390 protein-coding genes, 1 tRNA gene, 12 pseudogenes, 8 riboswitches and 2 other annotated features are annotated in these 390452 nt (G+C 34.3%); of the genes and pseudogenes, 279 read left to right on the top strand and 124 right to left on the bottom strand.

Annotation, left to right across the window (positions count from 1 at the left end; all coding sequences use genetic code 11):
* The coding region (locus tag QQS35_RS19035; RefSeq protein ID WP_285931612.1) for an IS1182 family transposase at positions 1–1110 on the bottom strand (1110 nt) is incomplete at its 3' end.
* Between the two features lie 655 nt (positions 1111–1765).
* Here QQS35_RS19035 and QQS35_RS19030 point away from each other — a divergent pair.
* The 8 genes from QQS35_RS19030 (at position 1766) to QQS35_RS18995 (ending at position 9938) form a co-directional block, all read left to right on the top strand.
* A complete protein-coding gene (locus QQS35_RS19030) occupies positions 1766–2473 on the top strand; it encodes a nucleotidyltransferase domain-containing protein (protein ID WP_285933802.1) in 708 nt (235 codons plus the stop codon).
* 444 nt (positions 2474–2917) lie between these two features.
* A complete protein-coding gene (locus QQS35_RS19025) occupies positions 2918–3739 on the top strand; it encodes an inositol monophosphatase family protein (RefSeq protein WP_285933801.1) in 822 nt (273 codons plus the stop codon).
* A gap of 4 nt (positions 3740–3743) precedes the next feature.
* On the top strand, positions 3744–4589 hold the full coding sequence (locus tag QQS35_RS19020; RefSeq protein WP_285933800.1) for a carbohydrate ABC transporter permease: 846 nt from the start codon (positions 3744–3746) through the stop codon (positions 4587–4589).
* Between the two features lie 22 nt (positions 4590–4611).
* Positions 4612–5922 (top strand): ABC transporter substrate-binding protein, encoded by a 1311-nt coding sequence (locus QQS35_RS19015; protein WP_285933799.1) that lies wholly within the window; start codon positions 4612–4614, stop codon positions 5920–5922.
* 68 nt (positions 5923–5990) lie between these two features.
* On the top strand, positions 5991–6857 hold the full coding sequence (locus QQS35_RS19010) for a carbohydrate ABC transporter permease (RefSeq protein WP_285933798.1): 867 nt from the start codon (positions 5991–5993) through the stop codon (positions 6855–6857).
* Between the two features lie 15 nt (positions 6858–6872).
* On the top strand, positions 6873–7790 hold the full coding sequence (locus QQS35_RS19005; protein WP_285933797.1) for a ComEC/Rec2 family competence protein: 918 nt from the start codon (positions 6873–6875) through the stop codon (positions 7788–7790).
* A gap of 296 nt (positions 7791–8086) precedes the next feature.
* Positions 8087–8995: a phosphatidylinositol-specific phospholipase C gene (locus QQS35_RS19000; RefSeq protein WP_285933796.1), complete on the top strand. Its 909-nt coding sequence runs from the start codon at positions 8087–8089 to the stop codon at positions 8993–8995.
* 229 nt (positions 8996–9224) lie between these two features.
* On the top strand, positions 9225–9938 hold the full coding sequence (locus QQS35_RS18995; RefSeq protein ID WP_285933795.1) for a GntR family transcriptional regulator: 714 nt from the start codon (positions 9225–9227) through the stop codon (positions 9936–9938).
* A gap of 108 nt (positions 9939–10046) precedes the next feature.
* On the opposite strand, the gene QQS35_RS18990 is transcribed toward QQS35_RS18995, so the two are convergent.
* The 4 genes from QQS35_RS18990 to QQS35_RS18975 form a co-directional block, all read right to left on the bottom strand.
* The gene (locus tag QQS35_RS18990; RefSeq protein ID WP_285933794.1) at positions 10047–11351 is read right to left on the bottom strand and encodes a hemolysin family protein; all 1305 of its coding nucleotides are present in this window, start codon (positions 11349–11351) and stop codon (positions 10047–10049) included.
* A gap of 80 nt (positions 11352–11431) precedes the next feature.
* Entirely contained in the window at positions 11432–11842 is a 411-nt protein-coding gene (locus QQS35_RS18985; protein WP_285933793.1) for a MerR family transcriptional regulator, read from the bottom strand.
* 398 nt (positions 11843–12240) lie between these two features.
* A complete protein-coding gene (locus QQS35_RS18980) occupies positions 12241–12717 on the bottom strand; it encodes a CBO0543 family protein (protein WP_285933792.1) in 477 nt (158 codons plus the stop codon).
* Positions 12714–13208 (bottom strand): CBO0543 family protein, encoded by a 495-nt coding sequence (locus QQS35_RS18975; RefSeq protein WP_285933790.1) that lies wholly within the window; start codon positions 13206–13208, stop codon positions 12714–12716. The genes QQS35_RS18980 and QQS35_RS18975 overlap by 4 nt, the downstream gene beginning before the upstream one ends.
* A gap of 856 nt (positions 13209–14064) precedes the next feature.
* Here QQS35_RS18975 and QQS35_RS18970 point away from each other — a divergent pair.
* From QQS35_RS18970 to QQS35_RS22980, 6 genes and pseudogenes are all read left to right on the top strand, one after another.
* Positions 14065–14316 carry a hypothetical protein gene (locus QQS35_RS18970; RefSeq protein WP_285933789.1) on the top strand — a complete coding sequence of 84 codons (252 nt, stop codon included), beginning with the start codon at positions 14065–14067 and terminating at the stop codon, positions 14314–14316.
* A 544-nt stretch (positions 14317–14860) separates the two neighbouring features.
* Positions 14861–14944: riboswitch (cyclic di-GMP riboswitch) on the top strand.
* 342 nt (positions 14945–15286) lie between these two features.
* Positions 15287–15448 carry a hypothetical protein gene (locus QQS35_RS18965; protein WP_285933788.1) on the top strand — a complete coding sequence of 54 codons (162 nt, stop codon included), beginning with the start codon at positions 15287–15289 and terminating at the stop codon, positions 15446–15448.
* 10 nt (positions 15449–15458) lie between these two features.
* A pseudogene (locus QQS35_RS22985) lies at positions 15459–16105 on the top strand (NDxxF motif lipoprotein).
* A gap of 595 nt (positions 16106–16700) precedes the next feature.
* Complete coding sequence (locus QQS35_RS18950; RefSeq protein ID WP_285933786.1) at positions 16701–16904, top strand: helix-turn-helix domain-containing protein; 204 nt, start codon at positions 16701–16703, stop codon at positions 16902–16904.
* Positions 16901–17578 (top strand): hypothetical protein, encoded by a 678-nt coding sequence (locus tag QQS35_RS18945; protein WP_285933784.1) that lies wholly within the window; start codon positions 16901–16903, stop codon positions 17576–17578. Before QQS35_RS18950 ends, QQS35_RS18945 begins: the two co-directional genes overlap by 4 nt.
* A gap of 595 nt (positions 17579–18173) precedes the next feature.
* On the top strand, positions 18174–19346 hold the full coding sequence (locus tag QQS35_RS22980; RefSeq protein ID WP_407933989.1) for a sporulation initiation factor Spo0A C-terminal domain-containing protein: 1173 nt from the start codon (positions 18174–18176) through the stop codon (positions 19344–19346).
* A gap of 1064 nt (positions 19347–20410) precedes the next feature.
* On the opposite strand, the gene bioB is transcribed toward QQS35_RS22980, so the two are convergent.
* The 4 genes from bioB to thiC all read right to left on the bottom strand — a co-directional run bounded on the left by bioB (position 20411) and on the right by thiC (position 24975).
* Positions 20411–21391, bottom strand: a complete 981-nt coding sequence (gene bioB, locus QQS35_RS18935) for a biotin synthase BioB (RefSeq protein ID WP_285933783.1) — start codon at positions 21389–21391, stop codon at positions 20411–20413.
* Between the two features lie 12 nt (positions 21392–21403).
* Positions 21404–22006 (bottom strand): biotin transporter BioY, encoded by a 603-nt coding sequence (locus QQS35_RS18930; RefSeq protein WP_285933782.1) that lies wholly within the window; start codon positions 22004–22006, stop codon positions 21404–21406.
* 995 nt (positions 22007–23001) lie between these two features.
* On the bottom strand, positions 23002–23169 hold the full coding sequence (locus QQS35_RS18925) for a serine protease (protein ID WP_285933781.1): 168 nt from the start codon (positions 23167–23169) through the stop codon (positions 23002–23004).
* A 21-nt stretch (positions 23170–23190) separates the two neighbouring features.
* Positions 23191–24975 (bottom strand): phosphomethylpyrimidine synthase ThiC, encoded by a 1785-nt coding sequence (thiC, locus tag QQS35_RS18920; protein ID WP_285933780.1) that lies wholly within the window; start codon positions 24973–24975, stop codon positions 23191–23193.
* Positions 24976–25117: 142 nt separating this feature from the next.
* A riboswitch (TPP riboswitch) is annotated at positions 25118–25232 on the bottom strand.
* A gap of 1174 nt (positions 25233–26406) precedes the next feature.
* Between thiC and QQS35_RS18915 the strand changes: the two genes are divergently transcribed.
* From QQS35_RS18915 to ytxJ, 12 genes are all read left to right on the top strand, one after another.
* The gene (locus QQS35_RS18915) at positions 26407–26817 is read left to right on the top strand and encodes a hypothetical protein (RefSeq protein ID WP_285933779.1); all 411 of its coding nucleotides are present in this window, start codon (positions 26407–26409) and stop codon (positions 26815–26817) included.
* A gap of 1642 nt (positions 26818–28459) precedes the next feature.
* Positions 28460–29326, top strand: coding sequence for a S8 family serine peptidase (locus QQS35_RS18910; RefSeq protein ID WP_285933778.1), 867 nt, complete (start codon positions 28460–28462; stop codon positions 29324–29326).
* A 14-nt stretch (positions 29327–29340) separates the two neighbouring features.
* A complete protein-coding gene (locus QQS35_RS18905) occupies positions 29341–30156 on the top strand; it encodes an SAR2788 family putative toxin (RefSeq protein ID WP_285933777.1) in 816 nt (271 codons plus the stop codon).
* Between the two features lie 11 nt (positions 30157–30167).
* Positions 30168–30515: a hypothetical protein gene (locus tag QQS35_RS18900; RefSeq protein ID WP_285933776.1), complete on the top strand. Its 348-nt coding sequence runs from the start codon at positions 30168–30170 to the stop codon at positions 30513–30515.
* A gap of 472 nt (positions 30516–30987) precedes the next feature.
* Complete coding sequence (locus tag QQS35_RS18895; protein ID WP_285933775.1) at positions 30988–31161, top strand: helix-turn-helix domain-containing protein; 174 nt, start codon at positions 30988–30990, stop codon at positions 31159–31161.
* Between the two features lie 42 nt (positions 31162–31203).
* A complete protein-coding gene (locus QQS35_RS18890; RefSeq protein WP_285933774.1) occupies positions 31204–31953 on the top strand; it encodes a DnaD domain-containing protein in 750 nt (249 codons plus the stop codon).
* A complete protein-coding gene (locus tag QQS35_RS18885) occupies positions 31950–32279 on the top strand; it encodes a hypothetical protein (RefSeq protein WP_285933773.1) in 330 nt (109 codons plus the stop codon). The genes QQS35_RS18890 and QQS35_RS18885 overlap by 4 nt, the downstream gene beginning before the upstream one ends.
* On the top strand, positions 32272–33561 hold the full coding sequence (locus tag QQS35_RS18880) for a replicative DNA helicase (RefSeq protein ID WP_285933772.1): 1290 nt from the start codon (positions 32272–32274) through the stop codon (positions 33559–33561). Before QQS35_RS18885 ends, QQS35_RS18880 begins: the two co-directional genes overlap by 8 nt.
* A 680-nt stretch (positions 33562–34241) precedes the next feature.
* Positions 34242–34763 (top strand): GNAT family N-acetyltransferase, encoded by a 522-nt coding sequence (locus QQS35_RS18875; RefSeq protein ID WP_331490851.1) that lies wholly within the window; start codon positions 34242–34244, stop codon positions 34761–34763.
* Between the two features lie 112 nt (positions 34764–34875).
* Positions 34876–35325 carry an NUDIX domain-containing protein gene (locus QQS35_RS18870; RefSeq protein ID WP_285933771.1) on the top strand — a complete coding sequence of 150 codons (450 nt, stop codon included), beginning with the start codon at positions 34876–34878 and terminating at the stop codon, positions 35323–35325.
* A gap of 221 nt (positions 35326–35546) precedes the next feature.
* Positions 35547–35705, top strand: a complete 159-nt coding sequence (locus QQS35_RS18865) for a hypothetical protein (protein ID WP_285933770.1) — start codon at positions 35547–35549, stop codon at positions 35703–35705.
* A 38-nt stretch (positions 35706–35743) separates the two neighbouring features.
* Entirely contained in the window at positions 35744–36082 is a 339-nt protein-coding gene (gene ytxJ / locus QQS35_RS18860; protein ID WP_285933769.1) for a bacillithiol system redox-active protein YtxJ, read from the top strand.
* A gap of 608 nt (positions 36083–36690) precedes the next feature.
* Here ytxJ and QQS35_RS18855 read toward each other — a convergent pair.
* On the bottom strand, positions 36691–36798 hold the full coding sequence (locus tag QQS35_RS18855; protein WP_285933768.1) for a putative holin-like toxin: 108 nt from the start codon (positions 36796–36798) through the stop codon (positions 36691–36693).
* A 170-nt stretch (positions 36799–36968) separates the two neighbouring features.
* Here QQS35_RS18855 and QQS35_RS18850 point away from each other — a divergent pair, with 170 nt between their 5' ends.
* The 8 genes from QQS35_RS18850 (at position 36969) to QQS35_RS18815 (ending at position 44597) form a co-directional block, all read left to right on the top strand.
* Positions 36969–37184, top strand: coding sequence for a hypothetical protein (locus QQS35_RS18850; protein WP_285933767.1), 216 nt, complete (start codon positions 36969–36971; stop codon positions 37182–37184).
* A 7-nt stretch (positions 37185–37191) separates the two neighbouring features.
* Positions 37192–37479, top strand: a complete 288-nt coding sequence (locus QQS35_RS18845; RefSeq protein WP_285933766.1) for a hypothetical protein — start codon at positions 37192–37194, stop codon at positions 37477–37479.
* Positions 37480–37896: 417 nt separating this feature from the next.
* Entirely contained in the window at positions 37897–38838 is a 942-nt protein-coding gene (locus tag QQS35_RS18840) for a ParB/RepB/Spo0J family partition protein (RefSeq protein ID WP_285933765.1), read from the top strand.
* 333 nt (positions 38839–39171) lie between these two features.
* Positions 39172–39600: a helix-turn-helix transcriptional regulator gene (locus QQS35_RS18835; RefSeq protein WP_331490849.1), complete on the top strand. Its 429-nt coding sequence runs from the start codon at positions 39172–39174 to the stop codon at positions 39598–39600.
* Positions 39597–40733 carry a macrolide family glycosyltransferase gene (locus QQS35_RS18830; RefSeq protein WP_285933763.1) on the top strand — a complete coding sequence of 379 codons (1137 nt, stop codon included), beginning with the start codon at positions 39597–39599 and terminating at the stop codon, positions 40731–40733. The genes QQS35_RS18835 and QQS35_RS18830 overlap by 4 nt, the downstream gene beginning before the upstream one ends.
* A 444-nt stretch (positions 40734–41177) precedes the next feature.
* Positions 41178–42161 (top strand): tetratricopeptide repeat protein, encoded by a 984-nt coding sequence (locus tag QQS35_RS18825; RefSeq protein WP_285933762.1) that lies wholly within the window; start codon positions 41178–41180, stop codon positions 42159–42161.
* 515 nt (positions 42162–42676) lie between these two features.
* On the top strand, positions 42677–44056 hold the full coding sequence (locus QQS35_RS18820; RefSeq protein WP_285933761.1) for a M20/M25/M40 family metallo-hydrolase: 1380 nt from the start codon (positions 42677–42679) through the stop codon (positions 44054–44056).
* A 412-nt stretch (positions 44057–44468) separates the two neighbouring features.
* Complete coding sequence (locus QQS35_RS18815) at positions 44469–44597, top strand: hypothetical protein (protein WP_285933760.1); 129 nt, start codon at positions 44469–44471, stop codon at positions 44595–44597.
* Positions 44598–44913: 316 nt separating this feature from the next.
* On the opposite strand, the gene QQS35_RS18810 is transcribed toward QQS35_RS18815, so the two are convergent.
* Positions 44914–46089: a DUF262 domain-containing protein gene (locus QQS35_RS18810; protein WP_285933759.1), complete on the bottom strand. Its 1176-nt coding sequence runs from the start codon at positions 46087–46089 to the stop codon at positions 44914–44916.
* A gap of 283 nt (positions 46090–46372) precedes the next feature.
* Between QQS35_RS18810 and QQS35_RS18805 the strand changes: the two genes are divergently transcribed.
* The 11 genes and pseudogenes from QQS35_RS18805 (at position 46373) to QQS35_RS18755 (ending at position 55405) form a co-directional block, all read left to right on the top strand.
* Positions 46373–46600 carry a single-stranded DNA-binding protein gene (locus QQS35_RS18805; RefSeq protein WP_285933758.1) on the top strand — a complete coding sequence of 76 codons (228 nt, stop codon included), beginning with the start codon at positions 46373–46375 and terminating at the stop codon, positions 46598–46600.
* A 38-nt stretch (positions 46601–46638) separates the two neighbouring features.
* Complete coding sequence (locus QQS35_RS18800; RefSeq protein WP_285933757.1) at positions 46639–47712, top strand: DNA cytosine methyltransferase; 1074 nt, start codon at positions 46639–46641, stop codon at positions 47710–47712.
* A gap of 2 nt (positions 47713–47714) precedes the next feature.
* Positions 47715–48923 carry a DNA cytosine methyltransferase gene (locus QQS35_RS18795; protein ID WP_285933756.1) on the top strand — a complete coding sequence of 403 codons (1209 nt, stop codon included), beginning with the start codon at positions 47715–47717 and terminating at the stop codon, positions 48921–48923.
* 44 nt (positions 48924–48967) lie between these two features.
* Positions 48968–49960, top strand: coding sequence for an HNH endonuclease (locus QQS35_RS18790; RefSeq protein WP_285933755.1), 993 nt, complete (start codon positions 48968–48970; stop codon positions 49958–49960).
* A 48-nt stretch (positions 49961–50008) separates the two neighbouring features.
* Positions 50009–50322: pseudogene (locus QQS35_RS18785) on the top strand (transposase); the annotation flags it as partial.
* 486 nt (positions 50323–50808) lie between these two features.
* Complete coding sequence (locus tag QQS35_RS18780) at positions 50809–51150, top strand: hypothetical protein (protein WP_285933754.1); 342 nt, start codon at positions 50809–50811, stop codon at positions 51148–51150.
* A gap of 395 nt (positions 51151–51545) precedes the next feature.
* Positions 51546–52319, top strand: a complete 774-nt coding sequence (locus tag QQS35_RS18775; protein ID WP_285933753.1) for a hypothetical protein — start codon at positions 51546–51548, stop codon at positions 52317–52319.
* 56 nt (positions 52320–52375) lie between these two features.
* Positions 52376–53314 carry a DNA/RNA non-specific endonuclease gene (locus QQS35_RS18770; protein ID WP_285933752.1) on the top strand — a complete coding sequence of 313 codons (939 nt, stop codon included), beginning with the start codon at positions 52376–52378 and terminating at the stop codon, positions 53312–53314.
* A gap of 373 nt (positions 53315–53687) precedes the next feature.
* The gene (locus QQS35_RS18765) at positions 53688–54275 is read left to right on the top strand and encodes a hypothetical protein (protein WP_285933751.1); all 588 of its coding nucleotides are present in this window, start codon (positions 53688–53690) and stop codon (positions 54273–54275) included.
* 77 nt (positions 54276–54352) lie between these two features.
* Complete coding sequence (locus QQS35_RS18760; protein WP_285933750.1) at positions 54353–54835, top strand: hypothetical protein; 483 nt, start codon at positions 54353–54355, stop codon at positions 54833–54835.
* A 90-nt stretch (positions 54836–54925) separates the two neighbouring features.
* Entirely contained in the window at positions 54926–55405 is a 480-nt protein-coding gene (locus QQS35_RS18755) for a GIY-YIG nuclease family protein (protein ID WP_285933749.1), read from the top strand.
* Between the two features lie 471 nt (positions 55406–55876).
* On the opposite strand, the gene QQS35_RS18750 is transcribed toward QQS35_RS18755, so the two are convergent.
* Positions 55877–56137, bottom strand: a complete 261-nt coding sequence (locus QQS35_RS18750; protein WP_285933748.1) for a helix-turn-helix domain-containing protein — start codon at positions 56135–56137, stop codon at positions 55877–55879.
* 573 nt (positions 56138–56710) lie between these two features.
* Between QQS35_RS18750 and QQS35_RS18745 the strand changes: the two genes are divergently transcribed.
* Complete coding sequence (locus QQS35_RS18745; RefSeq protein WP_285933747.1) at positions 56711–57079, top strand: hypothetical protein; 369 nt, start codon at positions 56711–56713, stop codon at positions 57077–57079.
* Position 57080: 1 nt separating this feature from the next.
* Entirely contained in the window at positions 57081–58286 is a 1206-nt protein-coding gene (locus tag QQS35_RS18740) for a hypothetical protein (RefSeq protein WP_285933746.1), read from the top strand.
* Positions 58287–58594: 308 nt separating this feature from the next.
* On the opposite strand, the gene QQS35_RS18735 is transcribed toward QQS35_RS18740, so the two are convergent.
* Positions 58595–58885: a hypothetical protein gene (locus QQS35_RS18735; RefSeq protein WP_285933745.1), complete on the bottom strand. Its 291-nt coding sequence runs from the start codon at positions 58883–58885 to the stop codon at positions 58595–58597.
* A 311-nt stretch (positions 58886–59196) separates the two neighbouring features.
* On the opposite strand from QQS35_RS18735, the gene QQS35_RS18730 reads away from it, so the two are divergent.
* From QQS35_RS18730 to QQS35_RS18725, 3 genes are all read left to right on the top strand, one after another.
* Complete coding sequence (locus QQS35_RS18730) at positions 59197–59364, top strand: hypothetical protein (protein ID WP_285933744.1); 168 nt, start codon at positions 59197–59199, stop codon at positions 59362–59364.
* A gap of 191 nt (positions 59365–59555) precedes the next feature.
* Positions 59556–59666: an oxidoreductase gene (locus tag QQS35_RS22975; protein WP_407933988.1), complete on the top strand. Its 111-nt coding sequence runs from the start codon at positions 59556–59558 to the stop codon at positions 59664–59666.
* Positions 59667–59847: 181 nt separating this feature from the next.
* On the top strand, positions 59848–60645 hold the full coding sequence (locus QQS35_RS18725; protein ID WP_285933742.1) for a M23 family metallopeptidase: 798 nt from the start codon (positions 59848–59850) through the stop codon (positions 60643–60645).
* Positions 60646–60736: 91 nt separating this feature from the next.
* Here the strand turns inward: QQS35_RS18725 and QQS35_RS18720 are convergent, their stop codons facing one another.
* From QQS35_RS18720 to QQS35_RS18705, 4 genes are all read right to left on the bottom strand, one after another.
* Entirely contained in the window at positions 60737–62125 is a 1389-nt protein-coding gene (locus QQS35_RS18720) for a Sau3AI family type II restriction endonuclease (RefSeq protein WP_285933741.1), read from the bottom strand.
* 73 nt (positions 62126–62198) lie between these two features.
* The gene (gene dcm / locus QQS35_RS18715) at positions 62199–63461 is read right to left on the bottom strand and encodes a DNA (cytosine-5-)-methyltransferase (protein ID WP_285933740.1); all 1263 of its coding nucleotides are present in this window, start codon (positions 63459–63461) and stop codon (positions 62199–62201) included.
* 439 nt (positions 63462–63900) lie between these two features.
* Entirely contained in the window at positions 63901–64392 is a 492-nt protein-coding gene (locus QQS35_RS18710; protein ID WP_285933739.1) for a competence protein ComK, read from the bottom strand.
* 102 nt (positions 64393–64494) lie between these two features.
* On the bottom strand, positions 64495–64746 hold the full coding sequence (locus QQS35_RS18705; RefSeq protein ID WP_285933738.1) for a helix-turn-helix domain-containing protein: 252 nt from the start codon (positions 64744–64746) through the stop codon (positions 64495–64497).
* A gap of 503 nt (positions 64747–65249) precedes the next feature.
* On the opposite strand from QQS35_RS18705, the gene QQS35_RS18700 reads away from it, so the two are divergent.
* Positions 65250–68507 (top strand): UvrD-helicase domain-containing protein, encoded by a 3258-nt coding sequence (locus QQS35_RS18700; protein WP_285933737.1) that lies wholly within the window; start codon positions 65250–65252, stop codon positions 68505–68507.
* On the top strand, positions 68504–71239 hold the full coding sequence (locus QQS35_RS18695; RefSeq protein WP_285933736.1) for a hypothetical protein: 2736 nt from the start codon (positions 68504–68506) through the stop codon (positions 71237–71239). The genes QQS35_RS18700 and QQS35_RS18695 overlap by 4 nt, the downstream gene beginning before the upstream one ends.
* 652 nt (positions 71240–71891) lie before the next feature.
* Here QQS35_RS18695 and QQS35_RS18690 read toward each other — a convergent pair.
* Positions 71892–73523 (bottom strand): MutH/Sau3AI family endonuclease, encoded by a 1632-nt coding sequence (locus tag QQS35_RS18690; RefSeq protein WP_285933735.1) that lies wholly within the window; start codon positions 73521–73523, stop codon positions 71892–71894.
* A gap of 1090 nt (positions 73524–74613) precedes the next feature.
* Between QQS35_RS18690 and QQS35_RS18685 the strand changes: the two genes are divergently transcribed.
* From QQS35_RS18685 to QQS35_RS18660, 6 genes and pseudogenes are all read left to right on the top strand, one after another.
* Positions 74614–75288 carry a GIY-YIG nuclease family protein gene (locus QQS35_RS18685; RefSeq protein WP_285933734.1) on the top strand — a complete coding sequence of 225 codons (675 nt, stop codon included), beginning with the start codon at positions 74614–74616 and terminating at the stop codon, positions 75286–75288.
* A gap of 690 nt (positions 75289–75978) precedes the next feature.
* Complete coding sequence (locus QQS35_RS18680) at positions 75979–78216, top strand: nuclease-related domain-containing protein (RefSeq protein WP_285933733.1); 2238 nt, start codon at positions 75979–75981, stop codon at positions 78214–78216.
* A 290-nt stretch (positions 78217–78506) separates the two neighbouring features.
* Positions 78507–79343 carry an HNH endonuclease gene (locus tag QQS35_RS18675; protein ID WP_285933732.1) on the top strand — a complete coding sequence of 279 codons (837 nt, stop codon included), beginning with the start codon at positions 78507–78509 and terminating at the stop codon, positions 79341–79343.
* Positions 79344–79466: 123 nt separating this feature from the next.
* Positions 79467–79811, top strand: a complete 345-nt coding sequence (locus QQS35_RS18670; protein ID WP_285933731.1) for a hypothetical protein — start codon at positions 79467–79469, stop codon at positions 79809–79811.
* The gene (locus tag QQS35_RS18665) at positions 79808–80185 is read left to right on the top strand and encodes a hypothetical protein (RefSeq protein ID WP_285933730.1); all 378 of its coding nucleotides are present in this window, start codon (positions 79808–79810) and stop codon (positions 80183–80185) included. The genes QQS35_RS18670 and QQS35_RS18665 overlap by 4 nt, the downstream gene beginning before the upstream one ends.
* A 207-nt stretch (positions 80186–80392) precedes the next feature.
* A pseudogene (locus tag QQS35_RS18660) lies at positions 80393–80806 on the top strand (DJ-1/PfpI family protein).
* 135 nt (positions 80807–80941) lie between these two features.
* On the opposite strand, the gene QQS35_RS18655 reads toward QQS35_RS18660, so the two are convergent.
* The 8 genes from QQS35_RS18655 to QQS35_RS18625 form a co-directional block, all read right to left on the bottom strand.
* On the bottom strand, positions 80942–82498 hold the full coding sequence (locus QQS35_RS18655; protein WP_285933729.1) for a proton-conducting transporter transmembrane domain-containing protein: 1557 nt from the start codon (positions 82496–82498) through the stop codon (positions 80942–80944).
* Positions 82499–82500: 2 nt separating this feature from the next.
* Positions 82501–83967, bottom strand: coding sequence for a complex I subunit 5 family protein (locus QQS35_RS18650; RefSeq protein WP_285933728.1), 1467 nt, complete (start codon positions 83965–83967; stop codon positions 82501–82503).
* A 157-nt stretch (positions 83968–84124) separates the two neighbouring features.
* A complete protein-coding gene (locus QQS35_RS18645; protein WP_285933727.1) occupies positions 84125–84460 on the bottom strand; it encodes a sodium:proton antiporter in 336 nt (111 codons plus the stop codon).
* Between the two features lie 2 nt (positions 84461–84462).
* Positions 84463–85185, bottom strand: coding sequence for a hydrogen gas-evolving membrane-bound hydrogenase subunit E (mbhE, locus tag QQS35_RS18640; RefSeq protein ID WP_285933726.1), 723 nt, complete (start codon positions 85183–85185; stop codon positions 84463–84465).
* Between the two features lie 4 nt (positions 85186–85189).
* Entirely contained in the window at positions 85190–85423 is a 234-nt protein-coding gene (locus QQS35_RS18635) for a Na(+)/H(+) antiporter subunit B (protein ID WP_285933725.1), read from the bottom strand.
* Positions 85424–85437: 14 nt separating this feature from the next.
* Complete coding sequence (mnhG, locus tag QQS35_RS22970) at positions 85438–85773, bottom strand: monovalent cation/H(+) antiporter subunit G (RefSeq protein ID WP_407933987.1); 336 nt, start codon at positions 85771–85773, stop codon at positions 85438–85440.
* 4 nt (positions 85774–85777) lie between these two features.
* The gene (locus tag QQS35_RS18630; RefSeq protein ID WP_285933724.1) at positions 85778–86029 is read right to left on the bottom strand and encodes a monovalent cation/H+ antiporter complex subunit F; all 252 of its coding nucleotides are present in this window, start codon (positions 86027–86029) and stop codon (positions 85778–85780) included.
* 56 nt (positions 86030–86085) lie between these two features.
* Complete coding sequence (locus tag QQS35_RS18625; RefSeq protein WP_285933723.1) at positions 86086–86592, bottom strand: Na+/H+ antiporter subunit E; 507 nt, start codon at positions 86590–86592, stop codon at positions 86086–86088.
* Between the two features lie 350 nt (positions 86593–86942).
* On the opposite strand from QQS35_RS18625, the gene QQS35_RS18620 reads away from it, so the two are divergent.
* Both QQS35_RS18620 and QQS35_RS18615 read left to right on the top strand, forming a co-directional pair.
* Positions 86943–87398 carry a hypothetical protein gene (locus QQS35_RS18620; protein WP_285933722.1) on the top strand — a complete coding sequence of 152 codons (456 nt, stop codon included), beginning with the start codon at positions 86943–86945 and terminating at the stop codon, positions 87396–87398.
* Positions 87399–87472: 74 nt separating this feature from the next.
* Positions 87473–87874: pseudogene (locus QQS35_RS18615) on the top strand (helicase C-terminal domain-containing protein); the annotation flags it as partial.
* A gap of 211 nt (positions 87875–88085) precedes the next feature.
* On the opposite strand, the gene QQS35_RS18610 reads toward QQS35_RS18615, so the two are convergent.
* Positions 88086–88286, bottom strand: a complete 201-nt coding sequence (locus tag QQS35_RS18610; RefSeq protein WP_285933721.1) for a DUF2188 domain-containing protein — start codon at positions 88284–88286, stop codon at positions 88086–88088.
* Between the two features lie 755 nt (positions 88287–89041).
* On the opposite strand from QQS35_RS18610, the gene QQS35_RS18605 reads away from it, so the two are divergent.
* Both QQS35_RS18605 and QQS35_RS18600 read left to right on the top strand, forming a co-directional pair.
* Positions 89042–89305 carry a hypothetical protein gene (locus QQS35_RS18605; RefSeq protein WP_285933720.1) on the top strand — a complete coding sequence of 88 codons (264 nt, stop codon included), beginning with the start codon at positions 89042–89044 and terminating at the stop codon, positions 89303–89305.
* A 175-nt stretch (positions 89306–89480) separates the two neighbouring features.
* Complete coding sequence (locus QQS35_RS18600; RefSeq protein ID WP_285933719.1) at positions 89481–90173, top strand: aspartate/glutamate racemase family protein; 693 nt, start codon at positions 89481–89483, stop codon at positions 90171–90173.
* 214 nt (positions 90174–90387) lie between these two features.
* Here QQS35_RS18600 and QQS35_RS18595 read toward each other — a convergent pair whose 3' ends face one another.
* The 4 genes from QQS35_RS18595 to QQS35_RS18580 all read right to left on the bottom strand — a co-directional run bounded on the left by QQS35_RS18595 (position 90388) and on the right by QQS35_RS18580 (position 93745).
* Positions 90388–91710, bottom strand: coding sequence for an FtsW/RodA/SpoVE family cell cycle protein (locus tag QQS35_RS18595; RefSeq protein ID WP_285933718.1), 1323 nt, complete (start codon positions 91708–91710; stop codon positions 90388–90390).
* Positions 91707–92141: a PadR family transcriptional regulator gene (locus QQS35_RS18590; protein WP_285933717.1), complete on the bottom strand. Its 435-nt coding sequence runs from the start codon at positions 92139–92141 to the stop codon at positions 91707–91709. Before QQS35_RS18590 ends, QQS35_RS18595 begins: the two co-directional genes overlap by 4 nt.
* A 6-nt stretch (positions 92142–92147) precedes the next feature.
* Positions 92148–92696 (bottom strand): sigma-70 family RNA polymerase sigma factor, encoded by a 549-nt coding sequence (locus tag QQS35_RS18585; protein ID WP_285933716.1) that lies wholly within the window; start codon positions 92694–92696, stop codon positions 92148–92150.
* A gap of 593 nt (positions 92697–93289) precedes the next feature.
* The gene (locus QQS35_RS18580) at positions 93290–93745 is read right to left on the bottom strand and encodes a VOC family protein (RefSeq protein ID WP_285933715.1); all 456 of its coding nucleotides are present in this window, start codon (positions 93743–93745) and stop codon (positions 93290–93292) included.
* A 77-nt stretch (positions 93746–93822) separates the two neighbouring features.
* Between QQS35_RS18580 and QQS35_RS18575 the strand changes: the two genes are divergently transcribed.
* On the top strand, positions 93823–94731 hold the full coding sequence (locus QQS35_RS18575) for a helix-turn-helix transcriptional regulator (protein ID WP_285933714.1): 909 nt from the start codon (positions 93823–93825) through the stop codon (positions 94729–94731).
* Between the two features lie 422 nt (positions 94732–95153).
* Here the strand turns inward: QQS35_RS18575 and QQS35_RS18570 are convergent, their stop codons facing one another.
* Positions 95154–96170, bottom strand: coding sequence for a phosphotransferase (locus QQS35_RS18570; RefSeq protein WP_285933824.1), 1017 nt, complete (start codon positions 96168–96170; stop codon positions 95154–95156).
* Entirely contained in the window at positions 96167–97240 is a 1074-nt protein-coding gene (rsgA, locus tag QQS35_RS18565; RefSeq protein ID WP_285933713.1) for a ribosome small subunit-dependent GTPase A, read from the bottom strand. Before rsgA ends, QQS35_RS18570 begins: the two co-directional genes overlap by 4 nt.
* Positions 97241–97805: 565 nt before the next feature.
* Here rsgA and QQS35_RS18560 point away from each other — a divergent pair.
* From QQS35_RS18560 to QQS35_RS18535, 7 genes and pseudogenes are all read left to right on the top strand, one after another.
* Positions 97806–99038 carry an NADH:flavin oxidoreductase/NADH oxidase family protein gene (locus tag QQS35_RS18560; protein ID WP_285933712.1) on the top strand — a complete coding sequence of 411 codons (1233 nt, stop codon included), beginning with the start codon at positions 97806–97808 and terminating at the stop codon, positions 99036–99038.
* A gap of 200 nt (positions 99039–99238) precedes the next feature.
* Positions 99239–99520: an ArsR/SmtB family transcription factor gene (locus QQS35_RS18555; RefSeq protein WP_285933823.1), complete on the top strand. Its 282-nt coding sequence runs from the start codon at positions 99239–99241 to the stop codon at positions 99518–99520.
* Positions 99521–99608: 88 nt separating this feature from the next.
* Positions 99609–99991 (top strand): annotated as a pseudogene (locus tag QQS35_RS18550) (VOC family protein).
* Between the two features lie 497 nt (positions 99992–100488).
* Complete coding sequence (locus QQS35_RS18545; RefSeq protein WP_285933711.1) at positions 100489–101100, top strand: hypothetical protein; 612 nt, start codon at positions 100489–100491, stop codon at positions 101098–101100.
* A gap of 108 nt (positions 101101–101208) precedes the next feature.
* Positions 101209–101376, top strand: a complete 168-nt coding sequence (locus QQS35_RS22830; RefSeq protein WP_331490843.1) for a hypothetical protein — start codon at positions 101209–101211, stop codon at positions 101374–101376.
* Between the two features lie 213 nt (positions 101377–101589).
* Positions 101590–102048 carry a hypothetical protein gene (locus tag QQS35_RS22825; protein WP_331490842.1) on the top strand — a complete coding sequence of 153 codons (459 nt, stop codon included), beginning with the start codon at positions 101590–101592 and terminating at the stop codon, positions 102046–102048.
* A gap of 138 nt (positions 102049–102186) precedes the next feature.
* Complete coding sequence (locus tag QQS35_RS18535; RefSeq protein WP_285933710.1) at positions 102187–102387, top strand: hypothetical protein; 201 nt, start codon at positions 102187–102189, stop codon at positions 102385–102387.
* A gap of 219 nt (positions 102388–102606) precedes the next feature.
* Here the strand turns inward: QQS35_RS18535 and QQS35_RS18530 are convergent, their stop codons facing one another.
* Positions 102607–103842 (bottom strand): IS110 family RNA-guided transposase, encoded by a 1236-nt coding sequence (locus QQS35_RS18530; RefSeq protein ID WP_285933709.1) that lies wholly within the window; start codon positions 103840–103842, stop codon positions 102607–102609.
* Positions 103843–104204: 362 nt separating this feature from the next.
* Between QQS35_RS18530 and QQS35_RS18525 the strand changes: the two genes are divergently transcribed.
* The 9 genes from QQS35_RS18525 to QQS35_RS18490 all read left to right on the top strand — a co-directional run bounded on the left by QQS35_RS18525 (position 104205) and on the right by QQS35_RS18490 (position 114005).
* Entirely contained in the window at positions 104205–104558 is a 354-nt protein-coding gene (locus QQS35_RS18525; RefSeq protein ID WP_285933708.1) for a hypothetical protein, read from the top strand.
* Between the two features lie 555 nt (positions 104559–105113).
* A complete protein-coding gene (locus QQS35_RS18520; RefSeq protein ID WP_285933707.1) occupies positions 105114–105809 on the top strand; it encodes a DUF4386 domain-containing protein in 696 nt (231 codons plus the stop codon).
* Entirely contained in the window at positions 105806–106525 is a 720-nt protein-coding gene (locus QQS35_RS18515) for an NAD(P)-binding oxidoreductase (protein ID WP_285933706.1), read from the top strand. The genes QQS35_RS18520 and QQS35_RS18515 overlap by 4 nt, the downstream gene beginning before the upstream one ends.
* Before the next feature lie 180 nt (positions 106526–106705).
* Positions 106706–106861, top strand: coding sequence for a putative holin-like toxin (locus QQS35_RS22820; protein WP_331490840.1), 156 nt, complete (start codon positions 106706–106708; stop codon positions 106859–106861).
* Between the two features lie 579 nt (positions 106862–107440).
* Positions 107441–108334: an AraC family transcriptional regulator gene (locus tag QQS35_RS18510; RefSeq protein ID WP_285933822.1), complete on the top strand. Its 894-nt coding sequence runs from the start codon at positions 107441–107443 to the stop codon at positions 108332–108334.
* Between the two features lie 82 nt (positions 108335–108416).
* Positions 108417–109454 (top strand): linear amide C-N hydrolase, encoded by a 1038-nt coding sequence (locus QQS35_RS18505; RefSeq protein ID WP_285933705.1) that lies wholly within the window; start codon positions 108417–108419, stop codon positions 109452–109454.
* Between the two features lie 383 nt (positions 109455–109837).
* Positions 109838–110091: a binding site (T-box leader), on the top strand.
* Positions 110092–110324: 233 nt separating this feature from the next.
* Positions 110325–113414, top strand: coding sequence for an isoleucine--tRNA ligase (ileS, locus tag QQS35_RS18500; RefSeq protein WP_285933704.1), 3090 nt, complete (start codon positions 110325–110327; stop codon positions 113412–113414).
* Between the two features lie 109 nt (positions 113415–113523).
* Positions 113524–113694: a hypothetical protein gene (locus tag QQS35_RS18495; protein WP_285933703.1), complete on the top strand. Its 171-nt coding sequence runs from the start codon at positions 113524–113526 to the stop codon at positions 113692–113694.
* A gap of 215 nt (positions 113695–113909) precedes the next feature.
* Positions 113910–114005: a putative holin-like toxin gene (locus QQS35_RS18490; RefSeq protein ID WP_285933702.1), complete on the top strand. Its 96-nt coding sequence runs from the start codon at positions 113910–113912 to the stop codon at positions 114003–114005.
* Between the two features lie 214 nt (positions 114006–114219).
* On the opposite strand, the gene QQS35_RS18485 is transcribed toward QQS35_RS18490, so the two are convergent.
* Both QQS35_RS18485 and QQS35_RS18480 read right to left on the bottom strand, forming a co-directional pair.
* A complete protein-coding gene (locus QQS35_RS18485) occupies positions 114220–115695 on the bottom strand; it encodes a YcdB/YcdC domain-containing protein (RefSeq protein ID WP_285933701.1) in 1476 nt (491 codons plus the stop codon).
* 261 nt (positions 115696–115956) lie between these two features.
* On the bottom strand, positions 115957–116409 hold the full coding sequence (locus tag QQS35_RS18480) for a GNAT family N-acetyltransferase (protein ID WP_285933700.1): 453 nt from the start codon (positions 116407–116409) through the stop codon (positions 115957–115959).
* Between the two features lie 227 nt (positions 116410–116636).
* Here QQS35_RS18480 and QQS35_RS18475 point away from each other — a divergent pair, with 227 nt between their 5' ends.
* From QQS35_RS18475 to QQS35_RS18455, 5 genes are all read left to right on the top strand, one after another.
* A complete protein-coding gene (locus QQS35_RS18475) occupies positions 116637–117206 on the top strand; it encodes a GNAT family N-acetyltransferase (protein WP_285933699.1) in 570 nt (189 codons plus the stop codon).
* A gap of 364 nt (positions 117207–117570) precedes the next feature.
* Positions 117571–118296, top strand: a complete 726-nt coding sequence (locus tag QQS35_RS18470) for an alpha/beta fold hydrolase (RefSeq protein ID WP_285933698.1) — start codon at positions 117571–117573, stop codon at positions 118294–118296.
* Between the two features lie 381 nt (positions 118297–118677).
* The gene (locus tag QQS35_RS18465; protein WP_285933697.1) at positions 118678–119148 is read left to right on the top strand and encodes a DinB family protein; all 471 of its coding nucleotides are present in this window, start codon (positions 118678–118680) and stop codon (positions 119146–119148) included.
* Positions 119149–119425: 277 nt separating this feature from the next.
* Positions 119426–119776, top strand: coding sequence for a hypothetical protein (locus tag QQS35_RS18460; RefSeq protein ID WP_285933696.1), 351 nt, complete (start codon positions 119426–119428; stop codon positions 119774–119776).
* Between the two features lie 98 nt (positions 119777–119874).
* A complete protein-coding gene (locus QQS35_RS18455; RefSeq protein WP_285933695.1) occupies positions 119875–120231 on the top strand; it encodes a hypothetical protein in 357 nt (118 codons plus the stop codon).
* A gap of 172 nt (positions 120232–120403) precedes the next feature.
* Here the strand turns inward: QQS35_RS18455 and yiaA are convergent, their stop codons facing one another.
* Entirely contained in the window at positions 120404–120814 is a 411-nt protein-coding gene (yiaA, locus tag QQS35_RS18450; protein WP_407933992.1) for an inner membrane protein YiaA, read from the bottom strand.
* 697 nt (positions 120815–121511) lie between these two features.
* Here yiaA and QQS35_RS18445 point away from each other — a divergent pair.
* The 13 genes from QQS35_RS18445 to QQS35_RS18385 all read left to right on the top strand — a co-directional run bounded on the left by QQS35_RS18445 (position 121512) and on the right by QQS35_RS18385 (position 131869).
* Entirely contained in the window at positions 121512–121976 is a 465-nt protein-coding gene (locus tag QQS35_RS18445; RefSeq protein WP_285933693.1) for a hypothetical protein, read from the top strand.
* A gap of 265 nt (positions 121977–122241) precedes the next feature.
* Positions 122242–122727 (top strand): GyrI-like domain-containing protein, encoded by a 486-nt coding sequence (locus QQS35_RS18440; RefSeq protein WP_285933692.1) that lies wholly within the window; start codon positions 122242–122244, stop codon positions 122725–122727.
* A 146-nt stretch (positions 122728–122873) separates the two neighbouring features.
* Positions 122874–123077, top strand: coding sequence for a helix-turn-helix transcriptional regulator (locus tag QQS35_RS18435; RefSeq protein ID WP_285933821.1), 204 nt, complete (start codon positions 122874–122876; stop codon positions 123075–123077).
* Between the two features lie 16 nt (positions 123078–123093).
* Positions 123094–123507, top strand: coding sequence for a hypothetical protein (locus QQS35_RS18430; RefSeq protein WP_285933691.1), 414 nt, complete (start codon positions 123094–123096; stop codon positions 123505–123507).
* Between the two features lie 403 nt (positions 123508–123910).
* Positions 123911–125194 carry a mechanosensitive ion channel family protein gene (locus tag QQS35_RS18425; RefSeq protein WP_285933690.1) on the top strand — a complete coding sequence of 428 codons (1284 nt, stop codon included), beginning with the start codon at positions 123911–123913 and terminating at the stop codon, positions 125192–125194.
* A 557-nt stretch (positions 125195–125751) separates the two neighbouring features.
* On the top strand, positions 125752–126240 hold the full coding sequence (locus tag QQS35_RS18420) for an RNA polymerase sigma factor (RefSeq protein WP_285933689.1): 489 nt from the start codon (positions 125752–125754) through the stop codon (positions 126238–126240).
* The gene (locus QQS35_RS18415; protein ID WP_285933688.1) at positions 126237–127145 is read left to right on the top strand and encodes a zf-HC2 domain-containing protein; all 909 of its coding nucleotides are present in this window, start codon (positions 126237–126239) and stop codon (positions 127143–127145) included. The genes QQS35_RS18420 and QQS35_RS18415 overlap by 4 nt, the downstream gene beginning before the upstream one ends.
* A 1085-nt stretch (positions 127146–128230) precedes the next feature.
* Positions 128231–128530 (top strand): hypothetical protein, encoded by a 300-nt coding sequence (locus tag QQS35_RS18410; protein WP_285933687.1) that lies wholly within the window; start codon positions 128231–128233, stop codon positions 128528–128530.
* Between the two features lie 240 nt (positions 128531–128770).
* Positions 128771–128935, top strand: coding sequence for a hypothetical protein (locus QQS35_RS18405; RefSeq protein WP_285933686.1), 165 nt, complete (start codon positions 128771–128773; stop codon positions 128933–128935).
* Positions 128936–129280: 345 nt separating this feature from the next.
* Positions 129281–129769, top strand: a complete 489-nt coding sequence (locus QQS35_RS18400) for an HAD family hydrolase (protein ID WP_285933685.1) — start codon at positions 129281–129283, stop codon at positions 129767–129769.
* A gap of 213 nt (positions 129770–129982) precedes the next feature.
* Positions 129983–130861 (top strand): protein kinase family protein, encoded by an 879-nt coding sequence (locus tag QQS35_RS18395; protein WP_285933684.1) that lies wholly within the window; start codon positions 129983–129985, stop codon positions 130859–130861.
* A gap of 120 nt (positions 130862–130981) precedes the next feature.
* Positions 130982–131179, top strand: coding sequence for a hypothetical protein (locus tag QQS35_RS18390; RefSeq protein ID WP_285933683.1), 198 nt, complete (start codon positions 130982–130984; stop codon positions 131177–131179).
* Positions 131180–131338: 159 nt separating this feature from the next.
* Complete coding sequence (locus QQS35_RS18385) at positions 131339–131869, top strand: GNAT family N-acetyltransferase (RefSeq protein WP_285933682.1); 531 nt, start codon at positions 131339–131341, stop codon at positions 131867–131869.
* 68 nt (positions 131870–131937) lie between these two features.
* On the opposite strand, the pseudogene QQS35_RS18380 reads toward QQS35_RS18385, so the two are convergent.
* Positions 131938–132777 (bottom strand): annotated as a pseudogene (locus QQS35_RS18380) (tyrosine-type recombinase/integrase).
* 230 nt (positions 132778–133007) lie between these two features.
* On the opposite strand from QQS35_RS18380, the gene QQS35_RS18375 reads away from it, so the two are divergent.
* From QQS35_RS18375 to QQS35_RS18325, 11 genes are all read left to right on the top strand, one after another.
* Positions 133008–133784 carry a class I SAM-dependent methyltransferase gene (locus QQS35_RS18375; RefSeq protein WP_285933680.1) on the top strand — a complete coding sequence of 259 codons (777 nt, stop codon included), beginning with the start codon at positions 133008–133010 and terminating at the stop codon, positions 133782–133784.
* A 204-nt stretch (positions 133785–133988) separates the two neighbouring features.
* Positions 133989–134351: an NIPSNAP family protein gene (locus QQS35_RS18370; RefSeq protein WP_285933679.1), complete on the top strand. Its 363-nt coding sequence runs from the start codon at positions 133989–133991 to the stop codon at positions 134349–134351.
* A 209-nt stretch (positions 134352–134560) separates the two neighbouring features.
* On the top strand, positions 134561–134995 hold the full coding sequence (locus QQS35_RS18365) for a hypothetical protein (RefSeq protein WP_285933678.1): 435 nt from the start codon (positions 134561–134563) through the stop codon (positions 134993–134995).
* 104 nt (positions 134996–135099) lie between these two features.
* Positions 135100–135387 carry a hypothetical protein gene (locus QQS35_RS18360; RefSeq protein ID WP_285933677.1) on the top strand — a complete coding sequence of 96 codons (288 nt, stop codon included), beginning with the start codon at positions 135100–135102 and terminating at the stop codon, positions 135385–135387.
* A gap of 213 nt (positions 135388–135600) precedes the next feature.
* Positions 135601–136164, top strand: a complete 564-nt coding sequence (locus tag QQS35_RS18355; protein WP_285933676.1) for a GNAT family N-acetyltransferase — start codon at positions 135601–135603, stop codon at positions 136162–136164.
* Between the two features lie 857 nt (positions 136165–137021).
* A complete protein-coding gene (gene ltrA / locus QQS35_RS18350) occupies positions 137022–138833 on the top strand; it encodes a group II intron reverse transcriptase/maturase (RefSeq protein WP_285933675.1) in 1812 nt (603 codons plus the stop codon).
* A gap of 224 nt (positions 138834–139057) precedes the next feature.
* Positions 139058–139216 (top strand): hypothetical protein, encoded by a 159-nt coding sequence (locus QQS35_RS18345; RefSeq protein WP_285933674.1) that lies wholly within the window; start codon positions 139058–139060, stop codon positions 139214–139216.
* Between the two features lie 208 nt (positions 139217–139424).
* Positions 139425–139808: a VOC family protein gene (locus QQS35_RS18340; RefSeq protein WP_285933673.1), complete on the top strand. Its 384-nt coding sequence runs from the start codon at positions 139425–139427 to the stop codon at positions 139806–139808.
* A gap of 198 nt (positions 139809–140006) precedes the next feature.
* Positions 140007–140297 (top strand): hypothetical protein, encoded by a 291-nt coding sequence (locus QQS35_RS18335; RefSeq protein WP_285933672.1) that lies wholly within the window; start codon positions 140007–140009, stop codon positions 140295–140297.
* Between the two features lie 113 nt (positions 140298–140410).
* Positions 140411–140533, top strand: coding sequence for a hypothetical protein (locus QQS35_RS18330; protein WP_285933671.1), 123 nt, complete (start codon positions 140411–140413; stop codon positions 140531–140533).
* Between the two features lie 120 nt (positions 140534–140653).
* A complete protein-coding gene (locus QQS35_RS18325) occupies positions 140654–141337 on the top strand; it encodes a VOC family protein (RefSeq protein WP_285933670.1) in 684 nt (227 codons plus the stop codon).
* 338 nt (positions 141338–141675) lie between these two features.
* Here QQS35_RS18325 and QQS35_RS18320 read toward each other — a convergent pair whose 3' ends face one another.
* Positions 141676–143925, bottom strand: a complete 2250-nt coding sequence (locus QQS35_RS18320; protein ID WP_285933669.1) for a hypothetical protein — start codon at positions 143923–143925, stop codon at positions 141676–141678.
* 849 nt (positions 143926–144774) lie between these two features.
* Here QQS35_RS18320 and QQS35_RS18315 point away from each other — a divergent pair.
* The 5 genes from QQS35_RS18315 to QQS35_RS18295 all read left to right on the top strand — a co-directional run bounded on the left by QQS35_RS18315 (position 144775) and on the right by QQS35_RS18295 (position 149740).
* Positions 144775–146379, top strand: coding sequence for an ABC transporter substrate-binding protein (locus QQS35_RS18315; RefSeq protein WP_407933986.1), 1605 nt, complete (start codon positions 144775–144777; stop codon positions 146377–146379).
* Between the two features lie 4 nt (positions 146380–146383).
* Positions 146384–147397 (top strand): ABC transporter permease, encoded by a 1014-nt coding sequence (locus QQS35_RS18310; RefSeq protein WP_285933668.1) that lies wholly within the window; start codon positions 146384–146386, stop codon positions 147395–147397.
* Positions 147381–148232: an ABC transporter permease gene (locus QQS35_RS18305; protein ID WP_285933667.1), complete on the top strand. Its 852-nt coding sequence runs from the start codon at positions 147381–147383 to the stop codon at positions 148230–148232. The genes QQS35_RS18310 and QQS35_RS18305 overlap by 17 nt, the downstream gene beginning before the upstream one ends.
* Before the next feature lie 44 nt (positions 148233–148276).
* Complete coding sequence (locus QQS35_RS18300; protein ID WP_285933666.1) at positions 148277–149068, top strand: ATP-binding cassette domain-containing protein; 792 nt, start codon at positions 148277–148279, stop codon at positions 149066–149068.
* Between the two features lie 78 nt (positions 149069–149146).
* Complete coding sequence (locus tag QQS35_RS18295; protein ID WP_285933665.1) at positions 149147–149740, top strand: ABC transporter ATP-binding protein; 594 nt, start codon at positions 149147–149149, stop codon at positions 149738–149740.
* Positions 149741–149866: 126 nt separating this feature from the next.
* Here QQS35_RS18295 and QQS35_RS18290 read toward each other — a convergent pair whose 3' ends face one another.
* Positions 149867–151084 carry a M48 family metallopeptidase gene (locus tag QQS35_RS18290; protein ID WP_285933663.1) on the bottom strand — a complete coding sequence of 406 codons (1218 nt, stop codon included), beginning with the start codon at positions 151082–151084 and terminating at the stop codon, positions 149867–149869.
* Positions 151085–151450: 366 nt separating this feature from the next.
* Between QQS35_RS18290 and QQS35_RS18285 the strand changes: the two genes are divergently transcribed.
* The 3 genes from QQS35_RS18285 to QQS35_RS18275 all read left to right on the top strand — a co-directional run bounded on the left by QQS35_RS18285 (position 151451) and on the right by QQS35_RS18275 (position 153188).
* Entirely contained in the window at positions 151451–152323 is an 873-nt protein-coding gene (locus QQS35_RS18285) for an SDR family oxidoreductase (RefSeq protein ID WP_285933662.1), read from the top strand.
* Between the two features lie 358 nt (positions 152324–152681).
* Positions 152682–152936, top strand: coding sequence for a histidine kinase (locus QQS35_RS18280; protein ID WP_285933661.1), 255 nt, complete (start codon positions 152682–152684; stop codon positions 152934–152936).
* Between the two features lie 42 nt (positions 152937–152978).
* Entirely contained in the window at positions 152979–153188 is a 210-nt protein-coding gene (locus QQS35_RS18275; protein WP_285933660.1) for a hypothetical protein, read from the top strand.
* Between the two features lie 80 nt (positions 153189–153268).
* On the opposite strand, the gene QQS35_RS18270 is transcribed toward QQS35_RS18275, so the two are convergent.
* Positions 153269–153679, bottom strand: a complete 411-nt coding sequence (locus QQS35_RS18270) for an Lrp/AsnC family transcriptional regulator (RefSeq protein ID WP_285933659.1) — start codon at positions 153677–153679, stop codon at positions 153269–153271.
* 129 nt (positions 153680–153808) lie between these two features.
* On the opposite strand from QQS35_RS18270, the gene QQS35_RS18265 reads away from it, so the two are divergent.
* On the top strand, positions 153809–154570 hold the full coding sequence (locus tag QQS35_RS18265; protein ID WP_285933658.1) for an MBL fold metallo-hydrolase: 762 nt from the start codon (positions 153809–153811) through the stop codon (positions 154568–154570).
* Between the two features lie 241 nt (positions 154571–154811).
* Here QQS35_RS18265 and QQS35_RS18260 read toward each other — a convergent pair whose 3' ends face one another.
* The 5 genes from QQS35_RS18260 to QQS35_RS18240 form a co-directional block, all read right to left on the bottom strand.
* Positions 154812–155519, bottom strand: a complete 708-nt coding sequence (locus QQS35_RS18260; protein WP_285933657.1) for a dihydropteridine reductase — start codon at positions 155517–155519, stop codon at positions 154812–154814.
* 337 nt (positions 155520–155856) lie between these two features.
* Positions 155857–156192, bottom strand: a complete 336-nt coding sequence (locus QQS35_RS18255; RefSeq protein WP_285933656.1) for a DUF3221 domain-containing protein — start codon at positions 156190–156192, stop codon at positions 155857–155859.
* A gap of 549 nt (positions 156193–156741) precedes the next feature.
* Positions 156742–157251 carry a hypothetical protein gene (locus QQS35_RS18250; RefSeq protein WP_285933655.1) on the bottom strand — a complete coding sequence of 170 codons (510 nt, stop codon included), beginning with the start codon at positions 157249–157251 and terminating at the stop codon, positions 156742–156744.
* Positions 157252–157365: 114 nt separating this feature from the next.
* Positions 157366–157614: a hypothetical protein gene (locus QQS35_RS18245; RefSeq protein ID WP_285933654.1), complete on the bottom strand. Its 249-nt coding sequence runs from the start codon at positions 157612–157614 to the stop codon at positions 157366–157368.
* A 1221-nt stretch (positions 157615–158835) separates the two neighbouring features.
* Positions 158836–159999: an ROK family protein gene (locus QQS35_RS18240; protein WP_285933653.1), complete on the bottom strand. Its 1164-nt coding sequence runs from the start codon at positions 159997–159999 to the stop codon at positions 158836–158838.
* Positions 160000–160232: 233 nt separating this feature from the next.
* On the opposite strand from QQS35_RS18240, the gene larC reads away from it, so the two are divergent.
* The 4 genes from larC to larC2 all read left to right on the top strand — a co-directional run bounded on the left by larC (position 160233) and on the right by larC2 (position 163986).
* Positions 160233–161102 (top strand): nickel pincer cofactor biosynthesis protein LarC, encoded by an 870-nt coding sequence (gene larC, locus QQS35_RS18235; protein ID WP_285933652.1) that lies wholly within the window; start codon positions 160233–160235, stop codon positions 161100–161102.
* Between the two features lie 89 nt (positions 161103–161191).
* Positions 161192–162694, top strand: a complete 1503-nt coding sequence (locus QQS35_RS18230; protein WP_331490836.1) for a gluconokinase — start codon at positions 161192–161194, stop codon at positions 162692–162694.
* 39 nt (positions 162695–162733) lie between these two features.
* Positions 162734–163480 carry a nickel pincer cofactor biosynthesis protein LarB gene (gene larB, locus QQS35_RS18225; protein WP_285933651.1) on the top strand — a complete coding sequence of 249 codons (747 nt, stop codon included), beginning with the start codon at positions 162734–162736 and terminating at the stop codon, positions 163478–163480.
* Between the two features lie 35 nt (positions 163481–163515).
* Positions 163516–163986 carry a nickel pincer cofactor biosynthesis protein LarC2 gene (larC2, locus tag QQS35_RS18220; protein WP_285933650.1) on the top strand — a complete coding sequence of 157 codons (471 nt, stop codon included), beginning with the start codon at positions 163516–163518 and terminating at the stop codon, positions 163984–163986.
* Between the two features lie 319 nt (positions 163987–164305).
* Here larC2 and QQS35_RS18215 read toward each other — a convergent pair whose 3' ends face one another.
* Positions 164306–164587, bottom strand: a complete 282-nt coding sequence (locus tag QQS35_RS18215) for a hypothetical protein (protein WP_285933649.1) — start codon at positions 164585–164587, stop codon at positions 164306–164308.
* 548 nt (positions 164588–165135) lie between these two features.
* Here QQS35_RS18215 and QQS35_RS18210 point away from each other — a divergent pair.
* The gene (locus QQS35_RS18210; protein WP_285933648.1) at positions 165136–165348 is read left to right on the top strand and encodes a hypothetical protein; all 213 of its coding nucleotides are present in this window, start codon (positions 165136–165138) and stop codon (positions 165346–165348) included.
* Positions 165349–165635: 287 nt separating this feature from the next.
* Here QQS35_RS18210 and QQS35_RS18205 read toward each other — a convergent pair whose 3' ends face one another.
* Positions 165636–165938, bottom strand: a complete 303-nt coding sequence (locus QQS35_RS18205; RefSeq protein ID WP_285933647.1) for a DUF2642 domain-containing protein — start codon at positions 165936–165938, stop codon at positions 165636–165638.
* A 253-nt stretch (positions 165939–166191) separates the two neighbouring features.
* On the opposite strand from QQS35_RS18205, the gene QQS35_RS18200 reads away from it, so the two are divergent.
* The 3 genes from QQS35_RS18200 (at position 166192) to QQS35_RS18190 (ending at position 167928) form a co-directional block, all read left to right on the top strand.
* Positions 166192–166686 carry a YkvA family protein gene (locus QQS35_RS18200; protein ID WP_407933985.1) on the top strand — a complete coding sequence of 165 codons (495 nt, stop codon included), beginning with the start codon at positions 166192–166194 and terminating at the stop codon, positions 166684–166686.
* A 166-nt stretch (positions 166687–166852) separates the two neighbouring features.
* Positions 166853–166957, top strand: a complete 105-nt coding sequence (locus QQS35_RS18195) for a putative holin-like toxin (RefSeq protein ID WP_285933646.1) — start codon at positions 166853–166855, stop codon at positions 166955–166957.
* Positions 166958–167421: 464 nt separating this feature from the next.
* Positions 167422–167928 carry a GNAT family N-acetyltransferase gene (locus QQS35_RS18190; protein ID WP_407933984.1) on the top strand — a complete coding sequence of 169 codons (507 nt, stop codon included), beginning with the start codon at positions 167422–167424 and terminating at the stop codon, positions 167926–167928.
* 728 nt (positions 167929–168656) lie between these two features.
* Here QQS35_RS18190 and QQS35_RS18185 read toward each other — a convergent pair.
* Positions 168657–168847, bottom strand: a pseudogene (locus tag QQS35_RS18185) (cysteine hydrolase family protein); the annotation flags it as partial.
* A 704-nt stretch (positions 168848–169551) separates the two neighbouring features.
* Between QQS35_RS18185 and QQS35_RS18180 the strand changes: the two are divergent.
* The 5 genes and pseudogenes from QQS35_RS18180 to QQS35_RS18160 all read left to right on the top strand — a co-directional run bounded on the left by QQS35_RS18180 (position 169552) and on the right by QQS35_RS18160 (position 174713).
* Positions 169552–170806 (top strand): annotated as a pseudogene (locus QQS35_RS18180) (NtaA/DmoA family FMN-dependent monooxygenase).
* 30 nt (positions 170807–170836) lie between these two features.
* Positions 170837–171853 (top strand): ABC transporter substrate-binding protein, encoded by a 1017-nt coding sequence (locus tag QQS35_RS18175; RefSeq protein ID WP_285933645.1) that lies wholly within the window; start codon positions 170837–170839, stop codon positions 171851–171853.
* Positions 171854–171881: 28 nt separating this feature from the next.
* Positions 171882–172886 carry a FecCD family ABC transporter permease gene (locus tag QQS35_RS18170; RefSeq protein ID WP_407933983.1) on the top strand — a complete coding sequence of 335 codons (1005 nt, stop codon included), beginning with the start codon at positions 171882–171884 and terminating at the stop codon, positions 172884–172886.
* Complete coding sequence (locus QQS35_RS18165) at positions 172883–173914, top strand: FecCD family ABC transporter permease (protein ID WP_285933644.1); 1032 nt, start codon at positions 172883–172885, stop codon at positions 173912–173914. Before QQS35_RS18170 ends, QQS35_RS18165 begins: the two co-directional genes overlap by 4 nt.
* Positions 173915–173942: 28 nt before the next feature.
* Positions 173943–174713: an alpha/beta hydrolase gene (locus tag QQS35_RS18160; RefSeq protein ID WP_285933642.1), complete on the top strand. Its 771-nt coding sequence runs from the start codon at positions 173943–173945 to the stop codon at positions 174711–174713.
* A 368-nt stretch (positions 174714–175081) separates the two neighbouring features.
* Here the strand turns inward: QQS35_RS18160 and QQS35_RS18155 are convergent, their stop codons facing one another.
* The 4 genes from QQS35_RS18155 to QQS35_RS18140 all read right to left on the bottom strand — a co-directional run bounded on the left by QQS35_RS18155 (position 175082) and on the right by QQS35_RS18140 (position 178307).
* Positions 175082–175564: a DUF2798 domain-containing protein gene (locus tag QQS35_RS18155; protein ID WP_285933641.1), complete on the bottom strand. Its 483-nt coding sequence runs from the start codon at positions 175562–175564 to the stop codon at positions 175082–175084.
* 707 nt (positions 175565–176271) lie between these two features.
* The gene (locus tag QQS35_RS18150) at positions 176272–176574 is read right to left on the bottom strand and encodes a hypothetical protein (protein WP_285933640.1); all 303 of its coding nucleotides are present in this window, start codon (positions 176572–176574) and stop codon (positions 176272–176274) included.
* Between the two features lie 215 nt (positions 176575–176789).
* On the bottom strand, positions 176790–177701 hold the full coding sequence (locus QQS35_RS18145; RefSeq protein ID WP_331490833.1) for a glycine betaine ABC transporter substrate-binding protein: 912 nt from the start codon (positions 177699–177701) through the stop codon (positions 176790–176792).
* A gap of 165 nt (positions 177702–177866) precedes the next feature.
* Entirely contained in the window at positions 177867–178307 is a 441-nt protein-coding gene (locus QQS35_RS18140) for a cell wall hydrolase (protein WP_285933639.1), read from the bottom strand.
* 353 nt (positions 178308–178660) lie between these two features.
* Here QQS35_RS18140 and QQS35_RS18135 point away from each other — a divergent pair, with 353 nt between their 5' ends.
* Together QQS35_RS18135 and QQS35_RS18130 are read left to right on the top strand one after the other, a co-directional pair.
* Positions 178661–178816, top strand: a complete 156-nt coding sequence (locus tag QQS35_RS18135) for a hypothetical protein (RefSeq protein ID WP_285933638.1) — start codon at positions 178661–178663, stop codon at positions 178814–178816.
* A gap of 151 nt (positions 178817–178967) precedes the next feature.
* The gene (locus tag QQS35_RS18130) at positions 178968–179522 is read left to right on the top strand and encodes a DUF6609 family protein (protein WP_285933637.1); all 555 of its coding nucleotides are present in this window, start codon (positions 178968–178970) and stop codon (positions 179520–179522) included.
* A gap of 107 nt (positions 179523–179629) precedes the next feature.
* Here QQS35_RS18130 and QQS35_RS18125 read toward each other — a convergent pair whose 3' ends face one another.
* Positions 179630–179869: a hypothetical protein gene (locus QQS35_RS18125; RefSeq protein ID WP_285933636.1), complete on the bottom strand. Its 240-nt coding sequence runs from the start codon at positions 179867–179869 to the stop codon at positions 179630–179632.
* 150 nt (positions 179870–180019) lie between these two features.
* Here QQS35_RS18125 and QQS35_RS18120 point away from each other — a divergent pair, with 150 nt between their 5' ends.
* Both QQS35_RS18120 and QQS35_RS18115 read left to right on the top strand, forming a co-directional pair.
* A complete protein-coding gene (locus QQS35_RS18120) occupies positions 180020–180505 on the top strand; it encodes a hypothetical protein (RefSeq protein WP_285933635.1) in 486 nt (161 codons plus the stop codon).
* Positions 180506–180580: 75 nt separating this feature from the next.
* On the top strand, positions 180581–180778 hold the full coding sequence (locus QQS35_RS18115; RefSeq protein ID WP_285933634.1) for a hypothetical protein: 198 nt from the start codon (positions 180581–180583) through the stop codon (positions 180776–180778).
* Between the two features lie 684 nt (positions 180779–181462).
* On the opposite strand, the gene QQS35_RS18110 is transcribed toward QQS35_RS18115, so the two are convergent.
* A complete protein-coding gene (locus tag QQS35_RS18110; RefSeq protein WP_285933633.1) occupies positions 181463–181927 on the bottom strand; it encodes a GNAT family N-acetyltransferase in 465 nt (154 codons plus the stop codon).
* A 179-nt stretch (positions 181928–182106) separates the two neighbouring features.
* Positions 182107–182799, bottom strand: a complete 693-nt coding sequence (locus QQS35_RS18105; protein ID WP_285933632.1) for an aspartate/glutamate racemase family protein — start codon at positions 182797–182799, stop codon at positions 182107–182109.
* Positions 182800–183132: 333 nt separating this feature from the next.
* On the opposite strand from QQS35_RS18105, the gene QQS35_RS18100 reads away from it, so the two are divergent.
* Positions 183133–183489, top strand: coding sequence for a hypothetical protein (locus QQS35_RS18100; protein ID WP_285933631.1), 357 nt, complete (start codon positions 183133–183135; stop codon positions 183487–183489).
* Positions 183490–183767: 278 nt separating this feature from the next.
* Here QQS35_RS18100 and QQS35_RS18095 read toward each other — a convergent pair whose 3' ends face one another.
* On the bottom strand, positions 183768–184043 hold the full coding sequence (locus tag QQS35_RS18095; RefSeq protein WP_285933630.1) for a hypothetical protein: 276 nt from the start codon (positions 184041–184043) through the stop codon (positions 183768–183770).
* 340 nt (positions 184044–184383) lie between these two features.
* Here QQS35_RS18095 and QQS35_RS18090 point away from each other — a divergent pair, with 340 nt between their 5' ends.
* The 28 genes from QQS35_RS18090 (at position 184384) to QQS35_RS17960 (ending at position 204931) form a co-directional block, all read left to right on the top strand.
* Positions 184384–184890, top strand: coding sequence for a hypothetical protein (locus QQS35_RS18090; RefSeq protein ID WP_285933629.1), 507 nt, complete (start codon positions 184384–184386; stop codon positions 184888–184890).
* 245 nt (positions 184891–185135) lie between these two features.
* Positions 185136–185615, top strand: coding sequence for a DinB family protein (locus QQS35_RS18085; RefSeq protein WP_285933628.1), 480 nt, complete (start codon positions 185136–185138; stop codon positions 185613–185615).
* A 135-nt stretch (positions 185616–185750) separates the two neighbouring features.
* Positions 185751–185939 carry a hypothetical protein gene (locus tag QQS35_RS18080; RefSeq protein WP_285933627.1) on the top strand — a complete coding sequence of 63 codons (189 nt, stop codon included), beginning with the start codon at positions 185751–185753 and terminating at the stop codon, positions 185937–185939.
* Positions 185940–186057: 118 nt separating this feature from the next.
* Entirely contained in the window at positions 186058–186525 is a 468-nt protein-coding gene (locus QQS35_RS18075) for a GNAT family N-acetyltransferase (protein WP_285933626.1), read from the top strand.
* Positions 186526–186575: 50 nt separating this feature from the next.
* Positions 186576–186746: a hypothetical protein gene (locus tag QQS35_RS18070; protein ID WP_285933625.1), complete on the top strand. Its 171-nt coding sequence runs from the start codon at positions 186576–186578 to the stop codon at positions 186744–186746.
* 125 nt (positions 186747–186871) lie between these two features.
* Positions 186872–187270 (top strand): NUDIX hydrolase, encoded by a 399-nt coding sequence (locus QQS35_RS18065; RefSeq protein ID WP_285933624.1) that lies wholly within the window; start codon positions 186872–186874, stop codon positions 187268–187270.
* A gap of 183 nt (positions 187271–187453) precedes the next feature.
* The gene (locus QQS35_RS18060; protein WP_285933623.1) at positions 187454–187954 is read left to right on the top strand and encodes a GNAT family N-acetyltransferase; all 501 of its coding nucleotides are present in this window, start codon (positions 187454–187456) and stop codon (positions 187952–187954) included.
* Positions 187955–187999: 45 nt separating this feature from the next.
* On the top strand, positions 188000–188191 hold the full coding sequence (locus QQS35_RS18055; RefSeq protein ID WP_407933982.1) for a hypothetical protein: 192 nt from the start codon (positions 188000–188002) through the stop codon (positions 188189–188191).
* Between the two features lie 46 nt (positions 188192–188237).
* A complete protein-coding gene (locus QQS35_RS18050; protein WP_285933622.1) occupies positions 188238–188897 on the top strand; it encodes an HAD family hydrolase in 660 nt (219 codons plus the stop codon).
* A 597-nt stretch (positions 188898–189494) separates the two neighbouring features.
* The gene (locus QQS35_RS18045; RefSeq protein ID WP_285933621.1) at positions 189495–189884 is read left to right on the top strand and encodes a disulfide bond formation protein DsbD; all 390 of its coding nucleotides are present in this window, start codon (positions 189495–189497) and stop codon (positions 189882–189884) included.
* Positions 189885–190426: 542 nt separating this feature from the next.
* A complete protein-coding gene (locus tag QQS35_RS18040; protein WP_285933620.1) occupies positions 190427–190642 on the top strand; it encodes a PspC domain-containing protein in 216 nt (71 codons plus the stop codon).
* 421 nt (positions 190643–191063) lie between these two features.
* Positions 191064–191591, top strand: coding sequence for an ATP-binding protein (locus tag QQS35_RS18035; RefSeq protein ID WP_285933619.1), 528 nt, complete (start codon positions 191064–191066; stop codon positions 191589–191591).
* 64 nt (positions 191592–191655) lie between these two features.
* Positions 191656–191958, top strand: a complete 303-nt coding sequence (locus QQS35_RS18030; RefSeq protein ID WP_285933813.1) for an antibiotic biosynthesis monooxygenase family protein — start codon at positions 191656–191658, stop codon at positions 191956–191958.
* A gap of 161 nt (positions 191959–192119) precedes the next feature.
* Complete coding sequence (locus tag QQS35_RS18025; protein ID WP_285933618.1) at positions 192120–193139, top strand: TAXI family TRAP transporter solute-binding subunit; 1020 nt, start codon at positions 192120–192122, stop codon at positions 193137–193139.
* 146 nt (positions 193140–193285) lie between these two features.
* Positions 193286–193816 (top strand): DUF1850 domain-containing protein, encoded by a 531-nt coding sequence (locus QQS35_RS18020; RefSeq protein ID WP_285933617.1) that lies wholly within the window; start codon positions 193286–193288, stop codon positions 193814–193816.
* Positions 193809–195830, top strand: a complete 2022-nt coding sequence (locus tag QQS35_RS18015; protein ID WP_285933616.1) for a TRAP transporter permease — start codon at positions 193809–193811, stop codon at positions 195828–195830. Before QQS35_RS18020 ends, QQS35_RS18015 begins: the two co-directional genes overlap by 8 nt.
* Before the next feature lie 199 nt (positions 195831–196029).
* Positions 196030–196200 carry a hypothetical protein gene (locus QQS35_RS18010; protein ID WP_285933615.1) on the top strand — a complete coding sequence of 57 codons (171 nt, stop codon included), beginning with the start codon at positions 196030–196032 and terminating at the stop codon, positions 196198–196200.
* 136 nt (positions 196201–196336) lie between these two features.
* Positions 196337–196660 (top strand): hypothetical protein, encoded by a 324-nt coding sequence (locus tag QQS35_RS18005; RefSeq protein WP_285933614.1) that lies wholly within the window; start codon positions 196337–196339, stop codon positions 196658–196660.
* A 38-nt stretch (positions 196661–196698) separates the two neighbouring features.
* Positions 196699–196986: a hypothetical protein gene (locus QQS35_RS18000; RefSeq protein ID WP_285933613.1), complete on the top strand. Its 288-nt coding sequence runs from the start codon at positions 196699–196701 to the stop codon at positions 196984–196986.
* 101 nt (positions 196987–197087) lie between these two features.
* A complete protein-coding gene (locus tag QQS35_RS22965) occupies positions 197088–197372 on the top strand; it encodes a DUF4181 domain-containing protein (RefSeq protein ID WP_407933981.1) in 285 nt (94 codons plus the stop codon).
* A gap of 112 nt (positions 197373–197484) precedes the next feature.
* The gene (locus QQS35_RS17995; protein ID WP_285933612.1) at positions 197485–198366 is read left to right on the top strand and encodes a GNAT family N-acetyltransferase; all 882 of its coding nucleotides are present in this window, start codon (positions 197485–197487) and stop codon (positions 198364–198366) included.
* A 74-nt stretch (positions 198367–198440) separates the two neighbouring features.
* Entirely contained in the window at positions 198441–198803 is a 363-nt protein-coding gene (locus QQS35_RS17990; RefSeq protein ID WP_285933611.1) for a nuclear transport factor 2 family protein, read from the top strand.
* 14 nt (positions 198804–198817) lie between these two features.
* The gene (fosM, locus tag QQS35_RS17985; protein ID WP_407933980.1) at positions 198818–199258 is read left to right on the top strand and encodes a FosM family fosfomycin resistance protein; all 441 of its coding nucleotides are present in this window, start codon (positions 198818–198820) and stop codon (positions 199256–199258) included.
* Positions 199259–199297: 39 nt separating this feature from the next.
* Positions 199298–199849 carry a GNAT family N-acetyltransferase gene (locus QQS35_RS17980; RefSeq protein WP_285933610.1) on the top strand — a complete coding sequence of 184 codons (552 nt, stop codon included), beginning with the start codon at positions 199298–199300 and terminating at the stop codon, positions 199847–199849.
* A 381-nt stretch (positions 199850–200230) separates the two neighbouring features.
* The gene (abc-f, locus tag QQS35_RS17975) at positions 200231–201865 is read left to right on the top strand and encodes a ribosomal protection-like ABC-F family protein (RefSeq protein WP_285933609.1); all 1635 of its coding nucleotides are present in this window, start codon (positions 200231–200233) and stop codon (positions 201863–201865) included.
* Between the two features lie 72 nt (positions 201866–201937).
* Positions 201938–202192: a binding site (T-box leader), on the top strand.
* A gap of 84 nt (positions 202193–202276) precedes the next feature.
* Positions 202277–203506, top strand: a complete 1230-nt coding sequence (locus QQS35_RS17970; RefSeq protein WP_285933608.1) for an MFS transporter — start codon at positions 202277–202279, stop codon at positions 203504–203506.
* 118 nt (positions 203507–203624) lie between these two features.
* Positions 203625–204389 carry a GNAT family N-acetyltransferase gene (locus QQS35_RS17965; RefSeq protein WP_285933607.1) on the top strand — a complete coding sequence of 255 codons (765 nt, stop codon included), beginning with the start codon at positions 203625–203627 and terminating at the stop codon, positions 204387–204389.
* A 110-nt stretch (positions 204390–204499) separates the two neighbouring features.
* Positions 204500–204931 (top strand): NUDIX domain-containing protein, encoded by a 432-nt coding sequence (locus tag QQS35_RS17960; RefSeq protein ID WP_285933606.1) that lies wholly within the window; start codon positions 204500–204502, stop codon positions 204929–204931.
* Between the two features lie 154 nt (positions 204932–205085).
* Here QQS35_RS17960 and QQS35_RS17955 read toward each other — a convergent pair whose 3' ends face one another.
* On the bottom strand, positions 205086–205820 hold the full coding sequence (locus QQS35_RS17955) for a phosphatase PAP2 family protein (RefSeq protein WP_285933605.1): 735 nt from the start codon (positions 205818–205820) through the stop codon (positions 205086–205088).
* A 303-nt stretch (positions 205821–206123) separates the two neighbouring features.
* Here QQS35_RS17955 and QQS35_RS17950 point away from each other — a divergent pair, with 303 nt between their 5' ends.
* Positions 206124–206219, top strand: coding sequence for a putative holin-like toxin (locus QQS35_RS17950; RefSeq protein WP_285933604.1), 96 nt, complete (start codon positions 206124–206126; stop codon positions 206217–206219).
* A gap of 281 nt (positions 206220–206500) precedes the next feature.
* Here QQS35_RS17950 and QQS35_RS17945 read toward each other — a convergent pair whose 3' ends face one another.
* Positions 206501–206911 carry a GNAT family N-acetyltransferase gene (locus tag QQS35_RS17945; protein ID WP_285933603.1) on the bottom strand — a complete coding sequence of 137 codons (411 nt, stop codon included), beginning with the start codon at positions 206909–206911 and terminating at the stop codon, positions 206501–206503.
* A gap of 104 nt (positions 206912–207015) precedes the next feature.
* Here QQS35_RS17945 and QQS35_RS17940 point away from each other — a divergent pair, with 104 nt between their 5' ends.
* The 4 genes from QQS35_RS17940 to QQS35_RS17925 all read left to right on the top strand — a co-directional run bounded on the left by QQS35_RS17940 (position 207016) and on the right by QQS35_RS17925 (position 208778).
* The gene (locus QQS35_RS17940; RefSeq protein ID WP_285933602.1) at positions 207016–207213 is read left to right on the top strand and encodes a hypothetical protein; all 198 of its coding nucleotides are present in this window, start codon (positions 207016–207018) and stop codon (positions 207211–207213) included.
* Positions 207170–207511 (top strand): GNAT family N-acetyltransferase, encoded by a 342-nt coding sequence (locus QQS35_RS17935; RefSeq protein WP_285933601.1) that lies wholly within the window; start codon positions 207170–207172, stop codon positions 207509–207511. The genes QQS35_RS17940 and QQS35_RS17935 overlap by 44 nt, the downstream gene beginning before the upstream one ends.
* Positions 207512–207790: 279 nt before the next feature.
* A complete protein-coding gene (locus QQS35_RS17930) occupies positions 207791–208249 on the top strand; it encodes a hypothetical protein (RefSeq protein WP_285933600.1) in 459 nt (152 codons plus the stop codon).
* A 230-nt stretch (positions 208250–208479) separates the two neighbouring features.
* A riboswitch (cyclic di-GMP riboswitch) is annotated at positions 208480–208565 on the top strand.
* Between the two features lie 36 nt (positions 208566–208601).
* The gene (locus QQS35_RS17925; protein WP_285933599.1) at positions 208602–208778 is read left to right on the top strand and encodes an aspartyl-phosphate phosphatase Spo0E family protein; all 177 of its coding nucleotides are present in this window, start codon (positions 208602–208604) and stop codon (positions 208776–208778) included.
* A gap of 251 nt (positions 208779–209029) precedes the next feature.
* Here the strand turns inward: QQS35_RS17925 and QQS35_RS17920 are convergent, their stop codons facing one another.
* Positions 209030–209260, bottom strand: coding sequence for a hypothetical protein (locus QQS35_RS17920; protein ID WP_285933598.1), 231 nt, complete (start codon positions 209258–209260; stop codon positions 209030–209032).
* Between the two features lie 341 nt (positions 209261–209601).
* On the opposite strand from QQS35_RS17920, the gene QQS35_RS17915 reads away from it, so the two are divergent.
* Positions 209602–209793, top strand: coding sequence for a hypothetical protein (locus QQS35_RS17915; protein ID WP_285933597.1), 192 nt, complete (start codon positions 209602–209604; stop codon positions 209791–209793).
* A 488-nt stretch (positions 209794–210281) separates the two neighbouring features.
* Entirely contained in the window at positions 210282–210746 is a 465-nt protein-coding gene (locus tag QQS35_RS17910) for a UPF0158 family protein (RefSeq protein ID WP_285933596.1), read from the top strand.
* 71 nt (positions 210747–210817) lie between these two features.
* Here the strand turns inward: QQS35_RS17910 and QQS35_RS17905 are convergent, their stop codons facing one another.
* Complete coding sequence (locus tag QQS35_RS17905; RefSeq protein WP_285933595.1) at positions 210818–211129, bottom strand: DMT family transporter; 312 nt, start codon at positions 211127–211129, stop codon at positions 210818–210820.
* Entirely contained in the window at positions 211129–211470 is a 342-nt protein-coding gene (locus QQS35_RS17900) for a DMT family transporter (protein WP_285933594.1), read from the bottom strand. Before QQS35_RS17900 ends, QQS35_RS17905 begins: the two co-directional genes overlap by 1 nt.
* A gap of 499 nt (positions 211471–211969) precedes the next feature.
* Here QQS35_RS17900 and QQS35_RS17895 point away from each other — a divergent pair, with 499 nt between their 5' ends.
* Positions 211970–212143 carry a DnaJ-like cysteine-rich domain-containing protein gene (locus tag QQS35_RS17895; RefSeq protein ID WP_285933593.1) on the top strand — a complete coding sequence of 58 codons (174 nt, stop codon included), beginning with the start codon at positions 211970–211972 and terminating at the stop codon, positions 212141–212143.
* A 108-nt stretch (positions 212144–212251) separates the two neighbouring features.
* Here the strand turns inward: QQS35_RS17895 and QQS35_RS17890 are convergent, their stop codons facing one another.
* Positions 212252–213364: a hypothetical protein gene (locus QQS35_RS17890; RefSeq protein ID WP_285933592.1), complete on the bottom strand. Its 1113-nt coding sequence runs from the start codon at positions 213362–213364 to the stop codon at positions 212252–212254.
* 213 nt (positions 213365–213577) lie between these two features.
* On the opposite strand from QQS35_RS17890, the pseudogene QQS35_RS17885 reads away from it, so the two are divergent.
* From QQS35_RS17885 to QQS35_RS17825, 13 genes and pseudogenes are all read left to right on the top strand, one after another.
* A pseudogene (locus QQS35_RS17885) lies at positions 213578–215010 on the top strand (exo-rhamnogalacturonan lyase family protein); the annotation flags it as partial.
* Positions 215011–215244: 234 nt separating this feature from the next.
* Positions 215245–216729: an extracellular solute-binding protein gene (locus tag QQS35_RS17880; protein WP_407933991.1), complete on the top strand. Its 1485-nt coding sequence runs from the start codon at positions 215245–215247 to the stop codon at positions 216727–216729.
* Positions 216730–216878: 149 nt separating this feature from the next.
* Positions 216879–217781: an ABC transporter permease gene (locus tag QQS35_RS17875; protein WP_285933811.1), complete on the top strand. Its 903-nt coding sequence runs from the start codon at positions 216879–216881 to the stop codon at positions 217779–217781.
* Positions 217782–217886: 105 nt separating this feature from the next.
* Positions 217887–218753 carry a carbohydrate ABC transporter permease gene (locus tag QQS35_RS17870; protein WP_285933810.1) on the top strand — a complete coding sequence of 289 codons (867 nt, stop codon included), beginning with the start codon at positions 217887–217889 and terminating at the stop codon, positions 218751–218753.
* A 238-nt stretch (positions 218754–218991) separates the two neighbouring features.
* The gene (locus QQS35_RS17865) at positions 218992–221325 is read left to right on the top strand and encodes an AraC family transcriptional regulator (RefSeq protein ID WP_285933590.1); all 2334 of its coding nucleotides are present in this window, start codon (positions 218992–218994) and stop codon (positions 221323–221325) included.
* Positions 221326–221363: 38 nt separating this feature from the next.
* A complete protein-coding gene (locus QQS35_RS17860; protein ID WP_285933589.1) occupies positions 221364–222647 on the top strand; it encodes a Gfo/Idh/MocA family oxidoreductase in 1284 nt (427 codons plus the stop codon).
* A 55-nt stretch (positions 222648–222702) separates the two neighbouring features.
* Positions 222703–225177, top strand: a complete 2475-nt coding sequence (locus QQS35_RS17855; protein ID WP_285933588.1) for a glycosyl hydrolase — start codon at positions 222703–222705, stop codon at positions 225175–225177.
* Between the two features lie 19 nt (positions 225178–225196).
* Complete coding sequence (locus tag QQS35_RS17850) at positions 225197–225880, top strand: DUF1961 family protein (RefSeq protein WP_285933809.1); 684 nt, start codon at positions 225197–225199, stop codon at positions 225878–225880.
* Positions 225881–225918: 38 nt separating this feature from the next.
* Positions 225919–226563 carry a YesL family protein gene (locus QQS35_RS17845; protein ID WP_285933587.1) on the top strand — a complete coding sequence of 215 codons (645 nt, stop codon included), beginning with the start codon at positions 225919–225921 and terminating at the stop codon, positions 226561–226563.
* Positions 226564–226682: 119 nt separating this feature from the next.
* Entirely contained in the window at positions 226683–227336 is a 654-nt protein-coding gene (locus tag QQS35_RS17840) for a rhamnogalacturonan acetylesterase (protein WP_285933586.1), read from the top strand.
* A gap of 136 nt (positions 227337–227472) precedes the next feature.
* Positions 227473–227670, top strand: a complete 198-nt coding sequence (locus tag QQS35_RS17835) for a DUF378 domain-containing protein (RefSeq protein ID WP_285933585.1) — start codon at positions 227473–227475, stop codon at positions 227668–227670.
* A gap of 481 nt (positions 227671–228151) precedes the next feature.
* Entirely contained in the window at positions 228152–228592 is a 441-nt protein-coding gene (locus tag QQS35_RS17830; RefSeq protein WP_285933584.1) for a hypothetical protein, read from the top strand.
* A gap of 67 nt (positions 228593–228659) precedes the next feature.
* Positions 228660–228980 (top strand): hypothetical protein, encoded by a 321-nt coding sequence (locus QQS35_RS17825; RefSeq protein ID WP_285933583.1) that lies wholly within the window; start codon positions 228660–228662, stop codon positions 228978–228980.
* Between the two features lie 71 nt (positions 228981–229051).
* Here the strand turns inward: QQS35_RS17825 and QQS35_RS17820 are convergent, their stop codons facing one another.
* Positions 229052–229462 carry a hypothetical protein gene (locus tag QQS35_RS17820; protein WP_285933582.1) on the bottom strand — a complete coding sequence of 137 codons (411 nt, stop codon included), beginning with the start codon at positions 229460–229462 and terminating at the stop codon, positions 229052–229054.
* A gap of 494 nt (positions 229463–229956) precedes the next feature.
* On the opposite strand from QQS35_RS17820, the gene QQS35_RS17815 reads away from it, so the two are divergent.
* Complete coding sequence (locus QQS35_RS17815) at positions 229957–230913, top strand: TRM11 family SAM-dependent methyltransferase (protein ID WP_285933581.1); 957 nt, start codon at positions 229957–229959, stop codon at positions 230911–230913.
* A gap of 86 nt (positions 230914–230999) precedes the next feature.
* The gene (locus tag QQS35_RS17810; protein WP_285933579.1) at positions 231000–231188 is read left to right on the top strand and encodes a hypothetical protein; all 189 of its coding nucleotides are present in this window, start codon (positions 231000–231002) and stop codon (positions 231186–231188) included.
* A gap of 966 nt (positions 231189–232154) precedes the next feature.
* Here QQS35_RS17810 and QQS35_RS17805 read toward each other — a convergent pair.
* Positions 232155–233591 carry an FAD/NAD(P)-binding protein gene (locus tag QQS35_RS17805; protein ID WP_285933578.1) on the bottom strand — a complete coding sequence of 479 codons (1437 nt, stop codon included), beginning with the start codon at positions 233589–233591 and terminating at the stop codon, positions 232155–232157.
* 466 nt (positions 233592–234057) lie between these two features.
* On the opposite strand from QQS35_RS17805, the gene QQS35_RS17800 reads away from it, so the two are divergent.
* Both QQS35_RS17800 and QQS35_RS17795 read left to right on the top strand, forming a co-directional pair.
* On the top strand, positions 234058–235704 hold the full coding sequence (locus QQS35_RS17800; RefSeq protein WP_285933577.1) for an ABC1 kinase family protein: 1647 nt from the start codon (positions 234058–234060) through the stop codon (positions 235702–235704).
* Positions 235704–236003 (top strand): phasin family protein, encoded by a 300-nt coding sequence (locus QQS35_RS17795; RefSeq protein WP_285933576.1) that lies wholly within the window; start codon positions 235704–235706, stop codon positions 236001–236003. Before QQS35_RS17800 ends, QQS35_RS17795 begins: the two co-directional genes overlap by 1 nt.
* A gap of 498 nt (positions 236004–236501) precedes the next feature.
* Here the strand turns inward: QQS35_RS17795 and QQS35_RS17790 are convergent, their stop codons facing one another.
* Positions 236502–237164 carry an SIMPL domain-containing protein gene (locus QQS35_RS17790; RefSeq protein WP_285933575.1) on the bottom strand — a complete coding sequence of 221 codons (663 nt, stop codon included), beginning with the start codon at positions 237162–237164 and terminating at the stop codon, positions 236502–236504.
* Between the two features lie 167 nt (positions 237165–237331).
* Here QQS35_RS17790 and QQS35_RS17785 point away from each other — a divergent pair, with 167 nt between their 5' ends.
* From QQS35_RS17785 to QQS35_RS17750, 9 genes are all read left to right on the top strand, one after another.
* On the top strand, positions 237332–238258 hold the full coding sequence (locus tag QQS35_RS17785; RefSeq protein WP_285933574.1) for a CPBP family intramembrane glutamic endopeptidase: 927 nt from the start codon (positions 237332–237334) through the stop codon (positions 238256–238258).
* Between the two features lie 50 nt (positions 238259–238308).
* Entirely contained in the window at positions 238309–238992 is a 684-nt protein-coding gene (locus QQS35_RS17780) for a DUF5694 domain-containing protein (protein ID WP_285933573.1), read from the top strand.
* Between the two features lie 358 nt (positions 238993–239350).
* Positions 239351–239434, top strand: a riboswitch (cyclic di-GMP riboswitch).
* Between the two features lie 85 nt (positions 239435–239519).
* Positions 239520–241793: a putative bifunctional diguanylate cyclase/phosphodiesterase gene (locus tag QQS35_RS17775; RefSeq protein WP_285933572.1), complete on the top strand. Its 2274-nt coding sequence runs from the start codon at positions 239520–239522 to the stop codon at positions 241791–241793.
* 188 nt (positions 241794–241981) lie between these two features.
* Positions 241982–242080, top strand: a complete 99-nt coding sequence (locus QQS35_RS22960) for a putative holin-like toxin (RefSeq protein WP_407933990.1) — start codon at positions 241982–241984, stop codon at positions 242078–242080.
* 234 nt (positions 242081–242314) lie between these two features.
* Positions 242315–243277 (top strand): phospholipase D-like domain-containing protein, encoded by a 963-nt coding sequence (locus QQS35_RS17770; RefSeq protein ID WP_285933571.1) that lies wholly within the window; start codon positions 242315–242317, stop codon positions 243275–243277.
* Positions 243278–243298: 21 nt separating this feature from the next.
* On the top strand, positions 243299–243937 hold the full coding sequence (locus tag QQS35_RS17765) for an ABC transporter ATP-binding protein (RefSeq protein WP_285933570.1): 639 nt from the start codon (positions 243299–243301) through the stop codon (positions 243935–243937).
* The gene (locus tag QQS35_RS17760) at positions 243934–244713 is read left to right on the top strand and encodes an ABC transporter permease (protein WP_285933569.1); all 780 of its coding nucleotides are present in this window, start codon (positions 243934–243936) and stop codon (positions 244711–244713) included. Before QQS35_RS17765 ends, QQS35_RS17760 begins: the two co-directional genes overlap by 4 nt.
* Before the next feature lie 629 nt (positions 244714–245342).
* Entirely contained in the window at positions 245343–246845 is a 1503-nt protein-coding gene (gene mqo, locus QQS35_RS17755) for a malate dehydrogenase (quinone) (protein ID WP_285933808.1), read from the top strand.
* Between the two features lie 414 nt (positions 246846–247259).
* Positions 247260–248465, top strand: coding sequence for an NAD(P)/FAD-dependent oxidoreductase (locus QQS35_RS17750; RefSeq protein WP_285933807.1), 1206 nt, complete (start codon positions 247260–247262; stop codon positions 248463–248465).
* Between the two features lie 223 nt (positions 248466–248688).
* Here QQS35_RS17750 and QQS35_RS17745 read toward each other — a convergent pair whose 3' ends face one another.
* The 3 genes from QQS35_RS17745 to nirB (QQS35_RS17735) form a co-directional block, all read right to left on the bottom strand.
* Entirely contained in the window at positions 248689–250167 is a 1479-nt protein-coding gene (locus QQS35_RS17745; RefSeq protein ID WP_285933568.1) for a NarK family nitrate/nitrite MFS transporter, read from the bottom strand.
* A gap of 171 nt (positions 250168–250338) precedes the next feature.
* Positions 250339–252477, bottom strand: coding sequence for an assimilatory nitrate reductase catalytic subunit NasC (nasC, locus tag QQS35_RS17740; protein WP_285933567.1), 2139 nt, complete (start codon positions 252475–252477; stop codon positions 250339–250341).
* A gap of 90 nt (positions 252478–252567) precedes the next feature.
* Positions 252568–254922, bottom strand: coding sequence for a nitrite reductase large subunit NirB (gene nirB / locus QQS35_RS17735; protein WP_285933566.1), 2355 nt, complete (start codon positions 254920–254922; stop codon positions 252568–252570).
* A gap of 497 nt (positions 254923–255419) precedes the next feature.
* Between nirB (QQS35_RS17735) and QQS35_RS17730 the strand changes: the two genes are divergently transcribed.
* On the top strand, positions 255420–255818 hold the full coding sequence (locus tag QQS35_RS17730; protein WP_285933565.1) for a gamma-glutamylcyclotransferase family protein: 399 nt from the start codon (positions 255420–255422) through the stop codon (positions 255816–255818).
* Positions 255819–255867: 49 nt separating this feature from the next.
* Here the strand turns inward: QQS35_RS17730 and QQS35_RS17725 are convergent, their stop codons facing one another.
* Positions 255868–256014, bottom strand: coding sequence for a BH0509 family protein (locus QQS35_RS17725; RefSeq protein WP_285933564.1), 147 nt, complete (start codon positions 256012–256014; stop codon positions 255868–255870).
* Positions 256015–256391: 377 nt separating this feature from the next.
* Between QQS35_RS17725 and QQS35_RS17720 the strand changes: the two genes are divergently transcribed.
* The 3 genes from QQS35_RS17720 to QQS35_RS17710 all read left to right on the top strand — a co-directional run bounded on the left by QQS35_RS17720 (position 256392) and on the right by QQS35_RS17710 (position 258373).
* Positions 256392–257324: an aldo/keto reductase gene (locus tag QQS35_RS17720; RefSeq protein ID WP_285933562.1), complete on the top strand. Its 933-nt coding sequence runs from the start codon at positions 256392–256394 to the stop codon at positions 257322–257324.
* 82 nt (positions 257325–257406) lie between these two features.
* Positions 257407–257775: a MazG-like family protein gene (locus QQS35_RS17715; RefSeq protein ID WP_285933561.1), complete on the top strand. Its 369-nt coding sequence runs from the start codon at positions 257407–257409 to the stop codon at positions 257773–257775.
* A gap of 58 nt (positions 257776–257833) precedes the next feature.
* Positions 257834–258373 carry an NAD(P)H-dependent oxidoreductase gene (locus QQS35_RS17710; protein WP_285933560.1) on the top strand — a complete coding sequence of 180 codons (540 nt, stop codon included), beginning with the start codon at positions 257834–257836 and terminating at the stop codon, positions 258371–258373.
* A gap of 65 nt (positions 258374–258438) precedes the next feature.
* On the opposite strand, the gene QQS35_RS17705 is transcribed toward QQS35_RS17710, so the two are convergent.
* Positions 258439–258585, bottom strand: a complete 147-nt coding sequence (locus QQS35_RS17705) for a BH0509 family protein (RefSeq protein WP_285933559.1) — start codon at positions 258583–258585, stop codon at positions 258439–258441.
* 584 nt (positions 258586–259169) lie between these two features.
* Between QQS35_RS17705 and QQS35_RS17700 the strand changes: the two genes are divergently transcribed.
* From QQS35_RS17700 to dacB, 9 genes are all read left to right on the top strand, one after another.
* The gene (locus QQS35_RS17700; RefSeq protein WP_331490856.1) at positions 259170–259709 is read left to right on the top strand and encodes an RNA polymerase sigma factor; all 540 of its coding nucleotides are present in this window, start codon (positions 259170–259172) and stop codon (positions 259707–259709) included.
* The gene (locus QQS35_RS17695) at positions 259709–260143 is read left to right on the top strand and encodes a hypothetical protein (protein ID WP_285933558.1); all 435 of its coding nucleotides are present in this window, start codon (positions 259709–259711) and stop codon (positions 260141–260143) included. Before QQS35_RS17700 ends, QQS35_RS17695 begins: the two co-directional genes overlap by 1 nt.
* Positions 260140–261249 (top strand): DUF6677 family protein, encoded by a 1110-nt coding sequence (locus QQS35_RS17690; protein WP_285933556.1) that lies wholly within the window; start codon positions 260140–260142, stop codon positions 261247–261249. The genes QQS35_RS17695 and QQS35_RS17690 overlap by 4 nt, the downstream gene beginning before the upstream one ends.
* A complete protein-coding gene (locus QQS35_RS17685) occupies positions 261246–262157 on the top strand; it encodes a hypothetical protein (RefSeq protein ID WP_285933555.1) in 912 nt (303 codons plus the stop codon). Before QQS35_RS17690 ends, QQS35_RS17685 begins: the two co-directional genes overlap by 4 nt.
* A gap of 298 nt (positions 262158–262455) precedes the next feature.
* The gene (locus QQS35_RS17680) at positions 262456–263064 is read left to right on the top strand and encodes a 3'-5' exonuclease (RefSeq protein ID WP_285933554.1); all 609 of its coding nucleotides are present in this window, start codon (positions 262456–262458) and stop codon (positions 263062–263064) included.
* Between the two features lie 64 nt (positions 263065–263128).
* Positions 263129–263377, top strand: coding sequence for a DUF6171 family protein (locus tag QQS35_RS17675; protein ID WP_285933553.1), 249 nt, complete (start codon positions 263129–263131; stop codon positions 263375–263377).
* Positions 263378–263622: 245 nt separating this feature from the next.
* Positions 263623–264141 (top strand): YcxB family protein, encoded by a 519-nt coding sequence (locus QQS35_RS17670; protein WP_285933552.1) that lies wholly within the window; start codon positions 263623–263625, stop codon positions 264139–264141.
* 172 nt (positions 264142–264313) lie between these two features.
* The gene (locus tag QQS35_RS17665; protein WP_285933551.1) at positions 264314–266401 is read left to right on the top strand and encodes a substrate-binding domain-containing protein; all 2088 of its coding nucleotides are present in this window, start codon (positions 264314–264316) and stop codon (positions 266399–266401) included.
* A 156-nt stretch (positions 266402–266557) separates the two neighbouring features.
* A complete protein-coding gene (dacB, locus tag QQS35_RS17660; RefSeq protein ID WP_285933550.1) occupies positions 266558–268045 on the top strand; it encodes a D-alanyl-D-alanine carboxypeptidase/D-alanyl-D-alanine endopeptidase in 1488 nt (495 codons plus the stop codon).
* A gap of 48 nt (positions 268046–268093) precedes the next feature.
* Here dacB and QQS35_RS17655 read toward each other — a convergent pair whose 3' ends face one another.
* From QQS35_RS17655 to QQS35_RS17625, 7 genes are all read right to left on the bottom strand, one after another.
* Positions 268094–268684 carry a polysaccharide deacetylase family protein gene (locus tag QQS35_RS17655; protein WP_285933549.1) on the bottom strand — a complete coding sequence of 197 codons (591 nt, stop codon included), beginning with the start codon at positions 268682–268684 and terminating at the stop codon, positions 268094–268096.
* Between the two features lie 229 nt (positions 268685–268913).
* A complete protein-coding gene (phnC, locus tag QQS35_RS17650) occupies positions 268914–269672 on the bottom strand; it encodes a phosphonate ABC transporter ATP-binding protein (protein WP_285933548.1) in 759 nt (252 codons plus the stop codon).
* 13 nt (positions 269673–269685) lie between these two features.
* Positions 269686–270441 carry a phosphonate ABC transporter, permease protein PhnE gene (gene phnE / locus QQS35_RS17645; RefSeq protein WP_285933547.1) on the bottom strand — a complete coding sequence of 252 codons (756 nt, stop codon included), beginning with the start codon at positions 270439–270441 and terminating at the stop codon, positions 269686–269688.
* Positions 270442–270453: 12 nt separating this feature from the next.
* The gene (gene phnD, locus QQS35_RS17640; RefSeq protein WP_285933546.1) at positions 270454–271347 is read right to left on the bottom strand and encodes a phosphate/phosphite/phosphonate ABC transporter substrate-binding protein; all 894 of its coding nucleotides are present in this window, start codon (positions 271345–271347) and stop codon (positions 270454–270456) included.
* Between the two features lie 117 nt (positions 271348–271464).
* Positions 271465–272514: a selenide, water dikinase SelD gene (selD, locus tag QQS35_RS17635; RefSeq protein WP_285933545.1), complete on the bottom strand. Its 1050-nt coding sequence runs from the start codon at positions 272512–272514 to the stop codon at positions 271465–271467.
* A gap of 53 nt (positions 272515–272567) precedes the next feature.
* The gene (locus QQS35_RS17630) at positions 272568–273560 is read right to left on the bottom strand and encodes a glycosyltransferase (protein WP_285933544.1); all 993 of its coding nucleotides are present in this window, start codon (positions 273558–273560) and stop codon (positions 272568–272570) included.
* 224 nt (positions 273561–273784) lie between these two features.
* Positions 273785–273881 (bottom strand) — tRNA-Sec (locus tag QQS35_RS17625).
* 243 nt (positions 273882–274124) lie between these two features.
* Here QQS35_RS17625 and QQS35_RS17620 point away from each other — a divergent pair.
* The 5 genes and pseudogenes from QQS35_RS17620 to selA all read left to right on the top strand — a co-directional run bounded on the left by QQS35_RS17620 (position 274125) and on the right by selA (position 278988).
* Positions 274125–274727 (top strand): pyridoxamine 5'-phosphate oxidase family protein, encoded by a 603-nt coding sequence (locus QQS35_RS17620; protein ID WP_285933543.1) that lies wholly within the window; start codon positions 274125–274127, stop codon positions 274725–274727.
* 122 nt (positions 274728–274849) lie between these two features.
* Positions 274850–275011, top strand: a complete 162-nt coding sequence (locus QQS35_RS17615) for a YfhD family protein (RefSeq protein ID WP_285933542.1) — start codon at positions 274850–274852, stop codon at positions 275009–275011.
* A 204-nt stretch (positions 275012–275215) separates the two neighbouring features.
* Positions 275216–277117, top strand: a complete 1902-nt coding sequence (selB, locus tag QQS35_RS17610; RefSeq protein ID WP_285933541.1) for a selenocysteine-specific translation elongation factor — start codon at positions 275216–275218, stop codon at positions 277115–277117.
* Positions 277118–277271: 154 nt separating this feature from the next.
* Positions 277272–277454 (top strand): annotated as a pseudogene (locus tag QQS35_RS22955) (Rdx family protein); the annotation flags it as partial.
* 121 nt (positions 277455–277575) lie between these two features.
* Positions 277576–278988 (top strand): L-seryl-tRNA(Sec) selenium transferase, encoded by a 1413-nt coding sequence (selA, locus tag QQS35_RS17605; protein ID WP_285933540.1) that lies wholly within the window; start codon positions 277576–277578, stop codon positions 278986–278988.
* A 100-nt stretch (positions 278989–279088) separates the two neighbouring features.
* Here the strand turns inward: selA and sda are convergent, their stop codons facing one another.
* The 3 genes from sda to QQS35_RS17590 all read right to left on the bottom strand — a co-directional run bounded on the left by sda (position 279089) and on the right by QQS35_RS17590 (position 280588).
* Complete coding sequence (gene sda / locus QQS35_RS17600) at positions 279089–279223, bottom strand: sporulation histidine kinase inhibitor Sda (RefSeq protein WP_285933539.1); 135 nt, start codon at positions 279221–279223, stop codon at positions 279089–279091.
* 180 nt (positions 279224–279403) lie between these two features.
* A complete protein-coding gene (locus QQS35_RS17595; RefSeq protein ID WP_285933538.1) occupies positions 279404–280129 on the bottom strand; it encodes a LytR/AlgR family response regulator transcription factor in 726 nt (241 codons plus the stop codon).
* A 306-nt stretch (positions 280130–280435) separates the two neighbouring features.
* Positions 280436–280588 carry a hypothetical protein gene (locus QQS35_RS17590; protein ID WP_285933537.1) on the bottom strand — a complete coding sequence of 51 codons (153 nt, stop codon included), beginning with the start codon at positions 280586–280588 and terminating at the stop codon, positions 280436–280438.
* A gap of 179 nt (positions 280589–280767) precedes the next feature.
* Between QQS35_RS17590 and QQS35_RS17585 the strand changes: the two genes are divergently transcribed.
* Both QQS35_RS17585 and QQS35_RS17580 read left to right on the top strand, forming a co-directional pair.
* Positions 280768–281601, top strand: coding sequence for a formate/nitrite transporter family protein (locus QQS35_RS17585; RefSeq protein ID WP_285933536.1), 834 nt, complete (start codon positions 280768–280770; stop codon positions 281599–281601).
* Positions 281602–282533: 932 nt separating this feature from the next.
* Positions 282534–282746, top strand: coding sequence for a hypothetical protein (locus QQS35_RS17580; protein WP_285933535.1), 213 nt, complete (start codon positions 282534–282536; stop codon positions 282744–282746).
* A 67-nt stretch (positions 282747–282813) separates the two neighbouring features.
* Here QQS35_RS17580 and QQS35_RS17575 read toward each other — a convergent pair whose 3' ends face one another.
* The gene (locus tag QQS35_RS17575; protein ID WP_285933534.1) at positions 282814–282978 is read right to left on the bottom strand and encodes a hypothetical protein; all 165 of its coding nucleotides are present in this window, start codon (positions 282976–282978) and stop codon (positions 282814–282816) included.
* 408 nt (positions 282979–283386) lie between these two features.
* On the opposite strand from QQS35_RS17575, the gene QQS35_RS17570 reads away from it, so the two are divergent.
* The 9 genes from QQS35_RS17570 (at position 283387) to QQS35_RS17530 (ending at position 297067) form a co-directional block, all read left to right on the top strand.
* Complete coding sequence (locus QQS35_RS17570) at positions 283387–285552, top strand: type IA DNA topoisomerase (RefSeq protein WP_285933533.1); 2166 nt, start codon at positions 283387–283389, stop codon at positions 285550–285552.
* Positions 285553–285817: 265 nt separating this feature from the next.
* Positions 285818–288778 (top strand): sensor domain-containing protein, encoded by a 2961-nt coding sequence (locus QQS35_RS17565; protein ID WP_285933532.1) that lies wholly within the window; start codon positions 285818–285820, stop codon positions 288776–288778.
* An 89-nt stretch (positions 288779–288867) separates the two neighbouring features.
* A riboswitch (cyclic di-GMP riboswitch) is annotated at positions 288868–288950 on the top strand.
* A 139-nt stretch (positions 288951–289089) separates the two neighbouring features.
* On the top strand, positions 289090–291768 hold the full coding sequence (locus tag QQS35_RS17560) for an EAL domain-containing protein (RefSeq protein WP_285933531.1): 2679 nt from the start codon (positions 289090–289092) through the stop codon (positions 291766–291768).
* A gap of 29 nt (positions 291769–291797) precedes the next feature.
* Positions 291798–291956 (top strand): hypothetical protein, encoded by a 159-nt coding sequence (locus QQS35_RS17555; protein ID WP_285933530.1) that lies wholly within the window; start codon positions 291798–291800, stop codon positions 291954–291956.
* 172 nt (positions 291957–292128) lie between these two features.
* Positions 292129–294546, top strand: coding sequence for a nitrite reductase large subunit NirB (nirB, locus tag QQS35_RS17550; RefSeq protein WP_285933529.1), 2418 nt, complete (start codon positions 292129–292131; stop codon positions 294544–294546).
* A 20-nt stretch (positions 294547–294566) separates the two neighbouring features.
* Entirely contained in the window at positions 294567–294890 is a 324-nt protein-coding gene (gene nirD / locus QQS35_RS17545; RefSeq protein WP_285933528.1) for a nitrite reductase small subunit NirD, read from the top strand.
* Positions 294891–294990: 100 nt separating this feature from the next.
* Positions 294991–295773, top strand: a complete 783-nt coding sequence (cobA, locus tag QQS35_RS17540) for a uroporphyrinogen-III C-methyltransferase (RefSeq protein ID WP_285933527.1) — start codon at positions 294991–294993, stop codon at positions 295771–295773.
* A gap of 56 nt (positions 295774–295829) precedes the next feature.
* On the top strand, positions 295830–296597 hold the full coding sequence (locus QQS35_RS17535) for a sirohydrochlorin chelatase (protein ID WP_285933526.1): 768 nt from the start codon (positions 295830–295832) through the stop codon (positions 296595–296597).
* Positions 296598–296914: 317 nt separating this feature from the next.
* Positions 296915–297067 (top strand): hypothetical protein, encoded by a 153-nt coding sequence (locus tag QQS35_RS17530; RefSeq protein WP_285933525.1) that lies wholly within the window; start codon positions 296915–296917, stop codon positions 297065–297067.
* Positions 297068–297109: 42 nt separating this feature from the next.
* Here the strand turns inward: QQS35_RS17530 and QQS35_RS17525 are convergent, their stop codons facing one another.
* Positions 297110–297727: an NAD(P)-binding protein gene (locus QQS35_RS17525; RefSeq protein WP_285933524.1), complete on the bottom strand. Its 618-nt coding sequence runs from the start codon at positions 297725–297727 to the stop codon at positions 297110–297112.
* Between the two features lie 631 nt (positions 297728–298358).
* Positions 298359–298679, bottom strand: coding sequence for a hypothetical protein (locus QQS35_RS17520; RefSeq protein WP_285933523.1), 321 nt, complete (start codon positions 298677–298679; stop codon positions 298359–298361).
* Positions 298680–298913: 234 nt separating this feature from the next.
* Here QQS35_RS17520 and QQS35_RS17515 point away from each other — a divergent pair, with 234 nt between their 5' ends.
* From QQS35_RS17515 to QQS35_RS17500, 4 genes are all read left to right on the top strand, one after another.
* Positions 298914–299879 (top strand): AAA family ATPase, encoded by a 966-nt coding sequence (locus QQS35_RS17515; RefSeq protein WP_285933522.1) that lies wholly within the window; start codon positions 298914–298916, stop codon positions 299877–299879.
* Positions 299876–301024: a DUF58 domain-containing protein gene (locus QQS35_RS17510; protein WP_285933521.1), complete on the top strand. Its 1149-nt coding sequence runs from the start codon at positions 299876–299878 to the stop codon at positions 301022–301024. Before QQS35_RS17515 ends, QQS35_RS17510 begins: the two co-directional genes overlap by 4 nt.
* Positions 301017–302345, top strand: a complete 1329-nt coding sequence (locus tag QQS35_RS17505; protein WP_285933520.1) for a DUF4129 domain-containing protein — start codon at positions 301017–301019, stop codon at positions 302343–302345. The genes QQS35_RS17510 and QQS35_RS17505 overlap by 8 nt, the downstream gene beginning before the upstream one ends.
* Positions 302346–302572: 227 nt before the next feature.
* Positions 302573–303178 carry an alpha/beta hydrolase gene (locus QQS35_RS17500; RefSeq protein WP_285933805.1) on the top strand — a complete coding sequence of 202 codons (606 nt, stop codon included), beginning with the start codon at positions 302573–302575 and terminating at the stop codon, positions 303176–303178.
* 330 nt (positions 303179–303508) lie between these two features.
* On the opposite strand, the gene QQS35_RS17495 is transcribed toward QQS35_RS17500, so the two are convergent.
* Positions 303509–303874, bottom strand: a complete 366-nt coding sequence (locus QQS35_RS17495; protein WP_285933519.1) for a hypothetical protein — start codon at positions 303872–303874, stop codon at positions 303509–303511.
* A 199-nt stretch (positions 303875–304073) separates the two neighbouring features.
* Here QQS35_RS17495 and QQS35_RS17490 point away from each other — a divergent pair, with 199 nt between their 5' ends.
* The 20 genes from QQS35_RS17490 to QQS35_RS17395 all read left to right on the top strand — a co-directional run bounded on the left by QQS35_RS17490 (position 304074) and on the right by QQS35_RS17395 (position 327275).
* Positions 304074–304463, top strand: coding sequence for a GntR family transcriptional regulator (locus tag QQS35_RS17490; RefSeq protein WP_285933518.1), 390 nt, complete (start codon positions 304074–304076; stop codon positions 304461–304463).
* A complete protein-coding gene (locus QQS35_RS17485; protein WP_285933517.1) occupies positions 304456–305355 on the top strand; it encodes an ABC transporter ATP-binding protein in 900 nt (299 codons plus the stop codon). The genes QQS35_RS17490 and QQS35_RS17485 overlap by 8 nt, the downstream gene beginning before the upstream one ends.
* Positions 305330–307318: a DUF6449 domain-containing protein gene (locus QQS35_RS17480; RefSeq protein ID WP_285933516.1), complete on the top strand. Its 1989-nt coding sequence runs from the start codon at positions 305330–305332 to the stop codon at positions 307316–307318. The genes QQS35_RS17485 and QQS35_RS17480 overlap by 26 nt, the downstream gene beginning before the upstream one ends.
* A gap of 16 nt (positions 307319–307334) precedes the next feature.
* Positions 307335–307898, top strand: a complete 564-nt coding sequence (locus tag QQS35_RS17475) for an RNA polymerase sigma factor (protein WP_285933515.1) — start codon at positions 307335–307337, stop codon at positions 307896–307898.
* Between the two features lie 340 nt (positions 307899–308238).
* The gene (locus tag QQS35_RS17470; RefSeq protein ID WP_285933514.1) at positions 308239–309129 is read left to right on the top strand and encodes a nitrilase-related carbon-nitrogen hydrolase; all 891 of its coding nucleotides are present in this window, start codon (positions 308239–308241) and stop codon (positions 309127–309129) included.
* A 250-nt stretch (positions 309130–309379) separates the two neighbouring features.
* Positions 309380–310735: an NAD(P)-dependent oxidoreductase gene (locus QQS35_RS17465; protein ID WP_285933804.1), complete on the top strand. Its 1356-nt coding sequence runs from the start codon at positions 309380–309382 to the stop codon at positions 310733–310735.
* Between the two features lie 37 nt (positions 310736–310772).
* A complete protein-coding gene (gene preA, locus QQS35_RS17460; RefSeq protein ID WP_285933513.1) occupies positions 310773–312056 on the top strand; it encodes an NAD-dependent dihydropyrimidine dehydrogenase subunit PreA in 1284 nt (427 codons plus the stop codon).
* Between the two features lie 60 nt (positions 312057–312116).
* Positions 312117–313535, top strand: coding sequence for a dihydropyrimidinase (gene hydA, locus QQS35_RS17455; protein WP_285933512.1), 1419 nt, complete (start codon positions 312117–312119; stop codon positions 313533–313535).
* A 49-nt stretch (positions 313536–313584) separates the two neighbouring features.
* The gene (locus QQS35_RS17450; RefSeq protein ID WP_285933511.1) at positions 313585–313797 is read left to right on the top strand and encodes a hypothetical protein; all 213 of its coding nucleotides are present in this window, start codon (positions 313585–313587) and stop codon (positions 313795–313797) included.
* A gap of 229 nt (positions 313798–314026) precedes the next feature.
* The gene (locus QQS35_RS17445) at positions 314027–315679 is read left to right on the top strand and encodes a PucR family transcriptional regulator (protein WP_285933510.1); all 1653 of its coding nucleotides are present in this window, start codon (positions 314027–314029) and stop codon (positions 315677–315679) included.
* Positions 315680–315911: 232 nt separating this feature from the next.
* The gene (locus QQS35_RS17440; protein ID WP_285933509.1) at positions 315912–317375 is read left to right on the top strand and encodes a CoA-acylating methylmalonate-semialdehyde dehydrogenase; all 1464 of its coding nucleotides are present in this window, start codon (positions 315912–315914) and stop codon (positions 317373–317375) included.
* 21 nt (positions 317376–317396) lie between these two features.
* Positions 317397–318740 carry an aspartate aminotransferase family protein gene (locus QQS35_RS17435; RefSeq protein ID WP_285933508.1) on the top strand — a complete coding sequence of 448 codons (1344 nt, stop codon included), beginning with the start codon at positions 317397–317399 and terminating at the stop codon, positions 318738–318740.
* Positions 318741–318847: 107 nt separating this feature from the next.
* Positions 318848–319972 carry an alanine dehydrogenase gene (gene ald, locus QQS35_RS17430; protein WP_285933507.1) on the top strand — a complete coding sequence of 375 codons (1125 nt, stop codon included), beginning with the start codon at positions 318848–318850 and terminating at the stop codon, positions 319970–319972.
* A 257-nt stretch (positions 319973–320229) separates the two neighbouring features.
* Entirely contained in the window at positions 320230–320490 is a 261-nt protein-coding gene (locus QQS35_RS17425) for a hypothetical protein (protein WP_285933506.1), read from the top strand.
* Between the two features lie 321 nt (positions 320491–320811).
* A complete protein-coding gene (locus tag QQS35_RS17420; RefSeq protein WP_285933505.1) occupies positions 320812–321261 on the top strand; it encodes a GNAT family N-acetyltransferase in 450 nt (149 codons plus the stop codon).
* A gap of 881 nt (positions 321262–322142) precedes the next feature.
* Positions 322143–324077: an ATP-dependent DNA helicase gene (locus QQS35_RS17415; RefSeq protein ID WP_285933504.1), complete on the top strand. Its 1935-nt coding sequence runs from the start codon at positions 322143–322145 to the stop codon at positions 324075–324077.
* Positions 324078–324310: 233 nt separating this feature from the next.
* Positions 324311–324481, top strand: a complete 171-nt coding sequence (locus QQS35_RS17410) for a hypothetical protein (RefSeq protein ID WP_285933503.1) — start codon at positions 324311–324313, stop codon at positions 324479–324481.
* Between the two features lie 124 nt (positions 324482–324605).
* Complete coding sequence (locus tag QQS35_RS17405; protein ID WP_407933979.1) at positions 324606–325655, top strand: lactonase family protein; 1050 nt, start codon at positions 324606–324608, stop codon at positions 325653–325655.
* Positions 325656–325840: 185 nt separating this feature from the next.
* Entirely contained in the window at positions 325841–325915 is a 75-nt protein-coding gene (locus QQS35_RS17400) for a YjcZ family sporulation protein (protein ID WP_259867957.1), read from the top strand.
* A 219-nt stretch (positions 325916–326134) separates the two neighbouring features.
* A riboswitch (cyclic di-GMP riboswitch) is annotated at positions 326135–326221 on the top strand.
* A gap of 31 nt (positions 326222–326252) precedes the next feature.
* The gene (locus tag QQS35_RS17395) at positions 326253–327275 is read left to right on the top strand and encodes a GGDEF domain-containing protein (RefSeq protein WP_285933501.1); all 1023 of its coding nucleotides are present in this window, start codon (positions 326253–326255) and stop codon (positions 327273–327275) included.
* Between the two features lie 280 nt (positions 327276–327555).
* Here the strand turns inward: QQS35_RS17395 and htpG are convergent, their stop codons facing one another.
* Positions 327556–329433 (bottom strand): molecular chaperone HtpG, encoded by a 1878-nt coding sequence (gene htpG / locus QQS35_RS17390; protein WP_285933500.1) that lies wholly within the window; start codon positions 329431–329433, stop codon positions 327556–327558.
* Between the two features lie 390 nt (positions 329434–329823).
* Between htpG and QQS35_RS17385 the strand changes: the two genes are divergently transcribed.
* Positions 329824–330600: a Cof-type HAD-IIB family hydrolase gene (locus QQS35_RS17385; RefSeq protein WP_285933499.1), complete on the top strand. Its 777-nt coding sequence runs from the start codon at positions 329824–329826 to the stop codon at positions 330598–330600.
* 183 nt (positions 330601–330783) lie between these two features.
* Here QQS35_RS17385 and QQS35_RS17380 read toward each other — a convergent pair whose 3' ends face one another.
* Positions 330784–331740 carry an alpha/beta hydrolase gene (locus QQS35_RS17380; protein WP_285933498.1) on the bottom strand — a complete coding sequence of 319 codons (957 nt, stop codon included), beginning with the start codon at positions 331738–331740 and terminating at the stop codon, positions 330784–330786.
* Between the two features lie 620 nt (positions 331741–332360).
* On the opposite strand from QQS35_RS17380, the gene QQS35_RS17375 reads away from it, so the two are divergent.
* The gene (locus QQS35_RS17375) at positions 332361–333503 is read left to right on the top strand and encodes a DEAD/DEAH box helicase (RefSeq protein ID WP_285933497.1); all 1143 of its coding nucleotides are present in this window, start codon (positions 332361–332363) and stop codon (positions 333501–333503) included.
* A gap of 75 nt (positions 333504–333578) precedes the next feature.
* On the opposite strand, the gene QQS35_RS17370 is transcribed toward QQS35_RS17375, so the two are convergent.
* The 3 genes and pseudogenes from QQS35_RS17370 to QQS35_RS17360 all read right to left on the bottom strand — a co-directional run bounded on the left by QQS35_RS17370 (position 333579) and on the right by QQS35_RS17360 (position 335038).
* Entirely contained in the window at positions 333579–333737 is a 159-nt protein-coding gene (locus tag QQS35_RS17370) for an aspartyl-phosphate phosphatase Spo0E family protein (protein WP_285933496.1), read from the bottom strand.
* Positions 333738–333879: 142 nt separating this feature from the next.
* Positions 333880–334603, bottom strand: a pseudogene (locus tag QQS35_RS17365) (amino acid ABC transporter ATP-binding protein).
* A 72-nt stretch (positions 334604–334675) separates the two neighbouring features.
* Entirely contained in the window at positions 334676–335038 is a 363-nt protein-coding gene (locus QQS35_RS17360; RefSeq protein WP_285933495.1) for an ABC transporter permease subunit, read from the bottom strand.
* A 113-nt stretch (positions 335039–335151) separates the two neighbouring features.
* On the opposite strand from QQS35_RS17360, the gene QQS35_RS17355 reads away from it, so the two are divergent.
* Positions 335152–335628: a hypothetical protein gene (locus tag QQS35_RS17355; protein ID WP_285933494.1), complete on the top strand. Its 477-nt coding sequence runs from the start codon at positions 335152–335154 to the stop codon at positions 335626–335628.
* Positions 335629–335726: 98 nt separating this feature from the next.
* On the opposite strand, the gene ilvA is transcribed toward QQS35_RS17355, so the two are convergent.
* The 8 genes from ilvA to ilvB form a co-directional block, all read right to left on the bottom strand.
* Positions 335727–336680, bottom strand: coding sequence for a threonine ammonia-lyase (gene ilvA / locus QQS35_RS17350; RefSeq protein WP_285933493.1), 954 nt, complete (start codon positions 336678–336680; stop codon positions 335727–335729).
* Between the two features lie 53 nt (positions 336681–336733).
* On the bottom strand, positions 336734–337324 hold the full coding sequence (gene leuD / locus QQS35_RS17345; RefSeq protein WP_285933492.1) for a 3-isopropylmalate dehydratase small subunit: 591 nt from the start codon (positions 337322–337324) through the stop codon (positions 336734–336736).
* Between the two features lie 103 nt (positions 337325–337427).
* Positions 337428–338843 (bottom strand): 3-isopropylmalate dehydratase large subunit, encoded by a 1416-nt coding sequence (gene leuC / locus QQS35_RS17340; protein WP_285933491.1) that lies wholly within the window; start codon positions 338841–338843, stop codon positions 337428–337430.
* Between the two features lie 45 nt (positions 338844–338888).
* Positions 338889–339968: a 3-isopropylmalate dehydrogenase gene (leuB, locus tag QQS35_RS17335; RefSeq protein WP_285933490.1), complete on the bottom strand. Its 1080-nt coding sequence runs from the start codon at positions 339966–339968 to the stop codon at positions 338889–338891.
* A gap of 21 nt (positions 339969–339989) precedes the next feature.
* The gene (locus tag QQS35_RS17330) at positions 339990–341531 is read right to left on the bottom strand and encodes a 2-isopropylmalate synthase (protein WP_285933489.1); all 1542 of its coding nucleotides are present in this window, start codon (positions 341529–341531) and stop codon (positions 339990–339992) included.
* Positions 341518–342549 (bottom strand): ketol-acid reductoisomerase, encoded by a 1032-nt coding sequence (ilvC, locus tag QQS35_RS17325; protein WP_285933488.1) that lies wholly within the window; start codon positions 342547–342549, stop codon positions 341518–341520. The genes QQS35_RS17330 and ilvC overlap by 14 nt, the downstream gene beginning before the upstream one ends.
* A gap of 81 nt (positions 342550–342630) precedes the next feature.
* Positions 342631–343152 (bottom strand): acetolactate synthase small subunit, encoded by a 522-nt coding sequence (gene ilvN / locus QQS35_RS17320; protein ID WP_285933487.1) that lies wholly within the window; start codon positions 343150–343152, stop codon positions 342631–342633.
* Positions 343149–344876, bottom strand: coding sequence for an acetolactate synthase large subunit (ilvB, locus tag QQS35_RS17315; RefSeq protein WP_285933486.1), 1728 nt, complete (start codon positions 344874–344876; stop codon positions 343149–343151). The genes ilvN and ilvB overlap by 4 nt, the downstream gene beginning before the upstream one ends.
* Positions 344877–345749: 873 nt before the next feature.
* On the opposite strand from ilvB, the gene QQS35_RS17310 reads away from it, so the two are divergent.
* Together QQS35_RS17310 and QQS35_RS17305 are read left to right on the top strand one after the other, a co-directional pair.
* Entirely contained in the window at positions 345750–346211 is a 462-nt protein-coding gene (locus QQS35_RS17310) for a DUF6884 domain-containing protein (RefSeq protein ID WP_285933485.1), read from the top strand.
* Between the two features lie 96 nt (positions 346212–346307).
* Entirely contained in the window at positions 346308–346751 is a 444-nt protein-coding gene (locus tag QQS35_RS17305) for a gamma-glutamylcyclotransferase family protein (protein WP_285933484.1), read from the top strand.
* Between the two features lie 59 nt (positions 346752–346810).
* Here the strand turns inward: QQS35_RS17305 and QQS35_RS17300 are convergent, their stop codons facing one another.
* From QQS35_RS17300 to QQS35_RS17285, 4 genes are read right to left on the bottom strand one after another with little or no spacing between them, the layout of a single operon-like run.
* A complete protein-coding gene (locus QQS35_RS17300) occupies positions 346811–347590 on the bottom strand; it encodes an energy-coupling factor transporter transmembrane component T family protein (protein WP_285933483.1) in 780 nt (259 codons plus the stop codon).
* Positions 347577–349247 carry an ABC transporter ATP-binding protein gene (locus tag QQS35_RS17295; RefSeq protein ID WP_285933482.1) on the bottom strand — a complete coding sequence of 557 codons (1671 nt, stop codon included), beginning with the start codon at positions 349245–349247 and terminating at the stop codon, positions 347577–347579. Before QQS35_RS17295 ends, QQS35_RS17300 begins: the two co-directional genes overlap by 14 nt.
* Positions 349244–349822: an ECF transporter S component gene (locus tag QQS35_RS17290; RefSeq protein ID WP_285933481.1), complete on the bottom strand. Its 579-nt coding sequence runs from the start codon at positions 349820–349822 to the stop codon at positions 349244–349246. Before QQS35_RS17290 ends, QQS35_RS17295 begins: the two co-directional genes overlap by 4 nt.
* Positions 349822–350424, bottom strand: a complete 603-nt coding sequence (locus tag QQS35_RS17285) for a YkoF family thiamine/hydroxymethylpyrimidine-binding protein (RefSeq protein ID WP_285933479.1) — start codon at positions 350422–350424, stop codon at positions 349822–349824. Before QQS35_RS17285 ends, QQS35_RS17290 begins: the two co-directional genes overlap by 1 nt.
* A gap of 92 nt (positions 350425–350516) precedes the next feature.
* Positions 350517–350623: riboswitch (TPP riboswitch) on the bottom strand.
* A gap of 159 nt (positions 350624–350782) precedes the next feature.
* Between QQS35_RS17285 and QQS35_RS17280 the strand changes: the two genes are divergently transcribed.
* From QQS35_RS17280 to QQS35_RS22950, 3 genes and pseudogenes are all read left to right on the top strand, one after another.
* Positions 350783–351643: a manganese catalase family protein gene (locus QQS35_RS17280; RefSeq protein WP_285933478.1), complete on the top strand. Its 861-nt coding sequence runs from the start codon at positions 350783–350785 to the stop codon at positions 351641–351643.
* Positions 351644–351848: 205 nt separating this feature from the next.
* Positions 351849–352351 (top strand): annotated as a pseudogene (locus QQS35_RS17275) (transglutaminase-like domain-containing protein); the annotation flags it as partial.
* A gap of 24 nt (positions 352352–352375) precedes the next feature.
* The gene (locus tag QQS35_RS22950) at positions 352376–352558 is read left to right on the top strand and encodes a hypothetical protein (protein ID WP_407933993.1); all 183 of its coding nucleotides are present in this window, start codon (positions 352376–352378) and stop codon (positions 352556–352558) included.
* A gap of 56 nt (positions 352559–352614) precedes the next feature.
* Here the strand turns inward: QQS35_RS22950 and QQS35_RS17265 are convergent, their stop codons facing one another.
* On the bottom strand, positions 352615–353085 hold the full coding sequence (locus tag QQS35_RS17265; protein WP_285933475.1) for a GNAT family N-acetyltransferase: 471 nt from the start codon (positions 353083–353085) through the stop codon (positions 352615–352617).
* A gap of 173 nt (positions 353086–353258) precedes the next feature.
* Between QQS35_RS17265 and QQS35_RS17260 the strand changes: the two genes are divergently transcribed.
* Positions 353259–355058, top strand: a complete 1800-nt coding sequence (locus QQS35_RS17260) for a M3 family oligoendopeptidase (protein WP_285933474.1) — start codon at positions 353259–353261, stop codon at positions 355056–355058.
* Positions 355059–355128: 70 nt separating this feature from the next.
* Here QQS35_RS17260 and QQS35_RS17255 read toward each other — a convergent pair whose 3' ends face one another.
* Positions 355129–355410: a hypothetical protein gene (locus tag QQS35_RS17255; RefSeq protein WP_285933473.1), complete on the bottom strand. Its 282-nt coding sequence runs from the start codon at positions 355408–355410 to the stop codon at positions 355129–355131.
* 261 nt (positions 355411–355671) lie between these two features.
* On the opposite strand from QQS35_RS17255, the gene QQS35_RS17250 reads away from it, so the two are divergent.
* The 4 genes from QQS35_RS17250 to QQS35_RS17235 all read left to right on the top strand — a co-directional run bounded on the left by QQS35_RS17250 (position 355672) and on the right by QQS35_RS17235 (position 360506).
* Entirely contained in the window at positions 355672–356094 is a 423-nt protein-coding gene (locus QQS35_RS17250) for a universal stress protein (protein ID WP_285933472.1), read from the top strand.
* Positions 356095–356166: 72 nt separating this feature from the next.
* Positions 356167–356270, top strand: a riboswitch (TPP riboswitch).
* Positions 356271–356365: 95 nt separating this feature from the next.
* Entirely contained in the window at positions 356366–356938 is a 573-nt protein-coding gene (thiT, locus tag QQS35_RS17245; RefSeq protein WP_285933471.1) for an energy-coupled thiamine transporter ThiT, read from the top strand.
* Positions 356939–357142: 204 nt separating this feature from the next.
* On the top strand, positions 357143–358570 hold the full coding sequence (locus QQS35_RS17240; RefSeq protein WP_285933470.1) for a hypothetical protein: 1428 nt from the start codon (positions 357143–357145) through the stop codon (positions 358568–358570).
* A 952-nt stretch (positions 358571–359522) separates the two neighbouring features.
* Positions 359523–360506, top strand: coding sequence for a zinc-binding dehydrogenase (locus QQS35_RS17235; RefSeq protein ID WP_285933469.1), 984 nt, complete (start codon positions 359523–359525; stop codon positions 360504–360506).
* Here QQS35_RS17235 and QQS35_RS17230 read toward each other — a convergent pair.
* From QQS35_RS17230 to QQS35_RS17200, 7 genes are all read right to left on the bottom strand, one after another.
* The gene (locus tag QQS35_RS17230) at positions 360496–361356 is read right to left on the bottom strand and encodes a DUF421 domain-containing protein (RefSeq protein ID WP_285933468.1); all 861 of its coding nucleotides are present in this window, start codon (positions 361354–361356) and stop codon (positions 360496–360498) included. The two genes, QQS35_RS17235 and QQS35_RS17230, sit on opposite strands and share 11 nt — an antisense overlap.
* A 33-nt stretch (positions 361357–361389) precedes the next feature.
* Complete coding sequence (locus QQS35_RS17225) at positions 361390–361596, bottom strand: DUF1657 domain-containing protein (RefSeq protein ID WP_285933467.1); 207 nt, start codon at positions 361594–361596, stop codon at positions 361390–361392.
* Positions 361597–361611: 15 nt separating this feature from the next.
* Positions 361612–361962: a stage V sporulation protein AE gene (spoVAE, locus tag QQS35_RS17220; protein ID WP_285933466.1), complete on the bottom strand. Its 351-nt coding sequence runs from the start codon at positions 361960–361962 to the stop codon at positions 361612–361614.
* 1 nt (position 361963) lies between these two features.
* The gene (gene spoVAD, locus QQS35_RS17215) at positions 361964–362974 is read right to left on the bottom strand and encodes a stage V sporulation protein AD (protein WP_285933465.1); all 1011 of its coding nucleotides are present in this window, start codon (positions 362972–362974) and stop codon (positions 361964–361966) included.
* A complete protein-coding gene (gene spoVAC, locus QQS35_RS17210; RefSeq protein WP_285933464.1) occupies positions 362974–363453 on the bottom strand; it encodes a stage V sporulation protein AC in 480 nt (159 codons plus the stop codon). Before spoVAC ends, spoVAD begins: the two co-directional genes overlap by 1 nt.
* 19 nt (positions 363454–363472) lie before the next feature.
* Complete coding sequence (locus tag QQS35_RS17205) at positions 363473–363937, bottom strand: hypothetical protein (RefSeq protein WP_285933463.1); 465 nt, start codon at positions 363935–363937, stop codon at positions 363473–363475.
* Positions 363938–364034: 97 nt separating this feature from the next.
* Positions 364035–364241, bottom strand: a complete 207-nt coding sequence (locus tag QQS35_RS17200; RefSeq protein ID WP_285933461.1) for a DUF1657 domain-containing protein — start codon at positions 364239–364241, stop codon at positions 364035–364037.
* Between the two features lie 218 nt (positions 364242–364459).
* Here QQS35_RS17200 and QQS35_RS17195 point away from each other — a divergent pair, with 218 nt between their 5' ends.
* Entirely contained in the window at positions 364460–364912 is a 453-nt protein-coding gene (locus QQS35_RS17195) for a hypothetical protein (protein ID WP_285933460.1), read from the top strand.
* A gap of 43 nt (positions 364913–364955) precedes the next feature.
* Here the strand turns inward: QQS35_RS17195 and QQS35_RS17190 are convergent, their stop codons facing one another.
* Positions 364956–365252 (bottom strand): YrhK family protein, encoded by a 297-nt coding sequence (locus tag QQS35_RS17190; RefSeq protein ID WP_285933459.1) that lies wholly within the window; start codon positions 365250–365252, stop codon positions 364956–364958.
* 238 nt (positions 365253–365490) lie between these two features.
* Positions 365491–366219 carry a hypothetical protein gene (locus QQS35_RS17185; protein WP_285933458.1) on the bottom strand — a complete coding sequence of 243 codons (729 nt, stop codon included), beginning with the start codon at positions 366217–366219 and terminating at the stop codon, positions 365491–365493.
* 603 nt (positions 366220–366822) lie between these two features.
* On the opposite strand from QQS35_RS17185, the gene QQS35_RS17180 reads away from it, so the two are divergent.
* Positions 366823–367233: a YwpF family protein gene (locus QQS35_RS17180; protein ID WP_285933457.1), complete on the top strand. Its 411-nt coding sequence runs from the start codon at positions 366823–366825 to the stop codon at positions 367231–367233.
* 194 nt (positions 367234–367427) lie between these two features.
* Positions 367428–369368, top strand: a complete 1941-nt coding sequence (locus QQS35_RS17175) for a GGDEF domain-containing protein (RefSeq protein ID WP_285933456.1) — start codon at positions 367428–367430, stop codon at positions 369366–369368.
* Between the two features lie 77 nt (positions 369369–369445).
* Here the strand turns inward: QQS35_RS17175 and QQS35_RS17170 are convergent, their stop codons facing one another.
* The 4 genes from QQS35_RS17170 to QQS35_RS17155 all read right to left on the bottom strand — a co-directional run bounded on the left by QQS35_RS17170 (position 369446) and on the right by QQS35_RS17155 (position 373243).
* Complete coding sequence (locus tag QQS35_RS17170; protein WP_285933455.1) at positions 369446–369610, bottom strand: YjcZ family sporulation protein; 165 nt, start codon at positions 369608–369610, stop codon at positions 369446–369448.
* 337 nt (positions 369611–369947) lie between these two features.
* Complete coding sequence (locus tag QQS35_RS17165; RefSeq protein ID WP_285933454.1) at positions 369948–371093, bottom strand: S1C family serine protease; 1146 nt, start codon at positions 371091–371093, stop codon at positions 369948–369950.
* Positions 371094–371111: 18 nt separating this feature from the next.
* Positions 371112–372275 (bottom strand): FxLYD domain-containing protein, encoded by a 1164-nt coding sequence (locus QQS35_RS17160; protein ID WP_285933453.1) that lies wholly within the window; start codon positions 372273–372275, stop codon positions 371112–371114.
* A gap of 632 nt (positions 372276–372907) precedes the next feature.
* Entirely contained in the window at positions 372908–373243 is a 336-nt protein-coding gene (locus QQS35_RS17155; RefSeq protein WP_285933452.1) for a PilZ domain-containing protein, read from the bottom strand.
* Positions 373244–373489: 246 nt separating this feature from the next.
* Between QQS35_RS17155 and QQS35_RS17150 the strand changes: the two genes are divergently transcribed.
* A complete protein-coding gene (locus tag QQS35_RS17150; RefSeq protein WP_285933451.1) occupies positions 373490–373669 on the top strand; it encodes an aspartyl-phosphate phosphatase Spo0E family protein in 180 nt (59 codons plus the stop codon).
* Between the two features lie 65 nt (positions 373670–373734).
* Here the strand turns inward: QQS35_RS17150 and QQS35_RS17145 are convergent, their stop codons facing one another.
* Positions 373735–374892 (bottom strand): aminotransferase A, encoded by a 1158-nt coding sequence (locus QQS35_RS17145; RefSeq protein WP_285933450.1) that lies wholly within the window; start codon positions 374890–374892, stop codon positions 373735–373737.
* A 104-nt stretch (positions 374893–374996) separates the two neighbouring features.
* Between QQS35_RS17145 and QQS35_RS17140 the strand changes: the two genes are divergently transcribed.
* Complete coding sequence (locus tag QQS35_RS17140) at positions 374997–375149, top strand: FbpB family small basic protein (RefSeq protein ID WP_285933449.1); 153 nt, start codon at positions 374997–374999, stop codon at positions 375147–375149.
* A gap of 398 nt (positions 375150–375547) precedes the next feature.
* Positions 375548–376423, top strand: coding sequence for a patatin-like phospholipase family protein (locus tag QQS35_RS17135; protein WP_285933448.1), 876 nt, complete (start codon positions 375548–375550; stop codon positions 376421–376423).
* 28 nt (positions 376424–376451) lie between these two features.
* Here the strand turns inward: QQS35_RS17135 and ric are convergent, their stop codons facing one another.
* Positions 376452–377150, bottom strand: a complete 699-nt coding sequence (gene ric, locus QQS35_RS17130) for an iron-sulfur cluster repair di-iron protein (protein ID WP_285933447.1) — start codon at positions 377148–377150, stop codon at positions 376452–376454.
* Positions 377151–377331: 181 nt separating this feature from the next.
* Here ric and QQS35_RS17125 point away from each other — a divergent pair, with 181 nt between their 5' ends.
* Positions 377332–377730, top strand: a complete 399-nt coding sequence (locus QQS35_RS17125) for a hypothetical protein (protein ID WP_285933446.1) — start codon at positions 377332–377334, stop codon at positions 377728–377730.
* Positions 377731–377814: 84 nt separating this feature from the next.
* Positions 377815–378009, top strand: a complete 195-nt coding sequence (locus QQS35_RS17120; RefSeq protein ID WP_407933978.1) for a PLDc N-terminal domain-containing protein — start codon at positions 377815–377817, stop codon at positions 378007–378009.
* Positions 378010–378055: 46 nt separating this feature from the next.
* Here QQS35_RS17120 and QQS35_RS17115 read toward each other — a convergent pair whose 3' ends face one another.
* The 4 genes from QQS35_RS17115 to trhA all read right to left on the bottom strand — a co-directional run bounded on the left by QQS35_RS17115 (position 378056) and on the right by trhA (position 380919).
* Positions 378056–378541: a YkyB family protein gene (locus tag QQS35_RS17115; protein ID WP_285933444.1), complete on the bottom strand. Its 486-nt coding sequence runs from the start codon at positions 378539–378541 to the stop codon at positions 378056–378058.
* Between the two features lie 111 nt (positions 378542–378652).
* Positions 378653–379216 (bottom strand): SCO family protein, encoded by a 564-nt coding sequence (locus QQS35_RS17110; RefSeq protein ID WP_285933443.1) that lies wholly within the window; start codon positions 379214–379216, stop codon positions 378653–378655.
* A gap of 77 nt (positions 379217–379293) precedes the next feature.
* Complete coding sequence (locus tag QQS35_RS17105) at positions 379294–380154, bottom strand: metallophosphoesterase (RefSeq protein WP_285933442.1); 861 nt, start codon at positions 380152–380154, stop codon at positions 379294–379296.
* Positions 380155–380283: 129 nt separating this feature from the next.
* Entirely contained in the window at positions 380284–380919 is a 636-nt protein-coding gene (gene trhA / locus QQS35_RS17100; protein WP_285933441.1) for a PAQR family membrane homeostasis protein TrhA, read from the bottom strand.
* Between the two features lie 228 nt (positions 380920–381147).
* On the opposite strand from trhA, the gene cbpB reads away from it, so the two are divergent.
* The 4 genes from cbpB to QQS35_RS17080 all read left to right on the top strand — a co-directional run bounded on the left by cbpB (position 381148) and on the right by QQS35_RS17080 (position 384123).
* Positions 381148–381609: a cyclic-di-AMP-binding protein CbpB gene (cbpB, locus tag QQS35_RS17095; RefSeq protein ID WP_285933439.1), complete on the top strand. Its 462-nt coding sequence runs from the start codon at positions 381148–381150 to the stop codon at positions 381607–381609.
* Positions 381610–381777: 168 nt separating this feature from the next.
* A complete protein-coding gene (dapD, locus tag QQS35_RS17090) occupies positions 381778–382500 on the top strand; it encodes a 2,3,4,5-tetrahydropyridine-2,6-dicarboxylate N-acetyltransferase (RefSeq protein ID WP_285933438.1) in 723 nt (240 codons plus the stop codon).
* 166 nt (positions 382501–382666) lie between these two features.
* Positions 382667–383782 (top strand): N-acetyldiaminopimelate deacetylase, encoded by a 1116-nt coding sequence (locus tag QQS35_RS17085; RefSeq protein WP_285933437.1) that lies wholly within the window; start codon positions 382667–382669, stop codon positions 383780–383782.
* A 98-nt stretch (positions 383783–383880) separates the two neighbouring features.
* Entirely contained in the window at positions 383881–384123 is a 243-nt protein-coding gene (locus QQS35_RS17080) for a YkuS family protein (protein WP_285933436.1), read from the top strand.
* Positions 384124–384177: 54 nt separating this feature from the next.
* Here the strand turns inward: QQS35_RS17080 and QQS35_RS17075 are convergent, their stop codons facing one another.
* The gene (locus tag QQS35_RS17075) at positions 384178–385008 is read right to left on the bottom strand and encodes a mechanosensitive ion channel family protein (protein ID WP_285933435.1); all 831 of its coding nucleotides are present in this window, start codon (positions 385006–385008) and stop codon (positions 384178–384180) included.
* Between the two features lie 231 nt (positions 385009–385239).
* On the opposite strand from QQS35_RS17075, the gene QQS35_RS17070 reads away from it, so the two are divergent.
* From QQS35_RS17070 to QQS35_RS17055, 4 genes are all read left to right on the top strand, one after another.
* Positions 385240–385782 carry a peroxiredoxin gene (locus QQS35_RS17070; RefSeq protein WP_285933434.1) on the top strand — a complete coding sequence of 181 codons (543 nt, stop codon included), beginning with the start codon at positions 385240–385242 and terminating at the stop codon, positions 385780–385782.
* Positions 385783–385898: 116 nt separating this feature from the next.
* Positions 385899–386351: a TlpA family protein disulfide reductase gene (locus tag QQS35_RS17065; RefSeq protein ID WP_285933433.1), complete on the top strand. Its 453-nt coding sequence runs from the start codon at positions 385899–385901 to the stop codon at positions 386349–386351.
* Between the two features lie 252 nt (positions 386352–386603).
* The gene (locus QQS35_RS17060; RefSeq protein WP_285933432.1) at positions 386604–388355 is read left to right on the top strand and encodes an ABC transporter ATP-binding protein; all 1752 of its coding nucleotides are present in this window, start codon (positions 386604–386606) and stop codon (positions 388353–388355) included.
* A gap of 13 nt (positions 388356–388368) precedes the next feature.
* On the top strand, positions 388369–390195 hold the full coding sequence (locus QQS35_RS17055; RefSeq protein WP_285933431.1) for an ABC transporter ATP-binding protein: 1827 nt from the start codon (positions 388369–388371) through the stop codon (positions 390193–390195).
* The last annotated feature ends 257 nt before the right edge of the window (positions 390196–390452 follow it).

Here is a 390452-nt window from a genome sequence, read left to right as displayed (position 1 = left end):
TTTGTCTACAGTCGTATTGCCTTGACTACAATACCATTCATCCGAATCTTTATTATAGGTATATTCGCTTTCATCTATTCTGTATACGGAGTGACTTACTGGTATATATGCCTTCGCCATTGTTTCTTCTATAACATTCAGAATTGCCTTTCTGAAATAGGCCTTGTCACCGTAGACTTCTTCCACCTTCACACCAGATCGCTTTGTTTCTTCCAACATTTCTTTGGCATAACTTCCATCCATATAAGCACCATTCGCGGTTCGAACAGATGTAATAATTCGTTCATCTGTTGTCATGACAAACTCCGTTTTATAACCATAAAAACCTTGGGTTTTACTTTTACGACCAACTCGTGCATCTTCATCAATGAGAGAACGCACTCCTTTTTGATGCATAAATTTAGGGTCAGCAAGAATATCTTTTGCCTTTTGAATGATTTCTGACGTTTTTGATTCTTTCTCAGAAGTCTTTTCTTCTGCTTGATCAATCACTGTTTCCAAATAAGCCTTCATCACAGCTTTCGCTTCGTTGTGGTCCTCAATTTCTTTATAGTTAGGTGCCGATGGCACATTTTCTAACGGTTTTCCTGTTTCTTCTTCGTAGGTCTGCATAATGTTTTTACCCAAATGTTTCATCAGACGCTCTGGGGTTTTCTTAATGGTGTTGGCTTCCATATGTGTGGCATCTATACTTACACTCTTTCCCTCAATGATGCCTTTATCTACACATTGCTTAACAATTTCCGTAATCATCTCATCAAGGGATCCTTCTACTAAACGCTGTGTTCTGAACTTCGAAAGCAGACTTTTATCAGGAAGATCGTCCTCAGGATTAATACCGATAAAGTACATATAAGCTAAATTCAAGCTGGCTTCTTCGATAACTTTCTCGTCAGATAAATTATAGAGATGTTGCAGAAAAAGAAGTTTGCACATCAATTCCGGCTCTTTCGCCGGTCGTCCAAATTGCTTACAATAACTGTTCTCTAGTAATTTATTGATAAAGCTAAAATCTACTACAGTTGAAATGGTTTTAAGTATATGATTTTCTGGTATTTTACTATATAATATAGAATGAAGACTTAATTGTTTTGGCTCTAGTCGAAGCATAGAAAAAACCCCCTAATGGTTTGGTATTTGGTCATACTAATTATACCATTCAGGGGGTTTTTTCTCGTTGAATTATCGCGAAGTTTTGGTGGAATTTATTAAAGTTTAGTGAATTTGAATAATTGAGTTAAAGTCGTAGACTTTTTCACTGGTCCCGGACGGTTCCCTGCTTCCGATTGAACTGAACGATACATTAGGAAAACAGCAAACGCACTGTTTAATGATGGACCAACGCAACATGTAGAGAAAATTCTACCATTGTAATGAGCGAGCTACATTTTCATGGTAGGAAATTCCTTAGAGCAATACCTTAGGAAAACGATAGTCAATGCTGCACATCAACTTGTACATCACAGTTATCCACACCCTCTCATTATATTCAAAAACCTTCTTTATCAAAAATGAAATAGAAAAAACGGATGCTAGAGTGTGAAATATAGAAATTTGTAGGGCCCTGACATAACTATTGTATGTTGGGCTTTTTTTGTTTTGGACCACTGTCTATCTGTTCCATGGTTATGATACTAGTCCAACAATATTTGGTTAGAATGAAGTAATCGTTTATAGGCTATGATCAAATTGTTATAGGCTTAGGCCGAGAATTTCACGAACATAAATGATATGGGTGAATATCCTGATATGGGAGGTGGCTCATATGAGGGACTTCATTAAGCAAATTGTTGAACAATTTATCGTTTCCTATTATCCAGAATCGAATAATGTCTGGATAGGTGGAAGTACTGTTTATGGAAATATAACAAAAGAATCTGATATAGATTTGCTTATCATTGATGGAACAAAATCATCACGACTTGAGTGTCATCACTTTCTTGGATGGAAAATAGAAGCATTTATTTATTCGCCATCATCTCTAGAGTTTCAGTTTCAGATAGCTAAATACAGAGGAATACCAACCATCATTAAGCTATGTGCGGAAGGACTACCTTTAAGAGATAAACTAGGAGCTGGAAAAAAACTTCAAGAAGAGGCATTACTACTATACGAGCAAGGCCCACAGCCATGGGAAGAAGGTAAGCTTAATGAAACAAGATATCAAATTACAGATTTTTTGTCAGACTTTAAAAGTTCAGAAGATTTTGGGGAAAGTTTATTTATTTTAAATAAGATAATAAACTTGATGGCTGAATTAATATTAAGGGCGAATGGTAAATGGATTGGTGAAGGAAAATGGCTTGCTAGAAATCTTAAAGCCTATGATAAAGATATGTATGAGAAAATAATTGATTATACAAAAATATACATGAAGACAAATGATAAAAATGAGCTGATTTCATTAGTGAAATCTATACTTAATAATTATGGTGGAGAATTGTTTTGCGGTTATAGAGGAGTGTTGTTGTAGGTATCAGGGGACGGTTCGTCGCTTCCGAAATTAGGAAGCGGGGAACCGTCCCCTGCTTCATGCTTTTAGTTTTCCTCCATTCTTAAGGAAAGCATTTCCTAATAATGATGCATTCGCACAAGCAGCGTAACTCTTTTGGACTGAAGAAAGGTTTACCAAGGAGTATAAGTCTATTTTATGGTGCGAAAGTTTAGATAATAATTTATAAATTTATCGAAAAATAGTATTAGAGAATAGTAGAAAGGAAAGTTCCATTTTTACAGAAAACTAATAATTACTTAATCTTCGCTTAATAATTGCGTGTTAGTATTATACCTAAGATGTCTATACCTCTTAAATATAATTGAGTAAAATACTAACAAATTAATGTTTAAATGAGGTAGATATCTAGATGAGTTTCTGTTTCAAATGTTCTTGGAATGTTTGGCATCAAGAGAGATGAAGGTGAGATCATTGCATGAAATTGTTAAAAGTTTGGAAGGTTACCATGATGTAGCTAAATCACTAATCTTAAAGGCAGGTGAAAAAATAAGAGAAAAAGTAAATAACGATAATTCGGTAACTTGTAAGTTAAACGCTGTTGATTTAGTGACAGAAGTTGATAAAAGCATTGAAGTGTTTTTGATAGAAAATCTGAGCGCTTATGACTGTGAGTGTCTATTTTTATCAGAGGAAACGAATGCAAACAACAACATGTACCGGGAAGAAAAGAAGCTGACGTGGGTCATTGATCCATTAGATGGAACGATGAATTTTGTTCATAGTTTTCCTCGTTTTTCCATTTCCATTGCGTTATGTAGAGGAACACAAATTCTAATTGGCTTGGTATTGGATGTAACGACTGACACGTTATATTCCGCTATTAGAGGACAGGGTGCTTTTAGAAATGGAAAAAGAATCTCTGTTTCTACTACTACTTGCATAGAAAATTCGCTCATTGCTTTTGGCTTCGCTGCAAAGCAATGGGAAGTAAATTCGAATATGTCTACGACGATTGCTAGTTTTATTGGTAGAGCAAGAGGTTTAAGAATCACAGGTTCTTCAGCATTAGATTTAGCCTCCGTTGCTTGTGGTGAATTAGATAGCTTCTGGCATTACGGATTAGCACCATGGGATGTTGCTGCAGGAATACTGCTTGTAGAGGAAGCTGGTGGGAGTTATTCGGATCTTTATGCTGCTTCAAACGGGATTAACCTGGAATGGATCATCGCGTCTAACGGGATAGTGCACCAAAGCTTACTAGATTTATTACGAAAAGGAATGTAACCGGATGAAAAAAAGTATTCAATCAAAAAGCAAAATGAAGCATGTGATTCGATATATTGTTGTTTCTATATTACTGATTTGGAGTCTTTTTCCGGTTTACTGGATGTTGAACAACTCCTTTAAAAATAGAATAGAGCAATTCTCAGATACGCCAACCTTTTATCCAAATCAAGTAACCCTAGAAAATTACATGACACTATTTTTAGAGTTAGGCTTCCATAAAGCATTACTAAATAGCTTATTAATTGCAACAGTTGCTACTACCATCGCTGTGTTTATAGGTGCATTAGCGGCATACAGCTTGTCCAGGTATCGCTTTATTGGGAGAAAAGGGCTGCTCGTATGGATTCTACTTACAAGGATATTCCCACCTGTCACATTCGTGATTCCATTATACGAAATGATGGGAAATGCGGGCTTGTTAAATACTAGAATTGCACTTATTTTAGCGTACATCGCTTTTAATCTACCATTTGCAATCTGGCTTTTAATTGGGTTTTTTAATGAAGTCCCGTTTGAATTAGAGGAGAGTGCAATGATCGATGGTGCATCGCCATTCCAAACGTTTAGAAAGGTGGTACTCCCATTAATAATACCTGGGATCGGAGCAACAGCAATCTTTACGTTTATTACCGCTTGGAATGAATTCTTGTACGCGATGATCTTTATTCAATCACCTGAGCTTTCAACTGTACCTGTTGCATTATCTGGATTAATAACGGAATACCTCGTGTTGTGGGGACCAATGAGTGCTGGCGGAATATTGTCCGCGATCCCGATTGTTCTATTAGTTTACTTGATGCAAGATACATTTATTAAAGGACTTACCTTAGGTGCAGTAAAAGGGTAAGACTTAAAAGGAGATGGAATTAGTGTATAAAACGAAACGTACAGTTTTTATTTTTTTAATTTTACTCATAAGCTTGATTGTTTTAACTGCTTGTAATAAAGCTTCTTCAAGCAGCGGTGATGAAGAAACAAGTAAGGAAGATACAAAAGAAGCTTCAACAGAACCCGTGGAGTTAACGATTGCTGCTAGAGCAGGTTCCATGGCCGATGCTTTAACCGAAGTGGTCAAGCAGTACGAAGAGGAAACAGGAAACAAGGTTAATGTAAATGCCATGCCATATGATAATTTGAAAGAAACAGTTGTACTTGATGTTCGTAATAATTCTGGAGCATTTGACTTAGTAATGATTGATGATCCTTGGATGCCGGAATTTGCGGAAGGAGAGCTTTTAACCAATTTAGACAGCTACTTCCCTGATGGACTGGCTTCCGATTTTGTACAAAAGTCCGCTGCGCTTGGAAAAGTTCCTTATGAAACGGGTTCCACCTATGCAGTTCCATTTATCGGTAACGTGCAAATGTTTTTCTATCGAAATGATTTGGTTGAAAAATATGATATAGATGCACCACAAACCTGGGATGACGTGTTAGCGTTTGCTGAAACTATTAAGGATGAAGAGCAAGAAACATTTGGTTATGCGCTTAGAGGGCAACGCGGAAATCCAATCGTATCGAACTACCTTCCATTATTCTGGGCTTATGGTGGGACAGTATTAGATGAAAATATGAAGCCGCAAGTGAACACAGAAGCTGGCGTAAAGGCAATGGAAATGTATATGAAGCTAAAAGAAACTGGACCAAAAGGTGTGGAAACTTTTGATAGTGACCAGATAGCAACTTCTTTAACGCAAGGACAAGTTGCGATGACAATTGCCTGGCCTTCATGGGTATCTGAAGTAGATAATAAGGAAAACTCAAACGTTGTAGGAAAAGTTAATTTCTCAGCAGTACCAAGCCAGGAAAGTGATGCGGCTGCAATGATTGGAAACTGGTTACTGGGCATTCCTCGCACCTCCCAAAATACAGATGCAGCGGCAGCGTTTTTAGAATGGGTGACAAGTGCAGAAACGCAAAAGGAAATGACTATTCTTGGCGCAGGAGCACCAACAAGAGTGAGCGTATATGAAGATCCAGAGCTTGTTGAACAATACCGTCATTTCCCAGCACAGCTTGAAGCATTACAAAACTCTGTTGCTCGTCCACGCACGTCAAAATGGAGTCAAGTTGAAGATACTTGGGGAATGTATTTATCACAAATATTAGCTGGTCAGCTTGATATTCAAGAAGGCTTGGATAAAGCAAATGAAGAATTAGAAGGCATTTTAGCTAAATAACATGGTTCAAAGGTTGACTCTTTCAACGAAGGAGAGAGTCAGCCTCCAATACATCAAAGGAGTATACGATGCGAAAAAGTAATACGATGACACATATATTTTTATTGCCAGCAGTAGTGGTTTTTCTTGTTTTAACTGTATATCCATTGTTATACGCTGTGGTAACAAGCTTTTATGAGCTTGATTTCTTAAAAGGAGATATTTCTTTTATTGGATTGGACAATTTCAACAAACTATTTGAGCATGATGTGTTTTGGATTTCGCTACGGAATACCATTATTTTTGTAATTGTAGCGGTTTTAATGGAAGTTTTGTTAGGGACTGCACTTGCTATTTATTTTAACTCAGGTAAAGGATTAAAATTAATACGTACAGCTATACTCTTACCAATGCTACTTCCACCAATTACAGTAGCACTGACATGGAAGATGATGTATGACTATGAATTCGGTATTATTAATTACTTACTAGGATGGATTGGAGTTGCTCCAATTGAATGGTTAAGTTCATCGAATTTAGCGCTATTATCGATTATTATTACCGATGTTTGGCAATGGACACCATTTGTTTTTCTTATCATTCTTGCATCCTTACAAGCGATACCGGAGGATATTTACGAGAGTGCAAGCGTATTTGGTGCAAATGCTTCCCAGTGCTTAAGGTATATTACGTTACCGCTTTTAAAACCAGCAATCATTCTCGTTTTATTGTTACGTACGATTGACACATTTCAAGTATTTGAAAAAATGTATGTGTTAACAGGTGGAGGACCTGGGAATGCGACAGAAACAATTACATTTTATATTTATCGTCACGGCTTTAGGTATTTCGAAACCGGCTATGCAACTGCTGCTTCAATTGTATTGGTGTTAATTATTATCCTCTTTTCAATATTTTATTTGAAAAGAGTATTAAAAACATCAAATCTTAGTTAAGGGGGGCTGATGATCATGGACTGGCATGCTACAGTAGATTTTTTGAATGTTGGCTTTGGTGCATGCTCTGTTATTCGATATACAGAGGAGAAAGAAAAAACAATTATCATAGATGGTGGTGATGATATAGCTTCTATCTATGATAAGCCAGGTAGAATTTCTTTACTGGAATACTTACATCAAGAAGCCATAGAAGATATTGATTTACTAGTTATTACACATCCTCACCCAGACCATCTTAACGGATTGGTTGAGGTAGTAAAGCAATACAACGTTCATCAGCTTTGGCTTAATCTAAAAACACCCTATCCCATGCGAATAAATAGTGAAAATTGGAATATGGATCGTGCTTTAGATGCCTTGGCGAAGGTGATTCATAAGGTAGATGAAAAACGGATGGAAACAATTTTTGAGAAACATGTATATAGCTATGGTCAACTTCAAATAACAGCTTTTCCGCCATCAAAGGAAAAAGTTGATCCAGTTCAAAAAATGTTGGATAGTCTAGAGTCGATTCAATCTGATGAAGTAAACTGGATTGATCGTACACTTAATTCGATTAGTATTCCCTGCATGGTAGAAATAGGATCCCACCGATTTCTTTATGCAGCAGAGGTGAACTTAAGTCATTGGGATTATATTAACAAAAACCTACAAGCAGATATTTTATTAGCTCCACATCATGGAGATAGCGGGAATATAAGTGCTGACTTTCTTGAAAGTGTGCAAATGAATTATGTTGTCATATCTGCAGATGATGAAGGAACTTACGACCTTCCGAGCAAAAATATTGAACAACAAATATACAGCAAATCTCCTCATACATCCATTTTATATACAGCAAAAAATAAACAAACAGAACATGTTCATAAAGGCGTTCGTTTTACACTCGATCCAAACGTTACATCGCTGAAAGCAACTAGTATGAAATAGAAGCAGGGTAGAGCCGTCCCTTGCTTCTCCTAAATGAACAAAGACTTTACGTAGAGGTAACACAAAATAAATATTCAATTGCTAAGCTATTCTTGTATTCGTATAGACATCTAGGGTGACCTAAATAAAATTGTTGTGATCTGAGTCAAGTTCACTGCTAGCTATATAAAATCCCGCTTTTACCGATGAAGATGACTTTTTCTTCAATAAGTAAATACTGTCTAAAGAAATGTATGTTTCAAGTTGGCGCCACTTGATTAACATAGAATAAAAAAAGATAAAGGTGGTAGATTTCCATGCTTAACAAGACAAGATTCTTTGTTCTATTTCTTTTCATCAGCATGATGTTTATGTTTGCCCCATCCGTTTTTGCATCCAGTGGTTCGAGTTGGATGAATTCTATAGATGATAGTAGATCGCTATCATCGCTCTCCATACCGGGAACCCATGATTCAGGTGCAATCTATGAACCAATCTATAATACTGCAAAATGTCAGGATTTGAATATTGCTGAGCAACTATCGATTGGTGTAAGATATCTTGATATTCGAAACAGACACTATGAAAATTCTTTTGATATTTATCATGGGCCTATTTCTCAAAATCAAACATTTGATGATGTCTTACATGATGTCTATTCGTTTTTGGACGACAATCCTTCTGAAACTATTTTGATGGGAATAAAAGAGGAGTATAATCCTTATAACAACACTCGATCTTTTGAAGAAACCTTTGATGCATACATTGCAAATAATCCTGATAAATGGCTGTTAACGGATACGATTCCTACCGTAGGTGAAGCCAGAGGAAAAATCGTATTAATTAGAAGGTTTGAAGCCACCGAATTACCAAAAGGAATCGACGCGACAGACTGGAAGGTAAATACAACTTTCACGATTCATAATACAGCAAAATTGAAAGTTCAGGACTATTATAAAGTGACAGATTCGAATCAAAAATGGTCTGATATACAAAGCATGTATCAGGAAGCAACTATTCAAAATCCATCTTGGTTGTATATCAATTACACCAGTGGGTATAAACCTGGATGGTTTGATATTCCCAATATCCGAACAATGAAAGACAACATTAACCCTAAAGTAGATGCCTTCTTTACTTCCAACACACAGGGGAGATATGGAATTTCTGCTATGGACTTTATTACTAGTGATTTAGCTTCGAAGATTATTGCGACAAACTTTTAAGTTTCAAATATAGCCTGTACGCTATCAATGTAACGTACAGGCTATATTAGTACTATTCGCTTATTATGTGCATAAAAGTACAGTGAATTTCAATTAGAACGAGACTTGAATAACGAGTAATGTGGGAAACCAACCGAACATGTACTTCTATTGTTCGTGACATTATACAACTACAAATAGGTGTTGTATAATTCTATTACGATTCTACGATGTCTAGAGGTGTTATAGATTGAAACCAAGTTATGTAAAGATTAAAGAAGATTTAGAAAAATTAATCGAGCGTGGTGAATTAAAAACGGGTGAACGCCTACCGTCTGAAAAGATAATGGCAAAGCAGTTTAGTGTAAGTAGGGAAACCTTTCGATCTGCGATTAAGCTTTTACAGCAAGAGGGAAGAGTTGTCATCAAGCACGGAGTTGGCACATTCATTGTCAATCCACTTCCACAAATACCAAATAGTCTTGAGAAGTTGGGTAGTGTGACAAACATGATAAAATCTGCTGGTTTGACTGAGGGAGAACAGCGAGAGTCCATACAAGTAGAAAATTGTAATGAAGAATGGGCAAGGCAACTACAAGTCGAACATGGAACTCCAGTTATTGTACATAAACGCATTCGAACGGCCAATGGCGAACCAGTAGTGTTTTCATTAAACATTTTAAGGAAGGAACAAGTTAATGAAAGTATACTGGAAAAGGATACAATTGGATCACTCTTTAATTATCTTGAAAACGAGTGTTCTTTAACTATTTCAAAAGCCGACTCAGAGCTTGTTGTGCCTCTTCATACAGATTCAAACAGTCAAAAGCTATTAATTCATCCAGAAACAACGGTCTTATTAATGAAACAGCTCCACTATGATCAAAACAATGTCCCTATTTTATACTCGTACGATTACTTCAGAAATGATGTATTTAAATTTTCGATTCGTCGCATGCGTTAGAATGGAAGCAGGGGACGGTTCCTTGCTTCCTTCTTTTGGAAGCGGAGAACCGTCCCCTGCTTCCATAAAAAAAAGCCCTGTCAGGGCTTTTTACGTGTGCATTTGTGATTAATGTGCATCCCCTAAATAATTGGTTCTAAAAAGGGATGAATTCTGTGTTTCTCCGTTCTCTTGAATTTCTATTTTGAGTTTTTTAATTCGTCGATTAATTACTTCATCTACAGTCACTCTAAGGTTTTGATAATGGAACGAATCGCCATTGGATGGAATCGATTCAAGATTTTCAATAACCCAACCACCTAATGTGTGATAAGAACTCTCTAACGATGGAATATTCATCGTATCAGCAAAATCATCTAAGGGATATTGCGCATCAAATTTATACAGGTTTTCATTTACCTGTGAAAATGATTTAATTTCTTCATCCTGTTCATCCCATATTTCACCTACGATTTCTTCTATGACATCTTCCAAAGTAACTAAACCTGAAGTGCCACCGAATTCATCTAATACAATAGCCATGTGTACTTTTTCTTTTTGAAGTTGAGGTAATAAAGATGAGATCTTCATAGACTCTACCACAAATAATGGTTCTCTTAGTAATTCTTTTATATTAACATCTTTATATTTTATAATCTGAGTGAAGAACTCTTTTTCAGTTAATATACCAATAATATTATCTATATTTTCCTCATAAACAGGTATTCTTGAGAAGCGTTCCTCAAAGAAAATCTGTTTAACTTCTTCGCTTGACTGATTAACCTCTACAGCAACGACATCTATACGTGGTGTTATAATTTCCTCAGCAATCGTACTATCGAAGTCCATGGAACGGTGAATTAATTCTCTTTCCTCTTTATCAATAACGCCTTCTTCTTCACTTATATCCAACATAACTTTTAGTTCTTCTTCTGTTAAGGAAGGTAAACTTTCATTTTTAGCGAAAAGCTTTGACACTACTTGCTTTAATTTTAGGAAGAGGAAATTGATTGGTGTTAGTAATAGGATTAAGAAATACAATACCGTCGATATGGCTAATGAATAGGATTCCGCATGTTCCTTTGCCAGTGATTTAGGGAGTATTTCGCCAAATATTAGAATTAAGATGGTCATGACTACTGTACTAACTACTATACCGGAATTCCCGTCAATAATGTTAGTGGCGATTGTAGCTGAAATGCTCGCTGCGGCAATATTCACGATGTTATTGCCTACTAAAATTGTAGATAACGTATTATCAAAATTTTCAGCGATATGGAGAGCCTTTTTACTCCCACGTTTTCCTTCGTCAACGAAGTTTTTAAGTCGTATTTTATTTACACTGGAAAAGGCTGTTTCAGCTGAAGAGAAAAATGCCGATAGCATAATTAAAATAACTAACAAAATAATTGAATTCAGTGGTATATCATCCAAAAAATTTCACACTCCTAAGTTTTTATTGAAATTAGGATCTTACCAATCTCTCCACTCAGTTAACGTTTATATTTCAAGAATTAAGTTGTAAGCATGACTAATGATTGAATTAATGCAACTGTCTTAGGATTTAGTTTATCTAAGATTTTTGCTCGTTCCTTTTCATCTAAATTTTCCGCATTAGCATAAACTGCTTTTATCTCGTTTTGGAAAAAGTCTATTTTATTTGAAATTAAATTAACTTGCGTTAGAAAGGTGTCTCGATCCATTTGATTAGAATCCATTAAGGATTGCTTTTGTTTTATTTCATCTAAAGTTAGATTCATTATTTTACACTGTTCAATAAATTTTAACTCTTCTACCGATTCTTCACTATAGTATCGATAGTTTGATGTTGAACGTTTACATTTAAGTAAACCGATTTTTGTATAGTAATCTATTGTTCTTCTAGATACATTACTTATTTCGGCTAATTCACCTATTCTTAGCAACTTCCCAATTTAATCACCTCGACATTTATTATAAGTCATCTTGAATAAAGCGTACAGTAAAACGTTATGCTTACTCATTTATATTTAGAATCTATAAATGGAGGGAAGCAGGGGACGGTTCCTTGCTTCCTTCTTTTGGAAGCACAGAACCGTCCCCTGCTTTCTCCCGCATTCATCTATTAGTAAGATACATGCTGCATGCTGATTTGTAGCAGGTGCTATTCGCCGATAAATTATTGCAAGCATTAAGAGGTTAACCATTATGTTAACAATAGGTCCAGATTGGAAGTGACTCTCGTACTGCGTAGTAGACCAATACTACGCAGTAAATGAGTTGCTTTATGTGAATTTGGAAAGTAATGTACTTAAAACCAACGAGAAAACTTAATTAAGCTTTCTTATTCCATATTTTTTGATATATCTCTAAAGAACCAAACACAAAACTGTCTTGATAACATGAACGTGATGAACAATGTTATCCATGTCCAGTACCAAGACCAATGTATATAATTTATCAAATCCGTGTATTTTTCTAAAAATATCTCTGGAACTGTAAGCGCTGTACAGAAAGCAAAATAGTAACCTAATTTATATAAGTAACTTCGGTAGTTAGGATAAAATACAATAAAAACACTGCATATAACAGGATACACTAAAAACTCATAAGTAAAACTTGCTCGATTAACTTCTGAGAATAAACGAACAGGATAAGAAATTAAATTGAATTCAACTACAACTAAGCCTATGAGCAGAGTAATTACTTGCTTGAATAAAAAGGCTACAAGGGCTAGCCTTTTTTTATCTTTTGGTATGATGAAAAGTAAAGCAACAGTAAGAGTCCAAACAAAGATTAAAATTTTCCATTCAACTATCATTGTGTAATCCTCTTTTCAGCTTCCAACAATAATTTACTCCTAAAGAACCATTGATAAATTATATTTGTAATAGCAAATATACAAAGGAAGAGTAACCATGTCCAATACCAATCATAATTAAGATATTCAATCAAATCTGTGAATTTACTAATCATTATATCAATAAATACTAAAGTTGAAATACAAGCAGATAAATAAATGAATCGGACAAAGAGTCTTTGTTCTGGCTCATAGATTATATAGAACCCACAGAGCAATGGGTATAAAAAGTAATCAGTTGTAACAAGCATGTCTGTTGCACTGGGAAATTCACGAACAGGAAATGCAATCAAATTAAAATTTAAAAGAAGTAAGTCACTTAACCACGTAAAAGCTTGGCAAATCAGAAATGCTAAAATTAACCTTCTTTTTTTATGTTTTGGTGTAAAAGTTATAAAAAGGGCCACCCCAATAATCCATATAGTAATCAGTATTATATAATTAAATTCCATAAAAAACCTCTTTCGTTTTAAGTAGGTTGTTTATATCCTTTCTCGATTATGTTTGTTTAATTCCTTTTTTATTCAAAAAAATGTAATCAGTGACGAAATGGGTTACCTGTGACCGCTTGAAACAGATGATACAGTTTTTGCTTGATAAAATGAAACACTTTTTCCAGTTAAGGACTTCCCTATTTTATGGAAGTATGTGGTGTTAAGGATCATGCAACCACTGTTTGTCTTTTCATTATCGATACTCACAAAAAATGTATATATACTAATAATTATGCATATTAACGATGTAGTACTTGTTGCATTAACGGGAGCTTACATGTAGTTTTTGTTCAAAAACATTGATATGGTGCACCCTTTATCTTTATTTACATGTAACCATAGATAAGACGTTTAAGAAATTGACTTGGAGCCTCTGCGGCATGATTGCTGAAGAGGTGTTTCAGTGGCGGATCAGCTTATCATACCCACCCCTCCAAGTAAAGTCCTATTCGTTGTTCACGTTGGAAGCTATAATTATTAACTATATATAACTAGTAAAAAAAGATAGGAAATAGGCTGTTTTTGTAGCTTTATTAACATTAATTACGGTCGAAAATCATACTACATATAAGAGGCAGTCTAGTGTAATAAGTGACTTACTGTAAAACAAGATAAGTGAATAATCACTCAAGTTAAAAAGTATTATTTGCTAATTTACGCAAGTTTATTGATAAAAGCAATAAGAACGTTATAGCAGTGTCTTAGTAAATGTTAATTAGATTGTTCTTTAACAAACGGGTTGCAGATATTGAATAATGAATTGTCGATACGACAGCTCTTTGCGTGACGAACAGTTCTAAAAAGGAGCGTTTGCTTGAAGAAAAAGATTTACATTGTTATAGCACTAATTACCATAGTTTTTATTGGTACTCTTTATTTCATTGAGGTTAGAGATAATGAACTACTTAGAAAGTCTAAATTGGAGTACACTGCTACTAGAGCTTTGTATAATGAAATAGAAACAATCAATCATACAATGATAACGTATGAAGATACCAAGATTCCTTCGGAGGTTTTGGAATTACCCGTTCGTTCTTTAGATAATTCATTCATCTGCCGTATATAGTCTCAATTTAAATGGAACAAGAAGGGTTGAAAGAACTTAAAATTATTTAACGGATTTAATAATTATAGTTTCTAATGACACTTTATCAATTGATGACTTTAATCAAATAGAATCGTACAAAGAACGTATATGCTAATGATTGAGGATACTTGGAATATGTTTATACCTCAATTGAAAATATAAAAGAGCCGAAAACCCTTTTCATCCCATTAATGAAGGGGTATCTGGGAATACTTAACAACAATAGAGGGATCTATTCGTTATGAAGAAGTTCGAGTGAATACAACCAACGGATGATGAGGTGATCGAGATGCAGAGATGTCATACAAACCAGTGGGAGTCAGGTTAAGAATACTAGTAATAAATTGGACAACTAGACAACTACTATCTGGGTTTAAGTATGTTTGCTGATATCTTTACATTTAATAGAAGACCGCATGTTGATTTAGAATTTTTGCCTGTTTGGTATCCAATTGTACGTTAAGCAGTATAGTATCAGGATTGGCTAATTAAATTTGAAAATAATGTGAATCCCTATATAATATATCTAACAGGAAGTGATGAACGGTTATTTGTATGTGGGCACTTAAATAACTGCGAGCTACTAGTGCAACCGACTGTGTTACTAGAGAAAAGGTTGTGTAAGGTATGGAGAGTTTTAGGTTATTAAGTGACAAGGATTTAATAGATTCTTATTTATAAGCAATTGCAAATGATTTACCAGAAGAATTTATTTCGATGTTAAAAATAGAAATTTTCGACGGAAGTTGGATTTCAAATGTTTGAAAAAAGATATCATAAAATAATCATTTTTGGTAAAGCTCCTATTTTAAAATTTTTTATTCTCACTCTTCTTAAGAATTTCCAAAAGAACAGAAAAAACTTAAATAAGGGCTAAATAATAGTGAGTTTATTCTTAATGCTATTACTTATACCCTTTATATTAGCTTATATCATTGGTGTACCTATAATGATACTATCGCCATTAATTATAATTGTAATGGGCTTTGTTAATGGATTTAGTACAATTGTATTTGGAGAAATTCTTGAGTCCATAAAAGGACTTATTATGGGTTCATTTTTAGCAATCCTAGGGTATTATATTGGGAATCATTTGTTAGATTTTTTATAAAATATATAAGATGGAATACGTCAATCGTAGGGGGGAAGAATGGATTGTGAAAAGAATTTTTTTAAGTATTCTAATTGTCTTTTTATTAAGCGCGTGTTCATATGAGGAAAATATTGACACTACTGAAGATGAAATACTTGATACAAAGGATGTAGATATTCCTAGTATTATTTTTTCTTCCGAAAAACAAAATAGTGTAATTAATGAAAAAGAAATGAAATCAAGCATAAAAACGTACCTAGACACCTATAATGCATTATATCTTGCTAGTTACCCATTTCAAGTGATGATAGATGAGGAAAAAGAATTGACTGAAAATGAATTCAAAAATTAGACCAAATTAACAGACTTACAAAAGAAAATGATGAAAACTTCTCCAATTATATTTCACAAAATACATTACCTGAAGGTTATCAAGAGGAGTCTGAAAGAATTAGTAGGTATATTACAGGTATAAATGAGATTCTTTATGAAATAGATGCAATGCTCAATCAGCTTACAAACGACATAAGTAAAGAAGATATTCCTTCAGTAAATATTGGTTTATTAAATGAAAAAAGTGATGTAGTGAACGGAAGAGAACAGAAAAAAATAGAAGACTTCCTTGAGAGTAAAGATATTGATACTAAAGCATTTAAGGATTCACTAAAAAAATAAATAAGAATAATAATTCTTTTTGCATATTAGATACTCAACTTTCGCAGCTAGAACAAAGTGTTCTGTTTGACTAGCTGTAAAGTGTATCGCAGTTCAAATATGGTCATTGAAAAATAAAATAGGCATAAAAAAACACCTCAACATTTGGTATAGTGTAATTGACGAGAAAACACTACCAATGCAGAAGAGGTGTCTCCTAAATGAAGCAGGGGACGGTTCTGTGCTTCCTAATTTCTGTTTTGGAAAAAGTTCCACACATTCATATTAGTTAGATACATACAACAACATTTAGGATGTATTTTAAATTGTCGTAAATTTTTGAAAGATTGCTAGCTATCAATATTATCATATCACCATACTTTCGTAGGAAATACGAGTAATTAAACATACCAAATAAGCAGATCGACGCTTGTATAAAAAAACAATTAAAATTATAGATCCATAGAGCGAGATTACTTGGATGGAGTTTATCCATTCAGGTGATCTCGCTCTTTTGGTCCAGGAAAAAAATCCACCTAACCCACCCAACATCGACACCTAATACCAAGCTCCTAGCAATTATAGATGTGAATGACAAAATAAGGAGGATGAAAAGATGGAACGTTGTACGATTACTGTAAAAGATGTAGCGAAATATTTAGGCGTGCACACGGATACAATTTATGACTTGGTGCGCGAAGGAAGTTTTCCACATATTCGTTTTGGACGGAAGATTTTGTTTTCAAAAGATGCAATTGATGCATGGATTCATGCACAAGCAAGTGAATCAGTGGTTAGTAAGGTGGAGGTAGATCGGTGAATTATTTAAAAGAACTTAATGCTTTTAAAGAATGGATGTTGTTTCATGACATTCCAGCGTGTGCAGTGTTATTATGGCACACGCTGATGTTGCTTAATAACTCAGCACGTCGAATAAAAATGTTTAATGCACCTAATTCTACGGTGGAAAAATTGTCAGGGTTATCTAGTCAACGAATTTCCGAGGCTAGAAAAATACTCGTTGACCATAACTTGATTAGTTATCAACCAGGGTTTAAGGGTAAAGCTCCAATCTATCAGATGAAATCATTGGTTTCGTATTTTGAGGAATTGTCACCAGTTAATGGACAATATCTAGAACAAAACCCGGAAGAATTCCCGGAACAATTACAGGATGCAAAACAGGGACCATCTCGTAATGAAGCCCGGGACATACATAAAGAAAAAGAGAAAGAAAAAGGAACAGAAAAGAGAGGTGGAGGAACCGCGCAACATGCTTTCACTATTTATGAACAAAACATTGGGATTTTAAAACCAATTGTGCAGGAATCATTATTCGATTGGTGTGACGATTTAGGGGATGAACTGGTTATTGTAAGGGAGGAAAATCCGTTGAAGAAACAGAGAGATTTAACAGGTGATTATGATTTTTCCAGAAGCTATCATTCTCTCATTGTTCCCAAACAAAACATTTCGGACGCGATTTTCAAGTGATGCAAAAGGAAAATCTTTTACTTGAGGCTTTAACAGAGAATGTTGAGGGATTGGAAGTGGAACAGGTTAATCAGGTTACAGCTGGAGAAGATTACAGTATGGAAGCTTTGCTTTTTTAGTTCTAGTAGAAGCATAATAATTTCGGGCTAGGTGATTCTAGCCCGGACAATATCCAACCTTATTAAATAAGAAACAGCAAAAGTGTACGGTGTAATATTTAGAAAGATTATAGTAACGGACTTAGGAAGAATATCATAAACTTTTGATAAGATTTAAAAACTATTAAGAAACTCTGAATTATATATATCAATTAATATTAAAATTTAAAACTATCTTTTTGTAATGGTATTTAACTATGCCTAAAATGACGAATCTTAACGATAGTTTAATGAAAAATAATATGTATTGATATAAAATCAGACTTTCAAAATAAATAAGTCCTAAACTTAAAAGTCTAATCGAGCCTATCGATTAGACTTTTTCTTTTAACTTTGAGAGAAATGGAGAAATTACTAGCTTTCAAACAAAGTAAACAAACATAGACGTTGTTCTGGTACAATTTAATAAATAAATATGTGACATCGAGGTGTAAGAAGTGGAGAACAAACAGCTAGAAGAAATGATTCAAACGTTATTAAAGGAACAACAAAGCCTGAAACAAGAGATGGAAGAATTAAAACAAAACGGTGTAGAACGAGGGAAACAAACAACAAGTAACCAAGAAATAGAAGCAGATAGTATAGATAAAGGAATAGTAAATGAGAAACAATTAGAATCGAAAATTACAGCACTAATTTATGACGTAGGTGTCCCGGCGCATATTAAAGGATTTAAGTATATGAAAGAAGCCGTAAAGATTATCTACTATGATAATGAATTATTAGGAGAGATTACTAAAGGGCTCTATCCATTATTAGCTAATAAATTTGATACAACAGCGAGTCGTGTCGAGCGCGCGATCCGTCATTCTATCGAAGTAGCATGGAGCCGAGGAAACAAGGAGCATTTATCGAATTTGTTCGGTTATCCAATTAGCATTTCAAGAGCGAAGCCTACTAATTCAGAATTCCTAGGGTTGCTTGTAAATTACTTAGAATTGGAATTTCCAAATATAGAAGAAGCAAATCAGAAAAGGGAAGAAATTAGACAACAAATTGATTTTGTGAAAAGTCAAAAGAAACAAAGTCAAAAAGTGAAAAAAATGAAAAGTGCACAGGTAGTATCCTTACCTGAAATGGATCATTCAGAGTTGTCCCAAGAAACCCAACGTGTTATAGGTGTCTGTCAACGAAACATAGAAAAGTTTTATAATCATGTGTCGTTCTATGAGAAGAATAAAGCAAAAGCTGCGATAGGATTCATGGATGAAAATATTAACTCATTACAAACGATGTTAAAGCGAGTGAATCAAAGTACAGGTGGGCCTACCAAAAATACTTGGAAAAGAGAGCTAAAGAAATGGGAGAAGACACTCGTAAATACGCGAGCTTTATACCGACCATATTCCCTTGAAGAGTTATGGGACCCTGGGTTGTATAAGCAACAAGTGAATTGCTACCGACATTACGTCTCGCTAGTTTTAAAAGATCCTGTGCATAACCATAAGGATAACCAAGCTTTCTTATTTGAGGAAATGAAGGTTTTCATAGATAGTCATACCAGTGACTTTTGGCTAAAGCTAAATCAAGAAGATATACTAGGTGTGCAAAAAAAGTTTCTGTTCATTTTGTCTGAGTTTAAGAGATTATATGGTTCTGTGGAGGGATAAAGTAGCAGTGCGTTTACTAATTCTAACCGTTACCTGACCTCAATGATATTTATTCAAATAATACATTAATTAACTTAACATATATATCAGAGACCTTTTACAAGAAGCGGGAGATGGTTCGTTGCTTCTAAATTTTAAGTGGAGAACTATCGCTTTGCTTTTTCTTTAATTGAAGATTGATCGGACGAAAATATAACAACTTGATTTTAATAATTAAAAAAATATATGAGACAACAACAAACTTTTTCATCTACAATGAATTTGCAAATAAGAGGATATACTTCAAAGTGTTTATGGCAGGCAATTTTTGTAGAAGGGCGTAGCGTCCTTAGACAAAAAGTGAAACTTCAATCAGTGGTGGGGGTTTCCTCATCCCCCATTTGAACTTCTCGAGTCTTAATGTTTAAGTTAAAAATGAATAAGGTGTTTCAAATATCAATAACTATGTGGAGTGAATCCCTGGATATTTCAAATTTAATTGATAAGAATGTAAAGCATGCGTCGCAAAGCCAAAGAAGCGACGCGAAACCTTATAAGAACGTAAAGCACGCGTCGCAAAGCCAAAGAAGCGACGCGAAACCTTATAAGAACGTAAAGCACGCGTCGCAAAGCCAAAGAAGCGACGCGAAACCTGATAAGAATGTAAAGCATGCGTCGCAAAGCCAAAGAAGCGACGCAAAACCTGATGAGAATGTAAAGCATGCGTCGCAAAGCCAAAGAAGCGACGCGAAACCTGATAAGAACGTAAAGCACGCGTCGCAAAGCCAAAGAGGCGACGCGAAACCTTATAAGAACGTAAAGCACGCGTCGCAAAGCCAAAGAAGCGACGCGAAACCTGATAAGAATGTAAAGCATGCGTCGCAAAGCCAAAGAAGCGACGCGAAACCTGATAAGAATGTAAAGCATGCGTCGCAAAGCCATTTTATCAACAATGGTTGAGGAACCTCAGTAGCAGTAACTACAGAAGTGCTTTGCTAATAACACATAAGCACTTCTGTAGTTATTATTTAGAAGAAAACTATTCTAAAAAAATACAAATCCTATTATTTTGTTCAAAGAATTTTCTACGTAGTCACATAGTCAATTTCAAAACCTAGATCTTTAATCATTTGATGATCTCTAGATCCTTCCTGACCAGCAGTAGTCAAATAATCTCCTACAAAAATTGAGTTTGCAGGATACAGACCGAGCGGTTGAAGGCTTCTTAAATTAACTTCTCTTCCACCGGAAATTCTAATTTCTTTTGTAGGATTAATAAACCGAAATAGACATAGTACCTTTAGACAAAAAGTAGGATTTAACTCGTTCGTTCCTTCTAATAGTGTCCCATCGATAGCATGCAAAAAATTAACTGGTATGGAATCTGCATCAAGCGCGTTAAGTGAACGTGCCATTTTAATGACATCTTTATTTTTTTCCTTCATCCCTATAATCACCCCTGAACATGGAGAAATCCCAGCATGCTTTGCGTGATTGATAGTTTCAACTCGGTCTTGATAAGTATGACTTGTTGTAATGTTACCATGATGTTGTTCAGAGGTATTGATATTATGGTTATAGCGATCTACTCCAGCGTTTTTTAATTGTTTCGCTTGTTCAGGTTTCAATAATCCTAAACATGCGCAAACTTTCATATCGTAATTTTTTTTGATCTCTTTAACGGCTGAGGTGACAATATTGAGTTCGCGATTTGTTGGTCCTCGTCCGCTTGCCACGATACAATAGGTACCTGACTGTAGGCGATCAGCTTGTTTAGCTCCTTCGATAATTGTATCTTTATCCATCATCCGGTATTTTTGAATAGGTGCAGAAGAATCCCTTGATTGGGCACAATAACCACAATTTTCAGGACAAAATCCTGACTTTGTATTAATAATCATATTTAATTTTACCTGATTTCCGTAATAATGCTTTCGTACTTGATAAGCGCTATGTAATAGTTCTAATAATTCATCATCAGGACATGTTAAGACAGTGTGTGCTTCCTGATCCGTTAGCTCTTCACCGACCAGCACTTTTTCAGATAAAAAGTTCCAATTCCCCATATTATCCCACCTTTAAGCAACCTTTTTTTGATTTCGAAATGCACTTTTGGAAATGACACCTTTTTCAAGGCGATGAGCCGTAACCCCAGCAAAGATAGATAGAGCAACATCTTTAGGTAAAGGGAAAATCATCCAATACCAAACCATTTGATAGTTAATCCCTTCTGGAGCATTAAACCAAAGCATGTAAGAAGCATACATCCAATTTGTACCGAAAATATAATTAATAGCCATTGCTACTAGAGCAGCTGAAATGTACATAGGAAAAGTACGCTTTTTTTCAACCATTTTACCTGCTAGATACGCAATCAATATAAACGATAAAATAAATCCGAAAGTAGGAGATAGCGCCATAACTGCCCCGCCTCTAAATTGAGCGAAAATAGGTACCCCAGCTAATCCCAAAATCATGTATGAAAACATGGACAGAGCCCCGACACGACTCCCTAACATCAGTCCAGCTAGGATAGAAAAAAATGTTTGTAATGTGATTGGTACTCCCCCAACTACCATAAAAGGTGCTATGGATGTAATATTTGCACCGACAGCCATCAATGCTACAAACATACTTCCCATAGTAAGGTCCAGTGGAGACCAATGCTTTCTTTTTTGCATAAATCTTCCTCCTTTTCATAGACTAGCTTAGTGATTAAAAAAATAATTGTCAACCATTAATTTATTAGGTTAACAATTATTTTTTTTACGTGGGTTTGATCTTTTGAAGAAGAAAAAAAGAATCTGCCCATACTCAGTTGGTATTTTTGGTGTTTGTATGGGTAATCTTTTGTTTACCAATCCAAACTGACAGGAGTTGATTTTTTTGAATTTCGGAGAGCAACTGTTATTAGATGTAGTGGTAGCTTTTAAAAGATTTGTCCCCTAACATCGAAGTGGAAAATGCCAAGAATAAATTATATTCAAAGAGTTGAGTCAGGGAAGGTTCATCCAGATCTAGCGGATAAAATGCAATTGTTCATTACAGCAAAAAACTTGAAGAATTAAGTTCTGTTCTAATATTCTAGACTTACTGTCTCCTAGAATTAAATATGTTATAGGTAAAGGTGATAAACAAAGGGAAGTAGGAATAATCGCTAAGAGGGTAAGCTTGCACGACAAAGTTAGTCCCCATGATTTAAGACATACGTTTACAACATTAACTTTAAATAATGGAGCTGAACTTGTAGCTATTTAAGAATTGTTAGGCCACAGTTCGCCAGATGCCATACTTAGGTATGCAAAAATAACTCACGAAAGAAAATGTGAGCAGTACAAATGATATTTAATTCAATAAGCGTGATTGTCATTAGACTCTTACTGAGAAGGAAATGATTTTACTAAGGTGATAGCAGGATTTTTCAACATACAGAGAAGCTCAAGCAGTTGTTATCTAAAAGAAAGAGAAAAGGGAGAAGATAAATATCCTCTCCCGTAATAAAAAAGGTGTACCGAGGTAAACATTTTTATAATTTCACAACGTCATCTCTCGGATAACTACTTTTGTGTATTTGATTACATATCATCAATTTCTAACCGTTTTTCTCTTAAACTTCAATAAAAATCATTCTATTAATCAGCTAGCTGTTAAATGTTATCATTTATTCAGAAATATTCTAATAATAAAGCACGTTTACTTTTTTACACTTACTACATATTTCGTAGAATGGATTTCCTTTAAAATGATGGTCACAATTCTGCTGTATATATTGCTTACAGTTCTCCAAATAAGAAAGGCGATTTTTTAATTGATTTATTTCCTCTTCAATTTCTTGGATATCCACATTATGACCTCCCATATGAAATTACTGATATAAATTACTTCCAGCTTCTTTAAATTCGTTAGCTTTTTCTTTCATTCCTTTCTCAATAGCTTCCTTTGTATCCAGCTTGTTTTCTTTAGCGTAATTACGTATATCCTGAGAGATCCTCATACTGCAAAATTTCGGTCCACACATGGAACAGAAATGTGCTGTTTTTGCCCCTTCTGCAGGTAGTGTTTCATCGTGAAATTCTAATGCACGTTCCGGATCTAAAGATAAATTAAACTGATCTCTCCAACGGAATTCAAATCGAGCTTTTGATAAGGCATCGTCTCTTTTGTGAGCTCCAGGATGCCCCTTTGCTAAATCGGCAGCATGTGCAGCGATTTTATATGTTATTACACCTTCTCGTACATCATCTCTATTTGGTAAACCTAAGTGTTCTTTTGGCGTAACATAACAAAGCATAGCCGTGCCATACCAACCAATCATGGCAGCACCAATAGCCGATGTAATGTGATCATATCCAGGGGCAATATCAGTGGTCAGTGGTCCAAGTGTATAGAAAGGTGCTTCTTGACACACTTCTAGTTGTTTATCCATATTTTCTTTTATAAGGTGCATTGGAACGTGTCCAGGACCTTCAACCATAACCTGAACATCATGTTCCAAAGCAATCTTTGTTAGTTCTCCAAGAGTTTCTAACTCTGCAAATTGAGCTTCATCATTTGCATCTGCAATTGATCCAGGGCGTAATCCATCTCCTAAAGAAAATGATACATCATAAGTTTTCATAATTTCACAGATTTCTTCAAAATGAGTGTATAAAAAACTTTCTTTATGATGATAGAGACACCATTGTGCCATGATAGATCCACCTCTGGATACAATACCTGTTAAACGTTTTGCTGTTAACGGTACATATCTTAAAAGAACACCGGCATGAATAGTGAAATAATCTACACCTTGTTCCGCCTGTTCTATTAAAGTATCACGGTATATTTCCCACGTTAGATCCTCTGCAACGCCATTTACTTTTTCAAGTGCTTGATAAATAGGAACTGTACCTACAGGGACAGCAGAATTTCGAATTATCCATTCACGTGTTGTATGAATATTTTTCCCTGTTGAAAGATCCATAATATTATCAGCACCCCAGCGTGTTGCCCAGGTCATTTTTTCAACCTCTTGTTCGATGGAGGATGAAACAGCAGAATTCCCAATATTTGCATTAATTTTAACTTGGAAATTTCGCCCTATGATCATAGGTTCTGTCTCTGGATGGTTGATATTAGAAGGGATAATTGCTCGTCCTTTTGCTACTTCATCACGAACAAATTCAGGTTTCATATTTTCCCTTATTGCGATAAACTCCATTTCAGGAGTAATTATTCCCTTTTTAGCATAATGAAGTTGTGTGACATTATTCCCTTTTTTTGCACGTAATAGTTTTCTTTTTAAACCAGGAAATACGTTATGATTGGCACGAGGATCATTCTCATCTTGATATCCATTATCTTCAGGCTTTATTTCTCGACCTTCATATTCTTCGACATCATTTCTTTCCTGGATCCATTTGCTTCTAAGTGTAGGAAGCCCTTTTGTTATATCAACCGAATAATTAGAATCTGTATAGGGTCCGCTAGTATCATAGACACGGACTGGTGGATTCTCTTCCTCACCAAAGGTTCCTGTTGTCGGACTTAACTCAATTTCACGCATCGGTACTTTAATGTCTGGTCTAGAACCTTCTACATATACTTTTTCACTCCCTGAAAAGCTAGACATGATGGAAATGTTTTTTTCATTTACTGAGGATGTTGACATTGGATAAATCTCTCCCTTTTCAAAGTAATAAGGAACAAGACCAAGAACATACCAAGTGGGTAATACAATAAGAAGACATAAAAAAGCCGGATCCATAAAAGGATGGACCCGGCTTTAAATGTAGAAGTTTTATTCAAAGTAATGATGAGATTTCTAACTTCCCCACGCTGGTATGATCCAGATCAGGTCCAAAGAGTCAAGAAACTTCAACGTGTTTCTTTCTCAGCCCAACTCATTGGACTCCCCTAGTTATTTCTATTCTGTTTGTATCAACTATACTCTATGTTCCATAAAAATAAAAGGTTTTCTGAAAAAAGATAGCGAGAGAAATTGGGTTTGTTGTTAATATAATGTAATAATAATTATATTTTATTTGTCCAATAGGGGGAAATTATGCTTTATAAGTAAAGAGTACAAATGCGAGAATGGCAATTAACATAACAAAACTATTTCATTTCCTACGAAGTACATTAATACTGGTAATAGATTATGCTTCCATACTAGATCGCGGAATCACCTATCGGAATCCACATGAAGATCGCATTACGAAGCTGCTATACTTATTACCGAACATTTTACAATGAAGCAGGGGACGGTTCTTTGCTTCCTAATCTCTGTTTTGTAAAAAGCCCCCCACATTTATATTAGTTAGATACATACAACAACATTTAGGATGTATGTTAAATTGCCGTAAATTTTTGAAAGATTGCTAGCTATCAATATTATCATATCACCATTCCTTCGTAGAAATTACGAGTAACTAAACATACCAAATAAGCAGATCGACACTTGTATAAAAAAACAAGTAATATTATAGATACATAGAGCGAGATTACTTGGATGGAGCTTATCCATTCAGGTAATTCTCGCTTTTTTGGTCCAGGAAAAAAATCCACCTAACCCACCCAACATAGACACCTAATACCAAGCTCCTAGCAATTATAGAAGTGTAAGACAAAAAAAGGAGGATGAAAAGATGGAACGTTGTACGATTACTGTAAAAGATGTAGTGAAATATTTAGGCGTGCACACGGATACAATTATGATTTGGTGCGCGAAGGAAGCTTTTATTTTCAAAAGATGCAATTGATGAATGGATTCATGTACAAACTAGTGAATCAGTAGTTAGTAAGGTGGAGGTAGATCGGTGAATTATTTAAAGGAACTTAATGCTTTTAAAGAATGGATGCTGTTTCATGACATTCCTGCGTGTGCAGTGTTATTATGGCACACGCTGATGTTGCTTAATAACTCAGTGCGTCGAATAAAAATGCTGTAAATGAAGATGCAAACGAACAAGAAGAAACAGAAACTCAAGCACAGTCAGAAGAAGAGGCAGAAGCTGAAGAGGATCAAGAAGAAACGACTGCAAAATTAGGTTCCAGAAGCAACCCTGTACCTTTTCAGAAGACAGCTACTGTAGATAGCGAGTTGTACAATGATGAAGGCGATTCTTTTGCGATTAAGTTCGATTTAACTGTCACAGAAGTCATCCGTGGGGAGGAAGCATACCAGGAACTCCAATCAATGAATGAATTTAATGAGGCTGCTCCAGAGGGATATGAATGGGTTCTAGCAAAAACAAAAGTGGAATTTGTTGAATCTGAAACAGAGGATATATCACTATTTATGGATGGTACGATGAATTTCACGATGATTAGTAAAAGTGGAGATGTTTATAGTGGGGATATATATGCAGTAACCGAGCCTGATTTTAGCTTTGAAATGTATGTAGGTAGTGAAAAAGAAGGTTATATTTCTGGCTTAGTAAAAGCTGGAGAAAAAGCACAACTTCGCTATGAAGAGATGATAGGTGGACAAGTATTTTTTAATTTGGAGTAATTAGATTACTCTATACTTAATATCTATAAATTGGGTCAGAACTTTGGATGTGGACATTGTCCATACGAAAGTTCTGACTTTTTATTTTGATTTAAAACAAAGCTTAGTGACTTTGCACAATACAGATGATTTACAAAGTGTTAGCTATATCGAATCAGTTCATTATAAATTTAGTTATTTTCATTAAAGATCTCTTTCCTGGATTTATATGATAAAACTTGTTCGCTTTTAATTGGATTACCAATATATATAGAAATAGTGAAAAAATTGGATATCTATTGGTAATTGAACAATTAATCAATTATATCAAAACTAACAGAGAGTATTGAAAAAAATGTAAAGCACTTGTGGATACTCATGAATTCACTCTTTGTCTTTTTTGTTATGGAAATAAAGAAAAAAACCACTATTAGGCTACTAAGAGTTTTCTTTATTAAAATACAAATATTTGCAGTGCATTATAAAATATTAGAAATATATTATGGTATTTTTTAATTTGCAGATATCAAAAAAAGTTTTTAGCACTACTATCAGAATTAAGTGGGAGTGGTGTTGATTAAATCCGTTTAATTTGCTAACACACCTGTCTCACAAATTTTTAGTTAAGGTAGAGTAGTTTGCTAGCGATAAATGTCATAGTTTACGAACAGTGCTAGGCACTGTTCGTAAACTGAACCTGATTAATTAATGTCGCAATTGATGAACTTATTATGTACTAAAACATCGAATGTTCTTTTAATGAACCCTTATGACAACGCGGTATCCGAAACCACATTTAAGATTCTAAAAATCGAATTGATAAATGGGATGCACTTTAACAACTTGGTCATGAACTTTTTGATTACATTCAATCGTACAATAGTTTTCCAATGCACGGCACACTTGGCTATGTAGTCCCATTGCATATCGAAACACAGCTCTCAAAAAAATTATCTGATTTAGTGTTGACAATCCAATCAGTTCATAGCTAACTAAATCAATTTTCAGTAGTTAACTATTTTGGCTTTCCCTCATACTTGTATTCTCTTTATGCACAAAGTGTAACTTTTCTTTCTCGCCTTTAATAAAGGTGGAACCGGAATATCGTCTAATAGTACACAGACAAAAGGTTTTTCCATCTATATATAATATTCCACTTCCGCCATTATCCATTTGAAATTTTCAATTTCGTTGCTTGAAATAAAACACTATTACTATGTCACTTTCATCATTTTTTTTAGTTATTTCCCCAATGATAGATTTCCCCTGAGCATTTATATAACTATATCAATATTGCTTATGAATCGTGAAAAAAAATAAGCCAGGATAACGTATGCCCAGTACGGGGACGTCTTACATAATTGAATGATGTGGTAACTAACTCAATTTGACATCTGGGGAGGTACTCCCATTTTGTCTCTAAGGTCCGTTGCGGACCAAAGACTCCGAATTATGTAATATATTCAATAAATGGAATATATTTAAATTATTGTTATAATTTAGTATACATATTCAAATGTATAGATTATTATTAAAATTGTTACAACCAAATAGAACAGTGTTTTCAGAAAGGAAGTATTTGTATTGCTTAACAACATAAATTATATCGAGGTGATACTTCTTCAGTAAAAAAATCTATCTCGCCATATTATTTTTTGCAGTATTGCTTTCTATTTACCTATCAATTCGCTTTTATGATACTAATCATGATAGCCGAAACTACAAGAACTCTAATAAAGACTGGGAACTATTATCTAATTCTAATAATCAAATTACAACATGGGGAATCAAGTTTTTTGATGATGTTTTGAAAAGTCCTTATGTTGGTGACAAAACTATCAAAATTGCAGTCTTGGATAGTGGCATATATAAAGAGCATGAAGACTTAAAAGATGTTGTTATAAAACAATATAATGCTGAGAGTCCAAAATATCCTGTAACTGATTCTTTAGGTCATGGAACAGCTATAGCAGGTGTCATTGCAAGTAATGATAATAAATTTGGAATTAAAGGCATGTCACAAAATGTTGAGATTATAGACATTAAGGTTATTAATGATGAAGGAAAGGTTTCTGTTGAAGCTGTTATCAAGGGACTTGCTTATGCAGTGAAAAAAGAAGTAGATATTATAAGTATGAGCTTTGGTTTTAAAGAAGAGAACATCGTCCTTGAGGACTCCATAAAAGAAGCTACCCAAAATGAAATAATTCTTGTAGCAGCTGCCGGAAATAACTTTGGTACCGAAACAGACTTTCCAGCAAAATATGATGATGTACTATCAGTAGGCTCACTAAAAAAAGATGGAAGCATATCCGAAAAAAGTGCTAAAGGTAAGCTAGACTTTTTAGCACCCGGTGAAGATATTTTAAGCACCGATGAACTAGGAAGCTATTCATTATATGACGGAACCTCTATTTCTGTAGGATTTATATCAGGCTTAATAGCAGAGGGATTATTAAGAGATGAAATTAAAAAAACAGATGATGTTGCAGAACTCAAAGAAAATATTACAGATTTTATTTTAAAATAGACTGGAGAAAAAATATGAAGAAACAACTGATAAAAATTATAGTATTTACTCTTTTAATGACTACTATCGGACAGGCTATTTTACCGGGATTCGTCAATGCTGAGAACGCTCTTTCTTCGGCAGTCATACCTACTGAAGATAACTTAGAAGTTGAAGAGATTGAAATAACAGAAGTAATTGAAGATGAGACAATAGCTATAATAACAAATATTGAAAATGAAGATGAATTTGTAGAGACAAATATCATCATTGAGGAAGATGGCGTTGAGATACTAGGTACTTATACAAACTCGGATGATGAAGTAGAAACTTATGATTTCGAATTAATCTCAATTGAACTTCATGAAAATGACATTGATTTTGATGCTACAATATTAGATAATGAAACAGGGGAAACTTATGAACTTAATTCTCATGTAGGTGAAGCGAGTGTTATTCCAGCTATAATAGTGGGTTTTGCAATAAGAAAAGGTGTAACTGCAGCAATTAAAAAATACGGTCCCAAAGTTGTAGGTGTTGTTTGGGGTAAAGGGTTTAAAACTTTCCCGGCTTTAAAAAAATATTTAGGACCAGCTGGAAATAATAAACATTGGCATCATATTGTTGAACAATCTCAAATTAAAAAATCTGGATTTAGTGCTTCTAAAATTCACAACACCAAAAATGTAATTGATATTGATAAGGGTATCCATTCTAAAATTACTGGTCATTATAATTCCAAACCATCATTTGCTAAAGGTAAAACAGTTAGAGATTGGCTTGCTGGCCAGTCATTCAACGAGCAAAAAAATTATGGTCTGAAGATTTTGAAGAGATATGGAGCATTGTAGGAGGTTTTTTTATGAACTGTGAAAATGTTATAGCGAAATTTATAGAGCACGCACTGATACATGGTGAAACTCAATATTCTGGTGATTATAAGAAAGGAAATAAATCATCTGACATTTTGTTCGAGTTATCCTCCCAAATTAAAAGTGATCCAGAAAATGGTCCTAAGATAGTCGACAGACTTCTTGAGGAACCGAATCCAAGTATCCTTATCTGGATAAGTGTTCCTGCAATAGAAATGAATTATCGTAGAAAAGACGTAATCGCCATCCTCAGAAAACTTGCTAGCAATAAAGATTTAGGAATACAGGGTCATAATGCTGAGATGACACTTAAAGAAATTGCAAAGGAAAGATTATAAAGTAAAACCTTTATCTAAGTTTAAAATTATCTTTTTAAAGCGTATCCAGAAAAGAAGACCTTCGGAGAAATCTGAAGGTCTTCTTTTCTGGATACGGAGGCGAACAAAATTATATCAAGAAAAATTAATTCGGCATCTATCTCGGATACTTTGATTCCCATTTTGTTAGGGTTAATCGCGTCATTTCTAGTTAGTAGTACCACTTCAATACCTAATTATTTATTCTTTGTTGCAACAGCCACGCTGGTTTATTTGATGTATAGTTTCCTAGTTATTTTAATTTACGGTGTGCAATGAAGCAGGGGACGGTTCTTTGCTTCCGAGGATTTCAGTGTCAGGCACCTAAAAGGACAATTGTCTTTTTCTCGTGGCTGGCACTTTTTTTGTAAAAAAAATAAAAGACATGGACACCTACCTCCACCCTCCTAACGATTATAAAGACGAATAACATAAAACAAAGGAGGCTAACCGAATGGAACGGAAAACAATGACAGTCAAAGAAGTAGCAGAGTACCTTGGTGTTCATACAGATTCTATCTATCTAATGGTTCGGGACAATGAAGTTCCTCATTTTAAAATCCGAGCAAAAATTCTATTCTCAAGAGATACGATTGATCGCTGGATTCACGAACAAGAATCAAATTAAAGACGCTATGATACTACTTATTTTTGAAAGGGAAAGATGTCGATGAATTATATTAAACAATTAAATGCATTTAAAGATTGGTTGCTATGGAATAAAATCCCTACGAGTGCCATCATCTTGTGGCATGCGTTAATGATGATTAACAATGCGACAGGATGGAAAAAAAAGTTTAATGCGCAAAATAGTATGCTCCAGTTGTTAACAGGGCTATCAAAACAAGGAGTTGCAAATGCCAGAGCAGAGCTTGTGGCTCAGGGATTAATTATCTATCAAAAAGGACATATAGGAAAAGCTGCTACCTACCAAATCGCATCCTTAGTCAATTCAGTTGACCAGGTACTTGACCAATCGATAGCCCACTCAGTTGACCAGGCCCACTCAGTTGACCCATTTGTTGACAATGTGTTGGCTATACCTAAACAAGAAGAAGAAGTAGAAGAAAGAAGAAGAGGAAGAAGCGACTCTCATCTTATTTCGATTTACGAACAAAACTTCGGAGTACTAAAACCAATATTACGAGACCCTTTTATGAATTGGTGTCAGGAGCTTGGAGATGAGCTTGTCATTTATGGAATCAAGTTAGCGGCAGAAATGGATGGTCGTTCCTATAGTTATTTGAACGCAATTTTTAAAGAATGGTCCCAAGCTAAATTAAAAACGCTAGAGGAAGTAAACGTGTATCAAGCACAAAAGAAAGCGGGCATAGCTAAGCCGGTTCAGCAACATAAAAAGAAAAAACAATCCGCTTTTGATACGTTGAGAGCAGAATTAAGATTGGAGGGTGCATTATGACAAAGGAAGAGGCATTTGACGTTTTACAGACAATTGCAGCATTCTATCCAAATTTTCAACTTACGACAGATAGAGCGAAAGCATTGATCCAACCACTCGTCCGAATGAATTACGATGGAGTAATGGACAAGCTTACCAATTATGCTCTCGATCATTCTTTTCCTCCAACCCTAGCAGATATTGCCGTACGTTTACCAGAAGAGAACAAGCATTTAGGATTACAAAAAAAGTGGCAATTAGAAGCTGCACAAGTTCCAGAAGAAACAAAGCAACATTTTAAGCGGGAAATGGAACGTCTGTTAAAGAAGGTGTCTAGTAATGATTGATTTTAATTATGAGGCAGAGGTTTCGATACTAGGATCGATCATTCTTGAGGGAGCTTTGTTCACAGAACTAGTAGTTAACGAAACACATTTTCACAATCTAAAACATAAAAAAATCTATCGTGCAATGTATAAGGTGGATCAGCAAAGGGAAACGATTGACTTTGTTACGTTAACCACAGCCTTAGGTGATGCGATCAATGAGGTAGGTGGAACAACGTATTTATTAAAAATGGCGGAGTCTGTTGCTACAACAGAAAATATCGCTCACCATCAACGGTTAATGTTGGCTGCATATCGAATGAAAAAAGCAAAAGAGCAAGCACAAATATTTATGGAGAGTGCAAGTGAGGAAGGGTTAGAACAGTTAATTTCGGAATTAAATGTCTGCCTGGAAATAGGGGAAACAGACGACGAGATAGACACTTACAATCATTTAGTTGACATCTCAACTGATGTTACATATCCAACAATCGAAACACCTAGTTGCCTAAGCTCCTACGTGGAACTTGATGAAATGACAGGAGGATTTCAAAAAGGCGATTTAATTATCGTTGCCGCTAGACCATCGGTAGGAAAAACAGCTTTTGCTTTAAATGTTGCTACTGGACATTGCAGTAATAATGGTTCAACCTCTATTTTCAGTCTAGAGATGGGGAGCAAGCAACTGCTTCATCGCATGATCTCATCAAAAGCTCTATTACATAACCAAAAGTGGCGCACCATGGCTTTTAACAAGGAGGATCTATACAATGTGATCGATGCAATTGGACAAATATCGAATTGGAAGCTCCATTTACATGAAAAAATCCGGACGGTAAGTGATATCAAAGCTAAACTAAGAAAAAGGGTCAAAGACGACCCAGGAGGAAAGCATTTGGCAATCATCGATTATTTACAGATGATCACGCCAATGAACAGAAGAGAAAGACGAGACATAGAAGTAGGGGAAATCACAAGAGAGTTAAAGTTATTGGCGTTGGAGTTAGATATACCGATCATTTTACTATCACAATTATCCCGAGGAGTGGAACAACGAAATGATAAGCGTCCGTTTATGTCCGATTTAAGAGAATCTGGAAATATCGAACAAGACGCCGATGTTATTGCCTTCTTGTATCGGGATGACTATTACAACAAAGATTCGGATAAAAGCAACATAATCGAAATCATTTTGTCGAAACAGCGGAATGGACCAACTGGGACGGTGGAGTTGGGATTTGTGAAGGAGTTTGGGCGATTTGTGGATATGGAAAGTGGGAGTGTTAAAACAAAGGTGATATAGGAAAGGTTCAGCTTCCTAATCTCCGTTTTGGCCCCCCACACATTCATCTACAAATTATTGCAAGCAACGGTACCTAAATTAGGAGTAACAATTATACTTTCCATTCGTTCGGAATATGAGGAACCAATCACAGCAAGAAACAGATCTACGTTTTTATTTAGAAAAACGAGAATCCTGATGGTATTCTAATACATAGAGTGAGATTACTTGGAGTTCATCCATTCAGGTAATTCTCGCTCATTTCTTTATCGAAAAGAATCTGTAACCTCTTTCCGAAAAATAATCTACTACTTCTCTGACAAATCAATCATTTGTAATTTTCAATAAATGAAAAGGTCGTTATCCTACGATCTTTTTGAATGCTTTTAATATGATAGAATAAATAAAAATTTGTGAGTTGTGGAGTCCATCGGTAGTCTTTAAACGTATTCGTTATCTGTTTCATACTTGAAATATATTAGCAAAGTGCAGAGGAGTTAACCGCGATGGCAAGAATGTCTGATCTAACAGAAGAAGAATTATTAATGAAAGCAGAGGCATGATTGGAAAAAGAAGATAAGTTGGAAAATATGACCAAATACTCGCTATCTTCTGGTATGATTTAAGTATAGAGATTTTCGATATTGTGAAGTGTTGATCTTAAACTAACGAACAGGAATGTTGAATAAGAGATTAAAGAATTGAGGTTTGATATGAATATAAGGAGAGCGGTTCCAGAAGATTCGAAAGGCGTTGCAAAAGTGCAAGTTGACAGTTGGAAAACCACTTATAAAAATATTGTGCCAGATGAGTATCTAAACAAAATGACATATGAGAGCAGAGAACAGAAATGGAAAGACATCATTTCTGACCAAACAATATTTATAGCTGAAACTGATGATGGTGAAATAATTGGTTTCTCTAATGGCGGAAAAGAAAGAACAGGTAAATACCCTAATTACAACGGTGAATTATATGCAATTTATATATTAGAGGCTCACCAAAGAAAAGGATTAGGAAAATTATTGCTGGAACCTATCATTGAAGATTTAAAACAAAACAATATATTTTCTATGATTGTTTTAGTATTAGAAGAAAACAATTCTCGTTTATTTTACGAGTCTCTTGGTGCTGAAAAGATTGATATTGTAGAGATAGAAGTTTTAGGAAAAAAGCTAAATGAGCTTGTTTATGGTTGGCAAGATATAAGAGCAATAATTTAATGTGCTTCTTCAATTATTAGGGAGCTATCGTACAACAAGGTCATTACCTTCTAATGCTATGTGGCAGAAGAATTAATAAAGAAGGTCAAGGTCAATTTACAGGGGGGCATACATGAAAAATACTAAGAATAATGGTTTCGAATTTCTTGATTTTCTTGAAGTAAAAGAAACTAAAATAAATGATTATCACCGATTAGCTGGTTCTTATGCAGTAATAAAATGTGATGGTAAATATCTTTTATGTTTCAACACTTTGAGAAAACAATGGGAATTGCCAGCAGGACAAAGAGAAGAGAATGAAACACCAAAGGCTTGTGCTATAAGAGAATTATACGAAGAAACTGGTCAATGCGTTTCGGACTTAGAATTTAAAGGTTTGTTGAAAGTAAAAAACGTTTCCAGTCACGAAATTAAGTATAATCCTGTTTATTTTACTACTCTCGAAGCAATCCAACCATTTCAGAAAAATAATGAGACATCTGAAATAAAATTATGGGACTTAAAGCAACAGATTGGTTACATAGATGAAGTAGATATTAAGATATTCGATTTTATTAAATAAAAGTTGTGCAATTCCTTATTGTGTTAACGGGTGCTAATGTTCAACAAGGGTATCGCCTTTTCTGGTTGAAGTATCGTCCCCCTTATATACAGGATTGCTTAAATAGGCAGTCTTAAAAAATGTAAGGGTTAAAACTTATGAAACTTAAGCTGGATAAAGCCGTATATAATATAAGTGGTTTATGAATGATTACACTTTAACAAATGGAGAGGAGCATTAATATGAGAATATCAAGGTTTCGTGGATTAGGAATTGTTCTTGGTGTAGCGATTGGTACTAGCGTAGGAGTAGCTATTAATCAAGTAGCGATTAGTATTCCGCTCGGTATCGTGTTAGGCTTAGTTTTTGGTTCCTTTTTAGACAAACGGAGGCATCGGTAGGGAATATTGGATTTATTAGACTTACTGGGGGGATGTAAATGGAGACTATTAAAGAACTGACAACACTTGAAGATTGGCGAGATGTATGGAAACGTTCGATGGATTCACCGATATTAGTTTATAAACATAGTACATCTTGTATGATTAGTGCTAGAGCCTTTAAGCACGTGAAGACTTTCCAGAAGTTAGAAGGAGATAAAATAGATTGTTATATGGTGAAGGTTATAGAAAGCAGAAGAGTATCCAATGAGATTGCAAAGGATACAAACGTCCCTCATAAATCACCTCAAATTCTCTTCATAGAAAACCAACAAATTGTATGGAATACATCACATTGGAAGATAACAAAACATCACATAAGCGAAGCAGTTCGTTAATTATCGTACTAGGGAGGGCGCACAGGGGATGTTATGTGGAAATTCAATAATTGTGAACAATTCCACTTAAAGTAACGGGTAAAGGGTGCTTTAGTGTAGCAAGAGGATCCTCATTTTTGAACAATATCAAGAATTAATGGAATATATATATGATAACATCACAAGTGGGGTTAATGGTAAAATTCGCTGATCCCTATTTTAAAGGATAAACAAACCCTATCCCATGTCCCACAAAAAATATAATTGAAGGTACCAGGCACCTGTCGATTACAAACTACGAGGTGGACACCCGAGTTTCAAAAGCTTCTCTTAGAATTCTTTCTTTACCTCATGAAAAAGTATCCTCACACTATATAGGTCATTTTAATAAATATACGGGATAGGCCCACCGTTTATTTCGAGTTGCATTACATGAATTTACTGAATCTTTACCAGGCACCGCTTCTCATGTTGACAATAAAAAAGTAAAAAATTATACTAATAATAAGAAAAAGGTACCAAGTAGCGTTCAACTACTAGGTACCTACAACTACAGACCGTATAAAGAACGGTTGACCAAATTGTTTGATTAACAAAAAAGAAGTAACCATATCCTTGGTCGGGGGCGGTTACTTCTTTTTATTTAGATAGACGACAATAGTAACAATGAGTGTAAATCCTGCAGTAAGTAGAATGCTAGATTGTACTATTAAACGGAGTGCTTCATATGTCGTCATCTTGACCACCTCCCTTCTTGAAGGAAGATGGTCAACCGCCCACTATACTATGTAGTTGTATAAACATTTTATCATAAGAATTGGCTAATTTATACATAAACTAGGAACGTATGTTTGGCTTTATTGGAGTGGTGAGAACCCTTACTTCATGTCACAAGGAGTTATTGTAAATGGGGAAAAAGAAAAAGCGTGGCCACTATTGCAAAGCGTGTGGAAGCGTTCGTGCTAATGAGCGTTTTTCTGGCATGGGTCATAAGCAACATGTATGCAAAGACTGTAAAAGAAAGGGAGAAAAAGTTGTAAATATAGATCCTGTCGCCACTTCAGCGTATGATCGAGAGTTCAATCATCTAAATAAAGCTATTAAAAACTGTATGCTAGTGTAAACGATGAATGCTGTTTTTTTTCTTATTTAAATTCCAAAAGGAACGTTACATAACAAGGGATGATTTTGAGTCTGAATTTTTTGTCTATCAATCAACAAAAGATCAAAAATTCTTCTTTGCTGAATCATTAACACTAGCAGGTTTGTTCTTAGAAATTTTATATAAGAAATACAACGAGACTATGGAAAACGGACAAACATTTGATTATGATGAGCTATTAGAAAACGATAGCATCATTTCAAAAAAACGAAAACAGCACCTAAAAGTAATTTTCTCTATTAACAATATTAAATAACGTGATTCATTTAAAAGTGTCTGTGACCACCCGTGGATGTCGGATAAGACTTAGATATTCCAGGATTGGTGACAGGAACTTTTGTTAATTTTTTACAACCGTCTTTTAATAAATTAAGAGCAGAAGGGGTAGAGCAAGTTGCCCAGAGCCTTTAGATTCTAATAATTTAATAGTTTTATTCTCATTTAATTAGTCCTATCACACCACCCGTGAAATAACCAATTGTCAAAGTAAGGGGTCCCAAGCACCGATTTTTATTGCATCAGCTAGAAAGTATCTAATCAAGATTTTACCAGTGAGGATAGTCACATTGTTGTTATTACAATTAAAAGTTCAATAGGAGTACTGGACTTTTAATTGTAATAGGACAATCTCACAAAAGAATATCCATTCTAAAAAGGAATGGAGAGATACACCATGAATATACGTAAAATTAAACTAGCTCAAATAAACAAGTCGGAAAAATCTTTTCGAGAAGAAAAAAGAGATGAGATGCTCGAATTAGATATATCTAGGTATGGTTTGACCAGTCCGCTTGTAGTAGAACAAGTATCTGAAAAAAGTTATGTGTTAGTCGAGGGATATAGAAGGTACGATGCGTTAGATTATATTGGTAAGAATGAGGCACTCTGTATTGTAGAGGAGGTAACCTCCCCAGATGAAAGAATAATTAAAAGACTTAAGACAGAATTCCACACAAAAAAAAGAACTCCATATGAGCTAGAGCGTATGATAAATCATCTTTTAGCAATAAAGCCATACAATGCGACAGAACTGTCGGAACGCTGTAGTGTCACTGTTGAAACGATAAATAAGTATATAAAAGGCAAGAATGTTAATCCAGAATGGGTAAAGATCGGTGAGGAGAAAGATTTGGGGAGACACGTAATAACAGATATCCATTATCTGAAAAACATCAAGTATCCAACAAAAGAATATATATTTGAGTTATACAAGGATGGTCAAATCACTGGAAATACAGTGAAAGCAATTGATACTTTCACAAAAATTCCTGGCTTTATATTAATGAAGGAGGTCACTAAAAAAGATAGTATTGATGAAGTTGTTCAATCTGGAATTAAAGATAGAGACAGAGATAAACTAGAGGAAATCGTATCAAGTAAAAAGCTGAACACCACTTTTGATGCTGAAAGTCATAAGTCTCTCTATAAGCTATTATTAAAATATGTTGATAGGATAAGCAACATCCTTCGAAATACTATTTTTGTAAATCACCTCTCTTTAAGCCAACGACATTATTTAATAAACTACTTTGAAGGATTTATCATTCTTTTGGATAATCCAGAGGAGGAATCAAAGGATCAAACTGATGGTGTACCACCTAACTTAGAGCATTAGGATTGTTAAGTTTAAGTGCTTATCGGAGTGACCGAGCCTAGATAGTAACATATAGGAATAAAAGTGCCTGTCTCCATTAGTTAAATGTCGAATTCGACAATTTACGGGTGGTGACCAGGCACTTTCTATTAGAATTTGTAGGCTCAGAGCCAAGTCTCTGAGCCTACAAACTCTCAAAAGTATTAATCCAAACAGAGATTTTTGCAAATAAGCATTGTTTGAGTAAATAAATTTCTTGTGCATGAGTTTTTGCTACAATTTTTAACAAGAAATGTTACGAACTGTTGATAGATTTCCCCTTATATCTTCTGTATATTTAAAAATATGATTGGTATGAATATTCGTGTCCTACGTAAAAATCATAAACTGAGTCAAGAACAATTAGCAGAGAAGGTAAATGTATCACGGCAGACCGTGGCAAAGTGGGAAAATGGTGAAGCCTTGCCAGATATTTATAAATGCCAGATACTAAGTGATATTTTACAAGTAACCTTGGATCAATTAACCTGCAATATGATTGAAGAAGAAATAAACCAACTCGGTCCCAAAGGTAAGCAGTTCTTTGGTGTTGTGAAGGTAGGAGAACGAGGTCAAATTGTGATTCCAAAGGAGGCGCGCGAAATGTATCAGATTCATGCTGGTGATAAGCTGGTTGTTCTAGGAGAAGATGCAACAAAAGGAATTGCTGTTTTAAAAAGTGACGACTTTCTGGAATTTGCAGAGATGATTCGAAAAGCCGAACCAACGGGTAAGATCGAATGAGTAAAATTGTCTTTTTTTCGATACCCGCATATGGTCATACCAACCCGACCATTCCAGTGGTAAATGAGTTAGTAAATAGAAGCCATCAAGTTTGGTATTATTCTTTCCTTGAATTTCAGGGGAAAATAGAAGATGCCGGTGCTACATTTATTGCTTGTGATGATTTTTTGCCTAAAGCTTCACAAAAAGAAATGGATCGTAAGGCAGGCAAAGATTTTGCGGCTTTGATTGGAATGATTGCCGATACAACGATTGAATTGGATAAAAAAGCATGTAAAGAAATAAGCGAATTTCAACCAGATTGCATTGTTTCTGACTCTTTATGCCTTTGGGGTAAATTATTTGCTAAGAAACTAAGAATTCCATATATTTGTTCGACGACTTCCTTTGCTTTTAATCGACATACAGCCAAATTAATGAAGCAGGGTTTCATAGAAACATGGAGAATGATTGTAGGCATGCGAATGATTAACAAAAAAATTAAACTTTTAAACGAACATGGTTATAAAGTAGAAAATATTGTATCGCTTATTCAAAATGATAATGAAACGGACACCATTGTTTACACGTCAAAAGAATTTCAGCCAATGGCGGTTACATTTTCTGAACGATATGCCTATGTCGGACCATCCATAAGGCAGACTACACGGATAAAGAAAGATAAAAGAGATAAAAAGATAGTTTATATTTCCCTTGGAACTGTACTAAATCAAAATCAGGATTTTTATAAAAACTGTCTCAAAGCATTTGCAAAGACGGACTATGATATTGTGATTTCAGTTGGTGACAAAACTGAGATTTCTTCTTTTGATAGCGTACCAGGAAATATCACAGTGAAAAACTCTGTGGATCAGATATCGGTATTACTGAAAGCAGATGTATTTATCACCCATTGCGGCATGAATAGTGTGAATGAAAGCCTGTTTTTTGGAGTTCCAATGGTTTTATTTCCTCAACATAGCGAACAAAGACTAGTGGCAGACCGGGTTGCCGAACTAGGGGCAGGATTAAAACTTAAAGGAAAGAAGCCAAAATATTTAAGAGCAGCAGTAGCTGAAGTGATGCTGAATCAGACATATCACAATGAAGCGCAGAAACTGTCAGAACCCTCTGTAAAGCTGGTGGTGCCATAGAAGCAGCCAATTTGATACTGGCTAAAATCGGAGAGGAATCTTAACAGCTCTGTAATTCAGAAAAAGACTGTAACCTCGTTCCGAAAAATAATCTACTACTTCTCTGACAAATCAATCATTTGAAATCTTAATAAATGAAAAGGTAGTTGTCCTACGATCTTTTTGAATGCTTTTAATATGATAGAATAGATTGAAAAATACTTTTGTTAGTCTGATATGCTGAATAAAAAAGCATTAGCAATAAAATTGGAAAGCAAATTTGCCTTAACCATTGAGTGCTAAATATGATAGTCTAATAGAAATACTTTGTCCAGGATGAGTATCTAAGATAAAATCCATCAAATGTTCGAAATTAAAATGGAGTCCATCGGTAATCTTTAAACGTATTCGTTATCTATTTTCATACTTAAAATATAATAGCATAGGGCAAAGGAGTTAACAGCAATGACAAGAATGTCTGATCTAACAGAAGAAGAATTATTAATGAAAGAAGAGGCATGGTTAGAACAAGGAGATGAGTCCGAAGTACGATGGATCAACGAGGGAATTAGAATCTACAAACAGTTAGCAAAGGAAAATCGAAAAGAGATCCGTTATAAAGAGTCAGTTGCTAACCTGTTACTTCAACAAGGTGAAGATTTGAAAATGCGTACACGTGCCTATGATGAAGCAATTAAACGATTTAATCATTTACTACATTATGATCCTGATTACCCACGTGCTTATTATCGCTTAGGCTTCTTGTATTTTCACCAAGAAAAATGGATAAAGTCGATTGATTCCTTTCAGCAAGCATTAAATGGCATTACGACAAAGAAGCGAAACCAATTAGATAAGGAACAACAAATCAAAGCACATCATTACATATTAAAATCCACACAAATCATCTTAAATGACAGTCTTGGAAAAGTAGATAAGATTCCAGACGAAGATTTAGATTTGTTCGGTGAAATCAAGGTTTTACGAAATGAATTGAAAGCAGGCTTACAGGAAAAACCATATCAAATGATTGTGGATGGTGAAGAAGTTAACTACATAAGTGAGAATGAATATGAAAAATTAACTGATCCTGATAAAAATACAGAATGCTTCGTCCTCAATCAGCGGACAATGAATGACACGTTCATTTCTTTATTTGGTAAAGAAGATTGGCTTAATCCGAGGTATGTCCCTTTGTTAGAGTATTTAATGCGCCACCCCGATGGTGTTGAGTCTGCAACCATCATCGAAAGAAGACAACAGGCATCAAAGAATCCGAAAGATAAATTGAGACAAGATATAAGAAGGTTAAGAGAAAATTTAAACCGCTCATTTCCTGATATTGAATTTATCAAAACAATTAATGGTGGCTACCAGTGGAACTGGAAAAAAGAATACCGCATGTTTAAACACACGCGTGATGTAACTTCTGAAATGCTTATGGACTAGTCCATAAGCATTTTTTTGCTTGTGAAAAAACTGTCACAGCAACGGTCAGGCTGCATGGGTGTTAAAAGAATCTGAAACAATAGAAGAAAAGCAAATCGATGGATCACAAGCTTGAGTTTTGGAGGATGCATTACTCATAGTTGGACTTTATGTGTACAAAGACAAAAAACTATTACAGATGAGAGATGACAATATTAATAGGTAATGTTTGTCGAGCTGTATTCTGATATACCTCCTGAGCATCTACAAGTTATGTATGAGCGATGTCGTGAATAGTCAAAGAAGGAAAACTTGTCCTGTCTGTGTTTGAAGGATCCAACATTCGAAACCAATTGCCGCTATTAAAAGCTTATGACTGTGACGTGGAGATGTGTTTTTCCATTATAACCAATTCTACTCAGATTGAAGTGGCGAGTATGGTGATCTTATAGCTCATCAGCCTATTTGATGTCTGTGACAAGTGTGTCACACGGTTCTTGCGATAATAACAACATAAACAAAAGGGAGATGATGGAATGAAAAGTTGGAATCAATTATTGATACGTCACGGGTGGTTGCTAAAGCAAGTAGAGGAAAATGTTTTTGACTGTACGCACGAAACACAATTAAATATGGAGTTTCTATTGGAAAGTCTTGATAAAGCAAACATTGATTTTATGTTTGATAATCGTGTGCTCATTTTACCGGAAAGGAGATTATCAGAACAAACTTGGATTACTGCATTTAGCTTTGAGAATCGAGGCAGAAGCGGTTTCTGGTTTCGGCCTGGTGTTGACGAGCCAAAGCTTCATGAATTAGATGTATATATTAGTGGCATTGTCCGACAGTTGAATAGACTTGGCTTTTACACACAAGGATCTTGTGATGGTCATGGTAAAAGACCTGCACATGTGATGTTAACAAAAGGCAGAGATATAAATGAACTAGTAGAAATATTGCTTGCAGCTGGAATGAAACGTGTTCACTGGAGGGAGCGGAGCAATAGCTATCATCTGACATTGCACATGCAAGAAATGGAACTGCTTGATCTCGCAGAAAAGCTTAGTCTCATAGAAAAGAGCGGGTTAGGAAAAGGTATGGAGTATCATAAAGAGAAGTTTTTCCAGCATCTACTGGAAGAGTTGCTTTCGATTCCCGGAGTCAGTGGAGAAGAAGAAATCATCCGAGACGTGGTGAAGAAAAAGCTTTCTCCACATGTCGACTATTTAACTGTAGATCATGCCGGAAACATCCTTGCTGAAAAAACATACAAGAATGGAAATGGTCCTACGATTCTATTAAATGCACATTTGGATACAGTAGCCGACTTTGCGGTAAACCGTCAAATCATGAAGGATCGAAGTCTATGGACTAGCAGTAGAGGAATACTTGGTGCTGACGATAGAGCCGGTGTTGCAGTAGTACTTCAATTAGCAGAATACCTCAATCAAACATCTACTTTTAATGGAAAAGTGAAATTTATCTTCACCGTCGAAGAAGAGTGCGGATTAATTGGTGCCAATAGTGTCCATGAATATTTTCTTTGGGGAATAGATGCAGCGATCGTAGTTGATCGCCGTGGAAAGGGTGATATTGTTACCTCATGTGGTGGGTATATGCCATTTTGTGATGCAAGTTATGGAGCTTTTTTCGAAGAGGTTGCTACAACTGAAGGATTACAAGGATGGGCGACAACTCATGGTGGTAGTAGTGATACAAGAATTTGGGCAGAGTATGGGATACAAAGTGTGAATCTTTCCGTTGGTTATCAGAATGAGCATACAGAAAGAGAGGTTTTGGATGTGGATGCTTGTTATGAGACTGTGGGATTGTTGGAAGGTGTGTTTAAGATGGGGAGGGAATTGAGGAAAGTTGTTAGGGAGATTAAGCAGAAGGATCTGGTGGCGAACTGTTGAAAAGGAAATTTGAATGTTATTATAAAATGTATTTTAACTGATTTGAGTTATGTCATGGGCTAGAAGCAGAGAACCGTCCCCTGCTTCCGACACCAGCCGTAAAATGAAAGTTTATGTCGATTAAGATTAGGGTCTTCTGTTATTAAAACTACCGTATTATGGTACTTAAAGTCTATACTTAACGAATAAATTGAATCGATAAATCTTAACAAATTACGGGTGGTGACCAGACACTAATGTAGCTATGGGTCCGAATCAGGGGTAAACTCAATTAATACAACGATTTGAATGTAAGAAGTTATGTAAAATCTTACATTTAAGTTATCTATGATCTCTTATCTTAGATTGAGATGCGATACAATAGTTATAAATGATAAATAAAAGACGGTTTAGAATGGAATTAAAATAAGAATTGGGAAAAGTAGTAGCTGCTAAGGGAGCGATGAGAGAGTTAGATAGACAAAACATAGTTGCTGTTTTAGATCGACATGAAAAATGCTATTGGAGTAAGATGTCACCACAGGATGTGTTAAGTAATTGAGAAAATACTCAAGAGAAAAGGGAATTTCTTTTTATATTGTTATAGAAGGTAATCGTAGTTGCACCACGATTTTATTAACTGATGAATATTAGTATTAAAAAGGTATTATTATTCTATCATCTAAAAAATAATAAACTGGAACTTGTATACTTTTTTCATACATTGAAAAAGCTACAATCTACCTTATAAAAGGGAGACTGTAGCTTTTTAATAAAACATTTTTAGAAGTGCTGGGGAGCTTACTTGCTACAGCACGTTCTAGTTTTAGACGTAGATATTCTAGTTGTACTATTCATGGTAGAACTTTTAATAAAAACTATATGCTTAATACATAATCAAACATTTCGCGTCTTTCACTGTTTGATTTGTTGACAAAAATCGTCTTATTATACCAATCGATAAGCTCTTGTTCGCTTTTATCGGACAAGTCTGTGTCTTTTTTGTAGACAAAATATCCAGTAAGATACGTGATGTAATCAATCCTTGATGGCTCTGATAAACTGTTATCGTTAATGAAATCCAAAGCACGATCTAAACCATCCAAAGTCATTTCAAAGCATTTTCTTAAATCATTAATATTCATATCACTAATAGTTGCTTCTTTTGTATCAGACGGAATCGGGCTGTAATTTAGTGAATGGTGTTTCCTACCCAAAATGATTTCAAAAGCTGGATTTAATGCGGCTATAGGGATGGACACTTCTGTGTTCTTTTGTACAAATAAATGATCGAATCCAACAAGTTCTAATTTATCGCGGAAGATATTCGCGTATTCCTTGTAAAAATCCAATCCTTTAATTTGCAAGCGAGTAAGTTTCATTTGTATCTCAGGTACTCGACTTCCAGCTAAGTTTAGTACATCAAACCATTCAATTTGTTCTTCACCAGACAAATCTTGTGCAAAATTCACCGTGTAAAAATAATTAGAGAATTTAGTACGTATTTGGCCCAGTAGAGAAGAAACATCAAATTCAGTTAGCGTTGGATGGGTTCTAATATACTCCGTATAGACTTTTGGACCTTTATTGTATAAAACACCTACCGGAATCTGACTCTTCTTAATGTCTTTTCCTTTTAAATCTACAAACCGGCCTTTAGTTACATCCAATACAACTTCTCTAACTGATTCATCATCTGTATAAGCTTGGTAGTTGGTTGAAATCCTCTGTTGTCCATCTATTACACTAAATTTTCCTTCTTGAACACTTTCTATTTCGGACCGATCTATCAAAGCTACATGTGCCATATCTAAACTTTTGGGACCGGTTCTATTCATAGAAATCGGGGATACTGGTGCAAATCCGTTTAATTGGAAATTAAATAATTCTACTTTTTTCTGAGTGGTCCACGCTAAATCACGTTGAAAAATAGGCATTATAATTCCTTTTGAATCTACCTCACTGCATAACTGACTGATGGATTTCTGGATAGTCTCCTTTGTAGGGTCATTAAATGCGTTTGCTTGTAATACTTTATTAATCTTAATAGTCATTTTAAAACCTCCATTTTTATTTTTGCTGCTATTGTAAATAGTTTAATTTAATTATCGTAAAAAGTCCATTTTTTTTTTGCAGCATAATAAAAAAATGTGGTAAATAGCTATTTTTTAGTAAAAATAAACAGCTGCTATTTTAAGCAGCAAAAAAATTAAACGATTTTAAAAACCTTAAAAGCTATTAAATTCTTTACTTATATAAACGTTTGTTCTACTATGAACATATACATAAGCTTATATTTTTGGGAATAATCTATTTTAAAGGAGCGTTTAAATAGATATGGAGTGTCTAAAGCTAGCTATTCAAGAGGTGCAAAACTTAGATCCTGGTGAGAAGTTTTTGGTAAAAGACCTGTTCAAAGGTTATGAATGGAATCGTTTAGCTATTGGGGACAGACGATTGTTAGGGTCGCTGTTTTTACATGAAGTAAAAAATAGGGACTTAAAGGATAAAATAAAAATTGAAGTAAAAAGCAGTGCAAATCAACAACAGTATATAAAAATATAAATCTGAGTTATTGATAGATGGAGTTGGAGTTGAAGACATTGAGTAAAAAAAAGCCTACAGTTATAGATATGTTTTGTGGATGTGGAGGTTTATCTAGAGGTTTTATGGATGCAGGATATGATATCTTATTAGGTATTGATAACAACGATCCTGCTTTACAAAGCTTCAAGGAAAATCATAATGGCGCAATTGCTATGAATGGAGATCTTTTTCAAGAATCTACTATATTAGAAATGGCACACCTTATTGATAATGAAAATGTGGATTTAATCATTGGCGGTCCACCATGTCAAGGTTTCTCATTAACAGGGAAACGAAATGAGAATGATGAACGAAATACATTATTTGGAGCAATGGTTAAGGCTGTTGAATTTTTTCAGCCAAAAGCATTTGTGCTGGAAAATGTTCCTGGGTTAGCTACGTTATACAAAGGAAAAGCTAAGGAATCCATTCTAAAAGAGTTCTCAAATTTAGGATATACGATAAATGATAAAGTTTTATATGCACCTGATTATGGAATCCCTCAAATAAGAAAACGGTTGTTTTTTGTTGGCTTAAAAGAGGGGATGAATTTTGAATTTCCTGAGCCAGTAAATATACCAGAAAATTATGTAAGGTCTGAAGATGCGATTGGAGATTTACATGATTTTAAAGATGATATTGGTAAAAGTATAAGTGAATATTTAAATCCTCCAAGGACAGAGTATCAAAGGAAAATGAGAAAAAACACTACAAAACTATATAATCATGTGGGGACAAAACATACCATAGAAGTGATAAATGTAATTTCACAAGTTCCTGAGGGAGGAAACTACAAAGATTTACCACCTGGCGTTGGTGAGAGTAGGAAATTTAATGAAGCTTGGACTCGGTACCATAGCAAAAGGCCTTCTAAGACAATTGATACTGGGCATAGAAATCACTTTCACTATGAGTATAATAGGGTTCCTACAGTAAGAGAAAATGCCCGGTTGCAATCATTCACGGATGATTTTAGATTTTATGGTAATAAAACAGAACAATACAAGCAAGTTGGCAATGCTGTGCCCCCATTACTTGGCTATCATTTAGGAATGGAATTAAAAAAATATATAGATGAAGATGGAGAATGAAAATGGAAAGATTTAATCTAATAGATATTTTTGCGGGGTGTGGCGGACTTTCAGAAGGATTTGAAAAAAATCAAGAGTTTAATATGTTGGCTGCTGTAGAGTGGGAAAAAGCTCCTGTAAAAAATCTAATACATCGGTTATCTACTAAATGGAATGTAAATGATGCCGAGAATAGAGTGTTAAGATTTGATATTCAACGAACTGAAGAATTACTTAATGGTTGGTCTGATGATCCAAATTTTGGAACACATGAAGGGCTAGATACATTGCTAGAGGAAAAGTCATTAGATTTAATAATTGGTGGCCCTCCTTGCCAAGCATACTCAGTTGCAGGGAGAATCCGTGATGGAAATGGCATGCGCGATGATTATAGAAATTATTTATTTGAAGGTTATTTAAAAATTGTAAGGAAATATCGACCAAAACTATTTGTATTTGAAAATGTACCAGGTATGTTGAGTTCTAAACCTGGCGGTATTCCTGTTATAGATCTCATAAAAAAAGATATAGAAAAATCTGGTTATGAAATAATTGATGACTTAAAGAAATATGCACAAATAGATATGTCGGAATATGGAGTACCACAGAAAAGAAAAAGGATAATTATTATTGGTTTAAGAAAAGATGCATACTTTGATATACAAAATGTTTTAAAAGCCTTCTATACAGAGGATTTACCGAAATATAAAGAATCTGTTAAAACTGTACGAGATGCAATCGCGGACTTACCAAAGTTATACCCTTTAGAGGAAGAAAGTAAAGTGAATGGTAAAAGATATTCTCACTCCTTAAATTATGAAATTCCAAATCACTTATCAAGGCTTCATAGTAAGCGAGATATTAAAATTTTTAAAATGCTAGCTGAGGATATTCAAAGTGGCCGAAATGAATACGTATCTAGTGATGCATTAAGGCAGTTATATACAAAAATCACGAACAAAACATCGAATGTCCATAAATACCATGTATTAAGATGGGACAAACCAAGTAATACTATTCCAGCTCATCTTTATAAGGACGGGTTAAGGCATATCCATCCGGATTCTACACAAGGACGTACTATTACTGTACGTGAGGCTGCTAGATTCCAGACTTTTGATGATGATTATGAATTTATATCTAGTACGGGAGATAATTATAAAATGATAGGTAATGCTGTTCCCCCTAAATTTTCGGAAAAATTAGCTGATGCAATAAAGATTTTGTTGTAAAATGGTAAAGTACATTATTTTTTCACTACTAGGGGGATATATTTATGACTTATTACTTGAAGAAACTTGGACATCAAGAACTAGGAAGTATATCAACTCCTGGAAGTAAACCATCTCGGGGTAGATATATTTATATTTCTAAAGATGATAGGGTTTTATCATTTTTTCCACCATTATCTAAACAAGTGAAAAATGATTCATCATTATTGCCTATAATTCCATTATACCTTCCAACACCTGAAAAGGTTTATTGTAATTATATATATCATAATGATAAATATAATGGTAGCTTAGCTGCGAGTCCGAGAAATGAATTTAGGATTTATTCTAATAATGCTTTGGAGATGGATCAATTCCTATTTGAACCGGATGATATTATTGTGATGAAGAAACAAGAAATCCTAGAAGCGGAAGAGAAACAAACTGTTTACTTTTTAGAAAGGGTAACAGTAAGAGAGAACTATGATTTTTATAAAAAATGTGAGGGAATCATCGATGATAGCGATGTAAGAAGTAATCATGGTATCTATGAAGGATCCCTTGAAGAAATTGATAATAAGATTGATTCTATAAGTACTATCTCTCTAAGAGCTGCTATAGATACAAGTGTTACTAAAAAAATAGAAACTTCTGATACAGATATTGCTGATTTATTTTCACCCACTAGCTTTAGAGATTTCACAATGACGGCTTATAAAGAACGTTGTGCTGTAACTGGAATGGTTATTAAATATGGTAAGTTCATGAATTTAGAGGCTGCACATATTCACCCTAAGAGCCATGGTGGGCTTTTTTTACCTAATAATGGATTGGCTTTAAGCAGAGATATTCATTGGTCTTTTGATAAAGGTTTCTTCACATTAAACGATGATTATACACTGCTTGTACATCCAGATGTAGAAAGTGATTTTTTAAAGAGCTATAATGGCCAACAAATTTTCATTCCTGAAAATGATTTTTTGAAGCCTTCAACTGAAAGTATTGAATATCATAGGGAAAATGTATATGGTCTCTTCTTGACATCAGGAAGACTGTAAGGTTTGATTTAAACTAAAAAGGCTTCTATAGATGAATCAGGCTGTCTTATCGGATATTTTTATAACATTCGTTCCGAATGCCAACTGGAGAAGGAGATACGTTGAATGTAGATTACCGGTGGTTTCTGGGATTGAGATTATCAGATCCAAGACCATACACCGACACTAGTTGGTACCGCCGCAAGAGATTTAACGATCCGGACAAATTCCAGGAGATATTTGATGAAATCTCCTCCACCAAGCGATCAATCATAGAATGGTTGGTTGTAGGGTCCTGTTCAGGGATTCTACTCACCTAAAGGCTAATGCGAATAAACATATTCACCAGAGAAGGAGTTGAGGTGGAAACCAAAGGTTACATTTATTTTGGACTGACATAAAGCTGAAGTAGTTGTTTTTCTTTTCTCTGGGAGACTGTTGAAATGCTTGAACATACTTTTCTAATAAATGCCTAACCATGTCTAGTGGTATAATTTTCGAGTCTGATGAACTTAGTTGAACGCTAAGTTCATTTTTTTGTTCGCCCAGCATGGGCGAACTCTAACGGATGAAAGTCCCGAGTACGACCTAGTAGCGGTAAGTACATAGCTGAAAGTAAGAGTGTCCATGGTGACGTGGAATCTGAAGGAAGCTTGATGCAAACCTCTGGTCTGACAAACAGAAAACATATAGGAGGCAACGTATAAGGATAAGACTGCAAAAGAAGTTAAAGTCCTATAGCTACTTTATCATTATGTTGTATTTTTCTATGTTTGAAAATCTGACATTATTTGCGGTAGGTAAATAGATAGTATGAGAGAATTATAATAAAGAGTTAACAAAAATATAAACCGAAAGAAGCCGTTGTTATGAGAAAAGAAATTAATGGGGTAAGTGTAAAATTCAATCATCATATCTTAAAAAGTTCTCCAAACAAAGTAGTTTTTCAAATAGAGTATCATGATGAACTTAGGTTACAAAAACTGGTTTCCCTTGATTTAGTAAATATAAATGTTGTAGATTTAGGCAGGAAATGGATTTATGCAATTAAAGACATAAGTGATGAAAATTATAAGGAGTATAGTAAGGAATATTTAGAGACCATAACAGATATTCACAATAGGATAGTTAGTTTTATTTCTAAGTATGTTCAGTTTGGTGATGATATAGTTTTAATTGATCACTATAGTAGAGTGTATAAAATGTCCTAGAATAGACCCGGGGGTAGTCCACTTAAAGGTACTTTTCGCAGTTGCGCCCCTGTTCACAATATATATTAGCAAACTTGCTTTAAGTTTTAGTTTGAATTTTCGATTACAGAAATAAAAAGGTATAACTCAGAAGCTAGATGGATATTTATGTTAAAATAAACATAGAGGTTGTGAATTGATACAATTAAACTACAGAGGCAGGAATGTGGAAGGCTCAGTTCTGAGATATGCACTTTTCTTACCCTCATAAAAGAAACCATTTCAGTTAAAACCACCTATTAGCTAGATGATATAAATGTTTGGTAAACTTTCAGCTAATCAAAATTAGGTACTAAGTATCTATGATAAATAGGAATATATTGTTAATTAGATTGAGGCGGGGTGGGGGTTATAGTATGGAGACTATATATATTCACGAGGTTATAAAATTCGGTAAGTACGAACACATGAAGGCTCTTCAAGAAGGCAAAATTTTTGCTCGCCCATTAGGTTATTTTCAAGACATAGAACGCAAAGAGTTAGACAAAGCTATGCGTCATGATCAATATGAAGGAACTGATGAATTATATCAGCCTAAGGTTATGATGGAAAAGGGAGAAAGTGTTTTTGTTACGAATCCTGAAGGTAACGTACTTGGTGATATTACATCTTCTATACTTGGACCGATGAAAATGAGTTCGGGATATTTAACTAATACCCCTGTTTTTTGTATGTTTTCAATTCATTCCGAACTCTTGAGGGCCTATGAAAAGGGATTAATAGAAACTTTGATTGGCCAGCGGGTAAAAGAATTTGGAAATTATGTTTTAATTATCACTGATTATAATGAGTTTATTGAGAGAATAGACAAACTTTGCAAGAAGTATTCAAATCGTAAATTAAGTGCTGTTCCTGGAGTTGTTGAATACGTTGATACTAAAACCTTCCATGGGAAATATGGTGTATTTAAAAAGCCTCTTGAATATTCTTATCAAAATGAATTTAGAATTGTTTTTGATGGTTTATCAATTTCTAGTGATCACTCCATTATTGCTGAAATAGATGATATCTCAGATATCAGTAAGTTAATGCCTTATAAACAATTCAGGAAATCTTATAGAGTTAGAATGAAAAATTTAGAGTTTGATCCTTTCTTACCATATAAATTACAACAACCTAGAACCATTTAACTGGGTGAAAACAAGTAATTTTTTGAACAAAATGAAACTATTATAGGAGAATCCAAATGAAAAAGAAAATGAACTATTTAGTCATACTTTTAACAATCATCTTTATGGTTGGTTGTACCAACGTAGAAGATGCATCTATTACAGATGGAGAAACTGCTCCACATGAAGTAACCACAGTTGAAACAAATAACAATAATGAAAAAGAAGAAACTACCACTACGGTTGCTGATGAACCAGTAGTAGAGGAAGCACCAACCGAAACAAATGATGGCCTATTCTCAGGATACAAACTTATTGAGGTTGATGGTGGTGATTTGTCTGGATATCGTGAACCTAACGTTGTCGTTGACATGGGTTATGGGATTCGTGAATATTGGGCTTTTACTAATGAATATGGGCAATTAGTACGTGTTATTGCTGACGAAATCATTGTACAAGATGACAGTAACGAACCTGTATTATCGTCTGGAAGATACTACCATGATGAGGCAAAGGTCCCGGGTGTCGAAAGTGACGTTTTAGATGAAGGACATATCATTGCTGATTCTCTCGGAGGGGTAGCGAATGCTTATAATATTACTCCACAAGATAGTACGCTCAACCGACATGGTGATCAAGCTTATATGGAAGACGCGATCCGTAGCGCAGGTGGAGCCACTAATTTTGAAGCAATTATCACGTATCCGAATACGGAAACGCAGATTCCTTCAAGTTATCATTATACCTATACTTTAATGGGTAATGAGACCATTGATACATTTGACAATGTGAACCCTGATGAAGTTAATGCATCACTTGGTTTAATAGACAGTGAGCCTTCCGATTCAACTAGCTCAGACACAAACGGTGATGTTTCTAGTGTTGATACAAATGGTAATGGACAAGTGACGATTAAAGAAGCAAAAGCAGCAGGTTTTAGTATGCCAATAACGAGTGATCATTGGTTATACCCATATATGGACGATCGTGATAACGACGGTATGGTAGGTGAGTAAACCGCTAGGTCTTTTGAGTCCAAATTAAAATGAAAGTGCAACTTGCTAATCATTTAAATAAACAAGAACTTTAGGGAAGATAGAGTTCAATGAACATGAAGCAATCTTGCACGGTAGGACACTCTAGAATGGGGTGTCTCTTTTTTTTGTGATCAAAGTATAAACTTTGTAAGTTTACTGTGCGGGAAGGATCCGACAAAGGTGCTTGTCGATAAATGTTATTACATCGTATATTAGTAAAATTGTAATTAATTGTAATTTCTATCAAATTGTCGAATTTTCGTACAGAAGATATAAAACAGAAACAAATTGGATATTTATGCTAAAATAAATGTAATATTTTGAAATGAATGAAGTAGAGAGAGGTCGAGAAATGAAAAAGAATATCATTCCATTGATTGTAGTTATTGGCTTAGGGGTGTATGTTGGACTAAATTTGAACAATAACGGTAATCAAACCGAACAATTAACTGTTTCTAATGTGTCCAATAGCAAATCTAATGAAATGGATAGTGTCGGGGAACTTTCTTTAGAGGAAAAGCAGAAGAGGTTTATGGCTTATTATGAAAAGGTCATACAGCTCTTTGACAGTTTTGAAAAAGTTGATGAGGCTGTTAAAACTTTGTCAAATAGTGATCCATCAATACTTGAATCGTACCAAAATTTCCAAAAATTAAGAGACCTCATGGAGCAGGGACAAAGTATGCCAATTTCCAGTCCCGAGGGTTTCAATGAGTCAGAAACAGAAATGTTTAATACGGTTGATTCAGGTCTGTCTGAAGCCTTTCAATACAGAAAATTTGCTTATGAACATATGATGGAGTACCTTGACACGGATAGCTTAGAAAAAGCAGATGAAGGAAAACAGTGGTTAGAAAGTGCTAATTACAGTTTAAACTCAGCTATGACAAATCTTGCCACCCTCAAATTAATGTTTGATCCTGGAGAAAACAAAGAATAATACCCAAAAGGAGATTCCATTAAACCTTTATTAAGTCTATTTCAACCAACATCCGTTGTGAAGGGGAATTTAAAATAGTGCCAAAACTGAATTCTAAATTACTTGTTTCTGATCCCTTTTTGATGAATGAAGATGAAGTAAATATAGCAGTAGCTAACCATCTACAAGCTTTAGGTTTTGAAAATGTAAGTTATCTACATGGAAATGCAACAGGAATTGATGTGAAAGGGTACAAAGATACTTGGAAGATTTATGTTGAATCAAAAGGTTCACATGCAAATAAACATAACAAGGATATCGTGTTTGACACAAACCAAATTAAAACACACACGTACATGCAGGTTTGTAAGCTGATGGAGTATGATAGTTTAAACCAAAGAAATACTTTGTTAGCTATGGCAAACCCAGATATCCCTAGAATAAGAGAAAGAGTACAAAAAATTATTAAATCAATAGATAGTATGAGATTCATACGACTTTGGGTACAACAAAATGGCTCAGTAAAAGTAGATTTTTGTGAAGAATTACGGGAGGATCTAGAAAAAATCGGGCTATTATAAGAAAAACAACCTGGGGGAAGATACTGCAAGGTGGATCGTTTTTGTATCTGGTTCGACACACAAACATATCACGATAATTGAGGTGGTTACGTGGATTTTTTATTCTTTCTATCATTTGGCCTTATAATATTTATTTTATTAGTCTTTTTATTTCAAGCTCGTGAGCAAAGTAAAATTAGAAAACAAATTTTTGAACTAGCTAATAATACTTTGGAGTTAACACCTGAAGATTTTTTAGAAATGAGAAATAAAAGTTTCGGTGGAAAAGGGAAAGCACTGTATTCCAATAACTATAACTTTTCAGGAGTGTACATATTATATAATCAATCTAAAGATTTATATTATGTAGGACAAGGAAAGCAAGTATTAAATCGAGTTAACAGTCATTTCACTGGAAGAGGAAACGGAGATGTATATGCTGATTACAAATACGGAGATTTTTGGACAATCAAAATGATAGCTCTTAAAAATAGCGGTTTCAGTACTTTAAATGAATTGGAAAAGTCTGCAATTGAAACCTATGACTCATTTAATAAAGGCTATAATAAAACTAGAGGTAATAAAAGATAGGTTAAAAATTAAAATAAAATGATTTTAGATAAGTTTTGAAAATAAATATTCATATAATCAGACCCAGGTTGTCTGAAAGAATGAGTATCTTAAAAAAAAGTTGAGGTTTATTTGAATTACTAGATATTATTTACTTTTTCAGCTAAGACTCTTATTAAAGCGTGTTGGGAGTCAATAGTGTTTTTATGTGCTTCTATTTCCTTAGACACATTGCGATGTGATTTCCACACACAGGACAGCGTATATTGCAATTATTGTTGTCCATTTTCTTCCACCTTCTTCTGCAGTTTTAATAATTTGATTAGTAAAGAGTTGATGATGAAATCTTAAGCTATTTTGTTGTAATTGATTTTTTTGGTTGTACCATTATTGTGATGGCATTCGCATGAAACTGCAAGCTTGAAAATTTACAAGTTATACTCTTTTTGAGAAACATATGATGCTGTATATTTTTAGAAGGTTTTCTTCTCATTATTCGTTAGGTCTATCAGAACTATCCTCTAGTATTTCTTCAAATCCAACAAACAATTCAGAAAGACTTATTTCTAAAGCGGTAGTGAGGTTAATCAGTTTTTCTAAGGTTGGAAGTTTTAGCCCACGCTCAATTTCACTTATGTAATTATAATTTGAATTTGCTTTTTTTGCTAATTCTTCATGAGTAAGATGTTTTGCCTTACGTGCTTCACGTAGTCGATCTCCTAGAAGTTTCATCAGTGCTTTCTTAGTATCCAATAGTATTCTTCCTTTTTATTGATAATTATCAATTTGGGAAGAAAGGAAGACCACAAGCTACGAGCGTGTGTTTTTTGACACGAATCTATATTTTATTGGCAGAATATCAATTCGAGTTGTGTCTTTTTTTGTTTGCGGAGTTTAGCTTTGTACATATGTCACAAGTCTATAAAAAATGTGGTAAAATAACTAATTGTCAGAGGGGACATTTTGACTTGTCCAATCTTTGAAACTGCTAAATTAAAATAGAACTAGAAAACGACCTAGCAATTGCGTTCTATGACAATTATCATGTCCTCAAGGTTTAGTATTCCTATGAGGGATGGAGTGATCTAATCCTAAACGACTAATAAAAATAAATTTTGCAAAGTTAAACTTTTATCTATGTAGTCACTCTTTAATTAAACGGGGGGGGAGGGCTATTTTTTGTTTATAGCAATGTGTATTATTTTGTCTTCTTTCGTCGAAAACCGCAAATTTCTGAAAATCATTGGTATATTTGACTTATAACTTTTACTTTTTTATACATAATCTTTGAGTATATGAATAAATAAGAAGGGAAAGGATATAATAATGGTTTTTAAAAATCAGGCGGATATGCCCAAATGCTGCCCACCGTCAGATGCAGGGGCTGAGGATTTAGAACCGGTTTACAGATATACCAAGAAAGAAGTTGTTCAAGAAAACGACTTCGAAAATCATATAGAAGCAAACATTCCATTTAAGGAAGAGAATAAGTGTGGGGCAATAGCACTTTCATTTTTCACAACGACAGAAGCCGCCAAAAGTCTTAGAAGACATAAGAAATTTAGAAAGATGGTAATCTCACAAGGGAAAATCACAGCAAAGTGTGGAATACATAATATAGAAAACAAACATATAAATTTATGGGTATTTGAAGGGGTAAATATGTTGCCAGCTTTTTTAGGAGAGGGAGATTGAGGTGAAAAAAATAAAACATTCGGACTTGAAGCAATATAAGGCTTTTCATATATTCGAATATTATGATTTTCCTTTATTCTTCATTTCCCAATCTCCCTCTAATGAGCTGTTTTTAAATTATTATATAGAAGATATTGATGTTAATCTTGATAAGTGGCTCTTTGCAAGAATAACAGGTAAAGAATTAAAAGGCCTAATTGATCAAAGATTATCAGTTTTATCGTTGTTAAATCATTTATATAGCAAAAAACGTTTATTTCATCTTTTTTTAAGTTCTATCCCAACAAGTAAAAAAGCTGAATTTGAGCTAGTTGAAGAATATAACTTTGATGAAGAAAGCTTTCCAGAAGAAGATTTCTTTGTGGAATATGATTATGTTACGAAACAGAAATTTATACCTGTGGAAGAAGATCTCATTGATAGTTCAAGGTTTAAAATGGTATTAAGAGATACTAGTAACAGCCATGATATAAGTTTAAATCTACTACTAGATGTTTTAGGGAACCTGAAAAAATCTATCAATGATATGGCTTATGATATTGGTTCAAAATTGCTTGGACAGCGACCTGACCATGAAATTAATTTGAGAGTTGACTCTTTTCAACCATCTTCATTTGGTGTTTATTTAATGACAGATAGTTTAGAAGAAGATTTATTTGAATTACCTGAAAAATCTTTGAACAACCTTTTTGAATTAATAGATGATATTCAGCATAAAAGTCCAGTGGAAATTGAAGAACAGGTAGACATTGATGAAGAATATTCTGTTGAAACAATAAAAAGTGTAAAAAAATTATTGAAAGATATTGTAGAAAATGACTTTTCATTAGCTTTTGAAGCTCAAACAAAAACTAAAATGGCATTAAGGGAAGTTAAATTCGATAAAGATTCCTACGGAAAACTGGAAATTTTAGAAAAGATCCTAAAAGACAAGAGTGAAAAGTATTCTAAGGAAGTGGAAGTTGAAGGAGTATTAACTTCAATAAATACCACTAATAACAGATTTAGAATTACCACCACTTCTATAGGGGAAATAGGGGGAAGAATGTCTACAAAAATGTTTAAAGACCTTAAAAAGAATAACAATCTTCAATTCAAGGTCCCGAGTAAAATTAAAGCCACTATACAAATTGAATTTGTAAATGATTATGTCGAAGAGAATCATTTTGAGAAATATACATTAGTGGATTTCGAACAGCCTGAGTAATCGGGCTGTTTTTTAGATAAATAAATATTTTATAAACAAAAAAGGACCACATAGGTCGGGTCCTCTATTTTTACTCGTTATATTGTATTTCCTGCTTTAACCCCTCAAGATAACGTTTAACCGTATCCGTGGGATTCGGTCCGATTTTTTGATCTAGAATACCAAGTTTGGTGGATCCTGTTAAATAATAATCTACCCAAGTTAAAACAATTTCATCTCTTAATTTGATTTGTTGGTATCTTAGGCCGCTTGCTTGTGTATACTGTTGATTCTTAAGACAATCAGCAATTTGTTGAGAAAAACTTTTTTTAGCAAATTGCAGACGTTGCGAAATTATGGTTGTTTTTCAACTTAACGTTTATCTGTTTAACTAATGTTTCTAAATCTTTATCGTATTGGACCCATTCTGAGACATCAACTTTAGCTTTAAGATCTAGTTCTATATTTAGATTATCTAGTTTCATTGCTAGTTCTAGTAATTCTGCAAGAAAATGTTTAATTTCATCTAACTCACCGCTTTTTACCACTGCATCACTAAGTTGATGATTTTTAATATAATTTACTACTGCTGATAATCCACTAAACCGTGAAATTGACATTATAAGACCGCGCTTTTTAAAAATTATCTAACCTGTCTATTTTACAAAAAATTCATTAACTGTCAATTTTGTTAATTAGTTGTGAGTGCCCATCCACTCGTAAATTGTTGAATTAGACAAAGCATGGATGGTGAAAGTGTACTGGATTTAAATCACCACATTCACCTGCTGATACAGTTCACTACAAGATAATTTTGAAAGATGACCCAAGCAAGGCCTTAGACAACAGTTAGTTATCTGAATCTTATGCATTAAAAAATTAGAACGTTACTATTAAAAATAGAATCCTAAAATCATCAATCAGTCAGGGCATGGATACCAACAAGTATTTACTAACAAATAATTTTATCCAACTCTATATGGTCAATAGTGGTGGTGTAGGATTAATTATTCCAGGAAAAGTGCTGGTTGATGGCAGAGGCTTAGAAGAACCGAGAAACGTAGTTTTAGAGAACGACAATCATATAGGTTTATATTAACAGTGGGACGAAGCTGGGATAAAAAATAATACTCAGTTTTGGCTGTAAATTAATCATCATGGTAATCAAGTAGTGTTCAAAGGTGTTGTTGATGAAGTGGTGGTCCCATCAGAAATTCCATTTGTGCGAATCTGCAAAGTTTTTATTCAATATCGTGCACTCTTTTCTGTAGAAATTAAAGAGATAATTCAATGTTTTCACAAATACGGCGAACTTTGAAAAAAGCGAGTTTTACCGGTGTGCAAATTCATGCCGCCCATGGTTACTTAATAAGCCAATTTCTTTCTCACAGGATTAATTAAAGAGAAGACAAATGGGGTGGAGAGATTGAAAGCTGTTACTTCTACCCAAATGGTAATATTTTCCGTGTTAGGGTATTATAAAAGAAAATGCATAATATTACAGAACTGTGGAAAAATAAATTTTTCATTCATGTATAAATCTCTTGTATTCTGTCCATTATGATAGCAAGAGGTGATGACGATGAAAGAAGAAGAAAGCAAAAAAAATGAGAAAAAAATAGTTAATAGAAAGTGGTTTTTTCCAGCATTATATTTAACACTGGCAGCGTTGTTGTTATCAGCAGTACTATGGTACCAAAATCTAGATAATCAAATTCCGGAGGCGAATGAAGAGCCTCAATCACAGTTGGAAAATGATGAATCTTTTGGTAACCCATCAGAGTTTGATAAGGATTCTGACCCTGTTGTTAGTCAACAAGAAATAGTGAAAATGCCTGTTGCAGAGGAAAACCAAACAGAAATTGTAACAAAGTTTTACGATTATGAAGCTGGTAGTGAAGATCAAGAAAAGGCACTTGTTCTATATGACAATAAATACTACCAAAGTGATGGAGTAGACTTTGCATCAGCTGATGGTGAAAATTTTGATGTTACTGCATCGCTAAGTGGAACAGTGACAGAAGTAAAAGAGGATCCATTACTTGGGAACCTAATCAAAATTGATCACGGTAATGATATTTCCACTTATTATGCTAGTTTAGAAAACGTACTAGTAGAAAGTGGTGCGGAAGTGAAGCAAGGAGATGCGATTGCATCAGCAGGTCGTAACTTATTTGGTCAAGTTAGTGGTACACATGTTCACTTTCAATTAAGAAAAAACGGAGAACCTGTCAACCCAGAAGATTACTTCAATCAGTCTATGAGTGACGTCACAGTCTCTAAAGTAGAAGAAGATTCCGACCAGTCTAATCAGGAAACATCAACTACAACAGATGAAGTTGAACCAGATGAAGAGGACAACGAGAAAATGGTAAATTAAAACATAGAATTAAAATAGATATGACATAAATAGTTGAACCTTAGGATTTGTTTTTCCTAAGGTTTTTTTATAAATATATATATAATTATTTCTACAAATTTTTATGAATAATTTCCGCTATATAGGTTCTATCTAACCAAAAAGCTTGCTTGGTAATGTAGCGTCCATCTGGTAACATAATTTTATCTTTTCCATCTCTTGCTTTGGGTCTGATATGGCATAGTCCATTGGAACCGGGTTTAGGGAGGTTATTTTTTACAATCGTTCGATTCTTTTGTGGAATAGATTCTAACTCAATTCCATTGTTTATCAGATTTTGAACATGGAACCAAAATTCTTTTAATTTCCCTTCTATTTGATACATAGGCATGTTCCATAGTGTTATGCCACTAAAATAAAGTTGTCTGTCAGGGTTTTCATTTTTGCTTTCTTTGTAATGAAATACTACAAACAAGAACTTTGTTTCTTCAAAGTGGTTTTTAAGCCAACTTTCATTCCACTCTTCTTTTAACCACTCGGTAAAGTCTATATTTTTAAAGGACATATGCTCTTTGGGAAAGCTGTCTGGTTCGAGACGAACTGTCTTGATTTCTATGTTTGCTTTTGCAAATTCCTCAATTTGATCTAATTTAGTTCCCCTTATACCTAATAATCCACTTACCAACTCTTGAAGGAAATGTTTGGATTTAGTATTGACCTCCAATCCGGTTCTTGAAGCTATTTGTTCAAGCGTGAATCCTTTATAGGGGTCAAACTTATCTAGTAATAATTGAAATAATGATTTTTTCTTTAGTTCTTTAGATGAAGTAAACCGGATTAAATCTTCTTGTTTTATTTCTTTACGAACGATTGCAGTCATATAACTTTGTTTAAGGGAATAAGCTCTTTGCATTGCCATTTGATCACTGTAAGGCTGTGTTCTTAGTGAGTTTCTATTTGCTCCCTTTGTGCAGGCAGCTAAATAATTGGTATCAGCTTCTGAAATTTCATGAGCTAAACCAGATTTTATCTTTCTAACAATAACCTCCCAATCTTGCCTGATAATTTCCAAATCTTCTTCAGGATACTTATGTAGGTAGGATTTAATTACTTTATAATCTCCTCTAACCAATTCAGGAATCCATTCATAAAAGAGAATTAACGTTGTTTTATTTTTGCGCCAAAAGCTTGATGTTTCAAAGCTTTCAAGAACTTCCTTGTGATAGTTAATGATGTTTAAAACTAGTCTTTCCTTAGAAGATAGAGTTCCATTTTTATTTTTTTTAATAGGTGTTACCTTTAATTCAATTCCTAAATTGGTAAAGTCAGCTTCACTTTTTGAGTTAATTTCATATCCAAAGAAGCTTTCTTCGATTATTTGACCGAGCTGTCCTTTTGCCTTACCATTTTCGATTCTGCCACTTTTATCAATTTCTTCAAATGTTCTTCCTTCAGCTTGTTTGGCTTTATCTAACAGTTCTTGTTCAGTTTTATAAATCATAACTAGCTCCTTTCAAAAAGATAGTTTAGTTATATTTTACCATAAATAAAAAAGCTGATACCTAAGTATCAGCTTATAAAGATAGTCCTAATTGAATCTCTTCTTCATTATTCGTTTTGATTGTGTTTATCTCTATAATTCTATTTCCCATGATTTCAATTAAATTAACAACGAGTGCATTTCCCATACAGAAATATCTCATACGATCAGTCATTCCTGCCGTCCAGTTATCATCAAATCCATTTAATCTTTCACATTCAATAGGAGTAAGAAACCTTTTTCTGCCATTCACTTCAATAATATGAGTGCTTCGGTTAATTGAACCTTCACTTGTGAGCATCGTTCTGCCGGGCTTGTCCAAGTCATCAGTAGGAGACATACCACCCTCTGAGAAATAATATTTGTGACCATCTTGGGAAGTGCGTTCAATTTTCTTTGGTCCTCTTAAGTATTTGAATTTTTCTTCCATCTGCTCTGATAAGTAGAATTTGTCATCAATTAGTTCCTCATCAAGCAAGATATCACTTAGTGGAGTAGGGTTCATGTCTACTGGTTGTACATGAGCCGTATATATTTTTCCATTGCGCATGACACCGGCATTGTGAAAATTAAAGGAGAAGTTGTCTGAAATTTCAACCCGATCAATTGGGATAGTTTCATAGTCTTCTCTATTTTTATAAGGTTCTTCTTGCACTGGAAGTGGTTTTGCAAAGAAACCTTCTTTGAAAACTATATCTTTTGCATCTATTTGTTGTTGCTCTTGATCAAAGGTAATACCATTTTTATATGCAAAAATGAAGACTCTTCTTCTTCTTTGAGCAAATCCATACTCAGCTGCATTTATAACTCGCCATTCTACCGTGTAGTTTAAATTTCTAAATGTCGCTAGCATGACAGCAAAATCTCTTCCTCTTTGAGATGAAGGTGATTTAAGTAATCTATCAACATTTTCAAGGAGGACGTATTTAGGGTGAGTTTTTTCTATTACTCTTTCAATCTGCCAGAATAAAACACCTTTTTTTCCTTGAATCCCTTTTTCACCTGAAAGTGAACGGGCTACAGAATAGTCCTGACAAGGGAATCCGCCCACTACAAGGGAAGGTTCTATATCTTGAAATACTTCGTCAGGGATTTCACCAATATCTTCATTCACATGCATGCCTTCTGTAAAATTCCTTGCGTAGCAATCAAAAGCGTCTTGAGCTTTTCGAGAAGGTTCCCATTGATTGGCCCATGCAACTTCAAAAAGTTCTTTATTTGCTTTTTCTAATCCTACCCGAAAACCGCCAACACCGGCGAATAATTCAATTACACGAATAGTGCTATTTTCTTCCATTTTGCGAACATCCTTTCGCCTTTCTTTATATCAGTATAACTTATTTTGAGAAAAAGATCAAGATCTTTGTTTGAAAATATTTAAAATATCTATTCTAAGTTCAACTTAAGATTATATTTTAACAAGAAAAAAAGATATTAGCCATAAGATAAAGTGATTTTCTAATTTACTGGTGTGAAAAGAGTGGGAAATGAGTTGAAAGCGAAGGATTGCTTTGATAAAAAAATTATCTATCCAAGGAAGAAGTATCTGTTTTCACTCCTAAGTCTCATTAAATTGAATAAGCAGGCTGATATCATATAATTCATTACTTCACTACTTAATGAGTACAATCTCCATAAAGTTAATCATGTATTTCTTCAATATCTGAAAGATAACTTCTCAGATAAACGTCTAAGCATTAAAGGAGAACCTTTAAGAGAGAAAAAGGAAGATTAATCTAAGCATATACGTTATAAGAATGGATTGATAGTCTTAACATGCACATAGCAGTTCTATACATTTGTTTCTCAATAGTATAATAGGAAGACTCTGTAGTAAGTTGTTGTCCATTTTTAAAAGTAATCATACAAACTGGGTTATTTGACATTGAGTTAATCGACGATCTAATTAATCGTATGTGGTTATAGAAGATCCATTCACAGGAGTATTGGGATGGTGAGTGGGTTGGAAATGCGAAAATATCTTTATTTGGATCAATAGGGATAGGCACCTTTCGTCTGCAAGAGGTAAGGTAGATCATCGCTGACCTCCTCCCGTCATAACTGGAACCTCCCTCGAGACAAGCTTTTTTTATAAGTTGTATTGGTGTTTTTTTTACAAAGAGTTTTCTATTATGCTCCAAAACAATTGTTTGATAATCTACATGAGCTGCTGGTGATAGTATCATTGTGTGTTCAGTGATTGCATAGTCGTTGAATATTTCTTTCATAAGTAGTGATGCTCCTTTATAAAGGAAGAAGGATAAAGTTACTGGAATATCAATGAAGTACTGTAGACAAAAAAACTATATTTATTCTGCTGAATGAGATTACTAAATATTGAAATCTGATTGTATTTCTTCTTCAATCCCTTTAAATAGGTCTTCAATATTAATATCAAGTGCTTGTGTAATTGTATATAGCTTTTCAATGGTTGGTTGTTTTAATCCACGCTCCACTTCACTTATGTAATTCTTATCCGTTTGCGCATATTCTGCTAGCTTCTCTTGAGAAATGCGTTTTGCATTTCTTACAATTCGCAAACGTTTTCCCAAAACTACCATAATCGCTTCTTTATTATCCAATTATATACTTCCTTTTTTATAAACAATTATCAAGTTGGGAGTATATAACTACTACAAGCTAACAGCATTACTTTTTCGACACAAAACGATCAATCTAAAGGAGAATTGCGAATACATAAAATTTAAAAAGAAGTTATCTAATTTGCATATTCAGTATTCAATCGATAAAGACCTTAGTGAGAGTAAGGACATTGTATACGTGAAGAAGTAATATATTTATTCATTACTCAAAATTAATAGAAAGCGAGGTATGAATGAAAATATTACTCTGTTTATGGTGAATAATTAAGGTTCTGTGCCTGAGACCACCCGCAAAGTCCAATTTGACATTTCTGGTGGTCACAGGCATTATCTGATAATGAATTCTTTTATATATAACATGTATTAGAAATAGCAATGGGGTATCAATTTACAATCAATTATTCTATAATTTTAATTAAGCACATATTTCGACAAATTTATTACTCATTATAATTAATTACTATAATCTAGGTGGTATTGGTATGAGAGATAAGATAATTAATATGGAAAGAATTTTTAGTTATATAAGTAATAATCCTGAAAAGGGAGTTGAACAGGCTAGGTCAGGAATCAGAAATATCGAGAAATTATTGTTTGAAACATATACTTCACCAAAGTATGTAACACGAAAGAAACAAGTTGGAATTGAAGAAAGGCGTTCTTTAGCAAATAAAGAATTGTATGACTTGATTGAGAAAGAAAAAAGGTTACCGTCAGTCGATGAATTTACGCAATCTTATCTAAGTAAGAATGCTCATTTTATGGATTTACCTCATGAAGAATTCTTGGCAAACTTAGCATATCGTTCTTTAGTTACAGATATATATTTTTATTTTGTTTTATTGAAAGCGGATTTATTTACGACTGTTGAAGTTAAGTATATTTATGATTTATATGCACAAACAGATATTTTGTTAAGCTTGGATCATAATGTATTAGGCGTACAATTATATGCAGGTATGGATATAGAACTGAAAAATAGGCGATTACAGTATTTGCACAATAATCTGAATAGCTCTTATCCTATCTATCTATTAGCACTAGAGGAGAACAAATCTCAACGTAAGAAGTTCAGAACGAAGAGTAACGATGAGATATTATTGTACGGGGAAAAAGACGCGGAAATGCTTTATACCATCATGGAGAAAGACCTTAAATCAAGTCAAAATAAAGCAGTTATAGAGAAAATGGAGAAAGAAGCATTGAACGCTGATGTTGACTTGTTTGATTATAAGCGTAGCCCGAAAAAACAAGCAGATGACAACAATTCTTGTCAGGGTATTTTTAATAAAGTAAAGCATTCATTGCTAATCATGGGAAAAGGTAACGTTACTAGTCTAACAAAAGAATTCAAACAGAAAGCAGAATGTTGTGGTATTAATCTTCATTTATTAGATGTTCCTAATAAACAATTACCTGATAATCTTCAAAAACTACCAAGGGTTATTGATGGAAAGATAGATGGGGCTTCACTTGAGAAGTTAAAACGCCTAGGAAGAAATGCTAATTGTAATATTTTTCAATATGAGGTGGAACATTTCTCTCCTAAAAATGATTTAATTGTATCTGCAGGAGCTGGTAGCGGTAAAACCCATACGCTTATTTCGAGAACGTTGTTTTTATTAAATAAAGGCTATGTGCAAAGCTTAAAAGAAATTGCTATGATCACCTTTACTAAAGAGGCAGCTGACAATATGCGTAAGGCGCTAGCGAATAGATTTATTCAGTTATTCAAGGAAACAAATGATGAGAAGTATCGCCATTACCTAGAGGAGTTACAGGGTATGCAAATAGATACTATTCCTGCTTTTGCCAAGCATATCCTACAAAACTTTGCTCATCATATGGGGTTAGGAAGCAAAATTGATATTTCTTACCTCACAATGGAAAAAAGAGAAATTATTGAGAATGAACTAGATGTCCTTGTTAAAAAATTGGATTCGAATCTGGATTCCTTTCAAAATATGCGACAGTATGATCTAATGGGTCTCATTGAAAGCGTCTGGGAAAAGATTGAGCAAAAAGGTATTGAACCTAGGGAAATCAAAATTTCAAATCAAGAAGAAGATAAACTGTATCAAATTATCATCCAAACATTGCAAAAAACAGAAGAAGAAATTTATAAAGTGAAGCTTGAAACAAATAAAATTACGCTATCCGATTTGACTCGCCTGTTAAAAAAATTAATTGAAAAAAAAGCACCTCTGAATCAATTAAATAGTTATTATAAATATCTATTTATCGATGAATTCCAGGATACAGACAATGCGCAAATTGACTTTATTTCAGAAATTGCACTACAATCTCAAATCCCCTTATTAGTAGTTGGCGACATAAAGCAAAGTATATATCGTTTCCGCGGGGCGACAGCCACTGCTTTTGATTTGTTAAAGACCAAGTTAGAAGAGGGTAAGAGAACAGTTGAATGGACAAGCTTAGCACATAATTATCGAACTGGGTCTTCATTACTTTATCAAATGGAAGAAAAATTTAATGTGTGGCGTACGTATGATTGGCTACCAAAAAATGAAGAATCTATGCTTGCAAAAGTAAAAAGACAATCACCCTTTAAACAATACTATCAGGTGTATAAAAAGGAAATAGAAGGTGAAGAAATTCATCAAAGATTTAAGGAAATGCCAAATTATTCTACCCGTAAATCTGAAGAACCTAATGTAATGGCAATTCTAGTTCGACGAAATGCTGATGCAAAAGAGATTGGAGAACTATTGCAAGGAATAAATGAAACAAAAAATGATGAAGACTTTATTTATGATGTCCAATTAGAAGGGACGTTGTATGAATCAAAAGCAGCTAAAGATTTGTTGATTTTGCTTGAGTCGTGGTTGAAACCAAAAAATAAAGTTACTTTATTTGCTTTAAGCGAAACACCATATTGTAAAAATGAAGAACAGATTAACTTAATCGATAAAGTAACGTACAAATTAAACGTTGCTAAACTTCCAATTCATTTACCAGTTGCTTGGCATCAAGCGATAGAGAAGATGAAGTACAACCCAATTTTACCAGTAGTTAATGAATTCCTAATGCAAGTTCCTTATCTGTCTAATTTAGCTATAATGAAAAATGTATCAGTAGATCATTTCTCTCTAAAAAAGTATCAATTGAATTTATATAAAATTTTGATGCAAATGTATGCATCTGTTGGAGATGATTATGTAGATTTATTAACTCTATACAACTGGATAAAAATCCAAGTAGCAACAAATCGAGATGAAGATGAAGTAAATCTAACAACTGCAGATGTATCGAAGAAAATGATCAAAGTAATGACAGTGCATAAATCAAAAGGTCTTGAATTTAATACTGTATTAATACCGTACACGAGTAATAATTTTCTAGGCAAGGAAGTAAACCTTCCTTCGTCAACGGATCAACCTTTTGATTATAGCCAATTTGACTATTATATAAAAAAAGAGATTTATAGACCATTTAAAAACATTATTGTACATTTCAATAACAATAGGCCGTACATTGATTGGCTGTTTGTTAGGTACAACAGAGAATATCAGTTTAATCATTTTACGAAAAATTATGAAAAAGTAGACGCAAAAGAAAAGAATGAGACGTTACGCGAGGAAACGCGGATTCTGTATGTTGCGATGACTCGTGCTGAAGAGAGATTATTTATATATGGGACAAAAGGTAATAATCGCAATTCAGGCGATCAACCAAGTTGTTGGGCAGATTTGTTAAAGATTGAGGTGAAAGGTAAATGAGGCAAAGAGTTCTAACCTATTCAAATATAGAACAACTGTATGCTCCAGATTCTATTTTTATGAAGCAATACAATGATGCCATCCATATTACCGCTACCAATTCTTTGCGTCGAGCATTAGTAGAAAATAACGCGCAACGGCGATGGATCGATGCACCAATTATTTCGTTCGGCCAATTAGTGAAAAATATTGGATATGGTTGGTTTAGAAGTAAGACGATGTTAAAACAGATGATAGAATTAACAAAAATATACGATGAATTTGGAAAACAAAAACATGTAAATAGGGAAATTTTTAAAGCGTTTGATCGTAATCAAAAAGATGTATATGCAACGATGCGAGCATTAATTGAATCCGCGTACACTTCAAAAATTGATCTTACTCAAATAAGACTTTCAGAAGAAGAAAAATTATTTTTCGATTTGTATTCTAGATTTGAAAAACATAAATCAGTTGGCAACTTTCATCGTTGGTTTAATGACTTTTACAAAGGAAAAGAAGAATTACTCCTTGATGCATTGGTTCAAACGCTCACTGAAATATATGAAAAGAAAGACTCTCGTAGGGAATCGAATTTGATACCAAAAGTATTCAATAAGAAAGAGTCTGCAGGGATTAGACGTGCTTTTGAGAATGAGCAGGACGAGAAAACACAACAACGAAAGATCAACAAAGAGAAAGCGATTAGAAAAGCGCAGTATGAACTAGAGCATACATTTAAGAAAAAGAGAGTACTAGTCTTTCATGGATTTTACTTTATTACTCCTGTACAGGAACTTTTTTTCAAAGGCTTAGAACGTTTCTCAAATGTTGAAATAGTGCATGTCATTCATTACGATAAAGATTATCCACAGATTTTTGAAACGGTAGAACGTTTCTTAGATCTAAGGCATGCTCAACAAGTTAGTGATAGCCCTTTTCCAATTAATACACTGGCAAACAATTTTGCGAACCGGTTAGCTGGAGACCAAACAACAATTAATACAAGAACATCACATTACTATGCTTTCGATCACATATATCAATTTAAAAATTACTTGGAGCAAGATGATGAGCAAGGTAGAGAGGTTATCTTTTCTCCTCGAGCGAAAGAAGCAGACAAGTATGTGTCTGGTTTAGATCGTGCTAGTGATGCAAAGCTAAAAGATTATCCAATTGGGCAGTTTTTACTGGATTTGCATCGTTTTAATCAATCTGATTATAGTATTGACGCTGGTGAGTTTAACGATGCGGAAAAGTTAAACAGTGACGTGCTTATTAGACTATTTAATTCAGGGTATCTGTATATTCCTAAAAAAAATAATAAGTATAGAAATGGAACACATTTAGTCGAAAGTCTAATAAAACTGGAGCCGATAGTAAAGAATTGTGTAACCTTTGAACAGTGGGAAGAGACTTTAACTGAATTTATTGCTAATAAGAATTCGATAGAGGCGTGTTTAAAACCAGAAAATTACGAACCCACAGATGATAAGGATTTATATGTTTTTGAAAATCAATCATTAGCTTATCTTAACGTTTCAGTCAGCAATCTTAAAATGATACTAAAGGGTATTGATCTTCTTAAAGAGTTCTATACCCTATCCTATGAAGGTGAAACATTGTCAATTAGTCAATATGTAGACAATCTTCAGAACTATATGGGTGAAAAAGTAACTCGTTTTATGAAAGATGCAGATGAAAAAAAGTTGACTAAAAAACTACTAAGTGAGTTAAATGAATTAAAAGAAGACGAAGATTTTGATGGCATAAACCGGAAAGATATTATTAAAGGTTTAAGCTTTTTCTTAAGTAAAGCTAATGATGAGGAATCTTTAGTTATGGAACAAACGGATGAGTCATCTACAAATACTAGAGTTCGTCAATTAGTGGACGGTGATGGTATTGCTTTTGAGAATAACCGAAATATTCATTTAGCATTTATGGACAATTTGGTGCTTCCGCTAGGTCAACATTTATCATTATGGCCAATGAAGGAAGAAACGATAAATACTATTATTTCAACTAGGAGAACAAAGCTAAGGCAGTTGCAACTTCGTAAAGAGATGACTGGTTCTATTACTGCATATTTAATTTATTTAATCATGCAAAAAGCCACAAAGATAACGCTCTCTTATGCAACTAACTTTGAAGATGAAAATAACTTATATCCTTCCTTCTACATGCAACTATTAGACTTAGAACCATATAACTACAATCCACTTACAAGTAGTGGAGTAGGGGAACAATATGAAAAATCGGCTATTAAGCATATCGAGGTAATGGAGAGAGAAAAGAGTTTTATTTTAAATAAAACAGCATATGCATGTCAAAGACGATTTGTATTGAGTTATTTACTACAAAAGCGTCCGGATTTTGAAAGTGATTTTCATCATCAGTTTATTTACTCATCTCTATATAGTTATTATAGTAAACTGAGAAAATATAGAAATCAGGATACTTCTGAAAACGAAATTGTTAGTTTTGTAGATTCCATGTTTCCACAGTGGACAGATACGAAGAAAAGCATGTTGTTAAAACAAGCACGAGGTTTTACCTTAAAGGGATGTAAACCTGAGCGAATAGAGGGTCTCACAATTTGGACATCACCAAAACCAATAGCGCTAATAGGATTAAATAATAGAGATTACAACAAGAAGCCAACTTCATTTGTAACGAATTCAAGTAAATGCAAGTACTGTCCATTTGTTTTGCAATGTAGACAGGCAGGAGAAGATATTGCAAATGAGTAAACTAGCGACACAGTTAGCCATTAGTAATAAAATGAATTAAAAATGTGGGATAAAATCATTGTATAATGGGCATCGATTATATTACACTCTTGCCACCATTCATAAATTATGGAATTCAACATTTGTGGGCGGTGACATTATTTGTTAGCGGGGTATCTAAAAGTACTATATATAACATAACCTTTTTAATTTTTATATTAAAATTATTATAAAACAAAGGGGGAGTTAACATGGATACATTAGATAGCACTTTAAATAAGCATAATTTAAATCTGACAAGTAAAACAAGTAAAGCGACAGAATTTACAAACAAAATACTAATGAGGTAGTCTACTCGTGAATTAATTTATTTAATAATAATTATAATTAAGTGCTAGTGATATATAAAAAAAAATAAGCTGGGTTGCGAGTCCAGCTTATTTTATAAGAAATTTGGTATATCAACCATTTATAAGTATTACGTCTTTTAAAAAAATTTGCAAGTTTCATAAGTTTAAGTTGTCAAATATAGATAACAACCACTTAATGTATTCATCACCACAACATTTCTCTTCTATTTATTTTGGCACTACAACGCCTAGTTTGTTCCAAAACACCCTTCGGATTCTTTATTGGTTTCTGAAATCAGTGTATTAGTACAAATCAAGTATTCTCATTCGAAAAATTCTTTTACTTGTTGGTACATATAATTTTTATTTAACCAGAGGGCTTGCTTAACCATATAATTATCTGTCAAAATACCCTTCATATCCTCAGGTCTATTCTTCCAAATTGCAGGAGAAGGTAGTCGATCTGAATTTTTACTTTCAAAGTAATCCGACTCGTTAGCTGAAGGTCTAATGTGAAGAATTTGAGGACCGCTCACTTGGCTCGGAAGATTGTTCTCTATTTTGAAACCTTTCTTATTGGAGGCACTTTTCTTAACACGTTTAAACGTTAACTCGACACCATTAATGAGAGTTTCTCTAATTACTTCCCAGGTTTTTTTGACTGTATTCATTAGTTCGTCTTCTGGCATATACCAAAATTTTGCACCCTTTAAAATCTCTCCTTCTGGTGTTTCCTCGTAAACGACTAATAAGAATTTTGTTGTGGAAAGATAGTCATACACTCGAGTATCTTCCCAATCAAGGTTACTAATATCATTAATGAAGCTAACATCCGATTCAAGTTTAAATCCTTCAGTTGTGAGTCTGTTTTCGGATGCTTTCTTTGTCTGATTAGATTCTACGGTTATTGTTTTTACAGCAATTCCAGCCTTCTTAAACTCATCCGTTTCCTCTAAATCACCTTTTAGATTAAACATCTTCTGTGCAATTAGCCGTGAACTTGCTTTGTCATTCTTTTTTTTGATTCTAACACTAAACTTTGCTGCTAAGATTTCTTTATCCATATTGTAGAACGGTTTAAACTGATCGAGAATGATTTGTTCAAACGTTTTGTGTTTTAACTCGGATAAATCTTTTATAACATGTTCTTGAGTACCAATTTGCTTAGCATCGATTTTTTTATGTAATTCAGGATAGTCATTTTGATAAGAAGCATAAGTAATTGAACTCTTTAATTCGAACTGTACAATTCGCTTCGTAATTTCCTTCATGTAGGTTGGTCTTAAAGAAAAAGCTCGTCTATGTGCTTTCTTATCACTAAACGGTTGTGTTGTTTGGTTCTCTGCAGTTTTACTTCCTTTTGTAACTGCTCCAAGGTATTGTGTCATACCTTCAGAAATGTCCTCAGCCCTCCCCTGACGAATCATATCCATTATGATGTTCCAATCATTTTCAATGATTGCCCAATCATCATCTAATAAGTCGTTCAAATTAAAAAGAATAGAGTGGGTCATTAAGAAATCTGGATAGGTTGGGTATTCCTTTCCTTCGAATTGAAAATAATCAACTGGATTATATTTATACAACATGAGTTCTACAAGCTTTGATTTTTTTAAAAATGAAGAATTCTGAAAATCCCTCTCATATTCTTCATTAAAATCAAAAATGTTAAGAACTAGTCTTTCTTTTGCACCCCAAGAATTTTCTTTTTTGAAAAATTTAAGCCCAGCACATTTGAGTTCTACACCTAGGTTATTGAAATCAGCCTCTGGTCGACTGTTATTAGCTAGCCCGAACCAGTCTTTTTCAACTGCATTCCCAAGCCAACCTTTATTTCTTGGGCTAGCGTACCACTTATCGACATTTTCCTGTGTTACAAGCTCCTTTATCATTTTACCAACAGCAGCTTCACCACGTTCTTTTATTTCTCGAATTGTTTTATATTCTCTATCCATAGCGATCTCCCTAAAAGAAAATTTTATTGTTCTATTCAAGTTTATTATAAATTACCATCAAAGCTTTAATTCAACAAGCCCTCTCCAAGTATATCCTGATTCTTTGACGCACAGTACAACGATACTATTCAGCAGAAAAAGAATATTCAACAATTAGGCACGTTCGAGGAAGAATTAAATAACATAAGAGATTATTTTTAAGAGAGGTGTCCGAAAGAACTTATGGATGCTTTTTTAATTGGAGGATTTTCACAATGTGAACTTTCCTTATGTTTAGCTTTAAACATTAACATTCGCCTTTAGGTAGCTATAAAATCTAATCTAACTATGCTATCTTTCTCTATTAAAACCTGAATTTTCATTCCAACAAATAAAGTAAAGAAAAGTTATTTTGACTGGAAAAAAACATTCTTGAATTAGAATAAAATGAACTATGTTGATGGGTACTATGGTGTTATATATAGCGGTCTCCATTTAATGGAGGAACTTAGAACGATTACATGAGTTTAGTATATTGTTAATAAAAAATATAAGGAGAAAAAAATATGGAAAGAAAACGAACTATTGATGACATAAAGTCAAAGTACATAGCTTAATACATTTTCACCAGTATAAATACCGGGGGAATAATTTTAAGTGAATGTACAGCAAAAAAGTAAGGTTCCTTCACATTTTACTAAGATATTTGACTAAAATCATTCAAGGATCGCACCAAAGTGTCTTGTGGCTAAATATAGCACATGACTTTATGGGAGGTTTTTAACGTTATTTGTCGAATAATTACATAATGATACTAGTTTTAGTAGGTTTTATATAACTTGCATATTAGTCTAGAAAAATACTAACAGCCTTATTTGAAAAACTGTATCTAGAGGAGTGAAAATCAAGATTACTATGGAGATGTTTAGAGAGGGCTAAGTAGAGCAATACGGATTACAAAATGTTATAAACGTATTGAGGTATTAATTTTAAACAAAACTCTCTTAAATTAAGTAATAATCAGAGGATGTAAAGCACTTTAAAAGATATAGAACATAGTAATTTGGTTAAGATTCATTGAATAGTAATTTTGTATTAAGGGGATTGTTATATGGGATTTTGGAATAGAGTTGGAAAACTTGTAGAAACTGCGATTGAAGTTGCACCAGTAGTAATGGGAACATTACAACAGGAAGCTACGAAAAAACAAGCGTCTATGCACCAAGAAGCAGAAAGAAGGGTAAGAGAGCATGAAAAAAAGGTTTCAAAGGCTGAAAATTCTGATCGGATGAGTGATCCTAACTTTGCAAGAAAAGTCAAGGAGGAAAGGGAAATTTTAAATAGATATTACTCTCCAACCTCTAACACAAATGTCTCTCCGAATTCTAGTGGGGAAATAACTTATAAGGGGCTTACAGTTACTCAATGGAATAGAAAATGGATCTGGTTAGGACCATTAGATGCTTTAAGCATCGACACTTTAAAACATTATAATAAAGTGATAGGTCTTTACAAAATGGTGATAAATGGGAATGTTGTATATGTTGGTAAAGCTATCGAATTTTCTAACGGTGGTTTTAGAAAACGCATTAGAGATTATCGAAGATCCAGTAATAGCGGAAGAACTCATGGTTCAGGAAGAAAAATACATGAGAATACAGGTAATCTCCAAGTTTCTATTCTAATAGTTGGAAGTAAATCAGAAGATGTAAAATTAGTAGAATCACTTGAAATCGCTATGATAAAGTATCTTGATCCAGTTTGGAATGTACAACATAACAGATGAATATTTGTTTAAACATCCAAATTACTAAGGTATTATGACGTTTTTAAAAGAATTCAAATATGAACAATAGAAAATAGGATAAGTAGTATGATGAAGATATAAATAAAGGACAGATTTGAAGTGGATCTGACCGATAAGACTTCGAAAATACTGAATATCTCTTTCTTTCCAGAAGATGAGAAAAGAATAGTTACTAATATCTTGATAAATAAATGCGAAAATAATATACAGTTCTGCGACAATTTTACGCCGGAGCAACTTGAAACGTAACATTCTGCAGTTGAATTCGCAATTATAGATTGGATAGATTTATTAGTTGCAGCAGGCTTTGACGAAACTAAATAGCCACAATGAATGGGTAAAATACTAATTGAATGTGAAATATATTAAAGTGGATTATTAGGGTACTCAACTAACGGAAAACTTATGTTGATCATAAGTGACAAATACATGTAACTGTTTGTTGCATAGTAGACAATTACTGCGCAGCAAAGAATTCAGTTTTAGAGGACTTTCTGAAGGGTTTCGTTTAAACTAGGGTCGTGTATATATACTGATATTTAATGTGCGCAAATTAAGATAACGATGGAGAAAAACCTTTCCTTAACGAATGAGCACAACTACTAGGGGATAAAATTCGTATGATATACTAGCGAATATTACCAATAAGATATCAAAGGTGTTGTGAATATGAATATAAAAGAAGTACTTAGTTACTTAAACGATCTTCCTTTTGAGCAATTGTTTAATGACCAAATTATTAAGTCAATAAAACAGAAAAAGCAGGATCTATCCAAGAGGGATAAGCGTTTCCTATTAAAAAAATTAAGTGAGTTTCGCAAATTTGATGTTCATTTCATATTTTGTGTCATCTTAACTTATTCAATTTGGTATCCAGATGAAGCCGTTATTGAGGCAAGGAAAAAAGGTGTCTTTAGATACAAAGCATGGGGTTTTAAAATCAACTGCGCTGAACTTCTCTTGAAAAAAATAAAAGAAGTTTACACACTAATATCCTATTCGGATAATACAAAACAATTTATAGATAAAAAGCTTATGTTATCGTGGATGTTTGATTTTTATAAAAAATGCGAAGAGGATTTAATCAAATATATTAAAGAACATCATCGAAATCGAAGAAGAACACGTAATGGCAATGTACTCGTTGAAGAAGCATTGTTTAAAGAACTTCTTGCCTATGCAGATGCAATGTTTTATTTAAATAATCGCTCCTATGAGTATATTAATAAGCATAAATTAGAAGGATATGGACATGAAGAAATTAGTGATGGTATTTCATATATCATTTATTTGTATAACGCAACTATTGGTATTAAAAGCGATAGCAATTATACTGTTTCGGCTCAGTATGTTTTATCTGATGAAATTGAAAAAAAAATTTTAATGGCTTGCAAAGTTAATCAACTGCAAGAGTGGGAAATATGTATTGATTATTTTAACTATAACGTTAAGTCAATTGGAAGAAATATTCTAATTTCTGATGACATGGAGCTGTTTGAAAAAAGTATTAGATTAGGCTATGTTAGGCGTGATATGCAAGAGCAACTTTTTTTTCATGAAAATATAAAACATTCAGAAGAGAAATATGTTTCATTATCCGAAGTAGGAGGTTATATAAAGGACAAACTAGGAGAACAGTTGGTAAAGGAAGTAGGAACGGGGGCATTATCAAGATACCGTTTTGAATTTCCCGAACCTCTATTTAATCCCTTTCAGAATCCGGATGAGTTTCAAGGCAAATTATTTAAAGAAGAAATGCTATCTATTGCTCACAATGCCAGAGAGATGATTATGAATAATGGAGAGAGTTTAGAAAAAAAGATAACAAATAACTGTACTTTAATTGATGTGGTGCTTTTCCAGAGGTTTTTTTCACTTATGAACCTTATAACCAGTCAAATCCTATTTGAGCAAAAAGATAGGAAAAAGATAATCAGGTCGCTGGTACCGCATTTTCAATACGAGGGATTAATTAATATATTAACAGTTTTCATGGGAGATCGAGTCAAGGCAGAGGAGCTTCTTCAACTCTTTACCTATAAAAAAGATATAAAACTAGATTTACAATATACTCCTTTTATCGAAGCTTCTAGTGGATTACTTTTTTCGAATTCCCTTGTATCTAAATCAAATTTACTCAGAAATTGTATAGCGTATTCCTATTCAGCAAAAAACCAACTTGTTAACCAAGATGATCGTGAGACGTTAGTTCAAGAGTGTGTACAGATTTTTTCTGAAAGGAATCAGGACTATGGTGTATTCTCTAACAAAAAATTCTCTTTCTGTGGTCAGAACGGTGAAATCGATGTTTTAGTAATATCTGATCAAGATATTATTATTATCGAATGTAAATCTCCATTAAATCCAACAAGTAATTTTGAAATGCGTGCAAGTGTTGAACATATCAACAAGGCTGCAAAACAACTTGAGCATTGCAAAGCTGCGTTTATGGATAAAGCTTTCAGAAAGAAGTACCTAAAGAATTTGAGCATTCCGGATAAGGCTCGCAGAATACATACATGTATAGTTTTTGGAAATAGACTCTTTAATGGATATGATGTTAGCGGTCATCCAATACGATATGTCCGAGAACTTGATATGATTATTAATAACGGACATATATATTCGGATGCGGCGACGTGGCGTGTGTGGCAAAGTGAAGAGTTTAAACAAGAAGAACTTATTTCTTTTTTATCTCCTGATCATCCCCTTATGATTTCTAATATTAATTCAATGGAGAAGGTAGAACAGTATATGTTTATTAAAGGGAGAAAGGTATGTTATGAAACCTATGTATATAACCTAGTAAAAGCGATGGAACAATATGATATGCATTTTACCACCAAGAATAATAATGACTCTATTCGTGAACAAATTAATTCTGCTTATGAAAAAAACAAAAGCTAAGCCGAAGTTGCCAATCACAACTCATTATGCAGGTTTGTAGTTCGACATTCCATTTTGCATTCAAGTAAGAAACAAGAGTCTGCCATTCATGTAAGAATAAAGAATGCAAAAGATTTATAAGCAAACCTTTATGTACAAAAAGCATTGGGAACTTTCTCCTAATTTTTTTGACTCATATCACAAATGGTACTAAGCGTATGGCGGAGGTAGTGGTAATCTAAAAGATGCGGATATGTAAATAAAATTAAACTACCTATAAGTATGCACTCATTAAGGCTCTTGTTGAAAACTTGTATCAGATTAATGACAACTTTGAATTAACTTACGATCAACTTGCTTATTCTTTTACGAAAGTTTATTGGAACTTAATTGTTCAACATAATTTGGTTAAACAAAACAGAGGAAAGAATGCTAGAGTTGTAACGATTATTAAAGACATACAGTCTACATACCAGATTCCTGCAGAGTTTAGTTTTGATAAGATAGACAATCAAATTCAAATTAAAGCTGTTTCTGAAATTAAGAGTACGATGAAACAGAATGTTTTTGGAGCTTTATATGGAGATACAAGAGGGAAGTTCTATGCGTTTGACCATAAAAGTGAGTACTTTAAACTAAATCCTGCAGTACATAGTTTTATGCTTAATTACCAGAGATTAATTGTTAATCTAACAAACTACCATATGGCAGCAATGATCGAACAATTAAACGAGGTACCAAGCATTAATTATCTGCTTGGAAAGGTAGAAACAATCGCAAGGCGCTCATCGTTACGTCCGTTTGAAAAGGTTTTACTCGATCACTTTGAACAGAAATGTTTTTATTGTGGAAAAACATTATCTAATGGAAATAGGCAAACACATGTAGATCATTTTATTCCTTGGTCTTTTGTCCAGTCTGATCATGTATGGAACCTTGTTTTATCATGCAATACGTGTAATAGCTCCAAAAGTGATAAACTACCGAAAAGAGATTTTCTTGAAGATATTATCGAACGAAATAATGAATTGATTGTTAAAGAAGATGAAAATGTCTTGAATTTAATGACCAATTACAAGAATAAGAAAATTATTCTCCTTTATGATTATTCTATTAAGAATGGGTTTGATCAGATATGGAGTCCTTAATAACCTTTCAAATGAATTGGAAAGGGACCAGAGAATTTAATGGTAGCAAGGAATATCCACATCAATTATTTTCATTAGATACAATCATCTTAGAATGCAGAAGATGTTTTAACATCTACAGTTATGGGGACTTTCGAGTACTTATCTTCACCCAACTACATCCGAGATGTCCTATCGAAATCATCTAATATATCTGGCAGACTATTAAACTTAACACATTCGATGTCGGAAGCAAGTTTTTATTTTTGGCCTAATCTTGAAAACAGTGAGCCAGACGTGGTTATTCACTTTAAAGATGAACGACAGAATGAGTACCTTATTTGTATCGAAGCAAAGTACTTGTCTGATAAATCGAGCTATGAGGATGAGGAAGTAGATTTACAAGACAGGTCTAATCGTGAGCGGGATCAACTTGCTAGAGAAATTAAGATATACATAAAGAGAGCAGCTTTGCTCAATTTGGTTTGAAAGAAACCAATAGTTGTCAGACTGTAGTTATTTATTTAACGAATCACACTGCATTTCCAACGGAAGCATTAAATGAAAGTTATCGGCATACCCGTCATGTTGATTTCTCTATAGAACATTTGTATTGGCTATCATGTAGAGAATTCTATCACGTTATAAGTAACGTGAAATACTGTACACCACAGGATGAGCGGCTTCTAAAAGCTTTAACAAAACTATTAGAAAAGAAAGGTCTACAAAGCTTTGGTGGTTTTCAAGAGTTTATTAAACCTGTTACAGCATTAGGTAATCGATACGAGAGTGAACAAGAGCTACTTTCATGGAATGTGATAGAGAAGGTGTCTGAAGTAGAATGGAAGTACAGGGGGATATAGATGGATAATAATCAATCATTGGTAACTCAGTAGTTAGGCACTTAATTAACAATTCAATTCTGATGCTAAAAGACTTAGACACAGCACTTTCGAAACGAGGATTTCAACCTGTAAATGGTAACGCTCTCGGAACGGAAACGAGTAAAAGCATTCATCAGTCAATGGGACAACCGAATACATTTTATCCGCAATACATCGCCAGACATTATGCGCTGCAAACGGATATTGAAGCAAAAAATCAAAACTACATTTCAAAGGAATATTCCCATAGGAGCTATATGTGGTGCGATAGACTTTTTGGCGAAAAACGATTTTCTAAATAATCATAATCACACTGGTAATTCAGTTTATAGTTGGAACGATTATGACAAGTATAACCCTAATAGCAATTTCCTCGAGAAATAAGCAGTAAAAGATGAAAATTTGGTTACTGCAAATGGTACGGCTCCAATTGAATTTACTAATTTAATTTTGGAATTGATTGAATTTGATACCCATGAAAATATCAAAAAAATGATGTATATCAATAGGCATGGGTTTTATAGTTATTGTGAAAAATACAGGAACCCGTATTATGATTTATTTATAGTAATCACTGAATTAGGTGCTTTTCCAAAATAGCAAAGGCGCTTTTCCTTTGTCTAGGGACGGATTGTGAAATAGTAGACTCTTACTGCGGGATTTGATGATCTTTAACTAGTCAACTTATTAGGTTATAGGTCAATTGGTATAATTCATCGTAACAGTAGATGAATATTAAAACATTAACAATAACAACAGAGTGATTAAAGTGGTAGTTGCCCATAACAAATATTTATTTAATTTTCCGTCATGGTAGTTACTTAACACATAGCCCGTAGTTACAAATAGTTTACCCATTTTGCGATAAATATCAAAATATAGAAGTCTTTCATAGTTCTTCACTACATATTTATTGAATAAAATAAATATAGCAATTGACCAGAGAAAAGGCTTAATTCCACTTATCATATGTTTTTTATCAAAATAATTAATATCTACATGAATATTCGTTAAATTCTCTAACAAATAAGGATGAATACCAATCAATAGCATCATAACAGTTAAAAGTCCCATTCCCAATTGCATGCTGATGGTTGGCTTTTTAACTAAGTTCATACTACTATTTTTGATAAATGCATAATAGATCAATTTTAAAAACATTAAAGAAGTCCCAAAACTCATCAGGTCCAACCCCAATTTTAATAGTGGTTCGTGCAAAGCATCCTTAATAATTGTTTTACTCATATAGCCATTGAAAAAGGGAACTCCAGATATCCCCATAATAGCTACTAATGTTGCGATTGAGGTTAGGGGAAGTTTTTTGCGCATGATCCCTAAATTGTCAAACTCATCCTTCCCTGTTGTATAAATGACAACTCCCACTGCCATAAATAATACGGTTTTATATAATATATGATTAACTAGATGAAACATAGCTCCTGATGTTCCCTCGAAAGTACCAATGCTAATACCAATAATCATATAGCCAACCTGGGTTATGATGGAATAGCTTAATAATTTACGAACCTGGTTTTGCCTTAAGGCCATTACAATTCCAAACAAAGCCGAAATTAGACCGGCATATGCCAAAATATTTATCCCAGATGCGAGACGAGCCATTACATATACGCCCACTTTTGTCGTATATATCGACAAAACTACTGCAACATAAAAAGGAGCTTTGCTGTAAGTAAGTGGCATCCATGTATGGAAACCGACAAAGGCGAGCTTAACTGCTATTGCTATTAAAACAAAGGGGATTCCAGCCTCCATAGCATTCAAAGATAAACTACCTGTAGCCGAATACTGTAAAAATATCCCCCATAATAAACTCAAACTACCAGCCACGTGCATTAGAAAATAATAATACCCCGTTTTTTTAGTGAAATCACTTGCCATTATAATTAGAAAAGAGGAACTGATCGTCATTAACTCCCAGAAAATATATAGAGTAAACAAATCACCGGAAAAAACCACGGTCAGAGCACTACCAATAAACACAAATATTAGCCTTAAATTAGGTAGGGAACATATATTAACAGAATAACTGACAGCAGCCAGGCCAGCGACAGCAAAAATTAACCCTGTTAATTTACTGATACTATCTACTTTAAAAGGAACTAGAGTGTAATTTAAAAAATCAAGTTGTAAACTATAGCCAGGTATTAAATAAAAAGTAACGATAAGGGCTCCTGTAGTAATGAGGAAAGATATGATGTATTTGATTCTTTCATGAAGGGGTAAAAATAATAGTAAAGCACCTGTTAAATATAAGAAACCTGGAGTAATCATCTTCAACCTCCTAGTAATATTCTTATGTAATCCCCATTATCCAGCAAAAATGTTGGGATTTTAGTAATAAGATTTAAAGGTAATGATGGTACCATACCAAATACAATACATAAACTACCTAGAAAGAAAGTAGGTAATTTTAAAGATAAACTTGGTTCTTCTATTAATAGTTCTTCTTCGTTTTTTGTATATAATGTAACAATTACTTTTAAATAATACGTTAAAGATAAAAACGTTCCCACCAGAATAAAAAAGGCAGCATAAACAAATCCAGCTTCTAGAGCTGCTTCAACAATAAGCCATTTACTCATAAATCCATTGAAGGGAGGCAGGCCCACTATAGCAAGGGAAGCAACCACAAAAGTAAATGAGAGTATGGGAAATTTATAACCTAGCCCTTTAATATCTTTTTTTTCAACAGCGTTTAAACTATAACTAAAAATTCCTACAACTAAAAATAAGGTCCCTTTCATTATCGCATGATTTAAAATATGAAAACTTCCAGCAATTAAGCCTGCTTCCGTTCCAACAAATAATCCAATCATGATATACGCTATTTGGGCAATACTGGAATAGGCAAGCAACCGGTTTAAATTGGATTGCTGAAAGGCTAAACAATGAGCAATCAAAAAAGTAATGACTCCCCAGAAAACTCCAATAGTTAACATGCCACTTTCGTCCAGAAAATCAATGCCAAACATGATATATAATACTCTTATTAATGCATATACAGCAGATTTCAACACTAAACCCGAAGACAAAACATTGTAAGGGATTGGGGAATCTTCATAAGCATCAGGTAGCCAAGCATGCAGAGGAATTAACCCAATCTTTATTGCATAGCCAAAAACAAACAAGGTCATCATTGTACTTTTAATCTTAAAGGGGATATCCTCAAATGCTAGGGGGATTTCAGCCATATTTAGCGTTCCAGTTAAGTAATAAGTTAAAATGGTAGCCAGTAAAATAAAAAAGCTCCCCAACGTAGACATGATCAAATACTTAAAAGTACCTTCTATCCCTCTATCGGTCTTTTTATACAATGACAGAGCGCAAGAACTCAGAGTACTCACTTCCATAAATACATATAGATTGAATAAATCAGTAGTAAGAACCATTCCTGAAATACCGGCTACCATTAAATATGCAAAAATAAAATAGTCATGTTTAAGAAATTTATTATATTTCATGGAAAAAATAATAAAAGGCAAAAATAATATTGCGATCATTAACAAAAATAGGCCAGAAAAAGGATCCACCATTACATTTATTCCCAAAAGCCCCCAATCACCAATACTGTAAACTTTTGGGGGATAACTATGAGTAATCACTATAATTAATATATAAAGATAAATGATCGCACTACCGGTTACCAGATAGAAAAAAATTCTTTTAAAATATAACTTTGAAATACCAAGAAAAAATGCGGTTAATAAAGGTAAAATGATAACCCAGACAGCAGCTTCCATTATTAACCTCCTTAAAGAAAAGCGTAAGCGCCTTGCTCACCCCCGACAAGCTTAAGAGTGCCACATATAGGATTGACTTAAGACCTCGAGGGGGTAGGCGCTGGAGCTAGACATCTTTGAATTTTATGCTATCTTACCTAACGTGCAAAAATAGAAATTATCCTCTTAATTTTCGAATCTCATCAATGTTTAATGTTCTATATCTTCTATGTATCTTAATCACCATCACTAGCATGACAGCTGTAACACTTCCGCCGATAACAACGGTAGTTAGGGCCAGTGCCTGAGGGATAGGATCGACTACGATTTCATATTCTTTGTCTAAAATAGGAGCAGTTCCATCTGGTTTGTAACCTACGAGCATTAGTAACAAAATCAAAGAAGATTCTACAATAGTTACTCCAAAAACAATCTTTATTAAATTTTTTTTGGTAATGATCGTGTATATTCCTAGACAGAACAAAATGATTACGGCAACATAGGCTATTTCCACTATTATTTCTCCTTAATCAAACTATTAAAAATGATAGCCAGACCAGCTCCTACTTTTAATCCAATCATTACATTGATGAAAGGTATTAACCCGGCACTAAACACTTCTCCGGCATTTCCCGTTCCGAAATAGGCTTGTCCGTTGGCAAGAAAATTACTTCCAGTGAATACGCCTAGCAATCCCAGTAAAACAAAACCAATAGCTCCTATGTCTTCTACTAACTTTTTTTGGTCAGGTTTGACTATATATTCAGAGAATTCAACACTATAGGTTATTGTCAGCAGAATGGCAATGATAGACAGAACAACTCCTCCAACAAAACCACCGCCAGGACTAACATGACCAAATAATATTAAGTACGTTCCTAAAACGGCTAAATATGGGAGAATCAATTTCACCGTTTGCTTAACAATACTTTTAAATGTTGTACCAAAAGTTGTTGCTTTACTTATAGGGACCAGAAAAGCTAAAACAGTTGCAGCAGTTAAAATCATCGTTGCTTCACCCAACGTATCAAAAGCTCGGTAATCATATAGGACAGATGCAACTAAATTTATCGCCCCGGTTTCCTGTACCCCTTCAGAAATATAGTGTGCAGATAAATATCTTTTACGATTGTTATCAAGATTATGTATGTCATAAAATAAGAATAGTAAGAAATAAGCGAACGTTACAACAAGACCTATTTTATAAAGCTTTTTAAACACTTCATTAAGTCTACTCATTTCGTCAATACTCCGTTTTATTTATTGTAATTACAAAAAAAGCAGTCGTTAAGCCAGCAGTCATTATTGCTCCAGCGAGCGCAACTCCCGGAGCCTGGAGTATGACAAAAATAATGACTAGAATGGCCCCGAATAGGGGAAGCGTGATAACGGAATTGGATAGATCTTTAGTAAATACCATAAAAAATGCCGTAATGATTAAAAATAGTAATAACAGATAAAATACGATATTAATCACGACCTAACCTCCAATTATTTTTCGAAATCTTCTTTTGTATATACTTTGGGTATAAGATTATAATTATTATCAAATTTGGCGATGACATGAATGGCTATCGGATTCGTGATGAGTAAAAAAGCCAAGATTATAATTAGTTTTAAAGAAACAAAACTAATGCCCTCAAGTGCGATACATCCCATGAAAACTGAAATACCTCCGGCCATTAGGCATTTAGATCCAGCATGTAATCGTGTATACAGATTAGGAAAACGAATCAATCCCACAGCAGTACTTAACAAAAAATAAATACCTGTTATAAAAAATACAAAAGCAAATAGTTGTCTTATACTAGGAAGGAAATCAATCACCAACTCAACCTTTCCATGGTATTTTTAAATATTTAGCCATAATTAACACATTGATAAATAAGGAAATCCCATAAACTAAAGCAACATCCAAAAAGATTTTTCTTTCGAAATAATAACTTAATAAAACTAAAACTAATAAAAACATGACACCTATACTATTCATAGCAACGAGTCGATCAGGCAGACTGGGACCCTTAAAGACTCGATAAAATGCTAAAATAGCAGATAAGATAATTGCCAGTATTACATAGAGCACTACATCACACTCCACAAAATAATTAGGTGCTTAACAGAGATGTTCAAGAAGCTTAATTAATCAAAGATTTTCGCTATCAAATTCTCATGTTTAAGGATAAGCGTTTTCTTTCCTTCGACTTCGTCGTCACTGTCAACATCGATCCAGTGAATAACATATTCTTTATATATATCATCGAAATCCATCGCCAGAGCCCCTTGAGGGAGTGTGAAAAAGTGGACTAAAGTTGCCATACTGTTTGAATTTTCAAGAGATGTTTGTACGCTAACGAGCCGGGGAGAAAATGATGGTTTCATTTCAAATGCATGTCTGGATACTTTGAAAGCAGATAAAAATACATCATAGATAAATGCAATAATCACCATAAATATGTAATACAATTTTTTGGGGAAATCTTTCGTTCCATCTTTCATTTGTATTAATCTAAACAAATTCTCTGCCATCATAAGCGATATAATGGAACAAATAATAGTACCCAACAAAAATACCTGGATATTAAAGCGTCCTGCCAAAACAAACCATAGAACAAAAGTTAGAACAAATGTTAATAATTTTTTCTTCAAATGGTGTACCTCACTTTAAATTTAAAATTGGCTACAGCTGTAAGCAATGGAAGACAAATATAATTTAGTAGTACTTATTATTACCATAGGATGAGTTATTATTATAAAATATTTAAAATCTAAGGATAAGGAGAAATCCATTGCGCTACTTTCGTTTTTGGGACACCTACAACTGTAGACATGTTGAAAATTTGGCAAATAAAGAAAAGGAATAAATAAAACATATAGGGAATAGCAAAAGGCAGATAACCGGTGCGTCTTCTAAGTTTATTAATACACTAAAACTGTACAAATAGAAGAAAATTTCACTGGAACAATTGTAATGAAGCCATTAGTCGGGTATCAAACCCATGAATGGTAATGCTCTCGGAACGGAAACGAGTAAAAGCATTCATCAGTCAATGGGACAACCGAATACATTTTTTCCGCAATACATCGCCAGATATTATGCGCTGCAAACGGATATTGAAGCAAAAAGCATTAGTAAGATTATTTTTGTGAACATTCAATTTTATCATTGGGAATATGATACGTTTATTCCAACGTTTGTTGGAAGTGTGATAACTTTACCAGAAAGCCCGGAGCAATTAAAAGGATATGTCGAGAATTGGTGGTTGAAATACACAGCATTTGAAGACACGACATGGAAAGATAGTATAAAGAACGATGGTGAAATGCACACAGACATTGATCAGGAATATGGGATAACTACACTATTTTGGTGTGAAGACTTAGTTTCGATTGATGGGCCGGACCAACTTTTAGAGGTGGAAAAACAATTGGTGGAAGTGTTTGAAGAGGTATGATAACAATTTGATAGAATTGGTGAATCGAGAGCCAGACCTACACCTTCATAAAACTTGTCAGTATAGGAGCTGTAGGAATGACAGAAGCAGCAAGAGAAGATTTTCTGAAACAGTTTAAGTCAGGTCGTGCCGAGAGATTGGTAGGTTTCGCGGTACTCGGGGGGATTTTTTCTGAAGGAGTAGATTTAAAAGGGGAGCGATTAGAAGGTGTTGTCGTAGTTCGGGTTGGCATGCCACAAATTGGCTTTGAAAGGGATATAATAAAGGACTATTTCCAATCGATTGGAAAGAATGGCTTTGATTAGGCTTATGTATATCCAGGAATGAATAAAGTACTGCAAGCCGGTGGACGTCTTATTCGATCTGATTCTGATACTGGTGTGATCGCACTTATAGATGAGCGATTTTTACAGAAGAAGTATCAGGCGTTCATACCTTATGAATGGCAGCATTATAGAATTGGTGGTAAAACTTAAGGAAGTTCCCATATTGTCAGTGCCCGTGAATTGTTTAATTTGCCATTTTACGGGTGGTGGCAAGCACTATTTAAATGGACTTATGACCTTATTTTTTGTTGATATACCGAGGTTAACGTATACATTTAGTCAGAGACATAAAATCCCCCCTAAGATGTATCAATCTAACTATCTTAGGGGGAATGATATGTGTCACCGCTTATAGTTTGCGTTAGCTAAATGTTCTTTCATCTGCTACTTCGTGCTCATTGGTTAAAATGGTCAATATAGCAGGTTTGTTTTCAACAGCCAATTGTTCGCCGGCTTCAATTGCTTTATCTTTTTTATCATATTTTTGAGTAGGAGCAACATCCTCGACTTTAACATACCAAGCGGTAGCATCTTTATTTGGAGCTACTGTATAATTTCTCATAAAAAAACTCCTTTCTTCCTGAATTATTTCTTCGTTTTAAGTTTCGTACACTAATTAATGAATTAAGCCGGCTCCTTTTTATTGGCTATAATTAACCTTACCCACTTTTTTTTATTCTCTAACATCTTTTTAAAATGTGTTAAGCAGATGCGCCGTGAAGGAATCTTACTAATAGTAGGAACCAACTGATTAAAAGGAAGTAGAAAGAGCTCAATTTACTATTATATTTAGTTCTAGTGGGGAAATTAATAATGCAATTTCTGAACAAGAACAATCATTTCTTTTGCTAAATAAACTTTAGTGCCACTACCCGTAAAAAAATCGGATCTGAAATCTTACAAGTAAATGACAGGTACCATTTGTTAATCTTGTCTCATTATACGACGAACATAACAAATTACGGGTGGTGACATGCACCATCTTTTAATTTAAATAATCTATTGCATAATAAAGTTTGATTTCAATCTAAGGAAATATATCTACGTTTAAATAATTTTTATCACTGAATGACAAAAATTGTACCAGTAAAGCAGGAACTGACTTCAGTATCGAGCCAGATTGTGGAGTAACTCTTGTAGTGCGTAGTAGACTTATACTACGCAACAATGATATCCAAATATTTGGAAAAAGTGACCAAATACTCGCTCACTTCTGGTATGATTTTGGTATAGAGATTTATGATATTGTGAAGTGTTGATCTTAAACTAAAGGAACAGTAATGTTTAAGAAGAAGTATATTAACGAGGGGTGAGAATGTGAGAAAAGATAATTTAAAATGGTTGATGATGTTAGGTTCATTACTAGGGATTATCGGACTAATATTTATCTTTTTTAGTAATAATCTTGGCGCGAGCTTAGCGGAAGGTTGGCTTGCAAAGTATGATTACGCTCCATCGGATTACGAATCTAAAGTTAAAACAAATACAAATATCTTTCTAGTAACTGGTAGTATTCTTTTTGGAATTGGTCTTTCTACTGTTGTTTTTGCTTTTTACAAGATGCTAAATACAAAAAAATAGGTGCGTAGATTATTTGGCTGCCTGTTTAGTATAAGGAGCATATTTGGAACAAGCAGATACGTACAAATAATGAATGAAATTTTAAAATATTTATTTTTTGGGTTTATGATTAACAGTATTAAATATAAAAATGAGTAAAATTTGATAATAGCTAATCGAAAAAGGGAGAAAAGTGATGAAAACGATTGGACTTATAGGTGGAATGAGTTGGGAGTCTTCAGTAGAGTATTACCGAATAATTAACGAAAAGGTAAAAGAAAATTTAGGTGGATTACATTCTGCGAAGTGTCTTTTGTATAGTGTTAACTTTGACGAGATCGAACGCTATCAAGCTGAAGGTGATTGGGATAATGCGGGTAAAGCATTAGGAGAAGTTGCATCATCTTTAGAAAAAGCAGGTGCAGAATTCATAGTAATTTGTACAAATACAATGCATAAAGTAATTGATTATATAGAGGCGATGATAAACATTCCTGTATTACATATTGCTGATGCAACAGCGAATCAAATCCAAAGTTCCAATATAAAAACAGTTGGTTTACTTGGGACTAAATATACAATGGAGCAAGATTTTTATAAATCTCGAATCGAATCTAATGGAATTAACGTATTAGTTCCTGATAAAGAAGAACGAAACAATATTAATAAGGTTATATATGAAGAGCTGTGTTTAGGACAAGTTAAGCAATCATCAAAAGATTATTATAAATCTGTTATTCAACATTTAGTGGCTGAAGGAGCTGAAGGAATCATCTTGGGATGTACAGAAATAGGATTTTTAGTTAAAACTGAGGATTCAGAAGTTCCATTATTTGATACAACAGTTATTCATGCAATTGAAGCAGTAAACATTGCTCTAAAAAAATAATGCTTTTAGAAAGAATTTCTATGCATTAAGGCTTATTAAAGTAACGGGAGGTTATCTGAACAAAAGATAAAGTCAACATAAGCCCTTAATAAGCTCAACAGGAGCAATGTATTAAAGTGAATAACTATGTGTAATTAAATTGTTGAAGCCTGTATCAGCAATTCGTTTTAACAAAAGATACAGGCTAATTATTTATCAAATTAACTATCTTGTCTTAATCTATTGTCTTCTTATACTTAGTTAACACCGTTGCCTCTACCATATCCTTTCTACGGTATATGCTTAAAATGAGTCCAAGCATAGCAGCTGAAACGACCAGCATACTTCCACCATAGCTTACAAACGGTAAGGAGACTCCAATAACAGGCACTAACCCTAATCCCATGAAGATGTTCAAAATCGTAGGTACTGTAAAGAATACCGCACCACCAATTACTATCAATCTTCCGTATAAATCCTTTGTTTTAAAGGCATTTAATGAGATACGTAATATAAATACTGAAAGAATCAGACAAAGGGTAATTCCAAATGCCCAACCAAGAGAATAGACTAGATAAGGAAAAACAAAATCTGTATGTACGTTTGGGAGCGAATGTAGCTCACTATTAATCCCATTACCAAACCAACCTGCTTGGGAAAGTACTTCCCTAATTTGGTTAGATATATATCCTTCTCCATCAGGATACGTATTTGGATTTAGAAAAAAAGATAATCTATCATGGATATAATTCCCAAGAGTGCTAATCATAATTGCACCAATAACACATACTCCAAGTACCACATTAACTATAATTAACTTTATAGCTAATTTTTTTTGAACAGGGGAAAAAGCAAACATAGTTACTATACAAATTAGATAAATGAAACCCACCATTAAGTCCGGAAGCATTAGATAGATCAATATCGGAATCCAAAAAAGAAAAAATAGTACGACTTGTTTGATTCTACTAGCAAACTCATTAATCCTAGTAAAGATGCCTGCCCAAGCAAGGATAAATAAAAATAAGGTTATCATAGGTACATGCAAGGTTACTCCTGGGAAGGCAATCCAATTTTTAGCACCACTCACCATTATGCCAAAAAAATAAGTATATACGTGCATGATTAAGCCAATCCCATAAAAAAACATCCACAAGTTCTTTAGTTTCCGGTAGTCAAAGAACAGAAGAGTAATAATTGTAAGGGCAGCCAGTGTGTACCATATTGCTTGTTTGGTTACAGAATTTGGTAACCCGTAAACGCCATTTATTAGTGGTAGAAAGCTGATAACGGCAATAATTCCGAATAACACAATAAGAACCCAATCCATTTTTGGTTTATGAAGTTGATTTAAACTCTCACCTAACGTAAATGGATTTCCCATTTCTTCTATTGCTTTCTCTTCTGCTTCCTCTTTAGAAGATTCTCTTTGTTGATAAGACTGACGCAACTCTTGTAAATGATTACGCAGTTCTTTTCTAATCAAACTATGGGCTTCCTTTGACTTCACTTTAGAGGTTACTTTACCTAGAAATTCTTCAAATTTGTTGGTACTCATAAAGATGCCTCCTCGAGTAAATGTTTTAAAGATTCCTGTTTCTTAGAGCTAGCTTGTTTGGAAGTAGCTAAATATTTTATCCCTTTCATCGTTAAGAAATAATACTTCTTTTCCTTTATCCATTTCGATATGACAATTTCCTTGTTTTCAAGTAGATGTAAAAGTGTATAAAGCTGACCTTCATTATTTTGAAAGCTAAAATCCTTTTTATGAAAGAGGTGAGTTGAGATATCGTAACCATTTTTGGGTTCATGCTGAATCGATTCTAATACGGCTAAAATCGTTTGTTCTTTCCAAGAATGTAGCTGTTGTTGAGAATGTTTTCCCCTTATTGTTTCTTTTACTGCATCTTTTCGCTCATCCGAAAAGGAAAAGTCTTTAAAGATTGTTTCTTTCATTGCACTTTTCAAACTAACAAATGGATCACTCATCGCTTATTAAACCTCCTTCATCATCTTATCTCTTAATAATTCCTTGGCACGTTTCAATCTAGTTTTTATTGTATTAATATTTATGGTAGTAACTTTGCTTATCTCTTCTAATGATAACTCTTCATAGTAATGGAGAAAAACTACTTCTCTATACTTTATAGGTAATGCCATAATTGCACGAGATAAACTGTTTTCTTGATTTTTTGAAATAACTTCCTCTTCCACTTGTTTTGATTTGGAAGGGATATAGTCCCACACTTTTTCGTTGAGTTTTATTTTGCGATAATGCCAACTTCCCAAGTAGTCTTTACAATGATTACTTGCAATTCTGTAAACCCAGGTTTTAATTGATGCTTGCTTATTAAATTGATCTAATTTTTCATAGCACTTTATAAATATCTCTTGTGTTAAATCCTCTGCGGTCGCTCGATTTTTGACATAGGTAAATACAAGATATAGGATACCATCGCTATATTCCTGCATTACTTGATCAATTATTTGTTCCTTATCATTAATCCATGTTTCTTCCACCGACAATTGCTCCAGTTCATTCATCTAGGTATCACCTCTTCCTTAATCTTAGACGAAACTAACTACATTTTGGTTTGGAAATAATTTTATTGAATCAGGATTTTTTTCTTTAAGTGTGATGGATTACACTTTGAATGTTCAACAAGAGGATCGTTATATATTATTGGCGATCCTTTTCTCTTGAATGGTTTAATGAGTTATTGGAATTTATGTTAAAATAAAATGTGAATCAATGATCTTAAAGTAAAGGAGCAGGTAAAGTGGAACAAATAATGTTAAACTTGTCTGCAATCTGGCCTGTTTGTGGAATCAACAACGGTTACATTTTTCAATCATTAATTAATTGTTTTTGCATATAAAGCATTGCATGTTTTAGAGCAACAAAGTAATTCAACTGTTGAATACCTTCATGTTATACTACTGTGTTTAGTATTCCTTCAGATTAATATTCCTTACCCATTTACATCCCTACTTCTAAATGAAATTTCAAACTAAAATAGAAATAAAACAGACCCTGAAATCACCCATCATAAGGGGGAATTCAGGGTCTGTTGATAATGTATTAGTGTGGATGTATGGTAAAAACTATTAATGAAACACCCACTCTGATAAAAAATCTAATCTACGAAACCATCTAGAAATTTACTCGCATCACTATTGAATTTCCACATTACACCAAATTTGTCGACTAACATTCCAAAACTTTCTGACCACGGTGAAGAAGATATCGGCATAATCACAGTACCACCTTCCGAAAGCTTTTCGAAACATTGTTTATTTATTTCTGGATCAGCATCAATAATACTGATTAAGACGGTGTTCCCTGTTGTGATTTCGCCTGCCGCTGCTTGCATAAATGGTGGAACATCAGAGATCATTAAAATATTCCCTGAAAACTCAATACGAGATTCCATAATCATATTTTGTTCTTCTGCCGTTAATGGAGCATTTGGATCTTGACCAAAAGCACCAAATCTCACCATTTTTACATTTGTTGCTTGTAACGCCTTTTCATAAAAGGCTAATGCTTCTTCTGCTCTTCCATCAAATTGTAGATAAGATATTGCTTTCATAATTTAATTCCTCCTTTTCATATTTGAAGTATAATAGGACATAGGTGACAACATTATGTCGTATATGGGAGGGAAATATGAAAAAAATTGAACGACTTATCTCGATAGTGATGATCTTGTTACAAAAAGAAGTTGTTTCGGCATCAGAATTTAGTCGACTTTTTAATGTAACGAAACGAACGATTCAACGTGATATGGAAGCATTAAGTTATGCAAACATCCCTATTTATGCGAAATATGGTGCTGAAGGGGGATATGCGCTAATGGAAGGTTATAAATTCGACAAACGATTACTAAATCACATGGATATTGAAAATATACTCGTAGCCTTAGGTGGTTTTGATGGACTGATTACGAATCAAGAGATTCAAACGACTATTCAAAAGATCAAAGGAATGGCCAGCAAAGATATTTTCCCAAAACTTGATTTATCTTTTTATGATTGGGTTGGAAGAAGTCAAATTAAGGACGAAATTTTATTTATCAAGAAGGCGATTGAGAATAATTGGTTATTAAAGTTTGAGTATGTAGACCAAAATGGAAAGATTACTAATAGAGTCGTAGAACCCTATAAGTTACATTTAAGTGAAATGCATTGGTATCTTATTGGTTATAGTTTAGAAAGGGAAGACTATCGAACGTTTAAATTGACGAGGATAATAAATATCCAAAAAGACGGTTTTTTTGACCCAAGGTCTGAAAAGGAATTTAAGGATGAAAAAAAATACAATGTACAACCAAAATTGGTTAGTGTACAACTATCGATAGATGTTGCTGTGAGAGATCAATTTATCGAGAGATACGGGAAAAATGCCGTTACAAAAGTAAATACAAGAAGTTACCTTGCGACAATTGAATTGCCTGAGAATAAATTCGCCTACCAATTTATAGCCGGATTCGGTAATAAAGTTAAAATTATGAAGCCAAAAGATTTTGTTTCTAAATATTTGAACTTTCTAGAGGACGCAATGAAGCTTTACAAATAAAATGTTTATAGGTCAGCTTATAAGATTGAATGATGGTTATATCGAATAAAAGATTATTGAATGACCTAGCTGTTATAAAGGATGATCTATATAACTCTGCCCTATAACATTTTATAGACTCATTAATCAATTCTTCACTGAAATCAGATAAGTTTTCTTCAGTTTATATCCACTCATTTTCTCTTTTCAATTCAACACCCCATCAATGGTTGGGTTCTTTATCTTATGATAGTTAAAGATAAGCAACCCTTTGCTTTAGGGTTGACATAGAAAAGGCTTCCCTGTCTAATTGCAGGAACGCTATGCCCCTTTATGCTACCATTTTTTTATGCAATTTTCTGTTACAAGATCATAAGCTAGCCATACAAAAGAACATCCGAAATCCCTTGAATGTATCGGGTTTCGGATGTTCATTTTTAGAATCAACTCTGAACAGGGCTGGTCTTCATTTCATAGATTTTTTGGAGAGTATGGACATGCATTGTCTTTTCGCTATCATCTTCTGTGTGGAGGTACCACTCCACTAGTCTATACCCAAACATTAGAAGGATCAGCTCGTAGACGCAATGGTCGGCGATAGGGCTTAAATCCGCATATTCTGAAAAACCTTTGTAATACGCGGGGACACATCTCTGGTAGTATTCGACCATATGATCAATATCCGCTTCATCTGCAATCAGGCTTGCTATATCTTCTCCTAGGTAGCCCCAGCCACAGGTATCCCAATCAATGAGCACGATTTTGCCATCGGTATAAATCAGATTGGTTACCCAAAAGTCCCGGTGGCAAAGTACGAGCGGGAATGTTTCAATACGTTCTAGTATCTCATCTGCGTGCTTATCTATGTCGATGAGCATTTGTCGCACCTGTTGCGGTAATTCGCAATCGTCCGAGCGTATATAATCATATACGACTGGCCATGAACGGTAATGCAGATACGTATTTTTCATGAGATCAGCATGGCTCAAGTTGGTTAGGCTTTGAAGTACAGAGGGCTGCTCAGCATACAGCCTGCCTTGAAAGCGTCCTAACTCAAACGCGGCCAGTTCATACATGTCTCCGGTTAAGTCTAAACCGGTAACACCATCAATATACTCTAGCCATAGCTGAAATTCATCTTCTTCAGCATTGATCTCAGCGTGATAACATTTTGGCCAACGGAAGTTATCCGAGAAGGTTGATCCTAGGTCAGACGAATAGAGATCGTATTCCCGACGCCATGAGTTTGGATCTCCATAACGTTCCCATTTCTTCTGGATTTTTAGCACGATACGATACGGTATTTTTTTGCTATCTATAGTTTCTGCGCTACCTGTTATCAGGTAGACATTTCCCACTGTTCCGCCCTGTAACGACTTGCTTTGGTAGTTTGCGGAGATGACAGCCGTCTTGAATTGATGGCTTAAGGCACAAATTAGTGTTTCAGGTTTAATATTCAGTTTTTCCATCCTCCTTTTTTCCTCGTTTGCTTGCTCCATATGGCTTTCGTTTTGTTTCGAGCCCTCTTGTCGATAAGGTAGCTCGTTTTATCGTAGACAAACTTGTTTTCATGCTGCTGGGCAAGATAATGCTCCCACCTTTCACGCAATAACGAACCGTCTGTAAGGGCTGTAAGAACAGCACAGCCCGGCTCGGTTTGATGACAGTAATCCGAAAATCGGCATTGTGCGAATAATTCTTCCACATCGGCAAAGCTTACACGGATGCCTTCTTCGGCATCAAATAGCCCAAGTTCACGCATGCCAGATGTATCAATGACCATTGCGCCGGAGGGGAGCATGAACAGTTGACGGTGTGTTGTCGTATGTCGCCCTCGGCTGTCGCCCTCCCGAATCGATTGGACCTTCATTACATCCTTTTCCATCAAAGCATTGAGCAGAGATGATTTACCGACGCCGGACATGCCGAGAAAGACTACTGTTTTACCAGGCATCAAATAGGCTCCAAGTTCGTTCAATCCCTGACCTGTATGACTGCAGATCGCGTGAACTCGCACATCAGGGATGCTTTGTGTGACTTCAGTGAGCGGGAGAATATAATCTTCAACTAGGTCTGTCTTGGTCAGAATGACGACTGGCTGACCTCCGCTTTGTCTTGCTTGTGTTAGGTACCTTAAGATGCGGGTAATGTTAAAATCCCAATTCAGAGAAGAAAGGATAAATACATAGTCAAAGTTGCTCGCGACTACCTGTTCCAGCAGTGTTTTGACATAGCCCACAGCATGACCTGAGTAATCCGCACGTGAGAACTTGGAGCTGCGGGGCAGTACCTTAACAATGAGAGAATTTTCTTCCTCGTTGTACTGCAGCAAAACAAAATCACCGACACAAGGAAAGTCTTCACGCGTTTCAGCTTTGTGATAAAATACGCCTTTGAGTACTGCAGACACTTCGCCGCGCTCGGTCATGACTGTATAGCGCTCTCGCCGAAGCTCAGTTACCCTACCGAGAACTAAATCAACTGGACATTCTTCTCTTTCTTTGTAACCATAATTTTTTAAATCCATCATGTTTTTTGTTAGCTCCTTTTAATGTTGTTTTTTGGACGCAAAAAAACCACGGACAAGCAGCCTCTAAAGAAGCTGCTGTCACGCGGCATTTAGGACGCAAAAAAGATACGACCTTCATCGTATCCTGCAAACAGCAATATTCACGAAAGGTTACTTCTGATGGCATACCAAATAATACGGACATGTACCCGCTTTTTTTACGTATGCCTGTTATTCAGTTTTAAGACAAAATCACCATATAAATAGCTGCCATTAAAAAACATCTCCCTTCGTGTAGGAACTTGCTTATCGTTAAGCTGTCTATAGAGTACCTATATTGGTAAAAAGAGTCAATATCTGAAATGTAAAAATATTTCATTATTAAGGCATTATAGATGCAATTGAATTATTGGGAGATTGAAACGAATGAGGGGGGATAAAGATTGGATCTTTAGTAAATAAACGGGGTGTTCCTTTTGTAGTACCTAGTACCTTTATTTTTGGTTGATCGTGTCTGTATATTGTCTATTGATATGGAAATCTGAGACAATGGATTTATGTCGCTATCATTGAAGGAGACTCAATCATGAATAAATCATTAATATCAGAGCCCTATTCATTAAAAAATAAGAGCGTTACTTTCAAAAATAGAATCGTAAAATCGGCAATGAGTGAAGGAATGGCTTCGGAAAAGTACTTACCAACAAACAATCTTGTTCGACTCTATCAAGCATGGGCAGAAGGTGGTGCAGGATTAATCATTTCAGGAAATGTGATGGTTGATACGAAGGCTTTGGGAGAGCCGAGAAACGTAGTATTAGAGAACGATGATCATATAGATTTATTTAAACAATGGGCAGAAGCAGGAATAAAGAATAACACCCATTTCTGGATGCAAATCAATCATCCTGGAAAACAAGTGCTAAAAGGTGTTGTCGATGAAGCGGTGGCCCCGTCAGCAATTCCATTTGAACCGGATCTGCAACGCTTTTTCCCTAAATGTCGTGCACTTTCTCCTGAAGAAATTGAGGAGATCATTCAACGCTTTGCTAATACGGCGAAGCTTGCAAAAACTGCTGGATTTACCGGAGTACAGATTCATGCTGCACATGGGTACTTAATTAGTCAATTTCTTTCTCCTAGACATAACCAAAGAGAAGACAAATGGGGAGGACCAATTGAAAACCGTTTTCGATTCTTATCAGAAATCTATCATGCAATCCGTGCAAGAGTTGGCGATGACTTCCCTATAGGAGTGAAGATAAATAGTTCGGACTTTATGAAAGCTGGTTTCTCTGAAGACGACTCTCACTTTGTGATCTCAGAGTTAGAGCGGCTGGGAATCGATCTAATTGAAATTTCTGGCGGTACTTATGAAAAGGCAGCATTGTTTGGGAAAAACGCTAAACCTTCAACAGTAAAACGGGAAGCCTATTTTTTAGACTATGCTGAAAAGCTAAAAGAGAAAACAGGCGTTCCTCTAGTATTAACAGGAGGTTTTCGAACTCCAACTGCAATGAATGAAGCATTAAAAACTGGTGCAACAGACTTCATCGGAATTGCACGACCAATGGCTCTTTACCCTGATTATCCCAATCAATTACTGAAAGAGAAAGTTGACGATCTTTCTGTAAAGCCAATTAAAACAGGATTATCCTTTATCGATAACAAAGGATTAATGGAAATAACCTGGTATAGCCAACAACTAGAGAGGATAGGTCGAGGTAAATCTACTAAACCTAGTTTCTCACCTCTACTATCGCTGATCATTACCCTTTTCAAGAATGGAAAGGAAGTATTTCAAAAGCGGAGAGTTTAGGGACAGGTTTGTAACCCCGTATTGTTTTAAGAATGCATAAGCGGTCAGGTACTACTCATGGACAAAATGTCCATGAGTAGTACCTGACCCTTTATCTACCATTTTTAGTTACAAAAAGAATGATTATTTTTTTGCTTGTTAAGCAACTTATAAGTTGCTTATGCTTGACATGTAACCTTTTGGTTGCATGTAATCAATACATGAATTATGACAAAGACGCTATTTTTAAAGCACTAAGTGACTCCACTCGACGGCTTATATTAGACGAGCTAACCGAACGCAATGAGTTAACGCTGTATGAACTTACAGCACGTCTCGTTATGAAGCACGACCTTACCATTTCACGGCAAGCGATAGCAAAGCATCTTACTGCATTGGAAGATGCTGAGCTCGTAAAATCGATAAGAAAGGGGAAATATAGAGTACTTGTTTTCAACAATGAACCACTTAGAAATTTGCTAGAAGGATGGATAGAAAAGTAATTTCTATAAAAACAGTTTTTGAGGGTTTCTGCTTCAAGGCTCTATTCATAGTAGAGCATCAATCAAATATTAAGGGAGTAAAAACACATTGAAGATTATTGTTACCAGTATTTTCGTAGAAGACCAAGACAAAGCATTAGAATTCTATTCAGAAACGTTAGGGTTTGTAAAAAAGCACGACGTTCCTACAGGGGAACATAGATGGATCACAGTTGTATCTCGAGATGAACAAGATGGAACGGAGCTTTTACTCGAACCGAATGAACACCCAGCCGCAAAAGATTATCAACAGAGGTTATTTGATGATGGCATTCCAGTAACAATGTTTGGGTTGCAGATATTCACAAAGAGTATAAACACTTAGTTGAAAAGGGCGTGCAGTTTACGATGGATCCTACAGAAATGGGCGGAATTACAATAGCTGTATTCAATGATACATGCGGCAACCTTATACAGCTAATACAGCAGTAGTTTCATTGCAAAGTAAAATGAATGGACAATTATGATGCCATTTATTGATAAACTTGTAAGTGAGAATTTATGTTGGATGGATGATAAATTAGAGTCTCATGGCAATTTAACATAATAAAAATAAAATTTATTTCACTTTTATTCGGAAAATTAGGTGGGATGCTTCGCAGTATAACGAAACTGTGCAGTAGGAAAGAAGGGCGATAACCATAAAATTGGACATTGCCTTCTTCAACTAACTGGATGTATTAGTGCAACAAGTGGATCGTCATATATTATTGGCGGTCCTTTTCTAGTTGAATAGTTTCAAGAATTATTGGAATTTTATGTTAAAATATAAGGTGAATCAATAATCTTAAAGTAAAGAATCAGTTTAGCATAAGAACCTACTATGAATTTAATCAATTATTGATGTGAGCCATTTTATTTGGAGGTGATTTCTGACATTTTTGATTCCCATTTGGTTAGACCCTTTTCTTCGGATATTGTGGTTGTTTATGCTAATAATCTTTTATATTTATATTGTTACAAAGGCATTTGAAATATTTAAGATAAACGCAAAGCAATGGTTAATAGGTATAGTAGTTTTCTTGGCGTTAATTGGCACTCAATTCATTCTCCAAAATCATTTTCGAGTACTATATCCTGTTGAAAATGATATCGTAATAAAAGGGAATGGTGAAATAGTGGAACATGCTAAAAATACACATTTAATTACTACCGATAAAGACTTATTTATATATGTTGGTGACGGTATTCCATTTCGTGATATCATGTCATATTCATTTGATACAAAAGATGGTCAAACACATGATGTAAAAATACTTATCACTTTTCCTCAAACAGATTTCGAAACAATTAGGAAGTCGTATCAAGTGTTCAGCGAGGTAGTAGAGTCTTATGATAATTCTCTTGTATATTACTTTTCGAGTTTCAGCTACTTCACTGAGGTGGTAGAGGAAAAGTTTAGAGATGAATTTAGTCGTCAAATCGGTAACGTAAAAAAAGATGAAATATCAAAAGTAATGATGGTAGATTTAATAAATAATTTTGAATCTAAAATATTGAATGAACATGAAAAGAAAATGTTTTCGATAGAGTTGAATTAGTATTTCTATGAACTTTGTTGTGGTAACGGGTGCTTATCTTCAATAAGGATTTGCGCCCTTGTTCAATTACAGGGCAGGTTAACTGGAACAAATCAAAGGAGAGATACATTGACACAAATTAAAAATATTGGGCGTTTTTGTCCAACGGATATTAAAGGATTTATAATAAATGATTCGAGTCTAAACAAAATTAAACCTGAATTTTATAAGGTGATTGAAAAAGCGGTAGAAAAATACAAAACCCACTTAGGAGAAGACCTACATAGTATATATTAGAGGGTCCATTCCTCGTGGATTAGGTATAGAGAGTGTTTCAGATTTAGATACAATAGCAATTACGAATAAAGAAACCAATGATATAGACTTGAAATGGGTAGACGAGGTTGAACAGAATTAAACAAAAAATACAACATTGTAAATGGAGTGGAACTTAGTTTCTACTACAAAGAAGATGTCCTAGAAACTAATAACTTTTCTATGATACCTTTTATGATTAAAACTCATAGTATTTGTGTATCTGGAGAAGATTTAAGCGTCCATTTGCCAAATTATAAAGCGGATAAAACACTTGGTAACGAACATCTAATGAACCTAAAGAATCAAATCCAACAAGCAAAAGAAGACCTTGATGGTAATGAAGATATTGAAGATATTTTGGATTGTTGTGGATGGATTATGAAAATCATACTTAGGGCAGGACTTGCACTTGTAATAGAGGAAGAAAACAAATATACAAGAGATTTATTCCCAGCATATAGTATATTCTCTGAACATTATCCAGAAAAAGAATCTGTAATGAAACAAGCCCTTAAATATGCTATTAACCCAGTAGAAAATCCAAATGAAATTATTGACTTTTTAGATGAAATAGGAAATTGGATGGTAAATGAGTCTGAAAAGTGGTTGCAATTTTATAATCCAAAAAAGGTTAGAAATATGGATTTATAGAAGATTATGGCTCGGGTTGTGAAATAACATACTTAAAGTAAAGAGTGCGTTTCTTCAAAAAAGATTAAGTAAAGTATTAAACGACTTATTATTAGAATGACTTATGAAAATTCAAAGGGTTAAGTGGAGGTGTTATAGATGAAAAAGATTTCCAACAAAACATTTAAATTATTAAATACAATATCGAATATAATTTTCTTTTTAAGTATAGTAGGACTTATTTTTTACAGTACGATGATGGCTGATTCGATAAAATGGGAAATGGCTTTACCTATTACCTTATTAGTTTTTAGTTATTTGTTTCTTTTAAAAGTACCTAACTTTAATAATCATAGTTAAAGTACGTTTACTAATATTCGAAAACAGTTACTATTTTGTCCTTAACATAGTTAGACCTAGAAATTAAAATTAGGGTATTAAAATAAATCAGCTAATAGTTGTCAATAAATTTCTCTAAAAAACTAAAATTAATTATGATATACTGAATTTGCATATGCCAAATGACCCTCCATTTTTCATTAATTGGAAGGTTTTGGATAAATTGGATAAGTTGTTTATTTAAGCAATATCTTGGAAGGTAGTATTGCTCTTTAATAATGCGTAAATCCAATGTAATAACTTGTTTGCACATGCAATTACGGCTACTTTATAAGGCTTTCCTTCTTCTCGTTTTTTATCATAAAATGCTCGTAATTTCTTATTACGTGGAATGATGTCATCAGTTGTTTTCTGTTTTCGAGAATCACGGATTGCAGAGCGAACCGCCATAAATAAAGCATGTCTCAGGCGGCTAGATCCCCTTTTGGTAATTCGGTTTACAGTTCCTTTGAATCGTCCAGATTCAAAGATACTTGGATCTATACCGGCAAAAGCTACTAGTTTTTTAGGATTATCAAAAAGATCTATCTCCCCAATTTCAGAAATAATCGTTGCCGCGATTTTTTCACCAATCCCAGGGATGGATCTGATAATCTTATATTCTTCAATTTCTTTTGCCAAAGCATCTATTTGATTCTTCAGTTTAGATAGGTGTTTCTGGTACTCTAAAAGCATTTTGATATACATTTCTATACTCAAGATGTGACTTTGATAAAGTGTTTCTTGAAATGGATTACGGTGTGCTGCAGTTATTAGTTTATCAGCTTTTGATTCAGCCCATTTCAGTGACCGTCTTGGACAAAATTCATGAACCTTTTTGCCTAAAGTCTCTTTATCTATTTCTAAAACATCTTTGGATGTTGGATATTCTAAAAGAGTAAGTAAAGAAACACTAGAATATAAGTCCCCAAAAACCCCATGATATTCAGGAAATACCTGATCCAACACCGAATGAAATTGTAATTTAGTTTGAACATATATACTTGTGATATTGTCATGTTGTCTTGTAAGATTACGCAAATTTAAGAGGTGTATACCGCGTTTCTTTTGCGGCTCCAACTCTTCTTTATAGTACAGCTCGCAGAGATGTTTTGCGTCAATAACATCCGTTTTAACCTTCCGTAAACTTGAACTCTTTGCCCTATAAGAAATCAATGGATTAACTAATATATATACATATTGATGTTCCTCTAAAAATTGAATAATGGGAGTATGGTAGTGTCCAGTTGACTCCAACACGACTGTAGGTTTCCCCTCAGCTAGGGACTTAATTTCCTGTAAGAATTCGAGAAATTCATTCAATTCTTCAACATTATGACGGATACTAAAGCTTTTGCGATATGGCTTTCCCTTATCTAAAAAGGCTTGAACTTGACTTTCCCCTTTAGCAACATCCAGACCAATGACTGGATTCATACATTTCTCCTCCTTAAATTACATGTAATGTCGGTATCCCCTAAGGCTTCTTGTAATGTCGTAGGTTCGCTTGTTAAACGGGATCATTGTCCCAACCAGCCTGAAACACGTTTATACAAGTAGGGGGTGAACAGTTTAGCTAACGGGATCTATGTCCCACGGGTGCTCCGTTCTACCCCGACTAACGTAATCATAAGACCATATGAAAAAAGGTCAACCAGAAAAATCTGGCTAACCTTATATTACGAACGGGTGCTTATCTTTAGAACCGGTTCACTATTTAGGCAGCTTTATATAATAAAGTAAGAACTTATAATAACCTAAAGTTGGATAGTAATGTTAGTAGTTTAGAGGTGAAAACAATGCAGATATATTTTCAATCAATGAAGAAAAATGTATTTTTAATTTTAATTACATTTGTGCTATTGATTCTTACATTCGGATTTTGGTATGGATTGCCGTTATACGGATTATCTGAGTATTTTTTTGAAACCGATATACCAAGATTTATATCGTTTATTTCTATTTGTTTGGGCGTTGGTTTTTGCTTTTCTTTATTTTTCATCCCATTTCATCTATCTTTTGCGAAAGAATACGCAACTAGTAAACAAAAAAATATGTTAAAAGTCCTTTTCATTACAAAAAGTATTTTAATTATGCTCGTTGCGATGCTTTTTGCAATTTTTTATTTAATTGTATCCTCTACAGCAATCTAAAAGAGAGTAGGTCATAATATGTGAAGTGTTTCACTTATGCTAACGGGAGCTAATGTTGAACAAGAAAAAAGGAAAAACAAGATCTAGTTGCTACGCAGTACAAATATACTGTGCAATAGAAGAATAATCTTCAACAATTAGGCGAGTTCGTTGAAAGCTAAACTTGTTAAAATAAGTCCACAGTACAAAATAAAAAGGATAGGTGAATAATGCAAAATAAACGGCGCTCATTCAACTCATGGTGGGTGCCACTTTTCTGTACATATAAATAAAATAAAGGATTAATGTGCAGGCGTGCAGATGGACTAAAGTTCCTTTGCCCGTTTATAGCCTATTTCAACATAATCATTTATTTTCGTTTATATAATATAATTGGACATTAATTTATGGGAAGAAGTGAATACAAGCTTGTATTAAAATATAATGCCCGACGGAAAAAGATGTCTCTCCATTAATTGTTTGGTTGTTAAATCGTAATTTTGTACTATCCATTCCAGAAAGTACTAATGATTATACAGTAAGGCTCTCAGTTATCTAAAAAAGGAGTGAATAAACATGGAATCAAGTAGAAGAACTGCTACTGTTCTAGGGCTATTGTTGATATTTAGTTTTGTCTCTGGATTGCTAAGTTCTGTTCCAGCGTTAGAAAAATCAGATTACCTTGTGAACTTGTCAGAGTTAGAAGCGCATGTTTTGATTGCAACTTTTTTTCAAGCAGCAATGGCAGTGATATATGTAAGTATAGCAGTGATATTATATCCATTCATTAAAAAATACAGCAAAAGTCTAGCGATGGGGTACTTCGGTTTAAGGGTTATCGCTTCAGGGTTTCTATTTGCTGCTATAGCACCTCTTCTTCTTTTATTATGGGTGAGTCAGAGCTATGTTATCGGCGAAGCTGGCGCATCGTATTTTGAATTAATCGCTGAATTGCTTAGACAAGGCAGAGATATTCTCAATCATATAGCCATGATATTGCCATGGAGTATTGGCGGCTTAATCCTCTATTTTTGCCTATATAAAATTAAACTTGTACCTAGATGGTTATGCTTATGGGGTATTATTGGATATACACTGACTCTTGTGGCTACGTTACTATTGATGTTGAATGTCATAACATTAATGAATCCAATCTACTTTATCTTAAATGCTCCAATTGCTTTATGCGAAATGATTTTAGCGATATATCTGATAGTAAGGGGTTTCAATCCTATTGAAATAAATTCCAGAGAAAATGGAGATAGAATATGAGAATATTAGTTTTAGGGGCGAGCGGAGCTACCGGTAAACAAGTCGTCAGACAGTTAATAAAAAGACAAATCAATACTCGGATTCTTATCAGAAAAAGTGCAGTTCTTTCCAAAGACATAACAGACAATGCATTAGTGGAAATCGTGAAAGGGAATATCAACGAACTAAATGAGTCTGAAATGAATAATCTTTTACATGGATGTCATGTGATTATCTCCTGTCTAGGTCACAATCCTACGCTGAAGGGTATGTTTGGTAAACCTTATTATTTGGTATTTAATACAATAAAAAGAATCAGTGAGACAGTCAAAAAGAGGGAAGACAAAGGGATAAAACTCATCCTTATGAGTACAACAGGTTATACGAATAATTTAGCGGGAGAGAAAAATTCTATTGGAGAAAAAATCATCCATTTTTTGCTAAAGCTTATGCTGCCTCCTCATCGTGATAATATCAAGGCAGCAAATTATTTGATTAGCAATATTGGTATAGAGAATGAATTTGTGGGTTGGGTTGCTGTGCGACCGGATACATTAGTCAACCATGATGAAGTAAGTTCATATCAAGTATGTGAATCTCCGGTAAGAAGCCCAATATTTAATGCTGGTAAAACTAGCAGAATTAATGTAAGTAATTTTATGGCTGAATTAGCGACAGATAATCAAGTATGGGAGAATTGGAAAGGTAAAACTCCAGTTGTTTATAATGATAAATAAAGAAACATGGGACAAAGGGACGGGTCTAACCTTGTTTCTCCCATACCCTTACGCGAATGTTTGTTCGTATTTAAATGAATCTATGTTATAATCTAGCAAGATAATGTTCTTTACGGAGAGGTCGGCTAAGCCCATTGAAAAGGTGATGATGCCTATGAGTATTATGAGAGTTTTGTTTCCATGTTTAGCTTTGGAACTTTCTTGATTGCATTGCTTGCTTTGGTCGTTTCTTTGATCAATAAAAAATTTACCCACAAGTCTTTAGGTGAGGTCTATCCACAAAAACGGATAGCCGATTCCTCTGGGGAACCGCTTAATAACAGGTACAGTTCGTAGCTGTGACCTGTTTTTGTTATGTATAGTATACCATATTCATTTCACGCAAAAAATAGCTCCTTATTCATAACATCGTAGATTGATAAATCAGAGCTACATTATGAAGGAGCTATCCTTAGTAAGTATTGTGGTTTTAAACCTGTCCAAATTTTAAAAGTGATTATAGGTAAAAACATATCAAGAATTTATTCATTCATTTTTTTCACACACCACTGTTTATCTGATCTGGTATGAAGGTTAAGTTTTTTAGTGAAATTTTCTGCGCTATAGAGAGTAGAAAAGGTTTTATAATAATTACTGTTTGAGTCTTTTAGAGTTTCATTTCTCCCTTTTGTTTCCCTTGAAATGATGAACATTAGGGTCAGCTCCTTAATTTAAATAATAGGAAGAATATTATACTTACTATTATTATATCCGACCGATAGAAACTTTTGGATTACATTTTGTTTAAGACCTCATTACACAAACGACTAATACTATCTGTTGATGACAAAAAATGCGAAGGCGTGAAAATACGATTTATAGTTTATTCAAGATAATTATAGGAATGAGCCTACTAGTGTTGCGGTTTTGAAGGAGGTGTATACAGTTAATTATATAGATGGTATCCAAAGGTTTGTAGATAATTTTGAGAAGCATATAGAAGAAGATATTGATATTGATGAAGCAATTGCAGAGATACACATTTCTAAGTTCCATTTTTATCGCCTATTTAAAGAAGTTGTTGGGTTGTCAGTCTATGATTATATAAAGAAACGAAGGCTAACGAGGGCAGCTGAACACATAAAACAATCACAAGATGATATGTTAACAATTGCAATAAAATATGGTTTCTCATCTCAAGAAGTTTTCACGAGAAATTTCAAAAAAATGTTTGGAATAACTCCAGGTAGACTGCGAAAAGAACCACACTTTAAAATCTCCAATCCATTGAAACCAATCAATGCCAATTCAATTTTTCTAGAGGTAAAAGCTTTGAACGGGAAAGTTCGCATCGAAGAAAGAATCGAAACACTATCAATAAAATTAATTGGAATTTCTCGTTATTCCCATGATGAAAATGTTTCGACTATTACTCCTTTTATTAATAGCTTTTTACAGCAAGTTGATCGAATAGCTAACAGAAGAAATGATGTTTTGTATCGTGTTTGCTATGATGTGGATCAAACAAACGAAATTCACACGTACCAAGAACTTGTAGCAGTAGAGGTAGCAGATTTCACGGTAGTGCCAGAGGGGATGATAACAAAAGAAATTGACAGTGCTAAGGTCGTAACTTTCACACATAAAGGTCGTCTTTTTCAAGATGAAGAGGGAAGAGTTTTAAATACCTATCATTTCATATGTTATCATCGCATCCCAGTATTAGATGGAAAGCTAACGAATGAGCTTGTTATAGAACGATATGGAACTGAATTTTTAGGACCAAATGATGATAATTCAAAAATGGATATTTCCTTTTCAATCACATAGGCGACTAAAATAGCAACGATAGTCAAAATAGTGCTATCATTCTATGCTATCTTTGTTTTAAGAAGACATAGGAGGTTGCGAAATGTGTACAACATTTACAAAAAATATAAATGAACATTTCTTACTGGGGCAAAACTATGATTTTTATTATGGGCATGGATTAATTGTTGTAAGTCCTCGAGGGCTAAATAAATTTTCGTTATCCGAAGAAGAACAGAAAAGGGTGGAATGGGTATCTAAATATGGTAATGTAACGTTTACTCAATTTGGTCGTGAATTACCGATGAGTGGTATGAATGAAAATGGGTTGGCAATTGCGATGATGTTTCATGAAGATGGAGAATTACCAGTAATAGATAATCGACCGAGTTTAAATGAATTGCAATGGATTCAATATCAACTTGATAATTTCGGAAGCGTTGAAGAAGTTCTTAAGCATCTAGAGGATGTTCGGATTGAAAAGTCAATTTATGCATTGCATTATACGGTTTGTGATATTACCGGGGAAACCGTGTTAATTGAATTTATTAATGGCAAGGCAAAAGTTATTGACAAGGCCACACATTACATGATCACGAATACTAGTTATGAACTGTCACTTGAATATGCAAAGCAGTTCGAGAGCAAGTCTATTCAACAATTATCAAGAAAAACAACTTCTCTCGACCGATTTACATTGGCATATCGTTTGATTGAGCAAGTTAGTCAACAACCTAGCTCTAATGCAATCGACCAAGCTTTTTTGATACTAAAGGAAGTATCTATTAAGCCATCGCTGCAAAGTATGTGGAATTGGATTGGAAAGAAAATTCCACCCACATTTACTTATTGGAGTATTGTTTTTGATGTAAATAACTTTATTATTTATTTTAAGGATCATAAAAATAAAAACATTCGACAACTCTCGTTACAACAATTTGATTTTGACAAATTAGATCATGCTCTATCGCTTCCAATTGATAATCAGTTAAGCGGAGATATAACTGGAATTTTCACACCATACTCAACTAAAGACAATGAGCGAATCATTTATACTAGCTATAAACCGATTAGTCATCTGATCTCTAAGGCTGACCAAGAAGAGCTTATAACATATCCAGATCAATTTTATCGTGTTTAATAAATGGTAGCTGAATGGTTTTACTTAATAAAAAGCTAAACATTTTGTAACGGCTTCCGTTTCCTATCACAATCATTAAAAATGTAATGTAAAATGACTATCAATTTGTATACTAATTTGATGGTCATTTTTTGTTGGTGTAATAGTGTTATTGGTTCAATAATCATTAAAATTGTAGTGTAATTTGAACCCCAATTTGTTAGATAACAATAGCCAGTGTATGTCTACATTTTGTACTTAAACCCAGTGGCAAAGAATCTATATTTATCAATACTTTCTTCGTTAAATATCGGATTTTGAGGTTAGACCATAAGTTTTTTTCAAAAGCTCTTGACATTTTTAACGTCAATAGTATAACCTTATTTTTAACAAAAGTTGTAAATATTAATTTGATGACGAGATCGAGTAGGTATGTAATCTGTTCTCCAGAGAGTTGACGGTTGGTGAAAGTCAATGATCAGACCATAGTGAAAATCCTCTCCGAAAAGCAAAGCTGAAGATTTTTTAAGCTTTGACGGGTTTCCACCGTTAAAAGGAACACGTATGATTGTACGTTGTATGAGTGCTATGAATGAAACCAGTGAATGGTTTATTCATAGAATCAGGGTGGTATCGCGGGTTAAAACTCGTCCCTAACATTAGTTAGGGGCGGGTTTTTTTGTTGTCTACCAGGAAATTATAAAACATGCTAGGTGTGGATAACATGCAGGATCAGCCACGTCTAGCTTCGGCGCCTACCCCCTCGAGGTCTTAAGACAATCCTCTATGTGGCAAAGAACGCCACGCCGAGGCTTGTCTTAAGCTTGTCGGTGGTGAGCAAGGCGCCTACGCTTTTGTTCTTTACAAAAAAATAAATAAAGGTGTGATGAGATGCGAAAGGTTAGTGTAAATGAAAAACCGGTAGAACGGGAAAAGCGAATTCAAGATTTTTGGGATGCAAATCATATTTTCCGGAAATCAATTGCAAATCGTGAGGGGAAAAAATCGTTCGTATTTTACGAAGGGCCACCAACTGCTAATGGGCTTCCACATGCTGGGCATGTTTTAGGTCGTGTAATCAAAGATTTTGTTGCTAGATATCAAACGATGCGTGGCTATCAAGTGATCCGAAAAGCAGGATGGGATACCCATGGTCTTCCTGTAGAATTAGGTGTTGAAAAGAAAATCGGGATTTCTGGTAAACAAGAAATTGAGGAATACGGTGTTGAAAAATTTATTGATGAATGTAAAAAAAGCGTATTCGATTATGAGAAGCAGTGGCGTACATTTACCGAGGCAATCGGCTATTGGGTCGACATGGATGATCCTTATGTGACGCTCAATAATGACTATATTGAAAGCGTTTGGCACATTCTTTCCAAAATTCATCAAGAAGGATTGCTTTATCGTGGTCACCGAGTCACTCCTTATTGCCCTAGCTGTCAAACCTCTCTCAGTTCTCATGAGGTAGCTCAGGGATATAAGGATGTAAAGGATTTATCTGTTACAGCAAAATTCAAGGTTGATGGGAAAGATCGTGAATATTTCTTAGGGTGGACGACAACACCGTGGACGCTTCCATCAAATGTTGCGCTTGCTGTCCATGAGGATTTAGATTATGTGAAAGTCCAGCAAAATGATGAGATTTATATCGTTGCTAAAAACCTCGTGAAAGATATTTTGGGAGATAATTGTACGGTTTTAAGTGAGCATAAAGGGCATGAATTTGTCGGGCTTACGTATCAGGCCCCTTTTAACTATCTCACGCTTGAACGTGGCCATGAAGTCATTTCTGCAAACTTCGTAACCGATGATAGTGGAACTGGTATTGTTCATCTAGCCCCAGCACACGGGGAAGACGATTACAATGTGATTAAGGAAAGTGGTCTGGATTTTGTTAACATTGTTGATGAAAAAGGGTGTTATACGGATGTATTCGAGCCACTAGCGGGCGAATTCACAAAAAATAGTGACGTTAAAATCATAAAGTTATTAGCAGATCTAGGCCTACTATTTTCAAAAGAGAAATTTGAACATAGCTATCCTCATTGCTGGCGTTGTGATTCACCACTTATCTATTATGCGATGGAAGGGTGGTTTATCAAAACAACGGAAATGAAGGAGACTATTTTAAAAAATAATCAAACAGTACAATGGCATCCGGATCATATGAAGGATGGTCGGTTTGGTAAATTTCTTGAAAATATGGTCGACTGGAATCTAGGAAGGAATCGGTACTGGGGGACACCACTTAATGTGTGGGTTTGCGACGAATGTAATCATCAGTATGTTCCTGGTAGTATTCAAGATTTAAAGGAACATACAAAAAGTGGAATGGAGGATGGTCTTGAGCTCCATAAGCCCTATGTCGATAACGTAATAGTGACATGTCCAACTTGCGCTAATGACATGAAGAGAACGAAAGAAGTTATTGATGTTTGGTTTGATAGCGGGTCTATGCCGTTTGCACAGTACCATTATCCATTTGAAAATAAAGAGCTGTTTGATAAGCAATTCCCAGCAGATGTGATTGCGGAAGGGGTAGATCAGACGAGAGGTTGGTTCTATAGCTTGCTAACAGTTTCATCTCTTTTCACAGGGAAAGCACCTTATAAACGGGTCTTATCACTAGGGCACATCCTAGATGAAAACGGACGGAAAATGTCTAAGAGTAAAGGGAATGTCATTGACCCAATGGATTTAGTTGAAAACTATGGTGCTGACGCCCTGCGTTGGGCGTTACTTGCAGATAGTGCACCTTGGAATAATAAACGCTTTTCAGAAAACATTGTCAGTCAGGCAAAATCAAAGCTAGTCGATACGCTGAACAATGTGCATTCCTTTTATACGCTTTACGGGGAGATAGATGGTTTTGATCCTGCTAACCATCACCAAGGAAAACCATCCCTTCTAGATATGTGGGTGTTATCTCGATTAAATACGGTAACACAAAACGTTATGGGACATCTAGATAATTACGATTTTACTGCAGGAGCAAGAGAATTAGCCATATTAGTTGAACAAGTTAGTAATTGGTATATCCGCAGGTCACGCGAACGGTTCTGGAGCGAAGGATTAAATGATGATAAATTAGCGGCTTACCATACATTATATAAGGTATTAGTAAGAGTAAGCCGTTTACTTGCTCCCTTTACACCCTTTATCGCAGAAGATATTTATATGAATTTAACGAGTGAGAGTGTACACCTTTCCGATTTCCCTAAAGCAAATAGGGAAGAGATTAATCCAGTGTTAGAAATGGAAATGGATAGCGTGTTACAAGTCGTAGAGCTAGCTCGTTCCGCTCGAAATATGACAAGTATTAAAACAAAGCAACCTCTATCTTTGCTCACAGTAGTGGGTTCGAAAAATGATACGGAATTGCTTCAGAAATACGCTTATATCATTAAAGAAGAAATCAATGTCAAGCGTGTGCAGTTACAAGATAGTGCGGGAGATTCTGTACAATATGAACTAAAGTTGAACTTTCCAACTGCAGGTCCAAAACTCGGTAAGCTGGTGGGGGTTGTGCAAAAATCATTGCAATCTGTAACACCTGAGGATGCAAAAAAGGTTGTTGAACAAGGTTATTTTGAAACGGATTCTCCGACTGGTGAAAAGGTTCAAGTAGAACTTGATGATTTAATCGTTAATCAAAAAACGTATCAAGGGATGGAAATGGCGTCAAATTCAACTTTTAGTGTATTTTTAAATACAACGATAACAGACGATTTACGAAAAGAAGGGAAAGTACGAGAACTTATCCGTGCCGTTCAACAATATAGAAAAGAATTGAACCTCCCAGTCGAACAACGCGTGAACCTTGTCTTTGATGTTGATGTATCAATGAAAGAAGTAATCGAAAAGTATAAAGTACTACTACAAAGTACGCTTCTTATAAAAAGTTTGGAGTATAACAAAAAAGAAGGTATGAAGTTCATAGAAATTGACGGAGATAAAATTGGTATTCATGTAGAATAGTAACTCAGTTTGGGGACACAATGGGACACAGGACAGGTCTCTTGTCCATAGTATTAAGGGGGTAATATCAGAAACCCTCCCCTTAATACTCTTTAGGAAGGGTTGTCTTATGAAAATGTCCTTGATCTACGTTTTGTTAGATATGATATTATACGCGGTAGTTATTACAATGATGTTTGTTGGATTTCTGGGTGTTGCTTTATCGAACGAGAACGTTTCGTTGCTTCCGAATTTAGGAAGCGGAGAACCGTACCTTGCTTCTTTCGATGGAAGTGTATAGAGAAAAGATACTCCTAATTAAAGCAACTAGAATATGAACAAAAGTACTACTTTCATCCACCATAAAGGAATTAGAATTCACCAGCATACTACCTCGATCTTTTCATATACTATGGGAATGTTTGTTCTCGTTTTAATGAATCTATGTTATAATCTAGTAAGATAATGTTCTTTATGGAGAGGTCGGCTAACCCCACAGAAAAGGGGGTGATGCCTATGAGTATGTATGAGAGTTTTGTTTCCATGTTTAGCTTTGGAACTTTCTTGATTGCATTACTTGCTTTGGTCGTTTCTTTGATCAATAAAAAATAGACCTCCCTATTTACCCACAAGTCTTTAGGTGAGGTCTATCGCAAAAACGGATAGCCGATCCCTCTGGGGGAACCGCTTATCTATAGACCACAGTTACTTCTGTGGTCTATTTAGTTTATACTTCTATGGTTTAATTATAACATATTTTATAATTATAAAAAGCTTAAAGTCTGTTAAGCTAGAAAAGGAAAGAAGCAGAGTCTGTTGCTTTTGCTTATAAAAATGTCGCGTCACCTACATCCACATACATGGCTTCTCCTGTGATGGCTTCAATGGCACGAACGTGGCCAACTGTTTCAGGAAATTCTGGAACGTAGCTTAGTTTATAAATCATTTTTTCACTTTCGTCTTCGTACTCTTGGATAAACTTAAGTTCCATTTGAAGATACTTCTTATAGATCTCTTTTGCTTCATCAGAAGATATTACTGGGCTTGTTGGTAGTTGCATATATAGTTCATCTTCAGGTATATCCAATTCAACATTCGTAATTTTTCCTGTGAATTTACCAACTTCTATGAAAGATGCATGCTGGTCCATTCTTATGCCTTTATGGTGTAAATGGAAGTAGAAGGTATACGTTGGTTCATATTCTATATAATCATCAAACATGTCTTCATCGCCTAAATCCAACGAAACATCAAAATCTTCTTCTTCCATGAAGTCATCATCTTCACCTTCATCTAGGTAAGAATAAAATTCTTCTTCAAAATCTTCTAGCTGAAACCTTTCATTCGTGTCAGGAAACAGTTTAAACATAAGATTTAAAGCATGTTTTTGAGCATTATCTTTACTTAGTTCATCGTTTGATTCATCATATTCTTCGCCGTTTTTAACCTGCAGGAGTAAACCCGTTTTTTCGTCAAAACAGAGCTTTATGACATGTTCTTCTGGATCATCCATATCAAATGAAAATGAATCAACATTGGTTTGCTTTGACCAAATTTCAGTACGCTTTCCTTGGTCTTTTTTCTCATCCAACTTTTTATATGAGGAAGTGATGCCCAGAATTTCATATATAGTTTTGTCTGGAACATCCTGTGACGGTATGGCAGGTCCAAAAGGGTGTTCTTCCCTAATGCTAAATGGTTCAGATCCGTCAATCGGTATATCTGTCGCATCGTCAATCACATTATAGGCTAAGTGATAGTGATTATCTCCATTTTTATATACTTCATGATCAAATTGTTGAATGATAAGTTCAAAGTCTAGTTGACTTATGTATTGCTTCAATGCTTCTTCTTTTGTAACAACAACATCCGCGTATTCGACTTCATACTCTCCTTCCACATAATGAAAGTGTGTAATTTGGCCGTTTGTAGCAATCGAAACAGTAAATCCTATTCCATGTAAATACAAACCGAGTTTTTCATCTCTTTTTTCATAAACAACCATATAAGGGTTATCTAAATCTAAAATTGCCGAAAGTTCATATTCTTTTTTATTTGGATGGAAGATGTTGATGAATTTTTCAGCAATAGACGCAATTTCTTCTTTTGTGACCGATCCTGCTTGTGTTTCATCAAAAATAGTGAAGCTTATCAATTCACCATCTGCATTTACAACATAGGTACCAATCTCTTCATCTGTATGTAGATCGACTATTTCAAAACTATCATCTTCAAATTCTGAAGCTCTATCGTAAGCTGCTACAGGCAAGAAAGGCTTAAGTTGATCAATCATTTTTTTCATTATTTCCCTCCAGATATATTTCTTTTAAGTAAAATAATTATAGCCTAAACAATTTTCTTTGTATGTACTATTCTCTATTAAAAAAGTGTTAAGTTATTTAGGGATAATTCAGTGAAAGTGAACCTTGCAATTCTTCATTTTACAAACAAGATGAAGCAGGGGACTGTTCCTTGCTTCCGAATTTAGGAAGCGGAGAACCGTCCCCTGCTTCAACAAAGACGTGCTATAAGATACACGTCTTTGTTTTTAGTGAGTGAAAAGTCACTTATCCAATTGCCATTTCAACATATTATTTTCTGGTTTTATTCTATTCATATGCAACTTTTCTAACACTCTAATGGAGGAAATATTATCATCCTGACATTCAGCAACTATTTTATTTACGTTTCTAAATGAAAACGCCAATTGTATAATTTCTCTAACTGATTCAGTTGCATAGCCTTTGTTTTGTGATGAATGTACAATCCCATATCCTACTTCAACGATGTTTTCTGCATTTGGCTTTCCTTTAAACCCAATATCACCAATAATACGATTGTTTTCTTTCTCTATAACCAACCATACACCCCAACCTAAAAGAGAGGAATCTTCTTGTAGTTCCTCTAAATACATATTTATATGAGGACCAATCTCATATTCTTCTGATTTTGAATTATTTGATAATGCCTCTTCTGTGCAGGAAATGATTTTAAGTCTTTTCGTTTGTATCTCCAATATATTTCTCCTTTTTGGCTTTCATATTTTTATTTTATAATGAAATCTTGCATTGTAGTTAAAGAAATTTTATAAAATAGTAGAATGGCTTAAAAAATGTAACTAATAATGGTAGGCTATTTATATTACATATAGAAAGGTGTGATGTCTTATGGCATATAAATTAAATCAGGATAACAAAGCTGGTTTTGTCTTTTGGAAAAAAACTATACAGAGGAGATGTCACATTGCCATTGAAAGAAGAATCATTTGAGGTTGTTTCAGAAACAGAAAGGTTAGAAATAAGACCTTTAAAGAAATCCGACTATGAGAATTGGCTAAGCGAATTTGAAAGCCGTTATTCATCTCAACATCGACACGATCAAGGGAAAATAGATATGAGTGATTGTACACAAGAATGGTTTCATAATCTAGTAGATAAACATCAAGATCTAGCAATTACAGATATTGCTCACGTGTTTGGCGTATTTAGAAAAGAAGACGGTACTCATCTAGGTATGGTTGATTTTTCAACCTTAGCAAGAGATGACTTCCAATGGGGAAGGATAGGATACTTCATCCATAATCAATATTGGAGAAAAGGATACGGTAAAGAAGCCGTTAAAGAAGCACTTCATATTGCTTTTAATCATTTGAAATTCCATCGAATAGAAGCCCATATCAATGTAGATAATTCTGCTTCATTCAATCTAGCAGAGAGTGTAGGGATGACATATGAGTGTACAAGAAAAGGATTTATTTTTGAATTCGGAGGATGGACAGATAATTTAATTTATTATAAAAATTCTATCGAGTAAATCTTTTCAACAGGTAAGGCGATTGTTCATTAAGAACAGTCGCTTTTTCACTAAAATAGCAATATTGTACAAATGGTATGCTTAACAGGAAGAAACAGTTTTATCTTGATATAATGACATACATACTTTCCGGTTAAAAATCTCTCTTTCATATAGTGAATAGAGTAGAAAGTATTTATGCAAGCATCACATTAGTATGTATTAAAGTAGAATATATAGTGTATATGGCATTATTTTTATGCATAGCGAGGTGGAAAATCTTAATCAACAAACGTGGCAGGTTAGTCAAATGAGGAGAAATGGAGATGAGTAAAGAAAATAGGCTAGATATTGAATTAATTTACTTAAGAAACAGGAGGACAATATGATATTAAATATACAGAGTATCGGAAACGGAGAGGAAACAATTGTTTTCTTACACACTTTATTACAATCAGGAATCAATGATTTCGATGAACAGGCAAACTATTTCAAGGAAAAGTATACGGTTATTTCTCCAGATTTAAGAGGACAAGGGAAATCAATATCTAATCAATTCGATAACTACATAGAAGAGTGTGCAAGTGATTTATATGAAACTCTAATAAAAATTGATAAAAAAAATGTTCACCTAGTAGGATGTTCCTTAGGTGGATTAGCTTCAATAGTTTTTTCCAAGAGGTACCCTGAAATGGTAAAAACTTTAACGATATCTGGAGTGAGACAAGCAAAACCTTTAAATTGGGAAAAAATTTCTGAAGAAGAAAAAACGAATGCCGAAAATATCTTAAATGACCCCCAAAACGTATCATATTTTGATAGTCTGCATCCTCATAATCATTGGAAAGAGTTGCTCGAATCATCCTTTGACCCAGAATGGTATCCTTTTGAATATACAGAAAATCTGAAGGGAATAGACTCAACAATACTTGTGTTGGTTGGAGAAGAAGCTATGGATGAAGTGAAAAGTGCCATTGCTTATAAAGAAGCACATGAAAATGTTAAAATTGCAATTCTTCCTTTCGCTGGACATATGGTTCATCATCAACAACCAAGCTTATATATTAGTGTACTGGATTCCTTTATTAATAGTCTTAGCAAATCTAATTGATAGTGAAATTCATGATTAAAGAAAATAACTCCTTCTTTTCAGGAGGTAGTCACTTGTTGTACTAACAGCCAGGTTATTGCAAAAACAAAAAAGTTATAAAACCCAAAATAAACATTTTGATGAATAAAATAATGTATATTTCTGGCTCTTTATTATTCACTTTTTCCGTATAAGAACTATGAATAACAGATATTTTGATTCGAGGCTAAACCAGAGCAAAAGAATCCTCATTTGGCGATCCTTTTCTTCTGGTATTATAAAAGATTTATTGGAATTTTATGTTAACATTAAATGGGAACAAGTTTATTTAAAGTAAAGGACGTTGAAGAAGACCTAAGTGAATTTCTCTATATAATTCAATGTGGATAAAGGATGAAGAATGTGAATACAAATGAACTTATATTGGAACAATTTAGAGCCTGTCATAGTAAAAATACATGGTTTGTATCTTTGAAAACTGCATTAGGAGGACTTAGTTCTAAACAAGCTTCTAACAAATGTGAAAATTCTACAAACTCAATACGTGAGATTGTTGAACATCTTAATTTTTATAACCAACTTGAATTAACTCGATTTAAAAGTTTACCCGATAATGTTAGTGTTTTAGACAATAATGATACATTTAATCACTCACAAGAAACTAGTTGGGATGTTCTTGTGGAAGAACTTTTAAATACCATGGGAGAGTGGGAAAATGAGATTGGGAGTTGTGATGAAAAATATATAGAAAAATTTATTGAAAGTCTTACTTATATCAATTTACACAATGCTTATCATATAGGACAAATTATATATATTCGCAAAAGTCTCGGTCTATGGGATAAAAGTCAAGGGATTAACTATACCTTTTGATTGCTTACAACTCTTATTTTATCGTTGGCGTCTCTTCAATAATGTGTAAGCGCTTCACTTTTCTTGATTAAAAGGAAACGAAGAACTGTCCCTTTTTTCAGATTGAAGTAAAGTGCAGGCTCTTTTAATAAGTCAAATGAATAAACTTAGTACTTAAAAAACAGGGCATATCTTGAATAAGAAGAATAGTCTTTTATTTTTTTAAATTCTGCATAATTAAAACAGAGAGGAGAGGGTTCAAATTAAAAAAATTACTTGGATTTTTACAATTATTTTATTGACAGTAATACTTTCAGGGTGCTCAGCAAATGAAGTCATTAGGGTAGGAACTCCTTTCGAAGATGACGATACAGAGGGAGTTAAATTTAATGATGAAATTACAGATGATGAGGCAATAACATCATTAAGGACTATCATAGATAATTCAAACCAAATTGATAAACCAAATAATAAACATGAGCCAGATGCATTTTTCCAACTTAATAGACCTGATGATAGTGTTATAGAAATTCGAAGATATATATGGTTTCAGGATGATGGCAGTGCAGTTTTATTTGATGGAGGATCAAATTACTCTACCTTGACTAAGCAACAAACTCTGGAGTTGAAAAATATATTAAACCTTTAATTGTTTCTTATTCAAGTAAAGCAAAAGTCGAACAAGAAGTTGTCGAAGTGATACCTCCTTTTGAAGAAAATAGCAGATAAAAAGAAATTGGGGTGAATATGAAGAAAATCATAATATCTTTTGTTTTAGTGGTTGCCATAATTGTGTCTGTGTTATTTTATTTTGGGTTAAGCACCAAGTCCTTTGAAGGTAAAGTATCTGAAATTGATGATGGTCAACTTATAGTTGATTGCCCAGTTCCGAAGTTAAGTAGTAATGTTGATGATATAGGATATGCTTGCAAGGTACATACACCGAAAAACACCGTTATCAATAATAATAGCGGAGAAAATTTATCTTTAGCTGACATAGAATTAGGTAGTTCTGTATTCGTAGTTTTGTCAAAAAGATACTTTTTTAGTAAAGATAAAAGCAGCAGAGAAGTAACAGCTGAAGAAATTATTGTATTGTACTAACGCACTCCCATCTTTTAACAACTTCTGATTATATTCTAAAAGAACTGTCACCTTACTTTTTCGCGTTCGCATTTCTAATAGCAGTTAAGCTTACAAACAGAAGAAAGCTTAGAGTTTATTGTTGCTCTCTAACTCTAAGCTTTTTATAAATAATAAAACTAACCAGCCATAATTATGCTCTTTCCCTTGCTTTTTGTGTATCTCTAATGTTTTTCTGAACAGTGATTGCAGCAAATATACTAAGTACAAAAGCCATCGCATAGAAGCCTTTTTCGCTTAGTGAAATACTACCAGCGTTATATAGACCAATACCTATTAAGGAAATAGCAATAACTAAAGCAAACCAACTAACTCCATAATAAATTCCAGTAACTGGAACGCCTTCTTCTTTATCTCTTACGGCTTTTTGCAATGAAATTGAAGCATACAACCCAAACATTAGAACTGCAAAATAATACCCTTTTTCATTTAATTGCATGGTTGCATTAAACAAACCGATTAGATAAGCTGCAACACCGACTAACAAAGCAGCCCAAGATGCTCCTTTAAAAGCAGCGGTTGGCTCACCTTCCACTTTCGTTATCTCCGGTTTTGGACTGTCAAACTCCTCTTTTTCAAATACAAACTCATTATTTTCAGACACTGTGTTTCCCCCTTTAAATTAAAATAGAATAAGACCATGTAGACCAATTTATGAAACTTTTAGAAAAAATTGTCATTACGAATTTAATATTATCATAATCTTCCAAAATTAACATAAAAAAATGGATAATTCTTATGAATTTGCAAAAAGAATATCTGATTAGATCGATGCTTTTCAAGGGCAATAAGAGTAAACGAAAAGTATGGTGATTAAAATTGATGTGAATATGACTGAAAGCACAAAATAACGGAAAACATAAAAAGTTCGTGTGGAAAGATTAATTAAGCAATTAATAAGCTGAATTTTTTATGATTTTGCCAAGCTCGCCATCGCTCTCCAAAATGGAATACTTGATAGTTTTTTGCAAAGTCGGAAACTAAGACATACATTTAGTAAATACTTTTTAAGAGGACAACTATAAAGTTGTGGTCTTCTTTCTGTTTGTGCCAGATTGTGGAGCTCTTATATTGCGCAGTAGACCTATAACTGTGTAACAAATAGTCTTCATTTTTTAAATGACTTGAGAAAAATTGTATTTTAGGTTGTTAGGAAATGTCCTTTGATCGCTTAAATTTGGATTTTTTTATTGTATCTGGGCACTTTAAAAAATAAAGATCAAAGCGAGGAGTTTTTATTTATGGCATCATTACGGCACGTATTATTTAATCTTATTATAATTATCATTCCGTGGTTATCGTTAGTATTTATGGGAAAACGAAATATAAAACGATATTCTTTAGCGAGTGTTATTATAGGGGTTTTTGAAATTATAAATCATATTTATGGACATAAACAGAAGTGGTGGAAGTTTTATGATAAGCCAAAATCATTTATAAGAGATGAACTTCCGTTTGATATCGGTCCTTACATACCCCTTTCTATGTGGATACTAAAATTTTCGTTCGGAAACTTTAAAAAGTTTGTGTTTCTTAACGCTATTGCTAACGGAACTTTTGCGTTTCTCTTCATGCCTTTTATTAAAAAGATTAAAATCGTTCGTTTAAATCGGCTAAACTATTTTCAATTCTTTATCTATATACACTATAAAGCCTATATATTGTATGTAGTACAGTATTTGTTCGAAAAGAGAAGGTATCAATAACTAAAGAATGAGGGTATCTTAAAAAATTATTATTCACTCGAATCTAAATATTTTATATTATATTCTTCAGTTGAATTGTTGCTGACCATGAAGTAATAACATTTAAAGGTGTCTAACTCCAACAACTACAAAGGCTTAGCTATTATATAGGTCATCATTCCTGTTTATCCAATATATTGAATTTTTTAAAAATTATAGAAGGTTTTTAATAAGGGTTATGGAATATAATTATAGAATTTTATTCATTCGGGGAGGAGTTCGTATAGTGGAAGCTACAGTTGTGAAAAGAGATGCCTTTACAATCGTTGGTTATCAAATTCAGGCGAATTTAAAGGAAATTGCAGAACAGCAGTTAGGAAAAAGAGCATTAGATAGTTTAAAAGAAGATGGCAACCTTATACATAATAAGGTTACTGACCATCTTTACCTAGTACAAATCTATCCATTAAAAAGAGGATTTGATCCAAATGTGGACAAGTTCACACAAGTAATCGGTTATCAAGTGTCAGACGTAGATGAAATTCCAAAGGGTATGCACACCCATCATGTTCCAGATAGCAGTTATGTGACTGCTACACATAAAGGTTTAGAATCGGAACTTGATCGTACCTATGATTTTTTGTGTGGGAAGTGGTTAAAAGAAAACCCTTACGATCACGCAGGGTATGATTTTGAAATATGGGATGACCGTTACAAACCAGATCAAGCAGATAATGAAATCGATGTGTTTGTTGCGATCCGTGAAAAATGATTGCTTAACCTATGCGTATTAAGTTTTTTATGTATATCTTTTAAAAAAAAATGGCAGTTACATGTAAAGGTATCTTTACATGTAACTGCCATTTTAGTATAATTTGTGTAAAGATATCTTTACATAGGTGCGGAGGGGAAATCATGGTGAGGGTAATTAATCACATTCGCGAAATTCGATTACAAAAAGACATATCTCAAGTAAAGATGGCAGAGGACCTCCAAATCACTCGCCAAACGATTAATGCAATTGAAAAGAATAAATATAATCCAAGCTTAGAGTTAGCCTTGAAATTAATCGACTATTTTGATGTACCAATCGAGGAACTGTTTTACTTGGAAAAAAGGTAAAAGGAGGAATAAAACAATGGTCAAACAAAAACAATTTTTCTTTATTTGGGTGTTTTTGATTTGTTGTATCGTAATTGGTGGTTTGTTAGGCTTTTATATTGTTGGCAGAGAAACAGGTGAATTCAATTTTGATACGATTGTTCCTTCGGTGCTTGTAGGAGTGACACTTGGTAGTTTGGTTTCCTTTTTGTTATATAAATGGAACAAGCGGAAAAATGGCAATGTACCACAAGTGGACGAACGTAGTATCGTGCTTTTAAAGCGTTATTTAATTGGTGTTCTTTATATTGTCCTGATAGGTGTTGGTGCAGCTTGTATTTTTTTATACGCAATCGGGGTCGAAACGGTAGAATTAGGCATGATCATCGTTTGTCTTGCAGGATTGTATCTATTAATTGGATTAGGTGCCATGGTTGTGAAACGTTTGTAGCTACATACTAAGACATGGTTAACGATATAATATTATTATCAGTGTTGATAAAAGTATTTTTAATAGGTGAAGTATTTTAACCGCTGAGTGTACTATCGTTGTTACATGTTAATTTGCTTTTTATGCTATACGGAGTTTCCTACAGAAAGAGTTAGTTAATAACAGGAGTTGTCAATTGTGACTTCTTATTTTAGTGGACATCCACCAATAAGTGGGTATTGCGCACATCACCAGAGGCGATCTAAGGCTCTATCAGTTTACATATGCTATAATTTTTTATATGTACCGATCATTACTTATAATGATTGAGTTTCATATATTGGACAGGGTTGATTGTTCAATTTTAAAAAAGAATAGCAAGTAGAATGGACTAAAACTTGAATTACATAACAGGGGGATTCCGATGAAATACATTAAGGAGTGGCTGGTAGACTACGATTTATCTCCTACTATTGCTGGGTATTTATCTTATACGATTATGATTTTATTAATAGCAATCATCTGTATCATAGCTAATTTTATTACAAAAAGAGTAGTAATGAGGATTATCAGTCATTACGTTAAAAATAACAGATTTAAATGGGACGATATGTTGCTGGAAAGGAAAGTATTTCACAAGTTATCTCATATTGTTCCTGCTATTATTATCTACATAGCTGCTTTCACCTTTCCGAATTATGATGCAGTGATTCAAAAGGGGGCTATTATCTATATCATTTTTGTGGCGTTGATGGTAATTCTTAGCTTGCTCAATGCTATTAATGATATTTATCAAACGTTTGAAATCTCTAAGCAACGACCGATTAAAGGCTATGTTCAGGTAGCTAATATCGTTGTAGTCATTGTAGGAGTTATCCTGGTCATCTCTTATCTGGTGGGGGAGAGCCCGCTCATTCTGCTAAGTGGGATTGGTGCGCTTTCTGCAGTTCTGTTACTTGTATTTAGAGATTCGATATTAGGACTTGTTGCAGGTGTTCAATTGGCAGCAAATGATATGGTTCGGGTCGGAGATTGGATTGAAATGCCTAACTATGGTGCGGATGGAGACATTATTGATATTTCGCTTGTTACTGTAAAGGTTCAAAACTGGGATAAAACAATTACGACGATACCGAGTTATGCACTGGTATCTGATTATTTTATTAATTGGCGAGGGATGCAAGATGCAGGTGGCAGACGAATCATGCGGTCTTTATTCGTTGATAAGAGTAGTATCACTTTTTTATCAGAGGAAATGAACGAAAATCTAAAAAAAATACACTACTTAACCGAATACCTTACTGGTAAGGAAAAAGAAATAGCTGACTATAATACGAAGTATGAATTAGATGAGAGTCATACAGTAAATAGACGCTCGTTGACAAATATCGGTGTATTTAGAGAATACGTTAAACATTACCTACAGCATCATCCGCAAATTAGGCAAGACTTGACCTTGATGGTAAGACAGCTAGCACCAACGGAACATGGCTTGCCAATAGAGGTTTATGCCTTTACCAATGATATAAGATGGGCACAATACGAAGCGATTCAATCCGACATCTTTGATCACCTTTTTGCGATTGCTCCAGAGTTTGGTATTCAATTATTCCAGAGTCCTTCGGGGAATGACCTGAAGAACTTGGTTGTTTCATCTTATCAGAATGAGGTCAGAGGGGAAGTAGAGCATAAGAGTTATGAGTCATAGTGGTGAACATTTATGATAAGCAACAATGGTTACAAAATTGCACTGCATTTTGCTAACGGGTTCCGTTACCTATCGCAAACATTAAAAATGTATTATAAAATGACCACCAAATTGTAGGCTGATTTGGTGGTCATTTTTTGTTGGTTTAAAAGGATTTCTTATGGAAACTGCATTAAAATTAAAGGTTAAAATGTAAGGGTGCAACGGCTTGTAACCTTGCATTTTTAGTTGCGAATTAGTAAGTAATTTTCTGTACATTTGGTCGGTGAAAATTAACTATTTTTTAACTTGATTTCACAAGGTATTCTGGATATTTATGTTAAAATAAATACAGGTTTTGTGAATAATTTCACTTAAACTTAACCGATTTCAGTGTGAACAATGTGGAGAAGAAATGGTTCCTGAATATTATAAAGGGATACATGGGCAGGAGTATCGATTACAGGATTTCTAATAATTATGGTAGAAGAAAAAAGGACCGGATGTACTTTATACGGTTTTTCTTTTACTTTTGTAAGATATTTGAGTTTATCGCGTCTTATATGTAAGGAGGTGAGATGGTGACACAGCTTGAGGATATTTATAATACATACTTTAAAGATGTATTTTTATATGTGTATAGTTTATCTGGCGATAAGCATATCGCTGAAGATATCACATCGGAAACTTTTATGAAGGCATTAACATCGCTAGACAGTTTCAGAGGGGATAGTGATATCCGTGTTTGGTTATGCCAAATTGCCAAAAACAGTTATTACTCTTATTTGCGTAAGAAAAAAAGCTTTGTAGATTTAGAGTCACTTCCAGAACCAGCTAGTGAAGACAATGTAGAGCAAGAAATAACCACTTCAGAAGCGTCTATGAAGGTACATGAAATTATACAGAAATTAAAAGAGCCCTATAAAAAAGTCTTTACGCTCCGTGTATTTGGAGAACTGTCATTTAAGCAAATTGGCAATTTGTTTGCAAAAAGTGATAACTGGGCTTGTGTTACTTATCACCGTGCTAGAGAAAAGATTAAAGCGCAATTGGGGGATTATCGATGAAAATTAGCTGTAATATGATTAGGGATTTACTGCCGTTATATGTCGAGAATATGGCAAGTCAAGATACTAAAGATATCGTTGAAGAACATATAGCTTCTTGTGAAAACTGCAAAAAACGACTTGAAGAAATGAGGACGCTTGAAGAACTGCCAATAGATACCGATATAGCTCCCTTAAGAAACATACAAAATACATTGCGAAGGGAAAAGCTGCAAACGATTATTCTTTCAGTCATGGTAACATTGGTTTTTGCAGTGGTTACAATGGCTTATCTGACAGCGCCAGCATACATTTCTTATAATGAAAATGCGGTTTCAATCATTGAAAAGGGTGATGGAACTGTACTTTTGAATTTTAGTGAAGAAGTATCAGGATTCCATGTGGAACAATATCCAGCATCAGACAATTCAGGTTATGTCTATGATATAACTACATGGGAAACGATTTGGCACCAGAAAATAAGCAAAAACAACCTAGAAAATACGGTCTTAAACCCGAATGGAGAAACGGTCGCTTCAATCTATTATTACAATACCGATGGAAGTGAAAATATTTTAATTTATGGAGATCCAATAACGGATGGTTCTGTCATTACGTTACCTCGGCTAGTTTTAAGCTACTATGTGATATTTGCTATAGGATTTTTACTTATTTGTGGAATTGGATTGACCATATTCCGTAAGAATGAAAAAATAAGAAATGGGCTAGAAAAAATTATTCTATTGCCTATCTCCTACCTGTTTGCTCACTTACTTATAAAAGGTCTTAACTCTACAACTTACCTTGCTAGACGGGACTTTTATGCAATACTATTAGTCACAATTTCTTTATATTTTGCGTTGTTAGCTGGAAGGAATATATTAAAAAAATTATCAATCAAGAAGCCGAAAAGCACTTTAAAATAGTTGTTGCTTTCACTGGTATAATAGACTCACCAATCAGCGATTCTTTTCTTAGTTTCAGTTCTATTTTACTTGATACGGAAAGGGTTTTCTGATTGATTCAGATTTGTAAAACATGGCCAAAAAATATCTTTTGTATTGGTTGAAACCCCAAATTCTATTGATTAGAGGCAAGTTGCAGAAGATGGCCTCATTATTTCTGATTAATGAGGACATCTTCAACAAACGGGCGCTTTTCTTTAATAAGAAGACGTCTTTTTGCATAGACAACGCATTTAGGGGATTGAGTTTAATGAGGTGTAAAAAAAGATTGTGAAGTCTTGTGCTTAAAGTAACGGGATTTAGTTGAAGAAGCAATTGTTACTTCAAAATACGGCTCAATACGTTATGCAATCTTAGGGGCATTTGAGAATGAGGTCAGAGGGGAATTAGAGCATAAGAGTTACGAATTATAGTGGTGAAAAAATAATGATAAGCAACAATGGTTATAAAATTGCACTCCATTTTGCTAACAGGTTCCGTTACCTATCGCAAACATTAAAAATGTAATATAAAATGACTACCAAATTGTAGGCTGATTTGGTGGTCATTTTTTGTTGGTTTAAAAGGATTTCTTATGGAAACTGCATTAAAATTGCATGCTGAAATGTAAGGGTACAACGGCTATTGTAGCCCTGGATTTTTAGTCGCGAATTAGTAAATAATTTTCTGTACATTTGGTAGGTAAAAATTAACAATTAACTATTTTTTCACTTGACTTCACAAGGTATTCTGGTTATTTATGGTAAAATAAATAAAGATTTTGTGAAGAATTTTACTTAAATTAACGGATCAGGTTTCTTGAAGAGAAATATAAACGGGGTGAAGTATATGAGTGAGGGATATGAATTAAGTTTTAAAACAAGCATTCTAAATTATTTTTATATTCCTTTTTTAGCGTTTTTTACATTTTTTTATATATGGCGTTATTTTTACAGAAGGAAGCAGAAAAAAGAGGGAGAAAAATCATCTTAAATTAACGGGTTTCGTTATTCCAATAGGCCATTTGATGCTGTTGTGAAACCATTGAGGAGGTTAAATGGGAGACAATGAGAGTGATTTTGGAACTATTACGTATTTTTTTTATATTTATGCTATTAGGTGGACTTGCCTGGTCAGTAATAGGAAATATCTATACAATAAACGAAGTTACAGAGAAGTATCAGTGGATTGCAGCAATTGGAATTTACGTTTCACTGTTTGTATTGTATAGGAATAGATTCCAATTTTCAGGTTGGTATAAAGGAAAAGGACGAGAAAAACTATCTAAACCAATAACATTACTTTTACTGTGTTGTTCAATCTTTATGCTGACTTTACCTATTATCTTAGGCTTAATAATTAGCTAACGTTGAAACATTGTGAAAGTATGTACTTAACCTAACGGGTGCAATAGCAACAAGTGGATCGTCATATATTATTGACATCCTTTTCTTTTTGAATAGTTTCAAGAGTTATTGGAATTTTATGTTAAAAAAATGTGAATTCATGATCTTAAAGTAAAGGGCAGGATAATCAAAGATACCAATTTTAATATGGATCGTATTACATATAAGGTTCTAAGTAAATAAATTTTAGGAGGTTTTTAAGTGAAGCAATTTGAATACAAAGTGGAGAACATTCAGATTCAATTGAAGAACGATATTGATTTCAATACATTGATGACTGAAAGATTGAATTTATTTGGTGAAGAAGGTTGGGAGTTGTCAGGTGTTAATGGAACAGTTTTTTATTTCAAAAGAGAAATTTTGTAATGAACAAACGGTAGCAATCCTTAAAGAAGAAGGGATTGCCCTTTTTCTTATTGAAGTATAGTAGTTTAATTCCACTAATAGTTTATAATCTTCGCAGAAAAAAACTTAATAAATATAGAATTTTATTTTATAAATTCTAAGATTGAGGAGCATAGAATGAACATTGGATTCGATTTGGATCAAACCCTTTTAAATTTTAAAAAATGTGAAATAGAATCTTTAATACATGCATTCATAGAACATAAAATTCTTAATAATCAAGAAGACGAAAGGTTACAACAGCTTTTAAATACCTACGAACAAATAAGTAGGTATCATTGGGGATAACGAGGGAGGAAATCCGCTTTGGAAGTAATGCAACTTTCCATAACTGATTCATTAAAAGATTATGGTGTATCCTTCGATGAACCCCTTATAACTAAAAGCTATTGGGAATTATTTTGTAGTTCAGCATATTTGGAACCTGGTGCAATAGAAGTATTAGATGTTTTATCAAAGAAGCATCGTTTATTTTGTATGACGAATGGTTACAGTGAATCTCAAAGAGGTCGGTTGAAGGCAGCCAATCTAGAGCACTATTTTGAAGGAGTTTTCATATCTGAAGAATTAGGTGTTGCTAAGCCAAATCCAAAAGCATTGGAAGTCTGTCTAGAAAAATTAGCGTTAAACAAAGATGAAACGATTTATATAGGGGATTCCCTAAAAAATGATTACCCTGCTGCTAATGGAGCAGACATACATTTCTACTTGTACAATCCTACAAATATTAAAGCAAGGGAACATAAGGGATTAACTGAATTTAGTCACTTAAAAGATCTATTAGACATTCTCTGAGCCTTGTTCAACTGACTATTAGTTTAATAAAGAGATTTAATATTGAACGTATTACCCGTAATAAAATGGTATAATTTTCCTTGAGGAATTGAAAGGAGGCGTTGTTTAATGGAAATGACAAAAACTACAAGTGGGGTTAAATTAATTTAAGGGAATCGTATCAAGCCCCTATAAACTACGTATCCCTTACTTATAAAATGGGAGGATCATAATTTGAAAAACATTCAACAAACGAGTTTGATTACAATGACAATTAATAAGGTAGATTTTCAATTACAAGAAGAGCATAATTTCGATTGGTTAAAACAGTTGGGTTCTGTTTTTTGTGTATTTGACCAACAAGATTCAGGAAATATAAGTTTCGGTGTTGAAAAAGATAATCAAAGGTATTTTGTTAAATATGCTGGTGCAAAACCAATTGAATTTAATGGAAATCCAAAGGAAGCTATTAAACGATTGAAAGAAGCGGTACCTGTTTATCAAATGTTAGAACACCCAAACTTGATAAGGTTACTAAATCACTTTCCCACTGAAAATGGGTATGCCTTATTTTTTCAGTGGGCTGAAGGCGAATGCTTACACTCTCATTGGACATTTGGTGGTCCAGCAAAATATACAAATCCTAAATCTCCTTTTTATCGGTTTAAGAAATTAGAATTGGAAAAACGTTTAAAAGCCTTAGATGCAATCTTTTCTTTTCATACTTATATAGAATCGAAAAATTATGTTGCGGTAGATTTCTATGATGGAAGTATCCTATATGATTTCAATAATGATGAAACAACAATATGCGATATAGATTTTTATAGAAAGTCACCTTCAATTAATGATATAGGCGAGAATTTTTGGGGTGCAAATCGCTCAAAATCCCCAGAAGAATATAAAATTGGGTCTCCAATTGATTCTATTACAAATGTCTTTAATTTTGGAGCTATTGCATTTGGATTACTCGGTGGTGAAATGGATCGTTCCTTCTCAATGTGGGCTGCTAATCAAGGTCTTTACCAAGTAGCACTAAGAGCAGTTGAAGATGAGCGTAGTAAAAGGTATTCAACGGTAAATGATTTCTATGATGCTTGGAAGTCTGTATGAAATGAATAATCTATAAAAAAGGTTAAAGGGTCACTCAAGAAAATAGTGACCCGGTGCTTTACTTGAACAAGGATTTATGAGTTTTTATGATTGGAAATTTGAAAAAGGTGGGGATTGTAAATGATTGGTAGGATTTTGTTGGGAGTTATATTAGGTGCTTTAGGAGGATTTATTAGCAGTAAATTCCTAAATGTTTTTTATAACCACACAGATGTTCAAACGGCTTTAGGCACTTATTTAGGTATTTATCTTGGGATTATAGCTGGGTTAATAATTTGTCTAATTATTGAGGTAGGCAAACTAAGAGAAAGAAAATAAAGCATAGTATACTATTGAACTAAAGGGTGCAATAATTGAACAAGGAGTTGTGATGTGACAGATCCTATTGCGTTAAAGAAGCAGGTTAATTGAACAAAGAACTACGTTTAAAATTGTTACGATACTCTGTATTGAACAAAAGAAACGAGGAGAACTTTTATGATTGAATTAAAGTCTTTTGAACGTTCGGATTTTCAACAACTAATAGATTGGATTGAAACACCAGAGTTTCTACTGCAATGGGGAGGTCCTAATTTTAGTTTTCCATTAGATGAACAGCAATTAGAAAACTACCTCAACAATGCAAATTGTGACAATTCTAATACTTTGGTTTATAGCGTTTTAGAGAAGGAAACTGGAAATATCATAGGACATATTTCGTTAGGAAATGTTGATAGAAAAAACAAATCAGCAAGAATTGGAAAAGTATTAGTTGGTGATAAGAATGTAAGAGGAAAAGGTGCCGGTCAACGAATGATGACAGAAATTCTTAAAGTTGCATTTGATGAACTTCGCTTACATAGAGTTAGTCTCGGAGTGTTTGACTTCAATTCCTCTGCAATTGCTTGTTATGAAAAGTCAGGATTTGTAAAAGAGGGATTACTTAGAGACGCAAGAAAAGTAGGTGATGAATATTGGAATTTATGGGAAATGAGTATTTTAGAAAATGAATGGTTTGAAAATAAATAAAGGTTAGCCTTATTGTGCTAACGGGGTGCAAGAGTTGAAGAGCAACGTCAATATGAGTTGCTCTTTCATTAAAAGTATTTGTTATAAAATTCTTGCCTAAGCCTTCCACTTATTTGAGCATAAATCCGAGTTGTCTCACTTTTTTCGTGTCCAAGTAAACTTTGTATTACCTCAATAGGAGCACTGTTATTTAAGAGATGTGTAGCATAGCTATGTCTTAATTGATGGGGGTGGATTGTCTTGTTTATTCCAGCACGATTAGAGATTCGCTTTATTATCTATCTCATCTGTGCAATGCTCATCCTATGTGCTGAACGCTCTGAAACGAAAATAGATGGATCACTATCGTTCCTCTCATTTAGATATTTCTCAAGCCATATATCACAACGAACATTAAAATAAACTTCTCTCTCCTTATCACCCTTACCTCGGACAATTGCAGAGTTACTACTCCAGTTAATGTTGTTGCGATCAAGAGAAACAATTTCTCCAATGCGACATCCAGTTGAAAACATAAATTCAAACAAGGCTTTCTCCAAAGCAGAATAACAAGCATCTCGTAAATGTTCAATTTCTCTTTCCGTTAGAAATTTTGGAATTCGTTTTCCGACTTTCGGCTCTTTTATTTTACTCGCTGGATTGCTATTAATAATTCCTTCCTCGTGTGACCAACGAAATAAAGATTTAATAAATCTTATTCGATGAGCTAGGCTAGATGGTTTTAAATCCTTACTTGATTCTGCTAAATATTGTTTCAGCTCATAAGTAGAAATATCTTTAATCGAGATATTACTAAAATACTTGATTAATAAATTTGCTTGAAGGTGGTAAGCCTTTAGAGTTTGTGGGGAGAATCCTTCAATTCTCTTATCTGCTTCATAGGACGTAGCTGCTTCTGATAATAACAAATAGATCACTCCTAAATACTTTTGTATAAAGGATTCCCATATAGAACAGATAAAAGAATCAATATTCATAGTTTTGGAGAAATTATCAGATGTAAAATGGAATTTAATGTTAAAGTAATATTGAAGAGGTTGTTAAGCTAACGCCGTAGAATACTGTAATAAGTGAAAACTACACATAATGTGGTGAAATTTTACTGTATAAATTCAAATTGAGAGATGAGGGATGTATAGTGGGTATTGATTTTCATAGTAAGAAGAATAGCATTACATATACAACTCGAAACGCTGACAAAACATGGATGGAAGCAATAAAAAATTTAATTCCTATTGAGAACGTTTCTAATGCTTTAGATATTGGTTGTGGCGGTGGGATTTATTCTAAAGCTCTGGCGGACTTGGGAGTAGACCATGTAACTGGAGTTGATTTCTCTGAAGCTATACTTGATGGAGCGAAAGAAAACTGTAAGGCATATAAAAATATTTCTTTTGAGCATGGTAATGCATTTGAAACAGGTTTAGATAGTAACAATTATGATTTACTACTTGAAAGAGCTTTGATACATCATATAAAGGGTTTAAACTCTTGTGTTAAAGAGGGTTTTAGACTGTTAAATGAAGGTGGCTTTTATATTATTCAAGACCGAACTCCAGAGGATTGTTTATTAAAAGGAGATAATAGTCATATTAGAGGCTATTTCTTTGAACTCTTTCCAAAGTTGATTGAAAAAGAGACCAGTCGGAGACATAAGAGCCAACTTGTAGTCGAAATGTTGGAGCAAGTTGGATTTAAGAATATAGAAGAAATAAAGTTGTGGGAAACAAGAAATGTCTATGATAATAAAGAACAATTACTAAATGATCTAAGTCAAAGAACTGGAAGAAGTATTTTACATGAATTAGATGACAAAGAATTAAAGTTACTAATAAATCATATTGATAAATCATTAGAAAACAATTCAAATATAGTTGAGAAAGATAGATGGACAATTTGGAAGGCATTAAAGTAGGAATTAGAATGTGAATAAATACACTTAAAGTAACGGGAGCAAGAGTTTAACAAGAGTGTCGTAATACGGCGGTCTTTTTTTTGTGATATTTAAAAAGTTAAATGGAATATTATGTTAAAGTTAAGATGTTGTAATTATGGGCAGGTTTATTCGAGAGGAGTTTCAATCATTATCAACAAAAATTATAAAGGAGAGAGTGAAAACATGATTTATCGTAGAAAAATGTACAAAGTCGCTCCAAATATCTTAGATGAGTTTAACAAGCATTTTAATGAAACGCTTTTACCAAGCCAACTTAAATATGGTGCAAGGTTAGTTGGTAGATGGATGACTAAAGAGAACGAAGGTGCTATAGATATCTTTGCAATATGGGAATATGATAGCTATGATGATTATGAAATCATTGAAAATAAAGTTAAAAGTGATGAAGAACACGTAAAGCGTGTCCAAAAACGGTTTCAAAAAATTGGTGGACGAGAAAAATTGAATGAAGTATTTTTTAATATTGATCAAGATTTTATAGAAACAACCGTACCTATAGATAAAACTATCTTGTCACAAAAGTAATTATGCTTGTTACTCTAAAGGGGGGGGATAATTTTACAAGGGATTATCGATTACGGTGTTATTTTTTTATTTAAAGAATAATTGGAATATTATGTTAAACTAAGTGTGTGAACAGTTGTACTTAAATTAACGGGCAGTATTGAAAAAAAGGTTAGGAGGCGTTATTCATTAAAAAAATTGCTCTCATTTTTATAAGTGGATTATTGCTTATGGGGTGCTCAAAAGAGGAGAATACAAGTGAAGCCGAACAAAGTTGGGAAGAAAGTCCAACGCTTGTTCGAGAAGTTGTAGTAACAGATGACGGTAAGAAAGAAAACTTTGTATTTAGAATTGGGGATAATGGAAAATTTGGTTTTTCAGAGTACGGACCTTTTATAGAAGGTGAAAAACAGAAATATATGTGGTTTTTTTGGGGGAAGGAAGATACTTTTACTCAACCGTTTAAAGTGCTCGGTATAAGTAATAAAACCAATAAAAAAATTACTGTTTTTGAAGGTCATAATAATTTACATTCTCCACATTTGGGAGCAGACCAACATATTCCTTCATCAATGATGTTACCTAGTCCAGGGAAATGGAGGTTAGAAGTGTATTTTGATGATAAATTGTTTGGTAATGTAATAGTTAATGTACAAGAAAAATAAGTAATTTATCTACAAAGTCGTTCATTTTCAAATTAATTTGTCATAGTCTGTGAAACTACTTGATAGAGTTTGCAGAATAGTTAAATATTTGAGGAGTGACTAAATTGAAAAATTTCTCTTGGAGAAGCTACTGGTCTTTATTTTTAAGTATATTTTCAATGCCATTTTTATTTGCATTGATGTATGGGCTAATAAGAATCCATCCTTATTTCGGTTTTTTTCTTGTCTCGTTGTCCATCATTGTATCTTTGATTTTTGGCGTTATAGCTGTTTTTAAAGATACAGAAAAAAATTCCCTTGCGGTTTTAGCGATAATCATCGCATTTGGAAGTGGAGCATTTTTCGTTTTTGCTTTACTTATGTCCCAAATGAGTGGTCCCACTGAATTGTAGAGGATAAACTTTTCACAGTCAGTTATGTGATTCCTTTGTAGTATTTCACTAAAGGATGCATTTCTTCAATAAGAGTATGTGTTTATTGTGTTAATAGGCCAGAATAGTTGAATAACGAAATGTACTTTTATGGTAATATTTATCTAACTAACCTTATTTGATTTGGTTCGAGAATATAGATTTTTTAACACTGAATGGAGGGAACTTGTTTCTATGAATTTTGTTCATTTACAAGGCGAAAGAGTATCATTAATCCCTTTAGAAGTTGAACAAACCGACTTATTATTTCAATGCTCACGTTCTCCTGAAATATGGGCAAACCTACCTATAAAAATACATACTGAAAAAGAGATGGACAATTTTGTGAGAACTGCGATTTCAGGAAGAGAACGGGGCGAAGAATTTCCATACGCTGTTTTTGATAACAAGCTAAATAAAATGGTTGGAATGACTCGATATTTGAGAATTTCTAAACTACATAAGAACCTCAACGTTGGTTGGACTTGGTATTCACCTGATGTTTGGAGGACTCAGGTAAACACAGAAAGTAAATATTTATTATTAAAATATGCCTTTGAGGTTTGGAATGCTGTACGAGTAGAAATTATCACTATTTCAACTCACCATCGTTCACAAAAGGCTATTGAACGGTTGGGAGCAAAAAAAGAAGGGGTTCTAAGAAAAAAGTATAATGGGTTAGATTATGTTGTTTATAGTATTATTGATGAAAATTGGAATGATGTAAAAGAACATATTGAAACATTATTGAGGAGATAAAAACCAAAGGATCTATCCCTAAGTTAAGATCACTTATTACATATCTTAAAGTTTTATTGTGAAATAGTACACTTAAACGAATGGGTGCATTAGTTGTGCGAAATGTTCCTAGTTTAAATGGAGGATGGTTACATCTCTCTGGTAAAGGCTAGGCAATTCCTTGTGGAATTGAAGGATTATATCGAAGAATCAAATGAAGAGGTAACGCTCGGAAGGGTTCTCTCTTAGTCGATTAGCACTAGATTTAGTAAGAATGATAGTGTTAAGAGCTCGGTGAAAAGGCGTAAGAACTTACCGTAACAGTGTAGTTTAGCTGACGAAATCCTACCCGATGGGGTGGTGTAAATCATGATGCTTGAGTTGAATGAATATGGTGAGTATGCGAATAAATCTACAAGAAAAAGGTTAAGCTGACAAACTTCTGAAGGTACGGGTCTAAACGCACGATACATAGAAATGTGTATATCACTAAATTGTGATGTTAACTGTGGGTGAGTAAGACTAACTTATATGAAAATCCATGATGCGTTATAGGCGTATGAACGTTAACAGGCTTAAAGGAAGCACCTAAGTTCTTTCTATAATAGATATAATTCAACGTTGTAAGCTGATAACGTGAAGGGCTTGCTTCCGATGAAATGGTAATAGGGAAAACCATAATGACAATAGTTATGGTATAACTTATTTTTGTATCAGTGAAAGTGGTGGCACGGTACCAATGAAGTGTTTAATCAACACAGAGGGATAGCCACTAGACTAATGAAGAATCATTCAACCATGTAAGGCAGATCTTTATCGGTTAATAAGGTTCTCGTAAGACTAAAAGAGGTTTAACTCCGAAAGGGGTAGCCGACTTATTGAAACGGAAGAAACTGAGGCATAACGAGTATTACAATCTACAAGAGTGTTTCGACACCCTTTATGCTCGTAGTACCAATGGTGATAAGTTTTATGGATTAATAGAATTGATGAGTTCTAATGAAAATATACGTCTTGCCTATCGAAATATTAAAAGAAACACTGGAAGTAAAACGGCAGGAACAGATAAATTAACAATTAAAGATATTAGTCATTTATCAGTGGAAGAAGTAGTAACAAGGGTTCAAAACATGTTTCAATCATATGAACCTCAGAAAGTCAGACGTGTTTTGATTCCAAAACCTAATGGTAAGTCTAGACCTTTAGGAATTCCAACTATTTGGGATAGGATTTTTCAACAGTGCATACTGCAAGTATTAGAACCTATTTGTGAAGCAAAGTTTTATAAGCATAGTTATGGATTTAGACCTAACCGAAATACACATCATGCAAAGGCTAGGTTTGAATTCCTTATAAACCTATCTGGACTCCATCATTGTATTGATGTTGATATAAAGGGGTTCTTTGATAACGTAAATCATAGTAAACTTTTAAAACAAATTTGGTCTGTAGGAATAAAAGATAAACCACTTCTATCCATTATTACAAAACTCTTAAAAGCAGAGATTGATGGTGAAGGGATACCAACTAAGGGAACACCGCAAGGTGGCATTTTATCTCCATTACTCTCAAACATTGTGTTAAATGAACTTGACTGGTGGATTAGTAATCAGTGGGAATCATTCGATACTAATTTCAACTATAAAACTAAAGGAATTAAACACCAAGCACTTAAGAGAACGAGACTAAAAGAATGCTTTATCGTCCGCTATGCGGACGACTTTAAGGTTTTATGCCGTACTCGTTCACAAGCAATAAGAATGAACTATGCCATTAAAGACTTCTTGATGACTAGGTTACACCTTGAAACAAGCGAAGAAAAATCTAAGGTAATTAATCTAAAGAAAAATTCTTCCGAATTTCTCGGTTTTTCTATTAAAGCAGTAAGAAAAGGCAAGACAAAGTACGGCTATGTCGCCAAGTCAAATATGTCTAAAAAAGCACAACTAAGTGCTTCTAACAAAATAAAAGAAGCAATCAAAGTTGTTCAGAAACATCCTAGTAATCAAACCGTTTGGAATTTCAACACTATCGTTATGGGGATACAAAATTACTATTCCGCAGCCACTGGAATTACGATAAATCTTAATGAGTTAAACTCTTATCTACGAAAAACGATGTATAATCGCCTAAGGATTCTAAGAACTGACGCAGAATTTCATGACATGACCAAGACATTACAAAAGAGGTATAGAGGATACAAATGCAAACTATATAAGATAAGAAACATGGTGTTTGTACCCATTCATGCCCAAAAATATAAAACGAATTTATGCTTTCCCCAGGATACTTGCAATTACACGACCGAAGGTAGAGAAAAGATACACAAAGGGTTAAAAGCCATAAATAAAGATGTCTTATCTTACATCATGAAAAGCTTTATTCCAAATCGGACAATTGAATATAACGACAATCGAATAAGTAAATTTATCGCTCAGTATGGTAAGTGTGCCATTTCTGGTGTAGAACTAGGTCTAAATGATTGGCATTGCCACCATAAGAATCCTTATCATCTTTCAAAAGATGATTCATTCTCAAATCTAGTAATACTTCATGAATCAGTCCACAGACTAGTACACATGAAAGACAATGATAAGATAAAAGCACTATTACAAATCTTAAATCTAACCAAAAAGCAAATAGAAAAACTTAACGAACTTCGATTACAATATCATAATCAAGCTGTTTGATTTCGAAGAAAGCAAGTCAAACCTAAAATACATAAAATTGAATGAATTGGATTAGTTGGAACGCCGTATGCGGTGAAAGTCGCACGTACTGGTGTGAACAGGGGGAAAAGGGAGCGATAACTTCAAACCCTTACCTATCTGTATCAAGAAGGATTAATGCTCATTTATGTGTAATTTATTTAATAATGAAAAACAATTAACTTTTAGCGAGGGGGAGATATGAAATGAAAAAATGCAAAAACTGTGGTGGAAATTCATTTGTAAAAGTACCAGAGTTTGAAAAAGAACTAACTGTCTGTTTGGATTGTGGGGAGGTAGGTTCAATAAGGTTCGTAAACCCAAGTATATTAAAGTTATATATCAATCCAGATAATTTCAAATAATATTTTAAATTAGAAAAGATTTGTTTTTATAATTGAAATAGAATTGTGATTATAACCAGAGATTATTCACCTAACGGGTGCAAATATTGAACAATAAGTTGTAGATGTGACAGATCCTATTGCATTAAAGGGCAGTTCAGTGAAAGAAGGGATTTCACTAAGGTTTATAGAAAATAAATTGGGAAACTTATATATAAGGAGAAAGTAAATGAAGAACCTTTTAATAGAATCACACTGTATTTTTCCAACACAGGACATAATAAAAACTGCAAATTTTTATGAACATAAAATGGGATTTACGGCTGTTCATTATTTGAATGCGAATGAACCTCATATTTGCTTGTATCGTGATACAACAGAAATTATCATAACCAAAACTAATGGACAAAAGGTAATTCCTAATAGAGACTTATACGGCTACGGATACGACGCTTACTTTATTACGAAGAATCAAAAGGAACTTCAAGAAGAATTACTCAATTCTAATGTGAATATAGTCCGTTCTTTAGATAATACTGATTACAATAATAAGGAATTTGTAGTTGAAGACATTGATAGAAGGTGGATAGCTTTTGGAATTAAAGTTGGTTGAAAGTAGTAGTCAAGTTTGTGAAAAACTATAGGGTGAAAGAGTTTAACAAAGGATTATCGATTGCGATGATCCTTTTGTATTTGAATAATTATTGGAATTTTATGTTAAAATTAATATGTGATGAACAGATGTACTTAAATTAACGCAGCAGGATAGTGGAGAAAGACATCGAATTTATTATATAGCTGAGGTGATGTTGTGAGCTTTATCAATTCAGTAGACCCATTTGTTATGCAATTGATTATAATTCCAATTATAGTTATTGGTTTAGGGGTTTTATTGGCTACTATTACGAAGAAGATTTGGGTTGGTCCTTTGGTCACATTGGTTCTTAATTTGTTATATGAAGTATGGTATTCCATGTATTATTATCCTGATTTAGAACTTATTATCACATCTTGGAATATCATTTTCCCAATTATATCTTTAGTATTATCTTTAGTCTTTGTTTTGGTTAGGAAAAATTATATATCTAGTGCTACTGAATAAGTTTAGAATTAGTTATTTCTTTTTCAACAAACGGGTGATTATCTTCAAGAAAGAGATTATCGAAATAAAGACGCAGGATATATAAAGAAACTTCTATTGAGGAGATGATTTGTTTGTTAGAAATTGGCTTTATAATAATAGTAATCACCTTAATCGGTATAGATGTGCAACTTAGAAAAGCAAATAAACAGAACGAAGAGATAATTGATTTATTAAAACAAATAAAAGAGAGGTAACTAATTATTTTAATTAAACAAACGGTTGCGAATGTGGAAATACAAGGCTGTCGCTCTTTTGCTAAAGAACAGTTTAGTTGAAGAGGAGAATTTTAAAATTTGATAAAGGGGGAATGAAAAATGGAAATAAAACAAGTTACCTTAAAAACTAGAGATATAAAAGAAATGAAGAATTTTTACACTAATACTCTAGGGTTACCTTTAACAAAGGAAAATGAATATAGCTTTCAGGTTGTTGTCGGTTCTAGTCAACTAGAGTTTACGGAGAAAGATGTAGAAGGAGAACCTTACTATCATTTTGCTTTTAACATTCAAGGTAACAAATTCTATGAGGCTAAGTCTTGGATTAAAGAAAGAGTTAATTTAAATGTAGAGGACGGGGAAGATGAAGCTGAGTTTTCTCATTCAGACGCACATTCCCTTTATTTTTATGACCCAGCTGGTAATATTGTAGAGTTCATCTCTAGGCATTCTATATCTGAAGCGGGAAATGGACCGTTTTCTCCGAGAAACATCTTAAATATCAGTGAAATTAGTCTAACAGTAGATGATTCCATCATTGCGGGTCAACAGTTGATTGATATAGGAATAAAAGAACGTGGTAACTATCAGCTAAGTGCTACATCGCTTAATTTTATGGGAGATAGCACGACAGGAGTCTTTATGTTGTTAATTCAGCCAGGTCGAAGGTGGATATTTTCGGATAAGATTTCCGCTATTTATCCTCTTGATATTACATTGTCGACTAATAATCGAATTATCATAAATGATAATAATGAATTAATTATTAATAGTAACGTTTAATAAAACTATTCTCCGCAACGGTAATCTAAACCTAATGATTATTTTTATGGCACTTAATTTTGAAAAAAGGTTGACAGATTTTGTGAAGAAATATACTTAAATTAACGGGAGCAAGAGTTGAATAAGCAATTGTTACTACAAAATACGGCTCAATACGTTATGCAATCTTAGGTGCATTTGACAGTGTAATTTCAAGTTTGGCGACGGAAACCGTTAGCATTTTGTGGTGCTTTTTTATATGAAAAAATAGTCAGGTAATGTCAGCTGAATTTTGCCTTTCAACATAAAAATCAGAAAAACTCCCATCCATACACTAGTATGAATGGGAGTTGATTTACTTACACTCTAGCAAAACGAGAGCGAGCAAACATTAAAATTCCACCAACTGCAATCATGAATGCACCAAAGATTGCCCAAAATCCAACTCCGAAGAACGAACCAGTGTTAGGTAGTTCATTATCATTGTTAGATGATTGATTCTTTGTCTTGTCATCATTTTCTTGGTTTGCATTTTTATTATCATCATGATCGTCATCTGAATTCTCATTAGAGATATTATCTGCGATCTCATGACCGCCATCTGAATTTTCATTAGAGCTATCATCTACGTTCTCATGATCGCCATCTGAATTTTCATTAGCGTCATCTTGACTATTATTTCCTGAACCTTCATTTCCACCATTATTATCAGATTCATTATCACTTCCACCAGTGTTTCCAGTGTCAGGTTCTTCTTCATTGTCCCCATCATTATCGTCGTCACCATTTCCTGGATCTAACGAATCTTCATCATAAACTTCGAATGGAATGGATAATTCTTTTACAAGTTCACTGCCATTTCTATACAAACTTAATGTAATTTCTACACCTTTTAGTTCTTGAAGAGAATGCTCACTTTCACCAAGCGCTGTGAAAAGTCCAGTCGCCGATTCAGTTCCTTGAAATTCATTAAATTTAATAGTAGCTGTATTACCTACCAATTCAACATTCAAGCCTTGAGAATCGCCGGACCAGTGATCTAAGAAATCAGCAAGTAAATCTGGAATATCCGCACTACGTTGATATTCATCAGGATTATGTAAAGTTATATCCTCTGGAATATTAAAGGAAATACTAACTTTATCAACATCGTCCAAGGTGAGATTTCGGATGTGAAACGCAAAAACTAATCCAATTAGGTTTTCAGGTGAGTCAAGATAATTAATTTCTAGGGAAGACATACCATCTAAATACCAGCTTTCATTCATCGCAGAGAAATCGATATTGGCTGTACCATTTATTTCTCCAGTAACATAGTAACCGCCAGTAATTGGATTTGTATCGACACGGTACAATGTTAAAGGTGCATCAGATACACTATCATCTGTTTGACCAATCAAAGGAATAGTAAAATTTTGCTCATTATAACCTTTTTTAATTGTAGAAAAAGGTAATGCTAATGCTTGTTGGCCATTCTCTAGCTCAAATAATTCATATTCTACGTCAATTTTATCAACGACAGTAACACCATCGGGTAATACAAATCCAACATATTGGTCATTTAATTCTTGATCTAAATTATTCGTTAGCTCAGCATGAAGGTCTAACGTGTAATAATGATTTTCAACATTGTATGCTGTAGAACCTTCAACATCTCCACTTACGTCAAAATTCGGTTCACCATCCATGACGGAAAAATCAATATTACGTTCATCTCTTACTTGCCCAAGTATTTCGTACGTATTACTTTCAGCTTCTACATTGGCTACGTATATATCAGTATTTTCATTGGATACATCTGCAGTACCAATCAAAGGAATATCAAGCTGAACTCCTTCCTTACCAGCGCCCTCAATATCTGGAATATTTACAGCAATACCAGTGGTGCCATCATGTAATGTTACTGGAGTAATACCGTCTGGAACTCCATCTACATCTGGAATGTCTACACCAGTTGGTAATGAAAAGACGAGCCACTTATCAATTAAATTTTGTTTGCCTGCTAGATTGAAAATGGAAGCATCCAGCTGTAATACATAGTACCCTTTGTTAAAATCGTAATAAATATTTCCATCAGCTGTTCCAGACATTAGAAAGAAGTTAAGCTCTTCGTTCTCTGAATTTTCTTCATTTGTTACTTCAGCTAATTCCTCTTCTTCTAGTTCCTTCGTTTCGTCTACATTCTCATCGGAGACAGGTGTGTCGTTCATTACACTTTCAGTTCCTGCATTACTATCTGTGTTGTTGTCTGTTATTTCTTCATATGTAGCTTCCTCGTCTGTAGATACAGTTGTTTCTTCCACAGATTTGACTTCTTCATCAGTTGTTTCGGTCACTTCTTCCACAGTTTCAGCTTCTTCACCTGATGGTTCAATCGCTTCTTCCACTGTTTCACTTTCTTGGTTTGTTGATTCCGTCTCTACTTTAGCCGCATCAGTTTCCCCATTATCTACAAGGGTAGTTTCTACACTTGTATCAGTGGCACTAATTTTGGCTTCTTCCTGCCCGTTTTGTTGATTGTCACTCGTTTGACTTGCTGCTGCTGATATCATGGTTGGATACAGCGCAATCAGAAAAACTAGCACGAGCAGTGAAATTTTCTTTGGCATTCGATCACTCTCCTATTCTTTTATTGTGAAAATTTTTTCGTAATTACTAATGCAAGTATTATGATGTTTTAGGTAGGAATTAGTTTCATGGATGTGTTTATTAATCACCATAAACCTATAGCTTAGAGGTTGGTAAGCATTGAATAGTAAATTATGGAAAAATGGTCACATATGGGAGTATAGAATAAGTAGTTTCATAATGGAATATAGCATAAGTACTAAAGAAAATGGTTAGTGCAACTTTGATTTTTCGACAAAAAGAAACAAGGAGTAGGTCTTTTGGGTTAATTAACAATCTGCGAAAACATACGGAACTGCGTATGTAATTCTAAATATTTTTAGTGAAAATGGCTTTCCTCTATGAATAAGGTTGTTCAAAAAAAGATGAATACATAATTCGACATCAAACCTGACTTTAGAAGCGAGGGGGGATATTATTTCAGGTAAAATTCACCATGTTATAATTCGAAGTGGTGATTAGTAGTTAATAAAGCCTAAAATCTGTAAATGGTATTTATTATAATTTTTTCAAATATTTAGACTATCATTAAAATTATATAGTGACTCTAGGATATTAACCAGCCAAAAAAAGGGCATAAAAATCTTTAAAACTTTTTATGAAGGTGTAACAGGAAATTAGTTCACAATGACCCATCAAATAAATAGATTAAACGTTGACCATGAAATCTTTAGTACATAACTATTCAAATGTAAAAAGGTTTTCACTTGACGAGGTGGAATGGCGTGCCAAAAACGAAGGTGCTTGTGTTACAATATAGCAGAAATAAATACTTCAATATATTTTATTAAGTCGATGATAGAAAAGGTGAATTAATGGGGGATTACATAATGAAGAAGATTGGGTTAATCAGTGGTATGGTTATCTTGCTAATAATAGTAACGGGATGTATGCAACCCAATAATAATGAGAAAAATGAAGTAGCTAAAGAAACTCAAGGTGAGAAAACAGATTTAATCCTAGCAGTAGGCTCTGAACCCGATACGGGATTTGATCCAACAACGGGATGGGGGAGATATGGCTCACCTCTTTTTCAAAGTACCCTGTTAAAACGGGATAATGATTTAAACATTGTTAATGATGTCGCAACAGACTATGAAATAAGTGATAATGGTCTAACTTGGAAAGTCGAATTACGAAAGGATGTCGTCTTTACCGATGGCGAACCTCTAACGTCAGAGGATGTAAAATACACATTTGAAACGGCTCGAGATGGAGGGTCTGTGTTAGACCTGAGTGTAGTAGAGAAGGTAGAAGTAGAAGGCGACTTTACGGTTACGTTTACATTGAAAGAGCCGCGTTCTACGTTTATTCAATCTTTAATTACAACTGGTATCGTACCTAAACATGCTCATGGAGATGGGTATGCAGAGAATCCAATTGGATCAGGTCCTTTTCAATTCGTACAATGGGACAAGGGACAACAGCTTATTATCGAAAAAAATCAAAACTACTATGAGGAACAGCCTTATTTTGAAAAAATAACATTTCTATTCTTAGGGGAAGATGCAGCATTTGCCAGAGCTCAAGCTGGAGAGGTAGATATGGCTTATATTCCCGCTGCGTTTAGTAATCAACAGGTACCAGGTATGCGCTTAGAATCGGTTCAAACGGTAGATAACCGTGGTGTGCAATTTCCATATGTTAAATCAGGGCAGACAACCGAAGAAGGGTACCCAATTGGAAATGATGTCACAGCAGATCCAGCGATTAGAAAAGCGATTAATATAGCCGTTGATCGTGATGCACTTGTGGAGGGTGTTTTAGAAGGTCATGGAACTCCTGCCTACACATCAGTAGATGGACTACCGTGGTGGAATCCAGAAACGGTGATAGAAGATGGAAATATGGAAGCTGCTAGTGAACTTTTAGAAAAAGCGGGATGGATAAAAGGTGATAATGGCATCTTGCAAAAAGATGGTTTGAAAGCGGAATTCACGCTCCTTTATTCAGCAAGTGATGTGACAAGGCAGTCTCTTGCCATTGCATTTGCAGATATGATGAAGCCGCTAGGCATATCTATTTTAGTGGATGGAAAAAGCTGGGATGAAATTGAGAAAATGATGTACTCCAACGCTGTGTTATTTGGTTGGGGAAGTCAGGATCCGCTCGAGATGTATAACCTTTATAGTAGCAAAAATGCTGGTGTGGAGTACTTTAACACAGGGTTTTATCAAAATAGTAAAGTGGATGCGTATATGGATTTGGCGCTAACTGCAACCGACCAGAGTGAGGCAAATGAATATTGGAAAAAAGCGCAATGGGATGGTAGTACTGGTTTGAGTGCAAAAGGCGATGCACCATGGGCTTGGTTAGTGAACGTTAATCACTTGTATTTAGTAGATGACCAATTAGACATTGGTGATCAACGAATTCATCCGCATGGTCACGGTTGGCCTGTAACCGATAATTTAGTTGAATGGAAGTGGAAATAGTCCAATGAGATGGCAATTAACATGGAATATTGTAACCTTTCTTTTCTGGAAGGCTATTAAAATGGCGTCCCTTCTCGTTGCAATTTCCTTCATATCTTTCTTGTTAGTAAAAAATTCTCCCATCGACCCAATCCAAGCCTATGTCGGGGCGGATATGTTGAATGTAAGTCAAGAGCAACGGGAAAAAATTGAGGAATATTGGGGACTAAATCAGCCTGTCATGGAGCAATTCATGAGCTGGAGTTCGGCGGTTCTGTCTGGGGACTTAGGGACATCGATGATTTTTCGGTTACCTGTCTCCGAAGTGATAGGGGAGCGTTTCTTGAATTCTATTGCGCTTATGAGTGTAGCGTGGGTACTATCTGGTGTTATTGGCTTTTCTATAGGAATTCTAGCTGCCATGAATACAGGTACTTGGATCGACCGGATGATTAAGTGGTATTGCTATACACTTGCTTCGACCCCTACCTTTTGGATGGGGCTGCTTCTATTAATTGTGTTTGCAGTTTGGTTGAATTGGTTCCCAGTAGGCATGGGAGTTCCTGCAGGTGTACTTGCTGAAGATGTAACAATAATGGATCGAATCAAGCACCTAATTCTACCTGCACTAACGCTCAGTATTATAGGGGTAGCCAATGTTGCCTTACACACTCGTCAGAAGTTAATCGAAGTATTGTCTAGTGATTATGTTGTTTTTGCAAGAGCTAGAGGAGAAAAGGGGTTTACATTATTTTGGAGACATGGGTTACGAAACATAGCATTGCCAGCTATCACCCTGCAGTTTGCAGCTTTTAGTGAATTGTTTGGCGGAGCTGTATTGGCAGAACAGGTATTTTCCTATCCTGGATTAGGACAGGCGACCGTCGAAGCAGGACTTAGAGGTGACATTCCTTTATTGTTAGGGTTAGTGCTTTTTAGTGCAATCTTTGTCTTTGTTGGAAATGTAATCGCCGATTTAATATATCGTGTTGTTGACCCAAGGACAAGGGAGGGGAAATCCTATGCAGTTAAGCAATAAACAGTTGTTGAAGCAACCGTTAAATAAAAGGCAACGTACTCTCCTAGTTTGTATTGGTTTGTCCATTGTTGTTTGTGTCGTTGTTCTAACAGGAATTTTATTAGATGAAAATCGAATAGCGACTAATTTAGAAGTGCGGAATTCCCCGCCATCCTTGGATCATTTATTTGGTACGGACTGGCTTGGAAGGGACATGTTTTCTCGTACTTTGATGGGACTTTCATTAAGTATTGGAGTAGGGTTGACTGGTGCTATTGGGAGTGCTACGATCTCTGTCATTCTTGGTCTTGTTGCGGCTACAATGGGGAAAGTGGCAGATAGCATTGTGACATGGCTTATTGATCTATTTCTTAGTGTTCCGCATTTAGTTTCGTTAATTTTAATTGCTTTTGCCTTTGGAGGGGGATTCAAGGGAATTGTTCTCGGTATTGCACTTACGCACTGGCCTAGTCTTGCACGTGTGATTCGTTCCGAGGTCATGCAAGTTCGATCATTAGATTTTGTTCAAGTTTCTAAAAAAATGGGGAAATCGCGTTGGTGGATCACGAAGGAGCATATGTTGCCCCATATTATTCCACAAATGTTAGTGGGCGTATTGCTTTTATTTCCACATGCGATATTGCATGAGGCTGCCGTTACTTTTTTAGGGCTAGGCTTGTCCCCACAAGAACCAGCCATTGGTATCATATTATCAGAATCGATGCGTTATCTATCTGTCGGAATGTGGTGGCTTGCTTTCTTTCCAGGCATTTGTTTGCTTTTTATTGTCCGAATGTTTGATAAAATTGGGGATAATCTTCGAATGTTAATCGACCCACATCATGCGCACCGTTAAAATGAAATTGGTTGTGCTAGATAAATCTTAAAGGAGTTTTTTCAATGTCAATCCTTAAAGTAAACAATCTCTCTGTTTCTTTTAAACAATATACGAGTGGTCTGCGTCAAACTACACACCAGGTGATATCCAATTTAAATATCGAGCTTGTTTCTGGAGAAATACTGGCAGTAGTTGGTGCAAGTGGATCAGGGAAAAGCTTGCTCGCACATGCTATTTTGGGAATTCTCCCTCTTAATGCTGAGACTAGTGGACAGATTACATATGATGGAGAAGTGTTAACGTCTAAGAGGCAAGAGCAACTCAGGGGAAAAGAGATTGCGCTTGTTCCGCAATCGGTGAGTTATCTCAATCCCTTGATGCGTGTAGGTTCACAGGTTCGTTCTTCCGTTCGAAAAAGAAATGCCAAACAGGCACAGGAAGAAGTTTTTCAACGTTACCATTTAAAAAAAGAAGTGGGCAACATGTATCCTTTTCAGTTGTCTGGAGGAATGGCAAGACGAGTCCTTGTATCTACGGCAATGGTAAGTGGTGCCAGCGTGATTATTGCGGATGAACCAACACCAGGTCTTGACAAGGTTGTTATAGAAGAAGCATTAAATAATTTTAGAGAGTTTGCTGATCAAGGGTGTGCAGTTATGTTAATCAGTCATGATATTGAATCGGCTCTAAAGATTGCGGATAAAGTTGCGGTGTTTTATGAAGGTACAGTTCTTGAGGTCGCTCCTGTAGAAGATTTTGAAGGAAAAGGAGATCGGTTACGTCACCCATATACGCAAGCGTTGTGGCGAGCACTTCCCCAAAATGATTTTACATGGATTGAGGGAAGCATATAAGACTAATGCTTAACTTAGATGAGAATGAAATGAGCGGTTGCTTGAGATCTGTTAGAAATGGAAATGTGAGGTGTATCGATGCTACTTGAGGCGAAAAATATTGGGTTCAAATACGGAGCCGGTGACTGGTTGTTTCGTCACGTTGATTTACAAGTAGAGGCTTTAGAGGTTGTCGGAATTACCGGGCCGAGTGGTGTAGGGAAGACAACGTTTAGTCGGATTTTAGCGGACTATGAACTTCCGAATGAAGGAACGGTTACGATGGATGGAAAACCAATCATGACTAGCTCCTATCACCCTGTACAGCTTGTTTTTCAGCACCCGGAAAAAGCTGTGAACCCAAGGTGGAAGCTACGTAGAACATTGAACGAAGGCTGGCAACCTAACGATGACTTTCTTGATAAACTAGGAATCAAACAGGAATGGCTTAATCGTTGGCCAAACGAACTATCAGGTGGTGAGCTGCAACGGTTTTGTGTAGCAAGGGCATTAGGACCAAAAACAAAATTCTTAATTGCCGATGAAATGACTACCATGCTAGACGCTGTAACGCAGGCGCAAATTTGGCATGCAGTACTAGACATTGCTAAAGAACGGAATATGGGAGTGCTTGTTATTAGTCATGATCAACATCTCATTAACCGAGTCTGCACAAGGGTACTAGAATTCTAAAAACTAACCGAAATCGGGGCCGATGTTTAAACGGGTAAGCATTGACCTCAATTGGATAGTAGTTACTTTTAAACAGAAGGCAGTAAACACTCGAAGTACAACGCATATATTACTCATTTAATAAAATTAATTAGTACGCACTGCATCGGTGTACTCAGTTACCTCTTCAATAGACCCATTCGCTTGTTCTATGATCCAATGGACACGGCGGGCGATTGATGGGTGTGTTTGGAATGACTCGTCAAGTTTACCCATTTTTGTTGTCATGTGGTTCAGTTCAGCGAGCTTCAATAGTGCTGACGCAAAATTTCGATAATCGATGTTAAGCTTTAGCACATAGGCATCAGCTTCTTTTTCATGAACTCTTGAGACATATCTAAAGATAATCCCAAAACCAATAACAAGCGCACCAATAATCAGCGTTATACCGATCCAGATAGGGATTGTTGCAACATGGTTCTCATACCATTCCATACCAAATCCTAGTCCAGTAATCATGGACATCACAAGTGCGATACACCCAAGTCTTTTCCACAAATGCTTTTTCTTAATGTGTCCGATTTCGTGTGCAAGAATGGCTTTCACTTGTTCAATCGTCATATTTTCAAGCATATAATCTGAAATATAGATTTGTTTCTTTTTCGTAAAACCAGTGACGAGTGCGTTGGCTATTTTTTTCTTTTTTGTCGGCCAAGTATATAGTTGTACATTTTCAATCTTTAATTTTGCTAAAAACTGTAGCAGTTCATCTTTTGAGTCAGATTCAGGCATAGCAGATGCTTTTAACATTTTTCCGATGAATGGTGCGGTAGCCATTGGGATTAACATAACGATTAATATTGGCAAAAGAAAGTCACCCACATCGCCTAGAAAATCTTCAGGGATAATTTCCATAAGAGTTAAGACAACAACGATTGGAATGAATATAAAAAGAATGCCTCGTACGGTTTCTCCCGTTTCTTCCTTCATCGTAGCTTCTGTATCTCGAATCTTATTCGTTGTTTTCGAAATCACTAGCTGATTTACGGTGATCATAAGACCGAGAAAAGCAAACGAGCATATCATACTGACAATCACATTGCTAGTAGACTCACCTAGATATTCTTCTAAATTTATCATGAATAGAAAGGTTATAAAAAAGCTGGAGATAGCGATTAACACTATATATGTATATTGACTTAGTACACGTAATCGATTCATGGCCTGCTCAATTGAGTTTGTTCTAGAAAACAACCTTTCGACATGTCTACGGACCAGATACATATAGGCTACATTAATGATTAGAATTGCAAGAAAAATGAGTATCGTCTGGATTAGCGATAAAGAATTAATATAATCAAACATTTTGTGTACTCCTTCCTTGTTTTTAACAATATTTTAATCCTAGTATGTAGTATTTTCCTTTTAAAGTTTAATAGATTAACAGCTGAAAGACAAGACTGGAAGTAATTGGGTTGGTATTTTTACTAGCTTATGCTTTAATAGACTCCAATTGGTGTTGATTAACTATCTTTGTACCAGTGTTAATAAAAAGTCTTGATTTAATCCATAATATTTTTCAGCTAGTTTATACACCAATATCTCCCGCTCTCTTAGTTAAAAGATTTGTTCATCAGACTTTTTTCAGTTAGTGTTTACATATTAGTTCTTATTGAATTAGATAAAGATATCACATCATACGTAAAAACTTTACTTGGAGGAATAAACAAAATGAAAATGTTAGTAACAGGTGCAACAGGGAAATTAGGAGCGAAAGTCGTTGAAACGCTTCTGGAAACTGTACCAGTAGACCAATTAGCTGTTAGTGTTCGGAATCCAGAGAAAGCGGAAAGCTTAAAAAACCGCGGAATAGACGTTCGCCAAGGAGACTTTGATTATCCAGACACATTAGATACTGCTTTTGCTGGTATTGATAGACTGTTAATTGTTTCTGCAGATGGAGATAATGATACAAGAATTAAGCAACATGATACTGCTGTTGCTGCTGCAGAGCGTGCGGGAGTTAAATTTATTGCTTACACAAGCATAGTGAACGCAAGAGAAAGTGTGAATTTTCTCGCTCCTACGCATAGGGAGACAGAAGAAGCAATACTAAAAACTGGCATTCCTTATGCATTCTTACGCAATAATTGGTACTTGGAGAATGAAAGTTCCAGTATTCAAGGTGTACTAGCAGGAGCTCCATGGATTACATCTGCAGGAGATGGAAAAGTAGGTTGGGCATTACAACAAGAGTATGCAGAAGCGGCAGCAGCCGTTTTATCTGGAAACGGGCATGAAAACAAAACCTACGAGCTGTCTGGTAAGTTATTAACTCAAGAAGAGTTTGCATCTATACTCGGTACTGTATTGGAGAAGGAAGTACCAATACAAAAAGTGGATGATAAAGAATTTGCTGAGATCATGAAGGGTGCGGGCCTACCGGATGTTCTTATTCCTTTTCTTGTTGATATCCAGAAAAGTATACGAGCAGGTTCACTAGCAGTAGAAAGCGATGATTTTGAAAAGCTTCTAGGAAGACCAGCGACACCAATCAAAGAGGCACTGACTCAACTGGTACCAGGAATCTCAAAGAATAATTAAATTAATTTCACCGACCTCTTTAACAAAATTAAACCATTCTGTTTAGAGGTGCATATGCTGTAATGATAATGGAAATGGCGTGCAAACTGACAATAGTTTTGACACGCCTTTTTCTTTTTTATGGAGTTTTTGAGACCGAAAAACTAAAATATCTTGTTAAACGCTGTTTCTTAAGTGTAAACTTCACAAAAAATAGTCATTTTTATAACTCATTTTCATGCGTTATAATCGTTATAACAATAAAGAATAAACAGTAAAAAAGCTTTACAATTATAGGATACGGTGGTTTAATAAGGCATCGTTGTAAGAATATTAATACACATCTCAGATGTAAATGAGAAGGGAGGTTTAATGAAGTATGGGTAAATGGCGAGCTTTCTTGTATATAAGTGCCCTATTTTTAATAGTAATTCCAATTTCGATAGTTCTCATGACCGATGATCCATTTCGTTCCATTTTTAGTAATCTAGTAATTAGTCTAGCAATTATATTAGTCATACTTGGTAAATCGATAACTGTAGTTGAAAAGAGAAAAGAAAGTAAACGTTTTGCACCAGATATAGGAGCAATAATAGGACTATCAATTGTATTAATTATAGGTTTTATTCAATAATAGGAACAATCGATTTTGAAGTGAAGAGGTAGGTTGATTGTATTGAAAATAACAATAAAATATTTAGAGCAACTATATATATTATGTTTAGTTGTAGTTAGCCTTTTACTAGTATTAAGTATCTTCGTTGACATATTTTCTCCGTTCGAGCAAATTACAGCTATCGATTTTCGCTACGCGGGTATCGCAGTCGCTATTCTATCATTGATTGTAGCAATTGTTTCTCGAATACTTAACAAGTTAAGTAAGTAAAACATATTGTTATGAGAAAGTTGATTTAGCTAGCATTCTCAATTTGATAAATGATACCCGTCGCAAAGTTTTTTTATCTACTATTTGCCAATGATAATCGATAATTTATAGTTTGCATGTTCGTTTAGATCTTCTAAAAAAACATTTAATATTTCATTAGAAGGAAATTTGCATTCTAGAAGGTAACAGCCTTCTCCACTAATTTTATAGTTATTGATGATGTGATGGTCTTGTGTTTTTATATACGATAAATAAGGCTGATGAGAAGTGCTCTGGGTGAAAATTGTAATAAAAGCATGTATATAGAACCCCAATTTAACTTGATTAACTTTAATGGAATACCCCTCAATCACTCCTTGATCCTCTAATTTCGCCACTCTAGTTGAAACAGCGGGTGCAGTTAAATGGACTTTCTTACTTAATTCTTTCATCGTGAGTCTGCTATTTTTCGAGAGTTCATCTAAGATATGCGCGTCCGTATTATCTAACATCTATTCAATTCCTTTCCATAATAAAGTCAAAAGGACAAAAGACTTTATTTAATCTATGTAACCATCCATAGGTATAGTTTACAATATAAATTGTTCGAAGATAATTTTAAACAAAAAGGAGTCTTAAATATGAATATACAGCAAATTCGAAATGCAACACTAGTCATTGAATATGCAGGGAAAAAGTTTTTAATTGATCCATATTTAGGAGGGAAAGGCGCTTATCCTCCTATTCCAAATTCAATAAGACAAGATCAAAACAATCCTTTGGTAAACTTACCAACCTCCATTAAAACTATCATTCAAAGTATTGATGCAGTTATCGTAACTCATATTCATCCTGATCACTGGGACGATGCGGCTAAAGAAGTATTGCCAAAAGAAACTAAATTATTTGCCCAACATGAAGAAGATGCAACAAAAATACAAAACGATGGTTTTCAAAATGTAGAGGTTTTACAAGAGGATACAGTCTTCGAAGGTATCCAGTTAATTAAAACAAAAGGCGAACATGGAAGAGGCGAAATCTTAAAAATTGTTGGTTCAGTAAGTGGTGTTGTCTTCAAACACTCATCAGAGAAAACATTATATGTTGCTGGAGATACAGTTTGGTATGATGGAGTGCAAGAAGAGATTGAAACACATAATCCAGAAGTAATTGTCGTAAATGCTGGAGATAACCAATTCTTAGAAGGCGGTTCTCTTGTTATGGGAAAAGAAGATGTCTACAATGTCCATAAAGCTGCCCCTGATGCAAAAATTATTGCTAGCCACATGGAAGCAGTTAATCATTGGACATTATCAAGAGAAGAATTAAAAAGTTTTACGAATGAAAAAGCAATCTCTTCTAGTGTTCTAGTCCCAGATGACGGTGAATCATACACTTTTTAAGTATAAGAGTTATAAAGATTGACCAAAAACAATTCATAGAATTATTATTTGACAAATCTGAAGCGAAAATAACAGTAGAATACTAAAAAAACGAATATCCCCAATCGGTAAATATTCTTACCTGCCGTTTTCGATGATTTTTGCTTTCTTCTCCAATAATTAATTTCTTTAAAACAAAGGATCGTCGTAATCGATGATCCTTTGTTAAACTATTGCTTAATAAGATAATAATTTGTTTCGCTTAATTTGTTGACAAAAATTCAGGCATTACTATTTCATGCTTGTCGAGCATAATCTGTTCTGGCTTAATCCCTTGTTCACGCAGTAATTCAATGTTCTGAACAAGGAACTCGTCACTACCGACAATATAGAAGAGTCCATCCTTATCTTCAGCAAGGTTTTTCACTTCTTCATAGTAGTCTTTACGGTTATCGACGAACTGTGATGTGAACTTCTTGTCAGGTGTGGATTCGAAAACATTGGTAAATAAGAAATCTCTTGATGAATCGATGTTCAGGGAATGAATTTGATTGACGTTGTCAGCACGTTCGAAATAATCAAGTACAAGCGGTCTGAAAGTTGCTAGACCAACCCCTGATGATAGCAGATAAACATTTTTGTTTTCTCTCTTAAGGGGGACATTCGAATGCGTTTTAAATATGGCAACTTCATTGCCGACTTCAAGGTTTCTTAAAATCGTCTTAAACTCAGAGCACTGCTCTCTGATGCGTGTGGTGATACCGATTGAATTTTCGTGCGGTAAAGTGGAGATTGACATATGGCGAATCAGGCTACGGTTTGGTTTCTCTTCGGCATTGAAACCTTCCAGTGCGAAGTGGGTGTGGGAACCTTCTTCCCATGTAAAATTTTCCGGACAGTCGAGCAGGTAGGTTTTAACCTCAGACGTTTCCTCAATAATCTTATTTATTTTAGTCCAATAAATTTGCATTATACAACTCTCCTTAATCAATTATATGTATCTTACTATCTAATATACACTAAGTGATAACTATTCTCAATTAAATAATTTGATTATTTCAGATTCGTAATGACGTATTCTTTAACCTACTTTGTATTTTTAGATAATGGCGTTGTTGCAAACAAGATCAATCTGGACTCCTCAGCTATTAAAACAATAGTAGTTGCTGTGTTTCATCCTATTAATCGGTTACATTAGTCCAGTCTTCTACTAGTATCTTAGTTGAAATATAAACAATTCTATTAGATTTGAATCCAGAGTTTTAAAATTTATTTTGTTTCACAATTGCCCTGGATTGTTGAGAAACTTATTTTTTTAATTGAATTTTCTTAGCCTTAGCTTGCTCAGGATAGGATGCAAGTATATCTCCAGCAATCCATACTTTTACTTCATCACCTTTTGACCATTCCTCTGTATTGTCATATGCTAAAGAAATTAAGGAAATACCTTTTTCTTCTTCCTGTATCTCTGAAATTGATTTGTTTTTTATATCTTCATACTTGTCCAGAGAAAGATTCTTTGAAAGTAATAGCTCATTTTCTGTTACTTCTAAAATAATACCTTCCATTTCAGAACTGCTACATCCTGCGATTGAAAGACTTAACAATATAACAGTAAAAGTAATGAATACTTTTCTTTTCATTAGATACACTCCTTCCCATTATGTGATAAGACGAATTTAACATTATATAGGTTTCGTTATTTGATTGTTTGTCAGTTTTATGGTGTTTATTTCTAGTATAATTTTGATAGGGGAACACCAGCAGGAGGGCTTAAAAGAATCTCCGATTATTCCTGAATACAAATATTATGGGAAAATCGTTATATTTTAATATAGTAAGGCTAAGACGTCTAGAAAGACAACTTGAGGAGGACATTTAAGTGGAGACAAGAAAGTTTGCTAACCAAATTACAAAAAAAGCTGGACTTTTTTATCGTTAATCTACCAATACTTACACCTTATCCTTAAATTTATTCCAAATTTAATTTCTGCTTTTTATTTGTCAGAATCACTGCCGTTAATGCGTGCCCAAGTTCATGAATTAAAGTTGCAATAGGAAAAACCAAGGCGAAAAATAATAAAAATATGATTATAAATTTTAGCAAACTATACATATTCCTTTTCTCCCTGCTATATTCATCTTTTGTCCATCACTTAAGCTACGAACACAACTTTGCACATGGTAGTTTTCTAATTTATTGGAGATCTGATTTCTCCTTCTAATTCCTCTGCTTTCTTCATAAAGGAGTCCATGTTTCCACTTATTGAAATCCTTAATCCTAACCCTACGTCACGGAGTGTTTCTCGTAGTTTTTCAAAATTCTCTTTATCTTCTTCAGTTAAATCAACGAAATTATATAATTCGTCATTAGGATACTGATTTAATTTTGAATATAAATTTCTAAGGATCTCTTTTTCAGACTTAGAAAGAGTTCCTAATTGTTCCCCAGTAGTCACACCAAGTGAAATTCCGTTCAATACATCTCCTAATTCAGTTGTAACCAAGTTAGGCTCAGACCAATTTGCATCAATTTGGTTTGCAATCAAGCCTTCTAATTCTACTAAATTAGCTTGAACTTCTGTAACAAGCACTTGCTCCTTAACGAAGTTCATTTTTATAAATCCCCAAGCTATCATTAGAATAAGAAGTATATTAAAACCTATTGAAATCCTGAATAATACCTTCCTTTTTTTATCCAATTCATATCCCCCTATGCATAGATAATTTCAACATGAAATCTTCATACTTCATCTCTATTATTCTGCTTTTATAGTTTTAAGATGCATTAACCATCTTAATGAAAGGTTATTTGTTTAGATAAAAACCTCTAAAATTATCCATATGGTTGCTCCTGACAGTATAATCAATACACCGACGCCATTGTCAACTCTCTTTTCCTTAAGATTTAACTTGTCAAACAATAGCCAAACTAACAACATCATAGGTAAGGGAGCTATTAGGTACTGCCACCACCCTAGTGGTTCAAAAAATTCAGAATATTGGAGTCCAGTAACCAAAAATAAGATAAACATAAATAAGGGGATCTCTAATCTCATAGTCATAATTTTTCCTCCCGTCGAAATCAGAAAATATTTCTTGAATAGTACTGTCAAGTTACTAGCAAAATAGTTTTATACATAAAATTGGAAGGCTTCTTCCAGGTAGAATGCTTAATCAGGTTTCCTTATAAAATGAAAGGTTAAGCCGGCTAGGACAAACGACAAGATGACTATGATGGGGGAGACAAATATTAGTCCTATTACATTTGTTTTATCATTCAAAGGAACGAATTTTTCCCAAACCTCTCCGGTTATTTTCCATAGCACCATGAAAATTAAAATTGTTAAAACAAAATAAATTATTCTCTCCATGATTATTTTCATAACATTTATCTCCTTCGCCTCTAAGGTAGCATATTTCCAGTGTAATCCTAACCATAACCATGTCGTATCATTAATTTAAGTGCATTTGTTGATAGTTATCTGAGTTGATCAATAACCAAATGGACGGTTATGTACAAAAAAAATAACAGCATAGCGAGGATAAACCAAGAATAATAGTGTTTTTTGTTTTTTAATACGCTATAAATAAAAGTCGAAATAATTCCGAGAAGAACAATAATCCCTATAATAGACATCAGTAAAAAAAATGAAGCCATTTCCCATAACCCCCAATAGACCAACCTAACAATTTCTTATCACTCTTATTACAGTAGTCAACTTTGTCTGTTTTTACATTATCTGTATATATTTTAACATAAACATTTGGCTTATCTTAAGTAAAGATATACCGATATATTTGCAATTCAAAGTAAGTCAATATGCACATAAAAATTGTAGTAGATGAATCAACATCAGTGGCTAAGGTAACTAATAAATTTGCGTATAATAATGCATATACTAATTTATGAAAAAGTTGCACCACACTTTAAAAAATGCAAATTGTTGTGTATTAGCTATTAATAGTAGAACCCGTTTTAAGTTACTCACTAACAATCAATAATTAATCTTGTTGTTTATACAATTCACAACATCCATATCCATTCATAAAAATCACCTTGAAAATTAAAATAAATAGCTATATGATGTATATAAGAGTTAATTTGTTTATCGAGTAAACTAATTGTTTTTTTGGTGTGATTGAAGCAATATGGATCAACTATGAAGTCATTAAATTTTTTGTGTGTTGTGGCGGAATTCGAAAGGGTCCCGAGGTGTTTATAACCAACAAAAAACCCCTCGCATCTAGGCGAGGGGAGAGGCCAAAAATCAGACTAGCTTCAGTTATGAAGAGATATCTAAGCTAAGAGAGGATATCTCTAGAAAATTCTTAATTCCAAGAGCACAAGCTCCCATTACAGTTGACTGCTTGCCTAAATCTGAGATGACTAATTCTCGATATTGACTCACCGTGGACACAAGGTTACTTTGGAGCTCATCGATAATATTTGGAATGTGATGTAATACTTCACTGTTAAGCACAATCGTTTCTGGATTATATAAGTTAATAATATTATTTAGGCCGATGGAAATATGTTTGATAAATTGTTCTATCTCCTTCGTAACAATAGGGTCTTTCTTAGCTAACCACTTGCTAATATCTCGGTAACTAATGTCTGTTTTGTCTAACTTTTTGGAAAGATGCTCGAACAGACTTGCCTCTGAGGCGTAAAGTTCCCAGCATCCTTTGTTGCCACATTTACAAACTTTTCCGTCAGGGAAGATAATCATGTGTCCCATTTCTCCTGCATAGCCATGGTAACCTTTGATCACTTCACCATCCATAATGATTCCGAGACCAATGCCGGTATACATACTGATACATAACAAGTTATCAATATGATGGTGTTTAAATACGATTTCGGCAAAAGCGGTTAAGTTAGCGTTATTTTCGATATGTACGGTTATTCCAGTCTTTTTCTCAAGGTCATCTTTTAGATTTTTGTTACGCCATTGGTGTTGAGGAATAAAGAAGATGCTTTCATCTTTTCCTACTGTACCGTGTATAGCAATGACAGCACTAACCATGCCATATCGGTATTCAGAACATTTGTTTTGAAATTCTGTGATATGTGTAGCTACGAGATCAAGGATTTCATTATAATCGGATGTTTCTAGATCATAGGTGTTCGATAGTAAAGGAAACCCTAATAGATCAGACAACGTATAAGTTATATACTTGTAATCGATATTAATACCGAGGACGCATGCTGCTTCACGATTTATACCAAGCAAAATAGGACGTCTTCCAACCGTATTATGTTCTTGGTGTGTTTCATAAATCAAATCTTGATCTAATAAATTGGCTACCTGAACCGAGATAGTTGCTTTATTTAATCCAGTTATTTTAGATAAGTTAGCTCTAGATATCATGCCATGTTCGATAATTTTTTCAAGGATAAAACTTCTATTTAATTTTTTAATGTATGCTCCATCACCGGTAACCATAGTAATTCCCTCTTTTCCATTTGCTTAAAAGTGGAATGAACGATAAAGGACGTAACGATAATTTTCAAGTTCACTTAAAAAAATGAGAACTTTATGAAAACGTACGCTTAGAAATCCTTTTATTCATATAAACTCTAGTTTAAATCAAGAGGGTTAAATAAACAACAAACAAAATAAGTGGTAAGCTAAGATTAATGGTATTCCAATAATTAATAGAAAAAGGAGTCGTAAATATGAAATTGCTTTATTTTGATTGTTTCTCAGGACTTAGTGGAGATATGATTATCGCTGCCTTGCTAGATGCAGGTGCAGATTTTAACCGTTTACAAGAAGAATTAAAGAAGTTGAACATCGATGAAGAATATGAATTGAAATGGAAAAAGGTAATAAAGAACGGAATCACAAGTACTAAATTCGATGTGATATTAAATGATACAAAGGAAAGCCTTCAGCACGACCATGTACATACAGACGGGCATCATCATAGTCATACGAGCCATACGCATGAGCACACGCATAGTCACACCCATACGCACAGTCACAGTGACGGCCATACACATGAGCATAGTCATGGTCATACACATAGTCATCACCATCGTTCCTACAAAGATATCGTTGAAATGATAGAAACTGCAGGATTTAATGAAGCTGTAGAAAAAATGGCCTTAGATATTTTCAAAAAAATAGGGGAAGCAGAGGGGAAGATTCATGGCGTATCTTTAGATAAAGTACATTTTCACGAGGTTGGTGCTGTGGATTCTATTATTGATATTGTAGGTGCAGCGATATTATTAGACCAATTAAACATAGATAGATTTGTTTCCGCTTCTGTACCAATGGGAACTGGTCATATACATATCGATCACGGTGTCTATCCTGTACCAGCCCCAGCGACACTTGAAATCATGAAGGGTATTCCAGTTCAGCAAAGTAATTTAAAGGCAGAGTTAACGACGCCAACAGGTGCAGCGATTGTCGCTGTCATAGCAGAAGAATTTGGAACGATTCCGACGATGAAAATTGAGACAATTGGGTACGGTGCGGGTACAAAAACCTTTCCGAACCATCCAAATGTGCTACGCGTTATTATTGGAGAACAGTAATTTATCAATAAATAATGGAAGCACCGATTCAGTGATTCAGCAGGGTGCAGATTTATTATATATACAGCCTTGGTATAACAGAAGGATTAGTGAAAAAAGAAAAGGATGTGGGAATGATGGGGAAAGAGTTTGTTATCGGTCTTGATATCGGTACAACGAGTGTTAAAGCGGTTATGTTTGACTTAAATGGAAATGTGGTGGAAGAAGCGGAAGAGTTGATCACTTCTCTTTATCCAAAGGAAGACTGGGTCGAGCAAAATCCGTATGAAATTGAAACAAAAACGATTGTAGCATTGAAGGATGTTATCACAAAAGCAAAGCTTCAAGAAGCGAATCTATTAGGAATTGGGTTCTCGTCAGCGATGCATTCACTGATTTGTGTTGATGAAAAAAACGAAGCTATTTCAGACATGCTTATTTGGTCGGATGGTAGAAGTAGTGAGCAAGCGGAAAATCTGGATGTCAATATTGGCAAAAAGGTTTATCAAAAAACGGGTACACCGATTCATCCTATGTCACCTTTTTTAAAGCTATTGTGGATGAAGGAAAACGATTATGAACCTTATCACCAAGCAAGTTACTTTATGTCTCTGAAAGAGTTTTTGCTACAAAAATGGTTTGGACAAAGAGTAGTTGATTATTCGATTGCCTCTGCTTCGGGACTGATGAATGTCGATATGCTATCTTGGGATAAAGATGTATTAGACCTGGTGGGAGTAAAGGAGAGTCAGTTGTCTCGTATTGTTCCTCCGACTGAAGTGTTAACAGGCTTGAACGAAAGCCTTGCAACAGAACTTGGTATTTCCCCGCAATTACCTTTCATTATTGGAGCGGCAGATGGTCAACTTGCAAATCTAGGTAGTGGAGCAATTACGCCAGGGGAAGTGGCTGTATCGGTTGGAACAAGCGGAGCAATCAGACAATTCACAAAAGGTGCGCCAATCAATAATAGACAAGAAACGTTTACCTACGCATTTACAAAAGATACTTCGATTATTGGTGGAGCTACAAACAATGGTGGGATTGCCTTGCAGTGGTTAAAAGATTTATTTGCATTTGAGGGAAGTCATGATGCCTTTCTTTCCGGTGTTGAGGATGTGGAAGTTGGATCAGAAGGAATTCTCTTTTTACCATATGTTAACGGAGAACGTGCACCGCTATGGAATCAAAAGGCAAAAGGAAACTTTTTCGGGCTCAGTATAGGACACAGAAAAGAACACTTAACTCGTGCCGTGCTTGAGGGTGTTACGTTAAATTTATACAAGATTGGAAAATCACTAGAAGAAGTAGCTGGTAAGCCAGTAAAGATAAGCGTCAACGGTGGATTATCTAAATCGGATGTTTGGGTACAGATTATGGCTGATGTGTTTGGACAAGAAATTCATCTGTCTGATACACACCATAATGCTGGATGGGGAGCTGCATGGACAGCACTTGTTGCGATTGGTAAAGTTGATTCGTTTGAGGCCATTAAACAAAACTTACCGGTTGGTAAGGTGATTCAACCAAACCAGTCCAATCATGAAAAATATAGAAGTATTTATGAGAAATATGAAAAATTAGTAACATCTATCGTACCAAATTTCAATTAAATGCACTCTGAAATTCTGTTGTAAAGCGAGGCGAAAATAATGGAAGATATATTAAAACAAGTACAAGACGGGAGTCTGAGCATCACAGAAGCAAAAGATAAACTGGCAACGTATGAAAACTTAGGCTTTGCTAAAGTCGATCACCACCGCAAAAAACGGCAGGGATTTCCGGAAGTTGTTTTCGGGGAAGGTAAAACTCCAGAACAAATTATTGCGATCATCCAAGCATTAAAAGCGAAAAATAATGCTGTGTTAGTAACGCGCATTACCAAAGAAAAGGCGGAATCTGTACAAGTCCAATTTCCTGAATTCAACTACCATGAGACGGCTGAAATTTTACTGTGGAAGAAGGAAATTCCAGAGAAAGATCGAGTTAATAGCTATATTGCGATTGTTTGTGCAGGGACCTCAGATTTACGCGTGGCAGAAGAAGCTGCAATTACAGCAGAAGCATTAGGCTGTCCGGTGAAGCGGTTCTATGATGTTGGTGTGGCCGGTATTCATCGGCTCTTTGATAACATTGAAGAAATCCAACAAGCGACGGTTTCGGTTGTTGTTGCTGGAATGGAAGGTGCGTTACCAAGTGTGGTAGGTGGTCTGGTTTCTCATCCAGTTATAGCGGTGCCGACAAGCATTGGCTATGGAGCTAGTTTTAATGGATTGTCAGCATTATTAACAATGTTAAATTCTTGCGCTTCTGGAATAAGTGTAGTGAATATCGATAATGGCTTTGGCGGTGCGTATAACGCTGCACTTGTTCATCGACTCGCAAATAAACAGCAATAACCGATAGCTACTTTGGAAAGCGAGGTACATACTAAATGAACCGAAAACCTCCTGATCATGAACATGTTGATGATCAAATGATTAAAATGGAAGTGAATCTCGATGATATGTCCGGGGAGTGGCTCGGATATGTCATGGATATTTTATTTGAAGCCGGTGCAAATGACGTATTTTATACACCTATCTATATGAAAAAAAATCGTCCAGGCGTATTGCTTCAGTTACTTTGTTCCAAACAATCTATGGAACAAATGAAATCTATTTTACTAAAAGAAACGACGACTCTTGGCATTCGGTACTATCCTTTAACCGTACATCGTATGGAACGAGCGTTTATAAAGGTAGAAACTGAATGGGGTCCGGTTACAGTTAAACAAGGAATCAATAATGAGGAAGTTTTTCAAAGTTCACCAGAATATGAAGATTGTAAGGCAATTGCAAAAAAACATAACATTCCATTAAAGAAAGTATATGAGCAGGTCTGGAAGGCGATGGATAAAGACTGAGAAGGACGAGAACGATTCGAGAAAACAAGATATTACATAGCAAAAGGTCCAATTAATGTAAAAATTGGACTGTTTTTTGTTGGATTTACAAGGTTTTATAAGTGGAGATAGACTGGATTAGTGTTGTTAATAGTTCAATCATTCAATTAGGAAATGGATATTTATGTTAAAGTATAGGATGTAGTATTGTATTAAAATACAAGAAGGTTACTTGAAGAATGGCGTGACATCACTTGAAATGAAGCAATTTTTGCTGATTTGAAAAGAAGGAAGCTGCGGCAACAACTTCCCTGATCTGTAACAATCACAACCCGCTACTTCAATAAGTTATTTTTTTATCTTCTTCAAAGTCTCTTTCATACGTTTCTGCTTGATCTACATCGTCCCAAGCCTCACTACCACTAACCCGATCCCTCCTATAAAAGTGTCTCTCCGGATGACCTAATATATAAGAATATTTATGTAATCGAATTTGTCTAATAATAAGTGACAAGAAGACACCGGCTATTGATATAAATGATCCAGTTTTGTAATTTAATAATAAAGATATCAATAATAGAATCAAGGATGGAAGTTGAATCATCCATTCAATTTTTTTCATTCTGTTTAACATCCCTTCGTCACAGCTTGTTAAATGAAAGTACATAACTATTTCAAAAAATAATGAACACACTAATATCCATATGCTCTGGATATACATGAATGAACTTACCACACCACGATGTTTTATGTTTGCTATATTTTTAGCAACTTGTAGATTGATTGGCACAAAAAACAAGGAGAACAAAAGTCCTCCTGAGAGTGAGATAGATAGATGAATAATAGGTAAATTGGATGTTGAATCTGATACTGCATTTCCGATTAAAAATAAAGGAATATCGGCCCATATAAAGAGGGTTAACTCTAATAAAACTGATGCCACTATGACTTACGTAAAATTCTTTTTAAGTACATTTGAATAATTGCGAAAATACAAACTCACCATAATTCCTCACAGATGTTTATATAATTCATTTTATTTCATTCAACATTTCTACCCGTTTATTGAATGAGACTTGCTCTTTAATTTTGTTTGAATCATTAAAATTGAAATATCTTCCTTGTTTAAAGTAAAATAGAATTCACCTTATAAAGAGAGGGGAACTTTTTATGAAGCGATATCTATTTGAATATGAAGTAATATCTTCTGGTCTTATTAGTCAGTTTAGCATTGTGTCGGCTAGCGAGAGTGAAGCTAAAGCACAAATAAAAGAACGTGTTGCTGATATTGAATTTACTGAAGAAAGTGATATTACGATAAAAAATCTTATTAAAACCATTGATGCAACAGATAATTATTATGAATGTGAAGGTTGTACATAATGGTATATTCTTAATAACCTCTTACCCTTATTGGGGCAGGGGTTATTTTTTATCTAAAAATAGTATTAGAGTATGTGTGATTTTTCCATTTACGTATAGATATCCTGATGAGGGTGACGAAGTTAAAAAAACTAAAATGCGAGTTATCAATAATGTTGCCTGTAATTATGAATACACGAATACGTGTTGTTTGAAATTCACTCCAATGGTATGAACTACCTTATATTGGAGTGAATTTTTTAAGAACAAGTTCAATTTTTTGAAGTATAACACTTCATGTAGATTTATTATTTTGGAGTAACAAAATAAGTAATATTTGGATAATGAACATGATAGTTATAATCTCCGATTGTTAGTTGTAGGTGATCAATAGCAACACCAGTTAGTGTACCTTCTAACGGTCCATTTAACGTTATGACACGAATTGTCTTATCTAGATGCATCATTAAGTGATCGAAAAACACTGGTTTTGTAGGAATCGTGTAGATTGGAGCTATTTGTTCCATTACGGCTGGAAAGTTATTGGAATAAACGTATTTCCCAGGTGGTAATGGAGTTTGTTGATGCATGTACGGAATATTTTGTATCAATGGTTCCACTCCTTACATTTGAGTCAATTTCATAATTACCTTATTCAGTCATATGTGACAATATTGGTATTGTGAAATTGATTAATATAATTTTATATTTTAGCTTATGCTTTGTTACTGTTGCGTGACACTAGCACAGGTAATGGCTAGTAAAAACTATTTAAAGTTTCAACAATACAAATATGATAAAGAAGTGAAGAATTAGGGTAATATGATAGGAAGAAGACTATGAAATTTCGCAGGAGGGAGAAACATGAATTTACTAGACAAATTTAGAAAAAAGAAGCCGAATAATGAAGAGATACAAGAAGATATGAAAATAGAAGGAACAGATGTAGAAGAGTTAAAAGAAGAAGCAGAAAATCTGGAAGAAGAAACGATACAGAAACATGAAAAGCACTATTCCGATGATCGATATTGGAATAAGATTCAAAAGTTTTCTAAGAAGGCTGGCTCAACTGTCGTATATGCGGTGTTAATCCTTTACTACACATTACAGAAGCCGGAAATACCTTTAAAAGTAAAAATAACGATCGCAGGTGCATTAGGTTATTTCATTCTACCGTTAGATCTAATCCCTGACGTAGCACTAGGAGTAGGTTTTGTTGATGATTTAGCAGTAATCACTGCTGCTTTATTTCAAGTAGCGATGTTTATTGATGATGAGATTAAATTAAAAGCGAAGGACAAGCTCACAAAATGGTTTGGTAAGGTTGTAGACACTTCTGAGATAGATAACAAAATTTAAAGAATAAAGTACGTTATATGAGTTTTTCTCAGTTTAAAAGGAAATGGAATTTCGTCTAAAGGAAGAGAACGTTCGCTCTATTGAATCCTTGTATGTATGCTATAATCTAGTAAGATAATGTTCTTTTCAGGAGAGGTCGGCTAACCCCAGAAAGGGGGTGATGCCCATGAGTTTATATGAGATTATGATGGTACTGTTTGGTTTTGGTACCTTTTTAATCGCATTGCTCGCTTTGATTGTGTCGATTATTTCGAACATCAATAAAAAATAGACCTCCCTATTTACCCGTTAAGTGATCAGGTGAGGTCTATCTGTATGATGGACAGCCGATCCCTCTGGGGGAACCGCTTATCTAAAGGCCACAGTTACCGCTGTGGTCTTTTTAGGTTTTGCTTATCTAATTAAATTATAACAATATTTCGTAATTATTAAAAGCCTAACAAGTGTTTTAAGTTTATTATGAGAAATTTTAAATTATTGAATTATTCTTGTGATTCCTGCCAATGACACATATTGTAATAATCTATTCAGTATCAAAGAGGTAAGTCTTCCGACAATAGGGTAAGATTGTGGTAAAAGTAGTTGGAAAAGAATCGTATAACAGAAAGCCTAAAAGTTTGTAATTTCTTCTTTTTAACCTGAGTGGTAGGATTAATAAATAATAAAAGTATTTAAATTTACTATTATCAATTATTATTATATTTAGAAAGTAAATTATATTCTTGAGGTGATTTTATGATTAGTGATGTGAAAATTGTACAAATAGATTCAATTGAAAAATACATTGATGAGTTGTCTGAACTTTTGATACACGTAGTAGATGATGGAGCATCAATTGGTTTTTTACCTCCACTAAAACTAACGGATGCTAATAATTATTGGAAAAATTTATTAAGTACAGAAATTCTTCTATTTGTTGCAAAAATAAACAATCAAATAGTTGGAAGTGTACAACTGCACCTATGTACGAAGCAAAATGGTAATCATAGAGCTGAAATTGCAAAGCTTTTAACGCACCCTAACTATCGACGTAAAGGTATTGGTCGCTATTTGATGAATAAGGCTGAAGAGCGAGCTAAGCAGGAAGGGAAGTCATTAATAGTTCTAGATACAAGAGAAGGAGACCCTTCAAATTTTCTTTATTCATCAATTGGTTACAGTCAAGCTGGTAAAATACCTTATTATGCTAAATCGGCCAATGGAGAACTTCACTCAACCGTTCTATACTATAAGTACTATTAAATCAAACAATAATGGTAGTCTTCTATTGAATAAGACCGTCTAACAAAATCAACTGATTTGCTCCGCATACAATGATACTATGCGATAAAAATATTTTTTACAATCATGCGGCGATAGTTTCCGTTTAGATGTTACTTTTTGTTGAGGATAATCTTTAAATGAAAACTAGTTTAAAAAGTATTATATTTTAACTAAGATAATGACTAATCTACTTAACATTTAAGTTTTAGTCGGTTTTTGATTACAGCCAATAAAATCTACCCCTTTGATGATTTTCAATAAGATCAGTTTCACCTACATTACACAGACTATGGAGTAAATCTTTTATTTCGTAGTAGACTAAATACTGGGTGAAGAATCTTCACTTTTAAAAAAACAGGGTATTTGGTTTTGAGTGTAAGTGGGTGCGAGGGTTTTATGTTAGCATTATATTTTTTGAATAAAAAAATATATAAATAGCCCCAACCGAGTTGAACAGGTAGGAACTATTTTACTTACAGGATAATTTTATTCTGTTAATGAAATCTGTGCAGTCAAACTCTTTCAATTTTGTGTTCATTTGTAAAAGATAACGATTAATTAGTTAGAATATACTAGGCTATATTTTGAAGAAATGGTGGGCACGATCCTGTTCACAAGCTTCACAAAATTTTCTCATTTCTAATGCCATTTATAATACTCTCCTTTGTTATGTGCCTTTTTAAAATTTCTAAAAGAAAAGATGTTTTTTATAACATTGCTAATATTTCTTCTGTTCTTTTTATAGTTGCAAATTCTTCATGCAAATTTAATAAAGTCAATCAGCACTTAATGTTTCCCCATTAATATTACGTCTATCAAAAGTTGCTGTCGCATCTGAAACTAAAAAAGGATTAAAGCCAAGATTTCCAGCCATACGAGTTGTTGTATCAACACAGTGCCATCTTCATTAATTAACCTTTCATCACCTGTAGAACATAAACCTATTGCTTAGTTTACTTTTTTCGTTCAATTATTGCCGAGTACAATGATACTATGCAATAGGAGAATACTCTTAACAATTTAAGCACCATTAAGACTAGAAATTTAAAAAGCTCAGCCATACAACAACGGTATGGCTGGGCTTTTTATGTATACTTCTGGGACAAGGGACCTGTCCCTCAGTTCATTGGAAGTAAATAATGGCACTGATACAGTTTATTCTTGATTGTCAAACTGCTTGGCACTCGTTTATCAACATGGTCTTAAACAGAGGGATGACTAGGCTTGGAATTTTTAAGAATTAGTGTATCTATTAAAAATAGTAGTAAGAAATCCCTGAATTTCTAATACATCGATTGAAAAATTATGTAGGCTTTGTGATGAAGTTGGTGGCTGATTGACTACAAAATTTATGGAGAAAAGTTGATTTTCTATTGATAATGATTATCATTATCGTTATAATGTGAAATAGAATATGATAAAAGTCATTCCGTGTTACATGTTTGGAGCTTGGTGACATGAAGTATATGGATGGTTATAAAGGAGGTTAGCAGGTGACATTTCTATCAATCTAACTATTAATTTCTTGATAGCTGATATTTTATTAGATGTATCAGCTTAGAAAGGTTGATCCGTGTGTGAAATATAAAAGAAAGCTTGTTATTGGTTTATCACTTAATAACCGGTTACAAAGGAGTTCAAGTCATGATTAATATGACACAATGGATGAACAAATTCAATTAGCTAAACGAGCCGAAGTGGTTAAATTAGATTTCGTATTTAAGCCTGATTCATTATTTGCACATCCAAAAATCATCTTTCATGCAGGTGGAACTACAGGGATTGATCCAACATTGACCTTAACAACTATTGCCGAGCAAACGACACATATTGGGTTAGTTACAACAATGTCCACAGCATCATACCCACCGTATATTATTGCACGACAACTGCAATCCTTACATTGGATTAGTAATGGACGAGCTGGGTGGAACATTGTTACTTCCATTGATGGTGGTGAAAACTTTGGTCAAATGGAACGTCCATCCTCTGAAGAGCGCTATGCAAAAGCTACATAGGCTACCGAAGTGGTTCGTAAGTTGTGGAATAGCTTTCCAAACGAAGCACTTCAACAAAAGAATATAAATACAGAAGCAGCAGAAGAACTGTACAACCAATCGATTATAAAGGAGAATATTTTTCGGTAAAAGGTCCACTCAATTTGCCTGCCCATCCTTCTCGTGAGCCCTTATTATTTCAAGCTGGTGCTTCAGAACCAGGTCGTATTTTTGCAGCTTCTGTTGCAGAGGCTACCTTTGCTGCTACTCCAAGTATTGAGGCTGCTATGGAATTGCGTCGGTGCTTACAACAAAAGGCAACAGAACATGGCCGCTCAGAAGAAGATGTTCGTGTGTTACCAGGTTTATATTTCTTTATTAGTAATACATTTGAAGAAGCACTTCAAATGTATCAAGATGCGCATAAGCATATCACCAAGGAACAACGATACAGCTCGATTGAAAGGATTATTGGATTAGATCTAAGAGAATATGAATTACATAAAAAATTAACCTCGGAGATACTTCCAGATCAGAATCAATCCGTAAGAAGTAAGACACATGCGGACTTATTAATGAAATATATTTCACAACATGAACCTAAAATAGAACAATTGCTGAAACGACCAGAAGTCATCCACTCAGAACATTGGGTCGTAATCGGCCCACCTGAGCAAGTAGTTGACGAGATTATCGAATGGTTTAATTATGGAGCGATGGATGGTTTTATTGCATTACCAGGAGGTACACCTCAATCTATGGATTTGTTTTTTGAAAAGGTTATTCCATTATTAGTGGAAAAGGATTTATTTAGACGAAACTACACAGGAAAAATTTTACGAGAGCATTTAAACAATTAGAAAATAAGAATAATTACACGAAGAGGAGAAATGAAAATGAAAAAAATTATTATGTTCATGTTAGCTTTGCTAATTATACTAGCAGGATGCGGTCAAGATAGTGACGTCACACAGGGTGAAACAACGACCAATGAAAATGAAGAACAAGCAGGCACAAAAGAAGCAGAAGAAACAAGTGAAGAGGAATCAACAGATGATTCAGCAACGGAAAGAACGATTGACTACCTTGGTGAGAGTTATACTGTACCTGCGAATGTGGAACGAATTGTGATTACAGGTGCAATGGAAGCAATGGAAGATGCAGTTGTGCTCGAGGTTGAACCTGTTGGTGCGGTGACCGTGGCAGGAGAGTTTCCAGAAATCTATCAATCTGCAATGGGTAATGCTGAGTCAATTGGAGAGAAACAACAGCCAAATTTTGAGAAAATACTAGAATTAGAGCCAGATGTTATTTTAGGAACAACAAAGTTCCCAGAGGAAGTCGTTAAAAATTTAGAAAAAATAGCTACTACTATTCTTGTCTCACACGTTTCATCTAATTGGGAGGATAATCTTCACTTAATGGCTCAATTAGGTGGTAAAGATGATACTGCGGAAGATCTTTTAGCTGAATTTAATGAAAATATTGAAATAGCCAAAGATACAATATTGGAAGATTTAGAAGGTAAAAAGGTAGTTGCATTACGTATTCGTGGTGGACAAGTATTCATGTATGCTCCAGAACTGTTTTTTAATCCACTATTGTATGATCAATTAGGCTTAGAAGTGGCAGACTTAATAAGTAAAGCCGAAGTACAAGAAGCAATATCGGTTGAACAGCTGGCTGATATGAATCCGGATTATATTTTTATGCAAATTCAAGATAGCGGTACAGATGAGAGTAGTAAAGCTTTTGAAGATTTAAAAAATAATCCCATAGTTCAAAACATAACTGCTTTTCAAGAGGACCAAGTATATGAGAATGTAGTAAATCCATTACTAGAAGGTGGTCCGCTCTATAGCAGAATGCTTTTCCTAGAGCAAGTCCAAGCAAAGTTATCAAAGTAACCATTATTAGCATTGGGAGTAACAATTGATGATTTCTATATTAAAAAAACGTACCATTCAAGTCGTTTTTCTCATCCTGTTTTTATTAATAACAGTTAGTGTCTCATTAATATATGGTTCCAAGTCGATAAGCCTAACAACTGTATTAGACACTTTCATCCATTTTGACACAGAAAATATGGACCATCTTATTGTACGCACATCTCGTTTGCCACGTGTTCTAGGTGCGCTATTAATCGGTGCCTTCCTAGCGGTCTCTGGTGCGCTGATGCAAGGAATAACAAGAAACTTTTTGGCTTCACCCAGCATTATGGGTGTCTCTGATGGTTCTGTATTTGTCATAACACTATGTCTAATCTTTTTACCGAATGTTGCACCAACAATGATGATTATTTATTCATTGATTGGTTCAGCATTCGGAGCTATCCTCGTCTTTTCTATTGCTCGATTATTACCTGGTGGTATGACACCATTAACTCTAGCTATATTAGGGACGATATTAGGGACGTTTTTGAATGGACTATCGCAGGCATTAGCCACCTATTTTCAAGTCTCACAAAATATAAGCTTTTGGTATAATGCTAGACTTCATCAAATGGACCCAACATTAATTAAATTGGCCATTCCATTTGCCATTTTTGGTCTCATCTTAGCGTTTACAATCGCGAGATATATTAATATTGTATCCTTAGGAGATGACACCGCACAGGGTTTAGGCATTAACGTTATACTAATAAAATCACTAGCAATGTTGAGTGTAGTTATTTTAACAGGTATCTCTGTAGCGATAGCGGGGAAAATTGCTTTTATTGGGTTAATTATTCCACATATTGCAAGGTTTCTAGTTGGTCAAAACTATAAAAGAATTATTCCTTTTTCATGTATTTTCGGAGGTTTATTTTTGGCTTGGTCCGATATCATTAGTCGATATATTAATCATCCATTTGAGACGCCAATTGGCGTTGTTACTGCCATATTTGGTGTTCCTTTCTTCCTTTATTTAATCCATAAGAAAGGGGGAAGGAGCTTTTGAGTCAACATAAAAAATGGATTAGGTTTGTTCTTGCCTTTGTGATAATCACTCTAATTTCCGTCGTTGTTATGTACATTAGTGTTACAAATGGAACATATGATATTTCACCACTAGAAGTGTATGAGACTATTTTTGGATTTGATCAAAATGATGCTTTTGATTTGGTTATTTTTGAATTTCGTTTACCAAGAATAATTATTGGGGCTCTCGTTGGTTTTGCATTAGGTATCGCTGGTGCAGTATTGCAAGGAGTTACGCGAAATCAATTAGCTGATCCTGGAATACTTGGTATCCATGCAGCTGCTGGGATGTCTATCGTATTATTTATGTTCTTTATTCAAGGAACTATTTCAGGTGCAGGTTGGTTTACACTATTTAATATGTCTTTCTTTGGCTGGGTAGGCGGAATGGCGGCCGCAATGTTCTTACTGCTATTTTCCCGAACGTATGGAGTGATGGATCCGACCAAGCTTATTCTTGTAGGAATTGCAAGTAATTCTGGTTTCAGTGCAGTAACACTATATATTTCTTTAAAGATGAACCCGCAGGATTTTGAGATGGCAACCGTATGGTTATCTGGAAGTATTTATAGTGCCTCTTGGGACCAGATTATTGCGATATTGCCCTGGATAGTAATAGCTGTTCCAATTATGATGATGAAAACTTCCCAATTAAACGCATTGCAATTTGATGACACGACAACCGTTGGAATAGGTGTGAATCAAAGTCGTGAACGTACGATTTTACTCTTGTGTAGTGTTGCGCTCATAAGTGCTTGTGTTTCCGTTTCGGGAAGTATTGGTTTTGTCGGTTTAATTGCCCCACATATTGCACGTCGATTAGTAGGCATTAATCATTTACACATCTTACCGATTAGTGGTCTGCTAGGCATGTTTATTGTCATATTTGGTGACTTTATCGGAAAGACGATTTTTGCTCCAGCTGAATTGCCTGTGGGTATTGTGGTATCCATTATTGGTGTTCCTTACTTTATTTATTTGTTAATTAAAGCTAGAAAAATAACTTGAACATTTTGTTTCCACAATGGAGGGATTAGTGATTAGAAGTAGAAAGACAGAAAGCTTCGACTTGAAAGGAGCACACCATAATTATAGAGTGGATATCTCTATCCCAGAAAGTACACCACCTAGTGAAGGTTTTCCTGTACTATATGTATTAGATGGAGATGCTTATTTTACGATGATAGATCAAATTGTCAACTTACAAAGTCGTAGGGCTGATAAAACTGGTGTGAGTGAGTTGATTATCGTAGGTATAGGGTATGAAGGGAATGATGTTTTCTCTTCTTTCCGCGTGTATGATTACACCCCTCCTGCGCAAACCGTGGATTTACCAGAAAAACCAGATGGACAGCCTTGGCCAGATCACGGTGGTGCGAAAGACTTTCAAGCATTTATTGAGAAAAAATTAATGCCGGTTATACATAAGGATTATCCGGTAAATAAACAAAAACAAGCAATTTTTGGACACTCACTTGGTGGATTGTTTGCTTTATACACGCTTTTTACACGACAAGATCTGTTTCAAAATTATCTGGCCTTTAGTCCATCTATTTGGTGGAATAACCGTGCTGTATTAAATGAAGAAAAACATCTTAGAACCAGAAATGATAAGCGTCTGTATATTGCCATTGAGCACACAAGCCAAAAAAACATGTATCATGATGCTCAGAGCTTATATACGCGTCTAGCTGAAGGCGACATGTTAGCCGACATTGATTTTCGTGGATTAAATGATGAAAGTCATATGTCGATTGTGCCGACAGCATTAAGTGATGCACTACGTTTTCTTTGTCGTTCATTTTGACTTGGTGATGGAACAATATAGAATGATATCCCTGTAAGGTACTAACTATAATACGTTTAACAAAATTTCTGACATAGGTTATTTGTATTTAATTATCTAGTTACATTTCCAAATTTATATGGAGAAGTGAGGAGTAAATATCGTTCGCCAGCGAGATACACGTAAGGATTGTTCTAGTACGTTTAATGGTATGAGAAATAATCCAATAAGTGAAAACACAATGACTATAAGTAATGAATTATGACTTAGGTGGTACAAGGGAAGAAATTATCAATAGATCTTCCTGCTGTTGGTAACACTGTTAACCAGGCCTTACCCTGATGAATAAAGCAAAAACAAGCAAGCTACTTCGAGTAACTTGCTTGTTTTTATACATTTAATTCTGGCATTTGTGTTGATGGTTTAACGTATTTAGTTAATAGCCAACGTGAGATTGGTCCTACAATCAATAACTGTGCTGGAAGTGCAACGATAAAGTTTAATCCTACAGTTTTAAGGTATGCGGTGAAAATTGGACCTTTAATTCCTATCATTAACGACATTAAAATTAGCCCGTATCCTGACATAATAAGAACCATTAAAGAAACCATGCACAAAGAAATGGCTAAAATAATATTGATTTTTTTCGATTTATCATAAGGTAGGGATAATGCGAATTTTCGTGCTTTTGGTTCAACTAATGATTCTACGAAAAACGAGACGATAAATGTCACAGTAAATTGAATTGCTGCACTCCCTATTGTAAAAGACGAGAAACCGTGCAAAGCTGTGTTGTAGGCAGTCATAATTGAAACCATCCCAAAACACATAAAAATACCGAAAATAATTCCTTCTTTTTTATTACTTGGCAAAATACAAACTCCCTTTCTATTTTAAACATAAACGTAATTATATAGCTTAGAAACTTTTTTCATAAGTGACACTTTTGTGAACTTTTTATAATTTGTTTTGGTTAATCGTTCGAAAGTTAATGATTTTTAGGGATACATATGGGCAATGTATGGTAAAGCCTTTATACATGAGAAATAAATTTTTATGTATAAACGCAAGCAGTATTTTATAGTTGCAGTTTAGGTTAGATTGATTACAGATTTCATCGTACACGAATACGTTTATAAGAATATAAGTTTTGTTATAAAGAGGGGAGTTTGAAGTGGTTAAGAATAAATTTGGTTTATCAATTTTATGTAAAACTATAATGTGAAACTCAGTAACCTTTTTAAGTAAGGAACTAGGAGCTATACGGTTTTGCAATAGTAGGAGGAATATTTTCGTTATTATTTCTCAGCTACAATCAGTAGTTTTTAAAGCTCTAGGTCATTTCTATGGTAAGTATAATATGTATTTCATGCTATTCTTTGTATGCAATCATTGCAGTTATCTGGACAGTGTCGTTACATACAGCCACAGCCTTTTTTATAACTATAGTAGTAGTTTTGACTTCAAGAAATAGTTATGTCATTTTCTATTTTAAAAAACGAATTAATTCAATAGCGGAAATCAATAAACATTAAACTAAGTAATGGTGGAAGTTATAACCGGATAACGTTGTGTCTAGCTAGAATAACATGTTTCCAGTTATCTCAAACCAAATATTCTCTAGTACAATCAGAAAAATGGCTGCCATAATAAAGGAAAGTATAGACAATAAAACTTTGCTTTTGAGTGTGATAGATTTATGCTGTTTATATAATTTTCCTATTAATAAAGCAACTACTATGAAGATTGGAATAGCAACAACAGAGGCTATTAAATCATCAAAATCGAGTGGCGGTCCTAGGTATCTATCAAAAAATACGTTAGTTACAAGTGCTATGCTAAATAATACAAAATGATAAAGGATAAACGTTAAGTTGTTCATTATTTGTTAACTCCCTTGGAAAATAGTGCTTACTAAAATAGAGTATAGCAAATAGGGATAATTTGAACTAGCTGGTATTAGATTTAAATGTGATTATTAAGATTATACTTAGATTACTGATGTCTAACCAATAGAGTAAAAAGAAGCCATCATTTTGCATTAGTTCATAAAAAGAGTCAGATCACTGTTTACAAGCAATCTGACCTTGAGAGTAGTTATTCTTTTGGTTGTAAATCCTCAATGGAATCAATATCCATATATTCAGGAACAACCATACCAATTTTAGCACCTGTTAAGTTTTCACCTAAATCAATAATGTTATCCTTATGTTTTTCATAGAAAGAACCGTGTGTTATTGGTAACCATGGAGCTAGCGATGCATCAGCTTCAGCATTAGCTACTGCTTGGAACATAATTGCTGGATCAACAGGTGTTAATGTCACATCAAACCCTTGTTGTTCTAATAGTATCTTCATCACAGTGCCAGAAGAACGTTCTGTATCCCACGGGGTAGAAACTAATTCAATTTGTTTTCCATCTACCTTCTCTACACCTTCCGTCCATTCATCAACTTTATCTTGATTATCTTCTAGCCAATTCTGTGCTGCTTCCTCAAACGAAACATCTTGTGCGTTAAGCATTACTTCTTCCATATCTTCCGGCTCCCATTGAAAGCGATCTAGGATTTTATAAGCACTAGGCATGTCTTCTTCTAAACCTAATCTTGCTATTGTATTAATGTTCTCAGCTCCACCAAATGTTTCTTTTGGATCTTCTAAATACTTTAAATCATAAGAAGCAAACATCCAGTGTGGGGTCCAACCGGTTACAATAATTGGTTCTTCATTATCAATTGCTTCACCTAGCGTAGTTAACATACCTGCGGTGGAACCTTCTTGAAGTTCCCAACCTTCTAAGTTTTCATATTCCTCTAAAGTGTTTCTTGCAAGCTCCGTAGTTCCTGCTCCAGGCTCAATACCTGTAATCGTATAATTTAATTCTTCACCTAAATTAGCAGTATCTTCATCCGCATTACCATTGTCTTGTGCATCTTCTTCATTTCCACAACCAGTTAATAATACAGCAAAAGACAAGCCAAGGGTGATACCAATTGATTTTAATTTCACCAGGTTCTTTTCCTCCTTCTAAGTATAAAAAGGGCTATCGATTATAGCATTACCTGATGATTCCCATAAAATTCTATAGATAACGAAATAATTCCATTTTTTAAAAGAAGATTAATAAGTGCTTTGCATAAAAAAAACAGAAACCATTTGGTTTCTGTTTTTTTGTTACCATCTATAAGCGCCTTCGCATGTATTTGGTTGTGGTTCATAATAACAATGTTGTTTATACGGTCCTGTAAACGGTTGATCGTACCATGTAGGAGGACATTCAGCATATGGATTAAAATACCAAAGAGCATATTTGGAAGGATGTTCTCTCCAATACTTTAAGGTTTGTTCGGCTAATTTTTTTTCTACACCTCTTGCTCTGTTATAAAAAACATTTCCTTTTTGTACTGCTTCAAAAGAATAATTTCCCCCTTGCACTTGAAAAATAACATCTCTTATCGATCGTAAATCTTTAAAATCTAAACAATTAGCTTTTAGTCGATTTACAATTACATTTCCAACCATAAGCATCCCAAGTCGACCTTCACCCTCTGCTTCTGCTCTCATCATCCTTGCCATTACATCAATGTCACTATCTGTAAATTTTACTCTCGTCACTTTTAATCACCTCTAAAAGAATTGTATGAAAAAAGCCTGCAAAAATGTGGACTTTTTTTAATGTTTAATGGACAAACACCAACGTACAAGCTTTCCTTTTTGAATAAGATTCTTGCAGCTATATTATCGATATGAATAAATCGGGTTCTTTAATAAATAAGTGTTTTCCTTTATCACAAAATTTAATAAGAATGAAACCATTTAGCTTTAAATTCGTATAACTAGCTAGAAAAAAGATGTTAATGGGGAGATGAAATATTATACCGATTATTTTAACTGTGCTATTACTAGTTTCCCTAGTTTTTTCTATCTGTCTTGAAATAAATAAAAGAAAAGCAGCTGGTGTAACAGGGATGAAAAGCGCTTTATCTCCAATTTGTTTATATCTTATTGCTATTACGAATCTATTGGCTTATTGGTTTGACTTTATGGGTATAGTTAGTTGGTCTATGACAATTATCCTATTAATGTTAGGTGCTTATTTTACAAGATATTCAGCTGAATCTTAAGTGTGTATTTTTGATGTGAAGGATATTTAACAAAGCATCTTCAAAATTGATAACTATTATATATTTGACAACGTGAATTTATGTTAGTTTTTTTAAAAACTGAAAGTAAAACGTAACAGGTTCAATAGGGGAGAAAACAAGGAGGGCGAAAATGGTTAAGGATAAAATTAAGGGCGCTGAATTTAATACGCAAAGAACTTGTGGGCTATGGCTTGTATACATTGGTTTGATCATAATTATTTCAGCTATTATTGGTGGAGAGTTGCTCATTCAGCCATTTTTAATTGGCTTTGGTTTTTTTATTGGCTATTTTGTGATATTCGTTTTTCCGTATGTAAACCAAAAGCTATCTTATGGAAAAAATTCTAAGTTTCAAGATCGAATGGACAACATTGCTGTTTTTTTAAATATTATTTTATGTACATTGTGTGGGCTAGTTATTGGTTCCGGCAATTTAAGGTTACTTTGGCTATGTATTTTTATTGCTGTTGGGATCCATTTCTTCGGCTTTTACTTTTCTCAAGGGAAAATAATGCTTTTATTAGCTGCATTAACAATTTTTAATTCTCTTCTAGGACTTTTCTTAATCAGTGTTCCTTTCCTATTATTCGCAGTAATTGATGGAGTAATAAAGATTGGCTTCGGGATTAAGATGCTAATGCAACGCCAAGTGCACAGTGAGAAATTATCTAAGATTTCATTGTAGGGAAAATGAATTAAATAAACAAAACGCTTAAATATTATAGCGTTTTGTTTTGTGCTATTTATAATGATGGTGTGAAAATAATACCTTGTGTTTTAGCAATGTAAAGATTAGTGTAACTTTTTTAATTCATCTAATAATTGTTCTGTTCGTTTGGCATTTCCTTCTGCAAAGTTATATAAGCGCTCCTTTAACTCATGGTCATGATGGATTCGATCTGAAGCAACTAAATACTCTCTCATAAGTGTAACTTCCGTATCATGAGAGTTTTGTAAAATAGCTCTTAGTTTATCTGTGCTTAAATAATCTTCGCGGTCACCATCTCTATCGTAGTCTTTTTCATGATTCATGTTCATCACCTCATTGGTAATTTTAACTGTATAAAAAAATTTATACATAAAGTTAATATTTCTGCTTATAAACGTATTTTAAAATGGTTATCAAAACTAAATTATTTTGGAATTTTATGCTAAACTAAATAAAGTAAAGGCGGTATGTTTATGAAAAAAATTCTTTTTATTTTTACTGTTTGTTTCCTTCCATTTGGACTTATTATGTCTATAGTTTTAGGTGATTTTATAATAGGGATGATGTCAGGATTATTTTTTGGTCTTTTAATGACGATAACATTAGGTATTCTAAATAAATCAATGGGAGGGAAACTAGATAGTAGTGTAAGACAAGAAACAGAATTTAAAATTGATGTTTCTTTTAAAGAAGCTCTTGAATTGTGTAAAGAATCTATTTCATCTGTAAAAGGTGCACAAATTAAACAGGAGGACTATGCGAATGGTATTATTCGTGTAAAGACTAGTATGACCCTTAAGTCTTGGGGAGAAAAAATAGTATTTCGTGTTCAGAAAATCAATGATGAAGTTTCTAACGTATATGTTCAAAGTAAACCTACTTTACCAACCACTTTAGTGGATTACGGAAAAAATTCAAATAACATAAACAACATTTCCAGCTATTTCGACCAAATTTAGTAATCTAATTTACTTCTTACTTTCCACAATGTGCTTTCACTTAAATAGTTAAAATAATTTCCAAAGGAGATAAAAATGCTCACTGTAGTCTTATCTATCATTCCTGTTATTGTTTTAGCAACTGGGTTTATCTTTTACTTTAGCGGAAGTGCTAAAAACAATGCGAAACTAAAAGGTATAGGGATTGGATTTATCATATCTTTGTTTATTCTTGAGGCACCTAACCTAATTCAAGGTTTTCTTGAAGGATTTGCTAGTGGTTTTACTGATTAAATGAAGAAGTATGTACTAAATTCTACAATTGGGGAAGATATATGATTTATTTCATAAGTGTTTTAATATACTCTTTATTTCTTTTTGTTGTAGCAACACTATTATTCTTTTCTTTAACCTCGATATGGATGACCAATGAACCTGTTATTGCATATCTTTTGTCACTACTTGTTAGTCATCTGATATTAAATAACTTTGGACGGTTAAAAAGAAAAAGAGATTATTGAGAAAGACGTATAAGTAAGTAGTTCGTTGTCATTGACGGTTTCAAAATGAGAATTATGCAAGGTTTAATGGTTTGCTAATGGAGTGTAAAACCAAACTAATCCTTCAAAATATTCCCTACTGACGAATCTCTTTCTATCTTGTAAAATAGAAGTAAAAGATTGTCAGATTATGCGGAGGGTTTGTTATAAAGGATATGATAAGATAGCAACTACTTACATACACTAAAAAAACGATAGAAGTTGAGCAGGTAGAAAAAATACTTCCAGAAAACTCGCTATCTTATAACGAATTTGCTAACCTGATCCTTTCATTAGAAGAGGAAGGTATTTTGCAAATGATGAAAACGAAAGGAAGGAACAATCGTGTTCCTTCTTTGGCTTACAGTTATCAAATAAACAACTTCTAAATAAAGCGTATCATCAAGATATAAAACATATCGTTTGCCACTTCATCTCTCTATTGAATTTTTAGCTTCAAACCTTCATGTGTTGCTATAAAACCTAATCGTTCATAAAACCTTAACGCTTCTGATCTTTTTTTATCAGTTGTCAGCTGTACTAAATGACAACCACGTTCTGCTGCGCGTTGAATTGCCCATTTTATAAGTTTAGTACCAACACCCTTACCTCTTACAGAAGCGGATGTTCTAACTCCTTCGATAGTAGCTCTCCACCCACCTTGGTATGTTATATAGGGTGTAAAAGTTATTTGTTGTACCCCAACGACTTGATTGCCATCACAAGCCACTACTAACTCATTATTTGGATCAGATGTAATAGCCTCAAATGCTTTTATGTAACTGTTAGGAAGTGGATAATCATTATTCTCACGCTTACTTCCCAAATCATCATCTGCAAGTAGTGTAACAATATAATCTAAATCTTTTTCAGTAGCAATTCTAAACTTTATTTCTGTCCCCAATTAAATCGCCTCCTTATTCGCAAACCTTTTATCATATATAGCCTAAATGATATAGATACTATAAATAAAATATGAATATCTTATGATACTAAATAAGTTATACTTATATGGTGGTATAGATGGTCTTATACAAATATCGTAATTGCACCCTTTCGTATAAAGAATTCAATTCGAAGTTTTTATTTATTTAAAGCGTTATTTACTGCTTCTATTGCATGAATAATTGTTGTATCAAACAATGGAACTTCAGAATCCTCAGGCTTAACTAATAAGCCAATTTCCGTGCAGCCCAAAATGATTCCTTCAGCACCATTATCAACTAAACTTTTAATAACACTTTTATAATAGTCTTTTGATGATTGGTTAATTATTCCTAAACACAACTCTTCATAAATGACTTTATTGACATTGTTTCGTTCTTGTTTATTTGGAATCAAAACGTTAATTCCGTTAGATTCTAATCGTGCTTTATAAAAATCTTGCTCCATCGTATATTTAGTGCCGAGTAAGCCAACTGTTTTTAAATTGGAGCTTTGGATTTGGCTCGCAGTTGCGTCAGCAATATGTAAAACAGGAATATTTATCTTTGTTTCAATCTCATCAGTTACTTTATGCATTGTATTTGTACAGATAACTATAAATTCCGCACCTGCTTTTTCTAAAGATAATGCTATATCCCCCAATTTTTTACCTGCACTTTCCCAATCTCCTTTTGCTTGATAACGTTCAATCTCTTCAAAGTCAACACTATATAACAGGCACTTGGCTGAATGTAAACCACCTAATCTACCTTTAACTTCTTCATTAATAATGCGGTAATACTCTAAGGAGGATTCCCAACTCATTCCACCTATAAGTCCAATCGTTTTCACAAACATCTCTCCCTCATTTGTTTTTCTGATTTTGACTATTATATTTACTGGTAACAGTTGATTTACAAACCTGCCAGTTACTTTAGAGTAAATTGTTTACAAATTATTTTAACATAAAATTCCAGTAGTGCTTTTATAATTTAATCGATGGAAGAAAAAGCGAATATTATCTTCTAATCCCAGTCCTTCAGTTCAAAAGATTTAGTTATATATTTCATAGCTTAACCATACCCGGTAAGGAATATGGACATAAAACTGTACTACATCTCTTAAATGGAATTATATGTTAACATTAGTATAGACATTTATCCGATATAAAGGTTGTGGATGAAATTGATACACAATAAACTAATTCAAATTTTAATGGGAGTAATAACAACACTATTGTTGAGCTACGCCTTAATATCAAGTAATGTAGAATACCTATTACTTCCATATATTCAAGGAGTCTTAGGCTTCATTATTGTAGTGATGTTTATTGAAGGATTATCTGCATTCAAGCAAAAAAGAAAAGGATTAGGTTTATTTTTTATTTTTCTTACTCTATTTATGTTCACGGTTATCATTCTAAATAACACGATAACCGTGGAGGGTGTGATTCCCTTGTTCATATTATATGTTTTATTCGGTGTGCCAATAGGTATCGTGGCAATGTTTGCTTACAGTTTAGATAATAAAGATAAACTATAGAAAACAAACATTTTGTATTAATTTTCAACTAGTTCAAAATTGCTATTTTACTCTTGATTGAATATGAGAGAGGAATTGTAGTGGAAATGCTCATTTTAAAATAGGTGATTTAAGTTTGAGGCTATTTTCAAACTCTAAATAGAAAGAATAATAAATACTCGGCGTGTTAAATCGCCGAGTATTTATTATTTTGAGTGATTTTTTATGCCATTGATATTGTGTAATATTCGCAGCATTTATTAACTTTATGCTGAGCAAAGTATAGATAATTTCGTTGATTACTCTTGTGTACCTATATTCAATTCTTTATAAATCTGTTTTTGCTGTTCTAATTCACTACGCGCCAAATCAATAGCTTGGGGATTTTCTGTGTCAGCTGCAGCTTGTGAAAGGGATCTTTCTGCTCGTTCTAATGAGTTTTCTATTTGTTCGATAACTTGGTTGTTTGGATGACTTCTTGCCTGCTCAATCGTGTTTTGTAGGTGTAAAATCGATTGTTGTGCCTGTGCCAATTGATTTTGGTCTTGCATGCTAGAAATATTATTATTTTTCAACGTAATTCCTCCTTGATTAAGATTACCTCTATATACATATATATTTTGTATTAAAGTTAAATTAAATATACATGTAGAGCGGAACCTGATGTTTTTAATCTGTTCATAATTTAATATGTTAGAAGTCATCTAGTTTTTCCCATTTCATGACGAATATTTGGATAATTATGTTAAAATAGATAGAAAGAGATACGCACTATCCATCTGTTTTTTAGAGGTTTAGATTAAGGAAATTTATTAAGAACTTCTTAGGTTGACTTTATAATGAAAAAGGCGTTTGAATCATCGGTCTTATGTAATGCTCGATACTAAAAAAGTCATATCTAAAGGGTGAGAAAAAGTGAGAATTATTTTTGAGGTATTACGGTTTATGGTTATTTTATCTCTCCTCGCTACATTTGTAGGTTTTACTACTCAATTGATTTTTATATTTATTGGCGTTGAAAATGAAAGTTATATATGGATTACAGCAATTGGTGTATTTATACTAATGATTGTTCTTTATAGAAATAGGTGGAAAAGTCATATAAAAAAACGACTTCTCTGGAATTCCATTATTTTTATTGTTCTCCTAGCTGTGCTAATTCCAGATCTATCCCCTACACATTTTCACTCAACGATATATGTTTATTCGTACGGTTTTCCTTTTGAATTCATAACTTTACGTAGTGAAAATGGAGCGAAATTCCTTATTCCGAATCTATTTTCTAGAAATCATTCTTGGTCCATAGATAATACTATTTATGTCAATTTTTTGCTTTTATATTTTGCTTTAGATTTTACATTGAAAATATTTAACAAAATATCAAAGAATCCTGTAGATGAGGTAAACAATGAAGTTCTTTAAAAAAATGAATGAAAATGAATTAGTCAACTGGAATAAAGCTGCAATACTTGGCTTTTATGTGTATATGTTGTTACTGTTTTTGGAGTTTACCTATAATTTGTTTAACGATAGTAGACTCTTTTCAATACCTTTCATTTTTTGGTCTGGTTTGATAGTTGCTTTTGGGTACGAGTTAATTCTAAATTTAAGGACTAAATTAAAATTTAAAAAGTGAAGTAATATAATTTATATTGGAGGAGAACTTAATGCAAAATAAAGATCAGTTAATAAATAAATTCTCTGGATTAATTCCTTTTGTTCAATCATTGCAACTGTTAGATGATAAAATATGGAATTCTCCAATCGAAGAAGGTAAGTGGACCACCGGAGATGTAATAGCTCATATTATGTTGTGGGATAAGTATTTTTTAGAAGAAGCCATTCAAAAAATAACGAATCATCAACCATTAACTTCCAAGCATCTTGATTTCGATGAATTCAACAAAAAGGCAATTGACTACGCAAAAGAAAATAGCAAGCAGGAAGTAATCGATAGAACGGTATATTATCGTAATGAAGTTATCAATGAAATAAATTCAATTCCCGTAGAAGATTTCACAAAAGAGTATCTAGATGGAGACGGCAATATTTTTTCGGTCTATGACTATTTGTTAGGTTTTATCTCCCACGACCTACATCACATTAATCAGTTAAAAGATTTCTTTTCTAAGATTGCAGATAGGTGATTATCATTTGTTTAAAACATCATCCGAATGACTTTGAGGAATATCTTAAAGCCTGGAACTACTGGAAAAACATAGTGAAAAATATGTAACGTTTATTTTTATTGAACACGGAAACGTAAAAAGGATGGGGATAGAATGGTAGATATACTGATTTTGTTGCCAATCATTTCAATTATGATAGGTTTATATTTTATAACGTTAGGTCTTTGGGAATTAAGAGAAGGTGTAAATAGACATCAATATATTAAATATATGTTCACAGGACTATTTTTGTTATTTATTTTAACACCGCTAGTCTGGATGATGGTTAATGTTCTTTTATGAAAAATACTCACGGAAAATATAGTATTAATTAGATTGTGTACCTATTCTTATGGATAGAGCCATAATTTTTTTCTAGAAAGCACTAATTGATTTTATTATTTCAAAGAGGATGATTTTTTTGATTATAAAAAGAGCCAAGGTAGAAAATTACAGGGCTATTACTGAATTATTTGAAGAGCTAATAAAAGAAATTAGTGAAAAGACTAGTAAACCATCAAAATTACCACCTATATCTCAAACATTAGAACTATGTAAATATTATTTGGAAAGTGAAACGTATATCGTGTTTGTAGCAGAAGTAGATGATCAAATTGTTGGTTTTCTATCGCTATGTTCGAGTTACTCTTTATATGCAGGTGGGGAATTTGGGGTTATTCAAGAGTTTTTTGTAAGTCCTGCGCACCGCTCAAAAAAGATAGGTTCAAAATTACTAGTTGAAGCAATACAAAGTGGTGAAAAATTTGGATGGAAACGTATAGAGGTTGCTACTCCACCTTTACCTCAATTTAATCAATCATTTATGTTCTATAGAAATAATAGTTTTGAGGATGGTGAAGGGAGAAAAATGAAGTTCATTATTGAATAACTAACGACCACGTATTTGTAATGAGCTTTAGTTTTAGAAAGGAGGCAATGATGACAGAAGAGAAGAAAGAACAGTATTTTTTTATGAGCATTGGCTATATAGGGGTGCTTTTACTACTTGTTAGCCAATTACGATACATGTTGAGCTCAGAGGATAGTTTTGGACGGTTTTTGTCGTTGTTGGCTCTTCTATGTATTGGAAGTTATTATAAATATATATAGATTCCGAATTTATTGCTGATACAAAAGGAAAAAGAATCATTAAAATTGTTTCTCTTGGTTTGTTAATTATAATTGGAATAATAGGTTTTTATCTCCTGTTCAACTAACTTATAGGGAGAGGTACAGTGTTGAGAAGTAGAAGCTCAGTAGTTCTCATTCAAAATAAAAAAGTTGGACTAATTAAAAGAATTAGAAACGACTCTGTTTATTATGTTTTCCCAGGTGGTGGAATAGAAGCTGGGGAAACACCGGAAGAAGCGGCAAAAAGGGAAGCCTTAGAAGAATTAGGAGTAAAAATTAAGGTTGATGAGTGCATTGCAACAATTGAATTTGACGGTCCACAATACTATTTCTTATCAGAGATTATAGATGGGATATTTGGAACAGGCCATGGTAAAGAGTTCACAGACGAGGATAGGGGAAGAGGATTGTATTTGCCAATGTGGATCGAGATTAATAGGCTGTCGCATATCGACGTTAAGCCGAAAGAAGTTGCCTTGGAGATAAAGAATTTAGTCAATTGAGTCAATTTCATAATTACCTTATTCAGTCATCTAAGGGCAGTATATAGTTTGGAAATAGTTTTATCCAACTATATATTGCTGTAGGTAACGACAAAATTGGTATTATGAAATTGATTAAATTAACGGATTTTTGCTGAATAAGGAGATTCACACCTAGTCTCCGGAGAAATAAGGTGATCAAACTTGGTACATGTAAGAACAATGCACCAAAATAAAAGAGAGTTAGAATTTTTAACAGATATGATATATGAAGCCATTTATATTCCAGAAAATAAGCCATCAAAACAAGAGTTATTAAATTCGCCACATATTAAAATATATTATGATGGGTGGGGAAGAACAGGTGATAGAGCGTTAATTGCTTTTAATGATGATAATGATCCTGTTGGTGCAGCTTGGTATCGTCTTTTTTCTGAAAATCAAAAAGGTTATGGCTATATAGATGATAAAACGCCTGAACTAGGTATAGCATTATGTAATGAAGCTAGAGGTATGGGGATTGGCACGATACTAATGGAAAGGTTATTTGAATCTGGCTTTAGGGATGGTTATAATTCTCTTTCTCTTTCTCTTAGTGTTGATCCTAATAATAGGCAAGCATTAAATCTTTATAAAAAGCTAGGATTTAAAAAATATGATTCATCTGGAACATCATGGACAATGACTATTTCAATTAATAATTGATTACGATTTAAATAGAAAAAAGTACTTTTTTTGGGAGTGAAAGATTTGAATAATTTAACACGAACGGTCTTAGGTCTCACTGGTAGTATTCTATTGCTTGCTGTGGGGGTATTTAGATTGGTTACGGAATCACTTTCATCGACTCCTCTCTTTGTCGCCTACATATTCGCTATTACTGGACTTATCGGTGCAATTGCAGGTAGTTTTAAACTAAAACTATTATTGACTAAAAGCTAGAGTTAGATAAGAGAAAGTTTAGATGCATTAATAGGAGTGGGAAAAATTGTCGCAATCATTTATCTTTGATATGGATGGAACACTGTTTCAAACAGATAAAATTTTGGAATTATCACTGAACGATACGTTTGATTATTTACGTTCTCTAAATGAATGGAATACGGTGACACCTATTGATACATATCGTGAAATTATGGGTGTACCTTTACCCAAAGTGTGGGAAGCTTTGTTACCGAATCATTCTAATGAAATAAGAGAAAAAACAGATGCTTATTTTCTACAAAGGTTAGTTGAAAATATAAAGAGTGGGAAAGGTGCTTTATATCCTGATGTGAAGGAAGTTTTTAGTTATTTAAAGGAGAATAATTGTTCCATTTACATAGCTAGTAATGGCTTAACGGAATATTTAAAAGCAATAGTAACTTATTATAACTTGGATACCTGGGTAATTGAAACATTTAGTATCCAACATATTGAAACGCTTGATAAATCAGATTTAGTAAAATCTATTAAAAAAAAGTATAGTATTAAAAATGGAGCAGTCATTGGGGACCGCTTATCTGATATAAATGCAGCGAAAGAAAATGATTTAGTGGCAATTGGATGTAACTTTGACTTTGCAAGAGATGATGAACTCTCTCAAGCGGACTTAGTAATTGATGATCTGTTAGAATTAAAGGAATTATTACCTAAGATAGGTGAATAAGAAGTTAAATAGTAAGCACAAGGTAATAAGGAGTAGGATTTATTGTAAGTAAGTCCCGTTTCGGTTTAGAAACATAAGAAATACCATACTAATTAACAGACCAAATCGAATACGTTTTTTACTTATATTTCAATGTTTATTGGGTATGCCTATTTGCTATGTTGATATTTATAGACCAATTAGATGATTGTAATTTTATGTTGAAAAAGTATAGAGTTTGTGAAGGGTTTTCTTAAAATAACATACGACGAAGGATTGATACACTTGAGGAGTGTTCAATTGAAAAGGTTCTCTTGGTTAAGCTACTCTTGTTTCGTTGTCAATCATTCTATCTTTGATTTTTGGTTTTATGGCTATTTTTTAAAGATACGGAAAGAAATTCCCTTGCGATTTTAGCAATAATCATCTCATTTGGAAGCGGGGCGTTTTTCGCTTTCGGTTTAATGATGTCCCAAACGAGTACTCCAACTGGATAATTGTCAAGTTTGTTTAAGATAAACTTTTCAACTATAGATAGTAATTCTAGAATAGGAATTAGCGCCACTCAGGACAATTAGGCAAATTAACTATATATCATTTTTTTATGGGAGTGTTTAAGTGAGTAGAAAAACCTTTAAAATAATTGGGTGGATTCTGCTTTTGGGAATGGGTGCTTCGTGGATAGGGTTTGGCTATTCAAGTTGGTACTTACTATTAACCCCAATGGCGTACTTGTCTTTTTCGATTAACGATGGCAGCATTAAAAAAATTGGAAGGATAAAACAGATGTCCTTCCTACAAGTAATTCTAATAATGATTGCATTTATTGTGTCGATTGGTATTGTATTTGGTCTTATCAAATTAGCTAATTACCTGATAAACGATATATTTCACTTAACTGGGGGGATAAAGACACTGAGCGTGATTATTGCTGTGGTTCTTTCATTATACCCTGTTAAGTTTACTTTTGGCAGTGTTATTTATAAAGTAATGAATGCTACAAGATAAAAGAATTGCGAGTTTTGAAGGGCAGATGAAATTCCGCAATCAGGCGCTTTTTTGAATAAGAAGGCGTCTTTTTGAGATGTCCTACACATTAAGGGATTAGATTTATAAATGGGGAATCATTATAAACTATATCACTTAAATGGACTTAGTGGTACAAGACGATACAATACTGAACTCTTGCCAACGTGCTGCATAAAATAAATCTGTCTAACTTTTTGGGGTCTCAATAGTATACTAAGCGTTCTTCGCATGCTTTTGTGCTGTTATTTTTAAAGTGCATACGATTTAATATGATAATTCAACTTAACCGTTATTTTAGATTTTCTCCAGGGTATCGAAACTATTTAGATTTATTGGCGATTCTTTTATTTTTGTGACATTGTGACGATACAATTGGGTAAATATGTTAAAATCGAAATATAGTTATCTATAAATATTGGCAACTTTTTTATTCGATTTCAGCACTGATGGATGTAGGGATTGATACAGGTATGAGTTCTTTTATCAAGAAAAAGTATAAGAATTCTGGAAAGTGAAAATAAATGAACTTAGACAAGGTGAAAGTTGGAATCCTATTGAAAAATAAATTAAGAAAATCGTCCACTGATAAGTCAATATCTGGAGTTTGTGGTGGTATAGCTGAATTTACTGGCATATCTTCTTTTGCAGTGAGACTAATATTTATTTTATTACCTGCTAATTTTCTTATATATATAATTCTTGCAAACACAATGCCTGATTATCCGCCATCTTTATAATGGTATGTTTTTGTTAAATCACAAGGTTTTAATTTACTTCATAGGTAAGACTATACATTAAGTGGTGTTATGAACACTTTAATTGAAAAGGAGTGATAAAAATGGCTGCAATATTTTCTGTTATTGCTGACATATGCAGCTCTATTGCTTTCGCGATGAGGGGGAAAAACAAAAAAGAAAAGAATAACGAAGAGTAAAAATCATAGGTAATAATTATTGGAATATAATCAAAGACTTAAAGATTTTTAGAGGAGTTATATAAGGCACATTAAATTCAATTCACTAGTTAATGTTTGTATTTTACCCGTGATGCAAAGATAATATTTCCTTAGATGAAATCTCTTAAATTATATAGACATCGGGCTAACAATTGTGTCAATGCAACCTTGAACCAAACCTCTACTAGGAAAGGGGAAATTGTGTGAAAAGAATTCATATTTTTGGTGCAGCTGGTTCAGGAACATCTACACTAGGATCAACATTATCGGAATATCTTCCACATACACAACTTGATACAGATGATTATTTTTGGATAACGAAATACACAGAACAAAGACAAGTTATGGAAAGAAGAACAATGCTTAGAAAAGATCTAACACAATATGAAAACTGGATCTTATCTGGGGCAGTTTGTGGTTGGGGAGATGACTTTAGAGCTTATTTCGACCTTACTATATTTTTGTGGATACCTCCACACATAAGACTTGAAAGATTACAAAAACGGGAATTTCAACGTTATGGAAATGAAATATTGCCTGGTGGTAGTAAGTATGAGCAATCAAAGACTTTTCTAGAGTGGGCTTCTTTATATGATAAGGCAGGCATGGAAGTTAGAAGTAAGATACTTCACGAACATTGGATGTCCGAATTAACCTGTCCAGTATTAAGGATTGAGTGGGATTATTCACTTGAAGAACGAGTGAAAATGGTACTTGATTATCTTAAGTGAAAAATAATTGGAAATGATAAGAGACCAGTTCTTTAAATTACATATAGATAAGGAAGTGGCATTTATGATATTAGAAGCGGCGATGCTTCAGGTCAAACAAGGTAAAGAAAAGGAATATGAAGAAGCATTTCATACGGCATCAAAAATCATTTCTTCAATGAAAGGCTATATTTCACATGAACTTCAACGTTGCATGGAAGTAGAGGGGAAATATCTTTTATTAGTGAAGTGGGAAAAGCTAGAAGACCACACGATTGGTTTTAGACAGTCAATAGAATATCAGGAGTGGAAAAAGCAATTACATCATTTTTATGATCCATTTCCTGTGGTTGAACATTTTGAAACTATTAACCTGTCGTGTGAGTAGATAAAAGATGGGTTAAGAACTTTTAAAAGTAAATAAAGGCTTTCATAATGAGACAAGGAACCTGTACCTAGGTCCACTTTGCAAAGTTTGAATATATTGACAATTACTGTAATATAAGTGTAATATATTGTTTGGGTCCATTAAAAAAAGGGGGAGTTTCAATGAAAAAATTTCTATTTTTAACTGTTCTACTTCTATCTTTAACCATGTTTTTAGCAGCTTGTGGTGGGGATGATAGTGAAGGTGATACAAGTTCCGATACAGGTAATACAGAGTCAGAAAACGAAGGAGCTAGTGAAGGTGAAGATGCTCCTAAGTTCTTGAGTATGTTGACTGGTGGAACAAGTGGTACATATTATCCGTTAGGCGGAGAAATGGCTAGCATCATTTCTGATGAAACTGGTATTCAAACAGATGCGATTTCATCTAATGCTTCGGCAGATAACGTAATCTCTTTGCAAGAGGGCGAAGCTGAATTGGCGTTTGTTCAAACAGACGTAGTAGCAAATGCTATTGAAGGTATTAATTCATTTGACGGGAATCCAGTTGATAATGTATTAGCAATTGGTTCACTTTATCCTGAAACAATTCAAATCGTTACAACTGCAAATTCAGGTATTACTTCTGTTGAAGATTTAGAAGGAAAAACGGTTTCAGTCGGAGCGCCTGGTTCAGGTACGTATGTGAACGCAGAGCAAATCCTTAGTGTTCATGGTTTATCAATGGATGATATTGATGCGCAAAACCTTGATTTTGGTGAATCTACTGGTGGAATTCAGGATGGTAATATCGATGCTGCATTCATTACATCTGGTACACCAACCGGTGCTGTTGAAGGTTTAAGTGCAACTACAGAGGTAGGTATTGTTCCAATCGCACAAGATAAGATTGATGAGCTTGTTGAACAATATCCATATTATGCAACAGATAAGATTACTGCTGGCACATATGGACTTGAAGAAGATGTGACTACAGTTGCTGTTCTTGCAATGCTTGCTGTGACAGATAGTCTATCTGAAGATGTTGTTTATAACATTACAAAATCTATTTTTGAAAATACAGGAACAATTACACACGCTAAGGGTGAATTTATTACTAGTGAATCTGCTTTGGATGGTATCGGTATTGATTTACATCCTGGTGCAGAAAAATACTTTACAGAAGCAGGAATAATCGAGTAATAGCTTTTGCTACTTACCCTTAACTATTAAAAGGAAAGGCCGGTTGTAAACCTAGTGTTTAGGTATTTGCTACCGGCTATTTTCTTATAATAGTTGCTTTTTTTTACATAATTATTTATCATGTACAAGAATTGGTGGAGTTTTTAATGAAACGAAGAAAACGAATACTTTCCTTATTCGTTCTACTCATTCTACTCACTGTTTTGCTGGTTCCATCCCGCACCGTGTTGGTCTTTTATGAAAGAAATACAGATAACATGGAAGCATTTCTACCTCTTCAACAAGGAGACACCTTCCAAGTAATCTTCACGCATTCCATTCATTTAACTGATGTTGTAGAAAAATATAGAGTAACAGACGATTTAGAAATTGAGCAGTATGAAATCATTTATGAAGAGTTTGGAATCGGCATGCCTTCTAATGCTGAAGAAGGAGAAGACTTTGAATATAAAGACGGGAAATATCACATTAGTAATCTAAATAATATTTTTCCATCTATGAAAATAAGGAACGGGAAAACGGTATCAGAAAATCGTTTAGTATGGGAATCAGAAAACAATGAAAATAGGAACATGGTTTGGTTCAATGATTATTTCGAGCCTGGAGCATGGTTTACTATTATAATTGAAAGAATTTCTTTATGGGAATATTTGAAAGGAGTGAAAATAAGTGAGTGAAAACAACGAAAATGATAAATTGGTAGAAGAAAAGCAACAGGAATTGATTGAAAAATACGATATTGAAGCTAGCTCACGGAAGTTAGTAGGTTTTGCTGGATGGGTAGTTATTCTAGGCTTGATTAGTTTCTCATTATTCCAACTGTACACAGGTGTATTTGGCGTTTATACAGCTTACATACAGCGAACTGTCCACTTAGGATTTGCCTTATCACTTATTTTTCTATTATTTCCAGCTAGAAGGAAAGGGGATAAAGGAAAGGTTGCCTGGTATGATTGGGTCCTTGTCTTATTGTCCATTGGAGTTTCGGGTTATTGGCCAGTATTTTATGAGACGTTAGTCCAACAAATTGGTGGTATTGACCAAGCACAAATGATTATTGGTGGAATTGCAATTTTGCTAGTTTTAGAGGCGGCAAGACGTGCGGTTGGTCTCCCAATAACAATAATAGCACTATTTTTCCTTATCTATGCAGTATTTGGGCAGCAAATGCCTGGTATGCTCGCTCACCGAGGGCTTAGCCTTGAGCAATTAATTGATTCGATGTTTTTTACAACCCAAGGTATCCTAGGAACACCATTACAAGTTTCTTCTACCTATATCTTTTTATTCTTATTGTTTGGAGCATTCTTGATTCAAACTGGAATAGGCACATACTTTAATGATTTAGCATTAGTGATTGCCGGTCGTCGTGTCGGGGGACCTGCAAAAGTTGCTATTTTCTCTAGTGCGCTGAATGGAACAATCTCCGGAAGCTCTGTTGCAAATACGGTTACAACTGGTTCCTATACGATTCCAATGATGAAAAAGTTAGGTTACACACGTAACTTTGCTGGTGGTGTAGAGGCTGCATCATCAACTGGTGGACAAATAATGCCACCGATTATGGGTGCTGCAGCATTTTTGATGATTGAATTTGCTGGTGTTGGTTATTGGGACATTGCCAAAGCAGCAGTTATTCCTGCAATCCTATACTTCGCTGGAATATGGATTATGACTCACTTTGAAGCAAAGCGTTTGGGACTTACAGGATTGCCAAAGGATGAGATACCGAATAAAAAAGAAACATTTAAGAAGATATATCTATTATTGCCGATATTAGCTATTATCTATTTATTATTTGAAGGGTACAGTATCGAAAGAACTGCAATTTATGGAATTGTAATAACGATTGCTGTCAGCCTATTTAGAAAAGAAACGAATATGTTTTTAGATGATGACAATAAATTTACATTTGGTAAACTGATTGATGGATTGACAACTGGTGCGCGGACAGCATTGGGGGTAGCAGCTGCAACAGCTTGTGCGGGTATAATTGTTGGTGTTGTAACAAAAACCGGTTTAGGGTTAAAACTAGGAAATAGCCTTGTTGATATAGCAAGCTCGATTACTAGCTCACCACAAGCGCTATTGTTATTAACCTTGTTTTTTACAATGATTACTTCAATTATTATTGGAATGGGCTCACCCACAACTGCAAACTATATCATTACATCAACCATAGCGTTACCAGCTATTATTGCTTTAAATGATCAGTTCCAATTTGCAATTCCAGTACTTGCGGCTCACATGTTCGTATTTTATTTTGGGATTTTGGCAGATATCACACCTCCAGTTGCTCTGGCAGCTTTTGCTGCAACAGGGATTTCAGGTGGAGAACCGATTCGGACAGGGTTTAATGCATCAAGATTAGCGATTGCTGCCTACATTATTCCGTATATGTTTGTATTGAGTCCACAGCTTCTAATGATTGATGCCACAGCAGGTGAGATACTTCTGTCCTTAGCAACAGCATTGCTGGGTATGATTTCCATTGGAGCGGGTATGATTGGTTTTTGGTACAGAAAACTCCATTGGATAGAAAGAATTATTACGATTGTTACTGGTTTAATGCTAGTTTATCCTGAAGGAAACACAGACATATTTGGATTTGCTATTTTCATTGTTCTCGTAGTTATCCAAATCAGAACGAAACAAAAGAAGGATGAACCTAAAGCACAGCCATCTGTTTAGATGATTTTGTAAAATTAAAAATAGACCTACCCTAACGACCTTGTGTCCATAGGGAGGTCTATTTTTATTGAAAAATCTTCTCGAAAGCGCCTGGAAAAAATCGTATTTTAGACAAGTAGAATCTATCTATTTTCACTTTTGGATTGGATATTTATGTTAAAATTTAATAAAGGACGTTTCTTTATGGAGGGTTAGAGAAATGAAAAAAAGATATCTCTGGAGAATTATTCTTACCATGATGATTGTAATAGCAACTTTATTAAATACAGTCTATGATTATCCTACTTACTCATTTGTTTTGTTCGTGTTAACTCTTGTTATTCTTTTTGTAGTTCTTCATTTCGAAAAAAAAGAAAAAGAAAAATCTTAAACTTTTAATGTTAATCTTTTTCTAAGAAACGTAATAAGGCTAAGGGCTTGTGAATTGAAGCGATATAGAATCGGTTGAAAAACCGACACTATCTGTCATGAAACATTCTAAACGCCCTTTAGAGGGAGTGAAGAAATTGAAAAATGTAATTTGGTCGCTTGTAACAGTTGTAAGCATTTTGTGTGTAAATTGGGGATTAACTTTCTTGTTAGAAGCAGCGTTTATTGAGTATGCTTTTTTTACTGGTCTAATAATAGCGACTGTAATTAGATTTTTTAATTCATCGGGTGGCATAGGTTCTAGTACTGTTCGGATGAATACACAAGCACAAACAGGAATTAAAATTGATGAGGAAAAAAAGGAATTTAACCCAACAGTTGTATTTTATACAGCAGTTATTTACACGATATTGGCTGCAATAGTAACATTCTTTTATTATTGGGATTATTTAGTTATCTAGGGGCTAACACTCATTATTTACATTCTAGGGGAGATACAATGGATCGTGAAAATAACGACAACTTGAAAAGAAAGGGTATAAGAATAGGGTTTATAGTCATTTACATAGTATTGGGAATAGGAGCTATACAATTTATCTTTGATGAAAACTATAAAAACGATCATTATGGGTTGATTTTCACTTTATTATTAACGATGTTTCGAAATGTTGAATTGATGATCCAAGATTTGCGAAACAGTAACAAGAAAGGTGCTCTATATAACTTTATTTTGTTAATATTAGGAGTGGGAATTTTAGTTTGGAATGGAATTGAAATCGTTTTCTAGTATAGGTAATAACATAATGTTTGTGCTAAAGATATCCCATTTTTGTCGGATATATTTCGTTAATCATTCTTGCTCCAGTTTTCTACTTATTACACAAATTGGTGAAGGATAAATTTGCTACACCAAAAAGGAACTGTTGGTATAAGCATGAAAGAAAAGACTTTGCAATTTTATTCTATATTGTAGTGATTATCTATCTATTAAGTGTTTTAATCTATCAGGAAAGTTTCTTCTTTTTATTTCCATTCTTTCTTTCGCTAGTAAATATTTTGTTTGGTATAGAGAAATATATTTGCAATAAAGACAACAAGATGTATCTTCATTTCTTTATTGATTCATTTTTTTGGTGTCTTGCAGGAATTATAGCAGTTACCTTATTAGTTTAAAGAATAAGCAATAGAGAGACTTCACCTCCTATTAAATACCTTCATATTCCCCAGGAAATGATGAAGTACTTAAGCTATGAATGAAGAATGAATAATATAAAAGGAGCAAAATATGAACGAATTTATCTTTATAAAAGATTACAGAAATGATGAAATCCTAAGAACTAGTTTTAATGAGCTATCAAATCTGGTTTTTGAAATCGATTTTGAAGGTTGGTTTCAAAACGGTTTTTGGAATAACCTTTATATTCCATATTCATTTATTGAAAGAAGCAAAGTGGTTGCAAATGTTTCAGTTAATATTCTCGATTTAGTTATTAATGGTGAAATTAAAAAAGCAATACAGATTGGAACAGTTATGACACACCCTGATTACCGAAAGAAAGGCTTGTCTTCCCTTTTATTGAAGAAAGTTTTAAATGATTATGGGGATGAGTATGAATTTATTTACTTATTTGCAAATCAAACCGTTTTAGATTTTTATCCGAAATTCGGATTTGAATCCGTAGATCAGTATCAATGTTCAATGGATTTTTTACCAAGTCAATCAGAATCCCCGAATGTCCGCAAGCTTGATAGCAACAATAAAAAAGATTTAGATCTTATTTATAAATTCGCATCTGAAAGAAGCCCTGTTTCAAAACTTTTTGGTACAAAAAATACGCATGGTATTCTGTTATTCTATTGTATGCATGTATATCATAATGACCTTTATTATTTAGATGACATGGATGTTATTGTAATCTATAAGAAAAACGATAGCCAAATTGATATTTTTGATATTATTTCTAAACAAGAAGTTAATTTTGATAAAATTCTTTCAAAAATAACAGATCACGAAACAAATAACATCGTTTTTCATTATACTCCGGATTATAAGGGGATAAATACGAAAAGTAGTTTGATAAACGGGAGTGATACGTTATTCCTAAAAACAATTAGTAAAAATGAATTTCCATTTCAAAGTAGACATCCTTTAATCGCTCAAGCGTGAGTAATTTTTTTATTCATGGATAAGTGAAATTTGTTGAAGTTAGACATCTTATAGAAAGGTAGTTGATAAAGACAATGATAATTGATGAAGAACTAAAACTACGGTTGAAAGAATTAGAAGAAAGTCACTTAAAACCAGAAATTCGTACATCTAGTCAAGAACTTGAAAAGCTATTGGCAGATGACTTTTTTGAAATAGGAAGTTCAGGAAATATTTATTATAAAAAGGATTGTGTTAGTGACCACGGAGTAGAAGTAAGAGACATGTCAATCCATGATTTTGAGACCTGTGGGTTATCCTCTGACATTATATTAACTACATACAAAGTTATAGATGTAACACGTGAACAGGAGACTCTTCGAAGCTCGATTTGGAAGTTTAAAGATGATAGATGGCAACTATTTTTTCACCAAGGAACTGTAGTTAAGTCGAATTAATAATAGAATGATTTATGAGTGAGGTGAGTGATGTGTCGATAAAAGGCCTTAATCATTTTTTGTTTTCTGTTTCCAATTTAGAAAATTCAATACTATTTTATACAAATGTATTTGATGCGAAATTATTAGCAAAAGGGAAAACAACTGCATACTTTGATTTGAATGGTATGTGGCTTGCACTTAATGAAGAGAAGGATATACCCCGTAATGAGATGAATCAATCCTATACACACATAGCTTTTTCAATTGAAGAAGCTGACTTTGACGAAATGTATGAGAAGCTAATTAAATTGAATGTCCACATCCTGCCAGGCCGCCCAAGAGATGAAAAAGATAAAAAGTCTATTTACTTTATTGACCCAGATGGACACAAGTTTGAATTTCACACAGGTAATTTAAAAGAGCGTTTGAATTACTACAAACAAGAAAAGCCGCATATCGAATTGTTTGATTAAAGGTCAACTTGTCTTATTTAGGAACTGGAGCTGATTGTGATGTTGATTAATCAAAAAATACTTGATAGTAATAAACTAGATTTTATTATAAGATCTGCATTAGAATCAGACGCAGAACAACTTAGCCATATTAGATTACAAATAGACGGAGAAACTGAAAATTTAGATAGGGAAAAAGGTGAAGGTTATATAGATGAAGAGGGTTTTAAACGATTAATACAAGATGATACCCAAAGTAGAAGTAACTTGTTCTTAGTTGCTGTAGTTCATGATAAAATTGTAGGTTTTTCAAGGTGTGAAGGCAGCAAGTTACAAAGAACTTCTCATAAAGTTGAATTTGGAGTATGTGTGTTAAAAGATTACTGGGGTTATGGTATCGGAAAAGCTTTATTAAAGGAATTTATAATCTGGGCAGATTCAAATGCAATGAAAAAAATGACGTTACGTGTGCTGGAAACCAACGATAAGGCGATAAAATTATATAAGAAGTATGGTTTTGAAGTAGAAGGTATCCTAAAAAAGGACAAGATTCTATCAGATGGGAACTATTATAATACTATTTTAATGGGTAGATTCACTGAAACAGAATAGGTAATCGTATAATTCACCTTAGCAAGTTTTTGCGATTGCGTGTTAAGATTTCAGTATTTTCTTTTCCTCTAACACAGACTTATGCTATACTAACTTCAATAAACAAAGAAGGGATGATGGGTGGACAATGATTAACTAATCTTATTTTTAACATTTGGAATTGCATATTTCAAATCAGCGAAATAGGATTAGTCTGCCCATTTTCTATAACTTGTAGAGCTATTAAAAATAGCTTATTTGAGAATGTAAACACACGACTAATCCTTCCAAAAGCAACTGGGAGGATTTTTTATTGTCTAAAACCTCAGGCATGTTGTTTCAAGAAATACTACTGGTATGTCGGAGGATTGGATTCTCCCTTTTAAGAGAGGGAATGATTATATGAGAGAACTATTTAAATTGAGAAATATTAGCTTTAATATAAACGATATAGATATTTTCGAAGACGTAAATGCTAGTGTGCAAGAAAGAGATATTATTGGAGTTATTGGGAAAAATGGTGCTGGTAAATCCACATTGCTTCAATTAATTAACAAAGAGTTAGTGCCGTCAAAAGGTAAAATAGAATGGATAGAAGAAGATGTTAAGATTGTTTTAGTTGAACAAGAAACAGAAGCTTTTTCTTCTGTAGAAACATCTGCCTTAGAATCGACTTTATTAAAAAAATGGGATGTACCAAGCTACGACTTTTCTAAGTTTAGTGGTGGAGAAAGATTGAAAGCACGCCTTGCAAATGGGTTTGCAAAGGAAGCACAACTTTTACTATTAGACGAACCGACTAACCATCTAGATGAGGAAAGTAAAGACCTTCTTATTGAACAATTGAAACAACTTACTGGTACAGTTATTTTGGTTTCACATGATCGGTATTTGTTAGATATTGTTGCGACAAAAATATGGTCGATGGAAGGTAGTAAGCTGATAGAACACAAAGGGAATTATTCGAGTTATATGGAGGATCGCAAACAGAAAAGACGCAGTCAACAACGAGAATATGACAAACAACAAAAAATGATTGGTCAAATTGAGGGTCAAATGAAAGAACTTACGTCATGGTCGAACAAAGCGCATTCCCAATCAACGAAGAAGGAAGGATATAAAGAATACTACCGTGTAAAAGCTAAACGTACAGATGCACAAGTGAAATCAAAACAGAAGCGTCTAGAAAAAGAGCTGGAAAAGACAAAGGCTAAGCCTGTAGAGCCTGAATATACGGTAAACTTTTCGATGCAAGCAAACAAAAAAGTTGGTAGACGATTTTTAGAAGTGAAGAATCTAACAAAAGCTTTTGACAAACGAACCTTATTTAAAGACGCTAATTTCACAATTCAGCATGGAGAGAAGATTGCGATTATCGGGCCAAATGGTAGTGGGAAAACAACATTAGTAAATATTATCGTAGGTGAAGAAACAGCTGAAGGTGAAGTATGGATGTCACCATCTGCTAATATTGGCTATTTAACACAAGAAGTGTTTGATCTACCACTAGAAAAATCACCTGAGCAATTATTTTTTAAAGAAACATTTGAAGCAAGAGGTAAGGTTCAAAATTTAATGAAGCATTTAGGTTTTGATGTCTTGCAATGGTCACAGCCTATCAGGAATATGAGCATGGGTGAGCGAATCAAATGTAAATTAATGGTTTATATACTTGAAGAGAAAGATGTGCTCCTATTAGATGAGCCGACGAATCATCTAGATTTACCTTCACGTGAACAACTGGAAAATACATTAGCAGTATACAATGGAACGTTGCTCGTTGTTTCACATGATCGGTATTTTCTCGATAAAACTACAAGCAGCAAATTAGTTATTTCAAATGAAGGGATACAGAAGCATTTGCAAGAAGTATCTCCAACTAGAAATAATAATCAGGATGAGTTACGTTTAAGGCTTGAAACTGAAAGACAAGAAGTATTAGGAAAGCTTAGCTTTTTGACACCAAATGATAAAGGGTACGCAGCACTCGATAAAAAATTTAAAGAACTTACAAACCAAATAAATGAACTAGTGTAATGAAGGATAACAAGTATATCGAAAAATATTGTTTACATCTAATGTTACTGATGATATTATAATTAACAATATTTAAAGGCAATGAAGAGAAGAGTAGATAAATACATTCTTAACAAGAGAGCTCCGTTGGCTGAAAAGGAGTAAGAATAAGTTTATTGAAACAAACCTCTGAGCATTACATCGGAACTTTAAAAAGGGATGATGTAACAGGAGCTCCTGTTATAGAGCTAAGGTATAAGCATTTATTGCCGTACCTGACAAGGTTAATATGGTGACATATTAATAAACTGAGGTGGCAACACGATGATTAATAATCTCGTCCTCAAGACGTAAAGTCTTGGGGGTGAGATTTTTTTGTTTGTTCAAATATGATGATGTGATTAAAACATTCAAACTAATGGAGGGTTTAAAATGAATTTGAAAACGATAGTTGCTACTTGGAAGTATCCATCTATTTTATTATTCGGTATAGGAATTTCTACAATTGGAACGTGGATTTATTTTCTTGCATTAAATCTAATTGTTTTTAATATGACTGATTCTCCAATTGCAGTGGCGATTCTATATATTATTAAGCCACTTGCAACATTATTTACAAATTTATGGGGTGGAAGTGTAATCGATCGCATCAATAAAAAGTACCTTATGGTTGGATTAGATATTGTACAGGGTATTCTCATTACTTGCTTAGCATATTCCACGAATGTGTTGTGGGTTATTTATTCGTATGTATTTTTAATCAATATTGCTTCATCCCTATATGATCCAACTTCAGTTAGCTATATCACACGATTAATACCAATTGAACAAAGACAAAAGTTCAACTCATTGAGAAGTTTACTTGATTCTGGTGCTTTTTTACTTGGACCAGCGATTACAGGTGTACTATTTATAATCGGTACACCCATTTATGCCATTTTCGTTAATGCAATAGCTTTTTATCTTTCTGCGCTAGTTACATTATTCATGCCAAATGTTGAAAAGAAGCGTATCGATTCACCAGCTCAAAAAATATCGTTAAAGCTAATCATGCGAGACCTAAAAATAGTACTACAGTTTAGCCGTCAGTTTATGTATATCATGACAGTTTATTTGCTGTTTATTGGCTTCATCGTCATGCAAACCGCTATTGACTCACTTGAAGTTGCATTCTCGAAAGAAGTTATTTCTCTTTCAGATGGAGAATATGGTTTTCTTGTTAGTATTGCAGGGGCAGGGATTCTCCTAGGATCTTTAATGAATGTATTATTTACAAAAAAGTTGGTAGTTTCCTTACTTATTGGAATCGGATCCGTAATGGTATCAGTAGGATATATTATTTTCTCGCTTTCTAATAATTTTTTTATTGCTTCTTTAGGTGTATTCACATTAGCTTTTTCCCTTGCTTTCGCAAATACTGGTTTTTATACTTTTTATCAAAACAATATCCCGGTAGAAGTAATGGGACGGATTGGAAGTATTTACGGTTTTTTGGAAGCTCTCATGGTTATAGTTGTAACCTGTATCTTTGCAATCACAGCTCAATTATTATCAATTCAGTTTGTTGTTGTCTCTGGTGCAATTTTAATGCTGTTATTAACACTAATACTATTCGGATTTAATATTCAACCAACGAAGAGAAGCTACTACAATCCTAGTTAAGTAATTGAATAGAATTAGTCACAAATTATATATAAATATAAGAAAAACATATGGAATTTTATGTTAAAATAATTTCATCTAAACGAATAAAATTTCTCAGAAGGTAGGGGGATTGATGTTGAAAATAATTGATGTAAATGTTGACAATGTAGATAAGTATGGATTTTTTTGTATGAGAAGTAAACCCAAGTCAAATGGTTATCAAAATAAACTTAAGTGGCTAAAGAAAAGATTTCAAGAAGGTTTAAGAGTAAAAATTATTGAAGAGGATGGACGTCAGAAAGGATTTATTGAATATATCCCCGGTAAATCTACTTGGAGAGCAATAAATGCAAAAGAATATATGGTTATTCATTGTTTTTGGGTAGTCGGAAAAAATAAGGAAAAAGGATTCGGTAGTAAGCTTTTGCAAGAATGCATCCAAGAGGCTAAGAAGTTAAATCTATCTGGAGTTGTTATCGTAACCAGTGATAAGGGCTGGTTGCCAAGTAGGATGTTTTTCGAAAAAAAGGAATTTAACCTTGTAGATAAAATTGGAGTATTTGAGTTAATGGCTTTGAACTTTAAGGATGAGTCATTGCCAAGTTTTTATGATTGGCAAGAAACTGCAAAGGAATATTGTAAAGGAATTACTGTATTTAAATCTGATCAATGTCCATTTACACAAGATGCCTTAATAAACTTAAAGCTGGCTGCTGATGAATGTGACATGGAAGTGAATGTGATTGAATTAGATAATTATGAACGGGCCCAGAAAATATCTCCGACACCATTTGGAGTATTTACTGTCATATTGGATGGTGAAATTATTACATATCATCCTGAAACAAAAAACAAATTTGTACAACTATTAAAAAGTCAAAAATTTAACATCAAAAGTTAATAACTTTGAACTGTTAGTACGTGCATCATGGAATTGAAGCCTTTTCTAAAAGGGGATGGTGCATAAAAAATATTCTTTATCTAAATTCAGATAGTATTTGGGAGGCTTTTATGAAAAAAGGGATAATAAGACCTTTGGTTATTTGTATTTTTAGTAATAATAATTCTATCCTTGTTGCTGAAGGTTATGATACCGTAAAGAATGAATACTACTATCGTCCAATTGGTGGAGGTATCGAATATGGGGAGTTAAGTTCTGATGCCTTAATTAGAGAGATTCATGAAGAAATAGAGGAAGAAATTGTTGATCTTAAATATTTAGGAACAATTGAAAATATTTTTACATACAACGATGATGTAGGCCATGAGATTGTTATCGTCTATGATGCTAAATTCGTTGACAATTTGATCTATAAAGCGGATTCCTTAGAAGGCAAAGAAGATGATGGAACAATATTCACATTGTGGTGGAAACCTATAACTGAATTTCAAAATGGTAAATTAAAACTTGTTCCAAAAGGCTTATTGGAGCTAATACAGTAGATTCAATAAATTGCTAATTCCTTTTGAATTATACAAAAGAACTCATATAAAAAATTCACATTAATTTTCCGCTCTATAAGTAATCAAGAACTTTTTTGCCCTTACACCTTATACGTTAATCAACGCAGCATGGTAAAATTCCATAATATAGGTGTTATTTCTCAGGATTATCGTGAAATCGCTGAACAAAGAGATTGCGGATTGCTCTAAATGGACGTATATGATATTTGGTACGCCATTCCGCCCATTCTAATGCCAATATGCAAAGAGTCATCCATACGAAACCAGCTAAAAAACCAGCAAACACATCACTCGGAAAGTGTGCTCCTAAATAAGCTCGACTAGTTCCGATAAGAAATATTAGAAAACTGGCTAGGATTGCAAAACACCACTTCACAGGTTTTGATCGTTTACTCTTTGCAACTAAATAAATAGCAAAACCATAAAAAATAAGAGAACCCATGGAATGCCCACTTGGAAAGCTGTATCCAACTGCATCAATTTCAGGATTTATGGATGGTCTGCCTCTATCATAATGATGTTTTAATACTTTGGTAATTGTTCCACCACCTGCGATTGCTACAATAAATGCAGTAATGCCCCATTTATCTTTTGCTTTAAACCAGAGAGCTAAAACAACAAAAATAGACATAGTGGTCAGAAACCAAACAGAACCCAGTTCTGTTATGAAAATCATGATTTGGTCCAGTGTATCTGTTTCGAGTGTTTTTAAGAATTCTATAATAGACGAATCAAATAGTTGAATTTCATGAGCGAGTAAATCTTCTCCTAATTCAACGAAAATATAGGTGAATAAACTTATTATCCCAAGTCCAATTAATAGTACGATAATTGGAATACTTAATTTCTTTATGAGTTGCTTGTCCATTTATACACTCCTAAGGTAATAATATGTATATGGACACATTTTGCCCTACTAATAATACATCTATGCACTTATGCGAAGTGAAGTATATAACAAATCATTGTTACAGTTTGATATATTGTATGGATTTACTGTGAGACAATCACCTTGTCTCTAAGTCCACTGAATCTCATTTAATAGATTGAAAAAAAAGCAGAACAAAAAACGAACACATGTTCTACTTTGGTTGAATCTATGATATAATCTAGTAAGATAACGTTCTGTAGGGAGAGGTCGGCTAGCCCCAAGTGAAAGGCGGTGATGCCTATGGGTATGTATGAAATGTTCATGGTGCTGTTTGGCTTTGGCACCTTTATGATTGCATTACTCGCATTGATTGTAACACTAATCAATAAAAAATAGACCTCCCTATAAACCCAACAAGTTAACTAGGTGAGGTCTATCCTAACAGTGGATAGCCGATCCCTCTGGGGGAACCGTTTATCAACAGGCCACAGTTACCAGCTGTGGTCTATTCCGATAGTTATATTCAATTCTAATCAAATTATATCATAATTTAGTCAATTTCATAATACCAATTTTATCGTCACTTTTCTTTATTATTGATGAGACAGTCACTTGCCAATATTGGTGATGTTCTACTGCATCATCATTTGTTCCATTCACTAGTGTATAAATATTTTTTAAGATTTTCTTAAAATCTTAAATCCATTATCAATAGATTCAAAACCAATTTTCGGGTAATAGTCCATTGCAGATGGCGCAGATAAAAGTAATAAAGTAACCGTATCACCAATTTCTTTTTGTACCCATTGGACAAGCTGTCTCCCGATACCTTTGCTTTGATAATTACTGTTCACTGCCAAATCGGATAGATAACAGCAATAACTATAATCGGTAATCGCACGAGCTACTCCAACCAGTTTATCAGCATCCCAAGCTGTAATTAGAATATCAGCATTATCTATCATTTTTTGCAACCGTTCCAAATCATCAACAGGTCTTTTAATGCCTGATGATTTAAAGACATTAGAAAAGTCTTTAGCTGTTATTTCTAGATTTACTTTATAAGTTATTTCATTTACTTCCATCATAATCCCCCTTTTTAATTTTGATAATTTTACCATTATTTTTTGGTTTTTACTAGGCGCTATTTCAAATTATTTTGCTAAAAATATAAAAAAAGAGGTGTAGAGCTATGCATGTATCTATCGTTAAACCGCATATAAAATATACAGAAGCCATTAGTACCATTTGTGCTACAGGTTGGAAACAAACAGTAGAAGGGAAATTAAGTAAAGATTACCAAGAAAAAAATGTTAACACGTGGTATCGATATGAACGGGTTTATAATGACAATAATGTGGGTCTATATTCCCCATATCGCGCTGCTTAATTCAGACGTTGTTGGAGTCATTGGAGGTGTAATCACTAAACCGAGTGTTGGGGAAGTGTTTGTCTTGTATGTTAATGAAGCGTATCTATATAAAGGAATTGGGAGACGGTTATTCGAAGCACTTACTAAAGACCAAAAACATAAAAATGCAGTGGAGCAGTGGGTGTCAGTACAAGAAGGGAATCAACGAGGTATTCCCTTTTATGAAGCTAGAGGATTTCTATTTCAAAAAAGTAAAATAACATTAACTGAAACAGGCGAGAAGCAGGTATCTTTACGTTATTCGAGGATTCTTTAATATAATAAATATTTAAGGAGTTTTTGATTAGGAAAGTGTTTATTTTTTAACAGTAACTATTAGTACTTTTCCATTTTATTTTATTTTCACCATTCCAACTAACTATCTTGTTATCCTTTCATTGGCGAGTGCTTTATTAGGACTATTGATGGCCAATCACTTCATTATGAAAACAAGAAATAGAAAGTAAAAGCTAGATACATATAAAATAAATCTATCATGATTGATGATTTATCTCTTTATGAGCAATACATATAGTGATGTATTAGGAGGGAAAAAATGGGGTTTTCATTAATAGGGACGTTAATTGGAATTCTTGTGCTAATGCCAAGCATTTTGTTTTTTATAAAGTATCCACCTAGAAATGTTCCAGTAGATGCACCAAGTGTGGGGTTTTTCTATATAAGTTTAGAAAAAATTGGACAAATCCTTTGTTTAACAGTACTTGTATCATCAAAAGAAAGTTTTCAAGATGTACAAGTAAACATTTGGGTACTCCTCCTTGTATTGAGTTTAATCGTTTATTATTGCTTGTGGATCAGGTATATAAACAATGGGCATGATTATAGTTGGTTGTGGAAACCATTTTTATTTATTCCAATTCCTTTAGCTGTATTTCCGATTGCTACATTTGGATTTACTGCTATTTGGATCCAATCTTATTGGTTAGGTGGAGCTGTAGTCATATTGGCAATCGGACATTTAACAGTCAGTTGGAAAAATTCCAACTATGCATAAGTATAGATAGGAGAATATTAGTGCGAAATAAACTAATGCTCCGGTTAACCCCTTGTATTTCTAATCCTTCTATCAAAATACACTATAAAACCTCTCCCAAAAAAGATAAGTCATAGTATTTCAATAAATTTTTTAAAAAATGTCGAATTTTGCAACTTGAATATTGAAAAAATTCTGATAATTAGTTATAATTTATTTAGATTCACTCTGGTTAACTCCAAATTGCAATTTGGACGAAAGGGCAAAGCCATTGAAAGATGGCGACGCAAAGCTATAGGGGCTAAGTTTAAGTATAATAAGCCAGCCAGTTATCGAATAATTCTTCCGTAAATAGAAAAAGGAGGGCTGTAATTTGGATTTTTGTAATGAGAATTGCTTAAAAATAGTTGATGAGGATATTTCTATCTTGCGAGATTTAATGTACAAAGCAAAAATTCGAACTGGTAGTATGAACGATCCATTAGTAATCGAGATTAGTCAATTTCTAGATCTAAAGTTGAATCAGCATGGAAAGATGAATAAATTTTAGTAGGAGGGATATTTATGGCAATGAAGGATACTAATTCACTTAAGAACGAAAAACCAGATTCAAAAAAAGAAGAACAAGACCAATTAGATTGGCAAAGGTCAGTGATAAGAGAAGAGTATGTTGATTCCAAATAGATGTATGCGTTTACTGGAAGTGAAAACAGTTCCGCTTAGTAAGGGTGGACTGTTAATTTATCATGAAATATCTTGAATTGTTGTTAACTAAAAAAACCCCTATGAGGGTTTTTTTAGTTAACAACATACTTCTTCTTTTGCCATATCTACTAACTGCGTATGATACGCCCCTGAAAGAATCTTCGGCTGCAGTTCTTTTATATATTCTTGAATGTCATTCAATTGTTCGTTAGTTTCAGTTAGTTTAAAGTAAACAAACCCTTTTTCATTATGAAGAACAGAAATGTGAATATCCTCTTCTACTTTTGTGGTTGCTACTAGTCTACAAGTTTTCCCTTTTGGTGCCATTTCAAATGAGATCGTAATCTCCTCCTGATAGTTTTTTAATTATTGATTTCAATCTTACTGTTAGAAATTCTAACACAAGAAACACTTTAACTAAAACCACGTACAACGTGCATAACAAACGTATACGCTTATTATTGTTAAAGGATAATAAATACATCGAGTCTTCTTATAATTAATAGGTTATCCTCCTGTTTGTTCGTACGTTCTAAAAATTCGTTAAAAAATCGGCATTCGTTTCAGCTAATTCATTGACTTTTCTGAGAGGCCAGTCCAGTTAATTAAAGTTATTGGATATAAAAACTAATTTTAAGAATAGACATTAACACAAGGAGGTGATGGATGTGAACGGTTTTTCTATCTTATATTTAGGCTGTATTCTTGCTGGTTTTGCACTTATCAAAGTTCCATTGCAAGGCATGTTAGCTCCGCTTGAACCTTTAGCTTTTTTAGTAGGAGTCCTAGCTATTCTATTATTTTCATGTGTACTTATTTTTAATGGGCTCGTAGCTTTGTTGGGTATGAGAAAAATATAGTTGAATAATTAAATTGTCTTTTATTTACTTTAGGAAAAGCAGCTTATTCCTTAATAATGTATCGTAGATAATAAATTAACAATATTACTAAGTGTAAATGATTAATGTTGACAAGTTGAAGTAATAACAATAATTAGTAATATTAAAAGAACTAAGAAATACCAATGTGGAGATTGATGATCTGCGTAATGAAGATTCCAAGAGTGATTTAGAAATAAATAAATTACATGCATCCAACTAGAAAAAAACTTCTAAATATTAAAAATACTTCATTAGAAATTTCTAAGTTTAACTGGCTCATCATCAATTAGAACGATATGATAAATGAATTAATCGGTAATTTTCCAAAGGCCATGGTTTGCACTATGCCTTTTTTTGATATATAAAGAAACTAGATTAGTTAGATAAACGTAATAAGTTGTTTGACTATGGCTTATTTAATTAATGAGATAACTAGCCGATTTTGTTTATTTTCAAAGGAGGAAAACATGGTTGTAAAAGTGAAACTTGAAGATATTATAGATGGATTACAATTCCAATTAGAAGAAGAGAACACATATATCAATTGTTCATCTGGGGAAGTATTATCGGTACCTGATCGAGCATTAAGAATGGCTGAAGATGAGAAGCCATTGGATCATTTACCTGTTTGGCAACAAAAGGGGATAAAACAAGCCTATGATGTAATAGAACATGAAGATAACTATATAAAATTACTTCCTAAATCGGATATTAATGAATATGATATGATGGAAAATTTTTGTTATAGCCTTTCGAATAGTGAGCAACAAGAAACGTTATTTCAGGCAATCAAAGGGAAAGGTGCTTTTCGAAAATTTAAAGATAGTGTGATTCAAATGGAAATAGAAGACGCGTGGTATGCCTATCAAAAACAATGTTATAAAGATATCGCGATGGAACTGTGTAAGAAAAACAATTTACAGGTTAAATAACAGATTCAAAGTCCAAAAAGACCACCGATTGAGGTGGTCTTCTTGGTTAGCGTGGTTTTATTTTAACAAACTTAAGAGTAAAGTTTTAACCCAACTGCAGATGTTAGTATCATGACAATAAATAAAATTCTTTTCCATTCTTTTGGTTCCCCGTACAAAACCATTCCCATTAAGGTGGACCCAACAGTACCAATTCCTGTCCAAACTCCGTAAACAGTACCCATTGGCAATGTTTGCATAGCATACGCTAAAAGAGAAAGACTTAATCCAAAGGTTACAATTAAATAAATTAACGCATCCCATTTTTTCATGGCTAAGCGTTTAATATTAATTACTCCGATGACTTCAAAACATCCTGCTAAAATTACTGCTGTCCAAGCCATTAAACTACACCTTTACTTTCCTGGGGCTCAGAAGATACTACCTTTAATCCAATTACTCCAATTAAAAGTGTACCAATCAAAATTATTTTCACTAGATGGAAGGCTTCTCCATAAATAATCATTTCAACTAAAACAGTTCCAACAGTTCCGAGACCTGCAAATACTGCATAAACAGTTCCAATCGGTAAATATTTTGCCGTAATTGGTAAAAGGAAAAAAGTAGCAATGATTGCTATAATCGTCATCGCCCATTCTATAGTACTTTCTGAATGTTTAAGACCAGCTACCCAAAACACTTCAAAAGTAGCAGCTAACAAAACGTAAAACCAATATTTATTCATTTCTTTAACTCCTTGTAACAAACTGTAGACGTAGATCTTTTTATTTTAACACGAATTAGAATACTTTATTTGATGAAAGCTCAAATTCAAGGGAGGGTAGCTCATGAGGTGGATTATAAAGGAAAAGTGATACTGGACAAAAAATAACTGTTTTCTTATGTGTGAAGCTATATAAATGCATGTTATAATTGAATCACTGAAATTTAGCTAAATAATGGTAGAGAGTAATTGTTAAGAAAATAGTCAAACGTTAAGGTATTTTTGAAAACGTTTTCTTTTGTAAGGTGGATATATAAAAATTTCTAGAAGCTACCTAGTACTATTGTTATATATATTTAATCTAAATGTAATTTGATTCAGGCATTAAGTAGACTTTTACTAATATATATTTAAAGCGGAGGAGCTTTTTGAGATAAAAGTGTCTTTACTCAGACTTTTTCCATCAACACTTCTAGTTTTATCTTTTTGCTCCAAAATAGGAAAAGGAGGTAATTTAAAGATGAAGTGTAAGAGCTGTAGCGGAGAAGGATTAATGAAGTGTAAAAAATGTGCCGGAGAAGGAATTGATTACGGAATTCATCAATGTGAAAATTGCGGTGGTGACGGTGTTCTTTCATGTCAGAGTTGTGAGGGTAAAGGAAAAGTAGGGATTTTTAAAAAGTTTAAAGCTTGAAAGTGAATTAGTGTAATTATATGGTTTAATATAGGGGTTTCTTTTGACACTAACAGACCATAGCTACTAGCTATGGTCTGTTTTTAAATTCTCTTCGTTCTATTCTCTTCAATTATCTTTTGCTTTTAATTCAACTATATCCTCAGCAACCTCAACACCGTTGACGAGCAGTACTATTTTGTGCTCGCCAGGGTAATGTTTTCGTGTCGATAAGTCATTCCAGTTTAGTTTACGTTGTTTTTTAATCGTACTTCCACCAGGAACTTCCCTGTCAGATAGTAGGAATAGTTTTCTTGAAGTTGTTCCTCGAGACTTTATAAAATCTATACCATACTCAATTCGAATATGTACGTGGGCTCCCTCTCGAATATGAAGCTCGTATTCTAGTTCATTTGCCTCTCCAATAGTGACGTGAGATGGACTGAGAGACAGAGATGTAACCGAAAATAAGTCTTCAGGATTGTTGATTTTGGTATAGCCAAATAGCGTTAGTACTTCTGGATTTGCCTGGCGAATTAATGTCCGACAACCATGGCGAATTATCCAGTCTGTACCGGGGGTTACACCTTTCCATCGACGTGCTGTTTCAAGCACAACTGAAGGATTGTCCTTGGCGATATCGTTTAGATTATTCGCAACACTTTTACGCACATATAGAGAAGGGTCATTTTTCAATATTTCAAGAATAGAAAGCGGGGGTGTAGGATCTTTTTTAAAGATTGGTAGTGCTTGTCCCCATGGTAAACTTGGGCGACACCCTTCACTCGCTAACCTTCTTACATGTTCATTGGAATGTGTGGCCCATGATTTCATCTGGTTCATTGCTCTTTCAGGATCTAGAAGTATAAAAGGTCTAATCGCAAATTCAGAAGAGGATTTAGAAGTGAAGCGTTGCAATGCAGCCATGGACAGTTCCCAGTGTTCCTCCTTCTGGCCATATACTTCAATAAAATCAGGGAAAAATAAATATGGGAATCCGACACAAGTCTCATCAATTTGATACAATACCGCAATTGCTTCCTCAAAATTAGCTGGAAGATGCTTTCCGAGAGTAATAGAAATATGACGGATACGTTTTTTTAGCTCTAGCTTTTCCCAATCTTCATTCATAATATCCTCTACAAAAGAATTTGTACTAAAAGCCGGATAGACTTGATGTACCTTTTGGGCAAATGTTTTAAAAAACTGTTCATGATAGATATCTTTTAATGGTTCTCCCACTTGATTCATCTCCTTTCATCACTTCATTAGAATATGAGAATTTATGATTACTTTTAGAATAACTTAACTTCATGCTATTGTCTCATGTGAGGTGTGAAATTTTATTGCTTTCCTATTGTGACTGGAAATACTCTTTTTTTTTGCCTAGGAATGCAAAAAAGTATAATTGCTGGATAAGAAATTTAATTGTAATGTTTTACTAACGCTTCCATTTTGCGACACTATAGCAATGATACGCATGTGTTGAGTGCATATGAGGGATTTGATGAAATGCGGTCAATTGCAAAAGGGATTGCTAATACTAGTGAAGTGTTTATTACTGCGTTTGCTAAACCACCAACTTCTCTTGAAATTAAAAACAAATCACATAATTGGCAACAGAGGCCATTACTTGTGTGCGAACCCACTTATTATTACAAAAGTAAAGCAACCGGAATATGGAGTTTACCAAACAATGAAAATAAGTTTACAAAATTTATAGAACCACAATTAGATCGTGCATTTCAGTTTTATAAACAGGAAATAGAACAACGAAGCTGGTACGGGTACTGGAATTATGGGGATGTCATGCATACGTATGATTCTGTTCGTCATCAATGGCGTTATGATTTAGGCGGTTTTGCTTGGCAAAATACTGAATTAGTCCCTAATATCTGGTTATGGAATACTTTTTTCAGAACAGGCAACTCAGATGTATTTACGATGGCGGAGGCAATGACACGCCATACAAGTGAAGTAGACTGTTACCATACGGGTGAATATGCTGGATTAGGTTCACGGCACAATGTTGTGCATTGGGGTTGTGGGTGTAAAGAAGCTCGGATAAGTATGGCTGGATTACATAAATACTATTACTTTCTAACGGCCGATGAGCGAACACGAGATGTTCTAACAGATGTACGAGATGCTGATAAAGCAACCGTTCATCTAGACCCAATGAGAGAGTTTTATCCTAAGGATCAATATCCTACGCATACACGGGTGGGTCCTGATTGGGCAGCATTTTGTTCGAATTGGCTGAACGAGTGGGAGCGAACAGAAAATAAGGCATATAGAGATAAAATAATTACAGGGATGGAAGACTTAAAAAATTACCATTCCGTTTGTTATCTGGTCCAACTTTTGGTTACGATCCTAAAACTTCTCATTTATACCATATGGGAGATGGATTACATGGTGGGTATCATATGATGATTGCCTTTGGAGCGCCACAAGTATGGATGGAAATGGCAGACCTTCTAGAAGATGAACAATGGAAAGATATGATTGCTGAGTATGGTGAATTTTATTGTTTAAGTAATCAGGAGAAAAAAGAACAAAGTAATCATGTTCTAAGTAATAAACTATTCTCATGGCCAATGTTTGCAGCTGGTATGGTTGCATACAGTGCAAAAAGGAAAAAAAACAAGGAATTAGCAACAGTTGCATGGAATTTACTATTGAAAACTGAATTAAGTCATACTCCACTTCCTATTGAGGAAAGAGAAGTGAAAAGTTGGTCTAATTTGACTGAGATTCCATGGATAACAACAAATACTATTTCACAATAGTGTCTGAATACGATTCTTTGTTTAGATTTAATTGGTGATATGCTTCCAGATGAGGAGATGCAAGAAAGTGTTATTAGTCAAAAAAGTGCTAATTGAAAAATAAAAAAAGCTATTGTGACAAGGGTTTAACAATGTTTCAAACACATTACAAAAAATGAATATTGTATGAAAAATGTAAGCGCTTTATATTTGGAGTATCACCTACGAATAAAACAAATATCACACAGTATTCTAGGAGGGTGGTGCAAAGGGTTCTTTTTTAGAAGAGAAGTTTTGTAAATAGGTCAATAATAGACAGGGGAGGAATTTTTTGTGAATAGAAAGTCTTTGATGAAGTTATGGGGTATGCCATTATTATTTGTTGTTTTATTGATTGGTTGTAGTGATGAAGAAACAGGGTCAGATGATGGTAACACAAGTGGAGACAATCCATATAACATATCTATTATGACTACTGCGCATACACCAGAGCCACCAACAGATGATAGTCCAGCACTACAAGCATTAGAGGAATATACAAATACTGACCTAGACATAACGTTTGTACCAAATAGTAACTATGAAGAACGTTTTAACATCACTTTGGCCTCTGGGGAATTGCCTCATATATTATTAGCTGCCGATAAATCTCCAAGCTTTATCGGGGCGGTTGAAGATGGCGCTTTCTGGGATTTAACAGATTATGTCGGTGAGTATGAAAACTTAAGTCAAATGAATGATATTGTAGTAAATAATTCGTCAATCGACGGTAAAATATACGGTATCTACCGAGCAAGACCACTTGGTAGAATGGCTGTTACGATCCGACAGGATTGGTTGAATAACTTAAATCTAGAAACTCCGGAAACAATCGATGATTTCTACAACGTATTAAAAGCATTTTCAGAAGATGATCCAGACGGTAACGGTCAAGATGATACAACAGGTATGATTGTTTCTGAATACGATGGGCCATGGGATATTATGCAAACGTGGTTTGGTGTTCCTAATAAATGGGGGGAAGATGAAGAGGGTAATCTACAACCACATTTTATGACAGACGAATATCGGGAAGCATTAGATTTCTTTAAAAAGTTATATGATGAGGAATTGGTGAATGAAGACTTTGCTGTAATGGATTCTGGAAAATGGCATGATGCATTTATAGATGGAAAAGCTGGAGTAATTGTTGACGTGGCAGATGCTGCAGCGCGGAACAGAAACAAAATGGTTGAATCAGATCCATCTATGGAAGATGCGGTAGACGTATTTGGAGCAGTTGAAGGACCAAATGGTTTATTTAACCTTCCAACAACAGGTTATTCTGGCTTGTTCGCTATTTCAAAAACAGCGGTTAAAACAGAAGAAGAATTGAAAAAAGTACTTGAATTCTTAGATAAGTTAAATACAGAAGAAGGTCAAACACTTGCAACAAATGGTGTGGAAGGTTTGCATTATGAAATCGAAGACGGAGAATATGTGATGACAACAGATCAGGAAAAACTATATGAATTTCAAGATTTAAATCAATTACTAATGTTTATTCCTGAAGATAGATTTTTGGTTGAAAAACAAACCGAACTTGATATGAAAGAAAAAGAAGTTATTGCTGCAAATGAAGATATCGCTGTAGCTAATCCAGCAGAACCGCTGATTTCTGAAGTTTACTCTCAGCGTGGTCAACAGCTTGATAATATTATTAAAGATGCTCGAATTAAGTACATTGTCGGTCAAATCGACGAACAAGGTCTGGATGAGGCAGAAACGCTTTGGAAAACATCTGGTGGAGACGAGTATATCGAAGAAATCAATAAGCTATATGAGGAAATACAATAATATTAAAAATGGATATAAGACAAATGGTTGTAATCTATTTGTCTTATATCCTATCTATGAAAGAGTCAAGCAGAATCGAGGGGGGAAAGTAATTGGCTAATCTCAAAACAGAACAGTCCGTCAAAGTTCACACCTTACCAATCAACAAAATGACTTTATGGGAAAGATTAAAAAAAGATAGGTTTCTATATGTGCTATTACTGCCTGGTATTATATATTTTGCATTATTTAAATATTTACCAATGTGGGGAACACTCATGGCCTTTAAGGATTATTCTCCGTTTTTAGGATTTTGGGCAAGTGACTGGGTTGGCCTAGAACACTTTAAAAACTTTTTTTCCAATCCTGATTTCTTTAGACTATTACGGAACACATTAATTTTAGCATTGTATGACATTGTATTCTTTTTTCCTGCACCAATCATTCTATCACTATTAATAAATGAAATTAGAATAACAATATACAAACGGTCGATTCAGACTTTTGTATATGTACCGCATTTCATGTCATGGGTAATTATTGCATCTATCTCTTACGTGTTCTTAACAACCAGTGGTGGAGTAATAAATGAAGTTGTTTCGTTTTTTACTGGAAAAGAGATTTCTTTCCTGTCTAGTCCGGAATGGTTCAGGCCAGTTATTATAGGTCAAGTTATTTGGAAAGAAACAGGCTGGGGAACGGTTATTTTCTTAGCTGCTCTTGCTAGTGTCAGTCCTGAGCAGTATGAAGCTGCAATTGTTGATGGTGCAGGAAGGTTCAGAAGGATGTGGCATGTTACTTTACCAGCTTTAAAGAGTACGATTATTATTCTACTTATACTAAGACTAGGGAACTTTCTCGATCAAGGGTTCCAACAGATATATCTAATGACAAACTCATTAAACCGTGAAGTAGCTGATGTCTTTGATACGTATGTGTACTTTATGGGTATTACGCAAGGCGCATTTAGTTATAGCGCAGCTGTTGGCTTATTTAAGGCAGTTGTAGGTATTATTTTGATTTATGGAACGAACTACTTTGCAAAGAAAATTGGCGAAGAAGGTTTATTTTAAAGTTTTGATCTTTTTGTGATATTCATTTTGTAAGAAACATATTTTACATCCACAGTAAACAAAAACAAATAACAATGACGAGGAGGTCGAAGTACGTTGCATAAAATGCATAATACTCCTGCTGGAAGAGTTTTTGACGTATTTAATCATTTATTTCTATTGTTGATAGCAATTGGAACTTTTATACCGTTTGTGTATGTGATTGCTGGCTCGTTTGCCACCGAAGCAGAGCTTGCTCGTAGGGCATTCTTTCTAATACCTGAAAATATTACGTTAGATGCGTATAAATATATTTTCTCCACGAATACATTTATTAGAAGTATTGGTGTATCAATATTTGTCACGATAGCAGGAACGATTGTTAGCTTAGCACTATCTTTAACAATGGCTTATCCTCTTTCCAGAAAAGGTCTGACTGGGAGGACACTTCTATTAAATTTAGTAATCTTTACGATGGTTTTTAATGGTGGGATGATACCGACTTATATGATTGTTAAAAGTTTGGGACTACTCGATTCCCTGTGGGCATTAATATTGCCTGTAGCGATTAACCCCTTTTATTTAATCATTATTAAAAGCTTTTTCCAAAATATGCCGGATGAGTTAGAAGAAGCAGCAAAAATTGATGGATGTTCTGAAATCGGGATATTTTGGAGAATTATCTTACCTTTATCTAAACCGGTTATTGCTACATTCACCTTGTTTTACGCGGTATTTTATTGGAATGATTTCTTCAATGCGCTGCTATATATTAGTGATAGTTCCAAATGGCCTGTCCAATTATTACTACAACAATTAGTCATGATAGCGAATGTTGACTTTGGAAACATGGATACGCTACTTTCTGAACCACCAGAAGAATCTCTAAAAATGGCTGTTATCGTAGTTGCTACGATTCCAATTCTAGTTTTCTACCCATTTTTACAAAAACACTTTGCTAAAGGAGTTTTGCTAGGGTCTGTAAAGGGTTAACTTTCATAAATTTAGTGGAAAGAAAGCTGTAGATGGTAGGATTGTTCTATATTCACGCTCCTATTATTAAAACAGAAAAATAAATAAACTTGTCTTCCATACACCAAAAAGAGCTGCGCTTTGTTATGATATATGTAACCGCTTTCTAAGGGTGAAAGCTTTAAAAATCATTATATAAATAATAAAGAAAATCGAAAAGCCTTTCGATCATAATTGAGGAGACAAGGTTGGTGAGATTTTGTTTGAAAAAATAAAATTACCGAATAAGAGTATGAAGAATGGTTGGAAAAGTCAATATTTTCGGAGTAACTTTATTCTCATATTACTAGTTGTTTCGATACCTGGGATTGTATCAGGAATAGGTCTGTATTGGTTTGGGGTAGGTCAAGTAGAAGAGGAGTTGACAGAATCTCATGAAAAACAAATTAAAGATAAAGCTGAAAATATTGATGATCAACTGGAATACCTAGAGGTTTCCTTATCTTATTGGGCATTTGATCCTCGATTTAATTATTCTTTAGTAGAATTAGATTTTATTAAGGAATTCCAAGAAACCCGGGATATTAGTAAAAAACTAATGATTATTCAGGGTAGTAATCCTTTAATTGAAAAAGTGGAACTTTACCTAAATACAGATAAACCTATTCTATTAAATCCTAATTATAGTCTTATAGAAGATCAGATGAAACAAGCGTTTTATCAATCCATTCTTACAAATAACAAAACGGTTAGTTGGAATAAATTTACGAATCAAGGCAATGAAGATAATTCCGAAAAATTAGCATTATCACACAATATACCAGGTGTTAGTCGACCACCGTTTGGGAGTATTATTATTACGATAGATAACACAAAATTAATTCAATTGATGGAGACGTTAATTCCATATAATGAAGGTGCTACTTTCTTGTTGAATGAAAATGAAGAAGTATTAATTTCATCGACGACGAATAAAAATGATGCATTTATTTCCCAAGTGAAAGAAATGACAATCAACCAAGAGGAAGCTACTGGCTCTTTTTCATTTGACTGGGAACAAGAAACATACTCAGTATCTTATGGGACGATGCATCGAATTAGAGACAATTGGACATATGTTTCCGTTGCACCAATTTCATCGATTACTTCTCCAATTGTGTTTATTTCAAAATTAATTTTGGTGATAAGTTTTTCCGGTCTTATTCTAGGTTTTATCATGTCATGGTTTGCATCAACAAGAATTTATACTCCGATAAGAAAGTTATTACATGTATTTGTTGAAGATGAACAAAGTTTACCTTTTCAAAATAATAAAGATGAATTTGAAATTATTAAAGAAAATTGGACCAAGGTGACAAATGAAAGTCAGAAGCTTCAAAAACAATTATCTGCTCAAATTCCACAATTAAAACAAAGTTTTCTATTACAGCTAAGAAAAGGCTATTTGTACAATTACTCAGAACTAGAGTTGCGCTCGAGGATGCAAAGTTATGGATGGCAACTTAATCATCAGCAGTTCTTATTGGTTGATGTTCAGTTAACGGGTGTTTTTGAATCTGAAAAAGTACTCAAGGACAATGATGAGAGTCTTGTTACCTTTACGCTTGAAAATATATTAGAGGAATATGCAAAAGATTATTTTGAGCAATTCACTGTCGTTAATTACCATGACCTATCCGTAGGATTACTTATTGTAACCCCGCAAGAATCAAAATTGAAAATGAGATTAAATCACTTTGCTGAGGGCGCTACTTCCATAATTAATAGAATCTTAGAATTGAAGGTAACGGTCACGATAAGTGAGTCTATTGACAAGGTCAAACAGATTCCTCATTTATTTGAAAAAGTGAGTTATGGAAAAAGGTATCGTACGTTTGAAAATAAAAACCAAATTATTAATTTAACCGAATGGAATGGTGAGGATAACGATCATAAATTTTTCTATCCCTTTGAGACAGAAAAGGAGATTATCCAAGCGATAAGAAGAGGGAAGGTATTAGAATCAGAACAGTTAATTCGTCAATTTATAAATGAATTGAAGGAAACAGATATCCATGAAATTAATATACAACCTGGAATTATTCAACTGTTTAGCATGATTCAACATGAGATAATTCATTCTGGTATCCATCCGAATGAATTGTTTGAAGGAAAGAATATGATAGAAGAGCTCTCGGATATAAGAGAATTAGAATGGATTGTTAAGTGGATGGTTGAAAAAGTAGTAACACCATACGTGGAGTTATTAGAAGGAAGAATGGATGTAGAGATGAAACGTCTGGTTGAACATGTCGTTGCTTACATTGACCAACATTATATGTTAGATACCTCTTTAGAAGAATGTGCTGAAATGGTCAATACAAATCCATACACATTAAGTAAATCATTTAAAAAAGTATTAAACATTAATTTTATTGATTATTTAACAAATGTACGAATTGATAAAGCGAAGGAATTGCTATTAAATACGAACATGAAAATTGCTGATATTTCTGAAAGTGTTGGATACCGGCACAGTTATTTTAATCGCATATTCAAAAAACAGGTTGGTGTTCCACCAAGTCAGTATCGGAAAATGGAATCATCCGGATGAAAAAAACATCATAAAATAGAATAGAGGAGTTGTTGATAATGACAAAAAAATATGTGTTAGTTGGGACAGGCGGAAGAGCTGAATTTTTCTATGGTGCCATCGTTCGAGACTTTAAAGAGACATGTGAGCTAGTTGCATTTTGTGATTTAAATCAAACAAGGATGAATTATGCGAATCATTTATTAGAAGAAAAATATCAACATTCAAAAATAGCTACGTATGCGTACGCAGATTTTGATGAAATGATTGCTACTGAGAAACCGGACACAGTTATCGTTACATCAGTTGATCGTACTCATCACACCTACATTATAAGGGCATTGGAATTAGGATGTGATGTTGTTACAGAAAAGCCGATGACGATAGATGCAGAAAAATGCCAATCTATCATTGATACAATTAATAAAACAGGTCGAGAAGTTCGGGTTGCTTTTAATTATCGATACGCGCCACATAATACGAAAATAAGAGAGTTAATAAAAAATGATGTAATCGGAACAGTCAATTCTGTCCATTTTGAATGGGCATTAGATACACAGCATGGAGCAGATTATTTCCGGCGCTGGCATAGAGACAAACGAAATAGTGGAGGGTTATTGGTTCATAAATCAACGCATCATTTTGATTTAGTGAATTTTTGGTTAGGAACAACCCCTGAAACTGTTTATGCTACAGGTGGTCTAAGATTCTATGGTAGAGAAAACGCGGAGTCAAGAGGGGTAACTAAATTTTATCAACGGGCACATGGAAGTGACCATGCTAAAAATGATCCTTTTGCGATACATTTGGATGAGAACGAGCATTTAAAGTCGATGTATTTAGATGCTGAGAAAGAAGATGGCTACCAGCGTGACCAAAGTGTATTTGGAGATGGAATAAGTATTGAAGACACATTGGGCGTTATGGTTACTTATAAAAACAAGGCTATTTTAAACTATTCGTTAAATGCCTATTTACCATGGGAAGGATACATTATTGCTTTTAATGGAACAAAAGGAAGAATCGAAGTCCGTATCCGAGAACAATCATATGTCAATTCAGGTGGAAATAAAGAGGATGAAGGTAAAGTTATGGAAAAATCAATAACGGTATTACCAATGTTCGGTAAGGCTTATGAGGTTAAGGTTTTGGAAGGAGAAGGTGGTCACGGTGGTGGAGATCCTGTCTTATTACAAGATTTATTTGGCACACCGACCAAGGATGAATTTAATCGAGCAGCAACACACGTAGATGGAGCGATGTCTATTCTTACCGGTATAGCAGGAAACCTTTCCATTCAAACGGGTCAGGCAATCAAAGTTGATGATTTAGTGAAGTTGTAAAAATAGTGTTAGTAAATAAGTATTTTAACAATACCGATCAAAGGTTGTGAATAAAATGACTCATTCATTACATCAACAGTTTCTTGAACCCTCAGAAGAATTTACACCTATTCCTTTCTGGTTTTGGAATGATCATCTCACTAAACAAGAGATAATTAGACAAATAGGGGACTTTTATGAAAAAGGTGTCACCGGGTTTGTCTTGCACCCAAGAATAGGGATTCCAAAAGAATTAGTCTATTTGTCAGATGACTATATGGAACTTGTTCATTTGGCCGTCAAAGAAGCTAAGCGGTTAGGGATGACAGTTATTTTATACGATGAGGCGATGTATCCATCAGGATCTGCCAATGGATTAGTTGTTAAAGGTAATCCTGAATATGCTAGTCGTGGATTGAAAATGGTTGAATACGCTTGTAAAAATACAAAAAAAATCAGCTTGAAACTGCCTCGAGAAGAGAAACTTGTATCCGTGCAAGCTGTAAAGAAAAAGTCTACATCAGAAATCGATTTAAATAAAAGTAAATTACTAGAGTATCACGGAGAAAATATTGAGTTTGTTGCTCCCGATAATGAAGATTGGTCGATAGTAGTATTCATTGAAACCTTTTCAGGTGGAACGATTCGTGGCATTCATTTTGGAGAAGATGATGGCGAAGATCATGCACCGACTTCAACAGATTTATTAAACCCGGAAGCGGTTAAGAAGTTTATCCAATTAACACACGATACTTATTATATAAAGCTGAAGGATTACTTTGGAGATACAGTTGTTGCGATGTTCACGGATGAACCCGATATATTAGGAAGAGGTGCCACCCCAGGTTTAAAACCATGGACAGGTGATTTTCTAACCTTTTACAAGCAGAATGGAAATGATGAAAGAGATTTACCTGCTTTGTGGCTAGAGGCAGGAGAGCAAACTGTTCACATCCGGAAAAAATACCGAAAGACAGTGAATCAAAAGCTAACAGAATCCTACTATAAACAAATTAGTTCTTGGTGTGCGAATCACCACATAGCACTGACAGGACATCCTGCAAAAAGTGATGATATTGGATTACTAGAACATTTCCAGATTCCTGGTCAAGATGTCGTTTGGCGCTGGGTGGCACCAGAGGAAGGTAAAGCTTTAGAAGGTGAGCATTCCACTGCTGGGAAATGCTCGAGTGACGCAGCCAGACATAGAGGAAGACGTAGAAATTTAAATGAATTTCTTGGAGTATGTGGAAAGGAAAGTGCATGGGCCTTAAGTCCGGGAGATATGAAATGGTATATGGATTGGCTCCTTGTACGAGGGGTGAATTTATTAAGCCCACACGCTTTTTATTATTCAATTGATGGCTCTCGCAGAAGCCACGAGCGACCACCAGATGTTGGTCCGAACAACCATTGGTGGCCTTACTATAAATTCTTTGCTCAGTACATGAAACGTTTAAGCTGGTTAATGACAGATAGCACAAACCAAGCTTCAGTTGCAGTACTATGCGACGAGGATCATCTGCCATGGAAAATAGTTAAACCTTTATACGAGAATCAAATTGAATTTAATTATTTAGAAACATCACTACTAAAAAGAGCTTGTAGCGTGCAAGATGATGAGATTTCGATAGTTAATCAAAGATATTCAGTTGTTGTTATCGAGGATTGCAAACAGTTAGATACTAATTTAATTGAGAAATTACAGACTTTTATCGATGGTGGAGGAGAAGTAATCATAAATTTAGCCTCAAATTCAGCGTCACCGGTCAAGGGAGCAAAAACGATAAATCATGAGGATGAAGTGGTAGAAGGTTTGCCAAAACATCTTAGCCAAGAGATTAATCTATTTCCAAAAAATACTTCCATCAGAGTTAGTAAGGTAATCAAAAGTGATTATACGTTTTATCTTTTCGTCAATGAAGGAGAAGAACAGTATGAAGGAACCTTTTCATGTCAGGAAAAAGGAAAAATAGAACGTTGGGATGCTTGGAGTGGAACAATTAAAGAAATTTCTTTGCAAAAGCAATCAGGTAATTTTATTGTCCCTTTGAAAATGGATAGGAGGTCATCAATTGTCTTCTGTGTGGACACAAGCGGAGAAGCGATGATAAATAATAATTTTCCCATCAAGATTCATAAAGAAGAGCTGAACTTAACTGAAAACTGGCATGTAAAAGCACAATCAACTACTATGGAAAACCCTGTTTTACAATCATGGTTGAATTGGAGAGGACTGGAGGATTATACAGGTACAGTTGTGTATGAAAATAATTTCAACATAGAAAGAGTAAAATCTATAAAAAAGTTGCACCTTGATCTTGGTGATGTTTATGAAATCGCTAACGTGTTTATCAACGGAAAACACGTAGCGGTAAACATGTGGGCACCATACCAAAGCGAAATAGGTGCTTCGTTTATACAGACTGGAATCAATCAATTGCGGATTGATGTAACGAACAGTATAGCCAACAAAATGGATGAAGTTAAGATGAAATCAGGTTTAATAGGTCCGGTAACACTTGAAATTGAGCGGTATATAGAGGAGTGAGGAAACTATCGATTACAAACTGTTTGAAGCGGTGGAGACCCTTTATGAAAATCCCATGGGGTGTATGGAAGATATCGAACATTGGAGATTAGAAGGAAGCGCAAAAATAGATTGTATGGATGATAGGATAATTTTACAAAATAAATTGGACCCAGATTTGTTTGGAGACGATGCCCATTGGGTATTTGGGTGTCCGGAAGAATTTCCGGACCGAATTATCATCGAATGGGACTTCTATCCAATGGAGGAGCCTGGTTTATGTATGATTTTCATGGCTGCATCTGGTCAGGGCGGTAAAGACCTATTTGATGAAAGCTTACCTAATCGAACCGGAAAATATCCAGAATATCATTCCGGTTCGATCGATGCCCTACATTTATCCTATTTTAGACATAAACATATCGATGAGCGCGCATTTCGAACATGTAACTTACGAAAAAGCTGTGGCTTTCATTTGGTTTCACAGGCAGCGGAGCCTCTACCTCCAGTCGAGGATGCAAGGCCTCCATATCATATGAAACTAATTAAATATGAAGGAATTGTTCAATTTACAATTAATCAACTGCCAATTCTGGAATGGATAGATGATGGTCTTACTTATGGGCCTATTTTACGAGGTGGCAAGATTGGTTTTAGGCAAATGGCACCAATGAAAGCAGCCTATAGAAATTTAATTGTACGGAAAGCACTGTTGAAAAAATGATTTTAACCGGATTTTAGTAAGAAGGGGGAGACTAGAAGATGTTTACTACTACAGGAGTATTTGGTGGGTTCTACCGATTCGGGGAAATCGTGCTTTTATTATTATATGTAAACGCGTTGTGGGTCGGTTTTACAGCTATGGGATTAGTTTTATTCGGTTTTGGTCCAAGTACGGTAGCTATGTTTACCGTATTTCGAGAGTGGTCAATGGGGAAAAGTGATGTTCCAGTATTCACTACATTTTGGAATACCTTTCGAAAAGAGTTTTTCAAAGCTAACGGATTAGGAATATTAATAATAGCTATAGCTTATATGCTATATATTAACTTTAATTATTTAGAGTTTCAGGGTGAATGGCTATCTTTTATTAGTCGTTATTTCCTGTTTGTGGCGACAATCATCTATGGGATTATGCTCATTTTTATATTTCCAGTGTATGTTCATTATGAGAATAAATTTTTTATACATTTTAGAAATGCAATTTTTATAGCAATTTACCAACCAATTCGTACTATTTATGCAATAGCAGCCTGTTTTACGATAAGCTACTTGTTTTATATATTTCCAGTACTGATTTTCTTACTAGGGGCAAGTTTAACAAGCTTTGTATTGATGTGGATTTCCTATCGAACCTTTCTAAGGATTGAGTACACACAAGAAAAACTGAAAGCAGAACAAATATAAGTAGAAGGGTTGTGAATTATCTTTTTTTCAATAAGGGTGTTCACCCTGTCTCCCCCTGATAGGGTGTTTTTCTCATGCTTGAAGATGTTAGTTTAACAATTTGTTAAGGAGGATTAGAAATGAATGACACCATTAAATTTTATTTAGCTTCCGATTCAACTGTACAAACCTACCAGAAAAGTGAGGCCCCACAAGCAGGATGGGGCCAATTTATTGCAAATTATCTAGATGACACTATTGAGGTATGTAATCATGCAATTGGTGGTAGAAGTACAAAGACATTTATTTCAGAAGGACACCTTCAAAAAATCCTCGACGAAATTGGAGAAGGGGATTATCTTTTCGTTCAAATGGGACATAATGATTCTACGAAAATTCGACCAGAACGATATACAGACCCTTATGATGATTACAAGAAGTACCTGAAACAGTATATAGAGGGAGCACGTAAAAATAGGGCCATTCCAATTCTGATTACACCAGTTGGAAGGCTTCATTATGTTAATGGCGAATTTCTTCGGGACTTTGGCGATTATTGTAATGCAATGAAGGAAGTTGCTGAAGAGGAGAGTGTATTGCTTATCGATTTAATGAAAAGCAGTATTGACTATTATTCTTCAATTGGTTATAAACAAGCATCAAACTTGTTTATGATTTCTATAAATGGTGAGGACTGTACACATTTCACAGAACAAGGAGCAAACGAAATTGCTAAACTTGTCTCCATAGAAATAAAAAATCTTCAGATAGGTGTTTCAAAATTAGTTAAATAATTAAAATTCATTATTATATCTTGCAGTTTTTCTAGCAAACTACTATTTTAAAAATCGTATTGCTTGTATGTGTAGTTTTACGAATGTATAATTCGATGCGTAAGTTATACAAAAACTATACAAGGAGTGTTCATTTATGAAAAAACTAGATTTAGTGGCATTAATTCTTCTAATTATTGGTGGATTAAACTGGTTGCTCGTAGGCTTATTTGAATGGGATCTTGTTGGTGGATTATTTGGTGGCATGGATAGTGTACTAGCGAAGATTGTATATATTTTAGTAGGACTAGCAGCCATTTATTGCATTCGTCTTCTACCTAAGTTGTCAAAATAAGGCTAGTATTTAAAAGTTTTATAGTAAAAAAGGGATGCAGCAATGCATTCCTTTTTTATTTTTCTGAAAAGTGAAGGTAACTATTCCACAAATGGAATTTAATGTTAAAATAATAGTAGATATAAAGAAGTGCGTTTGGTTTAGTTACTCTATTCGTAAGTCTAGTTCCATGGAGCTGGCTTTCCAATCATCTTTAAAAAAGAATGAAGGAACAATATACATATAAAGTCGGATTTTATAGATCTTACTTTCATATGAAAGTAAATCAAGAAAAATTTAAATTTCTAGTCGGACAAGGAGATCTTTCAATTATTTTATTAAGGAGTTTCAAAAATCAAAATTGGACGGTCTTAGAGAATATATTATGGCACTAGTTAGTATGCGTTGAAATAGCAGGAGAAAAGGATGATGAGCAATATTGGTCTACAGGTAGAGAGTGGTACGAATCCTTTAATTATTTAATTGAATATGGAGGTTAGGCGTGAAAAAGCTATTATACTTATTGTCTTTGTTGCTATTACTAGTTGGTTGTAATGTGGAAAATGAACACAAGAAAATATCCTATTCAAAGATAAATATGGATACCCCCGATAAAGAAGTTAAGGAATTTTTAGGTGAGAGTACAGATGAAAATGGCATATACCTATATCAGGATTCAGGAAAGCGATTATATGTATTTTTAAATAGCAAAATAGTAGAACAAGGAAACGAAGCAAGTTATTTTACAAGTTTTGATGTGAAATCAGAAGAAGACACACTTATTATTTATTTTGAACAAGATTTAACAGACGTTTATGTTAATAACGAACTAAATAATCAAGTCTTGTATGAAGTTCAGTTAAACAATGAATATGAATACATTAAACTTTTTGAAGATAATGAAGAAAAACAATTCAGTATTATTTCAGGAAGAAATATATAGAAAGTTATAGAAAGTTATAGAAAGTTATAGAAGAATAAAGGGGTTTTGTGGAGAGAGGGGAAGTTCCATGCGCTTTATTGTATTAATAATTAGCATTATACTTTTGCTTTTTATAATTAGCAAGGTCACTTCGGTTGAAAAAAGAAAAATTGTTTCAATGACAGACGAAGTATTTCAAAATTTTTATTTACTTTTATGGGGAATTGGGCTCATTTTTCTAATTTTATTTATTCCGTATCAAGTATGGAGGATAACAGGTAGTTCTTATGGTTGGGGTGGTGCATATATTTTTGGCTTTACCGTTATAGCAATAATCCTTTTAGTGTATTACAGTTATAGTAAGTTTAAATTAAAACGTGAATCAATCGGAAAAGAAAGAATAAATTGACTGTAGCAACCTTGTTTGAAAATCAGCCACAGTCTTTTGTTCTAGACTTAAAGCTTTGCTGAAAATATATATCATTCATTTCTATCACCAATAAGATCTAATAGGATTTCGATATGCAAAACCGCCCAGGCTTTTTCTCGAAAATGAACAATGACACTTATAGCAAGTGTGAACATATAAATAAAGCTAAAAAGGATCCAAAGTAAACTTCCTTCTTGAAAAAGAAACTCTTGTATTTGTTTTGAGAAGAGAAAGAGGAACCAAGGTACTGCGGTAACAAACAAGGGTATGATACCAGATCCACTTTTTTCCTTAATCATACGATAATAAATTAATTTCAATGTATAAGTATCAATGGAGTTGTAGAAGGTTCGAATGTCTTGAACTTCTTTCAATTCTCTTATATGTTTAATTGAGTTCTCTTTTTTTCGATTTCTATTTAGTTTTAAATAAAATTTATGAGCATCTCCACGAAACGACATTAAGATCCCCCAGTTTTAGTTAGATTCTTTTAACTTCCTTCATCATTAACCATAAGAACCATGCTTTCTGAAAGGCTGTTACTAGTTTGTTGAAGTTTGATGTGCTTTCTATAAAGTCCGTAGTATCGAATATTTAATGAAGTTTAAGTGTTATGATACCGTTTCGAAATAACACTTTCATAAATTAGCTTTCTCAAGTAAATAATTCTTTTCTGTGCAAGTACTTAATCTATCCAATACAATGATTGTTATTCAAATGATTCAATAGAAGTCTAATATTTTTGGAATCGTAACCTCATATTTGTTTTGTTGAGTATTTAATTCTTCTTTTGCAAGAATAGTGATTGTGAAAGCTATAATGTATGTTAATCTTGAAAAGTAAGTCAGAAATTTATTATTTTAATTCTGTCGTCACCTAGATTGAATAAGGTACTTATGAAATTAACTCAATTAATACTAAAATCGACTTTTAATAGTTAGCAGGGGATAAATAGATGATTGATCATAATCAAGAGACTATAAGCTATATTTACAATTACTCATATCCGAAAGACGAAACGTCATTATGTGCATTAGAGATGCGTGCGTTCTTTGGGTATGATTCAGAATCTGATATGATAGAAAGTGACTTGAAAATTGATCCGAGCAGAAGTCCTTTTATACGAGAAAGAATCGATGTTATATTCGATGGTAATACCTTAGAAGAAATAAAAAGATATGTTGAGGGTCTTCAATTATTGAATATGACGTTTAAAGTGGTGTTTGTTAATAATCCGAATGTTCATGAAATAGAAAAAGTAAGATTTACTGAGCGTCGTGAGATTGAACGCGACATTGGCTTATATATTCCTGGTGAACCTGACTTAATCAACCCTGATTTATTGTTTGCAATTATGCATGTTGGTGAACGATGGATATTTGGAAAACACAATGATAACGAAGCTATATGGTTGCATCATCAACAAAAACCAAATGGATATTCAACAGCATTAAGTACCCGTGTAGCTAGAGCAGTAGCTAACATCGCTGTTCCGAACCCTGATGGAATAAAGGCGATTGATCCGTGTTGTGGTATTGGAACAGTACTAGTTGAGGGATTGTCGATGGGAATCGATATTGTTGGAAGTGATATCAATCGGTTGATTATACCTAATGTAAAAGAAAATATAGCTCATTTTGGGCTTGCTGGTGATGTAAGTGTTAGGGATATTCGAGATATCACTGGAAATTATGATGTGGCAATTATTGATATGCCATACAATCTTTGTTCCGTACTCACCGTTGAAGAGCAACTAGAAATGCTTGAAAGCACACGCAACTTTGCAAAAAAAGTAATAATTGTGACAGTTGAGCAAATTGATACACTTATCCAAAACACAGGTTTTTCAATTGTTGATCGTGGTATTGCAAAAAAAGGGACTTTTGTGAGAGAGATAATTGTTTGTGAGTAAACGTGTAGTAATGGAGTAACGTCAGTAAATTAAATGATAAATGTTATACTTAGTGCAAATTCAGAATCCTAGAGGAGGTAAGAGTAATGAAATATTTCAAATCTCAAATGAAGAAGTTAGTGGAAGAGAATAGTGAATTGCAAAAACGATTAAAAGAGGTACAGAAAGAGCATGAACTTGAGCAAAGCTTTGCACTTAAAGCTTTGTATCATTCAGAAGTTGCTGATGGTGGAAAGTATCAGTCAGCATATCAGGCACTGGATACACCTAAATAAAGTTAATTCTTAGGATTTTCTATTCAAAGCTGATTAAATCAATAAAAGAAGTCCGTTTATTTTGAAAATAAACGGACTTCTTTTTTAACATCACAGGGGACCCAACCATTCCATATCCTCATGGTCACTTGTTTAAATAAGTAAACAGTAAATCCATAATATGGTTAAAACACTCCAAATTTTAACTTATCATTGATTGCAGTGCTTCTGACTGCCTAGGTGAAGTGTTACCTTGCAGGATATGTGTCAGTTTCGTGATTCGATACTGATTCTCCTGAATAAGATTCTTTTTAAAATACTCAAATACGAAATAATCGTCTTGATCTATCCACCTTAATTTATACTAACTGAGTTTTATGAATCTGCATCAATATTTAAAACACCTAAAAAGGATTATTTATTACACTCATATTCTTTTTTACCCAAATTTGTCTTTCATCTAGTTTTCTTCTTGGTCCTCCCTTTGGACTGAAGTTTCTGGATAACTGACACACTTAGTTCGGAAGTGAATGTATATTCGTATTAGGTATTTAAAGATTAATGTTTTTCATATGACTTCAGTTAATAGTGCAAATCTATGGTGGACTCAATTCCTTCAAGAAGACTCTGAGCAATTCAGAAAGCTTAACATCTACTTTCCTTTATTATTTCAGATAGTCCCGATATTCTACCTAGTTTTTCTTGCGCGCCGTTATTTTATTTAACGAAACTAACTAGGATGGTTGAGTCTCCTGTGATGTTAAATCACTAAGGAAGTTTAATGTTCCTTCCTTATATCTAGAGTATATCACGATTATAAAGTAAATAAAATGACTATTTTGTTAACGTTTTCATTTTTTTGAAAATATAATCGTTAATCTCATTGTGAAAGATATGGATGTAGTTAACTGTTATGTGACTAAACATTCGTGATTAAAAACCTAATAAGAGCGCTGTTACAAGGAACAGTGCTCTTATTATTTTACATTAAATTACTGAAGAATTTTGTTCTTTTTTTGGCCATTCACCAACAAATTCAATATCATTATATTCAAAGAAGTTTTTAAGAATTTCTTCTCGGTCATCTAGAAAAAGTTGATCAGCGATTGCTGATACAAGTTTTGGCACACCAAATCTCATACCAGATAAGGCAGAAGCTGAAATACCACAGCTGATTAACGCCGAATAATTAAATGCAAATAATCCATGAAGGTTTTGCTTACCTTTTTCAGTACGGCTCAGGAAAGCAAATCCAGGGCTAAGATAAGGATGCGCATCGAGTACAGAATTTGCAATCTCTTCGGGTGCTTTATAGACATCACCCCAACGTGCAATATCATTATTAACAAGCTTTAATTCTGGTCGTAATGCAGGATCAGTGAGTAGACCAGTACTGACGATTAGGAAATCAAAAGTGAATTTTCCCTTTGGTGTAGTAACTAATGCTCCTTGACCTGTAGGTTCCACATCATGCCATGGTGTACCTAAATGAAGTTGAAAACCAGGCCAGGAGGATGCTCGTTCAAATGTGTCATTAGTCGGTGGCTGATTGTGTTTGAAGAAATGAGCGATTGCTGCATATTTATCGGAATCCGACAGTGTGTGAAAGCGATCAATGATGCCGGAACCTTCCATTTGGCGAATTGGATTGATTCGCGGCATTTCTTTACGACGAACAAAGACATGTGCTTCAGCTACGCCACCTGAAAGTGCGAAATTAGCATTATCAAAAGCAGATGCTCCCCCGCCCAAGATAGCAATTTTTTTGCCTTTAAGTGCATCAAAATTAATAGGATTAGAAGTGTGGGCATAAAGGCTTTTTGGTAACTTTTTAGAAATCATTGGAGGTACATGCCATTCGCCACCACCTTGAATCCCAGTTGCTAGTATTACTTTACGCGCTAGTATTGTATCTGATGGAGCCCCAGGTCCGTCAATATGTAATCGGTGAATGCCTTTATTGATAGGGTCAATAAGCTTCAATTTCACTTCATTAATGATAGGCAAATCAAGAACTTCGCGATACCAACGTAGGTAATTCATCCAATCACCTCGAGGGATTTTATCGATCGCTTTCCAACTCTCTTGGCCAAATTGTGTTTCCCACCAAGAGCGGAAGGTAAGTGAAGGGATTCCAAGGTCAATGGAGGTTAATTGTTTTGGTGTCCGTAACGTTACCATACGGGCATACGTTTCCCACGGTCCTTCAAAGCCTTCTGGATTTTCATCAATGACGAGAATGTTTGAAACTCGTTCGCGTAAAAGTCCAAATGCTGTAGCTAATCCACTTTGGCCGCCGCCAACAATAACTGCATCATAGACATGCCCCTCGGTATGTGTAGTTGGACGGACCCAATCCACACCTCCAAAATCGAGATAAGAAAGATCTGTTTTTACTTGTTCATTTAACGTTTGTAAACTCATGACTTTCATTCCTTTCAAAGTTCTCTTTATGATGGAAGTTTTAAATGTTTACTAGTTTAATAATTTTATAAGGCTTAAAAAATGATTAAAATATGCTCATGTTGGTTATTGGAAATCTTAAAATAATAGCGCTTGTAAAGTTATATAACATGCAATGTTACTGTTACTGTATCATATCACTTTATTTAAAATTATCGTATGTATAAACTGTCTAAATTTTCATTTAATTGTTGTTCACTATCACTAGTAAGGTCTCGTTACTATTTTTCTAGTTTATGTTTAAGGGATGTAAATGAGTGGGTATTGCTTATTAACAGTGAGAAATAAGAAAGAAGGTGTAATCAATGATACGTACTATTTTAATGATTATAGGAGCAATTGTTGTAATTGGGTTTATCATCAATCTTCTGTAAGTTATATACAAATTATTAGATTTTCTGGGTGTAAGGGATTGGGTGGTGAAACCATGAAATACAATGGTATTTATCGAATGTCTGCAATTGTAATGATGACGGTTAAATTCCTCTTGCAAATTTATTTCTTTCATTTTTTTCATAGAGTTTGGGATTGGAAAACAAAAAAGAAATGGGAGAATCTTTTAGAAAAGCAAGCGAAACAATATCGAATGAAAGCAGTTGAATTAGGTGGATTATTAATAAAGTTCGGTCAATTTTTAAGTGTCCGCGGGGATTTGTTGCCAGAAGTATTTATAAAACAGTTGCAGGGATTGACAGATAGTGTAAAGCCTATTCCTTTTCATTATTCAAAGCGTATTCTTGAAGAAGAATGGGGAGGAAGTCTAGGGGATCATGTAAGTGAACTAGATGAAAACCCGATAGCCTCTGCTTCCATTGGTGAGGTGTACAGGGCAATTTTACCAAATGGTAAAAAGGTTGCGGTTAAGGTACAGCGATATCGAGTTGAAGAAGTTTTTAAAATGGACTTTCGAGCTCTTCGTCTCGTGTTTTGGTTGATTTCTAATTTCACAGTCTATGGAAAAAGGGCTAACCTCAGAGCGCTTTATCAAGAAATCGTATTTGTCATGGGCAAGGAACTTGATTTTGTAGAAGAACACAAGCGGGCAAAGTATTTCAAAAAGAGATTTGCAGCATTTGATAATGTACATGTGCCTATCTATTATGAAGATTTATCATCTTCTAGAGTGTTGGTGATGGAATGGATTGATGGAACAAAAGTGGATGACTTTGCTTTTATGCGCAACTATCAAATAGATAGAAAGAATGTAGCAAAAACATTATTTGATTTATACATTGATCAATTTATAAATCCGGGCTTGTTTCACGCTGATCCTCATGTTGGAAATATTATTTTAGGTAAGGACGGTTCGCTTTCAATCATTGATTTTGGGATGGTCGGAGAGATTAAAAAAGAAGATAGCAACCATTTAAGGAATATTGTTCAGGGATTTATTTTAGATGATTATGATCGTGTAATTAAGTCATTAATAGAAATGGAGTTTATTCTCAAGCATGCGGACACAGAAAAAATTGCAACGGTGCTGAGGAAGACTTTTCGGATTTACAAAGAAGATACAAGTCGCATGCATATTGAAATGATGAATCAAATCATGGAAGATATTCAGTTATTTGTAAAAGAACAGCCAATTCAACTCCCAGCTAATTATGCTTTTCTTGGTCGGGCAGTTTCAATAATCTTTGGTGTGTTGACCACCATTTATCCGGAAATAGATGTTGATGAATGGGGACGACCTATCGTGAAAAAATGGGCTTCAGGAGAAGGTGGAAAGGGTTCAATCTACACAGAGATACTAAAAGAATCTGCACAACCACTACTTTCTCTGCCACAGGAACTGGTGGGCTGGTTAAATGATGGGGAGAAAGATAGGGAATGGGAAAAAAATAAACAAAGGTACAAGTTCATGCATCACTTTTTTATATTCTATGCATCAATAAGTTTTATCCTGACTATTATGGGATTCACCGTTTTTACAGTTGGATTGTTACTTGACTTAGATCTCTTATTCAACATTGGTTCGGTTAGTAGTTTGTTTTTCCTTATTTTATTTTTAGTATTAATTCTTAAACATGTAAAGATGATTCGCTCGTTAAAATTCAACAGGAGGTTTTGGTAATGAGTGACTTATTGCAAAAGGGTTTTTTAATGGGACTAGGTGCTGCAATTAGCGGTAAAAAAAAGTTGAAGGACAAGCTTAACTACTTAGTTGAGAACGACCAATTAACGAAACAACAGGCTAAAGACATGTTCAGCGAATTTGCTGCACAAGGAGAAATTAAGGCGTCTGAGTGGAGTCAAAAGCAGGAAAAAGAGTGGAATAAAGTAATCGATGATTTAGGATTGGTATCAAAAGCAGAATTGAGAGAATTGGAATTTAGAATTCAAAAGTTGGAGGAAAAAATAACGGAAGAATAAAAGAGTAATTTGTAATAATTAGATAATAGACCTATACCTTAGACGCTAGCCTAATAGAAGGTTGGTGTCTTTTTAAGTGGAATAAATTTTTGTGGGAATGTTTGAAAATATAGGGTTAGGGTTAAGGAAAGAAATAGAAAGATTTATAGAGATAATTGAATGATTAATAACGAAGAAGGATTGTGTTTATATGAAGAATGCTCATGCTTTATCCTTGCCTTATTGTTGTTGAATAGTTGCGAAATCAGGCTTCTCCTAGTCTAGAGCAAGTTTTTGACTTACAAACAGTTATTATATCGTCCTTATTTTTGTTGTCGAGTAGTGGAACATTGCTACTAACAGAAAAAGGACTTGCTAAAAAACATTAATGATTATCATAGATTTGTTAATTACGTTTCTATTTGCTGCGACGAGGTGGATTCAATCAATTATGGACAATTAACTTGGAAGGGATATAGCTTGATTAACGAGCCATATCCTTTCCTTTTTGTTGTTACATCATGCAAAATAGAAAAACTCCGTTTCTAGTTTAGCTTCTATATCCAAACGACCGGGCTCAATTGTAGTGGATATTCCTCCTACTTCGGAATTGCTAACTGTCTGATAAGAGAATGTTGGAGTTTCATTTATTTGTTCGGAAATGGAAGCGGGAATTGGATCAAGATAGACATTCAAGAAATTAGAAATTGTTTGTGCTTTGGCTAGCGTGTCTTCCATAGCCATTTTTAATGCTTGACGATAATAATGGTCTTTATTTTTAACAGAAAACTTAATATTCATTACTCTATTTGCACCATTGCGAACAGCGGTATCCAAAATTGTACCTATTTGACTAAAGTTTTCGGTGATAACAGAGAGAAAATGGGTAACTTGATAGCCTTTAAATATTTGATTGTTTTCAGCGTAATCGTAGCGTGGGAAAATCGTATAATCAATCGTTTGAATATGTTCTTGTGATGTGCCTATTTTTAAAAGAGAGTCGATTACTTGATTGATTATTTGTGCACTTTCTTGTTGGGCACTTGTAAGTTCTTTGTTTTCTGAAACAACGCCTATATGAATTTCTGCTATATTTGGTTCAACTGACAATAAAGCCTTACCAGATAAGGTCATCTTCCTTTTTTGGATAGTATATGGTTTGTGAACTGGACCATAGTTCATTTTTAATTCCCCTTTTTTAATCAGTTTGTTTCTTTTATTTCATGATTGATTTACTTAATTTATGTCTTTTTTATTTTATAAATAAGATTCTGTTCTGTTATTCATTGTGGGAAAATATTACATATATGATAAGGTTAAAATGAGAAAATTATGTGAGGAGTATTTTTATGTTTAAAAATAATGTTGGTCAAATACGTGCAGGTTGGTTTATTGCCATAGCGTTTATAGCGATGATGATTGCGCAAGGTGTTTTTATGCTTCCGGGTTTTATCCTGTTTATTGTTAATGAAATGGCGAATAGTTCGGAATCGCTTAATTCAACAGCAGACTTGATGGTCTCGCTAAATTCTCAACCGTGGATTGCGTTATTAGCTCAAGGTGGAGGAACTGCTGGAGGATTGTTAATCACCATTTTGTTATGGCGTTATATGAATAAGATGTCACTTCGAGAGCTTGGGTTTAGAGGGTCACTTAAAGATTTAAGTTATGGTTTGTTTCTTGGTGCTGCCTCGATTACATCGATATTCTTTGTGTTGTTAATAACTGGGAATGTTACATTGATCAATACTTTTTCTAACCCTGAATTTTCAATGTTTACATTTTCGTTTCTTATCCTGTTTATCCTTGTAGGTTTCTTCGAGGAAGTTTTTTTTAGAGGATATATAATGTCAACAATGTCAAATACAGGAAACAAAAAATGGCTTATCTACATAGGATCAGCTTTGCTATTCAGTGTTGTGCACGGAACAAATCCAAATGTTAGTATTTTTGGGCTATTAAACATTTTATTAGTAGGTATTTTATTTGCGTATATGTTTGATGTTACCAACAGTCTATGGATGCCGATTGGTTATCATATTACTTGGAATTATTTCCAAGGAAATGTATTTGGTTTTGCTGTAAGTGGTACAACACCGCATGGTATTTATAATGTGGATGTATCTGAAGGCCATTTACTGTTAACTGGGGGTGCGTTTGGTTTAGAAGGCGGCTTGCTTGCAACGCTTTTAATTGTGATAGGGTTTATAGCGACATATTATTATGCGAGAATTCAAAAAGGAAGTACTCAAAGTCAGGAATCAGTAGCAAGTTAAAAGTTATAGTAAATGGCGAAATAGATTTTTAATGACAGGAGGAATGGAATATGACCATTAAAAAAGAAATCCTCCTTGTTGGGACAATGCACTTTGCACAACAGGGGAATTTAATTAAAGAAAAAGTATTAGAAATTTTAGAGGTAGTAAATTATTTAGATCGATGTAGGCCAACAAAAATTGCGGTAGAAGTAAATAAATCTGAGGCGAAGTCATTGAATGAAAGATTTAGAAAGGAAGATATCATTTTTAAAAACGACGAAGTGGAGCAAATTGGATTTCGGTTAGCGAAACAATTGAAGCATCCTTATATATACCCAATAAACTGGGAAGGTAGCCTTACTGAAAATAATATGTTGGACTTACATCAAGTTATTCAGAGTAATTATCCAGACATACAGAAAAAAATAAGCGATTTCACAGAAAAAGATGTCGGAATAAGTCACGATGTTAGATTGCTAGAAAGTTACCAACAACTGAATAATACCAAGATTTTGAAAGACTTAGAAGCGATGTATTTATCATTTGTTGTGGTGGAAGACAATTATGAGCCTATAGGAGCTTACTTTCTGACTAAGTGGATAGAAAGGGAAATGATGATTTTTAAACACATTGAGGAGATTTCTGAATTAGAAGAGGAACGTACCCTATTAATTGTCGGAAGTGATCACCTTTGGATGTTGAGAAAGTTATTGGAAGGAAATGGTTGGGGTGTTATAAATCCATTTGGTTAGCTAAAGGAGGATTTTTCCTTTTCTGACCAGTGTTTCTTCTGCAGGGTGTTTCGCTATGATGACAATAGTATTCTGTATCTAAACTACTAGGCGCATCCCTCCTATATATAGACCGACTCCGAAAACATACGTCACTTTTAAAGATTCAATCTTAGAATCTATATAAAATGGTAGCTAACCAATTTAACGTAAGAACCTCACTTGAAATAAAACGTTTACATACAACCCTTACCATATCGATAATCAAAACAGTAATATTACACTTATTTTACAAAAAAATGCTAAAAATAGTAATTTAGTATTACTTATTCGACATTATATGATAAAATAAGACTATAATGTTAATTAATAATACAATTCACTGAAACGGCAAACTCATCGAAAGGTGGGGACGCAAAGCTACAGACCTATGGTTTTTACCTACGGTGGCTGGGTTACCAAGGGATAACTAATCTTAAAAGGTTATTTCCAAAAGGGGAATAACCTTTTATTTTACTACACCTAAATTCTCGATGTGAGGGATTAATATGATATCTACTAAAGGTTCAGCACTATTATTTTTTATCATCATTTCGATTATTTACTTTGGTTGGGTTATTATATTCTATGATAATAATTGGATGAGGTCATTAGCTGCTACTGGAGCACCAATTCTTATAGGGACGCTTAGCTTATCTTGGTTGTTTAAAGCTTATCGTACCACAACTAATAATCAAAGATATTTTTGGCTATTATTAACTATTGGATTACTATTTTATATTATAAGTAATAGTCATTGGCTATACTTGCAGCTTACACAAGGTCAAATTGAATATTCAGCAGTTTCTTATGTATTGTGGTTAATATCCTACATAGTGTTTATTATTGCTTTAATTTATAAAATAAAAATCATACATACGACAATCTCAACAAGTACCTACATATTTAATATATTTGTATTTATGGCATTTGCCGCTTCGGTAAGTATTCACTTTCTAATTAATCCAGCTTTGGCTTATGCAGACTATTCTTTATTTACTACAATAACAACCATTGCTTACCCAATATTTGATTTAACGATTTTGTTTACCATTACAATCCTTTATTATCTTTCAAAACATAGTAAAGAGAAAAAAATAATGTTATTTATTATTGTAGGTTTTGTTACACATGTTGTAGCAGATTCTTGGTATGCTTATTTGGCTATTACGGATGGCTATCAACCTGGTAATTTAATTGACTTTATCTACATTGTTGGTTTAATGTTAATTGGTTTTGCAGGTTTACTTGCTCAAGAAAACGTGGTTGAACCAAAATGGCAGATTAAAGACTATTTCCAGGGTAGAGAGACATATTTTCCCTATCTATCAGTAATTATTTTGTTGATTTTAGTTATACAAAGCTATCAATGGGCACTAAATCCCCTAAGTATTGGTTTAAGTATTACTTTTTTTATGATAATTGGCAGGCAACTCTTCATAATGGAGAAAAATAAAAATCTAGCAAACCAATATAAATATTTAGCTTTTCATGATTCGCTAACGGGATTAAAAAACAGAAATAGTTTTAAAGAAGAGTTAAGTGAGATTATGGGACGAACTAAAGTGGAACATGGAAGTTTAGCGTTGATAATAATAGATTTGGATCGTTTTAAAAATATAAATGACACACTCGGGCATTTTGTTGGGGACTATATCTTAAAGGAAACATCAAAAAGATTGAGTGAATCTCTGCATGTTGATGAAAGAATTTATCGAATAAGTGGAGATGAGTTTGTCGTTGTTGTTCCAAATGCTAGTGAACAAGGTTGCGTTCGTACAGCTGAACTTATTTTAGCAGTGTTTCATAATCCATATATTATTCATAATCATGAAGTCTCTATTACTCCGAGTATGGGCATTAGCATTTATCCTAACAATGGAGATAACGGTGATACATTACTGAAAAATGCAGATGCAGCCATGTACGTTGCGAAAGAAAACGGGAAGAATAATTATCAGTTTTTTGATTCAGAACTAAATGAAATAACAGCTCGTAAGATGAAGTTAGATACAGAATTAAGAAGAGCTATTAAAAGAAATCAATTAACGCTTGTTTACCAACCTAAAGTTGAATTGTGTACAGGTAAAACGATAGGTATGGAAGCTTTACTGCGCTGGAATCATCCACAGTTAGGTTTTATTTCACCAGTTGAATTTATTCCTGTGGCGGAAGAGACAGCTCAAATTGTAAATATTGGAAAGTGGGTCCTTGAAACAGCTTGTAAACAAACAAAGATTTGGCATGATTCTGGTTTTCCTTATCTATGTGTGTCAGTGAATGTGTCTGTATTGCAATTCCGTCAGCATGATTTTGTTGATAAGGTTAAAACTGTCCTGGAAACAACTGGACTTAGTCCAGAGTTTCTAGAATTAGAGATTACGGAAAGTATTATGCAAAATGTTAATGAATCAAAGGTAGTTTTGCACAAATTAAGAGACTTAGGTGTAAAAACATCCATCGATGATTTCGGTACTGGTTATTCATCTTTGCATATTTTAAAAGAGCTTCCAATTGATACGATTAAAATAGACAAAACGTTTATAGATGATATTGATGAACATGCACATTCAGCAATGGTGAAAACGATTGTTGACCTAGGATTAAATTTAAATCTAAACGTTGTCGCAGAGGGTATAGAATATCAATACCAAGCTCACGCATTGGTGGGATACAAGTGTGGATATGGACAAGGATATTTATTTTCAAAGCCGGCTAATCCAGTGGAGTTTGAAAAATACCTAGCTAGTGATAATCGAAGTTTTTTTAAACACGTCAACTAAGCAGGTGTAAAATTAATTCGCCAGTGGACTCTATTTTTACTCACAAATGAACATGCACTATCGAAGGTTTAGGGCTAGTCATATTCCTCTATCTAGCCATATAATGCCATGCTATAATTAAATAAGATAATGTTCTTTTAGGGAAAGTTTGGCTATACCCCGTTGAAAGGGGGTGATGCCTTGTGAGCATGTTTGAAGGTTTTATGGTGTTTATTGGTTTTGGCACCTTTCTGATTGCTTTGCTCACGTTGATCGTTTCAATTATATCAAAGATCAACAAAAAATAGACCTCCCTGTTTACCCGCAAAGTGACTAGGAGAGATCTATTCGTAAAAGGTTAGCCAATCCATCTAGAGGAACCGCTTATCTAAAGATCACAGGTTAAACCTGTGATCTTTTTTTATAAATAAATTATACCATATATACGATACTTGAAAGGGTTAAACTTTTTGTGAAATAAAGCAAATAAAAAGAATGGGTAAAGTAAAAGATATAGCTAAAAGTCTAAGGGAGATAAATCTATGGAAATTATAACAGATAATCTATATCAACGTTTAGAAACAGAACTTGAAAATATAAACACATCTATATTTATTATTTCTCCTTACATAAAAGTACATGCTGTTGACCGATTATTAAAGATATTAAAAGCCAAAAAACTTGATTCAAAGCTAGTTACACGGACACCAAGTATTGATTTTATTACGGGTGCTAGTGATTTTGAAGCATTAACACAATTACATGAATCGGGTGTTCAGGTTAGAATGATTGATTCTTTGCATACAAATGTGTGTCTGTTTGATAATAAAAAGCTTTATATAGGTTCTGGTGGTTTAATGGATATTGGTAGTGATTATCCTAAAAACATGATAATCAGCCAAGATGTTGAAAAAGATGATGTTGAAACAATATATAAAGAATACTGGAACCACTCTGAGGTTAAAGAGTTTTCTAGCTACAAAACATTGGAAGTAGATATTTTAAGGGTGAAAGAGAAATATAATTCAGTTCAAAATCAGCTAAAAAATGCACAACTGGATTTAAGTATGCTTTTGGAAACATCACCTTTCGATTTGTTTTTAACTAATTTAAGACAAAAAAATATAATTGACACATATAATCAAGTTTGTGACTTTGTATTTAAGCTTAATAATAATCAACTAGTTTATCTAATGAAATCAAACGGTAATCAAAATGATGCATTTTGTTTTGAAATTTCACAAAAGGTTGCACGACTATTTAAAGAACAAAAAATAAGAGCGTTAATTCTAATCTTAAAGGAATCAGGAACATTTGTTTGTTTGCCATACTCTTTAGTAGCTAACAAAATTTTAAAAAGGTCCAATCAAGCAGGAAATGGCGACTGGAATTTTGAAATTATCTATAAACAAAAAGAAGTATTATTATCTATCAGGCAAAAGGAATTACCAATTGGACAATATGTGGGTGGAATCAATTTTCGCATTAAAGCCAAGAAAATATAAGAACTTAAAGGGGAAATGGAATTGTTTATTATAAAAAGTCTTAATTATAAGGATATTTTACAAATAAGAAATGTCGAAATACATACGGGTAAAGTGACAACACTTTTTGGAGAAAGTGGCAGTGGAAAATCAACGCTATTAAAATTACTTAACCGACTAATTAGCCCTGATCAAGGCACTCTTTTATATGAAAATAAGCCAATAGGAGAATTTGATCCTGTTTTACTAAGGAGAGAAGTTGTCATGCTATCTCAAGCTCCGGCAATTTTTGAGGGATCTGTTCGTGATAATTTATTAATTGGGTTAAAGTTCTCTGAAAAAGAATCTGTAACTGATAATAAGTTGTTGAAGATACTAAAAGAAATGAAATTAAAGAAAGGTTTAGATGATGAGGCAGATAAGTTGTCTGGTGGGGAAAAGCAACGAATTGCTTTAGCTAGAGTCCTGCTAATGGAGGCAAAAGCCTATCTTATCGATGAACCAACTTCTGCACTAGATGAAGACACTGAAAAAAGAGTGATGGATTACTTTATCGAACACTCCAAAGCAAAAAGTAAAACGATTGTCATGGTTACACACTCTAGAGAAATTGCGCAGCGCTATTCTGATCAGATTTTAGATATGAAAAACATTAATCAAAAGCGGAGTCTAAGTGTATGAATGACATGTTGGATATTACTTTTTGGCAGCTATTATCAGCATATGTCTTTATTGTTATTTTACTTGTCATTGTTCGGTGGAGAAAGATTCCTCGTGAAAAAGAAATTCTAATTGCATCCATCCGAATGACATTACAGTTAGTTTTGGTCGGTTATTTACTAACGTATGTATTTGAAAATGTTCATGTGGTTTATTCAATTGCCATTTTAGTAGTAATGGAAGTATTTGCAGTACACAATATTTTTAGTCGCAGTAAATTAGCCTTAAGTCGTGAATTGAAAAAAGTGATTGCTTTATCAATGGTTACGGGGACTCTTGTAACAATTATCTATTTCGACTTTATTGTTATCCACTTTTCACCTTGGTATGACCCGAGATATTTAATACCGATTGCTGGCATGATTATAGGTAATTCGATGACAGGGATTACGTTGGGAGTAAGTTCGCTAGTAGAAGGATTTAAATCAAACAAACATCTAGTAGAGTCGGCGCTTATGCTGGGGGCAACACCAAATGTAGCATCAAAAAAAATAGTTAATCATGCATTTGATTCTGCGATTTTACCTACGATTAATAGTATGGTAGGAATGGGAATTGTATTTTTGCCTGGAATGATGACGGGTGTTATTTTATCTGGTGCAAGTCCGCTTGATGCGATTAAATATCAAATTGCGATAATGTTAGGAGTAACAGGAAGTGTCTCGTTAACTGTCATTCTATTTTTATATTTTGGGTATAAAACATTTTTTAATAAGGAAGCTCAAATGAAAAATTAACTTAGCTCTTAGTTACGTTATAAGAGTGAACGACAACTAAGAATTTAGGATTTATTAACCTTTTATAATAGTGTAGATTCATATTCTTGACGAAAACCTTCTATAAGAGACCTGGTGAAATTATACGATGCTTGAAGATGCGCATTACCCGCGACAGGACGGAAAGACCCCGTGGAGATTTACTGTAGCCTGATATTGAATGGGTTTTGTTGTTGTATAGTAAGATTAAAATATTATATTTGCAAGGAAGATCGGTGACAACATAGGAGTAGTAATTAGTATCATTTTGAGAAGTAATATGTTAAAAGTATGCTATTTTCTATGTTAATTATGTTGCATATAAAGGATAGTTATAATTTTATGTTAAAATAAATGTAGTGTATGTAATGGGTGGTTCTGTATTGCTATTTTCCTGTGTAGTACATCTAAACTATATAATTTAAATGACGCTTTTAAGAAACATATATTTTTTCTAACTTTTTGTCAGCTTTTAAATATCTATTAATTATCATATAATGATAGATATGTAATTCTATAAACAATACTATGATAGCGTTATAATTAAGACAGAAAAGGTGTATAACCGCCTATTTCTTTTCTGCAAATTTTAGGGGGAAAGGTTGTTTGAAATGAGCGAGAAAGAAACTAAAACAGACGTCATTTTAATTGGCGCTGGAATTATGAGTGCGACTTTGGGGACGCTCTTGAAAGAATTATCATCGGAATTAAAAATTACAGTTTTTGAGAAGCTCCCGAAAGCGGGCGAGGAAAGTTCTAACGAATGGAATAATGCTGGAACGGGGCATGCAGCGTTGTGTGAGCTTAACTATACAGTCGAAAAACCTGATGGATCGATAGATATTAGTAAAGCAATAAAAATTAATGAACAGTTTCAGGATTCGATGCAGTTTTGGTCTTATCTTGTAAACCGTAAGCTGGTAGATAATCCACAGGACTTTATTATGCCATTGCCGCACATGAGTTTAGTACAAGGAGAACAAAATGTGAATTTCTTGAAAAAACGTTTTCAAGCGTTGTCAAATAATCCTCTTTTTCACGGGATGAGTTTTTCTGATAATCCGGAAAAACTGAAAGAATGGATTCCGCTAATTATGCAAGACCGTGAACCAAATGAACCTATAGCGGCAACGAAAATTGATTCTGGTACGGACGTTAACTTTGGTGCATTAACACGGAAGTTATTTGACCACTTGGAAAGTGAAGAAGTAGATATAAACTATAATCATAGTGTGCAGGGGATTAAACGTACTAGCGATGGGTTTTGGGAAGTGAAAGTTAATAACATGGATAGCGGTACTGTCGAACGCCATATTGCGAAATTTGTCTTTGTTGGAGGTGGGGGCGGAAGTCTGCATTTACTTCAAAAATCTGGAATACCAGAAGGCAAACGAATTGGTGGCTTTCCGGTAAGTGGAATATTTATGGCTTGTAATAATCCGGATGTTATCGCGCAACATCATGCGAAAGTGTACGGAAAAGCTAAGGTTGGTGCTCCGCCAATGTCCGTGCCTCATCTGGATACGAGATTTATTAATAATGAAAAATCGATGTTATTTGGACCGTTTGCTGGGTTTTCGCCAAAATTTTTAAAAACTGGTTCGATGTTTGACTTAATAACTTCTGTAAAACCGAATAATCTAGTAACTATGTTGGCGGCTGGTGTGAAAAACATTCCTTTAACTAAATACTTGATTCAACAAGTTATGTTATCAAAAAAACAGCGCATGGATGAGTTACGTGAGTTTGTCCCGAATGCCAAGGATGAGGATTGGGATTTAGTAGTAGCGGGTCAACGTGTACAAGTGATCAAAGATACAGAAGATGGCGGTAAAGGAACACTTCAGCTCGGTACAGAAGTAATTACTGCCGAGGATGGTTCCATTGCAGCATTATTAGGCGCTTCTCCAGGCGCTTCTACTGCAGTTCGCGTAATGCTTGAGGTAATCGAAAAGTGCTTCCCGGAACATATGAACGAATGGGAACCAAAAATTAAAGAGATGATTCCTTCTTATGGTGTGTCATTAGTGGAAAACCCTGAACTCTTGAGTGAAATTCATACTTCGACAGCGCAGACGCTTGGTTTAAGTAAGATAGAGCGTGTTTATAGTTAATTCTCGCTTGTAAAAATAAATGGAAAAACGTTAATCTTACTCAAGAGTAACGTTTTTTTTCGAAGTAATTTTGTATATGTTGTTTGGTGCATAGAAACAATGAAGATGAGGATCTCTTTTATTTAAACTTGGCTACCTAAGCTATACAACTTTGGTAGATGTCGTATTTTTCTGAATTACACAATTATTAGACGAAAAGAATGTGGTTTGTTAACATTAGAAAGTATGTTACTAACAATAGTATTGTGAAATAATAAACATACATAATAGGTATAGAAAGAATAGTTGATGACAATAAGATAAAAATTATACTTAAACTGTGATAGTATATTCTTTCTGATTTTAAAATAGACAGTAAAGTTGAATGTTTTTTTAAAAGTAGAGATTTAAGAGGAAGGATGGATGGACTTGAATATGAATAAACCCAAAATAGTTGTGCTTGGTGCGGGGTATGCAGGGATGATGACTACTAAGCGATTGACACAAAAGCTTAAACCTGAGGAAGCGGATATTGTCTTAGTTAATAAACATAACTACCATTATCAGACAACATGGCTCCATGAAGTTGCTGCTGGAACTATTGACCAAAATCGTTCAAGAATTATGATTAGTGATGTTATTAATCGCAAAAGAGTCAACTTGGTTCAAGACACTGTTGTAGAGATTAAAAAGGGTGACAAGCGAGTTGTATTGGAGAATGGTGAAATAGAGTATGATTATTTAGTGATTGGGCTTGGATTTGAAAAAGCAACTTTCGGCATTCCTGGTATGGAAGAAAACGCTTTTTCAATTCAAAGTGTAGATAAGAGTCGAATTATTCGTGAGCATATGGAGTACCAGTTCGCACGCTATAATAATGAAAATGCTGACAAAGATCATTTATTAACCTTCATTGTAGGTGGAGGTGGATTTACCGGAATTGAGTTTATCGGTGAATTGGCTGAACGTTTACCAGAGCTTTGTAAAAGATTTGATATTGATAAAAATAAGGTGAGAATTATTAATATAGAAGCTGCACCAACTATTTTACCTGGATTTAATAAGGAGCTAATTGACTATGCGGTCCACTCACTTGAGTCAAGAGGTGTCGAATTTAAAGTGGGTACAATGATTAAAGAATGCAAAGAAGATGGCGTGATAGTTGGAGAAGGAGAAGAAATAAAGGCGGGAACAATCGTGTGGACTGGTGGTGTTCAAGCTAACTCTATTATTGGTAAATCAGGCTTTGAACTTACCAAAGGAAAAGTTAATGTTGATAGCGATCTTCGTGCACCTGGTTATCATGATGTGTTTATTCTTGGTGATTGTGCCTGGGTTATGGATGAAGAATCTGGTCGCCCTTATCCACCAACAGCTCAAATCGCAATGCAAGAAGCAGATACTTGTGCAAATAATATTACAGCGTTACTTCGGGGTAGCAAGTTAGAGCGCTTTAGATTTGATAATAAAGGAACCGTTGCGTCTCTTGGCGGTAAACATGCAATGGGAACGGTTTTTGATGGTAAGAAACTCTTTGGTGTATCTGCAAAAGCAATGAAGAATGTTATTGATAACCGTTATCTATTTTTACTTGGTGGGCCAAAATTAGTGTTAAGGAAAGGTAAATTCCGGCCATTTTAATTGAGGTCAAAAATATAGTAAATCCGCATGCTACCATTAGAGGAGGGATTATTGGTAATGAAGAATACACTTCTTTTCACATTACTAACATTAGTATTAACAGTCGTCTATGTTATATTTTCACGAAATATGGAAAATAACAGAGACTTTCGGTAAACAAACCTAAGAATGATAAAAAACAGCCTATGTCCAAATTTGGATATAGGCTGTTTTACATTCGGCGTTAGACTTTTTGATTTAATCCAGTGGGGTATTGTAGTTTCGCTTTACGAGCTAACTTTTTTGTGCTTACTTGCGTATCGCCATCCATCTTAGGTTCAATAATGAAAAAAGACGAGATAAAACAGACTAACGCACATAATCCTATTACCACAAAGAAAACGGATGGATAAAATAGGTTTAAAGTAGCTAAGAAACAGACAGATCCTATATTTCCGTACGCGCCTACCATACCAGCAATTTGACCTGTTCTACTTCTTTTAATAAAAGAGACCATCGAAAAAACAGAGCCTGAGGCAGCTTGACCAATCATAGAACATCCCATAGTTAATACTACTGCAAGTGCTATCGGCCAACTCCCAGATAGGGTAGACATAGCGAAATAGAGAATGGACAAAAGGAAAAGTAAAGTCATCAGTGTTTTTCTTCGTCCGAATTTATCACTTAACCATCCACCGGCCGGACGTGCTACTAAATTAGTGAACGCAAAGCTGCTAGCAATAACCCCAGCACCAACAGCGCTTAGTGTAAATGTATCTTGGAAAAACATAGGAAGCATAGAAATTACTGCTAATTCTGCTCCAAATGTTGAGAAATAAGCAAAACTCAATATACTTACCTGTTTCATCGAGTATATTTCTGATTTTGGAATGTTTGTTTTTAAATATTCTCGATTCCTTTTCCAAAGTTTCATCATATTTCTGATATAAAGAGTAGCTAATATACCGTATATAACGATTGCGATATTTACGTTAAGAACTGCAGTGTTTTGTAAAGACCAAACCAACACGCCTAATCCACCGTATATGGGTAGGGAAGTTAGCATTAAAAGTATTAAATCTGAAAAGCTTGTTGCTTCCATTCCGTTTGAAGATTTAGATCTCTCAAACTTCTTCCATGACGGAGTATCTTGTGCTTTTTTATAGTAGATAAATCCATAAACGAGTGCAATGAGGCCAGTAAGTGCAATCGCATATCTCCAACCGTTTTCTCCACCAAAGGCTAAGGCGACAGTTGGCAATGTGAAAGCTGCTAATGCTGAGCCGAAGTTTCCCCATCCTGCATATATACCTTGAGCAAACCCCGTGTGCTTTTGAGGAAACCATTCGGAGATCATCCTAATTCCGACTACAAAGCTAGCTCCTATCGTACCGAGAATTAAACGTGAAATCAGCAACTGCCAATAGGTAGTTCCGATAGCAAAAACAAAACAAGGTATGCTCATGACAATCAGTAAAACCGAAAAGACTTTTCTAGGACCGTATTGATCTACGAGCCTTCCCATAAAAATTCTACCGGGTATAGCTAGAGCGAGGTTAACAACCATTAACACACCAATCTCATCTTTCGTTAATCCTAACTGTTCCATAATAGTTGAATTGAATGGTGCCATGTTAAACCATACCATTACACTAACAAAGAACCCTAATGTAGAAAGTAATAGTATTTGTTTATTTCCTTCATATGTTTCTGTATGATTCACGAACAAATCCCCCTGTAATATTTCATATCTGCTTTTTTACGAATAGTTGCAAAGAGAAAATACTAGTATCTAATTTGAAATACCCGTAAAGCAACTAAACATTAATTTTGTATCAATATCGAATTTTGCGAAATCTATTGTCAAAACGTTCCATATACCGTATTACTAAAGTTAAGATGTAACCGCGCTAACTTTAACTGCACTAACTTTGAATCCAGGCATCTTGCAATGTGGATCAAGTTCATTTGAAACTAATCGGTTAACATTTTGTGTCTCAGTCCAATGAAAAGGAACGAATACTGTATCTTTTCTAATAGTATTTGACCATACACATCTAACGATAATGACCCCTTGCTGGGATTCAATTTGAACAAGTTCATTTTCTTTTAGTCCGTATGTTTTTCCTGTGTCCGGATGAATTTCCATAAATGCTTCAATATTTCTCGCCGCAAGGGAAGGGCTTTTTCTTGTTTGTTCCCCGGTTAAATAATGAGACATGACACGACCAGTTGTAAGTAACAATGGAAACTTTTCACTCTGAATTGGTTTTGGTATATCAGACTTGTTTGATGTTGCGAACATTTTTGCTTTTCCGTCATCATGAGCAAATGATTCTTCAAATAATCGCTCAGTACCTTTATCAGTAGTGTCTGGACAAGGCCACAAAATGCCTTGTTCTTTACGTAAACGGTCATAAGTAATTCCGTAATAGTCAGCTCTACCGCCGCGACTAGCAAGTCTAAGCTCTTCAAATATCTCTTCAGCTGAGGTATAAGTGAAATATTGTTCTTTACCTAATACGCTTGCAATATCACAAATGATTTTCCAATCATTTCTGACTTCTCCAGGCATTGGATAACTTGCTTCTCTTAACATAACTCTACCTTCTACGTTGGTCATCGTTCCTTCATCTTCCAAATAAGAGGAGGCGGGTAGAACGATATCGGCAAGCTTGGCGGTTTCAGACATAAACATGTCAACAACAACCAAAGACTTTAATTTTTTTAATGCTGCTTTTACAAAATTGGCATTAGGATTTGAGACGACGGGATTGGAACACATAATGAACATTCCAGTAATCTCATTTTCATCTATCTTCTCAAACATTTCATATGCAGAAACTCCCTTTCTGGGTAAATCTTTTTCCTCTATACCCCAAACGTCTGCTATATAAGAACGGTGTTCTGGGTTTTCAATCGAACGGTATCCTGGAAGTTGATCTGATTTTTGACCATGTTCTCTTGCGCCTTGACCGTTCCCTTGTCCAGTAACAGCTCCGTACCCGGAATAAGGTTTGCCAATTTTTCCGGTCGCTAAAAGAATATTTAAGAAACAACGAACAGCGTTAGTTCCGTCCAATTGCTGTTCAATTCCTCTAGCGGTAAATATCATTCCTGATTCTTCTTGACCAAATGCACTGGCAGCTTGACTAATTTGGTCTTCAGATACTCCAGTTAATTCCGCAATTTCTTTTAATTCTAGGGAGGATACAAGATCTTTAACCTCTTCAAAACCTGTTGTTCTCGTGTTAATAAATCCTTCATCTAATAGATTTTTTTCAATAATTATTTTTAGTAATCCATTTGCTAAAGCAACATCTGAACCTGGTTTGTTTTTCAAATGTAAATCTGCTATTTTCGTAGTTGCTGTCTCGCGAGGGTCAATGGCAATGATATAGGCGCCATTTTCTTTAGCTTTTTCAAAATAAGGCATTATCGTTGGTTGGCACTCTGCAATATTAGTTCCAGCCAAAATGATACAACGTGTGTGTGGAATTTCATGTACTGTATTTGTGAAGCCACGATCAATCCCAAATGTTTGATTAGCACCAGTTGCTGCCGCCCCCATGCATAATCTACCGTTGTAATCAATATGTTTTGTCTGTAAACCAACGCGGGCGAACTTACCTAATAGGTATGCTTCTTCATTCGTAATCGATGCACTACCATATACAGAGACAGCATCTAAGCCATCTGTTTTCTGTATGTCTGTGAAACTCTTACGAATTTTTTCTAACGCTTCACTCCAAGATACAGGAACAAATTGATCATTTATTTTAACAAGAGGTTGTTTGATTCTATCCTGATGCAAGGCATGTTGATGGGCATTCATACCTTTGATGCAAAGGCGTCCCTCGGAGGTGGGATTATCTTTTCCGATTGTTTTATAACTTTTTCGAGATACAACAGTTTGTTCGATTAATTGCATTTTGCATTGCATGCTGCAATAGGGACACTGTGTGTCATAAACCTTTTCTTTTTGGACTTTTTGTTGTTTATCACGAAAGTACTTTAACATTAGTTCAGTCAAGATGCTCATCCTTTTTATATAAATTCTGAAATTTCAAAAGGCTATTCAATAGACTTTTTCTACACTCAGTAGTAACAAAAGTTAGATTATTCAGTTTTTAACTAATAGACGTTTTCTTTGTGCTTGATCAGTTTCAAGTCTATTAATCAAGTATTGAAGTATTTCGCGGTCAAAAAGCACTTCCCTGATGTGAACTAAACTTACTCGGTCAATCCATTGCCAAGGTTGCTCTAAGTAATTAGCTGATTCCCGGTAATATTGAATAAATCCAATTATTAACTGAAGAGCCTTTTCCTTTGTTTTTGCCACGTAAAATAATTCTCCGGATCGAACGTTTCGTCCAATGCTTCCGCCAATATAAATTTCCCAACCTCGGCTCATCTTGATAGCTGCTATGTCTTTGGTTGTTAACCTTGCGCCGTTATGTGTACAAGCAGATACAGCAATGCGAATACGATAGGGTGTTCTGATGAATTCAGTTGTTTTTTCTAACCCTGTTACCATATCAGAAGCGGGTTGTTTATCGCAGTCACATAAGTAATTTCCATTACTCGTATTGATACTTTGAACTGTATTCACTGTTGCTGAGTGAAGTTGCATATCCAATTCAGACCAGACTAACGATAAATCGTCTTTACTAATGCCTTTTATATGAATTCGCTGATCGCTTGTTAACGCGAGAGAAGATAACCCGAATTTATCTGCGACATTGGCTATTTTTCTTAATTGATCTGTTTGAACCATTCCCCCGTATAATTGAGGAATAATCGAATAACTTCCATCTTTTTGTTCGATTGCATTCATTCTTTCATTAACATATAGAGATTCTTGATTTTGCTCATATTCAGGGTCAATCATCCCTAAATAGTAATTAAGTGCAGGGCGACATGTAGTACATCCATGTTCTGTTCCCCAATTAAGTGAATACGTTATTTCGTTTATTGTTGTGAGATTTTGAGTCTGTATTTCTGAAACTACCTCATCTTCGGTTAATGTAGTGCAAGAACAAAAACTTTTTCGTTCGCTAGTTTCATTGAAATGGTCGCTTTTTATATAGTCTAATAGTTCGCAAACTGCGGGCTTACAACCGCCGCAAGAACTAGATGCTTTTGTATGGGCTTTAACTTCTTCGGATTGTGAGAGATTGTTTTCCAAAACGGTATCAATGATCGTGCCTTTTGATACGCTATTGCAGGTGCAAATGAACTCCTTCTTAGGCAACGTCGCCACAAAGGATTCACTAATGTCAGTAGATTTTAATAAATTTGTTTTTTCTTGATCGGGGACAAATTTCTTTTTGCCTATTACATCTAAAAGCTTTGTGCTTTCCTTTGTGTCGCCAAATAAAACGGCACCGACTGCTTTGTCATCACGAAAGCAAATTTTTTTATAAATTGAAGTAACTTCATCATGGAAGCAAATTGATTTTGTATTTTCATCCGTAGTAAATTGACCGACGGAAAAAACATCAACTCCCGAAATCTTTAGTTTAGTAGAAAGGACAGAACCCTTATATCCTCCAGTGCTTTTTTTACATAAGTGTTGAGCTAAAATTTCACCTTGGTCATATAACGGTTTAACTAAACCATAAACCATGCCATTATGTTCCGCGCATTCTCCAACCGCGTAAATATCAGGTGAGTTTGTTTTTAAGTGATCATCGACTATAATACCTCGGTTCGTTTCGATGCCTGATGATTTAGCTAATGAAACATTTGGTTTTACTCCTACTGACATTACTACTAAGTCAGTCTCAACTATTGATCCGTCTTTAAAGCGGATGGAATCCACACGATTTGCGCCAAGGATTTCATCAGTTTCTTTCTTTAGTAAAAAATTCATACCTTGCTCTTCAAGTTCGAGTTGCAACATTTTTGCAGCAGTTTTATCAAGTTGTCTATCCATTAAACTGTCGGAGAGGTGGACAACATCTACTTTCATGCCTAGGTTTAGTAGACCTCTAGCAGCTTCTAGACCAAGTAATCCGCCACCAATGACGACTGCTTTCTTATATTGTTTAGCAGTATCCATCATTTTGTGACAGTCCTCAATCGTACGAAAAGAGATGACACCTTCTTTATTTGCTCCGGGCAGTGGTAGAATGAATGGGTTAGAACCAGTTGCGAGAATTAGTTTATCGTAGGCTACCTCTCTATTTTTATCAGACTTTATTGTTTTATTTTTTTTATCAATTTCAATTACAGTCTCACCAGTAAAGAGTTGAATGTTGTTTTTTTCATACCATTCAGGATGGTTTAGTGTAATGTCATTAAGTAAGGTGTTTCCTTGAAGTACGGAAGAAAGCATAATTCGGTTGTAATTACCATGAGGTTCACTACCGAAAATAGTTATCTCATAAAGTGAATTGTCTTCTTTTAAAATATTTTCTATGCATCGTAAACCGGCCATGCCGTTTCCAATTAAAACTAGTTTTTGTTTTCTCATGCTATTAATATCCCCCTAGCAAGTTGATAAACCATATCCTTAATGGACCTCTAATAATGGTAACATGATAAATTAGTTTTCGTCTCAAAGTATGTAAGGAAATATAACATAGTTTTTTGGTTAATTACATTCTTAGTGCAATGCAGGCACATTACCGGACGGGGGAGGATAAAGTGTTGATTGAGGTTCAGGTTTTCGGATTGAGTTATTGGACAATGGAGATGTTGCTGGCGCGATCAATACAATTTTTAATGATCCTTGGTATAGATGTGTTATTTAAGGGAAGGTGGAGTACATAGGATAGCTTTTTATGGTGCTCTATGAAACTTAAATCAAGAATAGACGGTTGGTTAAGTTCATCAAGTTATTTATTTTTAACATTTCATCCAAAATAGTTTTTATAGTATCAAAAGTAATATTTGTAATTTGGAAATTTTTAAAAGGTGGATCCTGTAATTTCATTCATTCATTGTGATAATGTGAAAGGGTTGAGAAAGTTGAGGCATCTCGTTTTTGTTTACGGAACATTGCGGAACAAAGAGGATAATCATCATTATTTAAAAGATGCGACTATGGTGTCTAGCGAATGTTGGACGTATGGAAAACTCTATGATGTAGGTTGTGGTTATCCAGCGATGATCAATGACAATCATAATAAAGTATATGGGGAATTATATGAGGTAAATGATAAAGAGTTAAATCAATTAAATGAATTAGAAGGTTACGAGGAAAATAATCCAGAATCAAATCTTTATGATCGAGTTGTAAAAGAAATTTATACAGAGGGAGTAACTTATCAGGCATTCACCTATATTTTTACCGCAGAACAGATTAGTGAATTGCTTGAAATTAAGAGTGGAGATTGGTCGTCACATATAAAGAGTTTCAGAATATAAAAAAACAGCTCTTGTACAGAGTACAGAGCTGTAAGGTTATAAGTTAATACTACATTAAGTCATATACTGATTCTTCAAAATAGAGCCAGTGAAAATATTCGATTTGCTCATCTGACATCGAAAGAACGTCTTCCTTGCTGAATTTGTTTTTGTCTAGTAAATGTTCTGTCTTAAAATTTCGTTCTATTTGGCTCATGATAAATCCTCCTTATATACCTCCTATAAAAGAAGTGTATATTTATTGTAATCGCTTTCTTAATTTCCTTATCTTTATTATAAATCTCAATATGAGATTAAACAAATACCTTTTTGAGATAGGTTTTAAGTGAAGTTATATATATTTTGAAATAAATAGATTAAATAATTGCTTATAATTTGCTTATAACCATGTGAAAGCTATTTTGAAGATACAAAGCCATCAAAAATTCAAAAGGATTGATTAGGTTAAGTGTTCTGAGAAATAAAAATTGAATATTAGACTACAGGTTTCTTGGATTCGTTTTAGGAGAATTAATCTCAAAGTTAGATTATGATGATAGGAGAACAAATTTTAAAAGATGGAGTGAACTATATATGGTAAAACGAGTACAATTAGGTAAATCAGAATTGTATATTAATCCAATTGGTTTAGGTACTAACGCAGTAGGTGGGCATAATCTATACCCTAATTTGGATGAAAACGTGGGGAAAGACCTTGTTCGTACAGCTTTGAATAATGGCATTAATTTCTTAGACACCGCCTACATCTATGGTCCTGAACGATCAGAGGAATTGGTTGGTCAAGTAGTTAGAGAAGAAGGTAAGCGTAAAGAGGCAATCATTGCAACCAAAGGTTCACATCAAATAATTGGTGATGATGTCATCATGGATAATTCTCCTGAATTTTTGGTACAAGCAGTTGAAAGTAGTTTAAAACGACTTCAAACGGATTATATTGATTTGTTTTATATTCATTTTCCAGATGTTGATACACCAAAAGCAGAGGCAGTTGGCGCATTAAGTAGATTAAAAGAAGCTGGAAAGATTAGATCAATTGGTGTTTCAAACTTTTCCATCGAGCAGTTAAAAGATGCTAACCAAGACGGTTTTGTAGATGTTTATCAAGGTGAGTATCATTTATTACAGCGTGATGCTGAACAAGAATTACTACCTTATACGAAGGCAAATGGTATATCTTTTATTCCATATTTCCCATTGGCATCGGGTTTGTTGGCAGGTAAATATACGAAAGATATGACGTTTGATGACCTTAGGAAAAACATGCCTCATTTCCAAGGAGAGGCATTTGCCAAAAATTTAGAAAAAGTGGAGCAAGTACGTAAAATAGCTAATGCAAGAAATGCAGAAGTAGCACACGTGGTACTTGCTTGGTATTTAACACATGAGGCTATAGATGCGCTTATCCCGGGTGCAAAGAACGCAGACCAAGTATTAAATAATTTAAAGACATTAGATGTTACTCTGACTCAGAGGGAAATTGAAGAAATTGATCAAATATTCAGCTAGATTTTTATGTTAATCAGGTTGTCCTGACACATTGTCAGGGCAATTTTACATATTTAATGAGCATAAAGAAGGAGAATAATGAATGAAAGATATACAGAATTTTTTATCTCAATTTCAAAAAGACATGAACTGGCAGATTAGTGGGGATAATTATGAGGAAGATAGAAGTTCTTTACTAAATAATTACATGTTATTAACAACTGAAGTTGCTGAAGTAGCTGAAGAAATGCGTTCTATGTTTAATGCTACAGCAAGATATAGCCATGAATATAGTAGTGTAGAAGAGGCATTTGATGTTGCAAAACAAGAGCATAAAGAGAACCTCGGTAAAGAACTATCTGATTGTATTGCGTATATTGTTAAACTTGCGAATTACTTCGATATTGATTTGGAAACAAGTATTTATTCAAAAACGTCTGAAGTGAAAGGACGCATAAATAAAGATCAATAGTTGTGAAAAATACATAGAACTTAGAAATCCTGAAGGAAATTATTATATGGAGGATGACATGAGTATATTAGTTATTGTAGCACACCCATCAATGGATGAATCTCGTTTAAATGCCTACCTAGAGCGTTCTATTCTAGGTGCGGCAGACATTACGGTGAACAATTTATATCATCGATACCCAGATGAAAAAATAGATATTAAAAGAGAACAGCGTCTATTAATGGAACATGAACGAATTGTTTTTCAGTTTCCAAATTATTGGTATAGTTATCCACCACTCCTGAAAAAGTGGTTCGACCTTGTATTAGAGAGAGGTTGGGCTTTTAAAGGGGGATATGCGCTTGGTGGAAAAGAGTTTGGTGTGGCATTGAGTTCCGGGTTCACAACTGAAGATTATCGGTTTGATGGACTACATCGTCATTCCATTGAGCAAATAATGGCACCTTTCTATGCCACTTGTAATTTTATTCGTACAAAGTCCTTACCAATATTTAATACATTTGAAGATGAAATGAAAACAGAAGCGGATCTTGAACAGCAAGCTGAAAAATATTTATTATATTTAAGAAAAGCATTTACGTTTCACTATAATTCCTAAAGGTATTGAAATTGCTTTAATGTAATTACAAACAGCTCTTACGTAAGCGTAAGAGCTGTTTGTAATTACATTAAATCATATACTGATTCTTCAAAATAGAGCCAGTGGAAATATTCGATTTGCTCATCTGACATCGAAAGTACGTCATCTGCATTAAATTTGTTTTTTTCGACCAAGTGATCTGTCTTGTAGTTTCGTTCTATTTGGCTCATGATAAATCCTCCTAATATACCTTCTTTAAAGAAGTGTATATATATTGTTGTAATCGCTTTCTTTAGCTTAATTTCATTATACATCTCAAAAGTAGATTATTCAAATATCATTTTGAGATAGGTTGTTAAGAAAGTGATGTATATTTGTGATTCATTATAAAATAAAAAAATAACAACAGATACACGATTTGTTAAGAGCTTCAGCTTGCAAGATTAGCTCATGAAAAACTGTCGGAAAAAAGGAGAATGAGTTTTATTCGTTTTGGAAGGTTTATATTCCAAAGATGAAATTCAGTTTTCTAATAAGATGTTGAGTATAGTACTATCAGACTCTCCCTTGTCAAACACGCTTACAAAGAAAGAATTTACTATTTAAGCAAGCAAGATGATAGTAACGGGAAAATTTCATTCGTCTAGAGTTAAAACAAACACACTCTGAATCTAGATAAATTAATTACATGTATTGGATTCCTATGACTTAGCTGTTATAGGGATTTTTTTGTAGTTTTTTTAAAAATATGTAGTGTTTTACTTTTTGATTACGTCTAATATGACAGAGGCTAAAAGGATGGGGGGAGAGTGTCATTGAAGACGAACAATTAATTCGAAAAATTATTACGGGCAATGATCAAGCATTACGTATCCTTATTGAACGCTATAAACACCATGTATTTAAGATTACTTACAGTGTCGTACATGATCAACAGGAAGCAGAAGACCTTGCTCAAGACACGTTTATCAAAATGGTTGATGCTCTCCCTTCCTATCAATTTCAAGGCTTTAAAACATGGTTAAGTCGTATTGCATTACATAAAGCAATTGATTTTAAACGAAAAAAAGCGCGGAGGCGAGAAGAATTAACAATAGCAGAACATGAATTTCATTTAAGTATAGGAGAAAGTTCTGAAGATGTTTTATTGAAAAAAGAAAAAGTTGATTTGATTAGGCAGTCGGTTCAACAAATGCCGGAGAAATTACAATTAACAGTGAAATGTTTTTATTTAGAAGGTCTATCTTATACGCAAATAGCTGAGCGATTAGAAATAGAAGAAAAGACGGTTGAGATGCGCTTATACCGAGCAAGAAAATGGTTGAAATCGAAATGGAAGGAGGAAGATATGTGATGTCACATATAAGTCCAGAAAAATTAAGCGATTATATTACTAACCTACTAAATCAAAAAGAGCAACAAGCTATCGAGCTGCATATTCATTCATGTGATGTTTGTTTAAGCGAATACCTTGATGTAATCGAGAATCAAACGTTAGATGTCAGTTTATCAGAATCGTTTACAGATGTAACAATGGATAAGATGAATCATCATAAGCAACGAAAAGAAAAAATTCAACGTTCTTCTAAGCTTCCAATAAACAAAACACTAACGCACTATGTTATTGCTGCAGGGTTAACACTATTACTTATGCTAACTGGCGTATTTCAAGGGTTCTTAGATATGACAAATTCAACGAAGATAGAAGAACATCAGTCGTTTACAACACAGTTCATGAATAACAAAAATGACATACTTGATTATATGGAGGGAGACGAAAAACAATGAAAAAGTCACCGTTTTTAGCGTTCATCTTAGCATTTATTCCCGGTTGTGGCCATTTGTATATAGGAAGAAAAGGTCGCGGGGTAGTCTATCCAATTTTGTTTTTTGGGTCTATTTTCTTGGCCCTAGCATTCGGTTTTATTATAGGTGGGAACCCAGTGTTTATCTTTATAGCTTTAGGAGGACTAATCTGGGGAATAAATATGCTTGATATAATTATAACATTAATAGCACGTTCTCAAGTCACCTCGTCAACAGTTCCACAACACAAAGTTAATGAGGGAGATAATAAGCAATTTTTAAGTTCTGATTTGGATGATAATAATCAGCAAGAACGTTTTTATACGATATTGTTGTCATTTATCCCAGGTGTCGGTCACTTTCATATGGGTTTAAATCAACGAGGTTTAACTTTATTAGCAGGTTTCTTTGGTATCATAACGATGGTTTTCTTTGTCAGCGTACTAACGAGCAGCGTATTTTTAATATTTTTATTGGCTTTACCGATCATTTGGATCTATAGCTTATTTGATGTCATACAACTGTTAAACAAAAAACAAGCGGGTGAACCGTTACAGGATAAAACGATTATGGATGATTTTAACAATCTTCGAGAAGAAGGAAAGAAAAGTAAAATGTTGGCTACCCTATTGTCGATTTTTCCTGGTGCCGGTCATATGTACTTAGGTTTGCAAAAAAGAGGGCTGCAGTTAATGGCGGGTTTTCTGTTATCGATTTATATTTTGGATGTACTAAGGTTATCACTCTTTCTCTTTTTAATCCCAATTATTTGGTTTTATAGTTTTTTCGATGCACTTCAGCGCGTAAATCGTGTCGATCAAGCAGAGTTAGAGGATGTACCCGTTATTCGTTATTTAATTAATCATCAAAAATGGTTAGGAGTGGGTCTAATTTTATTAGGTTGCTTTTACCTTTTTGATACAATTATGTTACCGACACTATCTTATTATTTTCAATCAACATTTCAACTTGATATTCGTTATTATTACAATCAATATTTTCAAATTTCGCTGGTCAGTCTTTTATTTATATTTGGTGGCTTCAAATTGATAATAGGTTCAAAAAAAAGTAAGGAGGAGAGTAAATGAGACAATGTCGAGTTGGCACGATTTCGATGGGAATGGTGTTAATTATTCTCGGAGTTGTCTTATTAGTTTCTCATTTTAATGGGTTGGATGTTCTTAAGATAGCGATGGCATGGTTTCCTATCATTCTTATCGTACTAGGAATTGAGATTATCTGTTATTTGTATGTATCAAAACAAGAACAGCCAATTGTCAAGTATGATCTGTTATCTATTATATTTATCGGTTTCATAGGTAGTATTTCGATTATAATGTATGTTGCTATATCTAGTGGGTTATTGTCGACTATTTCAGATACGGTTAATGCGGAAAGTGTAGAAGGTGCCCTACCAACGATTGATTATAGCTTAGGTGATGAAGTTAAGCGTGTGGTGATAGAACCTGCAGATGTGCAAATTTCTATCGAGACTAATACTTCAGATACACTTAATATTTTTGGAACGTTTGAGGCAAATGTGGTAAATTCACCCACAATTAAACCTGAAAATATTGCTTACATTGTAGAAACCGGGGACACGTTACATATTAAATTGCTAAAAGCACGAACTAGTGAAAAGTTGATTGGTAATCACTTTCAACAATTTAACTTTCTAATCTCGGTACCAAATGATGTAAATGTAGAAGTAAGAACAACCGTTCAGAAAGTGCATATGAAGATGGATGAGTTACATGCTAACTGGTTTGTTGAATCTGCAGACGAGGTATATGTTAATAACTATAACGGTTCCAATGTTGAATTTTCTGCTTTAGTGAATTCCATTAATAATATGGATGATTTATCATGGGATAAACAAATGGAACAAGAAGGTTCGGAAGGCTATCAAACACCGATTCAGATAGAAAAGGTTTTTGGCACTGGAAAAAACAAACTAATTTTTGATGAAATAGAATATCTAATCATCAGAGACTAATAAATAAAACAAGCAGCTTTCCCTTCCAAATAATCAAAAGGAAAGCTGCTTATTTAAATTCTTAAAAATATGTGAAGGCGGAATAGAAATAGATGAAAGAATCATAGAAATAATGTTAAAATAGTAATGTATATTAATCAATTTCATAATACCAATTTTGTCGTCACTACAACAATAAATAGTTGGATAAAACCATCTCCAAACTATTTATTGTTGCAGATGACTGAATAAGGTAATTATGAAATTGACTCATATAATATAGAAAACAACAGTAGACCAACTAACGTGGAGGTAAACTATGACCCTTGTATCCATTGATTTCGAAACCGCCAATAGATATCGTTTTAGCCCTTGTGCCATTGGGATTGTAACAGCTAATGAACAAGGAGTTGTAGACGAGTTTTATAGCTTAATTAATCCCTTAACGGATTTTGAATCACATAATATTTTTGTTCATGGAATTACAGAAAGAGATGTAGTAGATGCGCCTACTTTTGAAGAATTATGGCCGACGATAGAACCCTACCTAAAAAATAATATTATTATTGCCCATAATGCGAGTTTTGATATGAGTGTTCTAAGAGCATCATTAGATCGGTTCGAGTTGACCTATCCTGAATTAGAGTATTTATGTTCTGTTCAAATATCTAAGCAAGCCTGGCCAGGATTACCTAATTACAAGCTTAATTCGCTCGCTGATTTTATCGGGTTTCAATTTGAACACCATCATGCTTTAGAGGACTCTAGAGTAGTTGTGCACTTATTGTTAAAAGCAATGCGAGATCATAATGTATCTGATTTAAGAGAATTGATTGCATTACTACAAATATCATGTGGAAGAGTGTTTGAAAGGAATTACATAACACCCAAATTGAAACGAACAAAACAGAAGAAGATGAGAACTTAAATCATAGTAGGTAAGTAATTGGTCGAAAAGCTGATAAGTTCAGTATAATGTGGAGGTGTGACTAATGACCTGTAAGGGATGTTCGGCATCTGTGGTTGTTTCAGAAGAAGAAATTGATAAACTTATAGAAGAGCAATTGCAGTTTGAAATAGACATTGCTGACGATGAATTATATAAATATAGACTAGATTTTTGTAAAGAGTGTCCATCACTTTTATATAATACAACATGTAGTCATTGTGGGTGTTTCGTGAAATTCAGAGCAAAGCTTGCATACAAAAGGTGCCCTTACCCTTCAGGAGCAAAATGGTGACAATTAATTAAATGATCATTTAATTAATTGTCACGTTTGAAAGAAAATCAATTGTAATGATTATTCTCTTGTTTTAATGATGGTTTAGTGCTTAAACTAGCTTCATCAGAATACTCCGTTTTCCGTTAGTGCGCATCAGTCTATAGATGGATTTTTATTCAATAATAAAAATTAGTCAGACTATGTACGACGATTTTAGGATATCATAGTTAACTAGAATTTTAATGAGAAAGGCAGCGAACTAGATGGAAATAAACTATACATTAACGAAAGATGATTATATTAATTTTAATCTTTACCATGCGAAACACTCAAAGAGCATTCAAAAAACCTTGTTTTATCTAAGGGTGACCGCTCCAATTCTTTACCTCGGGCTTGCTGCTGTTTTTTCCTTCATAACGGAAATACCGATATTGGTAACGTTGGTTCCGTTCATAGTAATAAGCATTTTGTGGGTTGTTTTTTATCCTAGGCTCTTTTATGGAACAATAAAACGAAACGCATATAAGATGATTAAAGAAAGTGAAAATGATAGCTTACTAGGAAAACATCAGATGAAGGTAGATGAAGCAGGTATTATTGACAAAACAACAAATGGTCAAACTTCAGTGAACTGGTCGGGTGTTGTGAATTTCGCAGAAGAAAAGGATTATTATTTTATTTATATTGGATCGATTAATGCTTATATCATACCGAAAAGATATTTACCCGGACAAAGTTTGAAACAGTTTGATGAAACAGTAAAGCTTCACATACCATCATAACCCTAAATAAAATCAGGTGAATATTCCTCTTTGGGATTTTTACCTGATTTTGCTTTTATGAATGGTGAATTTACAAAATTCAACATTTTTTAAGATTTTCATGATTTTTTTGTGAATGTAATTTATAATGTAAATATGAATACGCTTTCACATAAGAAAAGGTGGGATTATTTTGTCTAGGAATTTGTACATAGCATTATTTACATTCATTTTTTTTATAGCATTCATCGTTAGACAGTATTTTTCTTTAGTAGGTAATATCATTTTTATTTTAGTGTTTATTGGTGTTATTGTTTTTGAGCTGTATCGACGTAAAGATCATTCAGAGTCAGAGGATTTAGCAATTCAATTAATAAGACAAAGAGATTTGCGAGATACAAATGAGTGGAATGAAATTAACCAATCTAATCCAAATATGGCCTATATTTATGATGAGTTTAGTTCAACGATAAAGAACTTTCAAACATCAGTTCATGAAATAAAACGGTTAACTAACGTCGTTATTGAAACGGCAGATGAATCATCTCATATAGCTAAATCAATGACAGAAGTGAATCTTTCTGTCTCAAAAGGCGCACAACAACAAGCTGACGATGCAGAGCATAGCAATCGTTCTACAGTTGATTTATCAGAACAATTCAGACATATGCTTTTAGCGATTGATTCCATGGATGAAGGAATAATTAAATTACAAGACTTAAAAGATCAAGGAAATGTTAAGTTATCCAATACGATTCAATCGGGTCAAGTGACCAAACAAGAATTGGTACATGTAATCAAACAATTAGAGAAACTAAAAGAAAGTGTAAATCAAATTAATAGAACAACTACTGTAATTAATGACATAGCTGCTCAGACAAATTTGTTATCACTTAATGCATCGATTGAAGCTGCTCGAGCCGGGGATTCAGGGAAAGGTTTTGCTGTTGTTTCAAATGAAATAAGAAAGTTATCCGATCAGAGTTTTATTTCCGTTTCGGAAATTGAAGAAGTAATCAATGTAGTTAATCAGGAATTTACATCAGTTGTAGATTCCATTCAAACTACGTATGAAACGTTTGAAATTCAACAAGATACGATTCAAGAAGTGAACACGGCTTTTGATAATATTAACGATAACATTGGAAGCCTAGCTAACAGGCAGAAAAACATTCGGGAGCATATGTCGGTACTTGATAAAGCTAGAGCAGACATTGTGGATTCGATAACAAATATTACAGGTGTTGCACAAGAAACAGCGGCATCGACAGAAGAAGCTGCATCGTTAAGTATGCAACAAGAACAATCAAACAAAGTGTTATATGACTTATCGACCACGTTACAAGATGTAGTGGAGAAGGTCGGAACATCGGTTGAACAGTATAAGGTAGAAACAGTAGCGAAGCGAATAAAAAGGATTGGATTTGTAAGTAACCTTCAAACAGGCCATTCCTTTACTTCTCAAATGATTGAAAATGCTAGAAAGATGGCTTGGAAATATGGGTATGAGTTTGTAGATAAACATGCAAATGATTTCAGCTTAGAAGAGCAAATCAAAACGATACAACAATTGAAACGAGATGGGATAGATTTTTTAATTCTAATTCCTTCTGACTTAAAGAAACTGGCTCCAGTTATTGATGAACTAGATCGATGCAATATAAAGACAATTTGTGTAGATTCTGATGTACCAAACAGTAAACGTATAGTTTCTATAGGAACAGATAATTATGAGGCTGGCATTAATATGGGCAATCTCATTGCAAAATCCTTACAAGGAAAAGGCAAAGTGATTTTAAGTGCTACGAATCAATATCAAGAAAACCTTATGCTTCGTATCAAAGGTATACAACAAGTGCTAAAAGATTATCCGAAAATAAAATTATGTGGTGTACAAGCAGGTTTTAACGATTATAATCAACGGCTATTGGATTTAGAGAAGTTGATAAATACAAATAAAGATGTTGATTTAATTGCAGGTGTGGATAGTGACTTTGGGAATATTATTTCGATTTTTGTTAAATCAAACAAAACAATGAGACTGAAATTTATTGGTTTTGATAATAACCCAGAAAATATTAGCTATTTAAATCAAGGATTGTTAGAAGCTGTTGTGTCTCAAAGACAACTGTTATTCGGCGAAATTGCAGTTAAGTGTTTTTATGATATAGAATCAGGAAAACAGGTGAAAGATAAAGAGCTTTTGAGCACATATGTAATAAACAAGACCAATGCAAAAGTGATTCAATCAAATAATGAACAAAGTAAAGTTGCAAATTAAGAAAAGTCTAGACTTAACCCCCTTTTGATTTCAAGAAGGGGTTTTTAAATGAATTTGTACATAAACTAAAATAAAGATTAAATGGTAAGATGGTACTATTAAAGTAAAACTAGGAAATAATAGTGACCACTTAGCAATTTTAAAAGGGTGGTAATCATGAAAAAACACTTTATTTTTCTTAGTGTGGTATTCTTTGTTGTGTTTTTATTTTTTATAATACCAACATTAGACAAGGATAGTCCACCAGTAAAAGGATTAGAGGGGACTAGTACAATGAAAGAACAATTAGACCGTCTTATTCAAAATGAATCGACTTTAGATGGGGCCATCATAGGTATTAGTATTCGCTCTGCTTCTACAGGTGAAATTATCTATGATCATATGGGTGCTACTAGGATGAGAACAGCATCTAATATGAAACTATTGACGGCAGCGGCTGCACTCTCTAAGCTGGGTGAAGCTTATACGTTTTCAACTGAGCTTACTACAGATGGGGAAATAACAGGTAATACACTAGAAGGTAATCTTTATTTAAAAGGTAGAGGTGATCCAACTCTATTACAGGAAGACTTCGTTGAAATCGCTAAAGAGCTTAAAAAAAAGGGAGTAAAAGTAATTGATGGAAATATTAATGGTGATGATACCTGGTATGATGATGAACGGTTATCTCCAGATTTAGTATGGAGTGATGAGCATTTTTATTATGGAGCACAAGTCTCTGCTTTAACTGCTTCGCCAAATAAAGACTTTGACGCTGGTACTGTTATTGTTGATGTTCTACCAGGAAGTTCGAAAGGGAAGAAGGCAGTAATAAATATTTCACCAAACACATCCTACATAAAAGTTATTAATAATACGAAAACTGTCGCATCGGATGAAGAGGAAAATTTAATATTTAATCGAGAGCATGGGACAAACACATTTGTTATTGAAGGGAATATTCCAATTCAATCTGGGAACGTGAGGGAATGGATGGCGGTTTGGGAACCTACTGGATATGCATTAGAGTTATTTACTCAAGCTTTGGAAGATCAAGGTATTTTATGGACAGGTAATATAAACTTCAATCCTTCACCTGAAGATGCAAACATCATCCATTCTGATAAATCGATGCGTTTATCTGAGCTATTGATTCCATTTATGAAGCTAAGTAATAATGGTCATGCAGAAATACTCGTAAAAGAAATGGGAAAAGTAGAGACAGGAGAAGGTAGTTGGGAAAAAGGATTAGAAGTAGTAGAGAAGGAAGCTGCAAAGTTAGGAGTAAATACAGATTCATTAGTAATACGAGATGGTTCTGGTATTTCACATGTGAACCTAGTTCCTGCTAATGAAATTTCAAAGCTATTGTATTCCGTTCAACAAGAAGTATGGTTTGAATCCTATTTGGAATCGTTACCGATAGCAGGTGAAGAAAACCGTAATGTTGGAGGGACGTTGCGTCATCGTTTAAAAGATACTGCAACACAGGGGAACGTTAGAGCAAAGACAGGAACAATCTCTACTGTTAGTTCTTTATCAGGCTATGTAAAAACAAAAAGTAATGAATCGTTGATTTTTTCTATATTAATTAATAATTTATTAGATGAAGAAGATGGACCGTTCATTGAGGATAAAATTGTTTCCATTATAGCTAATCAATAAAAAAGTGACACTACGTAGAAACGGTGGTGTCACTCTCTTATTAAATGTTTAAATTAGAGAGAAAGTATAACCTTCTTCTCTAATTTTGGAAATTAACTCAGGTAAGATTGCTACTGTTTGTTTTAGCTCATGTAATAGAATAATCGCACCGTCTTCCAAATGGTCAATGACATTTGTGATGATTTGATTTGGATTATCTTTTAATTCCCAGTCGAATGAAGCAACACGCCACATGACAGGAGTTAAATGTAGTTGTTGAGCTGCTTTGATTGTATTTCGATTGCATTGACCAAAAGGTGGTCGAAACAGTGTTACTTCAGAGTGAATAGTTTGTTCAATTACTTTTTTACTACTTTCTATATCATGCAGCTGTTGTTGAAAGGTTAAGGTCGTCAAATTTCGATGTTTCATTGAGTGCGTTCCAATTAAATGGCCTTCATCTAAGGTTCTTTGCCAAGGTCTTTTGGCGTATATCAGATGAGATTGCCAAAAGAATACCGCTTGAACTCCTTCTTTTTGAAGTATGTCTAGAATTATTGGCAACATCTTACTTGGACCATCATCAAAAGTTAATACGACGGACTTCTTTTTGCATGGTTGAATTGTTGTTAAAATATTCGTGTCATTAGAGTCGTACACGACCCTTTTATTGTTTACTACTCAAGGAGTTTTTATCATATGAGTCACACCTTTTTAACATAGCATATTAATTTGGATTGAATCTTTTTACAAAAGCTAGGGGCGCCTTCGAAACAAGTAAAACTCTTGTTTCGAAAGGGTCTGGTAACCTTTATACATAGATGTTTGACTTAAGACCTAACCAAACGCTGGAGCTAGAAATCCAAAATTTTCTCAGCTCTTAAAATAATTACGTAGTAACTTTTTCTTTTATAGAATGATACGTATCATTAAATTGTTTATCTTTGAAATCCTCGGGTATTCCATCAAAAATTACTTTTCCATCTTTTAAAGCAACTAGACGTGTTGCGAAACGCCTAGCAAGTTCAAAGTCATGCACATTAATTATCGTTAACAAACGATGGCGATTATGCATTTCCTGTAATAGGGTGAAAATGTGGTTTGATGTCCCAGGGTCAAGACTCGAAACTGGTTCATCACCAAGTAATAGTTTTGGTTGCTGCAAGAGCGCTCTGGCGATACCAACCCGCTGTTTTTGTCCTCCACTAAGATGTTCAACTCTACGATACATTAAATCATTTAGCCCTACATCTGAAATAACTTGTTTTGCTCGTTTTACTTCCTCATCTGTAAACCAACCAATTAAATTTTTAAATGTATTCCGATAACCAAACATTCCGGTTAATACATTTTGTAGAACACTTAACCGAGGAATTAAATTGAAATGTTGAAAAATCATGCCCATTTCTCTACGAACATTTCGTATTTGTTCCTCTTTCATAGTGGAGATGTCTTGGTTATTCCAGGACACAGTACCAGTCGATGGCAATTGAAGTCCGTTAATACAACGAATCAATGTTGATTTTCCGGCACCGCTTTGCCCTAAGATACAAACGAACTCTCCTGTTTGGAATGTTAGGTTGATGGAAGATAATGCATCTTCTCTGCTTCCACGATAACGAACTGATAGATCCTTAATTTTTAACAAATTCAATCACCCCCTAAATGATTTTATTTCTTACGTAGCTGCCAAACAAATCGACAACGATAACAATGATCATAATAATCAAAACATCGAGTGATACAGAAGAATATTGGAAGGTCTTGAAGTCATTGAAAAGTCGTTGACCAATTCCTCCACCACCAATAAACCCTAAAATCAAAGATGTTCTGATTGCCACTTCAAACCGGTAAAAATAATGTGATAATACGTTCGGCCAGATTTGTGGAAGAATACTGAAAAGATTAGCAAAACTTTTTTTTGCTCCCACTGCTTTCATGGCTTCCTGAGGACCTGGGTCAGCAGATTCTATTAACTCTGATACCAGTTTTCCGAGCACACCTACGTTATGAAACATTATAGCTAAAACGGCTGGAAAGGGCCCTAAGCCAAGTGCTGTAAGTAAAATTAATCCAAATACGATTTCGGGAATGGATCTTATAAAACTAAGCGTCACCCTTGTAAAATGAAACAAGTACTTCGATGGGGAAGTGTTTTTGGCAGCTATAAAACTAATTGGAATCGCTATTAATAGTCCAAAAAAACTTCCTAAAAAAGCCATTGCTAATGTTTCAAGACTATCTTGAATCATAAGGGGGAGCTTTTCATAATCCATGGGAAACCATCTTGATAAAAAGTCGATCATATTACGGAAATCTTTAAACTTGGATAAATCAAATTCTGTCAGTCTCATGCTGATAAAGACAAACAGAGAAAGTATTATTAATGTAAGAATGTTACGTCGTTTAAACCACATGGATGATCAACTCTATTCTTCGATAATTCCTTGTTTTATCGCAGCTTGCTTGATACTTTCATAATCTTCGTTAGTTGCTTCAGTGAAGCCAGATGCACCAAAAGCTTCCAATATTTTTTCGTCTTCAATGGCATAAAAAGCTTCTTGTAGTCGTTCAATTGTCTCTTCATCGGTATCCTGATGAACTGCCCATGGATATTGAAACAATTTATCGGATTGCCAAATCTTTTTGATTTTATCCTCATCTAATGAACCTGCTTCTACTAATTGATTATATATTGCACTATCAATTGCACCAGCGTCAACTTGTTGATTTTGTACTGCCAACCCTGTTGCATCATGTGAACCAGTGTAACGAACAGAGTTAAATTGATGGTCATCCTCTGACTGATAAATCCCACGGTCGCTTAATTCAATGCTAGGAATTAAAGAACCTGATGTGGAATTAGGATCACCAAAAGCAAAGTCAAGCTCTTGCGCAGATGCTTCAAGATCTTCAATTGAAATTAGCGGACTATCTATAGGTGCAATAATATAGGAGTAATAAAATGGCTCGCCATCAATTAATTGAGTAATAATTGCTTTTGCATTACTTTCTTCGTGTGCAATTACGTAGGTAAGTGGACCAAAATAGGCCATATCAATCTTGTCATAGTTCATTGCCTCAACCACTCCGTTATAATCAGGATAGACCTCAATAGAAACTTCACGGTCAAGCTTTTCAGTTAAAAGCGATTGGAGATTGTTCATTGCTTCATTCATTTCGCCTTCTGTTTGGGAAGGAATAACCCCAATTGTAAAGGCTTCTTGTTCTTGTTCTTCTTCTTGTCCTTGTTCTTCTTGACCACAGGCACTAATTATGATTAACACGCTGAGTGTTAACATGCTAATAATTAATTTTTTCATTTTCTCACCTCATATTATTTTTAGACAGTTATTATAAATTATGAATCGATAAATTTAAGTATAAAGAGCCTAAAAAGGACTCTGCTCGAGTCCTTTTTAGGCTCGTCAGTTGACGAGTTAAATTACAGTAATTCGTCCTGGTTTTTCACTTGTGACTTCGCCAATAATAGCAGAAGGGACCTGTTTGTTACGCAATGCTTGTTGTAAATGTTCTGCATGGGCTTCAGGTATAGAAATAAGTAGTCCACCAGAAGTAACAGCATCACAAAGAATCAGTTGGTCAACTTCACTAATATCATTACTATAATCAATACAAGGTGCAAGCCACTTGTGGTTTTTCTTTGACCCACCAGGAATGACATCCTGTTCAGCGAGTTCTCTTGCTTTGGATAAAAGTGGAACAGACTTGCTATCAATGGTAATTCCAACATTACTGCCCTCAGCAATTTCTCGTGTATGACCAAGTAGACCAAAGCCGGTTACATCTGTACATGCATTGACTTCGTAATCTTCCATTGTTTCAGCAGCATCTTTGTTTAGCATAGCCATCACGTTCATAACTTCATTTAACGTCTCCTCATCTAGAAGATCATTTTTTATGGCCGTTGTTAAAATACCTACACCAATAGGTTTCGTTAAAATTAGCTTATCACCTGGTTTAGCTCCAATATTTGCTCTAATTCGATCTGGATGAATCGTTCCAGTCACGGATAATCCAAATTTAGGCTCTTGATCATCAATTGAATGTCCACCAACAAGTGCGGCACCTGATTCTGCGACTTTGTCAGAAGAACCAGCTAATATGTCTGCTAAAATACTTTTATCAAGGGTACTTATCGGGAATCCCACAATATTCATAACTGTGATTGGTTTACCACCCATTGCATAAACATCACTAAGTGCGTTTGCTGCCGCTATTTGGCCAAACATATAAGGATCATCAACAATTGGTGTGAAAAAATCTAATGTTTGAACCAATGCTGTCTCATCATTAATCTTGTATACACCTGCATCATCAGAAGTTTCTAATCCGACTAACAAGTTTGGATCTGGTACAGATTTAGGTAAATGACGCAGAACCTGCGTCAGGTCTTCAGGACCAATTTTGCATCCTCAGCCACCTTTTGTGGATAAAGAAGTTAATTTTATAATTTCTTTTTTTGACATGAAGCTCACTCCTTTTTACGTGTCCGGTTTTATGAAAGATAATATGCTTGTAGTTACAATGCTTTCCTGTAGATTTTTAACAAGCGTTTTATTTCACTTTCACTTGAATGATTTTGGGAAATATATTCCTTAGCACTTTCCCCAATTTTGTACCTTAATGTGTTATTATTCATTATTTTCTCAGCATAATCAAGAAATTGGTCTGAGTTTTGGTATATAAAACCTGTTTTTTCATGTGATACGATGCTTCTATTGCCTTGGTTATCTGATACTAATGCCGGTAATCCATGCGCCATTGCTTCTAAAATTGCGGATGATTGACCTTCTGAGTGAGACGTATTTAACACGCAATCAGCTTGATAATAGATTGTTCCCATTTTTTCATGAGGTAATTGTCCTAAGTAATCTATCCAATCATTGTTGTCTTCCACCATTTCACTCACAATTTTTCCTTCTTCTTTTTCAAGGATTGGTCCAACAAGGCATAATCGAACATGATTATATTTCTGATGCAGCTTTTCCATCATCTCAATTGCTGCAGGTACATTTTTTATTTTTCTAATTCCAGCGGGTAACACGAATAAAAATGTATTTTCTTGTTTTTGGTAATCTGCTTTTGTATCATGCAAAATTTCAGTTCCTTGAGGTACCATAAAAGTTTTTTCTTTTACTTCAGGAACTTCGCTTAATAAAGTTTGTTTTGCTTCTTCATTGAAAACATGAATAGCCACTGAATTTCTTAGACATGTCAGTACATCTGGGCGTGTTTTTTTATCAAATAAATTATGATTCAAATCGGTTCCTGTTAATGTTAGAACATAACTTTTTGGTTTTACATCTAATTTTTCCATAAAAGAATAAAACTTATATGCATGAAAACCATGGACAACATCTGCTTCTGGTAAAAAAGTCATTTCAGTATCTTCTGTTGTGGAAACAATTTCAGTGTCGACATTCATTGATTTGAGGCCGTCTGCAATCCTTTGAACAGTAATTGTATTGCCTCTAGGTTGATGAAAATTTGGTGTGACTAGTACGACCTTCATTTATGACATCCTTTATTGAATAATTTCACAGTGCTTATACCCTTTATAGTTTGGGCTTAATCTTATGGAACAATTCTTAGATAAGTTAACATATTGATTATGTATGATTTGTTTATATCTGTCATCTTAAATGCAATTTAAAAGTTAAAAAAAGTCGGGTATCAAAATCAAAAAACCTTAGCTCTAAATGTCTAGAACTAAGGCAGATTATTTTAATATTAATATGGCGGGACTGTGTGGGAATCGAACCCACCGAACCTGGCACGCAGGTTCCTCAGGGTTTTGAAGACCCAGGGGGACACCAGTCACCCATCCAACCCCAAATGGGTTAAAGATTTGTAAACCACGAAAATTAGTATAACTGAACTATAAGAGAATGCCAAGTGGAAAATACTAACGTATCTTGAGATCTTAATAATAGATTGAATTTTCTGATAATAATATATAATTATTGATAAGTTGATGGTGGATAAGCTAACATAGTTGGTAAAGCTTGAAATTTTATTCATAGGTGTTCTACTATTTTTACTGATCTTTTGAACATTAATTGGGGGATGAAAAAATATGTTTGATTCAAGAGGTGAAAACGTACTTCAGAAAAAATACAACACTACAAAAAGAGCAAACGCCTTTTATCATAATCAGATGTTAGAGTATTTAAATGAAGAAATGAAAGTATTTATTGCGAAACAAGGTATGGTATTTATTTCTACTGCCGATCGCGATGGTAATTGTGATGCTTCATTTCGCGCTGGTTCAGCGGGATTTGTAAGAGTGATAAATAATAAAACATTAATCTATCCTGAATATAAAGGAAACGGTGTAATGGCAAGTCTAGGTAATATTGTGGAAAATCCGCATATTGGCTTAATGTTTATTGACTTTTTTGAAGATAATATAGGTTTACACGTTAATGGTACTGCTTCGTTAATTGAGAATAAAGAACTATCTACGATAGACATGTCAGACAAAGTCTTCAACGATATAATAGAACAAGAAGGAAATAAATCCGAACGTTGGGTTGTCGTAAAGGTAGATGAAGCATATATTCATTGTTCCAAACATATTCCAAGATTACAACCTATTGATAAAGAGATTCATTGGGGAACAGATGATGAAAAACAAAAAGGTGGCGACTTTTTTAAAGCAAAAAGTAGTAAAAAGTAACTACTGGAATAGTATAAACATAATAAGGAAACAACGGTAACTATCTTTTACTTCACTTACACATGTTTAACAGAAAATTATTCATACTAAGCAGGTATACCATAGAAAAGAGGTGGAGAAATATGGGTAGAGATGAACATCGTCATGGTAAAAATAATAAAGCAAAGCTCCCACAAACACCTAAAAATCAAAAAACAACGACTGGTGTGGATATGGAAATGTCTAATAATCCTGAAGTTCAATTAGGGGTTGTAGAGAATGAGCGTGAGGAAAGAAAGGATTAAGGAACAACAAATAATTGGTTCATTGTTCTTATACAATGAACCAATTATTTTATATACAGGAGTCAATTTCATAATTACTTTATTCAGTCATCAGCGACAAATTTGGTATTATGAAATTGATTAACATAGTTACATTATGCTTGAATCAACGTTTAGCAAGGATTAAAGTAATAACTAGCAATGAATAAGAGAGCTGGTGACAGAATGGATGAAACATTTTTTACTATAGGTATGGCAGGACATATCGACCACGGGAAAACATCGTTAACAAAAGCATTAACGAATATTGATACTGATCGATTAAAAGAAGAAAAAGAACGGAGTATTTCGATAGAACTAGGTTATGCTCCATTACATACAAAAGATAATGTACATGTTTCTATCGTTGATGTTCCTGGACACGAACGATTTATTAGGCAAATGATTGCAGGGGTTGCGGGTATTGACCTGGTAATATTGGTCGTTGCTGCTGAAGAGGGAGTTATGCCTCAGACACAGGAACACATTGAGATTCTTGAGTTTTTAGGAATTAAACGTTGTATCGTTGCGATAACCAAAATGGATCGTGTTGATGAGGAACTACTGGAGTTAGTCACTTTAGATATTCAGGATGTTTTATCTAAAACCGTCTTTTATGAAGCTCCGATGGTGCAAGTTGATAGTATATCAGGGAAAGGAATCGAACAGTTAAAAGAGAAAATTTACAGTGAATTAAAATCGGTTCAACATCGAGACCTTTATGGTTCATTTCGGTTGCCAATCGATCAAGTGTTTACGGCCCAAGGGCAAGGAACTATCGTCCGTGGAACTGTTTATGAAGGAATTGTAGAAAATGGAAGTATGTTAACTATTTTACCAAAGAACAATAAAGTAAAAGCTCGTAACATCCAAGTGCATCATAAGGATGTAGAACACGCTAGAGCAGGACAGCGAGCTGCAATTAATATAAGTGGTCTAGATAAAAACGAAGTCAATCGTGGAGACGTTTTGGTTGCTTCTAATCACTTCTTAGTTACGGAAACAATTGATGTGTCTTTACAATTTGTTAGTGATTTGCGTTTTCCCATTAAACAGCGTGCTCCTGTTAAAATACATGTGGGAACGTCTGAAGTAATGGGGAAAATCGTATTTTTTGATCGGAACGAAGTTTTAAATGAACCGGGTGAGATCGTTTGTCAACTTCGCCTTGATGAAGAAATTGTTGTCAGACGAGGCGATCGCTTTATTTTACGAAGACCTACCCCTGTTGAGACGATAGGTGGTGGCTGGATTGTAGAACCGAATGCAGGTAAATACCGATTTGGTAAAGACACAATTAAGATGTTAGAAACAAAACGCGAAGGTACTCCAGAAGACCGGATTATCGAGGTATTAATGAGTGAGCAATTAGTTGATAAAACAAAACTAATCCAAACTACTTCGTTAGAAGAGGTAGAGGTAGAAAGAATTATAAAAGAATTAGTGACTTCCAAACAAATCATAGAGATATTAAATGGTAAATACGCACTTGTTAAGCATGTTTTGGAATTACAAGATCTACTATTACAAGCCCTAGAAGATTATCATGAAAGTCATCCAATGCAATTAGGTGAAAATAAAGCAGAGCTTATACAGATAGTAAGGAGTTATTTTCCAAAGCAGTTAATTGAGTATGCATTAAAAGAATTATTAGAAGCTAAGGTGGTAAAAAAGGTTGATCAATTCATAGCAAAAACTGCTTTCCATACGCATCTGCCTGAAAAGTGGAAAACGCGAATGGAAGAAATAATTAGTAAATTGAAGGCGGACGGTCTATCGGTTCAAAAGTGGGAAGACTATACCATGGATACGCCACTGTCAGAACAGGACAGTTTAAATTTAAAAAAATACTTGGTACAAACCAATCAAGCATATCTGTTAACAGAAGAATTACTTGTTCATAAGCAGTCTTTTGATGAAGCTGTGGATCAATTACGGGAAAACACAAGTGATTGTTTTAATTTAAAGCAAGTAAAAACGGTTTGGAACGTTTCTAGAAAGTATTTAATACCATTACTTGAATTACTTGATCATTTGCAGTTTACAGAAAGAAATGAATCGGAAAGATGTTGGCTAGCGCAAAAATAAGTAGAAGTTTATTAGAGCAGACCTAAAAGGATATGTGTTTATTTTTACTGTGCTTTTTATTACAATAAAGAAAGAATACAAAGGGAAAAGGAGGACCTACAACATGAGTTATAGAGTAAAGATTGAATTTTGCATGCAGTGAAACTACGCACCTAAAGCCGCAAGTTTTGCGGAACAGTTGTTTACACATTTTCGTTCAGACATATCATCGCTGGAGTTAATCCCAAGTTCGGGTGGGGCTTTTGAAATTTTTGTCAATGATAAAAAGATTTATTCGAAGCTTGAAACTGGTGAATATCCAGAATTCGATGTGCTAATTCAAGAATTCAGTAATTAATTCCAATAATTGATGTAAAGTACTAAATGCTATGTAAGGCGTTTAGTACTTTTTTCTATAAAAATTTTATTTTAACCGTCAAAGACATTATAATAGAAGCATCTTAGTAGGAGGACTTAGTATGAAAGAATTACTCAGATACATACCCCCAGTTCATGAATTACAAAAAGATGAACAATTCGAAAAGCTTGTTAAAACATTGAGCATACCAGAAGCACGAGTGACTAAAACGATTCAAACGGAAATTGATCTGTTACGATTGCAATTGATAGAAGGTGAAGAGCCAGTTGAAAACCCATCCAAACAAGCATTTTTTCAATATATATTAGACGTTACAGAACAGAAACTACATATATTTCAACAGGAACGGTTATTTAAAGTGATTAATGCCACCGGAACAGTATTACACACAAATTTGGGAAGAGCTCGCTTAAGTGATTCTGCGATTAAACAAATGGTAGACGTTGCAAGTAATTACTCAAATTTAGAATACAATGTTGAGACCGGTAAACGCGGGTCAAGACATGATATTTTAGAAGATTTATTAATTGAAATTACAGGTGCAGAAGCGGCAATGGTCGTAAACAATAATGCAGCTGCTGTTTATTTAGTGTTAAGGGCTTTGGCAAAGGATAAAGAAGTAATCGTCTCAAGAGGGCAACTAGTAGAAATCGGTGGTTCATTTCGTGTTTCTTCCATCATGGAGGAAAGCGATGCAAAGCTCGTAGAAGTAGGGACGACAAATAAAACACATCTTTATGATTATCAACAAGCGATTACTGAAACTACCGGTATGATTTTAAAAGTCCATACGAGCAACTTTAAAACCATCGGGTTCACTGAATCTGTAGATACTAAAGATCTTGTTGCAATAAAAAACAAGTACCCCCATGTGATTTTTTATGAGGATTTAGGTAGTGGATCTTTATTCAATTTTGAGCAACTTGGCATTGGTGATGAACCGCTAGTAAAAGATGTAATCCAAACAGGAGTGGATCTTGTTTCATTTAGTGGAGATAAACTGCTAGGTGGACCACAATCTGGAATTATCGTTGGAAAAAAAGACTATATTCAAAAATTAAAAAAACACCAATTGGCACGCGTACTCCGTGTTGATAAGATGTCTTATGCTGGTTTAGAAAAAACATTATGTAGTTATATCTATGGAGAAGAGGAAGCAAAAACAATCCCAACTGTAAGAGATATAACAAAGCCACTTGAGATGATTCTAAAACAAGCAAATCAATTCTCAAGGAGTCTACATCAGCTTACGACTGAATATAAGTTAGATATATTAGAAGAAAGTTCGCAAATTGGTGGAGGAACTATGCCAGGTGTAGAGTTACCAACCTACGTAGTTGGAGTAAGTCACCATCAACTTTCATCTCAAAATTTAGCCAGAAAGTTAAGAAATAATAAACCATCGATTGTTACACGAGTGAAGGATGAGAAAGTGCTGTTGGATTTTAGAACTATCTCAAATGAAGAGATACCAGAACTATTAGAAGGATTTCGCTTTTTGGGTAATGTATAAGACAATACTTGATTTAACGGAAGTAAGTACATTAATTAAATGTGATATAAATAAAGACATGAGGCAAAAGAATAGCTTCATGTCTTTATTTTGTAAAACATTATAATTTAACTGTTATAAATATGTTTCTTTCATGTAATTCCTGTCTTAATATATGTAAAAACTCAATGTCTAAATTAAGTGCAATAGCTGATTTATATGCTTCGATTAATTGTTGATTCGACATATTCTCCATAAAACCCCTCCCTAATCTCTAGTTTATTCATTTAATAGAGAAGGGTCTAATAGAATTTTATACGTAAGATTGTTGAGATTGACTATTAAGCGAATGAAATAGACTATCTAGAAATGAAATTGCTCTATTAGAGAAAAAATGCTATATTCTCAAAAAAATGACTGGAATTATAGTAATGTATCATGGTTGGTTTATTCTGTTTATTACTTTTTCTAACTGGTATTTTGAAACAAATGCTGGTTTATCATAATTATAAAAATTAGCTAAAAAGGTTTTGCCAGATCGTTCAATGTATTTTAACTTTTGTAGATTTATAATGTAGGAACGGTGTGACTTCATAAAATTATCACCAATCGAGTCATTGTAATAGGCTAACGTCTCTTGAGTTTTATAAATTTTTTCAACTGTATGAATAAAGACTACATGACCGACTTTTTCTAAATATAAAATATCTTTTTTATCAATAAAGTAATAGAAACTTCCTTCGCGAACAGTAAGAACACTAATGTTATTATCAGTGCTTGCTGTACTTTCGAGCAAGATAGCTTTTTTAACTTTTTCCAACGCTAAAATCAGTCTACTTTTTTTAAATGGTATGATGATGTAATCAACTGCCGAAACTTCGAAGGCTTTAACTGCAAATGATGTAGAACGTGTTAGAAAGATAGTTTTTAACTTGGGGAGTAAAATGTGACATTCCTTAATAATAGTGATTCCATCAAATTCAGGAATACTTATATCGACAATTGCAATATCTGGATGCAATAGTAAAGTTTGCTCGACAAATTCTTCTCCCTTTCTTACGCAAGCAACTACTTCAAAATCGGGTAGTTCTTCAAATAATAGTAGGAGGAGGTTTATAGTCCGATCATGTAGTTGTCCAATGATGACTTTATATTTTTTCATGAAGATTGCACATCCAATGACAAATTTTTCTAAGAAGTTAAATTGTTATTTTATCACTATTTGTAGATAATGCATTTATTACATATTATTAATCAATTTCATAATACCAATATTGTAGTCACCTACAACAATATATAGTTCTATATAACCATTTTCAAACTATATTGTCGCAGATGACTGAATAAGGTAATTATGAAATTGACTCACTGTATTATAGTTAAAAATAATTGAGGCTAAAGGATAAACTTTCCCTACTTAATAGTACATGTATGTTCTATTAAAGACTAGATAAAATTACAATAGTCCCTAGTATAATTCTAACTCATCTGCAATAGGAATATGGAGGGCTTCGTATGATTGGAGGTTGTGTTCCTCGATAAATTCTATCATTTCATCAATAGAAAAAAACCACTCATAATTGCTTGCATTATAGGTTAATAAAAACTCTGGTTCACTCATGACTGAACACCACCTAACGAAGTTAATTTCTAAATCTAGTATTTTCATTAATTTAGTATATTAGACATTTCAAGAATTATTCCTTAAGAAAAGTTTACAAATTGTTCACTTAAGTATTAATGAAGAAAGAGTATAATATAATGTGAGGTGTTTCACAATTGTAGAAGGGATCTGGTTATATGGGCTTTTATAGTCCGCAAGAAATAGCAAATTATACTGTTGCATCAGGAAAGAAAAAGGCGAATTTATCGATTTTGGAATCGACCATATTAGGTTTTCAAGCGGGTGCTTTTATTGCATTAGGATTTTTATTATATATACGAGTGACCGCAAGTATGCCAGCAGAGTGGGGGAGTTTCTCTACATTTATAGGTGCTTCTTTATTTCCTTTAGGATTAATATTGACATTAATGGCTGGTGGTGAGTTATTAACAGGCAATATGATGGCTGTACCACTTTCGAGAATGGCTAAAAAAATAAGTACAATACAAGTCTGTGTGAATCTCATTGTTATTACGATAAGTAATTTTATCGGAGCACTTTTTGTAGCTTACTTTTTTGGTCATGTTGTTGGCTTAACAGAAACTGGTGTTTATTTAACACAAACCATCCATGTGGCTGAGCATAAGCTTGATGCATCTTTTGTTCAAGCCTTTGTATCTGGGATTGGATGTAATTGGTTAGTTGCTTCTGCGGTATGGTTAAGTTATGGTGCAAAAGATATGGCAGGAAAAGTTTTGAGTATTTGGTTTCCAACTATGGCATTTGTAGCGATTGGATTCCAACACGTGGTAGCTAATATGTTTCTGATCCCTGCAGCTATTTTTGCAGGTTATTTTAGCTGGACTGCCTATTTAACAAACTTTATTCCGGTTTTTCTAGGTAATGCCGTTGGTGGTATTATTTTTGTTGCAGGCGCATATTGGATTGCATACCTTAGGAAAGAATCAGTTGGATTTTCAGGGGAAGATGTTCAAGATTTTCCACTAACTGTTGTCAAAGAAAATAATTAGTGTCTATGTTTACTTGTCTTTTCAAAAAGGAGGTTCTAATGCTTACCTCTTAAAGTAAAGTCTCAATGTGGAATTTGAGCTACATTTATTTTTGCAGGACTGATTTCTAAAAGTATGTTTATGACAGATGAAATATAGTCTACACTAACAGCAATGATGATTTCCTGCATAGTTCGTTAGATTAGTGACTTTCCATCACTTCGGAAATACACTACGCTTTCCGTGGGGTCTCAGCGTCATCGCTTTCCTACAGGATAAGGATAGCTTCTTAGAACAACATCGCACGCAGAAAATCAGTTTGTATTTTCAAGGAGTCTCCGTATATTTCCTACGTTAGGATAGTGTTTTTCTTAGAATCAATTATACAGTTCATGAAGGTTAATGACCCTTAAAACTATAAGAACTTTTAAACTATTAATGTAAATTATTATGACAATTAGTGAAGGCAGAAGACATAGACTCCTACTGGAACAGCGTGAGCTGAAGATCCACTCAGAAGTGTTTTTCTTCTGTTAGCTGAAGCCGTTCCCGTGGAAAGCGGAGTATTCTGCCAGAACGGAGTATTGCAGTCAGTCAATATTACGACAGATTAGAATTGCATAAATGTTAAGAATACTTAGTGCAAACTTTGTATCAAGTTCGATGGTTGTAAAGCAACAACAATGTTCAGGTAAATAGCCTTTACCAAATCAAAATTACTCGTGCATTTATAAAGGAAATACTTAATCTTATTTTAAGTGATGGTTCATATTCTGATTCTTTTTAACTGTAAAGATAGTGTTATCCTATGATTCTTTCTTCTATTTGTAAAAACAACCAAGTTTTTTAAAAATTAAATGGAATTTTTATGGTTTATTCTATAAAATAGATTAGGTGATTAATAAATATATAATAGATAACTTTATGAAACGTTTTCTTTAAGAGGTGAAATGATGGACTTTATAATAGAATCTATGACATTACCGATAGATAATTTGCTTGGTATGCTTCTTTATGCGATTTTGTATATGTTAAGTACGGGTTTAATTGTAGGCTTATCTCTACGATTTATACCAAATCGTATACCGTATGGTATTAAAAATGTAATCTTAGGATTTGCTGTTTTCCTAAGTCTTTTCATATGGTGGCTAACGATTATAAAATAATACGAGTAATCAGGACTAAACAAGGAACATCAACGAAAAAATGTTCCTTGTTTAATGAATAGTAAGTTTACTTTTCACTAGCATCGTACTCATCATAAGTTAGTCTTGTAACGGTTGTATAGTCATCCGCTTTTATTTCAGATTGTTTTGCATCCTCTCCAAATGATTCATCAGGATCAACTCCAGGTGCTACTTTTTCGTCTGCTTTTGGTTGTTTTTTCTTTGAATCCATTTGCCTATCCCTCCATTCGTGATTAGGATCCCTAAATAGCTTTAAAATATTGTTCGAGATTATTTTTATTATTTATTTAGTGCATATTTATAAAATGAGATAGCAATAACAACAATTTGGAAAGCAAAATTGAAATTCTGTCTACCGAAATTTTAATCATCAAAATATTGGACTAAAATATTCCGAAGAAGGAAGTAACAATAATCGATGAGCGTATATTTAATTTTCATTCGTATTTTTTGCGTGAAATCACAAATGAAATCGATGAAATACTATTTAATTACGAATTTTAATGTTAATTGGATTTTTCCTAACAAGCGTATTAAGAACGTCGATGATATAATATAAGCTATCATCCTTATGTGAAGTTAAAGAAACTAGACAGATAGAAAATAGGAGAGAATCAATATGAGTGTTACCGTTATACTTGCAGAGAAACCGTCAGTTGCCAAAAATATTGCTGACGCTTTAAAGATTAAGCAAAAGAGAGACGGTTATTTTGAAGGGAATAACTATATTATTACTTGGGCATTTGGACATTTGTTACAGTTGTATGATGCAAAAGATTATGATGGCAAAATGGCTCGGTGGAAAATGGAAAATTTTCCATTTATTCCATCTGATTTTAAATATAAAGTTAAAAGTAATCCAAGAAATAGAGAACAGATAGATGCTGGTGTAAATAAACAGCTAAAGATGATTAAGTATTTAACGAGTAGGAAAGATGTGAGTTCAATTATTTCTGCTTGTGACTATGACCGAGAAGGGCAGATTATTGGAGATAGTATCATTGACTATATTCAAACAGATAAAAAGGTATTCCGTTTGTTACTTAATGAATGGACGCAAACAGGAGTGCTTGAGGGATTAAAAAATCTTAAAGCTAATGATGAGATGAAACCGCTAAGCGACGCTGGGATTAGTCGGCAATGGGCTGATTGGGTAATTGGAATTAACTTAACATCTGTGGCAACATTGAAATATCAAAAAGGTAAAGGAAAGGCTTTAAATATTGGTCGTGTCTTATTACCAACTTTAAAAATTATTTATGATCGAGATAAAGAAATTGCGACCTTTGTTCCAGATAATTATTATAAGTTAATAGCAACCTTTGAAACAAAGAAAGAAGAGAAATATCAAGGGAGCTATGTGGAAAATAGACAAGAGAAATTTAAGAGTATTGAACAGTTAGAAGCTATTAAAGCTACCCTTAATAAAAATAATGCGACGGTTATTGACAAGCAAGTAGAAAGTAAAAAAGAGTTTCCACCATTGTTATTTAATTTGTCTAATTTACAAGGTCATGTGACTAGCAAGTATAAAGGTTGGACTTCAGATAAGGTGCTTAAGGTTGCTCAAACCTTGTATGAGAAAAAATTGATTACATATCCAAGAACTTCTAGTATGGCACTTGAAGAGAGTCTCGTAGGAAAAACAGCAAAAGTTCTAGAAGTAATTACGGAAAACTTTCCTTACAAAAGTGAACTGAAATTTATGAAAACAAAACGTGTGTTTAATAATGCTAAAGTAGAGAGTCATAGTGCAATCACACCCACATATATGAAGCCGAGTAGATTGAGCTCGGATCAAGAAATAGTTTATAACGCTATTAAAAATCGATTGATTATGCAATTTATGCCGATTGCTGAGTATGAAGAAACAAAATTAGAAACAAGTTTGGATGAAGAAACCCTAAAGGGAACATTTATATCAAAAGGTAAGGTCCAATTGGTGGAAGGTTGGAAGAAAGTAGAAAGAATTCAATCAAAAGATACGTTACTTCCTTTTGTAGAAATGAATGAAGGTGTATTGGTTTCCGATTCTGAGGTTACTTCCCATGTGACAAAGCCACCGAAATATCATACAGAAAAAACACTTTTAAGAGTAATGGAAACATGTGGGAAAACAGTAAAGGATTCAGATTCAGACGGAGAAGAAATGCTTGGAGCTATTTTAACAGGCTTTAGTATAGGGACTCCGGCAACAAGGGCAGAAACGATAAAGAAATTGAAAGATGTTGGCTATATTGAAAGTCAAAATAAAAATCTTTTGTGTACAGAAGTGGGTAAAAAGTTAGTTGAAACGTTCCCTGTCAAACAATTATTTGATTTAGAATTTACAGGAAGACTTGAGAAGACGTTAGCTGATATTGAGAAAAGCAATATTAGCAAGCAAGAGTTTTTAAATTTTGTGTTTTCATTTACTGCGGAGTCAGTAGCTACTATTAAAAAGGAAGAAACTGTAATTATCAATCAACTTAATGTACAACCAAATACACGTGAAGTACTAGGGAAATGTCCGATGTGCCAGAATGCTATTATTGAAGGTGCAAAAGGTTTTGGGTGTAGCAATTGGAAATCGGGATGTAAATTTGTAATTTGGAAGAATGATAAGTTTCTAGCTGCACTGAAAAAGAAACCAACAAAAACAATGGTTAAAAATCTGTTAAAAGATGATGTCGTATTTGTAAAGGGACTAACAAGTAAAAAAGGGAATAAATTTAACGCTTATCTACGCTATCAGAAAAATGATGATAATGCTTATTTTAGTTGGAAAATGGAGTTTAAAAAGTAGTAACTTTAAAAGGTAAGATTGAAAATAAAAAGTTTAGCCTAGATCACAGGATATGCTGTGATTTTTTAATGACAGCTAAGAAAGCAAAAATTGGAGGCGCCTATCCAAAGGAATAATATATAGAAAGTCACCTTTCAGAACAATGGTTTGTCTAGTGAAGGTGCTTCGAGCATTTCTTAATGAAAATGTGGTAATATATAATGAAGTCGTAATTTGTCATTATTTGTAACGGGAAACAAGCTATTTTATGGATGGGGGCTTGAAGATGGTTAACTTCTTTCGTAAAAACAAAAATAGAATAATGGACAAGGCCAATAGCAACCATATTGATTATAATAAGCTATTTCATAAGCAAACGTTCGATGATTTATACAATAACCATCCAGATTCTGTGTTTCGTCTAGATATACAAGGAAACGTCATTAACTTTAACGCGGCTACCAGAAACATATTCGGATACAGCGATAAAGAAGTATATAAAAATTTTAGTGATAATTTTAGTGAAGAATCTCAGAGTAGCAGAGAACACTTTTTTCGGGAAGCTTTAAGGGGTGTTGCACAAAACTATGAGGCAGTAATCGTTCATAAAAAAGGACATCATGTAGATGTAGATATTACATACATTCCAATCCTAAATCAAGAATTAGGGGTTATAGGTGTATATGGAATTGCTAAGGATATAACTTCCAATAAAGATACTGAGAAAGAGTTAATAAAGATCAGAAATAGTTTAGAAATGGCACAAAGATTAGCGAAAATTGGAAGCTGGGATTATGACATATTAGAAGATAAGGTGTATTGGTCAGAGCAACTTTATCAACTCCTAGGAATAAAGCATGAAAAGGATTTTGTTCCATCAGCTAATAAAATTCTTCATTTTTTACACCCTGATGATCGTGAATATTATAAGTTGAAATTTGAAAATGCGATAAATAACAAGCAAGGATACGATATGGAATATAGGTTTCTTCTTAAAGATGAAACTGTTATTTATGTTCACGATCAGGCAAAACTAATTACAGATAGTAATCAAAATCCGTTTCGTGTGATTGGAACGATTCAAGATATTTCGGAACGAAAAAGAGCTGAGATTGAGCTCAAAGAAAGCGAAGCACGATTCAAAAATATTTATGATAACTTAGAAGTGGGAATATGGTCTTTTGATGTATTGAAAAAGTCCTTTATACTCGTTTCCCAAGGTGTCGAAATATTATCTGGAGTTCCCTCCTCATCATTTACGACATTAGCAGATTGGATAGCTATTATTCATCCAGACGATCAAAACGAATTTGTTAGTCGTCAACCTAAATTAAGTCAAGGGAATACGTTATATCACGAGTATCGTATTGTTCAAGAAAATGGTGAAATTATCTGGGTTCAAGATCAAACAATTCCAGTTTTAAATAAAGAAAATAAACTATTCCGGATTGATGGAATAATAACGAATGTTACTTCGTATAAAGAATCAGAAAAAATAATTAAACATTTAGCATATCACGATTATTTAACAGATCTACCCAACCAACGTATGCTGGATGAAACGATAGAATCATTGTTAAGACAATCTTTAAATGGAAATACCTCGTTAGCTTTGTTGAATTTAAATGTAGATCGTTTTAAAGCAATCAATGACACACTTGGCCACAAGATTGGTGATAGCTTATTAAAAGAATTTGCTAAGCGGATAAGTCTTATACTCCCAAATGACACTTTGTTTTCACGGATAAGTGGGGATGAGTTTGCGATCCTACTTTGGAATTATGAGCCTGGATACCCAATCCAATTAACAGAAACAATCATGGATGTTGTAAAAGAAGCATTTTCAGTAGATGAGTTTGAATTATTTGTGACTACTAGTGTAGGGATAATTCAATATCCAGAAGATGCCGATACAGCAAATGCTTTGAGAAGAAATGCAAGTGCAGCTTTACACCGAGCGCGAGACAAAGGCAGAAACACATATCAGATTTATGCTCCCTCACTTAATGTTGCAGCTTATAAGTTGTATACGATGGAGAAAGATCTTAGGAAATCCATTGCAGCTAAAGAACTATTCCTTGTATTTCAGCCGAGAGTTGAAGCTAATACGGGCAAAATAGTTAGTGCAGAGGCATTAGTGCGCTGGGAACATTCAGATTGGGGCGTTATTTCTCCGAAGGAATTCATCCCACTTGCAGAGGAAAGTGGTTTTATTTCTGAAATTGGTGATTGGGTCATGGAACAAGTATGTATGTACATTGTGAGATGGGAACACAAAGGGCTGCCTTCTGTTCCGATTTCTATAAATATTTCTGCTCAAAGTTTTTTGAGAAATGATTGGTTGGCGATTATCAAAAAAATCCTAAATAAATCAAAAGTAGATCCAGCATTGATAGAATTGGAAATTACTGAAAGTTCACTGATTCATTATCAAGAGACGATTAGCGAGGGATTACAAACATTAAAAGCGCTGGGAGTTCGGATTGCTTTAGATGATTTTGGAACTGGTTATTCATCATTAAGTTACTTAAAAGACTATCCGATTGATACAATTAAAATAGATAAATCATTTATTGATAATATCGTAGATGATGTTAGTGACCAAACGATTATTAGTGCTGTGATTCAGTTAGCTAAAGGTCTAAAAAAACGAGTTGTAGCAGAAGGTGTAGAAACAGCTATTCAACTTGAAATTCTAAAAGGATATCATTGTCATGAAATTCAAGGGTATTTATTTAGTAAGCCGTTACCTGATCATGAATTTCAGACTGTTTTACAATCTAAAGTCTTGCAACCGAATAGTAGCAACGTTTTAGAGGAAAATATTTTACAACATAAAAGTGCAATTTCATTTACATTTCCTTTAAGTGCTGTGATGTCTTTGATTTCAATAAAAGGTAAAAACGTCCAATTAGGTAAAACTAAAGTTTTGGTTGAAAAGGTTACTCCTGTTCAACTTAGATTTCTATCGACAATTAATCTACCTGTGCGTGATGATTTTATTTACCATTTTACCACAACTATTTTAGGTGATGAATTATTTTTAAAAGGCTACATTGTTTGGAGTCAAGAAGTAGATAATCTATATGAATATGAATTAGTATTTATATTTGAAGAGAACGAAAATGTAAAATTAGAACGATTATTTCCTAAGTTATCTAGGCTGCTAGCTAAGAATCCAATCTTACCTAATAGCGATTTTGTAACGGAGGATAAAGTTCAGTACTTAAAGTTAATCAATAACTAAAAATCCGGATTGTTCGGTAGCACCTCACTATTCTGAGGTGCTTGTTTTCTATTATTATGCTATTATGGTTATAAAGAACTATAATTTATAAATGAAACAGGCAAATTCATCGAAAGGTGAAGACGCAAAGCTTCGGGTCTAAAGCGTTAGCAATGACAGCCGAGTTGCCATTTTACAGATATCTATGGTTACTCGCTATCCTTGATGCAAGGGTAGCTTTCTTTGCATATTAAAAGTTTGGTAAAAAGAAAAACATAGAATCCAATACTAGTATCCCTAATATTTATTGGAGTAAGAGGGCCGGTGGAAAAGTGGTTAGAAAGAAGCAAATAAAACTTCGAGTCATGTGGATTGTATTATTTATAATAATCTCCTATGCATATTTGATTGTATTTAAAAATGAACAAGGAATTTTCATTTTTCTAGGAGAGTTTATTTACTCTATGGTGCCACTTGTAGCTGCGACAGGGCTATTTCTTGCTTATAAAAAGAGTGTTCAAATTGAAAAGCCATTTTGGTTACTATTATCAGCAGCATATATTAGTTGTTTCTTTGCCCAAGTAGTATGGGATATATATGATGTTTATTTTGAAGTACCAATTCCATTTCCTGGAGTGGCTGATATTTTCTTTCTTTTTCAGTATATTTTATTTTTAAGCGCTTTCATATATAAAGTGGTAAAAGAAAAGCAAAATTCTGCTTTGTTTCGTTACTTAATAGACATATTAATCATTTTGACTGTTGTTACAACGTTCAGTTGGCATTATATTATTTATCCGTTTATTCATTCCTCTGATTACACGGGTGGTTTTTTAGCTTTAGCTATCGGTTATCCGTTAGGTGATTTACTCCTAATGATCCTTGCAATTAGCACCTACTTAGATTCATCCGATAGTCTTAAGAAGAATAGTTTATTTTTAATTTTTGCTGGTTTTTTTATATTAGTTATTACTGATTCTATTTACTTATATTTGCAATTATTAGATGGATATTCTTCATGGAGTTTGATTGATCCGCTGTACTTATTATCTTATTTATTAATTGGTTTTGCTGGTTTACAAAGATCAAAGGTTAATGTCCAATCTATTATTAAGGTTAGTAAAGAGGAATTAGAGGAGTCTAAAAGTACATTTAAACTGATTCTTCCTTACTTATGTGTTTTGGCTCTTTGTATTTTCCTTTTGTTTTATCGTGACTTTTCAATTGTATTAGGTGCTATTGTGGCCATCTTACTAATCATATCACGTCAATTTGCTACCATTATAGTTAATAAACAATTATTAGAAAAAAATAATCAACAAACTAAACAGCTCTTAATTAATGAACAACGCTATCGTTCTTTGTTTGACTATCATACAGATGCTGTATTCTCACTTGATTTAGATGGTAACTTCCAAACAATTAATCCTAAATGTAAAATGTATTTTGGTACATATGATGAAACGTTAATAAATGAGACACTTTTTGCAATTCTTCCTACTGGATTAAAATCAGATGTGATGGGTAGTTTTAATAAAGCAAAAACAGGTGTGACATCAACGACTGAAGTGTCGTACACTGATTTTAGTGGAATGGAAATGTATTTACATATAACATTTATACCGATTTTTGAAACTGAAACAGTTAAAGGTGTGTTTGGTATTGCAAAAAACATTACATCATTAAAAGTAAATGAACAAAAGGTAAGTTATTTGGCAAATCATGATCCCTTAACAGAGTTACCTAATCGGCGGTATTTTGATCAATTATTAGAAAAGGCTTTTAATTGTGCGCAAGCTAAAAATAGTATGTTATCTGTATTTTTTATTGACCTAGATCACTTTAAGAGTATTAATGACACATTAGGACATGACATCGGTGATCTCATATTAATCGAAGTTGCCCAACGATTAAACGCATCTATTTCAACAAGAGATGTTGTAGCAAGACAAGGCGGCGATGAATTTATAATTTTATTACAGGATATTAAAAGTGAACAGGAGATACGAGAGCGGGCAGAGTTAATACTAACAAAGTTGAATAAGCATTATTTTGTTAGTAACCACCGTGTTTCTGTTACACCAAGTATTGGCATATCGACCTATCCAAAGGATGCAAAAAGTATTAAATCTTTATTGAAAAATGCAGATATGGCAATGTATAGAGCAAAATATCAAGGGAAAAATGACTTTAGAATATATCACTCGTTAAGTGATGAAAAATCATTTAAACGTTTAACGATAGAAAAAGATATTCATACCGTGTTAGAAAATAACCAGTTAGAGGTTTACTATCAACCACAGTATGAAACGAACACAGGTAGTATTTTAGGGGTAGAGGCTTTAGTTCGGTGGAATCATCCAGAGTTTGGGTTAGTTTCTCCAGGCGAATTTATACCACTTGCCGAAGCTACTGGCCATATATTTGCTATTAATGAGTGGGTTTTAGAACAGGCGTGTAAACAACTAAAAGATTGGCATAAATTAGGGTATAAAATGAAAGTAGCAGTTAATATTTCACCACAACAGTTTTATCACAAAAATGACTTAGTATTAAAAGTGAAAGAAGTTCTTCATCAATATGATTTAGATCCAAGTTATTTGGTAATTGAAATTACAGAAGCGATAGCGATCAATAATATGGATATTGCTATTGATAAGCTTTATGAATTAAAAGAACTTGGCGTGTTAATCGCGTTAGATGATTTTGGAACAGGCTACTCTTCTTTGTCTTACTTAACCTCATTACCAATTGATACCATTAAAATAGCAAAAGAATTTATTGACAAAATTGGTTATGGTTCTGCAAACGAAGCTGTACTATCTTCTTTAGTAACCTTGGGGAATGCGTTAAATTATATTATAGTCATTGAAGGGGTAGAAACAGTAACACAGTTAAACAAGTTAAATAAATTAAACTGTCATCTTATGCAAGGTTTTTATTTTAGTAAACCACTTCCTGTAGATGAAATAAATAAGATTCTACAGGATTCTGCGCTTAAAATACATTAAGCATATAGGTTCAAGGGAGGCAAGCTACGATGAGTAGGTTGCCTTTTTGTTGTTATATTGAATCGATTTATATTGTATTTAGCAGTGAGATTGGCAAAAAAACACCACTAGTTCTTTTGGATCATTTTTTGGAGAAAAAAGAGAAGAAAAAGCTCGAATTAAAGAATGCGCTTTCATGGTTGTTTTAACTAAACTCATCCAAGAATTAATTACTCGTATTAGGGCATTAAATTGGCAAGAAACGTAAAAATAAGTCTTGTTAGGTTATCTAACAAGTAAATTGAATACCTCATTTAAATCTGGTTATATAGTAGATAGAATAAGTTTTCAGAAAATTAAGCTATTTGGAGGGGTTATTACATGCCTAAGCAAAAATTAATCCTTATTGGGAACGGGATGGCAGGAATTAGAGCAATCGAGGAAATATTAAAACTTAAGCCAAATGATTTTGATATAACCGTGTTTGGAAGTGAACCATATCCTAACTATAATCGAATTCAACTTTCTAAAGTGTTACAGGGTGATACAGATGTAAGTGATATAACATTAAATGAGTGGCAATGGTATGAGGACAATAATATTCGTCTTTATCCTGGTGAAACAGTAATGAAGATTGATAAACAAAAACAAATTGTATATACAGATAAAGACCGCGAAGAGGCTTATGATCAGTTAATAATTGCAACAGGGTCTAACCCATTTATGTTACCTTTACCTGGTGCTGATAAAGAGGGTGTTACAGCATTTCGTGACATAAAAGATTGTGAAAAGATGATTGATTACTCAAAGAAACATAAAAGAGCTGCTGTAATTGGTGGAGGTTTACTAGGACTTGAAGCTGCTCGTGGCTTGCTTAACTTAGGAATGGATGTAGATGTTATTCACTTATCTGACTTCTTAATGGAACGTCAATTAGATAGAGCTGCAGGTGAACTGCTTCAAAAGGAATTAGAAGCACAAGGTATGAATTTCCTTTTAGAAAAACAAACAGCTGAAATAACTGGTAAGAAACATGTAACGGGGCTAAAGTTCAACGATGGCGGAAAAATTGCCGCAGACTTAGTTGTTATGGCGGTTGGAATAAAACCAAACATAGCGTTAGCCAAAGAAAATGGAATTGAAGTAAATCGTGGGATTGTTGTTAATGACTTTATGGAGACGGACGTACCGAACATTTACGCAGTTGGTGAATGTGCTGAACACAGACAAATGGTGTACGGATTAGTGGCTCCATTATATGAACAAGGTCAGGCTTTAGCGAAGCGCATATGCGGAGTAGATGCTGAACAGGGTTATCAAGGATCTGTACTTTCTACACAATTAAAAGTATCTGGCGTTGACGTATTCTCAACCGGTAAAATTAATGAGGATAAAAGTTCGAAAGCAATTAAAGTATTTGATGAATGGCGTGGAACGTATAAGAAATTAATTGTAGATGAAGGAAAATTAGCTGGTGCCGTTTTATTCGGTGATACAAAGGATGGTAACCGTCTACTAAGTTTTATTAAAAAAGGGGCAAATGTAGAAGAGTATCTAGATGCTGGACAGAGTGAAGAATCTGGTGTTGATTTAGTTGCCGGAATGCCGGATGATGAAATAATTTGTGGTTGTAATGGTGTCTCTAAAGGTACAATCGTTGATGCCATTAAGAATGATAGTTTAACTACAGTAGAGCAGGTAAAAGGTTGTACAAACGCATCCCGTTCTTGTGGAACTTGTAAATCTCTTGTCTCTGATTTACTAGAGTACACCTTAGGTGATGATTATGCAGATAATCAAGAAGAATCTATTTGTGGGTGTACAACATTAACTAAAGATGAAGTAATTGCTGAAATAAAAGATAAAGGTTTAACGCATACACGTGAAGTAATGAATGTGCTAGGTTGGAAAACAGAGGAAGGTTGCTCTAAATGCAAACCAGCTCTAAATTACTACATGGGTATGCTTAATCCGATAGAGTACGAGGATGAAAAAGAATCTCGTTTCGTTAATGAAAGAATGCACGCTAACATTCAAAAAGATGGTACTTATTCTGTTGTACCAAGAATGTATGGCGGAGTAACAAATTCCAAAGACTTGAGAAAAATTGCTGATGTCGCAGATAAATATGAAGTTGGGATGATCAAATTAACTGGTGGTCAACGAATTGATTTACTAGGTATTCAAAAACAAGATTTACCAAGCATTTGGGCAGACCTTGATATGCCATCTGGTAGTGCCTATGCAAAAGGTCTACGTACAGTTAAAACATGTGTGGGTGCAAATTTCTGTCGATTTGGTACCCAAGATTCGGTTGGAATGGGAATTGATCTTGAGAAAAAGTTTGAAGGATTAAATACACCACATAAAATTAAAATGAGTGTATCTGCATGTCCAAGAAACTGTGCTGAAGGTGGTGTGAAAGACGTAGGTGTAATTGGTTTAGACGGCGTGTGGGAAATTCATGTAGCTGGTAATGGAGGTACACACTTAAGAAAGGCCGATCTACTATGTAAAGTGAAAACAAGCGAAGAATTAATGGAAATTGTAGGAGCTTATTTACAATATTACAGAGAAACTGCTAATTACTTGGAAAGAACTTCTGCTTGGGTTGAGCGTGTAGGAATTGACCATGTGAAAGAAGTAGTTGTAGATGATAAAAAGAAACGTGATGAATTAAATGAAAGAATGGATCTAGCATTATCTGCTGTTCAAGAACCATGGGGCGAAGCAATTAAAAATGAAACATTATTAAAAGAACTGTATGAAAAAGTAAATGTACCAACAGCTTCGAAATAAATAAACAGGGGGATTTTAACATGGAAAAGACACTTCGTAGAGTATTAGTAGGAAATTACTCTGATCTACCTGAGCGATTGGGAAAGACAGTTGTTATTGATGATCTTGAGGTAGCAGTATTTAAACTTTCCAGTGGAAAAGTAAAAGCAATAGAAAATAAATGCCCACATAAAGGCGGAGTCCTTGCTGACGGTATGGTCAGCGGGGAGCATGTCTTTTGCCCAATGCATGATTGGAAAATAAGTGTTGTTGATGGAGAGGTGCAAGCACCAGATGAAGGTTGTGTACAAACATTTAAGACAGAAGTTACGGATGATCAAGTGTACTTACTAATAAAAGAATAATCTATAGGTTTAATAGATTAATATAATCTTTGTTTTATTATTAGGATTTATTTAGAAAGAAACACTTACACAACCGAGGCTAAGTGAGAGGAGGGCTATTGTGGGCAAAGTATATATTGTTGGAGCAGGTCCTGGCGACCCGGAATTAATAACAGTAAAGGCATTAAAGTGTATTCAAAAAGCAGACGTGATTTTATATGACCGCCTTGTAAATAGAGACTTACTTAAAGAAGCTAAGTCGGGTGCAGATTTAATTTATTGTGGAAAATCACCTAAATTTCATACGATGAAACAAGAAACTATTAATTATTTATTAGTTAAGTATGGACTACAAGGTAAAACAGTAACTAGACTAAAAGGTGGTGACCCTTTTGTCTTTGGACGTGGTGCAGAAGAAATCGAGGCACTTGTAAAAAAAGGGATAGAATATGAAGTAGTACCCGGAGTGACAGCAGGAATTGCAGCTCCAGCGTACGCTGATATACCGCTAACACATCGTGAGTTGGGAAGTTCCTTTGCAATTGTCACAGGGCATTGTAAAAAGGGAAAACCTACTGAAATTAAATGGGAAAGTCTTTCCAAAGCAGTCGATACTTTAGCAATATATATGGGGATTGGCAACTTACCTTATATTTGTGATCAACTTTTAATGCACGGAAAAAGCAAGGATACTCCTGTAGCAATTATTCAACAGGGAACGACTGATCAGCAGCAAACGGTAACCGGAACAATTGGATCGATAGTAAGTATTGTTGAAAAGGCATCGATTCAAAATCCTGCCATGATTGTAGTAGGAGAAGTTGTCCGTTACAGGGAAAAAATAAATCAGTTAAAACTTATGAACTCAAAACCGATTGACCTTGAATTAAAAGAAGCCTATTAGATTTATTATTACTGATATTGTAGTTTTGTTTTAATTCTTTACTCAAATAAGGAGGAGTGATTATCATTCAAGCTGTATTATATATATGCCATGGTAGTCGGATGAAAGAAGCTGCACAAGAAGCGATTGATTTTGTAGAGAAAACAATGAAACTAGTTGATACACCAATACAAGAGTACTGTTTTTTAGAGCTAGCAAGTCCATCTATACTTGAGGGTGTTGATCAATGTGTAAAGCAAGGAGCATCAAAAATTGCAGTTATTCCTGTTTTATTACTAACAGCTGGCCATGCAAAAAAGGATATTCCTGAAGAGTTAGAAAGAGCACAAAAAGTGTATAATCAAGTTGAATTCACTTATGGTAAACCTTTAGGTGTGCAAGAAAAAATGATCGATGTCTTGGCGGAAAGAATGAAAGAACAACGTGAACCGACACCTGATATAAATGTTTTACTTGTTGGAAGAGGAAGTAGCGACCAAGAAGCGGTTAACGATATGAAAAAAATTGCAGGAATGTTAGAAAAGAAGGTAGATGTTTCAGTTGTTAATACATGTTTTCTAGCTGCATCTACTCCTAAATTTGAAGAAATGTTAAGGTCAACTGCCGCTTTTGGTGCAGAACGAATTGTTATTCTACCTTATTTATTATTTACAGGTGTACTCATGACCGAAATAAGGGAGTTTGTGGATAAACTTAGAATAAACCCGGAGCAAGAAATTATTATTTGTGATTATCTCGGTAGTCATTTAAATGTATGCGAGCTATTAAAAGACAGAGTAATGGAAGCAATCGGAGAGGGCGAGAAGGTTGCAGCAATGGCTTAAAGAAATTGCTACAGTAAAAGGTGACTCAAAAGATTTGAGCTACCAACAAGCAAAACATGTGACCGACACTATTATAAATGGTTAAGCATTCGCATCTCAAATGGAAGCTTTTCTTGTTGCAGAACGTTTGAAAACGGAAAAACCTGAAGAAATGTTAGCTTTTATTTATAGTCTTAGTTAAGTTAGCAGCGGTAAGCTAGCTTGTTCCCCTTCTGTACCTGAAAAAATGGTTGATTTTGCCGGATCAAACAATGGTAGAACTTCATTTGCTTCGACAATCCCTTCATCTACTTTATAGTCTTTTGGGTTAACGATAAATGCAATACTGGAATCCGATATTATTTATTTGGCGTATCAAAACGATAGCGGATGGAATTGATATTGCAGCTGAACAATTAAGGAAACAAAGTGGATCAAAAAAATTATCAGACTGGAAAAATAGTCATTTAACAACAGAAACTACAATGTGATAAGCTAGGCGGTAGAATGTATAAAGCATCTACCGCCTAGCTTTAATTATTTATTTCCTTTTTCAAAGCTAGTAGTTCGTGTTGCTGTTCTTCATATGTAAGAAAATCATCTGATACTAACTTTTGTAATAATTCCTTCTTTTTATGTATTGGTAAGGAGGTTTGTTTTATTAAGCTTCTAGCTTCAAACAAAAAGTCAAGATAGGATTCATAACGCTCATCGTATGTTTGATTCAGTTGATGTTTTATTTTTTTAGCGAGTATTGGACTTGCACCACCAGTTGAGATAGCAATAGATAACCTACCACGCTTCAAATGAATTGGAAACTTTGTATTTCCAAGTTCAGCATCCTCCACAGCATTGATTAGTGTTTGTTTTGGAGCAGACTCGGTTGCCATCTTATTAATTGTAGAATTGTTCGTTGCGATGATAGTAAGAAATGCATCATCGAGATCACCAACAGAAAATTCCTTTTCTAACCATTCGATTTTGTCTTGTTGGTACCATTCATTGATGACAGGTGTGATATGTGGACTTATTACAACGATTGAGGCACCGGTATTTATTATGGTAGAGATCCTTCTTTGAGCTACTTTACCACCACCAACCACGATTACTCTCTTTTCTTTTAAATCAACCATCAATGGTATGGAAGTCATTGTATCACTGCCTTTATTAATTGGAATTTAACGACAATCTTATAAAAATGAATTGTGGCTCTTTTCGCAACGATTGTTGCTTTACAATAGTGCAGATTTGATATAAAGTACGCACTAGAGCACTGGCCCCGCTCCTTAAGCAAAATCGACTCCCTTTCCGCAGGCACGGCTTCAGCTAACTCAGAAGAAAACCACTTCTGAGTGGATCTTCAGCTCGCGCTGTTCCTGCAGTAGTGTCGCCAATTTAGCTTGATCCGCTGAAAACAGCATCTATTAGATTAGAATAATATTTCATCTGGTAGTTAAGTTTTTAATGTGTTTCTTTATAGTGCATGAAATCAAACCCTAACTACCCTCACACTTAGAAAGAAAATTATACGAAGCGTAGGGGGAAATGCGACACTCCTATGGGAAAGGAACAGTCTGAAGACCCCACAGAGAGCGCTTTTTGCGAACGAGGAGACTGAGGCGTTCCCCATGGAAAGGGAGTATTTTCCCGCAGCGCCGGATTACCACCCAACTTGGAAAGAATGCAAAAAAATTAAAGAATGTCTTTCGGCGTACTTTATATTTTATCTGTCGTAAGCAACAAAAATTTTAGAAAAAAGATTAAATTAAAAAATCAAACATTTTATTCGGCGTCTTGTACACCAAGCATATGTAATAAACTGCGCAAATCCTCCGTAGCTCTATCCATCGTCTTAAAGTATGTTTCTGAATTACAATCTTCTAAACTCTTATACCGATTAATCAACGCATCAAGTGGTACTCTTTCTTCATTTGTTGCGTTAAGGTAATAAGGTGCTAAAGCAGCACATATTACCGTGAATGCACCATTTTTGTTCAGGATATAATCGGTAGAAATAACTCCCGCCATACCGTCTTTTTGTTTTATATTCAGTGCTCTTCTAGCCACTAATTCTAATTTAACTGCAATTTGTTCACCCAACATGAAAAGCTCCTCCTTATCATTTACAATGATGTATATACTTTAATATTACCGTACAGTTGTGATCGCTTTCAAGTATGACTGCTTCCTGTTACTATAAAATGATAGGAATATATACTATTTGTATTGAAAAAGACTTAGTTATAGAGGATTTCATACAAATAGTGTAAAATTATCTATGAAAAAGAAATGAGTTTCACACATAATTGTAACCGCAATCATAAGGAGGGCATACTAGTGGATGTATTAGAAGTTCAACATTTAGTGCAAAAGATAAAAACGAATATCCAACGAGTTATGGTAGGTAAGGACGAAACTATTGATCAATTATTAGTAGCATTAATATCTTCAGGGCATGTTCTATTGGAGGATGTTCCTGGAACAGGCAAGACATTATTAGCAAAGTCTATGGCTAAATCATTGTCTTGCTCCTTTAAACGGATTCAATTCACACCAGATTTGTTGCCAACAGACGTTACTGGAATTAACTTTTATAATCAAAAAAAAGGGGAGTTTGAATTCAGACCGGGTCCTCTCTTTTCCAACATATTATTGGCAGATGAGATTAATAGAGCAACGCCAAGAACGCAATCTAGTTTACTAGAAAGTATGGAGGAAAGGCAAGTAACCATCGATGGAGATACACGTGCATTACAAGCTCCATTTATAGTGATCGCCACACAAAATCCTTTAGAAAGTCAAGGGACATTTCCATTACCTGAAGCGCAGTTAGATAGATTTTTATTAAAGATTAACCTTGGTTACCCGACAAGACAAGAAGGAATCGATATATTAAGAAGATTTAAGAAGTCAAATCCATTAGAGAATTTGGAAGCTGTAGCGAGCCAACAGGACATATTACAGATTCAACATTTTTATTCAAGTACTTATGTAAGTGATGATCTACTGGCCTACATAATGGATATTGTTGAAAAGACAAGGGTTCATGCTAATATTGCTGTTGGGGTAAGTCCTCGTGGTAGTCAAGCATTATTTAAAGCAGTTCAGGCGCATGCTGTTATTCAAGGAAGGGATTATGTATTACCTGACGATGTAAAGCAAATGGTAAAACCGGTTTTAAGTCATCGCATTCAGATTAGGAGAATGGCGGGATTAAAGTCAAATCCAGCCGACAGTATTTTGGATGAGATAATTGAAACTGTAGTTGTCCCCTCTGAGGCAGGAGTACTTGAGAGCAAATGAGTATTGCTTGGGTAATTATAGTTACGTGCATCGTTATTTTCTGTCAAAGTTTTCTATATGATAGATTGGGACTGAAAAAAATCTTATATTCGCGAACGTTTAGTCAAAGTTCTGTCTTTGAGGGTGAAAATATTGAAATGGTAGATGAAATATCTAACAAAAAATGGTTGCCTCTTCCATGGATTAGATTAGAGTCTAAAATTCACCGTCACCTGCAATTTGAAAGTAAAAAAAAACAAGATGATGAGTTGGAAGAGACCGAATTTCATCGAACTCTATTTAGTCTAAGACCATATCAAAAAATCACGAGAAGACATAAGATTACTTGTGTAAAACGTGGTTATTATGCACTTCACACAGTATCCATGTCAACTGGTGACGTGTTAGGTTTTAATGAAAAGTTTAAAACCGTCGACTCATCCGCAACGATTACTGTTTATCCAGCACTTGTAGATGTAGAAGCTATCCCACTACCTTCACATAGTTGGTTGGGTGACATCACTGTTCGAAGATGGATCATTGAGGACCCATTTGTTATAGCTGGAGTAAGGGAATACGCAGATGGAGATTCTCTAAACACAATTAATTGGAAAGCAACTGCTCGAAGTAACCGACTTCAAGTAAGTCAAAAGGATTATACTGCCGATCACTATCTTATGATATATGTTAATTTTGATCAAACGGAAGATATATGGATGCCGATAGAAAACGAGAGATTGATAGAAAAAGCATTATCTTTTGCTGCTTCCATTGCGAATTATACCATCGCAAATGGTATAAGCACAGGTTTTGGATGTAATGCTTATTTAAAGGAGCCATTCTCTAATCCAACTGAAAGAACAAAAGAATCTGTACGTCTCGAACCTGAAAGCGGAATGGATCAAATCTATTTTATCCTGGATACGATAGCAAAGTTGAAAATGGATCGAAGTAGAAACTTTAATTATTTTTTGTTAGAAGATATTGAAAATCAAGTTAGAAATAAGGATATTCTACTTATTACGTCGATTGTTTCGGATGAAATGAAAAGTAATATCCGTCAATTAGAGGCAATGGGAAATGCAGTCGAGATTATTATGGTGGATGATGAAAGCCAAGTTGAAAATAGTTATGAACCAAGTGAAGTAGGTGGTTATTATGGTTGATACAATCAAATTAGTGCTACAAAAATGGCTGCATGGAATGATAGAATATGTATTAACCTTTCCACTATTTTTGCTAATTGGAGCTTACTTTATATCTGAATCGATATTAGGCTTATGGCTTGGCAGTTTTATACTCACCTTCTTAATTGGTCTCGTATTTGGATCAATAATAGTTGCTAGAAAGACCTGGGTATATGTACTATTTTCAGTTGCTTATTCGCTTGTAATTACGATGTTTTTTAGTGAAACAACTATTGCTGCGATATCAACATGTATCGTTAGTCTCATTGTTGTTTATCGAGGTGTCATGCATTCGCAACAAAATTGGAACGAGCTATTACCAAGTTCGCTCTTCTGGTCGACGGGATTTCCTGTTTATTTTGGAGGCTTTTTTGTTTTTCGGTACGTTGATTATTTGAATCAATATCTTCATGTAATTACTTGGTTGGGATTAGTGATGGTTGCAATTACTTTATTTAATTCAAATAATGAGCATTTAAAGGCTGCGACACTATCCAAAGATAAACAACCAACAATAAGTAAGTCAATAAAGCGTTCCAACAGGATTTATATGACATTGATGTTTCTTATAATTATCTTAATTACAAACTTTCAACTAATACAATCGGTCATATTAAACAGTGTATCAGGAGTATTTCAATCGTTGTTTTGGTTCGCTTCCCTATTTAATAGCGAACCCGTTGAAGAAGAACCGGATCCTGTGGACCAAGCATTTGATTTCTCAGCAGGAACAGCTGAAGAAACGTCACATTTTGCAGAGTGGATCGAAAAAATAATGTTAATTGTTGTTGCTATCGGTTTCATCATCGTCGCGATAGTACTTTTGTTACTTTTGTTTAAAAGATCTCGTGATTTTCTTAAAGCAGGTTTTCAATGGCTAAGGCAAGTACTCAGTCAGATCATGCAAAGAGGTAGTAAGAAAGATTACACAGAATCTTACACGGATGAAGCTGAGAATTTAATTGATTGGAAGAGCTTACGTACAAAAACGAAAGATAGGGTGAAAGAAGTCTTCTCATCTGTGCTAAGAAAAGGTAGTCGTTGGTCAGCACTTTCTGACAATGAAAAAGTAAGGTACCTGTATCGACAGTTATTACTTGATGAAATGAAAAAAGGTTTTCATATTAAACGTGGAAGTACACCACATGAGGTTTTATCAGAATTAAAACAAACAAAAGATCTATCTGCATCCGACCTTGATATACTTGATCAAGCATATGGAGAAGTTAGGTATAGTAACAAAAAGGGTACAGATGTAAATATAGAGAAGCTCTCATCACTCGTTAATCGATTAAAGTAGGCTAAGAATCACATTGATAATATGTTCAAAAAGCTATTTCACTTTGTGAAGTGGTTTTTTTGACATGAACTAGTAGCCGTTATATAATTACTTTGAATTCAAGATAATTAATCATTTCTTAATTGTATGTAAATATAGAAGAAACCTTATAATAGAAAACAACAGTAAGGGTTGCAATCAGAACCGCTAGAAAAAGAGAGTATTAATATTCATAAAAGGAGGACACGATAATGAAACATATTTTTGAACAAGGGGATAAAACAAAGCCAGTATTGCTTTTATTGCACGGAACAGGTGGAACAGAGCAAGATTTATTACCAGTCGCTAAGATTGTTGATGATCAGGCATCTGTGCTAAGTGTTCGTGGTAATGTATCTGAAAATGGTATGCCACGATTCTTTCGTCGTTTAGCTGAAGGTGTATTTGATGAGGAGGATTTAATTGAACGGACAATTGAGTTAAACGACTTTTTAGACAAAGCAGCTAAGGATTATGATTTTGATAGAAATAACATAATCGCAATTGGTTATTCTAATGGAGCTAATATCGCGGGTAGTTTGTTATTTCATTACGAAAAAGCCTTAAAAGGAGCGGTGTTGCATCACCCAATGGTTCCTAGAAGAGGAATTGAATTACCGGATTTAAATGGGGCGGAAGTATTTATAACTGCAGGACATAATGATCCGCTTTGCACAGAGCAAGAGTCTATCGATTTGAAAGAACTTTTAGAAAAAAACGGTGCTAATGTAGGTATTCATTGGGAAAATAATGGACATCAGCTTACGAGAACAGAAGTAGATGCTGCCAAAGTTTGGTATGAAAAAACAATGTAAGTAATGTAGGGTTTTTACACGTGGAAAAACTTGCGTCATAGTGTGCTGGATAATAATCCTTTAGGAAGTAGTTTATTAATAAGAAGCCGGTTTATCTTGAACGTAATTCAGTTCATGATAAACCGGCTTTTTTGTTAGCATAAGGATTTAGATTTAGCGTCCTGTGGATAGCTGACTATTAGCATGTGCCACGTTCAGCTACAGCGACTCCCCCGCCTGAGGTCTTTAGTGAAATCCTCTATATGGAAAAAATCCACTTTAAAGCTTGCCTTAACTGTTCAAGTGTGTGCGTGGTCTTTTGTTCCGCATACCAGCGAGAAGCTTTTGTTCTTAAGAAGCACGTCGTAATCGTCGATTAATGGCAGACTTCTTTAGTGAATAATGGTAATTCGCAAAACAAATTACTGCAGTTAATATACCAATTATGATTCCAATTATGGTGTAACCAAAATAAACCAAGCTTCCAGTTATTCCGATAGGCAGTAAAAAATATAATATATACCTCGTTTTTCTACACAAGCTAAGTGCGATAAGTGTCGCAAGTATAATTCCAGCTATCTTAGGAAATCCGAGGTGATAAATAACAACCGAAAGAAATAAAAGTAACCCCCAATACCAAAATGATCCCTTTTTTAACGTTTGATAACGGTCCTGTTCTTGTTCCTTTTGATGAAGGTCTTCCAAGTTGTTGTCCATTTTCATTCATCCCCATTACTATGATCTACTATTCATTATAATCGATATGGATAAAAATTAGATGTTGAAATTTTTGTAAAATAATAAAAATAGGTCTTGTAAAATAATCTAGGTAATATATAATTACAACTGTATTACATATATTAATACAGTTAGTATGGATAATACAGTCAGTACAGTTACTGTTAGGGGGGTAGTTATGTTTGAGTTAGATTTACGTAGTAGAAAACCAATATATGAACAGCTAGTGGATAAATTGAAAGAGTTGATTATTAATGATGTGTTGCGAGTCGATGAGAAACTTCCCTCTGTTCGAACACTAGCACAGCAATTAACGATAAACCCAAATACAATTCAAAAAGCTTATCGAGAATTAGAATCTCAAGCATATATTTACTCGATTAAAGGAAAAGGAAGCTTTGTAAATGCTTTGGCAAAAAACGAGAATGTGGAGGAATTAGAAAAAATGAAAGACGAATTAAAAAAGCTGATTGCTGAAGCATTATTTTTAGGATTGTCAACTTCTGATTTGTATTCATTAATTGATGAAGTAGACGATGTAGTGGGGGGAGGATATACAAATGATTAATATTAACAATGTCAGCAAAGATTTTGAACGAAGTGTTGTTTTAAAAGATGTTTCACTTCACGTAAATCAGGGTTCAATCTATGGATTACTTGGATCAAATGGAGCCGGAAAAACAACTTTGTTAAAAATAGCAACTGGGATTTTACAACAAGATCATGGGGAAGTAGTCGTTAACGAACAAGTTATCTTTGAGAATCCACATATAAAAAATAACGTCGTATTTATTCCTGATGTACTTTACTTTTTCTCACAATATACAGTTATCCAAATGGCCAAATTTTATGAAGATATATATAGTAATTGGAACGCTGAACGATTTGCAAAACTTCAACAGCTATTCGGATTAGATGTTAATAAGAAAATACAGCGTTTCTCTAAAGGGATGCAAAGACAAGTTGCATTTTGGTTGGCATTATCTGCTATGCCTGATGTACTTGTACTAGATGAACCCTTTGATGGTTTAGATGCAGTGATACGGCAAAAGATTAAAAATTTAATTATCCAAGATGTTGCAGATCGAGAAATGACGGTGATTATTTCCTCTCACAATTTAAGAGAAGTGGAGGATATTTGCGATCATATTGGTATCTTACACCAGGGATCGCTCATTCTTGAAAAAGACTTAGATGACTTGAAATCGGATATCCACAAAGTGCAGATAGCTTTTAAAGATGGATTACCAACAGAGTTGTTTAATCACTTAGATGTGTTGCATAAGGATCAACGTGGTAGTGTGCTTCTCTGTATTATTAGAGGAAAAGACCAGGATATTGCAAAGCATATTAGTCAATACAAACCAGTTGTTTATGACCTATTACCTCTGACTTTAGAAGAAATATTTATTTATGAAATGGGGGGGGTTGGTTATGCCATTGAAAACGTCTTGGTTTAAAAAAGAAATTATCAAACATGATTTACGGAACGTAGGTTGGATAGGGATTATTTATTTATGTGCATTGATTTTTGCAGTCCCTTTGGAAATTTTACTCCGAATTTCTAATGAAGACTATAACAATTATTATATGGATGAAACAAGTTTGTTTAACTTTCATTTAGAAATACAATATTTTGCTATCCTTCTCGTCCCTGTAGTATTAGCTGTGTTTTTATTCCGTTATCTACATGTAAAAGGTTCTACGGATTTTATTCACAGTTTACCAATTAAAAGAGAGAAACTAATCCATCACCATGCAATTACAGGGATATGCTTAGTCATACTACCAGTAATTATAACTGCAATTATCTTACTGATTATGAGTGTCACGATGGATATTAGTAATTATTTTGTGGTTACAGATATTGGTTATTGGCTTGGGGTAACCATTGTTGTAAATATTGTCATCTTTGCTTCAGCAATTTTAATCGCAACTGTTACTGGAATTTCAACAGTGCAAGGGGTATTAACTTATATCTTTTTGCTATTCCCCGCTGGCATTGTTGTGTTAGTGATGTTTAATATGGATTATTTATTAATTGGTTTTTCGGAACAGTATTATACAAATAGAAGTGTTATTGAGCTTTCGCCAATTACAGACTTTGTAGATAACTTTGATCAATTTAGCCTTTTTAAATCAATTGTTTATTTGATTATATCCGTCGCTTTATACGTCGTGTCCGTACAGCTTTATAGAAGAAGACATCTAGAGTTCGCATCGCAAGCAATTACTTTTTCTTTGTTGAAACCAATCTTCAAGTATGGTGTAACGCTTTGTATGACCATGCTAGGCGGCTTTTACTTTGGTGAAACACAAACACAGTACTACTGGGTCATCATTGGATATTTAATCGGTTCGATTCTCGGTTATTTCCTTGCTGAAATGTTACTAACAAAAACATGGCGTGTTTTTAACAAATGGAAAGGCTACTTTTTCTATATCATTGCCTTGGCGTTTATTTTTATTGTGATTTCATTAGATATTACGGGATATGAAAATAAAATCCCAGAGGCTGATGAAATTGAACAGATATATTTCAGTACAGATCACTATTATAACTACAATCAAGAGATAGAGGAATATCGTTACCTTGATTCTCAATATGTAACAACAGTTGAAAATATCGAAGCGGTCAGAGGATTTCACAAACAAGTCATTGAACAGTCGACTCGTTTTGATGTGAACGACAATTGGTTTGAACGTATAAATATTGCTTATGAATTAAAGAATGGGAAGACCATTGTTCGTGAATACCAAATGGACAAGACTATCCCAGCATATCAACCTTATTTAAAGACAATCTATGAATCGACAGAGTATAAACAATTAAATAATCAGATTTTAAATGTTGCTACGAATCAGGTTGAAAAATTAACGATTAGTCCAGGAGTTAACGACGATGAAAACCAGACCGTTGTTTTTGATCCTCAACAAATTCAGGAAGCAATAGCAGCTTTGAAAAAAGATATTGTTAATCAATCCTTTGAATCAATTATAAACGGCAGTTACTACATGTCGACAATAAGAATACTCACTTCTGACAATGAGGACATATTCTTAGAATTTAACCGATCATATACTAATTTTGAAGCTTGGTTGAAAGATAATCAATTGTATGAAGATGCTGTAGTAACAGCAGACGAAATAACAAAAGTTGGTATTGCAAATAGTGAAATTGACTTTTACGAACTATTTACTAATGAGACAGAAAATAATAGTGAACTACTATTTGTTGAAGACAAAGAAGATATTCAGTCTTTACTAAATAATTATTCACCATCTGAAGTTGGATATGCTAGACCACCTTTTTATGCGATAGCGTTTTTTGTTGGTGAAGACGACAAAGATCCAACGACAGAGTATTGGATACCTGCCAATAATTTACCGGATTTTGTCAAAGCTTATTTTGATTTAAACTAAAAAGGAGGAGCATGAAATGGAGGGTAGTGTATTAGAAAAATGTAATGAATTCTCAACAATCTATGAAACCTATTACCAGCGTGTATACCATGCTGCTTGGAAAATCACGCGGGATAATTATTTAGCTGAAGATGTTGTTCAAGAAACATTTATAAAAGCTTATAACAATATAGATAGATTAACAGACGATAGTAAAATAGGAGCTTGGTTGTCAACCATAGCAAGTAGAACAGCTATTGATGTATTACGTAAAGAAAAACGAGCATCATTTATCCCAATTGATGAGGTTTTATTTACGAATTATGAAAGCCTGAAGCCATTACTATTAGTAGATAAAGAATTGGAAACTATTTGGAGCAAAGAAGATATTAAACAGCAAATTGTTTTATTAAGTCCAAAGTTACAGAAAGTACTATTATTAAAATATCAAGAAGATATAAAAGATGAAGATATTGCAGAGAAATTGAATATCACGTTGTCTGCAGTGAAAACAAGAATATTTCGTGCCAGAAAGATTATGAAACAACAGCTTAAAGGGAAAGAAGTTAAAGAAACTAAAGAGTTAGAAGTTATAGCTTAAAGTCAGAACACCAAGTCTGTTTGCATCCCAGACTTGGTGTTTTTTGACTTTTATTCGGAAGATTTCTTTACAAACATTCCGTTTTAAACGTTTAGGGAGTACAGAGAATTCGAAATATGTAAGATAATCTTACGACCTCTTTTTACATAGTGCGCAGTAATAATTAATTTCATTTTACATGTTGTGTAAGTAAATAAGCAGCCTTCTTTCGTATAATTAAACACATAGTTAAATAGTAAAAGGTAGCTTGTTGAATATCAGGCTAGGTTCAATTTCTATTACTAATTATCTAATAATTCAGATAATAAAGCTTTTTCTAATTGTTAAAGGAGGAATTTATGTGTCTGATAAAGTCACGATTGGATTAATTCAAGCCAAAAATGATGTGAATGGAAATGAACCTGTTGCCGTTCACAAAGAAACAGCTATCGAAAAACATATCAAGCTAGTACGTGAAGCAAAAGATAAAGGTGCTCAAATCGTTTGTCTACAAGAAATATTTTATGGCCCTTACTTTTGTACAGAGCAAAATACGAAGTGGTATGATGCTGCAGAAGAAATACCAAATGGTCCAACAACTAAATTATTTCAAGAGTTAGCAAAAGAGTTAGCTATTGTTATTGTATTACCTATTTATGAGAGAGAAGGTATTGCTACTTATTATAATACTGCTGCAGTTATCGATGCAGATGGCAGTTATCTAGGTAAATATCGTAAACAACACATTCCACATGTTGGAGTAGAAAAAGAAGGTTGTGGATTCTGGGAAAAATACTACTTTAAGCCAGGTAATCTAGGCTATCCAGTGTTCGATACTGCATTTGGAAAAGTGGGTGTTTATATTTGTTATGATCGTCATTTCCCTGAAGGGGCCAGACTTTTAGGTCTAAATGGTGCCGAAATTGTGTTTAATCCTTCGGCTACAGTAGCTGGTTTATCCGAATACTTATGGAAATTAGAACAACCAGCCCACGCTGTTGCTAATGGGTATTATTTAGCAGCAATTAATCGTGTTGGTTTTGAAGGGCCTTGGAATATGGGTGAGTTTTATGGTCAAAGTTATTTAGTTGATCCAAGAGGTAATTTTGTAGCTACTGCTAGTCGCGACAAAGATGAAGTGATTATTGGTGAGATGGATAAAAAGTTAATCCGTGAAGTAAGAGATACGTGGCAATTTTATCGCGATCGTAGACCGGAAACATATGAGGATATGACTGCGCTGCTTCCTTAAGATTAAGAAAGTGAAACGGGTATAAAAATCAAGGAGCAAAAGCAATTATAGAACAGTCTATCATTCTATGAACGAATCGCACCAACAGGATAGCATATATAGATATTGCACCAATGAATAAAATGTATTATGGATAAAACAAGAAATTCCATACAAATAAGAGGGTAAGGTGAACGGGTATTTATCCCGCTCACCTTTAATTAAACATAAAACAATTAGATATCTTAGAAAAAGGGGGTAACGAAAATTGATGAATCTAACTCCAGAGGATTTATTAGGTAATTTTCGAGAAGTGAAATCAGCTTTGACAAATCAAGAGGCAATGGAAGAATCAAATCGTTGTTTGTATTGCTATGATGCACCATGTATTCAATCGTGTCCTACAGGTATTGATATACCTTCTTTTATTAAAAAGATAGCTAGTGGAAATGTGAAGGGATCTGCGATAACAATTATGACTTCAAATCCAGTTGGTGCAAGTTGTGCAAGAGTATGTCCAACCGAAGAACTTTGTGAAGGATCCTGCGTTCTAAATGAGTCTACAACACCTATTATGATTGGTGACTTGCAACGCTATGCTACAGACTGGGCAATGAAAAATGAAAAAGTACTGTTTAAAGCAGGCAAGAAAAACGGAAAAACTGTTGCAATTGTTGGTGGTGGACCGGCTGGATTATCTGCTGCTAGAGAATTAGCGTTACTAGGTTACCAGGTTACTATTTTTGAAGCGGAAGAGAATGCTGGCGGATTAAATAGCTATGGTATTGTTTCGTTCCGGTTACCTCAAACTGTTTCATTTTGGGAAGTCGAGCAAGTAGAAAGTTTAGACGTAGAAATAAGAACAAACACAGTTATTGGTAAGGATATTCAAGCTAACGAGTTATTAGAAAATTATGATCGACTAGTTATTGCTGTGGGTATGTCTAACGTTCCTGAATTAGGTATGGAAGGAGAAGACTTAGATGGTGTTCTTGATGCTATTGAATTTGTCAAAAATACAAAGACAAAACCAATAACTGATGAGTTTATAGGTAAGAAGGTAGCTGTTATTGGTGCTGGTAACACAGCTATTGATGGCGCTACTTGTTCCGTCCGACTAGGTGCAGAAAATGTGAAGATTCTGTACCGAAGAACTGTTGAAGAAATGACAGCCTATGATTTTGAATATGAGTTTGCCAAACAAGATGGGATAGAATTTAATTGGTTAACACAACCGACGAAAGTAGTAAGTGACGAAAATGGCAAAGTAAAAGGATTAGAATGTATCAAAATGGAATTAGGAAAACCTGATCAAGATGGAAGGCGTAAACCTGTCCCTATTAAAGGTTCGGCATTTACCTTAGCGGTTGATTATGTAATTCGAGCGATTGGTCAGTCACGCTATACGAAGTTAATTGAAAGCTTTGGATTACAGCATGATGCTGGCGTCGTTACCATCAACGAAGCTACGTTCCAGACTTCAAATCCATCTGTATTTGCTTGTGGAGATGTTATTTTTGGAAAAGGGCAAGGAGAGGCGATGGTAGTTTCAGCGGCAGAACAGGGAAAGCAAGTAGCCTACTCACTGCACCGGGAAATGTTTAATGTAACTGAAACGGCATCTTAACAGCAAATATGAATATAGGAAGAGGAGGCCCTATCATATGGCAGACTTAAGTATTAACATAGCTGGTATCAAATCACCGAACCCTTTTTGGTTAGCATCTGGCCCCCCAACAAATACAGGATATCAGGTTCAACGAGCTTTTGAAGCAGGTTGGGGTGGAGCGGTTTGGAAGACATTAGGTGATCCAGTAATCAATACGTCCTCTCGTTTTGCAGCAATTGGCTTTAATGGTCAACGTGTTGCGGGATTTAATAATATTGAACTAATTACTGATAGACCTTTAGAAGAAAATTTAAAAGAAATCTATGAAACGAAGAAAAAGTATCCCAACCATGCCATCATTGCATCCTTGATGGTTGAACCAGAAAGGGAAAAATGGCATGAAATTGTAAAAAGAGTAGAAGATATTGGTGTAGATGGGTATGAATTAAACTTTGGATGTCCGCATGGCATGGCTGAGCGCGGTATGGGTGCTGCTTCTGGTCAGGTTCCAGAACTGGTTGAAAAACAAACCTATTGGACGAAAGAAGCTGCATCTAAACCAGTTATTGTTAAGCTAACTCCCAATATAACGGATATTACTGTCACTGCAGAAGCAGCGGTTCGTGGTGGAGCAGATTCAATTAGTATGATTAATACGATTAATAGTTTAGCAGGTGTGGATATTCATACATGGAATACAATCCCTCACGTTGGTAATAAAGGAGCACACGGAGGGTATTGTGGACCAGCAGTCAAACCGATAGCACTAAACATGGTCGGTGAATGTGCACGAAGACAAAATATTAATATTCCTATCTCTGGAATAGGTGGTGTGTCAAATTGGCAGGATGCTGTTGAATTTATGTTAATGGGATCAACTAGCGTTCAAGTATGTACGGCTGCTATGCATCATGGTTTCAGAATTGTAGAAGACATGATTGATGGATTAAATCATTATCTTGATGATAAGGGTATTGCTTCAGTGATGGATCTTGTAGGTAAAACAGTTCCAAAATATTCTAATTGGGGAGACTTAGATCTTAACTATAAGGTTGTCGCACAAATTGATAATGACACGTGTATCAACTGTAATAAGTGCCATATTGCCTGTGAAGATACGTCTCACCAATGCATTGATATGTTAAAGGATGATAACGGAAAGAACATATTACAAGTACGTGAAGAAGATTGTGTTGGATGTAACCTGTGTGCGATTGTTTGCCCTGTGGATGGTGCTATTGAAATGGTGGAAGTAGATAGCAAGTTTCCACCAATGTCATGGAACGAAAGACAGGCAGCAATAAGTATGAAAGGGTCTAATGTCGATTTAGTAAAATAATATACGTTTAACCGATCGTACTAGATTGTGATTCGTAAACGAATTTAGAGGAGGCTAACAATGGCTCAGAAGATAATTAAGAACGGTACAATTGTAACAGCATCTGATACGTTCCAAGCAGATATATTAATTGAAAATGAACAAATTTCTATGATTTGTCAAGATTTGAGCTTTGACGGAGCAGAAAGTGTTGATGCTACTGGATGTTATGTATTCCCTGGGGGAATTGATCCACATACACACCTGGAAATGCCGTTTGGTGGAACTGTTAGTAAAGATGATTTTGAGACAGGTACAATTGCTGCAGCGTTTGGTGGAACAACTTCGGTCATTGACTTCTGTATCACAAGAAAAGGAGAATCGTTGAGGAACCCAATCAGGGAGTGGCATGCTAAATCAAAAGATAAAGCCGTCATCGATTATGGTTTTCATTTAATGATTGGTGAAATAAATGAAGATGTTTTAAATGAGCTTCCTTTGATTCTAGAAGAAGAAGGTATTACATCTTTTAAAGTTTTTATGGCATATAAAAATGTATTCCAAGCCGACGATGGTACGCTATTTCAAACGTTAAAAACTGCTAAAGAGCTCGGTGCTCTCGTCATGGTTCACGCAGAAAATGGGGATGTAATTGATCATTTAGTAAAAGATGCTTTAGAAGCGGGCAATACAGATCCGATTTATCATGCATTAACGCGCCCTCCCGAAGCGGAAGGAGAAGCCACAGGGAGAGCTACACTACTAACTGGTCTAGCAAAATCGCAATTATATGTTGTACATGTTTCTTGTGATGAAAGTGCACAAAAAATTAAAGAAGCACGAGAAAAAGGTTACGACGTGTGGGGAGAAACCTGTCCACAATACTTAGTCTTAGATCAAACATATATGGAGAAACCAAATTTTGAAGGTGCTAAATATGTTTGGTCACCACCGTTACGCGAGAAGTGGAATCAAGATAAATTATGGAACGCACTAAAAAATGGTTATTTACAAACGATTGGTTCAGATCAGTGTTCGTTTGATTTTAAAGGGCAAAAAGATTTAGGAAAGGGTGATTTTACAAAGATTCCTAATGGAGGACCAATGATTGAAGACCGTTTTAGCATTCTATTTTCTGAGGGTGTAAAAAAAGGAAGGATTACATTGAATCAGTTTGTTGATATAACGTCTACACGAATTGCTAAATTGTTTGGATTGTATCCTAAAAAAGGAACAATTTCTGTTGGTGCTGATGCGGATATCGTCATATTTGATCCAACGGTTGAGCGCACGATTTCTGTAGATACACATCATATGGCTGTAGATTACAATGCTTTTGAGGGGATGGAAATAACGGGTGAGCCAATTACCGTTTTATCTCGTGGTGCGTTCGTTATAAAAGATAAACAATTTGTTGGTTCATTAGGTGCAGGGAATTATTTAAAACGCGCACATTATGGGAAAATGTTAACGAATGGTAGTGACAAGGTTACAGTATAGCTTAAATGTAACCTTTTATCCTCAATTAAGTTGAAAGGAGCAATTTACATTGTCTGAGTTTGCTCAGTTTGACAACGAAAGAAAAACAATCGATGCTCTTTTAAAAGATGGTTATGCGATTAAGAATCTAAAAGATAACCTCGACGGAGCAATTGTAACCTTTGCCAAGGATGGAAAAGCACTTGAAATATTGCACATTTCTATGGCGGACACTAGAAAATATATTTCTAACTTAATTTTTATGCCAGAACGAGGTACATGAATTTTTACGATAGACCCACTTAGGAGTTCCTAAGTGGGTCTGTTGTTTTTTAATATAAAATAATACGCGTATAAGAAATTCTCACGGTGAGATTACCTTACAGAATAACAGTAATCAATGGTAAATAGTGCTACATTGTTATCAAGGAACGTACAATAATCCGTACTAATATTAATATTCTCCAGTTAAATCAAGAAAAATAATGATGACGTTGTGAGGAGGAAGATTATTGGGATCATTTCAATTAACGATTAGAGAAGTACTTAAAAATAAGTGTTTTGAGAATGCAAAAGTAGTTGCTGGTGAAAAGGGATTAGATAATGTTGTTCGTTGGGTTCATATTATGGAGGTAACAAATATTGATAAGCTATTGAACGGTTCAGAGCTTATTTTATCAACAGGTATTGGTTGGAAAGACTTTCAAAAGACCAGCATCGATTACTTCGAGCAGTTGATCCGAGCAAAAGCTTCCGGACTGTGCATTGAGTTAGTGAAATATGCCAATGAAATACCGAAGGAACTTATAGAACTTGCTAACAAACATAATTTACCCATTATCGTGTTTTATGAAGAAGTGAGATTTATTGATATAACACAAAATATGAATACCCAGCTAATGAATAACCAATATAAAATACTAGCGGACTTGGAAGAGTTTTCAAGAAAACTTAACCATACAATGTTACTCCCAAATGCTTTTAAGCGTGTGTTAAAACTCATTAATCAGTACTTGAATGTACAAGTGATTTATTTATCAAAAACAAAGGAAGAAACAATTTTTGTTCCCCTTCAACACGAAATGGAACAAAATAAATTAGTTCAAAGCGTAAAAAAAAATAAAGGGAAGCGACTTATAAATAGAAATAAGCAATTTATTGCTCCTGATGGATCTTATGTTGGACAGCCAGTGCAGGCGCTTGATCATAAGTTTGCGGACTTAATCATCTTTCCGAAATACAAACATGCCAGTGAATATGAACTACTTGTTTTAGACCGTTGTGCTAACGCGATTTCCCAAGACTTAGTTCGGATTTTTTACATGGAAGAACAACGAAAACAGAAAGAGCAACAATGGGTCTATGAATGGTTAAATGGTGAATACAAAACAGAAGAAATCGAGCAATATATATCCTCTTTAGATTCCACTTTAAAACCCAATGGGGCTACTGTATGCATTTGTCGACTAAATCAAGTACTTGATGACTCTAAACACTCCTATTTTTTAGCGATCTTCAGAAACGTATTACAGAAATATGGTTATTTCTTAATCTCTTTATATGACCATAAACAATTTACGTTTATTTTTATTAATCAACGGTCTTTATCTGATTGGAAAGAAAGATTGCAAAAGACTATAAATCATGTAAACCAGATGGAGCTTTATAAAAAACAGACACATGATTCTGCTTTGTTTGGGATTGGTAAAATGACACGCGAACTTCAGTCCATTCCACAAAGCTACGAAACAGCAAAAGAAGCAATTAAAATCCAAAATCAGGCGAAGATTGAAAATGAAATCTTCTATGAAAACCTTCATATCTATCGTTTAGTTTCTAGTTTAAGTAAATCAATAAATCTAACTGACTATATTCATGAATATATAGGACCAGTCATTGAATATGATGAATCACATAATAGTGAACTTCTGTACACCTTACAAGTTTTTCTTGAATCGAATGGATCAAAAAATGATGCAGCGAAACGCCTTTATATCGTTCGACAAACGCTATATCATCGTTTAGACAAGCTAAAAGAATTACTAGGTGATGATTTTATGGATGCAACAAAGCGTGCTACCATTGAGTTTTCTCTTCACTCCTACCGATATATGAATCCACTAATCAATGTTTCTGAAACGAAAGTCAACTATATAGAGGGATAAGAAAAAACTGTGCTGGGACACAGTTTTTTTATTACCTCTATGAAAACGGTTATACACAGTGGAATTAAACAAGACAAGCAAAGCATATAGATTGTTCTGCTTATGCTTTATCCTTTCCGCAATAAAACTGTGAAATCTAACGCTATACTTGTTTAACTCTTTGTCTAATGATAAGGCTTATGTAAAAAAACTATAATAGACGTAATCAGTTATTGTAAGGAGGAAGTACCATATGTCGTTAGTGCAGCAAAATGTAACAACAATAAAAAACTTTGTCGGTGGAAGTTGGATTGAATCAACTACTAATGAATATCAAGATGTACTTGATCCTGCTACAGGTAATTGTATTGCCAAGGTACCAATTTCAACTTTTGTCGACGTGAATAAAGCAGTAGAGGTAGCCGAAACAGCTTTTCATAATTGGAAAAAGGTGCCTGTTCCTAAACGAGCACGTATTTTATTTAAATATCATCAATTATTGACCGACAATCATGAACAATTGGCTGAGTTAGTTACAAAGGAGAATGGAAAAAGTTATAAAGAAGCTTTTGGTGAAGTATTACGAGGGATTGAATGCGTTGAATTTGCAACAGGAGCACCTTCACTTATGATGGGAGATAATTTATCAACGATTGCAACTGACATAGACTCTCAGTTTTTTCGTTATCCAATCGGGTTAGTTGCTGGGATTTCCCCATTTAATTTTCCAATGATGGTACCGTGTTGGATGTTTCCAATAGCTATTGCTTGTGGAAACACATTTATTTTAAAGCCATCGGAGAGAACACCGCTACTTGCTAACCGGTTAGCAGAATTGTTAAAAGAAGCAGGGTTACCTGATGGTGTCTTTAATATTGTGCACGGTGCACATGATGTTGTGAACGGTTTGATTGATCATGATCAAGTGAAGGCTATTTCTTTTGTTGGTTCAGAACCAGTTGCTCAATATGTATATAAAAGTGCAGCTGCAAAGGGAAAACGAGTCCAGGCTCTTGCAGGTGCCAAAAATCACCATATTGTAATGCCTGATGCAGACAGGAAAACTGCTATTCAAAATATTATAAGCTCCACATATGGAAGTGCGGGACAACGTTGTATGGCTTGTAGTGCTGTCGTTGCAGTTGGTGAAAGTGCTGATGCTTTTTTAGAAGCTTTTAAACATGAAGTGGATAAGGTGAAGATGGGAAATGGGCTGAATGATGATGTTATCCTTACTCCGATGATTAGGGAAGAAAATAAAAAAAGAGCACTTGCTTATATTGATAAAGGTATTGCAGAAGGTGCGGTTTTACTACGAGATGGACGAAAAGACATGAAACACTTTTCTGAAGGTAACTTTTTAGGTCCAACAATTTTTGATCATGTAACACCAGACATGTCGATTGCCAAAGATGAAATATTTGCTCCAATCCTAAGTGTCATACGAGCAGATAATTTACATGAAGCGCTAGAAATTGTAAACCATTCACGTTTTGGGAATTCAGCTACTCTCTACACGGATAGTGCGAAAGCGGTCAGACAATTTAGAGAAGAAGCTGAACCAGGAATGTTGGGTGTCAATGTTGGTGTTCCTGCACCAATGGCTTTCTTTCCGTTTTCCGGTTGGAAGAACTCATTTTTTGGTGATTTACACGTAAATGGAAAAGATGGAGTTGCTTTTTATACACGAAAAAAAATGATTACTTCAAGATTCTAATAGGAATGGAGTGGGTTGACAATGGTAGTCAGTCAAAAAGAAGACTTTTTGCAGAAAGATACAAAAAATATTTGGCACTCCATGAAAAAATATGATTCAACTTCAACAATGATTATTAAGAAAGCAAAAGGATCTTGGGTAACAGATGTAAATGGAAATCGTTTCATGGATGCGATGAGTGGTTTATGGTGCGTAAATGTTGGTTATGGCCGTGAAGAGTTAGCTAAAGCTGCTTATGATCAAATGGTAGAACTACCTTATTTCCCATTAACACAAAGTCATCTTCCGGCAATAAAATTAGCAGAAAAACTAAATGAATGGCTAGATGATGAGTATGTATTTTTCTTTTCGAATAGTGGGTCTGAGGCCAACGAAGCAGCTTTTAAGATTGTTCGGCAGTACCATCGTCAAAACAATCAGCCAGATCGTTGGAAATTCATCTCTCGTTATCGTGCGTATCATGGCAGCACGATGGGGTCCTTAGCAGCTACTGGTCAAGCTTCACGAAAATTTAAATATGAACCACTTAGCCAGGGGTTTCTTCATGTATCTCCACCAGATTGTTATCGTAGTTCTCACACCCCAGACGGAACATGTTGTGAAGAAAGTGCAAAAGAAATTGATCGCGTAATGACATGGGAGTTTGATGAAACAATAGCTGGTGTAATTATGGAACCAATCATCACAGGTGGTGGTGTGTTCATTCCACATGACAACTATTTAAAAGAAGTTCGGAAAATATGTGATAATCATGGAGCACTACTTATTATTGATGAAGTAATTAATGGATTTGGGCGTACAGGAGCTCCGTTTGGATTTATGAACTATGATATTAAGCCAGATATCATTACGATGGCTAAAGGGTTAACAAGTGCGTATTTACCTTTATCTGCAACGGCAGTAAGACGTGATATTTATGAAGCTTTTAAAGGGACAGAAGAGTATGACCACTTTCGTCATATTAATACGTTTGGCGGTAATCCTGCCGCATGTGCAGTAGCATTAAAAAACTTAGAAATTATTGAAAAAGAAAATTTAATTGAGCGATCCAATCTATTAGGTAAGCGGCTTATATTAGAAATGGATGAAATGAAAAATCACCCGAATGTAGGAGATGTACGAATTAAAGGTTTATTGATGGGAATTGAATTAGTGGACAATAAGCAAAAAAAGCTGCCAGTTAAACCGGAGAAAATACAAAAAGTGATTTCAGCTTGTAAAGAACGTGGATTAATTATCGGAAAAAATGGGGATACAGTTGCTGGTTATAATAATATTATTACACTGAGCCCACCGCTTAATATGACTGATCAAGATTTTGAGTTCATGGTATCCACACTGAAAGAGTGTATTTGGCAAATGTAGACACATAGAGAAAAAGATACTTTTATCTCCGTCATTTTTAAGAATTATGATGACATTGTCCATGAAGGATAAGAACCTTAGGAGTAATGTTTAAGGAGGATAATTTAATGCAAATTGGTGTACCAAAAGAAATAAAAAACAATGAAAATAGAGTTGCTGTCATTCCATCAGGTGTGAGTCATTTTACTGAGGATGGTCATGATGTTTACGTGCAATCTGGAGCGGGTGAAGGATCGGGTTTTCCAGATAGTGCTTATGAGGAAAATGGTGCAACGATTGTAAAGACTGCCCAAGAGGCATGGACTCAAGACATGGTTATTAAAGTTAAAGAACCTTTGCAGGAAGAATATCAGTTTTTCAAAGAAGGCTTAATTTTATTTACTTATTTACATCTGGCAAATGAGCCTGAACTTACACAAGCTTTACTGAAGCATAAAGTTACAAGTATAGCCTATGAGTCTATCCAACTACCAAGTGGATCTTTACCATTGCTTACGCCGATGAGTGAAGTAGCAGGAAGAATGGCTACACAGATTGGTGCACAATTGTTAGAAAAGACAAAAGGTGGTCAGGGAATTCTTTTATCGGGAATACCTGGTGTTAGCAGAGGTAAAGTAACAATTATAGGTGGTGGAGTAGTAGGTACACATGCAGCACAAATAGCAATCGGTCTTGGTGCAGATGTTACGATATTAGATGTAAGTCCGCAAAGGTTAAGAGAATTAGATGATTTATTTGGCAACTCTATTCAAACAATGATTTCAAATCCAATGACGATTGAAGAGTCAGTTAAACAAGCCGATCTTGTTATAGGAGCGGTATTAATACCGGGCTATAGAGCACCTATTATTATTACGGAGAAAATGGTTAAGTCGATGAAAGATGGTGCAGTCATTGTTGATGTTGCGATTGACCAAGGAGGCATTGTCGAGACGATAGATCGAATAACAAATCATGATTCTCCAACCTACTTGAAGCACGGTGTTGTTCATTATGCTGTTGCGAATATGCCAGGAGCGGTTCCGAGAACAGCTACACTAGGATTAACAAATGTAACACTACCTTATGCGATATTAATTTCAAATTTAGGTGTAGAAAAACTAGTTTTAGGAAATGAAGTGATTATAAAAGGGATTAATACAATGGACGGTTTTATAACAAATCAAGCTATTGCGGATGTATATGGATTAAAGTGTTATGAAGTATCCTCTTTAATGATGGAGTTAACTTAGTAGTTTTAATATATAAGGAAAAATAGAAGTTATTAAACTTCTATTTTTTTATGGAATGAATTTTTAGGTTAAAATATTTAGATATTTGTGATTTATTGACAATATTCCCCGAAGTAGATAAAAACATGTGTTAGAATAAAAAGAAGTTCTACATTTTCTACCTGCAACCAACAACTAATCATTCTTAAACCCTCCTATGTTATAGTCGTAATGGATCAATTTAGCAATAAATAAATTAAATAATAAGGGTGACACACATGGATGAATTCATTTTCGTTATATTGCCATGGATTTTATTATTCTTTTCTGTTTTTAGTGCAACCTATTCTTTTATTCGAAAGTTGTCTTACGAGTGGGGATTTTTGCTTTGTGCAATTGGAATTTCAGTATATTTAGCTGGACTACAAGTAATTGGAGGATTTGAGGGAATGGGTGTTAGCTTGTTAGGGGCATTACCGTTTACGATTGGACTCTTTATCCTTTTTATCTCCTGGATAGGTAAAAAAATGAAAACTTGAGAAATGATAAGAGTTAGGCAATATTACTTCTTAAAAAAATTACATATTTCCCAAAGAAAGGAAATGAAAACAGATTTAAATAAATTTCTTTGTTACCAAGGCATGAATATATAAATTTGAAAAGTGTATTAACATGCAGAAACAGCCACGTCTAGCTCCAGTTCCTACTTATGACCATCATCCTTTAAGGATGAGTACAAGGAGTATTACAAAGAAAGATATCGTAGAAATAAGTTTTTTTCTAGAAAATAGAAGAAGAACGATAACATAATATTTCGTATTGTTTGATTTCGTAGAACGTTAGATTGGAGGATCTAAAAAATGGAGGTTAGGCAAATATCAAATGAATGTATCGATGACTGTACAAAGATGTATATGGATGTATTTAGTAAAAAACCTTGGAATGAATTTTGGGATTATGCATCAGCTAATGAAAGGTTGTTTACTGTTTTTGAAAACCCAAATTTTGTTGGAATTGGTGTTTTTGATGAGAATCAGGATTTAATAGGGTTTGTTGTGGGTTTTACTGAGAAATGGTTAGAGTTAACCAACTTCTATATTAGTGAAATGTGTGTAAGTACAGACATGCAAGGAAAAGGTGTTGGTTCTTTATTACTTTCTAAATTAGAAGATGTCTGTAAGAAAAAAGACATTAATCGAATAGAACTACTTACCTCAAGAGGTGGACATGCCGAATCCTTTTATAAAAAAAATGGCTATTATACAAGTGGTAAAGTCATATTAATGGCAAAAAGACTTCCGAAAAACTAACTCACCTATAGAATTATTCCCCATCAATTTTGCTACATATTAAAATTCTAATTACAAAACAAGGCTGCTTTTTAAAATTTTTGTTGTTTACGACAGTAATATATAAAGTTTGCACTAACTTAATTTATTTATCATTTTTAATCTCTTACAAGATGATGGAGATTCCGGAAGAAGCAGAAGTCATGCCCGTGCCCTAAGGTGTGCGAAGTTTTTTGACGAAGCAATGATTTAAGCACATTAAAGAACGATAGATAGTAAATTAACACTAAAGTTAATGCACACTTGTATCCTAGTTCGAAGGCTGTAAAGTAACAATATTACGAAAGAGCCAAGAACAACAAAAAGAAATTCTAGTTCCAGTGTGATAGTAATTAAGCACTTGCTAATTTTTCCATTGTACTTTATGTTTAGGCGTGGTATAGTAATTGAGCGATGAGCTAATTTGTGTAAGACGAGGGAACATCAATACGTCGAATGTGGTCGACGGTTTTCTCGCCACAAACCTAAAGGCACCTGTCTAACAGGTGTCTTTTTCAATATGTTTTCAATAAGGCCTTACTATTCAGGCGTTACATATATCGCGAAGTCATTGATTAATAAGATTTTTGTGAATCTAACATGAGCTTTCTATCAAATCTAAACGTTCGCTCGCAATTAGGAGTCAATGGATTAAATTCTGCTGCATTCCTCTCTTTTTGACATCCTTCTTCTGCTTTTGCACTTCATTATACCCCACGAACAGTTAAAGATAGTGGTAAAAGAGTTTTATCGGTTATGAATGTAATATGAGTTTTTTGTAGAGCACTTCCGTATATTATCTGTTATGATAAAGGATACTGTTTAAAATAAAGCATGTAGTGTTTATAAAGGAGAAAAAATAATTGAAACAACAATCACTTCCATTTACAATTTCAAAACAAGAAAATTTCTTTGATCGATTAGGCGAGTATATTGGTGACATCTTTTACGATATATTACCAGAGCAAGGGTATGAATTGCGTGATGAACAAATTTATATGGCTTATCAAATAGAAAATGCTTTTAAAAATAAAAGCACCGTGTTCGCTGAAGCTGGCGTTGGTACAGGGAAAACTTTTGTTTATTTACTTTATGCGATTTGCTATGCTCGATACATGAGAAAACCTGCAATTATTTCATGTGCAGATGAAACACTAATAGAACAACTAGTAAAGAAAAATGGAGATATTGAAAAGCTTGAAAAAGCTCTTGGCTTAACTGTGGATGTACGTTTAGCCAAAGCACGTGAACAATATGTCTGTATGAAGAAGTTAGATCCTTTGGCAAACCAAACGGACGATGAAGATATATTAAATGTTCATGAACAAATTCCTGATTTTGTTTTTGAACAAGGAACTTCTATGCAATCATTTGAACGATATGGTGATCGTAAAGAATATCCATGGGTTTCTAATGAAAAATGGAAAAAAATAGCTTGGGATCCAATCCAACAATGCTCAACCTGTGAATGGCGTCATCGTAGCGGTCAAACGCTAAATCGCGAATATTATAGGCATGCAACGGATTTAATTATTTGTTCTCACGACTTTTATATGGAACATATATGGACAAAGGAATCTCGCAAGCGAGAAGAACAAATGCCATTACTTCCTGAATCTAGTTGTGTTGTATTCGATGAAGGACATTTATTAGAATTCGCTGCCCAAAAAGGGTTAACTTATCGTTTTCATTCTGAAACATTGCATTCGATATTGACAGGCTACATGAGCCAGGATGTTCGTGAAGAATCACTTTACTTGATTGAGGACATCTTACATTTACATGAAGATTGGTTTACTATTTTAAGTGGCTCTGCTCAAATGGTAAAGGGATCGAATCGTAAGGAAGTTCCACGTTCTACCGAAATGTTATCATTGGTCGGAAAGTTAGAACAAAAAGTAGGACAATTATTAGAACAACTCGTATTTGACTCTGAATTATTTACGATTGACCCATATCACATAAAAATAATTGAAGAATATTTAGAGTTTTACTCTTATGGATTAGCAATTTTATTAAAGGATAACCAAGGCATATTCTGGCTTGAGGAAAATGATTCTGAAACGACTTTTGTTATTATGCCTCGATTGGTAGAAGATATTTTAGGTGAAGATGTATTTTCTCAAAAAATACCATTTGTATTTTCATCAGCTACATTAGCTCAAGCAGGTGACTTTTCATACTTAGCTAATAGCCTAGGAATTAAAAAATATGAATCATTTACGGTTGAATCTCCTTTTGATTATGATGAACAGATGAAAATTTATGGACAGACTGTGGAGAGCAACCGTGAGCAGGAGAAATGGAACAAAATAGGAAATGCATTGAATGAGAATCATGGACATTCACTAATTTTATTCTCTTCACTTTTTGAGATGAACGAGTTTCGTGAATGGGCAAATAAGCAAGCGTGGGATTTCTCAATAATTTATGAAGGTGACCGTGAAATAAGTGAGTCTGTTCACTATTTTCAGACTAACCCTGAATCAGTGCTATGTTCCTTTAATCTATGGGAAGGCTTAGATGTGCCAGGAAAAGCACTAAGTCAGGTTGTGATAGCTTCCTTACCGTTTCCGCCCGAAGATCCTGTATTTCAAGCAAAGCGAAATCATGCATCGGATCCACTAAAAGAGGTTGATCACCCGTACATGCAACTAAGATTAAGACAAGGGATTGGTCGATTAATAAGAAGTAGAGAAGATCAGGGGAGTATTCAAATTTTAATGACCGAATCACAAAAAAAAGCGGATTTTCAAGTAATCGAAAAATTGTTACCAGTTGATCTTCAATGGATTTAGTTTAAAACAGGTGAACCTTTTTATATAGGTTCACCTGTTTTTTTGACAATTTATCGAGGAATCAGAATGGTTTTGTAGTCAATTTATTCTAAATGAGTTGTGTAAAAATATTACCATATGATAAAAATCTTTGATTATAAGGAGTTCCTTTTTTAATTCCAATATGTGACTAGATTAAAGAAATGGATTGAGGAGAAATTACAATTGACACAAGTTTTAGGGGGTGAATGAAGATGCAAAAACAAAGAGGTAATATGATGCCAATTCTTGCTTCTGTAGGCATTGGGGCAGCTGCATATTATAGCATGAAAAGAAAAGGTGTAGCTAATGTTGCCCAACAGATGGTTCCATTTGCTGGTGGCATGGGAAATCAAGGAAAACAAAACCAGAACCAACAAAGTTAAGTGCTTTAAGAAAAAAAGGATATATAGGCTTCCTAAAAGGGGGTCTATTTATTCTTTTACATAGATATATAAAATTCATTTTGTTATAATGTACGAAAATATATTTATGAAGGAGTTAAACAATTTGGGGAATAAAAAGTTTATTGGATACGTAGGTACATATACAAAAGAAGAAAGCAAAGGTGTATACTCATTTACTCTAGATACAGAAAAAGGCGAAATCAATGATGTCAATGTAGCAGCAGAATTAGACAACCCTACATACGTCACAGTTAGTAAAGATAACACAAATTTATATGCTGTTGCCAAGGAAGGCGATAAAGGCGGTGTTACTGCATTTTCATTAAATAATCAAACAGGAGAACTAACGAAGTTAAACAGTCAAGCAACTGCAGGATCCCCTCCTTGTCATGTTAGTGTAAATAGTGATAATACTAATGTGGTCACAGCTAATTATCATACAACGAAAATAGAGTCTTTTTTTACAAATGATGATGGATCTTTAAATCCAGCTACTTTTGTAGAGCATGAAGGAACGGGTCCACATAAGAGACAAGAAAAGCCACATATGCATTATGCTGGATTTACTCCTGACGATAAGTATGTGATTGCTATTGATTTGGGAAGTGACCGTGTTATTTCGTACACAATTGATAATGGAGAGTTTGTAGAAGTTAATACATTTAATGCCAAGCCCGGAAGTGGCCCAAGACATATCACGTTTCATCCAAATGGTAAATTAGCTTATGTTATGACTGAGCTTACATCAGAAGTTCTGGTCCTTGAATATGATTCTGAAAATGGAAAGTTATCACAAATACAGGCAGTTCCAACGATTCCGGATGATTTTAACGAAGTAAATGATGGTAGTGCAATTCATATCACTTCTGACGGACGGTTTGTTTATGCTGGAAACCGTGGACATAACAGTATTGCAATTTACAAAGTTGATCAAGTTTCAGGAGAACTGGAGTTTGTTGAATGGACTTCTACAGAAGGAAACTGGCCTCGTGACTTTGTTTTAGATCCTTCAGAGAAATTCCTCGTTGCTGCAAATCAGAAGTCGAATACACTTGTATTGTTTAAAAGGGATGAGACTACTGGGAAATTAACAGTATCACAATCAGGTGTAAAAGTACCAGAAGCAGTTTGTGTGAAATTTTTAAATAACTAATATCAAATCATTTTTATCCTATAGTTTAGATGTATTCTGTAAGCAATTGCTTAAGGGGATCATTTAAACTATAGTTTTTTTATTAGGCAGATAAATTAGTTTTTAAATAATTAGGTAAATGCCCACCCATAATGGTTGGAAAGCCATAGGATAACTAGTGAACAACATAAGGGGGTGTTGATGAGATGCACAATAGTTTTGCATTAATCGTCGTGTTATTTATCTTATTAATCATAGTAGGGACTTCTTACGTTGTCTAAACGAAAAGAATAGTTCAAAGAGGTCACAGATGTGGCCTCTTTTTGGTATGTAATCGAGTAGAAACTGGATAATAGATTTTGAATATAAATCAGTGCACCAAAGAATATTTGATAGTTGATCGTTTCACTTGTTATTTTATTTAATGAATAGGATAATAGACCTAAATAAAGAGTAGTAGATAGTTCTATTTAACTAATGACAGTTTCCACCCTAAATAAATATGTAAAGGGCAAGATCACTGAAAGGTGAGTTCGCAAAGCTATAGGGGCTACGTTCAAACAAGAATATGCCAGCCAGTTACCAAAATGATTAGTTTTTGTTTAGGAGAGGATATCGTTGAACAAGCGCTTGAATAAATTTGAAGAATTTAAACGCAAGTTATATTTATTTGTTTTACCTTTGTTAATTATTTCTTCGTTGATTAGTTTATTATACATAGATGAAAGTGAATCATTGAATACAATAATCCTACCGTTATTAGCGAGTGGATTTTGTGTTTCTTTAATTCTCATCTATACAAGAAAAGGTTTCAGATATGTTGAACTTGCGAATTTATTACTTATTAGTTTGTTCCATCTATTGAAAGTGTTTGAAATTGTTTCGTTAAATATGGTTACACAAGAAGAAGTTACAACAGGCAATGCTACCTATTGGACGCCATTACTATTTGTTTTTATATTTGTAACGCTTAAAGCAAGAAATGGATGGATCTATTCACTTGTACTTTGGGCTCTCACCTTAGCAATAGGAATCTACTATTGGAACGATATACCTTACTTTGGTTCAGAGTCGCTTATACAATATTATTTATCAAACTTGGTCTATATCATATTTCTGTTTTTTGCTCGTCATATTATTAGTGCCTATACAGAATCCGAAGTCTTGGAGAAAATGGCCTTTTATGATGCCCTAACTGGTATTGCTAATAGAAGAAAAGTGTACCAGTGGCTAGAAGAATCTCTTGATAAAGATAACCAGTTTTCAGTTATATTTTTTGATTTAGATTACTTCAAAAAAATTAATGATGAATTTGGACATGTTGCAGGTGATAAGGTATTAATCGAAGTTTCAGAATTAGTCAAAAGATATATTCGTTCAGACGACTTTTTTGGTAGGTGGGGAGGAGAAGAATTTATCATAGTGTCTCGTAACAGAGATAAAATAGAAGCATTGAGACTCGCAGAGCAATTAAGGAAAGAAATCGAAAATCATTCATTCCTCCTTGTTAAGAAGGTCACATCAAGTTTTGGTGTTGCTGTTTCAGAAAAAGGGGATACTACTGAATCGATGCTTGATAGAGTAGATGATGTGTTATATATGGCGAAGGAGCAAGGAAGAAATCAGGTCAAGGTTTTATGAAATATAAAAAGTAAGAGGATGTCCACTATGATTAGAATATAGGGACACCCTTTTTTTTATAGCATACACCAGGAAATTATAGATTTAGTGTCCTGTGGATAACTGATTATTACATGTGCCACTTCCAGCTACAGCGCCTAACCCCTCGAGGTCTTAAGTCAAACATCTTTGTGGTAAAGAGCGCCACATAGATGTTCGTCTTAATTGCCCTAGGGTGAGCAAGACGACCTGTGCTTTTGTTCTTGGTTAAGTTATTTACTAGGAAATTCACTAAGATAAATTAAATCATTATTTTACACATATCATTGGTAAATTCTACTGGATCATGGATTGGTAAGCCTTCAATTAACAATGCTTGACTGTACAATAAGTTAGTATATAAGCTTAGTTTTTGTTTATCTGTATCAAAAGCAGTTTTTAAAGACTGAAATACCTCATGATTAACATTAATTTCTAGGATTTTGTCAGCTTGTACATCTGGGTTATCGGGCATTGATTTTAGAATTTTTTCCATTTCTATCGAGACTTCGCCATCGCTGGATAAGCAAACAGGATGTGATTTAAGTCTCTTAGAAACTTTAACATCTTTAACTTTTCCAGATAATGTTTCTTTCATATAGTCAAAAAGTGCTTTATTATCACTTTCTTCTATGTCTGTTTTATCAACGTTATCCTCTTCAATTCCTAAGTCTCCGCTTGAGATTGATTTAAATTCTTTTTCTTGATACTTCAGTAGCATTTTAATGGCAAATTCATCAACTTCATCGGTGAAATATAAAATTTCATACCCCTTTTCTGCAATTACTTCTGTTTGAGGTAACTTTTCAATACGTGCATTATTTTCTCCAGAAGCATAATAAATATATTTTTGATTTTCCGGCATTCTAGAGACATACTCTTCTAGAGTTACTAGTTTTTTCTCAGTTGATGAATAGAACATCAACAGATCTTGTAATAGTTCTTTATTATTTCCAAAGTCACTATATACTCCGAATTTTAACTGACGGCCAAAAGAGTCATAAAATTTTTCATAATTTTCTCTGTCATCTCTTAACAGACTTAAGAGTTGGCTTTTGATTTTTTTCTTAATATTTTTTGCAATTAATTTTAACTGTCGATCATGCTGTAATATTTCTCTTGAAATATTCAATGATAAGTCTTCAGAATCAACCATCCCTTTAACGAAGCTAAAATAATCCGGAAGTAAATCAGAACACTTTTCCATAATTAATACGCCACTAGAATATAACTCCAAGCCTTTTTCGAATTCTTTTGTATAATAGTCATAGGGCATTTGTTCTGGAATATAAAGAATAGATTGATACCTGACAGCACCATCAACACTAATATGGATATGTTTTAAAGGTTTGTCAAAGCCATAATGTTTTTCAGCATAAAAGTTTTCGTAATCTTCATCAGTAAGTTCACTTTTATTTTTTCTCCAAATAGGAACCATGCTATTTATTGTTTGTTCTTCAATAACGTCTTCAAATTCATTTTCAGTTCCTTCTTTTGGTTTTTGTTCGGTAACGTCCATTTTAATAGGATAGCGTATAAAATCAGAGTATTTTTTGATAATTGATTTTAAACGATATGATTCTAGGTAATCATCATAATTGTCATCTTCCGTGTTATCTTTAATTTTCAAGATAATATCTGTACCTATTTCATCTTTTTCACAGGTTTTAATTGTGTATCCATCGACACCTTTTGACTCCCATATATAAGCTTCATCACTACCTAATGACCTCGAAATCACAGTTACAACATCAGCTACCATAAATGAAGAATAAAAACCAACCCCAAATTGACCAATAATATCCTGTCCATCTCTCATTTCGTTTTCGTTCTTGAATGCCAAGGAACCACTTTTTGCAATAACCCCAAGATTATTTTCTAACTCTTCTTTCGTCATACCAATCCCAGTATCCGTGATTTTTAATGTTCTAGCTTTTTTGTCGGCAACTACTTTTATGTAATAATTATCTTGATCAAACGTAAGAGACTCATCTGTTAATGCCTTGTAATAGATCTTATCAATTGCATCACTTGAATTCGATATTAACTCTCTTAGAAAAATCTCTTTTTGTGAATAAATCGAGTTAATCATCATTTCAAGAAGTCTTTTGGATTCTGCTTTAAATTGTTTCTTCGCCATGGAGATTGCTCCTCTCGATATAATTAATTTAGTAGTTAGCACTCTTATTCCTAGAGTGCTAACTACTAAATTAAATACCACATATTTATATGCTATGTCAATAGTTACTGCTATCTAATGTTGATTTTTGCTTGCTGAATAATTTTGTAATTTTTATTTATGAATTTTTTTAAAAAATATTCGAGCATGCTAGGTTTAACGATGTATTGTAATTTGTTTCTCAGAACGAGATACAGACATAAAAAAACTTAATCGTAAAATTAATGCTTTCAATTCATAATAAAGTAACTCATACTATTAGTGAATGTATCAAGTGATTAGATGTACATAAGTTTATATTAAGGAAATTAGATGTACATAAGCTTATATTAAGGAAAGCAGGGGAAACCTATGAGTAAATGTATAATTTTTTTCGATATTGATGGAACATTACTTACACATGAAAAAGAACTACCAAAAGAGACAAAGCAAGCTATTTTTAAGTTGAAGCAACTTGGACATGATGTTGCAATTGCAACTGGACGTGCTCCATTCATGTATGAAGACTTGCGTAAGGAATTAGAAATCGATTCTTTTGTTAGTTATAATGGATCATACGTTGTTTATAAAGATGAAGTTATTTTTACTAATCCATTAAACGTTTTAGAACTGAAAAAATTAACAGAAGAAGCGCTTATAAACGATCATCCAGTTGTATTTATGGATCACGAAGATATGAAAGCAAATGTTCCTGATCATGTTTATATTAATGAGAGTTTTCAATCATTACAAATAAATCAATTTCCGAGTCATGATCCAAATTATCATCAAGGACGTGAACTGTATCAAACACTTTTGTTCTGTAAAGAGAGGGAAGAAAAATATTATCAGGAAAAATATAAATCGTTTGATTTTGTTAGATGGCATCCATTTTCACTTGATATAGTTCCTAGAGGTGGTTCAAAAGCAATTGGAATAGCAAAACTAGCTGCAAAACTAGGGTATGCAAAAGATAGACAGTATGCGTTTGGTGATGGTTTAAATGATCTTGAGATGCTATCTGTTATTGAAAATAGTGTTGCTATGGGCAATGCTGTAGATGATGTTAAATCGGTTGCAAAGTATGTAACTAAGTCAGTAGAAGATAATGGAATTTTACATGGTTTGAAGATGGTTGGGTTGTTATAGGTAAAAGTGAAAAATTTGAAGTGGGATTATCGAGGAGGCTCTTTTCAGTAATTGTTGACTACGACTTTTCGGAATGAAAGTCACTTCCCATTTTGTAGATTTTTAATCAACTTTAAAAACAACCTTTTTATCAAAAAAGAAGTAGCTATCTAGTTGAAATTGACGCTAGACAGCTACTTTTTGTTAACTAATATATTTATTTACAAATCCCCATACTTTATTCCAGTATCTCTCTGGATCAACTTTTTCAGCTTCACCATGCCCAGCACCTGGTATAATTAATCTATCTTTTTCCACATCGGCAGCATTGTATACTTCATCTAACATTTGAAATGGGACGAAACTATCATCTTCACCGTGAATAAAAAGCATTGGTGTAGTACTTTTAGCAACCTGCTTTATAGCTGATGCCTCATTCAAGTCATATCCTGCACGAATATTTGTTAATGTGTTAGCTGCGTTCATAATAGGGAACCTTGGTAACCCAAATAAATCATCAAGTTGGTAAGTGAATACATCCATAACGGAGGAATAGCCACAATCCTCGATAATCACTTTGACATTAGCAGGTAACTTTTCTCCAGATGCCATCATTACTGTGGCACCTCCCATTGAAACACCTAGGAGTGCTATTTCAGCCTCAGGTTCATCATTGGTAATTGTCTCTATCCATTGAAGCATATCTAATCGATCATGCCAACCCATTCCAATGTAATCTCCTTCACTTTCACCGTGCCCACGAAGGTCAGGTGCTAGTACACTGTAACCTTTTTCGTGAAAATTACGGATCCATCGGGTCATCTGAGTACTATTACCAGTATAGCCGTGAACAACAATGGCCCATTTATGATTGTTATTTTCATTTTTATACATATTTGCTTTTAGAGCTAAATTATCAGAAGATGTAATACTAACTTTATTTCCAGGATGCTTCTCTATAAATTCTTCGTCTAATAAATTACTAGCTTCAACTACTGCTGCAGAAACTGCTTCAGATTCAGCTAGATGTGGATTACCTTCTAAGAAATCTTTTTCTTTACTGGGATTTAATGCGAAGTTATAAAAATAGTTACCAACTAAACCATAGGCAATAACTAAAATACCTATAATAATTACAGCAAAATAAATAAATCTTTTCATTAGATATCTCCTTGTAAAACCAATTGAATTTATATCATAATTTATAATAGCATATAATGACTAGAAAAGGTGGGAATTTAGTACCGCATTTTCTATTTATCTATAGTTTCAGAAAGAATTTTTTTATTAGATGAGAGTTTTTGACTAGAAGTCTATCGTTGAGATAATATTTTTCACATCTTCATTAGGTTAGCTTAATCCATCGATTCAGAAGAAATTCGCTTTATTTTCGTGTATTTCCTTCCATATGAGACTTTTTGTTCTAAAAATTCATTATCAGCTAATTCATGAAGGTTTAAATCTTAGAGTTAGATGCAAAAACTTACGCAAGATCCTTAAAACAGTTCGATTTGCATAATAATGGAGCTGTTACTTTAAAATAGTTATTCATATAACAGCTTCGTTTGCAAAAGACTACCAAAACGTTGATAATAAAACTACCATTTAGGTTTGTTAAAATCTTTAGAAACAAACTAATTACATACTTTGGAATAGTAATAAAAATAATAAGATGTTAAAAAACAGGAATGCGAGTGATTATTTTAGTTTAACTTATTTTATTATTTGCCAGTAAAGGAAATAATGTAATGAATGAGTTGTTATAAAAAGGAGATTGTACAATGGCTTTAAGAACTTTATTATCTACGGATCAAATCAAACCATTTTTACAAAAAGCTTGGGAGGTATCAGGTTTCACTGAACTAACACCAATACAAGAAAAAGCTGGACCTGTAATAATGGGAGGGGAAGATGTTATTGCTGAATCACCAACAGGCAGTGGTAAAACTTTAGCATATCTTTTGCCTTTACTCCAGGAAATAGATTCTAATCAAAAAAACATTCAAGTAATGATTTTAGCTTCATCACACGAATTAGTTATGCAAATACATCAAGAGTTACAAAAATGGACCATAGATAGTGGAATAGGTAGTGCCACACTTATTGGTGGAGCAAATGTAAAAAGACAGCTAGAAAAATTAAAAAAACGACCTCAAATCATTCTAGGTACACCAGGAAGAATACAAGAATTATTAAAATCAAAAAAATTAAAAGTTCATGAAGTTAAAAAGATTGTACTTGATGAAGCTGATCAGTTGCTCGTACCAGAACATATTAATGAGGTTGAAAATATTATTAAGAGTACACTAAGGGAAAGACAAGTGTTATTATTCTCTGCAACACTTTCAAATAGTATTGAACAAAAAGCCGCAACCTTTATGAAAGAACCACAAGTAATTAGAATAAATGAACAGGAATTAGATAGGCCAAATGTTGAACATATGTATTTTGTTTGTGATGCAAGAGATAAGATAGAGTTACTTAGAAAGGTTTTAAAGGCAGATGAAAAAAAAGCTTTAGTTTTTGTTAGAGATATTGGGAATCTATCTGTTATGGCTGAAAAATTGGAATATATGGGGGTTTCAGTTGGTCAGCTACATGGAAACACTAAAAAACAAGAAAGAGAAAAAGCGATTAGAGATTTCAAATCTGGAAAGTCTCAATTGCTTTTGGGGACAGATGTGGCTGCTCGCGGTCTAGACATTCCAGATTTAACACATGTCGTGCATATGGATATTTCATCGGATGCTACACAATATCAACACCGTTCAGGACGAACGGGAAGATTGGGTTCGGTTGGTGGTACTGTAATCTCAATTATAACTGTTGCTGAAGAACGTAATTTACAAAAAATAAGCAGAGTTTTAGGTTTGGAAATCGCGAAAAAGAAGATTTATAAAGGGAATATTGTAGATGAGCGATAAGATAGGAATAAAATTAAAAAAGAAAAAGAAGGAACTGCATAGAGGCAGTTCCTTCTTCATATGAAGTATTTATATCTATTTATTTTTTTTAATTCGTTCAAATTCATTAAGAGCCTCGTCAAGTTGTTGTGAAACTTTTAAAAGTTGTTCTTGTTCTATTTTTCTTTGTGACAATTGATAGAGTTCGATCCTTAATTTTTCAATTTTAATTTCTAAAGCGCTAGTGCTTGTCAAATAAATCCCCACTCGTTATTTATTTTATACATCAGCAAAGAACGTTTGTTCGATTTAATTATAAACTAAATTACGAAAAAAAACAAGTGAGATTATAAAATCAAAGAAAAGCCACCAATAATTGAAAATTGGTGGCTCTTCATTATAAAATTTGTGATAAAAATAATTTTGTTCGTTCATGTTGTGGATTATCAAATAATTCAGCAGGAGTCCCCATTTCAATTATTTCCCCTTCATCGAATAAGACAATCCTATCTGCTACCTCACGAGCAAATCCCATTTCGTGTGTCACGACTAACATGGTTATTCCTGAATGGGCGAGCTCTTTCATAACGTCCAATACTTCTTTTATCATTTCTGGATCCAGAGCAGAGGTAGGTTCGTCAAATAGCATGATTTCTGGTTGCATCGCGAGTGCTCGGGCAATGGCAACACGTTGTTGTTGTCCCCCGGATAACTTGACCAGGATACTTATCTGCTTGTTCCGGTATCCCCACGCGTTCTAAAAGCTCTAAAGCTAATTTTTCTGCTTCTGCTTTAGGTTTTTTTCGAACCCATATCGGTGCTAAAGTAATGTTTTTTAATATCGTCATATGTGGGAACAGGTTGAATTGCTGAAACACCATACCAGTTTCTTTCCGGATTAAATCGATATCTTTCACATCATGAGATAGGCTAATTCCGTCAATAGTAATGTGGCCTTTTTGAATCTCTTCTAACCCATTGATTGTACGAATAAATGTTGACTTACCAGCCCCCGAGGGACTTAAGATAACTAGTACTTCACCTTTTTTTACGTTTAATGACACATCCTTTAAAACGTGAACATGCCCGAACCATTTATTAATAGTAACACAAGAGATAATTTCTTCACCTTCATTTATATTTGAATTTGTATCTGTTTGTTCCATTACTACATTCCTCCTTCATAGTATTCACTAACGTTCGCCGACACCTAATGTTTTTTCTAATCGCCGACTAGCATAGGATATTGAATAAGCAATAATCCAATAGCAAAAAGCAATAAATAGATAAGTTTCCATAATGCTACCTAAGAATTCGGGGTTTGATTTCACCGTTTGTGCAATACCAAGTATATCCATTAATCCAACAATCGCAACTAAAGAAGTATCTTTAAACATCGATATACTTTGACCTACGATATCTGGTATCACGGCGCGTAATGCTTGTGGCATGATAATGAATGTCATTGTATGAATTGGATGTAATCCGATGGCTTTTGCTGCTTCAAATTGACCCTTTGGAATCGATTGTAATCCATCACTAAGCAAATCTATCATTAATGAATAGTATCATGATAACAGGCAAAATGTTGATAATTTGAAGGTGAAAAGTATTTAATGTATTTTTTATTTTTAAATAAAATTATGTGAAAAATAGGGAAGGGGAAGGAATGAATAGAATTGTGGAGTTTGGTAAGAGCGTTTTTGAAAAAAATAGTAAGATTTTCTATCAAAGGTACATATTTGGTCAATCAATTGTACAAAATATAAATAATTCTATAGGAAATATAAATAAATGGAGTGGTTCTATGAATAAATATTTAATACAATTAATATTAATTCTATTTTTAGTATTAATTCCGGATAAGACGATGATTGGAATTAGTCTTGATCTTAAAGGGGAAAGAGAAGATGTAACTTCTGTAAGCGAAGATAAACTATCGCATAATTGGGCCAAAACAAGCTCTGAATTGAAAATGGTACATGATGACTCACATCAATATGATGTTTGGCATAACTTTATAAAAAAATCTGTTACTTGTGATATTACTCATAAAATAAAAACAGAAATATGGTATTGTGATTTACATAACCATACAAAATCTGAAGTATCTTTAGAGGAAACGATTCATAGTCATAAACATTAAAAGCAGTAGGAGAGGAGATGAAAAAGCAGGCACCAAGAAGGGTACCTGCTTTGTGTGTGTAATATAAACTACAAGCGTACAATTTCCATACATCAATGTTATACAAGAGATGAAATATGATTATTACTAGCTAACTTTTGAATTTGTGGCATTCTAGATAGATCCATGTTACCACCGCTAACAATGATTCCACAATGATTAGAATTTATTTTATCCCCATGTGCGAGTAGTGCTGCAAAAGCAGATGCGCCAGCACCTTCGATCAGTGATTTTTTTCGTTCAAGCATATATACCATAGCTGTAGCTATATCTTCATCCGTGACTGTGACCATATCATCCACATATTGTTCAATTATTGGAAATGTTTGAATACCGACTTTTTTGACAGCAATACCATCTGCAATAGTGGTAACAGTTGAAAGTACATCGGATCCTTGTTTGTGATAGAGGTTAAAGGTAGCGCTCGCACCTGCCGCTTGTACACCAATAATATTAATGTTTGGATTCATGTGCTTTGCTGCAACAGCAATCCCTGAAATTAGACCTCCGCCACCGACAGGTACAATAATTGTATCTAGTTGATCTTCTTGCTCTAACATTTCTAAAGCAATTGTACCTTGACCTGCCATGACATCTGGATCATCAAATGGGTGAACAAAAACACTTTTACTTTTTTCTTGTTCTTTTACGGCTGCTTCAAATGCTTCTTGGAAAGAATCTCCGGTTAGTACAATCGTTGCTCCGTAATTTTGAGTAGCTTCAATTTTAGCTTCTGGGGTGTGTTCAGGCATAAAGATTTTTGCTTCAATGCCTCTTTTTGCAGCAGCAAGAGCTACCCCTTGTGCATGATTGCCGGCAGATGCAGCAATCACTCCACGTTCTGCTTCTTGTTTAGTTAATTGAGCAACTTTATAGCTTGCACCGCGCACTTTGAAAGCCCCAGTTTTTTGCTGGTTCTCCATTTTAAAATACACATTTTTACCTGTCATATAATTTATAGACGACGATGTTGTTAGGGGTGTTCGATGAACTACTTTCTCTAAAAGTTTCATCGCGTCTTTGATTTTTGCCCCTGTTAAGCAATCCCCAATGATTTCACACTCCTCTAGTATTTTGTCTCTTGCGCTTCAAACTGTTCGATTTTATTTTCATGCGTTAACGTAACGGCAATCTCGTCCCAACCGTTAAGTAACATTTCCTGCTGGTACGCAGGAAGATCAAATGTTGCGCTAAAATCATCCGAACCATAGACGCGCTTATTTTCTAAGTCTACAGTAATAGTATAGGCTTCTGACTCAGAACGGTCAATGAGCTTTTGTGTTTGCTCTCCTGTTAACTGAATAGGAAGTATGCCATTTTTGGTACAATTGTTATAAAAAATATCTGCGAAACTAGAGGCGATAATCACTCGAAAACCATAATCTTGGAGTGCCCATGGTGCATGTTCACGAGATGAGCCGCAACCAAAGTTTTCGCCGGCAACAAGAATGGAAGCATTTTCATACTGTTTATAATTTAAGCTAAAGTCATCGCGTGGAGCTCCGTCGTTATCAAAGCGCCAATTATAAAATAAGAATTGCCCGAATCCTTGTCGAGAGATTCTTTTCAGAAATTGTTTTGGGATAATTTGATCTGTATCAATATTATCTCGGTTTAATGGATAAACAAGACCAGTATGTTTACGTATTGGTTCCATAATTATAAACCCTCCTTATAGTAAATAAATCTTATTAAACAATAGTTTTATGAGAATGGAAAGAAGTAGATATATGGCACATCTACTTCTTTGAATCTTTAATTTAAGCTGTTGGAACACCTAATTTTCTTACGTCAACAAAGTGACCTTCAATAGCCGCAGCTGCAGCCATTTCTGGGCTTACAAGGTGTGTTCGAGCTCCGTTACCTTGGCGACCTTCAAAATTACGATTTGAAGTGGAAGCGCATCTTTCCCCAGGAGGGACAATGTCATCATTCATTGCAAGGCACATACTGCAACCCGCTTCGCGCCATTCAAATCCAGCTTCTTTAAATATAAGATCTAAACCTTCTTTTTCAGCCTCAGCTTTTACACTGAATGAGCCAGGTACTACCATAGCCCGAACGGAAGGGTTTACTTTTCTACCTTTTACAATTTCTGATGCTCTTCGTAAGTCAGTAATTCTTGAGTTCGTACAAGAGCCAATAAACACATGTTCAATTTTAACAGAAGAGATAGGTTGCTCTGCTTCAAGCCCCATATATTCAAGTGCGCGTTTAATTTCATCTTTGCCATTAGCCGTTGTTGCACTATCTGGGCTAGGGGTAGAAGCGCTGATAGGAATACACATGCTAGGATTCGTTCCCCATGTAACTTGGGGCTCGACTTCAGCAGCTTCGATTTCTACTGTTGCGTCATAGCTAGCACCAGGATCGCTTGCAAGGTTTTTCCACGCCAAAGCAGCTTTTTCGAACTGTTCTCCCTTTGGAGCATGACGTTTCCCTCTCAAGTATTCCACGGTTGTCTGGTCCGGGCTAATTAATCCAGCTCTAGCACCAGCCTCGATTGACATATTACAAATGGTCATGCGACCTTCCATAGAAAGTGATTCAATCGCTTCTCCAGTATATTCAATAACATATCCTGTACCGAAACGCACCCCGTATTTTCCGATAATTGCAAGAATTAAATCTTTTGCTGTGATTCCTTGACCAAGTTTGCCGTTAACTTTAACATTTAAAGTTTTTGGTTTCGCTTGCCATAGCGATTGGGTGGCAAGCACATGTTCTACTTCACTAGTCCCGATACCAAATGCTAAGGCACCAAAAGCGCCATGTGTGGAAGTATGACTATCACCACAAACAATAGTTTTTCCGGGTTGTGTTAAACCAAGCTGAGGCCCGATAACGTGAACAATTCCTTGGTCAGGATGATGGATATCAGCAAGTGATATATCAAATTCTTTGCAGTTCTCTTGTAGTGTATCCATTTGTGTTTTTGAAATCTGATCTTTAATGACGTTGCGATGAATAGTAGGAACGTTATGATCCATTGTAGCAAACGTGCGGTCAGGACGACGAACTTTGCGACCATTCATTCTTAATCCTTCAAACGCTTGAGGGGAGGTCACCTCATGAACAAGATGTAAATCGATATAAAGGAGATCAGGCTTTCCCTCTTCTTGATGAACAACATGTTGATCCCAAATTTTTTCAACTATTGTTTTAGGTTTCCCCATTTTAAATCACTCCTTATTCTATTTAAGACTTATAATTAAAGTTTATTAACCTTTTTGAGCTTTAATATAATCTACAATAAGATTAGTCATTTCAGTGGTGTTAACTTTTTGCCCATCCAAAACTTGTAGATCAGCGGTGTGATAACCTTGATCAATAATCGCTACAACTGCTTTTTCTATTAACTTAGCTTCATCTTCTAATTGAAGTGAATGTCTTAGCATAAGTGCTGCTGATAAGACCATTGCTAATGGATTGGCAATTCCAAGACCGGCTATATCTGGAGCAGAGCCGTGAGCGGGTTCATACAATCCGACACCGTCTGCTGCTAAGCTAGCAGACGGTAACATCCCAAGTGAACCTGTTAACACAGAAGCTTCGTCACTTAAAATATCTCCAAACATATTTTCTGTAACAATTACATCAAATTGACTTGGATTAGTGATTAATTTCATTGCGGCAGCGTCAACTAAGACGTGTTCAACAGTTACATCAGGATAATCTACCTTTTTCGCTTCAACAATCTCTCGCCATAGTTTACTAGATTCTAAAACATTAGCCTTATCAACAGAGGTAAGGTGTTTACTTCTAAGTTGAGCGCTTTGAAAAGCTTTATCAACAATGCGCTCAATTTCTGATTTTGTATAGGTTAATGTGTCGACTACAGCATTACCGTTATCTCTGCGCTCGCTAGGGGTGCCAAAATATAAGCCGCCAGTAAGTTCACGGACAATTAGGAGATCACTTCCATTAATTACTTCCTCTTTTAATGGTGACGCATGCAGTAATTTTTCAAATCCTTTAACAGGTCTTAGATTTGCAAATAAATCTAATGCTTTACGAATACCTAATAATCCCTTTTCAGGACGGAGGTGGGAGGGAAGTTGGTCCCATTTTGGTCCACCAACCGCACCAAGTAACACCGCATCAGCTTGCTTACAAGCGATGACAGTTTCTTCAGGAAGAGGTGTTCCATGATTATCAACGGCTACGCCACCAATGTCATGTGAAAGAAAGGTAAACGTATGATTAAATTGACTAGCGATAGCGTCTAGTACTTTTTTTGCTGCATCCATTACCTCGGGACCAATACCGTCACCGGGCAGTAGTATAATTTTTTTTTGCATGTTTTGACCTCCTAATAACCGTTAAATATTTGCTTGTTTTGATTCTAACTTTTTGTTTAAAAATACACGATTAACTGCGTTTAAAAATGCTTGTGCTGCCGCTTCTAAAACATCTTGTGCAGATCCGCGTCCGCTAACAGCTGTTCCATTAACAGTCATACTGACATGAACTTCGGCTAAGGCATCTCGCCCTTTACCAATTGAACTTAGATTGAAGTCACTTAAATGAATTTCCTCTTTAACGAGTTTTTCAATCGTATTGTAAAGTGCTTCAACGCTTCCTTGTCCTGTACAAGCTGTCTCTGCACGTTCACCCTCTGGTGTTGTAAGAGCAACTGTAGCAGTAGGTAGGTTAAATGAGCCATACTGAACTTGAAAAGATTCTAACGTGTATCGTTTAACGTTAGATACATCTGTTTGAATATCTGTTAGAATAGTAAATAAATCATCGTCTGTAACTTCTTTTTTTCGATCAGTAAGCAATTTAAATGCTTTAAAAGCTTCCGCTAATTTTTCTTCTGGTAATTGATATCCTAATTGAACAATTCTATCTTTAAAGGCGTGGCGCCCGGAATGTTTTCCTAATACTAAGTTGTTAGATTGTATCCCAACAAGCTCAGGTGTAATAATTTCATAAGTGGATGCATTTTTTAAAACGCCATCTTGGTGAATCCCGGATTCGTGGGCAAATGCATTTCTACCAACAACGGCTTTGTTGCCAGGCACGGCCATTCCTGTGAATTTACTTATAAGATCGCTTGAACGCTTAATTTCTTTTAATACAAGGTTAGTAGTATAAGGATAAAAATCATTACGAATAGTTAGTGCAACTGCAATTTCTTCTAGCGCTGCGTTGCCAGCACGTTCGCCAATACCATTAATTGTACCTTCAATTTGTGTTGCGCCATTTTCTATAGCTGCAATTGAATTTGCTACAGCCATTCCTAAATCATCATGACAATGACATGATAGGGAAGCTTTATTAATATTTGGAACGTTTTCTTTTATATAGAGGAACATTTCACCATATTCTTTTGGTGTTGTATATCCTACTGTATCAGGTAGGTTGATAACGGTAGCGCCAGCATCAATTACCTTTTCAATAATAGTAGCTAAAAATTTCAAATCAGATCTAGAAGCATCTTCTGCAGACCATTCCACATGTGTGAATCTTTGTTTCGCATAAGAAACCATTTCAACTGCGATATCAATAACTTCTTCTGGTGTTTTCTTTAATTTGTACTCCATATGGATAGGGGAGGTAGCTAGAAAAACATGCAACCTTGGTTCCTTTGCATCTTTCAATGCTTCCCAAGCGATATCAATATCTGATTTTTTTGCACGAGCAAGAGCAGTCACAGAGGAGTTCTTTATGGTTTGTGCAATTTTTCTTACTGCTTCAAAATCACCTTGGGAGGAAGCAGGAAATCCTGCCTCCATAATATCAACACCCAAGCGTTCCAATTGTTTTGCGATTTCTAGTTTCTCAAGTTGATTAAGATTAACGCCAGGAGACTGTTCTCCGTCTCTTAGCGTTGTATCGAAAATCTTAATTTGAACCATTCGAGACCACTTCCTTCTTAGCGTTTGCCTTTTGCTTAACAAATGGCATTAACTCACGAAGTTCTCTACCTACCTTTTCAATTGGATGGTTATTTTCTTTAGCGCTTATTGCATTAAACTGAGGACGATTTGCTTGGTTTTCTAAAATCCAACCTTTAGCAAATACACCAGTTTGAATATCAGTTAACACATCTTTCATACGTGCTTTTGTATCTTCGTTTACTACGCGTGGTCCGGATACGAAGTCACCCCATTGTGCTGTGTCAGAAATAGAGTAACGCATTCCTTCTAGTCCGCCTTCATACATTAAGTCAACGATTAGTTTAAGTTCATGCATACATTCGAAGTAGGCAACTTCTGGCTGATATCCAGCTTCTGTAAGAGTTTCAAACCCAGCTTTTACTAGGCTAGTTACTCCACCACAAAGTACAGCTTGCTCACCGAAAAGGTCAGTTTCTGTTTCTTCTTGGAAAGAAGTTTCTAGGATTCCAGCACGACCTGCACCAATTCCTTTTGCATAAGCTAATGCAACATCAGTAGCGGTTCCGGTAAAGTCTTGATAAATACCATAAAGTGCAGGTACACCAGCGCCTTCTTCAAAAGTTCTACGTACTAGGTGACCTGGTCCCTTAGGTGCAATAAGGAAAACATCTACGTCTTCTGGAGGTACGACTTGATTAAAATGAATGTTAAAGCCGTGAGCAAATACTAACGCATTTCCGGCTTGTAGGTTTGGTTTAATGCTTTCTTCATAAATTTTTGGTTGATACTCATCAGGAAGCAGTACCATAACAACATCCGCTTTTTTTGTTGCATCTGCTACGGTTTGAACTTCTACACCATCTTCAACTGCTTTATCCCATGACTTTCCTTTTCTTAGGCCAACAACTACATCAAATCCACTTTCTTTAAGGTTTAATGCGTGCGCATGACCCTGTGATCCATATCCAATAATTGCGATTTTTTTAGATTTTAAAACCTCTTCGTTAATATCGTTGTGATAAAGTACTTTTGTCATAATTAATACATCCTCTCCACTTTGTTTGTTATATATAAATTTAGTAGTACATAGGTTCAATGTTTCTAAAACTACTCTTTTCTACTTTAATAAAGAGTATGATGGTAGTTCAGCCACTTGTGGTTGTTGGCCACGTAAAAAGGCTGTTAATCCAGTACGGGCTAGCTCTTTGATACCGTAGGGACGTAATAAATCAATCAATGCTTCTATTTTATCTGGCTTTCCAGTAACCTGAATAGAAAGACTATCCTTACTAACATCGATTACTGATGCGCGAAATGGTTCAATGATACCTTGAATTTCACTTCTAAGTGCGCTGCTACTAACTATTTTTATTAGTGCCAGCTCTCTGGCAACAATAGCTTTATCTGTAATATCAGAAACTTTTAATACATCAATTTGTTTATTAAGTTGTTTGGTTACTTGCTCGAGTTTTTGCTCGTCTTCAACCTCTACAACAAATGTCATTTTTGATACACCATCAACTTCTGTTCTACCGACGGAGATGCTTTCAATATTAAATTGTCTTTTTTGCAATAAACCTGTAACTCGGTTTAAAACTCCGCTTCGATTTTGTACGGTTGCTGTTATGATACGTCTCATGATGGTTTCACCCCAATCATCTCGTTTATTCCACTACCAGGAGCAATCATTGGATAAACATTGTCTTGTTGAAGCACTCGACAATCAACAACAACTGGACCTTCATGGGCAAATAGTTCTGGTAGGGACTTAATTAAATCTTCTTGATCAGTTATTTTCATTCCCTTAATGTTATATGCTTCAGCTAATTTTACAAAGTCTGGTTGAATACTAAATATAGACTCTGAGTAGCGTTTTTCATAAAATGATTCTTGCCATTGACGAACCATTCCTAGTGCACCGTTATTAACGATAATTACCTTAACTGGAAGGTTTCGTTCTTGTAATATAGATAACTCTTGGAGGGTCATCTGAAAACCGCCATCACCAACAATTGCAACGACTGTCTCATCCGGAGCGGCTAGTTGAGCACCGATTGCAGCTGGGAAGCCAAATCCCATTGTTCCAAGTCCACCGGAAGTTACCCATCGATTTGGTTTGTTAAGCGTATAATGCTGAGCGGCCCACATCTGGTGTTGACCAACATCAGTCGTGACAATGGCTTCACCATTTGTTACTCTGTGAATTTCTTTAATTAGCCACGGCGCTATCATATCTTTTTCGGGTTTGTTATACCAAAGTGGATAAGCGCGCTTATTATCTTCAATTTTACTCATCCATTCATCATGTTGAGGTGATTCCTTCACATGTTTGTGTAACAGTTGTAATGCTTGCTTAGAATCGCCAACAATTGGAATGTGTGTTTTAACATTTTTCCCAATTTCTGCAGGGTCGATATCGATATGAGCTACAATTGCATCTGGAGCAAATTTTTCAAGGTTACCAGTCAACCGATCATCAAATCTTGCTCCTATATTTATCAACAAGTCGCATTCATATATAGCCATATTTGCAGCGTAAGTTCCGTGCATACCAGCCATTCCGAGTGACAGTTCGTGGTCACCAGGGAAGCTACCTAAACCAAGAAGTGTGTTGGTTACTGGTAAAGAATGCTTTTCTGCAAAGAATCTTAATTCTTCAGAAGCTTTTCCAAAAAGAACACCTGCACCTGCAAGAACAACTGGCTTCTTAGCCTTTGCTAGCGCCTCTGCAAGTTTTTTGATTTGCAAAGGATTTGGTTTCAATGTCGGTTGATAACCTGGTAAGTGGAAATCTGTCTCATACTTACCGTCGCCGGGGCCAGCAGCGATATTTTTTGGAATATCAACAACAACAGGACCTGGGCGACCGGTAGAAGCAATATGAAATGCTTCTTTAATGATACGTGGCAGGTCACTAATTGATTGAACTTGATAGTTGTGCTTTGTAATCGGTGTGGTAATACCCATCACATCGGCTTCTTGGAAAGCATCAGTTCCAATTACGCTTTGGTTTACTTGCCCAGTGAATACTACTAGAGGTAATGAGTCCATCATAGCGTCTGCAATTCCTGTTATTAGGTTCGTTGCACCTGGACCAGATGTTGCAATGACAACACCTGGTTTTCCAGAAACGCGAGCATATCCTTCTGCTGCATGAATGGATCCTTGTTCGTGTCTAGCAAGCACTTGATTAAAAGAGTCTTTTGCTTTATATAAAGCATCAAATATTGGTAAGACAGCACCTCCAGGATATCCAAATAATGTATCTACACCTTCGTTAATCAAAGATTCAACAAAAAGATCAGCACCTGTTTTTGATTGTGTGCCGGTCACGATTCCCGGCTTTGCCTCTACTCTTACCATTGTAATCCCTCCTAAAAAGAATAATAATTTTGAAAATTTCGGATAAAAAATAAAATGAGTATAGAAAAAAGGCCAATTTCTTCCCTGAATAAACTGCAAACTGCAGATTAACAAGGGAGAAAAGGCCTTATCTTTTCACGGTACCACCCTGATTCACAACGTTTTTACAAACGTTGTCTCGTGAAGCTATCATCAAATGAGATAGTAGCTTCTTTTGATAACAGGTGCTCAAATACACCTGGTTAAACCTACTAGAAATATTCGTTCAGTTTAACACTCGGGGACGATGTCAGAATAAGGTGTATTTCCGGGCTTCCAGCAACCCCGGCTCTCTGAGAATACAATTTCTTATTCTTTTATTCCCGTCATTGATTTACTTTATTTTATTTACTTATCACTATTTTATACTATTTAATTGTTAAAGTTAATACTAACTATAACATAAAAGTAGTTTCATACTAATGCCTAATCACTTTTAAAATTTATAAATTTACATATTGAACAATTTCAAAAACATTTATACTTTTTAGTAATTATTTTTATTGGTGATTGACGACAATAATACAACCATTTAAAGCAGAGGTCAACAGGTTTAGTAAAAATTTTCTGACATTTGTTATAACCGTCTATACAGTAAGCGCTATCATTACTGAAGCGGCAAAAGAAATATTAATTTGTGAACATTTTTGCAGCGCTTGCACAAAAGTGGGATAATAAGGAAAATAAGAGATAATTACTAACTTTTGATGTGAGATATTATTACCTAGAATAATGAATGCTATACTGATTTTAAATTTATTCATCTGTTAGATACTAGAATAGAGGCTTATCATTGTGTTATGATATTTTAAATTTGATTGGGGGGAAAGAGAGATGAAACAACTTTGTATTATTCCCTGTGGTAAAAAAAAGATATGGGATAAAAATAAAAACATAGGTCCTGTTACGGCAAAGGAGGCATACATTGGAATATTTCATTCTATTTGTGAGCGATATGCCAATACTTTCTTTAAAGAAAACTGGGTGATACTATCTGCAAAGCACGGACTTTTACTCCCTTCAGATATAGTTGAAGAAAATTATGATCTTACATTTAATATGAAAAGTAATCAAATTATAACTATTTCTAAATTAAAAGAACAAATTATTAATAAAAGGCTTGATCATTATCAAGATATCATTGTGCTAACTGGCAAAAAGTATAAGCCTATTGTGGAGTCTAGTTTTAAAGATATCTCATCTATTCAGTTTCCATTAGAGGGATCTAAGGGAATCGGTCATATGCAACAACGCCTAAAATATGCAGTTGTCAATAAAACACCGATACATAAATGATGTTAGAAAATATAACATTGTATATGGGTGATTATTAAATTGTGATAATATAATAAGGAAGTGATTGGTTCAAGTTACTAGGTGGAGGAGATAATTATGCCATTATACTTTGCGTACGGAAGTTGTATGAGCTTAATAGATTTGAAGCGTCATGTACCTGAAGCGATTTATGTGGAGTCAGCAATACTTAAAGATTACCGATTAGGATTTACACTTTGGTCTAAACATCGTCAAGGTGGTGTTGCAGATATTGTTTCGGAAATAGGGTCAGAAGTAGAGGGTAAAATTTTTGATGTTCCTAATTTTAAAGGTTTGGATTTGCGAGAAGGACATCCACATATGTATCGAAGAATATCCGTGGAAGTATATCCTTTTAATCAATCGAAACCAATTGTTTTATCAACCTATGAGGTTGTAAATAAGAAAAAAGAAATGGATCCATCAAAATCATATGCAGATATTATAATGGATGGTTGCGTTCATTTAACAGATGGATATCAAAAAGCTTTAAAAACTAGATTCAAAGGTATAATCGATTAGAGCGAAATAATAGTCACAGTAAAATAAAAAGGGGGCACAATTTTATGCTCCCCGCCAAGCTAAAATTCGCTACTATACCACTTGAAGTAACCTAAATACCAAGAAATGCTAGCAAAGAGTATGAGCATCATGAGCATAAGGCCCATAAATAACCAATCCTTTTTAGAAACTGTAAACGTACGATAAAATGTTCGATTTCTACTATCTGTAAATCCTTTTGATTCCATTGCAGTTGCTGTCCGTTCTGCTTTTCTAATAGCGCTAGCTAATAGAGGTACTGCAAACCGTTTTGACTGCTGAATTGACTCCTTAATTGAGCTAGCACGATTTACACCCCGCACACGATGGGCTGAGCGAACTAATCCTAATTCCTCCCGCATAGAAGGTAAAAATCGATAACCTGCTAAAATCCCATACGCCAATTTAGGTGGCATCTTGCATTGTTGCATAAGACTTAAAATTAAATGAACAACATTTGTTGTAAGAATAAACATAAGGGTTAAAGATGTAAAACTCATCATTCTTAAAGACAAAGCAAGTGCTGTAGTGAAGTCTTCTTCGGGCACCAAAAAACCTAGTAAAGAAATAACGTTTTTTGGATTATTCGGTTCGTTTGCAAATACAATGGTAGTCCAAAACATACCAACACTAAAAATAAGAAACGGAGAAAAGAAAAGCGCATATCTTTTCCAGGGAACTTTTCCAACACCTATGGTTAGTATCCATATCCAGACAATAAATAGCAGTGGAGTAATTGGATCGAATACAAGTGTAAGTAGTATAACAGAAAGTATCACTGTGATTGCTTTAATACTTGGGTTAAGACTATGAAGAAACATAGGCAAGTCTCTTTTCATGTATCTTTTTCAACTTTATTTTAAGTGGTAATTGTAAATGCCACTTATCGAGCTTCTCTGTTGAACAATTCCATAATTGTTCTGGAGTTACGTCTAAGGCAATATTCCCCTTTTCTATTACGATAACCCGATCAGCATAGTCATTGACTATATCCATATCGTGAGTGATAGCTATAATTGATGTTCCTTTTTGGTACCGTTCCTTTAAAAGTTTCAAGAGTTGTTTAGTTGAATACGCATCCTGACCGAAAGTAGGTTCATCTAAAATCAAAAGTGACTGATCGTCAACAATCATTGTAGCAACACTTAGTCGTCTTTTTTGACCTTGACTTAATGTGTAGGGATGGTGGTCTTCTAAATCTGATAACTGACAATGATCTAAGGTTCGTTTTACAAGCTGATTGATTTGATCTGTAGGTAATTGTTGCATACGAAGACTAAAAGCAACTTCATCGAAAACACTGTCAGTAATAAACTGATGTTCAGGGTTTTGGAATACATAACCAATTCTTTTACGAAGTTGCTTCTCCTTCCAATTTGTAAGCGGCTTTTTTTCAAGCGTTACTTTTCCACTTGTTGGTTTTTGTAGTCCTGCAATTAATTTAGAGAACGAGCTTTTACCACTACCATTTGCACCTACAATAGCGACAAATTGCTCTTTGTAAAAAGTTATATTGATAGGTTTTATTATATCTGTTTTGCTTTTAGTCCATGATATATCTTCTAAACGTAGCAAAGGTGTAGTTATTGTTTTATAGACTTTGCTACTAGCTAGTAGACTACTTGGAATGGGGTGTTGTGTAAGTTCCTCAATCTTTATTGGCAAGTTGGCAATAGCCTTACCGCTTTGCTTTTCTGCTTGTATTGCTATTTCTGTTACTTGCGGAATAGAAATACCTATCATTTCTAGAGCAGAACGGTGCTGATTTAGTCCTTTTCTTAATAAACCATCAAAGAAAATTTGACCTTTTTCATTCATAAAAATACACCGGTCAATAAATGTTACCCAGTTCTCAAGCTTATGTTCAATAACGATAAGAGAAAAATCCTTTTCTTTTTGTAAATCGCGTAATGTCTTTATAAAATCACCTGATGCTTTGGGATCTAAGTTGGCTGTGGGTTCATCTAATATAATCACTTCAGGTTCCATCGCAAGAATACAAGCCAATGCTATTTTCTGCTTTTCTCCACCAGAAAGTGTGGAAATCACCCGGTCTTTGTAAGCTTCCATTTCGACAAGTTTGAGCGTGAAATCTACTCTTTTCTTCATTTCTGATCGATTGATTCCGATATTTTCTAGTCCAAAAGCTATTTCATCTTCGACCGTGAGCATGCAAAATTGACTTTCAGGATCTTGAAAGACAACACCAATGTGATGTGCTACACCACCATTCACAAAACTTTTTGTATCTTTACCGTTGATTTTGACTTCTCCATTTAAGGTACCGTCTAATTCTCTGGGAAATAATCCGTTCAGACAATGGGTTAATGTGCTTTTCCCACAACCACTTGGCCCTAAAATAAGTAAGTTTTCATTCTTATGAACATCAAAGCTAATGCCATCTAAAATAGCTCTTTCATGATCCTCTTCAAAAAACAACTTTAATTGGTTGACTTCGATAATAGGTGAACCATTCATGCGGCTTTTTTCCTTTTTTGTTCTTTACCCAATGCAAAGCTTGAGAGAACACCTGTTTTAGCTAATGCATCACTCAACATTTTTCCTAATACACCCGCTATGAGGGCGCCGCTAACTAAACGAATTGCGAACATCGTAAGTATATAGCTAGGTGCAAATGCAATATAGCCATTCATAAACATTCCCCATATAAAGCTTGTTACAGCTGAGCCCATACCAGCTAACATTAATACCCAAAGGGAATAAATTTTCCAACGCGTAGCAGCAAACACTGCTTCAGCCCCGATCCCCTGTATCATTCCTACAAGGATTAAGATTGGTCCTAATGAATTCCCGAGCATAAACTCTATTGTTGCAGCAATTGTTTCAGAAATAAATGCTGCTCCAGGCTTACGTATAATATAGGCAGCAATAATTGATACAATAAACCAAACGCCAAATATAGGCTCATATCCGATTGGTCCCATAAATCCTACTAATATATTACCTACTGGTAAAAAAGCTAAATAGATGACTCCAAAGACTACTGCTAATGCTGCCATGACCACAATTTCTTTTAATCTCCAATTACCCACTATTCATTTCCACCTTTCACTGACGGACTATTTGCTGACATTGTTATCGTCATTACTGTGTGCGTAGAACCGCCCTCTTCTAATTCGATAAATACTTTTTCTAAGCCGTTAAACACATCATTAGCATCGCCATCTAGTCTAGTTGCGTAATGTGTACCACTAACATGTACATATTGTTTCATAGCTTCAATTTGCGAATAGATTGTGTTCATATAATCGCCTCCACCTAGAGGGTATAAGGCAAACTTTGTTGCAACTTCTTGTTTAATTTGTGTAGATTCTTGATTGTTTAAAGTAGAGTCATCTTCAGCCATATAAACATCTCCAGCTGTATCTCCTGGACAACCAACAGAATATGTAGCATTAAATACTACATGCACTCCTGACTTTGCTGCTTGCAGAAAGATAGCTTTTGTCACATCAAAAACATGGGTGATTCTTCCTCTAACTAGCGTAGTAACATCATCGGTGTTAATCCATACCTTTGATGTATCTACATGCTCAATCGCGGTAGTTATAATTTCTACAAATCTATCACTCATTGGATGGACTGAGAAACTTACACCAGCAATTCGATTACTTTCACATACAAAATTACTCATAATATTTCCTCCTTTAGTAAATACAAAAAAGCTGCATTCCCATAAAAGGAAATACAGCCAGAAATATGTAATAAGACTTCAATGAATCATACATCGTTTCGACTGCACTTCCCCACGCTAGTATTATCTAGTTCGGGTACTAAGGGTCAGAACCAATGGATCCTCTCAGCCGCTATTCGCAGCCCCCCTAGTGCAACTAATCTTATTTAGTTGTTCAACACATATATAGTAACCCGAATCTTATAAACTTGTAAAGAAATTATTTATATATAGGTTTTTCTCACGTTTTTCCTTTGATTGAATAAACAAGAAGAGTGAAGAATTCATTTTAAATTTAACAGGGAGAGGTGGATGAATTTTGTTTTATCATGTTAAAGAATTACAGTACAGAGCAAAACCAGAGAGACCTGATCCGATATATGCTAAAAAGTTACAAGAAATATTAGGTGGTCAGTTTGGAGAAATTTCTGTCGCATTACAATACTTATTCCAAGGTTGGAATACAAGGGGAGACGGAAAATATCGGGATTTATTAATGGATACAGGTGCAGAAGAAATTGCACACGTAGAAATGCTAGCTACAATGATTGCTAGATTATTAAATGATGCACCAGTTAATGCACAGGAACAGGCAGCAAAAGATCCGGTAATTGGAGCGGTAATGGGTGGTATGAATCCTCAACATGCGATTGTTTCCGGTCTTGGTTCTATGCCAGTGGATAGTGTCGGAAATCCATGGACGGCAAGTTATATTAATGCAAGTGGTAATTTATTAGCAGATATGCGTATGAATTTAACCTATGAATCACAGGGGAGATTACAAGCGGTGCGTCTTTATGAAATAGCGGAGGATCGTGGTGTGAAAGATATGTTGTCGTGGTTAATTGCTCGCGATACGATGCACCAAAATCAATGGTTAGCAGCAATTGCTGAATTGGAAGCAAAAGAAAATGTGGTAGTACCTAGTACATTTCCTAGAGAGCTAGAAAAACAAGAAGTTTCCTACACTTTATTTAATTACTCAGCAGGAAATGAAAGTGCTAAAGGTCGTTGGGCATATGGTCCAAGTATGGATGGTTGTGGTGTATTTAACTACGTTGAAAACCCAGTACCATTTGGAAAGAAGCCGAAGTTGAAGCCTGCACCAAAGTGGGTTCATGATACGCCGTTAAATGTGTTACGTACTTCAGATGTACATCCAGATCCAGATACAAAATAATCTAAGATCTTGTTATGAAAAAGAACTTTTATTTAAGGTAAAGCGAGTATCTAATGGGGTAGTTACTCATTGGACGCTCGTTTTTTTTCGAAAAACTACCTTCGTAAAGTTTGTTGCTATCAAAATGCAACGTATCTACTGCCCGATATAACGACAAGAAGTCGCACTTGAACTACATCGAAAAATCTTGACCAATTTTATCTTTATGATGTTGCATATAGATTTATGGGGAAACCATGTTGAGACTTTTTTTATCCCTGAACAACATCATGATTTAGAAGTGACGACAACATCTATTGTCAGTATCCAAAAAAGTCCGTTTATTCATCGAGTGGAGTATTCACCTGAAATGAAAGCTATTTTTCATTCTGAACTTTTTCATAATCATTATTTATCATTTATAAATGAAACAGAGTATACGTATTTAAAACCAGAACAAATAGAAGAAGTTGTCAATGAAGTTGGGGGAATAGAAAATCCAGTTCAATTTTCTATTGCTATAATGCAATATTTACATGAAAAATTTACTTATAATGGTGATGCAATCCATGTAAACACTAAAGCACACGAATCTTTTGAACTTAAGAATGGCGTTTGCCAGGATATCACGCATGTCATGTTAGGTATTTTACGAGCAAAAATATACCGTCACGTTATGTTAGTGGTTATTTATATGTTGGCGAAAATTCCGCTTTAGTAGGTGATTCAGCCACTCACGCATGGGTTGAAGTTATGGTGCCAGGAATTGGTTGGGTAGGTCTCGATCCTACTAATAATGTAGAAGCATTAGAGAATCATATTCGCGTTGGAACGGGTAGAGATTATGCTGACGTGAGTCCTCTTCAGAGTGTTTATCGCGGTGGAGGCCATACATTAGATGTAAAAGTCTCTGTAAATTTAATTGATCAATATTAAGTGGATTTTCAAAAAAGCTATCAAATATGATAGCTTTTTTTGGTAGAAAGAATAGCTCATTGAACTGGATACTCCATAATTAAAAACGTATTACCATTATTAATAAATTGCTTGCCACAAATAAAACCAACCCTTTTATAGACAGTTATCGCACGCTGATTGAACATTGCGACACTTAGACGTAATTTAATTGGTTGGAAAGTTGTTATTGCAAAACCAACCCCAGCTTCAACAAATTTTTGTCCAAAACCCTTACCAGTATAGGATGGATTCATAGCTAGGCCAATGTCTAAAGCAGTTTCTTGATATAATCCTGCACTAATCCCACCAGGAACTAAAGCACTATTTCCAAAACAATAATATCCTATTAATTGACTTTTGCTATTCTTACAACCGTAGAAAGTACCATTTAACAACTCATCAATCCCTTCTTTACTATCGCTTAGGTTATAAAGACTATAGATATCTTCATATTTCCACGTACTAATTAGTTTTGCTTCTTCCTTTATTAATGGTTTTATATACATAGTTTGTTTCGTTTCTCCCTTTTCTCATATATTAACTTCTTTTATTTTAGCATAGTTTTGGACTGCCAATTATCTAGACTAGAATGTGTTAAAGGTGAATTAATACCTAATACAATTTTAATTTAGTATTATTAATTGTAGTCTAGGTAAATTAAAGTAAAAGGAGTGATATGATGCAAAGTCATTATAATCAATCATGGAATTTGAATACCATTTTTAAGGGTGGTAGTGAATCGGAATCTTTTCAACGATACATAGAAGCACTTATTGAAAATCTAAACAAGCTGGATGTAGAAGTAAGAAAAATGAAAATTCCTGTACAAATTAATGAATCGGTTGCTTTAGAGAAAATTGTTGATTTACTAGGTGTTGCAACAAAACAACTATCTGAAATGTCTGCGTATATTAGCTGTTTAAGCGCTCAAGATGTAAATGATAAAGAAGCGCGGATTCTCATTGGGAAAAGAAACGAATTGTCAGCTAAATATGCTACCACATTAACAATGTTTGATAACAAATTAGTTTTAATCTCAGATGATGTATGGCAGCAATTATTAAGCCAGCCTAAGCTTGCGGAATTAACTTTTGTATTAAATGAACGCAGAAACCTATCAAAAGATAAGTTACCTGCGGAACAAGAAGTGTTAATAAATGATCTTGCGATTGATGGTTACCATGCATGGGAAGAATTGTACGACACTATCGTAGGTAGAATGTCTATTTCATTTAAAAAAGGTGATACAGAAGAAAGCCTTTCGGTTGGACAAGCTGAAAATAAATTAAGTGACCCTAATCGTCAAGTTCGAAAAGAGATGTTTGAAGCATTAGGATTAGCTTGGACTAAAGAGTCAGATTTATTTAGTGAAACATTGAACCATTTGGGTGGTTTTCGTCTACAAACGTATAAGCACCGTGGTTGGGATAGTATTTTGAAGGAGCCGTTAACATATAATCGAATGAGTGAGAAGACACTTTATGCGATGTGGGAAGCAATTACAAACAATAAAACCGCTTTTGTTTCTTATCTTAAAAGAAAAGCGAATATTTTAGGCTTAAAAAAACTTAGCTGGTATGATTTAGAAGCACCGTTATCACAAACAGAAACAACAGTGGACTATGATGATGCAGCAAGGACAATCGTAGAACAATTCAATCGCTTTAGTACTAAAATGGCTTCATTTGCACAGACAGCTTTTGATAAACAATGGATCGAAGCGGAAGACCGACCTGGTAAGAGACCTGGTGGGTTTTGCACTAGCTTTCCTGATAGTAAACAAACACGAATATTTATGACTTATTCGGGTAGTGCCTCTAGTGTAGCAACATTAGCTCATGAACTGGGTCATGGTTATCATCAGCATGTAATGGATGAATTAGATATACTTAACCAAAACTATGCAATGAATGTTGCTGAAACTGCTTCAACGTTTGCTGAAATGATTATAGCAGATGCAGCAGTTAAAAACGCTGTGAATCCTCAAGAAAAAATTGCTCTTCTTGAGGATAAAATACAACGTAGTGTAGCGTTTTTTATGAATATCCATGCACGTTTCTTGTTCGAAACTTCATTTTATGAAGAACGGAAAAAAGGGATTGTATCGACAGAAAAATTAAACAATTTAATGGAACAAGCTCAACAAGAAGCTTTTTGTGGTGAATTAGATACGTACAATCCAACATTCTGGGCTTCTAAACTTCACTTTCATATTACAGATGTACCATTTTATAATTTTCCGTATACATTTGGTTATTTATTCAGTCTTGGTATTTATGCAAATGCAATTAACTCTAAAGATGATTTTGAAACAGTATATAATGAGTTATTAAAAGACACGGGACGAATGAATGTGGAAGAATTAGCTGAAAAACATTTAAATGTAAAATTAGATGAATTAGATTTCTGGGAAAAGGGAATACAACTTTGCATAGCTGATGTGGAAGAGTTTTTAAGATTAACTGAAAATTACATTTAATAGCACTAAAGAAAAATAAAGCAAGGATTTCTCATCTGAAAATCCTTGCTTTATTTATATAAATATATAGTTAGTTGTTTTTTTGTCTTTTGAATTCAGTGATTAATATGTCAGGAGCAGTAGCAGTATTAAAAGTGAAAACTCCTTGGTTTGTATGCAAATAAAGTAAATAATTTTGAGCTAGAGGCTTATAAGAGATATCAAGTACTTCAAAAAGGTTAAACTCATGTGTTGGTATAATGATTTTATCCGTATAAAGGTTAATATAGTGAACAGTTTCAACGAAGTTTTGATAGTTATTAACAATTTCCCGATTTACTTTAACATAGGGGTGTGAGTGCACTATTTCCAAAATGAGCCTCCTTACACATTTATTTGTTTCATTATGTCAGACGGAGCTTTAATAAACAAATATCTAATTCCTCCTTATAGAATGATTTAAAACTATTTATTTATGCAGGATTTAACCGCTTCACTCAACAATCACTTGATTCCTTATTTAATAAGTTGCAATTGTTGTTAACTCTGACGATTACTCAAAATTTCTGTTACTAAATTCTAAAATAGGCGCATTTTACTCACATATGAATAGATTATAGTAGAGGTGATTTGTGTGAGTGATATATTATTAGTTACGGTTGATGGTTCACCGCAATCGTTAAAAGCGATCGATTATGCAGTGAAATTGGCACACACATCAGGGTTTACAATTGAATTGTTACATGTTCAATCGAAAATAAATACACATTATGCAAATAAAAAAATAGGTAAAAAACAGCTACTAGAATACAAAAAAGAAGAAGCAATTAAAATTCTGGACATGGGAAGAAAACGTGTAGATAAGGGTATTAACATGCGTGTCAAATGGCGATTAGGAATTACATCACGTGAAATATGTGATGAAGCAGATAAAGTTGAAGCTATCGGTATCATCATGGGTGTGAAAAATATGGGGAAAGTAAAAGGGAGGTTATTAGGAAGTACCTGTTACAGTGTTATACGTAACGCGCCATGTCCTGTTATGCTTGTATCCTGAAAGACATCCGAATTTATTGCTTATCTAAATAGATTTAGTTATAATACAAATTAGCGAAAAAAGCATAGAAGTAAAGCCTTCAGGGGGAGCCAAGTTTTGGCTGAGAGTGAACATTTTGTTCAGACCCTTTGAACCTGTTAGTTAATTCTAGCGTAGGGATGGTGGCTTTTTTGATGGCGTAGTATGCAATGTGAGCGGGCCCTCCATCAGGAACCATCCCCCTTTGGCACCTGCTTTTTTTGTTGCCAAAATTTATGGGGAGGAATTCAAATTGAGTTCAAAACGTACGTTATTTCTTATCGAGGTCGCAATTTTCACCGCATTTGCATTAGTGTTAGATCTTCTACCATTTTTATCATTTAAGGTATGGGCACAGGGTGGTTCGATTTCATTCGCAATGGTACCTATTTTCATCGTTGCGTTTCGCTGGGGATTAAAAGGTGGTCTTTTATCAGGGTTGTTATTTGGTCTTTTACAAATAGCTACCGGAACAGCATGGATTATGCATCCTGTTCAGGGCTTTATTGATTATGCATTAGCATTTACAGTAATAGGTTTCGCTGGTCTATTTGCTGCAAAAGTGCAACAAAATTTAAAATCAGAAGATCGTTCTGCTTTCATTATCAATATCACATTTGGGGTATTGTTAGCGTGTGTATTACGCTTTATTGCTCACTTTATTGCTGGGATCGTTTTCTTTGAATCTCTAATTGATGGAATGAACATATGGATGTATTCATTGGTGTATAATGGATCGTATTTAATACCGTCATTTATTTTAAATACTATTATTGTTGCGTTCTTATTTAATAAGCGCCCTCGCTTAATTCAAGTTACAAATTAGTTTTTTATTGTTAAGGTCTTGTCATAATGCTGACAAGACCTTTTTGTATTAAGTCTTAATTTTATATTCGACATAAGAATCGGAAGTATGTACACGTAACTCAAATAAAAAATATGCTTATTACTTTGTCGTCACCGAACAACTTCACGTTGCATAGGCTATAGCACAGTTAACTGGTTATAGTTGAAGAGGAGGCAATGCAACGTGGAATTAACAATTTCTCATTGGTTATATGGTATTTTTACACTAGCAATCATTGTCACTATGATTTTTCGTAAAGGTGTCGTATTTCCAACATTACTCGGTACCTTTGTTGTAGCATGGGTATATCAAGGTAATATCGTTGATGGTTTTACGGCAATATTTAATGCAAATCTTGTCGCCGCAAAAGAACTTTTTAACATATTTTTAATCATTACATTTATGGTTGCGTTATTACATTCATTAAAAGACCTAGGTGCAGACAGAAGAATGATTCGACCGATTCAAAAAATAATGGTAAATGGGCACATTGCATTTTTCGTATTAATTGCTGTCACCTATATTATTTCCCTGTTTTTCTGGCCAACACCGGCAGTACCATTAATTTGTGCATTACTTGTTCCAGCTGCAATAAGAGCTGGATTACCAGCAATGGTTGCTGCTATGGCGGTGGCACTAGCAGGTCAAGGGATGGCATTATCCTCTGATTATGTTATTCAAGTTGCACCTGGACTATCAGCGAAAGCAGCGGGTGTAGAAACTTCTGTACTATTAGATCAAGCACTCGTACTTTCGTTGATTACTGGAGGAATTGCAATAGCACTAGCATATATGTTTAATCGCAAGAGTATCCGTTTTAAAAATGATCCTAAAATTGAACAGGAACTTGCTATCATGCAGGGGATGGAAGAAGAAAGTAAAAATAAACCTAAGAGCAACAATCTCCCTTTATGGAGTAAGATTTTTGCTGTGTTGGTACCTGTGTCACTTCTAATTGTAATGGTTTATATGATCTCTACAAAGTTAACAGAAGGGCGTATGGGTGGATTTGAGGGGGGGGATGGTGCAGCTTTTATTGGTGGAGTAGCTGTAGTATTGCTTCTATTATCCACTTTTGCATTTGGACAGCACAAGGCATTAGATTATATTAGCGATCATATTATTGATGGATTTGTTTTTGCTTTTAAAGCGATGGGACCGGTTATTCCAATCGCTGGTTTCTTCTTCTTAGGTAGCTCTGACTTTGCAGGAAGTATATTAGCTATAGGAGAGAGTGCACCACCTGCTTTATTATTTGATCTTGTCCAGTCATCACAAGAGTATTTACCACAAAATGCATTTTTGGCAGCCATAAGTATTTTAGTAATCGGGATTCTTACTGGATTAGATGGATCAGGTTTTTCAGGACTACCACTAACTGGTGCTCTATCTGGTGCATTAGCCAATGGAACAGTTGATCCAGTTACACTTGCAGCGATAGGCCAAATGGGATCGATTTGGACCGGTGGAGGTACAATTATTGCATGGTCATCATTAGTAGCTGTTGCAGGTTTCTGTGGCGTTCCAGTCATGGATTTGGTTCGTAAAAACTTTGTCCCTGTGATAATAGGGTTGCTCCTATCTACCTTAATAGCATTATTTATTTTTTAGGTTTTCGAAGATTATTGCTTTACATCCGTCGAACTTAATAGAAAGTGTGCACTAAGTAATCTTAACTTTTATGAACTACTTTTTCATTGTGATGAGCCTTGAGTGGTAATACTATGTTCCGACAGAATCCTCCGCTTTCCACGGGCACGGCTTCAGCTAACTCGGAAGGAGACCACTTCTGAGTGGATCTTCAGCTCGCGCTGTTCCCGTAGGAGTCTACATATTCTGTCTCCGCTAATTGTGATATAAATTAATCATTAGTGATTTAAATATTCTTATAGTTTTTTCTTTTAATTCTAGATTATTAACATTTATGAAGTATGATTGAATTCTATGAACAACTCTATCCTAACGCAGGAAATACATGGAGACTCCTTGAAAATACAAACTGATTTTCTGCGTGCGATGTTGTTCTAAGAAGCTTTCCTTATCCTGTGGGAAAGCGATGACGCTGAGACCCCACAGATAGCGTTCTTTGGGACTGCGGTTACTCGGGCCACCCTAAAACATTTGCTATCGATGAGGCTCAGCGCGAGCACACGGAAAGCGTAGTGTATTTCCGAAGGCTGATGGATGAATCACTAATATAACGAACTATGTAGGAAATCAACATAGATGTTAGTGCAGACTTATAGATTATCTGTCATAAACAATAAACTTAGGAAAGCCTTTTTAAAAAATGGAAACTGAGCCAAGTAAAATCGGCTCAGTTTTTAGTTGTGGCGCACATCTAGAAACAGCCACGTCCTCTCTAGACCTAGCGGTAAAAGAACGTCACGTCGAAACTTTTCTAAGTGGGCCTAGCTGAACAAAAGGTGCTCCGAGCTTTTGTTATTTTAATTAATTCCACTTGAATATGCTGTATATTTCAGCTTAAATAAATAGTGTGATACGATATTCTGTAATATAGTACATATGGTGAAAAATTAATTTTGGAGAGGGATGAGTATCATTGCATGCATTTGTACACGAAGGAAACGAATTAATCTATAAAAATTTAAACGACCCCGTTATAGAAAAAGGAAAAGTTATTATTGCTCTAAGAGCAGCTGGCCTCAATCATAGAGATTTAAATATACCTAGTAGACGTGGTGAAAATTCAATTCCACTTGTGTTAGGATCTGACGGGGCAGGTGTAATTGAACAGGTAGGGGAAGGAGTAAAAGAGCTTACTATTGGTGATGAAGTCATTATTAACCCAGGGTTAGGTTGGGAGAAAAATAGCGACGCCCCTCCTAAAGGTTTTGAAATACTTGGTATGCCTGATAATGGTACATTTGCGGAGAAAATAGTAATTGATGCAAAACAGGTTGAAAAAAAACCGGACCATTTAAATTGGGACGAAGCAGGTGTATTAGCATTACCTGCGTTGACAGGCTATCGAACATTGTTTACGAAAGCACAAGTGAAAAAGGGCGATACTATTTTTATTCCTGGAGCAGGTAGTGGAGTTGCAACTTACTTGATTCAATTCGCTAAAGCTGCCGGTGCTAAAGTAATTGTTACTTCCAGAAGTAAAGAAAAATTAGGAAAGGCGAAAGAAATTGGTGCTGATTTAGCAATTGATACACACGAAGATTGGGAAAGCTTACTTAGAAATGAAACAATTGATATTGTAATTGATAGTGTTGGAAGAGCAACGTTTAATCGATCACTTTCTGTATTGAAAAAAGGAGGAAAAATGATTACGTTTGGTTCCACTACAGACGATGAAATTACGATTAATATTCGTCAATTTTTCTACGGGCAATATCAGCTTTTCGGTTCTACAATGGGAAGTACAGAAGAATTTAAAGAGATGCTTGATTTTATTAGTAAGCATCAAATCAAACCCGTTGTCGATCATGTCTTTCCATTAAACAATACACAAGCAGCGTTTGATTACCTACGTGCAGGTAAACAATTTGGAAAGGTAGCTATAAGCATTAATCGCTAAGAAAGGGTGTTAAACGATCAATTGCCTTTTGTAGCTTTTGACTATTTTTTGTGTACATTTGTTTTGCTTGTTTATTTTGTGTAGATAATGCAAAGATTTCCATATCTGCCTGCATCTTTTTCGTGGTTGCAAGCAGTAATGGCTTTTCTTGGGGGGCAGGTACTTGTAATTTGTCATCAAATAAATCAACAGTTAATTGTCCGAAAGAATCAACTTGAGCTAAGTACACATTTTCTACAGAAACACCAAGTTTTTCAAACTCTGTTTCAAGCCATTTGACGCTAAAACCACCCGTCGCTAATGGTTCGTAAAGGATTTCACCATCCATTACAACCGTTTGTGGTTCTTTTATCGGTGCAACTGTTATACCTAAATCTTTAGGTGTTAATGGTTGTTTTTCTTTTTTGGGTAAAACACTTATGTCACCATCAGCTTCTAGAACTGCAAATTCAACATCTGCTACTTGGAAGACGTTTTTGTTTCGTAATTGTTGCAATAAATCATCTGAACTATATTTTTCTTTCTTTAGATTGTCTTCCATTACTTTCCCATCTTTAATAAAAACTGTTCCTTTTCCTCTAACCAAATCTCGAACTGGTTTACTTTTAATTGCAAGTAACACCAATAAAAATGGAATGATAAACCAAATACCTAGACCAATAATTCCATGCCAAAAAGGAGTTATTAACCCTATGGAGACGGTAGCTGCTATGACAGATATAACTAAGCCTATTAAATATTCAAAAACACTTAATTGAGATAAATGTCTCTTACCAAATAACTTGGCAATAATAAAGATTACGACGATTAGACTTGTTGATCGAATGACAACATTGACCCACTCCGGCATGTGATACTACCTCCTTAGTAATAATTTTATTGATCAAAATCCTTTATATTGCTCTTCTTGTCTTTCCATTTCACCAACACGAGTGTGTAAGTCCTTTTGTATATCATGCATTATTTCCATTGTTTCATGAAATGATTGTTGTGCTTCTTTGCTTTGTGATCGAATAGCAAGGCTAGATAAATTCGCCTCGATACTTTTAATGCTTGCTAAACTTTGTTTCACTTGTGATGCAACTGTCATTTAGATTGCGCCTCCTTATCCTTTTGGTTTGAAAAATATAGCGCCAATCATACCGAAAATTATGGCAGCAGAAATACCAGAGCTAGTAACCTCAAACATCCCTGTAACCACACCAATAACCCCATGTTTTTCTGCTTCTGCCATTGCTCCATGAACTAATGAGTTACCAAAACTAGTGATTGGGACAGTTGCTCCTGCACCAGCAAAATCAATTAGCGGTTCATATAAACCAAAACCATCTAATACTGCACCAGCAACTACAAGAGTGCTCAAAGTATGACCAGGGGTAAGCTTAAATACATCAAACATGATTTGACCGATAACACAAATAAGTCCCCCTACGATAAAAGCCCATAGAAATACCACATTATACACCTCCATTTTCAATTGATACAGCATGTGCTATACAAGGTATACTTTGATTTTGTTGAGAAGTTAAAGGAGAAAGGAGTGCTCCAGTCGCTACTACTAATATACGATTGAGTTCACCTTTTTTCATGCGATTTAAAAAGTGGCCATATGTTACAACAGCTGAACATCCAGCACCACTAGCTCCGGCAAGCACTGGTTGTCCTTCACGATAAATCGTTAAACCACAGTCAACAAACTTATCTTCATCAATATTTATCTCGTGTTTTTTAAAAAGGTCTAGTGAAACTTCCCGACCTATATGTGCTAAATCCCCTGTTATAATTAAATCATAATAAGAAGCATCAACACCACGTTCTTTTAAATGTGCTTCAATTGTATCAACAGCAGCGGGGGCCATTGCACCACCCATGTTAAAAGGATCACTCATACCCATATCAATAACTTTTCCAATCGTTGCAGAAGTTACACGCGGACCATTTCCTTTATTACTTAATAAAGCAGCTCCACCACCTGTGACGGTCCATTGGGAGGTAGGGGGTTTTTGACCACCATATTCGGTTGGGTATCTAAATTGTTTTTCCACAGCTGCGTTATGGCTAGATGCTCCTGTCAAAACATAGTTAGCACCGTTACCATTAACTAGAAATGCGCTTAATGCTAGACCTTCCATGGAGGTAGAGCATGCACCAAATAGACCGAAATATGGAGTGCCTAATGTTTTCGCGGCGAAGCTAGTTGGTGTAATTTGATTAATTAAATCCCCAGCCAAGAAAAATTGTACTTGTTCTTTTTGAATTCCTGCCTTTTCAATTGCCTTCTGACATGCTTCATCCATCAGTAACTTATGGGCTTTTTCAAAAGAATCTTGTTGCATCCAAAGATCGGAATGAAGTATGTCAAAATCATTCGCTATGTTACCATTTGCCTCAAATGGACCACCAACTGTGCCTGTTGATATAATCACTGGTTTTTGTTCAAATATCCACGTGCGATGTCCGGCTAGCATTATAATCCACCCCACTCGATTAAGATTGTTTTCACTAAAGCAATAATAAATGCAGAGAATACACCGAACAGTATGACTGAACCAGCTAGCTTAAACATGTTACCACCTACACCTAATACAAATCCTTCTGTTCGGTGTTCGATAGCAGCCGAAATTACTGCGTTACCAAATCCCGTTACGGGCACTGCTGTACCAGCTCCTGCAAACTGTGCCATGCGATCATACACTCCGAATCCAGTTAACAACATCGTAATAAATATAAGGGTAGCTACCGTAGGATTCCCCACAGTTTGTTCTGTGAAATCAAAAAAGTACATGTAAAAGGTGGATATTCCTTGTCCAATTGCACAAATGGTACCTCCAACTAAAAATGCTTTTATACAGTTTTTAAAGACAGGCCGTTTCACTTCACGTTTATTTGCAAAATCTTGGTATTGTTGTTGTGTTGGTGTTAGGTTTTTTTTCTTCTTGTTTGACATAGATTAAGTACCTCTCTTATCACGCTTGTTCATTCATAAGTTTCTTAATTTTATTAAATTGATCTTCTAATTCTTTTTTGTTAACTTTGTCTTCTTGAATTTTTAACTCAAGTTCATTTAGTTCAATGAAAATCTTTTTATCTGAAGACACTTCAATAGTAAGGTCAGGATAATTCTTTTCTAAGGATTTCGCTACCTCATCTTCCAAATTTTGTTCATTAAATTGTTCTATTTGAGTCACTTCAATTGCTAATAGCAAATCTTTATTTGTATTTACTCCTCGTACTCCGGTTACTTCACTTTTAGATTGTATAATTTCTTTCGCCTTATTAGTTATTGCTTGTTCGATATGTGTTTGCTTATTAATTTTCGTTATATTTTCATCTGAATCTTTCCTTACTATTCGATTATCATCTTCTGAATTACACCCTGAGAGCACAATTATTACTAATAAAATACTTAAAACTATTGTTTTTTTATACATAGATACATCACCTATTATTTAAAGTAAGTTAAATTACTGTTATTTTTAAAGAAAGTAGGGAAAAGGTTGGTACATAGACCAACCTTATTAATATTCTTTATTCTTGTTTGTACTGTGGTTCTTCTGATTCAATTTCCTGAACTCTTGGTTCAAGATTATTTAGAATAGATTGTGTTTGCTGAGCAGCATTTTGATACATTTTCTTTGCTTGTTGATTTTGTGTTTGAAACGAAAAAGTTTCAAAACTTGCTTGAGCACTTTTAAGTCCTGCTAGTGTTTGCTTCACTTGGCTGGCAACTGTCATGATGAATTCCTCCTCTAAAATAACGTTCAAGTATATAATGAGGATTTATTAGCTAATTTATTCCTACCAAAAAAAACCCAATAGCTTGAAAAGTCCTAAGTTAATAAAAATTTCAGACGAAAACCAATAAATTTCCATTTTTTTAAAAAAATGAAACTTATTCATACTTTCAAACGTCTTTATAGTATAAGAATAAATAGAAGTGGAGGGGAGTTTACTTGATTAAACGATTATTAATTATGGTTATTGTTGTTACTGTGTTAAGTATAGTTGGAGTATATTGGATGAAAGGGAGTACAAATGCAGAACTTGTAGGAACTGTAAAAGTAAGTGAACAACAAGATAATTTTATTGTACATATTAGAGTAGAAAATTCAGATGAAGGAATCAAAATTTTTAGGTCTCTTGAGTATATTGGACAAGAAATAGTAGTGATTGATCATAGAACTCCTTTAACTTCAGTAAATATAAATAAGCAAAATAATGATTTCACTGGAAGTCCAGTAACCAAGACTTTAGATCCGGGTGACATTTATCGACCGCAAGAAGCAATAGCTATCCCCGATGGAACACTTGATAAAGGAAAATCCACGATGTATGTACATACACAGTTTTTTATAGACGGTGAAGCGATTAATATAAAATCTGAAAAAGAATTAACTTTTGAATAAAAAAACCACTTTACATAATAATTGTGTAAAGTGGTTTTTTATTCTACTTTGAATCTTTATCTGATCGATCTTCAAAATGTTGCTTTATATACTTATTCAAGTGAATAGAATGTATGATTCTTATCATCGGTCGGACACTAAGTTGTGCACTACCAATAACGAAGAACCAGATGCCAATTGTTTTCCATGATTCGTAAAAGAAAAATATGCTTCCAATAAGAAACCATAATGATATTAAAAAATCATTAATATTATATAAGATTTGATAAGGTTTTTTAAAAAATAAATCATATTTCCCGAATCTAATTTCTAAGTAATCTCTATATCTTTTTGAGTCCATTAGACCATCCTTTCTAATGTACATAATTCTTTTTATGTATTAATACCACAAATTAACTATTTAAAACTATCATGGGTGTTTGATTTTCATTCACAAATTCGAATGAAAATCAAAAGGTCGTACTCCGAAACATTTAATCTAAATGTAATCTCTCGGTTAAAAAACACACTACTTTTTATGTGAGTAGTGTGTTTGTAAATGAAAAAAGTGGAAATAAATACTGGTATTTTTATTTTTATTAATCTAACTTAATAGTATGTGTCTTTGTTTCTCTTTCTGATTGTAACCACGCATTTAAAAGACTAGAATCCGGTTCCAAAACCTCTGGTATTGTTATAGTAACAGTTGTATTATCTTTCCAAGTTATGTGTTCGAAAGGCCATTGGTATTCAAAAAATCTCTTATCATTTGGGTTAGTAATATGTATAGAAATGAATTCGTTCATATCTATAATGATTGTTCTATTTTTCTCATAATCAGCGAGGTCTGAATTCCTGCTAAATACAAATAAAAGTTTATCATTATCTGGTGAAGGTATTAATTGTTGATATTTTGCTAAATCGGCTATTAGAAGAGAACGACCATCGTCATTACCTTGATCAAGCAATAAATAGGAGCAAGTGTTGTTCTGGCAAGAGAATTCTAATAAGTATAGTGTCTCGTTAGGTATTTCAAGTGGTAATAGATTCATATTATTTATTTCTATTTGTGAATTTTCAACACCATCTAAATAGTTTTTCAATATACCTACGCGCTCAAGATTTATTGTAACTATTTCATTTGGTAATTTAAATTCTAGTAATAATTCTTTTTCCTCATCATTGTTTTCTTCCAGTTCATTTTCAATAAGCGCTGGTTTTTGGTTGATATTATTTTCTGAAGAATCAATTTTAGTGATAGTAGGTGATTCCTCTGAACAAGCAACTAGAAAAAAAATAATTAAGACAAAAGACCCAATCCACTTCATTAATTCCAACTCCAATTTTTATTTATCGTAATCAAATTAACCATAATTTTGCAATAGAGGGAATGAAGAGAAGTATTATGGTTAGTTATATATTGAAAGCACATAGTATTTAGTATTAAAATTTTCTACTTTATTCTCTAAGCATAATACGTTGTTTGAAGTTTCATTTTAATTATATAGGATTTGCGCAATTATTCAAATAAATATGTAAATGTTTTCAAAACGATATTTCAATTTCTACGAGATTTTTAGCTGTTGGGACTGCGATTACTTACCTCATCGAACTCCTTTTACTTTTATATCAGGACTTAGAATTAAATTTCTGAGCCTGCACCGTCTAAGAAAATTGAACTGCATTATCAAAAAATCAACTAATCTTCGGATTAAATCAACTTGTGTATTGAAACAATAGGTTATCTGTTATAAACAACGAACTTATAGAATTCAGACTAACATAAAGGGGTTTCAAATAAGTTATAATTACTAATAGACAGGCGTGCGTTTTCTGATGATAGAATTCGTATGGTAAAATAATTTTATTAAGAAAAATTTGTTCGGTAATTATTCCTACCAGTAACTAAAAAGGAGAGATACTAAATATTTATGAAGACCTTCAAGCTAATTTCATTGGATGTGTTAGAAAAGGAGAATAATAAAGTAGTTGCGCATAGTGTACCATTATTAGATGGATTGATTATAGATCGTGAAGATGAAAAGAATCAGTGGGTGATTGAATTTTTGCTGAATTATTCAGAACTTGATTATTTTTTAGAGTTGAAAAATAAAAATGAATCTATTTTATTACGAGTGAAAATCACAAAGGAAAGTAATAGTCCTGCTACATTCTTATCTACCTTTATTGAAATAAATGATATGGGAAAGCACATTAATGTGCTTCTATTAAGTGAGTTATTCAACAAAAATAAAGGTATGGTTGAAACCGCCTTAAAAGATCTTATAGAAGAAGGGTATGAAGGAGATGAATTACTCAACAAGTTCAAAAAAAGAGTTTAACAAATTTATTTTTAAGTGGCTCATTGCCTTTTTTTGTTGTTGAGGGATGTTTTTTAAAAAATAAAAGGGTTTTTGCTGAATTTGCTCGAATAAATAATTAATAGTGGAAAATTTAGGTTTACAAAAATTATAAAATTCAAAATAATATTTCATACTATCACTTTATTTTGCAGAATTTTCAGGAGGATGGAGAAATGTCAAAATTAAATAAGGGTGAACAGTTACCAATACATCGAAGAATATTAGAGCATGTTCATGATGCTGTTTTATTTCTCCATGATGATGGCAAGATAATTGAAGGTAATAAAAACTCTTTTCAATTATTAGGCATTCCCAATGATGTAAAAACAATCAACGAAATTTTAGACTTTACACTAATCAAGGGTAAGCATGAAGCTGATTTAACAATACAAGTAGAAGAACACTCACTTCACGTCAAAAGCTTAATGTTACAAGAGGGAAAAATAGCACCAATATATGTATTAATATTTAGAGGTATTTCAATACATAGTAAGAGCAATCAAAATTTGGAACATATAGAGCAATTAAAAATGAAGAGCAAAGAAGGATTTGTTTTATTTGACGAAAATAAAATAATCGATTGTGATCGTTCATTTGCCCGTCTATTTAATCTTGATATATTAACACTGAAGCGTCTTTCATTTTATGATTTAATTAAGGTGAATCAATCTATATTAAAAAATAATCAATCTAAACAGTTAATATCTTTTAAACCAGATGGAACTAAATTCTATCTTGAAGTGGTCACTAATAAATATCCTATTCAAGGAACATTAATTCAAGCTGCAATTGTTCGAGATATTACAGACAGAGTTAAAAATGAAAAAACTATTGAATTTATGGCTTACTATGATGAATTAACAGATTTACCAAATAAAAATTTTTTTAACAAAGTATTGATTGATGCAATTGATTGTAGAAAGAATTCTAAGAAAACCTTAGCCGTTTATGTATTGGATTTAAATTACTTTAAAAAGATTAATGATACACTTGGTTTTTCATTTGGCGATCAGTTGTTAAAAGCTTTTTCCCTTCGATTAAAGGCATTGCTGGATGCTGACACATTCATTGCCAGAATGGACAGCGATGAATTTTTAATACTTAATACGAACGTGAAAAGTAATGTAGATGCATGTGAGTTTGCTAAAAAGGTCACGGACTTTTTTGAAAAGCCTTTCATAATTAATGAGCATGAGATGTATATTACAGTTAGCGTTGGTATCAGTTTGTTTCCAAATAACGGTAATAATGCATCTGATTTAATTATTCAAGCAGGTGCAGCTATGTCTACTATTAATGATAAATATAGAAACAATTATCAATTATTTGATAAATCGATTACCGAAGATCTGAAACAAAAACTTATCATTGAAACGGAGTTAAGGAGGGCACTAAAAGAAAACCAATTTAGGTTGTACTATCAACCACAAAAAAATGTTGAATCGAATAAAATCGTTGGTATGGAAGCTCTTATTAGGTGGAAACATCCAGAGGTAGGAGATATAACTCCGACTAAATTTATCCCTCTTGCAGAAAAGACCGGTTTAATATTTGAAATAGGTGATTGGGTACTTAAGGAAGCTTGTAGACAGAATAAAGAATGGCAAGTTCAGGGGTATCATCCAATTATTGTTGGGGTGAATTTGTCAGCTAAACAATTTCATCAACATGATTTAGTAGATAAGGTTGAAAAAACTCTTGCAGAAACAGGTTTAGAACCAAAGTATTTAGAGTTAGAAATTACTGAAAGTATAGCTATGGCACATGAAGAGTCAATTATAAAGAAATTGCAAAAATTACGACAAATAGGGGTCAAAGTCTCTATAGATGATTTTGGAACTGGTTATTCATCATTAAAGTATTTAAGTCTTTTTCCAATTAGTAAATTAAAAATTGATAAGCTGTTTATTAATGGGAAACAAAACCAAAATCGAGCAATTGTTAAATCAATTATTCATCTGTCGCATGCTTTAAAAATGAAAGTAATAGCAGAAGGTGTAGAAACAAATGAACAATTACTCTTTTTGAAAAAAGAGAAATGTGATGAAGTACAAGGTTTTTATTTCAGTAAACCTTTGCCATCCCCTCAGCTTGTTCATTTATTGACTAAGTAGCTCGTATTTATTTATGTTGAAAACACAAACCCTCTAGCCATGAGGGTTTGTGTTTGATTCTTTTTCTTTATATTGACTTAAGCATAAAAAGCAGTACCGACAATTATGAGTAAGATGAAGAGTACTACGATTAATGCGAAGGAGCTACCATATCCTCCACCAGTATATCCTCCGCACGCACCTGCATAACCCGGAGCTACATCATAGCCTGCATAAGGGTATCCATATCCAAAGTGTGACATTTACATACTCACCTCCTGAAAGATTACATTAATACTATATGGAATTATGTACAAATGTGTATAGACGAATTACCTAATTTGCAGAATAATGATTCAAGAATGGGCGGGTAGTTGTCATTAAGAAAAAATAAAAAGGCACAATCCAGAGAAGTAAGCATATTTTTCACAAAACAATTTTATCTTGAAGGTGAAAGGGAAAAGAAAAAGCCTATTTAGGCTTTTTCTAAAAAAATTCAAAGATGTCTAGCTCCAGTGCCTAACCCGCCTCAGGTCTATAGCTTGTTGAGATTGAGTAAGGCGCCCCCGAGCTTTTGTTCTTGTTTTTAAACATGTTATTCTATTCTCCATTTATACTTTTATTCATCTTGATAATCTTCAATTGATCATTTTCATATCCGATAAAAAAAGAGTAATTCCATGTTTCATTTTTAGTAGTTTGGTCAGATTTCCTTACTACGGTATTGGCTTGGAGTGTAATATTAACTAATGCACTTTCCTCTATAAATTCACTTTGTATATTATTGATTTCCGTTTCAACAACATGAATATAATTCTCTCTGAAAGACTGATAATCTGTCTTAGTTTGGAGTTCGCTTCCCAATAGCGCGTACGCATTTATATAATCTCTTATAGCCAAGCTATCAAAATAATAATCAATTATATATTGCGAATCTTTTTTAAACTGTTCAGGTTCAGTGTTTTTATTCAGGCTGGATTCGGAGAAAACTAAATCCATTCCATCAGCTTCTTCAGCCCATTCGTTTACTTTGTTTAGAACACTTCCAATTGGAATACTAAAACCAATTCCACCTTCGTCAGTGCCAGCTGAATTAATTGCTATTACTTTACCAGTCTGACGATTGATAAGAGGACCGCCACTGTTACCGTTAGTAATATTAGCAGAAATCTGGTAAACGTCATCATAATCATATCCATCGATAGAAAAAGTTCTGTTTGTTCCTGAAATAATACCTAGGGTAACAGAGTTTTGAAATCCTAGTGGACTACCAACTGCTATAATATCATCACCAATTTCGACATTATATGAATCATCTAAAATAGCAGGACTTTGATTTGCTAGTTGTGGGACTCTTATTAATGCAACATCTATTGATTCTCCAACCCCAATTACTGCCGCAGTATAAGTTTGTGCGTTTGCCATTTTTACTGTTATTGAATCTGCATCCTTTACAACGTGAGCATTCGTTATTATATCTCCTTTACCATTGTATAAGAAGCCAGATCCAATTTTTGTGCTTTCCTTTTTAGATGTCTCAATCTGTACAACATTTTTTTGAGCTTCATGAATAATTGACTTTAAATCTTTACTGTTTTTGTTTTCAGTCACTTGATTTGCTAATGTGTTTTTTAACTCAATTGGCTCCCCAGTCCATTGTTTGTTTATCATTACAATAGATATAACTCCTAGTGCTAATAGCAAAAAACTTAAAAGGATAGGGATATATATATGTCTTTTATTCATTGTCTCACTCCAAGATTTTTAATCAAGAAACCATTTAATTTTCTCAATCTTAACTTTTATGTTTTTTTCTTTCGTGTTTAAATCATAATGGGTAAAGTCGAATTTCCCTTCTTCATCAGGATACAATGTATCTGGATAAACATAAACTTCATTCGAAAGGATCTCTGTATCATCTGCATCTAACAAGATATATTCTACAGAGACAGAGTTAATTGGTACTGTTGCAACGCTTTTTATTTTTCCTGAAACAACAAGGTTTTCTGGCTCTTCATTTGATACATTAATATCAATTAATTCAACTGCATCATTTTTATTCATTTCGCGCTCTTCTTCAGCAGTATTCATTGCTTGTTCGATTCTTTGCTCAAGAGCAGTCTCGAAAGCAGTCTTTTCTTTTTGTATCGTTGTTTTTAAACTTTGAAGTTGTTCAGATTCTGGTGCATATTGTAATCCATCTTCCACAATTTCTCTAGCATCTGAAAATTGATTATCTTTCAGTTGTTCATTAGCCTTAGAAAAGGTATGAGCTACAATTTTTTCTCTTAGACTTGATACAATCTTAGTTGCTTCTTCATGTTGGATTTCTTCAGCTTCCCATATCAGTGTTTTTAATTCTTCAATACTAGGATTATTTTCTAATTTAGCTCTTAATTGTTTCAGCTGAATTGTTTTTCTTTGTGCTACGATATCATCTACTAATAGGGAGACAATTTCACCATTGTAATTTTTTATCTTATTTTCTGCTTCAGTCATAAGGGTTAATGCTTCTTGGTAATTTTCTTCTTCTAGATAACTATTAGCTTGTGTTAATTTAGAATTAATCTGAAGAGCTGTCTGCATAAAATCTTTAGTTACTTCTGCAGATGGAAAGTTGGATTTATGTTCTAGAGCCTTTTCAAAAGCATTCAACGCTTTAAAATATTGTCCATCAAAAGCAAGCTCTTCACCGTTGGCAAAAGCTTTTTTTGCTAAGGTTTCTCGTTTTTCCAAATGTAAGTAGTAGCTTCCAATCGATATTAACACGACTATTAAAATTGTTATTGGTATATACCAAAATCGGTAATTAGTTTTATTTTTTTCGGGATTACGTTCATACATATCTTCTGGTAATTTTTCACCACATTGTGTGCAAAATAATTCATTATCTTTAATTCTTCCTCCACAGTAGGGGCAATAAAGCAAAAGGAACACCTTCTTTCAAGTCGACAAGACAAAAAATTCTCTTTGATGTAAGAGTTAAAAAAACAATATTAGGATAAGTCTATCATATTTTTATTGAAATGAATGAAAAAAGATGTGTAAATAGTGCTTGTTTTTGTTAAAATAATGTAGAAGCTTTTGTTATTCTTTAAAAAGTTGTAAGATTATAAATGTAATTTATATGAAGATAATAAGAATGGTGATGATTGAGTTTATAAGTAGGGGGTTATGGTTTATGCTTGAAACAGTCTTTGGTATTGTAAGTTTGTTTATATTGGTAGTTTATATTGGATTTTGTGTTTTCGATAGAGGATAAAAAGACAGTTATCAACTGTCTTTTTATTATTTTATGGAGATAAATATTTCAGTCATTTTGAACAAGGAGAAGAGACCTCTGATTGCTCAATTATTTCCTCAGTTAGTATGAATTCCTAACCCATTTCTGTTGTCTTTGCTTATGGATTGGTTACCCCATTACAACAATTTCTATTCGGTCAAAATTTTGTGTGAATAATTGTTTATCATAGAATGTTGGGGTTTTATAAATCGCAATTATGATTACTTTAATCTACACTGTATTTTAGTACCTTTTAGCAATAAACAATAGCAAGGTGTTAACTGTTATTTTTCACTAATTGTTTTAGTAAATGAATGATTTGTTCATGATATGATTGATCAACATCTAGTTTCAGACCATATTGAAATCTTTTTCCAAAACTTTTTTTCCACATTATAACACCAGTTTTAATTATATCTTGGTCTAATAAAGTGAACTCTAAATATAAAGCTTTCTCTTTCTGAAATTCGGTGTGAGATTCCATTTTCACTCCATTTAAACTAATATCGTGAATAAACACATCGTGAGAAGGTTCATTGGACAGACTTTTGACCTTCGCAGGAAACGGTTGATTAAAAACATATCGAAATGCTTCATTCCTTTTATAATACATATTATCTCCTTTATCTTGGTGATTAGATTTCTTATTAACAAGTGAAGATGGTAATTTCGTTAAATAAATTTTTCAATTGTAGTGATATATTTAATTTTAATAAACTACACGTAATTTTTCTATATATTTATACAAAAAAATGTTGAATTTTAGCTTTTTATATAAGAAGTGTTTGTGTTAGTAGTGTAATATAAATTATTCTAATGCTAGACTTAACTTAAAGTGATTTTAGGGGGAACCCAAAAGATGTTACATAATTCAGCTAATCTTTTAAAAAAAATAGAACTGTTGAGGAATAGAATGACTCATGTTGCTTTGGATAAGGGCTTTACGAGTACAGAGTCGGTTTTGTTAAGCCAAGAATTAGATAAACTCCTTAATCTCTATGAAGAATATAAAATGAAGGATAAAATAAATGATAAATAGTACTACATGATTATGATTTCTGTTAAAAAGTTAGAGGACTGACTTTAAGTCAATCCTCTAACTTTTTATTGTGAACGATATTTAACATATTGCTCAAGCCTGTCCATCCCTTTTCTTAAGGTATCCATACTATAGGCATATGAAATCCTTAAATAGCCCTGTCCAAATTGAGAAAAGGAATCTCCTGGTACAAGAGCTAAATTAACAACATTGACAATATCAATTGCCAGATCAAAAGAAGTTAATTCAGTAGTGAATTTAGGGAAAAGATAAAATGCACCATCTGGCTTGATGACATCTACCTCCATATCTTTTAGTCTTTTATAGACATAATCCCTTCTTGCCAAATAATCTTTTCTCATTTTACTTGGGTCATCTCTTCCGTTAGTTAAAGCCTCTAGTGCTGCATACTGACTAATGGAAGATGCGCATGAAACGTTGTATTGGTGTACTTTTAATATGTGCTTTGATAACCATGAAGGGCTTAAAAGAAATCCAATTCTCCATCCCGTCATAGAATGAGACTTTGATAATCCATTAATTATTATTGTTTTGTCACGTATTTCTGAAAATGTTCCAATTGAAACATGGTCTTGTTCATAAACAAGTTCACTATATATTTCGTCTGCAAGAATAAAAACTTGCTTTGTTTCAAGCTCCTCAGCAATGGCTTGTAATTCAGGCTTAGTAAGCGTTACACCAGTTGGATTTGATGGGTAAGGTAAAATAACACATTTGGTTCTTTTTGTAATGTGTTTTTTTATTAAATCACTTGTAAGTTTAAAATTATTACCCCTCGTATCAACAAAAACAGGCGTACCACCAGCAAGTTTTATTAATGGTTCATAACCTGGATAGACTGGTCCAGGGAGAATTACTTCATCACCAGGATTAAGAATGGTCCTTAGCGTTATGTCAATTGCTTGAGAAGCACCTACGGTAACAATCACTTCTGAACTAGGATCGTAGGATAAGTTGTATTGATCATAAACAAATCTTGATATGGAACTTCTTAGTTCTGGAATACCAGCATTGTGTGTATATGTAGTTTTATTGTTATCTATAGCTATTTTAGCAGCCTCTTTAATATGCATTGGTGTATGAAAATCAGGTTGTCCAATTGTAAGTGAAAGGATATCTTCCTTATCTGATACTAAATTGAAAAATTTTCGAATACCAGATATCTCAATGTCTTTCACACTAGAATTTATAAGATTTTCCAAAAGATTTAACCTCCATTTAAATTAGTGTAAATTTTACACTATTTTGATTTATTAGAATTAAATATAGGATATAATGAAAGCGATTAATAAAAGGAGTGATAGATATGAGACAACGCAAACCCTCTTTTGAAGAACTAGTATTAAGAAATAAACAAGAATTAATAAATGATAAACAAGCAATGAAAAAATTAGAAGAGCAACTTGAAAATAGGCAAACAAAATACAGTTTATACGAAAATAAACAGGGTGTAAATTGATAATACCACATGCTTAATCAAAAATTAAAGATGGAAGGTCCTTATCTATTGGTAAGGCTTTTTTAGTAGTATAGGAAATTATAGATTTAGTGTCCTGTGGTTAACTGACTATTGCATGTGCCACGTCCAGCTACAGCGCCTAACCCCTCGAGGTCTTAAGTCAAACATCTTTGTGGTAAAGAGCACCACATAGATGTTTGTCTTAAGCTTGTCGGGGGTGAGCAAGGCGCTTGCGCTTTTGTTCTTTATAATCACAAACAATAATCTTTATCGGTCAAGTAGATAAGAAAGCTAACTAAAGATACCGATTATGTATATGTTAAGAAGCTTTGTTTTTGTGAATAACTTAGTGAAATTGTTATACTTTAAACTGAATAAAATCAAGGAAGTGAAATGTATTGGATAATATAGGATTGATTTTAGAAGGTGGGGGAATGAGAGGAGCATATACAGCGGGTGTGTTAGATTTCTTTCATGATGAGCAACTCGTGTTCCCCTATATTGTTGGTGCATCTGCTGGGGCCTGTAATGGAAGTTCATATGTTTCAAATCAAAGAGGAAGGAACTACGAAGTTATAGTTGAATACGGCGACCATCCAGAATATATTTCTTATAAACGTGTATTCCGTCATAAAGAGTTATTTGGAATGGATTTCATTTTTGATACTTTACCAAATAAGTTAGTTCCATTTGACTTTGATTCCTATTTGAAAAATAATAGCCGCTTTGTTGTTAGTACAACTGATATAGATACAGGTGAACCTGTTTACTATAGTTCATTTGAGAGCAAAGAAGAGTTATTAAGTGTAGTCCGGGCATCTAGTTCGCTCCCGTTTATTTCTCGAAGTGTTCGATATAAGGGTAGAAACTTAATGGACGGTGGAATTTCGGACCCTATACCTATAGAAGCTTCAATCAAAGCTGGGAATGAAAAGCATGTAGTTGTGTTAACTCGAAATGAAGGATATTTGAAAAAACCAATGAAATTCAGTTGGCTTGTTAATCGTGGATACAAACGTAATCCAGAATTAATTCGTGCCATGCAAAATCGTCATTTAAAATATAATGATACAATCGAACAGCTGAAAAAAATGGAACAACGTAATGAAGTGCTAATTATTAGGCCTAAAAAAACGATAAATGTTAGTAGAATTGAAAGGAATAAAGATAAATTACATAATCTATACACGCAAGGTTATCAAGATGCAAAGAATTTACGCGAAAAACTTTATGATTTTCTAAATGAAAAATCAAAACTTCCTCACCTACACTAAAAAAGAGTGAGGAAGTTTATTTAAAAGTTTAGGAAACAAATTTTTTAAATAATATATTGTTTTCTAGATGGATATGTTGAAATGTATTAGATTCAAGTTCAGCTAACCGAGCATAAGTTATTCGGTAAGAATTACACGCTCCCTCTGGGGGTTCAAATCCATTCGTTAATTGATGAATCTTTTGAAGGAAATCTCCAGCAGCAATATGTTCCTGTTCCATATCTTGGTTTAGTTTTTTTATACTTTCTAAAAGTTCTAGATCAGGTTTTTCTTGATAGTTTTTAATTAATGGAAATAAAAACTTTTCTTCTTCAATTAAATGCGATTCAAGATCGGTTTTAAGCTGATGATAAACTTCGTGAAGTTCTTTTAAATGTGGATGCTGTTGACCATGCACCCGATATATCTTCGTTACAAACTGTCCTAAAGCAGGTAATTCCTCATTTAAATAATGGTGATGTTTTTCAAGGATATAATCTATTAATTCTGCGTCAGAAATAGCATCCCAATTAATCTCAACATTTCCATTTTCTAACCATTGACCATAAGATTCATTTAATTCATGAAGAATTTCTTCTCCACTAAGGCTTTTCGTTTCAAATACTTCACCGAGAGGTTTATCTCCTCCACAACAAAAGTCAATTCGATTTTTTTTGAATAAATCACTAGCTTTCGGAAATTGCTTAACGATATCTGCAGCTGTATGATTGCTATTAAATGTTACCATATAAAAAACCTCCTTCATTTAATACAAGTGTAAAACATTTATTTAGATGAGTTGGTGAGTAAAATCACAGTTTCAGTGTGATTTTACTCCTGTATCATTCCCTTGAAAATTCCGGAAGTATAATAGATTCCAATTCAGGCAATCCTAATTACATTATTTTATAGTTAGGGAGTGGTTAGTGGTGTATTTATTAGCAATTAATAGTTTTCACTTAAGTAACATTGGTTTGTTTAGTGCTTCACAATTAGTGCCGTTTGGTGTAACGGAAGATCATTTATTTTTTATATTGGGTTTATTAGGGATTATTATCTGTTATTATCTTCTTCACCCATTAATAAAGTTGTTAGTAATGCTACAATGGAGTAGTTTACTTACTTATATCTTTGGGAGTTTAATATTTTTGATAATTACAGGTTTATATTCAATCATGCAACATGTCAATCGCCTAGGAGATATTAATTTATCTAAGCTAGCAAATGTTGCTTTAGGAATTACTTTTTTTGGTGGAGCATTATTTGTTATTCATTTGTGTATGAATATTATTAATTACTATAAACAACATAAATCAAAATCTGTGTAGTTTTCTCAATTAAGTTTTACTTTATAAGATAAGTGAAACTGAAACTCCCTTACAATCGTAAACATTTATAGAGGGGGTATAACATTGGAATCTTTATTTTTCATACCTATATTTTTTGTTTTTGGTTTGTTTGTGCTAAATATCATGACTAGTGTCTGGTCGTATAGAGATGCCTTAAGAAATGGAAATAGCAAGGAATACGCCATCATTGTATTAATTGGAACTCTATTTTTCCCGATAATCGGTTTAATTGTATATTTAGTAATAAGAAATGATTAAAATAAACAATAGCAAATCGGTTTATATGACGATTTGCTATTGTTTATTAATATTTCCAATATTTATTTTTATGGGTTGAGCTATTAAGCTGACCTAATGAAGAAGGCGTAAAATAAGATGAGTATCTCTGTTTCTGATCATCACTTTTGTTAGTATCTGGGTATTTCCAACCTAACAACTTACTTAGTATCTTCTTTGCTTGAGTCAATGACATTTGTGGCTTTGGATTACGATAATCTTTATCAAGATTTCCTAAGTGTTTCATTTGCTTGAAATCGTCTTTAGTAGGAGGAATATGAAAATAGTAATCACTTACTTTTATTAAAAGAGTGGAATGTTGATGGCTTAACTTGGGGTGGTCAGAAAAGTGAAGCCCAACTTTAGTAGCACGATTTTCATTAAGTAACTTCGTAATTGCTTGTTTTTTCATGTTATATAACTGACGTGGATTAGGAGCTGTTTTAGCATGTCGATTAACAATGAATAAGGCTTGTGCAATGGAATCAATCGTATAGCTTTCATTACGTACCATGATTATCCTCCTTTCAAGTTTTTAAATATATAATTGTTAGTAAAGGGGGGCTAGTCCTCCTTCACTAACGATTTAGGCTAAAAGATAATATAAGTGCTTATGTTGTATAGATTACATCATTTTCTTAATATCTGCTATTATTTGATCCATTTGATCACTGTCACTACCATCATAACGCAATATTGCATTCCCTTCAGGTGATACGAGATAAAAACTGACTACATGAATCATTTGGTCAGAATCAGCTGTTTTTTCAACTGGTGCTTTAAATGATTTTACTGCGAATTCTTTTATTTCTTGAAATTCATAGCCAGTAAGAAGATTCCAATTATCGAATTCACCACCGCGTACTTCGGCATACTCCTTTAAAATTTCAGGTGAATCATTATCTGGATCAACTGAAAATGATACTAATTCAACATCCAATCCTTCTTCCTTTATTTTTTCTTGTAATTTAGCCATGTTTGCAGTCATTGGAGGACATACAGTCTCACAATTTGTGAAAATCATGTCAGCGACCCAAAACTTATCTTGTAATTGTTCACTATTAAATACTTCTCCATTCTGATTTGTAAATTCGAAAGACTCTACCTCATAAGAGAAGTCACCTTCATAGTTATTACCACACGCACTTAAAGTTAATAGAATACCAAGAAATAAAAATATTTTTTTCATTTAAGTTCACCCCATAAAATAAATCTTTATTCATACTGAAGACTAGTTTAGCATTTTACTGAGCGAAAAACTATAAATTATTCTTTCTCACTAGAGTTTAGTGTGAATATAGTAATTTCTGGTCTACACAGAAATCGATAGGGTAACCTAGTTGTTCCAATTCCTCTACTAACAAATAATTGGAGAGGGTGCCCACCTACAGAATATTTTCCTTCTACGTATTTCTCGGCTAAATGTGGGGTATATATATAACCAAAAAAAGGAATCTGTATCTGGCCACCGTGACTGTGTCCTGATATTTGAACATCAACTGGATAGTTTTTAGTAGTATCTGCAAAGTCAGGTTCATGAACTAAAAGAATTGTATAATAATGTGGATTTACTCCAGTTAAAGCCTCTTTAATATCAGGTTTTCCTAACATAACATCATCTAACCCAACTAGTATAAATTTACTGTTATTCTTTTTTACAATGGAATGGTTATTTTGTAACAAGGTAAAACCACCTTTTTCCATAACATCTTTAACTATATCAGTGCCATAACCACCGTGGTCATGATTTCCATAAATCCAAAATTTTCCATAGGGGGCTTGGATGTTTATGAGAGATTGAACTATTTCCTCATTCCAATCAAACTTATTAGGCATATCTACTAAATCACCTGTAAAAACGACGCAGTCAGGTTTTTGTTTGTTAATTGTTTTAACCAGTTGATTAAATTGATCATTTGTATAGTGAAAACCTATATGTGTGTCACTAAATTGTGCAATTTTAAAATTATTAAATGTAAGAGGTATTTTTTTTGAGGAAATAACTTCTTCTTGAATTGTAAGCAAGCTAGGTTCAATCTCCTTGGCATAGTAATATGTCCCACCGCCAGTTCCAATTAACGCAATAGAGCTTGCAAACAATCTTTTTAAAAATGTACGTCGATTCATATGCCCATACCTTTCAACAATATTCCTGTAACAAAATTATAGCATGTAAAGCAAATAATGAAAGGATGAAAGAACATTATAAAAAAGAGCCCCTGTTTTATTTATTAACAGGGACACTTTTAAAAGAGTTTAATAAGAGATATAAACCAAAATACTTAAGAAGTGGAAAACTGATCCTACAATAACAAACAAATGCCATATTGCATGATGATAACAAAATCTGCGCCATATATAGAAAATCGTGCCTACAGTATAAAAAATCCCACCTACTACAAGGTAATGTACACCCTCAGTAGGGAAAACCTTTGTTAAAGGTTCCCAGATGAATACGATTAACCAACCCATTAGTATATAAAATAGAGTAGAAATAACGAGAAATTTTTTTACGAAAAAAATTTTAAAGATGATCCCAACTATAGCAATTGTCCACACAATTATAAAGAATGTCCATCCTATTTCTGTTCGAAGCGGTCCTACAAGGATTGGTGTATATGTCCCCGCAATAAACAAGTAGATAGAAGAGTGGTCGAAAATTTGAAATAAGTCTTTCCATTTACCGGGGGGCAAACCATGACAAATTGTTGAAGATAGGTACATAAATAGCATGGTGGAACCAAAAATAATCACAGATGTTACTTGCCAAAAGTTACCTGAGTTTGCAAAAGTAATGAGCGATACCATTGCTACAATACTAAATAAGACACCGATAGCATGAGTAATAGTATGTGCAATTTCTTCTTTTTTTGTAAATGTATAGGTTGTCATTTGATAAATTACTCACCTCAGAATTTAATTTTTCTGTTATTTTTACCTTGGAAGTGAAATTTTATAATTTAAGTATTACTGAAACCTCATTCATTTTATATTCTAAATATTACAATTTGTTTAATATAGCCAATAGCTAATGGTCTAGAGCACCCATATGTGATAAAATATGATATGTACTTAGATAACGTGAATTACTCCTTCAACTGCCTGAAAAGGAGTGTTATTATGAATAGTGTTGAAAGTTATGACATAACAGAGATCCTTGTTGAAGAATTAATGATATCATCTGAGAAAGTAGCTCATGTGCAAATGGGAAATCCACTAGAACATGCTCTTTTAGTTTTAGTGAAGTCCGGTTATTCTTCTGTTCCAGTTCTTGATAGTTCTTATAAGTTCAAAGGAATTATTGGGAAAACAAAGATTTTAAACAGTGTTTTGGGTCTTGAGCGATTTGAAATGGAAAACCTTTCTGTTAAAAAGGTTGACGAAGTTATGAATACAGAAATACCATGTCTAAACAGAAAAGACGATTTTTTAACTTGTTTAAAAACAGTTATTGATCATCCATTTGTCTGTGTAGTAGATAATGAAGGGTTTTTCGATGGTATTTTGACTAGGAGAGCTATACTAAAGCAGTTGAATAAATATCTTCACGTGAATAAGCATAATGCAAAAATTACAAAGTAATAGACGATGTTAAAAGAGCTTATGACAAAAAATGTCATGGCTTTTTTTTTAGAGAATGTTTATATTAGCACTACTTTTTTTGAAGTGTGTTTATTGCTTGTCACTAAAGGGAGTTATTTGATAAAGTATAGGAAATGAAAATAATGATTTATATTGGAGGAAAATAAAGTGAAAATGATGGATGCAAATGAGATTATTTCTTTTATCTCGAATAGTAAAAAGTCAACACCGGTTAAAGTTTATATTAAAGGAAAACAGTTAAATGAAATTAAGTTTAATGAATCAATTAAAAATTTTGTGGAATCTGAAACAGGAGTTATATTTGGAGAATGGAAAGAGATTTCCGAAGTTTTGAATACATATAAAGATCAAATCGATGATTATGTAGTTGAAAATGACCGAAGAAATTCAGCGATTCCATTGTTAGAACTTAAAGGTATAAATGCTCGTATCGAACCAGGTGCTGTAATCCGTGACCAAGTAGAAATTGGAGATGGAGCAGTTATCATGATGGGTGCATTAATTAATATTGGATCCGTTATTGGTGAAGGTACAATGATTGATATGAATGCTACTTTAGGTGGACGAGCAACTGTAGGAAAGAATTGCCATGTTGGTGCAGGAGCAGTACTAGCAGGCGTAATTGAGCCTCCATCCGCAGATCCAGTGGTTATTGAAGATGGCGTATTAATTGGAGCGAATGCTGTTATCCTTGAAGGAGTTAGAGTAGGAGAGGGTGCAGTAGTGGCAGCTGGAGCTATAGTTACCAAAAATGTACCAGCAAATACAGTTGTTGCCGGAACACCTGCAAAAGTAATTAAAGAAATCGATGATAAAACAAAATCAAAAACTGAGATTATGCAAGCTTTAAGAAAATTGGACGAAGAGTAAGAAGAACCGACAAAAATATAGAATAATAAAAAACAGGGGATAATTTTCTCCTGTTTTTTTTAAACAAAATAACAGTGTACAAGTTTCTTACAAATAGATAATAGCTATTTTCATGAATTTTAAAAGATAATATAATTTACATAATAAATGGTAGGTGGAGTTATATATGGAAAAAGAAATGTTAACAAAAGTTAGAAGAGACCTTCATCAGATTCCAGAAATTGGTTTCCAAGAGTACAAAACACAAAAATATTTACTAGATGTAATTAGTTCATTTGCACAAACACATTTAGAAGTTAAAACTTGGAAAACGGGAATATTAGTGAGAGTTCAAGGTGAAAATCCAAAACGAACGATTGGATTTCGAGCTGATATGGATGGATTACCTATAAAGGAGGATACAGAATACAATTTTCAATCTTTACATGAAGGGAATATGCATGCATGTGGTCATGATTTTCACATGACAATAGGATTAGGAGCTTTGGCTAATTTGGCAAAGAATCCAATAGATGATCATGTACTATTCGTTTTCCAACCAGCGGAAGAAGGTCCTGGTGGTGCATTGCCATTAATGGAATCTAAGGAGTTTAAACAGTGGCAACCTGACATGATTTTCGCTCTTCATATAGCTCCAGAATTACCAGTAGGAACTGTATCAACAAAAGCAGGTCTTCTGTTCGCAAATACAAGTGAATTGTTTATTGACTTTAAAGGAAAAGGAGGGCATGCTGCATATCCTCACCTAACAAAAGACATGGTTGTTGCTGCAAGCAATTTTGTATCGCAATTGCAACAGGTTGTCTCAAGGAAAATTGATCCTTTAGAAAGTGCGGTAATTACGATTGGCAAAATTGAGGGTGGTTTTGTACAAAATGTAATAGCTGAGCATGCAAGATTAGAAGGAACAATAAGAACATTGAATCCAGCTAGTATTGATATTGTGAAAAAAAACATCGAGTCCTTTGCAAAGGGGTTCGAAATGAATTTTGATTGTTCGATTGGAATAGATTATGGATCCAATTATTATCAAGTATTCAACACCGAAAAATACGTTAATAAATTTAAAAATATTATACACCTAGAAGGCTTAGACTGGCATGAAGCAAAAGCTGCTATGACAGGTGAAGACTTTGGCTACTTCTTAAAAGAAATACCTGGTTTTATGTTTTGGTTGGGTGTTGACTCAGCTTATGGTTTACATCATAGCAAGTTAAAGCCAAATGAAGATGCCTTAGTAGTGGCTGTGAAAGCTGTAGAGTCCACGTTACGGAATTTATAAAACGAGCACCGCTTTGCATGTTATTGCATACTAAATTTACTTTTGGGAATCATAACAGAGGGATATTTCTAAACTATAAGTTTGAGGAGGTATGTGTAATGACACGTATTGGTATTGAAGGAACTTTGTCAGATGTAAAAGGAGCCCTTCAAGAAAAAGGGTATGATGTTGTAGATTTGCGTCAAGAAGAAGATGTTAATGGTTGTGACTGTTGTGTGATTTCTGGACAAGATAAAAATGTTATGGGAATGCAGACAGCTAGTTTTGATGGGTCTGTTATTAATGCACAGGGCCTTACTGCAGATGAGGTATGCGAACAAGTTGAGCAAAAAATTAAGTAAGATTATAAACATGGTCATAAAAAAATAACCCTCAAATTTGAGGGTTATTTTAGATTAATTGGTCTGTTTTGTAACATTAACTTGGTGTGGATAAGGTATTTCAATTCCTTCTTGATCGAACATTTCTTTAATCCGTTTTCTAATATCACGCTCTGCGGACCACTGCAACATGTTCTCAGTTCTTCCTAAAAGTCGGAGAACAACATCTGATGAACCAAACCCTTGTACACCTAGTACATCAGGTCCTTCTGTAAAACGTTCATCTTCTTTGAATTCATCACAGACCTTTTGTAGAACTGCCATTGCATGATCTATATTATCATCATAACTGATGCCAATATCAACAAGTGCACGCATCGTACCTCTCGAATGATTACTAACTCCTGTAAGATCCCGATTAGGTATGAAGTTTAGTGTACCATCAAAGCTTCTAATTTTAGTAGTACGTAATCCAACTTCCTCAACTATTCCATTATATCCAGCAGTAGTAACATATTCACCTATTTCTATTTGTCTTTCTAGTAAAAGGAAAAACCCTGTAACTACATCACTAACAAGGCCTTGCGCTCCAAAACCAATTGCTAGTCCAAGCACACCAGCCCCCGCTAGTAGAGGTCCTAGTGGTAACCCAATAATTCCAAAAAACATTACAACAAAAATGAAGATTAATGTATAGGAAAATACGTTTAAAACTAACTTTTCTAACGTATTTATACGCGCTTCTGATACACTTTCTCTTTTGCTCGCTTTTGCTAAACTTGAAGAAATTACTTTTTTTCCAATTGGAGCTACCACTAAAAAAGCAATTACAAGTAAAGCAATCCTTAGACCATAAGTAATTATTAATCCAATTATGTTGTTAAACCCATCTTCTAAAAAATTCATAAGATGTCTCCTTTCTATCCTCTATATAGGATAATAGAAACTAAATGTCTTATCAAATGATTGATACAAATTATATTATATTTTAACTTAAAAGGTTTTTGTAAGAAAGTGTTGGATATAATAGAAATATATAGAATATTTCTACAAAGTAGACATTATTTGACTACTAGTAACAAACTATTTATAATTTAGATGTGTGAATTACATAACAATTAAATGGAGGGAAATATAATGGCAGAACGTATGGTAGGTAAACAAGCTCCCCGATTTGAGATGGATGCAGTTCTTCCTAATAAGGAATTTGGAAAAGTTTCACTTGAAGAAAATATGAAAAAAGACAAGTGGACAGTTCTATTCTTTTATCCAATGGATTTTACATTTGTTTGTCCAACAGAAATTACTTCACTTTCGGATCGTTTTGATGAGTTTGATGATTTAGATGCTGAGGTTGTAGGTGTTTCTACAGATACAATCCACACACACTTAGCTTGGATTAATACTTCTCGAGATGAAAATGGTCTTGGAGATTTAGAGTATTCTTTAGCAGCAGATACAAATCATCAAGTTGCAAAAGATTATGGTGTACTTATTGAGGATGAAGGTGTTGCACTGAGAGGTTTATTTATTATAAGCCCAGAGGGAGAACTACAATATCAAGTAGTTAATCATAATAATATTGGTCGTGATGTAGACGAAACACTTCGCGTACTTCAGGCACTTCAAACTGGTGGTCTGTGTCCAGCAAACTGGAAGCCTGGACAAGAAACACTATAATTATTTAAGTGTAAAAAGGTCTAACTTTATAGTGTTAGACCTTTTTTACAGTGTGAAAAATACAGAGTATACTTACTAACTAAATATTATTTAATTAATTCAGGAGGTAATAAACGATGAAGTTAAGAGAACCTATGCCTTCACTGGAAGGGGCTACAGAGTGGCTTAATGGTGAAGCTAAACGGGAGGACCTCGTTGGGGGTAAGCCTACTTTGTTTCACTTTTGGTCAGTGAGTTGCGGACTATGTAAAGAGGCTATGCCAAACGTAAACGAATTCCGCGATGAATATAAAGATGAATTAAATGTAATTGCAGTTCATATGCCAAGATCTGAAAAAGATTTAGATATGGATCAGATTAAACAAGTTGCTGCAGAGCATGAGATATCTCAACCGATATATGTTGATAATCAACATAAATTAACAGATGCATTTGATAATCAATACGTACCTGCCTATTATGTGTTTGATGCTGAAGGTAACCTTAGGCATTTTCAAGCAGGTGGAGGCGGTATGAAAATGCTGCGCAAACGTGTGAATAGAGTTTTAGAAAAAGAGAAAAATGAGTAATGGATAAAGCCCTGATTAATTTCAGGGCTTTTTTATGTTATCTTTTGAAAAATCATTTGTTTATTAGAATAACTAAAGAAGTACTATAGAGAGTTTGAATTTATAAATATATTCGAATATCTTTCCTACTCCTTTTATATAATTTAAATTGTTACAAAAATTAAAAAAATATAAGCAAATGGGTGGAAATTTATTTCGGAACCCGATATATTTATTAATACGGTAAAAAAACAACAGGAGGAGGGAGATAGTTTGGAAACCTTTAAAAGATTGAAACAATATTATTGGCCATTTAGGAAATACTTTTTCTTTTCCTTATTTTTTGTTTTATTAGTAACAGGAATTACTGTTTTATATCCAATTATCTTACAAATTACAATTGATAGGGTTGTTATGGATGAAGAATATGGCTTAATACCTTATCTATCGGTAGGCTTCATCTTAATAATGATAGTGAAGGGGATAGCCAATTTTTCTCAGCAATATTTAGGTGATCTATTTGGTGTAAAGTCCGTTTATACATTGAGGGACGGCCTTTATAAGAAATTACAAAAACTTTCTTTTACTTACTATGATAACGCGAGAACTGGAGATTTAATGTCAAGATTGACTATGGATGTGGAAGGATTTAAATTCTTTTTAGCGGCAGGTTTTAAGGAATTATTGAAAATCTCAATGCTAATTCTAGTTAGTTTGAGTGTTATGTTTTATTATTCCGTTCCATTAGCATTAGTAACTATGGCTGCTATGCCGTTTTTAGGGGTTGTTGTGTTTAAATTTGATCGTAAAGTCCATCCCGCATTTCGAACTATTCGTAAGTCGTTGGGTAGTCTTAATACGCGGATACAAGAAAATGTCAGCGGTATGAACACAGTGAAATCGTTGTCAAAGGAGGATTTTGAAATAGACAGATTTACTTCTAATAACGTTAACTATCGTGAAGTTAATATAAAGACATCAAATATATGGGCTAAATACTTTCCATTCATGGAATTTATTGGGAACATATGTATGGTAGCTTTACTTATATTTGGTGGTTATTTAGTTATTGAAGGGTCGTTAAGTTTAGGGGAATTAGTAGCATTTTTTAGTTTAGTATCTTATATCTTGGGGCCTTTAATGCATTTAGGGTTTATTGTAAACCAATTTTCTCAAGCAAAAGCTTCTGGCGAAAGATTATTAGAAATATTAGACGCGAAGGAAGACATAGAGGAAAAAGAAAATGCTATCTCCCCAAATACAATCGATGGTCACGTAACATTTAATAACGTAACATTGACATATACAGAAGATGATGATTCAGCTTTGAAAAACATCACTTTCGATGCACCCCCAGGGAAAACAATAGGTTTAATTGGAGCTACGGGTTCTGGTAAATCAAGTGTTACGCAGCTAATGACTCGATTTTATGAGCCGGAACAAGGCGAGGTGCAAATTGACGGTTTGCCAACAAGTGACTATAGCTTGAAAGCATTGCGAAAACATATTGGGTTTGTATTGCAGGAATCATTTCTTTTTTCCACAACAATCAAAGAAAATATTGCATATGGTAATCCATCTGCCAATATGGAAGATATTATCGATGCCGCTAAACGAGCTCAAGCCCATGACTTTATTATGGAAATGCCTAAAGGTTATGACACCATGTTAGGTGAAAGAGGTATGGGGCTATCTGGTGGTCAAAAACAAAGAATTGCGATTGCAAGAGCAATCCTAATTGATCCTAGTATTTTAATTTTAGATGATGCAACATCTGCAGTTGATATGGAAACAGAATTTAAAATTCAGAAAGCACTGAAAGAAGTCATGCAAAACAGAACTACATTTATAATTGCACATCGAATTTCATCATTAAAACATGCGGATGAAATCATTGTACTTGATAATGGTGAAGTGGTGGAACGTGGCAATCATGATATGTTACTAAACAATGGCGGACCATATCAAAGAATTTATGATATTCAGTACCAAGATAAACAGGCCATTATGAATGCGGCTAAATAAGGGGGGATAACCATTGGCTAAACAACAAACGAAACGAGAAAGTCCACATTTGAAAAGATTTTATTATCCTTTAGATCAAGCTGTGGAGAAGCCTTTTAACTGGAAGCAGATGATGCGACTTTTATTTTTTATAAAGCCATATACAAGAACATTATTGCCTGGAGCAATGATTGCTATGTTAGTATCTACCTTAGTCCGTCTACTTGTTCCTATATTAATTGGTAAGGTAGTTATTGATGTTGCAATTGCGAATAAAGATATTACATTATTAACATACTTAATTATTGGAATATCGCTACTATACTTATTAAGTTATGTGGGCAATACGTTCCGGATTAAGTGGGTCAACATTTTGGGGCAAAAGGTCATCTATGATTTACGTAAAAACCTTTTCTCCCATGTTCAACGTTTGTCTCACAACTTTTTTGATAAGCGTTCGGCAGGTTCCATCCTCGTTCGTATTTTAAATGATGTGAACTCATTACAAGAATTGTTTACGAACGGGATTATAAATTTGCTTATGGATGTTGTGATGTTACTAGGTATCATTATTTTATTATTTGCACTAAGCCCACAATTAGCATTAGCAGTATTAATAATCTTACCGATAATGTTTTATATTTCAACAAAATTAAGACGCAACATTCGAAGGTCGTGGCAAGATGTACGAATTCAAAAGTCGAGACTGAATTCCCATTTGAATGAAAGTATGCAAGGAATTAGAATAACACAATCTTTTTCTCAGGAGAAAGAAAATACTGAGTATTTTAATGGTGTAAATACAGATAACTTTGAAACGGAAAGAGTAGCAATGAAAAAAAGTGCTTACTTTGGGCCGTTTGTAGAGATGAGTAATGCGATAGGTACAGTTATTTTAATCTCGTACGGAGCACATTTAATTATTAGTGGTGCAATTGAAATTGGTACATTTGTTTCGTTTGCATTTTATCTAGGAATGTTTTGGGAACCAATTTCTCGTTTAGGTCAAATTTATAATCAGTTATTAGTTGCGATGGCTTCATCTGAACGCATTTTTGAATTCCTTGATGAGCAACCTAATGTGGAAGAAAAAGAAAATGCGATGGATTATAAAGATATGAAGGGCCACATTGAGTTTGATCAAGTGAAGTTTTCCTATGATGATGACCGTGTTGCACTTCATGAGATTTCGTTGGAAATGAAGCAGGGTCAAACGGTAGCATTAGTAGGACACACGGGTTCAGGTAAATCGACAATAGCAAACTTAATCAGCAGATTTTATGATCCGACTGAAGGAGCCGTGAAAATAGATGGCTATGATCTTCGTGATATGAAATTAGATAGTTTAAGAAAGAATATTAGTGTGGTACTGCAGGATACTTTTATCTTCTCTGGAACGATTATGGAAAACATTAGATTTGGTCGGCCAGAAGCAACAGATGAAGAAGTAATGGATGCTGCAAAAGTTGTTGGAGCTGATGATTTCATTTCTAAACTTTCTGATGGTTATCAAACTGAAGTAGAAGAGCGTGGTAATATTCTATCTGCTGGAGAAAGGCAGTTACTTTCATTCGCTCGGGCCCTTCTTGCGGACCCAAGGATTTTAATTCTTGATGAAGCAACAGCGAGTATTGATACAGAAACAGAAGTGAAGATTCAACACGCATTGAAGAGACTGTTAAAAGGTAGAACTGCAATTATGATTGCGCACCGTTTATCTACAATACGTGAGTCTGATAATATTATTGTACTTGAACATGGAAAGATACTAGAGCAAGGAAATCACGATGAACTGATGAAACATAAAGGTGAATACTTTGACTTAGTAAAATCACAATTTCAAATGTTAGATGCTTTATAATAAAAACCTTCATCGATAAAATCGATGAAGGTTTTGTATATTTCAATTATTACGGGATTAAAAAGGTTCCTAAAGATCGCTGTTTCTTACTGACTCAATATAAAGTCCTCAGTAAGTATTCTAAACTTTTGTTGAACTCTTTTCGGTGGCAATGATGATGGTGTCTTTATACTCCGTTCCGGCAGAATTCTCCGCTTTCCACGGGCACGGCTTCAGCTAACTCAGAAGGAGATCGCTTCTGAGTGGATCTTCAGCTC

The organism is Aquibacillus rhizosphaerae (genome assembly GCF_030282825.1).
Lineage (GTDB): Bacteria > Bacillota > Bacilli > Bacillales > Amphibacillaceae > Aquibacillus_C > Aquibacillus_C rhizosphaerae.
The sequence above is the reverse complement of the archived record's forward strand: the minus strand, read 5'-3'. Positions and strand labels throughout refer to the sequence as shown.

Bases quoted from the DNA above. Each gene is read 5' to 3' on its own strand.
- QQS35_RS19030 (WP_285933802.1), top strand. From the start codon at position 1,766: ATGAGGGACTTCATTAAGCAAATTGTTGAACAATTTATCGTTTCCTAT.
- QQS35_RS19020 (WP_285933800.1), top strand. From the start codon at position 3,744: ATGAAAAAAAGTATTCAATCAAAAAGCAAAATGAAGCATGTGATTCGA.
- QQS35_RS19010 (WP_285933798.1), top strand. From the start codon at position 5,991: ATGCGAAAAAGTAATACGATGACACATATATTTTTATTGCCAGCAGTA.
- QQS35_RS19005 (WP_285933797.1), top strand. From the start codon at position 6,873: ATGGACTGGCATGCTACAGTAGATTTTTTGAATGTTGGCTTTGGTGCA.
- QQS35_RS19000 (WP_285933796.1), top strand. From the start codon at position 8,087: ATGCTTAACAAGACAAGATTCTTTGTTCTATTTCTTTTCATCAGCATG.
- QQS35_RS18980 (WP_285933792.1), bottom strand. From the start codon at position 12,717: ATGATAGTTGAATGGAAAATTTTAATCTTTGTTTGGACTCTTACTGTT.
- QQS35_RS18975 (WP_285933790.1), bottom strand. From the start codon at position 13,208: ATGGAATTTAATTATATAATACTGATTACTATATGGATTATTGGGGTG.
- QQS35_RS18965 (WP_285933788.1), top strand. From the start codon at position 15,287: ATGATACTATCGCCATTAATTATAATTGTAATGGGCTTTGTTAATGGA.
- QQS35_RS18950 (WP_285933786.1), top strand. From the start codon at position 16,701: ATGGAACGTTGTACGATTACTGTAAAAGATGTAGCGAAATATTTAGGC.
- bioB (WP_285933783.1), bottom strand. From the start codon at position 21,391: ATGGGGAATTGGAACTTTTTATCTGAAAAAGTGCTGGTCGGTGAAGAG.
- QQS35_RS18930 (WP_285933782.1), bottom strand. From the start codon at position 22,006: ATGCAAAAAAGAAAGCATTGGTCTCCACTGGACCTTACTATGGGAAGT.
- thiC (WP_285933780.1), bottom strand. From the start codon at position 24,975: ATGTCAACATCCTCAGTAAATGAAAAAAACATTTCCATCATGTCTAGC.
- QQS35_RS18905 (WP_285933777.1), top strand. From the start codon at position 29,341: ATGAAGAAACAACTGATAAAAATTATAGTATTTACTCTTTTAATGACT.
- QQS35_RS18900 (WP_285933776.1), top strand. From the start codon at position 30,168: ATGAACTGTGAAAATGTTATAGCGAAATTTATAGAGCACGCACTGATA.
- QQS35_RS18895 (WP_285933775.1), top strand. From the start codon at position 30,988: ATGGAACGGAAAACAATGACAGTCAAAGAAGTAGCAGAGTACCTTGGT.
- QQS35_RS18890 (WP_285933774.1), top strand. From the start codon at position 31,204: ATGAATTATATTAAACAATTAAATGCATTTAAAGATTGGTTGCTATGG.
- QQS35_RS18885 (WP_285933773.1), top strand. From the start codon at position 31,950: ATGACAAAGGAAGAGGCATTTGACGTTTTACAGACAATTGCAGCATTC.
- QQS35_RS18880 (WP_285933772.1), top strand. From the start codon at position 32,272: ATGATTGATTTTAATTATGAGGCAGAGGTTTCGATACTAGGATCGATC.
- QQS35_RS18870 (WP_285933771.1), top strand. From the start codon at position 34,876: ATGAAAAATACTAAGAATAATGGTTTCGAATTTCTTGATTTTCTTGAA.
- QQS35_RS18865 (WP_285933770.1), top strand. From the start codon at position 35,547: ATGAGAATATCAAGGTTTCGTGGATTAGGAATTGTTCTTGGTGTAGCG.
- ytxJ (WP_285933769.1), top strand. From the start codon at position 35,744: ATGGAGACTATTAAAGAACTGACAACACTTGAAGATTGGCGAGATGTA.
- QQS35_RS18855 (WP_285933768.1), bottom strand. From the start codon at position 36,798: ATGACGACATATGAAGCACTCCGTTTAATAGTACAATCTAGCATTCTA.
- QQS35_RS18850 (WP_285933767.1), top strand. From the start codon at position 36,969: ATGGGGAAAAAGAAAAAGCGTGGCCACTATTGCAAAGCGTGTGGAAGC.
- QQS35_RS18845 (WP_285933766.1), top strand. From the start codon at position 37,192: ATGCTGTTTTTTTTCTTATTTAAATTCCAAAAGGAACGTTACATAACA.
- QQS35_RS18840 (WP_285933765.1), top strand. From the start codon at position 37,897: ATGAATATACGTAAAATTAAACTAGCTCAAATAAACAAGTCGGAAAAA.
- QQS35_RS18835 (WP_331490849.1), top strand. From the start codon at position 39,172: ATGAATATTCGTGTCCTACGTAAAAATCATAAACTGAGTCAAGAACAA.
- QQS35_RS18830 (WP_285933763.1), top strand. From the start codon at position 39,597: ATGAGTAAAATTGTCTTTTTTTCGATACCCGCATATGGTCATACCAAC.
- QQS35_RS18825 (WP_285933762.1), top strand. From the start codon at position 41,178: ATGACAAGAATGTCTGATCTAACAGAAGAAGAATTATTAATGAAAGAA.
- QQS35_RS18820 (WP_285933761.1), top strand. From the start codon at position 42,677: ATGAAAAGTTGGAATCAATTATTGATACGTCACGGGTGGTTGCTAAAG.
- QQS35_RS18810 (WP_285933759.1), bottom strand. From the start codon at position 46,089: ATGACTATTAAGATTAATAAAGTATTACAAGCAAACGCATTTAATGAC.
- QQS35_RS18805 (WP_285933758.1), top strand. From the start codon at position 46,373: ATGGAGTGTCTAAAGCTAGCTATTCAAGAGGTGCAAAACTTAGATCCT.
- QQS35_RS18795 (WP_285933756.1), top strand. From the start codon at position 47,715: ATGGAAAGATTTAATCTAATAGATATTTTTGCGGGGTGTGGCGGACTT.
- QQS35_RS18790 (WP_285933755.1), top strand. From the start codon at position 48,968: ATGACTTATTACTTGAAGAAACTTGGACATCAAGAACTAGGAAGTATA.
- QQS35_RS18780 (WP_285933754.1), top strand. From the start codon at position 50,809: ATGAGAAAAGAAATTAATGGGGTAAGTGTAAAATTCAATCATCATATC.
- QQS35_RS18775 (WP_285933753.1), top strand. From the start codon at position 51,546: ATGGAGACTATATATATTCACGAGGTTATAAAATTCGGTAAGTACGAA.
- QQS35_RS18770 (WP_285933752.1), top strand. From the start codon at position 52,376: ATGAAAAAGAAAATGAACTATTTAGTCATACTTTTAACAATCATCTTT.
- QQS35_RS18765 (WP_285933751.1), top strand. From the start codon at position 53,688: ATGAAAAAGAATATCATTCCATTGATTGTAGTTATTGGCTTAGGGGTG.
- QQS35_RS18745 (WP_285933747.1), top strand. From the start codon at position 56,711: ATGGTTTTTAAAAATCAGGCGGATATGCCCAAATGCTGCCCACCGTCA.
- QQS35_RS18735 (WP_285933745.1), bottom strand. From the start codon at position 58,885: ATGTCAATTTCACGGTTTAGTGGATTATCAGCAGTAGTAAATTATATT.
- QQS35_RS18730 (WP_285933744.1), top strand. From the start codon at position 59,197: ATGGATACCAACAAGTATTTACTAACAAATAATTTTATCCAACTCTAT.
- QQS35_RS22975 (WP_407933988.1), top strand. From the start codon at position 59,556: ATGTTTTCACAAATACGGCGAACTTTGAAAAAAGCGAGTTTTACCGGT.
- QQS35_RS18725 (WP_285933742.1), top strand. From the start codon at position 59,848: ATGAAAGAAGAAGAAAGCAAAAAAAATGAGAAAAAAATAGTTAATAGA.
- QQS35_RS18720 (WP_285933741.1), bottom strand. From the start codon at position 62,125: ATGATTTATAAAACTGAACAAGAACTGTTAGATAAAGCCAAACAAGCT.
- dcm (WP_285933740.1), bottom strand. From the start codon at position 63,461: ATGGAAGAAAATAGCACTATTCGTGTAATTGAATTATTCGCCGGTGTT.
- QQS35_RS18710 (WP_285933739.1), bottom strand. From the start codon at position 64,392: ATGAAAGAAATATTCAACGACTATGCAATCACTGAACACACAATGATA.
- QQS35_RS18700 (WP_285933737.1), top strand. From the start codon at position 65,250: ATGAGAGATAAGATAATTAATATGGAAAGAATTTTTAGTTATATAAGT.
- QQS35_RS18695 (WP_285933736.1), top strand. From the start codon at position 68,504: ATGAGGCAAAGAGTTCTAACCTATTCAAATATAGAACAACTGTATGCT.
- QQS35_RS18690 (WP_285933735.1), bottom strand. From the start codon at position 73,523: ATGGATAGAGAATATAAAACAATTCGAGAAATAAAAGAACGTGGTGAA.
- QQS35_RS18685 (WP_285933734.1), top strand. From the start codon at position 74,614: ATGGGATTTTGGAATAGAGTTGGAAAACTTGTAGAAACTGCGATTGAA.
- QQS35_RS18680 (WP_285933733.1), top strand. From the start codon at position 75,979: ATGAATATAAAAGAAGTACTTAGTTACTTAAACGATCTTCCTTTTGAG.
- QQS35_RS18670 (WP_285933731.1), top strand. From the start codon at position 79,467: ATGGGGACTTTCGAGTACTTATCTTCACCCAACTACATCCGAGATGTC.
- QQS35_RS18655 (WP_285933729.1), bottom strand. From the start codon at position 82,498: ATGATTACTCCAGGTTTCTTATATTTAACAGGTGCTTTACTATTATTT.
- QQS35_RS18650 (WP_285933728.1), bottom strand. From the start codon at position 83,967: ATGGAAGCTGCTGTCTGGGTTATCATTTTACCTTTATTAACCGCATTT.
- mbhE (WP_285933726.1), bottom strand. From the start codon at position 85,185: ATGAGTAGACTTAATGAAGTGTTTAAAAAGCTTTATAAAATAGGTCTT.
- QQS35_RS18620 (WP_285933722.1), top strand. From the start codon at position 86,943: ATGAATGGTAATGCTCTCGGAACGGAAACGAGTAAAAGCATTCATCAG.
- QQS35_RS18610 (WP_285933721.1), bottom strand. From the start codon at position 88,286: ATGAGAAATTATACAGTAGCTCCAAATAAAGATGCTACCGCTTGGTAT.
- QQS35_RS18600 (WP_285933719.1), top strand. From the start codon at position 89,481: ATGAAAACGATTGGACTTATAGGTGGAATGAGTTGGGAGTCTTCAGTA.
- QQS35_RS18595 (WP_285933718.1), bottom strand. From the start codon at position 91,710: ATGAGTACCAACAAATTTGAAGAATTTCTAGGTAAAGTAACCTCTAAA.
- QQS35_RS18590 (WP_285933717.1), bottom strand. From the start codon at position 92,141: ATGAGTGATCCATTTGTTAGTTTGAAAAGTGCAATGAAAGAAACAATC.
- QQS35_RS18585 (WP_285933716.1), bottom strand. From the start codon at position 92,696: ATGAATGAACTGGAGCAATTGTCGGTGGAAGAAACATGGATTAATGAT.
- QQS35_RS18580 (WP_285933715.1), bottom strand. From the start codon at position 93,745: ATGAAAGCAATATCTTATCTACAATTTGATGGAAGAGCAGAAGAAGCA.
- QQS35_RS18575 (WP_285933714.1), top strand. From the start codon at position 93,823: ATGAAAAAAATTGAACGACTTATCTCGATAGTGATGATCTTGTTACAA.
- rsgA (WP_285933713.1), bottom strand. From the start codon at position 97,240: ATGATGGATTTAAAAAATTATGGTTACAAAGAAAGAGAAGAATGTCCA.
- QQS35_RS18560 (WP_285933712.1), top strand. From the start codon at position 97,806: ATGAATAAATCATTAATATCAGAGCCCTATTCATTAAAAAATAAGAGC.
- QQS35_RS18555 (WP_285933823.1), top strand. From the start codon at position 99,239: ATGAATTATGACAAAGACGCTATTTTTAAAGCACTAAGTGACTCCACT.
- QQS35_RS18545 (WP_285933711.1), top strand. From the start codon at position 100,489: ATGCTAATAATCTTTTATATTTATATTGTTACAAAGGCATTTGAAATA.
- QQS35_RS22825 (WP_331490842.1), top strand. From the start codon at position 101,590: ATGATTAAAACTCATAGTATTTGTGTATCTGGAGAAGATTTAAGCGTC.
- QQS35_RS18535 (WP_285933710.1), top strand. From the start codon at position 102,187: ATGAAAAAGATTTCCAACAAAACATTTAAATTATTAAATACAATATCG.
- QQS35_RS18530 (WP_285933709.1), bottom strand. From the start codon at position 103,842: ATGAATCCAGTCATTGGTCTGGATGTTGCTAAAGGGGAAAGTCAAGTT.
- QQS35_RS18525 (WP_285933708.1), top strand. From the start codon at position 104,205: ATGCAGATATATTTTCAATCAATGAAGAAAAATGTATTTTTAATTTTA.
- QQS35_RS18520 (WP_285933707.1), top strand. From the start codon at position 105,114: ATGGAATCAAGTAGAAGAACTGCTACTGTTCTAGGGCTATTGTTGATA.
- QQS35_RS18515 (WP_285933706.1), top strand. From the start codon at position 105,806: ATGAGAATATTAGTTTTAGGGGCGAGCGGAGCTACCGGTAAACAAGTC.
- QQS35_RS22820 (WP_331490840.1), top strand. From the start codon at position 106,706: ATGTTTAGCTTTGGAACTTTCTTGATTGCATTGCTTGCTTTGGTCGTT.
- QQS35_RS18505 (WP_285933705.1), top strand. From the start codon at position 108,417: ATGTGTACAACATTTACAAAAAATATAAATGAACATTTCTTACTGGGG.
- ileS (WP_285933704.1), top strand. From the start codon at position 110,325: ATGCGAAAGGTTAGTGTAAATGAAAAACCGGTAGAACGGGAAAAGCGA.
- QQS35_RS18495 (WP_285933703.1), top strand. From the start codon at position 113,524: ATGAAAATGTCCTTGATCTACGTTTTGTTAGATATGATATTATACGCG.
- QQS35_RS18490 (WP_285933702.1), top strand. From the start codon at position 113,910: ATGAGTATGTATGAGAGTTTTGTTTCCATGTTTAGCTTTGGAACTTTC.
- QQS35_RS18485 (WP_285933701.1), bottom strand. From the start codon at position 115,695: ATGAAAAAAATGATTGATCAACTTAAGCCTTTCTTGCCTGTAGCAGCT.
- QQS35_RS18470 (WP_285933698.1), top strand. From the start codon at position 117,571: ATGATATTAAATATACAGAGTATCGGAAACGGAGAGGAAACAATTGTT.
- QQS35_RS18455 (WP_285933695.1), top strand. From the start codon at position 119,875: ATGAAGAAAATCATAATATCTTTTGTTTTAGTGGTTGCCATAATTGTG.
- QQS35_RS18445 (WP_285933693.1), top strand. From the start codon at position 121,512: ATGGCATCATTACGGCACGTATTATTTAATCTTATTATAATTATCATT.
- QQS35_RS18430 (WP_285933691.1), top strand. From the start codon at position 123,094: ATGGTCAAACAAAAACAATTTTTCTTTATTTGGGTGTTTTTGATTTGT.
- QQS35_RS18425 (WP_285933690.1), top strand. From the start codon at position 123,911: ATGAAATACATTAAGGAGTGGCTGGTAGACTACGATTTATCTCCTACT.
- QQS35_RS18420 (WP_285933689.1), top strand. From the start codon at position 125,752: ATGGTGACACAGCTTGAGGATATTTATAATACATACTTTAAAGATGTA.
- QQS35_RS18415 (WP_285933688.1), top strand. From the start codon at position 126,237: ATGAAAATTAGCTGTAATATGATTAGGGATTTACTGCCGTTATATGTC.
- QQS35_RS18410 (WP_285933687.1), top strand. From the start codon at position 128,231: ATGAGAGTGATTTTGGAACTATTACGTATTTTTTTTATATTTATGCTA.
- QQS35_RS18390 (WP_285933683.1), top strand. From the start codon at position 130,982: ATGATTGGTAGGATTTTGTTGGGAGTTATATTAGGTGCTTTAGGAGGA.
- QQS35_RS18385 (WP_285933682.1), top strand. From the start codon at position 131,339: ATGATTGAATTAAAGTCTTTTGAACGTTCGGATTTTCAACAACTAATA.
- QQS35_RS18370 (WP_285933679.1), top strand. From the start codon at position 133,989: ATGATTTATCGTAGAAAAATGTACAAAGTCGCTCCAAATATCTTAGAT.
- QQS35_RS18365 (WP_285933678.1), top strand. From the start codon at position 134,561: ATGGGGTGCTCAAAAGAGGAGAATACAAGTGAAGCCGAACAAAGTTGG.
- QQS35_RS18355 (WP_285933676.1), top strand. From the start codon at position 135,601: ATGAATTTTGTTCATTTACAAGGCGAAAGAGTATCATTAATCCCTTTA.
- QQS35_RS18345 (WP_285933674.1), top strand. From the start codon at position 139,058: ATGAAAAAATGCAAAAACTGTGGTGGAAATTCATTTGTAAAAGTACCA.
- QQS35_RS18340 (WP_285933673.1), top strand. From the start codon at position 139,425: ATGAAGAACCTTTTAATAGAATCACACTGTATTTTTCCAACACAGGAC.
- QQS35_RS18325 (WP_285933670.1), top strand. From the start codon at position 140,654: ATGGAAATAAAACAAGTTACCTTAAAAACTAGAGATATAAAAGAAATG.
- QQS35_RS18320 (WP_285933669.1), bottom strand. From the start codon at position 143,925: ATGCCAAAGAAAATTTCACTGCTCGTGCTAGTTTTTCTGATTGCGCTG.
- QQS35_RS18315 (WP_407933986.1), top strand. From the start codon at position 144,775: ATGAAGAAGATTGGGTTAATCAGTGGTATGGTTATCTTGCTAATAATA.
- QQS35_RS18310 (WP_285933668.1), top strand. From the start codon at position 146,384: ATGAGATGGCAATTAACATGGAATATTGTAACCTTTCTTTTCTGGAAG.
- QQS35_RS18305 (WP_285933667.1), top strand. From the start codon at position 147,381: ATGCAGTTAAGCAATAAACAGTTGTTGAAGCAACCGTTAAATAAAAGG.
- QQS35_RS18300 (WP_285933666.1), top strand. From the start codon at position 148,277: ATGTCAATCCTTAAAGTAAACAATCTCTCTGTTTCTTTTAAACAATAT.
- QQS35_RS18295 (WP_285933665.1), top strand. From the start codon at position 149,147: ATGCTACTTGAGGCGAAAAATATTGGGTTCAAATACGGAGCCGGTGAC.
- QQS35_RS18290 (WP_285933663.1), bottom strand. From the start codon at position 151,084: ATGTTTGATTATATTAATTCTTTATCGCTAATCCAGACGATACTCATT.
- QQS35_RS18285 (WP_285933662.1), top strand. From the start codon at position 151,451: ATGAAAATGTTAGTAACAGGTGCAACAGGGAAATTAGGAGCGAAAGTC.
- QQS35_RS18280 (WP_285933661.1), top strand. From the start codon at position 152,682: ATGGGTAAATGGCGAGCTTTCTTGTATATAAGTGCCCTATTTTTAATA.
- QQS35_RS18270 (WP_285933659.1), bottom strand. From the start codon at position 153,679: ATGTTAGATAATACGGACGCGCATATCTTAGATGAACTCTCGAAAAAT.
- QQS35_RS18265 (WP_285933658.1), top strand. From the start codon at position 153,809: ATGAATATACAGCAAATTCGAAATGCAACACTAGTCATTGAATATGCA.
- QQS35_RS18260 (WP_285933657.1), bottom strand. From the start codon at position 155,519: ATGCAAATTTATTGGACTAAAATAAATAAGATTATTGAGGAAACGTCT.
- QQS35_RS18255 (WP_285933656.1), bottom strand. From the start codon at position 156,192: ATGAAAAGAAAAGTATTCATTACTTTTACTGTTATATTGTTAAGTCTT.
- QQS35_RS18245 (WP_285933654.1), bottom strand. From the start codon at position 157,614: ATGACTATGAGATTAGAGATCCCCTTATTTATGTTTATCTTATTTTTG.
- QQS35_RS18240 (WP_285933653.1), bottom strand. From the start codon at position 159,999: ATGGTTACCGGTGATGGAGCATACATTAAAAAATTAAATAGAAGTTTT.
- larC (WP_285933652.1), top strand. From the start codon at position 160,233: ATGAAATTGCTTTATTTTGATTGTTTCTCAGGACTTAGTGGAGATATG.
- larB (WP_285933651.1), top strand. From the start codon at position 162,734: ATGGAAGATATATTAAAACAAGTACAAGACGGGAGTCTGAGCATCACA.
- larC2 (WP_285933650.1), top strand. From the start codon at position 163,516: ATGAACCGAAAACCTCCTGATCATGAACATGTTGATGATCAAATGATT.
- QQS35_RS18215 (WP_285933649.1), bottom strand. From the start codon at position 164,587: ATGAAAAAAATTGAATGGATGATTCAACTTCCATCCTTGATTCTATTA.
- QQS35_RS18210 (WP_285933648.1), top strand. From the start codon at position 165,136: ATGAAGCGATATCTATTTGAATATGAAGTAATATCTTCTGGTCTTATT.
- QQS35_RS18200 (WP_407933985.1), top strand. From the start codon at position 166,192: ATGAATTTACTAGACAAATTTAGAAAAAAGAAGCCGAATAATGAAGAG.
- QQS35_RS18195 (WP_285933646.1), top strand. From the start codon at position 166,853: ATGAGTTTATATGAGATTATGATGGTACTGTTTGGTTTTGGTACCTTT.
- QQS35_RS18190 (WP_407933984.1), top strand. From the start codon at position 167,422: ATGATTAGTGATGTGAAAATTGTACAAATAGATTCAATTGAAAAATAC.
- QQS35_RS18175 (WP_285933645.1), top strand. From the start codon at position 170,837: ATGAAAATGAAAAAAATTATTATGTTCATGTTAGCTTTGCTAATTATA.
- QQS35_RS18170 (WP_407933983.1), top strand. From the start codon at position 171,882: ATGATTTCTATATTAAAAAAACGTACCATTCAAGTCGTTTTTCTCATC.
- QQS35_RS18150 (WP_285933640.1), bottom strand. From the start codon at position 176,574: ATGAACAACTTAACGTTTATCCTTTATCATTTTGTATTATTTAGCATA.
- QQS35_RS18135 (WP_285933638.1), top strand. From the start codon at position 178,661: ATGAAAAGCGCTTTATCTCCAATTTGTTTATATCTTATTGCTATTACG.
- QQS35_RS18130 (WP_285933637.1), top strand. From the start codon at position 178,968: ATGGTTAAGGATAAAATTAAGGGCGCTGAATTTAATACGCAAAGAACT.
- QQS35_RS18125 (WP_285933636.1), bottom strand. From the start codon at position 179,869: ATGAATCATGAAAAAGACTACGATAGAGATGGTGACCGCGAAGATTAT.
- QQS35_RS18120 (WP_285933635.1), top strand. From the start codon at position 180,020: ATGAAAAAAATTCTTTTTATTTTTACTGTTTGTTTCCTTCCATTTGGA.
- QQS35_RS18115 (WP_285933634.1), top strand. From the start codon at position 180,581: ATGCTCACTGTAGTCTTATCTATCATTCCTGTTATTGTTTTAGCAACT.
- QQS35_RS18085 (WP_285933628.1), top strand. From the start codon at position 185,136: ATGCAAAATAAAGATCAGTTAATAAATAAATTCTCTGGATTAATTCCT.
- QQS35_RS18080 (WP_285933627.1), top strand. From the start codon at position 185,751: ATGGTAGATATACTGATTTTGTTGCCAATCATTTCAATTATGATAGGT.
- QQS35_RS18070 (WP_285933625.1), top strand. From the start codon at position 186,576: ATGACAGAAGAGAAGAAAGAACAGTATTTTTTTATGAGCATTGGCTAT.
- QQS35_RS18040 (WP_285933620.1), top strand. From the start codon at position 190,427: ATGAACTTAGACAAGGTGAAAGTTGGAATCCTATTGAAAAATAAATTA.
- QQS35_RS18030 (WP_285933813.1), top strand. From the start codon at position 191,656: ATGATATTAGAAGCGGCGATGCTTCAGGTCAAACAAGGTAAAGAAAAG.
- QQS35_RS18025 (WP_285933618.1), top strand. From the start codon at position 192,120: ATGAAAAAATTTCTATTTTTAACTGTTCTACTTCTATCTTTAACCATG.
- QQS35_RS18020 (WP_285933617.1), top strand. From the start codon at position 193,286: ATGAAACGAAGAAAACGAATACTTTCCTTATTCGTTCTACTCATTCTA.
- QQS35_RS18010 (WP_285933615.1), top strand. From the start codon at position 196,030: ATGAAAAAAAGATATCTCTGGAGAATTATTCTTACCATGATGATTGTA.
- QQS35_RS18000 (WP_285933613.1), top strand. From the start codon at position 196,699: ATGGATCGTGAAAATAACGACAACTTGAAAAGAAAGGGTATAAGAATA.
- QQS35_RS17995 (WP_285933612.1), top strand. From the start codon at position 197,485: ATGAACGAATTTATCTTTATAAAAGATTACAGAAATGATGAAATCCTA.
- QQS35_RS17990 (WP_285933611.1), top strand. From the start codon at position 198,441: ATGATAATTGATGAAGAACTAAAACTACGGTTGAAAGAATTAGAAGAA.
- fosM (WP_407933980.1), top strand. From the start codon at position 198,818: ATGAGTGAGGTGAGTGATGTGTCGATAAAAGGCCTTAATCATTTTTTG.
- QQS35_RS17980 (WP_285933610.1), top strand. From the start codon at position 199,298: ATGTTGATTAATCAAAAAATACTTGATAGTAATAAACTAGATTTTATT.
- abc-f (WP_285933609.1), top strand. From the start codon at position 200,231: ATGAGAGAACTATTTAAATTGAGAAATATTAGCTTTAATATAAACGAT.
- QQS35_RS17970 (WP_285933608.1), top strand. From the start codon at position 202,277: ATGAATTTGAAAACGATAGTTGCTACTTGGAAGTATCCATCTATTTTA.
- QQS35_RS17960 (WP_285933606.1), top strand. From the start codon at position 204,500: ATGAAAAAAGGGATAATAAGACCTTTGGTTATTTGTATTTTTAGTAAT.
- QQS35_RS17955 (WP_285933605.1), bottom strand. From the start codon at position 205,820: ATGGACAAGCAACTCATAAAGAAATTAAGTATTCCAATTATCGTACTA.
- QQS35_RS17950 (WP_285933604.1), top strand. From the start codon at position 206,124: ATGGGTATGTATGAAATGTTCATGGTGCTGTTTGGCTTTGGCACCTTT.
- QQS35_RS17945 (WP_285933603.1), bottom strand. From the start codon at position 206,911: ATGATGGAAGTAAATGAAATAACTTATAAAGTAAATCTAGAAATAACA.
- QQS35_RS17940 (WP_285933602.1), top strand. From the start codon at position 207,016: ATGCATGTATCTATCGTTAAACCGCATATAAAATATACAGAAGCCATT.
- QQS35_RS17935 (WP_285933601.1), top strand. From the start codon at position 207,170: ATGACAATAATGTGGGTCTATATTCCCCATATCGCGCTGCTTAATTCA.
- QQS35_RS17930 (WP_285933600.1), top strand. From the start codon at position 207,791: ATGGGGTTTTCATTAATAGGGACGTTAATTGGAATTCTTGTGCTAATG.
- QQS35_RS17920 (WP_285933598.1), bottom strand. From the start codon at position 209,260: ATGGCACCAAAAGGGAAAACTTGTAGACTAGTAGCAACCACAAAAGTA.
- QQS35_RS17910 (WP_285933596.1), top strand. From the start codon at position 210,282: ATGGTTGTAAAAGTGAAACTTGAAGATATTATAGATGGATTACAATTC.
- QQS35_RS17905 (WP_285933595.1), bottom strand. From the start codon at position 211,129: ATGGCTTGGACAGCAGTAATTTTAGCAGGATGTTTTGAAGTCATCGGA.
- QQS35_RS17900 (WP_285933594.1), bottom strand. From the start codon at position 211,470: ATGAATAAATATTGGTTTTACGTTTTGTTAGCTGCTACTTTTGAAGTG.
- QQS35_RS17895 (WP_285933593.1), top strand. From the start codon at position 211,970: ATGAAGTGTAAGAGCTGTAGCGGAGAAGGATTAATGAAGTGTAAAAAA.
- QQS35_RS17880 (WP_407933991.1), top strand. From the start codon at position 215,245: ATGAAGTTATGGGGTATGCCATTATTATTTGTTGTTTTATTGATTGGT.
- QQS35_RS17875 (WP_285933811.1), top strand. From the start codon at position 216,879: ATGACTTTATGGGAAAGATTAAAAAAAGATAGGTTTCTATATGTGCTA.
- QQS35_RS17870 (WP_285933810.1), top strand. From the start codon at position 217,887: ATGCATAATACTCCTGCTGGAAGAGTTTTTGACGTATTTAATCATTTA.
- QQS35_RS17860 (WP_285933589.1), top strand. From the start codon at position 221,364: ATGACAAAAAAATATGTGTTAGTTGGGACAGGCGGAAGAGCTGAATTT.
- QQS35_RS17855 (WP_285933588.1), top strand. From the start codon at position 222,703: ATGACTCATTCATTACATCAACAGTTTCTTGAACCCTCAGAAGAATTT.
- QQS35_RS17845 (WP_285933587.1), top strand. From the start codon at position 225,919: ATGTTTACTACTACAGGAGTATTTGGTGGGTTCTACCGATTCGGGGAA.
- QQS35_RS17840 (WP_285933586.1), top strand. From the start codon at position 226,683: ATGAATGACACCATTAAATTTTATTTAGCTTCCGATTCAACTGTACAA.
- QQS35_RS17835 (WP_285933585.1), top strand. From the start codon at position 227,473: ATGAAAAAACTAGATTTAGTGGCATTAATTCTTCTAATTATTGGTGGA.
- QQS35_RS17825 (WP_285933583.1), top strand. From the start codon at position 228,660: ATGCGCTTTATTGTATTAATAATTAGCATTATACTTTTGCTTTTTATA.
- QQS35_RS17820 (WP_285933582.1), bottom strand. From the start codon at position 229,462: ATGTCGTTTCGTGGAGATGCTCATAAATTTTATTTAAAACTAAATAGA.
- QQS35_RS17815 (WP_285933581.1), top strand. From the start codon at position 229,957: ATGATTGATCATAATCAAGAGACTATAAGCTATATTTACAATTACTCA.
- QQS35_RS17810 (WP_285933579.1), top strand. From the start codon at position 231,000: ATGAAATATTTCAAATCTCAAATGAAGAAGTTAGTGGAAGAGAATAGT.
- QQS35_RS17805 (WP_285933578.1), bottom strand. From the start codon at position 233,591: ATGAGTTTACAAACGTTAAATGAACAAGTAAAAACAGATCTTTCTTAT.
- QQS35_RS17800 (WP_285933577.1), top strand. From the start codon at position 234,058: ATGAAATACAATGGTATTTATCGAATGTCTGCAATTGTAATGATGACG.
- QQS35_RS17795 (WP_285933576.1), top strand. From the start codon at position 235,704: ATGAGTGACTTATTGCAAAAGGGTTTTTTAATGGGACTAGGTGCTGCA.
- QQS35_RS17790 (WP_285933575.1), bottom strand. From the start codon at position 237,164: ATGAACTATGGTCCAGTTCACAAACCATATACTATCCAAAAAAGGAAG.
- QQS35_RS17785 (WP_285933574.1), top strand. From the start codon at position 237,332: ATGTTTAAAAATAATGTTGGTCAAATACGTGCAGGTTGGTTTATTGCC.
- QQS35_RS17780 (WP_285933573.1), top strand. From the start codon at position 238,309: ATGACCATTAAAAAAGAAATCCTCCTTGTTGGGACAATGCACTTTGCA.
- QQS35_RS17775 (WP_285933572.1), top strand. From the start codon at position 239,520: ATGATATCTACTAAAGGTTCAGCACTATTATTTTTTATCATCATTTCG.
- QQS35_RS22960 (WP_407933990.1), top strand. From the start codon at position 241,982: ATGTTTGAAGGTTTTATGGTGTTTATTGGTTTTGGCACCTTTCTGATT.
- QQS35_RS17770 (WP_285933571.1), top strand. From the start codon at position 242,315: ATGGAAATTATAACAGATAATCTATATCAACGTTTAGAAACAGAACTT.
- QQS35_RS17760 (WP_285933569.1), top strand. From the start codon at position 243,934: ATGAATGACATGTTGGATATTACTTTTTGGCAGCTATTATCAGCATAT.
- mqo (WP_285933808.1), top strand. From the start codon at position 245,343: ATGAGCGAGAAAGAAACTAAAACAGACGTCATTTTAATTGGCGCTGGA.
- QQS35_RS17750 (WP_285933807.1), top strand. From the start codon at position 247,260: ATGAATAAACCCAAAATAGTTGTGCTTGGTGCGGGGTATGCAGGGATG.
- nirB (WP_285933566.1), bottom strand. From the start codon at position 254,922: ATGAGAAAACAAAAACTAGTTTTAATTGGAAACGGCATGGCCGGTTTA.
- QQS35_RS17725 (WP_285933564.1), bottom strand. From the start codon at position 256,014: ATGAGCCAAATAGAACGAAATTTTAAGACAGAACATTTACTAGACAAA.
- QQS35_RS17720 (WP_285933562.1), top strand. From the start codon at position 256,392: ATGGTAAAACGAGTACAATTAGGTAAATCAGAATTGTATATTAATCCA.
- QQS35_RS17715 (WP_285933561.1), top strand. From the start codon at position 257,407: ATGAAAGATATACAGAATTTTTTATCTCAATTTCAAAAAGACATGAAC.
- QQS35_RS17710 (WP_285933560.1), top strand. From the start codon at position 257,834: ATGAGTATATTAGTTATTGTAGCACACCCATCAATGGATGAATCTCGT.
- QQS35_RS17705 (WP_285933559.1), bottom strand. From the start codon at position 258,585: ATGAGCCAAATAGAACGAAACTACAAGACAGATCACTTGGTCGAAAAA.
- QQS35_RS17695 (WP_285933558.1), top strand. From the start codon at position 259,709: ATGTCACATATAAGTCCAGAAAAATTAAGCGATTATATTACTAACCTA.
- QQS35_RS17690 (WP_285933556.1), top strand. From the start codon at position 260,140: ATGAAAAAGTCACCGTTTTTAGCGTTCATCTTAGCATTTATTCCCGGT.
- QQS35_RS17685 (WP_285933555.1), top strand. From the start codon at position 261,246: ATGAGACAATGTCGAGTTGGCACGATTTCGATGGGAATGGTGTTAATT.
- QQS35_RS17680 (WP_285933554.1), top strand. From the start codon at position 262,456: ATGACCCTTGTATCCATTGATTTCGAAACCGCCAATAGATATCGTTTT.
- QQS35_RS17675 (WP_285933553.1), top strand. From the start codon at position 263,129: ATGACCTGTAAGGGATGTTCGGCATCTGTGGTTGTTTCAGAAGAAGAA.
- QQS35_RS17670 (WP_285933552.1), top strand. From the start codon at position 263,623: ATGGAAATAAACTATACATTAACGAAAGATGATTATATTAATTTTAAT.
- dacB (WP_285933550.1), top strand. From the start codon at position 266,558: ATGAAAAAACACTTTATTTTTCTTAGTGTGGTATTCTTTGTTGTGTTT.
- phnE (WP_285933547.1), bottom strand. From the start codon at position 270,441: ATGTGGTTTAAACGACGTAACATTCTTACATTAATAATACTTTCTCTG.
- phnD (WP_285933546.1), bottom strand. From the start codon at position 271,347: ATGAAAAAATTAATTATTAGCATGTTAACACTCAGCGTGTTAATCATA.
- QQS35_RS17630 (WP_285933544.1), bottom strand. From the start codon at position 273,560: ATGAAGGTCGTACTAGTCACACCAAATTTTCATCAACCTAGAGGCAAT.
- QQS35_RS17620 (WP_285933543.1), top strand. From the start codon at position 274,125: ATGTTTGATTCAAGAGGTGAAAACGTACTTCAGAAAAAATACAACACT.
- QQS35_RS17615 (WP_285933542.1), top strand. From the start codon at position 274,850: ATGGGTAGAGATGAACATCGTCATGGTAAAAATAATAAAGCAAAGCTC.
- selB (WP_285933541.1), top strand. From the start codon at position 275,216: ATGGATGAAACATTTTTTACTATAGGTATGGCAGGACATATCGACCAC.
- selA (WP_285933540.1), top strand. From the start codon at position 277,576: ATGAAAGAATTACTCAGATACATACCCCCAGTTCATGAATTACAAAAA.
- sda (WP_285933539.1), bottom strand. From the start codon at position 279,223: ATGGAGAATATGTCGAATCAACAATTAATCGAAGCATATAAATCAGCT.
- QQS35_RS17595 (WP_285933538.1), bottom strand. From the start codon at position 280,129: ATGAAAAAATATAAAGTCATCATTGGACAACTACATGATCGGACTATA.
- QQS35_RS17590 (WP_285933537.1), bottom strand. From the start codon at position 280,588: ATGAGTGAACCAGAGTTTTTATTAACCTATAATGCAAGCAATTATGAG.
- QQS35_RS17585 (WP_285933536.1), top strand. From the start codon at position 280,768: ATGGGCTTTTATAGTCCGCAAGAAATAGCAAATTATACTGTTGCATCA.
- QQS35_RS17580 (WP_285933535.1), top strand. From the start codon at position 282,534: ATGGACTTTATAATAGAATCTATGACATTACCGATAGATAATTTGCTT.
- QQS35_RS17575 (WP_285933534.1), bottom strand. From the start codon at position 282,978: ATGGATTCAAAGAAAAAACAACCAAAAGCAGACGAAAAAGTAGCACCT.
- QQS35_RS17570 (WP_285933533.1), top strand. From the start codon at position 283,387: ATGAGTGTTACCGTTATACTTGCAGAGAAACCGTCAGTTGCCAAAAAT.
- QQS35_RS17565 (WP_285933532.1), top strand. From the start codon at position 285,818: ATGGTTAACTTCTTTCGTAAAAACAAAAATAGAATAATGGACAAGGCC.
- QQS35_RS17555 (WP_285933530.1), top strand. From the start codon at position 291,798: ATGAGTAGGTTGCCTTTTTGTTGTTATATTGAATCGATTTATATTGTA.
- nirB (WP_285933529.1), top strand. From the start codon at position 292,129: ATGCCTAAGCAAAAATTAATCCTTATTGGGAACGGGATGGCAGGAATT.
- nirD (WP_285933528.1), top strand. From the start codon at position 294,567: ATGGAAAAGACACTTCGTAGAGTATTAGTAGGAAATTACTCTGATCTA.
- QQS35_RS17530 (WP_285933525.1), top strand. From the start codon at position 296,915: ATGCAATACTGGAATCCGATATTATTTATTTGGCGTATCAAAACGATA.
- QQS35_RS17525 (WP_285933524.1), bottom strand. From the start codon at position 297,727: ATGACTTCCATACCATTGATGGTTGATTTAAAAGAAAAGAGAGTAATC.
- QQS35_RS17520 (WP_285933523.1), bottom strand. From the start codon at position 298,679: ATGTTGGGTGAACAAATTGCAGTTAAATTAGAATTAGTGGCTAGAAGA.
- QQS35_RS17510 (WP_285933521.1), top strand. From the start codon at position 299,876: ATGAGTATTGCTTGGGTAATTATAGTTACGTGCATCGTTATTTTCTGT.
- QQS35_RS17505 (WP_285933520.1), top strand. From the start codon at position 301,017: ATGGTTGATACAATCAAATTAGTGCTACAAAAATGGCTGCATGGAATG.
- QQS35_RS17495 (WP_285933519.1), bottom strand. From the start codon at position 303,874: ATGGACAACAACTTGGAAGACCTTCATCAAAAGGAACAAGAACAGGAC.
- QQS35_RS17490 (WP_285933518.1), top strand. From the start codon at position 304,074: ATGTTTGAGTTAGATTTACGTAGTAGAAAACCAATATATGAACAGCTA.
- QQS35_RS17485 (WP_285933517.1), top strand. From the start codon at position 304,456: ATGATTAATATTAACAATGTCAGCAAAGATTTTGAACGAAGTGTTGTT.
- QQS35_RS17480 (WP_285933516.1), top strand. From the start codon at position 305,330: ATGCCATTGAAAACGTCTTGGTTTAAAAAAGAAATTATCAAACATGAT.
- QQS35_RS17475 (WP_285933515.1), top strand. From the start codon at position 307,335: ATGGAGGGTAGTGTATTAGAAAAATGTAATGAATTCTCAACAATCTAT.
- QQS35_RS17465 (WP_285933804.1), top strand. From the start codon at position 309,380: ATGAATCTAACTCCAGAGGATTTATTAGGTAATTTTCGAGAAGTGAAA.
- preA (WP_285933513.1), top strand. From the start codon at position 310,773: ATGGCAGACTTAAGTATTAACATAGCTGGTATCAAATCACCGAACCCT.
- hydA (WP_285933512.1), top strand. From the start codon at position 312,117: ATGGCTCAGAAGATAATTAAGAACGGTACAATTGTAACAGCATCTGAT.
- QQS35_RS17440 (WP_285933509.1), top strand. From the start codon at position 315,912: ATGTCGTTAGTGCAGCAAAATGTAACAACAATAAAAAACTTTGTCGGT.
- QQS35_RS17435 (WP_285933508.1), top strand. From the start codon at position 317,397: ATGGTAGTCAGTCAAAAAGAAGACTTTTTGCAGAAAGATACAAAAAAT.
- ald (WP_285933507.1), top strand. From the start codon at position 318,848: ATGCAAATTGGTGTACCAAAAGAAATAAAAAACAATGAAAATAGAGTT.
- QQS35_RS17425 (WP_285933506.1), top strand. From the start codon at position 320,230: ATGGATGAATTCATTTTCGTTATATTGCCATGGATTTTATTATTCTTT.
- QQS35_RS17420 (WP_285933505.1), top strand. From the start codon at position 320,812: ATGGAGGTTAGGCAAATATCAAATGAATGTATCGATGACTGTACAAAG.
- QQS35_RS17410 (WP_285933503.1), top strand. From the start codon at position 324,311: ATGCAAAAACAAAGAGGTAATATGATGCCAATTCTTGCTTCTGTAGGC.
- htpG (WP_285933500.1), bottom strand. From the start codon at position 329,433: ATGGCGAAGAAACAATTTAAAGCAGAATCCAAAAGACTTCTTGAAATG.
- QQS35_RS17385 (WP_285933499.1), top strand. From the start codon at position 329,824: ATGAGTAAATGTATAATTTTTTTCGATATTGATGGAACATTACTTACA.
- QQS35_RS17380 (WP_285933498.1), bottom strand. From the start codon at position 331,740: ATGAAAAGATTTATTTATTTTGCTGTAATTATTATAGGTATTTTAGTT.
- QQS35_RS17375 (WP_285933497.1), top strand. From the start codon at position 332,361: ATGGCTTTAAGAACTTTATTATCTACGGATCAAATCAAACCATTTTTA.
- QQS35_RS17360 (WP_285933495.1), bottom strand. From the start codon at position 335,038: ATGATAGATTTGCTTAGTGATGGATTACAATCGATTCCAAAGGGTCAA.
- QQS35_RS17355 (WP_285933494.1), top strand. From the start codon at position 335,152: ATGAATAGAATTGTGGAGTTTGGTAAGAGCGTTTTTGAAAAAAATAGT.
- ilvA (WP_285933493.1), bottom strand. From the start codon at position 336,680: ATGAAACTTTTAGAGAAAGTAGTTCATCGAACACCCCTAACAACATCG.
- leuD (WP_285933492.1), bottom strand. From the start codon at position 337,324: ATGGAACCAATACGTAAACATACTGGTCTTGTTTATCCATTAAACCGA.
- leuC (WP_285933491.1), bottom strand. From the start codon at position 338,843: ATGGGGAAACCTAAAACAATAGTTGAAAAAATTTGGGATCAACATGTT.
- leuB (WP_285933490.1), bottom strand. From the start codon at position 339,968: ATGCAAAAAAAAATTATACTACTGCCCGGTGACGGTATTGGTCCCGAG.
- QQS35_RS17330 (WP_285933489.1), bottom strand. From the start codon at position 341,531: ATGGTTCAAATTAAGATTTTCGATACAACGCTAAGAGACGGAGAACAG.
- ilvC (WP_285933488.1), bottom strand. From the start codon at position 342,549: ATGACAAAAGTACTTTATCACAACGATATTAACGAAGAGGTTTTAAAA.
- ilvN (WP_285933487.1), bottom strand. From the start codon at position 343,152: ATGAGACGTATCATAACAGCAACCGTACAAAATCGAAGCGGAGTTTTA.
- ilvB (WP_285933486.1), bottom strand. From the start codon at position 344,876: ATGGTAAGAGTAGAGGCAAAGCCGGGAATCGTGACCGGCACACAATCA.
- QQS35_RS17310 (WP_285933485.1), top strand. From the start codon at position 345,750: ATGAAACAACTTTGTATTATTCCCTGTGGTAAAAAAAAGATATGGGAT.
- QQS35_RS17305 (WP_285933484.1), top strand. From the start codon at position 346,308: ATGCCATTATACTTTGCGTACGGAAGTTGTATGAGCTTAATAGATTTG.
- QQS35_RS17300 (WP_285933483.1), bottom strand. From the start codon at position 347,590: ATGTTTCTTCATAGTCTTAACCCAAGTATTAAAGCAATCACAGTGATA.
- QQS35_RS17295 (WP_285933482.1), bottom strand. From the start codon at position 349,247: ATGAATGGTTCACCTATTATCGAAGTCAACCAATTAAAGTTGTTTTTT.
- QQS35_RS17285 (WP_285933479.1), bottom strand. From the start codon at position 350,424: ATGAGTAATTTTGTATGTGAAAGTAATCGAATTGCTGGTGTAAGTTTC.
- QQS35_RS22950 (WP_407933993.1), top strand. From the start codon at position 352,376: ATGGTGCCAGGAATTGGTTGGGTAGGTCTCGATCCTACTAATAATGTA.
- QQS35_RS17265 (WP_285933475.1), bottom strand. From the start codon at position 353,085: ATGTATATAAAACCATTAATAAAGGAAGAAGCAAAACTAATTAGTACG.
- QQS35_RS17260 (WP_285933474.1), top strand. From the start codon at position 353,259: ATGCAAAGTCATTATAATCAATCATGGAATTTGAATACCATTTTTAAG.
- QQS35_RS17230 (WP_285933468.1), bottom strand. From the start codon at position 361,356: ATGCCGGAGTGGGTCAATGTTGTCATTCGATCAACAAGTCTAATCGTC.
- QQS35_RS17225 (WP_285933467.1), bottom strand. From the start codon at position 361,596: ATGACAGTTGCATCACAAGTGAAACAAAGTTTAGCAAGCATTAAAAGT.
- spoVAD (WP_285933465.1), bottom strand. From the start codon at position 362,974: ATGCTAGCCGGACATCGCACGTGGATATTTGAACAAAAACCAGTGATT.
- spoVAC (WP_285933464.1), bottom strand. From the start codon at position 363,453: ATGTCAAACAAGAAGAAAAAAAACCTAACACCAACACAACAACAATAC.
- QQS35_RS17205 (WP_285933463.1), bottom strand. From the start codon at position 363,937: ATGTATAAAAAAACAATAGTTTTAAGTATTTTATTAGTAATAATTGTG.
- QQS35_RS17200 (WP_285933461.1), bottom strand. From the start codon at position 364,241: ATGACAGTTGCCAGCCAAGTGAAGCAAACACTAGCAGGACTTAAAAGT.
- QQS35_RS17190 (WP_285933459.1), bottom strand. From the start codon at position 365,252: ATGGACTCAAAAAGATATAGAGATTACTTAGAAATTAGATTCGGGAAA.
- QQS35_RS17185 (WP_285933458.1), bottom strand. From the start codon at position 366,219: ATGAAGTGGATTGGGTCTTTTGTCTTAATTATTTTTTTTCTAGTTGCT.
- QQS35_RS17180 (WP_285933457.1), top strand. From the start codon at position 366,823: ATGAAGACCTTCAAGCTAATTTCATTGGATGTGTTAGAAAAGGAGAAT.
- QQS35_RS17175 (WP_285933456.1), top strand. From the start codon at position 367,428: ATGTCAAAATTAAATAAGGGTGAACAGTTACCAATACATCGAAGAATA.
- QQS35_RS17170 (WP_285933455.1), bottom strand. From the start codon at position 369,610: ATGTCACACTTTGGATATGGATACCCTTATGCAGGCTATGATGTAGCT.
- QQS35_RS17165 (WP_285933454.1), bottom strand. From the start codon at position 371,093: ATGAATAAAAGACATATATATATCCCTATCCTTTTAAGTTTTTTGCTA.
- QQS35_RS17155 (WP_285933452.1), bottom strand. From the start codon at position 373,243: ATGTATTATAAAAGGAATGAAGCATTTCGATATGTTTTTAATCAACCG.
- QQS35_RS17150 (WP_285933451.1), top strand. From the start codon at position 373,490: ATGTTACATAATTCAGCTAATCTTTTAAAAAAAATAGAACTGTTGAGG.
- QQS35_RS17140 (WP_285933449.1), top strand. From the start codon at position 374,997: ATGAGACAACGCAAACCCTCTTTTGAAGAACTAGTATTAAGAAATAAA.
- ric (WP_285933447.1), bottom strand. From the start codon at position 377,150: ATGGTAACATTTAATAGCAATCATACAGCTGCAGATATCGTTAAGCAA.
- QQS35_RS17115 (WP_285933444.1), bottom strand. From the start codon at position 378,541: ATGGTACGTAATGAAAGCTATACGATTGATTCCATTGCACAAGCCTTA.
- QQS35_RS17110 (WP_285933443.1), bottom strand. From the start codon at position 379,216: ATGAAAAAAATATTTTTATTTCTTGGTATTCTATTAACTTTAAGTGCG.
- QQS35_RS17105 (WP_285933442.1), bottom strand. From the start codon at position 380,154: ATGAATCGACGTACATTTTTAAAAAGATTGTTTGCAAGCTCTATTGCG.
- trhA (WP_285933441.1), bottom strand. From the start codon at position 380,919: ATGACAACCTATACATTTACAAAAAAAGAAGAAATTGCACATACTATT.
- cbpB (WP_285933439.1), top strand. From the start codon at position 381,148: ATGAATAGTGTTGAAAGTTATGACATAACAGAGATCCTTGTTGAAGAA.
- QQS35_RS17085 (WP_285933437.1), top strand. From the start codon at position 382,667: ATGGAAAAAGAAATGTTAACAAAAGTTAGAAGAGACCTTCATCAGATT.
- QQS35_RS17080 (WP_285933436.1), top strand. From the start codon at position 383,881: ATGACACGTATTGGTATTGAAGGAACTTTGTCAGATGTAAAAGGAGCC.
- QQS35_RS17075 (WP_285933435.1), bottom strand. From the start codon at position 385,008: ATGAATTTTTTAGAAGATGGGTTTAACAACATAATTGGATTAATAATT.
- QQS35_RS17070 (WP_285933434.1), top strand. From the start codon at position 385,240: ATGGCAGAACGTATGGTAGGTAAACAAGCTCCCCGATTTGAGATGGAT.
- QQS35_RS17065 (WP_285933433.1), top strand. From the start codon at position 385,899: ATGAAGTTAAGAGAACCTATGCCTTCACTGGAAGGGGCTACAGAGTGG.